Annotated in this window: 399 protein-coding genes, 9 tRNA genes, 15 pseudogenes and 2 riboswitches (2 of these 425 only partly in view); of the genes and pseudogenes, 155 read left to right on the forward strand and 268 right to left on the reverse strand. The window is 63.7% G+C overall.

Going from position 1 to position 461,373, the window contains the following annotated elements:
• Positions 1–27: the 3' end of an efflux transporter outer membrane subunit gene (locus OKW27_RS20805; RefSeq protein WP_429334733.1), read on the forward strand. The gene continues 1,539 nt to the left of window position 1, outside the view; the window shows 27 of its 1,566 coding nt (coding positions 1,540–1,566); its start codon lies off the left edge, out of view; it ends in the stop codon at positions 25–27.
• A gap of 390 nt (positions 28–417) precedes the next feature.
• Positions 418–690 carry a hypothetical protein gene (locus tag OKW27_RS20810; protein ID WP_429334734.1) on the forward strand — a complete coding sequence of 91 codons (273 nt, stop codon included), beginning with the start codon at positions 418–420 and terminating at the stop codon, positions 688–690.
• A gap of 82 nt (positions 691–772) precedes the next feature.
• Here the strand turns inward: OKW27_RS20810 and OKW27_RS20815 are convergent, their stop codons facing one another.
• The gene (locus OKW27_RS20815) at positions 773–3,274 is read right to left on the reverse strand and encodes a penicillin-binding protein 1A (RefSeq protein WP_429334735.1); all 2,502 of its coding nucleotides are present in this window, start codon (positions 3,272–3,274) and stop codon (positions 773–775) included.
• A gap of 543 nt (positions 3,275–3,817) precedes the next feature.
• On the opposite strand from OKW27_RS20815, the gene OKW27_RS20820 reads away from it, so the two are divergent.
• The 3 genes from OKW27_RS20820 (at position 3,818) to OKW27_RS20830 (ending at position 6,987) form a co-directional block, all read left to right on the forward strand.
• The gene (locus OKW27_RS20820) at positions 3,818–4,483 is read left to right on the forward strand and encodes a hypothetical protein (protein ID WP_429334736.1); all 666 of its coding nucleotides are present in this window, start codon (positions 3,818–3,820) and stop codon (positions 4,481–4,483) included.
• Between the two features lie 480 nt (positions 4,484–4,963).
• On the forward strand, positions 4,964–5,644 hold the full coding sequence (locus OKW27_RS20825; protein ID WP_429334737.1) for a PspA/IM30 family protein: 681 nt from the start codon (positions 4,964–4,966) through the stop codon (positions 5,642–5,644).
• A gap of 161 nt (positions 5,645–5,805) precedes the next feature.
• Complete coding sequence (locus OKW27_RS20830) at positions 5,806–6,987, forward strand: tetratricopeptide repeat protein (RefSeq protein WP_429334738.1); 1,182 nt, start codon at positions 5,806–5,808, stop codon at positions 6,985–6,987.
• Positions 6,988–7,080: 93 nt separating this feature from the next.
• Here OKW27_RS20830 and OKW27_RS20835 read toward each other — a convergent pair whose 3' ends face one another.
• The gene (locus OKW27_RS20835; protein WP_429334739.1) at positions 7,081–7,749 is read right to left on the reverse strand and encodes a TetR family transcriptional regulator; all 669 of its coding nucleotides are present in this window, start codon (positions 7,747–7,749) and stop codon (positions 7,081–7,083) included.
• A gap of 212 nt (positions 7,750–7,961) precedes the next feature.
• Between OKW27_RS20835 and OKW27_RS20840 the strand changes: the two genes are divergently transcribed.
• A complete protein-coding gene (locus OKW27_RS20840; RefSeq protein ID WP_429334740.1) occupies positions 7,962–9,452 on the forward strand; it encodes a flavin-containing monooxygenase in 1,491 nt (496 codons plus the stop codon).
• A 247-nt stretch (positions 9,453–9,699) separates the two neighbouring features.
• Here the strand turns inward: OKW27_RS20840 and OKW27_RS20845 are convergent, their stop codons facing one another.
• From OKW27_RS20845 to OKW27_RS20860, 4 genes are all read right to left on the reverse strand, one after another.
• Positions 9,700–10,518, reverse strand: coding sequence for an ABC transporter permease subunit (locus OKW27_RS20845; RefSeq protein ID WP_090805341.1), 819 nt, complete (start codon positions 10,516–10,518; stop codon positions 9,700–9,702).
• Complete coding sequence (locus OKW27_RS20850; protein ID WP_429334741.1) at positions 10,515–11,447, reverse strand: ABC transporter permease subunit; 933 nt, start codon at positions 11,445–11,447, stop codon at positions 10,515–10,517. The genes OKW27_RS20845 and OKW27_RS20850 overlap by 4 nt, the downstream gene beginning before the upstream one ends.
• Positions 11,444–12,610: an ABC transporter ATP-binding protein gene (locus tag OKW27_RS20855; RefSeq protein WP_429334742.1), complete on the reverse strand. Its 1,167-nt coding sequence runs from the start codon at positions 12,608–12,610 to the stop codon at positions 11,444–11,446. Before OKW27_RS20855 ends, OKW27_RS20850 begins: the two co-directional genes overlap by 4 nt.
• A gap of 90 nt (positions 12,611–12,700) precedes the next feature.
• A complete protein-coding gene (locus OKW27_RS20860; protein WP_176078949.1) occupies positions 12,701–13,801 on the reverse strand; it encodes a polyamine ABC transporter substrate-binding protein in 1,101 nt (366 codons plus the stop codon).
• Positions 13,802–14,447: 646 nt separating this feature from the next.
• Between OKW27_RS20860 and OKW27_RS20865 the strand changes: the two are divergent.
• Positions 14,448–15,050, forward strand: a pseudogene (locus OKW27_RS20865) (divalent metal cation transporter); the annotation flags it as partial.
• Positions 15,051–15,178: 128 nt separating this feature from the next.
• On the forward strand, positions 15,179–15,382 hold the full coding sequence (locus OKW27_RS20870) for a DUF1289 domain-containing protein (protein ID WP_090800501.1): 204 nt from the start codon (positions 15,179–15,181) through the stop codon (positions 15,380–15,382).
• A 107-nt stretch (positions 15,383–15,489) separates the two neighbouring features.
• Here OKW27_RS20870 and OKW27_RS20875 read toward each other — a convergent pair whose 3' ends face one another.
• Positions 15,490–17,082, reverse strand: a complete 1,593-nt coding sequence (locus OKW27_RS20875; protein ID WP_090800503.1) for an ABC-F family ATPase — start codon at positions 17,080–17,082, stop codon at positions 15,490–15,492.
• Positions 17,083–17,175: 93 nt separating this feature from the next.
• Positions 17,176–17,322 (reverse strand): annotated as a pseudogene (locus OKW27_RS20880) (NAD(P)-dependent oxidoreductase); the annotation flags it as partial.
• A 448-nt stretch (positions 17,323–17,770) separates the two neighbouring features.
• On the opposite strand from OKW27_RS20880, the gene OKW27_RS20885 reads away from it, so the two are divergent.
• On the forward strand, positions 17,771–17,980 hold the full coding sequence (locus tag OKW27_RS20885; RefSeq protein ID WP_090800504.1) for a dodecin: 210 nt from the start codon (positions 17,771–17,773) through the stop codon (positions 17,978–17,980).
• Between the two features lie 109 nt (positions 17,981–18,089).
• Here the strand turns inward: OKW27_RS20885 and OKW27_RS20890 are convergent, their stop codons facing one another.
• From OKW27_RS20890 to OKW27_RS20905, 4 genes are all read right to left on the reverse strand, one after another.
• On the reverse strand, positions 18,090–19,184 hold the full coding sequence (locus tag OKW27_RS20890) for a BMP family ABC transporter substrate-binding protein (RefSeq protein ID WP_090800506.1): 1,095 nt from the start codon (positions 19,182–19,184) through the stop codon (positions 18,090–18,092).
• A gap of 63 nt (positions 19,185–19,247) precedes the next feature.
• A complete protein-coding gene (locus tag OKW27_RS20895; protein ID WP_090800507.1) occupies positions 19,248–20,177 on the reverse strand; it encodes an ABC transporter permease in 930 nt (309 codons plus the stop codon).
• A gap of 40 nt (positions 20,178–20,217) precedes the next feature.
• Positions 20,218–21,324 carry an ABC transporter permease gene (locus OKW27_RS20900; protein WP_090805345.1) on the reverse strand — a complete coding sequence of 369 codons (1,107 nt, stop codon included), beginning with the start codon at positions 21,322–21,324 and terminating at the stop codon, positions 20,218–20,220.
• Positions 21,325–21,417: 93 nt separating this feature from the next.
• On the reverse strand, positions 21,418–23,016 hold the full coding sequence (locus tag OKW27_RS20905; protein WP_429334743.1) for an ABC transporter ATP-binding protein: 1,599 nt from the start codon (positions 23,014–23,016) through the stop codon (positions 21,418–21,420).
• Positions 23,017–23,341: 325 nt separating this feature from the next.
• Between OKW27_RS20905 and OKW27_RS20910 the strand changes: the two genes are divergently transcribed.
• Positions 23,342–24,274 carry a LysR substrate-binding domain-containing protein gene (locus OKW27_RS20910; protein ID WP_090800510.1) on the forward strand — a complete coding sequence of 311 codons (933 nt, stop codon included), beginning with the start codon at positions 23,342–23,344 and terminating at the stop codon, positions 24,272–24,274.
• A gap of 100 nt (positions 24,275–24,374) precedes the next feature.
• On the opposite strand, the gene OKW27_RS20915 is transcribed toward OKW27_RS20910, so the two are convergent.
• Positions 24,375–25,763, reverse strand: a complete 1,389-nt coding sequence (locus OKW27_RS20915; protein WP_429334744.1) for an 8-oxoguanine deaminase — start codon at positions 25,761–25,763, stop codon at positions 24,375–24,377.
• 504 nt (positions 25,764–26,267) lie between these two features.
• On the opposite strand from OKW27_RS20915, the gene uraH reads away from it, so the two are divergent.
• From uraH to OKW27_RS20935, 4 genes are all read left to right on the forward strand, one after another.
• Complete coding sequence (gene uraH / locus OKW27_RS20920; protein WP_018417696.1) at positions 26,268–26,621, forward strand: hydroxyisourate hydrolase; 354 nt, start codon at positions 26,268–26,270, stop codon at positions 26,619–26,621.
• A gap of 169 nt (positions 26,622–26,790) precedes the next feature.
• Positions 26,791–27,984: a urate hydroxylase PuuD gene (locus OKW27_RS20925; RefSeq protein ID WP_429334745.1), complete on the forward strand. Its 1,194-nt coding sequence runs from the start codon at positions 26,791–26,793 to the stop codon at positions 27,982–27,984.
• 248 nt (positions 27,985–28,232) lie between these two features.
• Positions 28,233–28,499: a helix-turn-helix domain-containing protein gene (locus OKW27_RS20930; RefSeq protein ID WP_090800516.1), complete on the forward strand. Its 267-nt coding sequence runs from the start codon at positions 28,233–28,235 to the stop codon at positions 28,497–28,499.
• On the forward strand, positions 28,496–29,842 hold the full coding sequence (locus OKW27_RS20935) for a type II toxin-antitoxin system HipA family toxin (RefSeq protein ID WP_429334746.1): 1,347 nt from the start codon (positions 28,496–28,498) through the stop codon (positions 29,840–29,842). The genes OKW27_RS20930 and OKW27_RS20935 overlap by 4 nt, the downstream gene beginning before the upstream one ends.
• A gap of 95 nt (positions 29,843–29,937) precedes the next feature.
• On the opposite strand, the gene OKW27_RS20940 is transcribed toward OKW27_RS20935, so the two are convergent.
• The 12 genes and pseudogenes from OKW27_RS20940 to OKW27_RS20995 all read right to left on the reverse strand — a co-directional run bounded on the left by OKW27_RS20940 (position 29,938) and on the right by OKW27_RS20995 (position 41,664).
• Positions 29,938–30,450 carry an ureidoglycolate lyase gene (locus OKW27_RS20940; RefSeq protein WP_429334747.1) on the reverse strand — a complete coding sequence of 171 codons (513 nt, stop codon included), beginning with the start codon at positions 30,448–30,450 and terminating at the stop codon, positions 29,938–29,940.
• Positions 30,447–31,457 (reverse strand): allantoicase, encoded by a 1,011-nt coding sequence (gene alc, locus OKW27_RS20945; RefSeq protein WP_429334748.1) that lies wholly within the window; start codon positions 31,455–31,457, stop codon positions 30,447–30,449. Before alc ends, OKW27_RS20940 begins: the two co-directional genes overlap by 4 nt.
• Before the next feature lie 67 nt (positions 31,458–31,524).
• Positions 31,525–32,046: a 2-oxo-4-hydroxy-4-carboxy-5-ureidoimidazoline decarboxylase gene (gene uraD, locus OKW27_RS20950; protein ID WP_429334749.1), complete on the reverse strand. Its 522-nt coding sequence runs from the start codon at positions 32,044–32,046 to the stop codon at positions 31,525–31,527.
• Complete coding sequence (gene puuE / locus OKW27_RS20955; RefSeq protein ID WP_429334750.1) at positions 32,043–32,993, reverse strand: allantoinase PuuE; 951 nt, start codon at positions 32,991–32,993, stop codon at positions 32,043–32,045. The genes uraD and puuE overlap by 4 nt, the downstream gene beginning before the upstream one ends.
• Before the next feature lie 194 nt (positions 32,994–33,187).
• Positions 33,188–33,970: an aspartate/glutamate racemase family protein gene (locus OKW27_RS20960; RefSeq protein ID WP_429334751.1), complete on the reverse strand. Its 783-nt coding sequence runs from the start codon at positions 33,968–33,970 to the stop codon at positions 33,188–33,190.
• Between the two features lie 48 nt (positions 33,971–34,018).
• Entirely contained in the window at positions 34,019–35,500 is a 1,482-nt protein-coding gene (locus tag OKW27_RS20965) for an NCS1 family nucleobase:cation symporter-1 (protein WP_429334752.1), read from the reverse strand.
• A gap of 367 nt (positions 35,501–35,867) precedes the next feature.
• Positions 35,868–36,581, reverse strand: coding sequence for a GntR family transcriptional regulator (locus OKW27_RS20970; protein ID WP_429334753.1), 714 nt, complete (start codon positions 36,579–36,581; stop codon positions 35,868–35,870).
• 996 nt (positions 36,582–37,577) lie between these two features.
• A complete protein-coding gene (gene ldcA, locus OKW27_RS20975) occupies positions 37,578–38,504 on the reverse strand; it encodes a muramoyltetrapeptide carboxypeptidase (RefSeq protein WP_187610496.1) in 927 nt (308 codons plus the stop codon).
• Positions 38,505–38,589: 85 nt separating this feature from the next.
• Positions 38,590–39,135, reverse strand: a pseudogene (tadA, locus tag OKW27_RS20980) (tRNA adenosine(34) deaminase TadA); the annotation flags it as partial.
• A gap of 113 nt (positions 39,136–39,248) precedes the next feature.
• Complete coding sequence (locus OKW27_RS20985) at positions 39,249–39,650, reverse strand: DnaJ family domain-containing protein (RefSeq protein WP_187630389.1); 402 nt, start codon at positions 39,648–39,650, stop codon at positions 39,249–39,251.
• Positions 39,651–40,158: 508 nt separating this feature from the next.
• Complete coding sequence (locus tag OKW27_RS20990) at positions 40,159–40,758, reverse strand: 2'-5' RNA ligase family protein (RefSeq protein ID WP_429334754.1); 600 nt, start codon at positions 40,756–40,758, stop codon at positions 40,159–40,161.
• 120 nt (positions 40,759–40,878) lie between these two features.
• A pseudogene (locus OKW27_RS20995) lies at positions 40,879–41,664 on the reverse strand (LysR substrate-binding domain-containing protein).
• On the opposite strand from OKW27_RS20995, the gene OKW27_RS21000 reads away from it, so the two are divergent.
• From OKW27_RS21000 to OKW27_RS21020, 5 genes are all read left to right on the forward strand, one after another.
• Positions 41,656–42,204 carry an amidohydrolase family protein gene (locus tag OKW27_RS21000; protein WP_429334755.1) on the forward strand — a complete coding sequence of 183 codons (549 nt, stop codon included), beginning with the start codon at positions 41,656–41,658 and terminating at the stop codon, positions 42,202–42,204. The pseudogene OKW27_RS20995 and the gene OKW27_RS21000 overlap by 9 nt on opposite strands.
• A 581-nt stretch (positions 42,205–42,785) precedes the next feature.
• Positions 42,786–44,246, forward strand: a complete 1,461-nt coding sequence (locus tag OKW27_RS21005) for a DUF3375 domain-containing protein (protein WP_429334756.1) — start codon at positions 42,786–42,788, stop codon at positions 44,244–44,246.
• 2 nt (positions 44,247–44,248) lie between these two features.
• Positions 44,249–44,905: a DUF4194 domain-containing protein gene (locus tag OKW27_RS21010; protein WP_429334757.1), complete on the forward strand. Its 657-nt coding sequence runs from the start codon at positions 44,249–44,251 to the stop codon at positions 44,903–44,905.
• On the forward strand, positions 44,898–48,269 hold the full coding sequence (locus tag OKW27_RS21015; RefSeq protein ID WP_429334758.1) for an ATP-binding protein: 3,372 nt from the start codon (positions 44,898–44,900) through the stop codon (positions 48,267–48,269). The genes OKW27_RS21010 and OKW27_RS21015 overlap by 8 nt, the downstream gene beginning before the upstream one ends.
• Complete coding sequence (locus OKW27_RS21020; RefSeq protein ID WP_090800543.1) at positions 48,266–49,450, forward strand: Wadjet anti-phage system protein JetD domain-containing protein; 1,185 nt, start codon at positions 48,266–48,268, stop codon at positions 49,448–49,450. The genes OKW27_RS21015 and OKW27_RS21020 overlap by 4 nt, the downstream gene beginning before the upstream one ends.
• Before the next feature lie 92 nt (positions 49,451–49,542).
• Here the strand turns inward: OKW27_RS21020 and OKW27_RS21025 are convergent, their stop codons facing one another.
• Positions 49,543–51,942, reverse strand: coding sequence for a DEAD/DEAH box helicase (locus OKW27_RS21025; protein ID WP_429334759.1), 2,400 nt, complete (start codon positions 51,940–51,942; stop codon positions 49,543–49,545).
• Positions 51,943–52,433: 491 nt separating this feature from the next.
• Here OKW27_RS21025 and OKW27_RS21030 point away from each other — a divergent pair, with 491 nt between their 5' ends.
• The gene (locus OKW27_RS21030) at positions 52,434–52,676 is read left to right on the forward strand and encodes a DUF1778 domain-containing protein (RefSeq protein WP_429334760.1); all 243 of its coding nucleotides are present in this window, start codon (positions 52,434–52,436) and stop codon (positions 52,674–52,676) included.
• Between the two features lie 25 nt (positions 52,677–52,701).
• Positions 52,702–53,184 carry a GNAT family N-acetyltransferase gene (locus OKW27_RS21035; protein ID WP_429334761.1) on the forward strand — a complete coding sequence of 161 codons (483 nt, stop codon included), beginning with the start codon at positions 52,702–52,704 and terminating at the stop codon, positions 53,182–53,184.
• A 340-nt stretch (positions 53,185–53,524) separates the two neighbouring features.
• Here OKW27_RS21035 and guaA read toward each other — a convergent pair whose 3' ends face one another.
• From guaA to guaB, 3 genes are all read right to left on the reverse strand, one after another.
• Positions 53,525–55,108: a glutamine-hydrolyzing GMP synthase gene (gene guaA / locus OKW27_RS21040; RefSeq protein ID WP_090800560.1), complete on the reverse strand. Its 1,584-nt coding sequence runs from the start codon at positions 55,106–55,108 to the stop codon at positions 53,525–53,527.
• A gap of 215 nt (positions 55,109–55,323) precedes the next feature.
• Positions 55,324–56,067, reverse strand: coding sequence for a hypothetical protein (locus OKW27_RS21045; RefSeq protein WP_429334762.1), 744 nt, complete (start codon positions 56,065–56,067; stop codon positions 55,324–55,326).
• Positions 56,068–56,073: 6 nt separating this feature from the next.
• Entirely contained in the window at positions 56,074–57,534 is a 1,461-nt protein-coding gene (gene guaB / locus OKW27_RS21050; protein WP_090800562.1) for an IMP dehydrogenase, read from the reverse strand.
• Between the two features lie 317 nt (positions 57,535–57,851).
• Between guaB and OKW27_RS21055 the strand changes: the two genes are divergently transcribed.
• Positions 57,852–58,838, forward strand: a complete 987-nt coding sequence (locus OKW27_RS21055; protein ID WP_429334763.1) for a DMT family transporter — start codon at positions 57,852–57,854, stop codon at positions 58,836–58,838.
• 70 nt (positions 58,839–58,908) lie between these two features.
• On the opposite strand, the gene OKW27_RS21060 is transcribed toward OKW27_RS21055, so the two are convergent.
• The gene (locus OKW27_RS21060; RefSeq protein ID WP_090800565.1) at positions 58,909–59,241 is read right to left on the reverse strand and encodes an RnfH family protein; all 333 of its coding nucleotides are present in this window, start codon (positions 59,239–59,241) and stop codon (positions 58,909–58,911) included.
• Positions 59,238–59,675: a type II toxin-antitoxin system RatA family toxin gene (locus OKW27_RS21065; protein WP_018417666.1), complete on the reverse strand. Its 438-nt coding sequence runs from the start codon at positions 59,673–59,675 to the stop codon at positions 59,238–59,240. The genes OKW27_RS21060 and OKW27_RS21065 overlap by 4 nt, the downstream gene beginning before the upstream one ends.
• A 100-nt stretch (positions 59,676–59,775) precedes the next feature.
• Between OKW27_RS21065 and smpB the strand changes: the two genes are divergently transcribed.
• Complete coding sequence (smpB, locus tag OKW27_RS21070; RefSeq protein ID WP_013089686.1) at positions 59,776–60,222, forward strand: SsrA-binding protein SmpB; 447 nt, start codon at positions 59,776–59,778, stop codon at positions 60,220–60,222.
• A gap of 99 nt (positions 60,223–60,321) precedes the next feature.
• Here the strand turns inward: smpB and OKW27_RS21075 are convergent, their stop codons facing one another.
• From OKW27_RS21075 to ppsA, 3 genes are all read right to left on the reverse strand, one after another.
• The gene (locus OKW27_RS21075) at positions 60,322–61,269 is read right to left on the reverse strand and encodes an SPFH domain-containing protein (RefSeq protein ID WP_090800567.1); all 948 of its coding nucleotides are present in this window, start codon (positions 61,267–61,269) and stop codon (positions 60,322–60,324) included.
• Between the two features lie 87 nt (positions 61,270–61,356).
• Positions 61,357–61,812, reverse strand: coding sequence for an NfeD family protein (locus OKW27_RS21080; protein ID WP_090805347.1), 456 nt, complete (start codon positions 61,810–61,812; stop codon positions 61,357–61,359).
• Positions 61,813–61,930: 118 nt separating this feature from the next.
• On the reverse strand, positions 61,931–64,333 hold the full coding sequence (ppsA, locus tag OKW27_RS21085) for a phosphoenolpyruvate synthase (protein WP_429334764.1): 2,403 nt from the start codon (positions 64,331–64,333) through the stop codon (positions 61,931–61,933).
• A gap of 514 nt (positions 64,334–64,847) precedes the next feature.
• Between ppsA and ppsR the strand changes: the two genes are divergently transcribed.
• Complete coding sequence (ppsR, locus tag OKW27_RS21090) at positions 64,848–65,663, forward strand: posphoenolpyruvate synthetase regulatory kinase/phosphorylase PpsR (RefSeq protein WP_090800570.1); 816 nt, start codon at positions 64,848–64,850, stop codon at positions 65,661–65,663.
• 58 nt (positions 65,664–65,721) lie between these two features.
• On the opposite strand, the gene OKW27_RS21095 is transcribed toward ppsR, so the two are convergent.
• The 16 genes from OKW27_RS21095 to rpsB form a co-directional block, all read right to left on the reverse strand.
• Positions 65,722–66,510, reverse strand: coding sequence for a TrmH family RNA methyltransferase (locus tag OKW27_RS21095; protein WP_429334765.1), 789 nt, complete (start codon positions 66,508–66,510; stop codon positions 65,722–65,724).
• Positions 66,511–66,602: 92 nt separating this feature from the next.
• Positions 66,603–67,352: a ribonuclease HII gene (gene rnhB / locus OKW27_RS21100; protein WP_429334766.1), complete on the reverse strand. Its 750-nt coding sequence runs from the start codon at positions 67,350–67,352 to the stop codon at positions 66,603–66,605.
• Positions 67,349–68,518 carry a lipid-A-disaccharide synthase gene (lpxB, locus tag OKW27_RS21105; RefSeq protein ID WP_429334767.1) on the reverse strand — a complete coding sequence of 390 codons (1,170 nt, stop codon included), beginning with the start codon at positions 68,516–68,518 and terminating at the stop codon, positions 67,349–67,351. Before lpxB ends, rnhB begins: the two co-directional genes overlap by 4 nt.
• A 3-nt stretch (positions 68,519–68,521) precedes the next feature.
• Positions 68,522–69,310: an acyl-ACP--UDP-N-acetylglucosamine O-acyltransferase gene (gene lpxA / locus OKW27_RS21110; protein ID WP_184056892.1), complete on the reverse strand. Its 789-nt coding sequence runs from the start codon at positions 69,308–69,310 to the stop codon at positions 68,522–68,524.
• Positions 69,311–69,410: 100 nt separating this feature from the next.
• Positions 69,411–69,875, reverse strand: coding sequence for a 3-hydroxyacyl-ACP dehydratase FabZ (gene fabZ, locus OKW27_RS21115; protein ID WP_006048683.1), 465 nt, complete (start codon positions 69,873–69,875; stop codon positions 69,411–69,413).
• A gap of 186 nt (positions 69,876–70,061) precedes the next feature.
• A complete protein-coding gene (gene lpxD, locus OKW27_RS21120) occupies positions 70,062–71,174 on the reverse strand; it encodes a UDP-3-O-(3-hydroxymyristoyl)glucosamine N-acyltransferase (RefSeq protein ID WP_090800579.1) in 1,113 nt (370 codons plus the stop codon).
• Between the two features lie 143 nt (positions 71,175–71,317).
• Positions 71,318–71,839: an OmpH family outer membrane protein gene (locus OKW27_RS21125; RefSeq protein ID WP_026225318.1), complete on the reverse strand. Its 522-nt coding sequence runs from the start codon at positions 71,837–71,839 to the stop codon at positions 71,318–71,320.
• 89 nt (positions 71,840–71,928) lie between these two features.
• Entirely contained in the window at positions 71,929–74,232 is a 2,304-nt protein-coding gene (gene bamA / locus OKW27_RS21130; protein WP_090800580.1) for an outer membrane protein assembly factor BamA, read from the reverse strand.
• Between the two features lie 67 nt (positions 74,233–74,299).
• Positions 74,300–75,694, reverse strand: a complete 1,395-nt coding sequence (gene rseP, locus OKW27_RS21135; RefSeq protein WP_018417653.1) for an RIP metalloprotease RseP — start codon at positions 75,692–75,694, stop codon at positions 74,300–74,302.
• A 7-nt stretch (positions 75,695–75,701) separates the two neighbouring features.
• Entirely contained in the window at positions 75,702–76,907 is a 1,206-nt protein-coding gene (locus OKW27_RS21140; RefSeq protein WP_090800582.1) for a 1-deoxy-D-xylulose-5-phosphate reductoisomerase, read from the reverse strand.
• 10 nt (positions 76,908–76,917) lie between these two features.
• Positions 76,918–77,739: a phosphatidate cytidylyltransferase gene (locus OKW27_RS21145; protein WP_429334768.1), complete on the reverse strand. Its 822-nt coding sequence runs from the start codon at positions 77,737–77,739 to the stop codon at positions 76,918–76,920.
• A complete protein-coding gene (gene uppS, locus OKW27_RS21150; RefSeq protein WP_090800585.1) occupies positions 77,733–78,512 on the reverse strand; it encodes a polyprenyl diphosphate synthase in 780 nt (259 codons plus the stop codon). Before uppS ends, OKW27_RS21145 begins: the two co-directional genes overlap by 7 nt.
• A 62-nt stretch (positions 78,513–78,574) precedes the next feature.
• A complete protein-coding gene (gene frr, locus OKW27_RS21155) occupies positions 78,575–79,135 on the reverse strand; it encodes a ribosome recycling factor (protein ID WP_090800586.1) in 561 nt (186 codons plus the stop codon).
• Between the two features lie 97 nt (positions 79,136–79,232).
• Complete coding sequence (gene pyrH, locus OKW27_RS21160) at positions 79,233–79,946, reverse strand: UMP kinase (RefSeq protein WP_090800588.1); 714 nt, start codon at positions 79,944–79,946, stop codon at positions 79,233–79,235.
• 222 nt (positions 79,947–80,168) lie between these two features.
• The gene (tsf, locus tag OKW27_RS21165) at positions 80,169–81,050 is read right to left on the reverse strand and encodes a translation elongation factor Ts (protein ID WP_090800589.1); all 882 of its coding nucleotides are present in this window, start codon (positions 81,048–81,050) and stop codon (positions 80,169–80,171) included.
• Positions 81,051–81,268: 218 nt separating this feature from the next.
• Positions 81,269–82,021 carry a 30S ribosomal protein S2 gene (gene rpsB, locus OKW27_RS21170; protein ID WP_013089705.1) on the reverse strand — a complete coding sequence of 251 codons (753 nt, stop codon included), beginning with the start codon at positions 82,019–82,021 and terminating at the stop codon, positions 81,269–81,271.
• Between the two features lie 557 nt (positions 82,022–82,578).
• Between rpsB and map the strand changes: the two genes are divergently transcribed.
• The 3 genes from map to OKW27_RS21185 are packed head-to-tail and all read left to right on the forward strand — an operon-like array spanning position 82,579 to position 88,148.
• Entirely contained in the window at positions 82,579–83,388 is an 810-nt protein-coding gene (gene map / locus OKW27_RS21175; RefSeq protein ID WP_184056903.1) for a type I methionyl aminopeptidase, read from the forward strand.
• Positions 83,389–83,417: 29 nt separating this feature from the next.
• The gene (locus tag OKW27_RS21180; protein ID WP_429334769.1) at positions 83,418–85,997 is read left to right on the forward strand and encodes a [protein-PII] uridylyltransferase; all 2,580 of its coding nucleotides are present in this window, start codon (positions 83,418–83,420) and stop codon (positions 85,995–85,997) included.
• A gap of 6 nt (positions 85,998–86,003) precedes the next feature.
• Positions 86,004–88,148 carry a pseudouridine synthase gene (locus OKW27_RS21185; RefSeq protein WP_429334770.1) on the forward strand — a complete coding sequence of 715 codons (2,145 nt, stop codon included), beginning with the start codon at positions 86,004–86,006 and terminating at the stop codon, positions 88,146–88,148.
• 96 nt (positions 88,149–88,244) lie between these two features.
• On the opposite strand, the gene def is transcribed toward OKW27_RS21185, so the two are convergent.
• From def to OKW27_RS21210, 5 genes are all read right to left on the reverse strand, one after another.
• The gene (def, locus tag OKW27_RS21190) at positions 88,245–88,778 is read right to left on the reverse strand and encodes a peptide deformylase (protein ID WP_090800596.1); all 534 of its coding nucleotides are present in this window, start codon (positions 88,776–88,778) and stop codon (positions 88,245–88,247) included.
• Positions 88,778–90,841: an NAD-dependent DNA ligase LigA gene (ligA, locus tag OKW27_RS21195; protein WP_429334771.1), complete on the reverse strand. Its 2,064-nt coding sequence runs from the start codon at positions 90,839–90,841 to the stop codon at positions 88,778–88,780. Before ligA ends, def begins: the two co-directional genes overlap by 1 nt.
• 166 nt (positions 90,842–91,007) lie before the next feature.
• Complete coding sequence (locus OKW27_RS21200) at positions 91,008–92,324, reverse strand: cell division protein ZipA C-terminal FtsZ-binding domain-containing protein (protein WP_090800599.1); 1,317 nt, start codon at positions 92,322–92,324, stop codon at positions 91,008–91,010.
• Between the two features lie 113 nt (positions 92,325–92,437).
• Complete coding sequence (smc, locus tag OKW27_RS21205) at positions 92,438–95,956, reverse strand: chromosome segregation protein SMC (RefSeq protein WP_429334772.1); 3,519 nt, start codon at positions 95,954–95,956, stop codon at positions 92,438–92,440.
• A gap of 184 nt (positions 95,957–96,140) precedes the next feature.
• On the reverse strand, positions 96,141–97,202 hold the full coding sequence (locus OKW27_RS21210) for a DMT family transporter (protein WP_429334773.1): 1,062 nt from the start codon (positions 97,200–97,202) through the stop codon (positions 96,141–96,143).
• Positions 97,203–97,506: 304 nt separating this feature from the next.
• Here OKW27_RS21210 and dapC point away from each other — a divergent pair, with 304 nt between their 5' ends.
• The 6 genes from dapC to cls all read left to right on the forward strand — a co-directional run bounded on the left by dapC (position 97,507) and on the right by cls (position 103,863).
• On the forward strand, positions 97,507–98,727 hold the full coding sequence (gene dapC, locus OKW27_RS21215) for a succinyldiaminopimelate transaminase (RefSeq protein ID WP_429334774.1): 1,221 nt from the start codon (positions 97,507–97,509) through the stop codon (positions 98,725–98,727).
• Between the two features lie 73 nt (positions 98,728–98,800).
• Entirely contained in the window at positions 98,801–99,628 is an 828-nt protein-coding gene (gene dapD, locus OKW27_RS21220; RefSeq protein WP_184066209.1) for a 2,3,4,5-tetrahydropyridine-2,6-dicarboxylate N-succinyltransferase, read from the forward strand.
• Positions 99,628–99,993 carry an ArsC family reductase gene (locus tag OKW27_RS21225; protein WP_090800605.1) on the forward strand — a complete coding sequence of 122 codons (366 nt, stop codon included), beginning with the start codon at positions 99,628–99,630 and terminating at the stop codon, positions 99,991–99,993. The genes dapD and OKW27_RS21225 overlap by 1 nt, the downstream gene beginning before the upstream one ends.
• A 142-nt stretch (positions 99,994–100,135) precedes the next feature.
• On the forward strand, positions 100,136–101,275 hold the full coding sequence (gene dapE / locus OKW27_RS21230) for a succinyl-diaminopimelate desuccinylase (RefSeq protein ID WP_090800606.1): 1,140 nt from the start codon (positions 100,136–100,138) through the stop codon (positions 101,273–101,275).
• A 14-nt stretch (positions 101,276–101,289) separates the two neighbouring features.
• A complete protein-coding gene (prmB, locus tag OKW27_RS21235; RefSeq protein WP_090800608.1) occupies positions 101,290–102,174 on the forward strand; it encodes a 50S ribosomal protein L3 N(5)-glutamine methyltransferase in 885 nt (294 codons plus the stop codon).
• A gap of 201 nt (positions 102,175–102,375) precedes the next feature.
• On the forward strand, positions 102,376–103,863 hold the full coding sequence (gene cls / locus OKW27_RS21240; RefSeq protein ID WP_090800609.1) for a cardiolipin synthase: 1,488 nt from the start codon (positions 102,376–102,378) through the stop codon (positions 103,861–103,863).
• 10 nt (positions 103,864–103,873) lie between these two features.
• Here the strand turns inward: cls and OKW27_RS21245 are convergent, their stop codons facing one another.
• Positions 103,874–104,353, reverse strand: a complete 480-nt coding sequence (locus OKW27_RS21245; RefSeq protein WP_090800611.1) for a glutathione peroxidase — start codon at positions 104,351–104,353, stop codon at positions 103,874–103,876.
• A gap of 166 nt (positions 104,354–104,519) precedes the next feature.
• On the opposite strand from OKW27_RS21245, the gene OKW27_RS21250 reads away from it, so the two are divergent.
• Both OKW27_RS21250 and OKW27_RS21255 read left to right on the forward strand, forming a co-directional pair.
• Complete coding sequence (locus OKW27_RS21250) at positions 104,520–106,475, forward strand: ATP-binding cassette domain-containing protein (RefSeq protein ID WP_429334775.1); 1,956 nt, start codon at positions 104,520–104,522, stop codon at positions 106,473–106,475.
• 108 nt (positions 106,476–106,583) lie between these two features.
• Complete coding sequence (locus tag OKW27_RS21255; RefSeq protein ID WP_090800614.1) at positions 106,584–107,639, forward strand: CaiB/BaiF CoA transferase family protein; 1,056 nt, start codon at positions 106,584–106,586, stop codon at positions 107,637–107,639.
• Positions 107,640–107,709: 70 nt separating this feature from the next.
• Here OKW27_RS21255 and OKW27_RS21260 read toward each other — a convergent pair whose 3' ends face one another.
• The 3 genes from OKW27_RS21260 to alr all read right to left on the reverse strand — a co-directional run bounded on the left by OKW27_RS21260 (position 107,710) and on the right by alr (position 110,592).
• The gene (locus tag OKW27_RS21260) at positions 107,710–107,988 is read right to left on the reverse strand and encodes a DUF2866 domain-containing protein (RefSeq protein WP_090800615.1); all 279 of its coding nucleotides are present in this window, start codon (positions 107,986–107,988) and stop codon (positions 107,710–107,712) included.
• A 153-nt stretch (positions 107,989–108,141) separates the two neighbouring features.
• Entirely contained in the window at positions 108,142–109,518 is a 1,377-nt protein-coding gene (gene radA / locus OKW27_RS21265; RefSeq protein ID WP_184056927.1) for a DNA repair protein RadA, read from the reverse strand.
• A gap of 3 nt (positions 109,519–109,521) precedes the next feature.
• Positions 109,522–110,592, reverse strand: coding sequence for an alanine racemase (gene alr, locus OKW27_RS21270; protein WP_090800619.1), 1,071 nt, complete (start codon positions 110,590–110,592; stop codon positions 109,522–109,524).
• A gap of 218 nt (positions 110,593–110,810) precedes the next feature.
• Between alr and lplT (OKW27_RS21275) the strand changes: the two genes are divergently transcribed.
• Both lplT (OKW27_RS21275) and thiD read left to right on the forward strand, forming a co-directional pair.
• A complete protein-coding gene (gene lplT / locus OKW27_RS21275; RefSeq protein WP_429334776.1) occupies positions 110,811–112,118 on the forward strand; it encodes a lysophospholipid transporter LplT in 1,308 nt (435 codons plus the stop codon).
• A 61-nt stretch (positions 112,119–112,179) separates the two neighbouring features.
• A complete protein-coding gene (gene thiD, locus OKW27_RS21280; RefSeq protein WP_429334777.1) occupies positions 112,180–112,986 on the forward strand; it encodes a bifunctional hydroxymethylpyrimidine kinase/phosphomethylpyrimidine kinase in 807 nt (268 codons plus the stop codon).
• 6 nt (positions 112,987–112,992) lie between these two features.
• Here the strand turns inward: thiD and OKW27_RS21285 are convergent, their stop codons facing one another.
• From OKW27_RS21285 to tsaB, 4 genes are read right to left on the reverse strand one after another with little or no spacing between them, the layout of a single operon-like run.
• Complete coding sequence (locus OKW27_RS21285) at positions 112,993–114,024, reverse strand: DUF1853 family protein (RefSeq protein WP_429334778.1); 1,032 nt, start codon at positions 114,022–114,024, stop codon at positions 112,993–112,995.
• On the reverse strand, positions 114,021–115,004 hold the full coding sequence (locus OKW27_RS21290; RefSeq protein WP_429334779.1) for a uracil-DNA glycosylase: 984 nt from the start codon (positions 115,002–115,004) through the stop codon (positions 114,021–114,023). The genes OKW27_RS21285 and OKW27_RS21290 overlap by 4 nt, the downstream gene beginning before the upstream one ends.
• On the reverse strand, positions 114,991–115,485 hold the full coding sequence (rimI, locus tag OKW27_RS21295; protein WP_018417621.1) for a ribosomal protein S18-alanine N-acetyltransferase: 495 nt from the start codon (positions 115,483–115,485) through the stop codon (positions 114,991–114,993). Before rimI ends, OKW27_RS21290 begins: the two co-directional genes overlap by 14 nt.
• A complete protein-coding gene (gene tsaB / locus OKW27_RS21300; protein ID WP_429293275.1) occupies positions 115,482–116,318 on the reverse strand; it encodes a tRNA (adenosine(37)-N6)-threonylcarbamoyltransferase complex dimerization subunit type 1 TsaB in 837 nt (278 codons plus the stop codon). The genes rimI and tsaB overlap by 4 nt, the downstream gene beginning before the upstream one ends.
• A 167-nt stretch (positions 116,319–116,485) precedes the next feature.
• Here tsaB and OKW27_RS21305 point away from each other — a divergent pair, with 167 nt between their 5' ends.
• Positions 116,486–116,755, forward strand: coding sequence for an acyl-CoA-binding protein (locus OKW27_RS21305; protein ID WP_184056944.1), 270 nt, complete (start codon positions 116,486–116,488; stop codon positions 116,753–116,755).
• Positions 116,756–116,924: 169 nt separating this feature from the next.
• Here OKW27_RS21305 and OKW27_RS21310 read toward each other — a convergent pair whose 3' ends face one another.
• Positions 116,925–117,248: a hypothetical protein gene (locus tag OKW27_RS21310; RefSeq protein WP_184056947.1), complete on the reverse strand. Its 324-nt coding sequence runs from the start codon at positions 117,246–117,248 to the stop codon at positions 116,925–116,927.
• 8 nt (positions 117,249–117,256) lie between these two features.
• Here OKW27_RS21310 and OKW27_RS21315 point away from each other — a divergent pair, with 8 nt between their 5' ends.
• Together OKW27_RS21315 and aceA are read left to right on the forward strand one after the other, a co-directional pair.
• Positions 117,257–118,864: a DEAD/DEAH box helicase gene (locus OKW27_RS21315; protein WP_429334780.1), complete on the forward strand. Its 1,608-nt coding sequence runs from the start codon at positions 117,257–117,259 to the stop codon at positions 118,862–118,864.
• 401 nt (positions 118,865–119,265) lie between these two features.
• Positions 119,266–120,570 carry an isocitrate lyase gene (aceA, locus tag OKW27_RS21320; RefSeq protein WP_090805352.1) on the forward strand — a complete coding sequence of 435 codons (1,305 nt, stop codon included), beginning with the start codon at positions 119,266–119,268 and terminating at the stop codon, positions 120,568–120,570.
• Between the two features lie 270 nt (positions 120,571–120,840).
• Here aceA and OKW27_RS21325 read toward each other — a convergent pair whose 3' ends face one another.
• The gene (locus OKW27_RS21325; RefSeq protein WP_429334781.1) at positions 120,841–121,275 is read right to left on the reverse strand and encodes a universal stress protein; all 435 of its coding nucleotides are present in this window, start codon (positions 121,273–121,275) and stop codon (positions 120,841–120,843) included.
• 127 nt (positions 121,276–121,402) lie between these two features.
• Positions 121,403–122,305, reverse strand: a complete 903-nt coding sequence (locus tag OKW27_RS21330; RefSeq protein ID WP_429334782.1) for a LysR family transcriptional regulator — start codon at positions 122,303–122,305, stop codon at positions 121,403–121,405.
• A 151-nt stretch (positions 122,306–122,456) separates the two neighbouring features.
• On the opposite strand from OKW27_RS21330, the gene OKW27_RS21335 reads away from it, so the two are divergent.
• Together OKW27_RS21335 and aceB are read left to right on the forward strand one after the other, a co-directional pair.
• Positions 122,457–123,263 (forward strand): haloacid dehalogenase type II, encoded by an 807-nt coding sequence (locus tag OKW27_RS21335; protein ID WP_429334783.1) that lies wholly within the window; start codon positions 122,457–122,459, stop codon positions 123,261–123,263.
• 79 nt (positions 123,264–123,342) lie between these two features.
• Positions 123,343–124,935, forward strand: coding sequence for a malate synthase A (aceB, locus tag OKW27_RS21340; protein ID WP_429334784.1), 1,593 nt, complete (start codon positions 123,343–123,345; stop codon positions 124,933–124,935).
• A gap of 128 nt (positions 124,936–125,063) precedes the next feature.
• Here aceB and OKW27_RS21345 read toward each other — a convergent pair whose 3' ends face one another.
• On the reverse strand, positions 125,064–125,465 hold the full coding sequence (locus tag OKW27_RS21345; protein WP_187610454.1) for a gamma-glutamylcyclotransferase family protein: 402 nt from the start codon (positions 125,463–125,465) through the stop codon (positions 125,064–125,066).
• 182 nt (positions 125,466–125,647) lie between these two features.
• On the opposite strand from OKW27_RS21345, the gene OKW27_RS21350 reads away from it, so the two are divergent.
• On the forward strand, positions 125,648–126,547 hold the full coding sequence (locus tag OKW27_RS21350; RefSeq protein ID WP_429334785.1) for an AraC family transcriptional regulator: 900 nt from the start codon (positions 125,648–125,650) through the stop codon (positions 126,545–126,547).
• 47 nt (positions 126,548–126,594) lie between these two features.
• Here OKW27_RS21350 and OKW27_RS21355 read toward each other — a convergent pair whose 3' ends face one another.
• From OKW27_RS21355 to gltX, 8 genes and pseudogenes are all read right to left on the reverse strand, one after another.
• Positions 126,595–127,059, reverse strand: a complete 465-nt coding sequence (locus OKW27_RS21355; protein ID WP_090800638.1) for a GNAT family N-acetyltransferase — start codon at positions 127,057–127,059, stop codon at positions 126,595–126,597.
• 123 nt (positions 127,060–127,182) lie between these two features.
• Positions 127,183–127,326: pseudogene (locus OKW27_RS21360) on the reverse strand (group II intron reverse transcriptase/maturase); the annotation flags it as partial.
• A gap of 570 nt (positions 127,327–127,896) precedes the next feature.
• Positions 127,897–127,973 (reverse strand) — tRNA-Asp (locus OKW27_RS21365).
• Positions 127,974–128,053: 80 nt separating this feature from the next.
• Positions 128,054–128,129, reverse strand: a tRNA-Glu gene (locus OKW27_RS21370).
• 61 nt (positions 128,130–128,190) lie between these two features.
• Positions 128,191–128,267 (reverse strand) — tRNA-Asp (locus OKW27_RS21375).
• Positions 128,268–128,357: 90 nt separating this feature from the next.
• Positions 128,358–128,433 (reverse strand) — tRNA-Glu (locus tag OKW27_RS21380).
• A 186-nt stretch (positions 128,434–128,619) separates the two neighbouring features.
• A tRNA-Ala gene (locus OKW27_RS21385) sits at positions 128,620–128,695 on the reverse strand.
• Positions 128,696–128,814: 119 nt separating this feature from the next.
• Positions 128,815–130,224, reverse strand: a complete 1,410-nt coding sequence (gltX, locus tag OKW27_RS21390) for a glutamate--tRNA ligase (protein WP_429334786.1) — start codon at positions 130,222–130,224, stop codon at positions 128,815–128,817.
• 488 nt (positions 130,225–130,712) lie between these two features.
• On the opposite strand from gltX, the gene OKW27_RS21395 reads away from it, so the two are divergent.
• Positions 130,713–131,660, forward strand: a complete 948-nt coding sequence (locus tag OKW27_RS21395) for a patatin-like phospholipase family protein (RefSeq protein ID WP_429334787.1) — start codon at positions 130,713–130,715, stop codon at positions 131,658–131,660.
• A 113-nt stretch (positions 131,661–131,773) separates the two neighbouring features.
• On the opposite strand, the gene OKW27_RS21400 is transcribed toward OKW27_RS21395, so the two are convergent.
• The 6 genes from OKW27_RS21400 to OKW27_RS21425 form a co-directional block, all read right to left on the reverse strand.
• Positions 131,774–132,439, reverse strand: coding sequence for a C40 family peptidase (locus OKW27_RS21400; RefSeq protein WP_090800645.1), 666 nt, complete (start codon positions 132,437–132,439; stop codon positions 131,774–131,776).
• 136 nt (positions 132,440–132,575) lie between these two features.
• Complete coding sequence (locus OKW27_RS21405) at positions 132,576–134,207, reverse strand: ABC transporter ATP-binding protein (protein WP_429334788.1); 1,632 nt, start codon at positions 134,205–134,207, stop codon at positions 132,576–132,578.
• On the reverse strand, positions 134,204–135,310 hold the full coding sequence (locus OKW27_RS21410) for an ABC transporter permease (protein WP_429334789.1): 1,107 nt from the start codon (positions 135,308–135,310) through the stop codon (positions 134,204–134,206). The genes OKW27_RS21405 and OKW27_RS21410 overlap by 4 nt, the downstream gene beginning before the upstream one ends.
• Entirely contained in the window at positions 135,310–136,347 is a 1,038-nt protein-coding gene (locus OKW27_RS21415) for a microcin C ABC transporter permease YejB (RefSeq protein WP_090800650.1), read from the reverse strand. The genes OKW27_RS21410 and OKW27_RS21415 overlap by 1 nt, the downstream gene beginning before the upstream one ends.
• A gap of 49 nt (positions 136,348–136,396) precedes the next feature.
• Positions 136,397–138,313 (reverse strand): extracellular solute-binding protein, encoded by a 1,917-nt coding sequence (locus tag OKW27_RS21420; protein WP_090800652.1) that lies wholly within the window; start codon positions 138,311–138,313, stop codon positions 136,397–136,399.
• Positions 138,314–139,181: 868 nt separating this feature from the next.
• The gene (locus tag OKW27_RS21425) at positions 139,182–139,529 is read right to left on the reverse strand and encodes a hypothetical protein (RefSeq protein ID WP_429334790.1); all 348 of its coding nucleotides are present in this window, start codon (positions 139,527–139,529) and stop codon (positions 139,182–139,184) included.
• Between the two features lie 465 nt (positions 139,530–139,994).
• Here OKW27_RS21425 and OKW27_RS21430 point away from each other — a divergent pair, with 465 nt between their 5' ends.
• From OKW27_RS21430 to OKW27_RS21440, 3 genes are all read left to right on the forward strand, one after another.
• Positions 139,995–141,281 carry an MFS transporter gene (locus tag OKW27_RS21430; RefSeq protein ID WP_090805357.1) on the forward strand — a complete coding sequence of 429 codons (1,287 nt, stop codon included), beginning with the start codon at positions 139,995–139,997 and terminating at the stop codon, positions 141,279–141,281.
• Positions 141,282–141,300: 19 nt separating this feature from the next.
• Positions 141,301–143,736 (forward strand): TIM-barrel domain-containing protein, encoded by a 2,436-nt coding sequence (locus tag OKW27_RS21435; protein WP_429334791.1) that lies wholly within the window; start codon positions 141,301–141,303, stop codon positions 143,734–143,736.
• A gap of 61 nt (positions 143,737–143,797) precedes the next feature.
• Positions 143,798–144,982 (forward strand): porin, encoded by a 1,185-nt coding sequence (locus OKW27_RS21440; RefSeq protein WP_090800656.1) that lies wholly within the window; start codon positions 143,798–143,800, stop codon positions 144,980–144,982.
• A 275-nt stretch (positions 144,983–145,257) separates the two neighbouring features.
• On the opposite strand, the gene OKW27_RS21445 is transcribed toward OKW27_RS21440, so the two are convergent.
• From OKW27_RS21445 to cysS, 6 genes are all read right to left on the reverse strand, one after another.
• Positions 145,258–145,351, reverse strand: a tRNA-Ser gene (locus OKW27_RS21445).
• An 856-nt stretch (positions 145,352–146,207) separates the two neighbouring features.
• Positions 146,208–147,458, reverse strand: coding sequence for an aspartate kinase (locus OKW27_RS21450; RefSeq protein WP_090800687.1), 1,251 nt, complete (start codon positions 147,456–147,458; stop codon positions 146,208–146,210).
• Positions 147,459–147,873: 415 nt separating this feature from the next.
• On the reverse strand, positions 147,874–149,349 hold the full coding sequence (gene tilS / locus OKW27_RS21455) for a tRNA lysidine(34) synthetase TilS (protein ID WP_429334792.1): 1,476 nt from the start codon (positions 149,347–149,349) through the stop codon (positions 147,874–147,876).
• A 53-nt stretch (positions 149,350–149,402) separates the two neighbouring features.
• Positions 149,403–150,374: an acetyl-CoA carboxylase carboxyltransferase subunit alpha gene (locus OKW27_RS21460; protein WP_090800690.1), complete on the reverse strand. Its 972-nt coding sequence runs from the start codon at positions 150,372–150,374 to the stop codon at positions 149,403–149,405.
• Between the two features lie 128 nt (positions 150,375–150,502).
• Complete coding sequence (locus tag OKW27_RS21465) at positions 150,503–151,612, reverse strand: DNA-3-methyladenine glycosylase family protein (RefSeq protein WP_429334793.1); 1,110 nt, start codon at positions 151,610–151,612, stop codon at positions 150,503–150,505.
• Between the two features lie 47 nt (positions 151,613–151,659).
• Entirely contained in the window at positions 151,660–153,057 is a 1,398-nt protein-coding gene (gene cysS / locus OKW27_RS21470; protein WP_429334794.1) for a cysteine--tRNA ligase, read from the reverse strand.
• Positions 153,058–153,307: 250 nt separating this feature from the next.
• On the opposite strand from cysS, the gene OKW27_RS21475 reads away from it, so the two are divergent.
• The 4 genes from OKW27_RS21475 to OKW27_RS21490 all read left to right on the forward strand — a co-directional run bounded on the left by OKW27_RS21475 (position 153,308) and on the right by OKW27_RS21490 (position 156,213).
• A complete protein-coding gene (locus tag OKW27_RS21475; RefSeq protein ID WP_090800695.1) occupies positions 153,308–154,099 on the forward strand; it encodes a tetratricopeptide repeat protein in 792 nt (263 codons plus the stop codon).
• 50 nt (positions 154,100–154,149) lie between these two features.
• The gene (locus OKW27_RS21480; protein ID WP_429334795.1) at positions 154,150–154,731 is read left to right on the forward strand and encodes a peptidylprolyl isomerase; all 582 of its coding nucleotides are present in this window, start codon (positions 154,150–154,152) and stop codon (positions 154,729–154,731) included.
• 126 nt (positions 154,732–154,857) lie between these two features.
• Entirely contained in the window at positions 154,858–155,352 is a 495-nt protein-coding gene (locus OKW27_RS21485; protein WP_090800697.1) for a peptidylprolyl isomerase, read from the forward strand.
• Between the two features lie 63 nt (positions 155,353–155,415).
• Complete coding sequence (locus tag OKW27_RS21490; protein WP_429334796.1) at positions 155,416–156,213, forward strand: UDP-2,3-diacylglucosamine diphosphatase; 798 nt, start codon at positions 155,416–155,418, stop codon at positions 156,211–156,213.
• Between the two features lie 45 nt (positions 156,214–156,258).
• Here the strand turns inward: OKW27_RS21490 and cysE are convergent, their stop codons facing one another.
• Both cysE and OKW27_RS21500 read right to left on the reverse strand, forming a co-directional pair.
• Positions 156,259–157,086, reverse strand: a complete 828-nt coding sequence (gene cysE, locus OKW27_RS21495; protein WP_429334797.1) for a serine O-acetyltransferase — start codon at positions 157,084–157,086, stop codon at positions 156,259–156,261.
• Between the two features lie 253 nt (positions 157,087–157,339).
• A complete protein-coding gene (locus OKW27_RS21500; protein ID WP_429334798.1) occupies positions 157,340–158,170 on the reverse strand; it encodes an RNA methyltransferase in 831 nt (276 codons plus the stop codon).
• 409 nt (positions 158,171–158,579) lie between these two features.
• Here OKW27_RS21500 and OKW27_RS21505 point away from each other — a divergent pair, with 409 nt between their 5' ends.
• From OKW27_RS21505 to OKW27_RS21520, 4 genes are all read left to right on the forward strand, one after another.
• Positions 158,580–159,383, forward strand: coding sequence for an inositol monophosphatase family protein (locus tag OKW27_RS21505; RefSeq protein WP_184057275.1), 804 nt, complete (start codon positions 158,580–158,582; stop codon positions 159,381–159,383).
• 213 nt (positions 159,384–159,596) lie between these two features.
• Entirely contained in the window at positions 159,597–160,895 is a 1,299-nt protein-coding gene (lplT, locus tag OKW27_RS21510; RefSeq protein WP_429334799.1) for a lysophospholipid transporter LplT, read from the forward strand.
• A gap of 208 nt (positions 160,896–161,103) precedes the next feature.
• On the forward strand, positions 161,104–163,791 hold the full coding sequence (gene mutS, locus OKW27_RS21515) for a DNA mismatch repair protein MutS (RefSeq protein WP_429334800.1): 2,688 nt from the start codon (positions 161,104–161,106) through the stop codon (positions 163,789–163,791).
• Positions 163,757–165,217 (forward strand): hypothetical protein, encoded by a 1,461-nt coding sequence (locus OKW27_RS21520; protein WP_429334801.1) that lies wholly within the window; start codon positions 163,757–163,759, stop codon positions 165,215–165,217. The genes mutS and OKW27_RS21520 overlap by 35 nt, the downstream gene beginning before the upstream one ends.
• Here OKW27_RS21520 and OKW27_RS21525 read toward each other — a convergent pair.
• The gene (locus tag OKW27_RS21525) at positions 165,197–165,739 is read right to left on the reverse strand and encodes an FKBP-type peptidyl-prolyl cis-trans isomerase (RefSeq protein WP_090800708.1); all 543 of its coding nucleotides are present in this window, start codon (positions 165,737–165,739) and stop codon (positions 165,197–165,199) included. The genes OKW27_RS21520 and OKW27_RS21525 overlap by 21 nt on opposite strands.
• Before the next feature lie 32 nt (positions 165,740–165,771).
• On the opposite strand from OKW27_RS21525, the gene OKW27_RS21530 reads away from it, so the two are divergent.
• Entirely contained in the window at positions 165,772–167,025 is a 1,254-nt protein-coding gene (locus OKW27_RS21530; RefSeq protein WP_429334802.1) for a JmjC domain-containing protein, read from the forward strand.
• Positions 167,026–167,256: 231 nt separating this feature from the next.
• On the forward strand, positions 167,257–167,508 hold the full coding sequence (locus OKW27_RS21535; RefSeq protein WP_167368596.1) for a hypothetical protein: 252 nt from the start codon (positions 167,257–167,259) through the stop codon (positions 167,506–167,508).
• 189 nt (positions 167,509–167,697) lie between these two features.
• Here the strand turns inward: OKW27_RS21535 and OKW27_RS21540 are convergent, their stop codons facing one another.
• The 3 genes from OKW27_RS21540 to OKW27_RS21550 form a co-directional block, all read right to left on the reverse strand.
• A complete protein-coding gene (locus OKW27_RS21540) occupies positions 167,698–169,962 on the reverse strand; it encodes an ATP-dependent DNA helicase (RefSeq protein ID WP_090800711.1) in 2,265 nt (754 codons plus the stop codon).
• 63 nt (positions 169,963–170,025) lie between these two features.
• The gene (locus OKW27_RS21545; RefSeq protein ID WP_013089766.1) at positions 170,026–170,244 is read right to left on the reverse strand and encodes a DUF465 domain-containing protein; all 219 of its coding nucleotides are present in this window, start codon (positions 170,242–170,244) and stop codon (positions 170,026–170,028) included.
• 148 nt (positions 170,245–170,392) lie between these two features.
• Positions 170,393–171,340, reverse strand: coding sequence for a hypothetical protein (locus tag OKW27_RS21550; protein WP_429334803.1), 948 nt, complete (start codon positions 171,338–171,340; stop codon positions 170,393–170,395).
• Between the two features lie 317 nt (positions 171,341–171,657).
• Between OKW27_RS21550 and OKW27_RS21555 the strand changes: the two genes are divergently transcribed.
• A complete protein-coding gene (locus tag OKW27_RS21555) occupies positions 171,658–174,012 on the forward strand; it encodes a Tex family protein (RefSeq protein WP_429334804.1) in 2,355 nt (784 codons plus the stop codon).
• A 149-nt stretch (positions 174,013–174,161) separates the two neighbouring features.
• Here the strand turns inward: OKW27_RS21555 and OKW27_RS21560 are convergent, their stop codons facing one another.
• From OKW27_RS21560 to ndk, 17 genes are all read right to left on the reverse strand, one after another.
• Positions 174,162–176,048 carry a potassium transporter Kup gene (locus OKW27_RS21560; RefSeq protein ID WP_090800715.1) on the reverse strand — a complete coding sequence of 629 codons (1,887 nt, stop codon included), beginning with the start codon at positions 176,046–176,048 and terminating at the stop codon, positions 174,162–174,164.
• A 938-nt stretch (positions 176,049–176,986) separates the two neighbouring features.
• Complete coding sequence (locus OKW27_RS21565; protein WP_167368598.1) at positions 176,987–177,559, reverse strand: phosphoribosyltransferase; 573 nt, start codon at positions 177,557–177,559, stop codon at positions 176,987–176,989.
• An 18-nt stretch (positions 177,560–177,577) separates the two neighbouring features.
• Positions 177,578–178,924 carry an adenylosuccinate synthase gene (locus tag OKW27_RS21570; protein ID WP_429334805.1) on the reverse strand — a complete coding sequence of 449 codons (1,347 nt, stop codon included), beginning with the start codon at positions 178,922–178,924 and terminating at the stop codon, positions 177,578–177,580.
• A gap of 221 nt (positions 178,925–179,145) precedes the next feature.
• Entirely contained in the window at positions 179,146–180,297 is a 1,152-nt protein-coding gene (locus tag OKW27_RS21575; RefSeq protein ID WP_429334806.1) for an ATP phosphoribosyltransferase regulatory subunit, read from the reverse strand.
• Positions 180,298–180,514: 217 nt separating this feature from the next.
• Positions 180,515–180,706, reverse strand: coding sequence for a DUF2065 domain-containing protein (locus tag OKW27_RS21580; RefSeq protein WP_090800720.1), 192 nt, complete (start codon positions 180,704–180,706; stop codon positions 180,515–180,517).
• Positions 180,707–180,749: 43 nt separating this feature from the next.
• Positions 180,750–181,655 carry a protease modulator HflC gene (gene hflC / locus OKW27_RS21585; RefSeq protein ID WP_090800721.1) on the reverse strand — a complete coding sequence of 302 codons (906 nt, stop codon included), beginning with the start codon at positions 181,653–181,655 and terminating at the stop codon, positions 180,750–180,752.
• Between the two features lie 15 nt (positions 181,656–181,670).
• Complete coding sequence (gene hflK, locus OKW27_RS21590) at positions 181,671–183,074, reverse strand: FtsH protease activity modulator HflK (protein WP_090800723.1); 1,404 nt, start codon at positions 183,072–183,074, stop codon at positions 181,671–181,673.
• A 49-nt stretch (positions 183,075–183,123) separates the two neighbouring features.
• Positions 183,124–184,311: a GTPase HflX gene (gene hflX, locus OKW27_RS21595; RefSeq protein WP_429334807.1), complete on the reverse strand. Its 1,188-nt coding sequence runs from the start codon at positions 184,309–184,311 to the stop codon at positions 183,124–183,126.
• Between the two features lie 57 nt (positions 184,312–184,368).
• On the reverse strand, positions 184,369–184,605 hold the full coding sequence (gene hfq, locus OKW27_RS21600; RefSeq protein ID WP_006051315.1) for an RNA chaperone Hfq: 237 nt from the start codon (positions 184,603–184,605) through the stop codon (positions 184,369–184,371).
• 176 nt (positions 184,606–184,781) lie between these two features.
• Complete coding sequence (gene der, locus OKW27_RS21605) at positions 184,782–186,119, reverse strand: ribosome biogenesis GTPase Der (RefSeq protein ID WP_184022435.1); 1,338 nt, start codon at positions 186,117–186,119, stop codon at positions 184,782–184,784.
• 467 nt (positions 186,120–186,586) lie between these two features.
• Positions 186,587–187,732, reverse strand: a complete 1,146-nt coding sequence (gene bamB / locus OKW27_RS21610; RefSeq protein WP_429334808.1) for an outer membrane protein assembly factor BamB — start codon at positions 187,730–187,732, stop codon at positions 186,587–186,589.
• A gap of 79 nt (positions 187,733–187,811) precedes the next feature.
• A complete protein-coding gene (locus OKW27_RS21615; protein WP_090800729.1) occupies positions 187,812–188,441 on the reverse strand; it encodes a YfgM family protein in 630 nt (209 codons plus the stop codon).
• Between the two features lie 66 nt (positions 188,442–188,507).
• Entirely contained in the window at positions 188,508–189,848 is a 1,341-nt protein-coding gene (gene hisS / locus OKW27_RS21620) for a histidine--tRNA ligase (RefSeq protein WP_090800731.1), read from the reverse strand.
• Positions 189,849–189,869: 21 nt separating this feature from the next.
• A complete protein-coding gene (gene ispG / locus OKW27_RS21625) occupies positions 189,870–191,186 on the reverse strand; it encodes a flavodoxin-dependent (E)-4-hydroxy-3-methylbut-2-enyl-diphosphate synthase (protein ID WP_090800733.1) in 1,317 nt (438 codons plus the stop codon).
• An 85-nt stretch (positions 191,187–191,271) separates the two neighbouring features.
• Complete coding sequence (locus OKW27_RS21630) at positions 191,272–192,411, reverse strand: helix-turn-helix domain-containing protein (RefSeq protein ID WP_429334809.1); 1,140 nt, start codon at positions 192,409–192,411, stop codon at positions 191,272–191,274.
• A 222-nt stretch (positions 192,412–192,633) separates the two neighbouring features.
• Positions 192,634–193,785 (reverse strand): 23S rRNA (adenine(2503)-C(2))-methyltransferase RlmN, encoded by a 1,152-nt coding sequence (gene rlmN / locus OKW27_RS21635; protein ID WP_184057301.1) that lies wholly within the window; start codon positions 193,783–193,785, stop codon positions 192,634–192,636.
• A 210-nt stretch (positions 193,786–193,995) separates the two neighbouring features.
• Complete coding sequence (gene ndk / locus OKW27_RS21640; RefSeq protein ID WP_429334810.1) at positions 193,996–194,421, reverse strand: nucleoside-diphosphate kinase; 426 nt, start codon at positions 194,419–194,421, stop codon at positions 193,996–193,998.
• Positions 194,422–194,689: 268 nt separating this feature from the next.
• Between ndk and OKW27_RS21645 the strand changes: the two genes are divergently transcribed.
• Positions 194,690–195,388, forward strand: coding sequence for a Bax inhibitor-1/YccA family protein (locus OKW27_RS21645; RefSeq protein WP_090800739.1), 699 nt, complete (start codon positions 194,690–194,692; stop codon positions 195,386–195,388).
• 145 nt (positions 195,389–195,533) lie between these two features.
• Here the strand turns inward: OKW27_RS21645 and OKW27_RS21650 are convergent, their stop codons facing one another.
• From OKW27_RS21650 to OKW27_RS21695, 10 genes are all read right to left on the reverse strand, one after another.
• On the reverse strand, positions 195,534–196,307 hold the full coding sequence (locus OKW27_RS21650; RefSeq protein ID WP_090800741.1) for an MBL fold metallo-hydrolase: 774 nt from the start codon (positions 196,305–196,307) through the stop codon (positions 195,534–195,536).
• An 8-nt stretch (positions 196,308–196,315) separates the two neighbouring features.
• Positions 196,316–197,455 (reverse strand): outer membrane protein assembly factor BamC, encoded by a 1,140-nt coding sequence (gene bamC / locus OKW27_RS21655; RefSeq protein WP_090800743.1) that lies wholly within the window; start codon positions 197,453–197,455, stop codon positions 196,316–196,318.
• A 123-nt stretch (positions 197,456–197,578) separates the two neighbouring features.
• A complete protein-coding gene (gene dapA / locus OKW27_RS21660) occupies positions 197,579–198,496 on the reverse strand; it encodes a 4-hydroxy-tetrahydrodipicolinate synthase (RefSeq protein WP_184004131.1) in 918 nt (305 codons plus the stop codon).
• 43 nt (positions 198,497–198,539) lie between these two features.
• A complete protein-coding gene (locus OKW27_RS21665; protein WP_090800746.1) occupies positions 198,540–199,142 on the reverse strand; it encodes a class I SAM-dependent methyltransferase in 603 nt (200 codons plus the stop codon).
• 28 nt (positions 199,143–199,170) lie between these two features.
• Positions 199,171–200,373, reverse strand: a complete 1,203-nt coding sequence (locus tag OKW27_RS21670) for a tryptophan--tRNA ligase (protein WP_090800748.1) — start codon at positions 200,371–200,373, stop codon at positions 199,171–199,173.
• Positions 200,374–200,379: 6 nt separating this feature from the next.
• Positions 200,380–201,042, reverse strand: a complete 663-nt coding sequence (locus OKW27_RS21675) for a site-2 protease family protein (protein ID WP_090800750.1) — start codon at positions 201,040–201,042, stop codon at positions 200,380–200,382.
• Positions 201,043–201,098: 56 nt separating this feature from the next.
• Positions 201,099–201,734, reverse strand: coding sequence for an L-threonylcarbamoyladenylate synthase (locus OKW27_RS21680; protein WP_090800752.1), 636 nt, complete (start codon positions 201,732–201,734; stop codon positions 201,099–201,101).
• A 113-nt stretch (positions 201,735–201,847) separates the two neighbouring features.
• The gene (locus tag OKW27_RS21685) at positions 201,848–202,678 is read right to left on the reverse strand and encodes a 3',5'-nucleoside bisphosphate phosphatase (RefSeq protein ID WP_429334811.1); all 831 of its coding nucleotides are present in this window, start codon (positions 202,676–202,678) and stop codon (positions 201,848–201,850) included.
• 178 nt (positions 202,679–202,856) lie between these two features.
• Positions 202,857–203,741 (reverse strand): alpha/beta fold hydrolase, encoded by an 885-nt coding sequence (locus OKW27_RS21690; RefSeq protein ID WP_429334812.1) that lies wholly within the window; start codon positions 203,739–203,741, stop codon positions 202,857–202,859.
• 69 nt (positions 203,742–203,810) lie between these two features.
• The gene (locus OKW27_RS21695; RefSeq protein WP_429336578.1) at positions 203,811–204,716 is read right to left on the reverse strand and encodes a ferritin-like domain-containing protein; all 906 of its coding nucleotides are present in this window, start codon (positions 204,714–204,716) and stop codon (positions 203,811–203,813) included.
• Positions 204,717–204,995: 279 nt separating this feature from the next.
• On the opposite strand from OKW27_RS21695, the gene OKW27_RS21700 reads away from it, so the two are divergent.
• The 3 genes from OKW27_RS21700 (at position 204,996) to OKW27_RS21710 (ending at position 207,095) form a co-directional block, all read left to right on the forward strand.
• Positions 204,996–205,520 (forward strand): gamma carbonic anhydrase family protein, encoded by a 525-nt coding sequence (locus tag OKW27_RS21700; protein ID WP_090800758.1) that lies wholly within the window; start codon positions 204,996–204,998, stop codon positions 205,518–205,520.
• Between the two features lie 63 nt (positions 205,521–205,583).
• Complete coding sequence (gene hslO, locus OKW27_RS21705) at positions 205,584–206,534, forward strand: Hsp33 family molecular chaperone HslO (protein ID WP_090800759.1); 951 nt, start codon at positions 205,584–205,586, stop codon at positions 206,532–206,534.
• Between the two features lie 198 nt (positions 206,535–206,732).
• Entirely contained in the window at positions 206,733–207,095 is a 363-nt protein-coding gene (locus tag OKW27_RS21710) for a hypothetical protein (protein ID WP_429334813.1), read from the forward strand.
• Between the two features lie 95 nt (positions 207,096–207,190).
• Here the strand turns inward: OKW27_RS21710 and ftsB are convergent, their stop codons facing one another.
• From ftsB to OKW27_RS21755, 9 genes are all read right to left on the reverse strand, one after another.
• Positions 207,191–207,628 (reverse strand): cell division protein FtsB, encoded by a 438-nt coding sequence (ftsB, locus tag OKW27_RS21715; protein WP_090800763.1) that lies wholly within the window; start codon positions 207,626–207,628, stop codon positions 207,191–207,193.
• A 114-nt stretch (positions 207,629–207,742) separates the two neighbouring features.
• Positions 207,743–209,026, reverse strand: coding sequence for a phosphopyruvate hydratase (gene eno, locus OKW27_RS21720; protein ID WP_018417543.1), 1,284 nt, complete (start codon positions 209,024–209,026; stop codon positions 207,743–207,745).
• A 165-nt stretch (positions 209,027–209,191) separates the two neighbouring features.
• Positions 209,192–210,046 (reverse strand): 3-deoxy-8-phosphooctulonate synthase, encoded by an 855-nt coding sequence (gene kdsA, locus OKW27_RS21725; RefSeq protein ID WP_090800765.1) that lies wholly within the window; start codon positions 210,044–210,046, stop codon positions 209,192–209,194.
• Positions 210,043–211,704: a CTP synthase gene (locus OKW27_RS21730; protein ID WP_184022401.1), complete on the reverse strand. Its 1,662-nt coding sequence runs from the start codon at positions 211,702–211,704 to the stop codon at positions 210,043–210,045. The genes kdsA and OKW27_RS21730 overlap by 4 nt, the downstream gene beginning before the upstream one ends.
• A 142-nt stretch (positions 211,705–211,846) precedes the next feature.
• Complete coding sequence (locus OKW27_RS21735) at positions 211,847–212,650, reverse strand: alpha/beta fold hydrolase (protein ID WP_184022399.1); 804 nt, start codon at positions 212,648–212,650, stop codon at positions 211,847–211,849.
• A gap of 117 nt (positions 212,651–212,767) precedes the next feature.
• Positions 212,768–215,428, reverse strand: a complete 2,661-nt coding sequence (locus OKW27_RS21740; RefSeq protein ID WP_429334814.1) for a DNA internalization-related competence protein ComEC/Rec2 — start codon at positions 215,426–215,428, stop codon at positions 212,768–212,770.
• A 115-nt stretch (positions 215,429–215,543) separates the two neighbouring features.
• Positions 215,544–216,332 carry a TatD family hydrolase gene (locus OKW27_RS21745; RefSeq protein WP_184057318.1) on the reverse strand — a complete coding sequence of 263 codons (789 nt, stop codon included), beginning with the start codon at positions 216,330–216,332 and terminating at the stop codon, positions 215,544–215,546.
• Between the two features lie 43 nt (positions 216,333–216,375).
• Positions 216,376–217,092, reverse strand: a complete 717-nt coding sequence (lolD, locus tag OKW27_RS21750; protein WP_409260126.1) for a lipoprotein-releasing ABC transporter ATP-binding protein LolD — start codon at positions 217,090–217,092, stop codon at positions 216,376–216,378.
• Between the two features lie 31 nt (positions 217,093–217,123).
• The gene (locus tag OKW27_RS21755) at positions 217,124–218,377 is read right to left on the reverse strand and encodes a lipoprotein-releasing ABC transporter permease subunit (protein ID WP_184048864.1); all 1,254 of its coding nucleotides are present in this window, start codon (positions 218,375–218,377) and stop codon (positions 217,124–217,126) included.
• 305 nt (positions 218,378–218,682) lie between these two features.
• Here OKW27_RS21755 and OKW27_RS21760 point away from each other — a divergent pair, with 305 nt between their 5' ends.
• From OKW27_RS21760 to OKW27_RS21780, 5 genes are all read left to right on the forward strand, one after another.
• Positions 218,683–219,792: a regulator gene (locus OKW27_RS21760; protein ID WP_429334815.1), complete on the forward strand. Its 1,110-nt coding sequence runs from the start codon at positions 218,683–218,685 to the stop codon at positions 219,790–219,792.
• Between the two features lie 16 nt (positions 219,793–219,808).
• Entirely contained in the window at positions 219,809–221,515 is a 1,707-nt protein-coding gene (gene recJ, locus OKW27_RS21765; RefSeq protein ID WP_429334816.1) for a single-stranded-DNA-specific exonuclease RecJ, read from the forward strand.
• Positions 221,516–221,624: 109 nt separating this feature from the next.
• Positions 221,625–222,729, forward strand: a protein-coding gene (prfB, locus tag OKW27_RS21770) for a peptide chain release factor 2 (RefSeq protein ID WP_143037107.1) whose coding sequence is annotated in 2 segments (ribosomal slippage) — positions 221,625–221,705 and positions 221,707–222,729 — 1,104 coding nt in all. Because the reading frame shifts where the segments join, the coding sequence is not laid out codon by codon here.
• Positions 222,730–222,914: 185 nt separating this feature from the next.
• On the forward strand, positions 222,915–224,441 hold the full coding sequence (gene lysS / locus OKW27_RS21775) for a lysine--tRNA ligase (protein ID WP_429334817.1): 1,527 nt from the start codon (positions 222,915–222,917) through the stop codon (positions 224,439–224,441).
• Between the two features lie 345 nt (positions 224,442–224,786).
• Positions 224,787–225,485, forward strand: a complete 699-nt coding sequence (locus OKW27_RS21780) for a glycine zipper 2TM domain-containing protein (protein ID WP_429334818.1) — start codon at positions 224,787–224,789, stop codon at positions 225,483–225,485.
• Between the two features lie 102 nt (positions 225,486–225,587).
• Here the strand turns inward: OKW27_RS21780 and iscX are convergent, their stop codons facing one another.
• From iscX to OKW27_RS21830, 10 genes are all read right to left on the reverse strand, one after another.
• Positions 225,588–225,785 carry a Fe-S cluster assembly protein IscX gene (gene iscX / locus OKW27_RS21785; RefSeq protein ID WP_027198111.1) on the reverse strand — a complete coding sequence of 66 codons (198 nt, stop codon included), beginning with the start codon at positions 225,783–225,785 and terminating at the stop codon, positions 225,588–225,590.
• A gap of 15 nt (positions 225,786–225,800) precedes the next feature.
• Positions 225,801–226,142 (reverse strand): ISC system 2Fe-2S type ferredoxin, encoded by a 342-nt coding sequence (fdx, locus tag OKW27_RS21790; protein WP_429334819.1) that lies wholly within the window; start codon positions 226,140–226,142, stop codon positions 225,801–225,803.
• Positions 226,143–226,330: 188 nt separating this feature from the next.
• Entirely contained in the window at positions 226,331–228,202 is a 1,872-nt protein-coding gene (hscA, locus tag OKW27_RS21795; RefSeq protein ID WP_429334820.1) for a Fe-S protein assembly chaperone HscA, read from the reverse strand.
• A 161-nt stretch (positions 228,203–228,363) separates the two neighbouring features.
• A complete protein-coding gene (gene hscB / locus OKW27_RS21800; RefSeq protein ID WP_090800792.1) occupies positions 228,364–228,891 on the reverse strand; it encodes a Fe-S protein assembly co-chaperone HscB in 528 nt (175 codons plus the stop codon).
• 137 nt (positions 228,892–229,028) lie between these two features.
• The gene (gene iscA / locus OKW27_RS21805) at positions 229,029–229,352 is read right to left on the reverse strand and encodes an iron-sulfur cluster assembly protein IscA (protein WP_090800794.1); all 324 of its coding nucleotides are present in this window, start codon (positions 229,350–229,352) and stop codon (positions 229,029–229,031) included.
• 78 nt (positions 229,353–229,430) lie between these two features.
• Positions 229,431–229,844, reverse strand: coding sequence for a Fe-S cluster assembly scaffold IscU (iscU, locus tag OKW27_RS21810; RefSeq protein WP_090800797.1), 414 nt, complete (start codon positions 229,842–229,844; stop codon positions 229,431–229,433).
• Positions 229,845–229,916: 72 nt separating this feature from the next.
• Complete coding sequence (locus OKW27_RS21815) at positions 229,917–231,140, reverse strand: IscS subfamily cysteine desulfurase (RefSeq protein WP_184005994.1); 1,224 nt, start codon at positions 231,138–231,140, stop codon at positions 229,917–229,919.
• An 82-nt stretch (positions 231,141–231,222) separates the two neighbouring features.
• Positions 231,223–231,753 (reverse strand): Fe-S cluster assembly transcriptional regulator IscR, encoded by a 531-nt coding sequence (gene iscR, locus OKW27_RS21820; RefSeq protein ID WP_018417524.1) that lies wholly within the window; start codon positions 231,751–231,753, stop codon positions 231,223–231,225.
• A 163-nt stretch (positions 231,754–231,916) separates the two neighbouring features.
• Positions 231,917–232,414: a low molecular weight protein-tyrosine-phosphatase gene (locus tag OKW27_RS21825; RefSeq protein ID WP_429334821.1), complete on the reverse strand. Its 498-nt coding sequence runs from the start codon at positions 232,412–232,414 to the stop codon at positions 231,917–231,919.
• A 152-nt stretch (positions 232,415–232,566) separates the two neighbouring features.
• Positions 232,567–232,806, reverse strand: a complete 240-nt coding sequence (locus tag OKW27_RS21830; RefSeq protein WP_090800800.1) for a hypothetical protein — start codon at positions 232,804–232,806, stop codon at positions 232,567–232,569.
• A gap of 275 nt (positions 232,807–233,081) precedes the next feature.
• On the opposite strand from OKW27_RS21830, the gene OKW27_RS21835 reads away from it, so the two are divergent.
• Positions 233,082–233,609 carry a hypothetical protein gene (locus tag OKW27_RS21835; protein ID WP_429334822.1) on the forward strand — a complete coding sequence of 176 codons (528 nt, stop codon included), beginning with the start codon at positions 233,082–233,084 and terminating at the stop codon, positions 233,607–233,609.
• Between the two features lie 95 nt (positions 233,610–233,704).
• Here the strand turns inward: OKW27_RS21835 and OKW27_RS21840 are convergent, their stop codons facing one another.
• Positions 233,705–235,120, reverse strand: a complete 1,416-nt coding sequence (locus tag OKW27_RS21840; RefSeq protein WP_429334823.1) for a lactate utilization protein B — start codon at positions 235,118–235,120, stop codon at positions 233,705–233,707.
• Positions 235,121–235,231: 111 nt separating this feature from the next.
• A complete protein-coding gene (locus OKW27_RS21845) occupies positions 235,232–235,954 on the reverse strand; it encodes a (Fe-S)-binding protein (protein WP_429334824.1) in 723 nt (240 codons plus the stop codon).
• Positions 235,955–236,132: 178 nt separating this feature from the next.
• Here OKW27_RS21845 and OKW27_RS21850 point away from each other — a divergent pair, with 178 nt between their 5' ends.
• On the forward strand, positions 236,133–236,963 hold the full coding sequence (locus OKW27_RS21850) for an IclR family transcriptional regulator (protein ID WP_090800805.1): 831 nt from the start codon (positions 236,133–236,135) through the stop codon (positions 236,961–236,963).
• Positions 236,964–237,105: 142 nt separating this feature from the next.
• On the opposite strand, the gene pbpG is transcribed toward OKW27_RS21850, so the two are convergent.
• On the reverse strand, positions 237,106–238,296 hold the full coding sequence (pbpG, locus tag OKW27_RS21855) for a D-alanyl-D-alanine endopeptidase (RefSeq protein ID WP_429334825.1): 1,191 nt from the start codon (positions 238,294–238,296) through the stop codon (positions 237,106–237,108).
• A 748-nt stretch (positions 238,297–239,044) separates the two neighbouring features.
• Here pbpG and OKW27_RS21860 point away from each other — a divergent pair.
• Positions 239,045–239,620: a phasin family protein gene (locus tag OKW27_RS21860; protein ID WP_013089827.1), complete on the forward strand. Its 576-nt coding sequence runs from the start codon at positions 239,045–239,047 to the stop codon at positions 239,618–239,620.
• Between the two features lie 318 nt (positions 239,621–239,938).
• On the opposite strand, the gene lpdA is transcribed toward OKW27_RS21860, so the two are convergent.
• The 3 genes and pseudogenes from lpdA to aceE all read right to left on the reverse strand — a co-directional run bounded on the left by lpdA (position 239,939) and on the right by aceE (position 246,289).
• A complete protein-coding gene (lpdA, locus tag OKW27_RS21865; protein ID WP_429334826.1) occupies positions 239,939–241,717 on the reverse strand; it encodes a dihydrolipoyl dehydrogenase in 1,779 nt (592 codons plus the stop codon).
• A gap of 131 nt (positions 241,718–241,848) precedes the next feature.
• Positions 241,849–243,507 (reverse strand): dihydrolipoyllysine-residue acetyltransferase, encoded by a 1,659-nt coding sequence (gene aceF, locus OKW27_RS21870; RefSeq protein WP_429334827.1) that lies wholly within the window; start codon positions 243,505–243,507, stop codon positions 241,849–241,851.
• Between the two features lie 83 nt (positions 243,508–243,590).
• Positions 243,591–246,289: pseudogene (aceE, locus tag OKW27_RS21875) on the reverse strand (pyruvate dehydrogenase (acetyl-transferring), homodimeric type).
• 275 nt (positions 246,290–246,564) lie between these two features.
• Between aceE and fixL the strand changes: the two are divergent.
• From fixL to OKW27_RS21895, 4 genes are all read left to right on the forward strand, one after another.
• Positions 246,565–249,081, forward strand: a complete 2,517-nt coding sequence (fixL, locus tag OKW27_RS21880; RefSeq protein WP_167368661.1) for an oxygen sensor histidine kinase FixL — start codon at positions 246,565–246,567, stop codon at positions 249,079–249,081.
• Complete coding sequence (fixJ, locus tag OKW27_RS21885; RefSeq protein ID WP_018417512.1) at positions 249,078–249,722, forward strand: oxygen response regulator transcription factor FixJ; 645 nt, start codon at positions 249,078–249,080, stop codon at positions 249,720–249,722. Before fixL ends, fixJ begins: the two co-directional genes overlap by 4 nt.
• Positions 249,723–250,188: 466 nt before the next feature.
• Positions 250,189–251,052: a bifunctional methylenetetrahydrofolate dehydrogenase/methenyltetrahydrofolate cyclohydrolase FolD gene (folD, locus tag OKW27_RS21890; RefSeq protein ID WP_090800818.1), complete on the forward strand. Its 864-nt coding sequence runs from the start codon at positions 250,189–250,191 to the stop codon at positions 251,050–251,052.
• Positions 251,053–251,369: 317 nt separating this feature from the next.
• Positions 251,370–253,475, forward strand: a complete 2,106-nt coding sequence (locus OKW27_RS21895; RefSeq protein ID WP_090800820.1) for a M3 family metallopeptidase — start codon at positions 251,370–251,372, stop codon at positions 253,473–253,475.
• Positions 253,476–253,605: 130 nt separating this feature from the next.
• Here OKW27_RS21895 and OKW27_RS21900 read toward each other — a convergent pair whose 3' ends face one another.
• Positions 253,606–254,907, reverse strand: a complete 1,302-nt coding sequence (locus tag OKW27_RS21900) for an amidohydrolase family protein (protein ID WP_429334828.1) — start codon at positions 254,905–254,907, stop codon at positions 253,606–253,608.
• Positions 254,908–255,070: 163 nt separating this feature from the next.
• Here OKW27_RS21900 and OKW27_RS21905 point away from each other — a divergent pair, with 163 nt between their 5' ends.
• The gene (locus tag OKW27_RS21905) at positions 255,071–255,769 is read left to right on the forward strand and encodes an aspartate/glutamate racemase family protein (RefSeq protein ID WP_184057359.1); all 699 of its coding nucleotides are present in this window, start codon (positions 255,071–255,073) and stop codon (positions 255,767–255,769) included.
• A gap of 152 nt (positions 255,770–255,921) precedes the next feature.
• On the opposite strand, the gene OKW27_RS21910 is transcribed toward OKW27_RS21905, so the two are convergent.
• Together OKW27_RS21910 and OKW27_RS21915 are read right to left on the reverse strand one after the other, a co-directional pair.
• Entirely contained in the window at positions 255,922–256,212 is a 291-nt protein-coding gene (locus OKW27_RS21910; RefSeq protein WP_184057361.1) for a contact-dependent growth inhibition system immunity protein, read from the reverse strand.
• 7 nt (positions 256,213–256,219) lie between these two features.
• Entirely contained in the window at positions 256,220–257,056 is an 837-nt protein-coding gene (locus OKW27_RS21915) for an RNase A-like domain-containing protein (RefSeq protein WP_429334829.1), read from the reverse strand.
• 113 nt (positions 257,057–257,169) lie between these two features.
• Between OKW27_RS21915 and OKW27_RS21920 the strand changes: the two are divergent.
• From OKW27_RS21920 to OKW27_RS21930, 3 genes and pseudogenes are all read left to right on the forward strand, one after another.
• Positions 257,170–257,265 (forward strand): annotated as a pseudogene (locus tag OKW27_RS21920) (aspartate racemase); the annotation flags it as partial.
• Between the two features lie 850 nt (positions 257,266–258,115).
• A complete protein-coding gene (locus OKW27_RS21925; RefSeq protein ID WP_429334830.1) occupies positions 258,116–259,195 on the forward strand; it encodes a helix-turn-helix domain-containing protein in 1,080 nt (359 codons plus the stop codon).
• A gap of 258 nt (positions 259,196–259,453) precedes the next feature.
• Complete coding sequence (locus tag OKW27_RS21930; RefSeq protein WP_429334831.1) at positions 259,454–259,939, forward strand: hypothetical protein; 486 nt, start codon at positions 259,454–259,456, stop codon at positions 259,937–259,939.
• A 74-nt stretch (positions 259,940–260,013) separates the two neighbouring features.
• Here the strand turns inward: OKW27_RS21930 and OKW27_RS21935 are convergent, their stop codons facing one another.
• From OKW27_RS21935 to OKW27_RS22010, 16 genes and pseudogenes are all read right to left on the reverse strand, one after another.
• Positions 260,014–260,727 (reverse strand): immunity 52 family protein, encoded by a 714-nt coding sequence (locus OKW27_RS21935; protein WP_429334832.1) that lies wholly within the window; start codon positions 260,725–260,727, stop codon positions 260,014–260,016.
• Positions 260,724–260,948 (reverse strand): annotated as a pseudogene (locus OKW27_RS21940) (hypothetical protein); the annotation flags it as partial. The pseudogene OKW27_RS21940 and the gene OKW27_RS21935, both read right to left, overlap by 4 nt.
• A gap of 65 nt (positions 260,949–261,013) precedes the next feature.
• A complete protein-coding gene (locus OKW27_RS21945) occupies positions 261,014–261,385 on the reverse strand; it encodes a Tox-REase-5 domain-containing protein (RefSeq protein WP_429334833.1) in 372 nt (123 codons plus the stop codon).
• Positions 261,385–261,729 carry a hypothetical protein gene (locus tag OKW27_RS21950; RefSeq protein WP_429334834.1) on the reverse strand — a complete coding sequence of 115 codons (345 nt, stop codon included), beginning with the start codon at positions 261,727–261,729 and terminating at the stop codon, positions 261,385–261,387. Before OKW27_RS21950 ends, OKW27_RS21945 begins: the two co-directional genes overlap by 1 nt.
• Positions 261,716–262,219, reverse strand: a complete 504-nt coding sequence (locus OKW27_RS21955; protein WP_429334835.1) for a DUF4123 domain-containing protein — start codon at positions 262,217–262,219, stop codon at positions 261,716–261,718. Before OKW27_RS21955 ends, OKW27_RS21950 begins: the two co-directional genes overlap by 14 nt.
• Positions 262,219–262,578, reverse strand: coding sequence for a hypothetical protein (locus tag OKW27_RS21960; RefSeq protein WP_429334836.1), 360 nt, complete (start codon positions 262,576–262,578; stop codon positions 262,219–262,221). Before OKW27_RS21960 ends, OKW27_RS21955 begins: the two co-directional genes overlap by 1 nt.
• Before the next feature lie 206 nt (positions 262,579–262,784).
• The gene (locus OKW27_RS21965; protein ID WP_262420143.1) at positions 262,785–263,186 is read right to left on the reverse strand and encodes a hypothetical protein; all 402 of its coding nucleotides are present in this window, start codon (positions 263,184–263,186) and stop codon (positions 262,785–262,787) included.
• A 275-nt stretch (positions 263,187–263,461) separates the two neighbouring features.
• The gene (locus OKW27_RS21970; RefSeq protein WP_187614527.1) at positions 263,462–263,626 is read right to left on the reverse strand and encodes a hypothetical protein; all 165 of its coding nucleotides are present in this window, start codon (positions 263,624–263,626) and stop codon (positions 263,462–263,464) included.
• A gap of 55 nt (positions 263,627–263,681) precedes the next feature.
• On the reverse strand, positions 263,682–264,971 hold the full coding sequence (locus OKW27_RS21975) for a hypothetical protein (protein ID WP_429334837.1): 1,290 nt from the start codon (positions 264,969–264,971) through the stop codon (positions 263,682–263,684).
• A 1-nt stretch (position 264,972) separates the two neighbouring features.
• On the reverse strand, positions 264,973–265,200 hold the full coding sequence (locus OKW27_RS21980) for a hypothetical protein (protein ID WP_429334838.1): 228 nt from the start codon (positions 265,198–265,200) through the stop codon (positions 264,973–264,975).
• Positions 265,182–265,895 (reverse strand): hypothetical protein, encoded by a 714-nt coding sequence (locus tag OKW27_RS21985; protein ID WP_429334839.1) that lies wholly within the window; start codon positions 265,893–265,895, stop codon positions 265,182–265,184. Before OKW27_RS21985 ends, OKW27_RS21980 begins: the two co-directional genes overlap by 19 nt.
• 12 nt (positions 265,896–265,907) lie before the next feature.
• A complete protein-coding gene (locus OKW27_RS21990; protein WP_429334840.1) occupies positions 265,908–266,528 on the reverse strand; it encodes a YmfQ family protein in 621 nt (206 codons plus the stop codon).
• Positions 266,519–267,631 carry a baseplate J/gp47 family protein gene (locus tag OKW27_RS21995; RefSeq protein ID WP_429334841.1) on the reverse strand — a complete coding sequence of 371 codons (1,113 nt, stop codon included), beginning with the start codon at positions 267,629–267,631 and terminating at the stop codon, positions 266,519–266,521. The genes OKW27_RS21990 and OKW27_RS21995 overlap by 10 nt, the downstream gene beginning before the upstream one ends.
• Positions 267,632–267,661: 30 nt before the next feature.
• Positions 267,662–268,096: a phage GP46 family protein gene (locus tag OKW27_RS22000; protein ID WP_429334842.1), complete on the reverse strand. Its 435-nt coding sequence runs from the start codon at positions 268,094–268,096 to the stop codon at positions 267,662–267,664.
• Between the two features lie 10 nt (positions 268,097–268,106).
• Positions 268,107–268,694, reverse strand: coding sequence for a phage baseplate assembly protein V (locus OKW27_RS22005; RefSeq protein ID WP_429334843.1), 588 nt, complete (start codon positions 268,692–268,694; stop codon positions 268,107–268,109).
• A gap of 8 nt (positions 268,695–268,702) precedes the next feature.
• Positions 268,703–269,767, reverse strand: a complete 1,065-nt coding sequence (locus OKW27_RS22010; protein WP_429334844.1) for a phage baseplate assembly protein — start codon at positions 269,765–269,767, stop codon at positions 268,703–268,705.
• Positions 269,768–270,089: 322 nt separating this feature from the next.
• Here OKW27_RS22010 and OKW27_RS22015 point away from each other — a divergent pair, with 322 nt between their 5' ends.
• Both OKW27_RS22015 and OKW27_RS22020 read left to right on the forward strand, forming a co-directional pair.
• The gene (locus OKW27_RS22015) at positions 270,090–270,404 is read left to right on the forward strand and encodes a hypothetical protein (RefSeq protein WP_429334845.1); all 315 of its coding nucleotides are present in this window, start codon (positions 270,090–270,092) and stop codon (positions 270,402–270,404) included.
• A gap of 2 nt (positions 270,405–270,406) precedes the next feature.
• Positions 270,407–270,727, forward strand: coding sequence for a hypothetical protein (locus OKW27_RS22020; RefSeq protein ID WP_429334846.1), 321 nt, complete (start codon positions 270,407–270,409; stop codon positions 270,725–270,727).
• 512 nt (positions 270,728–271,239) lie between these two features.
• On the opposite strand, the gene OKW27_RS22025 is transcribed toward OKW27_RS22020, so the two are convergent.
• From OKW27_RS22025 to OKW27_RS22100, 16 genes and pseudogenes are all read right to left on the reverse strand, one after another.
• On the reverse strand, positions 271,240–272,790 hold the full coding sequence (locus OKW27_RS22025) for a hypothetical protein (protein WP_429334847.1): 1,551 nt from the start codon (positions 272,788–272,790) through the stop codon (positions 271,240–271,242).
• Positions 272,791–273,092: 302 nt separating this feature from the next.
• On the reverse strand, positions 273,093–273,938 hold the full coding sequence (locus tag OKW27_RS22030) for a hypothetical protein (protein WP_429334848.1): 846 nt from the start codon (positions 273,936–273,938) through the stop codon (positions 273,093–273,095).
• A gap of 217 nt (positions 273,939–274,155) precedes the next feature.
• A pseudogene (locus OKW27_RS22035) lies at positions 274,156–274,434 on the reverse strand (DNA circularization N-terminal domain-containing protein); the annotation flags it as partial.
• Positions 274,435–274,438: 4 nt separating this feature from the next.
• A complete protein-coding gene (locus OKW27_RS22040; protein WP_429334849.1) occupies positions 274,439–276,394 on the reverse strand; it encodes a transglycosylase SLT domain-containing protein in 1,956 nt (651 codons plus the stop codon).
• Positions 276,395–276,398: 4 nt separating this feature from the next.
• Complete coding sequence (locus OKW27_RS22045) at positions 276,399–276,566, reverse strand: hypothetical protein (protein WP_429334850.1); 168 nt, start codon at positions 276,564–276,566, stop codon at positions 276,399–276,401.
• Complete coding sequence (locus OKW27_RS22050) at positions 276,566–276,802, reverse strand: phage tail assembly protein (RefSeq protein WP_184060406.1); 237 nt, start codon at positions 276,800–276,802, stop codon at positions 276,566–276,568. The genes OKW27_RS22045 and OKW27_RS22050 overlap by 1 nt, the downstream gene beginning before the upstream one ends.
• Before the next feature lie 21 nt (positions 276,803–276,823).
• The gene (locus OKW27_RS22055) at positions 276,824–277,198 is read right to left on the reverse strand and encodes a phage tail tube protein (RefSeq protein WP_184064060.1); all 375 of its coding nucleotides are present in this window, start codon (positions 277,196–277,198) and stop codon (positions 276,824–276,826) included.
• An 81-nt stretch (positions 277,199–277,279) separates the two neighbouring features.
• On the reverse strand, positions 277,280–278,770 hold the full coding sequence (locus OKW27_RS22060; RefSeq protein WP_429334851.1) for a phage tail sheath subtilisin-like domain-containing protein: 1,491 nt from the start codon (positions 278,768–278,770) through the stop codon (positions 277,280–277,282).
• Between the two features lie 152 nt (positions 278,771–278,922).
• On the reverse strand, positions 278,923–279,162 hold the full coding sequence (locus OKW27_RS22065; RefSeq protein WP_429334852.1) for a DUF2635 domain-containing protein: 240 nt from the start codon (positions 279,160–279,162) through the stop codon (positions 278,923–278,925).
• Between the two features lies 1 nt (position 279,163).
• On the reverse strand, positions 279,164–279,850 hold the full coding sequence (locus OKW27_RS22070) for a hypothetical protein (protein WP_429334853.1): 687 nt from the start codon (positions 279,848–279,850) through the stop codon (positions 279,164–279,166).
• 19 nt (positions 279,851–279,869) lie between these two features.
• A complete protein-coding gene (locus OKW27_RS22075) occupies positions 279,870–280,205 on the reverse strand; it encodes a head-tail joining protein (RefSeq protein ID WP_429334854.1) in 336 nt (111 codons plus the stop codon).
• Positions 280,206–280,217: 12 nt separating this feature from the next.
• The gene (locus tag OKW27_RS22080; protein WP_429334855.1) at positions 280,218–281,369 is read right to left on the reverse strand and encodes a major capsid protein; all 1,152 of its coding nucleotides are present in this window, start codon (positions 281,367–281,369) and stop codon (positions 280,218–280,220) included.
• 73 nt (positions 281,370–281,442) lie between these two features.
• Positions 281,443–282,168 carry a head decoration protein gene (locus OKW27_RS22085; RefSeq protein ID WP_429334856.1) on the reverse strand — a complete coding sequence of 242 codons (726 nt, stop codon included), beginning with the start codon at positions 282,166–282,168 and terminating at the stop codon, positions 281,443–281,445.
• A 46-nt stretch (positions 282,169–282,214) separates the two neighbouring features.
• A complete protein-coding gene (locus OKW27_RS22090) occupies positions 282,215–282,904 on the reverse strand; it encodes a hypothetical protein (protein WP_429334857.1) in 690 nt (229 codons plus the stop codon).
• Positions 282,905–282,936: 32 nt separating this feature from the next.
• Positions 282,937–283,815, reverse strand: a complete 879-nt coding sequence (locus OKW27_RS22095; protein WP_429334858.1) for a S49 family peptidase — start codon at positions 283,813–283,815, stop codon at positions 282,937–282,939.
• Positions 283,816–284,235: 420 nt separating this feature from the next.
• The gene (locus OKW27_RS22100) at positions 284,236–285,858 is read right to left on the reverse strand and encodes a hypothetical protein (RefSeq protein ID WP_429334859.1); all 1,623 of its coding nucleotides are present in this window, start codon (positions 285,856–285,858) and stop codon (positions 284,236–284,238) included.
• Between the two features lie 1,036 nt (positions 285,859–286,894).
• On the opposite strand from OKW27_RS22100, the gene OKW27_RS22105 reads away from it, so the two are divergent.
• Positions 286,895–287,032: a hypothetical protein gene (locus OKW27_RS22105; protein WP_429334860.1), complete on the forward strand. Its 138-nt coding sequence runs from the start codon at positions 286,895–286,897 to the stop codon at positions 287,030–287,032.
• Positions 287,033–287,193: 161 nt separating this feature from the next.
• The gene (locus OKW27_RS22110; protein ID WP_429334861.1) at positions 287,194–287,775 is read left to right on the forward strand and encodes a DUF6037 family protein; all 582 of its coding nucleotides are present in this window, start codon (positions 287,194–287,196) and stop codon (positions 287,773–287,775) included.
• A gap of 4 nt (positions 287,776–287,779) precedes the next feature.
• On the opposite strand, the gene OKW27_RS22115 is transcribed toward OKW27_RS22110, so the two are convergent.
• The 4 genes from OKW27_RS22115 to OKW27_RS22130 are packed head-to-tail and all read right to left on the reverse strand — an operon-like array spanning position 287,780 to position 292,333.
• Positions 287,780–289,468, reverse strand: a complete 1,689-nt coding sequence (locus OKW27_RS22115) for a phage portal protein (protein ID WP_429334862.1) — start codon at positions 289,466–289,468, stop codon at positions 287,780–287,782.
• 7 nt (positions 289,469–289,475) lie between these two features.
• On the reverse strand, positions 289,476–289,733 hold the full coding sequence (gene gpW, locus OKW27_RS22120) for a gpW family head-tail joining protein (protein WP_429334863.1): 258 nt from the start codon (positions 289,731–289,733) through the stop codon (positions 289,476–289,478).
• Between the two features lie 34 nt (positions 289,734–289,767).
• Positions 289,768–291,876 (reverse strand): phage terminase large subunit family protein, encoded by a 2,109-nt coding sequence (locus tag OKW27_RS22125; protein ID WP_429334864.1) that lies wholly within the window; start codon positions 291,874–291,876, stop codon positions 289,768–289,770.
• Positions 291,809–292,333 carry a hypothetical protein gene (locus OKW27_RS22130; RefSeq protein ID WP_429334865.1) on the reverse strand — a complete coding sequence of 175 codons (525 nt, stop codon included), beginning with the start codon at positions 292,331–292,333 and terminating at the stop codon, positions 291,809–291,811. Before OKW27_RS22130 ends, OKW27_RS22125 begins: the two co-directional genes overlap by 68 nt.
• Positions 292,334–292,640: 307 nt before the next feature.
• On the opposite strand from OKW27_RS22130, the gene OKW27_RS22135 reads away from it, so the two are divergent.
• Complete coding sequence (locus OKW27_RS22135; RefSeq protein ID WP_429334866.1) at positions 292,641–295,832, forward strand: metallophosphoesterase; 3,192 nt, start codon at positions 292,641–292,643, stop codon at positions 295,830–295,832.
• 153 nt (positions 295,833–295,985) lie between these two features.
• Here OKW27_RS22135 and OKW27_RS22140 read toward each other — a convergent pair whose 3' ends face one another.
• The 16 genes from OKW27_RS22140 to OKW27_RS22215 form a co-directional block, all read right to left on the reverse strand.
• Positions 295,986–296,690, reverse strand: coding sequence for a hypothetical protein (locus tag OKW27_RS22140; protein WP_429334867.1), 705 nt, complete (start codon positions 296,688–296,690; stop codon positions 295,986–295,988).
• The gene (locus OKW27_RS22145) at positions 296,675–297,199 is read right to left on the reverse strand and encodes an IbrB-like domain-containing protein (protein ID WP_429334868.1); all 525 of its coding nucleotides are present in this window, start codon (positions 297,197–297,199) and stop codon (positions 296,675–296,677) included. Before OKW27_RS22145 ends, OKW27_RS22140 begins: the two co-directional genes overlap by 16 nt.
• 25 nt (positions 297,200–297,224) lie before the next feature.
• Positions 297,225–298,409, reverse strand: a complete 1,185-nt coding sequence (locus tag OKW27_RS22150) for a phosphoadenosine phosphosulfate reductase family protein (RefSeq protein WP_429334869.1) — start codon at positions 298,407–298,409, stop codon at positions 297,225–297,227.
• A 14-nt stretch (positions 298,410–298,423) separates the two neighbouring features.
• A complete protein-coding gene (locus tag OKW27_RS22155; RefSeq protein ID WP_429334870.1) occupies positions 298,424–298,981 on the reverse strand; it encodes a cupin domain-containing protein in 558 nt (185 codons plus the stop codon).
• 170 nt (positions 298,982–299,151) lie between these two features.
• The gene (locus tag OKW27_RS22160) at positions 299,152–299,886 is read right to left on the reverse strand and encodes a ParB/Srx family N-terminal domain-containing protein (protein WP_429334871.1); all 735 of its coding nucleotides are present in this window, start codon (positions 299,884–299,886) and stop codon (positions 299,152–299,154) included.
• Positions 299,858–300,475: a hypothetical protein gene (locus OKW27_RS22165; protein WP_429334872.1), complete on the reverse strand. Its 618-nt coding sequence runs from the start codon at positions 300,473–300,475 to the stop codon at positions 299,858–299,860. Before OKW27_RS22165 ends, OKW27_RS22160 begins: the two co-directional genes overlap by 29 nt.
• A 211-nt stretch (positions 300,476–300,686) precedes the next feature.
• Positions 300,687–301,121, reverse strand: a complete 435-nt coding sequence (locus OKW27_RS22170; protein ID WP_429334873.1) for an antirestriction protein — start codon at positions 301,119–301,121, stop codon at positions 300,687–300,689.
• 1 nt (position 301,122) lies between these two features.
• Positions 301,123–301,626, reverse strand: a complete 504-nt coding sequence (locus OKW27_RS22175; protein WP_429334874.1) for a HigA family addiction module antitoxin — start codon at positions 301,624–301,626, stop codon at positions 301,123–301,125.
• The gene (locus OKW27_RS22180) at positions 301,607–301,774 is read right to left on the reverse strand and encodes a hypothetical protein (RefSeq protein ID WP_429334875.1); all 168 of its coding nucleotides are present in this window, start codon (positions 301,772–301,774) and stop codon (positions 301,607–301,609) included. The genes OKW27_RS22175 and OKW27_RS22180 overlap by 20 nt, the downstream gene beginning before the upstream one ends.
• Before the next feature lie 375 nt (positions 301,775–302,149).
• The gene (locus tag OKW27_RS22185) at positions 302,150–302,326 is read right to left on the reverse strand and encodes a hypothetical protein (protein WP_429334876.1); all 177 of its coding nucleotides are present in this window, start codon (positions 302,324–302,326) and stop codon (positions 302,150–302,152) included.
• A 47-nt stretch (positions 302,327–302,373) separates the two neighbouring features.
• On the reverse strand, positions 302,374–302,601 hold the full coding sequence (locus OKW27_RS22190; protein ID WP_184063986.1) for a hypothetical protein: 228 nt from the start codon (positions 302,599–302,601) through the stop codon (positions 302,374–302,376).
• Positions 302,598–303,089, reverse strand: a complete 492-nt coding sequence (locus OKW27_RS22195) for a RusA family crossover junction endodeoxyribonuclease (RefSeq protein WP_429334877.1) — start codon at positions 303,087–303,089, stop codon at positions 302,598–302,600. Before OKW27_RS22195 ends, OKW27_RS22190 begins: the two co-directional genes overlap by 4 nt.
• Positions 303,086–303,622 (reverse strand): hypothetical protein, encoded by a 537-nt coding sequence (locus tag OKW27_RS22200; RefSeq protein ID WP_429334878.1) that lies wholly within the window; start codon positions 303,620–303,622, stop codon positions 303,086–303,088. The genes OKW27_RS22195 and OKW27_RS22200 overlap by 4 nt, the downstream gene beginning before the upstream one ends.
• Before the next feature lie 61 nt (positions 303,623–303,683).
• Positions 303,684–304,589: a hypothetical protein gene (locus OKW27_RS22205; RefSeq protein WP_429334879.1), complete on the reverse strand. Its 906-nt coding sequence runs from the start codon at positions 304,587–304,589 to the stop codon at positions 303,684–303,686.
• A 47-nt stretch (positions 304,590–304,636) separates the two neighbouring features.
• Complete coding sequence (locus OKW27_RS22210; protein ID WP_429334880.1) at positions 304,637–304,834, reverse strand: hypothetical protein; 198 nt, start codon at positions 304,832–304,834, stop codon at positions 304,637–304,639.
• A 49-nt stretch (positions 304,835–304,883) separates the two neighbouring features.
• Complete coding sequence (locus tag OKW27_RS22215; RefSeq protein WP_429334881.1) at positions 304,884–305,735, reverse strand: hypothetical protein; 852 nt, start codon at positions 305,733–305,735, stop codon at positions 304,884–304,886.
• 425 nt (positions 305,736–306,160) lie between these two features.
• Between OKW27_RS22215 and OKW27_RS22220 the strand changes: the two genes are divergently transcribed.
• The 6 genes from OKW27_RS22220 (at position 306,161) to OKW27_RS22245 (ending at position 310,951) form a co-directional block, all read left to right on the forward strand.
• Positions 306,161–306,382, forward strand: coding sequence for a hypothetical protein (locus tag OKW27_RS22220; RefSeq protein ID WP_429334882.1), 222 nt, complete (start codon positions 306,161–306,163; stop codon positions 306,380–306,382).
• Positions 306,379–306,600 carry a DNA-directed RNA polymerase subunit alpha C-terminal domain-containing protein gene (locus tag OKW27_RS22225; RefSeq protein WP_187617009.1) on the forward strand — a complete coding sequence of 74 codons (222 nt, stop codon included), beginning with the start codon at positions 306,379–306,381 and terminating at the stop codon, positions 306,598–306,600. The genes OKW27_RS22220 and OKW27_RS22225 overlap by 4 nt, the downstream gene beginning before the upstream one ends.
• A gap of 4 nt (positions 306,601–306,604) precedes the next feature.
• A complete protein-coding gene (locus OKW27_RS22230) occupies positions 306,605–307,513 on the forward strand; it encodes a YqaJ viral recombinase family protein (protein WP_429334883.1) in 909 nt (302 codons plus the stop codon).
• An 89-nt stretch (positions 307,514–307,602) separates the two neighbouring features.
• Positions 307,603–308,670, forward strand: coding sequence for a RecT family recombinase (locus OKW27_RS22235; protein ID WP_429336579.1), 1,068 nt, complete (start codon positions 307,603–307,605; stop codon positions 308,668–308,670).
• Positions 308,667–309,173 carry a hypothetical protein gene (locus tag OKW27_RS22240; RefSeq protein WP_184063950.1) on the forward strand — a complete coding sequence of 169 codons (507 nt, stop codon included), beginning with the start codon at positions 308,667–308,669 and terminating at the stop codon, positions 309,171–309,173. The genes OKW27_RS22235 and OKW27_RS22240 overlap by 4 nt, the downstream gene beginning before the upstream one ends.
• 179 nt (positions 309,174–309,352) lie before the next feature.
• Complete coding sequence (locus tag OKW27_RS22245) at positions 309,353–310,951, forward strand: recombinase family protein (RefSeq protein ID WP_429336580.1); 1,599 nt, start codon at positions 309,353–309,355, stop codon at positions 310,949–310,951.
• On the opposite strand, the gene OKW27_RS22250 is transcribed toward OKW27_RS22245, so the two are convergent.
• Positions 310,908–310,984, reverse strand: a tRNA-Met gene (locus OKW27_RS22250). The two genes, OKW27_RS22245 and OKW27_RS22250, sit on opposite strands and share 44 nt — an antisense overlap.
• 632 nt (positions 310,985–311,616) lie before the next feature.
• Between OKW27_RS22250 and OKW27_RS22255 the strand changes: the two genes are divergently transcribed.
• Positions 311,617–311,862 (forward strand): GNAT family N-acetyltransferase, encoded by a 246-nt coding sequence (locus tag OKW27_RS22255; RefSeq protein ID WP_429336581.1) that lies wholly within the window; start codon positions 311,617–311,619, stop codon positions 311,860–311,862.
• Positions 311,863–311,867: 5 nt separating this feature from the next.
• On the opposite strand, the gene OKW27_RS22260 is transcribed toward OKW27_RS22255, so the two are convergent.
• The 10 genes from OKW27_RS22260 to OKW27_RS22305 all read right to left on the reverse strand — a co-directional run bounded on the left by OKW27_RS22260 (position 311,868) and on the right by OKW27_RS22305 (position 325,305).
• Entirely contained in the window at positions 311,868–315,053 is a 3,186-nt protein-coding gene (locus OKW27_RS22260; protein WP_429334884.1) for a multidrug efflux RND transporter permease subunit, read from the reverse strand.
• Positions 315,054–315,060: 7 nt separating this feature from the next.
• Positions 315,061–315,624 (reverse strand): GNAT family N-acetyltransferase, encoded by a 564-nt coding sequence (locus OKW27_RS22265; RefSeq protein ID WP_429334885.1) that lies wholly within the window; start codon positions 315,622–315,624, stop codon positions 315,061–315,063.
• Positions 315,621–316,142 (reverse strand): GNAT family N-acetyltransferase, encoded by a 522-nt coding sequence (locus OKW27_RS22270; protein ID WP_429334886.1) that lies wholly within the window; start codon positions 316,140–316,142, stop codon positions 315,621–315,623. Before OKW27_RS22270 ends, OKW27_RS22265 begins: the two co-directional genes overlap by 4 nt.
• A 94-nt stretch (positions 316,143–316,236) precedes the next feature.
• The gene (locus OKW27_RS22275) at positions 316,237–317,634 is read right to left on the reverse strand and encodes a TldD/PmbA family protein (protein ID WP_429334887.1); all 1,398 of its coding nucleotides are present in this window, start codon (positions 317,632–317,634) and stop codon (positions 316,237–316,239) included.
• Complete coding sequence (locus tag OKW27_RS22280; RefSeq protein WP_429334888.1) at positions 317,631–319,070, reverse strand: TldD/PmbA family protein; 1,440 nt, start codon at positions 319,068–319,070, stop codon at positions 317,631–317,633. Before OKW27_RS22280 ends, OKW27_RS22275 begins: the two co-directional genes overlap by 4 nt.
• Positions 319,067–320,713: an ABC transporter ATP-binding protein gene (locus tag OKW27_RS22285; RefSeq protein WP_429334889.1), complete on the reverse strand. Its 1,647-nt coding sequence runs from the start codon at positions 320,711–320,713 to the stop codon at positions 319,067–319,069. Before OKW27_RS22285 ends, OKW27_RS22280 begins: the two co-directional genes overlap by 4 nt.
• Positions 320,713–321,825 carry an ABC transporter permease gene (locus OKW27_RS22290; RefSeq protein ID WP_429334890.1) on the reverse strand — a complete coding sequence of 371 codons (1,113 nt, stop codon included), beginning with the start codon at positions 321,823–321,825 and terminating at the stop codon, positions 320,713–320,715. Before OKW27_RS22290 ends, OKW27_RS22285 begins: the two co-directional genes overlap by 1 nt.
• Positions 321,779–322,831 (reverse strand): microcin C ABC transporter permease YejB, encoded by a 1,053-nt coding sequence (locus tag OKW27_RS22295; RefSeq protein ID WP_429334891.1) that lies wholly within the window; start codon positions 322,829–322,831, stop codon positions 321,779–321,781. The genes OKW27_RS22290 and OKW27_RS22295 overlap by 47 nt, the downstream gene beginning before the upstream one ends.
• A gap of 7 nt (positions 322,832–322,838) precedes the next feature.
• On the reverse strand, positions 322,839–324,668 hold the full coding sequence (locus tag OKW27_RS22300) for an extracellular solute-binding protein (protein WP_429336582.1): 1,830 nt from the start codon (positions 324,666–324,668) through the stop codon (positions 322,839–322,841).
• Between the two features lie 244 nt (positions 324,669–324,912).
• A complete protein-coding gene (locus tag OKW27_RS22305; RefSeq protein ID WP_429334892.1) occupies positions 324,913–325,305 on the reverse strand; it encodes an energy transducer TonB in 393 nt (130 codons plus the stop codon).
• Between OKW27_RS22305 and OKW27_RS22310 the strand changes: the two genes are divergently transcribed.
• Positions 325,292–325,651 carry a hypothetical protein gene (locus tag OKW27_RS22310; protein ID WP_429334893.1) on the forward strand — a complete coding sequence of 120 codons (360 nt, stop codon included), beginning with the start codon at positions 325,292–325,294 and terminating at the stop codon, positions 325,649–325,651. The two genes, OKW27_RS22305 and OKW27_RS22310, sit on opposite strands and share 14 nt — an antisense overlap.
• A 2-nt stretch (positions 325,652–325,653) precedes the next feature.
• Here OKW27_RS22310 and OKW27_RS22315 read toward each other — a convergent pair whose 3' ends face one another.
• Complete coding sequence (locus OKW27_RS22315; RefSeq protein WP_090800842.1) at positions 325,654–326,073, reverse strand: ExbD/TolR family protein; 420 nt, start codon at positions 326,071–326,073, stop codon at positions 325,654–325,656.
• 24 nt (positions 326,074–326,097) lie between these two features.
• Complete coding sequence (locus tag OKW27_RS22320) at positions 326,098–326,709, reverse strand: MotA/TolQ/ExbB proton channel family protein (RefSeq protein WP_090800844.1); 612 nt, start codon at positions 326,707–326,709, stop codon at positions 326,098–326,100.
• Between the two features lie 1,074 nt (positions 326,710–327,783).
• On the opposite strand from OKW27_RS22320, the gene OKW27_RS22325 reads away from it, so the two are divergent.
• From OKW27_RS22325 to OKW27_RS22350, 6 genes are all read left to right on the forward strand, one after another.
• Positions 327,784–330,474, forward strand: coding sequence for a TonB-dependent receptor plug domain-containing protein (locus OKW27_RS22325; protein ID WP_187612969.1), 2,691 nt, complete (start codon positions 327,784–327,786; stop codon positions 330,472–330,474).
• Positions 330,475–330,604: 130 nt separating this feature from the next.
• A complete protein-coding gene (locus OKW27_RS22330) occupies positions 330,605–332,221 on the forward strand; it encodes a peptide ABC transporter substrate-binding protein (protein ID WP_429334894.1) in 1,617 nt (538 codons plus the stop codon).
• A 17-nt stretch (positions 332,222–332,238) separates the two neighbouring features.
• Positions 332,239–333,174, forward strand: coding sequence for an ABC transporter permease subunit (locus OKW27_RS22335; protein ID WP_018417493.1), 936 nt, complete (start codon positions 332,239–332,241; stop codon positions 333,172–333,174).
• Position 333,175: 1 nt separating this feature from the next.
• Positions 333,176–334,126 carry an ABC transporter permease gene (locus OKW27_RS22340; RefSeq protein WP_429334895.1) on the forward strand — a complete coding sequence of 317 codons (951 nt, stop codon included), beginning with the start codon at positions 333,176–333,178 and terminating at the stop codon, positions 334,124–334,126.
• 1 nt (position 334,127) lies between these two features.
• Positions 334,128–335,129 carry an ABC transporter ATP-binding protein gene (locus OKW27_RS22345; protein WP_429334896.1) on the forward strand — a complete coding sequence of 334 codons (1,002 nt, stop codon included), beginning with the start codon at positions 334,128–334,130 and terminating at the stop codon, positions 335,127–335,129.
• Positions 335,126–336,145, forward strand: a complete 1,020-nt coding sequence (locus OKW27_RS22350; RefSeq protein ID WP_090800851.1) for an ABC transporter ATP-binding protein — start codon at positions 335,126–335,128, stop codon at positions 336,143–336,145. Before OKW27_RS22345 ends, OKW27_RS22350 begins: the two co-directional genes overlap by 4 nt.
• A 133-nt stretch (positions 336,146–336,278) precedes the next feature.
• Here the strand turns inward: OKW27_RS22350 and OKW27_RS22355 are convergent.
• Positions 336,279–336,402 (reverse strand) — tRNA-OTHER (locus OKW27_RS22355).
• A 78-nt stretch (positions 336,403–336,480) separates the two neighbouring features.
• Between OKW27_RS22355 and xth the strand changes: the two genes are divergently transcribed.
• Positions 336,481–337,257 (forward strand): exodeoxyribonuclease III, encoded by a 777-nt coding sequence (xth, locus tag OKW27_RS22360; RefSeq protein ID WP_090800854.1) that lies wholly within the window; start codon positions 336,481–336,483, stop codon positions 337,255–337,257.
• A 51-nt stretch (positions 337,258–337,308) separates the two neighbouring features.
• On the opposite strand, the gene OKW27_RS22365 is transcribed toward xth, so the two are convergent.
• The 4 genes from OKW27_RS22365 to glnA form a co-directional block, all read right to left on the reverse strand.
• Entirely contained in the window at positions 337,309–339,426 is a 2,118-nt protein-coding gene (locus tag OKW27_RS22365) for a prolyl oligopeptidase family serine peptidase (protein WP_429334897.1), read from the reverse strand.
• A gap of 140 nt (positions 339,427–339,566) precedes the next feature.
• The gene (gene ntrC / locus OKW27_RS22370) at positions 339,567–341,105 is read right to left on the reverse strand and encodes a nitrogen regulation protein NR(I) (RefSeq protein ID WP_429334898.1); all 1,539 of its coding nucleotides are present in this window, start codon (positions 341,103–341,105) and stop codon (positions 339,567–339,569) included.
• A 36-nt stretch (positions 341,106–341,141) separates the two neighbouring features.
• A complete protein-coding gene (gene glnL / locus OKW27_RS22375) occupies positions 341,142–342,284 on the reverse strand; it encodes a nitrogen regulation protein NR(II) (protein ID WP_090800860.1) in 1,143 nt (380 codons plus the stop codon).
• 199 nt (positions 342,285–342,483) lie between these two features.
• Positions 342,484–343,899, reverse strand: a complete 1,416-nt coding sequence (gene glnA / locus OKW27_RS22380) for a type I glutamate--ammonia ligase (protein ID WP_429334899.1) — start codon at positions 343,897–343,899, stop codon at positions 342,484–342,486.
• A 455-nt stretch (positions 343,900–344,354) separates the two neighbouring features.
• On the opposite strand from glnA, the gene OKW27_RS22385 reads away from it, so the two are divergent.
• On the forward strand, positions 344,355–344,819 hold the full coding sequence (locus OKW27_RS22385) for a rhodanese-like domain-containing protein (protein WP_090800864.1): 465 nt from the start codon (positions 344,355–344,357) through the stop codon (positions 344,817–344,819).
• A gap of 261 nt (positions 344,820–345,080) precedes the next feature.
• Here OKW27_RS22385 and OKW27_RS22390 read toward each other — a convergent pair.
• The 5 genes and pseudogenes from OKW27_RS22390 to OKW27_RS22410 form a co-directional block, all read right to left on the reverse strand.
• Positions 345,081–346,080, reverse strand: a pseudogene (locus tag OKW27_RS22390) (glycoside hydrolase domain-containing protein); the annotation flags it as partial.
• A gap of 13 nt (positions 346,081–346,093) precedes the next feature.
• Positions 346,094–346,933, reverse strand: coding sequence for a competence/damage-inducible protein A (locus tag OKW27_RS22395; RefSeq protein WP_429334900.1), 840 nt, complete (start codon positions 346,931–346,933; stop codon positions 346,094–346,096).
• Positions 346,934–346,952: 19 nt separating this feature from the next.
• Positions 346,953–347,786, reverse strand: a complete 834-nt coding sequence (locus OKW27_RS22400; protein WP_429334901.1) for an EI24 domain-containing protein — start codon at positions 347,784–347,786, stop codon at positions 346,953–346,955.
• 197 nt (positions 347,787–347,983) lie between these two features.
• A complete protein-coding gene (locus OKW27_RS22405) occupies positions 347,984–348,982 on the reverse strand; it encodes a sterol desaturase family protein (protein WP_090800869.1) in 999 nt (332 codons plus the stop codon).
• A gap of 90 nt (positions 348,983–349,072) precedes the next feature.
• Entirely contained in the window at positions 349,073–350,092 is a 1,020-nt protein-coding gene (locus OKW27_RS22410; protein WP_429334902.1) for a beta-propeller fold lactonase family protein, read from the reverse strand.
• A 580-nt stretch (positions 350,093–350,672) separates the two neighbouring features.
• Between OKW27_RS22410 and OKW27_RS22415 the strand changes: the two genes are divergently transcribed.
• Positions 350,673–353,183, forward strand: coding sequence for a YadA family autotransporter adhesin (locus tag OKW27_RS22415; protein ID WP_429334903.1), 2,511 nt, complete (start codon positions 350,673–350,675; stop codon positions 353,181–353,183).
• A 149-nt stretch (positions 353,184–353,332) separates the two neighbouring features.
• On the opposite strand, the gene hrpA is transcribed toward OKW27_RS22415, so the two are convergent.
• Complete coding sequence (gene hrpA / locus OKW27_RS22420) at positions 353,333–357,667, reverse strand: ATP-dependent RNA helicase HrpA (protein ID WP_429334904.1); 4,335 nt, start codon at positions 357,665–357,667, stop codon at positions 353,333–353,335.
• Positions 357,668–357,690: 23 nt separating this feature from the next.
• On the opposite strand from hrpA, the gene argA reads away from it, so the two are divergent.
• The 4 genes from argA to proP all read left to right on the forward strand — a co-directional run bounded on the left by argA (position 357,691) and on the right by proP (position 362,811).
• The gene (argA, locus tag OKW27_RS22425; RefSeq protein WP_090800877.1) at positions 357,691–359,079 is read left to right on the forward strand and encodes an amino-acid N-acetyltransferase; all 1,389 of its coding nucleotides are present in this window, start codon (positions 357,691–357,693) and stop codon (positions 359,077–359,079) included.
• A 74-nt stretch (positions 359,080–359,153) separates the two neighbouring features.
• Positions 359,154–359,426, forward strand: coding sequence for an oxidative damage protection protein (locus OKW27_RS22430; RefSeq protein WP_026225286.1), 273 nt, complete (start codon positions 359,154–359,156; stop codon positions 359,424–359,426).
• Between the two features lie 637 nt (positions 359,427–360,063).
• Complete coding sequence (locus OKW27_RS22435; protein WP_429333246.1) at positions 360,064–361,149, forward strand: IS630 family transposase; 1,086 nt, start codon at positions 360,064–360,066, stop codon at positions 361,147–361,149.
• Between the two features lie 192 nt (positions 361,150–361,341).
• A complete protein-coding gene (proP, locus tag OKW27_RS22440; RefSeq protein ID WP_090800879.1) occupies positions 361,342–362,811 on the forward strand; it encodes a glycine betaine/L-proline transporter ProP in 1,470 nt (489 codons plus the stop codon).
• A 66-nt stretch (positions 362,812–362,877) separates the two neighbouring features.
• On the opposite strand, the gene OKW27_RS22445 is transcribed toward proP, so the two are convergent.
• The 9 genes from OKW27_RS22445 to OKW27_RS22485 all read right to left on the reverse strand — a co-directional run bounded on the left by OKW27_RS22445 (position 362,878) and on the right by OKW27_RS22485 (position 371,060).
• A complete protein-coding gene (locus OKW27_RS22445) occupies positions 362,878–363,366 on the reverse strand; it encodes a metallophosphoesterase family protein (RefSeq protein WP_184022172.1) in 489 nt (162 codons plus the stop codon).
• Between the two features lie 8 nt (positions 363,367–363,374).
• Positions 363,375–363,644 (reverse strand): hypothetical protein, encoded by a 270-nt coding sequence (locus tag OKW27_RS22450; RefSeq protein ID WP_429336648.1) that lies wholly within the window; start codon positions 363,642–363,644, stop codon positions 363,375–363,377.
• Between the two features lie 2 nt (positions 363,645–363,646).
• Complete coding sequence (locus OKW27_RS22455; protein WP_184022166.1) at positions 363,647–364,222, reverse strand: TMEM175 family protein; 576 nt, start codon at positions 364,220–364,222, stop codon at positions 363,647–363,649.
• Between the two features lie 144 nt (positions 364,223–364,366).
• Positions 364,367–364,720 (reverse strand): cupin domain-containing protein, encoded by a 354-nt coding sequence (locus tag OKW27_RS22460; RefSeq protein ID WP_429334905.1) that lies wholly within the window; start codon positions 364,718–364,720, stop codon positions 364,367–364,369.
• A 28-nt stretch (positions 364,721–364,748) separates the two neighbouring features.
• Complete coding sequence (locus OKW27_RS22465) at positions 364,749–366,146, reverse strand: FAD-containing oxidoreductase (RefSeq protein ID WP_429334906.1); 1,398 nt, start codon at positions 366,144–366,146, stop codon at positions 364,749–364,751.
• A gap of 169 nt (positions 366,147–366,315) precedes the next feature.
• Positions 366,316–366,504: a hypothetical protein gene (locus OKW27_RS22470; RefSeq protein WP_062129896.1), complete on the reverse strand. Its 189-nt coding sequence runs from the start codon at positions 366,502–366,504 to the stop codon at positions 366,316–366,318.
• A 136-nt stretch (positions 366,505–366,640) separates the two neighbouring features.
• Positions 366,641–368,956: a putative bifunctional diguanylate cyclase/phosphodiesterase gene (locus OKW27_RS22475; protein WP_429334907.1), complete on the reverse strand. Its 2,316-nt coding sequence runs from the start codon at positions 368,954–368,956 to the stop codon at positions 366,641–366,643.
• Between the two features lie 331 nt (positions 368,957–369,287).
• Positions 369,288–369,578: a helix-turn-helix domain-containing protein gene (locus OKW27_RS22480; protein ID WP_090800890.1), complete on the reverse strand. Its 291-nt coding sequence runs from the start codon at positions 369,576–369,578 to the stop codon at positions 369,288–369,290.
• Between the two features lie 48 nt (positions 369,579–369,626).
• Complete coding sequence (locus OKW27_RS22485; RefSeq protein WP_429334908.1) at positions 369,627–371,060, reverse strand: PLP-dependent aminotransferase family protein; 1,434 nt, start codon at positions 371,058–371,060, stop codon at positions 369,627–369,629.
• Between the two features lie 151 nt (positions 371,061–371,211).
• On the opposite strand from OKW27_RS22485, the gene OKW27_RS22490 reads away from it, so the two are divergent.
• Positions 371,212–373,545, forward strand: coding sequence for an FdhF/YdeP family oxidoreductase (locus OKW27_RS22490; RefSeq protein WP_429334909.1), 2,334 nt, complete (start codon positions 371,212–371,214; stop codon positions 373,543–373,545).
• Between the two features lie 47 nt (positions 373,546–373,592).
• Here OKW27_RS22490 and OKW27_RS22495 read toward each other — a convergent pair whose 3' ends face one another.
• A complete protein-coding gene (locus OKW27_RS22495; protein ID WP_429334910.1) occupies positions 373,593–374,096 on the reverse strand; it encodes a M48 metallopeptidase family protein in 504 nt (167 codons plus the stop codon).
• 258 nt (positions 374,097–374,354) lie between these two features.
• Positions 374,355–374,618, reverse strand: a complete 264-nt coding sequence (locus OKW27_RS22500; RefSeq protein ID WP_429334911.1) for a hypothetical protein — start codon at positions 374,616–374,618, stop codon at positions 374,355–374,357.
• Between the two features lie 193 nt (positions 374,619–374,811).
• Between OKW27_RS22500 and OKW27_RS22505 the strand changes: the two genes are divergently transcribed.
• Complete coding sequence (locus OKW27_RS22505) at positions 374,812–374,961, forward strand: hypothetical protein (RefSeq protein ID WP_429334912.1); 150 nt, start codon at positions 374,812–374,814, stop codon at positions 374,959–374,961.
• Here the strand turns inward: OKW27_RS22505 and OKW27_RS22510 are convergent.
• Positions 374,955–375,398: a hypothetical protein gene (locus OKW27_RS22510; protein WP_429334913.1), complete on the reverse strand. Its 444-nt coding sequence runs from the start codon at positions 375,396–375,398 to the stop codon at positions 374,955–374,957. The genes OKW27_RS22505 and OKW27_RS22510 overlap by 7 nt on opposite strands.
• A gap of 351 nt (positions 375,399–375,749) precedes the next feature.
• Between OKW27_RS22510 and OKW27_RS22515 the strand changes: the two genes are divergently transcribed.
• Together OKW27_RS22515 and OKW27_RS22520 are read left to right on the forward strand one after the other, a co-directional pair.
• Positions 375,750–376,751, forward strand: coding sequence for a DUF2515 family protein (locus OKW27_RS22515; protein ID WP_429334914.1), 1,002 nt, complete (start codon positions 375,750–375,752; stop codon positions 376,749–376,751).
• Positions 376,752–376,834: 83 nt separating this feature from the next.
• Positions 376,835–377,380 carry a flagellar biosynthesis sigma factor gene (locus OKW27_RS22520; RefSeq protein ID WP_260330286.1) on the forward strand — a complete coding sequence of 182 codons (546 nt, stop codon included), beginning with the start codon at positions 376,835–376,837 and terminating at the stop codon, positions 377,378–377,380.
• 152 nt (positions 377,381–377,532) lie between these two features.
• On the opposite strand, the pseudogene OKW27_RS22525 reads toward OKW27_RS22520, so the two are convergent.
• A pseudogene (locus OKW27_RS22525) lies at positions 377,533–378,596 on the reverse strand (tyrosine-type recombinase/integrase).
• Between the two features lie 214 nt (positions 378,597–378,810).
• Positions 378,811–378,895: transfer RNA gene (locus OKW27_RS22530), tRNA-Leu, on the reverse strand.
• Between the two features lie 144 nt (positions 378,896–379,039).
• Between OKW27_RS22530 and OKW27_RS22535 the strand changes: the two genes are divergently transcribed.
• The 8 genes from OKW27_RS22535 to OKW27_RS22570 all read left to right on the forward strand — a co-directional run bounded on the left by OKW27_RS22535 (position 379,040) and on the right by OKW27_RS22570 (position 386,734).
• Positions 379,040–380,134, forward strand: coding sequence for a LacI family DNA-binding transcriptional regulator (locus OKW27_RS22535; RefSeq protein ID WP_429334915.1), 1,095 nt, complete (start codon positions 379,040–379,042; stop codon positions 380,132–380,134).
• A gap of 84 nt (positions 380,135–380,218) precedes the next feature.
• Positions 380,219–381,301 carry an ABC transporter substrate-binding protein gene (locus OKW27_RS22540; protein ID WP_090800906.1) on the forward strand — a complete coding sequence of 361 codons (1,083 nt, stop codon included), beginning with the start codon at positions 380,219–380,221 and terminating at the stop codon, positions 381,299–381,301.
• Positions 381,298–382,122 carry an ABC transporter permease gene (locus tag OKW27_RS22545; RefSeq protein ID WP_429334916.1) on the forward strand — a complete coding sequence of 275 codons (825 nt, stop codon included), beginning with the start codon at positions 381,298–381,300 and terminating at the stop codon, positions 382,120–382,122. Before OKW27_RS22540 ends, OKW27_RS22545 begins: the two co-directional genes overlap by 4 nt.
• Positions 382,123–382,172: 50 nt before the next feature.
• On the forward strand, positions 382,173–383,093 hold the full coding sequence (locus OKW27_RS22550) for an ABC transporter permease (RefSeq protein ID WP_429334917.1): 921 nt from the start codon (positions 382,173–382,175) through the stop codon (positions 383,091–383,093).
• Positions 383,090–384,136: an ABC transporter ATP-binding protein gene (locus OKW27_RS22555; RefSeq protein WP_184048017.1), complete on the forward strand. Its 1,047-nt coding sequence runs from the start codon at positions 383,090–383,092 to the stop codon at positions 384,134–384,136. Before OKW27_RS22550 ends, OKW27_RS22555 begins: the two co-directional genes overlap by 4 nt.
• Before the next feature lie 57 nt (positions 384,137–384,193).
• Positions 384,194–385,018, forward strand: a complete 825-nt coding sequence (locus tag OKW27_RS22560; RefSeq protein ID WP_429334918.1) for a phosphodiesterase — start codon at positions 384,194–384,196, stop codon at positions 385,016–385,018.
• Positions 385,019–385,159: 141 nt separating this feature from the next.
• On the forward strand, positions 385,160–386,359 hold the full coding sequence (locus OKW27_RS22565; protein ID WP_429334919.1) for an MFS transporter: 1,200 nt from the start codon (positions 385,160–385,162) through the stop codon (positions 386,357–386,359).
• 63 nt (positions 386,360–386,422) lie between these two features.
• Positions 386,423–386,734 carry a DUF1493 family protein gene (locus OKW27_RS22570; protein WP_429334920.1) on the forward strand — a complete coding sequence of 104 codons (312 nt, stop codon included), beginning with the start codon at positions 386,423–386,425 and terminating at the stop codon, positions 386,732–386,734.
• Between the two features lie 23 nt (positions 386,735–386,757).
• Here the strand turns inward: OKW27_RS22570 and OKW27_RS22575 are convergent, their stop codons facing one another.
• The 5 genes from OKW27_RS22575 to OKW27_RS22595 form a co-directional block, all read right to left on the reverse strand.
• Entirely contained in the window at positions 386,758–387,189 is a 432-nt protein-coding gene (locus OKW27_RS22575; protein WP_429334921.1) for a response regulator, read from the reverse strand.
• A gap of 20 nt (positions 387,190–387,209) precedes the next feature.
• On the reverse strand, positions 387,210–387,842 hold the full coding sequence (locus OKW27_RS22580) for a response regulator (RefSeq protein WP_429334922.1): 633 nt from the start codon (positions 387,840–387,842) through the stop codon (positions 387,210–387,212).
• A gap of 162 nt (positions 387,843–388,004) precedes the next feature.
• Positions 388,005–388,550, reverse strand: coding sequence for a ferritin-like domain-containing protein (locus tag OKW27_RS22585; protein WP_090800921.1), 546 nt, complete (start codon positions 388,548–388,550; stop codon positions 388,005–388,007).
• 207 nt (positions 388,551–388,757) lie between these two features.
• Positions 388,758–388,919, reverse strand: a complete 162-nt coding sequence (locus tag OKW27_RS22590; protein ID WP_006052455.1) for a DUF1328 domain-containing protein — start codon at positions 388,917–388,919, stop codon at positions 388,758–388,760.
• A gap of 93 nt (positions 388,920–389,012) precedes the next feature.
• Positions 389,013–389,189, reverse strand: a complete 177-nt coding sequence (locus OKW27_RS22595) for a DUF1328 family protein (protein ID WP_090805380.1) — start codon at positions 389,187–389,189, stop codon at positions 389,013–389,015.
• A gap of 24 nt (positions 389,190–389,213) precedes the next feature.
• On the opposite strand from OKW27_RS22595, the gene OKW27_RS22600 reads away from it, so the two are divergent.
• Both OKW27_RS22600 and OKW27_RS22605 read left to right on the forward strand, forming a co-directional pair.
• Positions 389,214–390,869, forward strand: coding sequence for a sensor histidine kinase (locus tag OKW27_RS22600; RefSeq protein WP_429334923.1), 1,656 nt, complete (start codon positions 389,214–389,216; stop codon positions 390,867–390,869).
• A gap of 218 nt (positions 390,870–391,087) precedes the next feature.
• On the forward strand, positions 391,088–391,225 hold the full coding sequence (locus OKW27_RS22605) for an entericidin A/B family lipoprotein (protein WP_018421109.1): 138 nt from the start codon (positions 391,088–391,090) through the stop codon (positions 391,223–391,225).
• Between the two features lie 205 nt (positions 391,226–391,430).
• On the opposite strand, the gene OKW27_RS22610 is transcribed toward OKW27_RS22605, so the two are convergent.
• From OKW27_RS22610 to OKW27_RS22635, 6 genes are all read right to left on the reverse strand, one after another.
• Positions 391,431–392,360 (reverse strand): EamA family transporter, encoded by a 930-nt coding sequence (locus OKW27_RS22610; RefSeq protein ID WP_187610929.1) that lies wholly within the window; start codon positions 392,358–392,360, stop codon positions 391,431–391,433.
• A gap of 432 nt (positions 392,361–392,792) precedes the next feature.
• Positions 392,793–393,035 (reverse strand): pentapeptide MXKDX repeat protein, encoded by a 243-nt coding sequence (locus tag OKW27_RS22615; RefSeq protein ID WP_090800926.1) that lies wholly within the window; start codon positions 393,033–393,035, stop codon positions 392,793–392,795.
• 92 nt (positions 393,036–393,127) lie between these two features.
• Complete coding sequence (locus OKW27_RS22620; RefSeq protein ID WP_429334924.1) at positions 393,128–393,931, reverse strand: molybdopterin-dependent oxidoreductase; 804 nt, start codon at positions 393,929–393,931, stop codon at positions 393,128–393,130.
• Between the two features lie 70 nt (positions 393,932–394,001).
• A complete protein-coding gene (locus OKW27_RS22625; protein ID WP_429334925.1) occupies positions 394,002–394,646 on the reverse strand; it encodes a cytochrome b/b6 domain-containing protein in 645 nt (214 codons plus the stop codon).
• A gap of 48 nt (positions 394,647–394,694) precedes the next feature.
• Positions 394,695–395,558, reverse strand: coding sequence for a DUF1223 domain-containing protein (locus OKW27_RS22630; protein ID WP_429334926.1), 864 nt, complete (start codon positions 395,556–395,558; stop codon positions 394,695–394,697).
• A 111-nt stretch (positions 395,559–395,669) separates the two neighbouring features.
• Positions 395,670–396,128: a hypothetical protein gene (locus OKW27_RS22635; RefSeq protein WP_429334927.1), complete on the reverse strand. Its 459-nt coding sequence runs from the start codon at positions 396,126–396,128 to the stop codon at positions 395,670–395,672.
• Positions 396,129–396,719: 591 nt separating this feature from the next.
• Between OKW27_RS22635 and OKW27_RS22640 the strand changes: the two genes are divergently transcribed.
• From OKW27_RS22640 to OKW27_RS22670, 7 genes are all read left to right on the forward strand, one after another.
• Positions 396,720–397,124, forward strand: coding sequence for a GreA/GreB family elongation factor (locus tag OKW27_RS22640; protein ID WP_184047982.1), 405 nt, complete (start codon positions 396,720–396,722; stop codon positions 397,122–397,124).
• Between the two features lie 141 nt (positions 397,125–397,265).
• Positions 397,266–397,383, forward strand: a riboswitch (TPP riboswitch).
• Between the two features lie 88 nt (positions 397,384–397,471).
• On the forward strand, positions 397,472–399,403 hold the full coding sequence (gene thiC / locus OKW27_RS22645; protein WP_090800936.1) for a phosphomethylpyrimidine synthase ThiC: 1,932 nt from the start codon (positions 397,472–397,474) through the stop codon (positions 399,401–399,403).
• 481 nt (positions 399,404–399,884) lie between these two features.
• Positions 399,885–401,252 carry a group II intron reverse transcriptase/maturase gene (ltrA, locus tag OKW27_RS22650; protein ID WP_429334928.1) on the forward strand — a complete coding sequence of 456 codons (1,368 nt, stop codon included), beginning with the start codon at positions 399,885–399,887 and terminating at the stop codon, positions 401,250–401,252.
• Positions 401,253–401,416: 164 nt separating this feature from the next.
• Complete coding sequence (locus tag OKW27_RS22655) at positions 401,417–401,641, forward strand: glycine zipper 2TM domain-containing protein (RefSeq protein WP_090800937.1); 225 nt, start codon at positions 401,417–401,419, stop codon at positions 401,639–401,641.
• Positions 401,642–401,874: 233 nt separating this feature from the next.
• Positions 401,875–402,348 carry a hypothetical protein gene (locus tag OKW27_RS22660; RefSeq protein ID WP_429334929.1) on the forward strand — a complete coding sequence of 158 codons (474 nt, stop codon included), beginning with the start codon at positions 401,875–401,877 and terminating at the stop codon, positions 402,346–402,348.
• 295 nt (positions 402,349–402,643) lie between these two features.
• Positions 402,644–404,242 carry an L-lactate permease gene (locus tag OKW27_RS22665; RefSeq protein WP_429334930.1) on the forward strand — a complete coding sequence of 533 codons (1,599 nt, stop codon included), beginning with the start codon at positions 402,644–402,646 and terminating at the stop codon, positions 404,240–404,242.
• 290 nt (positions 404,243–404,532) lie between these two features.
• Positions 404,533–405,459, forward strand: a complete 927-nt coding sequence (locus OKW27_RS22670) for a DMT family transporter (RefSeq protein WP_429334931.1) — start codon at positions 404,533–404,535, stop codon at positions 405,457–405,459.
• 169 nt (positions 405,460–405,628) lie between these two features.
• On the opposite strand, the gene bamC (OKW27_RS22675) is transcribed toward OKW27_RS22670, so the two are convergent.
• Positions 405,629–406,864, reverse strand: a complete 1,236-nt coding sequence (gene bamC, locus OKW27_RS22675; RefSeq protein WP_429334932.1) for an outer membrane protein assembly factor BamC — start codon at positions 406,862–406,864, stop codon at positions 405,629–405,631.
• Between the two features lie 398 nt (positions 406,865–407,262).
• On the opposite strand from bamC (OKW27_RS22675), the gene OKW27_RS22680 reads away from it, so the two are divergent.
• Together OKW27_RS22680 and OKW27_RS22685 are read left to right on the forward strand one after the other, a co-directional pair.
• Positions 407,263–407,724 (forward strand): DUF2844 domain-containing protein, encoded by a 462-nt coding sequence (locus OKW27_RS22680; protein ID WP_429334933.1) that lies wholly within the window; start codon positions 407,263–407,265, stop codon positions 407,722–407,724.
• Positions 407,725–407,793: 69 nt separating this feature from the next.
• Positions 407,794–409,062, forward strand: a complete 1,269-nt coding sequence (locus tag OKW27_RS22685; protein ID WP_429334934.1) for a DUF3443 domain-containing protein — start codon at positions 407,794–407,796, stop codon at positions 409,060–409,062.
• 49 nt (positions 409,063–409,111) lie between these two features.
• Here the strand turns inward: OKW27_RS22685 and OKW27_RS22690 are convergent, their stop codons facing one another.
• Entirely contained in the window at positions 409,112–409,564 is a 453-nt protein-coding gene (locus OKW27_RS22690; RefSeq protein WP_429334935.1) for a hypothetical protein, read from the reverse strand.
• 206 nt (positions 409,565–409,770) lie between these two features.
• On the opposite strand from OKW27_RS22690, the gene OKW27_RS22695 reads away from it, so the two are divergent.
• On the forward strand, positions 409,771–410,397 hold the full coding sequence (locus OKW27_RS22695; protein ID WP_429334936.1) for a cadmium resistance transporter: 627 nt from the start codon (positions 409,771–409,773) through the stop codon (positions 410,395–410,397).
• 99 nt (positions 410,398–410,496) lie between these two features.
• Here the strand turns inward: OKW27_RS22695 and OKW27_RS22700 are convergent, their stop codons facing one another.
• Positions 410,497–410,829 (reverse strand): hypothetical protein, encoded by a 333-nt coding sequence (locus OKW27_RS22700; protein WP_090800949.1) that lies wholly within the window; start codon positions 410,827–410,829, stop codon positions 410,497–410,499.
• A gap of 397 nt (positions 410,830–411,226) precedes the next feature.
• Here OKW27_RS22700 and leuA point away from each other — a divergent pair, with 397 nt between their 5' ends.
• Positions 411,227–412,933, forward strand: coding sequence for a 2-isopropylmalate synthase (gene leuA, locus OKW27_RS22705; RefSeq protein WP_429334937.1), 1,707 nt, complete (start codon positions 411,227–411,229; stop codon positions 412,931–412,933).
• A 130-nt stretch (positions 412,934–413,063) separates the two neighbouring features.
• Here the strand turns inward: leuA and OKW27_RS22710 are convergent, their stop codons facing one another.
• The 5 genes from OKW27_RS22710 to OKW27_RS22730 all read right to left on the reverse strand — a co-directional run bounded on the left by OKW27_RS22710 (position 413,064) and on the right by OKW27_RS22730 (position 419,695).
• On the reverse strand, positions 413,064–413,843 hold the full coding sequence (locus OKW27_RS22710; RefSeq protein ID WP_429334938.1) for an amino acid ABC transporter substrate-binding protein: 780 nt from the start codon (positions 413,841–413,843) through the stop codon (positions 413,064–413,066).
• A 278-nt stretch (positions 413,844–414,121) separates the two neighbouring features.
• Complete coding sequence (boxA, locus tag OKW27_RS22715) at positions 414,122–415,360, reverse strand: benzoyl-CoA 2,3-epoxidase subunit BoxA (RefSeq protein ID WP_429334939.1); 1,239 nt, start codon at positions 415,358–415,360, stop codon at positions 414,122–414,124.
• Positions 415,361–415,376: 16 nt separating this feature from the next.
• A complete protein-coding gene (boxB, locus tag OKW27_RS22720; protein ID WP_429334940.1) occupies positions 415,377–416,804 on the reverse strand; it encodes a benzoyl-CoA 2,3-epoxidase subunit BoxB in 1,428 nt (475 codons plus the stop codon).
• Positions 416,805–416,902: 98 nt separating this feature from the next.
• Complete coding sequence (gene boxC / locus OKW27_RS22725) at positions 416,903–418,582, reverse strand: 2,3-epoxybenzoyl-CoA dihydrolase (protein WP_429334941.1); 1,680 nt, start codon at positions 418,580–418,582, stop codon at positions 416,903–416,905.
• A gap of 114 nt (positions 418,583–418,696) precedes the next feature.
• Positions 418,697–419,695: a helix-turn-helix transcriptional regulator gene (locus OKW27_RS22730; RefSeq protein ID WP_429334942.1), complete on the reverse strand. Its 999-nt coding sequence runs from the start codon at positions 419,693–419,695 to the stop codon at positions 418,697–418,699.
• A 223-nt stretch (positions 419,696–419,918) separates the two neighbouring features.
• Between OKW27_RS22730 and OKW27_RS22735 the strand changes: the two genes are divergently transcribed.
• From OKW27_RS22735 to OKW27_RS22755, 5 genes are all read left to right on the forward strand, one after another.
• On the forward strand, positions 419,919–420,233 hold the full coding sequence (locus tag OKW27_RS22735) for a DUF4863 family protein (protein ID WP_429334943.1): 315 nt from the start codon (positions 419,919–419,921) through the stop codon (positions 420,231–420,233).
• A gap of 59 nt (positions 420,234–420,292) precedes the next feature.
• Entirely contained in the window at positions 420,293–421,882 is a 1,590-nt protein-coding gene (locus OKW27_RS22740) for a benzoate-CoA ligase family protein (protein ID WP_429334944.1), read from the forward strand.
• Between the two features lie 11 nt (positions 421,883–421,893).
• Positions 421,894–422,754 carry an alpha/beta fold hydrolase gene (locus OKW27_RS22745; protein ID WP_090800959.1) on the forward strand — a complete coding sequence of 287 codons (861 nt, stop codon included), beginning with the start codon at positions 421,894–421,896 and terminating at the stop codon, positions 422,752–422,754.
• Between the two features lie 120 nt (positions 422,755–422,874).
• A complete protein-coding gene (locus OKW27_RS22750) occupies positions 422,875–423,201 on the forward strand; it encodes a hypothetical protein (RefSeq protein ID WP_429334945.1) in 327 nt (108 codons plus the stop codon).
• Positions 423,202–423,330: 129 nt separating this feature from the next.
• Complete coding sequence (locus tag OKW27_RS22755) at positions 423,331–425,448, forward strand: phosphocholine-specific phospholipase C (RefSeq protein WP_429334946.1); 2,118 nt, start codon at positions 423,331–423,333, stop codon at positions 425,446–425,448.
• 108 nt (positions 425,449–425,556) lie between these two features.
• On the opposite strand, the gene OKW27_RS22760 is transcribed toward OKW27_RS22755, so the two are convergent.
• Both OKW27_RS22760 and OKW27_RS22765 read right to left on the reverse strand, forming a co-directional pair.
• Entirely contained in the window at positions 425,557–425,937 is a 381-nt protein-coding gene (locus OKW27_RS22760; protein ID WP_429334947.1) for a DUF5594 family protein, read from the reverse strand.
• Positions 425,938–425,986: 49 nt separating this feature from the next.
• Positions 425,987–427,651, reverse strand: a complete 1,665-nt coding sequence (locus tag OKW27_RS22765; protein ID WP_429334948.1) for an acyl-CoA synthetase — start codon at positions 427,649–427,651, stop codon at positions 425,987–425,989.
• A gap of 320 nt (positions 427,652–427,971) precedes the next feature.
• Between OKW27_RS22765 and OKW27_RS22770 the strand changes: the two genes are divergently transcribed.
• On the forward strand, positions 427,972–428,838 hold the full coding sequence (locus OKW27_RS22770; protein WP_429334949.1) for a hypothetical protein: 867 nt from the start codon (positions 427,972–427,974) through the stop codon (positions 428,836–428,838).
• Between the two features lie 11 nt (positions 428,839–428,849).
• Here OKW27_RS22770 and OKW27_RS22775 read toward each other — a convergent pair whose 3' ends face one another.
• Positions 428,850–429,758: a LysR family transcriptional regulator gene (locus OKW27_RS22775; RefSeq protein WP_184063703.1), complete on the reverse strand. Its 909-nt coding sequence runs from the start codon at positions 429,756–429,758 to the stop codon at positions 428,850–428,852.
• Positions 429,759–429,884: 126 nt separating this feature from the next.
• Here OKW27_RS22775 and OKW27_RS22780 point away from each other — a divergent pair, with 126 nt between their 5' ends.
• The 7 genes from OKW27_RS22780 (at position 429,885) to OKW27_RS22810 (ending at position 438,548) form a co-directional block, all read left to right on the forward strand.
• The gene (locus tag OKW27_RS22780) at positions 429,885–432,005 is read left to right on the forward strand and encodes a 3-hydroxyacyl-CoA dehydrogenase NAD-binding domain-containing protein (protein ID WP_429334950.1); all 2,121 of its coding nucleotides are present in this window, start codon (positions 429,885–429,887) and stop codon (positions 432,003–432,005) included.
• A gap of 30 nt (positions 432,006–432,035) precedes the next feature.
• Complete coding sequence (locus tag OKW27_RS22785; RefSeq protein ID WP_429334951.1) at positions 432,036–433,244, forward strand: acyl-CoA dehydrogenase family protein; 1,209 nt, start codon at positions 432,036–432,038, stop codon at positions 433,242–433,244.
• Positions 433,245–433,256: 12 nt separating this feature from the next.
• Positions 433,257–434,408 (forward strand): acyl-CoA dehydrogenase family protein, encoded by a 1,152-nt coding sequence (locus OKW27_RS22790; protein ID WP_429334952.1) that lies wholly within the window; start codon positions 433,257–433,259, stop codon positions 434,406–434,408.
• Positions 434,409–434,805: 397 nt separating this feature from the next.
• Complete coding sequence (locus OKW27_RS22795) at positions 434,806–434,973, forward strand: lysozyme inhibitor LprI family protein (RefSeq protein WP_429336583.1); 168 nt, start codon at positions 434,806–434,808, stop codon at positions 434,971–434,973.
• Positions 434,974–435,965: 992 nt separating this feature from the next.
• Positions 435,966–436,601 carry a tyrosine-type recombinase/integrase gene (locus OKW27_RS22800; RefSeq protein ID WP_429334953.1) on the forward strand — a complete coding sequence of 212 codons (636 nt, stop codon included), beginning with the start codon at positions 435,966–435,968 and terminating at the stop codon, positions 436,599–436,601.
• 66 nt (positions 436,602–436,667) lie between these two features.
• On the forward strand, positions 436,668–437,642 hold the full coding sequence (locus OKW27_RS22805; protein WP_429334954.1) for an IS5 family transposase: 975 nt from the start codon (positions 436,668–436,670) through the stop codon (positions 437,640–437,642).
• 120 nt (positions 437,643–437,762) lie between these two features.
• Positions 437,763–438,548, forward strand: coding sequence for a site-specific integrase (locus tag OKW27_RS22810; RefSeq protein WP_429334955.1), 786 nt, complete (start codon positions 437,763–437,765; stop codon positions 438,546–438,548).
• A 988-nt stretch (positions 438,549–439,536) separates the two neighbouring features.
• Here the strand turns inward: OKW27_RS22810 and OKW27_RS22815 are convergent.
• A pseudogene (locus OKW27_RS22815) lies at positions 439,537–439,800 on the reverse strand (transposase); the annotation flags it as partial.
• Positions 439,801–439,913: 113 nt separating this feature from the next.
• On the opposite strand from OKW27_RS22815, the gene OKW27_RS22820 reads away from it, so the two are divergent.
• Positions 439,914–440,933 carry an IS110 family transposase gene (locus OKW27_RS22820; RefSeq protein ID WP_429332134.1) on the forward strand — a complete coding sequence of 340 codons (1,020 nt, stop codon included), beginning with the start codon at positions 439,914–439,916 and terminating at the stop codon, positions 440,931–440,933.
• 275 nt (positions 440,934–441,208) lie between these two features.
• Here OKW27_RS22820 and OKW27_RS22825 read toward each other — a convergent pair.
• Positions 441,209–442,120, reverse strand: a pseudogene (locus tag OKW27_RS22825) (IS91 family transposase); the annotation flags it as partial.
• Between the two features lie 23 nt (positions 442,121–442,143).
• Positions 442,144–443,019, reverse strand: coding sequence for a tyrosine-type recombinase/integrase (locus tag OKW27_RS22830; protein ID WP_184062687.1), 876 nt, complete (start codon positions 443,017–443,019; stop codon positions 442,144–442,146).
• On the opposite strand from OKW27_RS22830, the gene OKW27_RS22835 reads away from it, so the two are divergent.
• Positions 443,018–443,389 (forward strand): hypothetical protein, encoded by a 372-nt coding sequence (locus OKW27_RS22835; protein WP_429334956.1) that lies wholly within the window; start codon positions 443,018–443,020, stop codon positions 443,387–443,389. The genes OKW27_RS22830 and OKW27_RS22835 overlap by 2 nt on opposite strands.
• A 122-nt stretch (positions 443,390–443,511) precedes the next feature.
• Here the strand turns inward: OKW27_RS22835 and OKW27_RS22840 are convergent, their stop codons facing one another.
• Complete coding sequence (locus OKW27_RS22840) at positions 443,512–444,231, reverse strand: TetR/AcrR family transcriptional regulator (protein ID WP_429334957.1); 720 nt, start codon at positions 444,229–444,231, stop codon at positions 443,512–443,514.
• Positions 444,232–444,343: 112 nt separating this feature from the next.
• On the opposite strand from OKW27_RS22840, the gene OKW27_RS22845 reads away from it, so the two are divergent.
• The 5 genes from OKW27_RS22845 (at position 444,344) to OKW27_RS22865 (ending at position 449,238) form a co-directional block, all read left to right on the forward strand.
• On the forward strand, positions 444,344–445,942 hold the full coding sequence (locus tag OKW27_RS22845; protein WP_429334958.1) for a bifunctional 3-(3-hydroxy-phenyl)propionate/3-hydroxycinnamic acid hydroxylase: 1,599 nt from the start codon (positions 444,344–444,346) through the stop codon (positions 445,940–445,942).
• Complete coding sequence (locus OKW27_RS22850; protein WP_429334959.1) at positions 445,943–446,884, forward strand: VOC family protein; 942 nt, start codon at positions 445,943–445,945, stop codon at positions 446,882–446,884.
• Between the two features lie 48 nt (positions 446,885–446,932).
• Complete coding sequence (locus OKW27_RS22855; protein WP_429334960.1) at positions 446,933–447,802, forward strand: fumarylacetoacetate hydrolase family protein; 870 nt, start codon at positions 446,933–446,935, stop codon at positions 447,800–447,802.
• Positions 447,803–447,825: 23 nt separating this feature from the next.
• Positions 447,826–448,770 carry a 3-keto-5-aminohexanoate cleavage protein gene (locus tag OKW27_RS22860; protein ID WP_429334961.1) on the forward strand — a complete coding sequence of 315 codons (945 nt, stop codon included), beginning with the start codon at positions 447,826–447,828 and terminating at the stop codon, positions 448,768–448,770.
• A 72-nt stretch (positions 448,771–448,842) separates the two neighbouring features.
• Positions 448,843–449,238 (forward strand): nuclear transport factor 2 family protein, encoded by a 396-nt coding sequence (locus OKW27_RS22865; RefSeq protein ID WP_429334962.1) that lies wholly within the window; start codon positions 448,843–448,845, stop codon positions 449,236–449,238.
• Between the two features lie 310 nt (positions 449,239–449,548).
• On the opposite strand, the pseudogene OKW27_RS22870 reads toward OKW27_RS22865, so the two are convergent.
• Positions 449,549–449,749: pseudogene (locus tag OKW27_RS22870) on the reverse strand (IS256 family transposase); the annotation flags it as partial.
• A gap of 229 nt (positions 449,750–449,978) precedes the next feature.
• Here OKW27_RS22870 and OKW27_RS22875 point away from each other — a divergent pair.
• Positions 449,979–450,427 (forward strand): annotated as a pseudogene (locus OKW27_RS22875) (transposase); the annotation flags it as partial.
• Between the two features lie 444 nt (positions 450,428–450,871).
• Here OKW27_RS22875 and OKW27_RS22880 read toward each other — a convergent pair.
• Positions 450,872–452,149, reverse strand: coding sequence for a D-amino acid dehydrogenase (locus OKW27_RS22880; RefSeq protein WP_429334963.1), 1,278 nt, complete (start codon positions 452,147–452,149; stop codon positions 450,872–450,874).
• A gap of 146 nt (positions 452,150–452,295) precedes the next feature.
• A riboswitch (glycine riboswitch) is annotated at positions 452,296–452,386 on the reverse strand.
• Positions 452,387–452,682: 296 nt separating this feature from the next.
• On the opposite strand from OKW27_RS22880, the gene speB reads away from it, so the two are divergent.
• Complete coding sequence (gene speB / locus OKW27_RS22885) at positions 452,683–453,660, forward strand: agmatinase (RefSeq protein WP_429334964.1); 978 nt, start codon at positions 452,683–452,685, stop codon at positions 453,658–453,660.
• An 11-nt stretch (positions 453,661–453,671) separates the two neighbouring features.
• Here speB and OKW27_RS22890 read toward each other — a convergent pair whose 3' ends face one another.
• Positions 453,672–454,475 (reverse strand): LysR family transcriptional regulator, encoded by an 804-nt coding sequence (locus tag OKW27_RS22890; RefSeq protein WP_429334965.1) that lies wholly within the window; start codon positions 454,473–454,475, stop codon positions 453,672–453,674.
• A 351-nt stretch (positions 454,476–454,826) separates the two neighbouring features.
• Between OKW27_RS22890 and OKW27_RS22895 the strand changes: the two genes are divergently transcribed.
• A complete protein-coding gene (locus OKW27_RS22895; RefSeq protein WP_429334966.1) occupies positions 454,827–455,966 on the forward strand; it encodes a branched-chain amino acid ABC transporter substrate-binding protein in 1,140 nt (379 codons plus the stop codon).
• A 24-nt stretch (positions 455,967–455,990) separates the two neighbouring features.
• On the opposite strand, the gene OKW27_RS22900 is transcribed toward OKW27_RS22895, so the two are convergent.
• The gene (locus OKW27_RS22900) at positions 455,991–456,917 is read right to left on the reverse strand and encodes a LysR family transcriptional regulator (protein WP_429334967.1); all 927 of its coding nucleotides are present in this window, start codon (positions 456,915–456,917) and stop codon (positions 455,991–455,993) included.
• A gap of 278 nt (positions 456,918–457,195) precedes the next feature.
• Here OKW27_RS22900 and OKW27_RS22905 point away from each other — a divergent pair, with 278 nt between their 5' ends.
• The 3 genes from OKW27_RS22905 to betA form a co-directional block, all read left to right on the forward strand.
• Positions 457,196–458,704 carry an aldehyde dehydrogenase family protein gene (locus OKW27_RS22905; RefSeq protein ID WP_429334968.1) on the forward strand — a complete coding sequence of 503 codons (1,509 nt, stop codon included), beginning with the start codon at positions 457,196–457,198 and terminating at the stop codon, positions 458,702–458,704.
• A gap of 126 nt (positions 458,705–458,830) precedes the next feature.
• Positions 458,831–460,357: a purine-cytosine permease family protein gene (locus OKW27_RS22910; protein ID WP_429334969.1), complete on the forward strand. Its 1,527-nt coding sequence runs from the start codon at positions 458,831–458,833 to the stop codon at positions 460,355–460,357.
• Positions 460,358–460,400: 43 nt separating this feature from the next.
• Positions 460,401–461,373, forward strand: the 5' portion of a protein-coding gene (gene betA, locus OKW27_RS22915) for a choline dehydrogenase (RefSeq protein ID WP_429334970.1). Its footprint extends 719 nt past the window's final position; only the first 973 of its 1,692 coding nucleotides appear in the window; the start codon lies at positions 460,401–460,403; its stop codon lies off the right edge, out of view.

The raw sequence follows: 461,373 nt of genomic DNA on the forward strand, positions 1-461,373 counted from the left end.
ACGACGAACACGGTGACATCCAACTAAGTCTCGGATTCCGTACGGAACGCGGCGCACTTATCCCCAGTTCGTGTTGATGAACCTGTTGAAAACTGTCTGAACAACGGGCTAACGCATTGAACCTAATACGATTTGTTTGTACGGTGCGAAACGAATCAGAAGCAAGCCACAGTACACGTGCTCTGCAGCGCCTCAACGGTGTTTATCGATCACTGAATCGTGCTATCAGATCGATGCATGCTTGAGGCGCGAAAGAACTTGCGCACTCGTGCGAGCTTTTGAACTCGGGCTCAAGACGAGCAAGCGCCTCAGATAGCCACTGCGACCGTTGCGCTTCGAAAGGCAAACGATCGGTCTCTGATCGAATGACGACGAAGATTCTCCTTCGCTCTATCCCTGAGCGATAAGGGTCTCGTCGTGACAAATCAGCAAGGCGAGCAACACATTGCCTGGGAAGATATTTGCGAAATCGTCGCTACGCGGTCAGAACAATCGATTCGAAATTCGATCGTATTGCTCGTCCGGCTAGACGATGGCCGTACCATGACCGTGCCGGAAGGCGATTCAGCCTGGCATGATCTGACCATGAAGTTATCGGAACATCTTGCCGGCGCGAAACGCTACGAGGAGTGGGCACTTCAGTCCGCTTTTTCCGACGATGTGCCTCGCGTCGAGGTGTTTCGCCGCTGACATGACGGTATGCGGCGAGAGTGGGCCGGTGCCCGTATCGCTTAAGAATCCGTGGCCCACCGCGCACCCGCCATCCGAGACATCAAGGCTTGTTCGACTCGAACAGATCCATAATCTGCTTCTTCTCGGTCGTCGACACGCTCGGCGGCGGCACCACCGGCGGCGTCATGCCCGCCGGGCCGACCCCGCCCACCGCATCGGTCGCGCCGGCCATCGGATTGCCCGAATCGAGACCGATGCTCGCGACGAAGCCTTGCCCCGGCAACTTGTCGGTAAAGAACAGCTCGCCGTTCATCACCGTCACACCGTCGGGTTGCTGCGGCTCGGCCTGTGGCACACCGCGCAGCGCGCGCTGCATGTACTCGACCCAGATCGGCAGCGCGAGCTGCGCGCCGAATTCGCGGCTGCCGAGACTCTTCGGCTGGTCGTAGCCCATCCACGCGACCGCCACCAGCGACTGCTGATAGCCGGCGAACCAGCCGTCCTTCGCGTCGTTGGTCGTACCGGTCTTGCCCTGCAGGTCCGAGCGCTTCAACACGTTGGTGCCCGCGCCCGTACCCGCGGTCGCCACCGAGTGCAACAGGCTGTTCATGATGTATGCGTTACGCGGCTCGAGCGTGCGCGGCGCGTCGTGCCCAGCGACGAGCGGCTGCGCGCGCGAGATCGCCACGCCACGCGCGTCAGTCACTTCGTTGATCAGATACGGATTGATCCGGTAGCCGCCGTTCGCGAACACCGAGTACGCGCCCGCCGACTGCAGCGGCGTGACGAGGCCCGCGCCCAGCGCCATCGGCAGGTACGGCGGGGTCTTGTCGGCGTCGAAGCCAAAGCGCTGCGTAACGAAGTCCTGCGCGTATTTGGTGCCGATGAACGACAGGATGCGGATCGACACGAGGTTCTTCGACTTCTGCAGCGCGAGGCGCATCGACATCGGACCATCAGGCTGGTCGTCGTCCTTCGGCTCCCACGCGTCGCCGCCCGGCGTGCTCGGCGGGAAGTACAGCGGCGCGTCGTTGATGATCGTCGCCGGTGCGAGCCCCTTGTCGAGCGCCGCCGAATAGATGAACGGCTTGAAGCTCGAACCCGGCTGCCGCCATGCTTGCGTTACATGGTTGAACTTGTTCTTGTTGAAGTCGAAACCGCCGATCAGCGCGCGGATCGCGCCGTCCTGCGGCGTCAGCGACACGAGCGCGCCCTCGACCTGCGGCAGCTGCGTGATCTGCCAGTTGCCCTTGTCGTCGGCGACGAGGCGCACGATCGAACCCGGCTTGATGCGCAGCGTCGCGTTCGCGCGCGGGCTCAGCGCCGCGGCGACGAAGCGCAGGCCGTCGCCCGACACCGTCACCTGGGTGCCGTCGACCAGTTGCGCGGCCACCTGCTTCGGGCTCGCGTCCGTCACCACGCCGGCGATGATCTCGCCGTTGTCCGGGTGATCGGTCAGCGCGTCGTCGATCGTCTGGTCGCGGTCGTCGCCCGCCTCGGGCAACTGCACGAAGCCTTCCGGTCCGCGATAGCCGTGGCGCCGCTCGTAGTCCATCACGCCCTTGCGCACCGCGCGATACGCGGCGTCCTGATCGGCGGAATCGATCGTGGTGGTCACGTTCAGGCCGCGCGTATAGGTTTCGTCCTTGTACTGCGCGTACATCATCTGCCGCACCATTTCGGCGACGTACTCGGCGTGCACGCTGTACTCGTTGCCCGGATTCTTCGTGTGAATCTCTTCCTTCACGGCCTGGTCGTACTGCTGCTGCGTGATGTAGTTCAGCTCGAGCATGCGTCGCAGGATGTACTCCTGACGGATCTTCGCGCGCTTCGGATTGACGACCGGGTTATACGCGGACGGCGCCTTCGGCAGACCCGCGAGCATCGCGGCCTGCGCCAGCGTGAGGTCCTTCAGGTCCTTGCCGAAGTACACGCGCGCGGCCGCGGCGAAGCCGTACGCGCGCTCGCCCAGATAGATCTGGTTCATGTACAGCTCGAGGATCTGGTCTTTCGTCAACGCGCGCTCGATCTTGTACGCGAGCAGCATCTCGTAGATCTTGCGCGTGTACGTCTTCTCGCTGGAGAGGAAGAAGTTGCGCGCGACCTGCATCGTGATCGTGCTCGCGCCCTGCGACGCGCCGCCATGCGCAAGGTCGGCGAAACCGGCGCGCAGGATGCCGACGAAGTCGACGCCGCCGTGTTCGTAAAAGCGGTAGTCCTCGATCGCGAGCACCGCTTTTTTCATCTGGTCGGGGATGTCCTGGAAGCGCACGAGGCTGCGCCGCTCCTCGCCGAATTCGCCGATCAGCACGTGATCGGCGGTGTAGACGCGCAGCGGCACTTTCGGGCGATAGTCGGTCAGCGCGTCGAGCGACGGCAATTGCGGCCCCATCACGACGAGCGCATAGCCGACGATCAGCGCCCCGACCACGACGACGGTCGCGATCAGGCCGAAGAACCACAGCACGAGCGACGCGCCGATCGAACGACGGCCGCGCTCGGGCTCGCGCGAGGCGGCATTGCGTCCGGGGGTGCGTTGGCGGGAGTCCCGGTCTTCACCGGCCGGAGAGTTCGAGGAATGCGGTCGTTTGATGATTGGCATGACTGGAATAATGGGCCCGCAACTGCGCGCCTGTCTGCACGCGCTCGCGGCGCGCGCATGGGTCGTGTTCGACATCCTGGCCGGGACGTACGCCGCCCTGCGGACCTTGCCCCCGGCCGGCCGCACGGCACGCCTCGGACCATGTCCGGCGCAACGTAACAGCGCATTTTAAAGAAATCGGCAGCGGTCCAAGGCAGTTTTTTTGTAAGAATTCCCTTTGCCGGCCGCCTTTTCCTAGTAAGGGTCTGTAATTTCGCGCAGCGCGCGACGCGCAGCTTATGCGGGGTTATCAACATTTTCTGTTGAAAGGGCTGTGGACAAACCGGCCGCAAACACTACAACTCGTTGATGTCACGGGATTTTCGCACCGCGCTTGTTCCGTGGCGGCGCAACTCGTCATATGATGAACCCCGCGCGCGTCCCTCGATGCGCGCGACGGGGACCCCAACGGCGGGATCCAACGGCAGTTCCGATGACGGGTTCCGACACCGTATCCGGAGGCACGCGCCGATCCGCCCATGCTAACGAGACTGCGAGTCGATCATGTCCAAGCCCAGTGAGCGCATCGTCGTATTCGTCACGACCGCGCAGAAACGTGCGATCACCGCGACTGCCGAGGATCTGGGCATCAGCGTGAGTGAACTGATGCGGCGCGCGGTGCTGAGCTTCGGCGCGACCAGCGAACAGGTCAAGGCCGCGAGCATCGTCGACCGGCTGCGCGCGCCGCGCGCGCCCGATCCGCTGAACGCGGCGCTGCAGCGCGTCGCGCGCGGTACGCGCTATGCGCGCGCCGCGCTGCCGGTAGCGCTGCAAGCGGATGAGAAAGACGCGGCGGCGCCGGCGGCTGCCGGCGCGGCCGATGCCGTGGCTTCGCCCTCGATGCAGCAAGCCGGTCGCCCCGCTCCCGTGACCGACGCTGTGGATGCCCCCGCCCCGCTGCTTCCCGCGGGCGTCGCCGCCGCGCTCGCCGCCGAGCAGGACGAACAGGCCGCGGCCACCGCCGAAGCCGTCGCGCGTCTGACGGCAGCACGAGCCGCCGAAAACGCGGAAAACGCCGAAGCGGACGCAATCGACAACGCCGCGTCGAAACGGCTGCCCGGCACGTCGGCGCGTCTGCGCAACTCACTCAAGCGCCGTCCCAACGACCAGGACTCCGACGACGACGAACCGCACAGCGACCCGAGCGCCGAAGGCGGCCGTTTCGCGTGACGCAAGGCGTGACGGAAAATTACTGCGCACCGAGCCGAAATCACTGCATCCGAGCGATGCAGGCGAGCGTACGCAACGGGTCCCCGTTGCATATCGTTACATCAGTGACACCTGCGTGAAACGCCGCTCGGTAACGCCCGCCCACACCCGCAAACAGCGGCTTTTCGCGCATCGTTCGAGCCTTCGGGAAGCCGCATCGATTAAGCCGTCTTTAAGACAGCCGGTGGTGTAATATCCGCCGTCAAGTCCATGATCCGCCGTCAAGTCCATGCCCATCGCGGCTTTCCATCATCGAGGCAATCCTCAACCGGCATTGCGCCTCAACCAAAACGGACCGCGCTATTGCAATTGGCAAGTGCGCCCCGAACTCCGGTCCGAACGTTGCGCAGCATGGCGCACGGCGGCGTAAAGTAGCAGTAGTTCAAGGCAGTCAGGCGCGCACGCATCGTCGGCGCCGCTCACATTCTCTGGAGGTTTTTCATGTCGCTTTTTGACAGCATTTCGCGCACGCTCAAAGGTCTTTTGAACGATGCGGCCGACTCGGTGCAGGATCCGTCGCGCGACTCGCGCCAGATCGTGCGCGAACTCGACGACAGCATCGGCAAGGCCGAAAACTCGCTGATCGAGATTCAGGCGCAGGTCGCCACCCAGCAAAGCAAGCGCGATGTTGCCGCGGACAAGGCGAAGAAGTATGAAGACGGTGCTCGCCGTGCGCTGCAGTCCGGCGACGAAGGGCTCGCGCGTGAAGCGCTCGGCGCGCAGGCCACGGCCGAAGCCGAACGCGATGCGCTGACCAAAGAACTGACTTCGTTGGAGCCGTCGGTCGCGCAACTGAAGAGCCAGATCGAGGACATGCGCACGCGCCGCAACGACCTGAACGCGCGCTCGAACATCCTGCAAGCCAAGCAGCAGATCGCGCAGGCGAAAGATACCGCGGCCACCGCACTCGGCGGCATCGGCGGCAAGAACCTGTCCGAGGATTTCCAGAAGCTCGAAGATAAAGTCGCGCTGTCGAACGCGCGTTCCGACGCACGTCTGAACTCCGCCGACGAAAAAAGCGGCAAGGCGCTCGACGACAAGCTCGCGGATCTGAACCGCGGCCCGTCCGTCGACGATCGGCTCGAAGCGCTGAAGAAGCAGCTCAATACGCCGGCGCAGTAAATGCTGGATGCGTGTACTTCCTCGCAGCAAGTACACGCAGCAATGACAGCAGTAGCAGTACATGCCGGCGCGCTCGCTTCTGAACGCACCGGCATACCGGCCGCCACAGGCAGCCACCGCAATCGACTGATGGAGACGGGCGCGCCCCGCCCGGTCCGCAAATGAAAAAACTTTTCGCAACCGCCTTCGCTTCGCTGCTGCTCGTGTCGGCCGCGGCGTTCGCGGTGCCGACCGCCCAGCAAATCGAATCGGCGATGTCGCAGGGCAACTGGCAGCAGGCCGACGCCGGCCTCACCGAAGTGTTGCAAGCGCATCCGAACAACGCACACGCGCACTATCTGTACGCCCAGGTGCTCGATCGCGAAGGCCGTTCCGCCGACGCGCTCGCGCAGCTCCAACAGGCAAAGACGCTCGATCCGCAGGTCCGCTTCACCGACCCGAGCCGCTTCGCGCAAACCGAAGCGCGCCTGCGCCGCGACGCGGAACGCGCGGGCGGCAACGTCACCCGTCACGCCGCGAATCCGTTCGCGCAGCAGAATGCGCCTGCTGTGCAGCAACAGTCGGCGATGATGTCGCAAGCGCAACAACGGCATGGTCCGGGGGTGGGTATGTGGATCGGTATCATTGTTCTGATCGCGGTGATCGCGCTCGTGCTGCGCTGGACCTTGCGCCGCGCGCGCAGCCAGGAGGACACGCGCGCCGACGAGGACCGCCGCGCGCAATTGAAGCGCGCCACCGACATGCTCAACACGGTGCGGTCGATCAAGCTCGACGTGAAGCTGTCCGCCGCGCCGGGTCACGAGTTGCTCGAGAAAGACGTCGAAGCGACCGAAGAACAGTTGCGCGGCGCCGTCGAAACGCTGTCGAACGGCAAGAATCCGCTGCCGCCCTATGCACTCGACGAGTTCGAGCAGCGCATCGCGAGCCTGCGCGCTCGCGCCGACGGCCGGCCCGATCCGACCGCCGCGTCCGTGGGCAGCGCTCAGCAATCGACGTACGCGCAGGAAGCCGAGCGCTTCGGCAACCCGCAACCGCCTTATCCGCAACAGGGTCCCTATCAGCAGCAGCCGCAGGTCATCGTGCAGCAAGGCGGTGGCATGGGTGGCGGCATGGGCGGTCTGCTGACCGGCGTGCTGCTTGGCGAGGCGCTCAGTCACGGGCGTGACCGCGTAGTCGAGCGCGACGTGGTCGTCGACCCCGACGAACTGCGCCAGCGCGGCAACGACGGCGGAAACGGCGGCGGCGTCGACTTCGGTCAGGGTTCGAACGACTGGAACGATGACGGCAGCGGCGGCATCGACATGGGCAGCAACGACGATTCCGGCGGTTGGACCGATACCTGATCGAACCCGATCGATCCGCGTCGAATGAAAAGACAGGCTCCTTCGCGGAGCCTGTTTTTTGCCTGCCGGTTTTGTGTGCCGCCTTCGTTCAGGTCAGGCCCGCGCCGACTCCGCCTGGCTACCCTCGTGCTGCGCGAGCACGACCGCCCCCGCAAACAGCCGCACGATGAAACGTTCCGCGTAATCGATCAATGCGTCGCGGCGCGCGGCGTTCGCATCGATGTATTCAGCGGATAGATGAAACAGTTGCAGCACGATCTGCGTGCAGACCTCGTCGACGGTCTCGCGCGCGAGTCGCGGCATCAATTCGAGCTGCACGACGTCGTCCGCCATCTCCGCCGACACCTCGTGCAGGTTCGCGCGCACCGCTTCGCGCAAAGCCGGCGACGTGCCGTGGTATTCGGCCAGCGCGCTCAGGAACGCCTCGCGGTTCGCGAGCGCGAACGCAAAAAACGCGACGCACGCGCGCCGCGGCACGCTGTGCGGTTCGTCGTGCGCGGCGAGCCAGCGCTCGCGCCGCAGCATCGGCCGAAGCCGTCGGCTCACCGAGGCGACGGCTTCGTGCGCAAGCTCGTCGAGCGCGCTGAAATGGCGGTAGAACGTGTTCGGATTGAGCCCCGCCTCGCGTGCGAGCTCGCGCAAGCCGAGGCTCGCGAAACTGCGGCCGCCGGCGGTCAACCGCAGCGCGGCCTCGATCAGCTTGCGCTTGCCGGGCGGCAACTCCGGGCCGGCGACGGACGCTGCGTCGGGGACGGTCGTCATCGTGCGTTCAATCGTCGCGCGGTATGCGCGTTTAATAGCTGCACTCTAAACGATCTTGACGCGATGTGTACAGTTGTCTACCCTGCGCGTTAAGCCGTGTGTAGACAGCTGTAGACGCGCGATTTCGCCCCTGCCCGTCGCGCCGCGCGAGTCCAGCGCGCCATAGCCGCTATCGTTTCACCCGCCGCTTTCGCCCCGTGCCGGAGACCGCCGTGACGCCTGCCCCTTCCGCTTCATCCACCGCGCTGAGCATTGCGATCGTCGGCAGTGGCTTTGCCGGCATCGGCATGGCCATCCGTCTGCAGCAAATGGGCATCACGTCGTTTGCGGTCTATGAGGCCGCGAGCGGCATCGGCGGCACGTGGCGTGACAATACCTACCCCGGTGCGGCCTGCGATGTCCCCTCGCATCTCTATTCGTTTTCGTTCGAGGCGAATCCGGCGTGGTCGCGCTCGTTCAGCAGCCAGGCCGAAATTCTCGCGTATCTGCAGCACTGCGCGCGCAAGTACGGCGTCGATCGCTACGTGCGTTGCAATGCGAAAGTGAGCGCCGCGCGCTTCGACGAAGCGCGGCAGATCTGGCTCGTCGAGCTCGATACGAACGGCGCGCGCGAAATCGTCGAGGCCGACGTGCTGATCGCCGCGAACGGTCCGCTGTCGCGTCCCGCGCTGCCGCGCATCGCCGGCATCGAACGTTTCGAGGGCAAGCTGTTCCATTCGGCGCGCTGGGATCACGCCTATCCGCTCGACGGCAAACGCGTCGCGGTAATCGGCACCGGCGCGAGCGCGATCCAGTTCGTGCCGAAAATCCAGCCGCGCGTCGCGCATCTGGCTCTGTTCCAGCGCACCGCGCCGTGGGTGATGCCGAAGCGCGACAAGCCGATCGGCCTGCGCGCGCAATGGCTGTTCCGTACGCTGCCGTTCACGCAGCGCTTCGTTCGCAGCGCGATCTATTGGCAGCTCGAGTCGCGTGGGATCGCGTTCGTCGTCAATCCGAAGCTGATGAAGATGCCGATGAAGTTCGGCCTCAGCTATCTGCAGCGACGCGTCAAGGACCCGGCGCTGCGCGCGAAGCTCACGCCGAACTACCGGCTCGGCTGCAAGCGCGTGCTGCTGTCGAGCGACTATTACCCGGCCGTCTGTCAGCCGAACGTCGACGTCGTGACGAGCGGTATCCGCGAGATCGTCGCGGATGGCATCGTGACCGACGACGGCGTGCACCACCACGCGGACGCGATCATCTGCGGCACCGGCTTCCAGGTCAACGACGTGCCCGCGCCGTTCGAAGTGACCGGCCTCGACGGCACCGACCTCAGCACGCTATGGCTGCGCGATGGCCCCGAGGCCTATCTCGGCACGAGCATCGCGAACTTCCCGAACTTCTTCATGATCGTCGGCCCGAACACGGGGCTCGGCCATAACTCGATGATCTACATGATCGAGTCGCAACTGCGATATATCGGCGATTGCCTGCGCGTGCTGCGCAAACAGAATGCGCGCACGATGACCTTGCGCGCCGACGTGCAGCGCGATTTCAACGCGCGTTTGCAACAGGAGATGCGGCACGCAGTGTGGACGAGCGGCTGCCACAGCTGGTATCAAACGCAGAGCGGCAAAGTCACCGCGATCTGGCCCGGCTTCACGTTCAGCTTTCGCAAGCGTACGCGCCGCGTGCGGCCGCAGGATTACCGCTTCGCGCGTTGAGTCCGCACAATGGCAATCCGGCGCCGCGGGCATGGGCCGGCGCATTCGTTACCCGCCACCGCTCAGCAACTGCAACAGCTCCCACAGGAACTTCGCGATGATCACGATCAGTTCCCACAGCCGATAGAGCGGCTGCCAGTCCAGCACGCGCAGAAGGGACTCGATCATCGCTATCGTCAGAAGAAGTGAGGGCCGCGATTTCCAGTTCGATCACGCGTGGCGCGCGATGCCCGCGCGTCGCGCAAGCTCAAACCGCCATCACGGCCCGCCTGCGCTCCGCGCGCTGCATGAAGAAGTTCGCCGCGACGACGCCGACCGTGACGACCGCGATGAACAGCGTCGCGAGCGCATTCATCTCCGGATTCAGACCAAGTCGCACGCGCGAGAACACGACGAGCGGCAAGGTCGTCGAGCCGGGACCCGACAGGAACGCGGACAGCACGAGGTCGTCGATCGACAGCGTGAACGACAGCAGCCAGCCCGACACCAGCGCCTGTGAAATCAGCGGCAGCGTGACGAAGAAGAACACGCGCAGCGGTGTCGCGCCGAGGTCGAGCGCGGCTTCCTCGAGCGACGGATGCAGTTCGCGCACGCGCGATTGCACGATGATCGCGACGTACGAAATACACAGCATCACGTGACCGATCCAGATCGTGAAGATGCCGCGTTCGGCCGGCCAGCCGATCCAGCGCGCCATTTCGATGAACAGCAGCAACAGCGAGATGCCCTGAATCACTTCGGGGATCACCAGCGGCGCGTTGATCATGCCGGTGTACAGCGTGAAGCCGCGAAAGCGCCCCATGCGCGCGAGCACGAAGCCGGCCCACGTGCCGATGATCACCGACGCGAATGCCGTGAGCAGGCCGATACGCAGCGACAGCCACGCCGACGTGATCAGCTCGCCGTCCTGCAACAGCGCCGCGTACCAGCGCGTCGAGAAGCGCGTCCACACCGTCACCAGTTGCGATTCGTTGAACGAATACACGACGAGGCTGACGATCGGGATATACAGAAACAGAAAGCCGATGCCCAGAGCGATCAGCTGCAGCATGCGATTCGGCTTCATTGGCGGCCCTCCTCCAATGCCTTCGCCTGGGCATGCTGGAACAGCGCCATCGGCACCAGCAGCAGCAACACCATCGCGCATGTGACGGCGGACGCCATCGGCCAGTCGGCGTTGTCGAAGAACTCATTCCACATCACGCGGCCGATCATCAGCGTGTTCGCGCCGCCGAGCAGCTCGGGAATCACGTACTCGCCGACCGCCGGAATGAACACCAGCAGACAGCCGGCGATGATGCCGTTCTTCGACAGCGGCAGCGTGATCTGCCAGAACGCCTTCCACGGCTTCGCGCCGAGGTCGTAGGCGGCTTCCAGCAAGGTCAGGTCCATTTTCACGAGATGCGCGTACAGCGGCATCACGAGAAACGGCAGGTACGAATAGACCATGCCGATATAGACCGCCGTGTTCGTGTGATACAGCTCGATCGGCGAATGGATCAGGCCGACCGACATCAGGAAGTTATTCAGCAGCCCGTTGTTCTTCAGAATGCCGATCCATGCGTACACGCGGATCAGGAACGAGGTCCAGAATGGCAGCATCACGGCCATCATCAGCAGATTGCGGGTGGCCGGATTGGAGCGCGCGATGTAGTACGCCATCGGATAGCCGATCAGCAGACACAGCACGGTCGAAATCGCCGCGACCACGACCGAATTCACATAGGTCGCGAAGTACAGGCTGTCGGTCAACAGAAACGCGTAGTGCGACAGATCCAGCGTGATGTGCAGCGCGCCTTCCGCGAAGGTGACGAGCTGCGTGTACGGCGGAATGCCGAGCTGCGAATCGGCGAAGCTGATCTTCACGACCAGCAGGAACGGCACGAGGAAGAACAGCAGCAGCCAGATGAACGGCCCCGCCACCACCGCGGTGCGTCCCCTGAACTTCAGACGCCGCACGGGCCACGCGAAAAACGACGAAAGCGCCTCTCTCATGACGTCAGCACCACGCCGGCCGATGCGCTCCAGCGCACGTAGACTTCGTCGCCCCAGGATGGCGGATCGATTTCGGTGAGCGCCAGGCTCGTCACGTTCGCGATCACGGTCTTGCCGCCGTCGAGCTTCACGTGATACAGCGAATAGCCGCCCATGTACGCGATATTCGTGACGACGCCCCTGCCCCAGTTGTAGGCGCCCTCCGGCGGCTTACGCGTGAGGGCGATGCGTTCGGGGCGCACCGAGATCGTCACCGGCATGCCGAGCGGACCGGTGATGCCGTGATTGACGTGCAAATGGCACGTGAGATCCGGCGTTTCGATGAACACGTGATCGGGCTCGTCCTCGACCGTATGGCCTTCGAACAGATTGGTCGAGCCGATGAACTCCGCCGAGAAACGGCTGTTCGGGTACTCGTAGACTTCATGCGGCGTGCCGAGCTGCACGATCTGGCCTTCGCTCATCACGGCGAGGCGGTTGGCCATCGTCATCGCTTCCTCCTGATCGTGCGTGACCATCATGCAGGTGACGCCGACCTGGTCGAGAATGTTGACGAGCTCGATCTGCGTGCGCTGGCGGATCTGCTTGTCGAGCGCCGACATCGGCTCGTCGAGCAGCAGCAGCTTCGGCCGCTTGACGAGCGAGCGCGCGAGCGCAACGCGCTGCTGCTGCCCGCCCGACAGCTGATGCGGCTTGCGCTTCGCGAAGCGGCCCATCTGCACGAGTTCGAGCGCGTTGTGCAGGCGGTCTTTCAGCTCGGCCTTCGGCACGCCTTCCTGCTTGAGGCCGAACGCCACGTTCGCCTCGACCGTCATGTGCGGAAAGAGCGCGTACGACTGGAACATCATGTTGACCGGCCGGCGATACGGCGGCAGTTGCGCGAGGTCTTCGCCATCGATCAGGATCTTGCCCGACGTCACGGTTTCGAGCCCGGCCATCATGCGCAGCAACGTCGACTTGCCGCAGCCCGAGCTGCCGAGCAGCGCGAACAGCTCGCCCTTCTTCACCGTCAGATTGACCCCTTTGACCGCGACGGTCTCGCCGAACTTCTTCACGACATCGACGATCTGGATGAACTGCTCCGCTGCGTCGCCCGTCACGGCGTTCAAGCCCGTCGACGGCACGGCCGTCGCGGCCAGCGCGCCCGGCTGGTCAATACTCATCATAATGCTGCTTCACTCCGGCGTTTGACGAACAAAGCCCCCGGTGAACACCGAGGGCTTCATAGGCTGCTTATCTGTTTGTTGTCGCGCTTAGCGGCCGGACTTGAACTCGGTCCACAGCCGCGTTTGCAGCCGCTGGATTTCCTGCGGCAGCGGTTTCAACAGGAACAGCGTCTTGATGGTTTCCGGCGACGGGTACACGGCCGGATCGTTCGCGACGTCCTTGTCCACGTACTTGCGCGCTGCCATATTGACGCTCGGGTAGTACACGGCGTTGGTGATCGCGGCGTTCACCTGCGGCGTCTCGATGTAGTTGATCCACTCGAGCGCGGCTTCCTTGTGCTTCGCATCCTTCGGAATCGCCATCACGTCGAACCACACCGGCGCGCCGCCCTTCGGCACGAAGTACTCGATCTTGTACGGCTTCTTCGCCTCGATCGCGCGATGCTTGGCGATCACGACGTCGCCCGACCAGCCGTACGCGAAGCAGATGTCGCCGCCGACGAGGTCGTTGATGTAGCCCGACGAGTTGAACTGCGTGATGTACGGGCGGATCTTTTTCAGCATCGCGAGCGCGGCGCGGTAGTCGGCCGGGTTCGTGCTCATCGGGTCTTTGCCTATGTAGTGCAGCGCGGCTGCGAACATCTGGTCCGGCGCGTCGAGCACCGACACGCCGCAGGCCTTCAGCTTCGAGATGTATTCCGGCTTGAACAGGATGTCCCAGCTATCGAGCGGCGCGTCCTTGCCGAGGATCTGCTGGACCTTCGTCACGTTGTAGCCGAGGCCGGTCGTGCCGTACGCCCAGGGCACCACGTACTTGTTGCCCGGATCGGCGCCGGCGACGAGCGCCATCAGCGACGGGTCGAGGTACTTCAGGTTCGGCAGCTTCGATTTGTCGAGCGGCTCGAAGATGCCCGCGGCGATCTGCTTGCCCGCGTAGTTGCTGGTCGGCACGACGATGTCGTAGCCCGAATTGCCGGCGAGCAGCTTCGCCTGCAGCGTGTCGTCGCTGTCGTAGTTGTCGTACTTGACCTGGATGCCGGTCTGTTTGGTGAAGTTCGGTATCGTGTCCTTCGCGATGTAGTCGGACCAGTTATACACGTTGAGCTGCGTATCCTTCGCAGCGGCCGTCAACCACGGCGCCGCGCACAAGATCAGCGCCGCCATATGCCCCACTATCCGCTTGTTCATCCCGTTCTCCGATCCTCTCGTCACTCAAGCCGCGCCGTCGCCCGCACGGTCCCCTGAAAACCCCGAAAACTACCACCAATTATTGCCCACACAAAAAAAAACCCGGAGCTGTCGCGCAAACGGTACAGGCTCTGGCCGCACCCTTGCAAAATGGGCGAAATTTTAACGGGTTATCGGCCCGTGTCTACCGAAAAATACGCGGACGTCGGCCGCGCTTTATCCGCGCTGGGCACAGGCTGCGAGGGTTTCATCGCGTCGCTGTTATCTGGTTGTCAGCTCGGCGTTGGCTCGCACCTGGGCGGTGCGCCGCTCTGGCGCGCGCGAGTGCCGGACGGTGCTTGCCGGTGCAGAGCCGCGTCGGCGTCCGGCGCGCCTTTCATGCGCCGCGGCGCCGCCACGACGGCTCGAATGCTCCTATCATGATCTTTTGATGCGTATTGCGCGACGTCGTCGCGCGATGGCCGGCCCGCCGCTGCGCGCGTGCGATGGGCATGTGACTTGCAACAGGATGCGTTTCCCACAAGCTCTGGCACGATCAACACCAATCCTTTCGCGATGCGTCCAGACCGGCGCCGGCGCCTGCCGGGCGAGCCGATGCGTCCCGCGCACTGGTTCTCGTTCCTCGGCGCCGGCGCGCTGATCGCGGGCGCGACCTGGCAGCGACGCGCAGATCAAAGCCGCGCTGCACGTCGTCAATCTCGATGCTTTCGGCTCGCTTGCGTTCGCGTTCGTGATCAACGCGGCGCTGCTGATCGTCGCGGCGGCCGTGTTCTATGCCAGCGGTCATCGCGGCGTGACCGATCTGGCCGATGCGCATCGGCTGATCGCGCCGCTCGTCGGCAGCCGCTGGGCCGGCATCCTGTTCGCGACGGCGCTGCTCGCGTGCGGACTCAGCGCGACCGTCACCGGCACGCTGGCCGGTCAGCCGGTGATGGAGGGCTTCCTGCGGCTGCGGTTACCGCGCTGGAAACGCGCGCTGCTCACGCGTGCGCTCGCGATCGGGCCGGCCCTGCTCGCGGTAGGCGTGTTCGGTCAGCATGGCTCGAATCAGTTGCTGGTCGCGAGCCAGGTCGTGCTGAGCTTGCAATTGCCGCTCGCGGTCGTGCCGCTGATCCGCTGCGCGTCCGATGCGGCGCTGATGCGCGGCTGGCGCGTGCACGGCGTGCCGCTCGTGCTGTCATGGCTGTCGGCGGCGTTCATCATTGCGCTCAATGGCGCGCTGATGTGGCAACTGGCGACTTCGGCGTGATCGCAGACGCAAAGGTCAGCGCAATTGACATGAAGTTCGCACGACGCTGAGCGACGCATGCAAGGCGCGCGGCGCGCATCGGATCGGTTAACATAGCGGGACTTCGCCTCCCCGCCTCAAGGTTTCCGATGACTTCGAATCTCCACGATCTTCCCGACAGCCCGTGCATCGGCGTCTGCTCCACGCTCTTCGACGAGGTCTGTAAAGGCTGCGGCCGCACCGCCACCGAAGTGTCGAACTGGGTGTTTCTGAGCGACGAGGAAAAGCGCGCGATCTGGACTCGGATCGAACGGGAAGGCACGGCGATGCGGTTTCAGAACGACAAGGTGTGAGGGTGTTCGTTGCGCGCATCGCACGTTGACGCGACCATAAAAAAAGCCCGCTTCGACGAAGCGGGCTTTTTGCTGTGACGCGATTCGATCAGCGTGAACCGAAGCGCTTATTGCACGCCCTGACTCGTCAGGAAGTCCTCGTAGTTACCGCCAAAGTCGTTCAGCGTGCCATTGGTCTTCACTTCGATGATCCGGTTCGCGAGGCCGCTCACGAACTCGCGGTCGTGGGAGACGAAAATCAGCGTGCCGTCGAACTTGTCGAGCGCGATCTGCAGCGACTCGATCGACTCCATATCCATGTGGTTGGTCGGCTCGTCCATCAGCAGCACGTTGTGGCGGCCCAGCATCAGCTTGCCCCAGATCATGCGGCCCTTCTCGCCGCCCGACAGCACCTTGACCGACTTGCGGATGTCGTCCGCATTGAACAGCAGCCGGCCGAGCGTGCCGCGCACCATCTGCTCGTCATCGCCTTCCTTGCGGTACTGGTCGATCCAGTCCATCAGCGTGACGTCGCCGGGAAACTCTTCGTACGTGTCTTGCGGCATGTAGCCGACGTTGGCGTTTTCCGCCCACTTCACCGTGCCGTGGTCGAGTTGCAGATTGCCGAGCAGCGAGCGCAGCAGCGTGGTCTTGCCCGCGCCGTTCTCGCCGATGATCGCGATGCGCTCGCCCGGCTGCACGCTGATGCTGAAGTTATTGAAGATCGAGCGCTCGTATTTCTTGGAGATGCTGTCGGCGACCACCGCGATGTTGTGCAGCTTCTTCTCGAACTCGAAGCGGATGAACGGGTTCTGCCGCGACGACGGCTTGAATTCCTCGATCTTGATCTTGTCGATCATCTTCAGACGGCTGGTGGCCTGGCGCGCCTTCGACTTGTTCGCCGAGAAGCGGCGCACGAAGTCCTGCAGATCGGCCACGCGCTCCTTCGCCTTCGCGTTGGCGGCCTGCTGACGCTCGCGCGCCTGCGTGCTGGCTAGCATGTAGTCGTCGTAGTTGCCCGGATAGACCTTCAGCGTGCCGTAGTCCATGTCGGCCATGTGCGTGCAGACCTGGTTCAGGAAGTGCCGGTCGTGCGAGATGATGATCATCGTCGAGTTGTACTGGTTGAGAACATCTTCCAGCCAACGGATCGAGTTGATGTCGAGGTTGTTGGTCGGCTCATCCAGCAGCAGCACGTCCGGCTTCGAGAACAGCGCCTGCGCGAGCAGCACGCGCAGCTTCCAGCCGGGCGCCACGTTGCTCATCGGGCCGTTGTGGTCTTCGATCGCGATGCCGATGCCGAGCAGCAGCTCGCCCGCGCGCGCTTCGGCCGTGTAGCCGTCGTACTCGGCGAACTTCGCTTCGAGCTCGGCCGCGTGCATGTAGTCGTCGTCGGTCGCGTCGGGGTTTGCGTAGATCGCGTCGCGCTCGGTCATCGCGGCCCACATTTCTGCGTGGCCCATCATCACGACGTCGAGCACGCGCACGTCTTCGTACGCGAACTGGTCCTGGCGCAGCTTGCCCAGACGCACGTTCGGCTCGAGCATCACGTTGCCCGAGCTGGGCTCGAGATCCGAGCCGAGAATCTTCATGAAGGTGGATTTACCGCAGCCGTTCGCACCGATCAGGCCATAGCGATTCCCTCCCCCAAATTTGACCGAAATGTTCTCGAAGAGGGGCTTCGGCCCGAATTGCATGGTGATATTGGCAGTAGACAGCACAGCGCGTCCCTTTGAATGTGATATCGGCGAAAAACCTAATATTTTAGCAGGTTTGGAGATTTCAACCGGACAGTTGTTCCGGCGCGGCCCGCGTCACCCGCTCGAGCCACCGCGCGGCGTCTGCAGAATGTCGATGAAGGCCGAAAAATCCGCGTCGGCGAGCCCCATCGCGGCACCCAGTCGCAGCAATTGCTGGACCGTCGACGCGACCGGCATCGGCGTGCCGGCCTCGTAGGCGCTCCCCCGCCGCGCCGTCCGCCCCCCGCCCGCCTCGCCGAAATCCGCCACCCGCCGCGCCAGCGCGCGCGTCGCGGCCGGCGCAATGCTCGAATGATCGACGATCCAGCGCATGCGGCGCGGCGCAGCAGGTGCCGGATCATCGGCGCGCCCATCAGGCCGGGGCCGCAAAAACCAGTTTCCACGTTCGAACCTCGTCGGCTATCAGATTGAATCGCTTATGTTGCGTACAGATGATAGCGACCGCGCCAGGCGCTGAAGTCGCGCGATACCGGGCATGCGATGTGCAGTATCGATGGTTCGAGCGGCGGCGTCTGATCCGCCGCGCAGGCGATTGCGCTGGCGAGGGCGCATCTGTCCGTCGGACTGCGCGAACCGTTGCCTATACTTTTTCCATGCACGTTTCCGAGCAGCGTTTTACTGACCAGCGGCGCACACCAAGGAGGAACTCATGTCAGAACACGTTTACAAGAAGATCGAACTGACCGGTTCGTCGAAGAAATCGATCGACGACGCCATCACCACCGCGATTGCCAAAGCGTCGGAAACGCTGCGCAATCTGCACTGGTTCGAGGTCACGGAAACGCGCGGCCAGATCGAGAACGGCAAGGTCGCGTACTGGCAGGTAACGTTGAAGGTCGGCCTGCGCATCGAGGAGTGAGCGGCGACCGCACGACACGCTTGCCCGTTGCCACGCGCAAGCCGCAAACGGAAAAGCTGCGTCCAGGCGGGGCTGGACGCAGCTTTTTTTCAACAACGGACCGCCCGATTTACTTCGGCAGCGACCCGTCGACACCCTCCACGTACCAGTTCAGGCGCTGCAGTTCCGGATCGGTCAGCGTCTTGCCTGCAGGCACCTTCACCGTGCCCGACTGATCCTTGATCGGGCCCGTGAACACGTCGCGCTTGCCGCTCGCGAGTTCGTCGCGCTTCGCGGCAACCTGCTTCTGCCCATCGGCCGGAATCGCCGACGTGTTCAGGTCCTCGAGGTTGACGGCCTTCTGCGGAATGCCCCACCACACCGGAGCGTTCGTCCACTTGCCGTCGAGCACCTGCTGGATCACCGCGCTGTAGTACACGCCCCAGTGCGCGACCACCGAGCCGAGATGCGCATCAGGACCGAACTTCTTCATGTCCGAATCCCAGCCGAACGCGTGCACGTGCTTCTCCGACGCGGTCGCGAGCGTCGCGCTCGAATCGGTGTTCTGCAGCAGCACGTCGGCGCCCTGGCCGATCAGCGTTTCGGCGGCCTGCTTTTCCTTGCCCGGATCGAACCAGCTGTTGATCCAGATCACCTTCGTATGCACCTTCGGATTCACCGAGCGCGCGCCGAGCGTGAACGCGTTGATGTTGCGCACCACTTCCGGAATCGGCACCGACGCGACGAAGCCGAGCGTGTTGCTCTTCGTCACGTAGCCCGCGGCGACGCCGGCCAGATACGCGCCCTGGTACATGCGCACGTCGTAGGTGCCGAAGTTCGGCGCCTTCTTGTAGCCGGTCGCGTGCAGGAAGATGGTGTCCGGGAAGTCCTTCGCGACCTTCAGCTCGAAGTCCTGGTAGCCAAAGCTCGTGCCGAAGATGATCTTGTTGCCCTTGTTCGCGAGATCGCGGAACACGCGCTCGGAGTCGGCCGATTCCGGCACGTTCTCGACGCGCGTGATCTTGATCCTGTTGCCGAACTTCGCTTCGGCTTCCCGCGAGCCCTGGTCGTGCGCGTAGGTCCAGCCGGCATCGCCCGGATTGCCGAGATAGACGAACGCGACGCCCGGCACGTCGGCGGCCTGCGCGGTTTGCGCGAGCGGCGCCGCAAGCGCCAGCGACGCCGCACCCCAAGCGAAAGCGGTCAGCAGATTTCTTCTCTTCATGTTTTCTCCCCTGTCGTAATGAGCGAATAGTTTGAGCGGATCGATAAAGGACCTGTGTCGCCGTCAGCCCGCCGAGAAAAACGGCTTGCCGAGCGACGCGGGTGCATTCAGGCGAATCGTGTTCGGATTGCGCGAGATCAGCGCGAGCACGACGATCGTCGCAACGTACGGCAGCATCGCGAGGAACTGCGTCGGCACCGGCACACCGATCGCCTGCGCATAGAACTGCAGCCCCGTCACCGCGCCGAACAGCAGCGAGCCGATCAGCAGTCGCCCAGGGCGCCACGTCGCGAACACCACGAGCGCGAGCGCGATCCAGCCGCGGCCCGAGGTCAGGTTCTCCTGCCACAGGTGCAGATTGACGATCGAATAGTAGCCGCCCGCGAGCCCCGCCATGCCGCCGCCGAACGCGACCGCCCCATAGCGCACGCCGACCACCGGAAAGCCGACCGAATGCGCGACCTGCGGCGATTCGCCGACCGAGCGCAGCACGAGTCCCGCGCGCGTGCGATAGAGGAACCAGCCGATCGCGGCGAACATCAGGAACGCGAGGTAATCGAGCGGCGTGAGGGTAAACAGCGCGGGGCCGAGCACCGGGATGTTCGACAGGCCGGGGATCGTCCACGTATCGATCGTCGCGCGCACCGCCGCCGACGTGTACGGCTTGCCGACGTACGCGGACAGCCCGATGCCGAAGATCGTCAGCGACAGGCCGGTCGCGACCTGGTTGGCGAGCATCGTCAGCGTGAGGAACGCGAACAGCAGCGACATCGCGAGACCGGCGCCGATCGCGGCGAGCACGCCGAGCCACGGGCTGCCGGTGATCGACGTGACCGCGTAGCCGCTGACGGCGCCCATCAGCATCATCCCTTCCACGCCAAGATTGAGTACGCCCGATTTTTCGGCGACGAGTTCGCCGGCGCCCGCGAACATCAGCGGGATCGACGCGGTGATCGCGCTCGACGTGAGCGCGCTGGCTTGCTGGATATCCATATCGAGTCTGAAAGCGGATTTAGCGAGCTGATTGGCAAACTTAACGAGCCACTGCTGCGGCCGAGCGGCGCCGCACGCGGTAGTTCACGAACAGGTCGGCGCCGAGCAGGCAGAACAGCAGCAGCCCCTGGAACACGCCCGAGAGCGCCTGCGGCAATTGCATCGAGGTCTGCACCGCTTCGCCGCCGAGATACAGCAACGCCATCAGCAGACTGGCGAGCACGATGCCGAGCGGATGCAGTCTGCCGACGAACACGACGATGATCGCGGTGAAGCCGTAGCCCGGCGACCACGTCGCCTGCAACTGGCCGATCGGACCGGCGATTTCGCCCATACCGGCGAGGCCCGCGAGGCCGCCGCTAATCAGCAGCGACGTCCAGATCGTCTTCTTGTCGGAGAAACCGGCATAACGCGCGGCGAGCGGCGCAAGTCCGCCGACGTTCATCCGGTAGCCCGCGAAGCTCTTGCGCATGAACAGCCAGACGAGCGGAATCGCGATCAGCGTGAGGAACACGGACGCGTTCAGGCGCGTGCCACGCAGAAATTTCCAGTGCCAGTCGCCATACAGCGTCGGAAACAGCGCGTCGCCGCTGAACATCTCCGACAGCGGGAAGTTCATGCCCTGCGGATCGCGCCACGGGCCGCTCACGAGATAGATCAGCAGTTGCGTCGCGACGTACGTGAGCATCAGGCTCACGAGAATCTCGTTGGTATTGAAGCGGCTCTTCAGAAACGCGGGAATCGCGGCCCACGCCATGCCGCCGAGGATGCCGGCCGCCATCATGGTCGGCAGGATCCACCAGCCGCTCGCCTGATCGAAATAGATCGCGACGCCGCTCGCCGCGATGCCGCCGAGCAGCATCTGCCCTTCGGCGCCGATGTTCCACACGTTCGCGCGGTAGCCGATCGCGAGACCGAGGCCGATCAGGCACAGCGGCGACGCCTTCAGCAGCAGCTCCGACCAGCCGTTGATGCTCGACAGCGGCTCGATGAAAAACCCGTGCATCGCCTGCAACGGGTCGCGGCCGACGAGGCCGAAGATCAGGAAGCCGATCGCGAGCGTCAGCAACGCGGCGATCAGCGGCACGGCGAGCTGCATCGTGCGCGACGGCGACGTGCGGGCTTCGAGTCGATAGGGAAGCATCATGGGTAGCGTGTATGTGTTCGGGTTCTGTTCTTCAGGGTCCGCATTCGCGTGCGTGGTTAGCGTGTTGGCGTGGCCGGCGGGCAACGCCTCGCCTCATGCATGCGCCGGTTGATCCGCCGCGGGCGCCGCGCCCTCGCGGTCGCCGAACAGCCCCGCCATCCAGCGGCCGATTTCCTCGGCGTTGGTCGCACCGGTCGCGCGCACCGGCGAAAGCCGCCCGCCCGCGAGCACCGCGATGCGATCGCAGATATCGAACAGCTCTTCCAGTTCCTCCGAGATCACCAGAATCGCAACGCCGCGCGCCGACAGATCGAGCAGTTGCTGACGGATGAACGCCGACGCGCCGACATCGACGCCCCACGTCGGCTGCGCGACCACGAGCACCTTCGGCGCCTGCAAAATCTCGCGGCCCATGATGTATTTCTGCAGATTGCCGCCCGACAGACTTTGCGCGAGCGCGTCGGGGCCGCCGCAGCGCACGTCGAACGCGTCGATGCAGCGCTTCGCGAATGCGCGCATCACACCCGTTTTGATCCAGCCCGAGTTGACCATGCTCTGCCGATGCGCGGTGAGCAGCGCGTTGTCGGCGAGGCTCATCGCCGGCACCGCGCCGCGGCCGAGCCGCTCTTCAGGCACGAAGCCGAAGCCGAGCGCGCGCCGAGCGCCCGCGCCGAGGCGCGCGGCCGGTTTGCCGCAGATCGTGATCGCGTCGGCCGGCAGGCTGCGTTGTTCAGCGCGCTTCTCGCCGGACAACGCCGCGAGCAGTTCCGCCTGCCCATTGCCCGACACACCGGCAATGCCGAAGATCTCGCCCGCATGCACGCTGAACGACACGTCGCGCAACGAGGTGCCGAACGGATCGTCGCTCGCGACCGACAACTGCCTGACGTCGAGCAGCACCGCGCCCGGCTTGTGCTCGCGCCGCGTGTAGTCCGGCAGCGAGTGGCCGACCATCAACTGCGCGAGCGATGCATGCGTCTCGTTCTTCGGCGTCACATGGCCGGTCACGCGACCGCCGCGCATCACCGTCGCGGTGTCGCACAACTCCTGGATTTCGTCGAGCTTGTGGCTGATGTAGAGGATGCTGCAGCCCTCGGCCGCGAGCCGGCGCAGCGTCGTGAAGAGCTTGCGGACCGCCTGCGGCGTCAGCACCGAGGTCGGTTCGTCCATGATCAACAGACGCGGATTCTGCAGCAGGCAGCGCACGATTTCGACACGCTGCCGCTCGCCGACGGTGAGGCTGTGGACATGCCGCTGCGGATCGATGTCGAGCCCATAGTCGGCCGACACCTCGCGAATGCGTTTGGCCAACGTCTTCAGATCGAACGGTTCGTCGAGCGCGAGCGCGATGTTTTCGCCGACCGTCAGCGTCTCGAACAGCGAGAAGTGCTGGAACACCATGCCGACGCCGAGCTTGCGGGCGGCCGCCGGACTCGCGATGTCGACCGTCTCGCCTTCCCAACGGATCTCGCCGGCGTCGGGTCGCACGGCGCCATAGATGATCTTCATCAGCGTGCTCTTGCCCGCGCCGTTCTCGCCGAGCACCGCGTGGATTTCGCCGGGCGCGACGACGAGCGTGACGTCGTCGTTGGCGCGCACGGCCGGGTACTGCTTCGTGATGCCCGTCAGCGCGAGCCGAGGCACCGCCTGGCCGGTGAGTTGCGCGCCGTCGCTAAGTGGAGTGTCGCTCATGAGATTCCGTAGTGCGTTCGTGACGCTGCTTGCCGCCTGCTTGCCGCCTGCTTGCCGCCTGCTTGCCGCCTGCTTGCCGCCTGCTTGCCGCCGGATTGCCGCCGGATTGCGGACTATCGGTCGGCCCCGCCGGCGGGCGATCCGTCACCACAACCGGATGACAATACCTAATTCGCCCCACTCAGTCGAGTTGACAAAATTCCCGCAAACCCCCGCCGCTACAAGCTCTGCGGGTATGTCGCCCTTGACGCCGTTTTTCGTCCATATTAAAACGCATATACCCCCACGTTAGTTCGATCAGCCTGCACATATATTCGGAGAATCCATGAGCCAGCAACGCGAGGCGATCGACACGTACCTGCTGCGCGTGTTGCACACGCTACTGATGGAGCGCAGCGTCACCCGCGCCGCCGTCAAACTGAACCAGTCCCAACCCGCCATCAGCGCGGCGCTGCGCCGTCTGCGCGACATCACCGGCGACCCGCTGCTGGTGCGCGGCAAGTCCGGCATGGTGCCGACCGAGTACGGTCTGCGCCTGCTCGAACCGGTGCAGAACGCGCTGCGCGAAATCGAGCGCATCAAGTTCCAGCAGCACAACTTCGATCCAGCCACGTCGATCCGCTGCTACCGGATCGGCTGTCCCGACTACCTGAACGTGCTGTTCGTGCCGACGGTCGTCGAACGTTTCCGCAAGGCCGCACCGAACGCGACGCTCGAATTCCATTCGCTCGGCCCCGCGTTCGACTACGAACTCGCGCTCGAGGACGGCAAGCTCGACATCGTGGTCGGCAACTGGCCGGAGCCGCCCGAGCAGTTGCATCTGTCGAACCTGTTCGTCGATCAGATCGTGTGCCTGATGAGCAACACGCATCCGTTCGCCAAACGCGGCGGGCTCACGCTCGACCAGTACCTGAACGCGCCACATCTCGCGCCGACGCCGTATTCGGTCGGCCAGCGCGGCGCGATCGACGTGCATCTCGCGCGCGAGCGGCTCAAGCGCCATGTGGTCGTCACGTTGCCCTACTTCAATCTCGCGCCGTACGTGCTGATCAAATCCGATCTGATCTTCACGACGACGCGCCTCTTTGCCGACTATTACGCGAAGTTTCTGCCGCTGACCGTGATGCCCGCGCCGCTCGACTTTCCGCCGATGCAGTACTACCAGCTGTGGCACGAGCGCGTGCATTACTCCGACGAAGTGCGCTGGCTGCGCGGCGTGGTTGGCGAGGCGACCCGGACGTTGATCGACAAGTGCTGACGCCGCATGCGGCGCCGATCGCACTGGCGCCGCCGCTCATGGATCAGCGACTCGCGGCTTGCGCGCGGCGCGGCGCGAGTGCCGCCCGTTCCGCTCGAGCTCAAGCGGCCGCCTCGTAAAGCTGCCGCGCGAGCGCGTTATGCCGCTCGATCACCGGCCCGAGTTCGAGCGTCGCCAACTGCCCATTCTTCACCACCACCTTGCCGTCGATCATGCTATAGCTGACCTGCGACGGCGCGCAGAATACCAGAGCCGCCACCGGATCGTGCAGCGCGCCGGCAAAATGCGGCTCACGCAGATCGAACGCGACGAAATCCGCGGCCATGCCGGGCGCGAGCGCGCCGATGTCGTCGCGATTGAGCACGCGCGCACCACCCAGGGTCGCGATTTCGAGCGCCTCGCGCGCGGTCATCGCATCGGGCCCAAAACCGACGCGCTGCAGCAACAGCGCCTGGCGCACTTCGGCGACCATCTGCGCACCGTCGTTCGACGCCGAACCGTCGACGCCGAGCCCAACCGGCACGCCCGCGAGCCGCATGCGCTTGACCGGCGCGATGCCCGACGCGAGCCGCATATTCGAGCACGGACAGTGCGCGACGCCGGTGCCGGTGCGCGCGAACAGCGCAATGCCCGCGTCGTCGAGTTGCACGCAGTGCGCATGCCATACGTCATGGCCGACCCAGCCGAGATCGTGCGCATACTCGGCCGGCGTCATGCCGAACTTCTGGCGGCTGTACGCGACGTCGTTGAGGTTCTCCGCCAGATGCGTATGCAGCGACACGCCGTACTGGCGCGCGAGCGCCGCCGATTCGCGCATCAGGTCGCGGCTCACCGAAAACGGCGAGCACGGCGCCACGACGACGCGCAGCATGGAGTAGCGCCCATCGTCGTGATACGTCTCGATCAGACGCTGCGTGTCCTTCAGGATGTCCGCTTCGCGCTCGACCACCGAATCGGGCGGCAGGCCGCCGTCCTTGCGTCCCACGCTCATGCTGCCGCGCGCCGCATGAAAGCGCATGCCGATTCGGCGCGCGGCCGCGATGCTGTCGTCGAGACGGCTGCCGTTCGGATAGATGTACAAATGGTCGCTCGACGTCGTGCAGCCCGACAGCAGCAGCTCGGCCATCGCGGTCAGCGTCGATACTTCGATCATGTCAGGCGTGAGGTTCGCCCACACTTTGTACAGGTTCGTGAGCCAGCCGAACAACTCGGCGTTCTGCGCGGCGGGAATCGCGCGCGTGAGGCTCTGGTACATGTGGTGATGCGTGTTGACGAGGCCCGGAATCACGAGATGGCCGTGCAGGTCAAGTACCTCGTCGGCCGATTGCGGCAGTTGCGCGGTCGGTCCGACCGCGACGATCCGGTTGTCCTCGATATACAGCCCGGCGTCGCGCAGTTCGCGCCGCTCGTCATCCATCGTGACCAGCACGTCCGCGTGCTTCACGAGCATCGTCTTACCGGGTTGTTTCAGTGCTTCATTCATCGTCATTCGTCTGTCCGCCTGATTGCCTGCATGCAAAGCCGTTCGAACGCGATGCGGCGGCACGCCACCGTGCCGTCGCGTTCCGTTGAACGCCATTGGCCCGGTTACCCAGCGTGAGTCGCCGTCTTCGGGGTTGTCCGTGCCAAAGGCCTGCCTTTGCACGGGTGGGTCGCGCCGCACAGCGCTTACCTTCGGTAGCCAAAATCCCGCTGACAACCCGCGCGGTTGCGATACCCAACTTCACACCGCCAATATAGTGGTGCATTTTTGGCGCCGGTACGATCGGCCGATGAGCCGGCGCGGCTTTCGTCTGGCTGTCCATCATGCGCGAACTATTATCTTTCCTATCGCTCGCGCTCGGGACAGAGCATCCTTTCTACAATGGCTGCCACGGCGCTCGCTTCGATTCGCCGACGGGTATGTAGCCACTGACGTGGAGCCTCGATCCGCCGCAAACGTAATGGATCGGGCCGCCGCCGACACCTCGCATTCACACAAGGACAATTGCGAATGGGCAAGCTCACTACCCACGTGCTCGACACCGCGAACGGCCGTCCCGGCGCAGGCATCAAGGTCGAACTCTTCGCGCTCGCGGGCGACACGCGCCGCGCGCTCAAAACCACTGTCACCAATCACGACGGCCGCTGCGACGAGCCGCTGCTCGAAGGCGACGCGCTCGTCGCGGGCGAGTACGAACTCGTGTTCGGCGCGGGCGACTACTTCGCCTCGCTCGGCACGAAGGTGCCGGAACCACGCTTCGTCGATCGCGTCGTGCTGCGCTTTGGCGTCGCCGATGCCGACGCGCACTATCACGTGCCGCTGCTGGTGTCGCCGTTTTCGTACAGCACGTATCGGGGCAGCTAGCCCTGCTGGATGCGAGCCGCGTCCGAACCGGCACGAACAGACCTGGACAGGCACAACGCCCCGCCATACCCATAACAACCCGCGCTGCGTCTTCTATCCGCAGTCGGCGCGATGACCGACGACGTCGAACGTCATCGCGCGCGCAACGAATCAGAAGTGGAGGAGTTTCATGGAAGGCTTTATCACCGACTGGTTGAACCTCGCGATTCGCTGGTTCCACGTCGTCGCCGCCATTGCATGGATCGGCGAATCGTTCTATTTCGTCGCGCTCGACAACAGCCTGAAGCCGCCGACCGATCCGAATCAGCGCCGTCGCGGCGTGTTCGGCGAGTTGTGGCACGTGCACGGCGGCGGCTTCTACAACATGCAGAAGTACACGGTCGCGCCGCCCGAAATGCCCGAAGACCTGCACTGGTCGAAATGGCCGTCGTACACGACGTGGCTGTCGGGCTTCGGTCTCTTTACCGTGCTGTATCTGTTCTCGCCGAGCACCTACCTGATCGACAGGAACGTGCTCGACATGGGGCCGGTGGTCGCCGTCGCCTCGGCAATCGGCTTCCTCGGGGCCGGCTGGATCGTCTACGACTCGCTGTGCCGCATTCTCGGCACACGCGACAAACTTCTCGGCATCTGCGTCGGCGTTTATGTGCTGATCGCGGCGTATCTCGCCTGCCATATCTTCGCGGGCCGCGCAGCATATCTGATCATGGGCGCGATGCTCGCGACGATCATGTCGGCCAACGTGTTCTTCGTGATCATTCCGGGCCAGCGCAAGATGGTCGACGCGATGCTGAAGGGCGACACGCCGAACCCGATCTACGGTAAGCGCGGCAAGCAGCGCTCGGTGCACAACACGTATTTCACGCTGCCGGTCGTGTTCGCGATGCTGTCGAACCACTACGCGATGACCTACACGCATCCGTACAACTGGGCGGTGCTCGTCGTCATCATGCTGGCCGGCGCGCTGATCCGTCAGTTCTTCGTGATGCGCCATCGCGGCCAGGTGTTGTGGTATCTGCCGGTCGTCGGCGTCGCGCTGATGTGCACGGCACTCGTGTGGACCATGCCGCGTCCGGTGGTGCCGCAGGCGCAGGCCGCCAACGCGCCGACGCTGAAGGTCGCCGACATCGCGCCGGTGCTGCAGCAGCGCTGCGTGGCCTGTCACTCCGCGCATCCGACGATGATGGGCAGCGCGCCCGCCGGCGTGCTGATGGATACGCCCGACGAAATTTCGCAGAACGCGCAGCGCATTTACCAGCAGGCGGTCACGTTGAAGGCGATGCCGCTCGGCAACGTCACGCATATGACCGACGACGAGCGGATGAAGATCGCCGCGTGGTTCGAAGGCGGCGCGGCGAAGTAAGGACGTCTGTCCGGATCACGGAGCCGGTGCCGAGGCAGAGGCTGGAGTGCGAAGCGGGCTTGTCGCGAGAGCGGCAAGCCCGTTGTTGTTTGGGAAGGTGACGTGCGGAATTTGTCGCCCTTGGGCTACAAAAATTGGCAAAGATACATAAAATGTAGCCTTGGAGACACAAATACGAATAACCTTGTTGTGTCTCTTGGGCTACAATAAATGTCAAATACGTTGAGTTTGACGCCCTGAGGCTACAAATGACCACCCTCGCCGATGTCTCGGACATGCTGAAAGCCGTGCGACGCGACAGCAAACTATCGCAGGAAGAACTTGGGCGCCGCGCGGGCGTGGCCCGCACGACCGTCGCGCGGATGGAAACCCTCGCCAGGAACGATATGAGCGTGTCCGTGCTCGTGCGCCTGCTCGAGGTTGCCGGTTACGACCTCAAGTTCGTCGCGCATGGACATGGCCGCACGCTGGAAGACATCCTCGCTGAACAGCGCAGCCCGGACGCGCAGCCATGAAGCTCGACGTTCAGGTGCTAGGCAAGAACGTTGCCACGCTGTTTCGCGAGCGCGACGACTATGTCCTCAAATATAACGGCGATGCGAGCGCGGCCGACTTCGTCAGCCTGACGATGCCGGTGCGCGAAGAGCCTTGGCGCTGGCCACGCGACCTGCATCCGTTTTTCCGGCAGAACCTGCCTGAAGGCTATCTGCTGAATCTGATCCGCGAGCAATTCGGGCCCTTGCTCGACGGAACCGACCTGTCACTGCTCGCCGTCGTGGGCTCGATGGGGATCGGCCGGGTCACCGTGACGCCCGAAGGCGTGGCGCCGGGCACCGAACTCCAGGCGCTCGACGTCCAGCACATCCTGCACGGCGACAACACCGCCGAACATTTCGCGCAACTCGTCCGTGAATACGCGCGAGCGGCCATTTCGGGCGTCGTGCCGAAGTTCATCGCGCCGCAGGCGCAGTCTGCCGCATCGACACCGGTGCAGCTCGGTAAGCCGACGATTCGAACGAGCCGTCACATCGTCAAAGGTTCGGACGACAACACGCCCTTTCTCGGTTTCAACGAGTTCCATTCGATGCGGGTGCTGGAGCGGCTGGGAGTGGCGCCCGTTGCGCGCACGCGGATGTCGGACGATGGCAGGGCGCTCGTCGTCGAGCGCTTCGATGTCGACGCGCAGGGACTGCCGGCGTATGGCGTCGAAGACTTGTGCGGTCTGCTCGGCTTGCCGCCGCACGAAAAATACCATTCGACGAGCGAGAAAATGCTCAACGCGGCAAGAGCGTATCTGCTCGATCGCGACACCATGCGGATGCAACTCCAGCAGCTCGGCTGGCATTTGCTGACGAACTACGTCGTGCGCAATGCGGACTGCCACACCAAGAACGTCGCACTGTTCTATACCTCGGTCGACGACGTTGCGTTCACGCCCGTCTACGATGTCGTGACGACCCAGGCTTATCCGCGCTTCGCAGCCAATCCGCCCGGGCTGCCTGTCGACGGCCGCAAAACCTGGGCAGCCGGTAAAACGCTGGAACGATTTTTCAACACACGCATGGGCATCGCCCCGCGGCAATATGCGCAGATGGTTGAAGCGCTGTGCGACTCCGCTGTCGACGTCGGCCACGAGTTGATCGAAGCAGCGCGCAACGAACCGCAGTGGCGTGCGCTCGCCAAGCAGATGCTGTATGCATGGGACGACGGCATGACATCGCTGCGCTCGCCGAAGAAAAGCCTGCAATTCAGGGGGCTCAAGCCGGCCATCGAAGCAGCGGGATTTTCGGCGCCGGAGCCGCCCGAACGGTCAAGGGAAGTCATTGGGCATTCGCCGCTGCTTGGCAGGCGCAAGTGATCGCCATCCATGCAAAAAAGCCCACGACGTAACGCACATCGCGGGCCTGTTCTTCGAACCACAACGCTGCCGGCGACCCGGCAGCTGCATCGCCATCAAACCGCCACCGCGCTCAGCGCATCTTCCGTGAGCCACAGCGACTCCGCCAGATCCTGCTCGTTCAGATTGAGCCCCTCGCCGCCACGATCGACGACGATAAAGTCGCTCGTCTCGCCCAATGCGATCAGCGGATGGTGCCACACGCCTTTCGCGTAGTTGACGCCCTGCCAGCCAGTGGTGACGAACGCGCGGATCTTCTTCGTGTCGAGTTCGCCCGCGGGCGCGACGACGACCAGATACGGCTTGTCGTTGAGCGGCACGAACGCCTGGCTGCCAAGCGGATGACGCTCGAGCATCTTCACTTCGAACGGCAGCGTGCGCGGCTGGCCACGAAACAGATTGACGAGCGTGCGGCCGTGCTCGTCGGCCACGTCGACTTTCGCGAGGTCGTGATAGCGGATCGTCGTGCCGAGGTTGATCGGAATCTGCTTCGCGCCTTCGAGTTCGATCACGTCGCCGAATGCGGCGAACGCCGCTTTCGTCAGCGCTTCGATGGCGAGCGTTTTCATTCGAGCGTACCCCACAGACGCAGACGCGACACGCCGCCGTCCGGATAGATGTTGAAGCGCACATGCGTAACGGGCCCGAGCGCCGCGATCTCGCTCTCGAAGAAATGCTGCTCGTCCATCTGCAGTTTCTGCTCGCCGAGCAGCACCGGCCAGAACATCGCCTGCGTGACGAGCGAGCTGTCGGTCCCGCCCTTCACGTACGCGGCCTGGATCGAACAGCGATCCGGATAATTGCCCTTGAAGTGCGCGGTGTCGACTTCGATCTTGCGGATCACGCCCGGCTGCGCGAGCGCGATGATCGCCCAGTCGTTGCCCGGCTCGCGACGACGACGCGTTTCCCAGCCGTCGCCCATATTCACGCCGCGACCCGGCATCAGCAGCGTCGAGGCCGCGCCGAAGTGCTGGTTGTTCGCGCCGACCAGATACGCGCCGTTTTCCATCGCCGCGAGATCGAACTGCTCGGTGCGGCTCGCGCCGGCCCAGTCGACCTGCGGCTGACCGTAAACACGCAGACGCGCGATGCCGCCGTCCGGATAGATGTTCACGCGCAGATGCGTGTACGCGCTCGCGTCGCCGACTTCGAGGTAGTGGTGGCTATTGCCCTGCAAGGTGGTCGACGGCACGATCTCGGTCCATTGCGTCGCCTGATCCGGCTCGCCATCCGCAACGCGCGCCGCTTCCACCGACGCCGCCGGCGGGAAGTTGCCGGTGAAGTGGCTCGTGTCGAGGTCGAGTCCCTTGATCACGCCGGGCCGCGCGAGCTTGACGATGCACCAGTCGTAGCCGGTCGTGCGCTTGCGACGCGTTTCCCAGCCGTCCATCCACTTGCCGTTGTCGTCGTACTTGCCCGGAATGAAGACGGCCGGTTCCGGATTCAGCATGCGGTCCTTCGGCGCGAAGAATTCGTCGCTGGCCTCGAGCGCCTGCGCGCCCAGACGCGGGTCCGCCAGGTTCACGTAACGGCGCGTGAATTCCGGTGCGTTGGGGTCGAGAATCGGAAGTGCCATCTTTGTCGTCCTTGAGATCGATTGGTGCGGGAAAAACGTTACGGCTCGCTGCGTGACGCAATGCGCGTCACGCGCCGATCAGGTCGTCGAGCCGCAAACGTGCAATGCGATAGATCTGATCGAGGCTCGCGCGCAGTTCGTCGGCGCGGCTGTTGTTCACGCGCGATTCGAAGTCCGCGATGATGCCGTGGCGGTCGTAGCCGCGCACCGCGAGAATGAACGGAAAACCGAATTTCTCGCGATACGCGAGATTGAGCGCATGCAGCTTGTCGAACTCTTCCTGCGTGCATTGCGCGAGACCCGCGCCGCTTTGCTCGCGCGTCGACTCGGCGGTCAGCTCGCCGCGCACCGCGGCCTTGCCGGCCAGTTCCGGGTGCGCGTTGATCAGCGCGAGCTGCTTGTCCTCGCCAGACGTTTCGACGATCTGCGACATCCTGCGATGCAGCTCGTCGATGCTCGCGAACGGCCGCTCCCGCGCCGCGACTTCGGCGACCCACGGCGAGTGCTCGAAGATGCCCGACAGCGCCGCGACGAACGCGTCGGTCGAGATCCTGTTGAGTTGGTCCAGGGTGTATTGCATCGCCTTCATGCCGCAGCCTCGCGGTTGTCTTGCTGGTAAGGATGAGTTTCGTGCCAGTGCCGGGCGATATCGACGCGCCGCGACACCCATACGCGATCGTGTTGTTCGATGTGATCGAGAAAGCGCTGCAGCGCCCGGAAACGCCCCGGCCGCCCGAGCAGCCGGCAGTGCATGCCGATCGACAGCATCTTCGGCACTTCGTCGCCCTCTTCGTACAGCACGTCGAATGCGTCGCGCAGGTAGGTGAAGAAGTGGTCCGCGGTGTTGAAGCCTTGCGGGGTGGCGAAGCGCATGTCGTTGGTGTCGAGCGTGTACGGCACGATCAGTTGCGGCACGGTCTTGCCGCCCGCCACCTCGACGTCCATCCAGAACGGCAGGTCGTCGCCGTAGTAATCGGAGTCGTACAGGAAGCCGCCATATTCGGCGACCAGCCGATGGGTATTCGGACTGTCGCGGCCGGTGTACCAGCCGAGCGGCCGCACGCCGGTCACGCGCTCGATTGCCTCCATGCCGAGGCGCATGTGCTGCGCCTCCTCCTCCGGCGACATGTCCTGATAGTGAATCCAGCGATAGCCGTGGCACGCGATCTCATGTCCGAGTTCGACGAACGCCCGCGCAACTTCTGGATGCCGTTCGATCGCCATGCCGACGCCGAACACCGTCAGCGGCAGGTCGCGCCTTTCGAATTCGCGCAGAATGCGCCACACGCCCGCGCGCGAGCCGTATTCGTAGATCGACTCCATGCTCATGTGCCGCGCCGGATACGCCGCCGCGCCCACGATCTCCGACAGGAACTGCTCGGAACCGGGATCGCCGTGCAGCACGCAGTTTTCGCCGCCCTCTTCGTAATTGAGGACGAATTGCACCGCAACGCGCGCTCGCCCCGGCCAGTTCGGATGCACCGGGTGGCGGCCGTAGCCGATCAGATCGCGTGGGTAGTTCGGGTCGAGTGGCATGGTTTGACGGATGCGTAGTGACGGGACCAGGAATGCGCGTGAACGCGGTTCGAAACCCCTCGGCAACGGTGCGGGGTTCACACGTGTAGCCACGCAACAGGCGGCTTCGGCGGCTGCGGAAACCGCAGCGCCGAGTTGACCCAGTGTAGCGAAAACACCCCGGTGCGCCCATACAGCCGGGCAGATAGTGCGTGTTACAGCGAGTGTATGTGCGTGTCCGCCGACTCGGCGTTTACCCGCAGCGGACCGGGGCTGAACGACGCGAGCGCGCCGTCGTAGCGCTTCGCGAGCGGCCGCGCGTAGTCGCCGCGCTTGGCCGTCGCGAGACGCAGCGTCACCAGCGCCTCGGTCCATTTGACGGCCGCCGTCACGCCTTCGATCACCGGCGCGCCGAGCGCATCTTCGATCTCCGCGCACAGTTCGGCCATGCCCGCGCAGCCGAGCACGATCGCGTCCGAGCCGTCCTCGGCGAGCGCGCGCCGGCATTCGTCGAGGATGATGCGGCGCGCCGCCGAGCCCGGCTGGTCGAGATCGAGCACGGCGACGTCGGTCGCACGCACGTTGCGGCAGAAGCGCTTCATGCCGTAGCGCTCGGCCAGATGCCAGGCCATGCCGCAGGTGCGCGCGAGCGTCGTCACGACCGAAAAGCCCGGCGCGAGCACGCTCGCCGCGTGCATCGCCGCCTCGGCGATGCCGATCACCGGGCCGCGCGCCAACTCGCGGGCCGCATAGAGACCGGGGTCGCCGAAGCACGCGATCACGTAGCCGTCACAGCCGTCCCGTTCGCCCGCCTCCACGTCGGCGAGCAGACCGGGCGTGGCGAGCGCTTCGTCGTAATAGCCCTCGATCGACGGCGGCCCCATCGTCGGATTGACGGCGATCACTTCGGTGCCGGGCGCGGCGACGTCGCGCGCGCAGCGCCCCATCGCCTCGGTCATGCGGCGCGTCGTGTTCGGATTGATCAGTTTGATACGCATGGCGACTCCTGTTCGACTCGTTATTGCAGCGACGAAAGCCCGTGAAACTCAGCGTGCGAGCATCCGGTAAAACAGCATGCCGAGTCCCGCGCCGATGAACCACGAGAAATTCGCGCAGCCGTCGAGCCCCGGCACCATCACGCAGATCACCGCGATCAGCGCGGCCGGCAGCAACGCGGCCACCGCGCGATAGTTGACGCCGTTGCGATACCAGTACGAGCCGCTCGGCGCGACCGTGTACAGATCGTCGAGCACGATCTTCTGACGCTTGACGAGGTAGAAGTCGACGATCAGGACGCCGTACAAAGGCCCGATGAAGCTGCCGAGCACGTCGAGCGTGTAGTGGATCACGGCCGGATTGTTGAACAGGTTCCACGGCGTGATGAACACCGACGCGACCGCCGCGAGCATGCCGCCCGCGCGCCAGCTGATCAGACGCGGTGCAACGTTCGAGAAGTCGAAGGCCGGCGACACGAAGTTCGCGACGATGTTGATGCCGATCGTCGCGATCGTGAAGGTCAGCGCGCCGAGAATCACGGCCATCGGATAGTCGATGCGGCCCACCGTCTCGACCGGGTCCGTGATCAGTTCGCCGAACACCGGCAGCGTGGCCGCGGTCGTGATCACCGTGACGAGCGAGAACGCGAGGAAGTTGACCGGCAGGCCCCAGAAGTTGCCGCGCTTGACGCTGCGAAAGCTCCTGCCGTAGCGCGAGAAGTCACCGAAATTCAGCATCGGTCCGGAGAAGTACGACACCACCAGCGAGATCGCCGTGATCATCACCGGTACCACTTCCATGCCGTGATATTTGACGCCGCCGAGGTTGATGCCGATGTTGCGCCAACCCGCGCGATACACCATGTAGCCGGCGAGAATGAACATCACGACGTAGACGGCTGGCCCGGCGAAGTCGATGAACTTCTTGATGGTCTCCATGCCGTGCCAGAACACCAGCGCCTGCAGTACCCACAGCAGCATGAAGCCCGCCCAGCCGAGCGTCGACAGACCGAGCAGGCCATGCCGATGCACGTCCGCGTACGGCAGCAGTTGCGGCACGAACTTCAGCACGACGATCACGAGCGCGCTCGACGCGAGATAGGTCTGGATGCCATACCACGCGACCGCGATCAGGCCGCGGATCACTGCGGGGACATTCGCGCCGAGCACGCCGAAGGTCGCGCGGCACGCGACCGGATACGGCACGCCGTTCAGCTGGCTCGGCTTCGCGATCAGGTTGCACAGCACGTTCACTAGCGTGATGCCGATCAGCAGCGACACCAGCACCTGCCAGCTCGTCAGGCCGAGCGCGAACAGACTCCCCGCGAATACATAGCCACCCACGCTATGCACGTCCGACATCCAGAACGCGAAGATGTTGTACGCGCTCCAGTTCTGCGCGCGCAGCGGCGCGAGGTCCTTGTTGTAGAGCCGCTCGCTGTAGCCGGCCGGCATCGACGGATCGGTTTGAGCCGTGCCGTCCGGATAGTTGGAGATGGGGTGACCGCCTGGCGCTGCACTGAACTGAGCCATGATTCCTCCTTTGGATAGGGACCGTCGAAAGAGCATCGACGGACATTGCATCGGCCATGCCAGTTGCTCGCTTCTCGTCCCGCATGGGTCAAAGAAGTCGGCGTCGTGGTCCCGGACCGTGCCGCGCGTGTCTCCGTACTGACGTACTTGTGGTTGTCGCATCGCCAGCCGCCGCGGCTTTCCGGCGATGCGTCGCTACCCGAGCTCCGTCGTGTCGCGACGGACGTGCATGTTCAGGCCCGCGGCGCTCACGCGAGGCCGCCTGGCCGTGCATCTATCGGTTCAGTTCAATTCAGTGCGGCGCGCACCACGAACGGGCGCTCGCCTGCTGCTTGCCTCAGCCTGGGGTGGAGTCGGCTTCGGCTGTCTAGGTGGATGCTTCTTTCGACGCAAGCGCGCCGAATACTTCATGCAGATCCGCTGCCCCGCGCGCGGGGCGCTCCAGCATCTTCAACTCGACGCTTTGCAGATGGCGCGACATCAGCGCGGCCGCCTGCTTCGCATCGCCGGCGTCGAGCGCGGCGAGAATCGCTTCGTGGTCCTCGAACGAGCACGGGCTGCGTCCGAGCGATTCGTACAGCGCGGAAATCAGCGTGGAACGCGCGACCAGCCCGTTCAGGCAATCGCACAACACTGAGTTGCCGGTCAGGTTCGCGAGCTCCGTATGAAACTCGCCCGACAAGCGGATCCATGCCGGAAAATCCCGCGTTTCGAATGCCCTGCGTTCCCGGCCGATCATGCCGCCGATGTTCTTCAGACGCCGCATGCCGTGTCCGCTACAGATCTTTTCGACGACGGCCAGCTCGATGATGCGGCGCATTTCGAACACCTCGTGCACCTCCTGCAACGACGGACTCGCGACGAACGCGCCACGATTCGGCTCGAGATCGACGAGGCGCTCACTCGCCAGCTGCGACAGCGCCTGGCGGATGGGGCCGCGCTTCACACCGAATACTTCGCATAGCTGAGCTTCGGTGAGCTTCGCGCCGGGTGCCAGCCGGTGCTCGAGGATCGCCGCGCGGATGCGCTCGGCGATTGCTTCGGGCTTCGAACTGTTCGCGACGGATTCGGGGTCGGACATGGTTGGCGTCTCGGTATGTTGGTCATCATAGGACGGACACAAATATTGTCAACAATTTTTGCGTCGATTTTCGACAGTTTTTGTGCTGCGTTGCGTCATCAGGAGCCCTGTGATCCGAGCTGCGCGGCTGTCTGGCGGGAATCTTACCCGGTTTTTATAATGCCAAGACGACTACTGGCAGCCAGGTTTTGTCAACAAAAACTGAAAACATTGGTGACGGGTGTGGGAGGTGGTGAGTGTGGAAATACTGACAGTTAGTTGCGTTACTGACGATCGGGTAGGAGGCGGGGTTGCCCCCGCCGTCCTCCCACAACACCGGACGTACGGATCACGTATCCGGCGTTTCCTGACGACTGGATTGCTCCAGCGAGCTTCGTTTCGTTCGTCGTGTCGCCTGTCGTTCAATGGACACCCCAACCTCTCTCAGGCTTCCGGCCGTCAAGTTTGATCGCAGGCTCCCGGCTGTGCCGAGACTTGTGCCCAAACGCTCAGAGAGCACGCGTGACTATCCACTCTCGTCAGGTTCGGCCCTTCACTGCTCCGGTTCCGAGCCGCTACTATGGCCTCTGCTGACTCCCGCCAGCCCATCCCGGCACCTTGCGATGCCAGTAGCACAAGGCAGACTGACGGGGCTCCCAGGGTAATGCGCGCGACCTTCCTGCTTATGCCTGTCGGATCTACGTCGTGGCGTTCCGTGCAAGTATTGGGCTTTACAGATCTTGGACTGCTCACCCCGCCACACCGCCTGATATCCGCTTCCTGTTCGTCAGGCCAGCATTTTGCCTGCGGCTTCCTTCAGATTCCGCCTTACGACGGACACCCTTGCCGTTCAGCTAGCACTTCCCCTTGCCGGGTGTGCAGAGGACTTTCACCCCCAAGTCATCCGGCTCGCCACCACAGCGGGTCGGACAGCGCCAGTCACGGCGCTACGCGCCATGCCTGGCGCACCAATAAAAAGCGGGCGATCCGCCCGCCTCCGCCCCGCCCACGACGGCTTCAGCCAATGCTCGGATAGCCCGACGCCGTCAGCCTGAAGCCATGCGCATTGGCGACCAGATGCGCGTCCGCGCCGACCGGCAGCGTCACCATGTTATGAACGTGCCCGAACTGCAGCCCCGTCACGACAGGAATGCCGATCAGCGAGCGCACTTGCTCGACCATCGCGTGCAGGTCGTAGCCGTTGTCGTAGTCGTACGGCTTGCCGCCCGAGAAATCACCGAGCACGAGCGCCTTCTGCTGCGCGAGGATGCCGGCCAGATGCAGTTGATAGATCATCCGCTCGATGCGGAACGGCTGCTCGTTGACGTCCTCGACGAACAGGATGCCGCCCCGCACCGGCGGCATGTACGGCGTGCCGACAAGCGACGCCACCACCGCCAGATTGCCGCCCCACAGCGTGCCCGTTACGTCGACGCTCTGCGCTTGCGGCGTGTCGCTCGCGACCGTGATGGTCGGCTGCGTCAACGCCGACCAGAAATGCCGCATCGTGAATTCGCTGAGCTGCTCGGCGCCGAAATCACTCATCAGCATCGGGCCGCCGAAGGTCTTCAAGCCGGCGCGCGCGAGCAGCGCCAGTTGGATCGCGGTGAAGTCGCTGTGACCGACCAGCGCTATCGGCTGATCGGCGAGCCGCCGCTGCAGCCCCTCGTAGTCGAGACCGTGCAGAATCCGCACCGCGCCGTAGCCGCCGCGCACGGCCAACACGACATCGGGCAGCTCACGCGATGGATCGGCGAGCCGGTTCAGATCGGCCGCGCGCTCGCCGTCGGTGCCCGCGAAGCGTTGGTAGCGGCGCTTCGCGGCCTCCTCGCCGTCGACTCGATGCCCCTGCGCACGCAGCCGATGCAGCGCGCGATGCAGCACCTCCGGATCATGCGGATAGCCGGATGGCGCAATCAGTTCGATGGTGCGAGATGCGGTCATGGCGAGACCCGTTGGGCGTTGTTGTTTTAGAGCGGCGTGGTTGGGGGCGGTTCGCTGCTGGAGGGTGTGTGGCGGTGTCCACGGCCGCTTCGGCCGTTTCGCCGCGCGCCGCCGCGCGGGCTGCGCGACCCGTCCGACGCCGCTCGGCAAAAAACGACCTGAGCGCGGCACCGCATTCGGCTTCGAGGACGCCGCCGCTGACCGTCGTGTGATGGTTCAACTGAGGATTCGCGAACGCATCGACCACGCTGCCGCACGCGCCGGTTTTTGGATCGCGCGCGCCGAACACGACACGGGCGATGCGCGCGTGCATGATCGCGCCGGCGCACATCAGGCAAGGCTCGAGCGTCACATAGAGTTCGCAACCCGGCAGACGGTAGTTTTGGAGCCACTGCGCGGCTGCGCGCAGCGCAACCATTTCGGCGTGCGCGGACGGATCATGCGCGCCGATCGGATGATTGAAGCCCGTGGCGATGACTTCGTCGCCGCGCACGAGCACCGCGCCGACCGGTACTTCGCCGGCTGCGCGCGCTTCTTCGGCGGCGGCCTGAGCGAGCGCCATGAAGCGCAGGTCGCGTTCGGAGATGATGGGAGCGTCGGAATTTCCGGGAGGGATGGCGGCAGCGGCCATCGGGTGATCAGCCGCCGGTGCGAAGACCGCGCCGATGCAAGCGCCAACGGATTTCTCACCGGCCTCGGCTTGCGCAGAAGAGCCGATCGAGGCGGCACACGGGAGCGGCTCGTTCACTGCGAACCCGCGGCGGCTACATCGACATTGCCCACGCGCTCCGAGAGACGCTCCGCGATGCGGCGGCAATATTCGCGCGGCAGGATCATCGGGCCGCCGCGCAGCGATTCGAGCGCCATATCGAGCGCGAGCATGCGCGCCTGAAGACGGCAACGGGTCGGCTGATCGCTCACGGCATTCAGCTCCGTTTGCAGATCGCGCAACGCGCGAAGCTGCTCGACGGCGGGCGGCACGAAGCCCGCATTTTTCAGAATCCGGTTGGCGACGCGCACCTCTTCCGGCACCAACGCATCGTCGTCGAGGGCTAGCGGCGCGCCCGCTCCCGGCAAGTCGTCGAACTCTCCGCGCGCGGCGGCGGCGGCAATACGCTGTTCGACAAGCGCATCAAGCAATTTCATCTGCAATCCACAACGTTGCGGCCCGAGCATTCTATCAGGGAGCGCACGGACGCTCCGTGCTCACTTGACGGCATAAAAGGCGCCGATTTGCCGGCAACCCGGCATTTGACGGTGCTTCAGCGTGGACTTAGAGTAAGTCATCAAGTCGCACAACGCGCGCGGCGCTTAACCGGCGCGGCACGCAGAGGTTCCCTCTCGTCGAATTTGACGCCGCCATGCCATTCAAACCGATCGGCCGTCCCAGTGCTCTTCCCGTCGCGGAACCGCATCCGATGTGCGCCGCGCAGCCAGTGCGAGGGGGCCAGCAAGCGTCTCGGCGGATCGGCGTGCGTAGCGCGCTGGCGGCGATTACCGCGGCCGCGCTGCTTTCCGGCTGCGGCGTTTTTTGCGGCGGCGCCGCGGCGAGCGGCGGCGCCTATGCCGGGGGCTGCGGGACGAGCGTGCGGTTCTAGCCGGCGCCTCGCGAAACAGCCGCGAATTCGTTACCGAGGTGGCCTACGCCCCTCCCTCAGCTCGGCCCCACCAACGGCCAACGCGCGAGGACGATATGTCTGGTCCGTCCCAGCAGGCTGTGCATCAGCGCAAACTCGCGCACGTTCCAGCACGCCGCCGCGGCCGTATGGCGCTCGATCCACTGCATCCCATACGCCAACGTCATGTGCGGCGTAAAACGTGCGTCGGGCTCGATGCCGCCGTCGCGCAAGCCCGCTTCGAGCGCATCGTGAAGCGCCTGCAGTCCGTGCACACCGTGCTCGCCCACCAGCACCGCCGGCCCGAGCCGCGGCCTTTTCGCGAAGCTGGCGACCGCGTCGAATTCGACCGTAAATGGCGCCATGCTGACCGCCGCGGCCGCCCGTTTCGCCGCCTCGACCACATCCGCCGGCAAGCCGCCCGCGAAATTGCCGAGATGCCTGAGCGTGACGTGCAAGCGGTTCGCCGCGAGCGGTTTGCCGCGCACGCCGCTGCGCGCGCGCGCCTCCACACAGAGCTGCTGCGCGAACTTCGCGATACCGGCCGCGGTATTGGCATCGGGATAGACCGCGAAAAAGAGCCCGTCGGTGGGCGGGGACGGTGCCTCGAGCCCGGGCAACCACAGTTGTTCAGGCATCGCGCCTCGTTCCTTCAATGATTCTTTCCGTCGATCCGCACACCGCCGCACAAGCGGCCCATTGCAGTCATGATACTGTATATTCATACAGTACGACAGGCCGTGTGCAACTGCGACGCGCTACAGATCGGCCGGCTTGCCGATGCGTTTGTACCAAAGCTCGATAAACGACTCGGCCGCCGGCGACAGCGAATGCTCGGCGCGTCGGATCAGATTCACGTCGCGTTTGACGAGCGGCGCTTCGAGCCTGCGCGCGAGCAGATCGCGATGTGGAAACGACCCGAGCAGAATGCCCGGAAAAATCGCGATGCCAAGACCGGCCTGCACCATCGAAAGCCCGGTCGTCATATAGGACACTTCGTACTCGACCGCCTTGCGCATGCCGAGCGTGAACAACGTTTCGTCGATCAACTTGCGGATGCCGCTCGTCGACTTGATGCCGATCTACGGATACTGCAGCGCATCCTTCCAGCTCACACGCCGCTTTTTCGCGAGTGCCGAATCCTTGCGGCAGATCGCGCACAAGTTGTCGCGCGCGAGGCATTGCAGCGTGATGCCGTCGGGGCGCTCGCTGATCGTGCCGATGCCGAACTCGACGTCGCCTGTCAGCGTCGACGCGGTCAGGCGATCGGGCGCGGCGTCGTCGACCGAGACCTCGATATTCGGGTACAGCGCGCGATATTCGGCGAGCAGTTTCGGCACGATCGCCGCCGCGATCGACGGCGTCGCCGCGAAGCGCAGCCGACCGCGCTCGCGCCCGGCCAGCTCCTTCACGCTCGACCGGATCGACTCGAGATCACGCAGCATCCGCTCGACGGTCGGCAGGATTTCATGCGCGGCCGCGATGGGCAGCGCGCTCACGCATCTGTTCACGCATGAGGCGCTCGAGTCGTGGGCATGGCGCATTCCGTTCCTGCTTGGTCTGCTGATCGGCCCGGTCGGCTTCTATATCCGCCGCAACCTGCCCGAAACCGAGGCGTTCCAGAAGCTCGGCGCGCGTGTGAAGGTGCCGTTCTCGCGCGTCGTGATGCACTATCCGCGCGAGTTGTTCTCGACACGACGCTCGCCATCACGCGGATGATCTTCGAAGGCTTCTTCGATCAGTATCCGGATCTGAAGCTCATCGCGTCACATGCGGGCGGCGCGTTGCCTTATCTGGCGGGCCGCTTCGAGAAAGGCAACGAGGTCGAGATCCCGCAACGTCGCAAGATGAAGCGCAAGCCGATCGATTATCTGCGCCATATCTACTACGACTGCATCACGTATAGCCCGGCGTCGCTCGAATTTCTCGTCTCGGTGGTCGGCGCGGATCGCGTGATGTTCGGCACCGACTGGCCGCATCAGGTGTACGACATTCGCGGCGCGTTCGCCAACACCGCGCGTCTGCCGAAGGAGCAATGCGACGCGATCCGCGGCAACAACGCGCTGCGGGTCTTCGGGTTCTGACGCGAGTCGCGGCGGCAGCTACCTGCCGGAAACCGTCAGCTGGTCGCCACCTACGCGGCGCTGCTCGACGAGCTGATCGCGCGAGCGCCGCGGTAGTCGTCGCGCGCGGTGCAAGGGCGAGGTGTCGTTGCGAGAACAATTGCCAGCGTATTCCGGCGCATCAGGTCCTCCGATCGTGCCGGTACGTGCGGGACGTCCAATCACGCCCACCCGATCGTCAATCAGCCGGCTGGAGCCTTGTAAGAACGGCGTTTCCGCCTGGTCACGCGGCGTCGATACCGTCAGTCATACCGAAATTCTGGCTCGGCAGTTAATGGCTTCCATTGCACGGCATTGGACAATCGGCACCCGCTCCGTTTAAAAAGCCAGCAAGACCGAGCATCTGAAGCCGATCCGATACCGTCGTCGATACCGTGAGCGAACCCCTGCGCGGGCGCCCACGTACACCGCCAGAAACACCGTGAGACTCATTCCAGAGCGGAGCCTTGCAAAATTGGGATGACAGTCGGAGTAGGATACTGGCCTTTTGAGCCAAAGTTCGGCGATCTCCTCAGGGGTGCCGAACCCGTCATCTCGCACCGATGCCCCTCGACTACCCTACCCTCGATGCGCTGCGCACGCGCCATCCCGCTTGGCGCCTGTTACGCTCCGACCACGCGCCGCTCGCCGTCAGCTTCCTGCACCGCGTGTTCGTCGCGCCAAACGTGCGCGTGGTGGCGGCTCCGCTTCTTGCCGAAGCACTCGAAGATGAGCTTTACGCGTTGCGCGAACAACTCGGCGATGACGCCTTCCCGAAGCCGGCGCTCGAGTATCTGAACGACTGGGCCAGCCCTGAAAAGGGATGGTTGCGCAAGTACTATCGCCAAGGTTCCGATGAACCGCAGTTCGACCTGACGCCCGCCACGGAGAAAGCGATCGCGTGGCTCGGCACGCTGACGGAACGCAGCTTTGTCGGCACGGAATCGAGGCTTTTGACACTTTTCGAGCTGCTGCGGCAGATGGGCGAAGGCAGCGAGGCGGACCCCGAAAAGCGTCTTGCCGAGCTCCACACGCGGCGCGGCCAGATCGACGAAGAAATCGCCCGCGTGGAGGCCGGTGACGTTCGGCTGCTCGACGATGCCGCGCTCAAGGACCGCTTTCAGCAATTCATGCAGATGGCGCGCGACCTGCTCACGGATTTCCGTGAAGTCGAACAAAACTTTCGGCTGCTGGACCGACATGTGCGCGAGCGAATCGCGCTCTGGGAAGGATCGAAGGGTGCGCTCATCGAGGAAATCATGGGCGAGCGCGACGCGATCGCCGATTCGGACCAGGGCAGCAGCTTCCGGGCGTTTTGGGACTTCCTGATGTCGAGGCGCCGTCAAGAGGAACTCTCGAAACGGCTCGAGCGCGTGCTGGCGCTGCCGGCGGTCATGGAAATGAGGCCCGACGCGCGCACGCAGCGCGTCCACTATGACTGGCTGGAAGCCGGCGAGCATACGCAGCGCACGGTAGCTCAGCTCTCGCAGCAGCTTCGACGCTTCCTCGACGATCAAGCGTGGCTCGAAAACCGCCGCATCATGGACATTCTGCGCGGTATCGAAACGAAAGCGCTTGCGCTGCGCGAAGCGCCCCCACCAGGCTCCGTCATGGAGATCGAGACCGCATCCACTGACATCGAGCTGCCGATGGAACGCCCGCTTTACGCGCCGGCGCTGCGCCCTCTCATTGCCAACGTCTCAATCGAAACCGGTGAGGCGAACCTCGATGCCTCGGCACTCTACATGCAGATCGTCGTCGATCGCGCGCGCCTCGCAGGCCATATCCGCCGATGCCTGCAAGATCGGCCGCAAGTGACGCTTGCCGAACTGACCGCTTCGCAGCCTCTCGAGCATGGGCTCGCCGAGCTCGTCGCCTATTTGCAACTGAGCGCCGAAGCTGGATCATTTCGCGCGACCGTCGACGAGACCATTTCCGATACGATCGAGTGGCAGGCGAACGACGCCAACGGAACACCGATCATTAAGCGCACGACGATGCCGCGTGTGATTTTCACAAGGTAGAGATGACGGAAGAACAGCAAGCCTCGTCGCCTGGTCGAGGCGATTTGTCGACAGTTGCCATCGCGCTGCTCAAGGGCGTGGTTTATCGTGATGGAAACGAGCGCCTCTGGGCCGCACTGCTCGAATTGCAGACGCACGCGCGCGACTACGTCGCCGTGCTTGGCCTCGAGCTCGTCGTGGACGAGGCGGAAGGCTACGCCTTCGTAAAAAGCCGCGCCGCGCATGACGCTGAAGTCGATGGGGAACAGGCTAAGCTATCCCGGCTCGTTGCCCGGCGTCCACTCTCGTTCCCCGTGAGCCTGCTGCTCGCGCTGCTGCGAAAGAAGCTGGCGGAATGGGATGCTGGCGGCGGCGACACGCGGCTCGTCCTTGCGCGCGAGGACATCGTCGAGCTCGTACGCGTATTCCTTCCCGCGAGCACCAACGAGGCGCGCCTGGTCGATCAAATCGATACGCACGTGAACAAGATCGTCGAGCTCGGCTTCCTACGCCGGATGAAGACCACGAGCGGACCGCCCACATTCGAGGTGCGGCGCATTCTCAAGGCGTTCGTCGATGCGCAATGGCTGCTCGATTTCGACGCGCGGCTCGCGAGCTATCGGGCGCACCACCTTCAAGATTCGACGGTTTCTGACCAACAGGAGAGTCGCGATGAATGAGCCGCGTACGCTCGGCCTCGATTTTGCCGTCGACGACGCCCTGACGGGCTTTCGCCTCGAGCGGCTCGAGGTTTTCAATTGGGGAACCTTCGACCAACGAGTCTGGGTGCTGCGGGTCGATGGCCGCAACGGCCTGCTGACAGGAGACATCGGCTCCGGCAAGTCGACGCTCGTCGACGCGATCACCACCCTCCTCGTGCCCGCGCAGCGCATCGCCTACAACAAGGCGGCAGGCGCGGACAGCAAGGAACGTACGTTACGCTCGTATGTGCTTGGCTACTACAAGTCGGAGCGCAACGAGGTCACGGGGACGGCCAAGCCCGTGAGCCTGCGCGACCATAACAGCTATTCGGTGGTTTTGGGCGTGTTTCGTAACGCCGGGTACGATGCCACAGTCACACTCGCGCAGGTGTTCTGGATGAAAGACGCACAGGCTCAACCCGCGCGATTCTTCGTCTGTGCCGAACGCGATCTCTCGATCGCCGCTGACTTCTCGCGCTTCGGCACCGACATCGCCCAGCTGCGCAAAAAGCTGCGCGGGCTGGGTGCCGAAATCGAGGACACATTTCCGAAATACAGCGCCTGGTTCCGGCGGCGCTTCGGAATCGAAAACGAGCAAGCGCTCGAGCTCTTCCATCAAACGGTATCGATGAAATCGGTGGGCAATCTCACCGACTTCGTACGCAGCCACATGCTTGAGCCGTTCGACGTTGCACCGCGCGTCGACGCACTGATCACTCACTTCGACGATCTGAATCGCGCGCACGAGGCGGTACTGAAAGCCAAGCGCCAGGTGGAACTGCTGACACCGCTCGTCGACGACTGCGATCGCCACAGCGAGCAAGGACACGTTCTCGAAGGCTGGCGAGCGTGCCGTGAAGCACTGAAACCCTACTTCGCCGGGCTCAAGCTCGGCCTCATCGAGCGCCGCCTCCAATTGCTCGACGAGGATCACGCGCGTGCAATATCACGCAAGGCGCGGCACGAAGAAGCGCGCGACCAGGCGCGCCAGCGCGTGGACGATTTGCGCCGCGCCGTGGCCGAACAAGGCGGCGATCGCATCGCGCAACTCGAGGTCGAAATCCGCCAGCACGAGCGAGAAAGCGCGCGTCGCCGCGAACGCGCGCAACGCTATGCCGCCATCGTTACGCTGCTCGGCGAAACCGAGGCCACGGATGAGGCCGCATTCGCTTCCCAACGCCAACGTCTGGCCGAGCGGCGCAGCTCGCTCGTCGACGACGAAGCGCAAGGGCAAAATGCGATTACCGAATGGAGCGTGGCCTTTCGCGAAGGGAAAGCGCAGCGTGATCTGCTAGAGGACGAAATCGCGAGCCTGAAAGCTCGACGTAACAACATCCCGAAGGAACAAGTCGCGATGCGGGCGAGCTTATGCTCGGCGCTCGGTCTGGAGGAAGACGCCCTGCCGTTCGCCGGCGAACTCATTCAGGTGCAAGAGGATGCGCGCGATTGGGAGGGCGCCGCCGAGCGCGTCCTGCGCAACTTCGGCCTGTCGCTGCTCGTGCCCGACGAGCACTATGCGAACGTCGCGGCGTGGGTCGATCGCACTCATCTCCGGGGCCGGCTCGTCTACTTTCGCGTGCGCTCTGAACGCGCCGCGCGTGCAGCCGAGGCCATCGAGCTACACCGCCACTCGCTCGCGCACAAGCTCGCGATCAAGCCCGATTCGCTGTTCTATGGCTGGCTCGAGCGCGAAATCGGCCGCCGGTTCGACTATGCATGCTGCGATACGCAGGAGCAGTTTCGGCGCGAGATGCGCGCGATCACGCGTGCGGGCCAGGCGAAAGCGCTTGGCGAGCGCCACGAAAAAGACGACCGCCGCGCGCTTGACGATCGCAGCCGCTACGTGCTGGGTTGGAGCAACACGGCCAAAATTGCCGCCCTCGAAGCACAACGGCGAGCGCTCGAGGTTCGGCTTGGTGAGATCGGACAGAAGCTTGGAGAAGCTCAAAGCGAGCACGCGAAGGTGCGCGAGCAGCTCGAAGCGCTTGCGCGCATCGGCGAGTTCGTCGACTTCCGCGACATCGACTGGGGAAGCTGCGCGACCGCGATCGCCCGTCTGGCAGACGAAAAAGCCCGCCTCGAAGCGGCAAGCGACGCCCTCGCGGAGCTAACGGCCCAATTGGACTCGGCGCAAGCGTCGTTGACAGAGAGTGAAGCGGCGATCTCGGAAACCGACTCGGAACTGGGCGGTATCCTGGCCAGGCGGGAGGCAGCGCAAACGTTGCGCGACGAGACGCACGCGCTCGTTGCGCAAGTGAATGCCGAACTTGCCGAGCGAATCGAGGCGCTGCGAGCGGAGATTCTCGGCGAACACCAGCTTTCCGTCGAGTCATGCGACAACCGCGAGCGGGACGTGCGAGAGGCGTTGACAACCCGTATCGACAACGAAACGAAGTCGCTCGGCCGCCTTGCCGAAAAAATCGTCAAGGCCATGGCGGCCTTCAAGGATGCCTACAAGCTCGAAACGGCCGACTTCGATGCGAGCCTCGACGCGACCTCAGAGTACCGTGACATGCTCGCGCGGCTGCAAGCGGACGATCTGCCGCGCTTCGAAGCGCGTTTCAAAGAGCTGCTCAACGTCAATACGATCAACGAGATCGCCAACTTCCACGCCCAGCTCGCCCGCGAACGGCAAACGATCAAGGAACGTATCGAACGCATCAACGAATCGTTGCGACAAATCGACTACAACGCGGGCCGATACATCGTGCTCGAGAGTCAGTCCAGCCCCGACGCGGAGATCCGCGAATTCCAGAGCGACCTGCGTGCTTGCACCGAGGGCGAACTCACCGGCTCGGACGATAGCCAATACTCGGAGACCAAGTTCCTGCAAGTCAAACGGATCATTGACCGCTTCCGCGGCCGCGAAGGGTTGACCGAGCAGGACCGGCGCTGGCGCGCCAAAGTGACCGACGTGCGCAACTGGTTTCTGTTCGCCGCCAGCGAGCGTTGGCGTGAGGACGACAGCGAATACGAGCACTATTCGGACTCGGGCGGTAAATCGGGCGGCCAGAAGGAAAAGCTCGCCTATACGATCCTTGCCGCGAGTCTCGCCTATCAGTTCGGCCTCGAATGGGGCGCCGTGCGTTCTCGATCGTTCCGCTTCGTCGTCATCGACGAGGCGTTTGGACGAGGCTCCGACGAATCGGCGCAATACGGTCTCACATTGTTTCAAAAACTGAACCTGCAACTGCTGATCGTCACGCCGCTGCAGAAGATTCACATCATCGAGCCGTTCGTTTCGAGCGTCGGATTCGTTCAGAACGAGGGCGGACGCGCCTCGAAGCTGCGCAACCTGTCGATCGAGGAGTACCGCGCGCGCAAGGCGGAGTTCGAGCAATGAATTGGACGACGACCGCCGAACTGCGCGTTCGCCTCCAGCGCCTATGGGAGCGTGGCGAATGGCTGCGGAGCCTCGTAGACGGCACCGAGGGGCTGTTCCCGCTACGTCTGACGATAAAAGGCCCGAGCTCGTCCGAATTGGCCGAACGCTTCGACGCGGTACGCGCATGGATCGCGGAGATTGCCGCGACACCGCGCGTACGCATCGAATGGCGAGAAATCAATCATCGAATTCTCGGCCTGCAGCGTTTGCCACAAGCAGCTTGGGTGGACAGTCTGGACGATGCGCTCGCGGTCGCCGGCAAGCGCCGCGACGCAGCGCAGTTCGAGCGGCTGCTCGAAATCACACGCTCGCGCCAGCCGAAGCTCACCACGTGGCTTGCGCAGCGCCCGTTGCAAGCACTCGAATTCGCAGGCGATTGGGAACGACTGCTGGCAGTCGTCGATTGGCTGCAAGCACATCCGCAGCCGGGCGTATATCTTCGCCAAGCCGAAATCGCCAACGTCGACACGAAATTCATCGAGGCGCGGCGCGGCGTCCTCGCCCAATGGCTCGATCTCGTGCTGCCGTCGGAGTCAATCGACAGCAGCCGGACAGCCGCCGCCCAATTCGCTGCTCGCTACGGGTTCCGCGAGAAGCCGCCTCGGATTCGATTTCGCGCGCTCGATGACAGGCTCGCCGTTCTGCCCGGCATGGGCCGGCCCGACATCGCACTCGACGCTGACAGCTTCGCGCGCCTCACACTGCCATGCCGCCACGTGTTCATTACGGAAAACGAGATAAATTTTTTGGCGTTTCCCGACGTTCCGCAGTCGATCGTGCTCTTCGGGGCGGGCTACGGTTGGGAAGCTCTCGAGCCGGCGCGATGGCTCACGGACTGTGCGCTCCACTACTGGGGCGATATCGACACGCACGGCTTCGCCATTCTCGATCAATTGCGCAGCCGGTTCCCGCATGTTGGATCGTTCTTGATGGACCGCGCGACGCTGGTGGCGCATGAAGCGTTCTGGGGAGAAGAAGGCGATCAGGTCACGCGCGATCTGCCGCGGCTCACTGCCAAAGAGCGGGAACTCTTCGATGACCTCCGCGACAACCGGATTCGCCATGGATTGCGGCTCGAGCAGGAGCGCGTGGGATTCGGGTGGGTCAGGGCGGCGCTCGAAGAGCGGGCTTGCGCTTAGAACTTCCCCGTCTCACCGCCAGGTACAACTCGAATACGACTCGAAGCAGGCCGCCTCGAAGATGCCTGCCCCAACTCCCACGTTCAGCGACTTTAGTTTGCGCTGCCGTTGCGCAGCAGAGCATCCGAGATCGTCGACAGCACCTCAGCCAGTCGTCTTGCCGTCTCGGGAGATGGCAGCGGCAACCTGAGACTTCGCGCGCCCGTCACGGCATCGCGCTCGACCCACGGGTGTGCGGCAACCGCGCCATCGCCCGGCTCATTCAACGCCGACGCCAGCGCCGCGCCGAACTGCAGCAACCCTGACCACGGTTCGAAGGACGCGCCTGGTTGCGCTGTATCGATGGTCGAAGCTTGAGGCCGCTCTCCGGTACCGGCGAGGTCGGTTTCCACGACGCTCGCGTCACGCGCCGCGTCGCCGGACACGACTGCGCCGCTCGCGGCTTCCTCCGCCGCGGCCATGACCTCGCTCTCTCCCATGCGCCCCGCGACGTTTTCGACATCCTTCATGAAGCGGGTCAGGCGCGAACCACCGAGCAGAATTTCGCTGGCGCCGCCATCGAGGATGCCTTCCGCCAGCGAGCGCTTGAAAGCCAGCACCGACAGCATGCCCTCCTCGATCGTTCCCTTCGCGATGTAATTGACGACTTGTACCGGCTTTTTCTGGCCCAACCGATAGATGCGCGCGATGCGCTGTTCCAGCACCGCCGGGTTCCACGGCAGATCCATGTTCACGAGCGTCGACGCGTGCTGGAGGTTGAGCCCCGTGCTACCTGCGTCCGTCGACAGAAATACCCGACAGTCCGAATCGTCCCGGAAGCGCTGCACCAGCGCGGGCCGATTTTCCGACGGCACGCCGCCATGGAAGCTGACGTAGCCGATGCCGAGCTTCTTGAGCCGGCGAATGACTATCTCGTGCGTGCGCGTCCATTGACTGAACACCACGACTTTCTCGTCCGGCTGCGTGAAAAGCGACTCGAACAACGTCGCCAGCTCGTCGGCCTTCACGCCATGATCGGTTTCCTGGTCCAGCAGATAGGTGCTGTTGCACGACATGCGCATGTTCTGCAAAGCACAGGTGAGGCGCCGCTGGTCCTGATCCGACAGAAACCTGGTGTTACGCCAGCGCCGGACGATTTTGGCCACGATGTCCGCGTTTTCCGTGTGATACGCCATCTGCAGCTCGGTCATGGGCACCAGCAGATTCTGGTCGGTGCGCCCGGGCAACTGCAGCAGCACCTCGGACTTGCGACGCCGTATCATGATCGGTGCCAGGGTCTGGCTGATCTTCTCGAGGCCCGTGTATCCCGTCACGCGTCCCGCCTCGTCCTTGACCTGATGTTCGTGCAGCAGCTTCCACGTGGGCCCAAGACGGTGCTGGTCGACGAATTGAACGATGGAAACGAGTTCTTCCAGCTTGTTTTCGAGAGGCGTTCCCGTCAGCACGACGGCATAGGGGCTGTCGATTCGCTTGAGAGCCTTCGCCGCAATGGTGTTCCAGTTCTTGATGCGCTGCGCCTCGTCGACGATGACCAGCTCCGGCGCCCACGCGGAAATCATGTCAAGGTCCGATTTCAGCTTTTCATAGTTGGTGATCTTGTAGAGATCCTGGGCCGCATATTCGCCCCGCCTCTGGGCAAGGCCGCCCGCGACTACCCTCGAAGCGTGGCCGGAGAACCGCGTGATCTCGCTCTGCCACTGATACTTGAGCGAAGTCGGGCAAATCACCAGCACTTTCGACACGCCAAAATGCCGGATCAGGATTTCCGCCGCCGCGACGGCCTGCACCGTCTTGCCGAGGCCCATTTCGTCGCCGATCAAGGCGCGCCCGGCACGCACGGCGAACAATGCGCCTTCGGCCTGGTACGGATAGAGCGGCACCTTGAGCAGCTTCTTCAGCGAGGGCGTCGCCCCGCCTTGCGGAAACTGCCCGTCGAGCATCCTGGCACGGCGCGCCGCATCGTTTCGGCCAGCGATGAAGTCGAGCGCGTCGTCATGGGCGCGCAATTCGTGCCCGGCCTTCGCCACCCTGGAGAGAAAGCGCCCGAGATCTTCGAAACGGTCCTCCGGCAGATGCCATCGCCGAGACTCGTCGAACAAAGCGGCGGCCGCTTTGGCTACCTTTGCCGGACAATCCGCGCCGGCGCGAAAATGGACCGCTCGCCCTCCCTCGTTTCGCAAATACAGCTCCGAGAATGCGGGCTGATAACCACGGGCGAAGGCCGCCTTTGCGCCTCGCTTGCGCAGCAGTCGCGACAAGGTAAATTCTATGTGCTTGCAGGTGCCGAGTTCGTTGGTGGCGTAATCGGGACAGTCGCAAAAGTTGTCGCCCGGGCAGGCCCCACGAATCGACACGCGATAGCTGAACTTCGACTCCGGATTGCCGACGCGGAATTCGGAGAAATACGTCTCCGTCCCGAGATTCTCCAGCGAGAACGCTTGCTCTTGCCCGAATTGCCGACGCAAGGCGCGCTGCCAGTCGGCGGGCGACATGTGATCGGGGGCGTGGATGCGGGAAAGCTTCGAGGATCGACGTGACTTGGTGGAAGAGTGTTTGCTAGTCATGACTTGACGTGATATTTGCGCGACCGACCCGCTCCAACAATGCGAAGTTCAGCGGGCCTCGGATTGCCTCCCACGCGGGCAGATCCAGTCAATCCGCCAACGGCTGAATCCGCCCCTCGGATCGAGTCCGTAAGGCGTCCTTGATTACCCACCGGCTCGGTAAAAAAGAGGACACACAGTATATCCCGGGCCTCGTCCTCCATCGCCCGCAGATTCGACACACAAGGTGGCACTCAGCACCGGCACTACCACATTCTCGGGCAATAGTTTCGGCACGTAGCTCTACCCGTCGATCCAGGCACTTCTCGATCCCGTCGCCAGGCTGAAACTTGACGGATTCTGCCACGGCGCGTATTGACATCAGATACACATTGCCCTGCCATACGTATATCTATCGTATATACAGTATGGAGTGCATCATGCGCGACGCACCTATTAATCTTCGCGCCTTGCCAGAGCAACGTGATCTGATCGATTACGCAGCGAGCCTGCTTGGCAAAAACCGCTCTGACTTTATGTTGGAGGCCGCTTGGGAGCGCGCGCAGGCCGTCGTCCTGGATCGCACTTTCTTTGGGCTTGATTCGGAAAAATTTAAGCAGTTCACCGAATTGCTAGACGCGCCGAAAGTCGCAAACGCGGGTCTTGCAGTCTTATGGACGTGAAAACCCCTTGGAATGAAAACAGCGAATGAATCGGAAGCTTTTTGCTCCGCAGCCGCTGCTGGCCGAGCACGACGTTGCCAGCTTTTCCTGCGGAAGGCTGGAGCTTGACGACTGGCTGAAGCGGCGCGCCCTGATTAACCACAACTGTGGGACAAGCCGTGTATTTGTAACGACCGATGATACCGGCCGCGTCTACGGCTACTATGCCCTCGCGACTGGAGCCGTTGCCCATGTCGATGCAACCGGCAACGTTCGTCGAAATATGCGGGATCCAATTCCGGTGGTTGTGCTTGGCCGGCTAGCGCGAGACGTAAATACAAAAGGCATCGAACTCGGCGCTGCCCTTTTGAAAGACGCCCTCAATCGCGCTAGCTCGATCGCAAAAGATCTTGGCGTACGTGCGATGCTTGTGCATGCGATTGACGCACACGCAGCGGCTTTCTATGAGTCGTACGGGCTCACACCGTCTCCGATTCATACCCTCACACTCATGCTCCGACTGGCATGACGAGCGCGCAGAAAAGCCGCAGGGTGCGGCTTTTCTTCACCTGGCCAACTTTCCGCCACTACAGAATTGTCCAAAATATACGTCGGTACACGTGCCGTGGACAGCTGAAATTGCTGTCTGTGTACGAGCTTGCGCACTACCGAAACCCGGCTTCATGAAGCCCTGGCATGTCGTTCCGAAGCTGACGAATGACGCTCAGAAAGGCTGGCCGAGGTTTTAAGTCTGAAGCGGAGCACGTATAACCCTCCCAAGGACTAGCTCAATCCCGGCAACGTTGCACTCTGATAGACAATCCGAACACGCCTCGTAAGCCATTGATTTAATTGATATATTTTTACCATCATTCCCACTCGATCGTCGCAGGCGGCTTCCCCGAGATGTCGTAGACGACCCGGTTGATCCCGCGCACTTCGTTGATGATCCGGTTCGATACATGCCCAAGCAGTTCATGCGGCAGATGCGCCCAATGCGCGGTCATGAAGTCGAGCGTCTGCACCGCGCGCAACGCGACGACGTACTCGTAGGTGCGCCCGTCGCCCATCACGCCGACGCTCTTGACCGGCAGGAACACCGCGAACGCCTGGCTCGTCAGGTCGTACCACGACTTGCCGGTTTCCTTGTCGATCGTGTCGCGCAGCGTCTCGATGAAAATCGCGTCCGCGCGGCGCAGCAGGTCCGCGAAATCGCGCTTCACTTCGCCGAGGATCCGCACGCCCAGACCCGGACCCGGGAACGGATGGCGATACACCATCGAGTGCGGCAGACCGAGCTTCACGCCAAGCTCGCGCACTTCGTCCTTGAACAGCTCGCGCAGCGGTTCGAGCAGCTTCAGGTTCAGCGTCTCCGGCAGACCACCGACGTTGTGGTGGCTCTTGATGGTTTGCGCGGCCTTCTTGCCCTTGCCCGCCGATTCGATCACGTCCGGATAGATCGTGCCTTGTGCCAGCCACTTCGCGTCGGTCAGCTTGCCGGCTTCGGCCTGGAACACTTCGACGAACTCCGCGCCGATGATCTTGCGCTTCGCTTCAGGATCGGTCACGCCGGCGAGCTTGCCGAGGAATGCTTGGCTCGCGTCGACGTGAATCACCTTCACGCCAAGGTGATCGGCGAACAGCGCCATCACCTGCTCGGCTTCGTTCAGGCGCAGCAGGCCATGGTCGACGAACACGCAGGTCAGTTGATCGCCGATCGCGCGGTGCAGCAGCGCCGCCGCCACCGACGAATCCACGCCGCCCGACAAGCCCAGAATGACGTGCTCGTTACCGACCTGCTCGCGAATCTTCGCGACGGCTTCGTCGATGTAGTGGCCCATTTCCCAATCGGCCTTCGCGCCGCAGATCTGCAGCACGAAGCGCTCGAGCATCGCGCGGCCCTGCACCGTGTGCGTGACTTCCGGATGCCATTGCAGGCCATAGAAGCGGCGCTGCTCGTCGGCCATCGCGGCGATCGGGCACGATTCCGTCGATGCCATCAGCGCGAAACCCGGCGGCATCTCCAGCACCTTGTCGCCGTGGCTCATCCATACCTTCAGCATGCCGTGGCCTTCGGACGTGGTGAAGTCGCTGATGCCTTCGAGCAGGCTCGTATGGTTGCGCGCGCGCACTTCGGCGTAACCGAATTCGCGCAGATGACCGATGTCGACCTTGCCGCCGAGCTGCTGCGCCATCGCCTGCATGCCGTAGCAGATGCCGAGCACCGGCACGCCGAGTTCGAACACGGCTTGCGGCACGCGCGGCGTGTCTTCCTCGGTGACCGAGCTCGGGCCGCCCGACAGAATCACGCCCTTCGGCGCGAAGTCGCGGATGAACGACGCATCGACGTCGTACGGATGGATTTCCGAATACACGTTGGCTTCGCGAACGCGACGTGCAATCAGTTGGGTGACTTGCGAACCGAAGTCGAGAATCAGGATCTTGTCATGCATGGCAGCGGACGGAATCAGAAGTGAGCGGATACGGAATGCCGCGCGCGAGGCGCGGCGTCGAATTCAAAGCGGTCCGCGCGGCGACGGTCTTGGCGCGGCGCGGACAGCCAACATTACGATGAAGCACAAGGGCGCGGCCAACCACGGAACTCGCCGCCTGTGATGCGCGCGAACGAAATCCGCTAGCTTCGGCAAACGGCCTGGCGCGCGGCGCTTCAACCATGAAACGGCGGGCGGGGTGCGCCGGGCACGTCGTTGCTGGTGTCGCGCGCGGCGCGTTCGGACTCGCTCAGGCCGGGCTCGCTTGCGGCCGGATGAAGCGGCGCGGGAGTGGCAACGGAAGCCGCGGCAGCCGGATTGGCCGGCCGGGTGACCGGCACGACGGGCTCCGGCACCGGCTCGGCGTGATAGACCGGAAAGCCCGCTGAGGCACGTGGCTCGCGCGCGTTGTCGCGTTCGGGTTCACGCTGCCGTGCGGCATCCTTTTCGGCCTCTTTCGCGGCACGCTTATCGGCACGACTGTCGGCCTTGCTCGACGAGGGCTTGATCACGATCCCCTTCTCGCGCCGCCGCACCGCACCCGACAGTCGCACGCCGCCGAGCCCGATCACCACCAGCACGACACCGGCCAGCACCGCCACCATCTGGCCGAAACCGGTCAGCGACGGCGTATGCAGCCCCAGCAGCCAGACCAGCATCAGCACGCCGATCAGCCAGTGCACATGACCGACGACCTTCGCGACCGTCGAGGTCAGCGCCCCGTCGAACGACGCATGCACCGCGAGCCACGCGAGCCCGATCAGCGCGACGCCGAACGCCTGGCCGACCAGCATCGGCTCCGTTGGCACCAGTTGCAACGCGTCGTACAGCGAGGTCCACGGCGTCAGCACGAACAGCAGGCCGAACGCCAGCAGCAACAACGCATCGAGGATCAGTACAACGCGCAGCAGTGGCTTCATGGGCGTTTAGTCCACGTGGTAGTTGGGCGCTTCCTTGGTGATTTGCACATCGTGCACATGCGACTCGCGCAGGCCCGCACCGGTGATCTGCACGAACTCGGCCTTCTCGTTCATTTCGGCGATGGTGCGGCAGCCGCAGTAGCCCATGCTCGCGCGCACACCGCCGATCAGCTGGAACAGGATTGCGTTGACCGAACCCTTGTACGCGACGCGACCTTCGATGCCTTCCGGCACCAGCTTGTCGATGTTGGCCGAGTTGTCCTGGAAGTAGCGGTCCGCCGCGCCGTCCTTCATGGCGCCGACCGAGCCCATGCCACGGTACGACTTGTACTGGCGGCCCTGGTACAGGAATACCTCGCCCGGCGACTCCTCGGTACCGGCGAACATGCTGCCCATCATGACCGCGCTGGCGCCCGCCGCGAGCGCCTTGCTGACGTCGCCCGAGAAGCGCACGCCGCCGTCGGCGATGACCGGCACGCCGGTGCCGTTCAGCGCTTCGGACACGTTGGAGATAGCGGTGACCTGCGGCACGCCGACGCCTGCGACGATTCGCGTCGTGCAGATGGAGCCCGGGCCGATACCGACCTTGACGCCGTCCGCGCCGTATTCGACGAGCGCCCTGGCGGCCGCGGCGGTTGCGATGTTGCCGCCGATCACCTCGACGTGCGGGAAGTTCTGCTTGACCCACTTGACGCGCTCGAGCACGCCCATGCTGTGGCCATGCGCGGTATCGACGACGATCACGTCGACGCCGGCCTGCACGAGCAGCTCGACGCGCTCTTCGTTGTCCGCGCCGACGCCGACCGCCGCGCCCGCGCGCAGCTTGCCGTGCTCGTCCTTGCATGCATCCGGGTGCTCGGTCTGCTTGGTGATGTCCTTGACGGTCATCAGGCCGCGCAGTTCGAAGGCGTCGTTGATGACCAGCACGCGCTCGAGGCGGTGGCTGTGCATCAGCGCCTTCGCTTCGGCGAGCGGCGTGCCTTCCTTGACGGTGACGAGGCGCTCGCGCGGCGTCATGATGTTGCGCACCGGCTCGTCCAGACGCTCTTCGAAGCGCAGGTCGCGATTCGTCACGATGCCGACGAGCTGCGAGCCCTCGACGACCGGGAAGCCCGAAATGCCATGCTGGCGCGACAGTGCGATCACGTCGCGCACTTTCATATGCGGCGGAACGGTGATCGGATCGCGCACGACGCCCGACTCGAAACGCTTGACCTTCGCGACTTCACGCGCCTGCTCAGCCGGCGTGAGGTTCTTGTGGATGATGCCGACGCCGCCCATTTGCGCCATGGCGATTGCCAGACGTGCTTCGGTGACCGTGTCCATCGCGGCGGACACGAGCGGCATGTTGAGGGAGATGTTGCGGGTCAGCCGGGTCTTGAGGCTGGTGTCGCGCGGCAGAACATCGGAGAAGGCCGGGACGAGGAGCACGTCATCGAACGTGAGTGCTGTTTGGATCAGACGCATGGCAAATCCTATAGGCGCAAAAGCGAATTATACGCGATACCACCCCGGTTTTCACTGCGCGAACAGCAGCTTAGCGAATTTCAGACGATTTTTTGCCGCTCCCGCCTGCGTCGATTTCGCTCGCCTGTTCGCGTCGGGTTCGAACGGGTTTCGTTTGCGCGTTCGCAGGCGAAACCGGAGCAGAGCCGGCGGCATTTTCGCGGCACGTACCCTGTCGAGCGGCGGTCGAGCGGCCTGAATGCAGGATCGAACAAGACGTCCTGCTCGCAAAACCGCTATTCTGCCGGCCATTCCAGTTTATCCAGCAGAGGCAGTCGATGCAGCGCGGTGTCGTATATGGCGTCATGGCCGGAGCCTTGTGGGGCATGGTGTTTCTGGTGCCGCGGGTGCTGCCCGACTTCTCCTCGCTCCTGCTCGTCGCCGGCCGCTACTCGATGTACGGCGTCGTGTCGCTCGCCGCGGCGCTGCCGATCGCGCGTTCGCTCGCCAAACGGCTGAGCCGCGAGGATCTGATCGCGCTCGTCAAGCTCGCGCTGGCCGGCAATATCGTTTATTACCTGCTGCTGACCGCCGCCGTGCACCTGATCGGAATCGCGCCGGCCTCGCTGATCGTCGGCGTGCTGCCGGTCACGGTCACGCTGGTCGGCCGGCGCGATCACGGCGCGGTGCCGCTCGCGCGCCTCGCATGGCCGCTCGCGACCGTGATGGCGGGCATCGTCTGCATCAATATCGACGTCTTTACGGTGGCCGGCGCGGCGCCGGTGAGCATCGCGACGCGCCTGCTCGGCGTGGCCTGCGCGGTGGGCGCGCTCATCTGCTGGACCTGGTTCGCGGTCGAGAACGCCCGTTACCTGCAGCGTCAGACGCATTTCAGCGGCAATGAGTGGTCGGTGCTGTGGGGCGTCGTGACTGGCGCGCTCGGCGGCGCGTTGTGGCTCGTGGTCGCGGTGCTGCCGTCGGGCGGCCCGCAGGGTGAGTTGGCCGACCCGCGCTGGCACACGTTCTGGCTGCTCAACCTCGCACTCGCGATCGGCGCGTCGTGGCTCGGCAACGGCCTGTGGAATGCCGCGGCAAAACGGCTGCCGCTAACGCTGTCCGGCCAGATGATCGTGTTCGAGACGCTGTTCGCGCTGCTTTACGCGTTCATTTACGACGAGCGCCTGCCGCGCCCGCTCGAACTCGCGGCGATCCTGCTGCTGGTGGCGGGGGTCTGGTGGTCGGTGCGTCGGCATTCGGACGACGATTCGTCGGATGCGGCGCGCATCGAGGGCATGAACGATAAGGCGCAGACGGCGGCGCCTTGAGGTGATGTGACGCGATGATGCAAGACGGGCGGCGCGCGAAAAAGTCCGCCGCCCCCCCAACTAGCGCCGCCTAGCGCGAATCCTTGTTCAACCAACGCCGCCCCTCGATCGACCCCGCCTTGCGTGTCTTTTCGACGCGGCGTTGGCGCGACACCTTCGGATCCACCAGCAACGGCCGGTAAATCTCGACGCGATCATGGTCGGCCAGCACCGTATCGAGCGGTTTGAGCTTGCCGAACACGCCCACCTTCTGCGTGTTCAGATCGATCGACGGAAAGCGCTGCAGAATCCCGCTTGCGCCGATCGCCTGTTGCAGCGTCGCGCCCGCGGGCAACTCGACCGCAATCAGCGCCTGCTCGGCAGCGAGCGCATAGCAGACCTCGACCGTTAGCCGCGCGCTCATGACTGACCATAGCGCTGGTTGGCGCGCTTCACGAAAGATTCGACGAAGGTATTGGCGATGTGATTGAACACCGGCCCGATGATCTTCTCGAGCAGGATGCTGGTGAACTCGTAGTGCAGCGCGAATTCGATCTTGCACGCATCGGCGCGCAGCGGCGTGAAGCGCCAGAAACCGGTGAACTTGCGAAACGGACCGTCGGCGAATTCCATGTCGATGCGCGTGGGGCGCTCCATCGAGTTACGCGTGGCGAAATGCTGCTTGATGCCCTTGAAGTTGATATCGATCCTCGCCTCCATGCTGGTGTCGTCCCGGTGACGAATTTCGATGCCCCCGCACCATGGCAGGAACTTGGGGTAATCGTCGACGTCGGTGACGAGGTCGAACATCTGCTCCGCCGAGTGGCGAATCAAAACGGTTTTCTGGACATCTGCCATAAATTGAACAGCGCGTGGCAACGGTGGACGAGCGCCGCGGGCTTTCCTTGCCCCGCTTTGCTAAAATCGTGATTTTAAACGAGTTGGGCACTTTCCATTCATGAGCATCATAGACAACAGAAAAGCCTTCTACGACTACTCGGTCGAGGAACGCTATGAGGCAGGCCTCGTGCTCGAAGGATGGGAGGTCAAGGCGTTGCGCGCCGGGCGCGGCCAGATCAAGGAAGGCTACGTGGTGATCCGCAACGGCGAGCTGTTCCTGATCGGCACGCACATCAGCCCGCTGCCCGAAGCGTCGACGCACATCCATCCCGACCCGGTGCGCACGCGCAAGTTGCTGCTGCATAGCGAGGAGATCAGCAAGCTGATCGGCAAGGTCGAGCAGCGCGGCTACACGCTCGTGCCGCTGAATTTTCACTACAAGAACGGTCGCGTCAAATGCGAGATCGGTCTCGCGAAGGGCAAGAAGATGCACGACAAGCGCGAGACCGAGAAGAAGCGCGACTGGGAGCGCGAGAAGGCGCGCTTGATGCGCTCGCCGACCTGAACGCGATTCGTATCCGGCATTGCAAAAATGGCCCGCGCATCGATGTGCGGGCCATTTGCTTTTACGTCACGCGCTCATTGCGCATGCATTGCCCGTTCGTCAGCGCAAGTCGCCGCGCGGCGGCTCCGCTGCCGCCTTGCTCTTGTTCACGATGGTCAGCGCCGACGCGATCATCGAACTCATGTTCGACATGTCGCCCGGCACGATCAGTGTCGTGCCCTGCCTCGCCAGGTTCGAGAACGCGTTCACGTACTGTTCGGCCACCTTCAGGTTCACCGCGTCCATGCCGCCGTTCAGCTGGATCGCCGCCGCGATCTTCTGGATCGCCTGCGCGTTCGCCTCGGCCACCGCCAGAATCGCCGCGGCCTGCCCCTGCGCCTGATTGATCGCTGCCTGACGCTCGCCCTCGGACTTCTGGATCGCCGCCTCGCGGCCGCCCGACGCGATATTGATCTGCTCCTGCTTGCGCCCTTCCGATGCCGCGATCAGCGCGCGTTTCTCGCGCTCGGCGGTGATCTGCGCCTGCATCGCGTGAAGGATTTCCTTTGGCGGCGTCAGGTCCTTGATCTCGTAGCGCAGCACTTTTACGCCCCAGTTCGCGGCCGCCTCGTCCAGCGCGGACACGATGCTGTGATTGATGAAATCGCGCTCCTCGAAGGTCCGGTCCAGCTCCAGCTTGCCGATGACCGAGCGCAGCGTGGTCTGCGACAACTGCGTGATCGCGAACACGAAGTTGCTCGATCCGTACGATGCCTTCATCGGATCGGTGACCTGGAAATACAGCACACCGTCGACCTGCAGTTGCGTGTTGTCGCGCGTAATACAGACCTGGCTCGGCACTTCGAGAGGAATTTCCTTCAGCACGTGCTTGTACGCGACCCGGTCGACGAACGGGAACGCGAAGCTCAGACCCGGCGTCAGCGTCGCGTGATAACGGCCGAGGCGCTCGAGCACCCACGCATGCTGCTGCGGCACGATCTTGATGGTCTGCGACGCGAGCACGATCACGACGATCAGCAGCACTGCCCCGACGATGGTTGAATCCATATCGCTACCCTCCGATTCTGCTTCGAATAGTTGTGCGCAGGTTGGTCGGGCCTGCGTTTTCAGCTTGGGCGGCCGGCGCTCAGATCGTCAGGTCGCGCTCGCGCGCGCCTTCGGCTGCCGACTCGCGACGACGACGAGGCAACTGCCCCGCAACTCCTTGATCTCGTAGACCTGCGCGTCTTCGGGTTCGCCCGCGGCCAGCTCGATGTCCCATGCCGCGCCACGATAGGTCGCGCGTGCTTTGCGCCCCTGCCAGGCCGGCACGTTCAGCGTCTGCCCGATATCCAGATTGACATCCGGATTGCGCGACGCCTGCTCGCGCCTACGACGGCCGAAGCGCGAGCGTCTGAGCACCACGACCGCCGCGAGCGCAACCAGCGCCGCCACTACGAATTGCAGATCGGTCCCGGCGCCGGCAATGCGCGCAAGCGCGGCCGCGACGAAGCCGAACGCGATCATCAACAGATAGAAGGTGCCGCTCATCAGCTCCAGCACGACAAGCACACCCGCCCCGATCCACCAGAACAGTCCACCAGGCGCCACGTCGACCTCCACAAAGCAAAACACCCCGGTTCTACCGGGGTGTTTATAGCACGAAGCGCACGTGCCTTTAACGCGTGCCGAATGCCGCCTGCGAAAGCGGCATTCGCTACCTCGCGAGTTACTGCTTCGCCTTTGCCAGCTGCTGCCACGTATCGATGATCGTGTCGGGGTTGAGCGAGATCGACTTGATGCCTTCGTCAGTCAGCCATTGCGCGAAGTCCGGATGATCCGACGGCCCCTGGCCGCAGATACCGACGTACTTGTCGAGACGCAGACAGGTTTCGATCGCGCGCTTGAGCAGGAACTTGACCGCTGGATCACGCTCGTCGAAATCGACCGCGAGCAGCTCCATGCCCGAGTCGCGGTCGAGGCCGAGCGTGAGCTGCGTGAGATCGTTCGAGCCGATCGAGAATCCGTCGAAGTACTGCAGGAACTCTTCCGCGAGGATCGCGTTCGTCGGCACTTCGCACATCATGATCAGACGCAAGCCCTTCTCGCCGCGCTTCAGGCCGAACTTCGCGAGCAGCCCGACCACGCGCTCCGCCTGCTTCAGCGTACGCACGAACGGCACCATGATCTCGACGTTGTCGAGGCCCATCTCTTCACGCACCTTCTTCAGCGCGACGCATTCCATCTGGAACGCCTCGGCGAAGTCTTCCGCGATATAGCGCGACGCGCCGCGGAAACCCAGCATCGGGTTTTCCTCGTCCGGCTCGTAGCGCGAGCCGCCGATCAGCTTCTTGTACTCGTTCGACTTGAAGTCCGACAGACGCACGATGACGGGCTTCGGATAGAACGCCGCCGCGATCGTTGCGATACCTTCGGTCAGCTTGTCGACGTAGAACGCGCGCGGCGAGGCGTGACCGCGCGCGACGCTTTCGACCGCCTTCTTCAGGTCCTGATCGACGTTCGGGTACTCGAGGATCGCCTTCGGGTGCACGCCGATGTTGTTGTTGATGATGAACTCGAGCCGCGCGAGACCCACACCTGCGTTCGGCAGTTGCGAGAAGTCGAATGCGAGCTGCGGATTGCCGACGTTCATCATGATCTTCACCGGAATCGGCGGCAGTTCGCCGCGCTGCACTTCGGTGACTTCGGTTTCGAGCAGGCCGTCGTAGATCTTGCCTTCGTCGCCTTCCGCACATGACACGGTGACGAGCGCGCCGTCCTTCAGCACGTCGGTCGCGTCGCCGCAGCCGACCACGGCCGGCACACCCAGCTCACGCGCGATGATCGCCGCGTGGCAGGTGCGGCCGCCACGGTTCGTGACGATTGCCGACGCACGCTTCATGACCGGCTCCCAGTTCGGATCGGTCATGTCGGCGACGAGCACGTCGCCCGGCTGCACGCGGTCCATCTCCGACGGGTCGTGGATCACGCGCACCGGACCCGCGCCGATCTTCTGACCGATCGCGCGGCCCGTTGCCAGCACGTTCGACTGGCCCTTCAGCTTGAAGCGTTGCTCGGCCTTGCCGCCGCCCTGGCTCTTCACCGTTTCCGGACGAGCCTGCAGGATGAAAATCTTGCCGTCGCGGCCGTCCTTGCCCCACTCGATGTCCATCGGACGCTGGTAGTGCTTCTCGATGATCACCGCGTACTTCGCGAGCTCGATCACGTCTTCGTCGGTGATCGAGAAGCGGTTGCGCTGTTCGTGCGCGACGTCGACGGTCTTCACGCGGCCCGGCTCGCCCGGCTTCGTGAACTCCATCTTGATCAGCTTCGAGCCGATCGAGCGGCGGATGATCGGGTACTTGCCCTGCGCGAGCGTAGTCTTGAACACGTAAAACTCGTCCGGATTCACCGCGCCCTGCACGACGGTTTCGCCGAGGCCATAGCTCGACGTGATGAAGACGGCGTCCTTGAAGCCCGATTCGGTATCCAGCGTGAACATCACGCCCGCGGCGCCGACGTCCGAACGCACCATGCGCTGCACGCCCGCCGACAACGCGACTTCAGCATGCGTGAAGCCCTTGTGGACGCGATAGGAGATGGCGCGGTCGTTATACAGCGACGCGAACACGTGCTTCATGCGATCGAGCACGTCGTCGATGCCGACCACGTTCAGGTAGCTTTCCTGCTGACCGGCGAACGATGCGTCCGGCAGGTCTTCCGCGGTCGCGGATGAACGCACGGCAAACGACAGTTCCTCGGGCGAGCTCTGTTGCAGCGTGTCGAACCCCGCGCGAATGTCAGCCTCGAGCTGCGGCTGCAGCGGCGCGTCGACGATCCATTGACGGATCTCCTTGCCCGCTTCGGCGAGTGCCTTCACGTCGTCGACGTCGAGCGTCTCGAGACGTTTGGCGATGCGCTCGGTCAGATCGTTGTGCTGCAGGAAGTCACGGAACGCGAGCGCGCTGGTCGCGAAGCCGGTCGGCACGCGCACGCCGGCTTCGGCGAGCTGGCTGATCATCTCGCCCAGCGACGCGTTCTTGCCGCCGACGATCTCCACGTCGGTCATCCGCAACTGCTCGAACGGAACTACATACGCCTTGTCCTTTGCGACGGTAACTGCGTTAGTCATACAAGCCCCTAAGTGTGAAAGAAATTCACGACTGTGCAAGTGGGCTTGAACACGGGCAGCCCATTGGAAGCCTCGACCCCGTGTCTTGCACAACCTGTTAGATAAGCAATCGCCTGGACGGCGGAGATGCGTTGCATGGCGCGCCGGCCGTGGAGCACGAGGCGGAGCACCGAAGAACGCGGTTGAGCGGACTTACCGCTCGATCTGTTGCGTTCAACGCATATTGACATTAGATAACGTGACGTTGAACGACCGTTCGCGGCAAGTTAGCGGCCAATCGCCTGCAATTGCTTATCCAACAGGTTGCCGCTATTCTACCGTGCCGACTCCTGAAATGTGGCAGTCGGTCGAGAATTGCGCCTCGAATCGCGCGCCGACCAAGCCAGCGGGCTTTTGCGGGACCGCCCGCGCGGGACACGAGCGTGGCGCGCCCGCCGCCGCGCGGTTTGATTCGAGCGCGTTGTCGCGCTCGCGCTTTCCGGCTCATTTGCCTTTCACGTTCACAGCTCCTCTGATGCCGCCCACCGTATTCATCGTCTCAGACGGTACCGGGATTACTGCCGAAACCTTCGCGCATTCGATCCTCTCCCAGTTCGACCAGAAATTCCGCCTGGTCCGCGTGCCATTCGTCGACTCGACCGAGAAGGCCTACGCAACGCTCGAAAAGATCAACGAAGCGGTCGTGCAGGACGGCCGTCGACCGATCGTGTTCACCACGCTCGTCGATAGCTCGTCGAATCAGATCGTAAAGGGTTCGAACGCGCTCGTGCTCGACATGTTCCAGACCTTCGTCGAGCCGCTCGAGCAGGAACTGGAACTGAAGTCGAGCCACGCGATGGGGCGCGGCCACCAGAACGCGGACACCGAGGAGTACAAGAACCGGATCGAGGCGATCAATTTCTCGCTCGCGCACGACGACGGTCAGTCGAATCGCAATCTCGCAGACGCCGACGTGATCCTCGTCGGCGTGTCGCGCAGCGGCAAGACGCCGACGAGCCTTTACCTGGCGATGCAGTACGGCGTGAAAGCGGCGAACTATCCGCTGATTCCCGAAGATTTCGAACGCGGCAAGCTGCCGACGCCGCTACGCGAGCATCGACAGAAGATGTTCGGCTTGTCGATCGATCCGCAGCGGCTGTCGGAGATCCGTAACGAGCGGCGGCCGGGCAGCAAGTATGCGGCGCCGGAAAACTGCCGCTATGAGATCAACGAAGCCGAAACGATGATGCGGCGCGAGGGGATCAAGTGGCTGTCGTCGACGCACAAGTCGATCGAGGAAATCGCGACGACGATCCTGCAGGAGATTAAGCTGGATCGGCCGTCGTATTGAGGGATGGCCGAGCAGGCGTTGCGTTGCCGGGCCAGAGCCCTCGCAACGCCACTTCAGTCTACTTTTTGCGCCCGCGCTGCTGCCGGCACTGCTCGAACACGCAGACCGCCGCCGCGGCCGCCACGTTCAGCGACTCCATACCGCCGGGCTGCGGAATCGTCACCCGCAACGACACGGCATCGCGCCACGCCTGCGACACGCCCGCCCCTTCGTTGCCGAACACCCACGCGAGCGGCCTGCTCAGGTCGCTGTCATAGATCGCTTCGGCACCGTGCGAATCGGTGATGACGATCGGTACCGCGAGCCGTTCGATCAGCGCACGCGCTTCGACATCCTCATGAATCTGCAACAGGAAGTGCGCGCCCATCCCCGAGCGCAGCACCTTCGACGACCACGCGTATGCGGTGCCCGGCGCGCAGAACACGTGCCCGATACCCGCAGCCGCTGCGCTGCGCAGAATCGATCCGACGTTGCCCGCGTCCTGCACGCCGTCGAGCACGAGACAGTTTTGCTCGACGCGCTCGGGCAGCGGTGCGTCGAGCTTCTCGACGAGCAGCAGAATCCCGACCCCATGCACGACATTCGACAACTGTCCGAACAACGCATCCGGCAGCGTCACGAGCCGATGCTCGTCGATCCGTGACACGATCGCCTGCGCTTCGTCGTGACGCAACGCGCCGTCGGTGACGACGCATAGCTCCGGCTGACCTGCGACGTCGAGATACGTGCTTGCGAGATGGAAGCCCTCGAGCAGCGCGTGGCCGCTGCGGCGCTGTTGATGCGTCGAGCCGGCCAGTGCCTTCAGGCGCTTGTAGAGCGGATTGTCCCGCGAGGTGATGGCTTTCACAGGCAGCGAAGGCGGTGAGAAGGGAAAAGGAATCAGCGGCAATCAACGGCACGCAAGCGCGGAGCGCGCTCGAGCCGCGCTGATGGGGTCGGTCACGCGAAGCCGGCTTCGCCGAACGCATCGTCGTCGAGCAGCAGCGCGTCGGCCACGATGACGGCGTCCGCCGACGGCAACGGCACGCCAGTGCCGAACCTCAAATGCGCTTCGCGCACCGGCGCGAACGAGCGCCGATGATGCTCGCACGGCCCATGTTCGCGCAGCGCCGCGAGATGCTGCGGCGTGCCATAACCGGCATGCGCGTCGAAGCCGTACATCGGATACGCCTGGTGCAGTTCGACCAGCATGCGGTCGCGCGTGACCTTCGCGAGAATCGACGCCGCCGAGATGCTCTTCACGAGCGCGTCGCCGCCAATCACCGCCTCGCTACGGATGCTGAGCGTCGGGCAACGGTTGCCGTCGATCTTCACGAGCGTCGGCACGACCGACAGGCCCTCGACCGCGCGCTTCATCGCGAGCATGGTGGCGTGCAGGATGTTCAGCGAATCGATTTCCTCGACTGTCGCCGACGCGACGCAGTACGCGAGCGCACGCTCGACGATCTTGTCGTACAGCGCTTCACGCTTGAGTGCGCTCAGCACCTTCGAATCGTCGAGGCCACGGATCATCGGTTTGGCGGGATCGAAAATCACCGCCGCCGCAACGACCGGACCGGCCAGCGGTCCGCGCCCTGCTTCGTCGACGCCGCAGACGATGTCGTCGGCGCTCTCGAAGTTCAGGCCGGCTTGCGCCACTACCCGAACGGTGGCCGCGATCTTCCGGCGAGGCGCGCGCGCGGCGGTCATGGCCGCCCCGCCCGCTGCTCGACAACGCTCGCCACGACTTCGGCCGCGCGCTGCGCGGTGTTCTGCTTCAGCACGTGATGCATCTCCGTGAAGATTTCCTTCAGCGTGCGCCGGTTCGCCTCGTCGCGCAACTGCTTCAGCGTCGCCTCGGCGAGCGCCTGCGGCGTCGCGAAGTGCTGCAGGATCTCCGGCACCACGAAACGCCCGGCCAGGATGTTCGGCAGGCCGACGTACGGCAGATAGCCCTGGCGGCGCATGATCTGGCCGGTCAGCCAAGGCACCTTGTACGAAATCACCATCGGCTTTTTCAGCAGCGCGGCTTCGAGCGTGACGGTGCCGCTCTTCACGAGAATCGCGTCGGCGGCGGTCATCGCGAGTTGCGACTGGCCTTCGGTGATGGTCAGCGCGAGGCCCGGATGCGCATCGACGAGCGGCTGCAGCAACGCGCGCAACGCGGGCGTCGCCGCCGGCATCACGAAGCGCACGCTGGGCTCCTGGTGCTGCATCATCTCCATCGCCGCGAAGAACGTCGGGCCGATCAGGTCGATCTCGGAGCGCCGGCTGCCCGGCAGCACCGCGATCACCGGCCCGCTTTCCGCGAGACCGAGTGCGCGGCGCGCACCGAGGGTGTCGGGTTCGAGCGGGATCTGATCGGCCAGCGGATGCCCGACGTACGACGCCGCGACACCCGCCTTTTCAAGCAGCGCGGTTTCGAACGGGAACACGCACAGCATGTGGTCGACGGCCTTGGCGATCTTCTTGATGCGCCCGCCACGCCACGCCCAGATGGACGGGCAGACGAAGTGCACGGTCGGAATGCCGGCGTCGCGCAGTGCGTGCTCGAGCCCGAAATTGAAGTCGGGCGCGTCGACGCCGACGAACACGGACGGCGGTTCGGCGAGCAACTGACGCTTGAGCTCGTTGCGGATACCGAGGATTTCAGGAATGTGCCGCAATGCTTCGACATAGCCGCGCACCGTCAGCTTTTCCATCGGCCAGTGGGCGTCGAAGCCCGCGGCGATCATGCGCGGACCGCCGATGCCGTAGTACTGCGCGGCGGCCGGCAACCGGCTGGCGAGGCCGTCCAGCAGCGACGCGGCGAGCAGGTCGCCGGACGGCTCGCCGGCCACCATCGCGACGCGCAGCGGACTGGGTTGCAACGTCATCGGTTAGCGGATGATGCCGCGCTGCGACGCTTCGACGAACGCGAGCAGCGTCTGCACCGGGGCGTCGCCGTCACCGCCGGCCGAACCGAGTTCCTTCAGTTGCACCTTCGCTTCTTCGAGCGACAGGCCGTTCTTGTACAGCACGCGATACGCGGTGCGCAGCACCGAGATCGCGTCGGCCGAGAAGCCGCGGCGGCGCAGCCCTTCGACGTTGATGCCGTGCGGCTCGGCCTTGTTGCCCGCGGCGATCACGTACGGCGGCACGTCCTGCACGAGCGCCGACGCGCCGCCGAGCATCGAATGCGCACCGATGCGCACGAACTGATGCACGCCCGACATGCCGCCGATGATCGCGTAGTCGCCGATCGTCACGTGACCGGCCATCTGCGCGTTGCTCGACAGGATCACGTTGTTGCCGACGTGGCAGTCGTGACCGATGTGCACGTAGGCCATGATCCAGTTGTCGTCGCCGAGCGTGGTGACGCCCGCGTCCTGCACCGTGCCGGTGTGGATCGTCGTGAACTCGCGGATCATGTTGCGGTTGCCGATCACGAGCCTGGTCGGCTCGTCCTGGTACTTCATGTCCTGCGGACGCCCGCCGACCGATGCGTAATGGCCGATGCGGTTGTCTTCGCCGAGCGTGGTATAGCCTTCGATCACGCTGTGCGAGCCGACCGTGCTGCGCGCACCGATCGTCACGTGTGCGCCGATCACCGCATAGGGCCCGACTTCGACGGATTCGTCCAGCTGCGCGCCCGCTTCGATGATCGCGGTGGGATGGATCCTGCTCATGCGTCCTCGCTTCTGATTCTGTTGCGTTGTGTGGATGGCCTTGCCGTCAGGGCCGCCGCGCGCGTGCCTTGCCGCGCCGCGACCTGCCCCGACGCGGGCTTTACGCGTCTTTGTCCGTGTGGCGCACCGCGCACATCAGATCGGCTTCCGCCGCGACGACGCCATCCACTTCGGCGCGCGCCTTGAACTTCCAGATGCCGCGCATGTGACGCTCGAACGTGCAGTTCAGGATCAGCTGATCGCCCGGTTCCACCACGCGCTTGAAGCGCGCGTTGTCGATGCCGACGAACAGGTACAGCGTATTCGACGGATCGCTCGGCTCTTCCGAGAACGTCAGCAGCGCCGCGGTCTGCGCGAGGGCTTCGAGGATCAGCACGCCTGGCATCACCGGCCGCGTCGGGAAATGTCCCTGGAAATACGGCTCATTGATCGACACGTTCTTCAACGCTTTGATGCTCTTGTGCGGTTCGAGTTCGAGCACCCGGTCGACCAGCAGGATCGGATAACGATGCGGCAGCAGCGTGAGAATCTTATGAATGTCGAGATTGATTTTTTCGGTGCTCATGGTGTTTCTGCTCACGCATTGACTGCGCGATGATGACTGCGGATGCTGGGTGCAGGTGGGTTGAAAACGCGCACGACCGGCGCCTCCGATGACCGGTGGTCGTGCCACCCGGTCACGGCCACCGGCTTTGCTTCATGATGCTCGACCACTATTTTACGCGGTGCGGATGGGTCGCCGGGATAAGTGTCAGATCTTGTTGCCTGCGGGTTGACCTGCGGCGCCGTCAGTGGCATTGCCGGCTTTGTCGACGGTGGCGTTCTCCAGCGCTTTGATGCGATCGCGAAGCTTGTCGATATTGCGCAGCAGCGCGGCGCTTTTGTTCCAGTCCGCGTGGTTCACGGCCGGGAACGCGCTCGTGTACATGCCGGGCTTCAGCAGCGACTTCGACACGCCCGACTTTGCGGTGACGATCACGTAATCGGCGAGCGTCACGTGTCCGGCAATGCCGACCGCGCCGCCGATCATGCAATGACGGCCGATGGTCGTGCTGCCCGCGATGCCCGCGCAGCCCGCGATCACCGTGTAGGCGCCGACCTTGCAGTTGTGGCCGATCTGCACGAGGTTGTCGATCTTCACGCACTCCTCGATGATCGTGTCGGCCATCGCGCCGCGGTCGATCGTGGTGTTCGCGCCGATTTCGACGTCGTTCGCGATCGACACGCCGCCGACCTGCGGAATCTTGACCCAACTGCCGGTGCGTGCGTCGCCCTCGCCGACGAAGTCTGGCGCGAAGCCGAAGCCGTCCGAGCCGATCACCGCGCCCGCGTGGACGATCACGCGCTCGCCGAGCTTGCAGCCGTGGTACACGGTCACGTTCGGATACAGATGTGAGTTCGCCCCGACGCGGGTGCCGCGGCCGATTACGACGTTGGCGTCGAGCCGCGCGTGCTCGCCGATCACTGCGCCCGCTTCCACGGTGACACGCGGACCGATCACCGCGCTCGCGGCGACCTGGGCGGAAGGATCGATGGTTGCGCTCGGATGCACGCCGGGGACCGCCCTCGGCGCGGCCAGGTCGATGAAGGTTTGCGCGATGCGCGCAAAGTAAGCGTAGGGATTCGGCGTGACGATGAAGTTTCGAGCTTCGCGCGAGGCGAGCTTCGCAAGGTCGCCGGCATTGATCAGCACTGCGCCGGCGCGGGTCGTTTCGACCTGCGACAGATACTTCGGATTGGCGAGGAACGCCAACTGGTCCGGGCCGGCCTGGTCGAGCGGCGCAAGACTGCTCACGCGCTGCGCCCCGTTACCGACTACTTCACCGCCGAACCGCTGGACGATGTCCTCGAGCGTAAATGCCATGCCTATCCTGTCTCCAATGTCGACCAGAGTTGGCGCTTTAGCGCTTACTCTGGTCCCATTCAAATCATTGCGAGGGGCGCGCGCCGAGGCGTGCGGGGCGACCGTGCGCCGCCCTCAGTCGCCCTCATTGCCCTTAGTTGCCCTCAGTTGCCCGATGCCGCAAGTGCCTTCAGCACCTGGTCGGTGATATCGATGCGCGGGCTCACGTACACCGCTTCCTGGACGATCAGATCGTAGTGCTGCGTTTCGGCGATCTGCTTGATGACCTTGTTCGCGCGATCGAGCACCGCCGCGAGTTCCTCGTTGCGGCGCTGGTTCAGGTCTTCGCGGAACTCACGCTGCTTGCGTTGGAAGTCCGAGTCGAGCTGCGACAGGTCGCGCTGCTTTTGCGCGCGATCGGTCGCCGACATTGTCGCGCCATTCTTGTCGAGTGCATCGGACATCGACTTGAGCTTTTGCGCCATGTCGGCGAGATCCTTGTCCCGCTTCGCGAATTCGGCCTCGAGCTTCAGCTGCGCGGCTTTCGCCGCCGCCGATTCGCGCAGGATGCGGTCGGAATTCACCGCGGCGATCCTCGCCTCCTGCGCGTGCGCCATGCCGACCCCGAGGGTCATTGCCAGCGCCAATGCGCACGCTACACGTTTCGAAAACATACCGGTTAGCAAAGTCATCCTCTCGATACTGTAGTTTGGCCGGGTCCGCCGCCGCAGCCGGCCGCCGGCAACGCCGGCCGCCGGGAACACCCGCCGCCCGATCAGAACGCCGTCCCGATCTGGAACTGGAACTTCTGGTACTGGTCGCCAGTGTGCTTCGTGAGCGGGAAGCCGAGGCTCAACTTGAGCGGGCCGATCGGCGAGATCCACGCGAGACCCACACCGTAGCCGTAACGCAGGCCATTTGCGCCGATGCTGTTACCTTCCGTTCCCCACACGTTACCGGCGTCGAGGAACGTGAACACACGCAGCGTGCGATCGTAGCCCGTGCCCGGCAGCGGGAACGTGAGCTCGATATTGCCGACGAGGAGCTTCGAGCCGCCGATCGGGTCGTTGGTCTTCGCGTCTCGCGGACCGAGCGAGCTCGGCTCGTAGCCGCGCACCGAACCGATACCGCCGGCGAAGTAGTTCTTGAAGATCGGATAAGGCTTGCCGCCGAGGCCGTTACCGTAGCCGCCCTGGAAGTTGAAGCCCAGCACGAAGCCACGCGCGAACGAGTAATAGTACTGCGCGTTGATGTCGGCCTTGTAGTACTGCGTGCCCCCGATCGGCGTGCCGTACTCGGCGTTCGCCTGCGTGAAGTAGCCGCGGCTCGGCACCAGCGCGCTGTCACGCGCGTCGCGCGACCAACCGACCGTCAGCGGTACGTTGTTCGACACGCGGCCGAACTGGTTCACGTAGTCGATATAGCTTTGCGGCGTATTCGAGTCGATGTCGAGCTGGTTCTGCTCGAAGCCGACGCCGAAAAACACCGTGTCGACTTCGGAGAACGGAATGCCGAACTTCAGGTCACCGCCAATCGTGACGATCTTGAAGCTCGAATCGGTCGAATAGTACAGCGGCTGGTACGTGCGGTAGTAGACGTCGGTGATCCGCTTGATGCCGTCCACCGTGAAGTACGGGTCGACCTGCGTGACCGTCAGCGTACGGTACGTCTTCGCGGTATTGATGTTCACCGAGAGGCTCGTGCCGGAGCCGAACACGTTGTCCTGCGAGATACCCGCCGACAGCACCACCTTGTCCGTCGATGAGAAGCCCGCGCCAAGCGTGATCGCGCCGGTCGGTTTTTCGGCGACTTTCACGTCGATGTCGACCTGGTCGGGCGTGCCTTCGACCGGCACCGTGGTCACGTCGACGTCGGTGAAGTAGCCGAGACGGTTGATACGGTCCTTCGACAGCGCGAGGCGGTTCGAATCGAACCACGAGCTTTCGAGCTGGCGCATTTCGCGGCGCACCACTTCGTCGCGCGTGCGCGTGTTGCCGACCACGTTGATGCGGCGCACGTACACGCGACGGCTCGGGTCGACCTGAAGCGTCAGGTCGACGGTGTGGTTGTTCTGGTCGATCTGCGGCTGTGCATTGACGGTCGCGAACGCGTAGCCGTACTCGCCGAGCTTGTCGACGATCGCCTTCGTGGTGGCCTGCAGCTTTTCGGCCGAGAAGCGGTCGCCCGGCTTGATCTTGATCAGCTTCTTCAGTTCCGCTTCGCGGTCGAGCAGATTGCCGGCGAGGCGGATGTTCGAAATCGTGTACGGCTGACCTTCATGCAGCGTGACCGTCAGGTACATGTCCTTCTTGTCCGGCGAAATCGACACCTGGGTCGATTCGATGCTGAACTCGAGATAGCCGCGGTTCAGGTAGTACGAGCGGACGTTCTCGAGGTCGCCGGTGAGCTTGTCTTTCGAGTACAGGTCGTTCTTCGTGTACCACGAGAACCAGTTCGGCGTGGACAGCTGCATTTCGTCTCGCAGCGTGCCGGTGCTGAATGTCTTGTTGCCGATGAAGTTGATCTGACGGATCTTCGCGCTCGGACCTTCGGCCACCGAGAACAGGATGCCGACGCGGTTGCGGTCGATCGGCGTGATCGTCGTGGTGACTTCAGCCGCGTAAAAACCGCGCGTCAGATACTGGCGCTTCAGCTCCTGCTCGGCCTTGTCGACGAGGGCCTTGTCGTAGTAGCGGCCTTGCGACAGCCCGACCGCGCGCAGCGCCTTGATCAGATTGTCCTTGTCGAACTCGTGGATACCGGCGAAGTCGATCGTGCCGATGGCCGGGCGCTCTTGCACCTGCACGATCACCACGTTGCCTTCGGTCGCGATCTTGACGTCGTTGAAGAAGCCCGTCGCGTACAGCGCGCGAATCGCTTCGGACGCCTTGTCGTCGGTAAAGGTATCGCCTTGCTTGATGGGCAGGTACGCGAACACCGTGCCCGGTTCGACGCGTTGCAATCCCTCAATGCGAATGTCTTGCACCACGAAGGGCGTCGTTGCGTGAGCAACCAGCCCATGCGCGGCGAACGCCGCGGCTACAACCGTCTTTGGACCAAAGCGATGAGGTTTGAACAACGTGCTTCCCCAGTATGTATAGCTGCATCAGGCCTGGCGGCCGCCCTCGTGAACGCCGCCGGACACTTTAAAAATGGATTAAACGAGCCAGATCGTTGAACAGCGCAATCGCCGACAACGCGACGATGCAGGCAAGCCCCGCCCTCTGAAAAACGAGTTGCCAGCGATCGGAGACAACTTTACCGGTCACAGCTTCAACCAAATAATATAACAGATGACCCCCATCCAATACCGGAATTGGTAGCAGGTTCAGCACGCCGAGGCTAATGCTGACAAGGGCCAGGAACGACAGAAACGCGGCAGGACCCAGACGTGCGCTCTTTCCCGCGTAGTCGGCGATCGTCACCGGACCGGACAGATTCTTCAGCGACGCCTCGCCGACGATCATCCGGCCGAACATCCTGACCGAGTACACCGCGAGATCCCAGGTACGGCGCGCGCCGAGGTGGAGGCTCTCGAGCGGCCCGTAGCGCACGTCGATCGACGGCACCTGGGTCGCCAGCTCCGCGCCGATGCGGCCGATCTGCTGCCCGCTCGCCGCATCGCGCTGCAGCTGCGGCACGATGGTGATTTCTTCGAGCGCGCCCGCCGCATGACCGCCACGGCCCCCGCGCTCCACCCGCAGCGTGACCGGCACGCCGGCGTGCGATTTTACAAAAGCGATGAAGGCCGAGGCATTATCGGTCGGCGTGCCGTTGATCGCGCGCAGCCGGTCGCCGGCGACGAGCCCCGCCTTTTGCGCGGCGCTGCCCGCCTGCACGCCCGCCACCGTCAGCTTGCCGCCGCCGGGCTCGAAGCCGAGGCGCGACATCAGATCGTCATCGACGTCTTTCTCGCCGAGGCCGCGCAGGTCCATCGGAAAATCGGACGTGCCGTGCGCGTCTTTTGCACTGAGCACGATGCGCTGCTGATCGAACGCGGCGCCGAGCAGCTTCCAGCGCAGATCCGACCACGACCGCACCGGCTCGGTCTCATCGCTATGGCCGGTGCGCACACCGACAATGGTCTCGCCGCCCTCGAAGCCCGCCAGCGCGGCCGGCGTGTTCGGCGCGGGTGTCGCGATCACGGCGGCCGGTTCGGTCACGCCAGTTGCGAACACGAGCGCGAACAGCACGATCGCGAGCAGGAAATTCGCGACCGGACCGGCCGCGACGATCGCGAAGCGCCGCCACACCGACTGGCGGTTGAACGCATGCGGCAGATCCGCTTCGGGAATCGAACCGGGGCCGGTCTCGCGCTCGTCAAGCATCTTCACGTAGCCGCCGAGCGGCAGCGCGGCAATCGTCCACTCGGTGCCCGTCTTCGGACTGACCCACTGAACGAGCGGCTTGCCGAAGCCGATCGAGAAGCGCAGCACCTTCACGCCGCACAGACGCGCGACGCTGTAGTGCCCGTACTCGTGGACTACCACGAGTACGCCAATCGCAACCGCGAAAGCGAGCAGTTCGATCAGCAGATTCATAAACGCCTCACTGGACGGCGCGTTCCGTGCGACGGGCGCCGTCAGGCAGACGCGCGATGAATTCGGTAGCAGCTCGGCGCGCGGCGGCGTCCGCTTCGATGACGTCGTCGAGCGCGTGCGCGCTGCGGTTCGGCAACGCGTTCAGCACCGAGTCGACCGCCTCGGCAATCGCCATGAAGCCGATGCGGCGCGCGAGAAATGCCTCCACCGCGATCTCGTTCGCGGCGTTCAACGCCGCACTCGCGACGCCGCCTTCCGCAAGCGCCTTCATGGCGAGCGCGAGGCACGGGAAGCGCGCGTAGTCGGGTTTTTCGAACGACAGCGACGCGATCTCCGCGAGATCGAGCTGCGCGACCCCGGAATCGACGCGATCCGGAAACGCGAGCGCGTGCGCGATCGGCGTGCGCATGTCGGGGTTGCCGAGCTGCGCGAGCACCGAACCGTCCGCGTACGACACCAGCGAATGAATCACGCTCTGCGGATGGATCAGCACGTCGATGCGCTCGCCGGGCAGGTTGAACAGCCAGTGCGCCTCGATCACTTCGAGGCCCTTGTTCATCATCGTGGCCGAGTCGACCGAGATCTTGCGGCCCATCACCCAGTTCGGATGCTTGCAGGCTTCGTCAGGCGTCACGTCGACGAGCGTGGCCGGTTCGCGGGTGCGGAACGGGCCGCCCGATGCGGTCAGGATGATCTTTGAAACGCCGCCATGCAGCGACGCTTCACGCGGCAGGCATTGGAAAATCGCGTTGTGTTCGCTGTCGACCGGCAGCAGCACCGCGCCGTGGTCGCGCACCGCGTCCATGAAGATCGCGCCGGACATCACCAGCGCTTCCTTGTTCGCGAGCAGGATACGCTTGCCGGCGCGCGCCGCGGCAAGGCTCGGCGCGAGACCGGCCGCGCCGACGATCGCCGCGACCACCGTGTCGCAGCCCTCGCTCTTCGCGACGTCGACGAGCGCCTGCGGCCCGTACGTGACCTCGGTCTTGCTGCCCGCTTCGCGCAGCTTCGCGGCGACCTTCGCGGCCGTGTCGGCGTCGCCGACCACCGCCACTTCGGGCGCGAAGCGCAGGCATTGCCCGACGAGCTTGTCGCCGTTGCGATGCGCGCTCAGCGCGTAAATCGAAAACCGCTCGGGATGACGCGCGACCACGTCGAGCGTACTGTCTCCAATCGAGCCCGTGGAACCGAGCAATGTCAGACGTTTTTGCATATCTCTTTCTCTAGCCGAGCAGCAGCATGGCGAGCGGCAGCACCGGCAACAACGCGTCGATGCGATCGAGCACGCCGCCGTGCCCCGGCAACAGGCCGCTCGAGTCTTTGACGCCGGCCTGACGTTTCATCATCGATTCGAACAGATCACCGACCACGCTAAAAACCACCAGCAGGGTCAGCGCGAGCACCGTGCGCAGCGCACCCAGTTGCGCCAGCAGCGCAGAATACAGGGTCGGCTCGAACGCGTGCCAAAAGATCGCCGCGGCGGCGACGATCATGACCAGCAGCCAGCCGCCGATCGCCCCCTCCCAGGTTTTACCCGGACTGATCGCTGGCGCCAGCTTGTGCTTGCCAAATGCCTTCCCGGAGAAGTATGCGCCGATATCGGCGAGCCATACCAATAGCAGCAGCGACAGCACGAACGGCACACCCTGCATGCGCGCGGCGACGAGAGCATGCCAGCACGCGATGAAACCGACGATTCCGGCAAGAAACAGAAACGCGCGCCACGCGCCCTGCGCGAGCACGGGCTTACGCAGCAGCGCGAATGGACCGGCGATCACCCAGAAAATCGCCGCCGCCTGGAAGAACGGCCGGGCAGGCTCGGTGCCGATGCCCACCCGCGTACTGGTGACGAGTCCGAGCGCCGCGACGAGCGCGTACAGCACCGGACCCGCGCCACCGAGCTTCAGCAGGCGCGCCCACTCCCACGCGGCGAACACGACGACGAAAGCGATCAGCGCGCCGAATGCGCCGACAGGCGCGAACAGCGTGACAGGCAGGAACACTGCCAGCAACACGATCGCCGTGATGACACGGGTCTTTAGCATGGAAGCGAATCGACGTTCTGCGATTGCGGCTCGAGCTGAGCACTGGTGCGGCCGAAGCGGCGTTCCCGCTCCGTGTACGAAGCGATGGCGTGACCGAGCGCGTCGGCGTCGAAATCCGGCCAGAACGTGTCGGTGAAATAGAACTCGGTGTAGGCAAGCTGCCACAGCAGGAAGTTGCTGACGCGGCGCTCGCCGCCGGTGCGGATGAACAGGTCCGGCTCGGGTGCGTAGGCCATCGACAGGTGCTCGGCGAACGCGTCCTCGTTGACCTCGACCGGCTTGCCCGCCGCCGCTTGCTCGACGAGCTTGCGGGCGGCCTGCATGATGTCCCAGCGCCCGCCGTAGTTCGCGGCGATGGTCAGCGTGAGACGGGTGTTGCGCGCGGTCTTGGTTTCCGCGCGCTTGATCAGATCGCGGATCTTGTCGTCGAAACGCTCGAGATCGCCGACCACGCGCAAACGGATACCGTTCGCGTGCAGCTTGCCGATCTCGCGCTCGAGCGCGGTGACGAACAGGCGCATCAGGAACGATACCTCCTCGTTCGGACGGCGCCAGTTCTCCGAGCTGAACGCGAACAGCGTCAGATATTCGACGCCCCGCCGCGCGCACGCCTCGACGGCCGCCCGCACCGCGTCGACGCCGCGCGTATGGCCCGCCACGCGGGGCAGACGCCGCTGCGTGGCCCAACGGCCGTTGCCATCCATGATGATCGCGATATGTCGCGGCACCGCGGCGACTTCAGGCACGCGCACGGTTGAGCTGGTATAGGTCATGGCCGTCGGGACAGTAATGCCAGTAAAGAAGTGGAAATCAGAAGGTGCTGAGCCGAACGGCGTCAGACCGTCATGATCTCGGCTTCTTTCGTTGTGACGAGCTTGTCGATTTCGGCGACGAACTTGTCCGTCAGCTTCTGGACGTCGTCACCGGCACGACGCTCGTCGTCTTCCGAGATTTCCTTGTCCTTGACGAGCTTCTTCAGTTGCTCGTTGGCGTCGCGGCGCAGGTTGCGCACGGCCACCTTGGCCGTTTCGGCTTCGCTGCGAACGACCTTGGTCAGCTCGCGGCGACGCTCTTCGGTCAACGCGGGCATCGGTACGCGGATCACATCGCCATGGGTAGCTGGGTTCAGACCGAGATCCGACTCGCGGATCGCCTTTTCGACGACCTGGACCATCTTCTTTTCCCACGGCTGCACCCCGATCGTGCGCGCGTCGATCAGCGTCAGGTTCGCGACCTGCGAAATCGGCACCGGCGAGCCATAGTAGTCGCACTGGATATGATCGAGCAGGCCCGTGTGCGCACGGCCCGTGCGGATCTTCGACAGGTCGTTCCTGAACGCGTCGATGGAGCGCTGCATCTTCTGTTCAGCGCCCTTCCTGATATCAGCCACAGACATTTTTAAACCTCCGAACCTTCAAAACGGTGCGAGCCGCCCGGCACGCGCGATGCGGCGGCCCGGGCTCGCGTCAAAGCCCACGTAATGTAAACGAAGTTTACACGTGGACGAGGGTGCCCTCGTCCTCCCCTAGCACGATGCGCTTGAGCGCACCGGGTTTGACGATCGAAAACACGCGGATCGGCAGCTTCTGGTCGCGGCACAGAGCGAAAGCCGTCGCGTCCATCACCTGCAGATTGCGGCCGATTGCCTCATCGAAGCTGATCGTGCTGTAGCGGGTCGCGCTCGAATCCTTCTTCGGATCGGCCGAATAGACGCCGTCCACCTTGGTCGCCTTCAGCACCACTTCCGCGCCGATTTCCGCGCCGCGCAATGCAGCGGCCGTGTCGGTCGTGAAGAACGGGTTGCCGGTGCCGGCCGCGAAGATCACGACCTTGCCTTCCTCGAGCTGGCGGATCGCGCGGGGCCGGATGTACGGCTCGACGACCTGGTCCATGCGCAGCGCCGATTGCACGCGCGCCTCGATGCCGGCGTGACGCATCGCGTCCTGCAGCGCCAGCGCGTTCATCATCGTGGCGAGCATACCCATGTAGTCGGCCGTTGCGCGGTCCATACCCGCCGCACCGCCCGCGACGCCGCGAAAAATATTGCCGCCGCCGATCACCACGGCCAGTTGCGTTCCGAGACGGACCACTTCGGCCACGTCCGCCACCATTCGTTCGATGGTTCCGCGATTGATGCCGAAGGCATCGTCGCCCATCAGAGCTTCACCGGAGAGTTTGAGCAGGACGCGTTTATAGGCAGTGGGCATAGGGGTATCCAGATCGCGCAGAACAGGGCAACAACAAGGGACTAATGTAGGGGTGAAATGCTGATTCGGGCAAGCACCGCCAAATTGGCGAACCCTCAGGTTCGCCAGCGGCGGCCGCGCGGCGAGGGTCAACTCGTGCGCGGCCTTGCGGCGCTGCCGACCGCGGCGAGGTCTTGCCTCGCCGCGGGTCCAAACGGTACGGCGGTGAAGCTTGGATAACGCTTATTGTTGCTTTGCAGCAGCGACCTGGGCGGCCACTTCCGCTGCGAAGTCGTCCTGCTTCTTCTCGATGCCTTCGCCGACCACGAACAGCGCGAACTTCTGCACGCTCGAGTTGCCCGCCTTCAGCATCTGCTCGATCGTCTGCTTGTCGTTCTTCACGAACGTCTGATTCAGCAGCGACACTTCCTTCAGGTACTTCTGCACGGTGCCGTCGACCATCTTCGCGACGATTTCAGCCGGCTTGCCCGATTCGGCGGCCTTCTGTTCAGCGATGCTGCGTTCCTTGGCGATCAGGTCCGCCGGCACGTCGTCCGACGACAGTGAGACCGGCTTCATCGCGGCGATGTGCATCGCCACGTCCTTGCCGACCTGTTCGTCCGCGCCGGTGTACTCGACCAGCACGCCGATGCGCGTGCCGTGCAGGTACGCCGCCAGCTTGTTCGCGGTGTCGAAGCGCACGAAACGGCGGATCGACAGGTTTTCGCCGATCTTGCCGACCAGCGCGAGGCGCACTGCGTCGACGGTTTGGCCGTCGAGCGGCAGGGCTGACAGCGCCGCGACGTCAGCCGGGTTTTGCGTCGCGACGAGTTCGGCGATCTTCTTCGAGAACGCGAGGAAGTCGTCGTTCTTCGAGACGAAGTCGGTTTCGCAGTTCAGCTCGACGAGCGAACCTGCGTTGCCGTTGATGAACGATGCGACGACGCCTTCGGCCGTCACGCGCGATGCCGCCTTGCTCGCCTTGTTGCCGAGCTTCACGCGCAGCAGTTCTTCAGCGCGCGCCAGATCGCCGTCGGCTTCCGTCAGCGCCTTCTTGCATTCCATCATCGGCGCGTCGGTCTTCGCGCGCAGTTCTGCAACCATGCTTGCGGTAATTGCCGCCATCATTTGCTCCTTGAGTTCTGTCTGTCACACGCCGCCCGCATTTCGATGCCGGCGGCAGGAATTCGTTTCAGCGTTTTCGCGCATTTTTTGCGAGCGACGCACCTCGCGTCGCCTCGAGCACTCTGCCAGATGCCCGTTACAACAACTGTCATAGACGTCGCGACTTAAAAAAAGGGGGCCTGTAGAAAGCCCCCTTTTATGCCGGACACTGGGCAGCCTTACGCTTCCGGGTTGACCTCGACGAACTCGTCGCCGTCGCCGCCACGCGCAGCCTGGACCACTTCGTTGACCGCGTTGGCACGGCCTTCGAGGATCGCATCGGCCACGCCAGCCGCGTACAGGGCGACGGCCTTGCTGGCGTCGTCGTTACCCGGGATCACGTAGTCCACACCTTCCGGCGAGTGGTTCGTATCGACCACGGCGATGACCGGAATGCCGAGCTTGTTTGCTTCGGTCACGGCAATCTTGTGGTAGCCGACGTCAACCACGAAGATCGCGTCCGGAATGCCGCCCATGTCCTTCACGCCGCCGATCGACTTCTGCAGCTTGGCCATTTCACGTTCGAACAGAAGCGCTTCCTTCTTGCTCATGCGCTCGGTTTCACCGGCTTCCAGCGCCGCTTCCATATCCTTCAGGCGCTTGATCGAAACCTTCAGCGTCTTGAAGTTGGTCAGCATGCCGCCGAGCCAGCGCGCGTTCACGAACGGCATACCAGCGCGCTGCGCTTCCTGGGCGATCGTGTCACGCGATTGACGCTTCGTACCGACGAACAGGATCGTGCCGCGGTTCGATGCCAGCTGACGCGCGTACTTCAGCGCGTCGTTGTACATCGGCAGCGTCTTTTCGAGGTTGATGATGTGAATCTTGTTGCGATGACCGAAAATGAACGGGGCCATCTTCGGGTTCCAGAAGCGGGTCTGGTGACCGAAGTGGACACCTGCTTCCAGCATTTGACGCATCGTAACTGCCATGAAATTCTCCACGAGGGTTGGGTCTTAAACCGGCTGCCGTATCGGCCGCGCCCGCCTCTACCTTGGCTGGAACGCGACGACACCCTGGGTGCGCCGGCTTGCGAATTGGTTGCCTGACACGACTTTCTCTCCACTCACGACACCCAACAACCGGGGTGCCGCGAGAAGCCGCTCCGCCCAGCTGCCATGCGCGAATTTGCGGACTCGCGAATAAAAGCGGACTAGGACCGACTTAGCCAAACAGTATAGCATGCGTCGACCGACTGACTCAACCGGCCCGACCACCGGCCGATGGTCCTACGCACGGGACCGCGCCGCCGGGCCCGAAGCCCGGCCTGGCGTCCTTTGGGCCGCCAATTTGCCGATTCTGGTCGCTTTTAGCCCATTGCCGCCCGATCCAGCGCAACGACCCGGCCCCCACTGCTGTAAAATGGCTCGATTCCGCCACGCGCGGGGGGCGTTAAGGATCGACCGGCATTCCGTGCCCGGCAGACGCCCCTCCGCCCGGCCACCGCAACACCCAGCAAGCCTTATCCAGCAAGGCTTCCGAGGAAACCATGGCTATCACCATCAAAAACGAAGACGATATCGCGAAGATGCGCGTCGCCTGCCGGCTCGCGAGCGAAGTGCTCGACTACATCACGCCGTTCGTCAAGGCCGGCGTCACCACTGGCGAGCTCGACCGTCTGTGTCACGAATACATGCTGAAGGACCAGGGCACGGTCCCCGCGCCGCTGAATTACCAGCCGCCCGGCTACCCGCCCTACCCGAAAGCCACCTGCATTTCCGTCAACGACGTGATCTGCCACGGCATACCGGGCGACAAGGCGCTCAAAACCGGCGACGCGCTGAACATCGACATCACCGTGATCAAGGACGGCTATTTCGGCGACACGAGCCGCATGTTCATCGTCGGCGAAGGGTCGATCATGGCAAAGCGCCTCGTGCAAGCTACTTTCGAATGCATGTGGCTCGGCATCGACCAGGTGCGACCCGGCGCGCATCTCGGCGACATCGGCTATGCGATCCAGAAGCACGCCGAAGGCCTCGGCTACAGCGTGGTGCGCGAATATTGCGGACACGGCATCGGCACCGTATTCCACGAAGATCCGCAGATCCTGCACTACGGTCGCCCCGGCACCGGGTTCGAACTGCAGGCCGGCATGATCTTCACGATCGAGCCGATGATCAACGCGGGCCGCCGTGACATCCGCACGATGCCCGACCAGTGGACCGTCAAGACCAAGGATCGCAGCCTGTCCGCGCAGTGGGAACACACGGTGCTCGTCACCGAGACCGGCCACGACGTGCTGACCGTGTCGGCCGGCACGCCGGCGCGTCCGCCCGTGGTCGCGGCCACGGCCTGACCGATTCCGACCACACCGCCTTCCTGCCAATGAGTAGCGTTCCAGCCGTCGCCCCCTCCCATGCCTCGTCGCTCAAGGCGGATTACAAAGTGGCCAAAGCCCAGTTGCTGGAACGCTTCCGAACGGCCACCAACGTCGACGCGTTGATGGCCGCCCTCGCGCGGGCCACGGACCATTCGCTGCGCGCCGCCTGGGACACCTGCGAGCTGCCCGACGACCTCGCGCTGGTCGCGGTTGGCGGCTATGGGCGCGGCGAACTCGCGCCGCACTCCGACATCGACATCCTGGTGCTGTTGCCCGACGCGCGGCTCGAGCATCTGGACGCGCGCATCGAGCGCTTCATCAGTCTCGCGTGGGATCTCGGGCTGGAACTCGGCAGCAGCGTGCGCAGCGTGTCGCAATGCATCGAGGAAGCGGCCAACGACGTCACGGTGCGTACCTCGCTGCTGGAAGCGCGCCGCATCACCGGCAGCACCGCACTGTTCGACGATTTTGCCCGGCGCTACCGTGCGGCGCTCGACCCGAAGGCGTTCTTCCAGGCGAAGGTGCTCGAAATGCGCCAGCGTCACGCGAAGTTTCAGGACACGCCCTACGCGCTCGAGCCGAACATCAAGGAAAGCCCGGGCGGGCTGCGCGACCTGCAGCTGATCCTGTGGATCACACAGGCGGCCGGCTTCGGCAGCAGCTGGCGCGAACTCGAAGCACGCGGACTCATCACCGAGCGCGAGGCGCGCGAGCTGCGCCACAACGAAGGCTTCCTGAAGTCGCTGCGTGCGCGGCTGCACGTGATCGCCGGGCGCCGCCAGGACATCCTGGTGTTCGACCTGCAGACGCCGGTCGCGGAAAGCTTCGGCCTCAAGCCGACCGCGACCAAGCGCGCGAGCGAGCAGCTGATGCGCCGCTACTACTGGGCCGCGAAAGCGGTCACGCAACTCGCGACGATCCTGATCCAGAACATCGAGGCGCAGCTGTTTCCGAGCACGAGCGGCATCACGCGCGTGCTGTCGGATCGCTTCGTCGAAAAGCAGGGCATGCTCGAAATCGCCTCCGACGACGTGTTCCAGCGCGAGCCGAATGCGATCCTCGAGGCGTTCCTGCTATACCAGCGCACCCCCGGCGTGAAGGGACTGTCGGCGCGCACGCTGCGCGCGATCTACAACGCCCGCGACGTGATGGACCAGCACTGGCGGCGCGATCCGGAAAATCGCCGGCTCTTCATGGAAATCCTGAAGCAGCCGGCCGGTATCACGCATGCGTTCCGGTTGATGAACCAGACGAGCGTGCTCGGGCGTTATCTGCTGAATTTCCGGCGCATCGTCGGGCAGATGCAGCACGACCTGTACCACGTGTTCACGGTCGATCAGCACATCCTGATGGTGCTGCGCAATCTGCGCCGCTTCGCGGTCGCCGAGCATGCGCACGAATACCCGTTCTGCAGCCAGTTGATCGTCAACTTCGACCGGCCGTGGGTGCTGTACGTGGCCGCGCTGTTTCATGACATCGCGAAGGGTCGCGGCGGCGATCATTCCACGCTGGGCATGGCCGACGCACGGCGCTTCTGCCGCCAGCACGGCATCGAAGGCGAGGATGGCGAGCTGGTCGTGTGGCTCGTGCAGCAGCATCTGACGATGAGCCAGGTCGCGCAGAAGCAGGACACGAGCGACCCTGAAGTGATCAAGCGCTTCGCCGAGCTGGTCGGCACCGAGCGCCGCCTGACCGCGCTCTATCTGCTGACCGTCGCCGACATCCGCGGCACCAGCCCGAAGGTCTGGAACACGTGGAAAGGCAAGCTGCTCGAAGACCTCTACCGCACCACGCTCGCCGTGCTTGGCGGTGCCCAGCCGGACGAGCATTCCGAGCTGAAGTCGCGCAAGGAAGAGGCGCTCGCGCTGCTGCGTCTCGAAACCGTGCCGGAAGGCGCGCAACGGGCGCTGTGGGACAAGCTGGACGTCGGCTATTTCCTGCGTCACGACGCGGCGGACATCGCGTGGCAGACGCGCGTGCTGTACCGCCACGTAGAAACGCCGACGCCGCTCGTACGCGCGCGGCCGTCGCCGATCGGCGAGGCGCTGCAGGTGCTCGTCTACGTGAAGGACCAGCCCGATCTGTTCGCGGGCATCTGCGCGTATTTCGACCGCAACGGCCTGTCGGTGCTCGATGCGCGCGTCAGTACGACGCGTCACGGCTACGCGCTCGACAACTTCCTCGTCGCGCACACCGAAGAGGACGTGCACTATCGCGACATCGCCAATCTGGTCGAGCAGGAGCTGACCGCGCGCCTCGGGGGCCACGGCACCTTGCTGCCGGGACCGTCGAAAGGCCGGCTGTCACGGCTATCGCGCACCTTCCCCATTACGCCGCGCGTCGACCTGCGGGCCGATGAGCGCGGCCAATACTACATCCTGTCCGTGTCGGCGAACGACCGGCCGGGCCTTCTTTATTCGATCGCGCGCGTGCTGGCTGAGCACCGGGTCGGCGTCGCCTCGGCGCGGATCAATACGCTCGGCGAACGCGTCGAGGACGTGTTTCTGCTCGAAGGACACAGCCTGTCGGACAACCGCCTGCAAATTCAGGTCGAGACCGAACTACTGCGCGCGATCGCAATGTGAGATTTCATGCGAATCAAATTAACAGCGAAGCATCCGCGGCCGGCGGCGTCCGAACGCGCCCCTGTCCGCCCCGGCAGCGCGTCGGCGCGTAAGCCGACCCGTCCAGCGCGGCCGAAGCCATTCGAGGCCGAGGCCGGCGCGAAGCGCGAAGGCGCGGCATCGACGGGTGGTGGCGCGAAGCGGCCGGTCGGTGCGAAGCCGGCGGGCGCCGGTGCACGCGCGCCGCGTGCCGAAGGGTCGGGCGTGCGCGAACGGGGCACGGCTGCCGCGGGCGCAACGCGCCGCTTCGAAGGTGCGGCTCAGCGAGGCGAGCGCGGAGAACGCGCGCCGCGTCGTTTTGAGGGCGGCGCCGAGCGTGGCGAACGGGCGCCTCGGCGCGAATTCGCCGAACGGACTGAACGCGCGCCGCGTGGTTTCGAAGGCAACGCTGAGCGTGGTGAACGCGGGCCTCGGCGCGATTTCGGCGAACGGACTGAACGCGCGCCGCGTCGTCTCGAAGGCAGCGCTGAGCGTGGTGAACGCGCTCCTCGACGCGAATTCGGCGAACGGACTGAACGCGCGCCGCGTCGTTTCGAAGGCAGCGCTGAGCGTGGTGAACGCGCTCCTCGACGCGAATTCGGCGAACGGACTGAACGCGCGCCGCGTCGTTTCGAAGGCAGCGCTGAGCGTGGTGAACGCGCTCCTCGACGCGAATTCGGCGAACGGACTGAACGCGCGCCGCGTCGTTTCGAAGGCAGCGCTGAGCGTGGCGAACGCGCTCCTCGGCGCGAATTCGGCGAACGGACTGAACGCGCGCCGCGTCGTTTCGAAGGCAGCGCTGAGCGTGGCGAACGCGCTCCTCGGCGCGAATTCGGCGAGCGTGCAGAACGCGCACCCCGTCGTTTCGAGGGCAATGCGGAGCGCGGCGAGCGCGCACCGCGCAGTTTTGGTGAGCGCGCACCGGGCCGCGACGCCGGCGAACGCCGTCCGTTCAGCGGTCCGCGTCCAGGCACAGGCAGGCCGTCGGAAGGCGGCGCGCGTGGCGATCGTCCGGTGCGCCGGGAGCGCGAGGCCGCCGACCGTCCGCGCTTCGGTAGCGATCGCGGTGAGCCGCAGGAGCGTCGCAGTGGCGATCGAGGCGCGCGCAGCGACAGCACCTCGCGCCGCTTCGAAAGCGAGCGTGGCGAGCGCAGCTTCGCGAAGCCGGCGAAAGGCGGCTACGGCGAACGCACCGAGCGTCGCGAGCGCCCTGCGCGCGGCTTCGACGACACGTTGCCGGCCGCGAACCGCCGCTTCGGCGACGACCGACCAGCCCGCGCCGCCAAGCCGCGAGCCTCGGCATCAGCAACCGCCCGCCCCGTCGACACCACCATCGACACCCCGCACCCGCCCCGCCGCGATCGCGAAGACGCGCCGGGCATGCTGCGTCTGTCGAAGCTGATGTCCAAGCTCGGCCTGTGCTCGCGTCGCGAGGCCGACGAATGGATCGAGAAAGGCTGGGTCATGGTCGACGGCGAGCGCATCGATACGCTCGGCACGAAGGTGTTCCCGGATCAGCGCATCGACATCGACCCGGCCGCCGAAGCCTTTCAGTCGAGCCAGGTGACCGTGATCGTTCACAAGCCGGTCGGGCTCGTGTCGGGCCAGGCGGAGGACGGCTATCAGCCGGCCATCACGCTCGTCACGCCGGAGAATCGCTGGGAAGGCGACCGTTCGGGGATCCCCTTCTCGGCGTCGCATCTGCGCCAGCTCGCGCCGGCCGGGCGTCTCGACATCGATTCGACGGGCCTGCTCGTGCTGACGCAGGACGGCCGCATCGCGAAGCAACTGATCGGCGGTCACTCGGACGTGGACAAGGAGTATCTGGTGCGCGTCGCCTACGGCGATCACACGGTCGACGTCGAAAGCCATTTCCCGGCCGAAAAACTCGCGCTGCTGCGCCACGGCCTGTCGCTCGACGACGTCGCGCTGAAGCCCGCGCAGGTCAGCTGGCAGAACGGCGAGCAGCTGCGTTTCGTGCTGCGCGAAGGCAAGAAGCGTCAGATTCGCCGCATGTGCGAACTGGTCGGTCTCGAGGTGGTGGGCCTGAAGCGCGTGCGCATAGGCCAGGTGATGCTCGGCGCGCTGCCGCCGGGACAGTGGCGCTACCTGTCGGAAGACGAGTCGTTCTGAGGTCCGTCCAATGCGCCTCCTTGCTGAGAGCGGGCGCATCGGCACAACAAAAAACCCACGCACTTTGGCGTGGGTTTTTTGTTGGCGGCAGCCGTGTCAGTCGTCGCTATTCGTATCGAGATCCGGGAACAGGACCTCCGTAAAGCCGAACTTCGAGAAATCGGTAATCCGCATCGGATACAGCTTGCCGATCAGATGATCGCATTCGTGCTGCACAACCCGCGCGTGAAAACCCTCGGCGACCCGGTCGATCGGATTGCCGAACTGGTCGAAGCCGTGATAACGGATCATCGAAAACCGGCTCACCACGCCGCGCAGCCCCGGCACCGACAGGCAACCTTCCCAGCTTTCTTCCATGTCCTGCGAGACCGGCGTGACGGTCGGGTTGATCAGCACCGTTTCGGGCACCGGCGGCGCGTCCGGATAGCGCTCGTTCGAACCGAAGCCGAAGATCACCACCTGCAGATCGACGCCGATCTGCGGCGCGGCGAGACCCGCGCCGTTCGCCGCGTGCATGGTCTCGAACATGTCTTCCACGAGCCGGTGCAGCTCGGGCGTGTCGAAGTGATCGACCGGCTCGGCGATTCGCAGCAGGCGCGGATCGCCCATCTTCAGAATGTCGTGAATCATCAGTGCCCCTCCAGGAGCTTGCGCATACCATCTTCGTCGAGTACGGGGATGCCGAGTTCCTCGGCCTTCGAAAGTTTGCTGCCCGCGTCGGCCCCCGCCACCACGTAACTGGTTTTCTTCGATACCGACCCCGCCACCTTCGCGCCGGCCGCCTCGAGCATTTCCTTCGCGTCCTCGCGCGACAGGTTTGGCAGCGTACCGGTCAGCACGACCGTCTGCCCAGCCAGCACGCCCTGCGGCGCCTTCGGCGCTGGCGGCCCCTCGGGCCACGTGACCTTGCCCGGCGCGCGCAGCTGTTCGATCACCGTGCGGTTGTGGTCCTCGACGAAGAACTGGTGGATCGATTCGGCGACGACCGGCCCCACGTCGTTGACTTCGAGCAGCTCCTCCAGCGACGCATCCATGATCGGATCGAGCGAGCCGAAGTGCTTCGCGAGATCCTTCGCGGTCGATTCGCCGACATGGCGAATCCCCAATGCGTAGATAAAGCGCGCGAGCGACGTGTGCCTGGCCTTGTCGAGCGAGTCGAGCAGGTTCTGCGCGGACTTTTCGGCGAAGCGGTCGAGTTCCGCGAGCGTCGTGAAGCCGAGATTGAACAGATCGGCCGGCGTGCGCACCAGGTTCTGTTCGACCAGTTGATCGATGATCTTTTCGCCGAGGCCGTCGATATCGAGCGCACGCCGCTGCGCGAAGTGCCACAGCGCCTGCTTGCGCTGCGCCGGACAGAAGAGCCCGCCCGTGCAGCGCGCGATCGCCTCGTCGGGCAGCCGCTCGATCGCCGAACCGCACACCGGGCACTGCGTCGGCATCACGAACTCGCGCGCGTCGGCCGGACGACGCTCGAGCAGCGCGCTGACCACCTCCGGAATCACGTCGCCGGCGCGCCGCACGATCACCGTGTCGCCGATGCGGATGTCCTTGCGGCGCACTTCATCCTCGTTGTGCAAGGTCGCGTTCGTGACCGTCGCGCCGCCGACGAACACCGGTTCCAGCCGCGCGACCGGCGTGATCGCGCCGGTGCGGCCGACCTGCACGTCGATCGCGACCAGCTTCGTCAACGCTTCCTGCGCGGGGAATTTGTGCGCGAGCGCGAAGCGCGGCGCGCGCGACACGAAACCGAGCGCATCCTGCTCGTCGCGCCGGTTGACCTTGTAGACCACGCCGTCGATGTCGTAGGGGAGCCTGTCGCGCTTCTCGCCGACCGCGTGGAAGAAGCCGAGCAGGCCTTCGGCGCCCTGCACGACCGCGCGCTCGCCATTGACCGGCAAGCCCATCTCCTTGTACCAGTCGAGCAGTTCGCTATGGGTGGCCGGCATCTCGATGCCTTCGAGCACGCCGATGCCATACGCGAAAAACGACAGCGGCCGCTGCGCGGTGATCTTCGAATCGAGCTGCCGCAAGCTGCCCGCCGCCGCGTTGCGCGGGTTCGCGAATTCGCGTTGTTCGGCGGTGCGCTGGCGTTCGTTCAGGCGCTCGAAATCGCGCTTGAACATCAGCACTTCGCCGCGCACGTCGAGCACGCGCGGCACGCGCTTACCCTTCAGCTTCAACGGAATCGAGCGGATCGTGCGGACGTTTTCGGTGACGTTCTCGCCGGTTGTGCCGTCACCGCGCGTGGAAGCCTGCACGAACACGCCGTCGACGTAGCGCAGCGAGATCGCGAGGCCGTCGAATTTCAGCTCGGCCGCGTAGTCGACGGGAACCGGCGGCTCGCTCGCGTTGTTGCCGAGCGCGTCGCCGATGCGCTTGTCGAACGCGACGATGTCTTCGTCGGCGAAACCGTTGTTCAACGACAGCATCGGCAGATCGTGCACGACCGCCTCGAAACCGCTCGCGGCCTCGCCGCCGACGCGCTGCGTCGGCGAATCCGGCACGATCAGATCGGGATGCTCGGCCTCGATGCGCTCCAGCTCCTTGAACAGCTTGTCGTACTCGGCGTCCGGCAGGTCCGGTTGATCGAGCACGTAATACGCGTAGTTCGCGCGTTCGAGTTCCGCGCGCAACCACACGGCCCGCTCGGCCAGAGCGCTGGTTGCGGAAGGAGGGACGGAGGATCGGGCCATGCTGTCGGAAGCTTCTCGAGAAGAAAGTCGGACATCGGATTATCGCAGGAAGCGTGCCCCTTTACATCGCTGAATCGGGGCGGGCCGCGCTACGACGCAAGCCGGAAACGACGACGGCCGCACATCGTGCGGCCGTCGTCAAAACGCGTAGAACGCTGCAAAAGGCTTACTGGCTGAACAGGCGCCGCGTGGCCGGCGAACCCGCCGGAATACCCGCCTGTTCGAGCTTCGCGTACAGCGTCATCAACTGTTTTTCGATCGCGAGCAGCGCGCTTTCCGGCAGCGGGCGGCGACCGTCGTCGACCACGCGTCCGCCGATGCGCTCGGCCAGCGACTTCGCGTAATCGCACATCAGCCGGAACGGCAGGATGTCTTCGTCGGCGACCGGCACGTCGAGCACCAGCGTGATCATCTCGCCGCCTTTGTACGTGAGGTCGTCGCGCAGGAAGTTGGTGTCGCCGAACTGCAGCATGAACACCGGGCTTTGCCGCGAGTCGAGCTTGACGAAGCGCGTGCCGTCGCGCGACAGCAGCAGACCGTCCTGCGATGCGACCGCCTGCACGTAGTTGGCCGACCACGGCGCGCCGTCCGACAGCACGTTGATCGACAACTGCGCGTCGCACTGGGCGGCAAAGCCGTCGAGCTCGCGCGCCATCGCGACGGTTTCGAGCATGTCGGGGAATTCCGGCGCCGCGTCGAGCGCATCGGCGAACTGCTGTACGCCGGTCACGAACTCGGAAAATTCGAGCTCGTTCAGCGCGCCGCTACGGTTCGCGAGCTGAGCGGCCGCGCGCAGCTCTTCATAGCGCGTGCCGTTCTGCAGCAGCTCCCACGCGCCGCCGCCTTCGGGTTTGCCTTCGATGTGCACGGGCTTGCTGCCCGCCCGACGCAAGCGCTGCGCAAGCGGAAGCACCTTGTCGCCGGCCACGGGGCCGTTCAGCCGGATCGGCACGATACAGTCGATGCGTCGATCGACGATCGCGGGCGGCGCCGACGAAATCGTCGTGGCGGCCGGCAGGATCGGTTCGACCCGCTCGTGCCCGGCGGACGCGGGCTGGGCCGCGGGCGCTTCGGCGGTGGGCCGCTTCGCGTGCGCGCCCGGCGCCGCCGCAGGTTCGCCTTCGCCCACGGTATCGGCGTCCGCCGCTGGATAACCGTTCGGCGACGTCATCTCGGCCTGGATATCGGCCGGTGTATCGAGCGGTGCGGCGCCCGCGCCGAACGTCGGCTCGACGCGCGCCGCGGTCCGGTCCGCGGCCGCCTCGGCGCTCACGCTCGGCTCGCGCCGCGCGGTCGGCCGGGCCGGCTCGATGAACGGGCTCTGCTCCTCATGCTCGTCCCGCGCAAAGTTCTCGGCAGTGTCGGCCGGCATCGGCCGCGGCATCTTGCGGCGCACCTTCGCGCCCTGCCACGCGTTGTACACGACCACGCCCCCCACCACCACGGCACCCGCGCCGATCAAACCGAGTGTCAACTCGTCCATGCATGCTCCATCAGCAATTCTTCTATCCGCGCGGGCCTGTCGTCCGCTCCACGTACCGCGCGGCGCTCATCGAGGCCGCTGCGCTGGATGCGGATGCCCGCGAAGGCGTTAACTCAAACGATATTCTGGGCGAAACCCGCCGCCGTTTCCATGTCGACCGCGACGATCCGCGAGACGCCCTGCTCCTGCATCGTCACGCCGATCAGCTGCTGCGCCATCTCCATCGCGATCTTGTTGTGCGAAATGAACAGGAACTGGGTTTTGTCGGACATCGCCCGTACCAGATTCGCGAAACGCTCGGTGTTGGCGTCGTCGAGCGGTGCGTCCACTTCGTCGAGCAGACAGAACGGCGCGGGATTCAGCTGGAACATCGCGAACACGAGCGCGGTCGCGGTCAGCGCTTTCTCGCCGCCCGACAGCAGGTGAATCGTCGAATTCTTCTTGCCCGGCGGTTGCGCCATCACCTGCACGCCGGCGTCGAGAATTTCGTCGCCGGTCATGATCAGCTTCGCCTGGCCGCCGCCAAAGAGACGCGGGAACAGCTCGCCGAAATGGCGGTTCACTTCGTCGAACGTGCTTTGCAGCAGCGTGCGCGTTTCGGCGTCGATCTTGCGAATCGCGTCTTCGAGCGTTTCGATCGCGCTCGTCAGGTCGGCCGACTGCGAATCGAGGAAGCTTTTGCGCTCGGTCGCGGCCTTCAGCTCGTCGAGCGCGGCCATGTTAACCGGCCCGAGCGCGGCGATCGCGTTGTTGATGCGCGTGACCTCGCCCTGCAGGTACGACGGCTTCATGTCCGCCGTCAGCTTGGCTTGCAGTTCGGCTTCATCGACACCGGCCGCGGCCAGCTGCTCGACGAACTGCTCGCCGCTGATGCGCGCGGCCTGCTCCTTCAACTGCAATTCGTTGATGCGGTCGCGCAGCGGCTGCAGGGCGCGCTCGGCGGTGAGGCGCGTTTCGTCGGCCGAGCGCAGCTTCGCGGTCAGGTCGTCGAGCTCGACGCGCGCGGCGCGCAGCGCCTCTTCTTTCACGGCGCGGATGTCGAGCGCGTCCTGCAGCCCGGTGTGCGCGGTCTGCTCGTTGATCGTTTCCAGTTCGGCGCGCGCGTCTTCGAGCGCGCCCGCGACGCGCTCGCTCTGCTCGTGCGCGACCTGGATGCTGCGCTTCAATTCGTCGATGCGGTTCGCCATGTTGCGCGCGGCGAAGCGCGCGTCGGTGGCGGCGCGGTCGAGCTCGCGTGCTTCGCCGCGGGCGGTCGTCAGTTCTTCGTCGAGCGCTTCGAACGCGAGCTGGTGATCTTCGAAGCGCGCCTGCAGTTCGGCGAGCTCGCCGTCGTGACGCTCGAAGTTCGCTTCCGACTCGGCGCGCAGCGCCCGCTGCTCGTCGATCTGCGCGGCGATCTCTTCGAGTTCCTCGCGAATCTGCGTGCTGCGCTGCGTGTAGCGTTCGTGTGCCTGGGTGAGCCTCAGCACGTCCATCTGCAACGCGTGCACCCGCTGCGTCGCGCGTTCGGCCTGCTGGCGCAGCTCGGCGAGCGCCTGCGCGGCTTGCGTGTGCGCGGCTTCGGCGCGGATCGCGGCGGCCTTCGCCTCGTCGGCGAGCAATGCCTGTGCGCGCACCTGGCGGCCGAGGTTTTCGATTTCCTGCTGACGCGCGAGCATGCCGGCCTGTTCGGAATCGGCCGCATACAGCTGTACGCCGACGCGCGTGACCACGTGCCCCGCCTTGACGACGAACGCGCCGCCCTCGGGCAGCTGCGCGCGCATCGAAAGCGCCTGCTGCAGATCGTCGGCGACGAACGCGAGGCCGAGCCAGTCGGTCAGCACCGCGCGGATACCCGCGTCCTCGATGCGCACGAGCGACAGCAGCGAGCGCAGCGCGCCCGCCGCCGGGGCAGGCTGACCAGCCGCGGGCGGCGCGTAGAACGCGAGCTTGGCCGGTGGCGCGTCGGTTGCGAACGCCTTGACCCAGTCGAGATTCGACACTTCGAGCGCGGCGAGGCGCTCGCGCAGCACCGCTTCGAGCGCGGTTTCCCAACCGGCCTCGACATGCAGTTTCTTCCACAAACGCGGCAGGCTGCCCAGCTCGTGCTTGTCGAGCCACGGCTGGATCTTGCCTTCGGTCTGAACGTTTTCCTGCAACTGCCTGAGCGCGGCGAGGCGCGCGTCGAGCTGATGGATCTGCGCGCTTTCGGCCTGCACGCGCTCCTGCGCGGCGCGGCGTTCACCGTCGAGCCGCGGCAGTGTTTCCTGCGCGTCGGCGAGGCGGCTCTGCGCGTCGTGAAGGATTTCCTCGTGCTCGGCGAGCTGCATGCGCAATTCCTCGAGTTGCGCCTCGTCGGGCGCGTCGAGGCCACCCTCTTCCGATTTCAGCCGCTCATGGCGCTGCTGCAGCTGCTGCAACTGCTGATCGGCATTGCGCTGATGCGCGGCTTCGAGCTTCAGCGCCTGCTCGGTCTGCGCGATGCCGCCGCGCTCGGTGTTCAGCTCCGCCTGAGCGTCGCGCCAGCGCGCTTCGAGGGCGGGCAGCGCATCGTGCTTCGCGGCGGCGTCCTGTTCGGCGAGCACGGCTTTTTCTTCAGCGACGGCCAGTTGCTCTTCAGCGTCGGCGATATCGTCCTGCGCCTTGTCGGCCTGCGATTGCCACTGCTCGCGCTGCGCGGTCAGCGCGGCGATCTGCGCCTGCACGCGGTTGCGCGATTCGACGATGAAGCGGATCTCGGCTTCCAGCCGGCTCACTTCCGCGTTCGCCTCGTACAGCGCGCCCTGCGCGCCTTGCATCGCGTCGCTCGCCGAATAGTGCGCGACGCGCAGCGTTTCGAGTTCCGCCTCGACTTCGCGCAGCTTCGCGGTTTGCGCCTCGAGGTCGATCTGCGCCTGCTCGATCGCGCGTTGCTGGCGCTGCTGCTCGCCGGCCGCCTCGTTCTTGCGCAGCAACCACAGCAGACGCTGCTTTTCCTCGCCGTCGCTTTGCAGCTCGCGATAACGGGTCGCGACGACCGCCTGCCCCTCGAGCTTCTCGAGATTCGTGCCGAGCTCGCGGACGATGTCCTCGACGCGCGTCAGGTTCTCGCGCGTGTCGTGCAGACGGTTTTCGGTCTCGCGGCGGCGCTCCTTGTACTTCGACACGCCGGCGGCTTCTTCGAGGAACACGCGCAGCTCTTCGGGCTTCGCCTCGATCAGCCGCGCGATCATGCCCTGCCCGATGATCGCGTACGCACGCGGCCCGAGGCCGGTGCCGAGGAAGATGTCCTGGATGTCGCGGCGCCGCGCCGGCAGATTGTTGATGTAGTAGCTCGACGTGCCGTCGCGCGTCAGCACGCGCTTCACGGCGATCTCCGCATACTGGCCCCACTGGCCGGCGGCGCGGCCGTCCGCGTTGTCGAACACGAGTTCGACGCTCGCGCGGCTGCCGGGCTTGCGGGCGGTCGAGCCGTTGAAGATCACGTCCTGCATCGACTCGCCGCGCAATTCAGAGGCGCGCGATTCGCCGAGCACCCAGCGCACGGCGTCGATGATGTTGGATTTGCCGCACCCGTTCGGACCGACCACGCCAACCAACTGGCCTGGGACCTGGAAATGCGTGGGATCGACGAAGGATTTGAAACCAGCGAGTTTGATCGAGGTGAGCCGCACGGCGATTTCGCTGTTTGAAAAGAGAGAATGATAGGTGGCTCGCGAGGTTGCGCCAGTCGTTCACCGCCGTAGCGGGACGGCCCCGCGCAACCTCGCGAGCCTTCGCAATTTGGTTGCCGGCTGCATGCGCTCATGCATATCTGAGGCACGCACAGGTACGCATGCGCCGGCTAATGAGGGGGAATCATACCATCGCGCGTGGACGATTCTTACCGCCCTTTCGGCGGTCGTCACTGTCGCCGTCAGGGCCGTGTTCGTCACCGCGATGGTCGCCGCGTTTGCTACCGCATTGACCACCGCGTCCATCGTCGCCGCCGGGCCCCTCCGTGTCCCCGATGGCGGGATCGGGCGGCGCCAATTTCGTCCGATGCACCCAGCTCGACAAGGCCGACGCGAGCACGATGCACGCGCCGCCGGCCCATTCGCGCGGGCCCGGTACTTCGCCGGCGAACAGCCACGCCGACAGCGCCGTCACGACGAGTTCGAACAGCATGATGATCGACGCGCGATTGGCCCGCACGCGCGCGAGCCCGTATTGCACGAGCATGTTGTTCGACGCGAGCAGCAGACCGAGACCGAGCACCAGCAGCGCCGCCGTGCCCAGATGCGCGCCGACGGGCGGCGCGGGCATCGGCTCGAACAGCGACGCGAGCGCGCCGAACAGCGCCGCGCCGCCGAAGATCACCGCGGTGCGCATTTCGGGCTTCATGTCCGGCAGCACGCGGCTCGTCTTCAGGATCAGCACGTTGCTCATCGCGAAGCCCATGCCGCCGGCGAGCCCGGCCCATTCGGCGGGATTGCCGGGTACCGGAATGCCGAGACGCGGCGACCATAGCATCGTCATCGCGCCCGCGAGCGACAGCGCGGCCAGCGCCGCGCCCGACCACGTGAGCCGCTCGTGCAGGATGAAATGCGCGAACAGCGCGGTCCACGCGGGCGTCAGATAGAACAGCAGCAGCACGCGCATCACCTGACCGTGGATCGCGCCCCACACGAAGCCGAGATTCGTGACGCCCGCGGCGAGCGCGAGCGCCGGCAGCAGCCAGTGCCACCGCACGGTCTTCAGCGCGCCATTCCGCACGAGCAGCACGAACAGGCAGCCGGTGCCGCTCGTGAGCGCGCTCGCGGCGGTGCCGGTCACCCCGAGCGCGGCCAGCATCCGCAGCGGATACCAGACCATCCCCCAGACCGACGCGCCCAGCATGATCGCGAGCGTCGGCCAGCCGTTGCGAAGCCAGTTGGTCATGGGGCGGGACTCCGACGGGCGTCGTGGGCGGGTCGTATGAGGGTCCAGCCGGCCGTCTCCTGAACTGCTGCGTACATTGCTGCTCCTGCGTATTCTTTTACGCGAACCGGGGCGGATTCGCGCCGTTCCCGCCGCGGCGCCCCGGTTGTGCCGCCTCGCGGATTGCTCCCGCGCCGCGCGCCAGGCTCCCGCCTGGTCCGCGGGCGCGCCACGCTATAATCGTCCGTTCGCCGCCGCCCGCCGGCGCGCGTGTCCGGTTGTCCCGCCATTCGTCCGCGTCCATCCCGATCAGGCCATTTCGTCCGTGAATCCGCTACTCGACTCCCTTCAGCCCTATCCGTTCGAAAAGCTGCGCCTGCTTTTCAAGGACGTCACGCCGCCGGCCGGCCTTGCGCACATCAGCTTCGGCATCGGCGAGCCGAAACATCCAACCCCGCCGCTGATCCGCGACGCCGTCATCGATTCGCTCGGCGCCCTCGCCGCGTACCCGGCCACGCTCGGCTCGGCGCCGCTGCGCGAGTCGATCGCGAAATGGATCGCGCAACGCTACGACCTGCCGCCGCTCGATCCGCTGACCGAGGTGCTGCCGGTGGCGGGCTCGCGCGAGGCGCTGTTCGCGCTCGCGCAGACGGTGCTCAATCCGCGCCGCGATGCTGACGGCGAGCCTGCGATCGTACTCTGTCCGAACCCGTTCTACCAAATCTACGAAGGCGCGGCGCTGCTCGGCGGCGCGCAGCCGTACTTCGTCAACAGCGACCCGGCGCGCAACTTCGCGTGCGACTACTCGGCGGTGCCCGCCGACGTCTGGGCCCGCACGCAACTGCTGTACGTCTGCTCGCCGGGCAACCCGACCGGAGCCGTGCTCACGCTCGACGACTGGCGCGAGCTGTTCGCGCTATCGGACCGCTACGGCTTCGTGATCGCGTCGGACGAGTGCTACTCGGAAATCTATTTCGACGAGTCGAAGCCGCCGCTCGGCGGACTGGAAGCGGCGCACAAGCTCGGACGCGGTTTCGAGCGCCTCGTGATGCTGTCGAGCCTGTCGAAGCGCTCGAACGTGCCGGGCATGCGCTCGGGCTTCGTCGCCGGCGACGCCGCGATTCTCAAGGCGTTCCTGCTGTACCGCACGTACCACGGCACGGCGCTCTCGACCGTGTTCCAGAGCGCGAGCGTGGTCGCATGGAGCGACGAGACACACGTGCGCGAGAACCGCGCGAAGTACCTGCGGAAGTTCGCGACCGTCACGCCGATGCTCGCCGACGTGCTCGACGTGCGGCTGCCCGACGCCGCGTTCTACCTGTGGGCCAACGTCGAGCGCACCGGCCTCACGGACACCGAGTTCGCCCAGCGCCTCTACGCCGACTATAATGTGACGGTTCTGCCGGGCTCGTTCCTCGCGCGCACCGCGCACGGCGTGAACCCCGGCCGCAATTTCGTGCGCCTCGCGCTCGTCGCCGACGTCGACGAATGCACGGCGGGCGCGCAGCGGATCGTCGAATTCTGCCGCTCGCTCAGTGTCAACTGAGTGCAGCCTGAGCCTCGCTCGAGCTACACGGCATCCCCTTCTTCAGACTTCAACCCTTCAGATAATCACGCATATGTCGCAACAACTTCAGAGCATCATCGATACCGCCTGGGACAATCGCGCCGAACTGTCGCCGAAGGCCGCGCCGGCAGAAGTGCGCGAAGCCGTCGCCCACGCGATCGAGCAACTCGATAAGGGCGCGCTGCGCGTCGCCGAAAAGAAGGACGGCGACTGGGTCGTCAACCAGTGGCTGAAGAAGGCCGTGCTGCTGTCGTTCCGTCTGGAAGACAACGCGCCGATGCCGGCCGGCGGCTACAGCCAGTTCTACGACAAGGTGCCGTCGAAGTTCGCGAACTACACCGCTGAAGACTTCGCCGCCGGCGGCTTCCGCGTGGTGCCGCCCGCGATCGCGCGCCGCGGCTCGTTCATCGCGAAGAACGTCGTGCTGATGCCGTCGTACACCAACATCGGCGCGTACGTCGACGAAGGCACGATGGTCGACACGTGGGCCACCGTCGGCTCGTGCGCACAGATCGGCAAGAACGTGCACCTGTCGGGCGGCGTCGGCATCGGCGGCGTGCTGGAGCCGCTGCAGGCCAACCCGGTCATCATCGAAGACAACTGCTTCATCGGCGCGCGCTCGGAAGTCGTCGAAGGCGTGATCGTCGAGGAAAACTCGGTGATCTCGATGGGCGTGTACCTCGGCCAGAGCACCAGGATTTACGACCGCGAAACCGGCGCGGTCACGTACGGCCGCATTCCGGCGGGATCGGTCGTGGTGGCGGGCAACCTGCCGTCGAAGGACGGCACGCACAGCCTGTACTGCGCGGTCATCGTCAAGAAGGTCGACGCGAAGACGCGCGCGAAGGTCGGCCTGAACGAGTTGCTGCGAGGCGATTGATGGCGCGCGGCACCAAAACCGTCGTCTACGGCATTCCGAACTGCGACACCGTGAAGAAGGCCCGTGTGTGGCTCGAAGAGCACGGCGTCGAGTTCGAGTTCCACGACTTCAAGAAGGCCGGCGTGACCGAGCCGCTCGTGCAGGACTGGCTCAAGGACGTCAAGCTCGAGGCGCTGCTGAACCGCCGCGGCACGACGTGGCGCGCTCTGTCCGACGACATGAAGGCGGCCGCGGAAACGCAGCCGGGCGCGATCGCGCTGATGATCCACAAGCCGTCGGTGATCAAGCGGCCGGTGCTGGTCGTGAACGGGCGGGTGAAGTCGCTCGGCTTTTCGGCGGACGAGTACGCGGCGCTGTTTGTCTGAGCGCGGCGCTGAAGCGCCAGGCTCGAGCACGAGGTAGTCGAACGCGCGGCCTCGCGCCGCGTCGTTCAAAGGCTGTTGCCGGCTGCGGTGCCTCACCGCGAGCCGGCATTTTTTCATTTCAAAAGTGGCTTGTACTGAATCCATGTCCGGCACCCTCGCCCTTACCGAACAACTGATCGCGCGCGCGTCCGTCACGCCCGACGATCAGCATTGCCAACGTCTCCTGATCGAGCGCCTCGCCGCGCTCGGCTTCGAGCACGAGACGATCGAATCCAACGGCGTGACCAACCTGTGGGCCGTCAAACGCGGCGTCGACGGCACGCAAGGCAAGCTGCTCGCGTTCGCCGGCCACACCGACGTGGTACCGACCGGCCCGCTCGAACAGTGGCGCTCGGCGCCGTTCGAGCCGACCCACCGCGACGGCAAGCTGTACGGCCGCGGCGCGGCGGACATGAAGGCGTCGATCGCCGGCTTCGTCGTCGCGAGCGAGGAGTTCGTCGCCGCGCACCCCGCGCACCGCGGCTCGATCGCATTCCTGATCACGAGCGACGAGGAAGGCCCCGCCACCGACGGCACCGTCAAGGTCGTCGAAGCATTGCAGCAGCGCGGTGAGCGCATGGACTACTGCATCGTCGGCGAGCCGACCTCGAGCGAGCGTTTCGGCGACATGGTCAAGAACGGCCGGCGCGGCTCGATGTCGGGCAAGCTGATCGTCAAGGGCGTGCAGGGCCATATCGCCTACCCGCATCTGGCGAAGAATCCGGTGCACCTGCTGGCGCCAGCGCTCGCCGAACTCGTGGCCGAGCGCTGGGACGAAGGCAACGAATATTTCCCGCCGACCACCTGGCAGGTGTCGAACCTCCACAGCGGCGCCGGCGCGACCAACGTGATCCCCGGCCACGCGGACGTGATGTTCAACTTCCGCTTCTCGACCGCGAGCACCGTCGAAGGACTGCAAAAGCGCGTGCATGCGATTCTCGACAAACACGGCCTCGAATACGAACTGCAATGGACCGTGAGCGGCCTGCCATTTCTCACCCCGAGCGGCGAGCTGTCGAGCGCGCTCGCGCAGGCGATCAAGGACGAAACCGGCGTGGACACCGAACTGTCGACCACCGGCGGCACCTCGGACGGCCGCTTCATCGCGCGCATCTGCAAGCAGGTGATCGAGTTCGGTCCGCTGAACGCGAGCATCCACAAGATCGACGAACATATCGAAGTCGCCCATATCGAGCCGCTGAAGAACGTGTATCGCCGCGTGCTCGAACAACTGATCGCGTAACCTGGAACTTTGCGATGACGCTTCCTTTTTGCACCGTCCGCGACCTGCTGCGTTATGCAGTGTCGCGTTTTAGCGAGGCCAAACTGTCGTTCGGCCACGGCTCGGCCAATGCCTACGACGAAGCCGCCTATCTGATCCTGCACACGCTGCATTTGCCGCTCGACCTGCTCGAACCGTTTCTCGACGCGCGCCTGACCACGGCCGAAATCGAGGCGGTGCTGAAAGTGATCGAGCGACGCGCCGCCGAACGCGTGCCGGCCGCGTACATCACGCAGGAAGCGTGGATGCACGGCTATCGCTTTTACGTCGACGAGCGTGTGATCGTGCCGCGCTCGTTCATCGGCGAGCTGCTGCAGGACGGCCTGCAGCCGTACGTCGAGGACCCCGAGCAGGTCGGCGCGGTGCTCGAACTGTGCACCGGCTCCGGGTGCCTCGCGATCCTCGCCGCGCACGCGTTCCCGAACGCCGACGTCGACGCGGTCGATCTGTCCGCGCCCGCGCTCGAAGTCGCGACGCGCAATGTGCTGGACTACCACCTCGACGAGCGCATCGCGCTGTTCGAAGGCGATCTGTATGCGCCGCTCGCCGAGCGCCGCTACGATGTGATCATCAGCAATCCGCCGTACGTGAACGCCACGTCGATGCAGGAGCTGCCGGCCGAATACAAGCACGAGCCGGAGATGGCGCTCGCCGGTGGCGCCGACGGCATGGACATCGTGCGCCGGATCATTGCCGACGCGCGCAACTGGCTGACCGAAGACGGCGTGCTCGTCATCGAGATCGGCAACGAACGCGAGCACGTCGAAGCCGCGTTCGGCGGTCTCGACCTCGTGTGGCTGTCGACCAGCGCCGGCGACGACAACGTGTTTCTGATCCAGGCCAGCGACTTGCCGGTCTGAGTCCGGCATGCTGACCGTTTGATCGTCGTTTCAAGCGCGTTTCTCAGGCAGGGTCACGAGCAATCGCCGCGACAGCGCGTGGCCTTGCCCGCAACCGCAGCCTGAGCCCGTTGCCCGACGCGTTCGCCGCAGACCACGGAGCGAGCCCGTGCCCGCCTCCGTTTCCTGAACCACGGCGCTTCGCCAACTGTTCGCGAGCTTATGTCATTCGACCTGCTTCACGTCGGCACGCTGGTTGCTGTTGCCCACATTCTCGGCATCATCGCGGCCGCTCACGCGATTCTCCATACCCGCACCTCGCAAGGGGCGATCGCGTGGGCCGTGTCGCTGGTCGCGATGCCTTATCTGACGCTCATACCCTACCTGTTCCTTGGCCGCAGCAAGTTCGCCGGCTACGCGGACGCGCGCCGCGTCGAGAACGAGCTGCTGCGCACGCGCGCGCATCCGCAGGTGTGGGACACGCAGGCGTCGTCGGCCGGGGTGCCGACGCAGCAGCTCGGCTCGCGGCTCGTGCAGTCGCTGACGCGCCTCGGCGGCATGCCGTTCCTGCCCGGCAATACCGTGCGCACGCTGGTCAACGGCACGGCGACTTTCGAGGCGATCTTCGAGGCGATCGAGAACGCGCGCCGCTATGTGATCGTGCAATTCTTCATCGTGCGCGACGACGCGCTCGGCGACATGCTGAAGGACGCGCTGATCGCCAAAGCCAAACAGGGCGTGCGGGTCTACTTCCTGTATGACAGTATCGGCAGCTTCGATCTGCCGCACCGCTACGTCGCGGCGCTGCGCGCCGCCGGCATCGAGATGCAGCCGTTCGCCACGAACCGCCTCTTCGTCAACCGTCTGCAACTGAATTTCCGCAATCACCGCAAGATCGTGGCGGTCGACGGCGAGCGCGCGTTTGTCGGCGGTCATAACGTCGGGGTCGAATATCTGGGCGCGAAGCCGCCGCTGTCGCCGTGGCGCGATACGCACATCGAAGTGCGTGGTCCGGCGGTTGCAAGCATCCAGTTCGTCTTCATCGAGGACTGGTACTGGGCCACGCAGCAGTTGCCCAAGTTCGACGCGCCGGCCGCGGATTCCGTGACCCCATCCTTCGACCAGCCCGGCGACCACGGCGCCAACGAGCGCGCCGCGAACAACATGCACTGCCTCGTGCTGCCGAGCGGCCCGGCCGACAAGCAGGAGACCTGCTCGCTGTTTTTCGTTGAAGCAATCAACGCGGCACGTGAACGCATCTGGATCACGACGCCCTACCTCGTCCCCGACGAAGCCGTATTCGCTGCGTTGCGCCTCGCTGCGCTGCGCGGCGTCGACGTGCGCATCCTGATTCCGAGCCGGCGCGATCACCTCGTGGTGTTCGCGGCGTCGAAGCTCTATGCGTACGACTCGCTGCGCGCGGGCATTCGCATCTTCCGCTATCAGCCGGGCTTCCTGCATCAGAAGGTCGTGCTGATCGACAGCAGCGCGGCCGCGATCGGCAGCGCCAATCTCGACAACCGCTCGTTTCGCCTGAACTTCGAGATCATGGTGCTGACCGTCGACCGCGGCTTCGCGCTCGAAGTCGAGACGATGCTGCTCGACGACTTTGCCGAGTCGCGCGAAATCGACGGCGACGAGTACCGCAAGTCGAACGCGCTGCGACGCATGCTGATGCACGTCGCGCGGCTCTTTTCGCCGATCCTGTAGGCGTGCCCGCTTACAGCAGCGCTTCGATATCCCCGGTGATCGCCTCGGGCTTGGTCAGCGGCGCATAGCGCTTGACGACGTTGCCGTCGCGGCCGATCAGAAACTTCGTGAAATTCCACTTGATCGCCTCGAGACCGAGCAGTCCCGGCGCCTCGATCGTCAGATAGCGGAACAGCGGGTGCGCGTTCGGGCCGTTCACGTCGATCTTGTCGAACATCGGAAACGTCACGCCGTAGTTCTTCTCGCAGAAGCTGCCGATCTGCGCGGCGTCGCCCGGCTCCTGCTTGCCGAACTGGTTGCACGGAAAACCGAGCACCGCGAGCCCGCGCGCCGCGTACGCGTCATACAGTTTCTGCAAGCCCGCGTATTGCGGCGTGAACCCGCATTCGCTCGCGGTATTGACGATCAGCATCACCTTGCCTTCGTACTGCGCGAGACTCGCTTCCTCGCCGCCGAGCGTGCGTGCCGAAAACGAAAAGATCGATGTCATGTGCCCTCCCGTGAAAGCCGTCAGTCTATGCCAAAAGCGCTGCCGATACAGTCGGCCGGATGGCCGATGAGCGCTGCGCGCGAAGTGACAGACCGGCAATCGGCGCCGCGCGCCCGGCAACGCGCCGGGCAGTCTAAAATAGCGGTTTTCTTCAGCCGGCCACGTCGTGATCCGCTTCAATCAGTTCAGCCTCGCGCGCGGCACCAAGCCGCTTTTCGACAACACCACATTCACCTTGAACCCCGGTGAAAAAGCCGGCCTCGTCGGAGCGAACGGCGCGGGCAAGTCGACGCTGTTCGCCGTGCTGCTCGGCGAGCTGCACGCGGACGGCGGCGATTTCTCGATCCCGCCGACCTGGCGCATCGCGCACGTCGCGCAGGAAACGCCCGCCGTCGACAAAACCGCCCTCGCCTACACGCTAGACGGCGACGCCGCGCTGCGCGACATCGAAGCGCGCATCGCTTCGGCCTCCGCGGCGCACGACGGCGCGGCAGAAGCCGAAGCGCACGCCGCGTTCGCCGACGCCGACGGCTACACCGCGCCGGCTCGCGCCGAAGCGTTGCTGCTCGGCCTCGGCTTCACGCTCGACCAGACCCGCGAGCCGGTCAGCAGCTTCTCGGGCGGCTGGCGCATGCGCCTGAATCTGGCGCAGGCGCTGATGTGCCGCTCCGATCTGCTGCTGCTCGACGAACCGACCAACCACCTCGACCTCGACGCGATCGTCTGGCTGGAAGATTGGCTGAATCGCTATGCGGGCACGCTGATCGTGATCTCGCACGACCGCGAGTTTCTCGATTCCGTCTGCAACGTCACGCTGCATCTCGAGAACCAGCAGATCAAACGCTACGGCGGCAACTACTCGCAATTCGAAGTGCTGCGCGCGCAGCAGATCGCGCTGCAACAGAGCGCGTACGAAAAGCAGCAGCGCACGGTCGCGCATCTGCAGAGCTACATCAACCGCTTCAAGGCGCAGGCCACCAAGGCGCGTCAAGCGCAAAGCCGGGTGAAAGCGCTCGAGAAGATGGAGCTGATCGCGCCCGCGCACGTCGGGTCGCCGTTCACGTTCGAGTTCCGCACTCCCGACTCCGCGCCGAATCCGATGATGGTGATGGAAGACGTGCGCTGCGGCTACCATGCCGAAGACGGCAGCGAGACTCCGATCGTCGAGCGCGTGATGCTGTCGATCCAGAATGGTCAGCGCATCGGCCTGCTCGGCGCGAACGGCCAGGGCAAGTCGACGCTGATCAAGACGCTCGCGGGCACGCTCGAACCGTTGAGCGGCCACGTACGCGAAGGCAAGGGTCTGCGCATCGGCTACTTCGCGCAGCATCAGCTCGAAACGCTGCGTCCGGACGACACCCCGTTGCAGCACCTCGCGCGTCTCGCGCCCGATACGCGCGAGCAGGAGCTGCGCGACTTCCTCGGCAGCTTCAACTTTTCCGGCGACATGGCGACCGCGAAGATCGCGCCGTTCTCGGGCGGCGAGAAGGCACGCCTCGCGCTCGCGCTGATCATCTGGCAAAAGCCGAACCTGCTGCTGCTCGACGAGCCGACCAACCACCTCGACCTCGAAACGCGCCACGCGCTGACGATGGCGCTCGCGCAATTCGAAGGCACGCTGATCCTGGTCTCGCACGACCGGCATCTGCTGCGCGCGACGACCGATCAGTTCATGCTGGTCGCGAAGCATCGTCTGCAGGAATTCGACGGCGATCTCGACGACTACCGCGACTGGCTGCTGCAGCATGCGGCCGAGCAGCGCGCCGCGCTGAAGGCCAATGCTTCCAGTGCGTCGGACGCAGCGTCCAACGGCGCGGCAAGTGGCGACAGCAACGTCAATCGCAAGGAACAGCGCCGCCTCGAAGCGGAAACGCGGCAGAAGCTCGCGCATCTGAAGAAGCCGCTGCAAAGCCGCATCGCGAAGATCGAAAGGGAAATGGACGCACTCAACGCGGAGAAAGCGACGCTCGATACATTCGTCGCCGATCCCGCGAGTTACGAACCGGAGCAGAAGAGCAAGCTGACGGAGGCGATCCGCCGTCAGGCAGACGTGAACGCGCGCCTCGACACGCTCGAAGCCGAATGGCTCGAGACGCACGAGGAACTCGAACAGATCGGCTAGCGGCACCGCGCCGGCATCCACGGGAGCTTGGCCTTGTCATTTGCGAATTCATCGTCCGGGTTATCGGCCCCAGAATCCGTAGCTGCATCGGCAGCCGATGCGCCGCCGTTGCAAGGACTGCGCGTGCTCGACCTCACGCGTCTGCTGCCGGGTCCGGTGGCCGCGCTGCGCCTCGCCGAGCTCGGCGCCGATGTGCTGAAGATCGAGGCGCCCGGCGCGGGCGACCCGACTCGCACGATGATGCAGTCGTCGAGCGATCGTGTCGCGGGCCGACCCGGCGCGTTTTACCGGATGGTCAATCGCGGCAAGCGCGAGACGCGCCTCGACCTCAAGTCCGAAGCAGGACGCCAGGTGCTGCGCGCACTCGCGGCTGAAGCCGACGTGCTGATCGAGAGCTTCCGGCCCGGCGTGATGGAGCGGCTCGGCCTCGGCTACGCGACGCTCAGCGCAGCCAATCCGCGGCTCGTCTTTTGCGCGATCAGCGGATATGGCGCGAGCGGTCCGTTCGCGGACCATGCCGGCCACGATCTGAATTACATCGGCTATGCAGGCGTGCTCGATCAACTGGCGAACCGCGACGGTGCGCCGATCCTGCCGAACTTCCAGATCGCCGATCTGCTCGGCGGCGCATTGAGCGCGGTCACGCAAATTCTCGCGGCGCTCTGGCATGTCGCGCGAGGCGGCGCGGGCCGCTTCGTCGATGTATCGATGACGCACACGAGCTATGCGCACAACTTCGTCGCGCAGGTGTCGCTCGTCAACGAAGGTGCGGCGCCCGCCGCGGGCAGTGGTCTGTTGAACGGCGGCGTGCCCTGCTACAACCTCTACCGCACCAGCGATGAACGCTGGCTCGCGGTCGGCGCGCTCGAATTGAAGTTCTGGGAAACGCTGTGCATGGCGCTCGATCGGCCGGAATGGGCGACGCGTCACTGGAGCCTGGGTCAGGCGATCGGCGGTCCCGATGCCGTGGCACTCATTCAGGAAGTCGCCAATCTGATCGCGACGCGCACGCTCGGCGAATGGGTGGAATCGCTGGAATCGCTCGATTGCTGCGTGTCGCCGGTGCTGACGCCCGCTGAAGCGGCGCAGCATCCGCTGTTCAATCCGCACGCGTATGCGGCGGTGGCCGCGAGCGCCGCCGACTCACACGACGACGAGGCCTAATGCGCGTGGCGAAGCCGCGACGCGGGCGCAATGAAGATCAAGGCCCGGTCAATCGAAAAACCCGCCGCCGTCAACGCCGCGTCGGCGTCTGCCTCGGCAGCGTTTGCCGAGGCGACTTTTCGTCGTCGTACAGCAGGTGCTTGCGGCCTTCCACATGGCGGCTGATCGTGGCACGCACTTCGGCGGCCGTTACGTCTTCGGCCACCACCCGCCGCGAGATCTGACCCGCGGTGTCGATCCACTCGACGATCCGGCAAGCGCCGCCCCACGGCTGATGAATCGGGGCGGAGACCCGGCAGCCGCGCACCTGGATGTTATGGTGGGCAGCGGTTTCACGAGACTGTTTCAAGGCGCGATCCTTTTTCGAGCATCAGACGGGATGCATATCCTTACAGCTTAGAAAAAAGGTATGGCGACCAGGTTACAGCCAATATGAAGATATTTACCGGGCATTACGGTACCGCAAGCGTACAAAGTACTGGCGAGCCGTCCCGGCCCCCGTCTATTCGAGCGTGCGGACGCGGTCGATGGCCTGTTCGATCCGTTCGACCGCAACGACCTGTAAGCCTTCGATTGGCTGTTTCGGCGCATTGGCCTTCGGAATCACCGCCACCGAGAAGCCGAGCTTGGCTGCTTCCTTCAGGCGCTCCTGACCGCGCGGCGACGGCCGGATTTCGCCGGCGAGGCCCACTTCGCCGAATACGACGAGCCCCTTCGGCAGCGGCTTGTTGCGCATCGACGAATGGATCGCGAGCAATACGGCGAGGTCGGCGGCGGGCTCGGAGATCTTCACCCCGCCCACCGCGTTCAGGAACACGTCCTGATCGAAACAGGCGATGCCCGCGTGCCGATGCAGCACCGCGAGCAGCATCGCGAGCCGGTTCTGTTCGAGGCCGACCGCAAGGCGTCGCGGATTCGGCGCGTTGGCCGCATCGACGAGCGCCTGCACTTCGACGAGCAACGGCCGCGTGCCTTCCTGCGTGACGAGCACACATGAGCCCGGCACCGACTGCTCGTGCTGCGATAAAAACAATGCCGACGGATTCGCGACGCCGCGCAAACCACGCTCGGTCATCGCGAACACGCCGAGTTCGTTGACCGCGCCGAAACGGTTCTTGATCGCGCGCACGAGACGGTACGACGAGTGCGTATCCCCCTCGAAATACAGCACCGTATCGACGATATGTTCGAGCACGCGCGGACCTGCGAGCGCGCCCTCTTTCGTCACGTGCCCGACCATGATGATCGTCGTGCCCGACTGCTTGGCGATGCGCGTGAGTTGCGCCGCGCACTCGCGCACCTGCGCGACCGAGCCCGGCGCCGATGTCAAAGCATCCGAATAGACGGTCTGGATCGAATCGATCACGGCGACTTCAGGCCGTTGCTCCGTGATCGTCGCCTGAATTTTTTCGAGCTGGATTTCCGCGAGCAATTGCAACTCGCTTGCCTTCGAGCCGGGTTCGAGCAACGCCAGCCGTTGCGCGCGCAACGCGATCTGCGCGCCAGATTCTTCACCGCTGATATAGAGCGCGCGTTTGTCCGCCGCGATTTCCGCGAGCGATTGCAACAACAGCGTCGATTTACCGATGCCCGGATCGCCGCCGATCAGCACCACGCCGCCCGGCACGAGGCCGCCGCCGAGCACGCGGTCGAATTCGCTGACGCCGGTGGAAAAGCGCGGCACGTCCGACGCGTCGATGTCGGCGAGGCGCCGTACCGGCGTGCTCTTCGCGAGCGACTGGAAACGGTGACCGGACGGCGCCTCCGCGACCGATTCGACGAGCGTGTTCCACGTCTGGCAGGACGGGCATTGACCGGACCACTTCGGCGACTGTCCGCCGCATTCCCCGCAGATGTACAACGTCTTCGCTTTCGCCACGCGTTACTCCGCCCGAACCGGCACACGCGGCGCGACCGCGCACATCAGCTCGTAGCCGATCGTGCCGCAGGCCTGCGCGACGTCGTCGATGGGCAGCCCGGTGCCCCACAATTCCACGCGCGAGCCGACGTTGGCGGTCGGCACCGGGGTCAGGTCGACGGTCAGCATGTCCATCGACACACGTCCAACGACCCGTGTGCGCACGCCATCGACGATCACCGGTGTGCCTTCCGGCGCGACGCGCGGATAGCCGTCCGCGTAACCGCACGCGACCACGCCGATGCGCATCGGACCGCGCGCAGTGAACCTCGACCCATAGCCGACCGAGCTGCCTTCGCCGAGCGTCTGCACGGCGATCAGTTCCGACGCGAGCGTCATCGCGGGCTGCAGGCCCGTGCCGTCGATCGCGGCCGTCACGCCGGACGGCGACGCACCGTACAGGATGATGCCCGGACGCACCCAGTCGAAATGCGCTTCCGGATGCCACAGCGTCGCAGCCGAATTCGACAGACTGCGGGCACCGGCGATGCCCTGCGCGCCACGCTCGAACGCCTCCATCTGATGCGCGATGCCGCGCTCGGCATCGGCATCGGAAAAATGCGTCATCAACGTGATCTGGCCGACGCCCTGACAGGCGCGCGCACGTTCCCACGCGGCACGGAATTTTTCGACCGTGTAGCCGAGCCGGTTCATGCCGGTGTTCATCTTCAACTGAATATTGACCGGTTTCGACAGACGCGCCATTTCGAGCATGCGCAGCTGCTCGTCCGAATGCAGCGCCGTGGTCAAACTGTAGCGGTCGATTACGTCGATATCGGTCGGCCGAAAAAAGCCTTCCAGCAGAAGAATTGGACCCGCCCAGCCCAATTCACGCAACTTCACCGCTTCTTCGAGGTCCAGCAGCCCAAAGCCGTCCGTAGCGCGCAAACCGGGAAACACGCGCGCGAGGCCATGCCCGTAGGCATTAGCCTTGACGACGGCCCAGATTTTCGATTTCGGCGCATAGCGCCGCGCGACAGCGAGGTTATTGGCGAGAGCAGCGGTATGAATCGTGGCGGAAAGGGGGCGCGGCATGGGATTTTTTCGTAAAGACACTTGCGAATCAGCGGCTTACAGGGCGTTTTCAGCGCTCGGCGGCCCGCTGGGCGGTGCGATCAAGAATTCTGCTAGTCCGAATTCAGCTATTTTCATGATATAAAGCCGTGCGCACAACCCATTTCGATCGGCATAAGCCCGGACACATGACAAACGGCCGGGGCGGACAGACCGCAGCGAGGACAGCATCGCATCAGATGAAAAAAGGTTTTTACACCATCATGGCCGCGCAGTTTTTTTCGTCGCTGGCCGACAATGCGCTTCTGATCGCTGCTATCGCTCTGCTGAAAGATCTTCACGCTCCGAACTGGATGACGCCGCTGCTCAAGCTGTTTTTTGTGCTGTCGTACGTCGTTCTTGCCGCCTTCGTGGGCGCATTCGCCGACTCCCGTCCGAAAGGACGCGTGATGTTCATCACCAATACGATCAAGGTGGTTGGCTGCATAACGATGCTGGTCGGCGCGCATCCGCTGATTGCGTACGGCATCGTCGGCTTCGGCGCGGCGGCCTACTCGCCCGCCAAATACGGCATTCTCACCGAACTGTTGCCGCCTGACCGGCTCGTTGCCGCGAACGGCTGGATCGAAGGCACCACGGTCGGCTCGATCATTCTCGGCACGGTGCTCGGCGGCGCGCTGATCAGCCCGCATATCGCCGCGCCGATTCTCAAATGGCACATCCCCACCGTGAACACGCCCGCGGAAGCCGCGATGGTCGTGATCATGGCCATTTACGTGATCGCCGCGCTGTTCAATCTGCGCATTCCCGACACCGGCGCGCGCTATCCGCGACAGGAGCACGGGCCGATCCGCCTGATCACCGATTTCGCCGACTGCTTTCTCGTGCTGTGGCGTGACAAGCTCGGACAGATTTCACTCGCCGTGACGACGCTGTTCTGGGGTGCGGGCGCGACGCTGCAATTCATTGTGCTGAAGTGGGCCGAAGTGTCGCTGGGCATGTCGCTGTCCGAGGCGGCGATCCTGCAGGCGGTGGTCGCGGTTGGCGTCGCGTTCGGCGCGATTTTCGCGGCTTCGCGTGTGCCGTTGAAGAAGTCGCTGTCGGTCTTGCCGGTCGGCATCATGATGGGTATCTCCGTGATGCTGATGGCGTTCTACACGCGCGATCTGTTTCCCCCGCATTGGGGCGTGTATTTTGGCCGCATGCACGTGTCGGGCTATCTGATTTTCGCGTATATCTTCCTGATGTTCGTGGGCGGCCTGTCGGGCTTTTTCGTCGTGCCGATGAATGCGCTGCTGCAGCATCGCGGGCACGTGCTGCTGTCGGCGGGCCATTCGATCGCCGTGCAGAACTTCAACGAGAATCTGTCCGTGCTCGTGATGCTGTGCCTGTACGCGGTGCTCGTGTGGCTCGACGTGCCGGTCACCGTCGTGATCGTTCTGTTCGGCACCTTCGTCTGCCTGATGATGTGGCTCGTGATGCGACGCCATCAGGCGAACCAGCGCGCCTTCGATTCGGTCGCGCTGATCGGCGAAGCCAAGCACTGATCGGCTGCGCCGGGCCGGCCGCGGCACACACGAGCGCGCCCCCCTTCTTCCTCGCTCGACCATGACTCAATCGATTTCCAATGTGCTGACGATCGCCGGTTCCGACTCCGGCGGCGGCGCCGGCATCCAGGCCGATCTGAAGACCTTCTCCGCGCTCGGCGCCTATGGCGCGAGCGTGATCACCGCGCTGACCGCGCAGAACACGCGCGGCGTGACCGCGATTCACGCGCCGGACCCGGGCTTCGTCACCGCGCAGCTCGACGCGGTGTTCGACGACATCCGCATCGACGCGGTGAAGATCGGCATGCTCGCGAATGCGCCGATCGCGCGTGCGGTCGCCGACGCGCTGCGCCGTCACCAGCCCAAACACATCGTGCTCGATACGGTGATGATCTCGAAGAGCAATCACGCGCTATTACTACCCGATGCGGTCGCGGTGGTACGCGACGAACTGCTGCCGCTCGCCGATCTGCTGACGCCGAATCTGCCGGAAGCGGCCGCATTGCTGGGCATGCAACCCGCTGCCGACGAAGCCGGCATGGTCGAGCAAGGCGAAGCGTTGCGCGCGCTCGGCGCGCGCGCGGTGCTGATGAAGGGCGGCCATCTGAGCGCGACCGATAGCCCCGACTGGCTCGTGCAGGAAAGCGGCACGCTGCGTCTCGGCGGTCCGCGCGTGCCGGTGAAGAACACGCACGGAACGGGCTGCACGTTGTCGTCGGCGATCGCGGCCTTGATTGCGCAGCGCGACGATCTCGCTAGCGCGGTCGCCGATGCGAAGGTTTATCTGACCGGTGCGTTGCAGGCGAGCGAGCGGCTCGACGTCGGCCACGGCGTAGGGCCGGTGCATCACTTTCATCGGTGGTGGTGAGCGACGTCATTGCTTCGCGTAACGCCGCGCGTGCTCGGGCCAGTCGTCGGGCACGATAAAACCGCGCGAGCGTTCAAGTACACGCCCCGTGTTGTCTGCGATGAATCCGGCGACCATCGTCGGGCCGTGTTGCGGTGAGATCTGCGCGGCGAGCGGGTTTGCGTCGACGTACCACGTGTCGTCCGCACCGGCTTGCGTTCGATATTGCGGCGCGAGCCATTCGAGCCGCGGCAACACCCGCCACCTGTGCGCATGCGCGCACGCGAAAGCCGGCCAGTCGCGATGCGTGACCCACCAGCCGCGACCGTGCGCGGGATCGAGTTCGGCAGGATCGGTCGGCATCTCGCCACGCCGGTAAAACAGCCAGCCTTTGACGAACATCTGCGGCGTCCACGCGCCCGCATAGCCCGTCGAGGCAAATTCCTCGCGTGCGCTGAGCGGCAACTGATGATCGAGCAAATGCGCGAGCTTCAGATCGAGGCGGTCTTTCAGATTGGGGCCGACATAATCGGCGAGACGCGCCGCCTCTGCCCCATTCGCATCGCCCGCATGTAGATAGCATTTCACCGCGAGTTCCCAATGCAGTCGCGCCCCCTGGCGCGTGCGCACGAGGAAATCGCATTCACCGAGCGTGAGGCCCGCATGTCGTAGCGGCACACCCGCTGCGATCAGTTGCGTCGCCGGTCCATGACGAAGGAAAAAGCCCAGCAGGCGTTCGGCGTAGCGGCCAAGGCGCGTGATACGCGTTGCCGCGAGATCCTGACGCAGAAGTGCCGGCGCGGCGTCGAGCGCGCGCAGCCAGTCGAGCGTGGCCTGCAATTCCTGCGGTGTGCCGAAAGGATCGGCGAGCGCGCCTGTGGGAAGCTGAGGGCGCAACAGATCGGGACTGAGCAGCAGCCACGCGAGATCGCGGACAGCGGGATCGCGCAGCGCATCGACTGAAGCATCGCCACGCAAACCCAGCAAGGTATCGAGAAGCGCCGCGCGGCTGACAAACGCGGCGGGCATGCGCGCCGCCGGTCCCTCGGGCATCGTCACTTTGATTCGTTCGACGGCACGCCGCCGTTCGCGAGCCACGTGGCACGCGCGAGGCACAGATCCGCCCAGGCCTTGGCCTTGTCGGGCAGGCTACGCAGCAGATAGGCCGGGTGATAGGTGACGATCACCGGTACGCCCTCGTACGTGTGCACGCGGCCGCGCAACGACGAAATGCTCGCGTCGGTCTTGAGCAGACTTTGCGCGGCGAAACGGCCGAGCGCGACGATCAGCTTCGGCTTCACGAGCGACACCTGACGCTGTAGATAAGGTTCACAACGCGCGACTTCGTCCGGCTGCGGATTGCGATTGCCAGGCGGCCGGCACTTGATCACGTTCGCGATATACACGTCGGTGCCGCGCGCGAGCGCGAGCGAGTGCAGCATGTTGTCGAGCAGCTTGCCGGCCTGGCCAACGAACGGTTCGCCTTGACGGTCCTCGTTCTCGCCGGGCGCTTCGCCGATCAGCATCCAGTCGGCCTCGCGATCGCCGACGCCGAACACCGTGTTCACGCGCTTCTCGCACAGCCGGCACGCCTCGCATCCGGCGACGCGCTCCGCGAGCGCGTCCCAGTCGAGTGTGTGGATAGACGGCAGCGCGGGCGCGTCGCGGCGCGCTTCGGCGGGCGCGGCGGCCGATGCGGTCGGATCGTCGAACCACGCGAAGTCGTCCTCGGAAGGGGCGTCGAAAGTCGGCGGGGCTGAAAAGTCAGTTTGCGGTTCTGATGTTTCGCGCCGCGCTGCAGTTTCGTCGAAGCGCGGCGTGGATTCGCGCTGCACTTGCGGCGGCTGCACCTCGGCGGACGCGCGCAGCGGTTCGCGCGAGGTCTGCGTCGCAGGCTCCGCGCGACGCAAGTCTGCCGCGTGTTCCCGCGGCGACTGCAGCGCATCGCTCTGCCCGGCCTCCTCTCGCGCCGCGAGTCCGCGACGCACCCACAACGGCGCGAGTCCGAATTCTTCGAGCACCGATTCATGCAGCGCCATCTGCGCCCTCCGTGGCTAACGACAGACGCATCACGATCGCGTCCTCCCGGCCGCGATGCCGCGCCGGATAATAATTTTTGCGCCGGCCGATCGACGCGAAGCCGAAGCGCTCGTACAACCGGATCGCCCGATGATTCGACGGCCGCACTTCGAGCAGCAGCCCCTCGAGCCTCTCCGCGTGCGTGATACGCACCGCCTCGCGCAGCAGCGCGAGGCCTGCGCCGGCGCCTTGTGCTTGCGGCGTGACGCACAGATTCAGCAGATGCATTTCATCGACGACTGGCATCAGCACGCAGTAGCCGATCAACGTCCCCGTCACGTGACGCAGACAGACGCCGAAATAGCCATTGCGCAGCGAGTCGCCGAAGTTGCCGCGGCTCCACGGAAACTCATACGCAAGTTTCTCGATCGCGGCGACTTCGTCCAGGTCGCTTTCGGTCATCGGCGACATGTAGCGGTCCGTGAGCAGCACGCCGCTCATGGGCGCGCCTCGTCGTGGGACGGTTGGCCGGAGCCGCCATCGGGCGCGTGCTGCGCGGACTGCTCGGCGCTATGAGCCGCTTTGGCTGATTTCGCCGCTTTGTCGGCCATGCGCTCTGCGGTCGTCTGCGCGACCTTGTCGCGCACGTACTCGGGTGCGGCCTGATCGGCGCGCACCGTGCGGCCCGCATGAAACGCGCGCAGCGCCGCGTACGCGAGCGGCAACGCATGCGGCAACGCTTGGCCATCGACGCTCCGCGCGGCCGCGACCGCCGGCAAGCGCTCGCCGAACGCGGCGGCCGCGTTGCCGGCGAGTGTGAATGGCACGTCGGGCAGCACGAGCCGCTCGGGTGCATCGAGCGTCGCCGCCTGCACGGTGCGCCATTCGTGTTGCGTGTCGTCCCACGCGTAGTCGGCCCAGTAGATTTCGTCCATGCGCGCGTCGAGCGCGGCGAGCACGCGCGTCGTCGACGGATCGCGCAGGCGGGCGCTCTCCGCGCACGCGAGCAGCGTGCCGATCGGTACGACCGGCAGGTTCAGGCCGAACGCGAGGCCTTGGGCGACGCCGGTCGCCGTACGCAGTCCGGTGAACGAACCCGGACCCGAGCCGAACGCGATCGCGTCGCAATCCGCCAGCGTGAGGCCGGCTTCGTCGAACAGTTCGCGGATCGCCGGCAGCAGGCGGGTACTGGACACCGCGCCGGTTTGTTCATGACGAACCCAGACGCGCGGTTCGGCGCTGGGCTGACCGGCGGCATCGACGGACGCGGACACGAGCGCCGCCGAGCAGAACTCGGTCGATGTATCGAGGGCAAGGAGCACTGTTTGAGTCATGGACCGTATTGTAATCGGCGCGGTGCGCGTGAATGGTGGTTTGCGCGGCCGCGCCGCCCGGCTTCGCGGCCGTCATCGTTTGGAATAAGCCCTCGGTCCCGGGGCGGCGGGCAATTGCTATGATTTTCGGCCGATCTCATCTATCCCGCCACGCGGGCCAAACGACCATGACCGACATCAATTCCCAGTTCGAGCAAGCCCAGCAAGACGTCAAGCAACTGCCCGAGCGTCCGGGCAACCTGACGCTGCTGCGTCTCTACGCGCTCTTCAAGCAGGCGAGCGAAGGCGACGTGCACGGCGACAAGCCGGGCTTCACCGACATCGTCGGCAAATACAAGTACGATGCGTGGGCGGCGCTCAAGGGCACCGCGCAGGACGCCGCGAAGCAGCAATACGTCGAACTCGTCGAATCGCTGAAGAGCGGCACCGCGGCCTGAGTTTCCGGCGCGCCAATCATCTGCCGAAATGGCCGTCTGGCAACGCTGCGACCGCCTCGCGGCGGTTTCGGCCACGAAGCTCCGGGCCGCCGCCCTCACTCGCCTACTTCATTCCGACACTTTCTTCTGTCGGAATTGCCCGAATGGTGGCGCAGTGCAGCAAATGTCGCTACAATGCCGCCTGCGCTTCACTGCTTTGTCCGTTTTTTCCAGCGGTCCTCGCGGCGCAGCGTCCATAGCGTTTGCTCCAATCCAGTTTAGAACCTGTCCCCTTCTGCCTAGCCCACTCCGGGCTCAAGTCCCAGGCTGGCGACTCGCCATGTTGGCACGTCGCATCCGATACAGCTTCTAACGAAAAACTCGCCTTCATTGTCGCGAGTTGCCCCCGTTTTTCGATTTGCTCGCTGCTGTTTTGCTCGCTGAATCCGACGACTTGGGTATGCCGATTGGCGTTGACGTTTTCATCCGATGAACCACCCAGGATCGTTTTCAAGGATTCACATGACTTTGAGCAACACCCCCAGCAGCCCGTTGAACGCCGTCGCCGACGAAGCACTCGGTCTTACGCCCGCCGCTCCCGAAGCCCTCGCGCAGGCTGACGCCAAGCCGACCTTCGCGTCGCTCGGCCTGTCCGCGGACGTCGTCTCCGCGCTGACCGCCGCCGGCTACGAGCACCCGACGCCGGTGCAGCAACGCGCGGTGCCGGCAGCGATCGCCGGCCGCGATCTGCTGGTTTCGAGCCCGACCGGCTCGGGCAAGACCGCCGCGTTCATGCTGCCCGCCATCGAGCGTTTCTCGCAGCTGCAAAAGACGCAGGCGAGCCAGCCGCGCGAACCGCGCCCGGCCGACGGTGGCCGCGGCCGCCGTCCGCAGCCGGTCGCGCGTCCTACCATGCTGGTGCTGACCCCGACCCGCGAACTGGCGATGCAGGTCACGACCGCCGCCGCGACGTACGGCAAGCACCTGAAGCGCCTGCGCACCGTCAGCATTCTCGGCGGCGTCGCTTATGGCCAGCAGCTGATGCTGCTCGCGAAGAACCCTGAAATCCTCGTCGCGACGCCGGGCCGTCTGATCGACCATCTCGAGCGCGGCCGCATCGATCTGTCGCAACTGCAGATCCTCGTGCTCGACGAAGCCGACCGCATGCTCGACATGGGCTTCATCGACGACATCGACACGATCGTCGCCGAAACGCCGGCTACGCGTCAGACCATGCTGTTCTCCGCCACGCTCGACGGCAAAATCGGCTCGCTGACCGGCCGTCTGTTGAAGGACCCGGAGCGGATCGAGATCGTCCAGCGCTTGGAACAGCGCACCAACATCGCGCAAACCGTCCACTACGTCGACGACCGCGATCACAAGGACCGTCTGCTCGACCATCTGCTGCGTGACGACGGCCTCGACCAGGCCATCGTCTTCACGGCCACCAAGATGGACGCCGACCAGTTGGCGGGCCGTCTGGCCGACGCCGGCTTCGAATCGGCCGCGCTGCACGGCGACCTGCCGCAAGGCGCGCGTAACCGCACGATCCGCGCACTGCGCGAGCGCCGCGTGCGCGTGCTGGTTGCGACCGACGTCGCCGCTCGCGGTATCGACATCCCGGGCATCACGCACGTGTTCAACTACGACCTGCCGAAGTTCGCCGAAGACTACGTGCACCGTATCGGCCGTACCGGCCGTGCGGGCCGCTCGGGTATCGCCGTGAGCCTCGTGCATCACGCCGAACAGGGCGCGTTGAAACGCATCGAGCGCTTCGTGCGCACGCCGCTGCCGGTCAACGTCGTCGAAGGCTTCGAGCCGCGCAAGGCGGCGCCCTCGGGCAATGGCCGTCCTGGCTTCGGCGGCCGCGGCCGTCCTGGCGGTGGTAATGGCCGTCGCTTCGGCAGCGGCTCGGGCAAGCCGGGCGGCTACGGCGGCTCGCGCAACGGTAACGGCACTGGCAACAGCAACGGCGGCGGCTGGGGCAACAAGTCGGCCGGCGGTTCGCGCGAAGGCTTCGGCTCGCGCGAAAGCCACGGCGGTTCGCGCGAAGGCTTCGGCGGTGGCTCGCGTGACGGCTACGGCGCGCGCCGCAACGACGGTCCCCGTTCGGCACGTCGCGGCAGCTAATAGCGACCCACCTGACCGACCGGATGGCTTCGCACCGTCCGTGACACAGAAGAAAACCGGCGCTCGGGCGCCGGTTTTTTTTCGTCTATCGACTGCCCGCCCCAAATTTCACGATGTAAAAAATTTTTTTGCGTCGTAAAAAATCATGCTGCAAAGCACAAGAAGGACTATTGCAACAGGGAAAATATCGTTTCTTATCGCGAAACGAAGGCATCAAGTCATTGATTTTATAGAAAAATAAATATTGGGAAAACGCTTTGCGGCACCTACTGCGCGTCCTTCGATTTGCCTAGACTCTTATATAAGACTTCACGAAACAGAACGCCTCTCCGGGCCCCACGCTTCGAGAAGACAGAGTCACCCATCCTCCATAACTGGCATCGAAGGAGCACATCATGACCATGACCCGCGAACAGCAAGTGCAGCAACTCAAGCAGCAATGGGAATCGGACCCGCGTTGGAAAGGTGTCAAGCGCACCTACTCGGCCGAAGACGTGGTGCGTCTGCGCGGCTCGGTGCAACCTGAGCACACGCTCGCGAAGCGCGGCGCGGAAAAGCTGTGGGCCGCCGTCAACAACGAGCCGTTCGTCAACTCGCTCGGCGCGCTGACCGGCAACCAGGCGATGCAGCAGGTGAAGGCTGGTCTGAAGGCAATCTATCTGTCGGGCTGGCAGGTCGCGGGCGATGCCAACGTCGCCGGTGAAATGTATCCGGACCAGTCGCTGTATCCGGCCAACTCGGTGCCCCTCGTTGTCAAGCGCATCAACAACACGCTGACGCGCGCCGACCAGATCCAATGGTCGGAAGGCAAGAACCCGGGCGATGAAGGCTACGTCGATTACTTCGCGCCGATCGTGGCCGACGCGGAAGCCGGTTTCGGCGGCGTGCTGAACGCGTTCGAACTGATGAAGGCGATGATCGAAGCGGGCGCCTCCGGCGTGCACTTCGAAGACCAGCTCGCATCGGTCAAGAAGTGCGGTCACATGGGTGGCAAGGTGCTCGTGCCGACCCGCGAAGCCGTCGCGAAGCTGACAGCCGCGCGTCTGGCCGCCGATGTGTCGGGCGTGCCGACCGTGCTGCTCGCCCGCACCGACGCGGAAGCCGCCGACCTCGTGACCTCGGACATCGACGAGAACGACCGCCCGTTCCTGACCGGCGAGCGTACCGTCGAAGGCTTCTACCGCACGAAGCCCGGTCTCGAGCAGGCAATCTCGCGCGGCCTCGCCTATGCGCCCTACGCAGACATGATCTGGTGCGAAACCGGCAAGCCGGACCTCGAGTTCGCCAAGAAATTCGCCGACGCGATCCACAAGGAGTACCCGGACCAACTGCTGTCGTACAACTGCTCGCCGTCGTTCAACTGGAAGAAGAACCTCGACGACGCGACGATCGCGAAGTTCCAGCGCGAACTCGGCGCGATGGGCTACAAGTTCCAGTTCATCACGCTGGCCGGCTTCCACGCGCTGAACTACTCGATGTTCAACCTCGCGTACGGCTATGCGCGCAACCAGATGACCGCGTTCGTCGAAATGCAGCAGGCGGAGTTCGCGGCGGCCGAAAAGGGCTTCACCGCGGTCAAGCATCAGCGCGAAGTCGGCACCGGCTACTTCGACGCGGTCACGCAGACGGTCGAGCGCGAAGCATCGACGACCGCGCTGCACGGTTCGACGGAAAACGAGCAGTTCTTCGACAAGAAGGTCGCCTGAGATCAGCCAGTCGGGTTATGCAGTCCCGTGGCCTGAGCGCAGGAACGATCGGCAAACGTCGAGCGGCACCACCAGAGTGCCGCCGACGCAGGGAGGGCCGTGCCGTGCTGGATTGGCAGGAGCGTCAGCGCGAACGCCGACGGCCGGAGAGTCTCAAAGAAGCCAGCACGCGGCAAGCGTGCGGCGAACCTGAACGCGCCGGCAGCGCCGCCGGCGCGCTTTTTTTCGAAGGCGGTGCATGCCGGCACCCTGCCGGCAGTGCCAAGCGATTCAGCGATAGACGATCCCAGGAATTTTCGTATGCGTGAGCACGCGCTGCGTTTCACTGCCGATCAGCAGGCTGCCGAGCCCGCGCCGCCCATGCGATGCCATGAAGATCACGTCGCAGCGCCCCTGCTCGGCCGCTTCGATGATGCCGAGATACGGCGCCGGATGCACGCTCGTGCGGCTCTCGACACTGACGCCGACGCGGTGCGCCGCATGCTCGACTTCGCGCAGATGCACGCGCGCCTCGCGCTCGCTGCGTTGCAGGAACTCGCCGGGCGGTTCGACCACGACATCGGAGAACGGCGAGTACGGATATTGCGGCAGACAGGCGTATGCGGTAACGCGGGCGCCCACGGCCTGCGCGAGGTCGATCGCGCCCGCTATCGCCTTGCGTGACAGATCTGAACCATCGGTCGGAACCAGGATGTGCCTGAACATGATCCCCTCCGTCGCCGGCTGCCCGCAGCACGGCGTCAGCGTCCAACAAAGCCCAGGGTGCAGGCAGCTCGAAACGATTGTAATGCGTATGAATGCGGGTATTCGCGTCTGTCTGGAGATTGGCGCATCAGTCCCAGTAACCGGGTTCGCCGTACGTATGCTTGAGAAAGTCCAGAAACAGCCGCACCCGCAGCGGCAGATGACGGCGCTGCGGGAATACCGCGTGGATGCCGATCGGCGGCGCGGCGAATTCGTCGAGCACGCTGACGAGGCGGCCCGCCGCGATCTCCGCGCCGACCTCCCACCACGAGCGCCACGCGAGCCCGTGTCCGGCGAGACACCATTCGTGCAGCACCGCGCCGTCCGAGCACTCCATCGTGCCGGATACCTTGATCGACACGACCTTGCCGTCGTGCTGAAACATCCAGCCGCGCTGCTGGTTCGCGCTGGCGCCGAGCGCGAGGCAGTTGTGGCGCGCGAGATCGGCCAGGCTGTGCGGCGCGCCGCGCCGGCTCAGATACGCGGGCGACGCGACGCATACGCGCCGGTTCTCCGCGAGCTTCAGCGACACCAGCGACGAATCGGGCAACTCGCCGAGCCGCACCGCGCAATCGAAGCCTTCGTTGACGAGGTCGACGAGGCGGTCGGACAGATCGAGCGTGATCGACACGTCCGGATGCGCGACCGTGAACGCGGGCACCAGTGGCGCCACGTGCCGGCGCCCGAAGCCGGCCGGCGCCGACAGCCGGAGATGGCCGCTCGCCTTCACGCCGCCCGCCGACACGCTCGCCTCGGCGTTCTGCATGTCGTGAAGAATGCGCTGGCAGTCTTCGAGAAAGGCCGAGCCTTCGAAGGTCAGCGTGATCTTGCGCGTCGTGCGCACGAGCAGCTTCACGCCGAGGCGCTCCTCCAGTGCGTCGATGCGCCGGCCGATGATCGCGGGCGCGACGCCCTCGGCGAGCGCCGCCGCGGACAGGCTCCCTTTGGCCGCGACAGTGGCGAAGGTCTCGATCTGCTTGAAACGGTCCATGAACGATACGCGCCGCGGCGAGGCGGAAAAGTGAGCAGTGCGCGTCAGATTAGGTAAGCAAAAGTAAAAGATCAAGTGATCTTTAGCCTATTTTTTAGCACCTAAGGTCAGCAATACAATCGATCCCGACCTCTGACAGGAGCGCATGGCAATGTCGGCCACAACGACACCTTCCCCGCGAGCAGTGATTTTCGACGCCTACGGCACGTTGTTCGACGTGCATTCGGTGATCGCCGCCGCGGAGCAACTGTTCCCCGGCCACGGCGACGCGCTGTCACAGCTGTGGCGCCAGAAGCAGATCGAATACACGCAATTGCGCACGCTCGCCGCGCGCAGCGACGCCCCCGGCGAACACTACCGCCCGTTCTGGGACATCACGCTCGACGCGCTGCGCTTCGCCGCGAAAAGACTGCAGCTCACACTCGGCCCCGCGGCCGAAAAGCGGCTGATGGACGAATACGCGTGCCTGTCCGCATTTCCCGACGCGGTGCCCGTGCTGCGTGCGTTGCGCGAGGCCGCCGCCGCGCCACGCGTGGGGCTCGCGATTCTGTCAAACGGCAATCCGCAAATGCTCGATATCGCGGTCAAGAGCGCCGGCATGAATGCCCTCTTCGATCACGTGCTGTCGGTCGACGCCGTGCGCGCGTACAAACCCTCGCCTGCCGCGTATGCGCTCGGCCCCGACGCGTTCGGCGTGGCCGCGCGCGAGATCGTGTTCGTGTCGTCGAACGGCTGGGACGTCGCGGGCGCGACATGGTTCGGCTTCATGACATTCTGGCTGAACCGGCAGAACCTGCCCGTCGAAGAGCTCGGCGTGACGCCGCATGGCACCGGTAGCGGCATGAACGATCTGCTGGACTTTCTGCGCACACTCGCGACGTCGTCACGCTCGAGCGGCGGCCGTCGAACGAAAGTTCCTGGCAGTGGCAGTCGCAAGCGCGCCGGCCCGCGCGTATGACGGCGTCCCCCGCATTCGGCAATCCACTTCCCCTTTTCAACCTTCGCATTTTTGCAATCTGACCGACCAAGGAAAAAACATGGCTAATCCGCTGTCGTTGCCGCAAGGCATGGAAATCACCGGCGACATCAAGCCCGGCTTTGAAGCGATCCTCACCCGCGAAGCGCTGGAACTCGTCGCGGCCTTGCACCGTACGTTCGAGCCGCGCCGTCAGCAGTTGCTGCAGGCGCGCGTCGAGCGCGCGAAGCGGCTCGACGCGGGCGAGCGGCCCGACTTCCTCGCCGCCACGAAGAGCGTGCGCGAGGGCGACTGGAAGATCGCGCCGCTGCCGCAGGATCTGCAGTGCCGGCGCGTCGAGATCACCGGCCCCGTCGAGCGCAAGATGATCATCAACGCGCTCAATTCGGGCGCCGACTCCTACATGACCGACTTCGAGGATTCGAACGCGCCGAGCTGGGACAATCAGATCACCGGTCATATCAATCTGAAGGACGCGGTGCGCCGCACGATCTCGCTCGAACAGAACGGCAAGTCGTACCGGCTCAACGACAGGACCGCGACGCTGATCGTACGTCCGCGCGGCTGGCATCTCGACGAGAAGCACGTGAAGGTCGACGGCCAGCGCGTGTCGGGTGGCATCTTCGATTTCGCGCTGTACATGGTGCACAACGCGAAGGAGTTGATCGCGCGCGGCTCGGGTCCGTACTTCTATCTGCCGAAGATGGAGAGCCATCTCGAAGCGCGGCTGTGGAACGACCTCTTCGTCGCCGCGCAGGAAGCGGTCGGCGTGCCGCGCGGCACGATTCGCGCGACGGTGCTGATCGAGACGGTCGTCGCCGCGTTCGAAATGGACGAGATCCTGTACGAGCTGCGTGAACATAGCTCGGGCCTGAACGCGGGCCGCTGGGACTACATCTTCTCGGCGATCAAGAAGTTCAAGAGCGACCGCGACTTCTGCCTCGCCGATCGCTCGCAGATCACGATGACCTCGCCGTTCATGCGCGCGTACGCGTTGCTGCTGCTGAAGACCTGCCATCGCCGCAACGCGCCGGCGATCGGCGGCATGAGCGCGCTGATTCCGATCAGGAACGATGCGGCCGCGAACGACAAGGCGATGGCCGGCGTGCGTTCAGACAAGGCGCGCGACGCGGGCGACGGCTACGACGGCGGCTGGGTCGCGCATCCGGGCCTCGTGCCGGTCGCGATGGAAGAGTTCGTCAAGGTGCTCGGCGATCGGCCGAACCAGATCGGCAAGCAGCGCGTCGACGTGCTCGTGAGCGCGACCGACCTGCTCGACTTCCGCCCGGAAACGCCGATCACCGAAGCGGGCTTGCGCAACAACATCAACGTCGGCATTCACTACCTCGGTTCGTGGCTCGCGGGCAATGGCTGTGTGCCGATTCACAACCTGATGGAAGACGCGGCCACCGCCGAGATTTCGCGCTCGCAGGTGTGGCAGTGGATCCGCTCGCCGAAGGGCAAACTCGACGACGGTCGCAAGGTGACGGTCGAACTGGTGCGCGAGCTCGCGGCGCAGGAGCTCGACAAGGTCAAACAGACGGTGGGCGGAGATACGAAGCCGTATGAGCGTGCCGCGCAGCTCTTCGAGCAGATGTCGACCGCGGAGCAGTTCACCGATTTTCTGACGCTGCCGCTTTACGAAGAGATTTGATGGTGTTGACGATGCGGGCTCGAGCGCCTTGGGCCTGCTCGAGCCAGGGGACCCCATCGGCTTGAACGACGGCACGCCGCGGACATACGTGGCGCGCCGTTTTTTTTTGCTCGCCTTCGTGGACCAGCTCAGCGCGTGCGCCGATGTTCGACCCAATCTCCTGAACGGATCTCGGGCAGCCCTTTTACGGCGCTTGGCGCGACCGGATAGAAGCGGCAATTCACGACGTTGCCGTCCACTTTGACCATCACCTCACGTGCCAGAAAACGGGACTCGACGCCCGGATACACGGCTTCGATTTCGTCGAGCACCGCGACGAGCGCATCGTCGATTTCATAGACGTCGCCGAGCACGTCGATGCCCGCTTCGTCGACGACGAGACCCGGATAGTCGCCAAAATCGAACAGATGGCCGCGCACGGTGGTACTGCCGAGCAGGCTCGGTGCGGGGATGTCGTTGCGCGCGGCGGCTTCGCTGATGTCGTTGGTTTCACCGGCACGCAGCGTGCCGTAGACAAAGACGGTCTGCATCGTCGTTGAGTCTCCATGGTCAGAGGTGATGTCGGTGGCTCGGGGGCCATCGGGACATTATGCAACGGCGGCCCGTCGGCAACAGAAACTGGGCACGGCCTACAATGCTTGATGCCCGCGACGGTGAATGGCCTCGACCGCGCTTCGCCGTTGCCAGCTCCGTGATCCGAACCGACCTTGCCATGACCTCGTCCTCCGACTCCGACTTGTTGAGCCGCGTGCGTTTCGCCGACATACCGCCCGAGTTCGCGCCGAACGAGATGCATCCGATCCGCGTGCGCTCGCGGCCAATGCCGGCGGGCTGGCATATCGCGCGTCATACGCATGCCTGGGCGCAGGTCGCGTATGCGTCGCGCGGCGTGCTGCGGGTCGCAACGACGGGCACGACATGGATGGTGCCGCCATCGCGCGCAATCTGGTTGCCGCCGCATGTGACGCACGAAGTGGTCGCCGTCGAGGATGCGTTCCTGCGCACGCTGTACATCACCGAGAGTACGGTGCCGGCCGGGCTCGATACGCCGCGCGTCGTCGAAGTATCGAACCTGTTGCGCGAGGTGATTGCCGCGCTCGATACGCCTGGCCTGTCCGCCGCGCGCGAGCATCTGCTCGGCGCGCTCGCGCTCGATGAACTGACGCGCTCCGAGCCGTTGCCGCTGTCCGTGCCGATGCCCAGCGAAAAGCGCCTGCGCGCGCTGTGCGAGGCCGTGATCGCCGACCCGATGCATGGCGAGTCGCTCGAGCAGTGGGCATCGACGGTGGGCGCGAGCACGCGCACGATCGCGCGGCTGTTCCGCCAGGAGCTGGGTGTGAGTTTTTCGCAGTGGCGTCAGCAGGCGATTCTCGCGCGCGCCATTCCATTGTTGAGCCAGGGACGGCCGCTGTCGCACGTCGCGCAGGAACTGGGCTATCAGAGCCAGAGCGCCTTCTCCGCGATGTTCCGGCGTGCGTTCGGCGCGAGTCCACGCGCGTTTATCGAACGAGGCGCCGAGCATCGCGCGAGCAACGGCGAGCATGATGACGCGCAAGCGGATGATGAAACGGCACAGGATCAAGCCGGTTCGACGGACGTCGCCGAGCGGTGAATGGCGACAACTAGCGCTGCGCGTCGGCCATCGATGCGGGGCACGCCTCAAACCCGCCGCGCCAGATGACGGATTGCGCCTAGCTGCGCGAGCCGCGGCCCGGTGAGCTTATAGCCCTTGCGCAGATAGAGCCGCGCCGCCGGATTGTCGACGAACACGCGCAACTGCAACTCACGCAGCCCGCGCTCGCGCGCCCATTGATGCGAGATGTCGAGCAGGAAGGTACCGGCGCCAAGCCGACGATATCCTTCGGCGATCTGCACGTCGCGGATATGCAGCGAATCACCCTCTTCGGTGATACGCAGCACGCCCATCGGCACGCCATCCACTTCGAGAATGAAATTCTCCGATTCGCGCCAACTGCCGAGAAACAGATCGCTGCGCCACACCAGATGATGCCGGCGATAGTAGCCGCCCATGTTGTTGCGGGTCAGCGCCTCGGCAAACTCGAAATCGTCCATGCTGGCCGAGCGCAGATGAAACGGTGACGGAGCTTCGGTGGGATCGAACATGGCAGGACCGCGAGGATGAGTCGGATAAACGGTAAAACAGGCCGCGCGCGCTGGCAATGGCTGTTTGTCCCGAGCCTTTCGGGAGGCGGCCGGCAACGGCAGTAGAAACGGAGCGGTTACGGTCCTATGTGCAGGCGCCATCACCCGCTCACCAGCACGACGGCTGCGGATATACACGTTCGCATCGTCGGCACAGCGCACGAAGCAGTGGCCGCGCCGTTCCAGTTCCTTGTCCACCACGTCGAGCAACACGTTGGCCAGCAACGGCGGATCATCATGGCGCGGACAACAGGCTTCGTCGCTCACGGAAATAGGCGCAGCTTCACCGCGCGTGCCTCCCGATCGCCCCGCTTGCGCGGGCATCTGACGCAATTCCTGTCGCATCGACATGGCGCTGGACACTCCCTCCCGTTCGGCCCTTCATCACCAACTCCAGTGTCACCGACCTGTCCTGTGACTACTTACGGCCTCTGCTGACTTCTCGCTCCGGCTCGACGCCGTCGCCCTTTCAGGCATGAGGCGAGATCTCCCCAGGTAAGAGCGCACTCCTTCATGGCACAGCCGCCGCATTTACGCCGCTTCGTCCTGGTCACGAGAGCTTCGCGGTCTATTATTACCCGCCCGCCCTGCTTGGCAACGCCTTCTATGCGGTTCTTGTTTATCGGCTCGCGACTTACGCTCCACGCTTCCTTCCCACATTCGGCCGCCGTCATGCAGTTGCGCTTCACTTCATTCGCTGTGACCAGCTCATGGCGGGACTTGCACTCGCAGGAGTGCGCCCATGCTGGGCGCACAATAAAAAAAGCCCACTTCTTGCGAAGTGGGCTTTCTCAAATCTGGCGGAGCGGACGGGACTCGAACCCGCGACCCCCGGCGTGACAGGCCGGTATTCTAACCAACTGAACTACCGCTCCAGATTTTGCATCGCAGCCTGCGAGCCATACTCTCAGCTTGCTGCACCGTTCAAACTTCCAACCGAACGACGCCGATGTTCTGGCGTCCCCTAGGGGATTCGAACCCCTGTACTCACCGTGAAAGGGTGATGTCCTAGGCCTCTAGACGAAGGGGACAACGTACTGCTTACACCTTTAATGAAAAAGCCCGTTCAAGTATGTGTGAACGGGCTTTGTCTGGCGGAGTGGACGGGACTCGAACCCGCGACCCCCGGCGTGACAGGCCGGTATTCTAACCGACTGAACTACCACTCCAGTCTTTACACCCTGCTTGCGAGCGTCGGTTAATTCTCTGCAAGCTGCGCTGCTTTACTACTACTCGAATACTAAAGCGACGCTGATGTTTGGCGTCCCCTAGGGGATTCGAACCCCTGTACTCACCGTGAAAGGGTGATGTCCTAGGCCTCTAGACGAAGGGGACAAATTCTTTTCAGATCCGTCTCAATTCGCTTTTGACTTGATCAACTCGCGCTAACTTTTCAGTTAATTCGCCAAGCTATTTTCAGGTCAACAGCGAAGACCGCTACTTTACTACATTTCAGCGATTTGTGAAGTCTTTTTTCTACAACTATCAGACTTCTTAACCACTTTCACCTCTTTGCTCTGTTGGTGGAGGTAAGCGGGATCGAACCGCTGACCTCTTGCATGCCATGCAAGCGCTCTCCCAGCTGAGCTATACCCCCGCGCACATCAGAGAAACGAGATTTTAGAGGGCGATCTGCGCTTTGTAAATACCCTTTGAGCGATTACATGCGGATTTTTCCGGCGGCATGCGAAACCTCTGACGCACGCCGCCAACGGATTAGCCAAGCGCTTTTTCGATGCGGCTAACGACGACGTCGCGACCGAACAGCATCAGCACGCTATCGATCGACGGTGTATGCGTCGTACCCGCCACCAGCAGACGCACCGGCATCGCGAGCTGCGGCATCTTCAGGTTGTGCGTGCCGAGCGTCGCTTTCAGCGCGGCGGCGATCGCCTCCTTGGTCCATTCGACCGTATTCAATGCAGCGGCCAGATCAGCGAGCGCCGGACGAACCGCGTCGGTGACGTGCTGTGCAAGCGACTCAGCGTCGGGTGCCGGCGTGCGATAGAACATCGCGGCGTTCTGCGCGATCTCCTTCACGGTCGACGCCCGATCCTTCATCAGGCCCACCACGCCCGTCAGATCCGGACCTTGGGCGAGTGTGGCTTCGTCGATGCCGAGCTCCGCGAAGAACGGTTTCGCCAGTTCGGCGAGGCGTGCGTTGTCGGCTTCCTTGATGTAGTGCGCGTTGAGCCAGTTCAGCTTGTCATGGTCGTACTGCGCCGGCGACTTGCCGAGGTGCTCGAGATCGAACCACTCGACGAACTGCTCGCGCGTGAAAATCTCCGCGTCACCATGCGACCAGCCGAGGCGCGCCAGATAGTTGACGACCGCTTCCGGCAGATACCCCGCATCGCGATAACCCATCACGCTCATTGCGCCGTGGCGCTTGCTCATCTTCTCGCCCTGCTCGTTCAGCACGGTCGGCAGGTGTGCATACACCGGCGGCTCGCCACCGAGCGCGCGCAGTATGTTGATCTGGCGCGGCGTGTTGTTGACGTGGTCGTCGCCACGAATCACGTGAGTAATGCGCATGTCGAGATCGTCGACGACGACGCAGAAGTTATACGTCGGCGTGCCGTCCGGACGCGCGATCACGAGGTCGTCGAGTTCTTCGTTCGAGATTTCGATGCGGCCTTTCACCGCGTCGTCCCACGCGACCACGCCGGTCAGCGGATTGCGAAACCTTAGCACCGGCTTCACGCCCACGGGCGGCTCCGGCAGCACCTTGCCCGGCTCCGGGCGCCACGTGCCGTCGTAGCGCGGCTTTTCGCCTGCTTCGCGCTGGCGCTCGCGCAGCGCGTCGAGCTCTTCGGTCGACATGTAGCACGGATAGACGAGCCCCGCCTCCTGCATCTGCTTCAGCACTTCGCGGTACCGGTCCATGCGCTGCATCTGGTAGAACGGGCCTTCGTCGAAATCGAGGCCGAGCCACGCCATGCCTTCGAGAATCGCGTCGACGGATTCGGTCGTGGAGCGCTCGAGGTCGGTGTCCTCGACCCGCAGCACGAAGGTCCCTTTCATCTTGCGCGCGAACGCCCACGGATACAGCGCGGAGCGGATGTTGCCCAGGTGGATGAAGCCGGTGGGACTCGGTGCGAAACGGGTACGAACGGAGGTGGTCATTAGCGGTTACTCGGAAAACAGGCGCCGGCGCTCAGGCGAACATGACTGCGAAGCGCGGCAGCGAAGCGTGCCCATGCTGCGCGCGACGTCGCGCACGGCCACGAGGGAATAAGTGCAAGAGCCGAATTATACCTTCCGCACGCGGGTTGCCGCCCTCGTCCGAACGGCCTATGGCGCATGGGCGAACGGCGTCCGGACATCTGCGTACGCACCTTCCCAGCGCTCGCCCAACTCATCTTGAAAAAGCGCCGCGTCAGTTCCGAATACTTCCTCTGCAACGTTTCATTACAGCGGACCGCGCGAGCCGATCGTTTGCATTAAGATGTGCGCGCGCTGCGATGCGGGCTTACCGCACATCGATCCGATCCGGAGCGAACACCGCTGCAAGCGCGCGCAATCGCCGTCGGCGATCCGCCCGGTCTGACCTCAGCCTGATCGCGGTACGCGCGACGCCGCTCGCGTCGCGCGCGCCGTTGCTGGAGAACTCGTTGAAACCCTCATCCCCGAACTTGAGCCGCCGCAGCTTTTCGCTGGCGGCCGCATCCGCGGTGCTTGCCGCCTGCACCACGACCGCCGGCAAACTCGATGGCGCGCCGATCACCGTGACGCCCGCCGTTCCCCCGCCGCCTGAAAAAGCGCAACAGAAGCCGGTTCGCGTCGCGCTCGCTCTCGGCGGGGGCGCCGCGCGCGGCTTTGCGCACATCGGCGTCATCAAGGCTCTCGAGGCGCGCAATATCCAGATCGACCTGATTGCCGGCACGAGCGCCGGCTCCGTCGTCGGCGCGCTGTACGCGTCGGGCATGAACGGCTTCGCGCTGAACAAGCTCGCGCTGTCGATGGACGAAGCGTCGATCAGCGACTGGGCGATGCCGTTTCGTACGCGCGGCTTCCTGCAGGGCGTTGCGCTGCAGAACTACCTGAACACGACGCTGAACAACCGCCCGATCGAGAAGATGGCGAGGCCGCTCGGCGTGGTCGCGACCGATCTGCAAACCGGCCAGCCGATCCTGTTCCAGCGTGGCAACACCGGCATCGCGGTGCGCGCGTCATGCAGCGTGCCGTCGATTTTCGAGCCGGTGAAGATCGGCGGTCACGAGTACGTGGATGGGGGTCTCGTGAGTCCGGTACCGGCGTCGTTCGCGCGCAAGATGGGCGCGGATTTCGTGATCGCCGTCGATATCTCCCAGCGACCGGAAACCGGCGTCACGGCAAGCTCGTTCGACGTATTGATGCAGACCTTCACGATCATGGGCCAGACGATCAAGGCCTACGAGCTCGACAAGTACGCCGACGTGGTAATCCGGCCGAATCTCGCGACGATGAGCGGCAGCGATTTCTCACAGCGCAACGCCGCGATCCTCGCCGGCGAGGAAGCGGTCGCGAAGATGATGCCGGAGTTGCAGCGCAAGCTCGCCGCGCGGCGCATGGGAGCCTGAAAGCCCGGCGACGCACGGTCGCTGTGCGTCGCCATGGCAAAAATGCGCGCATCAAACGCAAAAAGCCTGCTTCGAACGAAGCAGGCTTTTTTATCGCCAGGCCTGGCGCCGAATCAGTTATTCCCGCCGATCGTCGCGGTCACGCGCTTGCGCAGATCGTCGGCCTGATACGAGGTCTCGATCCGACGCGCACCCGTAAAGCGCTTTTCCCAGTAGCCGTCATCCATGTCGTCGACGCGGATCGTGCTGCCGGTGGACGGCGAGTGCACGAACTTGTTGTCGCCGATATAGATGCCGACGTGCGAGAACGTGCGGCGCATCGTATTGAAGAACACCAGATCGCCCGGCTTCAGGTCGCTTACCCGCACCTTCTCGCCCAGGCGGCTCATTTCCTCGGCGCGGCGCGGCAGCGCGAGACCGAGCGTGTCCTGGAACACGTAGCGCACGAAACCGCTGCAATCGAGCCCCGAATCAGGCGTATTGCCGCCCCAACGGTAGCGAACGCCGATCATGTTCAACGCGCCGACCACCACGTCGCCCGCTTTGCCGGCCATGCCCGAAAGGAACGATTTGGCGCTGCCGCTTTCGCTGCCTGCGGCCTTGGTTTGGGGAGTGAGAAGGGAGAGAGGATCCGAGCCGTTGGTGGGCGGATATGAGGCATTCTGATTAAAACCGCTTACTTCGTCGGCGAACGCGCCGGGAGCTGCTGCCATCAAGACGCCAATGAACATCCCGGCGACGACGCGCGTGCAAGCCTGGGTGAAGTTTCTGTGCTGCATTGGTCGGTAGTTTTTGCCAAAAAATCAGGGGTCTAGAAAAAAAGTTTGCTCGATACTAGCCAGTAAGTATTTGCCTGTCAAAAGGAATAGGAAAAATCAATCGACGGACGCACTCAATTGGGGAAAGGGTGAAAAATCAACGATCAAGCGCCGCTTTCAGCAGCTTTCGCGTGTAAGGATGCGCGGGTGCAGTAAAAATTTTCTCGACTTCGCCGGTCTCGACGATCGATCCGTTTTGCATCACCACGACTCGGTGCGCCATCGCCCCGATCACTTCCAGGTCGTGACTGATGAATACGAAGCCGAGGTTGTATTTGTGCTGCAAACCGGTGAGCAGCTTGAGCACCTGCTGCTGGATCGATACGTCCAGCGCGCTGGTCGGTTCGTCGAGGATCAGCACGCGCGGCTCCAGTACCAGCGCGCGCGCGATCGCGATGCGCTGCCGCTGCCCGCCCGAAAATTCATGCGGATAGCGATACAGCGCGGTGCGGTCGATGCCGACTTCGCGCAGCACCGCGACGACCTTGTCGCGCCGCGCCTGCGGAGTCATCTGCGGCCGATGCAGCGCGAGCCCCTCACCGACGATCCGCTCGATCGTCTGCCGCGGCGAAAGCGAACTAAAAGGGTCTTGAAAGACGACCTGCATATTCGAGCGCAGCGCGGTCTTTTCGGCGCCGCGATAGCTCGCGAGCGCCCTGCCCTGAAACTGGATCTCGCCATGCGCGGTGCGCTGCAGACCGAGCAGTGCCATCGCGAGCGTCGACTTGCCCGATCCCGATTCACCGACGATCCCGAGCGTCTCGCCCTGGCGCACCGACACGTTCGCCGCGTCGACCGCGCGAAACCGCCCCGCGCCGAACCAGCCACGCAGGCCGGTCAGTTTCGTTCTGAAGTCGACCGCCACGTCGCGCGCTTCGAGCAGCACCGGCGAGATCGGCAGCACCGGCACGACCTCGCGCTGCGGCCGGCTCGCGAGCAGCCGCAGGGTGTACGGATGGCGCGGCGCCTCGAACACCTGCTCGACCGTGCCGGTTTCGACCAGCACGCCTCGCTCCATCACCGCGACGCGCTGCGCGAAGTGACGCACGAGGTTCAGGTCGTGCGTGATCAGCAGCACGGCCATGCCGCGCTTTTGTGCTTCGTCGCGCTGCAGTTCCAGCAGAAGCTCGACGATTTGCGCGCGAATCGTCACGTCGAGCGCGGTGGTCGGCTCGTCGGCGAGCAACAGGCGCGGCCGGCAGGCGAGCGCCATCGCGATCATCGCGCGCTGCCGCTGCCCGCCCGAGAGCTGATGCGGGTAGCTGTTGATGCGCCTCTCCGGCTCGGTGATGCCGGTGCGCGCGAGCAGCGCGACCGCCCGCCTGCACGCTTCGGCCGCGCTGACGCCGTCATGCACGACGATCGTTTCCGCAATCTGGTCGCCGATCGTATACAGCGGATTGAGCGCGGTCATCGGTTCCTGGAAGATCATCGCGATGTCCGAGCCGCGCAGGCCACGCATCGCACGCTCGCTCTTCGCGAGCAGATCTTTGCCATCGAAGCGGATCGCCCCGCTCACCTGCGCGTCGTTCAGCAGGCGCAGCACCGACAGCGCGGTCACGCTCTTGCCCGAGCCGGACTCGCCGACGAGCGCGACGCGTTCACCGCGCGCGATCGCGAGCGTGACGTCGTCGACGGCCACCGTGTCGCCGAACGCGACACGCAGATGGTCGAGTTCGAGCAGCGGCGTGTCCGTCGATCGCGGATCGATTTGCGGCGGCGCGCTCATTGACCACCTCCGGCGTGTATCGCATCGGAGATACGCGTGTCGAGCGCGTTGCGCAGCGCGTCGCCCATGAAGGTCAATAGCAGCAGCATCGCCACCAGCACGCCGAAGGTCGACACCGAGATCCACCACGCGTCGAGATTCGCCTTGCCCTGAGCGAGCAGTTCGCCCAGGCTCGGCGTCGGCGGCGGCACGCCGAGGCCGAGGAAGTCGAGACTCGTCAGCGCGAGAATCGCGCTGCTCATGCTGAACGGCAGGAACGTGATGACCGGCGTCAGACTGTTGGGCAACACGTGACGCCACATGATCTGCCGATGCGACAGGCCCATCGCGCGCGCGGCGCGCACGTAGTCCTGCTGGCGATTGCGCAGGAACTCGGCGCGCACGTAGTCGGACAGGCCGATCCAGTTGAACAGCGACAGCAGCACGATCAAAAGAGCGAAGCTGCGCTCGAAGATCGATGAAAAGATGATCAGCAGATAGAGCTGCGGCATCGCGTTCCAGATCTCGATCAGACGCTGCCCGACGATGTCCGTTCGCCCTCCGAAGTAACCTTGCACCGCCCCCGCGGCGATGCCGACGATCGTGCTGATCACGGTCAGCACGAGGCCGAACACGACCGACACGCCGAAGCCGTACAGCAGACGCGCGAACACATCGCGGCCGCGGTCGTCGGTGCCGAGCCAGTTCTCGCGCGACGGTGGCGCCGGGTTGGGCGTCTTCGAAAAGTAATTGAGCGTGTCGTAGTAGTAATGATTCGGCGGATACAGGGCGAAGTTGCCCGGCGCATCGAAGCGGTGACGGATGTACGGATCGAGATAATCGGCCGGCGTGGGGAAGTCGCCACCGAAGGTGGTCTCGGCGTAGGTCTTGACGAGCGGGAAATACAGATGGCCGTTGTAGCGCACGACGACCGGCTTGTCGTTCGACCACAGCGGCCCCACGAGGCTCGCCGCGAACGCGACGACGAAGATGATCAGGCTCCAGTAGCCGAGACGCTGCTGGCGAAAACGCTGCCACACGCGACGCGCCGGCGACGGCGACATCAGTGCCCGCGCGGGTTCGGTGCGCGCCGCCGCGTCGGCGGAAAGGCGGGCTCGATTCATCAGCGCTCCAGTTGTTCGAATTGGATGCGGGGATCGACCCACACATAGCAAAGGTCGGAGATCAGCCGCGTGACGAGGCCGATCAGCGTGAACAGATACAACGTGCCGAGCACGACCGGATAGTCCCGCCGCATCACCGATTCATACGACAGCAACCCGAGCCCGTCGAGCGAGAACAGCGTTTCGATCAGCAGGCTGCCGGTGAAGAACGCGCCGATGAACGCGCCCGGGAAATTGACGATCAGCGGCAGCAGCGCATTGCGAAACACGTGCTTCCACAACACGCGCCGCTCGGACAAACCTTTGGCACGCGCGGTCAGCACGTACTGCTTGCGGATTTCGTCGAGAAACGCGTTCTTCGTCAGCATCGTGACGACCGCGAAGCTGCCCACCACCGACGCCGTGATCGGCAGCGTGATATGCCATAGATAGTCGAGGATCTTGCCGACGAGGCTCAACTGGTCCCAGTTGTCGGAAGTGAGGTTGCGCAGCGGAAACAGCTGCAGGAACGTGCCGCCGCCGAACAGCACGAGCAGCAGCACGCCGAGCACGAAGCCCGGAATCGCGTAGCCGACCAGCACGACGAGGCTCGTCGCGATATCGAAGTGCGAGCCGTTGCGCACCGCCTTCGCGATGCCGAGCGGCACCGATATCAGATAGGTGAGAAAGAACGTCCACAGGCCGATGCTGATCGACACCGGCAGCTTCGACACGATCAGCGACAACACGCTCTGATGACGGAAATAGCTCTGGCCGAGATCGAAGGTCGCGAAGCGCTTGAGCATCAGCACGTAGCGTTCGAGCGGCGGTTTGTCGAAGCCGTACAACTGCTTCAGTTGCGCGATCTGTTGCGCATCGACGCCGCTATGCGAGCGCAGCCCGAACGGCGAGGCGCCCTCCGCGCCCTTGCGCAGTTCGTGCTGCATCTGCTCGACGGGGCCGCCCGGCACGAACTGGATCACGACGAAGGTCAGCGTCAGCACGCCGAGCAGCGTCGGGATCATCAGCAGCAGGCGTTTGAGGATGTAGCTCCACATAGGCGGTGTTCCAGTGCGAACGCGTTGGTGGGGGCGATGGATCTGCGGATCAGTCGGCGCTGCCCGTGGGCGTGCGCGCCCGCGGATCCTCGTACCACCACATCGTCGTGATCCAGCCTTCCGCGCCATAGTACAGCGGCAAAGTCTTCGGCCACGCGAGCCCGCGCTTGAACGCGACGCGATGCGTGCCGCTGTACCAGTGCGGCACCACATAGTAGCCATGCATCAGCAGACGGTCGAGCGCGTGCGCGGCATCGGTCAGCTGCTCGCGCGTTTGCGCATGCACGAGCGCGTTCAACACCGCGTCGACGGCCGGCGACTTCAGGCCGATCGCGTTGTCCGAGCCGGGGGTATCGGCGGCCTTGCTGCCGAAGCGGGTGATCTGCTCGGAGCCCGGCACCTGCACGTCGGGCATGCGAATCGTCGTCACGTCGAAGTCGAATGCGTCGAGCCGCTTCTGATAGACCGCGAAGTCGGTGGTGCGGAAGTTCGCGGTAATGCCGAGCTTTTGCAGATTGCGCGTGAAGGTGGCGATGATCGGCTCCATCGACGAGGCCGAACCCGAGTCGTCGAGTATCTCGAACTGGAACGGCTCGCCCTTCGCGTTGCGCAGCGCGCCGTCACGATAGGTCCAGCCGGCCTGCTGCAGCAGATCGCGCGCCTGTAGCAGATTCGCGCGCAGCGAGCCGGGCGGATCGGTATCGGGCTGCTTCGGCGGCGGCCCGAATACCGCCGGGTCGAGTTGGGCGCGAAACGGCTCCAGCAGCGCGAGCTCGCCAGGCGAAGGCAGCCCCTTCGCCTGCCATTCGGTGTTGGCGAAATAGCTGTCGATGCGCGTGTACTGGTTGAAAAACAGCTGGCGGTTCAGCCACTGAAAGTCGAGCGCGAGATCGAGCGCCTTGCGCACCCGCACATCCTGGAACAGCGGCCGGCGCGTGTTCAGGAAAAAGCCCTGCATGCCGGTGCCGTTGTGCTGCGCAAACTCGCGCTTGATCAACTCGCCACGGTCGAACTTCTTGCCGACGTCGCGCCGCACCCAGTTGCGCGCGATATATTCGACCAGCGCGTCGTACTCGCCAGCCTTGAACGCCTCGAGCCGCGCGGTGCTATCGGCATACAGCTTGTAGACGATGCGATCGAAGTTGTTCATGCCGACGCGCACCGGCAGATCGGCGCCCCAATAGTGCGGGTCGCGTTTGAACGTGATCGTGCGGCCGTTGTCGTAGCTGTCGATCAGATACGGCCCGCTGCCGACTGGCTTTTCGAATGCGAGCTGGTCGAACGGAACACGGCTGCCGTCGGGCTTCATCCCCCACTTGCGCGAGAACACCGGCATGCTGCCCGCGAGCAGCGGCAACTCGCGATCGCGCTCGCGAAACTCGAAGCGCACCGTGGCCGGATCGACGACGACCGCACGCTTGATCTCGCTGAAAAGCGATGCGAACTGCGGCGCGGCCTGCGGGCTCTTCAGCGTGTCGAGAGAGAACTTGACGTCGTCGGCGGTCACAGGGTCGCCGTTCGAAAAGCGCGCGCGCGGATTGATGTGGAACGTGACCGACAGGCCGTCGGGCGCGACGACGATGTCGTCGGCGAGCAGCCCGTAGGCGGACGCGACTTCGTCGCTGCTGCCGATCGTCAGGCTCTCGAACATCAATTCGAGGCCGGGCGCCGCATTGCCACGCAGAGTGAACGGATTGAACTTGTCGAAGCTCGTTAGACGGCTCGGGTTCGCGAGCACGAGCGTGCCGCCTTTCGGCGCATCGGGATTGACGTAGTCGAAGTGCTTGAAGCCGGCCGGATATTTGGGCTCGCCGTATTGCGCGATCGCATGCGCGGCATGCGCGTGCGGCGCGACGAGCAGACTCGCGCACAGCAACGCGACGGCGAGCGCGGCGCGCAAGGGTCCGTGGATCACGCTGTGTCGAAGTCCCTCAGGCGTTTGAACCCGTCGCGAGCCAGTTGTCATGGAGTCGTGCTGGTAAATGGGCAGTGGCGATGTGGGGGATTCTACCCAATTAGCTTGCGCGATCTGGCGGCCGACTGCGACGAAATGCGTCAGCGACGGATGTTTCAGCAATCGGGTAGGAGGCGGGGTTGCCCCCGCCGTCCTCCCACAACACCGGACGTACGGATCACGTATCCGGCGTTTCCTGACGACTGGATTGCTCCAGCGAGCTTCGTTTCGTTCGTCGTGTCGCCTGTCGTTCAATGGACACCCCAACCTCTCTCAGGCTTCCGGCCGTCAAGTTTGATCGCAGGCTCCCGGCTGTGCCGAGACTTGTGCCCAAACGCTCAGAGAGCACGCGTGACTATCCACTCTCGTCAGGTTCGGCCCTTCACTGCTCCGGTTCCGAGCCGCTACTATGGCCTCTGCTGACTCCCGCCAGCCCATCCCGGCACCTTGCGATGCCAGTAGCACAAGGCAGACTGACGGGGCTCCCAGGGTAATGCGCGCGACCTTCCTGCTTATGCCTGTCGGATCTACGTCGTGGCGTTCCGTGCAAGTATTGGGCTTTACAGATCTTGGACTGCTCACCCCGCCACACCGCCTGATATCCGCTTCCTGTTCGTCAGGCCAGCATTTTGCCTGCGGCTTCCTTCAGATTCCGCCTTACGACGGACACCCTTGCCGTTCAGCTAGCACTTCCCCTTGCCGGGTGTGCAGAGGACTTTCACCCCCAAGTCATCCGGCTCGCCACCACAGCGGGTCGGACAGCGCCAGTCACGGCGCTACGCGCCATGCCTGGCGCACCAAAAAACAAAACCGCCCTCCAAGGGCGGTTCTGTCATCGCTGCGGCCGGTTGGCGCGCTTCAGCGCTGACGCAGCGGCGACTCAGTGCCAGCCGCGATGTTGGTCGTAGTGACCGCGCGCATAGTCGCCGCGGCCCGGCGGATGGTGACGATACCAGTCGTTGCGCGCCCAGTAGCGATGGCCGTCCCAGTAACGGTCGCCATGCCAGCCGATCACGATTTGCGGACCGCCGTAGTACACGGGAGCCGGCTGATAGACGACGGGCGGCGGCGGAGGCGGCGGCGGTGCGTAGACCGGCGCCGGTGCGACGTAGACCGGCGCGGGAATGCCGATATTGACCCCGACGTTGAGCCCCGCGGCCATCGCGGCACCCGATGCAGCCAACGTCAACACGCCGAACACAAGCGGAACAATACGAGCGGACTTCATTGATCACCTTTGTAGGAACATGTTTTGTTGGCGGAAATATAACGCAAAGGCAGCAACACGCGTATTTCAACTTTGTAATAACTGATGCTGAAAATCGCCTCGCCGGCGGTGGCGTAATGTCTGGTTACACACGCCAGACGGCGGTGAAAAAGCACCCTCCGCGCGGGCGCCGGCTCGCGGCCTGGCTGACATCCCGAAAACGAACATTTTAAAGTTCGAAAGAACATATCTGTTCTATATTTCTCACCACAGTCATCCGATCACCGCTCGGAGACGAGGCAAAAAAAATATTAAATTATCGAGAAAAATCAAGGAAACACGTCGCAACGCCTATGGTTTCCCCCGATATCCAGGTCGTTTCCAAGTGGTAGGATGACTGCCATTGAAAACCAATAAATGTTCGAATTCGCGCATACTCGAGCACTGCGTCGGAAGCAACCGCTCAATGCGCCACGGAGACTGATTTTGAAAACGATCAAGGGATTGCGCTGGTGGATCATCGCCCTCGTGTGCGTTGGGACGATCGTCAACTATCTGTCGCGCAACGCGCTCGGGGTGATGGCGCCCGAGCTGATGAAACTGCTGCACATGAACACGCGGCAGTACTCGTACGTGGTCGGCGCGTTCCAGGTCGGCTATACGGTGATGCAGCCCGTCTGCGGCCTGATCATCGATCTGATCGGCCTGCGCCTCGGTTTCGCGCTGTTCGCGTGCCTGTGGTCGCTGACCGGCGTGTTCCACGGTTTCGCGGGCAGCTGGTTTTCGCTCGCGGCGCTGCGCGGTTTCATGGGCCTGTCCGAAGCGGTCGCGATTCCGGCCGGCATGAAGGTCGTCGCCGAATGGTTTCCCGATCGCGAGAAATCCGTCGCGGTCGGCTACTTCAATGCGGGCACCTCGCTCGGCTCGCTGCTCGCGCCGCCGCTCGTCGTTTTCCTGTCGCTGCGCTACGGCTGGCAGAGCGCGTTCGCGGTGACCGGCGCGCTCGGCTTCGTGTGGGCCGCCGCATGGTTCGTGCTGTACCGCTCGCCCGCCGAGCACAAGCGCGTGAGCGATGCCGAGCGCGCCGCGATCGTCGAAGGCCAGGCACCGCCCGCCGCGCGCCGCGCGAGCGTGCGTGAAGTGCTGCGCACGCGCCGCTTCTGGGCGATCGCGCAAGCGCGCTTTTTCGCCGAGCCCGCGTGGCAGACGTTCAGCTTCTGGATTCCGCTGTATCTCGCCACGCAGCGTCATATGGATCTGAAGCAGATCGCGATGTTCGCGTGGCTGCCGTTTCTCGCCGCGGACCTAGGCGGTCTGTTCGGCGGCTATCTGTCGCCATTCCTGATGAAGCATTTTCGCGTGCCGCTGATCTGGTCGCGCATCTCGGGCGTCGTGCTCGGCGCGCTGATGATGATCGGGCCGGCATCGATCGGTCTCGTCGCGTCGCCCTACCAGGCCATCGCCCTCTTCTGCGTCGGCGGCTTCGCGCACCAGATGATCTCGGCGCTCGTCAACACGCTCGCCGCCGACGTATTCGATCCGGGCGAAGTCGGCACCGTCGCCGGCTTCGCGGGCATGGCCGCGTGGATCGGCGGCCTCGGCTTCTCCCTGACGGTCGGCGCGCTTGCCGATTCGATCGGCTACACGCCGCTGTTCGGTGCGCTCGGCGCATTCGACATCATCGGCGCGACGCTGCTGATCATCCTGATGCGCGGTGTGCCGCGCCACGGCCGCGCGCGCCGCGCCGAACTGAGCGTCAACACGGCTGCCTGACCTTCCTCGAAGACTCATCATGCGTTCACAGATCAATCTCAAACATCCGCCGCGCTTCGCGCTCGTCCCCCACGCTGGCGACCCGGCGGCCAACCCGGTCGTGCTAAGCGCGCAGCCGAATTGCCGCATCGAGCTGTTCGTGCTCGCCGAGGACATCATCCGCGTGCTCGTGCTGCCGGACGGCGAAACGCGCGGCCCGCGCACATGGGCGATCGCGCCCGGGATCGACGACGTGCCGCTCGAAGGCCGCGAGCGCCGCGACCTGAGCGGCTTCACGCCGCCGCCGTTCACGGTGAACGAAGCAGCCGGTCACATCGAGATCGAAACGGCGCGCGTGCGCGTGAGCGTGGCGCTCGAAGGCGGCGCCTGCGCCTGGGACATCCTGCACGAAGGCACATGGCATCGCGTGATGAGCGATCGCAAGACCCAGGCCTACAACTTCGGCTGGTGGGACTCGCGCGTCTATCACTACGTCGAGCGGCGCCGCGACGAAATGTACGTGGGCCTCGGCGAGCGTGCCGGCTCGCTCGATCGCGCGCAGCAAAGCTACGAGATGCGCAACATCGACGCGATGGGCTACAGCGCGCGCACCACGGACCCGCTGTACAAGCACATCCCGTTCTACGTGACGTGGCAGCCGCAGACGACGACGGGCTTCGGCCTGTTCTACGACACGCTCGCCGATTGCCGCTTCGACATGGGCCGCGAGCTCGACAACTATCACGGCCACTATCGGCACTTCATCGCCGAGCATGGCGATCTCGACTACTACTTCATCGCATCGCCCGGCTCGCCGCTCGACGCGGTGCGCCGCTTCACGTGGCTCACCGGACGTCCCGCGTGGATGCCGAAGTGGGGCCTCGGCTACTCGGGCTCGACGATGAGCTATACCGACGCGCCGGACGCGCAACAGCAGATGGGCAAATTCATCGAGCGTTGCCGCGAACACGACGTGCTGTGCGATTCGTTCCATCTGTCGTCGGGCTATACGTCGATCGGGCCGAAGCGCTACGTGTTCAACTGGAATCACGACAAGTTTCCGGACATCGACGGCTTCGTGCGGAGCTATCTCGATCACGGCGTGCGTCTGTGCGCGAACATCAAGCCGTGTCTGCTGCAAGACCACCCAGCGTTCGACGACGTCGCCCACGCCGGCCTGTTGATCGAAGCGCCCGATGGCGATCCCGCATGGGTGCAGTTCTGGGACGAAGTCGGCGCGTACCTCGACTTCACGAATCCCGCGACGATCGACTGGTGGAAAGCTCGCGTGAAGGACGCACTGCTCAAATACGGCATCGCGGCCACCTGGAACGACAACAACGAGTTCGAGATCTGGTCGCCGCAGGCGATCGCGCGCGGCTTCGGCAAGCCCTATCCGGCATACCAGGCGAAGGTGCTGCAGACGCAGCTGATGATGCGCGCGTCGCACGACGCGCAGCGCGAGCACGCGCCTGACAGGCGCCCGTTCCTCGTGTCGCGCTCGGGCGGCGTCGGCATGCATCGCTACGTGCAGACGTGGTCGGGCGACAACTACACGTCGTGGGAAACGCTGCGCTTCAATCTGAAGATGGGTCTCGGGCTCGCGATGTCGGGCGTGTCGAATAGCGGTCACGACATCGGCGGCTTCTCGGGTCCGGCGCCGGAGCCGGAGCTGTTCGCGCGCTGGGTCGCGTTCGGCATCTTCCTGCCGCGCTTTTCGATTCACTCGTGGAACGACGACGGCACCGTCAACGAGCCGTGGATGCATCCCGAAGTCACGCGGCACGTGGCAGACCTGATCAAGCTGCGCTATCGCCTGATCCCTTATCTCTACGAGCTGCTGTGGCAATCGCATAGCGCGTACGAGCCGGTGCTGCGGCCGCTGTTCGCGGAGTTTCCGCACGATCCGCGCTGCCTCGTCGATGGCGACGACATGATGCTCGGCTCGTCGATGCTGGTCGCGCCAGTGGTCGATCCGGGCCGGAGCACGCGCGCCGTGTATCTACCGGCCGGTTCGCGCTGGGTGTCGTACTGGAGCGGCGAAACGTTCGACGGCGGCCAGACCGTCACGTTGCCCGCGCCGTTCGAGCGGCCGGTGTTCCTGCTGCGTGAAGGCAGCGTGATTCCGCTCAACATCGCCGAGCAGCATTTTGGCCGCCCTGCCGACGAACGCGCATTCCTCGCGGTGCCGTCTGCCGACGCGGGTACCGCGCAAGGCGGCTCGATCGAGGACGACGGCGAGACCGAAGCCTGGCGCAACGGCGAGCAAGGCCGCTGGAACGTCACGCTGACGGGCGACGCAAACACTTTGCGGGTGACGCTCGAGCGTTCGCAATGGATGCCGCGCGTGCAGCCGCAAGTGCGCGTGTTCGTGCCGATGCGCGAAACACGCGCGGTCGTCTGCGCTAACGGCACGCTCGTCACCGATCACACCGCGCACGGCTGGCGCTGCCTGACGATTTCGGTGCCGCACTGAACAACACACCGCACCGGCCTGAGGGATCAGGCCGACCCATCAGTCTGGAGACATCCCAACCATGAAAATAAACCAGCGCGCGCGCACCCGCGCGTTCGTCCTCTGCTGCCTGCCGTTTGCGGGCACCGCGTTGTCCACCAGCGCATCGGCGCAAAGCAGCGTCACGCTGTATGGCGTCGTCGACAATGCGTTCGCCTATGCCAGCAACCAGAAGGGGCATTCGAATTTCTACATGAGCCAGGGCAACCTGCAGGCGAGCAAGTTCGGCTTCCTCGGCTCGGAAGATCTCGGCGGCGGCACGAAGGCGATCTTCCGGCTCGAGAGCGGCTTCAATTCGCTGACTGGCGCGCAAAGCACCGCGGGCTACCTGTTCAATCGCCAGGCCTATGTCGGCCTCGCGAACGACCGCTACGGCACGGTGACGCTCGGCCGCCAGTACACACCCTACTTCCAGATGGTCGGCGCGCTCGGACCGACCGGCGTGCTGACCGGCGCGACCGGCGCGCACCCCGGCGATCTCGACGCCCTCGACACGACGCTGCGCTTCAATAATTCGGTAACCTACCTATCGCCGACGATCGGGGGCCTGCAGGCAAGCGCGCAGTATGGTCTCGGCGGCGTGCCCGGCAGCGTCGCGAACGGCAGCCTGTTCAGCGCGGCGCTGCGTTATGACTTCCAGCCCGTGTCGCTCGCAGCCGGCTACGTGAAGCTGAAGGACATTTCGACGAGCGCGGCGCTCGGCAGCTTCGCGATCAACTCGCCGGTCAACAACGGTTACGCGAGCGCGCGCAGCGCGCAACTGTTCGCCGCGGCGGGTCGCTATACGTGGCACGATCTGATGGTGGGCCTCAACTACTCGAATGTGCAGTACGCGCCGGGCCACGGCTCGCTGTTCTTCGACAAGGCCGTGTTCAACACGTACGGTGCGATCGCGACGTACCGGATCACGCCGAGCGTGACGGTCGGCGGCGGCTATAGCTTCACCCAGGCAAGCAAGGCGAACGGCATCAGCGATCCGGCGCACTATCATCAGATCTCGCTCGAACAGACCTACAACCTGTCGACGCGCACCACGCTGTACGCGCTCGAGGCCTATCAGCATGCAGGCGGCAAGTCGCTGATCTCGTCGGGCAGCGGTGTGACCATCGCCGACGCGGTCGCGGTGGTCGGCGACTCGCAGAACACGACGCCGTCATCGGGTCCGTCGCAGTTCGTCGGCATGGTGGGGTTGCGGCACGCGTTCTAAGCGAGGCGGTCTCGGTCAGCGGCACGACGGGATCAGTCATGCGGACTCCTTGCCTGCCGCGCCGGATCTGGCGCGGTTTTCTGCGGACCAGCGTGGCGGGCTAACGGCGCCATGCATTGATCAGCAGACCTGCCTATTCACGTAGGACGTGGTCACACGCTGGAGGGCGGGGAATGTCGCTGACATCGCTGAAGTAGCGAGCGAGATCAAAATCAAGCCGCGCAAAAACAAAAACCCCGCAGAGCCTAGACTCTGCGGGGTTTCGCCACCATTGCTGGCGGAGACGGAGGGATTCGAACCCTCGATCCAGGTTTTGGCCCAGATGCTCCCTTAGCAGGGGAGTGCCTTCGACCTCTCGGCCACGTCTCCCAAACTTTCTGTCGCACAGGGAGTCAGAGCGACGAAGCCAAGATCATAGCGGGCCGGGCCGATAAGGTCAATGTCTGACGAACATTATTTGTGCCAACGTGGCGTCTCATCACGCAATTCATTCACATGAACGCCAATCGGGTAGGAGGCGGGGTTGCCCCCGCCGTCCTCCCACAACACCGGACGTACGGATCACGTATCCGGCGTTTCCTGACGACTGGATTGCTCCAGCGAGCTTCGTTTCGTTCGTCGTGTCGCCTGTCGTTCAATGGACACCCCAACCTCTCTCAGGCTTCCGGCCGTCAAGTTTGATCGCAGGCTCCCGGCTGTGCCGAGACTTGTGCCCAAACGCTCAGAGAGCACGCGTGACTATCCACTCTCGTCAGGTTCGGCCCTTCACTGCTCCGGTTCCGAGCCGCTACTATGGCCTCTGCTGACTCCCGCCAGCCCATCCCGGCACCTTGCGATGCCAGTAGCACAAGGCAGACTGACGGGGCTCCCAGGGTAATGCGCGCGACCTTCCTGCTTATGCCTGTCGGATCTACGTCGTGGCGTTCCGTGCAAGTATTGGGCTTTACAGATCTTGGACTGCTCACCCCGCCACACCGCCTGATATCCGCTTCCTGTTCGTCAGGCCAGCATTTTGCCTGCGGCTTCCTTCAGATTCCGCCTTACGACGGACACCCTTGCCGTTCAGCTAGCACTTCCCCTTGCCGGGTGTGCAGAGGACTTTCACCCCCAAGTCATCCGGCTCGCCACCACAGCGGGTCGGACAGCGCCAGTCACGGCGCTACGCGCCATGCCTGGCGCACCAAAACAAACGGGACGCTCTAGAGCGCCCCGTTTTTCCCGCCACTTATGCCTGATCGAGTTCGAAGGCCTTATGCAGCGCGCGTACCGCGAGCTCCATGTACTTTTCGTCGATCAACACCGAAATCTTGATCTCCGAGGTCGAGATCATCTGAATGTTGATGCCCTCTTCCGACAGCGTGCGGAACATCTTGCTGGCGATGCCGACGTGCGAGCGCATCCCGACGCCGACCACCGACACCTTCGACACCTTCGGGTCGCCCAGCACCTGCTCGGCCTGGACGTGCGCCTTCACCGTGCCGGTGAGGATTTCCATTGCACGCGCATAGTCGCCGCGGCCGACCGTGAACGTGAATGCCGTCTTGCCCTCGACGCTCTGGTTCTGGATGATCATGTCGACATCGATATTCGCGTCCGCCACCGGGCCGAGAATCTGATACGCGATGCCCGGCTTGTCGGGCACGCCCATCACGGCGATACGAGCTTCGTCGCGCTGGAACGCGATACCCGAGATGACTGCTTTTTCCATGGTCTCGTCTTCTTCAAAAGTAATCAGGGTGCCCGACTTCATTTCTTCGTCGAGTGGCATCAGCGGATCGGTCAGGCTCGACAGCACGCGCGTTTTCACCTGATATTTGCCGGCGAATTCCACCGAGCGGATCTGCAGCACCTTCGAACCTAGGCTGGCCATTTCCAGCATTTCTTCGAACGTCACGCGGTCGAGCCGGCGCGCTTCTTCAACGACGCGCGGGTCCGTGGTGTACACACCGTCGACGTCCGTGTAGATTAGGCACTCGTCGGCCTTCAGCGCGGCCGCGACCGCGACTGCCGACGTGTCCGAGCCGCCGCGGCCGAGCGTCGTGATGTGGCCGTCCGGGTCAATGCCCTGGAAGCCGGTGATCACGACCACCTTGCCGGCTGCGAGGTCTTGCATGACGCGCTCGCCGTCGATGTCGCTGATGCGCGCTTTCGTAAACGCGCTATCGGTCTTGACCGGCACCTGCCAGCCTGCGTAGCTGACCGCTTCGACGCCGGCTTCCTGCAGCGCGATCGCGAGCAGACCCGAGCTGACCTGCTCGCCGGTGGCGGCGATCATGTCGAGTTCACGCGGGCTCGGTTGAGTCGTGATCTCTTTCGCGAGGCCAAGCAGGCGATTGGTTTCGCCGGACATTGCCGACGGCACGACGACCATCTGATGGCCGGCCTTGTGCCATTTCGCGACGCGCCTGGCGACGTTCTTGATGCGCTCGACCGAGCCCATCGAGGTGCCGCCGTATTTATGTACGATGAGTGCCATTGTCGTTCTGAACTGGAAGAGAAACCGCGCTGGCGCGCTGGAGACGACCGCACAGAAAGCACAGGGGCGCAACGTCTCGTGAACGGCGGCAAAGTGTGTGGCGGCGTAGATGCAGCACGCGTGCAGCACGCGCGGATTTGCCCGGGATGAAATCGCAAATGGCTGATCGGAATTGAACGGCGACGACGGATCACGCACGCCTGCCGGCACTAACGACCGATAGCGACAAAAGCGACGGCGAAATCGGGTCGGGCAAACAAGTTAAAGTACCTGATTAGGCGCAAAAAGACAAGACGCAACGAGCGCTCAAATGCGTCGAATCAGGCCTGCAATGGCCTGTTTTATCGTTGATTTGCGCCCTGTTTCACGCTTTCGACATCTGCACGCACCGCTTGCGCGACTGTCCGACCGGCGCTCAGGCGATCAGCAGATCCTCGCGCCAGACGATTTTCACGCACGCTTCGCGCTCCGGAGATGCGTCGCGCACAGTCCCGCGATTCACGCCGATCAGCGGCACGAACAGCAGTTCATCGCCAACGTAAAGCAATGGCACGTCGCGCTTCCATGCGGGAATGCCGCGCTCCTGAAACAGGTTCTTCAGCGTGCGGCTCGGCGCGTTCGGCACACCGACGCGCATGCGTTCTCCGCCGCGGCGCGCCCGCACGCTTAGAGAGGCTCGTTGCAGGACGCTGACGGGAACCATGTCGCATGCTTCGTTACGTGGCGCTGCGTGCGTTGCGTCGGCTACGTCGGAAGCAGCGACTGCATCCACCATCGCGAACACGAACGTGCCGCGCCATTGCGGCAAATGCCAGATCTCTTGCCCTTGCCACGCGAGTTCACTGATCTCGCGCTCGACGAGCGCGGTTTCGTCGGCGGGTTCGCTGCTATCGCCGGCTTCCCAGTAGACGAGGCCGCGATAGCTGCGCAACGCATGCCCCGCATGATCGATGCGCAGCCGATGTCCGTCCTGCCCCGCTGCCACTTCGCGCAACTGCCGCAGTGCATCCGCGACACGCGCGCTCGATGCCGCGACGAAGCCGAGCGTACGCATCCAGTAGCGCAGCAGATTCAGCGCGCGATCGTCGTCGAGAGCGAGCAGCACGTCGTGCGCGAGGGCGCGTCCTTCATCGCGCGACGCGCTTTCCATGTCGGCGCGCGCGAGCGTGTCGAGCAATCGCTGCGCCGATGCCGAATGCGCGGCCGTGCGCGCGAGCGCATCGCGAAAGCCCGGGAAGTGCACCGCGAGCACCGGCATCACCTGATGACGCAAGGCGTTGCGCGCATAACGCGTGTCCGCGTTCGATTCGTCGTCGATCCAGCGCAGCTTGCGCGCGCTCGCATAGTGTTCGAGCTGCGCGCGCAGCAGATGCAAAAGCGGCCGCACACGTGTCGTCGACGCACCTGTCGGCAGCGAGCCGGGCGCCATCGCCGCGAGACCCGCGAGCCCCGCGCCGCGCAGCAGTTGCAGCAGCACGGTCTCGGCCTGATCGTCCGCATGCTGCGCGAGCCATAGCGTGCCAATGCCGTGCGTTGCGCACATCGCTTCGAGCGCGCGATAACGCGCGTCGCGTGCCGCGCCCTCGATGCTCAGGCCCGGCGCGCGCGAAACATCCACGCGTCGCGCGTCGAATTCGACGCCACGTTCGCGCGCGAAAGCCTCGCAGTGCGCGAGCCACGTATCGGCATGTGGACTCAAACCATGATGCACGTGCAGCGCGATACAGCGTGACGCACCCGCGACGCGCACCGCCGCGTCGAGGAGCACGCTCGAATCGACGCCGCCGCTGAATGCGACCGCAATGCGCGCGTTCGAATCGAGCCCGGACAGCGCGGCGCCGAGCGCCTCGATCACGAGGCGCTCGGCGGATGAGTCGGCGGTGGTGGTCACGTCGTTAGCGCGGAAAGCGCCGGTGGACGAAAGAGACAGGCCAACGCGCGGGCTTATGCGCCCGGCGTCGTTTCCTTGAATTTGCCGTACGCCATCAGCCGTTCGAAACGGCGTTCGCGCAGGTCGTTGGTGCTCATACCCTGGAACTGGCGCAGCGAATCGGCGAGCGCACGGCGCAGCATCGCCGCCATGCCCTTCGGATCGCGATGCGCGCCGCCGAGCGGCTCGTTGACGATCTTGTCGATCAGACCGAGCGCCTTCAGACGATGCGCGGTCAGGCCGAGCGCCTCCGCTGCTTCCGGTGCCTTGGCGGCGCTTTTCCACAGGATCGATGCGCAGCCTTCCGGCGAGATCACCGAGTAGGTCGAGAACTGCAACATCAGCACGCTGTCGCCCACCGCGATAGCGAGTGCGCCGCCCGAGCCGCCCTCGCCGATGATCGTCGCGATCAGCGGCGTCTTCAGCTCGGCCATCACGTACAGATTGCGGCCGATCGCTTCGGACTGGCCCCGCTCTTCCGCGCCGATGCCCGGGTACGCGCCCGGCGTGTCGATGAACGTGAAGATCGGCAGGCCGAACTTCTCGGCGAGGCGCATCAGCCGCTCGGCCTTGCGATAGCCTTCCGGACGCGGCATGCCGAAGTTGCGCAGCGCGCGCTCTTTGGTGTCGCGGCCCTTCTGATGACCGATCACCATGCACGCCTGGCCGTTGAATCGCGCGAGACCGCCGACGATCGACAGATCGTCCGCGAAGTTGCGGTCGCCATGCAGTTCATGGAAGTCGGTGAACAGCTCGCTCACGTAGTCGAACGTGTACGGACGCTGCGGATGACGGGCGATTTGCGAAACCTGCCACGGTGTGAGGTTCGCATACAGATCTTTGGTGAGCTGCTGGCTCTTCTTGGACAGCCGCTCGATCTCTTCCGAAATATCGACGGCCGAGTCGTCCTGCACGAAGCGCAATTCTTCGATCTTCGCTTCGAGTTCAGCGATCGGCTGTTCGAAATCCAGAAACGTGGTCTTCATTGGTTGTAATCCTTGGACTTACCGGGCAGCGCGTATTCTAACCGCGTGCGCCGATGTCAAAACCATTTCTCAACTATCGATATCATATACGCGATAGTCTTTGAAACGGCTTCGTTTCCTGTTCTTCTTTAGTAGTCGACCGGTAACGGATCGAGACTACGCCACATGTACCAGGTCGCCACCGTGCGCCACGGCTCCCAGTTCGCGGCAACCTCGCGCGCTTCGCTGCGCGTGACGGGTTCGCCGCTGAAATAGTTGACGCTGATCGCGCGGATCAGGCCGAGGTCGTCGAGCGGTAGCACATCGGGACGCGACAGGTTGAAAATCAGGAACATCTCCGCGGTCCAGCGGCCGATGCCGCGAATCTGCGTGAGTTCGGCGATCACCGCCTCGTCGTCCATCGACGTCCACTTGCCGACGTGTAACGCGCCCGACACGAAATGCCTCGCGAGATCGAGCACGTACTCGGCCTTGCGTTTCGACAAACCGCACGCGGTCAGCTTCTCGATACCGAGCTTGATGAACTGCTGCGGCACGAGCTTCGGACACGCGACTTCGACCCTCGCCCACACGGCCTGCGCCGAGGCGACCGAGATCTGCTGGCCGACCACCGAGCGCGCAAGCGTGACGAACGGATCGCCACGACTCAGCAAATGCACGGGGCCGAACTTTGGAATCAGCTTCTTCAAAATGCGATCGCGCTTGACGAGATCCGCGCACGCCTTGTCCCAATACGCGGGACGCGTGACCTCAGGCGCGAGACCGCCGATCTGCACCGGCACCGCGACTTCGTTCGCGAGCGATGCGACACCGGCCGCTTCGCCGCCCGCGCTTTCCGTGCTCGCCGAGGTGGCCGATACGCGCGTCTTGCGCACGACTTCGCCCGCGTTCTTGTCGCGCGCGAGTTCCTGCACGTCGCCGGCGAGCTCGGCAGCGAGTTTGGCCGGCAACGCACCGTTGCCCTTCGCCCGCGACGCCGTTTTCGCGCGTTTCGCAGGCGCGTGCGCAGCTTCAGTGCCCGCGCCATTGAGCGAGCGTTTGGCCGCGTTCTTCTTTGCCGCGGCCGAGTCGGCTTTCGCCGCCGCCCCGCCCGCTTTCGAGGGCGCTTTGTCTACCGCGCCGCCGCCCGCACGAGTCGACTGAGCTGCGGCAGCCGATGCTGCGGCAGCCGACGCTGCGGCTGCCGCACTGGTTTGAGACGCCGCGCGTTTAGCCGGCGTCTTCGTGGCCGTTGCCATCCTGCCTCCTGCCTGGCGAGTCGTTCAGAGGGAAGTACGAGGTGCGCTCACACGCGCCGCCACTCGGTCAACCCGCCGGGTTTGTCTTCAAGGGCAACGCCGGCATCGAGCAATTCGGCCCGGATCCGGTCTGCTGCCGCATAGTCCTTTGCCTGCTTGGCGGCGATGCGCGCGGCGATCTTCGCTTCGATCGCGACGGGCTCGAGCGCGCCTTCGGCTGCAGCACCCGCTGCCTGCTGCAGGTATGCACGCGGTTCGCGTCCGAGCAGCCCGAGCACCGCGCCAAGCGCGCGCAATTGACGGGCCAGCGCGGGGTCGCGCGTGCGGTTCACTTCGGTGGCCAGCTCGAACAGCACCGACACGGCCACCGGCGTGTTGAAGTCGTCGTTCATTGCCGCCTGGAAACGCTGCGCGTACGCTTCGTTCCAGTCGAGCACGGCGCTATCGGGCGTCACGTCTTTCAACGCCGTGTACAAACGCGCGAGTGCATTGCGCGCGTCGTCGATATGTACGTCGCTGTAGTTCAACGGCGAGCGGTAATGCGCGCGCGCGATGAAGAAACGCACCACCTCTGCATCGTACTGCGCGAGCACTTCGCGAATCGTAAAAAAATTGTTCAACGACTTCGACATCTTCTCATTGTCGATCTGTACGTAGCCGTTGTGCATCCAGTAATTGACGAATGTTTGTCCGGTCGCGGCCTCACTTTGCGCGATCTCGTTTTCGTGGTGCGGAAACTGCAGATCCTGGCCGCCACCGTGAATGTCGAACTGTTCACCGAGCAGCGTGCAGCCCATCGCCGAGCACTCGATGTGCCAGCCGGGACGACCGCGCCCGTACTTCGAATCCCAGCCGCTGTCGGCCGGTTCCTCGGGCTTCGCCTGCTTCCACAGCACGAAGTCGAGCGGGTCCTGTTTCGCGTCGTTGGCCGCCACGCGTTCGCCAGCGCGCAGGTCTTCGAGCGACTTGCCCGACAGCTTGCCGTAGCCTGCGAATTTGCGTACCGCGTAGTTGACGTCGCCGTCGCTCGCCTGGTAGGCGTAGCCGTTTTTCTCGAGCGTCTCGATCATGCCGAGCATCTGCGGAATGAAGTCGGTCGCGCGCGGCTCGATATCCGGACGCTCGATGCCGAGCGCGTCCGCGTCTTCATGCAGCGCGGCGATGAAGCGATCGGTCAGCGATTTGATGGTTTCACCGTTCTCGACTGCGCGCCTGATGATCTTGTCGTCGATATCGGTAATGTTGCGCACGTAAGTCACGTTGTAGCCAAGCGCACGCAACCAGCGCTGCACGATGTCGAACACGACCATCACCCGCGCATGACCGACGTGACAATAGTCGTACACGGTCATCCCGCAGACGTACATCCGCACGACACCTTCGCGCAGCGGCACGAAAGTCTGTTTGTCACGCGCGAGCGTGTTGTAAATGCGCAGAGATTCCATAGAGAGCGGTGCGTGGGCCGAAAGAAGTCCGCATTGTGCTTCATGCGCGCCGCGACCCGCGAAACGAACAGGATAACGGGTGCATCGCATACAGCTGAAACCGGCGCACCTCGTGCGGCGATCAGGCTGCAGACGAGGCTGCGAACCGGGCGGAGACGGCCACGAGTGGCGAAAAGACAGTCGGCGGTTCGACGGAACGCGCAGACCTTTTGTTAGAATGGCTCGGAGTATAACATCCAGACCTGAGCCTATGAAACACTCCAGCGGCCGCGCGCACAGCGCTGCGACCCTCGCCGCGACTGCGTTTGGCAACGTTGTCGGTGGCGTTACTTTCGAAGCGGCGCGTGCCCTCGCGTGGCGCGTCACCGTCGTTGCCGCACTTGCCGCGGTGCCGGTCGCGAGCGCTTATGCGCAGAAGACCGCGGTGATGCCGCAAGGCCCCGCCGTGCGTGACAATACGCCGGAAATCGACGCGTTGATCGCGCAGAAAAACTGGCAAGCCGCGCTGACCCAACTCGATGCGCGCGTCGCCGCGAATCCGCACGACGCACAAGCGAAGTTCAAACGCGCAAACGTGCTCGTGCATCTGAATCGCGACGACGAAGCGATCACGGCGTTCACCGAACTCACGCAGCTGTATCCCGAGTTGCCCGAGCCGTACAACAACCTCGCCACACTCTTCGCGAGACAAGGCCGTCTGACCGAAGCGCGCGCGGCGCTCGAGATGGCCACCCAGGTCAATCCGAACTACGGCCTCGCGTTCGAGAACCTCGGTGACCTCTATCTGCGCCTCGCCGATGCCGCGTACCGTCGCGCGGAGAGCCTCGGCAAGGCGAGCCCGAGGACCGCGCAGCGTCTCGCGGATATCCAGAAGGTCGTGTCGCCGGCAACACCCGCTACCGCGGCGTCACAGCCAGCCGCCGAGCAGACGACCGTGCCCGCCGCGCACCCCACGTCGAACATCACGGACAGCCCGAGCTTCCAGTTCGGCGGCCCGAATGGCTCGCTCGCCATGCCGCCGTACATGGCGCCGTCGCGCTGAGCGCCGGGCTCGTTGCCTGCCGCAAGTTTTCTCCAACCCCGAGGACTTTCATGAAATGGTTGATGTTGGCGCTCGGCAGCGCCGCCCTGATCGCAAACGCACCCGCCTTTGCGCAGTCCGGTTCGCAGGCCGCTCATCCTTCCGTGCTGCTGAAGACGTCGGAGGGTGACATCCGCGTCGAGCTGTATCCCGAGAAAGCGCCAAAGACGGTCGCCAATTTCCTCGACTACGTGAAAGCCGGCCAATATAGCGGCACGATCTTCCATCGCGTGATTCCGGGCTTCATGATCCAGGGCGGCGGCTATACGCAGAGCTTCGTCGAGAAGCCGACGCGCGCGCCGATTCCGCTCGAGAGCCGCACCGGTCTGAAGAACACCGCTGGCACGATCGCGATGGCGCGCACCAGCGACCCGAATTCGGCCACCGCGCAGTTCTTCATCAACACGGTGGACAATGCCAATCTCGACTACCCGAATCCGGACGGCAACGGCTACGCGGTATTCGGCAAGGTCACGAGCGGCATGGACGTCGTGAAACGCATCGAAGCCGCGCCCACCACCACGCGCGGCCCGATGAGCGATGTGCCGCAGAAGCCGATCGTGATCCAGTCGGCGACGGTGGTGAGCAAGTAAAAACGAACGGGCAAGCGAACCCGCGCGGCCGAAGCCCGGCCCCAACCAACGCCCCGGCGCGGCCGGTCGTCAGCACATGACGACGCGCCGCGCCTTTTATCCACCTGTTCATCAAAGGATTCCATCATGGTTGAACTGCATACGAACCACGGCCTCATCAAACTCGAGCTGAATGCCGAAAAGGCGCCGAAGTCGGTCGAGAACTTCCTGAACTACGTGAAGGCCGGCCACTACGACAACACGGTGTTTCACCGCGTGATCGACGGCTTCATGATCCAGGGCGGCGGCTTCGAACCCGGCATGAAGCAGAAGCCGACGGCCGAGCCGATCACCAACGAGGCGAACAACGGTCTGAAGAATGAGAACGGCTCGATCGCGATGGCGCGTACCAACGACCCTCATTCGGCGACCGCGCAATTCTTCATCAACGTGAACGACAACGACTTCCTGAACCACTCGTCGCCGACGCCGCAAGGCTGGGGCTATGCGGTGTTCGGCAAGGTCGTCGAAGGCATGGACGTGGTCGAGAAGATCAAGAAGGTCAAGACCGGTTCGAAGGGCTTCCACCAGGACGTGCCGGTCGATGATGTCGTGATCGAAAAAGCTGTCGTCGTCGGCTAAACCGTGAGTGAGTCGCGCCTCATGCGGGCGTCGACTCCTTTGAACTGAAATCAGGCACCTTCAATGCTGCAAGAGACGCCGCTGCGAAGCGTCGCCGCGGGCGTGCCAGGCGAGGGCCAACGCCCGCACGCCGCGCGCCCTTTTTTCTTCCTCTCCGATCTGCATCTGAGCGAGGCGATTCCGCGCACGGTCGCCGCGTTCGAGCATTTCATCCGCGTGAGCGCGGAAGCGGCCGGCTCGGTGTTCATCCTCGGCGACCTGTTCGAGTACTGGGTCGGCGACGACATGCTGAGCGAGCCGTTCGTCGCCCATATTGCGGCGCTGCTGCACACGCTGTCCGAGCGCGGCATCGCGCTTTACATCATGCACGGCAACCGCGACTTTCTGCTGGGCAAGCGCTTCATGAAAGCGGCCGGCGCCATCTGGCTGCCCGATCCGTTCGTGATTACCGCGTTCGGCACGCGCATTGCGCTCGCCCATGGCGATGGTCTGTGCACCGCGGATCGCGGCTATCAGTTGTTCAGGTGTTTCGCGCGCAATCGACTCGCGCAGATTCTGTTTCTCGCGTGGCCGTTTCGTTGGCGTCGCAAGCTCGCCGAGAACATGCGCTCGAAGAGCGAGCATGGCCGCACGCGGCCGATGCCGATCAAGTATGACGTGACCCCGCAAGGTGTCGCCGCGCTGTTCAGGAAATCGAAGACCGCGACGATCATTCATGGGCATACCCATCTGCCCGCACGACATCGCGAGCCGGGCGGCACGCGCTGGGTTCTGCCCGACTGGGATCTCGATCACGGCGAGCGCCGGGGCGGCTATCTGAAGATCGATGCCGACGGGATTCGAGCGTTGCCGCTGGATTGACCTCGTGGGTACGGCGTGCGCTTCGCGCTGCCGAGGCGCCGATACCTAGCGCTCCCCCGCCAGCCCCTCCACCTTCCCCGCGATCGCCGCCGATAGCCGCCGCAAATCGAGCAACGCCGCATCCGCGCCTTGCAGACCTTCGAGGCTCGTGCCGAGCCGCTCGAGCGCATCGACGATTTCATCGATACGTCGCGCCTGAGTAGCCGCATGGTCGATCAGACCGTGAATCGCGAGCGAAACCGGATCGTCCGCGTTGGGCGTGATGCCGTATGCGCAAAACGCGCTGATTTCGCTGCCGCGCTTCGCGTCACGCGCGGCGTTGTTCGCATTCGGGTTCGCACCGTTCGCAGCCGCCGCGGCCGGCACGATGATCCGCGCCGGATTGCCGAGCGCCGTGCCACGCGCGGGCACCGGCTTCGTCACGACCGCGTTCGATCCGATCTTCGCGTCCGCGCCGACGGTGAAGCCGCCGAGCACCTTCGCGCCCGCACCGACGATCACACCACGCTCGAGCGTCGGATGCCGCTTCGCGCCGCGCGTGAGCGACGTGCCACCGAGCGTCACACCCTGGTAGATCGTGCAGTCGTCGCCGATCTGCGCGGTCTCGCCGATCACGACGCCCATGCCGTGATCGATGAACACGCGCCGCCCGACGCTCGCGCCCGGATGAATCTCGATGCCGGTCATGAAGCGCGCCATCTGGGACACGAAACGCGCGAGCCAGCGGCGCTTCGCGCGCCAGCACGCGTGAGCGATCCGATGCAGCACGAGCGCGTGCAGCCCCGGATAACACGTAAGCACTTCCCATGCGCTGCGGGCGGCGGGATCGCGCTCGCGGATGGTGGCAACATCTTCGCGAAGTCTCGTGAACATGGCAGGGACTGTATTGTTGGGGGAAAACCGTCTGCGTGAGCGAATCCGCGCGGTTTGCGCATGCGGGACTCTGCGTTTCGCGCCATAGCTAACGGCATCGCTGCCGCTTAGCACGGCGGCAGCTTTGCTTCTAACGTTTCGTGGATTGTAGGGCGATTGCGCGAAACCTGCCGGAAGTCCCCGTCACCTGCAAGGTTGTCGTCAGACGAAGGCGGCGCATCAGGTGCGCCGTCACGGGCTGGTCAACGGACCGTCAGCCGGTCCGCCGGGTCTTGAGCAGGATGTGCTTGGAGATGCCGCGCACGATGTTGACCTCCTCGCGCTCGAGGCCCGAGCGCGCGAAGAGCCGCCGCAGCCGTGACATCAGCTTCTTCGGATTGGCCGGATCGAGAAACTCGAGCGCGACCAGTGCGCTTTCCAGATGCGCGAACATGCTCTCGATCTCGTCGCTGGCCGCCATCTGCGCGCGTGGAGCGGCGGATTCGGCCGGCGCCGCGTGTGCTCCCGCGGTGGGTGCGCCGTCGCTCGCTTCGTCGGCGCCGAGGTACGCGGTGCGTAGCTCGTAGGCGAGCACCTGCACCGCCTGCGCGAGATTGAGCGAGCTATAGGCCGGATTGGCCGGAATATGCGCGATCGCGCTGCATCGCTCGACGTCCTCGTTCGACAAGCCCGTGCGCTCGTTGCCGAACACCAGCGCGATCTCGCCGTGCATCGCCTCTGCGTGCGCGGCGGCGGCAGCCGCACGCGGCGTCCATTGCGGCGGACCGTATTCGCGCAGCCGCGCGGTGAGCGCAATCGACCAGTGCACGCCAGTCAGTGCATCGGCGAGCGACGGCACCACGTGCACGGAGGCGAGTACGTCATCGGCGCCGCTCGCCATCGCGATCGCTTCGGGGTCGTTCTGCACGTTCGGCACGCGCGGCGACACGAGCACGAGCCGCGAAAAGCCCATGGTTTTCAGCGCGCGCGCCGCGGCGCCGACATTGCCCGGATGGCTGGGCTCGACCAGCACGAAACGCGTCGACGTGAAGCCGCCGCGCAAATCGGCCACGGCGGGGTCGGAGGAATGGTGGGTGTGATCCACGATGAAACTCGGCTGGCTAGGACTCAAGACGCGTATGGTAGCGCCAACGGGCACTTATGCCGAATCAGGCGCACGCGCGAGCCACGCGCGCGGACGAGGGCGCAGCATCGGACCGGCACCGGCGGGCGCCTGTGCGGTACATCAGCCGCACGTGAGCGAGCACCTGCGCGAGGGCGCCCGGACTCAGGTAAAATACCGCTTTTCGCGTCCGGCGCCGACGTTTGCTGAAGCTTGCGTCGAACCGGTCGCACCGTTCTTATTCAATTCGTCTCCGTCGACGGAATGCTCTCCGGTTTGATAGCCGGTCTGCTGTTCCGTGCTGTTTTTGCGTCGTTGCGGCGCCCGTCAGCGCAGTTTCGCGCTTATTTACCGGCCGGCAGCCGTGCTGCCCCGGCACAAGGATCAGTTTATGCATCCCATGCTCAATATCGCTGTGAAGGCCGCGCGCCGCGCAGCTCAGATCATCAACCGCGCATCGCTCGATCTCGATCTGATTCAGGTCAGCAAAAAGCAGCACAACGATTTCGTCACGGAGGTCGACAAAGCGTCCGAAGCGGCGATCATCGAAACGCTGAAGACCGCTTATCCCGATCACGCCATCCTCGCCGAAGAGTCGGGCAAGTCGGACCACGATTCCGAATACCAGTGGATCATCGATCCGCTCGACGGCACCACCAACTTCATCCACGGCTTCCCTTACTACTGCGTGTCGATCGCGCTCGCGCACAAGGGCGTCGTCACGCAGGCCGTCGTCTACGATCCGACCCGCAACGATCTGTTCACCGCATCGCGCGGCCGTGGCGCGTTTCTCAACGATCGCCGCATCCGCGTCGCCAAGCGTGACCGCCTGGCCGACTGCCTGATCGGCACCGGCTTTCCGTTCCGCGCGCAGGACAGCCTCGAATCGTACGGCCGTCAGTTCGCCGAGATGACCGAAGCCTGCGCCGGCCTGCGCCGTCCGGGCGCCGCCGCGCTCGATCTGGCCAACGTCGCGGCCGGCCACATGGACGGCTTCTTCGAGCAGGGCCTGAACGCATGGGACGTCGCGGCGGGCAGCCTGCTGATCACCGAAGCCGGCGGCCTGGTCGGCAACTACACCGGTGATTCGGAGTTCCTGCACGTCGGCGAAGTCGTCGCGGGCAACCCGAAGGTCTACGCGCAGATGGTTCCAATCCTGTCGCGCTACAGCCGCACGCGTCAGCAGTCGGCGTAAGGTGCGCCGCCGCGGCCAGTCCGCGGCAACGCATAACGGTTGCAGAGAAAAGCGGCTTCGGCCGCTTTTCTGTTGGCGGCGCTCCAGTGTCCGGAGCGTCGTGCTAAAAAGCGGGAAGTCATTCGGGGCGGTACTCGGCCGGGACCGTTCCCTGCTCCATGCCGCTTTGACCCTGCCCGACTTTCGCCCCGGGCGCAGCCTCCAATCTGCCCCATGAAAAAAGGCTTCCATACGATCATCGCGGCACAGTTCATTTCGTCGCTGGCCGACAATGCGCTGTTGATCGCCGCCATCGCCCTGCTTTCCGTGATGCGCTCGGCCGCGTGGGTTACGCCGCTGCTGCAGATTTTTTTCACGATCTCGTACGTGCTGCTCGCGCCGTTCGTCGGCGCGTTCGCCGATTCGATGCAGAAGCGTCACGTGATGTTCATCTCCAACGCGCTGAAAGCGAGCGGCTGCCTGATGATGATTCTGGGCGTTCATCCGATGATCGCCTACGGCGTGGTCGGCTTCGGCGCAGCCGCGTATTCGCCCGCCAAGTACGGCATCCTCACCGAGCTGCTGCCCGCCGAAAAGCTCGTGCAGGCGAACGCGTGGCTCGAATCGGCGACGGTGCTGTCGACGATCGCCGGCACGATGCTCGGCGGTGCGCTGATCAGCACCGTCTTCGAGCATTTCGTCACGCGTGCGCATATGCCGCTGATCCGCTCGGCCGCCGATCTCGCGATGGGCGCGGTCATGCTCACCTACGCGATCGCCGCCGCGATCAACATCTTCATTCCGGACACTGGCGCGCGCTATCCGAACCGGCTGACCGAGCCGAATAAGCTGGTCGGCGATTTCCATCACTGCTTCCGGGTGCTGTGGGCCGACAAGCTCGCGCAGATCGCGCTGTGGGTGACCACGCTGATGTGGGGCGCCGCCGTGACGATGCAGCTGCTGGTGTTCAAATGGGCGAACGTGAACCTCGGGCTGTCGTTGTCGAAGGCGGCGGTGATGCAAGGCGTGACCGGCTTCGGCATCGCGATCGGCGCGGCGGGCGCGGCCGCGCTGATTCCATTGCGCCACTCGCTGAAGGTGTTGCCGGTCGGCGTGCTGACGGGCGCGGTGGCGATCGCGATGGCCTTTTACAACAAGGACCTGTTCCCGGCGGGCGCGGGCCTGCGCTTCGGCACGCACGTCGCGCCCTACTACATTCTGCTGGCCTATCCGCTGATGATCGTGCTCGGTGCGTTGTCGGGCTTTTTCATCGTGCCGATGAATGCGATCCTGCAGCATCGCGGCGCGACGCTGCTGTCGGCCGGTCACTCGATCGCCGTGCAGAATTTCAACCAGAACCTCGCGGTGCTGCTGATGCTCGGCGTGTACGCGCTGCTGCTCACGGCGAAGATGCCCGCGCAGTGGATCATCGTCGTGTTCGGCACCTTCATCACGCTGCTGATGTGGCTCGCGAAACGCCGCAGCGCGGCGAACGAACGCAGGGTGGACATGCGGGCGATGATCGAGGAATGAATGCATCACGGTGCTCCAGCAATGACAGCGCGAGGCTCGGCTCGACGGCCGTAACCCGCCGCGACGGCGCGCACCCCCCGCTTTGATCGAATCGGTCATGCTGACATTCAGCTCTTGTGTTGGGCATCGTCCGTTCGGCCAGGGTCCGCTCGCCGCGCCGGCGGGTTAAACTCACGCCCTGAGCATCTACCGCAAGAAGACACGAAGGATGGGTATTCAAACCGCAGCGGCCAACGACGTCGCACAACACACGCCGATGATGCAGCAGTACCTGCGCATCAAGGCGGAGCATCCGGGCACGCTGGTGTTCTACCGGATGGGCGACTTCTACGAACTCTTTTTCGACGACGCGGAAAAAGCCGCGCGCCTGCTCGACCTGACGCTCACGCAGCGCGGCGCGTCGGCGGGCAATCCGATCAAGATGGCCGGCGTGCCGCATCACGCTGTCGAACAGTATCTGGCCAAGCTCGTGAAGCTCGGCGAATCGGTCGCGATCTGCGAACAGATCGGCGACCCGGCCACCTCGAAAGGCCCGGTCGAGCGCAAGGTCATGCGCGTGGTTACGCCTGGCACGCTGACCGACGCCGCGCTGCTGTCCGACAAGAGCGACGTCTATCTGCTCGCGCTGGGCGTCGCGCACAATCGCCGCGGTGTCGCCACGAGCGTCGGTCTCGCATGGCTCAATCTCGCGAGCGGCGCGCTGCGCCTCGCCGAAGTCGCGCCCGATCAGGTCGCCGCCGCGCTGGAGCGCATCCGTCCCGCGGAAATTCTGGTCGCCGACGCCACCGCCGATTCGACCAGCTGGACACCGCCTGTCAACGCCAGCGCGCTCAAGCGTGTACCGGCCTGGCACTTCGATATCACCTCGGGCACGAAGCGCCTGTGCGACCAGCTCGAAGTCGCGAGCCTCGACGGCTTCGGCGCGCATTCGCTCGGTTGCGCGTGCGGGGCGGCCGGCGCGTTGCTGCTGTATGCGGCGTCCACGCAGGGCCAGCAACTGCGCCATGTGCGCAGCCTGAAGGTCGAATACGAATCCGAATACATCGGCCTCGATCCCGCCACGCGCCGCAACCTCGAACTCACGGAGACACTGCGCGGCACCGAATCGCCGACGCTGTGCTCGCTGCTCGACACCTGCTGCACGACGATGGGCAGCCGCCTGCTGCGGCACTGGCTGCATCATCCGCCGCGCGATTCGGCGGTGGCGCAGGCACGTCAGCAGGCGATCGGCGCGTTGCTCGACGCGCCGCCGGGCGCCGATCTCGATACATTGCGCAGCGCATTGCGGCAGATTTCGGACATCGAACGGATCACCGGACGTCTCGCGCTGCTGTCGGCGCGGCCGCGCGATCTGTCGAGCCTGCGCGATACCTTCATCGCGCTACCTGCATTGCGCGCGCAGCTCGCAGCGATGGCCTCGAACGCGGATTCGCTCGCGCGCATCGACGCGGCGCTCGAACCGCCGCACGCGTGCGCCGATTTGCTGAAGCTCGCGGTCGCGCAAGAGCCGGCCGCGATGGTGCGCGACGGCGGCGTCATCGCGCGTGGTTATGACGCCGAGCTCGACGAACTGCGCGATATTTCGGAGAACTGCGGACAGTTCCTGATCGATCTCGAAACACGCGAACGCGCGCGCACCGGCATCAGCAATCTGCGCGTCGAGTACAACAAGGTGCACGGCTTCTATATCGAAGTCACGCGCGGCCAGACCGACAAGGTGCCGGACGACTATCGCCGTCGGCAAACGCTGAAGAATGCCGAGCGCTATATCACGCCCGAGCTGAAGACCTTCGAGGACAAAGCGCTGTCCGCGCAGGAACGCGCGCTCGCGCGCGAACGCGCACTGTACGACGCGTTGCTGCAATCGTTGCTGCCGTTCATTCCCGACTGTCAGCGCGTTGCGCTCGCGCTCGCCGAACTCGATCTGCTGGCCGCGCTCGGCGAACGCGCTCGCGCGCTCGACTGGGTTGCGCCGACGTTCTCGGCGAACGCGGGTATCGACATCGAGCAGGGTCGTCATCCGGTGGTCGAGGCGCAAGTCGAGCAGTTCATCGCCAACGATTGCTCACTCGCGACCGAGCGCAAGCTGCTGTTGATCACCGGTCCCAACATGGGCGGTAAGTCGACTTTCATGCGCCAGACCGCGCTGATCGCGCTGCTCGCTTACGTGGGCAGCTATGTACCAGCGCGGCGCGCGGCCTTCGGACCGATCGACCGCATCTTCACGCGCATCGGCGCGGCCGACGACCTCGCCGGCGGCCGCTCGACCTTCATGGTGGAGATGACCGAAGCCGCCGCGATCCTCAACGACGCGACACCGCAAAGCCTCGTGCTGATGGACGAGATCGGCCGCGGCACGTCGACGTTCGACGGCCTCGCGCTCGCGTGGGCGATCGCGCGCCACCTGCTCGCCCACAACGGCTGCTACACGCTGTTCGCGACGCACTATTTCGAGCTGACGCAACTACCCGCGGAGTTTCCGCACGCGGCCAACGTGCATCTGTCGGCAGTCGAGCACGGGCACGGCATCGTGTTCCTGCACGCGGTCAACGAAGGGCCCGCCAATCAGAGCTACGGTCTGCAGGTCGCGCAACTCGCCGGCGTGCCGAACGCGGTGATCCGCGCGGCACGCAAGCATCTCGCGCATCTGGAGCAGCAATCGGCCGCGCAGCCCGCGCCGCAACTCGATCTGTTCGCGACGCAGCCTGCCATGCTCGCCGAAGACACGGACGACGACCACGAGACGGCGAGCGACGCAACGCCCGCGTCGCCCGCGATGCAGACACTCGTCGAGCGTCTGCGCGGCATCGATCCGAACGATCTGCGGCCGCGCGAAGCGCTCGATCTGCTGTACGAACTGCATGAACTGGCCGTCGCGCCGGATGCGGATCACTGACACGCCGGGACACCCGCCGCGCCCGCGCGGGCTTCGCGCGGCGCTGCGCCACGTGCTCGCACCGGCAGGCGGCATCGTCGTGCTCGTGGCAGTGTGCGCATGGACCGTGCCGGCGCACGCTGAGGCCTCGCGCTTCGCGTTCGCGGTGATTTCCGGCACGATGCACAGCCCCGCCGAGGAAGCCGCCACGCAACGGCTGCTCGAGGCGATCGGCCGCGAGCGCGACGTGCGCTTCATCGTCTACGACGGCAATCTGAAGGGGCCGAAGGAAGTTTGCCGCGACGCGCTGTTCGAGCGCCGCCACGCGCTGCTCGACAGCTCGCGCACTGCCCTCTTCTTTATCCCCGGCCAGCATGACTGGGTCGATTGCGGCACGGCGGAAGCCGGCGGCTTCGATCCGGTCGAGCGGCTCGACCAGTTGCGGCAAACGCTGTTCGCCGATCCAACGTCGATGGGGCAGAACCCGATCGCGTTGACGCGCGAGAGCGAGGTGTCGCGCTTCCGCCCGTTCCGTGAAAACGTGCGCTGGGTGGTCAACGAAAAAACGAACGACAAAGCGAACACCAACGCCGGCGACATCGTCTTCATCGGCCTGAACGCGCCGGGTCCGAACAACCACTACCTGAGCGCGGGCGGCCGCAACGGCGAGTTCGAAGATCGCGTGATCGCCAACGCATTCTGGCTCGAGCACGCGGCCGAATACGCGAAGCGCCGCGACGCGCGCGCGATCGTCGTGTTCATTCAGGGCGACTTCGACCCGGAGCGCTACGAGCGACCCGAACGGTTCGCCTGGCTGCACTTCGCACATAGCTCGCGCCGCGACGGCTTTCTGGAATTCAAGCGCAGTCTGCTCAAGCTCGCGCAGATTTTCCCCGGACCCGTGGTCGTCATTCATGCAGACGAGGACCGGCCGGCCGGCGGTTTCGTCATCGATCAGCCGCTACGCAACGACAAGGGGATGGTCGTGACGAACCTCACGCGCATTGCGCTCGCACCGCATGATCGTCTCAACCAATGGATTCAGATAGAAGCGGATTTCGGCAGCAAGCCGCCGTTCAGAGTCAGCGTGCGCGACGTGCCGAAGCAGATGCCGCTGCCCACCACGCCGCCGGTCTTGCCGCCCGCATCGCCGCGCGACGAATCCGGCGCGTCGATGCCGGTTGCGCCGGAGATGCCGAATGTGGAAGGTTTCGGGCCGGCGTCGGAATTGCCGCCCGTATTGCAGACACCTGGAGAGTCGCAGGAGCAGCAGCCGCAGCCGCAGCCGCGCATCCCGTCCGACCAGGGCGGCGGCGACTATGGGCCCGCTATCTCGATGCCGCCGGGGTCGATACTGCCAGCCTCGCCTGCGTTGCCCGCATCGGTGCCGTCTGCCCCCGCGACGACACCGCGCATGCCCGCAAGCTCAGTGCAGGGTCGGTTTTGAGCTGTCTTCTTCGTCCTCGTCTTCATCGTCGTCGAGAACTTCGAGGCCGTCCGCGCCATGCGCGTGCTCGTGCTGGATTTCGTCTTCAGTTGCCGGACGCACGTCTTTGACGGTCAACGCGAAACGCAGCGCCATGCCGGCGAGCGGATGATTGCCGTCGAGCACGACCTTGTCTTCCGCGACGTCGGTCACCACGTACACCAGCGCATCGATTTCCTCGTCGCCATCTTCGGGGGTGCCTTCGAACTGCATGCCGACTTCGAGCGGTTCCGGGAAGCGATCGCGCGGCTCGATCTTCACAAGCTCGGGATCGTATTCGCCGAACGCGTCTTGCGGCTCGAGCTGGATCTGGGTCTCGAAGCCGGCCTCGTGGCCGTCGAGCTCTTCCTCGATCTTGGGGAACGTGCCATCATAGCCGCCGTGAAGATAGACCATCGGCTCTTCGCTTTCCTCGATCAGATTGCCCTGCGCATCCGACAGCTTGTAGGCGACCGACACGACGGTGTTCTTTGCGATTTTCATTCGACTCTCCAGAATACAACTCACATTATACGATGCCCAGGCGGCCCACCCACCTCCCGGCCGATGCAGGTTCGGCAAGCAATTCGCCGTCTGCTGCAAAGCCGGCCACGCGGCCCACTCTTCCGCCCTCGCCCGACGTTCCGACCGCACTTCTCGGCCATCTGAGCCCGTCGCAATTCATGCGCCGCTACTGGCAGAAAAAGCCGCTGCTGATCCGTCAGGCGATTCCGGACATCGAAGCGCCGCTGTCGCGCGACGAGCTGTTCGAGCTGGCCGATCGGGACGACGTCGAAGCGCGCCTGATCACGCACTTCCGCAACAAATGGCAGCTGGAGCACGGCCCGTTCGCGCCCGACGAACTGCCGTCCGTCAAACAGCGCGCATGGACACTGCTCGTGCAGGGCGTGGATCTGCACGACGACCGCGCGCGCGCGTTGCTCGACCGTTTCCGTTTCGTGCCGGACGCGCGTCTCGACGACCTGATGATTTCGTATGCGACCGATAGTGGCGGCGTCGGCCCGCACTTCGATTCCTACGATGTGTTTCTTTTGCAAGTAAAAGGCAAGCGCCGCTGGCGCATTAGCGCGCAGAAAGATCTGACGCTGCAGCCCGGCTTGCCGTTGAAGGTTTTACAGCACTTCGAGCACGAACAGGAGTGGGTACTCGAGCCCGGCGACATGCTGTACCTGCCGCCGCACATCGCGCACGACGGCATCGCCGAGGGCGAATGCATGACCTGCTCGATCGGTTTTCGCTCGCCCTCCGAAAGCGAGCTGACCGCGCAGTTCCTCTACCACCTGGCCGAGCGCGGAGAGGCCACGGGCAAGGCGGGCGCCCTTTATCGCGACCCACGGCAGGCCGCGGTCGAACAGCCGGCCGAGTTGCCCGCGGCGCTCGTCGAACGGGTGGGCGCGATGCTTGCTAAAGTGCGATGGAATGAGCAGGACATTGCGTCGTTCCTTGGCACGTACCTCAGCGAACCCAAGCCGAGTGTCGTCTTCGATCCGCCGCAACGGCCGCTCAACGAAGCCCGTTTCATCGGCGCGGCGTCGAGATCCGGTCTACGGCTCGATCGCAAGAGTAACCTGTTGTATGAACGACGTTTTTTCTTCGTAAATGGAGAAGAAATATCGTGGACCGGCGCGAAAAAATGGCTGTTTGAACTCGCAAATCTGCGGTGCATGAGTGCGATACGCTTTGTAACACTATCACACGATTCATCGGTGACAGCACTGCTACACGAGTGGTATTGTGCGGGCTGGATACAGGTAGGCGAGATTGCGTAACTCTGCCCGCCTGTTATACCGTACGGTGAAATTTTGTATGAGAAAGACAACGTATTGACCCGCATTTATCGACTGTCAGTACGAAAGTGCATATAATTTCCGCCCAAGCCGTAGGGAAGATTCCAGCTCGTCAAAAGAGCATCTCCACCAGCGGCCCAGGTCGGTGTTGGAGCACATTACCGGTTTTATTTTGCGCTGTTGCTTACCTTTAAACCATAAAAGGACGTGATCATGAAGAAATCCCTCCTCGTAGCATCCCTGTTGGCAGTTGTGGCACTCGCTGCATGCAACAAGAGCAACGATCAGGCTGCTGCACCGTCGGAAGCTGCGTCCGCACCGGCGGCAGCATCGCCTGCTGAAGCAGCATCGCCGGCAGTTGCAGCATCGCCGGCCGAGGCAGCATCGCCGGCCGAAGCAGCATCGCCGGCCGAGGCAGCATCGCCGGCTGAAGCAGCATCGCCGGCAGCAGGCGCAAGCCAGTAAGCCGCAACGGTTCGGCGCTGTAGCGGCGCTCCCGCTACAGCGCCTGCGCACGAAACGTTTGGAGGTTGGCCGGAAACGGCGCGGGCCGCAAACGGGCAAAGAAAAACGCCACGGATTCACATCCGTGGCGTTTTGTCATTCAGGGCCGCTTTCCGCTGCGGAGCTCGTCGCATGTGTGGAACACATCCCCTATCGAACCGGCGCCGCTGGCCCAGCGCTCTCCTCAAAGAACTCACGCACCACGTCGATCTCGCGGGTGCGCTTGAACGGCGGCAGACTCTGCCAGATGCGGCGGCCATAAGGTTTATCGACGAGACGTGTATCGCAGATCATCAGCACGCCACGATCGGTCTCCGCGCGAATCAGCCGGCCGGCGCCCTGCTTCAGCGTGATGACGGCCTGCGGCAGCTGATGCACGGCGAACGGGCTCAAGCCCTTCTTCGTCAGTGCGTCGAGCCGCGCGGCCAGCACGGGATCGTCCGGCGGCGCAAACGGCAGCTTGTCGATCACGACCAGCGACAGCGCGTCGCCGCGCACGTCCACCCCTTCCCAGAAGCTCTGACTGCCGACGAGGATCGCATTGCCGTAGGCGCGAAAGCGGTCGAGCAGTTCGGTGCGGCTCGCATCGCCCTGCACGAGCAGCGGATAGTCCCAGCCGCGCGACTCGATCGCGTCGCGCAGCTTCGCCGAGATACGATCCACCGCGCGCAGCGTCGTGCACAGCATGAAGACGCCGCCGCCCGAGGCTTCGATCGCGGGCAATGCGGCATCGAACACGGCGTCGGTGAACATCGGCGATGACGGCTGTGGCAGATTGCGCGGTACGTACAGAAGCCCTTGCGATGGATAGTCGAATGGGCTCGGCAATGTCATCGAGCGCTTCGAGTTCAAGCCCATCTGTGCCGCATAGTGCGTGAAGTCGCCGCGCACCGACAGCGTCGCCGATGTGAAGATCCACGCGCGCGGTACGCCGGCGCGCTGCTTCGCGAAAATCGGCGCGACCGACAACGGCGTTTCGTGCAGCTGCACCGTATGCGAGAACACCTCGATCCAGCGCACCTTTTCATTCGGATCGGCGCGCTCCGCGCCGGCGTCACCCTCGCGGGTCGCAACCGCGTCGCGTTCTGCACTCGTGGGTGGCGTGGTCCAGCCGCTCAGCACGTCCTGCAACTCGCGCGCGCGACGCAAACACGCGCCGAGCGATTCGGCTCGCTCGGCCTGGCCCGCCAATGCCGAGGCCAACGCGTCGAGCTCGGCCTCGAGCGTCTCGAGCGCGGCGAACAGCGGGTGATCGTCGGGCAGCTGGCCGATCGACAGACGCACCGAGTCTTCCTTGAACGCGAGCCGCACGTCGCGCGCGGCGCGCTCGAGCGTCGCGCCGAGCTTGACCCAATCGACCGCATCGCGTGCGTGACCGAGGCCCTCGGCGACCGAATCGCGTGCGAGTTCGAGAAACTGCGCGGTCGATAGCGTCTCGCCGAAAAACAGCGTCGCGGTTTCGGGCAGCTGGTGCGCTTCGTCGAAGATGACCGTATTCGCAGTCGGCAGCAGCTCCGCCATGCCGGTATCGCGCAGCATGATGTCGGCGAAAAACAGATGGTGGTTGACCACCACGATATCGGCCTGCTGCGCTTCGCGGCGCGCCTGCATCACGAAGCAGTCCTTGTAGTGGGGACACTCCTGGCCGAGACAGTTGTCGCGCGTCGACGTGACCATCGACCACACCTGCGCCGTTTCCGGCACGCTCGCGAGTTCGGCCTTGTCGCCGGTGCGCGTGATCTTCGCGAAGCGCACGATGTCCTGCAGATACGAGGTCTCCTGGCGCGACGGCAGACGGCCGTTGTCCGCGGTGCGTTGCAGGTAGTAATGGCACAGGTAGTTCGCGCGGCCCTTCAGCATCGCGACCGACACCGGCACCGCGAGCGCGTCGCGCACGGTCGGAATGTCGCGCTGGAACAGCTGATCCTGCAGATGCTTGGTGCCGGTCGAGACGATCACCTTGCCGCCCCACAGCATGGCCGGCACGAGGTACGCATAGGTCTTGCCGGTGCCGGTACCCGCCTCTACGATCAGCGTATTCTCACCACCGTCGACGCCATCGGCTTGTGCGTTGCTCCCGGTCGACTCAGAGACGGCTTCAGCGCCGGTCTGCTGCAGGCGCCGCGCCGGGCGCTTCTGCGTCTCGAACATCGCGGGCTCGGGCATCGCGCGGCCCGACGCCTCCATCGCCGCGGCAACCGCACGCGCCATCTCGATCTGCGACGCACGCGGCCGATAACCGTCGATCTGCCGTGCGAGCAGACCGTTGTCGGCGAAGATGTCGTCGAGCTCGCTCGCGCGGCGCCGATTCAGCGACACACCTGGCGCCGGTGCTGCCGCGCGCGGCGCAGGCGTACCCGAAGCAGATGCGTTGTCCGGCGCGGCCCGGGATGAAGTGTCATGCGATGAATTCAAGGCAAGCGTTCCTGCTAAGTCCGGCTCGCGCGCTGCGCGCCCGGCGCCTGCCAGGCCGCGAACTCAGGCGCGCGCGTCCGGTTCGAGCTGCAATTGCAGCAAGATGATGGTGTCCTTGACTTTAAGTTTGCGCTTTTTCAGGCGCTGCAACTCGAAGTCGTCGATGCCGGGTTCATCCGACATCCGGTCGATCAACCGGTCGAGTCCACTATGCTCCGATTCCAGTTGCAGAATGCGGTCGCGAAGTGTGTTTGCGTCGATGACGTGATGACGATCGCGCATGCTCGCCTCCTCTGGTCGGCGGCACGAACCGCGTGCGCGCGGTCCGATGCCTGAGGTTGCTGTCCGCCTCAAAACGCATTACGGCGACTACGGCGGCCCTGGCCACGACCGCCACGGCTTACTCTACGATACAGCCACTACAGCACGCTTACTGTTGCTCTTGTTGCTGCTTTTTCTGCTCTTCGAGCTGTTGCTGCTTCAGCTCGTCCTGACGCTTCTGCTCGGCCTTCTCGGCGGCCTGCTTTTGACGTGCTTCGACATCGAGCTTGTGCTGCTCGGCCTCGGCCTGCTTCCGCTCGAAAGTCTCCTGTTTCTGCTGGCGCTCCGCGGCCTTTTCCGCACCCTGCCGACGCGCTTCCTCGAGCTTGCGCTGGTAGTCGCTCTGCTTCTGGTCGTAGGCCTTCTGATTGGCCGCCGCCTGCGCAGGCGTGACACCACGCTGCGCCTGATCGAGCGCGTGCTGGCGCTGCTTCTCCTCGTAGGCCTGCGCGTTGGCTTCGTGCTGCGGTGCCGCGGCGTTGCGCTGCGCCTGATCGAGCGCGTGCTGACGTTGCTTCTCCGCGTAGGCCTGCGCATTGGCTTCGCGCTGCGGCGCCTCGGCGTTGTGCTGCGCCTGATCGAGCGCGTGCTGACGCTGCTTTTCCTGATACGCCTGCTCGTTGCGCGCGTCTTCGGCGGCACGTTGCGGCGCTTCCGCCTCGTTTTGCGCGCGCCGCAACGCGGTGCGTTCGTCGCGTTCACGGGCGCGCTGCGCACGCTGCTCGGCGTCGAGCGCGAGCTGTTCCTTGCGGATGTCCGCCTGCACGCTGCGCATCGCGTCGCGCGCGCGGTTCAGACAGTGATTGACGAAGAAGCGGCTGTAGCAGTTGTGTTGCGCGACAGCGAATTGATAGTTGTTGTCGTCGGTGCGCTGATTGAGCACCTGTTGCCGCTCGTCGAACGACTTGTCCAGCACGGCTACGTCACTTGCGCTTTGAGGGCCGTCGGCGGTTGCGGCGGCTTGCGGGCCCGAGCCCGCGACGGGCGCCGTACCTTGCGCGGGCGTCGCGCTTTGCGCCGCGGCCGACACCGGCACGACGAGCGCTGCGGCGATCACGCACGACGCGGCAGCCGTTAAAGCCGACCGACCGAACGAGCGCAAAGAAACCAGCGGCAATTGAGACGAACCCGGCAGTGAACCCGGCAGTGAACCTGACGCCAGCGAAGAGACCAGGCGGTTGAGGGACAAGGAGATTGGCAACGTCGTAGAGGGTCAACGGAACATGCCCGAAATTCTAACACCCCACGGTTGAGCCCTTTGGCATTTATGGCAAAATGCCCCGCTCTAGACTTGGTCGCGGCACATGCCCGGCCTGTCCCGATTTGCCGCCCGCGCGCGGCCCATCACTGAGTCCGCAGGAACACCAAGACCTTATGACGGAAACCGTAGCACTCAAGATCGTCCAGCGCATCGCCACCGAACTGTCCGTCCAGCCGCGCCAGGTCGCGGCCGCGGTGGAACTACTCGACGAAGGCGCGACCGTTCCGTTCATTGCCCGTTATCGCAAGGAAGTGACCGACAATCTCGACGACACGCAACTGCGCAATCTCGAGGAACGCCTAGTCTATTTGCGCGAGCTGGAAGACCGGCGCGCGGCGATCATCGCGAGCATCGACGAACAGGGCAAGCTCACCGACGAGCTGCGCGGCGCGATCGAAGGCGCCGACAGCAAACAGGTGCTCGAAGACCTCTATCTGCCATACAAACCGAAGCGCCGCACGCGCGCGCAGATCGCGCGCGAAGCCGGCTTGCAGCCGCTCGCCGACGCGCTGCTCGGCAATCCGCTGCTCGATCCGCAAGCCGAAGCCGCGGCGTACGTGGACGCGGACAAAGGCGTCGCCGATGTGAAGGGCGCGCTCGACGGCGCGCGCGACATCCTCTCCGAACAATTCGGCGAGACCGCCGAACTGCTCGGCAAGCTGCGCGACTATCTGTTCAACCAGGGCGTGGTGTCGTCGAAGGTCGTGGAAGGCAAGGAAACCGCGGAAGAGGAGAAATTCCGCGACTACTACGACTACGCCGAAACGATCCGCACGGTGCCGTCGCATCGCGCGCTCGCACTGTTCCGCGGCCGCAATGCCGGCGTGCTGATGATCAAGCTCGGCCTCGGCGAAGAGCTCGACGCGCAGGCGCCGCACCCGGGCGAAGCGCTGATCGCGCGGCACTTCGGCATCGCCAATCAGAACCGCCCCGCCGACAAGTGGCTCTCCGACGTGTGCCGCTGGTGCTGGCGCGTGAAGGTGCAGCCGCACCTCGAAAACGAACTGCTGACCAATCTGCGCGACGAAGCCGAACACGAAGCGATCCGCGTGTTCGCGCGCAATCTGAAGGACCTGCTGCTCGCGGCGCCGGCTGGTCCGAAGGCCGTGATCGGTCTGGATCCGGGCTTGCGCACCGGCGTGAAGGTGGCGGTGGTCGACCGCACCGGCAAGGTGCTCGCGACCGACACGATCTACCCGCACGAGCCGCGCCGCGACTGGGACGGCTCGCTCGCGAAGCTCGCGCGAATCGCCGCGCAAACGCAGGCCGAGCTGATCAGCATCGGCAACGGCACCGCGTCGCGTGAGACGGACAAGCTCGCGAGCGAGCTGATCGCGCGTCATCCGGAGCTGAAGCTGCAGAAGATCGTCGTGTCCGAAGCCGGCGCGTCGGTGTACTCGGCGTCCGAGCTTGCCGCGAAGGAATTCCCCGCCATGGACGTGTCGCTGCGCGGCGCGGTGTCGATTGCGCGACGTCTGCAGGACCCGCTCGCCGAGCTCGTGAAGATCGAGCCGAAGGCGATCGGCGTCGGCCAGTATCAGCACGACGTGAACCAGCGCGAACTCGCGCGCTCGCTCGACGCGGTCGTCGAAGACTGCGTGAATGCGGTCGGCGTCGATGCGAACACCGCGTCGGTCGCGCTGCTCGCGCGGGTGTCGGGTTTAAACGCAACGCTCGCGCGCAACATCGTCGACTATCGCGATGCGAACGGGCCGTTCCCGTCGCGCGAGCATCTACGCAAGGTGCCGCGTCTCGGCGACAAGACCTTCGAGCAGGCTGCCGGCTTCCTGCGCATCAATAACGGCGAGAATCCGCTCGACCGTTCGTCGGTGCACCCGGAAGCGTATCCGGTCGTCCAGCGCATCCTCGCGAAGATCAGTAAGCAGGTCGGCGAAGTGCTCGGCAATCGCGACGCGTTGCGCGGACTGTCACCCACCGAATTCGTCGACGAGCGTTTCGGTCTTCCAACCGTGCGTGACATCCTGGTCGAACTCGAGAAGCCGGGCCGCGATCCGCGTCCCGAGTTCAAGACCGCGACGTTCCGCGAAGGTGTCGAGAAGGTCAGCGATCTGATCCCGGGCATGGTGCTCGAAGGCGTCGTGACGAACGTCGCGGCGTTCGGCGCGTTCATCGACGTCGGTGTGCATCAGGATGGCCTCGTGCACGTGTCGGCGATGTCGACGAAGTTCGTGAAGGACCCGCATGAGGTCGTGAAAGCCGGTCAGATCGTCAAGGTCAAGGTGCTCGAAGTCGACGTGAAGCGCCAGCGTATCGCACTGACGATGCGTCTCGACGACGAACCCGGTGCAGCGGCCGTGCGCAGCGGCGGCGGTGCGCAGCAGGATCGCGGTGGCTCGGGCGGCAGCTTCAATCGCGGCGGAGCGGGACGCGGTGCGCCGCAACGCTCGCGCGAACCGGAGCCGGGCGGCGCGATGGCGGCTGCGTTTGCGAAGCTCAAGCAGAAGTGAGCGTCACGGACCGGAGCACGTCGTCGCACGCGCTCCGGTCCGTGACATGACTGCGTCGCGCGCTCAACCGCTTGCACGCGCGCATGAACAAAAAGCCCACGCATTGCGTGGGCTTTTTGTTTGCGCTCCCGCACGTCACGCGCGAGCCGTCAAATCTCGATCTTCGTTCCCAGTTCCACGACCCGGTTAGCCGGGATGCTGAAGAAGTCGGTCGGCTTCGCGGCGTTCTGATGCATCCACGCGAACACACGCTCGCGCCATACCGACATGCCCGGCAATTGCGTCGGCACCACCGTTTCGCGCGCGAGGAAGAATGACGTGTCCATCAATTCGAAGCTCATGTCGTGCGTGCGGCCGACGTCGAGCAGCACCGCCTTCACGTCGGGCGTTTCGTTAAAGCCGTAGGCTGCCTTCACCAGCCACAGGCCACCGTTCATGTCCTTCACGGTCACGCGATCGGCGTCCTTCACGTACGGAATGTCGCGCGTGACGAAGGTCAGAAAGATCGTGCGCTCGTGCAGCACCTTGTTGTGTTTCAGATTGTGCAGCAGGCTCACCGGCACCAGCGAATCGCTGCCGGTCAGATAGATCGCGGTGCCCGACACGCGATGCGGCGGATGCGCGAGCAGGCCTTGCAGGAACGGCATCAGCGGAATACCGTCGGCGGCCGTGCGTTCCTTCACGATCATCCTGCCCTTGAACCACGTCATCAGCAGGAAGAACAGCAGGCCGCCGATGCACAGCGGCAACCAGCCGCCCTCTTCGACCTTCAGCAGGTTCGCGCCGAAAAAGCCCAGGTCGACCACCATGAACACGCCGATGATGAGCCCAACGAGCAGTTTGTTCCAGTTCCACACCTTCACCATCACGACGCAGGCAAGGATCGTCGTGATCACCATCGTTGCCGTCACCGCGATACCGTACGCGGCCGCCAGATTGTCCGAGCTCTTGAACGCGATCACGATGCACAGGATGATGAACAGCAGCATCCAGTTCACGACCGGCACATAGATCTGCCCGATCGCGAGTTCGGACGTGTGCAGGACCTTCATGCGCGGCACGTAGCCGAGCTGGATCGCCTGGCTCGTCAGCGAGTACGCGCCCGAAATCACCGCCTGCGACGCGATCACCGTCGCGACCGTCGACAGCACGACGAGCGGCAACAACGCCCAGTCCGGCGCGAGCAGGAAGAACGGATTTTCGATCGCCTTTGGGTCGTGCATCAGTAGCGCGCCCTGGCCGAAGTAGTTCAGCACGAGCGAAGGCATCACGAGCACGTACCACGCCATGCGGATCGGCTGCGCGCCGAAGTGGCCCATGTCCGCGTACAGCGCCTCCGCGCCGGTCAGCACCAGCACGACCGAGCCGAGCACCACGTAGGCCTGCAGCACGTGCGCGGCCATGAACGTGTACGCGTAGTAGGGATTGAGCGCCTGGATCACATTCGGCGACTGCATGATGTGCCACAGGCCGAGCACGGCGAGCACGAGGAACCAAAGCGTCATGATCGGCCCGAACAGACGGCCGACCGTGGCCGTGCCGTGCCGCTGGATCCAGAACAGCACGATCAGGATCACGACGGTCAGCGGAATCACCAGATGCGCCAGATGCGGCGCGGCGATTTCGAGACCTTCGACCGCCGAGATCACCGAGATTGCCGGCGTGATCACCGCGTCGCCGTAAAACATGCAGGCGCCGAAGATGCCGAGCATCATCAGAAGGCCGGCCATTTTCGATTTCTGATCGACCGAGCGCATCGCCAGCGCCATCAGCGCGAGGACGCCGCCCTCGCCGTTGTTGTCGGCGCGCATCACGAACAGCACGTACTTGACGCCGACCACGATCACGATTGCCCAGAACAGCAGCGAAATAACGCCAAGGATCGACTGATCGGTCAACGGGATGCCGTGCGACGGACTGAAGGCTTCCTTCAGCGCGTACAACGGGCTCGTACCGATGTCGCCGAACACCACTCCGATCGCGGCAATCGCAAGGGAAGGCAGTGGCTGTTTGTGTACGTGATTGTTATCTGTCATGGACGCGAGGAAATCCGTTCCCGGGCGGAAAAAACGACCGCTATTTTAAACTGCCCATCCGGTACCGCCCGGCTTGTTGTGGATACGCCACGTGGATGTCCGCGCAGTGTAGCACTGCGATATGGACGCGCCTGTCGCGGTGCGGACGTCCTGGCGCCGCGCGTGACGATCGGGTAGGAGGCGGGGTTGCCCCCGCCGTCCTCCCACAACACCGGACGTACGGATCACGTATCCGGCGTTTCCTGACGACTGGATTGCTCCAGCGAGCTTCGTTTCGTTCGTCGTGTCGCCTGTCGTTCAATGGACACCCCAACCTCTCTCAGGCTTCCGGCCGTCAAGTTTGATCGCAGGCTCCCGGCTGTGCCGAGACTTGTGCCCAAACGCTCAGAGAGCACGCGTGACTATCCACTCTCGTCAGGTTCGGCCCTTCACTGCTCCGGTTCCGAGCCGCTACTATGGCCTCTGCTGACTCCCGCCAGCCCATCCCGGCACCTTGCGATGCCAGTAGCACAAGGCAGACTGACGGGGCTCCCAGGGTAATGCGCGCGACCTTCCTGCTTATGCCTGTCGGATCTACGTCGTGGCGTTCCGTGCAAGTATTGGGCTTTACAGATCTTGGACTGCTCACCCCGCCACACCGCCTGATATCCGCTTCCTGTTCGTCAGGCCAGCATTTTGCCTGCGGCTTCCTTCAGATTCCGCCTTACGACGGACACCCTTGCCGTTCAGCTAGCACTTCCCCTTGCCGGGTGTGCAGAGGACTTTCACCCCCAAGTCATCCGGCTCGCCACCACAGCGGGTCGGACAGCGCCAGTCACGGCGCTACGCGCCATGCCTGGCGCACCATAAAAAAACGGAGCCCGACTGGGCTCCGTTTTGTGACACCGCGATGCCGCACGAGATCCGATGCGACAAAGCGTGAGGCGCGCGGCTTCGCGTCAATTGCCCGACGCCTCATCGGCCTGGGCGATGCCGCGCTTGATCCACGCGCCGAGGTTGTGCGGACGCACCGTGTCCCACTCCTCGAACGGCTGATGAATCCACGGGTTGGTCGGCAGATACTGCACGTGGTAATCGGGCTTCACCTTCGAGCAGCCCTTGTACCACAGCACGGCCGAGCGCACCGCGGTGATGGCCGGATAGCGTTCCTTCAGATGCTGCTGCACGCGCGCGAGCGTGACGCCCGAATCGACGAGGTCGTCGACGAGCAGCACGTTACCGTGCAGTTCGCCGCGCGTCATCGTGATGTATTGCGCGATGTCGAGTTCGCCCTGCTGCGTGCCCGCTGCCTCGCGATAAGAGCTCGTTGCCAGAATCGCCAACGGCAGATCGTAGATGCGCGACAGCTGGTCGCCGACGCGCAGACCGCCGCGCGCGAGGCACAGGATCTTGTCGAACTTCCAGCCCGATTCGTGCACGGCAAGTGCGAGCATCTCGATCAGCCGGTGATATTCGTCCCAGCCGACCCACAGGTTCTTGTCGTCGTTGCGCGGATCTTTCATCGCGATCATGGGTACACCTTGCATCGCTTAGACCTTGAATGGATGACGCAGCAGAATCGTTTCGTCGCGGTCCGGACCGGTGGAGACCATGTCGATCGGAATGCCCGCGACTTCCTGCACGCGCGTCAGGTACGCACGCGCGTTGGCGGGCAGCTTGTCCCACTCCTTGATGCCGACCGTGCTTTCCTTCCATCCCGCAAAGGTTTCGTAGACCGGTACGCAGCGCGCGACTTCCGTCGCGCCACGCGGCAGCAGATCGACGTTGTGGCCGTCGATCGTGTAGCCGACGCACAGCTTCACTTCGTCGAGACCGTCGAGCACGTCGAGCTTGGTCATGCACAGCCCCGTCACGCCGTTGATCTGGATCGAGCGACGCAGCGCGGAGACGTCGAGCCAGCCGGTGCGGCGCGGACGGCCGGTGACCGAGCCGAATTCCTTGCCGACGGTGGCGAGTTCGAGGCCGATCGGGTCCTGGCGCGAGGCATTGTCCGCATCGTACAGTTCGCTCGGGAACGGGCCCGAACCGACACGCGTGCAGTACGCCTTCGTGATGCCGACGATGTAGTTGAGCTTCTGCGGACCCACGCCCGCGCCCGCCGTCGCGGCACCCGCGACGCAGTTGCTCGAGGTGACGAACGGATAGGTGCCATGGTCGATGTCGAGCAGCGTGCCCTGCGCGCCTTCGAACAGCAGATTGCCGCCGTTCGCGTTGACGTCGTAGAGACGGCGCGACACGTCGGTGACCATCGGCTTCAGTCGGTCGGCGTAGCTCAGCATCGTGTCGAGCGTTTGCTGGAAGTCGACCGCGGCAGCGCCGAGGTACTGTGTGAGCACGAAGTTGTGATAGTCGAGGTTTTCGCGCAGACGCTCGGCGAAGGCTGGTGCGTCGAACAGGTCCTGCACGCGCAGGCCGCGGCGCGCGACCTTGTCTTCGTAGGCCGGGCCGATGCCGCGGCCGGTCGTGCCGATCTTGCTCGCGCCGCGGCGCGCTTCGCGGCCCTGGTCGATCGCGACGTGGTACGGCAGGATCAGCGTGGTGGCTTCGGAAATGAACAGGCGCTTCTGGACGTCGATGCCGGCGGCTTCGAGTTCGCCGATTTCCTTGAACAGCGCTTCCGGCGACAACACGACGCCATTGCCGATGTAGCACGCGACGCCGGGATGCATGATGCCCGACGGAATCAGACGCAAGATGGTTTTCTTGCCGCCGATGATAAGCGTGTGACCGGCATTGTGACCGCCCTGGAAGCGAACGACGCCCTGAGCGTGGTCCGTCAGCCAGTCGACGATCTTGCCCTTGCCTTCATCACCCCATTGGGTACCCACGACGACGACGTTGCGCCCGGGGTTCACATTCACTGCGCTGGCAGACATGTTGTTTCGTAAGCTGGTTAAAAACGTATTTTACCTAGGTTCGCGGAAGCTTCCGGAATTTTTCCGTTTCCGCTCAACGGTATGCACGTTATGTTGAGTATTGGGAGGGATGCGCGGCCGCGCAGAGTCGCTCGACCGCGCGCGATTCGGGCGGTGGTTGCGCCGCCCTCGGGCGAGCGTCGGGGGACGGGTCCCCGGCAGCGTAGATCGGAACGCGCGGCTCAAGCGCGCGGTTCAACCACCCATGCGCCATTGCGCTCGACCAGCACCCGGTCGAACGCGAATTCATCGAGATCGTGCTTGTGGCCAGGCAGCGCCTGGATTACCACTTCACCGCCATCGCGCAATGCCGCGACCGCCACGCGCAACGCTTCGTCGTGCCGCCACGGCGCGAGGATCGCGCTGCTGCGCGCTTCGACCGGCGAGATCCGCGCGACTTCGCGCAGATCCAGCGAAAAGCCGGTTGCCGCGCGAGCGCGGCCATAGGCCTGACCGACGTGGTCGTAACGGCCGCCGCGCGCGACCGCGTTCGGCACGCCGTCCACGTAAGCGGAGAACATCACACCGCTGTGGTACGCGTAGCCACGCAGATCGGCGAGGTCGATCATCACTTCGGCGCCGTCGACCTGGCTCGCGAGGAACGCGAGGTCGTCGAGCGCGCGGGCGATCGCCGGTGAATTCGGCAGACGCGCGCGGGCCTCTTCGAGCACCGACGCGTCGCCGTACAGCGTCGGCAGCGCGCGCAGCGCATCGCGAATCACCGGCGAGAATTGCGCGGTCATCTCGACCAGACGCGGCACGTCCTTGCCGGCCAGCGCGTCGTAGAGCGCCGGGCCCAGTTCCTCGGCGGCCGGCTCGGCTTCGATCAGCGCGGCCAGCACGCCCGCGTGACACAGGTCCAGACGCACCTTCGCGAGGCCGGCGAGACGCAGCGCGTCGAGCATCAGCTGCTGGATTTCGAGGTCCGCTTCGAGCCCCGCGTGGCCGTAGATTTCCGCACCGATCTGGATCTGCTCACGCGTCGCATGCAGGCCGCGCGGGCGCGTATGCGCGACGTTGCCCGCATAGCAAAGACGCGTGACGCCTTGGCGGTTCAGCAGATGCGCGTCGATGCGCGCGACCTGCGGCGTGATGTCGGCGCGCAGACCGAGCGTGCGGCCCGACAGCTGATCGACGAGCTTGAAGGTGCGCAGATTTAGATCGTGCCCACCGCCCGTCAGCAGCGACTCGATGTATTCGAGCAGCGGCGGCATCACCATCTCGTAGCCGTACGAGCGGAAACGGTCCAGCAAATGACGCCGCAATTCTTCGATCTTGCGGGCCTCCGACGGCAGCACGTCGGCGATATTCTCAGGAAGCAACCAGGTCGACATCGATACAGTCCTACGGCGTTGAACACGGCGTCTTGCAGCGCCGATGATGAGTGTGAATGACGTAGAGCGGCTTGATTCTGGCGGCTGACACAGACGCCCGGGCGGCGCTTTGCGGCACGCGCGCGACGCGCGGCGGCGTGGCCGGTCAGTACGCGTTTTGCTCGGGCCGGCAAAACACGCCGCAACACGCGGCGTTCGTCAGACAAGCAAGCCGGCTTCAGGTCGCGATGAACAGTAGAACCAGCCCGAGCAACATCACGATGAGCCCTCCGACACGAATCTGATGCGGCGGTCGTTCCGCTATTTTACGGAACGTGTCGCGCCAGGCGGTTGGAAAAACGAACGGAAACATCCCCTCGATAATCAGCATCAGCGCGATCGCGAGCAATAACGAACCAGCTATGTCCATGCGAGTGAAGCGGCCGCGATGCGGATGCCGCGGCCTTCGGTAATCAGCGTTTGCGCGCAGCAGGCGCGGAAGCGTCCGGGGCGACGCCGCCGGTCGGGCTACGCATGAAGCGGAAGAACTCGCTACTGGAGTCGACCACGATCAGGTCGCCCGGCTTGAAGGTCTTCCGGTACGCCTGCATGCTTTGATAAAACTGGTAGAACTGCGGATCCTTGCCGAACGCTTCGGCAGCGATCTCCGCGGCCTTTGCATCGCCTTCGCCGCGAATGCCCTGCGCCTGCGCGAGGCCGTCGGCGAGCACCGCCTGCTGCTTCGCGAGCGCGTCCGCGCGGATCTGGTTCGCTTCGGCGGCGCCCTTCGCTCGCTCGTCCACCGCGACCTGCTTGCGCGCGGCGATCATGCGCTTGAATACCGAGTCGGCCACCGCTGCCGGGAAATCGACGCGCGTGAGTTGCACATCCACGACCGATACGCCGAGCGATGCCGCGCCCTTGTCCATCGCACCGCGGGCCTGTTCGGCGATCGCCGGTTGTTTGGCGAGCGCGTCGGACAGCGTGAACTTGCCGAACGCGTCGCCGAGCGCGCCGCGCGACAGCAGCGCGAGCCGGTCGGGCAGACTCTGCGGATCACCCTTCGTTTCGGCGATCAGCTTCAGCGGATCGGTCACGCGGAACTTGATCACCGGGTTGACCAGCAGATCGGTTTTGTCGGACGTGACGTAATGATCTTCGTCGGGTGCGTCGAGCGACTGGATGCGATTGTCGACGAACGCGACCGTTTGCAGCGGCGGCGGCAGCTTCACGTGCAGCCCCGGGCCGAGCAGCGTGGGCGTCGCGTCGCCGCGCCCGGACAACACAGCCATATGCCGTTGATCGACGACGAACACCATCGACGATGCCGCGAACAGCACGATGACGAGCGCGACGACGAGCGCAATGATTCGGTTCATATTCTTGTGCGCTCCTTATTGAACGTCGTCTTCGCGCATGCGATTGCGGAACGCTTCGCGCGAGCGCAGCGACGCGGCGCTCGGCCGGCTCGCTGGCGCAGGCGCGGAAGCGGCGGGTGCGGATGCGCCATCGGCGGCGGAGCCTGCCGCGGCACCGGTCTCAGCGGCCGACGCGGCCGACGGCGCGGCCGCACTCGCCGCTTGCGGCGCGCCCGCGACAGCAGGACCCGAAGCGGCGGCGCCCGCCGCCGCGGCCTGGCGTTCGCGATTCTGCTCGACGAGCCTGTCGAGCGGCAGATACAGCACGTTGTTGCCGTTCTTCGCGTCGACGAACACCTTGGTCGCGTTCGCGTAAATCTGCTGCATGGTTTCCATGTACAGGCGGAAGCGCACGACGGCCGGCGCCTTCGCGTATTGGGCGTAGACCTGGTTGAAGCGCTCGGCCTCGGCCTGCGCCTGCGCGACCGTGGTCTGGCTATAGGTTTTGGCTTCCTGGACCTGACGATCGACGTCGGCCTGCGCGCGCGGCAGAAGATCGGCCGCATAAGCCTGCGCATCGCGTTTCGCGCGTTCGTTTTCGTCGTGCACCTTCGCAGCGTCGGCGAACGCGGGTTGCACCTGCTCGGGCACCTGCACGCTCTGGATCGTCACGCCCGTGACTGCCAGACCGGACTGGTCCTGATCGAGCGATTGCTGGATCGCCGCGATCAGCTGCTGGCGCAAAGTTTCGTGATCCTGATCGAGGATATCGCTAGTGCTCTGCGCGCCGACGATGCCGCGCACCGCCGCCTGCGCGGCATGCATCACGCTCTGATCGGGATCGACGCTGCGAAACAGAAAGTCGTTGGGCTTGCGCACCTGGTACTGCACGGCGAAGCGCACGTCGACGATGTCGCCGTCGTGCGTGAGCATTGACGCGTCCTTCACGTTCGCGAGACGCACCACATTGCTACGGCCGATCTCGACCTGGCGGATCTGCCCGACATTGACGAACTCGTGGGACTCGAACGGAAACGGCAGACGCCAGTGCACGCCCGGCTCCGCGGTATAGCGATACTTGCCGAACTGCAGCACGACGGCCGCCTGGCCATCCTGCACGACGAACACACCGCTGCCGAGATAGATCGCGATCAGCACGCCGATCACGATGCCGACGCCGATGCGCGCGCCACGGCCGTTGTCAGGACGGCCACCGCCGACACCGCCGCCCCTGCGCCCGAAAATCCGGGACAGACGGCGATTGAATTCGCGCCACATTTCGTCGAGGTCGGGCGGACCTTCACCGTCGCGTGCCGGTCGCTTCGGATCGTTCGGCCGTTGCCGGTCGCCGTTGCCGTCGCCCCGGCCCCAACGCGGATCGTTCAGTGAAAGCAAGGCGCGCATACGCAGCCAGATACTCCGCTCGTTGTAATCGTTCACCTGTGTTCGTTCACCAGAGTAGACAGCGGGTCAGTGCAATTGGAACGGGTCAGTGCCCGAGTTCTGGAACCTTGCGGTCGTCGCGCAGTTGCGCCGCGCGGTCATCTTGCGACGCATCGAGCGGCATGTCGGCAAGCGGTTCGGCTGTAGCGATTTCGGCGATGGCAGCGCGCAATGCATCCAGCCCCTGCCCGGTGCGCGCGCTCAAAAAGACGCGCGAAATATTACCATACTCGTCCCGCTCGACCGCGTCGCCACGGGCTGCCAGCTCTGGCACCGCGTCGATCTTGTTGAACACGAGCACCTGACGGATCGTGTCCGCGCCGATCGCGTGCAACACCTCGTTGACCTGATCGATCTGGTCGAGCCGCACCGCGCTCGATGCATCGACGACATGCAGCAGCAGGTCCGCGTGAATGGTTTCCTCGAGCGTCGCGCGGAACGCGGCGACGAGCTGGTGCGGCAGCTCGCGGATGAAACCGACGGTATCGGACACCACCACCTGCCCCGCTTCGTCGCCCAGATACACGCGCCGCGAGGTGGTATCGAGCGTGGCGAACAACTGGTCGGCGGCATACGCCTGCGCCTTGGTCAGCGCGTTGAAGAGCGTCGATTTGCCGGCGTTCGTGTAGCCGACGAGCGACACCGACATCGTCTGGTTGCGATGCCGCGCCCGGCGTTGCGTGCCATGCTGGCGGCGCAGCTTGTCGAGGCGGATCTTGAGCGCCTTGATGCGCTCGCCGATCAGCCGGCGGTCGGTTTCGAGCTGCGTCTCGCCTGGACCGCGCAATCCGATACCGCCCTTCTGACGTTCGAGGTGGGTCCACGCGCGAATCAGCCGGGTCGACAGATATTGCAGCTGCGCGAGTTCGACCTGCAGCTTGCCTTCGTGGCTGCGCGCGCGCTGCGCGAAAATGTCGAGGATCAGACTGGTGCGATCGACCACGCGCCGATTAAGCGCCCGCTCCAGATTGCGCTGCTGCGCAGGCGCCAGAGCATGGTTGAAGATCACGAGTTCGATGTCGTTTGCTTCGCACGCAAGGCGCAATTCTTCGGCCTTGCCGCTGCCGACGAACATCTTCGCGTCGGGACTGGAACGGCGTCCGGTGAGGGTGACCAGGGGGTTCGCGCCCGCGCTGTGCGCGAGCAGGCTGAGTTCTTCGAGACTGGCTTCGAAATCGATCTTGCCGAAGTCGATGCCAACGAGCGCTGCATTGATCAAATTGGAGGGTATCAAAATGACGCGGCCGGGAGTGATCGCCAACGGGCGACAGTGTGCCGGCCGCGGCGAGGGTTAGGACTGTTCGGAATCCGGGTGGAAATTCACCGGACGGGCAGGCACGACCGTCGAAATGGCGTGCTTGTAGACCATCTGGGTGACCGTATTCCGGAGCAACACGACGTACTGGTCGAACGATTCGATGTTCCCTTGAAGCTTGATGCCGTTGACCAGGTAGATCGACACCGGCACATGCTCTTTACGCAGTGCGTTCAAAAACGGGTCTTGTAACAATTGCCCTTTGTTGCTCATAGCAAACTCCGTATTTTTTTGCAGGTTGACTGAATTGACGGCGAAGGAAAAAGAGATCCGCCGCCAACCGCTACACTATAGCTGATTTTCATTTCGACGCGCGGGCCCGGGACCCCCGGCCAAACCCAGCATACACGCGGGTTTCAGCCCAGCTTTAAGACCAGCTTCAGCTTGCTTCAGCCTTTGTCCGCGTAAGGGTTCGTCGACGATCTGAACTCTATTCGCAATGGAGTCCCCGTCAGCTTGAAAGTTTCCCGGAAGCGATTTTCGAGGTACCGCTTATACGTGTCGGTGATCGCGTCGAGCGCATTGCCGTGAATCACGATAATCGGCGGATTCTGTCCGCCCTGGTGTGCGTAACGCAGCTTCGGACGCACTGGACCGCGACGGCGCGGCTGCTGGAATTCGACCGCCTCGATCAGCGCGCGCGTCAGCTTCGGCGTCGGCAGCTTCGACATCGCGGCCGTGTACGCGTCGTCGACCGAACGCATCAGCGGCCCGATTCCGGTTTTTTCCGCGGCGGAAATGAAATGGAATTTGGCGAAGTCCAGAAATTTTAGTTTGCGTTCGAGGTCGGCTTTGGTGCGCTCGCGCACATGCGGATCGAGACCGTCCCATTTGTTCACGCCAACCACCAGCGCGCGGCCCTGCTCGACGACGAAGCCAGCGATGTGCGCATCCTGATCCGAGATGTCCTGACGCGCGTCGAGCAGCAGGATCACGACGTTCGCATCGGAGATCGACTGCAGCGTCTTCACGACCGAGAACTTTTCGATCGCCTCGAACACCTTGCCGCGGCGGCGCAGGCCGGCCGTGTCGATCAGCGTATACGGCTTGCCGTTGCGCTCGAAATCGACGTAGATCGAGTCGCGCGTAGTGCCGGGCATGTCGAACGCGATCACGCGCTCTTCGCCGACCAGCGCATTGATCAGCGTCGACTTACCAACGTTCGGCCGGCCGACGATGGCGATCTTCACGCCGCGCGCTTCCTTGTCTTCCTCGCTCTCTTCCGGCTGACCGGCATACGCGACTTCGAGCGCCTCGTTGATCATGTCGGTGACGCCGTCGCCGTGCGCGGCCGAAATCGCGCGCGGATCGCCGAGACCGAGTTCGTAGAAGTCGGCCGCGACGTTGGCGTACTTCATGCCCTCGGCCTTGTTCACGACGAGGAAGATCGGCCGGCCAACCTTGCGCAGATAGTCGGCGATCGACTTGTCCTGCGGCGCGAGACCGTTGCGCCCATCGACGATGAACACGACGACGTCCGACTCCTCGACCGCCTGGCGGGTCTGGCGCGCCATCTCGTGCAGGATGCCGTCTTTCGCGACCGGCTCGAAGCCGCCGGTGTCGACGACCAGATACGGCCGCTCGCCGGCGCGTCCTTCGCCGTAATGGCGATCGCGCGTGAGACCGGGCAGGTCGGCAACCAGCGCATCACGCGAACGCGTAAGGCGGTTGAACAGCGTGGATTTCCCCACATTGGGGCGCCCAACGAGGGCAATAACGGGTTTCATCTGATGTTGTTCACGGTGAAACGCGGGATCGCAACCGATCGCGCGCGTAGCGACGCCAGGCGGGCGCCACGGGGTGGCGTTCTGACGAAATTATCACGAATTCAGCCTGCTCCGGATGCGCGATCGATATGCGCATCCAGGCGGACGGGCGTGGGCTGCACAGACGCCGCCGGGGGCGCCTGCTTCAGACCGGGCTGCTCGACGGCTGACGCGCTCGTGTTCGAGGGCGTCTTTAATTTGCAAGGCCGTCGACGAAGCGCACGCGCCGCCTTGCATGCCGGCGGCCACAGCCTCGATCCGACTTGCCGGACCAGCCCGTCCGGCGATTTTTTCTATTGAGCCTGCCCGATCACGCGACGGGCAGCGTGGCAACCCGCAGGAGCCGCACGCCAAAGCCGGCGCAGACTTCAATTAAAAAGCGCGCGGCCGGCAAAGCCGGCCTGCGCGCCTGACATCATCTATCGCGATCAGCGCGGACGATAGCCGAACAGGCCGCCGTCGCGCGTCTGTACGACCAGCGTGTCGCCAGCCAGCACCGGCGCCGCGGTAATCGCGCTGCCGTCGGTCTTCACTCGTGCGACGAGCGTGCCGTCGACGGTCGACAGGAAATGCACGAAGCCCTTGTAGTCGCCGAACACGGCCGCGCGGCCGAGCAGCGTCGGCACGCTCAGGTCGCGGTTCTTCAGCGTGTCGTTCTTCCACAGCACCGAGCCGTTGTTCACGTCGAATGCGGACACGACCGACCAGTCGTCGGCGGCGACCACGCTGCGCTCATCCTGTGCGAGGCCGGTCGTGCTCGAGAACGGCTTGCCCCACAGCGCGCGGCCCGAGTTGGCGTCGAAACAGCCAATCTGGCCCTGGAACGTCACCGCGCAGGTCTCCGAACCCACCAGCGTGGGCGGGCCGGTCACGTCGTTGATACGCTCGACCTCGGTCACGCCCTTCGGATATGACACCGGCGTTTGCCAGTAGGCTTCGCCCGTCTGCAAGTTGATCGCGGCGAACGAGCCGCCCGGGAAGCCGGCCAGCACGGCCGCGTCACCTGCGAACGTCATGCCCGACGACACGCGCAGGTTCAGCGGCACCGCGCGGTTGCGGAAGTTCCACTTCTGCTCGCCGGTTTGCGCGTTGAACGCGACGATCTGGCCGTCGATCGTGCGCACGATCACGAGGCCGTTGCCGACGAGCGGCGGCGTAATGATCTCGCCCGGCGCCTTCGCGGTCCACAGCTGCTTGCCGTCCGCGCCTAGCACGTACACGTCGCCCTTCAAGCCACCGACCGCGGTGAGCGTGCCATCGCTGCCGACGCCCGCCGACAGATCATCGTGCAACTTGACGCGCCACACGTCCTTGCCCGTTTGCGCGTCGATCTTGGCGACCGTGCCATTCGTGCCGGCAGCATACACGGCATTGCCGACCGCAACCGGCGAGAACAGGTAGCGGCCCGCCTTGCCGACACTCGCCGACCAGGTCTGCTGCACGTCGAGCACGGGTTTGAACTCGGTGAGCGGCGTCGGCACACGGCGCTCGTCTTTCGTGGATGAGCAAGCCGCCAGCGTGAGAACGGTCATCGCACAGATAACGGGCACGGCGTAACGTTTCAGCAGATTCATCGGTGGACGAAGCATTCAGGAAATTGGATTAAAGGAGACCGCCTTGCGGTCGTGGCTCGCGGCGCGCTGCGCGGGACGCTCAGCCGCCAAGTGCATCCAGCTTGAACTGGATCAGCTGGCGCGCCGAACTGTCGCTGTTCGACAGCGAGTCGAGCGCGAGCTTGTAGGCCGCGCGCGCGTCGTCGCGCTTGCCTTGGGCGGCGAGCAGGTCGCCGCGGCGGTCCGCCACGACGCCCTTGAAGGCATCGGATTGTGGCTCGGCCAGGAGCGCGAGGCCCTGGTCGTATGCCTTGTCGTCGAGCAGCAGCGATGCCATGCGCAGCTTCGCGATCTGCTTGAACTCGTCGTCCTTCGCGTGATCGATCGTCCATTGCAGCTGCGCTTTCGCGCCGGCTTCGTCGCCAGCGGCGTACAGCGCCTTGGCGGCGCCGAGCGCGGTCATCTGCGCGTAGGCAGTACGGCCGAACTTGTCTTCCATGTCGGCGGCGACGCGCGCAATCTGCGCCTTATCGCCCGATGCCGCGGCTTGCTGAACCTGGTCATACAGCACCGCGGCTTCCGCGGCCTGACGACGCTGCCAGAAATTCCAGCCGTTCCAGCTCGCGCCTGCCAGCAACACCACCAGCACGATCCACGTGGTCGCATTGCCCCACTGCGTCCACCATGCCTTCAGACTTTCGATCGATTCTTGTTCGTCGTGGTAACTCATTGCCCGGCGATTTCCTCATTCTTGCTACGTGTGCGTGTCGAGCCAGCCGGCCCAACGACATCGCGATCAGTCGTCGCCGTCTTCGGCGGATGCAACCATCGCATTGATTAGATATTCGGTCAAGTCTTCGGCGGGCACGTTCTGTTGCTCGTTCTTACCGCCGTGGGCTTGCGTATCGCGCAGCGGTTTCACGCCGACCGTGCCGTTGGCGATCTCATCTTCGCCGAGCACGACCGCGAACGCGGCGCCGCTCGCGTCGGCGCGCTTCATCTGCGACTTGAAGCTTGCCGACTGACCGTCCGCGCTGCAATGCAGGATCACGTCGAGACCGGTATCGCGCAGACGCTCGGCGATGATGAACGCCTGCTCGCGCGCGGTGTCGCCCTGATGGACCACGTACACGTCGCAACCTTCGTCTTCCGGCACGAGCTGTTCTTCCTTAAGCAGCTCGAGAATCCGCTCGACGCCCATCGCCCAGCCGCACGCAGCCGTCGGCTTGCCGCCGAGCTGTTCGATCAGCGGATCGTAGCGGCCGCCCGCCGCGACCGTGCCTTGCGCGCCGAGTTTGTCGGTCACCCACTCGAACACGGTCAGATTGTAGTAATCGAGACCGCGCACGAGACGCGGATTGATCGTGAACGGAAGGTTGTTCGCCTTCAGCAGACGCTGCAGAGCTTCGAAGTGCGCGCGCGATTCTTCCCCAAGAAAATCGATCAGCTTCGGCGCGTTCCGCGCAACTTCCTGCAGCGCAGGATTCTTCGTATCGAGCACGCGCAGCGGGTTCGTATAGAGACGGCGCTTCGCGTCTTCGTCGAGCACGTCCATGTGCTTTTCGAGATACGCGATCAGTTCGACACGATGCGCGGCGCGCTCTTCAGCGAGGCCCAGCGAGTTGATTTCGAGCTTGATGCCAGTCAGGCCGAGGTCGTCCCACAGACGCTGGCACATCATGATGATTTCCGCGTCCGCATCCGGACCCGCGAAACCGAGCGCCTCGACACCGACCTGGTGGAACTGGCGATAACGGCCGCGCTGCGGACGCTCGTGACGGAACATCGGACCGATATACCACAGACGCTTCGGGCCATCGTACAGCATGTTGTGTTCGATCGACGCGCGCACCACGGCCGCCGTGTTTTCCGGGCGCATCGTCAGGTTTTCGCCGTTCAATGCGTCGGTGAAGCTGTACATCTCTTTTTCGACGATGTCGGTCACTTCGCCGATACCGCGTGTGAACAGCTGCGTATGCTCGACGATCGGCGTGCGGATATTCTGGTATCCGTACGAACGCAGCATCGACTTGACGGTGGTTTCGAAAAATTCCCAGAGCCCGGCTTCCTGCGGAAGGATGTCGTTCATGCCCTTCACGCCAGACAGCTTCTCGAGCTTTTTCTTCTGTTCAGTCATCTGTGTTTCGATAGCCGGTTTTTAGTTGAGCGCGTCGGCGCGGCCATAGCGCCGCTCGACGTAGTCGCTCACGATTTGCTGGAATTCTTGCGCGATGTTCTCGCCGCGCAGCGTCTTCACCTTTTCGCCGTCGATGAACACTGGCGCGGCCGGATTCTCGCCCGAGCCCGGCAGGCTGATGCCGATATTCGCCTGCTTCGATTCGCCCGGACCATTGACGATGCAGCCCATCACCGCGACGTGCATCTGCTCGACGCCGGGATACTGGTCGCGCCACACCGGCATCTGCTGACGCAGGTAGGTCTGGATCTGCGACGCGAGTTCCTGGAACAGCGTGCTCGTGGTGCGCCCGCAGCCGGGGCACGCGATCACCATCGGCGTGAACGACCGGAGGCCCATGGTCTGCAGAATTTCCTGACCGACGATCACTTCGCCTGTGCGCGACGCGCCCGGTTCCGGCGTCAGCGAAATACGGATCGTATCGCCGATGCCCTGCTGCAGCAGAACCGACAGCGCCGCGGTTGACGCGACGATGCCCTTCGAACCCATGCCCGCTTCGGTCAGGCCAAGATGCAGCGCGAAATCGCAACGGCGCGCGAGTTCGCGGTACACGGCAATCAGATCCTGCACGCCGCTGACCTTGCACGACAGGATGATCTGGTCGCGCCCGAGGCCGAGTTCGACCGCACGTTCCGCCGAGCCGATCGCCGACTGGATCAGCGCTTCGTACATCACGCTTTGCGCTTCCCACGGAGTGGCGCGCGAGCCGTTTTCGTCCATCATCTTCGCGAGCAGGTCCTGGTCGAGGCTGCCCCAGTTCACGCCGATGCGCACCGGCTTGTCGTATTTGACCGCCGTCTCGATCATCTGCGCGAACTGCGTGTCGCGCTTCGCGCCGTGCCCGACGTTGCCCGGATTGATCCGGTACTTCGACAGCGATTCCGCGCAGCCCGGATAGTCGCGCAGCAGCAGGTGGCCGTTGTAATGGAAGTCGCCGACGAGCGGCACCATCACGCCCATGCGGTCGAGTTGCTCGCGGATCGCCGGCACGGCCGCCGCCGCTTCCGGCGTATTCACGGTGATACGCACCAGTTCGGACCCGGCTTGCGCCAGTTCCTTGATCTGGATAGCGGTACCGATCACGTCGGCGGTGTCGGTGTTGGTCATCGACTGCACGCGCACCGGCGCATCGCCGCCGATGGTCACGAGCTCGCCGCCCCAGCGGACGTTGACCGCATGCGACTTGCGTCGCATCGCGGGGCCGCCGAACACCGGCTCGTCTGAAACGATCTTGCTACAGGATTGGGACTGAGCGTCGGTTTGCATCGAAAAACCCATTTACGCCGCACGCGCTATGCAAAAACGCAGCGCCTGAATTGAAAAAGCGCCGCGGACCGGTTGACCGCGGCGCATACCGTATCTGTCAAGGCAGCGCAAAGCGCGCCACGTTGCCCTTGGCTGTCGCATATTTCGACGGATCGACCGGCTGGCCGTCGAGCGTCACCGACTCGAGACCCGCCTTGTTGCCGACCGTGACCTTGAACGGACCGACACCCGTCACTTGCTTCGGATCGCCGGCATGCACGAGGCCGGAAAACAGTTCCTTGCCGTTCTTGTCACGCACGCTGAACCAGCTGTCCTGTGTCACGCGCAGCGCGACGACCGCCTCGCCGAGCGCTGGCGTGACCGCCGGTGCCGACGCGTTCGCCACGACCGCCGGTGCATTTGCGCTCTCCATGGCGGCCTGTGCCTGAGCCTGCGAGCCGGCCTTCGGTGCCGCGGCCGTCGGTGCCGGCGTTGCCGCCGTATTCGCTGCCGGGGCCGAGCCCGGCGCGGTGCCAGTGACAAGCGGAGCCGGCATCGGCGTTGCCGACGCAGACACCGCATTATCCGCGCTCGCCGCGTTGTCAGCCGTGGCCGCCGCGTCCGGCGCCGATGCCCCTTGCGCCGCCGTCGCCGGACCCTGAGCGACCGCGCCCGAAGCCGCCGTGTCGCTGATAGTCGAACTATTCGCGCTTGCCTTCAGGCGCGCGAGCCACGCGGACGAATCACCGCCGTTAGTGCGCCACATCCCGAGTGCGATGACCGCGACGACGATCGCCGCAATGCCCCACAGCCACGAACGGCTCTTATGCCCGCCGTCACCGAGCGACAGCGAAACCTTGCCGCGCGGCAGATCCTTGCCCGATGACGCCGGCATCGACAAATTCGGCGCCGGCACGCCCTTCTCGCGACGCAGCGCCGCCGTAAAAGGCGCCGGATCGGCGCCCAGCATTTTCGCGTAGCTGCGCACGACGCCGAGTGCGAACGTCGTGTCCGGCAGATGGCTGACGTCGCCCGCCTCGAGCGCGCTCAGCTTGACGACCGACACCTTCAGCCGCGCCGACACGTCCTCGATAGTCCAGCCTTTCGCCTCGCGCAACTGGGTCAAGCGCGCGCCAACCGCTGCCAACGAATCAAGGGCCGGCTGCACGACAGGCTGGACCACCGCCCTTGCAACGGGTGCCGGATGGCCATCGCTCGTGTCTGTCTCGTGCGGCTGCGGGTGCTGCGGCTCACTCATCCCAAATCCTTTCGCGTCGATTCTTTTAATCGTGCGACCGGACGGGCTCGAGCGTCACGTCCAAATCGCAGACCGTTTATAACAAAATGTGCGGCTTTGTGTACCGCTCCCGATCGATTCTGCAAACTTTCTTTTAATCGCCGGTGGCATGGGAGCATTTTTGCGCTCGCGGTACTTTCCGCCGAACGCCGACGCCCTGCCGCCCCTCGCGATTACACGGCGTTACACGGCGCGAACCTCGATCACCTTCGCCGCCTTCCCGGTGCGCTCAGCAAGACGCGTGCGGTCTTTCACCGCGCCGGCCAGCTGACCGCAGGCAGCATCGATATCGTCGCCGCGGGTCTTGCGCACAGTGGTGACCACGCCAGCGTCCATCAACACCTGCGCAAACCGCTTGATCTGTTCCGGCTTCGAACGGATAAGGCCCGATTCGGGGAACGGATTGAACGGAATCAGATTGAACTTGCACGGCACGTTACGCGTGACGGCGAGCAACTCGCGCGCGTGCGCCTCGCTGTCGTTCACGCCATCGAGCATGCAGTATTCGAACGTAATGAAATCTCGCGGCGCGACTTTCAGATAGCGCTCGCACGCCGCCATCAGCTCGCGCAGCGGGTACTTTTTGTTGAGCGGCACCAGCACGTCGCGCAGCGCGTCGTTCGAGGCATGCAGCGACACCGCGAGCGCCACGGGCAGATCCGCGCCGAGCCGGTCCATCATCGGTACGACGCCCGAAGTGGACAACGTAACGCGCCGGCGCGACAGGCCGTACGCATTGTCGTCGAGCATCAGGCGCATGGCCGGCACGACCGCGTCGTAATTGAGCAGCGGCTCGCCCATCCCCATCATCACGACGTTCGTGACGACGCGCTCGCCCTTGCCGTCGCCCCCCATCGCGCGGCCGCCAGCATCACCACGCGACGCGCGCAGCGCAAACTCAGCCATGCGCAACTGGCCGATGATTTCGCCGGTGGTGAGATTGCGGGAGAACCCCTGCTTGCCGGTCGAGCAGAACCGGCAGTTGACCGCACACCCAGCCTGTGACGACACACACAGCGTGCCGCGCGTTTCTTCGGGGATGTAGACGGTTTCAACGGCGTTGCCGTTTCCGACGTCGATCAGCCACTTGCGTGTACCGTCCGACGAAACGTGGTCGCTGACGACGCCCGGCATCGTGATCGCGGCGCGCCCTTTGAGCTTTTCGCGCAAGGACTTCGCGAGATCGGTCATGCCGTCGAAGTCGGCAGCGTTGTATTGATGAATCCAGCGCTGCAATTGCTTGGCGCGAAACGGTTTCTCGCCCAGACTGTCGCAATAGGCGACGAGCCCTTGGGCGTCGAGGTCGAGAAGGTTGACGGAGGGACTGCTCGTCATATCGAATCCTGCCATTTCATTGCGAGACTACGTTCATGCAACAAGCTGCATGAACGCCGTGCCCGTTCGCGCCCATTCCTGCTGCTTTTACCTTACTACTTTGCCGTGCAACGCGCGCGATTCATGCGATAAAACAATTCGGCTGCACGAAACGCGCCAGGCGGACACGGCTTACGACCGAGGCCAGTGCCTGACCTCAGCGCGAGGCGCTCAACGCGAGTAGACGTTGACTTGGGGGAAGAAGAATGCGATTTCAATCGCGGCCGTTTCCGGTGCGTCCGAGCCGTGCACCGCGTTGGCGTCGATGCTGTCCGCAAAGTCGGCACGGATCGTGCCCTTTTCTGCCTTCTTCGGGTCAGTCGCACCCATCAGATCACGGTGTTTCAGGATCGCGTTTTCGCCTTCCAGCGCCTGCACGATCACCGGACCCGAGATCATGAATTCGACGAGGTCCTTGAAGAACGGACGTGCTGCGTGCACGGCGTAGAACTTCTCGGCGTCAGCACGCGACAGATGAACCATGCGCGATGCCACGATCTTCAGACCAGCGTTTTCAAAACGGGTATAGATCTGGCCGATCACGTTCTTGGCCACTGCGTCCGGTTTGATAATCGACAGGGTGCGCTCGATCGCCATAAAAACTCCAAAAAATTAAGAAGTTACAGATTCAAATGAATCCGCTATTGTAGCATGTTCCCGTGCATCATTGCGATTGAACCCTTACAGCACTGAAAGGATCAAAGCAAAGGGCGCGAAATACTGGTAGCGTAGGCGATGTGGGCGACTGGAGGTATTGAAACTCCGTGCTGCCGCGCTAATCTTACGGATGAACGGTGCGCCCGCCGGCGCTTCGCAAATTGCCGTATCACCATCACGAAACACGCTTCCGAGGTAAGGAGAGATCATGAACGAACATCCGTATATGTTTGGCCGCAACGGCGCGGTCAGCACGGTCGAAACACGCAACCGCGTGCTGCGGAATACCTACTGGCTGCTCGCGCTGTCCATGATTCCGACCGTGCTCGGCGCGTGGGTGGGTCTTGCCACCGGCTTCTCACTGTTTGCCGCCACCAGCCCCGCCATGAGCATGCTGGCATTCTTCGCGATCGCCTTCGGCTTCATGTTCGCGATCCAGCGCACCAAGGACAGCGCCGTCGGCGTCTTCGTACTGCTCGGCTTCACGTTCTTCATGGGGCTGATGCTGTCGCGCATTCTCGCGTTCGTGCTCGGCTTCTCGAACGGCCCGTCGCTGATCATGCTCGCTTTTGGTGGCACCGGTGTGATCTTCGCGGCCATGGCGACCATCGCCACGGTCAGCAAACGTGACTTCTCGGGCCTCGGCAAGTGGCTCTTCATGGGCGTGATCGTGATCCTGCTGGCTTCGGTCGCGAACGTGTTCCTGCAACTGCCGGCGCTGATGCTGACGGTTTCAGTCATGGCAATCGTGATCTTTTCCGTCTACATCATGTTCGACGTGCAGCGCGTCGTGAACGGCGGCGAGACGAATTACATCACGGCGACGCTGGCGATCTACCTGGATCTGTACAACGTGTTCGTCAATCTGCTTGCGCTGCTCGGCATTTTTGGCGGCAACCGCAATTAAGTTTGCCCGGTCGTGCGGCGTGCCCCACGCCGCACTCGACGCTCAAATTAGAAGCCCATAACGATTGCTCGTTATGGGCTTTTTCATTACCTGACCACCCGGCGCATGGCGTGCAGCGCGACCGGACGCCAACCGGGCGCCACAGTCACACCGTCAACCACGCGAAACCTTCGCTCTGCGACGCAACCACCACCTCCGTGGGAGCCGCGTCAAGCACGCCCGCCAGCGCCGCCTGCGCAAGTTCCGGCAGATTGTTCTGCTGGCTCAGATGCGCCGCGACCAGATGCCGCAAGCGCGAGCGGTCGAGCGACGCCAGGATTTCAGCCGCCGCGTGATTGTTCAGATGCCCGTGATTGCCGCCGATACGCGCCTTCAGCGACGGCGGGTAACGACTGCCCGCGAGCATCTGCACGTCATGATTGCATTCGAGCACGAGCGCGTCGCAGCCACTCAGCACCGCGCTGATATGCGGCGTGGACGTGCCCACGTCGGTGAGCACGCCAAGCCGGCTCGCGCCGTTCGAGAACACGTATTGGAGCGGTTCGCGGGCGTCGTGCGGAACGGTATAAGGGAGAACGCTGAGCTCTCCGATCGATACCGCCTCGTCGCCCCACAGCACCTGCAGGTCAACATCGGCTTCGTCGGCGCCCACCGCGCGCGCGGTGCCCCAGCTCATGTACAGCGGAATCGACCACTTGCGCGCCAGCGTCAATGCGCTGCCGATGTGATCGCTATGTTCATGCGTAATCAGGATCGCGTCGAGGTGCTCGGCACTCGCGCCGAGCCGCGTCAGACGCCGCTCGACTTCGCGCGCGGAAAAACCGCAATCGAGCAGCACACGCGTGGTGACCGCACCGCTGCGCGCCTCCACCAGCAGCGCATTGCCTTCACTGCCGCTGCCGAGACTTGCGAAGCGCACGACCCGCCTCAGTTCAGTTGCGCGTGCAGCAGCGACACGATGCGCTGCGCGTCCGACGACGTGTCGATCTGCCCATTCGCGTCGACGACCGCGACCTGCGTCACCGCGTCGCCCTTCGCGCGCACGTTGACGAGGAATTCCTGGCCCGGCTTGCGCGTCGAATTGCCGCTGTAGAACAGTTTGCCGAACAGGCCTTCCTTCTTCAGTTCCTGCATCGAATCCGCGTAGCGCACGTAGTAGATGCCCTTCTCGCGATCGCGGTTGTCGACCGTAAAGTTGGTGCGATCGAGCGCGAGGCCCACACGCAGCCAGGCACGGTCGAACGACTCCTGCAGATCGAGCGTCGACGCACCCGCACTCTGCTCGATCGTGGTCGGCGCGGCGGCGGTGCGCGCGTCGGTCAGCAGCTGCTTCGATTGTGCTTCAGTCAGGCCGAACTTCTGCATCAGCTTGGCGAGAAACAGCGCCTCGAGCGCCGGATCACGCGGACGCTCTTCCCAGCGCGAAGACGTCTTGTCCTGCCCGGTCATCACCTCTTCCATCGCGCTGTGCGTGATCGAGATATCGGTCGCGCTGTCCGGACCGCGCGATACCAGCGTGCGGAAACTGTCGCGGGTGCCCGACGAATAGGCGAAGTCGATGACCTTGCCGACCGTGCGGCGGAACCAGTCGTCCGGAATGTTCGCGCGGTTTTCCGCCCAGTCGGTCGTCATGATGCCGGTGGCCGGCGCATCGGTCTTCAGCACGAAGCCGTTTTCCTGCCAGAACTCCTGCAGCTGCGGCCAGAGCTGTTCCGGGGAACGGCCGTCTACCACCAGCCAGCGACGGTCGCCGTCGCGCTCGATATGCATGCCGAGCGGATCCTGCGCGTTCGGCTGACCTTCGGTTGCGTTGCCGGCCGCCGTGACAGCGCGCGTCGGCGTGCCACCAAGCGCCAGATTGGCCGGCGGTGCCACATAGCGCTGGTCGTTCGGCGACGTGCTCAGATCGCTCGGCACGGCGAGCGGCGGCGCGCTCGAGGTCGCCTTGTAGTTGACGCGGTCGGAAGCGAACCAGTCGTTCAGCGTGTCACAGCCGGCGAGCGTCGACAGGGCAAGCGCCAGCGCCGCCATGCGGGTTGCGTGGAGGGAAAGTGCGGAACGTTTCATGAGGTCCTTCGTGATGCTGGAACGCGATGCCTCGTTCGATCTGCCGGGAACGTGGGCTGAAGCGACGTCGGTTAATGAAATGCCGGTGGCGGTCTTGCGTGGGCGGCGGGACGGTCGGCCCGTTCAGCCGAGCAGGCCCGCTTCGCGCAGCGCGCCGCGCACCACTTCGTGGTATTGCGCATCGAGCGGCGTGAGCGGCAGGCGGATGCCGCCCTGCACACGCCCCAGTTGCTGCAGCGCCCACTTCGCCGGAATCGGATTCGCTTCGGCAAACAGATACTTGTGCAGTGACAGGAGTTTCAGATGAATGTCGCGCGCGGTCTTCACGTCCGCAGCGAGCGCGGCCTTGCACAGTTCGCTCATTGCGCGCGGCGCGACGTTCGCGGTGACCGAAATATTGCCGTGACCGCCGAGCAGCATCAGCGCGATCGCGGTGGGGTCGTCGCCGCTGTAGATGCCGAAATGCGCCGGCGCCGACTTGATCAGATGCGCGGCGCGGTCGATGTTGCCCGTGGCCTCCTTCACGCCGACGATGCCCGGCACCTGCGCGCAGCGCAGGATGGTCTCGTTGCTCATGTCGGCGACGGTGCGGCCCGGCACGTTGTACAGAATCACCGGCAGATCGACGGTTTCGGCGATCTTCGCGAAATGGCGGTAAATGCCTTCCTGGGTCGGCTTGTTGTAGTACGGCACGACCTGCAGCGTGGCATCCGCGCCGACGTCCTTCGCGTGTTGCGTGAGTTCGATCGCCTCAGCGGTGGAATTGGCACCCGCGCCCGCGATGACAGGAATGCGTCCAGCGGTGTGCTCGACTGCGGTCTTGACCATCAGCACGTGTTCTTCGACCGACAGCGTGGCCGACTCGCCGCTCGTGCCGACCACGACGAGCGCATTCGTGCCTTCCTCGACGTGCCAGTCGATCAGTTTGCGAAACGCCGGCAGATCGAGGCTGCCGTCTTCGAGCATCGGAGTGATGATGGCAGGAATGCTGCCGCGGATCTGAACGCCGTCCTGGTGACCGCTGTGGTTGCCGTTAGTCATGAAACGCCATGAATATGATCAGGTAAACCGCGATTGTAGCGGATTAGCCAGCCAACTCGTAACAAGGTGGCGCTGTTGCCCGTGCGGGATCATGCGCCCGGGCCGTTTCCCGAACCGCGCAGATGCGCTGAACGTAGGCCGGACGCGGCTCGGCGAGAAATCCGTCCTGAAATGCGATCACCCGCAGGTGGCCCCGCACGGTGTCGAGCAGCTCGCCAGGCGCGAGCAAAAACGCCGGATTGGAGGGTTTGCCGACGCTTTCGTTTCCTTGCGCGAAGGTCTCGTAAACCAGTACGCCGCCGGGCGCGAGCGCGCGCAGCAACTGCGGAAAAAGCGGCCGGTGCAGGTAGTTGGTGACCACGACGGCGGCGAACGCCGCATCGGCCGGTAGTGGCCACGTCGCGCCTTCGAGATCGGCCACGAGAGGTGTGACGAGCGGCGCGTCGCGCAGCAGGTCGAGAGCAGCCGCGTCGCGATCGATCGCGGTGACCGGATGGCCGAGCGACGCAAAAAAGCGCGCATGCCGCCCGGCCCCCGACGCGACGTCGAGCACCGCGCCGCCCGGCGCGATCAGGTGCGCCCAGTGACGCACCCAGCGCGACGGTTCACCGAGGCCATGCAAGCCACTGGTAACGGGCGTGCTCATCGCAGCACCGCGGTGCGTCGGGTGCGCATCAGTTGTACGACAGCCCCATCGCCTCACGGACGTCGCGCATCGTTTCGGTCGCGAACCGGCGTGCCTTGTCGCAGCCATCGGCGACGATCGCGCGCAACAGCGACGGGTCGTCCATGTACTTCTGCGCGCGCTCGAGCATCGGCTGCTGCTCGCGCAGAATCCCTTCGACGACCGGCTGCTTGCAATCGAGGCAACCGATGCCTGCCGAGCGGCAGCCCTTCTGCACCCACTCGTGGGTCGCTTCGTCGGTATAGACCTGATGCAACTGCCACACCGGACACTTGTCGGGGTCGCCCGGATCGGTGCGGCGCACGCGCGCGGGGTCGGTCGGCATCGTGCGGACCTTCTTCGTGATGGTTTCCGCGTCTTCGCGCAGGCCGATCGTGTTGCCGTACGACTTCGACATCTTCTGGCCGTCGAGACCCGGCATGCGCGACGCCTCGGTCAGCATCGCCTGCGGCTCGACGAGGATGATCTTGCGCGAACCTTCGAGATAGCCGAACAGGCGCTCGCGATCGCTCATCGACAGGCTTTGCGATTCCTGCAGCATCGCCCGCGCGCGTTCGAGCGCTTCGTCGTCGCCTTCCTGCTGATACGCGTTGCGCAACTCGTGATACAGCTTCGAGCGCTTGCCGCCGAGCTTCTTCGCGGCTTCGTTCGCCTTCTCCTCGAAGCCCGGCTCACGGCCGTACAGGTAGTTGAAACGACGGGCGATTTCGCGCGTCATCTCGACGTGCGGCACCTGGTCTTCACCGACCGGCACGAGCGAGCCGCGATACAGCAGAATGTCCGCCGCCATCAGCACCGGATAGCCGAGGAAGCCGTAGGTGGACAGGTCCTTGTCCTTCAGCTTTTCCATCTGCTCCTTGTAGGTCGGCACGCGTTCGAGCCAGCCGAGCGGCGTGCTCATGCCGAGCAGCAGCGCCAGCTCGGCATGCTCGGGCACCTTGCTCTGGATGAACAGCGTCGCCTGCGCCGGATCGATGCCGGAAGCGAGCCAGTCGATCAGCACGTCCCACACGTTCTTTTCGATCACTTCGGGCGTTTCGTAGTGCGTCGTCAGTGCGTGCCAGTCGACCACGCAGAAGAAGCACGGGTATTCGGACTGCAGCCGCACCCAGTTTTTCAGCACGCCGTGATAGTGGCCGAGGTGCAACGACCCGGTGGGCCGCATGCCGGAGAAGATACGGTCTGGGAACATGGTTATTTAGAAAAGCGAAACAAGTGGAGTCAGAATTGCGGTGATCGCGCTATACCCGAGCGTCACGAGTGGCCTCAACCAGAAACGCGTGAGCGTACCCGTCATCACCAGCGCCATCACGATGAAAAAGCCGTACGGCTCGAGCCGCGACAACGCGATCGATTGCTTCGGCGGCAACAGGGCCATCACCACGCGGCCGCCATCGAGCGGCGGCAGCGGAAACAGGTTCAGCACGCCGAGCACGAGATTGACGCCGACGCCCGCGCCCGCCATGCGCGTGAAAAACGGTTCGTTGACATTGAGCCCCGCGAGCGCAACGCCGAACACGCCCCAGAACAGCGCCTGGATGAAATTGCACATGGGCCCGGCCGCCGCGACCCATAGGCTGCCCCAGCGCGGGTTGCGCAGATTGCCGAACGCGACCGGCACCGGCTTCGCATAGCCGAACACGAACGCGCCGCTCGTCGCGAAGTACAGCAGCAGCGGAATGGCAATCGTGCCGAGCGGATCGATGTGCCGCATCGGGTTCAGCGACACGCGGCCGAGCACGTACGCGGTGTTGTCGCCGAGCCAGCGCGCGACGTAGCCGTGCGCAGCCTCGTGCAGCGTAATCGCGAAGATCACCGGCAGCGCGTACACCGCAATCGTCTGTATCAGGGAAGAATCCATAGCTCGCTATTGTAACAATGCGCTCGTGCGTGTCTGTCCGCTTTCGCTCACGACGCTCACGCCGTTTCCTCGAGACCGAACGGCGCGAGCGAGCCGCGCCCTGCCCGCACCAGCACCGGCTCCGAGCCGGTCAGATCGATTACGGTGGACGGCTCGCACACGCACGCGCCGCCGTCGATCACCAGATCGAGCTGCTTTTCGAGCCGCGCGCGGATTTCTTCGGGGTCGTTCAGCGGCTCGGTTTCGCCGGGCATGATCAGTGTCGAGCCGAGCAGCGGCTGGCCGAGTTCCTCGAGAATCGCGAGCGTGATCGCGTGATCCGGCACGCGCAGGCCGATCGTCTTGCGCGACGGATGCGACACGCGCCGCGGCACTTCCTTGGTGGCCTGCAGCACGAACACGTACGGACCCGGGGTCACCGACTTAAGCAGCCTGTACTGCCAGTTGTCCACCATAGCAAAATTGGCGAGCTCCGACAGATCACGCACGAGCAGCGACAGTAGTTGCTTTTCGTCGAGTCCGCGGATGCGCCGCAGGCGTTCGACCGCATCCTTGTCGTCGAGACGGCAGGCGAGCGCGTAGGTCGAATCGGTCGGCAAGGCGACCACGCCGCCGCCGTTGATGATTTGCACGGCCTGCTTGACGAGACGCGGTTGCGGATTGTCGGGGTGAAGCCGAAAGTATTGGGACATGGAGACTCACGATGGCGGCAGACGAACTGCGGCGGATGGGCTGCGGCGAGCAGAGCGCGTGCCGCATCCAGCCGGCCCGCGCGTGCGCCGTGCCTCTCCGGCACGGCGCGCGGTCACAGCCAGCGTTCCCAAACGGGCTTCAGATCGGCGGGTAGCGGCGGCAGTGCACCGAGTTCGATGCGGCCTTCGCCAGGCGCATGGAAGTCGGAACCGCGCGAGGCCTCGAAGCCATAGCGACGCGCGACGACCGCATATTCGCGGTACTGGTCGGGCGTGTGGCTGCCGGTCACGACCTCGATCGCCTCGCCGCCGAGGTCGATGAATTCGCCAAAGAACGCGTCGAATTCGAGTTGCGAATATGCGTAACGACCGGGATGCGCGACGATCGCGACGCCGCCCGCGGCCTGGATCCAGCCGAGTGCGTCGGCGAGCCTAGCCCAGCGGTGCGCGACGTAAGCCGGCTTGCCGTCGCCGAGATAGCGGTCGAACACTTCCTGGGTGTTTGCGCAGTGGCCGTGCTCGACCAGGAAGCGCGCGAAATGCGTGCGCGACATCATGTCGGGATTCGACACGTAACGCAGCGCGCCCTCGTACGCGTCTGGAATGCCGAGCGTGGCCAGTTGCTCGCCGATTGCTTCGGCGCGCGCGGCGCGGCCGTCGCGCGTGCGGGCGAGACCGTCGATCAGGATCTGGCTGCCCGGATCGATGCCGAGTCCGACGATGTGCACGGTGCGCCCCGCCCACGTGACCGAAATCTCGACGCCGCTCAGGTAATCCATGCCGAGAGCCTCGGCCGCGGTGCGCGCCTCGTGCTGGCCGCCCACTTCGTCGTGATCGGTGAGCGCCCACAGCGTCACGCCGTTAGCGTGCGCGCGGCGCGCGACGTCGGCCGGCGCGAACTGGCCGTCGGAAACGGTGGAGTGGCAGTGAAGATCGGCGTTCATCGTGGTCCTAGAAGGGTTCTGCGGTCATTTTACTGCAATGCAGTAAGGGGCCGCAGGGGTATCTCGCGACGCCAGTGCCGGTTGCCGGCGTGCCGCGAGGTCAAGACCAGTCAGCGCCGATCCCGCGACCTCCGGGCGACCCACGAGCGCCGTTTCAAACGTAGCTTCAGGCGCGGTGTCAGGCGCAGAACCCCTCGATCAACGCGGCGATCTGCTCCGGCTGGTCGTGATGCACCATGTGCCCCGCGCCGTCGACGATCTTCTCGCGCCAATCGGGAAACGCCTGGAAACGCGCCTTGAATTCGTCGAGCGGAATGTCGCCGGCGATCTGCGCGAGCGTCGGCGAGCCGGCGGCCTCGACGTGCAGCACCTTCGCGCTGACCTTACGCCACACCGCCATCACCTCGTCGAGGCGATACAGCGTCGGGCCGCGGACCTTGTGCGCTGGATCCGCGAGCAGCATGAAGCGCCCTTCGCCATCCGGCTTCGACCAGTGCTGCGCGAGAAATTGCGCACGCCGCGGAACGAGGCGCGGATTGGTTTTGATCAGGCGCGCGGCGACCTCGTCGAGTGACGCATAGCGCTTGAGCTGCGGTGGATCGCGCAATTCGTCGAGCCAGTTGAGCAGGCGCTTCGGCGCCTGCGCCGGATGCGATGGTGCGAGCCCGAAGCCTTCCAGATCGACCACGCGCCGTACCCGCTGCGGCCGCACGCCCGCATACAGGCACACGACGTTCGCGCCCATGCTGTGACCGACGAGGTTCACCTGGCCGTCGGGCGCGTAGCGGTCGATCAGCGCGTCGAGATCGCCGAGATAGTCCTGCACCCAGTAGCTGCCGCCGCCGCGCTCGGCGACCGGCCAGTCGGACAGACCGAAGCCGCGCATGTCGGGCGCGATCACCTGCCAGTCGCCACCGAGCACATCGACGACGAACTGGAACGACGCGCCGACGTCCATCCAGCCGTGCAGCATGAACAGTGTCCGCGCATCGGGATGGCCCCAGCGCCGCACGTGCAGCCGGACGCCGCGCGCGGCAACGAACTCAGAGCGGGATGTATTCATGAACGGCGCACCCGTAAAAAAGAATGGTCGTTCGATTATAGGAACAGCGGCGCAAGAAGTGGTAACGGTTTATTGACGCGATGCTCGGTCGTCCGTTGCCTGCATGGCTTGCTGCGCATCCTGACTCGCGAGCGCGGCGAGTTCGGCATCGTCGAAACCAGCGTCGCGGCGCGCTTCGAAATTGAACGGGCCACGCAGTTTCGGCGCGTGATACTGGTCGGCGAGACGCAGATAGGTGTGGTGCGGATCGAGGCCGTCCGCGTCGCACAGGTGACGGAACCAGCGGTTGCCGATCAGCACGTGGCCGATTTCATCGCGCAGGATCACGTCGAGAATCGCCGCCGACGCGTGATCGCCGGCCTGCTGCAGACGCGCGCGGATCGGCGGCGACGCGTCGAGGCCGCGCGCTTCGAGCGTACGCGGCACGAGTGCCATGCGCGCGAGCACGTCGCCACGGGTGCGCTCGCAAATGTCCCATAGGCCGCCGTGCGCCGGGAAGTCGCCGTACGCGTGGTCATATTCGGCGAGACGCGCGGCGAGCAGCGAGTAGTGATACGCCTCTTCGGCGGCGACCTTGAGCCAGTCGGTATAGAACCCGGCGGGCATGCCGGGGAAACGCCAGATGGCGTCGAGCGCCAGATTGATCGCATTGAACTCGATGTGGGCGAGCGCGTGGAGCAGCACCGCGCGGCCCTGCGGCGACTGCATGCTGCGTCGACCGAGTTGGCGCGGTTCGACCAGTTCGGGCCGTTCGGGGCGGCCCGGCAGGCCAGCGGGCTCGGCGAGATCGAGGCCGGAGTCACAGAGAGCGCGACCGTCGAGTACCGCAGCGTACAACTCGGTGGCCGCCGCGGCCTTCGCGGCCGGATCCCGCTCGCGCAACGCGGCGAGCGCGGCGCGGCGCGCGCACGGCGGCTCGTCGAGAGAATTCGATGCGCGAGAAGCGACAGAAACGGGCGAAGCAGCGGACGTCATGACAAACGGATCGGCGTTGGAGGCGGTAAAGACGGCGGACAGACGGCGGCTGAGCCGCGCGCGAGCGGCCAAGCGGCTCATGCACACAACCGTTTACAATACCCGATTCGACCAACCGGCGCGCTTTCGGGCACGCCCGTCAGTTGGCGACGCAAGACCGCCAACCTCGCACCGCGCCGGCTGCGCGCCGCCCCGCCCATGCGTGGCAACCGATCAGACCATCATCGTGCACAGGATCGGAGTCACCGAAGGCCCGGCTCTGACCAACAAGGAGACATTGTGACGATTTACAAGCTGGGCGAAGCCGCCCCGATCATTCATGAAAGCGTGTTCGTCGCGGATTCGGCGAACATCATCGGCAACGTAACGCTCGAGGAGAACGCGAGCGTGTGGTTCGGCGCGACACTGCGCGGCGACAACGAGCCGATCACGATCGGCGCCGGCAGCAACGTGCAGGAAAGCGCGGTGCTGCACACCGACCCCGGCTATCCGCTGACGGTCGAGTCGAACGTGACGATCGGCCATCAGGCGATGCTGCACGGCTGCACGATCAAGGAAGGCGCGTTGATCGGAATTCAGGCGGTGGTCTTGAATGGCGCGGTGATCGGCCGCAACTGTCTGGTCGGAGCGGGCGCCATCGTCACCGAGGGCAAGGTGTTTCCCGACAATACGCTGATCCTCGGCGCGCCCGCGAAGGCGGTGCGCGAACTGACGCAAGCGGATATCGCCAACATACAGCGCGGCGCGGCAAGCTATGCCGGGCGCCGCGAGTATTTCAAGGCGCAGCTCGTACGCATCGGCTAGACGGCCGGCGCGCGGTGCGCAAAGGCGCGGCGTCATGCCGCGTCATTCCAGCGAGGAAAAGTTGTGAGCGACCAGTTGCAAAAATTCATGTTCAGCGCGGCGCCGGTGCGCGGCGAGATCGTTTCCCTGCGCAATACCTGGCAGGACGTGCTGACGCGCCGCGATTATCCGGCGCCCGTGCGAACGATTCTGGGCGAAATGATGGCCGCGTGCGCGCTGCTGTCGGCGAACCTGAAGTTCGACGGCACGCTCGTCATGCAGATTTTCGGCGATGGCCCGGTCAAGATGCTGGTCGTGCAGTGCAGCTCGAACCTGACGATGCGCGCCACCGCGAAGCTGTCCGGCGAAGCCGCCCATACGATCGACGACACGACCTCGCTCATCGATCTGGTGAACGCGAGCGGCTACGGCCGCTGCGTGATCACGCTCGACCCGACCGCCAAGCAGCCCGGCCAGCAGCCGTACCAGAGTATCGTGCCGCTGTCGGGCGTGGACGGAGCGCTGAAGTCGATCGCCGAGGTGCTCGAGCACTATATGCATCACTCCGAGCAGCTCGACACGCGCATGTGGCTCGCGGCGAACACCGAGCGCGCGGTCGGCATGCTGCTGCAGAAACTGCCGGGCGACGGCGGCATCGTCCCGCATCCGGGCGAGCTCGACGCGGATACGTGGGAACGCGTGTGCACGCTCGGCGGCACGCTGTCGCACGACGAGCTGCTGAAGGAAGAACCTGAGACGGTGTTCCGACGCCTGTTCTGGCAGGAAAACGTCCAGCATTTCGAGCCGGTTACTGCGCGCTTCGAATGCACGTGCTCGCGCGAAAAAGTCGGCGCGATGCTGAAGATGCTTGGCCGCGATGAAGTCGACAGCGTGATCGAGGAACGCGGCCACGTCGAGATTCACTGCGAGTTTTGTAATCAGCGCTACGAGTTCGACCCGGTCGACGTCGCGCAACTTTTCGTGGCCGGCGGACTCTCACAAGGTGTGACGCCGGCGGCCGCGCAGCGGCACTAGACCGCGCTTTCGCCGAAGCGGAGTATGTGCCCGTGAACTGATCGGGCTCTTCAACGCAAGTCCTGACCGCGCCGCCTCATGCCTCGTCACGGCTCGGGCGGCGCGTTGCTTTTGAGCGCGGCGTTGATACTTTGGAAGGATGCGGCGCTGCGCGTTGGAAGACGCTTGCTCGAGCCTCGGACCGATGGAGATTCGACCATGAAGCACACGCTTTCGTTGATCCTTGCCGTCCTCACGGGCAGCGCGGTGCTGGCCGGCTGCTCGATCGATCCGCCTGGCCCAGCGCCGATTCTGAGCCGTCTGCCGCCCGATCAGGCCGAAGCCATCAGTCATACGCAGACGCTGACACCGGAGGAACGCGCGCGCTATGACGCGATCGAGCAACAGGTCATGTTCGAACAGAATCAGACGATGGCCGCGGACGCCGCCGCGCAAGCCTGGTCGCGCTATTACTCGCGTTCGCCGCCCGTGAGGTTTTCCGCGGGCTTCTCGAGCGGCGGCTGGGGACGTGGCTGGGGAACCGGGATCGGCGTCGGGTTCGGGCCGTATTGGGGCTGGTAGGGCGAACACGGCAGCATAAAAACAAAAAAGCGCGGTTCAGGATGAACCGCGCTTTTTTTGCGCCTTCCTGCGAGGCCGATGCGAAATATCGAACCTCAGTGCACCGGCTTCTTCTCCTTCGCAGCCGCTGCCTTCCCGCCATGCTTGCGATCCGGCTTCGCGCGCGACTCCGGATTCGGCACCACATGCAGCGGCGCGGCCGACACCTCACCGCGCGTCGAGGTGTTCGCCGACGGCGTATTCGCCAACGGCAACGGCTGGTTCGGCGACACGAACTGCACGAACACTTCGCCGTCCTTGACCATGCCCATTTCGTAGCGCGCCCGCTCTTCGACCGCGGCCGTGCCATTCTGCAGGTCCTGCACTTCGCCCTGGATGCGCTCGTTGCGCAGCTTCGCGTCGGCATTCTTCTGCAGTTGCTGCGCGAGTTGTCCCTGCAACTCGTGCACGCGCAGCCAGCCGCCGTGCCCCCACCAGAGCGGGTACTGGATCAACGCCAGCAGAACGATCAGGACAGCAGTGACAAGCCGCATGAAGTAAGCACAATAAATACGCGCCGCCCTGCGCTATACGCAGGGCGGCGAGGTCAATCAGAAACGAAGGATAACCGGCTCATCGATCGGCGTGAACAATCTGGCGAAGACCGCTTAGCGCAGATTGTAGAAGGCCGACTTGCCCGGGTAGCTCGCGATATCGCCGAGATCTTCCTCGATACGCAGCAGCTGGTTGTACTTCGAGATGCGGTCGGAACGCGACAGCGAACCTGTCTTGATCTGGCCGGCGTTCAGACCGACGGCGATGTCCGCGATCGTCGAGTCTTCAGTTTCGCCCGAACGGTGCGAAATCACCGCCGTGTAGCCCGCGCGCTTGGCCATTTCGATCGCCGCGAAGGTTTCCGTCAGCGTGCCGATCTGGTTGATCTTGATCAGGATCGAGTTCGCGATGCCCTTCTCGATGCCTTCCTTCAGGATGCGCGTGTTCGTCACGAACAGGTCGTCGCCGACCAGTTGGACCTTGTTGCCGAGCTTGTCGGTCAGCGTCTTCCAGCCTTCCCAGTCGCCCTCGTGCATGCCGTCTTCGATCGACACGATCGGGAACTTGTCGGCGAGGTTCGCGAGGTAGTCCGCGAATTCCGTCGACGACAGCTGAAGGCCTTCGCCCGCGAGCTGGTACTTGCCGTCGTGGTAGAACTCGCTGGCCGCGCAGTCGAGCGCGAGCAGCACGTCTTCACCGGCGCGGTAGCCTGCTTTCTCGATGGCTTGCAAAATAGTGGACAGGCATTCCTCGTTGCTGCCGAAGTTCGGTGCGAAGCCGCCTTCGTCGCCGACTGCCGTGCTCATGCCGCGGTCCGACAGGATCTTCTTCAGCGCGTGGAACACTTCGGCGCCGCAGCGCAGTGCTTCGCGGAAGCTCGGCTGGCTGACCGGCACGATCATGAATTCCTGGATGTCCAGGCTGTTGTTCGCATGCGCGCCGCCGTTGACGATGTTCATCATCGGCACCGGCAGTTGCATCGCGCCCGAGCCGCCGAAGTAGCGGTACAGCGGCAGACCGGCCTCCTCAGCCGCGGCCTTCGCGACGGCCATCGACACGGCCAGCATCGCGTTCGCGCCGAGGCGCGACTTGTTGTCGGTGCCGTCGAGCTCGAGCAGCGTCTTGTCGAGGAACGCCTGCTCGGAAGCGTCGAGACCCATGATCGCTTCGGAGATTTCCGTGTTGATGTGCTCGACGGCCTTCAGCACACCCTTGCCGCCGTAGCGGCCGGCTTCGCCGTCGCGCAGTTCGATCGCTTCGCGCGAGCCGGTCGACGCGCCCGACGGCACGGCCGCGCGCCCCATCGTGCCCGACTCGAGCAGCACGTCGCATTCGACGGTGGGGTTGCCTCGCGAATCGAGAATCTCTCGACCGATGATGTCTACGATAGCACTCATGGTTTCCTCAAAGGATGACGTTGAATTCTTTACTGTGACCTTGCATCGCGTGCCTGCCGGTCTCCCCGACAGACAGCTCGCGCGCCGATACGTTCGACGACCATTATGCGAAAACGCCGCGGGTCGATTATCGAGGACAATCGTGACACGCGGCGCACACCTGAATCAGTTGAAATCGCTTTCGAGGAACGGCCCGCGCTTGACGGCCCGGTCGAGCGTGACGAGCGTCTCGAGCAGGTCGGCCATGCGATTGAGCGGCACCGCGTTCGGCCCGTCGGACTTCGCTTGCGCCGGATTCGGGTGCGTTTCCATGAACAGACCGGCGACGCCGACCGCGACCGCGGCGCGCGCGAGCACCGGCACGAATTCGCGCTGGCCGCCCGAGCTCGTGCCCTGACCGCCCGGCAACTGCACCGAATGCGTCGCGTCGAACACGACCGGCGCGTTGGTCTCGCGCATGATCGCGAGCGAACGCATGTCCGACACGAGGTTGTTATAGCCGAACGACACGCCGCGCTCGCACGCCATGAAGCGGTCTTCGGACAGACCCGCTTCACGCGCGGCGTCGCGCGCCTTGTCGATCACGTTCTTCATGTCGTGCGGCGCGAGAAATTGGCCCTTCTTGATGTTGACCGGCTTGCCCGAGCGCGCGCACGCGTGGATGAAGTCGGTCTGACGGCACAGGAACGCGGGCGTTTGCAGCACGTCGACGACCGACGCCACCTGCTCGATCTCGTGTTCGGCGTGCACGTCGGTCAGCACCGGCAGACCGAGCTGGCGCTTCACTTCCGACAGGATGCGCAGACCTTCGTCCATGCCCAGACCGCGAAACGACTTGCCGCTGCTGCGATTGGCCTTGTCGTACGACGATTTGTAGATGAACGGAATGTTCAGCTTCGCGCAGATTTCCTTCAGGCGGCCGGCCGTGTCGATCGTCATCTGTTCGGATTCGACGACACAGGTACCGGCGATCAGGAAAAACGGCTTGTCGAGCCCGACGTCGAAATCGCCCAGTTTCATGCTTTCTCCTCGACCCTCGACTGCTGATGCGCGAGCGCCGCTTCGACGAACGACTTGAACAGCGGATGACCGTCACGCGGCGTAGACGTGAATTCAGGGTGGAACTGGACGCCGACGAACCACGGGTGCATGCTGCGCGGCAGCTCCATCATTTCCGGCAAATCCTCGCTCGGGGTACGGGCGCTAATGATGAGGCCACCGCCTTCGAGCTGGGGCACGAAACGGTTATTCACCTCATAACGGTGACGGTGGCGTTCGTTCACATCGGTGCCGTAGATCTCTTCGGCGAGCGTGCCGGGCTTGATCGGGCAGCGCTGCGAGCCGAGGCGCATCGTGCCGCCGAGATCCGACTCTTCGGTACGCTTCTCGACGCGGCCTTCGCGGTCGTACCACTCGGTGATCAGCGCGACCACGCGGTTCTTCGTTTCCTGATCGAATTCGGTGCTGTTCGCGTCCTTCAGGCCGACGACGTCGCGGGCGAATTCGATCACGGCGAGCTGCATGCCGAGGCAGATGCCGAGATACGGCACCTTCGCTTCGCGCGCATAACGGATCGCGGCGATCTTGCCTTCGGTGCCGCGACGGCCGAAGCCGCCCGGCACGAGCACCGCGTCGAGATGCTTGAGGCTCCCGACGCCTTGCGTTTCGATTTCTTCGGAGTCGATGTACTCGATGTTCACGCGCGTCGACGTATGCATCGACGCATGACGCAGCGCTTCGATCAGCGACTTGTACGACTCGGTCAGATCGACGTACTTGCCGACCATGCCGATCGTCACTTCGTGCTTCGGGTTCTGCAGCTTCTCGACGAGGTCCGACCACATGGACAGGTCCGCCGCCTTCGGCGTGAGCTTCAGCTCTTCGCAGATGATCGCGTCGAGACCCTGGTCGTGCAGCATCTGCGGAATCTTGTAGATGCTGTCCGCGTCCCACACGGAAATCACCGCGTCTTCGGGCACGTTCGAGAACAGCGAGATCTTCGCGCGCTCGTCGTCCGGAATGCGGCGGTCGGCACGGCACAGCAGCACGTGCGGCGAAATGCCGATTTCGCGCAGCTTCTGCACGCTGTGCTGGGTGGGCTTGGTTTTGAGTTCGCCGGCCGTGGCGACCCAGGGCACCAGCGTCAGGTGCACGAAGCACGCGCTGTTGCGGCCGAGGCGCAGGCTCATCTGGCGCGCGGCTTCGAGAAACGGCAGCGATTCGATGTCACCCACCGTGCCACCCACTTCGACGATCGCGACATCCGGCTCGCCGCACGTCGCAGACGCTGCGCCGCGCTCGACGAATGCCTGGATTTCGTTCGTGATGTGCGGGATGACCTGCACGGTCTTGCCGAGATAATCGCCGCGGCGTTCCTTGCGGATTACCGACTCGTAAATCTGGCCCGTGGTGAAGTTGTTGGCCTTGCGCATCTTCGTGCTGATGAAGCGCTCGTAGTGGCCGAGGTCGAGGTCGGTTTCCGCTCCATCTTCCGTCACGAACACTTCGCCGTGCTGAAACGGGCTCATCGTGCCGGGGTCGACGTTGATGTAGGGATCGAGTTTGAGGAGGGTGACTTTAAGACCGCGCGATTCGAGGATCGCGGCGAGGGAAGCGGCGGCAATACCCTTGCCGAGGGAAGATACTACGCCGCCGGTGACGAAAACATATTTGGTCATCGCTGGATGCTCGCGGGAAAAACGAATTATACCGTAAAGGATGGTCCCGACCCAGCAAAAAACGGCCGACCCACGCGTGCCGAGGCCGCCTCGCATGGCAGCCGGCGCAGCGGTTTGGGGCCCGCTTCGTGCGCGCAGCACGTTAGGCGGTTCGCTCCAGCTCACGCAGCATGCGTTGCACCGCGCGCGCGGTTTCGATCGGCTTTTCCATCGGATACAGATGGCTGCCCTCGATCCACTCGACATGCCCGCCGGTCGCGCGTCGCGTCGCGTCGAGCCCGGCCTGGCGGATTTCCTTCGAGCGTGTCCCGGCGATGAACCCGACCGGCACCGGCGCGCCGCGCGCGAGCCGCGCGCCGAGCGTATGCGGCAGCGTCCGGTAGATCTGGTATTCGGTGCGACGATCGAACGCGAGCACCCGGGTGCCGTCGGGCGAACTCTGCGGAATGCCGAAGTCGATGTAGTCGGACAGCATGCGCTCGTCCCAGCGCGCGAACGCGGGCTTCGAATGGAAGTGCCGCCATGCTTCGTCACGGCTCGTCCATTGCGTGCGCCGCTTGCGCGTCGCGGCGGCGGGCGACAGCCGCTCGTCGAGCCCGGTCCATTGCGACACGCGCAGCATGCTGCTGCGCCAGCCGGCGATCACCGGCGAGTCGAGCATCACGACGCCCCTCACCCACTGCGGCTTTTTCAGCGCCGCCATCAGCGACAGATAACCACCGAGCGAATGCCCGACGAGCCACACCGGCTGCTCGTACTTGCGGGCGATGTCGTCAAGCAGTTGCTCGACCAGATGGGGCCAGTCCTGTGTGACCGGAAAGCGCGGATCATGGCCGATCCGCTCGATCGAGCGCACGTCGTAGTCGTCGGAGAGCTCGGCGAAGATCGTCCGGTAAGTCGAGGCCGGAAAGCCGTTCGCATGCGAGAAATGGATGATGTTTTTCAACTGCGGCGATCTCCGTTGTGTTTTTTACGCGTGGGCGGGTGCTTTGCCCGTGCCGCTGCCTATACCGCTGCTTGCGCCTGTTGTCTGCGCTGTTGCGCTCATCGGGCCGCGACGCGCTCAGGGCTCCATCCAGTAGCGGCGCTGCGTGTCCCGATAGCGCTCGAGCGTGAGCGCGGCGCCCTCCTCACCGCGCGCGCCCGGATCGACGTCGACCCTCACGGCGCCATCGCGATCGCTGCGCCCGAGTTCGATATGACGCGCCGCGTAGCGCGCGAACACGCCCGCATTCGGATGATGGAAGCGATTCTCGTAGCCTACCTGAAATAACGCGATGGACGGATCGATAGAGTCGAGGAACGGCTCGGTCGACGACGTTTTGCTGCCATGATGCGGCACCATCAACACTTGCGCGCGCAGCATAGCGGGATCGCGCGCGAGCAGCGCGCGTTCGGCCGGCGCTTCGATGTCGGCGGTCAGCAGGGCCGTGAAACGCGGCGCGTTCGCACCGACGAACGCCGCCGCCTGGCTTGCGTTGGTGGGCGGCAACGTGCTGACCCTCAACACGCAGCAATGCTCGTTCGCCTTGCCCGTGAGTGCCCCGACGTCAGGCCACAGGACGGCGAACTCAACACCATCCCACTGCCAGCGCTGCCCCGCCACGCACGGCAGCGTCTGCGTGCCATGCTGGTTTGCCTTCGGCCACAGCGGATTGTCCGGCGCCAGAGCAGCCACCAGCTGACGCACCTCGATCGCCTCGAAAACGGCAGAGGCGCCGCCCGCATGATCCGAATCGGCGTGACTGATCATCAGCGTATCGAGCGTCGTCACGCCTTGCGCCCGCAGGAACGGCACCACCACGCGCTCGCCAGCGTGGCTCGATTCCGGACCGGGACCCGCATCGAACAGCAAGGCGTGATGCGCGGTCTGCACGAGCACCGACGAGCCCTGCCCGACATCGAGCGCAGTCAGACGGAACGCGCCTGATGGCTCGGCGAGTGCGCCGCTTGCGCTGGGCATCAGCAGCGGCAGCCACGACAGCGGCGCCGCCCAGCGCAGGGGCCAGCCGCGCGGCGCGAGACACCACAGCACACCGAGCGCCGCCGCGGCCAGCGCCCACGCATTCGGCTGCGGCAGCCACCACAGCGTCCAGCGCGGTCCCGACGCCAGTTGCAGGCCGGCCGCGAGACCATCGAGCAGCGTGTGCGCGGCGCGCCACGCGAACGCGTCGAGCGGCGCGGGCAATGCGACGCCCGCGAGCACCGTCGGCGTGACGAGCAGGCTCACCCAGGGAATCGCGAACGCGTTCGCGAGCGGACCGGCGAGCGGAATTTGCGCGAACCAGTAGGCGGTCAGCGGCGCCAGCGCGACCGTCACCGCGACCTGCGCGTGAGCGGCGCTGCGCAACCGTTCGGCGAGCGCGCGCAGACGCCGGATCGATACGGGACGCGCCGCGCTGCCCTCCTCGTCTTCATGATGACGGGACGCCAGTGGAACCCGCACGCGCGGCCGCCCCGACATCGCCAACAGGATCGCGCCGACTGCGCAAAACGACAGCCAGAATCCGGCCGACACGACCGCCCAAGGATCGACCAGCAGCACGAGCCCGAGCGCCCACGCGAGCACCGTGGAGCGCGCTAGCTGCCGGCCGCCGACGAACGCCAGCGCGACGAGCGCGGCCATCCACAGCGCGCGTTGCGCTGGCACGTTGAAGCCCGCGAGCGCGGCATGCAGTGCGGCGAACATCGCACCCGCCGTCACGCCGACGAGCTGCGCGGGCAAGCGCAGCGGCCAGTTGCGGCCGAGCCACCCCGACCGTCGCCAGATTGCCGCCGCGAGCCAGCCGGTCAGCCCCGCGACCAAGCCGAGATGCAAGCCCGAAATCGCCACCAGATGACTCGTGCCGGTGCCGCGCATCAATTGCCAGTCGGCGGGGCTCACTTCGTCCTGCGCGCCGATCGCGAGCGCGACGACGATGCCGCGATGCGGCGCATCGGCAAGCACCGTGTCGATACGCGCACGCAATCCGGCGCGCCAGCGGTCGACCAGCACGGCGAGCCCGCGCGCGTGACCGGTCAGGCGCCGCGCATGGTCCGGCACGCTCACGTAGCCGGTCGCGCGGACGTTGCGCGCGAGCAGACTCGCCTCTGCATCGCGCACGCCGAAATTCGCGTTGCCGTGCGGGCGCTTCAGGCGCACGGTCAGACGCCAGCGTTCGCCCGGTTCGAGCCGCGGCGCCGCGGCGTTGCGCGCGATCCAGGCTAGCTGGATCACGCGCGGGAAAGCGGCGAGCCGCGCACCGTTCGTATCGACGTCGAACAGGAAGCGCGCGCCTTTGTCGTCACGCGTCGGCAATCCCTTGATCGTGCCGACCACCTCGATATCGCGCCCTTCCCACTCGTGCGGCAGGCTCACCGCGAGCCGCGTTTGCGCGCGCACGGCCGCGTAGCCGAAGCCGACGCAGATCGCCGCGCACCACACCGCGCTCCAACCGGCCACCCGCCGCATGCGAGCGTCGCGCCATACGCGGCTAGCGAGCTGGTGCGAGAAGCCCCGCTCGTATTCGCGCTGGAGCGCCGCACCGGCCGCATCTGCCGCACCTGCCGCACCTGTCACACCCGCCGCCGCAGCCGCTCCGCCGCCACGCAAACCCCACACCGCAACGCCGGCCGCCGTGCAGCCGAGCAGTATCAACGCGCACCATGCGCCTGTATCCGGCAACACCGCCTGTCGCTGCAGCCAGACCACCCCCAACGCAAATCCACACCAGACCGCCCTCATCCGCCCTCCGTACCCGCTGGCGCCGGGCCTCGTCACTGCGCCAGCGAACGGGCAGCAGCGAGCCCGCCGGGCGTGGGGATCGCCCGACGCGAACCCTTTCGATCAACGGAATCGATTATGCAGAGGAAAGCGCGAGTCGCGGCAGCGCGGCGAGCGCGTTAGCCGTTGTGCCAAGGGCGGCTGCGTCGGAAGTGACACCGCGCAGTCGCGCGAGGCTCGCGCCGATCGCCGGAATCTGCTCGGGTGAATTGCGCTGCCTGTACATCCACGACGGCGCGATATCGGGCGCGTCGGTCTCGACGACCAGCGCATCGAACGGCAGTTGTTCCGCGAGTCGCCGGATCTGCCGGGCGCGCTCGAACGTGAGGTTGCCGCCGAACCCAAGATGCATGCCCTGATCGATGTACGCCTGCGCCTGCTGGAAACTGCCATTGAACGCGTGCGCGATGCCACGATGAATCTGATGCCGGCGCAGCCCTTTGATCACCTGATCCTGCGATTTGCGCACATGGCAGATGACCGGCAAATCGAATTCGCGCGCGAGCTGCAACTGGCCGTTGTAGAAAAACTGCTGGCGCGCATCGTCGAGGCCGTCGACGAAATAGTCGAGCCCGATCTCGCCGATGCCGACGAAGCGCGGATCGTCGAGACTCGCCTCGATCTCCATGCGCAGCAGGTCGAGGTCGGCATCGACGGCGTGCGGCGTGAGGAGCGGATGAATGCCGAGCGCGTACGCGCCGCCGTCGACGCGATGCGCGAGCTCGCGCACCGCCGCGAAGTTCTGTCGCCCGATCGCCGGAATCACGATGCGCGACACCCCCGCATGGCGCGCGGACGCCGCAACCGCATCACGGTCGGCGTCGAACTCCGAAGCGTCGAGATGGCAGTGCGTATCGATCCACATGGGTTATCCCGCTGGCAAGAGGACGGACCGTGCCGGCCCGCACTCAGACCGGCACCGGCGGCTCTTCGTGCAGCACGCCGTCGCGCAACCGCATGATGCGATCACAGCGGCCCGCCAGCTCCGGGTCGTGCGTGACGATCACGAAGCTCGTCTCGAGCGTGCGCGACAGTTCGAGCATCAGGTTGAAGACCGTGTCGGCGGTGCCGCCGTCAAGGTTACCGGTCGGCTCGTCGGCGAGCACGCAGGCGGGCTTCGTGACGAGCGCACGCGCGATCGCGACACGCTGACGCTCGCCGCCCGACAGCTCGCCCGGCCGATGCTTCGCGCGATGCCCCATGCCGACGCGCTCCAGCACCGCCATGGCCTCGCGGCGCGCGACTTCGGTCGTCTCGCGACGAATCCGCAGCGGCATCGCGACGTTATCGAGCGCGGAAAACTCCGGCAGCAGATGGTGAAACTGATACACGAAACCGAGCGCGCGATTGCGCAGGACGTTGCGCTCGCGCTCGGAGAGTTTCGTGAACGGCTTGCCGAGCACCGACACGTGGCCCGCGCTCGGATCGTCGAGACCGCCGAGCACGTGCAGCAGCGTGCTCTTGCCGGAGCCCGACGCGCCGACGATCGCGAGTTTCTCGCCGCGCCGCACGGCGAGTTGCGCATTGTTGAGCACCTGCACGTTCAGCCCGCCCTGCACGAACGCTTTGGAAATGCCGGTGGCTTCGAGCACGAACGGATGCGACGCGGAGTCCTGAGCGGTCATGGATGAATCGGTTGAGGGATGGACGAGGCGGTCATTCATAGCGCAGCGCCTCCGCCGGACGGACCTTCGCGCCGCGCCAGCTCGGATAGAGCGTCGCGAGCGCCGACAGCACGAACGCGATGATGCCGATGCGCGCGACGTCCGCCGGAACCAGCTCGGACGGCAGCTCGCTGATGAAGTACACCGATGGCGGCAGGAATTGCACGCCGAGCAGATGCTCGATCATCGGCACGAGCCACGGAATGCTCCACGCGATCAGACAGCCGAGCACGACGCCGGTCGCCGTGCCGATGAAGCCGATCGTCACGCCCTGCACGACGAAGATCTTCATGATCGAGCCGGGCTGCGCGCCGAGCGTGCGCAGGATCGCGATATCGGCCTGCTTGTTGGTCACCGTCATCACCAGCGACGACACCAGATTGAACGCGGCCACCGCAATGATCAGCGTCAGGATGATGAACATCATGCGCTTCTCGATCTGCACCGCCGAGAACCAGGTCTTGTTCTGCTGGGTCCAGTCGCGAATGTACAGATCGCCCGACAGCGTGCGCGCGAGCTGATGCGCGACTTCCGGCGCGCGCTGCATGTCGGTGAGGCGCAGCCGCACGCCGGTTGGTGCGGGCAGCCGGAACAGCGCCTGTGCGTCCTTGATGTTGATCAGCGCGAGCGTGCTGTCGTATTCGTAATGGCCCGACTCGAAAATGCCGACCACCGTGAACTGCTTCAGGCGCGGCAGCATGCCGGCCGGCGTGATCGTGCCTTCGGGCGCGACGAGCGTGATCTTGTCGTTCAGCTGCACGCCGAGATTGGCCGCCAGATCGGCGCCGAGCACGATGCCGAAGCCGCCGGGCACGAGGTCGGCCAGCTTGCCGCCTTTCATTTCCTTGCCGATGTCGGACACTTCAGGCTCGAGCGTCGGCTCGATGCCACGCAACGCGACGCCGCTCACCGCGTCCTGGCGCGTCAGCAGCGCCTGGGCCTCGACGTAGGGCGCCGCGCCGATCACCTCCTTGTTCTGGCGCGCCTCCTTCGCGGTCAGTTGCCAGTCGGGCATCGAACCGGTCGGCGAAAAGATCTCGACGTGCGCGAGCACCGACAGCATGCGGTCGCGCACCTCTTTCTGAAAGCCGTTCATCACCGACAACACGACGATCAGCGCCGCGACGCCAAGCGCGATGCCCGACATCGACACCAGCGCGATGAACGAAATGAAGCCGTTACCGGTCGTGCGTTTGCCGGCGCGTGTATAGCGCCAGCCAATCTGCCATTCGTAGGGAAATTTCAAGCGAATCCTTTTGTGCGTTCTTCGACTGTATGTCGGGATCGGCGGACCTCGACGTCCGCCGTGCGGCCCGAACGTCGTGATCGTTGGGCTCGCGGCGGCGCGGATCGTTCCTCGCGCGCCCGGCCGCTGTGCGGCTCTGCCGGCGCATAGAGGCGCGGCGCCGCGGTGCGCCACCCTGCCGGGTCCAGCGATCAAGCGCGAAGTTTGCCACACAATGCCGGCGGCTCGCGCAAAGGACGTGCCTCGGCCGCGCCATCGACAAACCGGCCGCGCTTCGTCGAAATACTCGCACCGTTTGCCCTACAATGCGCAGCATCATGCCTGCCGACCGCCTCCATCTTCTGCTGCCCTTCGCGCTGCCTGCCGCGGCCGACGCCTCCACCGCGCTTCACGACATCCAGTGTCCCGCTCTCGACAGGCTGATCGCGCGCGCGACGCTGATCGAACGCGTGATCGGCGAGGATTTTCAGCGCACGCTGCCGCACGAGCGCTGGGTCGCGCGACAATTCGGCGCGCTGCCCGACGGCGCCTCGGCCGCCGCCGACGAAGCCCCGCTCGCGCCCTACATGCTGCGCGCCGACGGCGGCGAACCCGGCAACGCGACGTGGGCCTGCGTGCAGCCGGTACACGTGCACATCGCGCACGACCACCTGGTGCTGATCGACCCGGCGTCGCTCAATCTGTCGGACGCCGAAGCGAGCACGCTGCTCGCGCTTGCGCGTCCGCTGATCGAGGAACTCGGCGTGCGCATCGAGGCGCCCAAGCCAATCCGCTGGTATCTGTCGAGCGACGCTTTCGGTTCGCTAGCGGGCGCGTCGCCGTTGCGCGCGAGCGGCCGCAACATCGAGATCTGGTTGCCGCACGAAGCGCATTCCGGCGAACGCTCTCGCGCGTGGATGAAGCTGCAGAACGAAGTGCAGATGGCGTGGTTCGAGCACCCGGTCAACGAAGCGCGGGAGGCGCGCGGGCTGCCGGCCGTCAACTCGATCTGGTTTCACGCGCAAGGCGCCGCGCGGAGCGTGCGCAGTCCGTTCGCGCAGGTGCTGTCCGATGCCGCCGCAACGCGCGGTCTCGCGCTCAGCGCGGGGGTCGCGACAGGCGCGCCGCCGGCGTCGTATCGCGAACTGGCCGCGGCGCTGCGCGGCACCACCAACGGCAGCGGCGCAACGCTCGTCGAACTCGACCCCTTCTCCGCGCCCTACATCGAACAGGACTGGGCGCGCTGGAACCAGGCATTCGCCGCGCTGCAGACCGACTGGTTCGAGCCCGCGCTCGCGGCTCTCCAGTCGGGCGAACTCGCCGAGCTCGGCCTCACGCTGTGCGGCGACACCGGCTCGGTGACGCTGACGGTCACGCGCGGCGATCTGCGCAAATTCTGGCGGCGGCGCGTGCTGGCCTCGCTTTTCATCGAATGATCCACGGCCCTTCCGCATGACCCGAATCGTTACGCGCCCCTGCTCCCCCGTCGACGCCGAAGTGTTGACCCGCTGCGGCCTGCATCCGGTGCTCGCGCGCCTGTACGCATCGCGCGGCGTGTGCCTGCCCGAGGACGTCGAAACCGGCCTCGCGCGGCTCGTGCCGCCAGCCGAACTGAAGGGCTGCGACGCGGCCGCCGCGCTGCTCGCCGACGCGCTCCAGCAGCAGCGCCGCATGCTGGTCGTCGCGGACTACGACTGCGACGGCGCGACCGCCTGCGCGGTCGCGGTGCGCGGGCTGCGCATGTTCGGCGCGCGCATCGACTACCTGGTGCCGAACCGCATGGAGCACGGCTACGGGCTCACGCCGGACATCGTCGAGCTGGCGACACGCAGTGCGGCCGGCAAGCCCGATCTGCTGATCACCGTCGACAACGGCATCGCGAGCGTCGACGGCGTCGCGGCGGCCAACGCCCTTGGCATCGACGTGCTCGTCACCGACCACCACCTGCCCGGCGACGAACTGCCCGCCGCGCGCGCAATCGTCAATCCGAACCAGCCGGGCTGCACGTTCCCGAGCAAGTGCCTCGCCGGCGTCGGCGTGATGTTCTACGTGCTGCTCGCGCTGCGCGCCGAACTGCGCCGCCGTGGGGCGTTCGGCGACGCGCTGCCCGAGCCGCGCCTCGACGGCCTGCTCGATCTGGTCGCACTCGGCACCGTCGCCGATGTCGTCAAACTGGACGGCAACAACCGCGTGCTGGTCGCGCAAGGTCTGCAGCGCATCCGCCGCGGCCGCATGCAGCCGGGCATCGCCGCGCTGTTTCGGGCCGCCGCGCGCGACGCGCGCAACGCCTCCGGCTTCGACCTCGGCTTCGCGCTGGGACCGCGCCTGAACGCGGCGGGACGGCTGTCGGACATGTCGCTCGGCATCGAATGCCTGAGCACCGACGACGTCGGCCGCGCATGGGAACTCGCGCAGCAGCTCGACACGATGAACCGCGAGCGCCGCGAAATCGAGGCCGGCATGCAGCAGCAGGCGCTGGACGACCTGTCGACGGTCGATCCCGACGGCGCGACCACGATCACGTTGTTCAATCCGGGCTGGCATCAGGGCGTGATCGGCATCGTCGCGGGACGGCTGAAAGAGAAGTTCCACCGCCCGTCGTTCACGTTCGCGCCGGCCGACGATACCGGCATGCTCGTCAAGGGCTCGGGCCGCTCGATCGCGGGCTTCCACCTGCGCGACGCGCTCGATCTGATCTCGAAGCGCGAGCCGGACCTGATCGTCAAATTCGGCGGCCACGCGATGGCCGCGGGCCTGACGATCGCCGCCGCCGACGTGCCGCGCTTCACCGCCGCGTTCGAGGCGGTCGGCCGCGAATGGCTGTCCGCGCAGGCGCTCGCGCGCACGATCGAAACCGACGGCGAGCTCGAAGACGCGTACTTCACGCCGCAATTCGTCGAAATGCTCGACGCGGCCGTCTGGGGCCAGGGTTTTCCGGCGCCGGTGTTCTCCGGCGAATTCGAGGTCGCCTCGCAGGCGTTGGTGAAGGACAAGCACCTGAAGCTGCAACTGCTGCGCGGCCGCCAGCGCTTCAACGCGATCTGGTTCAATCACACCGACACGCTGCCCGCGCGCACCACCGTCGCCTACCGGCTCGCGAGCGATACATGGAACGGCGTGTCGCGCGTGCAACTGATCGTCGAGCACGCGGTGAGCTGAAATCTTCCGCAAAATCAATCGCGAACACGCGCCAGATCGCCCGCGAGGCTCCGGCGCGGCGTGCCGATCGGCTATAATTTCTGCTTTTTACGCAGAATAGAAGATCGACATGGAAGCGGAACGTCTCAACGCGATCGAAGCCTCTCTGGCCGACCTGCGCAAGCGCGCGGACGACCTACGGGGGTATCTTTGACTACGACGACAAAGCACTGCGTCTAATCGAAGTCAACCGGGAACTCGAAGACCCGGACGTCTGGAACGACTCGAAGCACGCCCAGGCGCTCGGTAAGGAAAAGAAGCTGCTCGACGACACGGTCGGCAAGCTCACGTCGATCACGAACGACGTGCGCGACGCGCAAGACCTGTTCGAGATGGCACGCGAAGAAGCCGACGACGACACGCTGCTCGCCTGCGAGGGTGACGCCCAGGCCATCGAGGCACGCGTCGCCGACATGGAATTCCGCCGGATGTTCGCGAACCCGGCCGATCCCAACAACGCCTTTCTCGACATCCAGGCCGGCGCCGGCGGCACCGAGGCGTGCGACTGGGCGTCGATGCTGCTGCGCCAGTATCTGCGTTATTGCGAGCGCAAGGGCTTCAAGACCGAAGTGCTCGAGCAGACCGAAGGCGACGTCGCCGGCATCAAGAACGCGACGATCAAGATCGAAGGCGAATACGCGTACGGCTTCCTGCGTACCGAAACCGGCGTGCACCGGCTCGTGCGCAAGTCGCCGTTCGACTCGTCGGGCGGTCGTCACACGTCGTTCTCGTCGGTGTTCGTGTACCCGGAAATCGACGACTCGATCGAAGTCGACATCAACCCGGCCGACCTGCGCATCGACACGTACCGTGCTTCGGGCGCGGGCGGTCAGCACATCAACAAGACCGACTCCGCGGTGCGTATCACGCACATGCCGTCGGGCATCGTCGTGCAGTGCCAGAACGACCGCTCGCAGCACCGCAACCGCGCCGAAGCCATGGCGATGCTGAAATCGCGCCTGTACGAAGCGGAAATCCGCAAGCGTCAGGTCGAGCAGGACAAGCTGGAAGCCGGCAAGACCGATGTGGGTTGGGGCCATCAGATCCGTTCGTACGTGCTCGACAACAGCCGCATCAAGGATCTGCGCACCAACGTCGAAATCAGCAATACGAAGAGCGTGCTCGACGGTGACCTCGATCCGTTCATCAGCGCGAGCCTGAAACAGGGCGTCTAGGCGCGCACGGCGCGGCCCCGTTCACCGATCGGGACCGCGCCTTCTTCGTTGCTGCTTTTGCGTTGCTTTTGCGTTGCTTCCACGCTATTTGTTCGCCGTTTTTCCAGTACCGCCTGAGGTTTTTACACTGACTGGCTTCCCGCCAGCGGAGCACTCCGCGGCGGGCCACCGAATACCAAATCATCATGACTGAACCGATCCAGCCGACTGTCGTGCCCGAAGCGGACGACAACAAGATCATCGCCGAGCGCCGCGAAAAGCTGCGCGAACTGCGTGAGCGAGGCGTCGCCTATCCGAACGATTTCCGTCCCACGCACCACGCTGAAGATCTGCAGGCGCAGTACGAGCACACCGACAAGGAAGCACTCGAAGCGAATCCGCTCGAAGTCGCGATCGCTGGCCGCATGATGCTGAAACGCGTGATGGGCAAGGCAAGTTTCGCGACCGTGCGCGACGGCTCGGGTCAGATCCAGTTCTTCATCACACCGGCCGACGTCGGTCAGGAGACCTACGACGGGTTCAAGAAGTGGGACATGGGCGACATCGTCGCCGCGCGCGGCGTGCTGTTCCGCACCAATAAGGGCGAGCTATCGGTGCGCTGCACGGAGCTGCGTCTGCTGTCGAAGTCGCTGCGTCCGCTGCCGGACAAGTTCCACGGTCTCGCCGACCAGGAAATGAAGTACCGCCAGCGCTATGTCGATCTGATCGTCACGCCGGAAACGCGCCGCACGTTCGTCGCGCGCACGAAGGCGATTTCGTCGATCCGCAAGTACATGGCCGACGCGAACTTCATGGAAGTCGAAACACCGATGCTGCACCCGATTCCGGGCGGCGCGGCGGCCAAGCCGTTCTCGACGCACCACAATGCGCTCGACATGCAGATGTTCCTGCGCATCGCGCCGGAGCTGTACCTGAAGCGGCTGGTGGTGGGCGGCTTCGAGCGCGTGTTCGAGATCAATCGTAATTTCCGCAACGAGGGCGTATCCGTGCGCCACAACCCGGAATTCACGATGATCGAGTTCTACGCGGCCTACACCGATTACAAGTGGCTGATGGACTTCACCGAGCAGCTGATTCGCCAGGCGGCGATCGATGCGCTCGGCACGGCCACCATCACTTATCAGGGCCGCGAGCTCGATCTGTCGAAGCCGTTCCATCGGCTCACGATCACGCAGGCGATCCAGAAATACGCGCCGCAATACACGAACGAGCAGCTCGCCGACGGCACGTTCCTGCGCGCCGAGCTGAAGAAGTTCGGCGTCGATGCGTCGCAGCCGCAGTTCCTCAATGCGGGCGTCGGCTCGCTGCAACTGGCGCTGTTCGAAGAGACCGCCGAGTCGCAACTGTGGGAGCCGACCTACATCATCGACTACCCGATCGAGGTGTCGCCGCTCGCGCGTGCGTCGGACAAGGTGGCAGGCATCACCGAGCGTTTCGAGCTGTTCATCACCGGCCGCGAAATCGCCAACGGCTTCTCGGAGCTGAACGATCCGGAAGATCAGGCCGCGCGCTTCAGGAAGCAGGTCGACCAGAAAGACGCCGGCGACGAGGAAGCGATGTTCTACGACGCCGACTACATCCGCGCGCTCGAGTACGGCATGCCGCCGGCGGGCGGCTGCGGTATCGGCATCGATCGTCTGGTCATGATGCTGACCGATAGCCCGAGCATCCGCGACGTGATTCTGTTCCCGCATCTGCGTCGCGAAGACTGAGCGACGCTGGGCGCGAGCGCTCGTTGTGCTTCGCGCGCAATGCGATGGTTTGACGAGCGCCCGGTTGATGCCGGGCGTTTTCTTATGCGCGCGTTTTCGCTTTGCGGGACCGTTTTCTGCTTCTCAACGTTTGTAACCAGCGGTAAAAGCTGCTCGTTCGCGCGCAAGTCGCCGCGGCCTCGATGGTCTTAGAAGTTTGTTGACACCAAAGCGCACCGCGTGAAGGGCGCCTACCCACGCCCGAGGGCGCCACCTGAGCGGTTACAAATAGAAACGCTGCCCGGATCGAATTGCCCGACACTCAGTCTCACAAGAAGTCGGCTCTGTCAGAAACGGAGGCCCTACATGGACACCCCTACTCATCAACCCACGCAGCCACGTCGTCTTCATCCATTGATCGCGGTGGCCGCCGGCGCGGTGCTCGTCGCGAGTCTCGTCGCTACCGCGGCGATCACCGGCGTGTTCCCGAAGGCGTCGGGCAACGGCGCACAGAACGATCGGACGCAGGCCGCGCAGGTCAGCACGCAAGCGCCGGGCGTCGTCGATTCGGCCGCGCCGGTCAAGCCATCTGCGCAACAGCGGCAGGATCAGGCTCAGCAAGCGGTGCCGGCCGCCCCTGCCACCGCTCCGACCCAGCAGCAATACGCGCAGCAACAGCAGGCACAGGCCGCGCCGCAGTATGCGCAGCAGCCGGCGCCGCATGCCGCTTATTGCTCGACTTGCGGCACCGTCGTCGCGATCTCGGCGGTTCGGCATGAAGGACATGGCACCGGCATTGGCGCGGTCGGCGGTGCGGTGGCCGGGGGGGTCGTCGGTAATCAATTCGGCGCCGGCGGCGGGCGTACCGCGATGACGCTGCTCGGCGCGCTAGGCGGCGGGTTCGCCGGCAACTCGGTCGAAAAACATCTGCGCAGCACGACGTCTTATTCGGTGCGCGTGCACATGGAAGACGGCAAGACGCGCTACTTCACCTATAGCGAGGCGCCGCCGTTGCGCGACGGCGAGCGCGTGCGCGTTCAGAACGGCGGCCTCGTCGCCGACTGAGCTGAGCTCGGCGCCCAACGTTCGTCGACGCGCCATGAAAAAAGGCGATTCCATCGGAATCGCCTTTTCTTTGGAGTTCAATGCACCCGTTCGAACACGCGTTCAATAATCTGCGTCTTCGATCCATGCCGCCTGAATCGCTTCGAGAATCTTTTCGCTCGAACGGTTCGGATCGTCGTCGAAGCCTTCGAGCTCGGTCACCCAGCGGTGCAGGTCGGTGAAACGCACCTGCTGTGGATCGACGTCCTGATGCTTGTCCGTCAGAGCCATCGCGATGTCTTGCGTATCGGTCCACTTCATGGCGGCACCCTCCTGTTAGTGATTTTCCTTCGCGTGATTGATCGAGTAACGCGGAATTTCGACGACCAGATCCTGCTCGTCCGGCATGACCGCCTGACACGACAGGCGCGAAGCCCGTTCCAACCCCCATGCCTTGTCCAACAGATCGTCCTCGTCTTCCTCGGATGGCGTCAAGGCGGCGAAACCCTCACGCACGATTACGTGGCAGGTCGTGCACGCGCACGACTTCTCGCACGCATGCTCGATTTCGATACCGTTATCGAGCAGGTTGTCGCAGATGCTCTTGCCGGGAACGGCGTCGATCACCGCGCCTTCCGGGCACAGTTCGACGTGAGGCAGCACAACGATTTGAGGCATACAGTTTCCGTTTGGGTCTGAGGCACGGCGGCTGCCAGCAATGCCGCGTGCAGGCTCCGTGCCATTTTACTGGCGCCGCGCGGACTTTTTAAGTCCGCGCGGGCGCGATCGGTGGTTCGTGGGGGGCGCAGTTCGTGCGTGGCCTGAGCGCGCGTCGCATGCATGTTGCTGCCGCTACGCTCGCCCGTTCAGATCTCGTCGAGCTTGCGGCCCGACAGCGCGCGGCGAATTCCCTTGTTCATGCGGCGCGCGGCGAATTCGTCGGTGCCTTCGGCGAGCGCCTTCGTCGCGGCTTCGATCGCGCCGACGTCTTCTCCTGGCGCGACGTTGCGCAGTGCGGCGAGCAGCGCGTCGAGTTCTGCGCGTTCGCTGTCGTCGAGCAGCTCGGCGTCGGCGGCGAGCGCCGCGTCGGTCGCTTCGACGAGACGCTGCGCTTCGACCTGCGCCTCACGCAGAGCGCGCGCCCGCATGTCGATTTCAGCGGTCGAAAAGCTGTCTTCGAGCATGCGCGCGATGTCGTCGTCGGCGAGGCCATACGAAGGCTTCACGACGACCGATGCCTCCACGCCCGACGCCAGCTCGCGCGCAAACACCGACAGCAGGCCGTCGGCGTCGACCTGATAGGTCACGCGAATGCGCGCGGCGCCGGCGGCCATCGGCGGAATGCCGCGCAGCTCGAAGCGCGCGAGCGAACGGCAATCGCTGACGAGCTCGCGCTCGCCTTGGACGACGTGAATCGCCATCGCGGTCTGGCCGTCCTTGAAGGTCGTGAAATCCTGCGCACGCGCGACTGGAATCGTCGAGTTGCGCGGAATGATCTTTTCGGTGAGGCCACCCATCGTCTCGACGCCGAGCGACAGCGGAATCACGTCGAGCAGTAGCCATTCGTCGCCTTCCGCCCCGCGGTTGCCGGCCAGCAGATCGGCCTGGATCGCGGCGCCGAGTGCGACGACCTGATCCGGATCGAGATTGACGAGCGGCGGCTGGCCGAAGAACGCCTCGACCGCGCGGCGGATCACCGGCATGCGCGTCGCGCCGCCGACCAGCACGACGCCCTTGATTTCCTTCGTGGTGACCTTCGCGTCGCGCAGCGCCTTTTTCGTCGGGCCCAGCGTGCGTTGCACCAGCGCGGCCGTGATGGTCTCGAAAGTGGCTTCGTCGATCGTCAGATCGAGCGCGGTGCCGTTGGCAAGCGTGAGCTCGAGGGTGGTTTGCGACGCGCTCGACAGCGCCTCCTTGGCCTCGCGCACGCTATCGAGCAGCAGGCGCACGTCGTGCGGCGCGAGCGTCTTTGACGCGATGCCGGCCTGTTCGAGCACATAGCGATATAGCGCATGGTCGAAGTCGTCGCCGCCGAGCGCGGAATCGCCGCCCGCCGCGAGCACTTCGAAAACGCCCTTGGTGAGCTTCAGGATCGACAGGTCGAAGGTGCCGCCGCCGAGGTCGTAGACCGCGTACAAACCTTCCGCGCCGTTGTCGAGACCGTAGGCGATCGCCGCAGCGGTCGGTTCGTTGAGCAGACGCAGCACATTCAGCCCCGCGAGGCGCGCGGCGTCCTTGGTCGCCTGGCGCTGCGCTTCGTCGAAGTAAGCGGGCACCGTGATTACCGCGCCGACGAGCTCGTCGCCGAGCGTGTCTTCGGCGCGCTGGCGCAGCGTCGCGAGAATTTCAGCCGACACCTCGACCGGGCTCTTCACGCCGTCGACAGTGCGGATCTGCACCATGCCGGGAGCATCGACGAAGTCGTACGGCGCGTTTTCGGCGCCCTCCACCTCGGCCTTGCCGCGGCCCATGAAGCGCTTGACCGACACGATCGTGTTGCGCGGGTCGGTCGCGGCTTCGGCCTTCGCCCGGCGGCCGATGCGACGGCCGCCCTGCTCCAGGTAACGCACCACCGACGGCAGCAGCACGTGCCCGTCTTCGTCGGGCAGCACATCGGGCACGCCGCTGCGCACGGCGGCGACGAGGGAGTTGGTGGTGCCGAGATCGATACCGACCGCCAGACGCCGCTGGTGAGGCGCCGGCGCCATGCCGGGTTCGGAGATTTGCAGTAAGGCCATCTGGATCTTCTCGGGGACGTTGTGCCCCGTCCTGAATGTTCGCGTTGCTGGGGTGATGCCGCGGCTCGCGGCCGCTCTGGTTTTTTGTTTGTCGCTTACTACGTCGCTGCCTACTGTTGCTTGCCCGCGCCGCGCTTTTGCGCGCGTCGCGCGAAAGCGCGCTAGCCTTCGAGCCGCTCGATCTGGGCATCGATTTCCGACGCGACGCGCTCGATGAACATCAGCTGCCGCACCGCCTCGCCCGCCGCCTGATTCGCGCCGTGATCGAGCGATGCGCCGAGCTTGTCGAAGCGCCGACGCTCCTCGTCGCGCAACTCGATGAGCAGCGCGTCGAGCGCGTCGACGTTCTTCGCCGCGGCCGCGTCCTCGATGTTCTCGCGCCACTCCATCTGCTGCATCAGGAACGCGGGCTCCATCGCCGTGTTGTTCTCCGCGCCGACGTTGATGCCGCGCAACGACAGCAGATAGGTCGCGCGCTTGAGCGGATCGCGCAGCGTCTGATAGGCCTCGTTCGCGCGCGTCGCCCACTGCATCGCGATACGCTTTTGCGCATCGCCGGCCGCCGCGAAGCGATCCGGATGCACCTGCGCCTGCACGGTGCGGTACGCGTGATCGAGCGTGCTCGCGTCGAGCGCGAATTGCGCCGGCAGACCAAACAGATCGAAGTGGCTGTCGTTCAGCGAGGCCATCGGATTAAAGTCCGTTGATGAAAACTGGTATGGAGAAGTCGGGCCTTGTCAGGCGTGACCGGTTCAGTGGAGCGCGGATCAAACTAAAAAGGCGGCCCGCGCCGCCTTTTATCCGCCGCACGCGGAAGGTAACGAATCTAGACGCGGAACGACTCGCCGCAGCCGCATTCGTCTTTCACGTTCGGGTTGTTGAACCTGAAGCCTTCGTTCAGCCCTTCGCGCGCGAAGTCGAGCTCGGTGCCGTCGATATACGCGAGACTCTTCGGGTCGACGACGACCTTCACGCCGCCCGTCTCGAACACCTGATCTTCAGGCGCGACTTCGTCCACGTACTCGAGCTTGTAGGCGAGGCCCGAGCAACCGGTGGTGCGCACGCCGACGCGCAACCCGATGCCCTTACCGCGGCGGGTCAGATACTTCTGGACGTGCTGTGCTGCCTTTTCGGTCAACGTAATTGCCATAACGTTTCTCAGTTGCCAGAGCGCGCGGCGCGCGTGTCCGCGCTGCGCTCACCGGTTACTCCGTTCTTACCCAGTTGCTCAGGCGGCCTTGCCGTCTTCGGCAAGCGCTGCTTCGCCGTGGCGCTGCTTGTAGTCGGCGACCGCTGCCTTGATCGCGTCTTCCGCGAGGATCGAGCAATGGATCTTCACCGGCGGCAGTGCCAGTTCTTCGGCGATCTGCGTGTTCTTGATCGACATCGCCTGGTCGAGCGTCTTGCCCTTCACCCATTCGGTGACGAGCGAGCTCGATGCGATGGCCGAGCCGCAGCCGTAGGTCTTGAACTTCGCGTCTTCGATGATGCCGTCCGCGCCGACGCGGATCTGCAGCTTCATCACGTCGCCGCAGGCCGGCGCGCCGACCATGCCGGTACCGACCGTGTCGTCGTCCTTCGCGAAGGAACCGACGTTGCGCGGGTTTTCGTAGTGGTCGAGGACCTTGTCGCTATAAGCCATGATTACACTCCTTGATTCGTTTCAACCTGCAATGCGATGAACGTTCGATGTCCGCTTCGTCCAGCCGGCGCGTCAGTGCGCGGCCCACTGGATGGTCGACAGATCGATCCCGTCCTTGTGCATTTCCCACAGCGGCGACAGATCGCGCAGCTTGGAAATCTTCGACTTCAGCAGGTTGATCACGTAGTCGATTTCCTGCTCGGTCGTGAAGCGTCCCACCGTGAAGCGGATCGAGCTGTGCGCGAGTTCGTCGTTGCGGCCAAGCGCGCGCAGCACGTACGACGGCTCCAGCGACGCCGATGTGCACGCCGAGCCCGACGACACCGCGACATCCTTCACCGCCATGATCAGCGATTCGCCTTCGACGAAATTGAAGCTGATGTTCAGGTTGTGCGGCACACGCTTTTCCATGTCGCCGTTCACATACACTTCCTCGATTTGCGACAGGCCTTTCAGCAGCCGGTCACGCAGCATGCGGATGCGCTCGTTTTCGGTCGCCATCTCTTCACGCGCGATACGGAACGCTTCACCCATGCCGACGATCTGGTGCGTGGCGAGCGTGCCCGAACGCATGCCGCGCTCGTGACCGCCGCCGTGCATCTGCGCCTCGATACGGATACGCGGCTTGCGACGCACGTAAAGCGCGCCGATGCCCTTCGGGCCGTAGGTCTTGTGCGCCGAGAACGACATCAGGTCGACCTTCAGCTTCTGCAGATCGATCTGGATCTTGCCGGTGGCCTGCGCCGCGTCGACGTGGAAAATGATGCCCTTCTCGCGCGTGATCTCGCCAATCGCCTCGATGTCCTGGATGACGCCGATCTCGTTGTTGACCGACATCACCGACACCAGAATCGTGTCCGGGCGCAGCGCCGCCTTGAACGCGTCGAGGTCGATCAGACCGTCGTCCTTGACATCCAGATAGGTGACTTCGAAGCCTTCGCGCTCGAGCTCGCGGGTGGTGTCCAGCACCGCCTTGTGCTCAGTCTTCACCGTGATGATGTGCTTGCCCTTGCTCTTGTAGAAGTGCGCGGCACCTTTCAGAGCGAGGTTGTCCGACTCCGTCGCACCCGAGGTCCAGATGATTTCGCGTGGATCGGCGTTCACTAGCGCGGCCACCTGCTCGCGCGCTTCCTCGACTGCGCGCTCGGCGGTCCAGCCATAAGCGTGACTACGCGACGCGGGATTGCCGAACTGCTCGCGCAGATACGGGATCATCTTGTCCACCACACGCGGATCGATCGGCGTCGTGGCGCTGTAGTCCATGTAGATGGGCAGATGGAGAGAGTCGTTATTCATCAATTGCTCCGGGGACGTCATGTGCTCTGGCTTCTGGGTTCGATATGGGGCTGCGGCGAGGGTTTCTATTGCGTGCCGCGCTTCACGAACCGGCCATGTTGAAAACGGAATTGGGACCCTTGGGCGCCACGCGCACGGGTTCGACCGCCGGAGCGTCGTTGCGCCTGTCGCGCAGCACGGCCGGCGTGCCTTCGCGCGAACGCTGCTGATCCACCAGATCCTTCAGCGAAACCGAATCGAGGTATTCGACCATTTTCTGGTTCAGCGTCGACCACAGCTCATGCGTCATGCAGTGGCCGTCGTGCTGCTTGGTGCCTTCGCATGTGCCCTTACCGCCGCACTGGGTGGCGTCGAGCGGTTCGTCGACCGCGATGATGATGTCGGCCACCGTCACCTCTTCGGCACGGCGCGCGAGATTGTAGCCACCGCCCGGTCCGCGCACGGATTCGACGATTTCATGACGGCGCAGCTTGCCAAACAGCTGCTCGAGATACGACAGGGAGATGTGTTGGCGCTGGCTGATACCCGCAAGCGTCACCGGGCCCTGCTCCTGGCGCAGCGCCAGGTCGATCATCGCCGTGACGGCGAAACGGCCTTTCGTGGTGAGTCTCATATGATGTGGGAACCGCAATTCTCGACAAGTTTGGTCAAGTATAAATACATGAGCGATTTAGTCAAGTATGGGCGGTAAATTTTGTGTCATTCGCTTAATTGATCGCCATACGTCGACGCCGCGCCCCCAACCGTGTAGTGCGTCTGCGTTCTTCGCCCGATGCCTACGCGAGCAACTGCGGGCGCAGCGCGGCGATCAGCCCGCGGCAGGCTGCTTCGCACTGATCGAGCACCAACTCGAAGCCTTCCGCGCCGCCGAAATACGGATCGACAACCTCTCGCGCGCCGCTCCAGCGGCCATCCGACTCAGGCACGAACTCCATCAGCAGACGGATCTTGTCGCGCTGTGCGCGCGGGCACAGTTGACGCAACGCGGCGACGTTTCGGTCGTCCATGGCAATCAGCAGATCGAACCGCTCGAAGTCCGCGACCGTGATCTGGCGGCCGCGCAGCGCGTCGAGCGCATAGCCGCGCTGGCGGGCCGCGTGTTGCGCGCGTTCGTCGGGCGCCGCGCCGATGTGCCAATTGCCGGTGCCGGCCGAATCGATCAGGATGCAGTCCGCAAGCTTCGCCTCGTCGACCAGATGACGCATCACGCCCTCCGCCGTCGGTGAACGGCAGATATTCCCGAGGCAAACGAAACAGATGGACACAGTTTTCATCAGGGATTTTCGACGCCCGAGGCGCCGCGCGTGAGGTCGTCAGACAGTCAGCGGACTGCGCCGCGATTATACAAATCTCGACAGATTCGCGCCGAGCGGGGCGCAGCCAGCAAGATCCGCGGCTTCGGAGCGTCGCGGTCCGCCGCGCCGGCTTACGATGCCTCGGCGGCCGGCGTCGCCGTGGCTGCACGCATCGGCTTGGCCGGCAATGCCGACGCCGTGTCGATCATGCCGTACGACACCGCGCGTGCGAGTTCGGCGGTCAGATGATTGGCGTCGAGCGGCATCTGCGAAGCGCGCGAAGCGGTTTGGCCGTTGACGTGCAGAAAGGCGAGCACCGCGAGAGGTACAACGATGGCTAGGGGCCAGTACACCGATATTGTCTTTTTCATGATGTGTTTTTCAATTAGGGGCGCATGAGCTTATGACGCACTATGCCCTAACGAAATGCTATAGGAATTCACAATCGGGAAAAACCCGCCCGCGCGGGATAGATCGTTGCTTGATACGAAACAGTCAAGTGAGACCTCTTTCGGGAACGAGTGGCGCATCGCTGGCACACAAAAGTAAAGCTTACAAACGCATACAAAGCCGCCGCGACGGACGGCGACAATGACGGTCTTATTCTTACCCTTACATTTCTTTGCACTGGCATCGGTCCCACAAAATGAAACGCATTGCACCTTCCGTCGGCCTGATGGCCGCCGCGCTGCTCGGCGGCTGCGCGGTCTATCCGAACGGCACGCCGATATACGGCAACGGCTACGGCGCCTATAGCGGCTACAACGGTTATGACGATTCCGCATACGCGCCGGGTGCCGCGGTCGTGCCGCAAACCAATGTGTACCTCGGCTATGGCGATTACGGTCCGGGACGCTACTACGGCCCGGCGTCGGGCTCCGGCTATCGTGGCTATCCGGATCGCGGTCATCCGAACGACAACGACTGGCACCACGGCGATCACGGCAACGGTCATGGCAACAATGGCGGCGGTCCTGGACAACCGCACGGCGGCCCGCCGCCGCAGGGCGCAGCGGGCGGTCCGCACGGCCCTGGTGGCGCCAATGGCGGCCCGCACCCCGGCGCGGGCGGCCCGCCGCCGCGCCAGCCGCAAGCCGGCAACGGCGGCGGACGAGGCAACGATTTGGGGAGAAATGCGCCCGCGCGTCAGCCGGGGCAGATGACCGAACATTGAAGACGGAGCGGCGCTGAAGTATCCCGGCGGCTTCTTCGCCCGTTTCGACGGCTGCGCGAGCGCGCAGCCGTCAAACCAATCCCAATGCCGCCCGCTCAGCCAATATGGCTGCGCTGCGCGGCATACAACTCGCGGAACGTACGACCCACCGGCGCCGGCATGTCGCGCGTATCGGTCCAGCCCGCGCCGCCGAGCGGCAGTTTGGCGATCGACCGATTGCGCCCACCCATGCGCTCCAGCACGCGCACGGCGAGTTTGGTAAAGAGCGCATAGGCATCGGGATGCAGCGCGAGCCAGCCCCACAGCGCCAACCCGGCGCGCTCCTTCCACGGCCGCAGGTGTCGCTCCATCTGCTTTTCGCGCAGCTTGCGCAACAGATCGGACAGCGGGATACCGACTGGGCACACGCTATTGCATTCGCCGCATAACGTCGCCGCTTGCGGCAGGTCGAGCGCCTTGTCGATGCCGACATAGCTCGGCGTCAGCACCGACCCCATCGGCCCCGGATAGACCCAGCCATATGCGTGCCCGCCGACCTTCTGATACACCGGGCAATGGTTCATGCACGCGCCGCAGCGGATGCAGCGAAGCATCTCCTGGAAGTCGCCGCCGATCAGCCCTGTGCGGCCACCGTCGACGAGCACCACGTACATATGCTCGGGCCCATCCTGATCGCCCGCGCCACGCGGCCCGGTCAGCATCGAAAAATAGTTCGAGGTGGCCTGGCCGGTTGCCGAACGCGGCAGCAGGCGCATAGCCGTCGCGAGATCCTCGAGCGTCGGCAGCACCTTCTCGATGCCGGTGACAGCGACATGCACGCGCGGCAACACCGTGCACATACCTTCGTTGCCCTCGTTGGTCACGAGCGCGACCGAGCCCGTTTCCGCGATGATGAAATTGCCGCCCGTCACGCCCATGTCCGCGCTCAGAAAATGCGGCCGCAGCATCTCGCGCGCCTCACGCGTCATGTCGGGAATCTCGGTGAGCCGCGGCCGGCCGTGCGTCTTCGCGAACAGATCGGCGATCTCGTCCTTATCCTTGTGAACGACCGGCGCGATGATGTGGCTTGGCGGCTCGTTGTCGTTGATCTGCAGGATGTATTCGCCAAGGTCGGTTTCGATCGACTGCACGCCTATCTGCCCGAGCACTTCGTTCAGACGCATTTCCTCGGTGACCATCGACTTGGTCTTGATCACCTTCTTCACGTCGTGCTTGCGCGCAATGTCGCCGACGAGCCGCGCGGCCTCCTGCGTGGTCTCCGCGAACAGCACAGTCACGCCGCGCCGGGTCGCCTCGCGCTCGAAGGTTTCGAGCCACACGTCGAGATTCTCGAGCGCGCGATCACGGCGCTCCTTGAGCGCGGCCCGCGTCGCGGGGAAATCGATCGCGGTCATCGCGCTCGCGCGCGCCGACACGAACTTCGTGGACAGCTTGGTCAGGTTCTGCTGCAGGCGCTGGTCGGCGAGTTTCTGGCCGGCGCGAGCCTTGAACTGCATCGATTGGACTTGCATGGCGGCCCTGATGAGATCGGATTGAAACGCGCGGCGCATTCGCGCCCGACGCAATGCGTGACAGACAAGATAAACGTGACGCGAACAATGGCGGTGTTCGCCGCGCGGGGATTACACGTCGCCGGCCAGCACCTGTGCGATATGCAGCACGCGCGTCGTCGAGTCGCCGTTGCGGCGCAGCCGCCCTTCGATATTCAACATGCAGCCGAGGTCGCCGAGCACCACCGCACCGGCGCCGCTCGCGGCGATGTTCGCGCACTTTTCGTCGACGATCGCGGTCGAGATATCGCCGTATTTGACCGCGAAAGTGCCGCCGAAGCCGCAGCAATGCTCGCAGCCTTTCATCTCGGTGACCGCGACGCCGACCTGCGCGAGCAGTTCGCGCGGCTGTTCCTTGACGCCCAGTTCGCGCAAGCCCGAACACGAGTCGTGATAAGTCACCTGTCCCGTGAACTCGCCCGGTTGCAACTGCACCTTCTCGACGTTGACGAGGAAATCCGTCAGCTCGAACACCTTGCCGCGCAGGCGGCCGAAACGGTTCATCAGTTCGGGATCGTCGCGGAACAGGTCGCCGTAGTGCGCGCGGATCATGCCGCCGCACGAGCCCGACGGCACCACCACATAGTCGAACTGTTCGAACTCGCGCAGCGTTTTCTCGGCAAGGTCGCGCGCGAGGCGGCGGTCTCCCGAGTTATACGCAGGTTGCCCGCAACAGGTTTGCGCGGGCGGCACTACGACCTCGAAACCGGCGCCTTCGATCAGCTTGATGACGGAGAAACCGATCTCGGGACGCATCAGGTCAACGAGGCAAGTGACGAACAATCCGACTCGCATGAGCCCTCCTTGCGGGGAAACGTCCCTGATTATCCGCTGTTTGCCGGTGCAATACCAACGGCCGGAAGGCATAGGAAGCACGCCGCGCCGGGTTGGAAGCGCGCCTCGAAGCGTTCGCTTTTTTCACAATACGAGATACAATCAGTTTTCGCTGTTTGACGCATCTACCGATTCTCATATGAGCGATACGAACCCGGATCCCAAAACTTCGATCCAGGTGATCGAACGCATGATGCGCCTGCTCGACGCACTGGCGGCGCATAGCGACCCGGTCAGCCTGAAAGAACTGGCCATCCGCACGGAGCTGCATCCATCCACCGCGCACCGCATCCTGAACGATATGGTGATGTGCCGGCTGGTCGACCGTTCGGACCCCGGCACCTACCGTCTTGGCATGCGCCTGCTCGAACTGGGCAATCTCGTCAAGGCGCGCCTGTCGGTGCGCGACGCGGCGCTCACGCCGATGCGCGAGCTGCACCGCGAAACCGGGCAGACCGTGAACCTGTCGGTGCGTCAGGGCGACGAAATCGTCTATATCGAACGCGCGTATTCGGAGCGCTCGGGCATGCAGGTGGTGCGGGCGATCGGCGGGCGCGCTCCGCTTCATCTGACCTCGGTCGGCAAGCTGTTCCTCGCGGCCGACGAAGCCACCCGCGTGCGTGCCTACGCAACACGCACCGGTCTGTCGGGCCACACGCAGAACAGCATCACCGATCTCGCGAAACTCGAGCGCGAGCTGTCGCATGTGCGCCAGCAGGCCTGCGCGCGCGACAACGAGGAACTGGAGTTGGGCGTGCGCTGCATCGCCGCCGGCATCTACGACGATACCGGCAAGCTGGTCGCGGGGCTGTCGCTGTCGGCGCCGGCCGATCGTTTGCAGGATTCATGGCTCGGGCAGTTGAGCCAGACCGCGTTGATGATTTCGGAATCGCTCGGCTACCGCCCGCAGCCGCAGCAGGACCATGCGCACGGCGGGCACGGCTCACATGGCTCGCACGGCCAGCATTAGTAAAGGGGGCGGCCGCCCAACCGCCGTGCACCCTTTGCCCTCCCGCCGGCGCCATGAAAAAAGCCTCGCATCCGCGAGGCTTTTTCTTTGCCCGTCAGCTGCAGCCGGACTGACTACCACCGGCTGAGTATGCGTTGCGGCTTCAGGTACCCGGACCGCCGGCATCGGCGCTCGTGATACGCGGCTGGTCGCCGCCGTTGTCGAGCCACGTACGCAGACGCGTCGCGTCCGCGAAACGCGAGTACTTGCCCGACGAATCGAGCAGCACCAGGATCATCGGCCGGCCGTGGATGGTCGCCTGCATCACGAGACACTCGCCCGCTTCGTTGATGAAGCCGGTCTTCTGCAGACCGATGTCCCACGTCGGGTTGCGCACCAGCGCGTTCGTGCTGTTGTACGCGAGCGTGCGCTTGCCGGTGTACACCTCATAGCTGTGATCGGTCGAGAACTTGCGGATCAACGGGTACTGATACGCCGCGTTGACCATCTTCACGAGATCGCGCGCGCTCGACACGTTCATGCTCGTCAGACCGGTCGGGTTCTCGAAGTGCGTGTCGTTCATGCCGAGCTGCCTGGCCTTCGCGTTCATCGCCGCGAGGAACGCCGGACGGCCGCCCGGGTAGTAGCGCGACAGCGCCGCCGCCGCGCGGTTTTCCGACGCCATCAGCGCGATGTGCAGCATGTCCTCGCGCGACAGCACCGAGCCCACCGACAGACGCGAACCGGTGTTCTTCTCGTAGTCGCGGTCTTCGTCGGTGACTTCGATCTGATCGGTCATCGGCTCTTTCGAATCGAGCACCACCATCGCGGTCATCAGCTTGCTGATCGATGCGATCGGTACCACCGCGCGCGAGTTCTTGTCGAACAGCGTCTCGCCGCTGTTCTGGTCGATCACATAGGCGACGCTCGAGCGCAGCATCAGCGCGTCCGGCGTCTCGTGCAGACCAAACGCCTGGCCGACGCTCGGCTGGCGCGGCTCGTACGCGACGCGTCGCATCACCGAACGGTGTCGGCCGTTCGCCGTGAACGTGACGCGCTTGCGTTTGACGCCGGCGTGCGGGGCATCTTCATCCGCCGCAGCGGCTTTGACGGCCTCACCCTTGCCGGCTTTCGCCGCATGGCTCGGCACCTTTCCGGTGGCGGCCGCCTGCGCAGGCTTCCTGGCAGTTTTAGCGTGTTTGGAAGTGTTTGCGGATGCAGCAGACGTAGCTGCAAAAGTGCTGACAGGCGTAGCGAACGCCGCTGCGACGGCCAGCGAGACGGCCACCGATAGAGCGGTGCTGCGCGCCGCGCCGTGGAGCACTTTTAGCGACGAAAACATGTCGGTTTTCATGGGTGTTCGATAGGGAGCGGCGAGAGGTTTCCGCAAGTGTAGTAAAGCAACGAAAAATTAGCAATTTGAAGCACTTATACGCGCTCCTTAAACCGGCTTGTCAGCTCCGATCGCGAAAACACGAATAAGTGCCGCGCCTCGATCGAAAAAAAACGATCGTCGCGCCAGCAAGCCTCGCCATCGCCGCCCGGCCCAATCGAGCAGATCATTGCAGGATAACGGCAATTTTGAGACAACCTTGATTCGGGGAAATACTGTCAGAGCACAGGCGGAAACTACTGCGCCGCGCCATGAAGGCGTTGCGAGCGTGCGACGGACTTTTTTAAGTGTCCGACGAAAGTCGCTAACGCGCGTTCGACTGCCATCGTTCTTTAACGTTCCTTGTCATCTTATGGTTTACATCGAATTGATGATGATCGGTTTTTCAGGGGCGAATTGCTGCCACACGAAAAAATAATCTCCCGACGGCCTGCTAAACGGTTGGTTTATGTCGCACCAGCACGGTGCAACGAGCAATCGTTCCGCGTCATGTTAATGACATGCCTACTGTATAACCTATTGTTTTGTCGCCATTTTCTTGACATTGTGCGATGCACAAAAAGCGCTTGACATTCCTTGTGGGCATCCTAAAATGGGAACCATTGCTGCGATGCACAAAACATCGCGGTCCGGGGAGACGATGAATCTGCGTCTCGCCACCCACCCAATGCGGTCCGCACAGACCGGCCGCAATCCAGGAGCGTAAACCATGACTCTGCTGACCCCTGAGCAATTCGCCGCAGCCCAGAAAGCCAACTTCGAAACCCTGTTCGGCCTGACGACCAAAGCATTTGAAGGTGTCGAAAAGCTGGTCGAGCTGAATCTGCAAGTTGTGAAGTCGACGCTCGCCGAAAGCCAGGAAAATGCCCAACGCGCGCTGTCCGTGAAGGATGCGCAGGAACTGCTGGCACTGCAAGCAAGCCTCGCCCAGCCGGTAGCTGAAAAGGCGCTGTCGTATGGCCGCCATGTGTACGAAATCGTTTCGGCAACGCAGGGTGAATTCACCCGCGTCGCGGAAGCGCAATTCGAAGAGCAAAACCGCAAGGTTCAGGCGCTCGTCGAAAACGTCGCCAAGAACGCGCCGGCCGGTTCGGAAACCGCTGTCGCCGTGATGAAGTCGGCTATCACCGCCGCCAACACCACGTACGAAACGGTCCACAAGGCAACCCGCCAGGCTGTCGAAATCGCCGAAAGCAACTTCAACGCAGCTGCAACGGCCGCTTCGAAGGCAGCTTCGCAAGCCGCTGCGCAAGCATCGCGCGCCGCCGCCAAGAAGGCCGTCTAAGCTTCACGCGTCAACACGCCAGGCTTTATGCCTCGCGTCGTCTTTCACGCCGGCCCAGCCTATGCGCTGCGCCGGCGTTATCGCAAGCAACAGCGTCGTGCCGTTGCCGCTTATACGGTTTGATGAGCCGAACGCTCCGATACGTTGCAATGGCGTATCGTTTGCCCGGCCGCCAAGCCGGGATTTTTTTGCCCGCCACTGGCCGCCACGAAAACAGAAACGGCGCGCTCCACCATGGAGCGCGCCGTTTTTCTTTGCCGTACGGCTCGACCGGCTTTGCCGCGCCCGCATGTCGTCACGCAGGCGCGGCCCACCGCGTTACTTCTTCTTGACGGGCGGCAGATCGGTACAGACGCCTTCATACAACTCGGCCGCCATGCCGATCGATTCGCCGAGCGTCGGATGCGGATGGATCGTCTTGCCGATATCCGTTGCGTCCGCGCCCATCTCGATCGCGAGACAGACTTCGCTGATCAGGTCGCCCGCATTCAGACCGACGATACCGCCGCCGATCACGCGATGCGTTTGCTCATCGAACAGCAGCTTCGTGAAGCCCTCGTCGCGACCGTTGGCGATCGCGCGACCCGATGCGGCCCACGGAAACACCGCCTTGCCGAACTTGACGCCTTCGGCTTTCAGCTGGTCTTCCGTCTTGCCGGCCCATGCCACTTCCGGATCGGTGTAGGCCACCGACGGAATCTGCAGCGCGTCGAAGTACGCCTTCTCGCCATGCGCGGCTTCCGCCGCCACGTGGCCTTCGTGCACGGCCTTGTGCGCAAGCATCGGCTGACCGACGATGTCGCCGATCGCGAAGATGTGCGGCACATTCGTGCGCTGTTGCCTGTCGACCTCGATGAAGCCGCGATCCGTCGCCGCGACGCCGGCCTTTTCCGCGCCGATCCGCTTGCCGTTCGGCGAGCGGCCGACGGCCACCAGCACGAGGTCGTAGCGTTGCGGCTCGGCCGGCGCCTGCTCGCCCTCGAACGACACGTAGATGCCGTCGTCCTTCGCTTCGGCGGCGATGGTCTTGGTCTTCAGCATCACGTTCGCGAAACGCTTGCTGTTGTACTTCTCCCAGACCTTGACCAGATCGCGGTCCGCGCCGGCCATCAGGACGTCGAGCATTTCGACCACGTCGATGTTCGCGCCGAGCGTCGAGTACACGGTTGCCATTTCGAGACCAATGATGCCGCCGCCGATCACGAGCATGCGCTGCGGAATCTGGCGCAGTTCGAGCGCGCCGGTCGAATCGACGACCCGCGGATCTTCCGGAATGAACGGCAGCTTCACCGCTTCCGAGCCCGCTGCGATGATCGCCTGGTTGAACCTGACGACCTTCTTGCCGCCCTCGGTCTGCACTTCCATGTGGTTCGGATCGACGAACGCACCCGTACCGACCACCACTTCGACCTTGCGCGCCTTCGCCATGCCGGCGAGACCGCCTGTCAGCTTCTTGACCACGCCGCACTTGAAATCGCGCAGCTTGTCGAGATCGATCTGCGGCTTGCCGAACGTGATGCCGTGCGCGGCAAGATCAGCCGCTTCGTCGATGACGAGCGCGGTGTGCAGCAGCGCCTTCGACGGGATGCAGCCGACGTTCAGACACACGCCGCCGAGCGTCGGATAACGCTCGACCAGCACGGTCTTCATGCCGAGGTCGGCGGAGCGGAACGCGGCCGAATAACCGCCGGGGCCCGAACCGAGCACGAGCATGTCGCACTCGATGTCGGCGCTGCCCGAATAGCTGCCGGCTTGCGCAGCCGCTGCGGCGGCCTTCGGCGCCGCAGCGGCAGGCGCCGGCGCGGGAGCCGCCTTCTCGGGCGCTTTCGGCTGCGCAGCGGCCGCAGCCGCGCCGCCCGCCGTTGCCTCGACGAGCGCGATGACCGTGCCCTGCGAGACCTTGTCGCCCGGCTTGATACGCACTTCCTTGACGGTGCCGGCGGTATCGCTCGGCACTTCCATCGACGCCTTGTCGGATTCGAGCGTCAGCAGCGACTGCTCTTTTTCGATGGTGTCGCCCGGCTTGATGTTGACTTCGATGACGTCGACGTCCTTGAAGTCACCGATGTCCGGCACTTTTACTTCGACGAGACTCATGGTGTCCCCTTCTCTTATTGATCGATGATGAGCGGCGCCTTCGACGCGCACAGCGCACGCGAACGCGCGGACGGCGCGACGCGGATCGGTCGAAACCATCCGCGCCCGCGCCGGCGGACCTCACCAGACGGTCAAAGAATCACACGCCGGAAATCGGCAAGAATCGAACCGAGGTATGCGTTGAAGCGCGCGGCTTCCGCTCCGTCGATCACGCGATGGTCGTACGACAGCGACAGCGGCATGGTCAGGCGCGGCTCGAACTGCTTGCCGTCCCACACCGGCTTCATCGCGCTGCGCGACAGGCCGAGAATCGCGACTTCAGGCGCATTGATGATCGGCGTGAAGTGCGTGCCGCCGATACCGCCCAGCGACGAGATCGAGAAGCAGCCGCCCTGCATCTGGTCCGGCTTCAGCTTGCCCTCGCGCGCGGCCTTCGACAGGTCGGCCATTTCCTTCGCGATGTCGACGAGGCCCTTCTTGTCCGCGTCGCGAATCACCGGCACCATGAGGCCGTTCGGCGTGTCAGCGGCAAAACCGATGTGGTAGTACTGCTTGAACACCAGGTTGTCGCCGTCGAGGCTCGCGTTGAAGGTCGGGAATTTCTTCAGGGCCGCCACGCAGGCCTTGATCACGAACGCGAGCATCGTGAACTTGACGCCCGCCTTCTCGTGTTCCTTGTTCAGCTTGACGCGCAGCGCTTCGAGCTCGGTGATGTCCGCTTCGTCGTTGTTCGTGACGTGCGGAATCATGACCCAGTTGCGATGCAGGTTCGCGCCCGAGATCTTCTTGATACGCGACAACGGCTTCGGATCGATCGGACCGAACTTCGTGAAGTCGACCTTCGGCCACGGCAGCAGATTCAGCTCGCCACCGCCGGCGGCCGGCGCGGCCGCACCAGCCGGCGCCGCGCGCTGGCCCGTCATCACGCCCTTCACGAACGCGGTCACGTCGGCCTGCGTAATGCGGCCCTTCGGACCGGTGCCCTTCACCTGGCCGACGTCCACCCCGAGTTCGCGCGCGAACTTGCGCACCGACGGCGACGCATGGCTCGGATGACGCGAGCCGCCTTCTCCAGCCGGGATCAGCGGCGCCTGCGCGAGCGCGGACGGCGCGGCCGGTGCCGGGGTCGGCGTGGCCGGCGCGTCGAACGGCTTTTCAGTCGGCGCCTTCGCGGCCGGTGCCGGCGCGGGTGCCGGGGCAGCGCCGCCTTCCGCTTCGATCACGACGATGACCGAGCCTTCCGACACGGTATCGCCAACCTTGACCTTCACTTCCTTGACGACGCCGGCGGCCGAGCTGGGCACATCCATCGTCGCCTTGTCGGATTCGAGCGTGACGAGCGACTGTTCCTTCTCGACACGATCGCCGACCTTCACCGCGATCTCGATCACGGGAACGTCTTTGTAGTCGCCGATATCCGGCACCTTGATTTCCTGCACGCCACCGCCTGCCGCCGCGGGTGCGGGCGCCGCAGCGGGAGCTGCCGCCGGCGCAGGAGCAGGAGCCGGTGCGGCAGCCGGCGCGGGCGCCGCGGCAGCGGCAGCGGCGTTGGCGCCTTCCAGCACGATGATCAGCGTGCCTTCGGACACCGCATCGCCGACCTTGACCTTCACTTCCTTGACGACGCCGTCGGCCGAGCTCGGCACGTCCATCGTCGCCTTGTCGGATTCCAGCGTAACGAGCGATTGCTCTTTTTCGACGGTGTCACCCGCCTTCACCAGCACCTCGATCACAGGGACGTCCTTGTAATCGCCGATGTCCGGCACCTTGACTTCGATCGCTTGACTCATTGTTAGTGTCTCCTGGGCCGCGCACGCCGCCGGCCCCTCGCGATGAGGAGCAAGCGCGTGCATCGTGGCACACGGGTGATGCCTTAGACGGTCATCGGGTTGGGTTTGGCGGGATCAAGGTTGTACTTCTTGAGCGCCTCGGCGACCACCTTGCGTTCGATCGTGCCTTCGTCCGCCAGCGCGTTCAGCGCGGCGACCGTGACCCAGTAGCGATCGACTTCGAAGAAGTGACGCAGCTTCTCGCGCGTGTCCGAACGGCCGTAGCCGTCAGTGCCCAGCACGACGAACTTCTGCGGCACGAACGCGCGGATCTGCTCGCTCAGCGCGCGCACGTAGTCGGTCGATGCGATGACCGGACCCGGCGCATCCTTCAACAGCTTCTCGACGTGCGACAGCTTCTTCTCTTCGGTCGGGTGCAACAGGTTCCAGCGCTGCACTTCGTGACCTTCGCGCGCGAGCTCGGTGAAGCTCGGCACGCTCCACAGGTCGGCGTTGACGCCCCAGTCGTTTTTCAGCAGGTCGGCCGCGGCGATCACTTCGTTGAAGATCGTGCCCGCGCCCATCAGTTGCACGTGCGGCGCCTTTTTATCGGCTGCGGTCTTGCTGAACGAGTACATGCCCTTGATGATGTCGGCCGCCACGGTCTCGCCCTGCGGGATCGCCGGGTGCTCGTAGTTCTCGTTCATCACGGTGACGTAGTAGTAGACGTCTTCCTGGTCGGCGACCATGCGGCGCAGACCGTCCTGCACGATGACCGCGAGTTCGTAGCCGAACGTCGGGTCGTAGCTGATGCAGTTCGGCACCGAAGCCGCCCACATCAGCGAGTGGCCGTCTTCGTGTTGCAGGCCTTCGCCGTTCAGCGTCGTGCGGCCCGCCGTGCCGCCCAGCAGGAAGCCGCGCGAGCGCATGTCGCCAGCGGCCCATGCGAGGTCGCCGATGCGCTGGAAACCGAACATCGAGTAGAAGATGTAGAACGGGATCATGATCTCGCCGTGCGTCGAGTACGACGTCGCGGCCGCGATCCAGTCGGCCATGCCGCCGGCTTCGTTGATGCCCTCCTGCAGGATCTGACCGGTCTCCGACTCGCGGTAGAACATCAGCTGGTCGGAATCTTCCGGCACGTACTTCTGGCCGTCCTGATTCCAGATACCGATCTGACGGAACAGACCTTCCATGCCGAACGTACGCGATTCATCCGGCACGATCGGCACGACGCGCTTGCCGAGCGTCTTGTCCTTCAGCAGGATGTTCAGGATCCGCACGAACGCCATCGTCGTGGAGATCTCGCGGCCTTCGCCCGTGCCCTTCAACAGCGGCTCGAATGCCGACAGTTCCGGCACCGGCAGCGACTCGGCCTTCTGACGACGCGCCGGCAGATAGCCGCCCAGGTCCATGCGCTTCTGGCGCATGTACTCGAGTTCCTTCGAGCCTTCCTCGAACGTCAGGTACGGCACGTCGACGATCTGCTCGTCCGTGATCGGCAGACGGAACTGGTCGCGGAACTTCTTCAGCTGCTCCACCTGCATCTTCTTCTGCTGGTGGGTGATGTTCATCGCCTGGCCGGCTTCGCCCATGCCGTAGCCCTTGATCGTCTTCGCGAGGATGACGGTCGGCTGGCCCTTCGAATTCGTCGCTTCCGTGAACGCCGCGTAGATCTTGTGCGGATCATGGCCGCCGCGGTTCAGATTCCAGATGTCGTCGTCGGACCAGTCGGCGACCAGCGCCTTCAGCTCCGGCGTGTTGAAGAAGTGTTCGCGCACGAACGCGCCCGACTCCGACTTGTACGTCTGGTACTCGCCGTCGACGACTTCCATCATGCGGCGCATCAGCGCGCCCGACTTGTCGCGCGCGAACAGCGCATCCCAGCGGCTGCCCCAGATGACCTTGATGACGTTCCAGCCGGCGCCGCGGAATTCGCTTTCGAGTTCCTGGATGATCTTGCCGTTGCCACGCACCGGACCGTCGAGACGCTGCAGGTTGCAGTTGATCACGAACACGAGGTTGTCCAGACGCTCGCGGCCGGCCATGCCGATCGCGCCGAGCGATTCCGGCTCGTCCGTTTCGCCGTCGCCGAGGAAGGCCCAGACCTTGCGGCCGTCGGTCTTCGCGATGCCGCGCGCCTGCAGGTACTTCATGAAGCGCGCCTGGTAGATCGCCATGATCGGGCCCAGGCCCATCGACACGGTCGGGAATTGCCAGAAGTCCGGCATCAGCCAAGGATGCGGATACGACGAGATGCCCTCGCCGCCGACTTCCTGGCGGAAGTTGTCGAGCTGCTTGTCGGTCAGGCGACCGAGCAGGAACGCGCGCGAGTAGACACCCGGCGACGAGTGGCCCTGCACGAACACGAGGTCACCGCCGTGCTCGGCCGACGGTGCGTGCCAGAAGTGGTTATAGCCCACGTCGTACAGCGTGGCGGCCGATGCGAACGACGCGATGTGGCCGCCGACGTTGGTTTCCTTGCCGGCGCGCAGCACCATCGCCATCGCGTTCCAGCGGGGGTGTACGAGCGGATACGGTGTTCGATGTCCTGGTCGCCGGGGTTCTTGGCCTGGCGCGCGACCGGAATCGTGTTGATGTAAGGGGTGTTAGCGGAGAACGGCAGATGTTCGCCGTGCACGCGTGCGAATTCGATCTGTTTTTCGATCAGGTAGTGGGCACGGTCAGGGCCTACTGCAGAAATCACGCCATCCAGCGCTTCCAGCCATTCGCCGGTTTCCTGGGGATCGTCGTCTTTATCGGCGGCGACATATTTCATGACTTCGTCGGGTACAGCGGACATGCTCGTCTCCTGGGTATGGGGAACGCACTTTGAACAGACGACGCGGACGCAGGAATGGCCGCGGCAGCTCCGGCCGATTGTAATAAGGGTCCCGACGTCAGCGCAACCAAATTTTCAAATTACGAGATCAATTCTCATAATGCGGAAAATTGCTGCGACGCAACCTAGTTTGACTGCCGATCGACTGATCCGCCGGCTAGTTTGCGCCGATTAACTGCACTTTCCGTGCTTTTTTGCGCCATTTGTCGGGGACGTGCTGAGCTACAATGCCACGCATGTTGACCGAACGGCTCTTCTCTCGCTCGGCGCGCACCGCGGGTTCGCCGGCGGATTCGTCGCCGTCCTCGCGCTGGCACCACGGACCCTGGTGGTCCAATTCCTATTTGCTGACGCCGCTCCTGTCGATCCTGGTGTTCCTGGTCGTCATGAGCCTGATTCTGTGGAGCCTGAACCGGCGCGAGCAGCAACAGCAGGAAGACACGCTGTACCGCAACGTCGCGTGGGCGCAGCAGCAGATCCGCCTGTCGATGACGGGCGCGCAAGAGCAGATCCAGGCACTCGCGCGCGACCTCGCCGCCGGCCATGCCGACGAGCATTCGTTCCAGGTGAGCACCACGGACATCATGCAGGGGCATCCTGAGATCCTCTACATGAACTGGTACACGGGCCAGCAGCAGCCGCGCTGGCCCAACGCCGCGCCGCCGGTGCTCGGCCAGCGGCTCGCGCGTCCGAACGACGCGCAGATGGACGAAGCTGTCAAGGCCGGCTTCGCCGAGGCGCGCAACACGCGCCGCCAGGTGTACTCACCGCTCATCTACGACGACCTCGGCAACGGCTTCATCACGCTGCAAACGCCGATCTTCCGCGACCGCGATTTCCTCGGCACCATCGCCGCGGTGTTCTCGGTGGAAGGCATTCTGAAGCGCGACATCCCGCCCGAGCTGTCGGCCAAATACAAGATCTCGATCATCGACGCGAACAACCGCGAGTTGACCACCACGTCGACCCGCCCGCGCCTGCCGCGCGACATGTTCTACGACCTGCCGCTCGACCCGCCGGGCCAGGGCATCTCGGTGCGCGTGTACGCGTTCCCGCAGATCACCAACTTCACGAACAACACGCTGGTGTGGCTGGTGGCCGGCCTCTCCTGCTTCGTACTGTGGAGCCTGTGGAGTCTGTGGAAGCACACGCGCCAGCGCTTCGAGGCGCAGCAGGCGCTCTACGCGGAAGCGTTTTTCCGCCGCGCGATGGAAAACTCCGTGCTGATCGGCATGCGCGTGCTCGACATGCACGGCCGCATCACGCACGTGAACCCGGCGTTCTGCCGCATGACCGGCTGGGACGAAAGCGACCTCGTCGGCAAGAGCGCGCCGTTCGCCTACTGGCCGCGCGACGCGTACCCCGAGATGCAGCGTCAGCTCGACATGACGCTGCGCGGCAAGGCGCCCTCGTCCGGCTTCGAGCTGCGCGTGCGGCGCAAGGACAGCTCGACGTTCCACGCGCGGCTCTACGTGTCGCCGCTGATCGACAGCTCGGGCCGCCAGACCGGCTGGATGTCGTCGATGACCGACATCACCGAGCCGAAGCGCGCGCGCGAAGAGCTCGCCGCCGCCCACGAACGCTTCACGACCGTGCTCGAAAGCCTCGACGCGGCAGTGTCCGTGCTCGCCGCCGACGAAGCCGAGCTGCTGTTCGCGAACCGCTATTACCGGCATCTGTTCGGCATCCGCCCGGACGGCCACCTCGAACTCGCGGGCGGCGGCTTCGACGCCTCGCAGGCGTCGTCCGATTCGATCGACATGGTCGACACCTTCGTCGGCCTGCCCGCCGCCGCGCTGACCGAAAGCACCGCCGACGCGCAGGAAATCTACATCCCCGGCATCCAGAAGTGGTTCGAGGTGCGACGCCAATACATCCAGTGGGTCGACGGCCATCTCGCGCAGATGCAGATCGCGACCGACATCACGACCCGCAAGCGCGCGCAGGAACTCGCGCGCCAGCAGGACGAGAAGCTGCAGTTCACGAGCCGCCTGATGACGATGGGTGAAATGGCCTCGTCGCTCGCGCACGAACTGAACCAGCCGCTCGCCGCCATCAATAACTATTGCTCCGGAACCGTCGCACTGGTTAAATCCGGTCGAACGACGCCCGACAATCTGCTGCCGGTGCTCGAAAAGACCGCGCAGCAGGCGGTGCGTGCCGGCATGATCATCAAGCGTATCCGCGAGTTCGTGAAGCGCAGCGAGCCGAAGCGGCAGGCCACGCGGGTCGCGGATATCGTCGCGGACGCGGTGGGTCTCGCCGAAATCGAGGCAAGGAAGCGGCGCATTCGCATCGTTACCGATCTGCGCTCGCGGCTGCCGGTGATCTACGTCGATCCGGTGCTGATCGAGCAGGTGCTCGTGAACCTGCTGAAGAACGGCGTCGAAGCGATGGCCGAAGCGCGCCCGAACGCGGTCGACCCAGTCATCCGCGTAGTCGTGCGACTGGAGAGCGGCTTCGTCTGCATCAGCGTCGTCGACCAGGGGCCCGGCGTCGACGAAGCGACCGCCGAGCGTCTGTTCGAACCGTTTTACAGCACCAAGTCCGATGGCATGGGCATGGGGCTGAACATTTGCCGTTCGATTATCGAATCGCACCGCGGCCGTCTGTGGGTGGTCAACAACGTCGAATCCGACGGCCACATCACGGGCGCCACGTTCCATTGCAGTCTGCCCATTGGGGAGCCTGACGGCCCGAGCAACGGCGGGTCCGAGGCGCCGATACCACAAACCGTTACGGGAGAGCTATGAACAGCCCAGTCACCACACAGGAAACCGTCTTTGTCGTCGACGACGACGAGGCCGTGCGAGATTCGCTGCGCTGGCTGCTGGAGGCGAACGGCTACCGCGTTCAGTGCTTCTCGAGCGCCGAGCAGTTCATCGACGCATGGCAGCCGCATCAGCATCCGGGCCAGATCGCGTGTCTGATCCTCGACGTGCGGATGTCCGGCATGAGCGGGCTCGAGTTGCAGGAACGCCTGATCGCCGACAACGCGTCGCTGCCGATCATCTTCGTGACGGGCCACGGCGACGTGCCGATGGCGGTGTCGACGATGAAAAAAGGCGCGATGGACTTCATCGAAAAGCCGTTCGACGAAGCCGAACTGCGCAAGCTCGTCGAGCGCATGCTCAACAAGGCACGCAGCGAAAGCACCAGCGTCCAGCAGCAGCGCGCCGCGGCCGAGCGCCTCGGCAAGTTGACCGCGCGCGAGCATCAGGTGCTCGAGCGGATCATCGCGGGCCGCCTGAACAAGCAGATCGCCGACGACCTCGGCATCAGCATCAAGACGGTCGAAGCGCATCGCGCGAACATCATGGAAAAGCTGAACGTCAACACGGTCGCCGATCTGCTGCGACTCGCGCTGTCGAACAAGCCGCAAACGGCGCAGTAACAGAGGCACGGGCGGCCTTTCGTTCGGAGGGGCCGTTGGTACGTGGCCGCCATCCGTGGCGGTTGCGTCGCCGGTTCGCGACTGCCTGACCGACGCCGAGTCCGGCGTGCGGGTGGCGCGCGAGCGGCCTGCCCCGCCGCTCGCAGTGCGCTTCCTGGCCGCCACAGGACCGCCGCCACAGGGCCGCCGCCTCACATCCCGGACGCTCCCACGCGCGCCGCGCGCCCCGAATCCACTGCGAAAGCGCGCCCCCGCGCCGGTATAATGTCGGACTTCGCAGCGGCGCCTTGCCCGAACCGGCAGCGCGCCTGTCGCAGGGCGACGGGGCTCCGTGGCTCCGTGGCTCCGTCAGCCAGCCGAAGCACGCCGTCGCGCGCCCCTCCGCGCGAGCGCTTCGCCCCGCCTGCCAAACCGTCTGTCCCGACCTGATTCCCGATCCCAATCTCGACCCAACGTTCGACCGACCATGACTGCCAAACTGATCGACGGCCTCGCCCTCTCCAAGACCCTGCGCGCCGACGTCGCGGCGCGCGCCGCCGCCCTGACCGCCCGCGGCCATCAGCCGGGCCTCGCCGTGATTCTGGTCGGCGACAATCCGGCCAGCGAAGTGTATGTGCGCAACAAGGTGAAGGCCTGCCACGACAACGGCCTCGGCTCGTCGTTCGACCGCTATCCGGCCGATCTGCCCGAAGCCGACCTGCTCGCGCGCATCGACGAGCTGAATCGCGATCCGGCCATCCACGGCATTCTCGTGCAGCTGCCGCTGCCGAAGCACATCGATAGCCACAAGGTGATCGAGGCGATCGCGCCCGAGAAGGACGTCGACGGTTTCCACGTCGCCAATGCGGGCGCGCTGATGACGGGTCAGCCGCTGTTCCGTCCGTGCACGCCGTACGGCGTGATGAAGATGTTCGCGGCCTACGGCATCGATCTGAAGGGCGCGAACGCGGTCGTGATCGGCCGCTCGAACATCGTCGGCAAGCCGATGGCGCTGCTGCTGCTCGAAGCGGGCGCGACCGTCACGATCTGCCACAGCAAGACGCGCGATCTGGCCGCGCACACGCGCAACGCCGACGTCGTGGTCGCCGCGACCGGTCTGCGCAACATCCTGACCGCGGACATGGTGAAGCCGGGCGCGACCGTGATCGACGTCGGCATGAATCGCGACGACGCCGGCAAGCTGTGCGGCGACGTCGACTTCGCGGGTGTCAAGGAAGTGGCCGGCCATATCACGCCGGTGCCGGGCGGCGTCGGCCCGATGACGATCACGATGCTGCTCGTCAACACGATCGAAGCGGCCGAGCGCGAGGCGGACGCGGCCAAGGCGTAACCGCCGGGCGGTGGGCGCGAGGCGGAGTGAGGCGACTCATCCGTCTCGTCCACCGGATCATCACCCGCCCTTCTCTCTCGCAGAACCACCGCCTCCTTACCGCGTCGCCGGATCCCGCGGCCCGCGGCCTGCCCCAACGCGCGCCCAACGCACCGCAACATCTGTTAATTTGTCAGCCGATGGATTGGAATCGGCGCCCCCGCCCCAATAATGTCCGTAGCCGGTGCCGCCATGCGCCGGGCGTCGAGCGACCCAGCACGAGACGGCACGCGCAAGCGCCGCACCGCCCCCTTCACCCGCGTCAGACAGGAAGCCTTATGTCCACTACCGCCACGCATCAAGACAACCCGCTCCTCGATTTTTCCGATCTGCCGCGCTTTGGCTCCATCCGACCCGAACACGTGACGCCCGCCCTCGACGTGCTGCTCGCCGACGCGGCGGCCGCCGTCGAGCGTGCCGCGTTGCCGGCCACGCCCGCGTCGTGGGCCGACGTCGTCGAACCGGTCGAGCGCGCCACCGAGCCGCTGTCGCGCGCGTGGAGCGTAATCGGTCATCTCAATGCCGTCGCCGATACGCCCGAGCTACGCGCCGTGTACGGCGAAAACCTGCCGCGCGTGACCGAGTTCTGGTCGAGCGTCGGCCAGAATCTCGCGCTCTACGAGAAGTACAAGGCACTGAACGCCAGCGACGAATTCGCATCGCTGAACGGCGAACGCAAGAAGATCCTCAGCAACGCGCTGCGTGATTTCCGTCTGTCGGGCGCCGAGTTGCCGGAAGACCAGAAGCCGCGTTTCGCCGAATTGCAGGAGCGCCAGGCGGCGCTGTCGAAGGCGTTTTCGGATCACGTGCTCGATGCGACCAACGCGTATGCGTACATCGTCGATGCGGGCAACGAAACGCAACTGGCGGGACTGCCCGAAGACGTGATCGAAGCCGCGAAGGAAGCCGCCGAGCGAGACGGCAAGACTGGCTACAAGTTCACGCTGCACTTCCCGTCTTATTTCCCGGTCATGCAGTACTCGGAAAACCGTTCGATGCGCGAAGCGATGTATCGCGCATACGTGACGCGCGCGTCCGAGCTTGGCGCGCAATACGGCAACGGCAAGACCGAGTGGGACAACACCCAGGTGCTCGCCGACGAACTGAAGCTGCGCGCCGAAGAAGCGCAGATGCTCGGCTACGGCAACTTCGCCGAAGTGTCGCTCGCGCCGAAGATGGCCGAATCGCCGGCGCAGGTAATGGCCTTCCTCGAAGACCTCGCGACGCGCGCGCGTCCGCATGCCGAGCAGGACTGGAAAGAGCTGCGCGAATTTGCCGCGAGCGAACTCGGCATGACCGATCTGCAGCCGTGGGACATGACGTTCGCCGCCGAGCGCCTGCGCCAGAAGCGCTATTCGTTCTCGGAAAACGAAGTGAAGCAGTACTTCCCGGAAGACGCGGTGTTCAAGGGCCTGTTCAAGGTCACCGAGACGCTGTTCGGCGTGCGCATCCGCCGCGACGAAGCGGCCGTCTGGCATCCGGACGTGCGCTTCTTCCGCGTCGAGAATCAGGACGGCGGCCTCGTCGCGCAGTTCTATCTCGACCTGTATGCACGCGAAGGCAAGCGCGGCGGCGCCTGGATGGACGACGCACGCGGCCGTCACAAGCTCGCGCATGGCGCGGTGCAAACGCCGGTCGCGTATCTGACCTGTAATTTCTCGGCGCCGGTCGGCGGCAAGCCCGCCTGCTTCACGCACGACGAAGTGATCACGCTGTTCCATGAGTTCGGCCATGGCTTGCATCACATGCTCACGCGCGTCGATGAGCTCGGCGTGTCGGGCATCAACGGCGTCGAATGGGATGCGGTCGAGCTGCCTTCGCAGTTCATGGAGAACTTCTGCTGGGAGTGGGACGTGCTGTCCGACATGACCTCGCACGTCGATACCGCGAAGCCGCTGCCGCGCGAGCTGTTCGACAAGATGCTCGCCGCGAAGAACTTCCAGAGCGGCCTCGGCACGCTGCGGCAGATCGTGTTCTCGATGTTCGACATGCAACTGCATACCGGCTTCGACGCGAACGGCGCGAAGAGCGCCAACGAACTCGCGCGCGAAATCAACGAACGCTTCCACGTCGTGCCGCAAGCGCCGTTCTCGCGTTGGCCGAATACGTTCAGCCATATTTTCGCGGGTGGTTACGCGGCCGGCTACTACAGCTACAAGTGGGCCGAAGTGCTGTCGGCCGACGCGTACGCGGCGTTCGAGGAAGCCGCGCAAGCCGCGGGCAGCGTGCTCGATCAGTCGACCGGCATGCGTTATCGTCGCGAGATTCTCGAAGTGGGCGGCAGCCGTCCGGCGATGGAATCGTTCAAGGCGTTCCGTGGCCGCGAGCCGAATATCGATGCGCTGCTGCGGCATAACGGCATGGCGCCGGGTGCCGCGCACTGAGCGATTGAAACGTCGCGATGATCGTTCGTTCGGCCTGGATGCGATGGCGCTGAATGAACGATGCCGATAGAAAAACCGGCGGTCTGCTCGCGCAGGCCGCCGGTTTGTCATTGATGCGCGAGATACGTCGCTACGCGCGATGCAGCTTGAAATCGACCTGCTCAGGCCGCCCTTCGAGCGATAACGACACGCTCGCGGCCGGCGCGCGGCCGACCACCCTGCCCCGGCTAACCACCACGAGCCGCGCGGCGCGCAGACGGATCGCCTCGAGCTCGTCGCGCGCATCGAGCACGACGAGATTGGCCGCGCATCCGGGCGCGATGCCATAGTCTTCCAGACCGAGAATGCGCGCCGCGTTCACGGTCACCGCGTCGAAACAGGCGTGCATGCCGTCGACGCTGGTCATCTGTGCAACATGCAGGCCCATCTGCGCGACTTCGAGCATGTCGGCCGAACCGAGGCTGTACCATGGGTCCATCACGCAGTCGTGGCCGAACGCGACCGTGATGCCCGCGGCCAGCATCTCCGGCACCCGCGTCATGCCGCGCCGTTTCGGGTACGTGTCGCTGCGGCCTTGCAGCGTGATGTTGATCAGCGGATTCGCGATCGCCGCGACGCCCGACTCGCGAATCAACGGCAACAGCTTGCTCACGTAGTAGTTGTCCATCGAATGCATCGACGTCAGGTGCGAGCCGGCGACACGTCCGTGCAGGCCGAGCCGGTGCGTTTCGGCCGCGAGCGTTTCGATGTGGCGCGATAGCGGATCGTCCGATTCGTCGCAATGCATATCGACGCGCAGGCCCTTTTCGGCCGCGTACTCGCACAGCATGCGCACCGACTGCGCGCCGTCGGCCATCGTCCGCTCGAAATGCGGAATGCCGCCGACCACGTCGACGCCCATGTCGATCGCGCGCTTCAGATTGTCGAACGCGCCGGCGCTGCGCAGCAGACCGTCTTGCGGGAAGGCAACCAATTGCAGATCGAGATACGGCGCGACGCGGCGCTTCACTTCGAGCAATGCCTCGACCGCGAGCAGACGCGGATCGCACACGTCGACGTGGCTGCGGATCGCGAGCAGGCCGCGCGCGACCGCCCAATCGCAATACTGCATCGCGCGTTCGATCAACGCTTGCTGCGTGAGCTCGGGCTTCAGCTCGCCCCATAGCGCGATGCCTTCGAGCAGCGTGCCCGACGCGTTCACGCGCGGCAAACCGTACGACAGCGTCGCGTCCATATGGAAATGCGGGTCGACGAACGGCGGCGTGACGAGCGAACCGGCCGCGTCGATTTCGTCGCGCGCGCTCGCGGCCAGGTTCGGCTCGACGGCGACGATACGGCCCGCGTCGATGCCGATGTCGACTGGGGACTGGTGATGCGGGGACAGCTGGGCGGCACTGCGCGGCAGCGTCGCGTGGCGGATGATCAGATCCATGTTCGCTCCGGTTGATCGCGTTCGGACTCGCTACGATTCTATCGGCGCCAGAAAAATGCGGGCACCGATGCGTACCGGCGCGCAGGCCGAGATCCGTACCGGCTGCGCGCGATGCGAGGCGCCTATACTCGCCGTTTCGGCCATGCATTGACGGAGCGTACAGATGAAAACGATCGGCGTGATCGGCGGAATGAGCTGGGAGTCGTCCACCGAGTATTACCGGCTGCTGAACCGCCACGCGAAGGCGCGGCTCGGCGGCCATCACAACGCGCGCAGTCTGCTGCTGACCGTCGATTTCGCGTCGATCGAGGCAAACCAGCGCGCCGGCGACTGGCACGCGCTCGGCGAACAGATGGCCGACGCCGCGCGCCAGCTCGAACGCGGCGGCGCCGATCTCGTGATTCTTGCGACGAACACGATGCATCGCGTGTGCGAATCGATCGAGCAGGCGATCACGGTACCGTTCCTGCACATCGCCGATCCGACCGGCGCGGCGCTGCGCGCGGCGGGCGTCGAGCGGGTGGGCCTGCTCGGCACGCGCTACACGATGGAGCAGACGTTCTATATGGGCCGGCTGCGCGAGCGCTATGGACTCGACACGCTCGTGCCTGATGAGGACGAACGCGCGGACGTGCACCGCATCATTTACGACGAGCTATGCCACGGTAACGTGGCCGACGCGTCGCGCAAGGTTTATCAACGCGTGATCGAGCATCTGGCCGCGCGTGGCGCGCAGGCGGTGATACTCGGCTGCACCGAGATCACGCTGCTGATCAAGCCGGAAGATTCGGTGCTGCCGGTGTTCGATACCACTGCGTTGCATGCGCAGGCGGCGGTGGAGTGGGCGATCGGGGCGGAGTGAAAATGGGCGCGGGGCTCTGGTTTTGCGCCGGAAGGAAAACAGATTCGCCTCCCTTTGGCGGTGAGAGAAGGCGCGAGTCGAAAGCGATAGATCGACGTCCCGTGCATAGACGTCGGACCGCACGGAACTGTGCGCAACTGGCTACAAGCCGATTATTCGCTCAGAACTCGCTGGATCTCGTCGAGAAAAGAGGCGGTTGTGTAGCCCCAGCCTTCGGGACGAAACCCCCTCCTGAACACCTGTTTGAAAGTGGCGTCCAGGTCACTCGGATGTTCGCTCCTGAACGAGTCAATTTCGCGAATCAAATTTTCATAATCGTAAGGGCTGTCTTTCCTGTAACACGCGACAATTTCTTGCACGTTCTCCCCGAACAGGTCGAAGTCCTGGCCGAAATACACATTAAAAATATGCTCCATTGCTGGATAGCGCTCGGAGTAACTCATTGATTTCTCATTCAAGGTAGGCGGTAAGGACGTAATATGGCATGCCGTTATAGGTTTCGTATTTCAGGACGACGAACACCTGGTTCATGCGCGTGAGTGTGCCTGTTTCCCGCGTCACTCCATATCCAATGTCGCCTGAGACGACTTTGGTTACCATGATCGTCGCGCTTCGAGTCGAAGACTGCGCCCCCGTCCTGATTCTTGCAGCATTGGCATCCACTGCTTCAGAAATGGCACGTTCGGCCTGCTCGAGATTTGTAAATGACGACACGATGTCTCGCCCGGACTCGCGTTTCAGCCGCTCCCTGAGCCATGCTTCGTCCTTGCCAACGTGCTTCTGGAGCGTGTGCCCTCCGAGCCCTGGATTGAGCGCTTTCGCCTCGTGCATTTGCAGATGGATCCGGCCCGTCCTAACGCTGGCCGCGCGTGCAGCCTTGATCGAGCCAGCAAAGCCGAACGGCACGGCCATATCGATAGACAGGCCGATCTGGTCTGCCATGTCAGGGCTGACCCGCATCGCCTCTGCCAGCTTCGCCGTGCCCTGCTGAGTCAAGGTGGCGGTATCGCGCCCTGTCCAGACCTGACGCAGGCCCGCCTCGGCCGTGTCCGAACCATGCGCCCCGAACACTACACACCCGGCCTTGCTTGCCATCGTCGGTTCGGGCAACACGCACAGCGCTGCCGCTCCAGCCATTTCAAGCACCCCGCCGACAACCTGCAAACCGCCCCACAGACGGTTGGAAAGCATTTCGGTGGGGTTAATCGAGTGGCGAGCCAGCACGGCCGACAGCTGCGGGGCGCTCAGCACCACGCGCACGCTGTCTGAATCCTGTTCATATGACATCTGAAACCTGCTCCTGGTCGTTGGGACGACCAAGCTAACCGTTGGTTTAGACATCGGATATGGGCGATGGATGATTCTTGCGTCACACCGGTCAACGAAGATTCGGATACTGACTCGCGCTCGGCGAACGGATGGCCAACGCCGCGCGCCAACTCGAACGCAGCGGCGCCGATCTCATGATCCTCGCGACGAACACGAGCCGGAAGATTCAGTGCTGCCCGGCTTCGATACCGCCGCGTTGCATGACGAGGCGGCGGTGCAGTGGGCGATTGGAGGAGAGAGACGATGGGATCGAGGCCTCGATCCCGCGCGAATCGTGTTGCATCTATTCACGCGCGCAGCATACGCAGCGAGCGCCACAAGCAAAACGTAGCGCCGAAAGTCAAAAAGCCCGCATGGCTTGCGCGATGCGGGCTTTCAACAATGCTTTGGTTGCGGGGGCAGGATTTGGCACCACGAGACAGATTGTATGGCTCCATAGCGTGCCGCAGCGGGGTCGCCCCCGTGCCCGCATCACGCCCGTAACCTGAACGGACGACCTCGCAGGCACTTCCGTTATGCTTTATGAATAACCAGGCGCACGCCCCAACAGCGTGCGCTTTTTTTGTGCCCGCGGAAGCAATCGGTTTCGGTCTGACGATAGAAAAACGCACTTGTCCACAGGCGTCCACCGGCATTTATAAATATGTTGCTGTACATCCAACACTCGAACGGTGGAGACATGTCATGCAAGAGGAGACTGACCCGACATCCGTTCCTCCGACGACCGGCGCGCGGCGCGGTTCCAAACCGGCTGTCATTGACACGGATTCGCGTCGCGTTTTCACGATTGACGAGTTTTGCGGCGCCTATCACCTGAGCCGGTCGTTCTATTACCGGCTACGACACACAGGACGGGGACCGCGCGAGGTTCACCTCGGTCGCAAGGTGGTCATTACCGTCGATGACGCGCGCGCATGGGAAGACCGGATGCACGCGCTTACGCGTAAGGCCGAGCCGAATGGGTAACGCGCGCGGCCCGGATGACCGCGCTATTTTTCCGGGGGGGGGGGGTTACAAATGAATTACGGGTTTGATCTGTCTTCCTGCCAGTTCATAACCGATCACGAAGGGAAACGACTGCGGGTTGAAATGCCGATATGGTTGTTTGACCAGTTTGTGGAACTCAGGAACGCCGCGCTACGCGCACAGGCGACAGCTTTGGAAGAAAAAACACCACGCGGCGCGTACCGCAGTTCGCTCGCGGGGCTGACAGGCGTCCCCGATGTTGCAGTCTCGGTCGATGCGCCGTTCCGGCCCACGCTCCCCGAACCGCGGACAAAACGTGAACGCGCCGAACGGCTGTTTCTGACGCCGGAAGAACGGCTGATGCAGGAGGCAACGCGAGCTGTCGAGTTCCCCCCGGTGTCGGAAACGTCATCAGGCGCTCCTGCGGTGTCCTGCCAGGAAGAACCGGCCTCCCCGACGCCCCGCCACCCCGCGAAGCAGCAGGTATTCTTTCCGCGTGTATTTGTCGAGCCGATTCCCGATGAGGTTGCGCGACTGATCGAGCAAGGCAACTATAACTTGCGGGCGTGGAGACTCTATCGGGACCTTACGCCCGTTGAGGCAGCTGAACTCGCGGGCCTCTCCCGCGGCACGGTTCTCTGGCACGAACGCGGCTATAACGTGCCCAGCGTCGAGACACTGAAGCGCTTCGCGGACGTGTACGACTGCACGACCGGGCAGTTGACCCCGCAACCTGAGTCCTGCACCAAACCCTACCAGTCCGTACCTGCCCCAAAAGGCCATGTGGCCCAATTTGCACCCGACGACACTGAGTATCCCGACGCCGTGATGGCGCACCTGATCGATGGCAGATCCCCGATTACCGCCTGGCGAATGTACCGGCGCATGACGATCGACCAGTGCGCCAAAGCCTTCGGCTGTACATCCAAGACCTTCAAGGGTATGGAAACGTTACCCGTGCTGCGCGACCGGACCCGGAAGAGACTGGCGCTTGTCCTTTCCTGCAACCCTGTGCAGTTGCTGCGCCCCCGAGGTCTTGAAATCGAAAACACATCGCGGCCCGGCGCTTCTGCGGATCGAACAGAACACCGTGCGGCTCGTAACGATAACGCGCATCGCGCGCACCTGTAACGCCGGAGAAAAATCGATGGAAAAGCGAGATTCAGTTGCAAGCACAAGCATAAGACCGCTTCGTTCCTGCACATACCGGTGCAGAACGGAAGTGAGAGATGTGCTGACCGGTGCGCAGCGCCCGCGCACGTCCGCAGCCACCCTGGATGGATAGCATCGCGTTGTAAAGCGTCGCGGTCCCATCCTCGGACCGCGACGTGTGTGGTAATGCCCGCACCTTTGTGTGCGGGTTTTTTTTTGCCTTTTGGAGGTAGGGAAATGAGGCTTGGTGCAAATGTCTCCCATGTGCGTGAATACCTCGGATGGACGCGAACCGAGTTCACGTATCGTTTCGCGCCCGCCACGTTCGACCATAACAACAGGAAGCGCTGCTACGACAATCTTCGCTCGCTCGAAGTGCGAAAGCAGCATTCGTCAGAATTGCTGGCGTGGATGGAACCTGTGCTGAGAATCAGCGCCGCTGTGTTGCAGACCGACGACCTGACCCAACTCACGCATGATGCGATGTCATCGTTGCGTGCCCGGTATGTCGGCCCGCCGATGGATGCGCTTACGGCGGTGGTGAACCGGTGCTGTGATGGCGTCAAGCCGACGCCTGATGAATACCGGGCTGCTATGGAACAGGCAGATAAAGTCGGTAAGCGCGAAGCGGTGTTGCAACTGCTGGAGAAGATCGCAGCAGAACGGCGCAAGTGGCATCGTGGTGGATCGGCCCTGAGGCCCAATCGCTGGAATCAGGCGTAACGGAAAAAGGCCCGCGCAGTAGCGGGCCTTTTCGCAGGAAAAAGCCCCGCCGAAGCGGGGATAGCGAGCCGAACTCAGAGATCAACGAAACGCGGCAACAGGTCCTGATCGCCGAGGCGGATTTCGATATCGTTAGCCGCCTTGACGTGCTCCCGGTTGTTCACATCAAAGACTTCATCCGTCACGCTGACGATGATCGTGCCTTGCTGCTTGCCATCGCGCATGACAGGGATAAGGGCACGCGCTTCTGGCACCTGGGCCGACGCGAGAGCGTGCGGCAGATAGAGCATCCAGCCAACGCCAGGGCGGTCGGGAAAAACCTTCTCTGTGGTGGAGTACGCGTAAGGACCGACTTGCACCAGCACGCCGGGCCAGATTCCTAGTGCTCCTTCAACCAGATCGGCGACGCGCTCGTAAGAACGTAAACAATCGAAACCGTCCGCTCTGAAATCAAATTTTGACAACCATGTCAAATCGTAGGTTGCGCCGAAGCCTGCACCGCCTTTTCCCTCCAGCCCGTTCCATACATGAGTACTACTAGAAGATGCTCTCGGCTCGGCGGATGCAGATTCAATAAGCGCATCGGATGGTCCTGCGATGTTGAACGCAGGGAAATCCGGGTCCCCCATAACAAACCATTGATTCAGGTCAAGCCCGGCGCGCTTTAATATTTGTGCAAATCTCCAAACGTCTTCGCCTTGCTGAGAGGGGGGCGGCAAAGCAGACTGCTTAAGGCGAAACGTAAGCCTCAATTCAATGTCGAGAACATCTTCATCTTGACCGTTCATGATTCGGCGCTTTCCTTTATCAACATTTCCTTGTGTTCAGTGGTTATCGGTAGCCCCTTGCTTCCAAACTCTACGGTAGCCCATTGAAAGAAATTTTTCTGCATAAAGTACCACCGCAAACTAGTTGGTGGGTTGGCAATAACGACATTGCTCTGCTCTGTAGCCTGATGCACTATGCTGTCATACGCTGGCTTCGATTTGGCTTCTCCAGTATTTTTAGGCCCTTTCCCATGGAAGAAAAAGAATTTTGGCTTTCCCCTATTGTCAAAGAAAAAGTCGTAGTTTGCTAGTTTGCCTTAGCTTCCTGCAACAAGCATTTCGCCTTTTCGAAGCCATCAAAATCCTTGTTACTGAAGTTCCATTCCCATCCTGGAGCAAAGCCAGTTACGTAGTACTGGTACCTCGCTGAAAGCTCCGACATTTCATACGGTACAGGAGCTTTAGTACCTTTTTCTGCTGGACACTTGCACGGCCTCTCACGTTCGCGGCTCCGGTCACGCGGCAGTTCGCCCCATCCGCCGTCTGCACCCGCGCCAGTGCCGCTGCTGCCTGCGGGACCAGCAGACGGTGCGGCGGTGGGGACCGGAACAGGCATAGGCATTGCCTGCGCCATTGCGTTTGCTGCGCGTGCGAGCGTCGCCGGGAATGGAATACCCATCAGCGTTTCTCCTTCATTTCCTGTTGCCTTTTACCCGTTGCCTGTAGCAGCATTTCAAATCGCTGTTCAGCCGGAACGCCTGATTTGTGCAGCCATGCCATGACCGCCGGAATCCGGTAAAACCCCGGCGTGGTGGCTTCCATATACAGGAAATTGACTATCGGCACGTCACGCGTAAAGCGGAGTACCTTGGTTTGCGCGAAGGCCGCATTAAGCCGGTCGCGCAAGGTCGGATCATTGGCCAGCGCGGGATAGTCGCACACGACATGACCACGGATAAAGTCCACATAGTTGCGGTCTTCGTGGGCTTTCAGAAGCGCCCATTGCCCTTCAGTAAATTCCATTGTCGTTGATGGTGAACCGTCGTCCTTCGTTGAGGTAGTGCCACGCGTCGGCAGCCTTGAAAAGCTCGCGCTCGCTCCTGCCGTGGCATACCGCATTGAGCGCATGCAGCACCCTGGGGTCCCAGAAGCGCAGCAGGGCGGAACGTCCGTCCGGTATTCGGGTATCCAGGTGCGGGCGCAGCTTTGCGGCCTGCCTCTCCAGGCTCTCTGAGGTGATCAGCCAGATCACGCCAGGGCGGGCCTGTTCGAGCTCGCGCAGGACCGCAAGATGGTCGCGCGCCGTCGTCGGATCAACCAGCCACGGCCCCGCGTGTGCGAGTGCCATGTCGTTCGTGCCCGCGAACAGCGAAACCGTCCTATCGTTTTCGGGCATGAATTGCTGGCCGGTATGCTGCTGGTAATGAATACCGTCCACCAGCGCCAGCACGTGGCCACTGAAGTGCCGTTCCCCATACTGGCGAAGCTGTTCATTGACAGAGGCGGGAATCATCAGCGCTCCAGGGTCATTGCGCCTTGCCCGGCAGCGTGGATCATGCATTCGAGACAGATAGACGACTGCGGAAGCACCGATCGGGGTGTTGCGCCGTGGAGCGATAACGGGCCTTTTTTCTGCGCAGTATCAGGGGTGCGTCCGCGACAATTGCACGCCCATGCGTAACCCAGGGCTTCGGCCATCTCGTAACCGGTTGCATAGGACTTCAGACTATCGAACGGAAACCATTCGCCGGTTTCGGCGTTCAGCGCCATTGCAGACGGCATTGGCGGGAAGTTTGAGTAGATTGAATAGGTGATACGGCAAAGGTCGCACTCTTCCTTGCCCATGGTTTCATCCCGTTTCTGTTGCTCCATCTGACCTCTGCTGTTTTTCCAGAACACACCCGACGAATTAACTATCCAAAACGCGACACGGTCAACGACTTTAAATTGAGATAAAGCCGTTTTGACAGATTTTCACAATTGCCCTTCCTATCTCAATTTAAGGTGCATTTTTCCAATATCACCGTCCAACAAAAAAGCGGCATTGAGCCGCTTTTCCCGTAAGTGATCGACGCCGGTTAGTGCTTTGTCCATGAAGCGTCCATAGCCGCAAGTTTCCCGTTCGCGCCCTGCGCAGCGTCAGCGAGAATCGCTGCCGCGTCCTGCGGTGTCAGTTGGCGGTTAGGAAGCCCCTTGGCGTCGAGCGCAAGCACCGTGAACAGTTCCTGATCGCAGCGGTTGGTCGCGTGGTAGTTCTCGCCGATCTGGATCATCAGTTCCAGCAGGCTGCGGTGTTCGTGTCTTTCCTCGACAGTCACAGCAGGACTCCTGAGCATTGAGGTCGCAAGTGTGATCAGGTGTTGAAGTTGCTGGCTCTGCCGATCACAAAGATGGAAGGCCGCAAGCGCGAGCCGTTCATACTGGAGAGCGTCTACAGGGGGACGAGAGGGAGATTGCTGCTTTCGGGTGGGTTTGGTCATGCGCGGTCCTGGTTATCGTGAAGGATCGCCCGGACACATAAGGAGGTGGTGAGCGGGCGCAGTGACAGGGTTGGCAGACCGGACTTGAAGACCAACGACCGGCAGGCGCGAGCGCCTCCCTGCCAAGGCCCGCCCGTAGAAAACAGACGTGCAGCGGCAAAGGCATCGCCTGCTAGGCAGGCGTGCCGGTCTTCAAGATTTTTCAGGCTGCCAAGCCTGATCCGTCGATGTTTTGACGGCATTCCGATTATAAGCGGATGCTGGAGAATTCGCGATTATTGGGATAGTGCGCTGTCGCGAAGGCTCGAGGGGACTTTCACCGTCCCCGTATGACCTTCAATGCCGCTCACGGTGTTGTCGTTTCCTTCGATGTAAATCACGGTGCAGGCCGTCAGCATCGGGACCGCGAGAACGAGCAGGATCAACGCAACGCGTCGCATGATGGAGTTCTCCTGCGCGACAGGTAGGCGTCTACCGTCCGTGCCGTTTGCCTCATCAACTGTATTCACGCATGATCAGCAGCCCGTCGCTGCCATTGCCAGCGTTGTACGAACCTGGCAGGCCGGTTCCACCGCCGCCGCCCGCTCCCCGACCTGTGGCGTCATGAACCGGAGTCGCCCCGGAAGGACCATAGACACCGCCCATCCCGGCAGTGCCGAACATCGACCTTCCGCCTGCGGTGTAATTCGATGCTGTCGTGCTGACAACCGGCAGGGAGCCTTCGCCGCGCAGGTTCAGGTCGCCACCGATGCCAGTTCCACCGGGCGCACCGAGCAGGACGGCATTCGTGGCCGAGCCAGACCCGCCTGCGCCACCGGTCGCGACGGCAAGGGGTGATCGCAGGTCTCCCAGATGAGTCAGATAGCCGGGACTACCCGCGTTGCCCGAAGCTGGTACGGTACCACCCTCACCGATGCCGATATCCAACTCGTCCGGCAGACTGTCAGCGGAGCGGCGCAGCCAGACATAGCCTCCCGCGCCGCCACCCGTTGCCGTGCCCGCATTGGACGTCCGGCTGGCGACACCGCCCGAGCCGCCACCGCCCTGAAGTGCGGTCTCCACCATAGCCGGACTGTGATCCGACTTCCGCCACGGCGGATTCGCGATCGAATGTGTACCCGTTCCCACATCGGTCATCGATATGGTGTCGCCCTGTACGCTGGCGATCTGGAACGTGCTCTGGTCGGTGGATACCTGAACTACGGAATAGGTCGTGCCCCGCGTGATGTTGGCGGGTAACGTGTCGGTACTGTCGAACGTCACCGGCGATCCCGTGAGAGGCGCACGGTGTGAACAGTTGATGACCGGCGACCCCGCTGAAAACGTGACGCTTTGCTCCACAACCGAATAGACGGTGACCGCAAGCAGCGTCGAGCCGCGTGTCGGCTGCGGAATTTCCGGTCTGTTGAGGATCGCGGCGACACCGGTCTCAGCGTTCCAGTCGGCATTGACCTGCGCCGCAGGAATAAGCGGCTGGTCCGTCAGGTCGTGGTAGCTGCCAGTGGTGGCAACCGTTGCAAGACTGTCGGTAATCGTACTGACCGTTTTCGCGAACGAGTCAACGAGGACATCCGCAAGCTGGTTGACTTGCGTGAAGTCCGGTGTTCCACCAAGCGCGATGATGGCGTTGCGCAGTTCCTCGGTAATCGCGTGATACCACCACTCGCCGGGCACAGTTCCGGTAACGCCCGCCGCCGGATTGCCATTTGCCGGAAAGCCCCCCGGATTATCTGGGGGTGTTTCGGGCGCATCCTCGACCGCGTTGGCCTGCCAGTAGCGATCCATGTCATTCCCCGTCACCCGGTACAAAGTCGGCGATATCGCCAAAGTCCCCCGCGAGGCACGCCTCGAAAATGTCGCGACCGTGCTCGTGCGGATCGTCCGACATGGCGATGAATGGCATGAAGTTGTCGAAGCGCTCAAAGTGGACCTCGCAACGAATGCCGGTGTGTTCCGGGTCGGCCCATGCGGGATTCCTGACAGCAACAATGTCCATCACGCGATCCTCGTCCATACGCCCCAATAATCGGATGCAGCGGCCGCATTGCCGCTGCTAAGCCACGTTCCGGGGCGCCCCGGCAGCGCTGCGACCGTACCTTCCGGCGCGGACTGGCTGCTATCGCCTGCACGCACAATGAACGCCACCCACCCGATTCCGTTTCCGCTAAGCGGTTGCAGGTTGGCCGGTGTCCATGCGCCGCCCACCTGGCCTCGCAGATCGTTCACCGCGTTGTTCACGTTGTTGATGCTGTTTTGCAGGTTGCTGACGTTGCCCTGCAGCTCAGCCTCGAAGACCACGTTGCCCTCGTCGGTCTGGTCAACCGTGACACCCAGCCCGCTCCCGTTGGTTCGCCATCCGATATGCACCTTGTTCGCCCCCTGGCTCACGCCGCCGCCTTGCTCCACGGGCGTGAATCCGAGCGGTGCAGGCGTCCCGATCACGTCTTCATATCTGATCGAAACGGCGAGATGCGCGAGCGCCGCAAGCAGCGCCTGCGCGAGTTGATCGACCTTCGTATGGTCGGGCGATGCGCCGAGCGCGACGATGGCATTGCGTAGTTCCTCGGTGATCGAATGAAACCACCACGCACCCGGCGTCGTCGGCGCAATCGCCGCAGGCAGACTGCCGTCTGTCGGAAAGCCGCCCTCGCTATCAACGGGCACGGCTGGCGCCTGAGCGGCGCTGTTCGCTTCCCAATAGCGATCCACGTTGATTCCCTCTCAGTGATGGGAGAACGCCACAACCGACTGTGCAGGCGCATAGCGGCGCAGCAGACATTCGATCATCGTCAGCGTCGGCGACGTGCCCCAATCGGAGAGCGGATTGTCTACGGTGTCCGCGACCGTGTTCCATCGCGGCGGCGGCGCGCTGATGACATCGACCAGCCAGCCATGCGCCCAGTCGGTATCGGCAAGCGGTGCGGTGACGGTGCGCATGACGTGGTGAACGGCAAATTCCGTAATCGTGATCGTGTAGCCGAGTGTCGCGGCGAGCGCCCTGAAATAGTCGATGGACTGCCCACCTGTGCCGATCAGTCGCGCGACGATCTGTAGCCGGTTCTCGTCGTCCGAGTCGAACGGCCCAAAACATGGATCAGGCAGCGCAAGCGAAGCGTTCCATTCGGGTAGCAGCGCGTCGGCGGTCGCCGGGAACGAGCCTGCGATCAGCGTGAGCGCGTCGCGGTCGACCGTGGCGGGTGTGTTCGCGAGCGCATCGAGTACGGCTGCCTGTGTGCCGCTGTCCTCGCGCGTCCAGACGCGTCCACGCGGTAGCAGTCGCCGCAATGCGCCTGCGTAGTCCGCGCGGCTGTAGCGCGCCGGGTTCATGTCAGTTACGACCACGTAACCTCACCGGGCACCGCGAGCGCACCGGCCGGAAGCATCACGTCGTCAGTCGGCGCGAGAATGAGGAAATCATTGATGCCGGAGACGGCGGCAATGGCCGACCACAGATGCGCGAGAATCAGGAATCCGCCCGGTTCGCCCTCGCTCTTCATCAGTCCCGCGATAGCGTCGAGCGCGGCGTCCTGCCTGTCGGGCGCCACGCCACGAAGGCTGATATCGACCGGGTACGCCATTGGCGCGACGACATACACCAGCGCGGTAACGGGCCGCAATGGATAGATCGCGTTCGCCACGGCGAGCTGGTCGCCGGTCGCAGGCGTGTCTCTTGTCTCGGCGGATGCGACACCGTCTGTACCCTGCGGGAAGCCGCCATGCTGCGCGTTAGCCTCATCGAGCATCACGAACACGATGACCGTACCGGCACCGTAGCCATTGCCCGTACACCAGGCCCGCGTGACTCCCGGAACGGCAAGCGCCCATGCGACATAATCGCTGGCCGCCCCACCTTGCGGCGGGTTCTGGTAGACGAACAGGACACGCGCACGGTAGGCATCGTTCGATTCAATATCCGCGCCGCCTCGGAATGCCGTTGCGGCAACGCCGGTCGAATCGATACCCGGAATCGCGCTGGCGAGCGTGAATTGCGTCCCGGCCGCGCAATCGCCGTTCAGGCCTGCCAGTCCTGCCGGGTCCGGGTTCGCGGTCGCGGCCACCGTGACCTTACCCGCTTCGACGGCAGCCGCCGCAGTGACCGTGTAGGGCAATCCGTCGCTGCGCTTCAGTCCCGTTCCGGTATTGACCGGTACGCCTTCGGAGCCGGTGAACGTAACGAGCCCCGAGGACTGCGACGCGCTCTTGCGCAATACGCCCCTGAGCGCGCCCCACGCCTCGAGGAATTCATCGGTCGCCGTGAAGGGCGTAGCCTGCAATGCGATCCAGTCGAGATACCCGTACTGCATGTGCGCGAGCCCGGCCTGAACGTCGCCGAGCACGCGCAGATTCGAGAAGCGCAACAGGGCATCGGCACCCGGCAGGTTCGCATTCAGTTCCTGCGCAACCTGATTGCGCAGGGCCGTCAGCGTCGGACGTGAGAAAGGCATGCGCCTTAAGAAAGGGACTACCTGTCGGGGCTAGGTTCCCGTCCACACCCTGGGGAAGCTCATCGCGACGCGCGTGCCGTCGCGGCGGTCCGCGACAATCGCCAGGTCGAGCCGGTTGGGCGTGACCCACTGCGGCGTAATGTCGAAGCGCGCCACCACGCCGTCATCGAGCATCCATTGCAGCGCCTCGCTCGCGTAGTCACCGGCGCGCTGCGCCACGTCGCGCGGTCCCTTGACCCGCGAGAGCAGCCACAGGCGCGAGCCGATCGGGTAGTCGGCACTGTCACCCCACCAGCCGCGCCGGTCGTCGTCCGGTATTTCGTCGCTCGGCAATGCCAGCCGGTCACTGAAGAGGCTGATAAGCACGGCTGTCTGCAGATCGTCGCCGGATCGCAGGGACGCGCCCGCAAGCAGCCAGTCGCCGCGCATGTCCGCTACATTCCAGACGGTCGAGATATCGCCCACGGCGCGGTAATCAAAGCTGCGGTTGCGGTGTGTCGCTGGTTGCGTTATCGCTGCCGCGCTGCACGTCTGGTACAGGGTGATGATGCGAGTTGTAGACGGCGCGCGAACCGGCGGCGGTGTGCGGGTTAGTCGCGCTGTTGTCGCGCATGTCGCCCGCACAGGTGATATTGCCGTCGCCCTCGATATCCCCGGTGCAGCGGAACAGCGGCGCGTCGGCGGTGATCTGCGGCGCGTTGGTGATCGTGACAGGTTGACCGCCACCGTTGACGACGATCCCCGCTGCGGACAGATGGACCGACTGCCCCTTGTCATCGCTGATGCACACCTCGCCCGGTGCGAGATTGCGGAATCGGTACTGCTGGTTGCCGCATGCAATCACCACGCCGTTGGTGCGGTCGCCACCGAGAAACACCGCGAGCGCATCGCTACCCGCTGGCGGATTGGACTGGAACCCGTATTCCGCGAGTCGCGGCGTGCCGTCGCGTGTCTCGCTCGCCGATAGCTGCATCTGTACGAGTTGGGCCGCGCCGCCATCATCCACGCGCGTAAGGCGTCCACGTCCGAGCGCGCGAACGAGGCTCCAGAACAGGTGTTCCACGATTGGCGCTATCGTTGCGCGAGCGCGGCAGCAGCATCCGCAGGCAACGGCAGATAGAGGATCGGTTCGGGCCGGAACGCTTCCGGGGGCATCAGTGTGATTTCGCAGCCGGTCCCGCTCATGTCGCGCCGGTAGGTCACTTCACCAAGGGTCCACTTCGCGCCATCAATGAGCTTCAGTTGCGGCAGCGAGAGCGCGGCCAGCGTGTTCGGCGCATAGAGCGCACCGGTGCTGTCGCGCCATGACGTGGCCGTGATTGATACCACGTTACCGCGCCCGATGCGCCGGTTGCACTCCCATAGCGCGTGCGCGTTCGACACGTCCGCGCCCGCGTCGCCGTTCTGCGCGATGAACGCCTTGGGACGGAAACGCGGCATGGTGTCATCAGCCACCGTGTATTCGGCGAGCGGCTGCTGACCGGCATCCGTGAAAATGCCAGTGCCGACCAGATAGACACGGTATTCGCTGAAGCGCTGCGAGATATCGCGGGTATAGCTCGCCTGCTCGACATTGACGCCCATCGCGAAGCCGCCTGCGGCTTCTGCGGCCGATAGCGGGCCGATGACCAGATCGCCGTCCGCGTCCTCGTAGCACAGCGTGCGTGCGAGCTTGCATAGACGGTCGATGACCTGATAGGCCGATTCGCCAACGTTCAGACAGACCTGCGCATGGACGATGCCCGGTGATAGTGCCTTGACCGCAATCCCGAATCGTTCGCATAGCGCTGCCGCTATGTCGGCCGTCGCCACGTTGACGAACTGGAACGAATCAGACTGCGCGGCGCAGTCCACGAGGTCTTCGCATTTGCCGCGTCCCGAGATGGACAAGGTATGCGTTGTCGCGCTGACGGCTTCCGTCACCCGGTCAACGTAGCCGGTAATGACCGCATCCGCGCCGATCTTCAGGACGCAGGGGTCGCCTTCGATGACCACGACCGTTGTTGTGTTCGGATAGCGCTCGGTCATCGAGATATCGAAGTCGGCCGGGATACGCTCCATGCCGCGCGTGATGCGCACGCTTTTCCAGCCCGCGACGGTCGAACCGCTGACGGTCAGGGAAACGTCGTCGCTCATGAAGACAATGATAGTATTCGACGCTACTAGGGAGCGTATTCAGTCCGCCAACTGCACTGGGCGCGACTGCCGCCTATCGGCCACGATCAGTCAGTCGCTATCGCAGAACGAATGTCCGGTATTCGGTAGGCGTATCATGGGCTAGGCATTACAGCATCGTCAGACGTCATTCCGCGCGAGTGAAAGCGGCGGTTCGTGCGGAAACGCATATACGTCGCCTTTGCTGTATGCCAGTCTCGCAACGCAGTCGTCGTACAAAATACCAGAAAAGCGAACGTATGCGCGGCTAGAACTGCCCGGATCTTCTGAGGAGACAACGACGATGGCTTCTACTGGAAACGACAACTTTGGAACTGCCGAAGAGACCGCAGCTCGCGACAAATTCGTCGAAGCCAAAATCCTAGCGGCGATAGAGGAGTCAAAGTACACGTGGCGTACGGCCGAGGGAATTTCTAAGGAGGTGAATTATCCAGAACAACAAGTGGAAGAAATCCTGAACAGGTCGGAACAGTTTATCAAGGCGATACGAAGCAATCAGCATGGGCAGCCACTGTACTCGACGAGAGAGAAATATGAGGCTGACGCTGGCATCCGGGAGCGGCTGTTGAGCGTCATCACAAACAAGCTAGGCGGGTAGCAATGGATACTCCCCAGCACATCAGTTTCGGGCTACTTGTCCTCCTCGCGGGAATTGGCGGTTTCATACTCAACATGATGAACCTGTGGGAAGACAGCAAAAGACCGAAAAAAGAACGGGTGCCCAAGGATTTTCTCTATTTTGTTTTTTTTGTTTTTTGGCCCGTTGCTGGAGCCCTATTGGCGTGGATATATGCCTTGGACGGGTCTTCGTTGCGTCCGTTCCTGGCATTCTCAATCGGGCTCTCAACTCCAACGACAATCCAAGCTCTGATAAAAACGGCGAGCGCAGGGTCCGGTTCTCCGAGAGGGGCGGAAGAGTAGCGAACTATGTCTGCTACGAGCACTTAAAAAAGGCTCCTGCGGGCGAGCTGTCCGCATCCTCGGCAGACAATTCGCCCGGAAGGCGGCGGCGTCCATTGCGCATTTGAAAGATGGCTTGCCAGCCATCGGCTCAGGAAGTAGAACCGCCCGCCAAGCATAAACTTGAGACCGATTGTTACGGAAATCTGCCACCACGAAAAGCGGCCGTTGGTTCGGCTGCGCTGAATATCGCGTAGGGGTCGGCTACGGAAGTTCGTCAGCGGACCGGGCTCGGCCACAAGGAGACGTTCTGAACCCATTCCTTGTCGTCCTAAAGCGGACACTCAAACTCGGAAGTACCTTATCCACAAACATGAGAACGAATGAAAGACGCTCTCAAATAAAAGTGGCGCAATTTCCATTCGACGCGGGGTCTATTGCTGGAAACGGCCGAGCAGAATTGGCGCGACGGCGCTTCGCCACCTCTTATGCAGCTAAATGAAACTTGTGTTGACACTGATGCTTCGGCTTTGTCATTTGATATACATATCTATGATGACCGAATATAACGTCGCAAGTTGTGGATTGGCCCCAAAACTCGGCAAATGGTACCAGCGCACAGCACCGTAGGGAGCTGAAACATCGGGAGCCCATCCGCTGGCTATTCCGGCAACTATTCGTTGTTTTACATCGGCCATATCCGCGTCATGAGGATGGGCGTAATAAGTTCCGAGATACGATCCATAACTGTTAGCGCGCAGGGCGGCATATTGATGAACTGCGGCATCGCTAACAAGCGTTGGATACCTCAATTTGGCCATGATCAAATGCACGATATGATTAAGATCATCGCCGACATCATCTGGATCGAGATGCGAAGCTCGGATTCGAATAATTGTATTCGCGAGCAACTCGGCCTCGCCTTGAGCACCACTTTGAACGATTGTAGAGGGAAGTAAATTATTTATGTCAGGGACCATTGGATCCTGATTCAACGCGCGCCGAAACAGGTTGGTTGTACTTGGCCCGATGATGTCGCCGCTAAAAACATTCGTTAACCTGCACGATTGATAGGCTGCTTGTTTATCGACCTCGCAGGCGTACTTTTTGCCCGTCTTCGCAGATTCACAGGCGGCTTTATCGGCCTTATACAGCGCGTTCTGCGCAGCCTTTCCTGACTCGCAGGAGGCCTTGGCGCCCGCGTACCCGGCGTTTTGACTCGCCTTCTCGGCCTCGCAAGTGGCCTTAGCCGTCTGATACGCTGTGTTCTGTGCAGCTTTCGCCGCTTCACATGCGGCCCCAGTGGCATCATATATTTTATTTTGACCTGCTTTTGCTATTTCACACAGCGGATCATTTCCGGTCTGCGAGCAGCCGCCAGTAAATATATTTCGTACTATGCAAACCGAGCAGCTCCGCTCGTCGTGAGGTTGGCCGCAATTTCGAGTGTCGACAGCCAGGGAGCAATCACGCTTATCAACCTGTAACGTGCAATCTCGATCGTCCTGTTTCAAAGAGCAGTCCGCAGTTGCGTCGCATCCCCGCTTCTTAATATCACCGCAATTTGGACCATCCTGGCCTAGAAAATTTCGCCAGTTTCCGTTAAACGCGTGTTTCCCGACAATATCCTCTGGCAGTGCGTTCCACAGGCGCTTTAGTTCTTCAGTTTTCCCCCAAACACCCATGGCGGCGATTAGCGGAACGAGTTGGTCACGAGAAGTGCCCCATTCCTTGCTGAACGGATCGTTCCAAGGTGGCAATTTTGGATGTCTATAGAAAACACCGTCGCCATTCGGTTCGAGTAGCTTTAGCACTTGGTCGAAATTCAACCTGCGCGTGGGCTGCCATGGCGGCAATCCGGGCGTATTCTGTCGAATCCACACACCAAACCAGTACCATCCTTCACGTTGAGCAGTATCGCCGCCATCAAAATGGCCGTTCTTGTCCATATGGACTATCAAACCGTCATTGTCAAAATAAATGGGCCGGTCCTCAATCCCTGCTGCCAATAATCGTTCACCTCCCAAGAAAAATGAAACCAAAACGAGAATATGACAGACAGAGCGGATTTGTCGCGTGTACATTTCTGCCCTCATATTGATCTTGTTGCGCCAGTTGAATTATTGCCTACGGTTCATGTGTCGACCACCACAAAGCATAGGAGAACAATGCTGTTTTAGTCGGACAGACGCCAGACTTGGACGATATTTTCTTTGTTAAATGTGAAAAAAGTGACGTTAAACTGTCGTGCACGAAATATTTAAAACGCCAATTACTTAATGCAGTATCTGAAGGCCGGACTAGCCTTGGTCTAAGATCCGCGAAGGTTCCCTTGTGGGTCGATGACAGCCGATCACCACAGGCTGTCAAACGGCACCCAGCCTGGTTAGGGTAATGAAGCGCTAAAGACGGTTGGGGCGAAGGCAGGATGAACCGGTGCGGCCTGCTGTAGCAATGCATCGTAGCGCGTCACGTCCTGATAGAGCCGTTGCGCCAGTACGAGCAGCGGCATGGATTCCGGTGTCGTGACCATCTGCATCGTCGCCAGTGACGCGCCTCGCGTAGTCAGGTCCTGCACGACCGCAACCTCAAGCGCACGCAGCGCGGTAAAGGTTGCGTCGTCGACGCTATCCCCCGCTGTCGTGATTTCATTATCGAGCGCATCGCATACCGTCGAGCGCAACGCTTCGGCGTCTTCGAGCGAGGCGAGCGCGTAACCGGTCGTACTCTGTGCGAGCGCAATCACGGCACTACGCCGATACAGCAGCGTCGTTATCGTATTCGCCGAGGCAAGCGCGGCGGTCGCGCGCTGCTGCGGACTGACAGACGCCTGAAGCGCGACAAGCGATTGCACGGCCTGATGTGGATCGGGATTCGCATTCTGCACGGCTCCCACCAGCGCCCGTGTAGCGTCCGACATGCCGGGCCAGTCCGAGACGGCCGCAGCGCTCCTCAGCGCTTCGCCCGCGACGCCTACCGCGGTGCGCGCCTGCGCACCGGCGCCGATCAGGTCCTGTATCGTCGTTGCCGGTTGCCGCACAGCGGCGGTGAACTGGCCCACGAACCGGCCGTACCGGCCTTTGAGCGTCGCGACCATCGCAACCAGGCTAGTTGCTCGCTGCGTGATCGCCTGCGCCTCCACGACGAAGTTCTGCGCAGTGCGTTCGATCTCGCCCACCACGGCCGGTGGCGACAGAACGGCGGATACCGTATTGAAGAAGTCCTGCGCCACTGCCGCGAATGCGGCGACGGCTGACAGGCCGGTCTGTACCTGCGTCGCAATCGCCAGCGTCGGAAACTGCTGCGCGCCCCGACTCGATGAACGAGAAGCGCAGTTCGAAGTACCGGCCGCGCTCCGAACGTTCCTCGCACTCGAATTCGATCAGCGCGACGTTCAGCCGCCCAAGCGACGGATGCACCAGTTCACCATCGGCGCCGTCACTGTCGCCGGGCTGCTCGCAGACGCGGATCATCGCCGCGCGCTGCGCGATCACGTCACCGCCGCCGGGGGTACCCAGATAGGCGGCATCCTGAAGCAGAAAACCGCTCAGGCTGATGCGCCGTCCTGCGCGTCCGAGGTCTTCGACCCATACCTCATCGCGGTACGGATATTCATGCGGGACATTGCGCCGCCCGACCTTGAGCGTCGAACCTGTCACGCCGAACGGCACGCCCCGCCATGACGCGGCCTGCAACGCGCTGAAGAACGGATACTTGGCCACAGCCATCTACCTAGCCGAGCGCTTCCATCGGTCGGGCGATCTTCAGACCCGCAGGCGTGCGCGTCTTGACGGTCACGCTGCCGTCGCGCGCGACGTGGACGTGGTTGTCAACGTGAACCACCGGCGCGGGCGCGTTCTGCATAGTCGCCGCCGCGCCGGGGGCATTGAGCGAAGCCACGTCCATGCCCGGATCGAGCGACGGCATGTGCGCGAGGATGCCCGGCGCATAGTCACGCGTTTCGGCCGGGGCGTTGGCGAGTCCCTTGCGGTCCAGATTTCCCTCGCCCCAGTTATAGGCTGATAGCGCGTAGGTCAGATTGCCCTTGTAGCGCGCGAGCAGGCCGGACATCTTGCGCGCCGCGGCGTCGGCGGCCTGCGCCGGATTGAACGCGTCGATCCCGTACTCGCGCGCCGTCGCGGGCATGAACTGGAACAGTCCACGCGCGCCGGCAGGACTCACCGCCATCGGGTTACCGCGCGATTCCTTCTGCGCGATGGCCGAAAGCAGTCCGGCAGGCAGACCGTAGCGCGCTTCGGTTCCGGCGAAATTGAGTTTCTGTGCCCACTGCGCGACAGCAGGATTGAGCGGCGTACCCGTTGCGGGTGTTGCGCCAGGTGCGGTCTGCGCAGGCGGGGCATTTGCCGAACCGGGCCACACGCCACCCGTTGCCGCTTCGGCCGTCCGGATGCGCCTCAGTTGTTCATCCTCGCCTTTGTTGAGGTTTTCGCTATGCAGACCCAGATACGCGCCAACGGTCGCAGGATTGACGAAGCGCAGCAACCCGCCCGCCCCGCGCGCCGCCGCGCCCGCAGCAACATACGACCTGCGCAGCAGCACCAGTCGCGCGATCAGCATGCCGATACTGGCGATTGTGGAAACCACGGACAGCGCGAAGCCGCCGACCATGTAGGCTGCTATCGCGACAGCGGCGACCTTCCAGCCGCCGATGGCATCCACCACGCGTCCGATCCACGACGCGAAGCCGATCAGGCCGGTTACAGCATCCGTGACGCCTTGGGCAAATCTGCCCCAATCGACCGATGCGAGCCAGCGCGCAAGCCGTTGCGCAAGTTCCACAATCCGCTGCGCAATCAGTTCGCGGTTTCTCGCAATCCATTCGGTAAAGCGGTCAATCATCGGGCCGAACACCGGTGCGAGACTGTCTGCAATCGATGCTTTCAGCCCATCGGCTGCCGTACGCATCCGGTCGAGCGACAGGGCGAACGCCTGCGCACGCGCGGCCATCTGCGGGGTAAAGTCACCGCGTAGCCGCCGCGCTTCGGCCTCATACGCCTGCATGCCCCGGCGACCGCGAACGAGGACCGGCAGAAGCTGCTCGACGCCGAGCGAGCGCGCCAGATTGCGCGCTGCGGCCGGGTCCGCGTGCTGGATTCTCTGGATACGATCCGCGAGGTCGTAGAGTGCGGCCTGCGTATCGGTAGCGCCGTTCTTCGTCGTGTGCAGCGTAATGCCGAGCGCCTGGATCGTCGCGAACGCGGCCTGATTGCGTCCCCAGCGTGCATCCTGCAACGTGTCTGCGAAGCCACGAAAGCCCGAGGTCATCGTATCGGCAGACACGCCCATCAGCGTCGCGGCGCTGCGCATCTGTGTGAGTTCGCCCGCCGTGATGCCTAGCAGGCGCGCGGTGCGCTCCGTTTCCGCGCCCATGCGCTCCCACTGTACGACGAGGTCGGTCAGACCCGCGAGCGTCCCGCCGCCGACCAGCGCGAGCAGCGGCGCACCGATGCGCGTCACACTCGCCGCCGCCTTGCCTGCCTTCTGCGCGACAGCATCGAGCCGCTTGCCCACTTCGGTGAGCCCCGACGCCTTCGAGAACCGTTGCACGCTGCGCGCGAGGTTCTGGTATGGGCGCGTCATGCGCGACACCGAATCGTTGATCCGGTTGATTGTCCTGGTCGCCTTGTCAACGGTCGAGATGGTGAACTGGATTGCCTGCGCTGCCATTGCTTCACCCCTGGCGGCGTTTCTCTGCGGCCTGCTGCGCAACGTGCTGGATGCGTCGCGCCTGCGCGAGCCATTGTGCGAGTTCAGCCCAGGTCAGCGCGCCCGCGTCGCGCGGCCCCCATCCATAGAAGTGCGTCACATCGGCCACGATATCGCGCAGGTTCGCGGGCACTACTCGAAAAAACCGGAGAGATACTTGTTGCACGCGTTGAAGTCGCGCGCGCCCATGCGGCCCACGGTGGCGACGTCGATCTTCGCCATCGTCGCGATCAGGTTCTTCATCGCGCGCACGTTGCCGAACTTCGCTGCGTCGTCGTTGACCTTCGCGATTTCATCGACGGTAGGTTCGCGCAGCGTAATCTCGGTCAGCCCGTCGATGGGGCTCAGTAGCGTAATGACCTCGTACATGGCGCGCTCCTTACTGTTCGCTTATTGCTCTGTGACGCTGCCCGAGAAGCCCTCGAAGCGGATTTCGAACGTCGCTTCCGGGGTTCTGACTTCCTGCGCCTCGGTGCTCCACATGTTGCGGCCGACGACCGTCTTGCCGTTCGCCAGTTCGAGCGTGACCGTAACGTTGGTCATGGCGTTGAAGTCCTTGACCGTCAGCGTGCCTGCGTCGCGCAGCGTCGCGGAAATGAACGGCGCGCGCGGCTTCTCCGCATAGCCGTGTACGCGGTCCTGTCCGACCATTGACTCACGTTCGTAGTCGGCGGGCGAATACGCCAGTTCGCCGGACAGCATGTAGTTCTGGCCGTCCATCGATATCCACGCGACACCGGCCAGGCGGTTTGTGTCATCTGACATGGCGGGCTCCAGAAATGAAAAAGCCGCCGGGGCGGTTCGCCGGGGCGGCTTGGTGCGGTTCAGTGCTGCGGTTCGGAATGACTAGCTGAGCCTGAATTGCGCGAGCAGGGCAAAAATCCGGAGCTGGTCGATCAGCGTTCCGGGCCACAGACAGTCAACGCGATTCGGGTTATTCGCGTTCTGCTCGACAATCAGTTGCCGGGCGAACAGTGCGCTGTTCTGCACGTAGCCATCGAATTCGAGTTCCTGATACCTGGCGATCACGTCTGCGCGTATCAGCAGCGGTGTGACGATGGCGCTACCGGATGCGAAGCGCGTGCCGTCCGCGGCGAGCTTCATGCGTGAATACTTCGATGTGACCATCGAGCGCAGCGCACGCAGCACGTACATCAGCAGAAACATCGTTTCGACTTCGAGGTAACTGTCATCGGGATCGCCCCACGGATTCTTCTGGTAGGTCGTCGTGATGTTCTCGGCGTAGCAGGTGCCGTCATCGCCCACATTGAACGTGCTGATACCGTCATAGAGCAGCGTGTTGCGCTCGGTGAGCAGGAAGCGCGAGGCAACGGGCGGCGCGAGCATGCCGATAACCGGTAGCGTCTGGACCGGGCGCCCCGGATCGTTGCGCAGCGCGGGCGCAATCGAGCCGGCAAGCTGCGCGGCGATAATCCACGCTGGCGTGGGCGAATCGTCGAACCCAAGCACCGATTCATGCTGGTTGTTGCGGCCCGCACCGAAGGTCGTACACGCGGCGAGCGTGCCCCGGTAAGCCGCGAACGCGTGTCCGTAAATCTGCTGGGCCCACGACCAGCGCCCGGTCTGGTCGTTCAGGAAGGTATGCAGTGCATCGAGGCTGACGCTATCGGTGTACGGGCAGACGATAAAGTCGAATGGCATGTCGCCACAGTTATCGAGCGCGGCCTGTAGCGTGTCGGTCGGATTGATCGCGCCGCCCGCCACCGGGGCGATGGTGACGTTCAGATTGAGCGGTGTCTGTTCGCCCGCGCGTGAGCCGCCGTAGTTCAGGCGCACGTCAATTTCATTGCCCACCATGCCCGCATTGATGGCGGTCAGCGTGACTACGTTGTCCTGAGCCGATGCGCTCACCAGCCCGAACGCATCTGCAGCAACGAGTTTGGCGAGCGCTTCCGCGATGTCGGCCGCGCTCTGCATGGCCTGCACCGGCAACTGGTAGCGCCGACCGGCGATGTAAAGCGAGATGACGCCCGACACGCCCCCGTCACCCTCGATGCCGAGCGTGATCGTGCCGGTGGCAGCGACTGCGCCAGCCGCGTCCTCGAGCGGCAGATACCACACTTCGCCGAAGGAATCGGCCGCGCGATAGGCGGCCGTCATCGCGGCGAGCATCGAATTGCTGCCCCACCGTGTGCGCGCGTCGCCCACGCCCGCGCTGATAACGGGTGTGCCTGGCTCGCCGGTTCCCGCGTCGGTCACCTGCCCGATAATCAGCGTGCGCTGGTTAAGCTGGGCGCTGTTGGCCTGTGACGCGTCGAGTTCCGCGTAGAACAGCGGGACGCGAATGTTCTCCGGCAGGTTGGTAAAGGGAATCATGGGAGCAACCTCCCGGGAAGGTGGGCGCGAACCGGAGATAGAAACGGACGCAGGACGGCCGGGGCGGGCCGTGGCTCGGCTCGCGCGATTGACTTAAGGGGATGGACGCGGGAAGTGCGCGCAGCGGCACGCAGCGGCGCAGAAAGCGCGGGTTATGTTGGGTCGGTGGCTTTGGGTTCGCGCGTGCGGTGTCCAGATGCGCGCCGCGTTGTGTCTGGCTCGTCCGGCGCGTCCGGTACAGCGGGCGGCTCATCCGGGACCGGCACCACGTCGCCATCGCGCAGACGGCGACGCCAGTACACCGAATCGGGTACGACGCGCCCCGCGTCGGGCAGGAAGTCGCGCAGGTCGGGATCGCGCACCCGCATGCCGGTTGCTGGCCTGATGTGCATGTCAGTTCCCCTTTAACGGAATGTCGAGCCGGCCCTCGTCGCGTCCATCCGGGCCGTGCGTACGCGGCGCGGGGACGACCGCCTGCGGGAAAGGCGGCGCGGGATACGTACCGGTCGGGTCGGCGCGATTGGTGAGGTCCGCGTGCAGGCCGAGGCTTTCGAGCGGCGCGGGCGCAGACGGATCGAGCGGCCACGGCGCGGGCTGCGGCTGCTCAACCGTGGGGTCGTACATTTCGGGAAACTCGCAGCGGAAGGACGCCGCGATACCGGCGAGGTGACGCGCACCTTCCGCGCGGATATCCAGCACGCTTTCGACCGTCGCGAACTGCTGCAGCATGCGTACAAGCGACCAGTCGAGCAGTAGCGCGTTTTCGACGGCGAACCACAGCGATTCAATCGCTTCCTGTGCGGCTTCGCCCGTCCCAGCCTCAACCATCGCCTTGACTTCCAGACTGCATGTCGTGGTGAACTGCGGCATGCCGCGATTGAATGAGGACTTCGATTCGTGCGCGGTGCGCACGATGACCGCAGGCAGCACGTCAGACGGCGCGGACCAGTCGCCCGGCGAGCGGATCAGGACCGGCCGGCCGGCGACCCGAAGCGCTGCGCGCTGCAGTGCGCCAAGCGCGGCGAGACGCACCTGACGACGCCCGAGCATCGGCAACGGGCGGATACGTGCGCGGTCCACGGCTGGGTAAGGAAACGGTTCAGGGCGCCAGATTGAGCAGCAGGAAACACCACCCATGTCCATCCGTACGCACTTCGCGGACGACATAGGTCGTGTCACTGAGCGGCGCACCGGGCGCGGCCGGAATGAACAGCGTGTCGCCCTGGTGTGCAGTAACGGGAAGTGTTGCCACGCGAAAGCCGTAGCATGGGCGTGTCGTGGTGACGGGTACGCCGTCGACCACATCCACGTTCGTAAAGGCTTCGTCAAACACGCCGTGCAGCGCGTGCGGCTCACCATCGCTCGCGTAGAACGTCGCGAGCTGTCCAAATATGCCCTCAACGGGCGCCAGCACCAGGCTATCCCAGTCAATCATGGCGGGGGCCGCTCAGGCGATTGGCGCAGCGCTGGCTGCGTCTGCCGGTTGTGCAGTCGTCGCGGATGGTTCTTCCGGCGTGATGCGGGTAGCGCTTGCCGTGGTCGCTTCGAGCATGCGACCGGACAGCAGCACTTCGGGCCGCGTGCAGACATAGAGCGGGTACGCATACGCTTCCATCTTCCACCACATGCGCCGCAGCACGTCGAAGATCGGCAGCACATAGACGGGCCGTCCGGGCGTGTTGACCCAATCGACGGTTTCGCCCGGCGCCATCGCTTCGCGGAATACACCGGGCGCGCCGACCGGGAAGAACTTCACCACGTCATCAGGAACCTTGATGGTCACGTTGTCGTCCGAGCCGCGATAGTTGAACCACGTAATGCCGGAGAACACGAACGCGTCGAACGCGGCGCCCTGCGAGTTGTCGCGCAGTGCGCGCGCATCGGACCAGTTCACGAACGTACGGATCACGTCCGGGTGATTGACGAACGCGTCATAGAAAGCATCGCCGCACATCGCGTAGACGCGCGTGGTCGGCGTGAATGCGCCCTGCGACTTGCGCGCCATCGTACGGATGATCGCGTTGCAGATCGGCCGCAATGGTGTGTTCGCCTTGCCTGCCTCGGTCGCGCCCAGATCGAACGGTGTTTCGGCGGCCTGAGGAATCTGGAATTCATCGAACCAGTTGTAGAGCACGCTGCCGTCCTTCGGGTCGAGCACCAGACCCTGCAGCGCGGCGAGCCTCAGGAATTCCTTCGTGTACTCGACGCTCGCGAGCAGCCCGGTTGGCCCTGACAGTCGCCGCGCAACTTCGGCCTCGACCTGCATCAGCACGGATTCCGTACCGAACTCGCGGATGCCCTGTACTTCCTCGGCGTACACCGTGTCCGAGTGCATCAGGCGCGGCACGTCGAAATAGCGCATCTTGCGACGTTCTGTCGTGCGCTGCGTGCCTTCCTCGCCGCGCTGCGAGAACGGGATCAGGATCAGCTTGCCGGTGCGTTCCTCGACTGCCAGCGCTTTCGTGCGGATCGGGTTGGGATCGAATACGCCCAGCTCGCCGAGGCCGACAGGCTGGTACGGGTTGCGCTGAACGGCGTCCGAAAGCGCAATTGCCGTGAACGGGTCCTGATGGAATACGTCGAGAATTTCGCCAGCCATGATGACGGCTCCCCAAAAGAAAAGACCGCCCCGGACCAGAGTCCGTGCGGCCTTGCGAGGAAGGAAAGGGGTACTAGCGCAGCAGGATGCCTGCGGCGCGCAACTGGTCGCCCGCGATCTGCATCTGGTACGGCGTCACGTCCGACGGCCAGACAAGCTCCGATGCGTTCACTTCTGCGTCGCGCACGATCGCGACGGCGGCGCGATCCATCCGCGTCGTATCGCGCGAGCCGAACAGCAGACCCGCCACGACTTCGGAGCCATCAGTCGCGGCGGGATTCCACGGCATCCAGATACCGGGTGTGCCGATATCGGACGGATCGGCAGCAGTGAACGTGATCGCGAAGGTATCGCCCGCAGCGAAGCGCTTTGCGCCCTGTTCGATGACGAAGCTCAGGCCGCCGACGACGACCGGCGCCCCGGTCTGCTGCGCAGTCGCGCCCAGGTCATCGGGTCCGCTCACGTCGAACGTGTTGCGGCTCGTGAAGGTGCAGACGTAGCGGCCATACGGCGACGAGCTGGCACGCGGCGGATCGGTGAGCCGCAGGACACCGTCGCCGGTGTTCTCGCGCTCCGGCGTGCCTGCGACGACCGACGCGGCCCCCGCATCGCCCCTTGCGTCATTGCCGGGCGGCGGTGGCGGAGGCAAGGGAAGGCGGCTGAGGATGGTCCCGGCCATGACATACACACTGCCCGTCAGGACGATGCCGTCGCGCGAGCGGTGGCCGTTCGCTTCGGAGACGAGAAAGCCGCCGTCATGCCAGTTCTCAAAGAGCGGCGGGACAGTAGGAGCGCCCATGATCGTGATCCCCTGTAATGGAACGGATGAAAAACCGGTACGCGTACTAGCGTTTGCGCGCATTCACCTTCGCGAATGCGTGGTCCCATGCCGACGCGATGGCCTGACGTGAGTTCATGCCCGGTGTACCTCCCGGGCCGACGCGCGGATTGCGCTCGACGCGTCCGCTATTGGCGGGCGGCGCGGCGGGTGTGCTTTCGAGTACCGCGAGCGCGGCACCGCGCGCGAGGCGCGTCCTGAACGCGAGATTGGCGGCCAGTACCGGATTACGCGCGGCGGCGTGACTTGAAAAGATCGCGGCGCAGCGCGCCTGCTCGCGGCGGCGCGCGCGGGCCTCGACCGAACTGCCGTGCATTTCCTCGTCGCCATCGTCCTGCGCGCGGGCGCGCTTCGCCTTACCGCGCCGGCTGTCCCGTTCCTCGCCGTTGTCGGTGTCGTCGCGGCTGTCGTCGTCCCCGAGCCGGACGCCATCGCCTTCGTCGTTGTCCTCGTCCTCGTCCTCGTCTTGTTCTTCGTTGTCGTCGCCCTCTGCATCGTCACCGTTGCGCGGCTCGTCGTCCTGTGCGCGCCGTGTGCGCGCATCGTTGTGTGCGCCATCCTCGCGGTCGCGCTCGGCGGGCGCGTCGGGCTTGTCGTCATCCGGGGGCGCCGCGTCTTCGGCACGCGCGCGAGTCGCCGCGCGCCCGAGGTGCGCGAATGGCAGCGCGCGGGTCATCGCTGAAAGAGAGAATCCCATTTTGAAGACCTCCTGCATGGTCCGGGTGGTTACTACGGCACGGATGACAGCGCGAGCGAATCGAGTAGCGCAAGAAACGCCGCATCGGGCGACATGACGGCATCGGCAAAACCGGTATCAACGCTCGCCGCCCCGAGGAAGGTTGCGGCCTGCGTGTCGCGAACCTGCGCCACGGTCAGCCCGCGATTGCGTGCGACCGTCGCCACGAACAGTTCGCCTACGCTGTCCACGTCTGCCTTGATACGTACATAAGCTTCGTCAGAGAGTGGCCGATATTCGCTGCCGTCTGCCTTGCGCTCGCCATAGGTAATGAGCGTGACCGTCAGGCCCGCATCGGTGAGCGCTTTCGAAAAATCAACATGCGCGACGATCACGCCGACGCTACCGGTTCCGCCCGTGCGCGGCACGATCACCCGATCACAGGCCGAAGCAAGCGCATACGCGGCGGAAAACGCGCACTCGGTGAGGATCGCGTACAGCGGCTTGATGCCCCGCGCACCGTAAATGGCGTCGGTCAGATCGAAACACCCGGCGACCTCGCCGCCGGGGCTGTCGATATCGAGCACGATTGCACGCACAGAGTCATCGGCCAGCGCCGTCGCGAGGTTCGCGCGGATGCCGTCATAACCGGTCATGCCCGAGTACGGATGCAGCGTGCCGAGCTTCTGCACCAGCGTTCCCTGCACCGGAATGACCGCGATACCCTGGACGACCTCATACGCACGCTCGTCCGCAGGCTCGCCCGCTTCAAGCCCGGCATCCAATGCGCGCAGTTCACCGTTCGGGCGGAACAGCCGCGCGAGACCAAACCGGTCCGCGAGCGCGGCCATGATGATTTCGATCTTGCCCGGCGCAATGGCGAGCGGCACATTGAAAAGGCGCGTCGCCAGGTGCGGATAGTTCACGACCATCGTGCGCGCCTCGGCATTTCGGAGTTGTCTGAGGTCTGCGCTCGGCATACACGCCTAGCATTGCTCCGGTCGCTGCCAGCAATTCCCCTTGCGCGCAGTGACCGGTGGGCTGGATACCTCATCAGCCCCTTGTGCGCGCCATGACTAGCGCGCTTTTTTTGGGCTCTTCGCGGAATTCCGGGGAGAGAGACGGCTACCGACCCATCACGGTCAGTCGAGGCGCCGAGACCTCGCCGTCAGCTTCTTGATGCGATGCAGCCATTCAACGGGCGACGTGACAAAGGCGGCATGGGCTCCGGTGCCGTTCCCTTGGCCTGCTGTCGGGAAGGGCGGAATGCCGATACCTTCATGTCGTCTCTTATATGGATTGCGCCCGCCTTACCGGCGGGCTTTTTTTGCGCGGGCGTTCCGGAGCCGGGCTCAGGAAAATACGGGGTCTGCCGAAAAAGTGAGATAGGGACCTTCATTGGTCGGCACGGAATTCATGTTCGGCGTCCAGTTCAACGCCGTCCCCGGGAACTGGCGAGGATAGGAGGCCACCTTGAACGCGAACATGGCGATCAGGCTGCGAATGGCGTCCAGCAGCGGTCCGGAGAACAGGGTCAAGATCCACCCTAACAACGCCTGAGGTATTGCACCGGGAACGTTTCCACAAAACTTCACGTGCAGTTGCTTCGGATTCTCCAGCCTTGTGCGCAGATAGATACCATCCGCGCGAAATTCAGGAGAGGCCGCCACACTAAAATCCGGATCTGCCTTTATATTGATGCACAGGTCAATAAAATGCTCCCACTCGCCCCAGTGTTTCGGATCCCAGAAATTTCTACAGTCGATACCCGCGTGCCCCCCGCATGACACGTTTGCGTCTACTGCGACGCCGCCCGGCACGACTCGTCCCCGCGCGTTATCTACACGAAACCACCATCCTGCCGAGGCCCTGAAGCCCGCAAACTCAGGGGAATCGAATTCGTCGTGGCGATAGGTATTGAGATAGATTCTTGCAAGCTGATCGATCAACTTGTCGTCGGTAAACAGACAAAGATTTTCGTCATATCTCGCTTTCGATTTTTTCTGTTTCTGCGACAGCTTTTGTGCGTCGCGCTCATATTCGTCTGCTTTGGCTTTAAGCCACAGGAATGATTCGGATTTCCCCGCTTTCCACTTTTTTGCATCGAAGTCGGGATCCTGAAACTCGGCATCAAAATGTTGCCGGAATTCGCGGAGAACTGAATTCAGCCTTTCCGACAGTTCCGAGCTGATCCCGGCCCTTGCTGTCAGCACATGTCCCGCCGCAATGAGCGCATGATCCCGTATCGCCAGAAAAGATGGCGACACGTCCACGCCATCAATGAGCTGGATCGCCCTGGGAAGTTCCCATGTCTTCAGGAAATTGGCCAGCTGGATGGCCAGAACCTGGTTGATGATGAACAGGAAGAGCTTTTCGAGATCTATACACCATTTGGTGTCGTGCTTTAGCTGCGGATCCGCTTCCTTCTCTTCCTTGATTTTCAGTTTGGCGCGAATGGCATCCCTGATGTCTTTCTGGATCGTAAGCTGCGGCGTGGAAAATTCAACTTTCAATGGATCGAGCCTGATGGCCCGTCTGTTATCAGCCAGATCAACGAGTAGTACACCGCATCTCGCGGTCATATCCCAGTCAAAATCCACGGAAAAATCCGTCGACCCATCCTTTTTGAGAACGGTCACCACAAACTTCATATCGCTGGTCGTGACCACCAGATTCGGCGGTGTCGTGGGTACTGTGCCGCTCAGGGGAACAGGACTGCCTTTGGCACGCAGATGCGCCAGCCACAACTTCTCGAACCGGGCGGGCAGCAACGGTGCGAGATCAAATACGATGGGCGTCGTCACGGCGAAGGCAACCTCGACGGGCTGATCGAAATTATCGAAGCGCTGTTTGCCGGAATAAAGTGAAGGTACGGCTTTAAAGTGCGCAGCTGAAAACCGGTTCAGGAATATTTCATTGACGCCCGCGCCAACATCGGCGCCGGCAGCCTTGAGATCGTCGACGGGAATGCTCATGGCCCCTCCTGATTATTCGTTGATTGGCCTTTGGGAACAAAGGCGGGCACTTGCCATCACACGCGTGTGAAAGCGATTCCAACGATAATTGCGGAGAGAAAAAGAACACTGGAAAGAGTGGACGTTGTGTGCGCCAGCGCACACACGTAGCGTGATATTCAAACCGTTGTGCCCGGACATCGCGGGCTTCATGCCGCCCCGCGTTGCCCGTCGTAGACCTTACCGCAGGCGTCGGGACATACAAACGGCGCGGCGGGTCCGGCGGGGACAGGATTTAGCCATTGGGCCCCGGTAAAGCTGAAGCCTGACCCATTTACAGATATTGTTTCGCATCGCGCCGACACGCACACGAGGCAGTTCGGTAAAGGCCGTTTGCGATTGGGCCGATGGGAACAAAGACTCGGAGACACAGAAGGATGAATATCAGGAGATCGCGGCCAAGATCGCCGCCGAATTCATAGTCGAGATGCTCCGGGCAAACTCTGAGGCGTTTCCGTAAGCCGGCTTGCAAGCGCCGATCTAAACACGCCGTAAGACGCCTGTCTTATGTCCGGCTGCTTCCAGGGTGCATCGGTCATAGGAACGGCGGCTTTCAGTGTCGCGCGAGCGACGCTTATTGGCCGACTCGAGCCAGTAACCCATCCTCCACGTAAATCCGCGAAGAACCTTTTTTTGCGCTGCGCCACCATCGAGCGCCCGGCATTTCGGATTTGTCCGAGGCCCGCATCGGGCACACACGCCTAGCATTGAAGCGTCGCCCCTCAGTACGTCCTCCGCTCACCTGGGGCGATAGGGTTGGCATGCAGTACAAAGCCCTTTTCACGGCGCGTCCTTGTGGCGCGCTATTTTTTGCGTCCCTTCATTTGGCCTTCGCGGCACCGTTGGGCGTGTCGCCACCCGGAAACCTGCAATTCAACAAAGCTGGCTTCTCTTTCCACCGACCTCGATATCCGGGGGCATCTATCTTTCGGACTGAACCTATTCAAATTTGAGACAGGGAGACCTATCCTGTATTCGAATTTATACGGAGATAGTCATGAGCCCTATTACCCTGATTGAAGCTACGAACCTCTACAGCCGCGCAGGCGTTGCACGCCATAGCCATTTCCGCCTCAATCCCTTGCGCCTGATTGCGCTCGTGCGCAGGCTATTCGTCGCGCGTCGCCAGTCCTGAACGCGGCACCCGGTTGATAATGCAAACGGATACTATTGCGGTACAGGTGCTGGTTCGGGTTTCGCCGCTTCCGCGGCTGCCACGCTGCCAGTCCAAGCCGCGCTGGTCAAAAAACACGCGTATAACGACAACGCAACTGCTCCCATCGAATGGAGTCGCCTATGGGTATCAAACTGGAAGCACTTTCCCAGCTTTACGACAGCATGACGTCTCAGGGGATGACCAAAACAAAATTCGAGTTTCGCTTTCGTAATTTGCGGTTTTCCGTCGTCTACCTCACCGACAGCTTTCCTCATGAACTGCTTTTCGGTTGCCACGCACACAATCTCTTCTTCGTCGTCGCGGTAGGAAGGGACTTCGTTATCGGGACGTATCTGGGCAACGCATACAAACCGCTGTTGGACGCATTGAGTCTGGAACCCGATCCCAAACAGCGATTCAGTCCCAACGTATTCTTTGAAGAATTCAAGACTGCAATTCCGCGAAGCACAACGCCTGCGAATGCTCCAACGATTACCGACATAGCTTCAGTGCGCCGCGACGTAGATGAGATCAACAAAATCTATTTCGTCGGGTGGATACACCATGATGGCATCAGTTCCAAGCCAACCGAGGCGAACCTTCTAAAGACCAGGCGAATCTGCGGTTTCGATGTTTATGAGAGGTGCAAGCGGCATCACATAAGCAGCAGATGGAGCGATATCGAAAAAGACCGGCGACCCTACCACGAACCCAAGGTCTGATGTCTCATTGCGGTTGGGGTACTTCCTGAACTCTCGCCGCTTCGGACACGGCTACGCTGCCGGCCCAGTCGGGCAATTCGAGGCCCAGTTCCTTCATCAGCCGGATTTCGTTCGCGCGCTGGTGAAGCACTTCCTCGTAGTCGAGTCCCTGTTCTGCGCATTCGCGCTTGAGCGTGGAAAGTGCCGCGTCCATGCCCATGACGGCGCCTGCCTTTTCCTTGGTCGGGTCGATCCAGCCGCGCGCCACGCCCATCCATGAGCACCGCGCATACGCGGCGCGCGCCTCGATGTACGGCGGCGCACCAGCGGGCAGCGGCAGTTCACCCCGGTCCATTGCCTCCCACAGCCATGCGCCGTAGAACGGCGAGGCGAAGTTCAGGCAGAACTCGTCGCGCCGCCGCGTGAGGGTCTTCCACGCTTCGAGCAGCGCGGCGCGGGCGCTGCTGTAGTTCGTTTTGCTCCAGTCCTGCGAAAGCTGCTCGGCACTCAGGCCCAGCACCGCCGCAATCACGCGCTGCATTTCGTGCGCGAAGGTCTCGAAGTTGCCATGCGGGTGCGCGGCCGAGACGCTTTCGAGCGATTCGCCAGGTGCGAGTGTGGGAATACGCGCGCCGTTGAGCATCGCGGGACGCTCGTCGGCCCAGCGTGCGCGCAGCGCCTGATAGAGCGGCAGTTCCTCGCCTTCGCCCGCGCCGAGCGCATCCTGTACCAGCGCCGGATCGTAGGGCGACGTAACGTACGTGCCGAACGTCGCGGCAATCGTCGCGGCCTGTAGCTCGACGCCGTAATACCGCGCGAGCATGCGCGCGTGCAGCAGGACCGGCGTGAACACCCCGAGGCCCCGATGCTGGCCCGCCCGGTCGCGATCATAGTCGTGCAGCACGCGCAGCCAGCCGTCCTCGTCGCAGCGCTCGATACGCTCCCAGGTGTTCGCCTCGACGGCGAGATACCAGTCGTTCTGATGCGCCTCGCGGATGTGATACGCAAGCGGCACGCCGTAGTCGTCAATCTCGACGCCGCCGCGCAGGTAGCGCGAATCGATGGCCTGATACGGATTACTCAGCCGGTCAGGATCGACCAGTAGCAGCGCGGTCGCGTAGTCCGCGCCACCGTAGCCGGTGCGCTCGGGCAGCCAGTAGATGAGGCCCAGCCCCTCGCCATCGACCAGCTTGTGACGCATTGCGAGCCGGAACTGCTGACCGAGCGTAAGCTGTCGCGCCACGTCGTTGTAGTGCGCGGGGTTCTCCGCATAGCCGCGCCAGAGGGCTTCCGCCGTGCGCCGGTATTCATCGGCCCAGGTGGCGTCAAATTCGCTGATACCGGTACGCAATGCCAGCGCGCGGTAATCGGGATTCGCCGACAGCAGCAGGTTGGTACCGATGGTGTTATCGAGAATGCGGGTGACGCCGCCATTGATCCAGCCATCATTGCGAAACAGATCACGCGAGCGCGCGACCATCCAGTCACGGAATAGGTTGATCTCCGAGTCGGGCGAGCGTATCCAGGGCAACCAGTTGCCCATCTCCTGGGCGAACCAGTCAGCCGCATCGTACGGAAACTGGTAGCCGGGAAGCCCGAGTCCCGGCATGACCAGCGCGCGCCCGGGGTCGCCCGTTAGCGCGTTCGTCGCGCCGCCACGTACAGCAACGGGTGCCGGAATCGGCTGACCGCTTTCGTCAACGATGACGCCCATTGCTGGCTCAGAAATACGGCGTGACCGGACGGCGGCGGTTGCGGCAGAGCCCCCGGAGCGCATCGATCTGTGTCTGTACGCCGATGATGGCCTGCACCAGATCGGCGATACTGGTCTGCGTGTACGCAATGGAGCGGCTACCGTCTGCCTGTGTGTACGACGCGGACTGCGCCCGGGTGCCCGACACCAGCGCGAGATATGCCTTCTGCATGCTCGCAAGCTGCCTTTCGAGCGCACCGAGCGTCATCCCGTCCAGGATGCTCACGCGGCGACAGGGCATGGCAGCTTAGACGTGCGATTCAGGCAAGACGCTGAACGAGCGAGGTCCGCATGCGGGCAGTGGCCGGATACGGCCGGTGCGACGTCGGCGGCACATCAGGGGGCGGTGTCCACGCTTTTACTGCGTCCGCGCGCCGGTTCAGTTGCAGGCCGAAGAACAGCAGACCGCACAGCGCACCATACGCATACACCCGACAGTCAAGCGCCTCATTGGCGCGGCCCGGTGGCAGTTCCCACACCCGATAACGTCTGCCGCCCGACTCCTTGATCACGATGCGCTCAGCGGTCAGTTGCGCGTAATAGCCAATGTCACGGTCGGCGGGGAAATGCATGTAACCTGGTCCCGGTGTATCGAGCAGCAGCCGCTGCCGGATCGTGTCTTTCGCCGCGTTCACGCCGAGCAGGATCGGGCGATAGGTCTTCTTCGTGCGCGACGTGGGGCGCTTTGACGGCCACACCGGATTGCGCTCGCCGCCGCGTGCCGATTCGCCCTTGACCGCCCAGATACGGCGGCCGATTCGCGCCGCGCAGAACTGGTAGACCGCCTGCGTGTGATGCCCGCCCGAATCGATGCACGCCGCCATGATCTCGAAGGGACGACCGTCGGCGCGATGCCACAGGCGTCTGAGATACGTGTCGATGCGCGCCTGCGTGCGCGCGTCCGAAAACTCGCCCTCGATGATTTCGTAGTCGATTGACCAGCTTTCCTCGTTGCGGCCCCAGCCCACGACTTCAAGCTCAACGCGGTAATCCTGCACGTCCGCGCCCACGACCAGCACGGCGACACCATCGGGCACTTCAGCCGCCCATATCTCACCGCGAGCGACGACCGCTTCTGCGGAGAGCGAGCGACCAGTGCGCGGACGGTACGGGAGTCCCATCTGTGTATTCCACCAGGCCTGCAGCCGTTCCTCGTCGCCCTGCGCGTCGATCCAGCGCGCCGCAATATCGGCGGGCCGGTCGCGCGTCCACGGGCTCAGGAGCTTGGACGCCTGGAATCCGGCATGCGAGTTATCGACGGTCCACGCGCCGCAGGTCGGACACTTCGCGCGGTAGACGGCATGACGTTCCGATGCCCACCAGTCCCACACCACGCCAACCGGGTCGGTGCCGTTGCCTGCTTCATCACTGCTTCGCCAGGCGCGGTCGTACGCGTCGAGCGGTACGTGCCGTGCGCCGCAGCACTCGAACACCCGCGTCTGATGCCACCGTATGGACTGCAAGGCGGTAAGCCGTTCTGACTCGGACCAGCCCGCGCCGCACGACTCGCAGTACACGCGCGCGGTCTTCGTGCGATGGCCAGTTACGTTGCCTTTGTCGTCCTTGCGCTTCTCCCACTCGACATGGCGGAAAAATTCCAGGAACTGACGGTGCCCGCAATGCGGGCAGGCCACGCTCGCGCGACGCTGGTCCGACTCGCCGTAACTGGCTTCGATGCGGCTTTCCTCGGTGACGGTTGGTGAACAGGTCCGCACTGACAGCCAGTTCGCAAACGTGGCGACCCGTTCCTCGGCGAGCGCGATAGGGTCGCCTTCGCGCGTGACCGGGTACTTGTCGATTTCGTCCGCGAGAACCAGCCGGATCGGGCGCCGCGCGAGGTTATCGGGACTGCCCGCGCCCGCGAGCGCGAGGAAGCCGCCTGGAAACGACTTGAACAGCAGCGTTTCCTCGGCGTTGCGGGTCTTCGTCGTGCCGACCCGCTCACGCAGTACGGGCGTGACCCGCACCAGTGGCGTAATGCGTTCCTTGCTGAACTGTTCGGCCGCGGCTTCCTTCGGTTCGAGCAGCAGCATCGGGCACGGATCGAGATGCGCAAAGTAGCCGAAGACGTTTTCGATCAGTGATGTTTTGAACAACTGCGTATTCACCATCGCCGTGATGACATGCACACCCGGCTCGGTCACTGCGAGCATCGGCCCGCGTGCGGCTTCGACGGTCCCGGTCGTCCAGCGGCCCGACAGGCTGCCCGATTCCTTCGCGAGTCGCCGGAACCGGTCAGCCCACTGCGGGACGCTCAGGCGTGGCGGCGGGGTCCAACCGCCGCGGCCGACACGTCGAAGGTCATCGGCCTTGTTCTGCGTCGAAGCGCGGTTCAGGCTCCCCGAGGTCGGCAAGCTGCTGATGGACATGCGCCGCCAGTGTGTTCGTTAGCCGGTCAACGTCGTCCAGACCGAAAGCCATTGCGATGAACGGTGCGACCTTCGCGGGCCACGCAAGCCACGCGTCGCGCTGCTCGCGGCATAACTCGAACACGACGCCTCGCGCGACGGCCAGCTCAACGAGCGCGCCGGATTTCTGTTCGTATTCGAGGCGGCGCAGCAGCGCCGTCCAGTTCTCTTTCAGGCGCAGCGCTTCGCCGTAGGCGAGGCCCTTTGCACTTCCGGCTGATTGCAAAGTGTCCTTTGCGTCTTCCTTTGCGCTTTCGTCAGGCCGCTCGCTCGCGCGCCAGCGGGTACCGACGAGCGCCGCGTCCATCAGGCCGTCTGCGCGCTTCGCGAGCCGTCCCTGTTTCAGCGCCTGATGAACAAGTGTGTCCGAAACGTGCTCGCGCCGCGCGAATTCGCGGATTGAAATGCCGTCAGCCACGGTGCAAAGACTTTTTGAAACGTGTAGCTACAGAAAGAACGGGGTCGCGCAATTTCCCGCGCTCCCACAGGCCTGGCCAGTACCTTCTGGCACTCGAAGCTTGAAAGTTCCAGAAGGTCTTGAGCGTTGCGGCTCCGCCAAAGGAACGTGATCGCGTCTACCCATTCCGCATAAAGTCGCCGCAGTTGAGTGTGCACGCCCGCGCCATGATTCATTCTTACCCGGGTTCGTCGTATGATGTTCCGACCCAAAACTGGCGTGCATTAGTTTTAACCACGTACGTTTTGTCGAAATTGAAACTACCACGATGTTGGGGACCAACTTGCAAATCCGCGTATTACATTTATCTGACCTTCATTTCAATCTCAAGAAGGACGACCATGACCAGAAGGTGGTCATTCAGGCGCTTTGCCAAGATATTCAAACAAACTTGATCAAAAAGCCCGATCTAATTATGTTCACGGGCGATCTCGCAGGAAAAGGTCACTACTCACCTGACTATGTAAAAAGAATAACCGAAGGCTTTGTCGATCCGCTTTTGGTGGCAACCGGCTTGACAACTGAAAGCATCGTCTTTTGCCCGGGCAATCACGATGTCGAATTATCAAGGCGTGATGAGATATACGAGGCCGGCCTGCGGACAATGCTTGCCAGCAAAAATAGCTTGCATACCTTCATCGATAATCATGAATCGTCCCCTGCTGCGTTCAACGATATCGAAAAATACAATCAGTTTGCGGCAACATTCGCGTCATCGGCGATGCAAAAGCGAACCCCTCTCTTCACATCGTACAGGTTCGTAATCAATGGCCTAGAAATCGGAGTTGCCTCCCTGAACTCTGCATGGCGTGCCACAGGCCGAGCGAACGATGCTGATTGCGGGGCGCTCCTACTTGGCGAGCGTCAAGTAGAATTGGCAGCCGAACATCTCTCAGACTGCAAAATCAAATTTGCCTTAATGCACCATCCGCTCAATTGGCTTGCTGCTCGCGACTTTCAGCACGTTCAAAGAGCACTCGCACGAAACTTCGACGTGCTACTTCATGGACACGTGCACGAAACGGAAGGCTTGTCCTTGGTAGCGCCATACAGTAACTTGATTGTATGTGGAGCGGGCTGTCTATATCAAAGCCGCGAGTATTTTAATGGATATTCCGTCATCGACATCGATCTTTCCAAGAATTTATTCCGTCAGGAGGCCCGCGAATACTATAGTGCCCGAGACTGTTTCGACTCTACCGCGAGATTTTCAGCAAACGGGGTATTTGAGTCTCCCTTTCGTGGCGAACTTAGCCACAACTTCCAGCTTCCCGAAAAAAGTCTCGAAAGAATATCTGAAGCCATTAACCGTCAACTCGTTTCTTACTCGATTTCGGATGTGGCGCCTTCCGACATTGGCGACCTTTTCGTAGAACCGAGGTTGGCCCGAGAAGCTGCTAGCGCAGTCGCGACCGGAGATTCTTCCGGCGCAAAAAGGCTTCCTTTGCTTCCTCTACCTGAAATCGAACTGGACGGGACCAACTTTTTTATTTGGGGACGCAGCGAATCCGGAAAAACGACTATCCTCAACTATCTGGCACTGCGCGTAATAAGGACCGCAGCACTCAGTGGGAAAATAGCTTTTGTTATTGACGGGAAATCAATAACAAGCATCGATAATGCGGTTAAAGCAATGGTCGCGTTCTCTGACGGTGCGTTTAAAAGGTCAGAAATAGAAAAAGCATTGCAGACGGGCCGCGCCGTAGTCTTTATCGACAATTTCCCCATTGACCCAAATACACGGGAATTCGTGGAGCTCATGAAGTTCACTCGTCAATATGCTAAATCAAAATTTATTTTCAGCGCGAACGAGGAGTTGCGCATTACGCTCGTTCGCAATCAGCTCCCCGATATGGGAGTGCCGGTTCAGCAACTTTTCGTTCAACCATTTACTCGCAAGCAAGTCCGATCGCTAATACAAAAATGGTTCGGACAGGAAGAAGATAAATGTGCGCGGCTTGTAGATGACGTACTCGAAATCACAAGCAAACTTCGGCTACCGCGCTCTCCTTTCCTAATGAGCATGGTCATTTGGCTTAACGAAAGGAATATTTCTTTTTCGCCCGTCAACTATGCGACCTTGATCGAGGGGTTCATTGATGGTTTGCTCGAAAAGCTAAGTGACTCGAACTTTCGATCCGAGGTGTACACTTTCAGAATAAAGCAGCACTTTTTGTGCGAACTGGCCGCTCGGATCACGGAAGATCCCCAATTCGCCATTTCTCGGTTGGCACTTGAACAGTTCGCTGTCGATTATTTTAACTCGCGGCCACAGCCCAAAGCGAAGCCACTGGAATTGATTGAGCATTTCTTCCAGCGGGGCATTCTCCTGCAATTAGGCGATGAGGTTCGCTTCAAGCTTGAATGTTTCAGAGAGTATTTCGTTGCTAAGCGAATGCTGGATAATCCTACTTATCGAGAAGAATGCACATCAGAGAACAACATTCTTGATTTCGTTAACGAAATTGATTTCTATTCAGGTCTGAAACAAGACGATGTTGATCTTTTAAAAATTGCAAAAAAGAAGCTTCTCGATAGCTATGAAGACTCCAAGCTGGAGATCAGCTCCAGCGACTACTCGCGGGTGGCTTCACATGAAACATCCATGCTTGACGGCCTGCGTCATCAAATGGTGGATTTGGTGAAGATGAAACCTACGGTTCAAGAAAGAGAGCGAATGCTCGACGATTTGGACGAAGCGCGTATGGAGCCATCCATGAATATCGATCCGTCAGATGCGGACGCTCCTGTGCTTTCCGATGAAGACGAGACGCAACCGTTCGCGTATGACGAAAAGTACGCAGCCTATATTCATTCGTTAGCGCTTGCTTCGAAAATCTTGCGCAATTCGGAACTCGTGGGCGATAGCGATCTCATCAAATCGATGTTTTCCGCTTGCTTAGAGCACTGGTCCAAAAATGTCATATTCGCTCTTGCGCAGTTTGAAATCTGGGGAGAAGAGCATGGATTTTTGAACTTATCCGATGGCAAGCCGATGCCGGAAAACATGGTCAACGCCGTTCGAAACATGCTGCCGGTGTTTTTTGCCGAGTTTATCAAACAAACGTTGGGTACGGCCAAGCTCGCGGACGTTATGAACAAGTTCATTAGCGATCCCCATAACGGCGAGCTACCCGTTCTTTTGGTCACCTTGCTCTACGCAGATCTGGGTTTGCCCAAATACTTGGACAAAATCGAAGATTTTCTGGCGCGTGCTGATTTGGTCGGCGGATCGCGCGAAATCATTGTCATTAAACTGTACGCTTGGTATATAGACAAGCAGTTAACACCTAGCGAAGAATCCAGAATCGAGAGAATTCTGACGGAATTGGCCAGGGCAGTTTACGTGGGCAAGGCACCAGCGACGAAAGCCGAGCGCGGCGTGTTTGTGCAGGCAATCCGGGATCGCTTGACTACCCTCCGTCTAGTATCATCGCCGGACTCAGGACAAGGAAAATAGAGAGAGGCTTGCTGGAGGCCGCGGGCCCTCGAATGAAAGCTCAACGAATGGTTGACACGGGCGCCCGCGGTTCTCGGTAAAATTCAAATGTCGTGTGTGACGAAGCAAGTTATACGACAGCTCGAATGCAGTAACCCCACTTATTCCGGCTTCTCAGGCCGCCGATGCCAGGGCGTTAGCGAGTTCCCGCCCAAACACCCGGTCGAAGTTCGCAGAAACGACCGCTTCAGCGCGCTCGCCGAACTCAAGTCGCTTTCTGGTCTCAACCGGTGCATTGAACGCGACAAGCAGCCGCAACCGGTCAGACGCGTTGATCGCGCGATCTACCAGTTTCGGGCCTGAGCGTTTGCTCCACTTCAGTTCTACGAACTTCGCGGGGCGTTGCCACAGACCGTACAGTGCGCCGCGCTTCGTTTTCACCGTGCCGAGAAACACGTCGGGGCGGCCCATGAACTTGCGGATCGAACCGCGCGGCAGGTTGCCGAACTGGTTCGCCGCGGCGTTCACCGGGACCAGGTTCGCAGGCTTCGCGCCGAGGAATTGCACTCCGCCGAATTCGTACGGTGCGAGGTATCCGGCGGCTTTGTCGCGGATATAGACGCGCGCAACGGGCATTCCCTTGCGCGCGGGCTGCACCGCAACGGAGTTGACGGTAAAGGGCGTCGGATTGTCGAACACCTGCGGCAGTGCGTTCCTTTCTGCATCGGCGGCGAGCTTCGCCAGTTCCGTGACCGTACGTGCTTCGGCAAAGGGCAATTGTCGGTATGCCAGCGCTGAGAGCTTGCGCGACACGGCCTCAATGTTCGAGCGGATCGACAGTTCAAGCACCGATACACGCAGCGTCAGGACGGAATCCACGCGCGGCCGAACTCCGCTTTTGCGAGGCGCTTGCCAACGCGTTCAGGCATGCCGGAACGGTCTGCAAGTCTGTCCACTTCCTCCGGTTCCATGCCAAGGCCGCGCTCGATCTCCGGTACCGGTACGCCTGCCTCGATGATCGTGCGGACAATCCCGGCCATCGGCAGCACAGCGTGCGTGCCACGGGCGCGGTTGTGCCTGATCGTGGACATCATGCGGTGCACCGGATCGGCTTCAATCTCCGCAGCCGGAACGTAACCGCCATACTGTTCGCGGATTCGCGGATCACCGGAAACCAGCCAGCGATGATAGCCGTCGACTAGGACGTAACCGCTACTGTCTTTCAGCACGACTAGCGGCTGCGTGAAGCCATCCTCGAGGATCGAGAGAACCAGCAGTTCGAGTTCCAGCGGGGCGACCCGGTTCGGGTTGTAGTCGTTCGCCCGCACGCAATCGCGATGCACCCATTTCACGCGTGAGACGGCAGCGCGTTCGATAGCGCCGCGCACGTCATCCGGTAGCGGGGAAGTTGACTCAATAGCGGGTGCCATCGTTGTCGTTTTCCATTGCAAGCAATTCTTCGAGCGTCACCCCCCGTCGCTTCTGCTCCGCTCCGGCAAGCGTGACCAGCCCACCAGCCTTGCGGTTTTTGAAATCGCCCTTGAGCGCGATCTGTGCGAGCGCGCGCCACGATACGCCGCTCATTGGATCAGCTCTTGTGTCGTCAATCGGCCGCTTCGTCTTGCGTTGGTGCACTTCTATCGCGCGCTTGAGGGACAGTGCCACGCGCGAGCGCCAGGGTTCATCGTACAGATTGATGATCCGCCATGTCCATTGCCGCCACGTCAGACCTTCTGGCGGCTCGCGCAGGTGCGTACCGTAAAGCTCGGTCAGCGCATAACGCGCAGCCGTCGCGGCACCCGGCACGCGCGCCGTCATCCGGTGCCACAGGTCGGGATAGCAGATCGCCCAGGTGTGCAGCAGGTTGAGCGGTTCTTCGCCAAACGGCGGGCAGACGCGCTGCTGGGTATGCGCCAGTCCCATCGCTTCAAAGCGGTCATAGGTGTGGTTGTAGTCCCATCCGAAGCACGACGGCGCGACCCATACATCTTCGAATCGCCAGTCGTATATCGGATCGCACAACCAGACGTTTCGCGCGTTAGGGCTCTGATGAATGTAGTTATCGACGCGCGAGCGCATGGTCATGCGCAACCGGCGCAACGACTCCTGAGTACGGATGCCGCGCAGCATGGCGACGGTCTGCGACTGTCCCGCGAATGGCAAGTGACTGCAATCGGGAATCATCATTCCGCGCGCGAAACCCGGCATCGTCGGCTCAGCGCAGGACGGCATGGGGCGTACCCATTTCTCGTGCTCGTCAGGATTCCAGCAGTACCAGTACGGCTGCTGCCGCGAACAGGCGTTGCGGTGTTTGACCGGCACGCAATACCACGTAAGCGCGATATCGGGCTGCGCGCGCACCCGCTCCACATAGTCCTCGGTGTCGGGCGATATGCATTCCTCGTCATAGAAATGCACCTCGAGCGGCAGGCGTCCAGTTTCGCGCGCGACCGAGAGCGCAAGATGCAACACGACGGTCGAATCCTTCCCGCCCGAGAACGAAACGACGATCCGGTCGAACCGGCTGTACAGATGCCGGATACGTTCCAGCGCCGCATCGTGAACAGTATCGTCCACATAATGCCGGTCCAGCGTCACACGCGCCTTGCTGCTCATGAGCGTTCCAGTGTCGCGTCGCCGGTCGTGCGGATCGCAGCAAGAGTGCGGGCCGACACGCCATCCACGATAGTGCGGTTAATCATCGGGTGATCGTCGTCAGTCGGGCCGCAATCGGAATCCGGGTGATAGGCGAGCACGCGCATTTCGTCGCCCCGATCGGTTGCGAAGTGGTGTCGGCCGTTCGCATGGATGCAGAAGATCATTCCCGCTTCGAGCGCGACGCGGGCATCCGCGCCCGCATTACGTGCGACGCACGTCCCGCGCCCTGAGAGAACGAGTCCAAGCCGGTCCGATGGATGCGTGTGTGCGGTCTGAAAAACGCCTGCGGGGAAGTACAGCAGGTTCAGACAGGGATCGCCGCGGCGAACAGGCTGCACAAGCGTGGTATCACTGCACTGGTCGATATAGCGCAACCGGCCCCTGTGTTCGACAGGACCGCCGATCATGAACAGGCCGCGCCAGCCAGCGCGCCGCATGATGATGCCCCGGCTATTGCGCGCGTGGAGTGAGAAACGCCCCGGGACACAGAAATACTGGCCGGCGTGCAGCATCCACGCATGGCCGTTGTGCTGCAGGCGCGCGGTCCCCTCATGGACGTAGCCGAAGTGAGTTGCCCGCGGCTCAGTGAGAGCGAGGTCGTCTGTCCACGCCTGCAATGCGTCAGCCAGATAGCCATGCTGCCAGCCGTAAGCCGTAAATGCGTGCATTGGCGCGTGTGCGGTCATGGATTCAACCATTCGCGGGCGATCAGTACTAGCGCCGCGCCGCTATCGGTTGCGCCGCGCGTTCTGGCGTGCGCAATAGCGTCAAACAGGATTTGACGGTCGGCCACCCGGACCATGCAGGAAAAGACGGCGAGCAAACCGCCTGCATCGCTCACAGCAGAAATACTGTCAGGGCTGACCGTAACGTCGGCGGCTGTGCTGGCCGAAGTCTGTTCGCGTGTCTCGGCGTTTGCGCTCGCAAAACCGAATTCCGTAGGGTCTGCGGCGTTGGCGGCCCGTGCAGCGTGATCGAGCGTTAGCCGGTCGGTGTCGTCAATCAGTCGCGCTATGTCGGCATCGGAGAACCCGAGCAGATCGACGGCGAAACCTTCGTCAGCCAGCACGGCGAGTTCTGCTGACAGGAGCGCGGCATCCCATCCGGCGTTGAGTGCGAGCTTGTTGTCGGCGATCCGGTATGCGCGTTTCTGAGGCTCGGTCCAGCCGCGAGCGACGATGACAGGAGCGTCGGCGAGTTCGAGCTTTCGCGCCGCGAAAAGCCTCCCGTGTCCGGCGATCAGCGCGCCGCGCTCGTCCACCAGCAGCGGAATGGTCCAGCCGAATTCGCGCATCGAGTCCGCAATGGCCTCGACCTGCGAATCGGTATGCGTGCGCGGATTGCGTTCAGCCTCGAGAACGCGCGCGAGCGGCCAGCGCTCCACGCGGTCAGCGGGCCAGGGCGGCTGATTCTTCATTCGGCGTACCGGATGCGCTCTCGTCGCGTACGATCCCCGCTTCGCGCAGGAGCGCATCGATGCGCCCGAACGCTGCGTCGAACTCACCGCTTTTCTGCCGCGTGCCGCTCAGTGTTGCACCGAGAATCGCGGTATGTTCGGCAACGGTCTGCCGGTGCACGCCGCAGCGCTGCGCGAGGCTGACCTGTGTCTCGCCGGTATGGGTGAGGATGTTGGCGACCAGCGCGGAACGCAAACGGATATTCGGGACGTGCCCGATGAAGAGCGGCGCAGTGTGCGCGACGATCTGAGCGAGCGCGCCCGACCATTCGGGATTGGGATAGTGCCCCGCGCAGCAGGGACGATGGCACGCGCAGGTTATGTTTTGGGGTGCGTAGCTGACTACGAGCAGCGCGCGCTGCAAATCCGTCAATCGGTCCAGCCGGTAACGGATACGCGCGGCCTGCGCGGTGGCATCGGTGCCGGTCAGTACGTCATCGCCGGGAGCCGACTGGTGTAGCGCCGAGAGAGAGGAAGCGCCTCCACGCAGAACCGCGTGCGAAAGCGCGTCACGCAGCGCTGCTGCTGTGCCGCAATAGGTGTCTTTCATGGGCAAGCCGTGTGGGAAAACCGGGCGCGCAAACGAAAAAAAAAAACCCGCTCGAGGCGGGTTCCGGGTGCAGTTCGGCGACTACTAATCTTTGCGTATATTCGACTGTTTTTGCCGGTTGTCAAGAAATTTCAATCCGGCTCACCAGCGCGCCTGGCGTCAGGAACGCTCAGGCTTGCGCTCGGCGGGCCTGGACTGGTGCGCCAGATCGCTAGTCGATAGCCCTCAGGATGAGCGAGTTCTCGTCATGCTCGCATGCGTACTCGCGTAGCGCGTAATACTGGTCAACCAGGTCGTCATAGTCGCCGCCCTGATCGTGAATCGTCCATATCAGCCGGTTGAGTACGAAAAGACTGATTGTGATTCCGGCCGCGTCAGCGCTCATTGCTCCGTCGAACTGATTGCCTTCTATTCTCAGTGTCAGCCGTTCGGGCGCGCAGGGCGCAAGATAGAAGCTGCCGTTTGACAGTTCGTAAAAATTCCAGGCCCCGTGTGCATACTCTGGCGACAGCCTGCCCGCGTAGGAATACACCAGGTTCTCTGCAACAGGCCATAAAAATTTGCCGAGCATTTTCGGGAGAAACCTCAGGCGACGACTCTCAGGGACCAGCTTTGCAACGATTCCGACCGGCTTTTTCCTCGCCATCTCACGCCCCCCTGGAAGCGACGACAGGGGTCTGCGCGACGCGCGCCAGGGGCACGATCGACGCGAGTACGCCGGAGAGCTCCCGAGTCTCCTGCGCGATCTCGTACGCAAGCTGGTAGCCCATCCAGGTCATCGGATCGTCGCCGAAGAACACAGCAAGACGAACCGCCGTATCAGCCGTCAACCGGCGCTTGCCTTCAATGATTTCACGAATGCGGCGCGGCGCCACGCTGATCGATTTAGCCAGCCTGACTTCAGTCACGCGCGAGTCGGCGATTCGCGCAGCGAGCGCTGCGCCGGCCGTTTGAGGAAGCGCCGTTGCGCTGCTGGACTGGCTCGACGCGGGCGGCGTCGGTGCGACCTTCGCGGGAGCCTTGGCGGGGGGCGTCGGCGCGACCTTCGCGGGAGCGGCAGCGGGCGTCGGCTCGACCTTCGTCGTCGGAGCTTTTGCAGCCGCCTTCGCCGCCGTCGTTTTTGCCTTCGGCTCAACCACACTCGCGGCCATCGTTTTCTTTGCCGGTGCTTTCGTTGCCGGTGCTTTCGTTGCCGGTGCTTTCGTTGCCGGTGCTTTCGTTGCGGCGTGGTTCGTGGTGGTCTTCGTCTCTTTCATCGGGAATCCTATCTAATAAGTGGGTAATTACAAACAACTGCATACCCACCTTAAGGCGACCGCGCAGGCCTGTCCAGAGGCAAACTTCGGCCAGACTCAGATTTTTTCCGAGGCGGCGAGGATGCCGCGTTGATGGGCGAGGATTGCAACCGGGGCGGCGAGGATTTAGTGTCCGCTGGCAAGGTTTGATACGTGGCTGATCGCGCCCCGCTGGTCTGCTCCCGTATCCATTCGAGCGCGGCGCGGTGCGCGTCCCGATACGAGCGCGAAGGATGCTCGCCGCGCGCGATTCCCTGACGGTATGCGCGACCGATCCACACACGCAGATCGTTCGGCAACACATACCAGTGACGGCGACATCCCCACGTATTGCGCGGGACGATCTGCCCGCAACCGGGCCACGGACAACGGTGCATGGTTACGTCCTGTCAGTACGAAAAATTTCACCAAACACGGTCTGCAAATCCTCACCCTTGCAGGGGCGGCGTCCATACCATTTGACCGCGAGCGCGGCGCATTCATCGGCCCGTGCTTTCCAGACACCGCCGCGGCGGATCGCTTCGGCATGCACCTGAGCTGCCAGCGTGACACTCACAAGCGGTGCGCATTCGGCAACTGGAAATCTGTGCATGGTTTTCCCACTCAGTGTGTCACCGCACCGGATTGCTGACGCGGGTCCGCTGGTTCCGCACCCACCAGCGCGGCGCGTGCAATCCGCGCGATATCGGGCAGCGTTAGCGCGCTCGTCGTGCCTTCCGCGAGGTCGGCAATCAGCGCGAGCGCTTCGCGCAAACGTGCAGCGTCGTGCAATGCGCGGTGGCGCATCTGGTCGGAACGGATCACTCTGACCTCTCTCTGTCGCAGGTTCATGGCATGGCCTCCATCGATAGCGCGTGCGCGAACGACAGCACGCACTGCTGTGCTGCAAGCGGTTCAACGACGACCTCGGTGCGCGGATTGGTGCGGTCGATACCGTGATAGACGTGTTTCTCGCGCACCTGCCTGTCGTTCCTATAGACGCCGGCCTGTACCAACTCGCGCACACTGGCGCCACCGGACCTGACTCTTGCATAGCGGTTCTGCAGCACGTCGAGAATCACGGATTCATCGAGGTCCGGCCGTTCGGACGCGTAGAAAATCCGCAGCCTGACGCGCACCGGGCCGGTCAGTTGCACGCGGCACGGCGGCGGAATCTGCCGCAGCGCGTAGCGCTCATAGGAGCGCGCCTTGTCTGACTTGATCGACATCGGCCGCGAGCGGATGCGGTTCGCGTCATCGCGATAGCGACGTGAGACGATTTCGCGGCTGTTCGCCTTGCCGGCGGGCTCGCCCAGGATCGTGAAGGCAATCGCGTTCACACCGTGGCCTCATGCGGCTCTTCGTCGTCTTCGCCCGGTACACGCGAGGGCAGCACGCCGCCGCGCAATTGGAACGCGGCATCGAAAACTGCGCGGTACTGCGCTCGTTTCTCTGCAGGCGCGTTGTCCAGATATGCGCGGCCCGATGGCGACAGTACTGCATCAATCGAGATTCGCTTCGTTTCATAGGTGAGCGGTGCGCCGTTTTTTGCGCACCCGCGTAGCAACATTTCAAAGGCCCATTGCGGCGAGGGCCGGCGATTCGCGAGCGGCGCAAGAATTTCCCGCATGCGTGCGAGGCACGCTTCTACCTTCGCCGGGTCCGCCCGGTCGGGCTGCGGCAGACGTGGCGGACAGCTTGCTGCGGCTTGTAGGCGCGTGGCGCGGCAGAGTTCAAGGAATTCGGGCAGCGTCGGTGGATGCGGCACATCGCAGAGCGCGACAATGCCGGCCTGTAGCGCTTCGGCTGGCACACCCTGAAGCGTGTGCGTCCAGACGCGTTTCAGATCGTTGGTATCGACGCCGCGCCACATCACCACGAAGCGCGCGCCATAGATCGCGTGCATCTGGCGAAACAGCCATTCGCCGCGGGTTTCAGGTTGATCGGTCGGGAACATCGCGCACGTCCTCAGGGGCAAGGTCGAACACGTTTGGCGGGCGCGACGCATCGCGCCCGGTTAGCGCCGCGATCATTTCGCGGTCGCGTGCCTCGCGCACATCGCGCGGGCTGAGCCGCGCGAACGGCGGTCCGGTTGCACCGTTCGAGCGAGGCAGCAGCCATTCGGCCTGAAACCCGCCCCAGCCACGCGTGCAGCAGATGCGCAGTGCGTCGTTTAGCGACAAGGCAGCCGATTGCGCTTCCCGCAGAACGCCAGCAATGGCCGTTTCCGTGGGTTTCAGACGCTTGCCGCTGCGCAGGGTCAGCCAGTCGCTTGCGATCTGAGGTTCCACACCGAGCGACACAAGACGCGCGTGCGCGTCGAAGCGCGCTCCGCGCGCGGTTTTTGTCTTTGCATTGGATGAAGTAGAAGATGAAGATGAAGATGAAGAGCCGTCACTTAAGGAGGGCTTTGGTGCGGGGTTTGGTGCGTCACCCTCAGCAGCACCAAAGCGCGAGGAATTGCCGCGAATGGTACGCACGTATTCATCCCTGACCATCCGCGAGGAATACCAGACTGGCCCGGTCTGTTCGCATACCAGAACGACAGGCGTTCCCTCCCTTCGTCCCGAACGGGGAACGTAGACATAAGGCTCGACAGGTTCACCCACGTCGCCGCCTTTCAGGATTCGCTTGTCGGCCAGCATACGCAGCGCGGCGAGCGTGCAATGCACCGCTTGGGCGATGTCCCTCAACGGCCAGCGAACCGTGCCGTAATCCTCCTGGTCGTGTAGCAGGCACAGCACGTCAATCCAGATTCCTTTTTCCGAGTGCGAGCAGCGGCGAAGTTTGCCGTTCGAAGTCCAGTCGCCCGGATAGAACTGGAACGAGGGACGTTTCATTGGTCCGCCTCAGTGTGTAAATGCTTTTGACCACTGCGAGCGGGCGCTTACGGTTGCCGATCCTGCAGCGCATCGCCGAGTGCCAGCAGAAACGCGCAGGCCGGTAAGCCAGAGCTATCAGCCAGCAACGCGCGGGCTCGCGCGTCCTGTTCGCGCAGCTCTGCCAGACGGCCACCTATGCAGCGTGTGACCGCTTCAGCGTCACGCAGTACGACGCACGCCGCGCGCTCATAATCGGCCAGCATGAGTGCGCGTCTTGGGACGCGGATAGCGAAACTTCCTTCGATTCTGGAATCAGTCATGGTTTGCCCCTTCCAGCATTGCGCACAGAAACGCGGTCATTGCCGGCACGATGCGCCGTACCTCGGCCTGCATGGCGTCCGTCATCGCGTCATAGATCGCGACGGGATTCTTCGACAGATACCCGTCGCTTTCGAAGTCGCGCACGCGCCCCCATATCCAGAGCACGTCCTCGGGAATCCGGTTGATAGTCGCCGCGACGTCGTTGCGAATTTCGCGGACAAGCGCCGCTGTTGAGGGCTTCCCGGCGGGGTCGTGCAACGCTTCCTCGAACTGCGCTTCAGGAATCGCGGCCAGCTTCTGCCACTTCGAAGACTGATCGCGCGTCACGCCGAGATCGGCAAGCGTTTGCGGGCGGGAAGGTGTCGAATCGTGCGACACCTTGGGCGACGCGTTCGCCGGATTGACGTTGCCTTTCGGCGTCGCCCGCATTTCCGCTTCGGCAAGTTCTTTCAGCAGCACGCCTGCGCGGCGTTCGGCGCGAAGGCGGATTGCGCACGCCTTGCGTTCGGCGTCGGTGTTCTTCGCCTGCCTTGCATAGACTTCGAGCGCGAGTGCCCTGTCGCGAAGGTCTTTCACTTCATCGACGCGATGGCATTCCGCAATGGCGGTACACATTGCAACGTAGCGTGCATCGACCCGCGCCCCGGCGCGGGCGGTCATGTTCCGGCGTACGTCGATAACCGTATCGCGTGACGCGCTGGTCACCCTGGCTATCGCCGTGTTGGTCGCGGTCGGATCGGCTTCGATGGCCTTGCGGATCGCTTCGCGGTTGACCCTGTAGCTGCGCGGGTACGTCTTGCCGTCCGAGCCGGTAAGGCGCGCTCCCTGGTCGGCTGGATTCATCGCGTCATCCTACGGTGTCGTCACCCCGGGAAAATCGTCTATCGCGGTGAGCATGACGAATTCCTTTGCTGAATTCACGAACTAAAAATTAGGCGCAAAAAGGCACCCAGTCAATTACGTTGATTTGTATTAATCGTGCATGCAAGTGCATGGAAGTACACAGATGTTTTTTATAAAAAATCAAGGGGATAGGTGCATTCACTTAGCAAAATTGGATGTTTCAACCATTATCGTCAGATTATGTAAATTCATCCTCGACACCCGCTGCGCAAGCCGCTGATGGATATGAGAATAAAAATTAAACGACCGTTCTGGAAGCGGCAACTGATAATTTTTTATGCGGCAGTGTGCTTTATATTTTTCCTTGAACTCAACCCGGCTCGACGCCTATCTTTCGATCCATGTTTCTCGGCATGGAGTGAATTGTGTCAATCGGATTTATTGAGCACTGGTCAATGCCGCATGAAGAAGGTGGGGAAAACCACATTATCCGGTCGCCAGATAGCGAAGCGGCCTATGCGCATGCCTTGACTGTCCGCGATTCGATCCGCTCGGCCCGGCCGCCGGTCATCACTGGCCAGTATCGCGACATCGAAACAGGTCTATGGACGGTGTTCGTCCGCGTCCTGCCGGACCCGCAGCAATGAGCGCATACGACTTCTCGCTGCCTGCCCGACAGCCAATTGCGGAGCTTGGCCTGTCCGTGCGGATCGCCAACCAGCTTCGTGCGGCCGGTATCACGTCGATAGGCGAGTTGTGCGAGCGTCGTGCGCGCGACCTGTTGCTGATTACGCACGTTGGCCCGGATTCTGTGCAGGCCGTTGTGGACGCGCTGACGCAACGCGGTCTTTCACTCAGGGAATAGACCCATGAATGCAAGGAACGACTGGCTTGCGGAGCGCCGCAAGGGCATCGGCGGCAGCGACGCCGCCGCCGCTATCGGACAGTCGCGCTATCAGACAGCCTATGAGTTGTGGCTGGACAAGACCGGGCAGACAACAGGCGAGCGCGAAGACAACGAAACAACCCGCTTCGGCCGGGCGATGGAAGCCATCGCGGCCGATATGTTTGCGCATCGCACGGGTGTGCGTCTGCGCCGTCGCAATCAGATCATCCGACACCCGAAGTACCAGTTCATGGCTGCGTCCGTAGACAGGCTCGTTGAAGGTCGGCGCGAAGGCTTCGAAGCGAAGAACGTCAATGCGGATTTCTTCCGCTTCTCCGGCGAGTGGGGCGAACAGGGTTCGGATCAGGTTCCGGTCGAATACCTGTGCCAGTGCCATCACTATCTGACGGTACTGAACTACGACGCCTGGCACCTGGGCGCGGTTGTCGGTGGCAACCGTCTTGTCACCTACACGATAGAGCGCGACCCGGAATTTTCGGAACTGCTGATCGGCCAGGAAATGATGTTCTGGACGTTCGTGGAAACCGGCGAGCCGCCGCCTTTCGACTACTCGCACCGGCATGCGGTTGAAATCCTGAAGCATCTCTATCCCGGCACGACCGGCGAAACCATCGCGCTCGATGCGGCGCTGATGGACTGGCACAACGTACGCATCGAAGCCGATGAACAGGTGAAGTCGTATCAGGCCGTTAGCGACGGCGCACGCGCCCACATCCTGCACGCAATGGGTGAAGCCGCAATCGGCCGGCTTCCCAATGGTGGCGCGTACAAACGCAAGAATGTCCACCGTCCCTCGTACAGCGTTGATGCGTGCGATTACACGACGCTGACGTACAGCAAACCGAAGGAAGGAAAGGAGGTTGCCGAATGATCGCAACAGTTGAAGAGGAACCGCGCACCCTGAAACGGTTCGAATTGAACCCCGACATGCTTGGCTACATCGAGCGCTTCGCGAATCTGATGGCGACGGCTGGCGTCACCGTTCCCGAACCGTATCGCGGCAAGCCCGGCAATTGCGCAGCCGTGACCATTCAGGCGCTGCAATGGGGTATGAATCCATTCGCTGTCGCAGCAAAAACGCACTTCGTCAACAACCAGATTGGTTACGAGGCGCAACTCATCATCGCGGCTGTCAATACATCTGGCCTGCTGGTGGATCGCATCAACTGGGACTGGTTCGGCGATTGGGAAAAGATCGTCGGGCAGTTCGTTGAACGCGAGTCGAAAACGAAGAAAAACGAACACGGCGAGCCTGTCCGATACCGCGTACCTGCATGGAACATTGAGGACGAGGAAGGCGTTGGGGTGCGTTGCTTTGCGACGCTCAGGGGTGAGCGCGAACCGCGCGTGCTGACGATCCTGATGAAGCAGGCGCGCGTGCGCAACTCGACGTTATGGGCGGATGACCCGAAGCAGCAGATTGCCTACCTGTCCGGCAAACGCTGGTCCCGGCTGCACGCGTCCGAGGTTGTATTTGGCGTGCGCACGCCCGACGAACTCGACGTGATCGACAACGGCGTGCGCGACATGGGGCCAGCCGAAGAAGTCAGACGGGAATCCGCGGCGCATGGATCGTCGCGCACAAGTAGCGTCAAGGAGCGCATGAAGAAGAACGCGACTACACGCAACGCAGCGCCGACGCTTGACGAGGTTCTGAAGGCCATCGCGGAAGCAACGAACAGCGGCGAAATGACGGCGGCTGGCGAACTTGCAACCAAGTTGCGCACCGATCAGGAAAAGGAAATCGCGCGCACGGCATACAGCGACAAGCTCAACGCCGAACGCGCAGCGGCGCACGCGCAACCCGTGCAGGACGATCCTGCTGACGCAGGCTCGAAACGTGATCGCGGCGGCGAAGTGGCTGCAATGACGTTCGCCCAGGTCATGGACGCGCTGGAACAAGCGGAAACGCTCGACGCGCTCGATGTTGCCGCCGACCTGATACGCACCGTGCCGGACGAAGGCCAGCGCGAAGAGCTGGAAGAGTTCTATTTAGCGAAACGCCACAGGATGGAGAGTGAGCAATGATGCGCTTCGAAAATCATCCTGTCAGGCTTGAACACATCAACACGCGCGTGGAATTTCACGGCGAAGAGGAACGGCTTGCGCTCGACCTGACCATCAAGGCGGACCTGCCGAATACTGCGCTCGATGATATGTCGCCGACGCTGCGCAGTTCGCTATATGAGGCGGATCGGCAACCCGATATCGTTGACCCGGACAGTACGCCGGTACTGCGAAACCCACAGCTTGGCACGCTGCATTGGGCGGGCAAATTCGCTGGCGTAAAGCTCGCGCTGCGTGACGAAGATCGCGACGGCCTGGGCGACTTGCGCTTCGTGGACGCGCGCCTGGATCGCGTTCACTTCCAGCCGAAGGATGGGGGCACCTGTTCGTTCATATGGCACATCCATGTGTACCCGGACGACGAAGCGACGACAGCGCACACGGTCTATTTCCTGCGCCGGCCGCACACGCTTGGAACGATGAACGTGCCTGATCCGAACGGCATCGAAGATGAACAGGAATGAACGGGACAGCGCTCAGATTCGGAATGCGCTGAAAGCCTACAACGAATGTGGAGGCTAAAATTGTTGCGGGACAAGCATCCTGAAGCATGGCAAGCCCTGATAAATCTTCTCGCGCGCAGCGTAGCGCGCGACATGGTACGGGGTTCCCGAGCGGCGAACAACACGGAGAACGAATCGAAATGCGAGTGGCAATCTATGCCCGCTTCTCAACGGACAAACAGAAAGAAACATCGGTCACGGACCAAATAAACGTATGTGCGCGTCGCGTCGCGACGCTGGCCGAGTGCGAAATTGTTGCCCGTCATTCGGACGAAGGGATCTCAGGTGGGACGCGTGTCGAATCACGTCCTGGCGGCAAGCAGCTGATGGCCGACGCGATGGCGGGCCGGTTCGATGTATTGGTAATCGAAGCGCTGGACCGCCTGTCGCGCGATCAGGTCGAGCAGGAAACAATTTTGCGTCGGCTTGAGTTTCGCGGTATCCGCGTGCTCGGCGTATCCGATGGCTACGATTCAACCTCAAGTAGCCGCAAGGTGCAGCGGACGGTTCGCGGCCTTGTCAACGAACTCTATATTGATGATCTTCGCTGCAAGACGCTGCGCGGGCAGACCGGCCAGGTGGATCGCGGGTTCGTCGCCGGTGGCAAAAGCTACGGCTACGACCTCGTTAAAAGCGAGCATGGCAGCGATTACCGCGTCAACGACGAACAGGCGAAGTGGGTGCGGTTCATCTTCGAGAAGTTCGCGGCGGGCTGGTCCACCTTCAGGATATGCGACGAACTCAACCGCCTCGGCGTGCCGTCGCCGCGCAACACAACCTGGATGCGTTCGGCGCTGTACGGCTCACCGCGCAAGGGTTCCGGCATTCTCAATAACTCGGCCTACATCGGTATCTATATCTGGAACCGCTCGCAGTGGATAAAGGACCCTGACACGGGCGCGCGCGTACGTCAGGACCGGCCGGAAAGCGAATGGAAAACCGAACGCCGCGACCACTACCGCATCGTCAGCGATGACCTCTGGCACTCAGTGCGCATGCGCATGGGCGCGGATCGCCTGAACGCCGGAACGTCGGGGGCTGGACGCGCGCCGCGCAGCCTGTTCGGTGGATTGTTGCGCTGCCCTGAGTGCGGCGGGGCAATGGTTTCAATCAATCAGCGTTACTACGGCTGCGTGACCCGAAAGGAGCGCGGCCTGCAAGCATGTCACGGCGCGAACATTTACCGCGCTGAGACAGACGAACGATTGCTCAATATCCTGCGCGATGAACTGCTGTCCGACGACGCACAGGCGGGTATTGATTCGGCCGTGCGCCGATATTTCGCGAACGAACAGGACGATGCGGCCGGATCGGCCAGGGAGATTCGAGCGAAGGTAAGCACGCTCGACCGGCAGATCGAAAATCTGACGCAGGCGCTGGCGGAAATAGGCGTTTCAGCGGCCCTGATGGAACGGCTGAAAAAAGCGGAAGGCGAGCGTGAGGCGCTTACCCAGGCTTTGACTCGGACGAAGGTCAACAGCGAACAGTTCGCGGAAATTGCTCAACGCGCAAAGGCACGAACAACAGAACTCAGGGAAGCGTTATCGGGGGAATCCGTCGATGAAGCGCGGCAAATAATTGCGACGCTGATGGGACCGATAGAGATACAGAAGAGGGACGGTGGTTACTTCGCGTCCTATGAAGACGTTTCCGAACAACTGCTCGTCTGTGCTGCCGGAAATCAGTCTCGAATTGTGGTTGCGGGGGTAGGATTTGAACCTACGACCTTCGGGTTATGAGCCCGACGAGCTGCCAGACTGCTCCACCCCGCGTCAGAGAAAAAAGAGTATATCGGATCGCTGAGACAACGTCAAATGTTGGCGGGAAATACATATCGAGTGCGGTCGAGCAAGCGGCACATTCGCGCGGCGCGATGCGTCGCACGCGCTACGAAACATCGCAACGGCAAGTTGCACACTCCCCGCTCGCGCACGCGATAAGATGCGGGACTACCGCGAATCGGAGCAACTGGCCGGGACTTCATTCATCGAGCCTCGCCCGCGCGAACGCAACAACGCAAGAAGCTATCTTCATCGTTGAGCGGAACTTGATATGACGTATCCACCCGATGCAATTCTTCCTGCGCTGCCCGTGAAAACCTCTTTGCTCAAGTTGCGCAGGCATCGGCACCCATGCACGAGGAATCAACACGGCATTTAAATTTTTCTGCCGGGAACACGGTCGCCCATGCTCATGCGTATTGCGCCATGAGTCGTCCCTTCGTGCTTCCAATCGATCATCTATTTGCGTAAGCGGGGATACCCGTTCACGCGATACACCATTTCTTTCAACCAAGACGGTCCATCTTGCTGCGCGCGGTGTGCGGCTTTCTGCTCGGACGAACGCATCTTCCTGCGGCGGGTGCCGATAGTTGCCACATCAGTGAGACCGCCATGACACTTCTATCTTTGGTCTCGCATCCTTCCAGGCGTGTCATCTCAGGTTCCCGGTATCGCGGCGCTTCGAAGGTCGCGGCTTCGCGCGCGAAGGGTTGAGCAACGCAATCGACCACGTCTTTAGCACGCTGCAACTGCATCGCGTAACGGCGAATTACCGGCCCGACAATCTGCGCAGCGCGCGACTCCTCGAGCGGCTCGGCTTCGAAAACGAAGGCCTCGCGCGTGCGTATCCGAAGATCGACGGCGCGTGAGCCGATCATGTGCTGACATCGCGAATCAACTCGCGCGACTGACGCCGATAGCCATGCAAGCGCCGCAGCGCGCCGCGCGGCCCTTGCTGCGCGACCACCGCCACCGCCTGAAACGCGACCGGCGCAAACACCAGCCCGAGCAAGGTCGCCGTCACGACGCCGCCGAACACGCCCGTACCGATCGACCGGCGGCTTTCCGCACCGCCGCCGCTCGCCAGCACCAGCGGCACGACGCCCAGCAGGAACGCCGACGACGTCATCACGATCGGGCGAAATCGCGCGCCCGCCGCGCGTATCACGGCGCGCGTCAGCGGCACGCCGCGTAGGCTCAGGTCGCGCGCGAATTGCACGATCAAAATCGCGTTTTTCGCGGACAAGCCGATCACTGTGATCATCCCAACCTTGAAGTAGACGTCGTTCGGCATGCCGCGCATCAGCATCGCCGCAATGGCGCCGACTACGCCAAGCGGTACGACCATCAACACCGCGAGCGGAATCGTCCAGCTTTCATATAGCGCGGCCAGCGCCATGAACACCGCCAGCAGCGACAGTCCGAGCAGCAACGGCGTCAGCCGCGCCGCCGCGCGTTCTTCGCGCGCCGCATCGACCCAGTCGAACGCGATGCCCGCAGGCAAGCTCGCCGCGAGCCGCTCCATCGCCTCCATCGCCGCCCCCGAACTGACACCGCTCGCCGCACGGCCGTTCAGATCGAGCGACGGATAGCCGTTGTAGCGCGTCAATGCGACTGGCCCGATGGTCCAGCGGCGCGTCGCAACCGACGACAGCGGCACCATCGCGCCCGACTGGTTCGGCACCGACAACGCCAGCAGATCGGTTTCCGTCATCCGCGTCGACGCATCGCCCGCCACCAGGACGCGGCGCATCCGGCCACCCGCCGGAAAATCGTCGACGTAGTGCGAGCCAAAGGTGCTGCCGAACACGTCCGCAATCCGGTCGAACGATAAGCCGAGCGCGTACGCCTTCGCGCGGTCCACGTCGAGTTCGATACGCGGCGCGTCGGGCAGATCCTCGAAATGAATCGACGCCAGCGACGGATCGGCCTTCGCGCGCTCGGCAAGCTGGTCGCGGGCGGCCTTCAACGCGTCGCGGCCCAAGCCGCCGCGATCTTCGAGCCGGAACGTGAAGCCGTCCGCATGCCCGACGCCCGGCACCGACGGCGGCAATTGCGCCCGCACGTTGCCGTCGAGAATCCGGCTGAACGACCGGTTCAACGTGTCGCGCAGCGTCATCGCATCAACGCCGCGCTGGCCCCAGTCTTTCAGCGTGACGAATGACATCGCTACGTTCTGTCCGCTGCCCTCGAAACTCCAGCCGATCACGCTTGTCACGTTCGCCACCGCCGTTTGCATGCGCAAAATCGACTCGGTCGTTTCGACGACGGCGAGCGTGCGCGCCTGCGTCGCGCCGGCCGGCAACTGGATCATCACCTGCAGCTGGCCCTGGTCTTCGACGGGCAGGAAGCCGCCCGGCATCCGCCAGTACAACGCGCCGCACAGCAGCAGCAATACGGCATACACCGCGAGCAGCGGCCCGACCCTGCGCATCGCGGCGGCCGTCATGGCCCGGTAGGCGCGCGACGCGCGATCAAAGCCCTGTTCGAAACGCGTCGAGAGGCGCGCGGCAACGCCACGCAAACCGCGTCGCGCGTCACGCTGACGGACCGATTGCGCAGGCGCGCTCAGCAGGTTCGCGCACAACGCGGGCGTCAACGAAAGCGCCATGAAAGACGACACCAGCATCGACGCAATCATCGCGACCGCGAATTGCCGGTAAATCCCACCGACGCCGCCAGGAAAGAACGCCATCGGCACGAACACGGCGGTCAGCACCGCCGTCACGCCGACGATCGCACCGCCGATCTGTTTCATCGCTTTCAATGTCGCGTCGCGCGGCGCCATGCCCTCCTCGTCCATCACGCGATGCACGCTCTCGACCACCACGATCGCGTCGTCGACCAGAATGCCGATCGCCAGCACGAGGCCGAACATCGTGAACACGTTGATCGACAAGCCGAATGCGTACATCGTGACAAACGCACCCATCAGCGTGACCGGAATCACCACTGTCGGCACCAGCGCGTAGCGCAGATCGCGCAGGAACAGCCACATCACGAGAAACACCAGCAAGATCGCCTCGGCCAGCGTGATCAGCACTTCGCGAATCGCAACGTTGACGAAGCGCGCGCTATCGAACGGCACCTGAACCGCGACGCCCGGCGGCAAACGGCTCGCCAGTTCCGCGAGCCGCGCCCGAATCGCGTCCGATGTTTCGAGCGCGTTGCCGCGCGGCCCGAGTTGAATCCCGACCGTCGCCGACGGCTTGCCGTTCAGGCGCGACCAGAACGTATAGTTGTCGCGGCCGATCTCGACCCGCGCGACGTCGGCAAGCCGCACTGCCGAGCCATCGGGGTGTGCTTTCAGCACGATCTGGCCGAATTCCTCCGGCGACAGCAACTGCCCTTTGACGTTCACCGACGCGCTCAGCTGCTGGCCGTCCACCAGCGGCGCGTCGCCGAGTGTGCCTGCCGCGACGCTCGCGTTTTGCGCAGCAATCGCGGCGTTGACGTCGGACGCGGCGAGGCCGAATTCGCGCAGCTTCATCGGATCGAGCCAGACGCGCAACGCTTCGTCGGCGTCCCACAGTTGCGCGGAACCGACGCCCGGCGCGCGCTTCAGTTCGCGCATGATGTCGCGGCTGAGGATGTCGCTCAGTTGCGCGGAATCGCGCGTGCCATCGGTGGACGTCAGCGCGACCAGCATCAGGAACGTGTTGGCGGCCTTGAAAACGCTGATACCCTGCTGCACCACCTGTTGCGGCAAACGCGGCTCGACCTGCTTGAGCCGGTTCTGCACGTCCATCATCGCGATATCGGGGTTGGTGCCGGGCGCGAAGGTCGCCGCGATTTCAAGGTTGCCGAGGCCGTCGCTGGCGGTTTCGTAGTACAGCATCCCGTCGGCACCGTCGAGACTTTCTTCGATGATGCTGCCAACGTTCGCATCCACGGCTTCCGTCGATGCACCCGGATAGACGGCGTCGATCACGATACGCGGCGGCGCGAGTCGTGGATATTGCGCGACCGGCAGTTGCGTCAACGCGAGCGCGCCCGCGATGATTACCGCAAGCGCCAGAATCCACGCAAAGACCGGTCGGTCGATAAAAAAGGCGGCCAAGGCATGCTCACGCGTGTGGGTTCGGTGCGAGCGCGACCGGCGAAGCGAACACCGGCGCATCGGCGAAACGGGCCATATGGAATGCATCGACCAGCTTGCCGTCGCGCATCGCGAACGCTGGCGAGCGTCCTTCCTCGACGAAACCGAAGCGCTGGTACAGAGCGATCGCGCGGTGGTTGTCGACGAACACGGTCAACTCCAGCCGACGCAGGCCGAGCAGCGTATCCGCGCACTCGACGGCCGCCGCGAGCAGCGCCGTGCCGATGCCGCGCCCGACGTAATCGTCATGCACGCAGAGACCGATTCCCGCGCAATGCGCCATCCGGTGCATGCGCGGCAACACGTCGATCATCCCGACCACGCGACCGGCCGCCTGCGCGCACAGCCCGAGCGTGTTCGCGGGCATTTTTTCGAGCCAGCTCCCGACCGTCGCGTTCGAGCGATACGGCGTCTGCAACGTGCCATGCCGCGCGCCGGGGCAGTTCATCAACGAAGTGATCGCGTCGAGGTCGGACACTTCGCGGGCGCGGATAATCACATGCGCCGTGTCGGGTTTCAACGAGACGTTCATACGGCCGCCTCGATTTCCGCTTGCAGATGACCCATCGGCGCGCGTAAGCGGCCCATGAACACCGAGTCGATCAGCATGCCGTCGCGCAGCACGGCGCCGCGAAAGGTCGCTTCGTGCGAAAAACCGAACTTGCGATACAGCGCAATCGCGCGATGGTTGTCGGCGAACACGTTCAGCTCGAGACGGCGCAGCCCGTACCAGTTGTCGGCGGCATCGATCAGTTCGGCCATCAGCCGCGTGCCGACGCCCTTGCCCTGCCAGTCGTCGTGCACGCTGATACCCAGCCAGCCGCTATGCGCGCGGCGCAGCGTGCCCGGATGCAGATCGGCCGAGCCGACCAGCGTATCGCCCACCAGCGCTGCAATCGCCATCGACGGCGCCGCGAGCTTCGCGAGCCAGCCTTGAGTCTGCTGCAAGGTCGGATACGGACGCATCGGGTTCTGGCGCATCACACCGGGGCATGAACGCAGCGCGTGGAATTGCGCGGCGTCGTCCGGATCCAGCGGCCTGATGCTCATCTCGACCGGTTCGGCCCCGAACCGTGTCGTGCTCTCAAATATTGTCTTTGGTTCCGTCATTGTTATGGCCTTCAATCTGTCATCGGAAACTCACTCACAGCGTCAGTTCGAACGAGCGTGCCAGCAAGCCGGGTAGTTTCCAGCCGCCGGTCTGCCGCTCGCCCTCCGTTCCATCGTTCAGCAGCAGTTCCGGCTCGGCGTCGAGACGTTCGAGTTCGCTCGACAGCAAACGGTACAGGCTGTCGTCGAAACGCATCGCGTCGACCGGCGCGACGATCTGGCCGCGTTCGACCCAGAACGTCGCGAAACGCGTCATGCCGGTCAACCGGCAATTCATCCGGTCAGAAAAATTCACGTACCAGAGATTGCCGACATACAGCCCGGTATCGAGTGCGGCAAGGATATCGGCGGCGTCGAGATCGCCGCCAGCCATCGCCAGCGACTCGGGCGTTTCGCCGGCGAGCGCGCCGTTCGGCGTCAATCCGTATTCGCGCGCGCTACGGGCGTTGGTCAGTTGCCCGGCGTTGCGGCCGTCGTGAATCAACGGCACGCTGTCGCGCTGATAACCGTCTTCGTTGAAGCGCGGCGTGATATTCAGGCTCAGGTCTTCGGTCATCGACACGCGCGGATCGAGCGCGACTGCGCCGCTGTGCAGCCGGTAAAACGGGCTGCGCGCGGTGGCGTTCGCGCGCGCGGAAAACCCGCCCCACGACGCCGTGCCGACCAGTTCCAGCATCGCCGCCGGCGCCAAATACGTGCGATACCGCCCCGGCGACAACGCGCGCGGCGTGTGTCCAAGCACCGGCAAACGTGCGGCGGCCTGTTCGACCTTCGCGGCGAACACGCTGTCGTCCCAGTGGTCGCCGGTGTACGTGCTTTTGATCGCACGGCCGCTCGGGTCGTACAACGACCAGCTAAAGCTGAAGTTGCTGACTTCGTACCAGCCGCGACTGCCGCGCGACGACGCGAAGCCGCGCACCATCGAGCCACCGGCATAGAAGCCGACGAAATCGAGTCCGCGCGCGCTTTCGGTGGCGATCCGCAACAGTGCGTCGGGCGCGGGCAGCTTGCCGCTGCGGCGCGTCGATTGGGTCCATTGGGTGGCGTCGTACAACAGATGCGGGTCGTCGGGCGCATCGCGCAAGCCGTCGCGCAACGTATTCAGCGCATCGGCGATATCGCGCAGGTCCGTCGCCGGATCGCCGCATACCGTGAAGCTCGAATACGCCTGCCTGGCGCCGTCGATCAGGCGGACGGTCAGTTTGCCTTGCGACACCTGGCCGATCTGCCGAACCTTGCCACCGTTGAAGCGGATAAAGTCGGATCGCTCCGCCGACAGCCGCGTCAACGCCACTTCGTCGCCGCTGAGCAACGTGTCGATCGCATCGGCAAGCAGCGCGAAATGCGCGTGCCAATCCGGCGACTGCGCGTTCGAGGCGAAATCGAAGCCGCTCGATGCATTGACTGCATTGACTGCATTGGTTGTAGTCATCGCGCGCCTCCGAATACATCGACATGCGTGAACACGCACGGCGGCGACGCATGGCCGACGCGCACCACCTGCGTCGGTTCGCCTTTGCCGCACATCGACGTGCCGAACACTTCGCGCGTGCCGGCATTGCCGACCGCGCTCAGACTGCGCCAGAAATTCGCGGATATGCCGCGATAATTCGGTTGCCTGACGATTTGCGTGAGCTTGCCGTTTTCGATCAACTGGCCGAACTCGCAGCCGAATTGAAACTTGTTGCGGTGATCGTCGATCGACCACGACGTATTGGTGCGCATCAGGATGCCGTGTTCGATGCCGGAAATCATTTCGCCCAGCGTGCTGGTTCCCGGTTCGATATTCAGGTTCGCCATCCGGTCGATCGGCGCGCGATTCCAGCTCGACGCACGCGAATTCGCGACGCCCGCCATCTTTGCGCGCTGTTGCGACAGCGCGCCACCGAGCGGACGTTCGAGCACGCCATCGCGAATCAGATACTGTTTGCGCGCTTCAGTGCCGTCGTCGTCGAATGCGTACGACGCGGCTTCTTCGCGCAACGACGGATCGAATGTCACGTTGAGCAGTTCCGAGCCGTAACGGTAAGTGCCGAACATCTCCGGCTTCACGAAACTCCATCCGGCGAAGTTGCGTTCGTCGCCGAGAATCCGGTCGAGTTCGAGCGGATGCCCGATCGATTCGTGAATCTGCAACATCATCTGATCGGGCATCAGCAGCAGGTCGCGCGGACCAGACGGACAGTTCGGCGCGGCCAGCAAGGTCAGCGCGTCGGTGGCGAGCCGCACGCCCGCGCCGTCGAACGCGTAGCGGTCCAGCACTTCGACGCCGCCTTGCGCGAGCGTGCCGTAATTGCCGCCGAGCGTGCGCACCTGCGTGTCGCCGTTCGCGTGCGCCGCGACGCTCATTTCCGGCATCACGAGGCAAAAGCGCTGGTCGATTCGCGCGCCGTCGCTGGTCAGATAAATCTGTTCGGTGCGCGTGATCTGCACGGATGCCGTGCGCTCGACAATCCGCTCGTCGATTTTCGCGGCGGCGCATTCGTGCGCGAGACGCGCGAGCCATTCGCCGCGCGTCGGCAGCGGCTGGTCGGCATTGGGCGAGACATACGCGCCGCTGAGCGCTTCGCGCGACACCGCGCGATGGTCGATCAGCGATGCGCCGGCGCTCGCCAGCGCACGTTGCGTCGCGATATCGAGCGCAGCCTGCAAGCCCGCGATGGACAGATCCGTGGTTGCCGCATAGCCCGCGCCCGCGCCGGCCCACGCGGTCAGCATGGCGCCGCGTTCGCGCTGCGTGCGCAGCGGCTGCGCGACGTCGTTGCGCACTTCGTGGTCGTCGATCTGTTCATCGACAATCCGTAAGGACCAGAACGCCGCATTGCTCTTCAACGCACGGGCGGCCTGCGTCCAGCGCGATTCACTCATTGCAGCACCTCGGGTTCGTCGTGCTCCGGCGCGATCATCGACGCGGCGAGCAACGACTGCGTATAAGGATGTGACGGCGCATGCAGCACGTCGAGCGTGTCTCCCGCCTCGACCACGCGGCCGTTCTTCATCACGATCACGCGATGCGCCATCGCACGCATCACCGCCAGATCATGGGTGATCAACAGATAGCTTAACCGGTACTTCTTCTGCAAGCCCGCCAACAACTTAAGCACCTGTTGCTGGATCGACACATCGAGCGCGCTGGTCGGCTCGTCGAGAATCAGCACTTCCGGTTCGACCGCCAACGCACGCGCGATCGCTATGCGCTGCCGCTGCCCGCCGGAAAACTCGTGCGGATAGCGCAGCATCGATTCTTGCGGCATGCCCACTTCTTCGAGCATCGTCCCCACCCGCGCGCGGCGCGTGCGCGCGTCGATTTCCGGCCGGTGCACCTCGATCCATTCCCCGACGATCTGCTCGACCGTCATACGCGGCGAAAGCGACCCGAACGGGTCCTGAAACACCACCTGCATCCGCGAGTACAACGCGCGGCGCGAGTTCGCGCCACGCAAAGCCGACAACGGCGCGCCGTCGATATGGATATGACCGGCGGCGGGCCGTTGCAGACCGAGCAGCGTCGCCGCCAGCGTCGATTTTCCGGAGCCCGATTCGCCGACCACGCCGAGCGTCTCACCGCGACGCAGCGTCAGATCGACGTCGTGCACTGCGCGAAAGGTCGAACCGCTGAACAGCGAGCGCCAGCCTTTCGCGGCCGTCCGGTAATCGACCGCGAGGCCTTGCACCTCGAGCACCCGACGCGCGTGCGGTTCGATCGGCCCGATCTCGCGATGCGGTTCGCTGTCGAGCAATCGCTGCGTGTAAGGATGCTGCGGCGCTGCGAACAGCGCCTGGGTCGTATTGGTTTCGACCAGCACACCCTTTTCCATTACCGCCACGCGTTGGGCGAAGCGGCGCACGAGATTCAGGTCGTGCGTGATCAGCAGCACCGCCATGCCGCGATCGGCGGCTTCCTGTTCCTGCAACTCGATCAGCAGATCGACGATCTGCTGACGCACGGTGACGTCGAGCGCGGTAGTGGGTTCGTCGGCGAGCAGCAGGCGCGGACGGCACGCGAGCGCCATCGCGATCATCGCGCGCTGGCGTTGTCCGCCGGATAGTTGATGCGGGTAGCTGTCGATCCGCCGTTCCGGCTCGGGAATGCCGGTACGGCGCAGCAGTTCGATGCCGCGGGCGCGCGCCGCGTTCGACCGCAAACCCTCGTGCAAACGCAGGCTTTCGGCGATCTGCTGACCGATCGTGAACAGCGGATTGAGCGCGGTCATCGGCTCCTGAAACACCATCGCGACGTCGGCGCCGCGAATCCCGCGCATCTGCTGCTCGGTTTTCTGCAATAGATCGACGCCGTCGAGACGGATCTGGCCGCTGGTCTGCGCATGTTCGACGAGGCGCAGGATCGACAGCGCCGTGACGCTCTTGCCCGAACCGGATTCGCCGACCAGCGCAACCCGCTCGCCGCGCCCGATCGTCAGATTCAGTTCGCGAACCGCGACCTTGTCGCCGAAACGGATCGAGAACGTGTCGATTTCCAGCAAAGGCTTGTGCAACGTTGCGTCGCTCATCACTTCCTCCCGCCGAACGCCGACCCGCGTGAACGGGCGTCGAGCGCATTGCGCAACGCGTCGCCCATGAACGTCAGCAGCAACAACGTGATCACCAGCGCGGCAAACGCAGATACCGAAATCCACCATGCGTCGAGGTTGTTCTTGCCTTCCTGAAGCAGTTCGCCCAGGCTCGGCGTGGGCGGTGCGACACCCAGCCCCAGAAAGTCCAGACTCGTCAGCGACAGAATCGCGGCGCTCATCCGGAACGGCAGGAAGGTGATCACCGGCGTCATGCTGTTCGGCAGCAGATGACGCCAGATGATCTGCCAGTTGCTCAAACCCATCGTGCGCGCGGCGCGAACGTAATCGAGCGAACGGTTGCGCAGGAATTCGGCGCGCACATAGTCGGACAACACCAGCCAGCCGAACATCGACAGCAGGATAAACAGCAGCCACAAACTCGGCTCGAAGATCGACGCGAAGATGATCAGCAGATACAGGTCCGGCATCGAACTCCATACTTCGATCAGGCGCTGCCCGATCAGGTCGGTGCGGCCGCCGTAAAAGCCCTGCAGCGCACCCGCCAGCACGCCCAGCACGATACCCGACACCGTCAGCGCAAGCGCCATCAACACCGACAGCCTGAAGCCGTACAGCAATCGCGACAGCACGTCGCGGCCGTATTGATCGGTGCCGAGCCAGCTGGTCGCGGACGGCGACGCCGGAAACGGCCGCGTGGCGAAGTAATCGATCGTGTCGTAGTGGTAGTGATTCGGCGGGTAGATCGCGAAGTTGCCTTTCTCCGTCAACTGCTTGCGGATAAACGGATCGAGATAGTTTGCGCGGGTCGGAAAATCGCCGCCGAACATCGTTTCCGGATAGTCCTTCACGATCGGAAAATAGTCATGGCCGTCGTAACGGACCATCAGCGGCCGGTCATTCGCGAGCACTTCGCCGAGCAGGCTCAGCACGAACAGCGTCGCGAACACGATCAGGCTCCAGTAACCGAGCTTCTGCCGGCGAAAACGCTGCCATACGCGTCGCCCAGGCGACACGGACACCGGCAACGCGCCGGGCGGCAGCTTATCGGTCCAGGCTGTTGAACTGGATGCGGGGGTCGACGAGGACATAGCAGACGTCAGCAATGAGTTTGGTCACGAGACCAATCAGCGTGAACAGGAACAGCGAACCCAGCACGACCGGATAGTCGCGGCGGATCACCGAGTCATAAGACAGTTGGCCCATGCCGTCGAGCGAAAACAGCGTTTCGATCAGCAGGTTGCCGTTCAGGAAGGCGCCGATAAACGCGGCGGGCAGTCCGGTCAGCAGCGGAATCGCGGCGTTGCGCAATACGTGCTTCCACAGCACGTCACGCTTGGGCGCGCCTTTCGCCCGCGCGGTCAGCACGTATTGACGACCAATCTCTTCGAGAAACGTATTCTTGGTCAGGATCGTGACGATCGCGAAGTTGCCAACCACCGACGCCGTCACCGGCAACACGATGTGCCATAGATAATCGAGCACCTTGCCGAACGCGCTGAGTTCGTCGAAGTTATCGGACGTGAGGCCGCGCATCGGGAAGACCTGCCAGAACGTGCCGCCGCCAAACAGCATCAGCAGCAGCACGCCGAACACGAAGCCCGGAATCGCGTAGCCGGTCAACACCATCACGCTGGTGGCGGTATCGAAGCGCGAGCCGTTGCGCACCGCTTTCGCGATCCCGAGCGGCACCGACACGATGTAGGTCAGCACGACCGTCCATAAGCCGAGCGTGATCGACACGGGCAGTTTCGAGCGGATCACCGCCCATACGCTCTGATGGTGATAGTAGGACTGGCCGAGATCGAAACGCGCGTAGTCCCTCAGCATCTTCAGATAGCGCATCAGCGGCGGTTTGTCGAAGCCGAACTGCTTCCTGATCTGCTCGATCTGCTGCGGATCGACGCCCTGGCTGCCGTGATACGCGCTGCCGCCGCCTCCGCCTTCGCCGCCGCGCTGCTGGCCGTGACGCAACTGCGTCATCATCTGTTCGACCGGGCCGCCCGGCACGAACTGCGTCACGAAGAACGTCAGCGTAACGACGCCGATCAGCGTCGGGATCATCAGCAGCAGACGTTTGATGATGTAGATAAACATAAGCCCCTCACTTCGCCTCGGCGGTATTGGCCGCAGCGGACGGCGGCTTGCGATACCAGTAGCTGACGATCCAGTCCTCGCCCTGGAAACTGACCGGCGTCACCGACGGGTAGCCGAGGGCGCTTTTGTACGCTATGCGCGTATCCGGCGCAAAATATTCGGGCACCAGGTAATAGCCGTTGATCAGCACGCGGTCGAGCGCATGGGTCGCGGTTTCGAGTTCGTTCAGCGTGCTCGCGCGCATCACCGCGCGCACCAGCGCATCGACCGCCGGCGACCTCACGCCCGGATAGTTTTCCGAGCCGACCTGGGACGCCGATGCGCTGCTGAAACGACGCTCCAGTTCTGAACCGGGAATCGTCACGCGCAGATAGATGAACGTCGTCATATCGAACTCGAAGTTGTCGATCCGCTTCTGATACAACGCACTATCTATCTCGCGCATATGCGCATCGATGCCGAGCAGTTGCAGGTTGCGCATATACGCCAGCAGTACGCGATCCATGCCAGGCTGATCGTCGATGATTTCGATCGACATCGGGTTGCCGTGCGCGTCGCGCAACTGGCCGTCGCGCACCGTCCAACCCGCTTCGGCTAGCAGGCCGCGCGCTTCGCGCAGGTTCTCGCGCAACGTGTGCGGCGCAATCGTGTCGGCCTGCCTGACCATTGGACCGAACACGGCCGCCGGCAAACTCGCGCGATACGGGTCGAGCAGTGCGAGTTCGGCAGCGGTGGGCACGCCTTGCGCGGCGAACGGGCTATCGTCGAAGTAGCTGTTGGTGCGCCGGTACTGGCCGTAAAAGGTCATCCGGTTCAGCCAGTCGTAGTCGAACGCGAGTGCAAGGGCATGCCGCACCCGCACATCCGAAAACATCGGCCTGCGCGTGTTGAACATCAGCCCCTGCATCTGCGCGCCGTGATCCGGAAAGAGTTTGCGCTGCAACGCGCCGTTCTCGAAGTTCTTGCCGATGTAACGGCGCGCCCATTGCATCGAACTGTATTCGACCATCACGTCGGTATCGAGCGCTTTCAGCGATTCGAGCTGCGTGTAATGATCGTGATAGAGCTTGAACGCGACGCGCGCGAAATGGTACATGCCGCGCCGCGACGGCAAATCGGCGGCCCAGTAAGCCGGATTGCGACGGTAGACGATCTGCGTGTCGTTCTTGCGCTGCTCGATCAGATACGGGCCGCTCGACACCGGCGGCACGTTGGTCAACTGATCGAATGCGATGCGCGTGCCGTTGGCTTGCATTGCCCACTTGCGCGAGAAAACCGGCAGGTCGCCTGCGATCAACGGCGCGTCGCGTTCCACGTGCCTGAAGTCGAAGCGCACCCGCGACGGGTCGAGCACCGTGGCGCGGCTGATCACCGCGAACTGCGAGTTGAACAGCGGCGATGCCTGCGGGCTGGTCAGCGTATCGAACGAATACTTGACGTCGTCGGCGGTAATCGGATCGCCGTTCGAAAAGCGCGCTCGCGGGTCGATATGAAACACCGCTGATTTGCCATCCGGCGCCACCTCGACGTCGTCGGCGATCAATGCGTATTCCGACGCGAGTTCGTCCCAGCTGCGCTGCATCAGCGTATCGAACATCAGATGCAGGATGTCCGGCGCCGGCGCACCACGCGTCAGGAACGGATTCAGCGAATCGTAGCTTTGCGCTTCGTCGTAGTTCTGGAAAACCAGCGTGCCATCGGTCGGCGCATTCGGGTCCGCGTAATCGAAATGCGTGAACCCGGATGGATACTTCGGCGCGTCGTACTGCGCAATCGACGCCCTCGCGAACACGGGCGCGGTCGTCAACGGCACGACCAGCAGCCCCGCGACGAGCATCACCGCAACCCGCGCCGCGAACGCCGTAACGACGCGCGCGCGCGGGCCTCGAAACCTGTCGGTTGTCATCATGCGTGTCTGGACGCAATCGGCTCGTAGCCGATGCGCGATGCTTCGAAACCGCGCGGGCGGCGGCGGGTAGCCACCGCTCGCGCGGTTCCGGGTTGAAGGCCGGATGGGTAAATTGCGAAGGCCGGAAGTTCGCGTCGAAGCTGAGCTTATTCGTCGTCGTTACTCGTCGTGGTTACTCGTCGTCGGACGGTGTGGTCTTGAACGAGAACTGAACTTCGCCGACATACGGCTCGGCATTCTTCTCGCACTTGTACGCCTTGCCTGCGGCAATCACGGCTTCGTTGAACACCGACGTCGGCGGCGTGACGCGCATGATCTTCACGTCGCTGACCTTGCCGTCCGTACCGATCGTCAGATGCGCGATCACGTCCGCCGAAATACCGTCCGTCAATGCCTTGCGCGGAATCACCGGCTGCACCGACTGGCAATGACCGCGGCCGTCCACCACGCCATGCAGCGCGGGCGGCGCCGGCGGCGCGGCCGGTGCCGGAGCGGGTGCCGGCGCAGGCGTCGGCGAGGCGATCGCCGGAGCATTCGGAGCCGGATTCGCCGTGGGCTGGATCACCGGCTGCGGCGTCGGTCGCGGCGGCGGCGGCGTCGGGGTCGGCTTCGGTATTTCGTGCTTCGGCTGCGCTTTGGGCGGCGCCGGCGGCGGCTCCAGCTTCTTCACCTCGGGCGGCGGCGGTGGCGGAGGCGGCGGCGCAATCTGCACGCGCATCTCCTTCGGCGGCGGAGGCGGCGGCGGCTGGAACTTCATGTGCGACACGCCCAGAATCACCACGCGCCTCGACCACCACCGCAACGCCGATCGCCAGCTTCATGGGCATGCGACCGTGATGCGCCGGCGTCGTCGATGCCCAGAGTGCACCGTCCAGGCGGTTTTGCGGATCTTTCATGTCGATGGCCGGTGAACTCATGTCGTCGGGTTCGTGGCCAATGCAACCGAACTGATGCCCGCCGCGCGCACCAGGTCCATCACCTTGACGATATTCTTGTAGCTCGTGCCTTCGTCGCCGGCAATCGCGACATCTACTTTCTTCGAGTCGTGAACCAGACCTTGCAGGCGCGCGGTCAGTTCGTCGGGCGTCACGGGCTTCGAATCCAGATAGATTTCATCCGTCTTCGTCACGCCGATCGATAGCTTGACGGTCTGCTGCAACTGCTCGGCGGTGCTCGATTGCGGCAGGTCGAGCTTGATGCCTGTGCCCTGGATCATCTTCAGCGTCGCGAGCATGAAGAACACCAGCAGGAACATCATGATGTCGATCATCGGGATGATCTCGATGCGCGCTTTCTCTTCACCGCCGAGGTAATGGCTGCGATGGTTTCGCATGGTCCGTCTCCTTGAGTGCGGGCGTCAGACTGCGAAGCGCGATACGAGCAGCGACTTGATGAGGTCGAACTGGTTGACCGTCATCCGGATACGCTTGTTGAAGTAGTTCAGGAAGATCACGCAGATGATCGCGATGGTCAGCCCGCACGCGGTGGCCGTCAGCGCGTGACCGATGCCGCCCGTCACGCCGTTCGGGTTCGCGGTGCCGCTGGTGCCGAGCACGTTGAACGATTCGACCATGCCGATGATCGTGCCAAGCAGACCCAGCAACGGGCCGAGCGTCACGGCCGTATCGAGAATCCACAGGTTACGGTCGAGACGCGGCAACTGGAACATGATCGTTTCCTCGATCTCGCGTTCGACCACGGCTTCGCTCTTGCCCTTCACTTTCATCGCCGACTTCACGAGTTCGCCTTGCACGGTCTGCTTGTAGTGCTCGGCCACTTTGGCGGCATCTTCGGGATTGGCTGCATCGACGAGTTTCAGGTCATGTTCGAGGGTCTTGCCGGCACGCACGGCACGCGAGAAGAACATGAATCGCTCGATGATGATCGCGATGCCGAGCAGGAAGATGAACGCGAGGAGAGGGATCAGACCCATCGACTGGATCGAGTAGTTAATGAGGGTATTCAGCACTGCGGACTCCGGTTAGTACAGGCTCAAGCGGCCGTTGAATAACGGTAGGTTTCGAGATGCCGGCTGCCTTGTGAGTCGCCGGCTAAAGGCCCGCCACCTATGCAAAGCCCGTACCAGGTCAGGCGACTGGTTTCTCCGTAACGAGCGTCGCCAGTCCTTTACACGGGAAGCTTTGCCTTTTATTTCATGGACTTGCCGAGCGCGACAAAGATCTCGCATGCCCGCGGCTTGCGTGGCGCCCGCGCACGCATATAGCAAAATAAATTGGTTTTTGTAATTGGAGTAAGTCCGCTTTCCAAGACTTATTCTGCCAAAGCCTTTAATTCCCTATTGCAGAAATGGTGCGAAAAGTCGCACTTGAATCGTTTTGGTGCAATCTCAGAATACCTATAGACAATTTCATTACATCAACCTTTCATATTACTTTCTATCTAGTATGACAATAGGCACCAATTGAAGACCAGCTACCAGCCAGAAATGCCTACACGCAGCGCGAATCAACCTTACAGGATCCATTTCTTACATTTATTACTGTTCATTTCAACGGCATATTAATCGCCCCGAATTAGGGAATTTAATTGCAATGGACCATTTTTTATCTAATGCACCAATTCTGTAATTAAGCATTCTTACGGTGCGTAAGCTGCACCAAATCGTAATTAAAATAAGCCGCCTAACTTTATTTTTTTCCAATGGAAACTTTCCTGCGTTCTGTTACGCGCGAGGAATGCTTTATTTCCAGGCACTACCCGCGCGACACAATTTTTCGTAACTCTGAATTCCTAAGCAAATCAATCGCTTCGATGCATTTGCGGAGGCCGCTCAAGGCCTTTCCGACGGTCCGCGACCTCACACATGGCATATCTCGTGCTCTTGCTGCGCTCGCTTCAAGACCAAGGCGCGCGTCCGACACGATCGGCGACGCACCCTGGACGGGATGTGCGGGACGGCGCGGGGATGCGCCGGACAGCGAAGAACTCGCTGACGTCAACGCACTGCAGCGCACGCGCAACTCGCGCCTGCGTTGGCGTGATCGTTCAACGGAAGTGGCCTTAACAACAAGAAGGAGCGCAAGTGAAACAAAAGCGATTGGCCTCAGCCATCAAAAGAATCATCGGAGCCGAGCTGGTGTTGACAGCGGCGTTCGTCCCGCTGGCACACGCACAAAGCCAACCTGATACAGCGGCCGTTCCGACGGCCGCAAGCACGCCAGCGGCGACTCCCCCCGCCGTCAGCAAGCTCGAAAAAGTAGAAGTCACCGGTTCGCTGATCCGCACATCGGACAAGACCGGCAACGTCGAAGTCCAGACCGTTACGGCAAGGGAAATCCAGCAAAGCGGCTACACGACCGTGGCCGACTTCCTGCGCGGCATGTCTGCCAACTCCGCGTCGAGTTGGGGTTCCACCACGATGAACGGCACGGCGCCGGGCGGCTCGGGGATCGCATTGCGCGGTCTGTCCGAGAAGTACACGCTGGTGCTGGTCGACGGCCAACGCGTCGCGAACTACGCACAGGCGGTGAACTTCACCGACACGTTCTTCGACGTCAACACGATCCCGCTGAACATCGTCGATCACATCGAAATCGTGAAGACGGGCGCCGTGTCCGCATACGGTTCCGACGCGATTGCCGGCGTGGTCAACATCATCACGAAGAAGAACTTCCAGGGTCTTCAGATCGACGGGCAGCTCGGCAAGGCACAGCATCCGGGTAACGCTCAGGGCAACTTCAGCGTGCTCGGCGGCTTCGGCGACCTGAACTCGGATCGTTTCAACGTGACGGCAGCCGCCAGCTACTATCGCGATTCCGGTTCGACGCTCGACCAGCGCGACATGACCAAAAACGAAGACTTCAGCCAGTACCCAGGCGGGTCGGCGGGTCCTCTGGGTCCGAACCAGCAGTCATTCTGGCAACTGCCCGACGGCTCGACCGCCGCGTTGAGCCCATGCCCTCCGGGCAGCACTAACGCGGCGGGCGCATCGTGCGTGTACAAGAACGCGAACACGTACTCGCTGATTCCACAGACGACGCGTCTGAACGCGAAGGTGCGTGGCACCTTCAAGATCAACGACGACATACAGGCTTACGCCGACCTGTGGGCGAGCCGCAACGAGACGGTCCAGTACTTCGGCAGCCCGGCCATCAGCAGCGTGTCGAACGTGTTCAATCCAGTGACCGGCTCGGTGTCGCAACTCGACCGCACGGTGTCGGCGCTGAATCCGTACAACCCGTACGGTGTCGATACGCCGATCAACCTGACCTTCCCGGGCATTGCGCAGCGCGCAGACACGGTATCGACGTTCTGGAAGGCCTCGACGGGCGTGAAAGGTTCGTTCACCACGCCGAAGGCCGGCGACTGGGACTGGTCGGTGGACTATGGTCATTCGCAGAGCACGGTCGACACGACGTACTCGAACATGATCAACACGGCCGCGCTTGAAAACCTCCTCGGCCCGAACGGCGGCTACAACTTCGCGAACCCGGCATCGACGCCGAACGGTCTGAACGGCCTGTTCCAGAACGACTACCAGCAGGCGATCTCGAAGCTCGACAGCGTGACGGCGAAGACCTCGACCGGCAATCTGTTCAACCTGCCGGCTGGCCCGGTCGGCATCGGTTTCGGTACGGAATTCCGTCACGAAAGCTCGCTGATCAACCCGCGCACGTACTCGTCGCAAGGGATCGTCGTGCCGGCGAACGTTCAGTCCGTCGACGGCGAACGCAACATCGCGGCCGTGTATTACCAGATCGATATTCCGATCATCCACAACCTGACGTTCACGCAAGCGGGCCGCTATGACCACTATAGCGACTTCGGCGGCGCGTTCTCGCCGAACTTCGCACTGCGCTTCCAACCGGTCCAGATGCTGACGACGTACGCGTCGTACAGCCGTGGTTTCCGCGCGCCGACGCTGATCGAAAACTCGCAGGCAACCTACCTGGCTCACCAGAACCTCGTCGATCCGAACGACCCGAGCGGCGTGCCGACCAAGCACTTCACGACGGAACAGATCAACGGCAATCCGAACCTCCAACCGGAGCACACCAAGAACTACAACATCGGCTTCGAACTGTCGCCGGATACGTCGACCGATATCGGTGCAGCGTTCTACAAGATTCATATCGACGGCGTGATCGGTACCGACGATCCGAATGCCGTGCTGGATGCCAACGACCCGTCGAGGGTCGTGCGCAATCCTGACGGCACGATCCGCTACATCTCGCAACAGTTCGTCAACCTCGGCTCGCTGGATACCGACGGCTTCGACATGAACTTCCGCAAGTCGGTCGGCACGAAGTACGGCACGTTCACGCTGTCGGGCGACTGGGCGTACGTGTGGCACTTCAAGCTGAACAGCCCGGGCGCTGCAACGCAGGACTTCGCGGGTAACAACCTCGCGCTGCTGCAACCGTTCGGTGCGTCGAATCCCCGCTGGAAGGGCAACACGAGCCTGACGTGGGATTACCGCAAGATGACCACGACGCTGAGCTGGCAGTACACGGGTCCGTACACCAACGCAGTGGCAGCCGAGTTCGGCGACGGTGGCACGGGTTCGGTGGCGTCGTATAGCCAGTTCAACCTGATGATGACGTATCGCGGCTTCAAGAACTGGACGATCTATGGCGGCATCCAGAACATCTTCGACAGGCAGCCGCCGTTCGACGTCGAGTGGCAATCAACGCCGGACATCACCGGCTACGACCAGTCGCTGTACACGAATCTGGGCCGCTTCTTCCAGATCGGTGCGACCTACCGCTTCTGATCGTCGCAGCGGGCTTTATCGCAGGACCGTAGGTCTCCTCTTGCCTCTTCTTCGTTGTTGAAGAGGATTGGCGGCGGTGCCTCGTGCACCGCCAGCTTTTTTGCTATTCGGATGCCACTTGAAATACGCAATGAAACCGATTCACGCCACTCGGGCGGCGTTGGCCGCGTTGGCGCTCGCCCTTCTCTCTCCCGCCCACGCCGTGACGATCCCGCCCGGCGTCACGCTCGCAGCCACCCAGGAACTGACGCGGCAAACACCCGTCGAGGCAGAATCGATCGACCCCGCGCATATCGAATCCTGGGCCGCTAATACCATCGGCCTCGACCTGTTCGAAGGCTTGACGCGAATCGCCGCCGACGGTGCGGTCGTGCCGGGCGTCGCGCAATCGTGGAGCCGCAGCGCGCCCGATACATGGATCTTCAAGCTGCGCCACAACGCGCGCTGGAGTAACGGCGAGCCGGTCACGGCCGCCGATTTCGTCTATTCATGGCAACGCGTGGTCGATCCGAAGACCGGCTCGAAATACACGATCCTGGTCGAGTTCGTGAAGAACGCGAAGGCGATTCTGGCGGGCAAGGCGCCGCTCTCCAGTCTCGGCGTGCGCGCGGTCGATCCGTACACGGTGGAGGTCAAGACCGAAGACCCGACCGCGTTCTTTCCGCAACTGACCGCAATGTCGACGATGGCGCCGGTGAACCGCGCGACGGTCGCGAAGTACGGCGACGAATGGACCCGTCCCGGCCACATGGTCAGCGACGGTGCGTATGCGTTGAGCGACTGGCAACCGGGCAACCGTCTCGTGATGGTGAAGAACGACAAGTACTGGGATGCGAGCCAGGTCGCGATCACGAAAGTCACCTATCTGCCGATCGAAAGCGACGAAACGGCAATGCGGATGTATCAGGCCGGCCAGTTCGATTACACGTATTCGATTCCGTCCGGCATCTATAACCACGTCAGCAAGCAGTTCGGCTCCGAACTGAAGACCGGGATGTTTATCGCCACCTACTACTACTCGCTGAACAACGCCGACCCGGCCTTCAGGGACAAGCGCGTGCGCGAGGCGCTATCGATGGTGATCGACCGCAACCTGCTGACGTCTAAACTGACCGCAAGCGGCGAGTTGCCGCTGTACGGCCTGATTGCAAAAGGCACGCAAGGCGCGGCGCAATTCCAGCCCGACTGGGCCGCGTGGCCGATGGCGAAACGCATCGAAACCGCGCGAGACCTGCTGAAACAGGCGGGCTATTCCGCTGCAAAGCCGTTGACGTTCACGCTGACATACAACACCAACGACCTGCACAAGAAGGTCGCGCTATTCACGACGTCGGAATGGCGCACCAAGCTCGGCGTCAACGTGAAGCTCGAAAACGTCGAGAACCGCGTGCTGCTGAAAATGCGCCACGACGGCAAGGTGCAGGCGTCGCGCGACGGCTGGTTCGTCGACTACAACGATGCGATGTCGTTCTTCGACCTGATCCGCTGCAACAGCGTGCAGAACGACCAGCACTACTGCAATCCGAAGGTCGATGCGTTGATCGATCAGGCGAACCAGCAGATGGACGAAGCGAAGCGCACCGCGATGCTAACGCAGGCGCACGACATCGCGATGAACGACTATCCGCTGATTCCGATGTTCCAGTACTCGGCGGTGCGGCTCGTGAAATCGTATGTGGGCGGCTATTCGCCGACCAACTACGTCGATCAGCGGCAGTCGCAGGACATGTACATCATCAAGCACTGAGCGCAAGGAGCCTTGCCATGCTGGCTTATACATTGCGCCGCGCGTTATGGGCGATCCCGACGATTCTCGCCGTGATCACCGCGTGCTACCTGCTGCTGCACCTGACGCCCGGCGGCCCGTTCGATTCGGAGAAGCATCTGTCGGCGGCCGTGCTTGCCAATCTCGACGCGAAATACCACATCGATCAGCCGCTGTGGAAGCAGTATTTGCTGTACATCGACTCGCTGCTGCACGGCGATCTCGGCGCGTCGTTCCGTTACACGGACTGGTCGGTCAGCGAACTGGTGTGGAAAGCCCTACCGGTCAGCCTCGGCGTCGGCGGCATTTCGGTGCCGATCGCGCTGGTGATCGGTGTGGCGCTCGGCACGGTTGCGGCGGTGCGCCGCAATGGCGTGATCGACTACGGCGTGATGTTGCTCGGCAATCTCGGCAGTGTGGTGCCGCCATTCATCCTCGGCCCCGTGCTGGTGTGGGTCTTCGCGATCCTGATCAAGCGCGGCGAGCATGGTCTGCTGCCCGCCGGCGGTTGGGGTGACGGCGACTGGCACTACCGCGTATTGCCGATCGTACTGCTCGTGATCATCAACGTATCGACGATTGCGCGCGTGATGCGCGGCAGCATGATCGAAGTGCTGTCCGGCAACTTCATCCGGACCGCGCGCGCGAAAGGTCTGGCCGGCCGCACCATCGTCTTGCGTCATGCGCTGAAACCGGCGCTGATGCCGGTCGTATCGCTACTCGGCTCGCTGTGCATTTCGTCGATCACCGCCGCGGTCGTCACCGAATCCGTATTCGCGCTGCCCGGTCTGGGGCAACTGGTCGTGAACGGCGCGATCAATCGCGACTACACGCTGGTGCTCGGTCTGGTCGCATTGATTACGGCATTCGCGGTCCTGTTCAATCTGCTGGTCGATCTTGCTTACGCATGGCTCGATCCGCGCATCCGGTACTGACATGAAGATTCGTCGATTCAACCTGGCCGCGCGTGCGTTCGTCGCGCCGCCGGCCGATGCGGCGTCCGCAGGCGGCTGTCTGTCCGGCGGCATCGTCACGAAGGCTTCGCGCGGACCGTTCGCGATTGCCGCCATGCGCTTTTTGCGTAATCGCGCGGCATTTGCAAGTCTCGTAATCCTGCTGCTGATCGTCGTCGCATGCTTTGCGGGGCCGCTGTTTCTGCCCAACAATCCGGTCGACAGCGACTGGGGATCGATCAGTCTGCCGCCGTCTTGGCTCGGCCTGCATCTGTTCGGTACCGACGAACTCGGTCGCGACCTGCTCGCGCGCACGCTGGTGGGCGGGCGCGTATCGCTCGAAGTCGGGTTGCTCGGCACGCTGGTGTCCGGACTGATCGGCGTCGCGTGGGGCGCGACAGCCGGCTTCATGGGCGGACGCGTCGATGCCGTTATGATGCGCGTCGTCGACGTGATGTACGCGATTCCGTACATGCTGATCGCGATCATGATGATGACGCTGTTCGGCCGCGCGTTCTATCTGGTCGTGCTGACCATCAGCGCGTTTTCGTGGCTCGATATGGCGCGCGTGGTGCGCGGTCAAACGCTGTCGCTGCGTTCGCGCGAATTCGTCGACGCGGCGCGTGCGACTGGCGTCAGCACCCGCGCCATCATCGCGCGGCATATCGTACCGAACCTGATCGGCGTGGTGGTGGTGTATGCCACGGTCACAGTGCCGTCGATCGTGCTGACGGAATCGGTGCTGTCGTTTCTCGGACTCGGCGTCCAGGAGCCGATGACGAGTTGGGGCGTGCTGATCGAAGACGGTGCCCAAAAACTCGAATCGATGCCGTGGCTGCTGCTCTGCCCTGCCGTCATGCTGTGCGTGACGCTGTATTGCGTGAACTTCGTCGGCGACGGTTTGCGCGACGCTCTCGACCCCAAGGATCATTGACATGGCGCTACTCGAAGTGAAGGACCTGAGTGTGCGCTTCACGCGCCGCGAAGGACCGCCGGTCGATGCGGTCCAACGCGTGTCGTTTTCGCTCGACGCGGGCAGCACGCTGGGCATCGTCGGCGAATCGGGGTCGGGCAAGAGTCAGACCGTGATGGCGCTGCTCGGTTTGCTGTCGTCGAACGGCAGCGTGTCGGGCACCGCACTGTATCGTGGCGAAGACGGCGGCGATCTGCTGACGATGAACAACGCAGCGCTGAACAGGATTCGCGGCAACCGGATCGGCATGGTGTTTCAGGACCCGATGACGGCGCTCAATCCGTTTTTGACCATTGAACGGCAGATGACGGAATCGCTGCAATTGCACAAGAAGCTGTCGCGTCGCGAAGCGCGTCGGCGTGCCATCGAGGTGCTCGACACGGTGCGGATTCCCGATGCCGCACGCCGCATCGGCATGTATCCGCATGAGTTTTCCGGTGGTATGCGGCAGCGCGTGATGATTGCGATGGCGTTGCTGTCCGAACCGGACATTTTGATTGCCGACGAACCGACTACCGCGCTCGACGTCACCGTTCAGGCGCAAATCATCGAATTGCTGCGCGAACTGAATCGCGAGCGCGGCACGGCAATCGTCCTCATCACGCACGACATGGGCGTGGTCGCCGGTTTGTGCGATACCGTGATGGTGATGTATGCAGGGCGTACGGTCGAGCAGGCAGACGCGCGCGCGCTGTTCGCGGCGCCGACCCATCCGTACACGATCGGCCTGCTGAACGCGCTGCCGCGCATCACCGACGACGACGACCGCCCGTTGCAAACCATTCCGGGCAATCCGCCTTTGCCGGGGCAAATCGGCGCGGGTTGCGCGTTCGCACCGCGTTGTTCGTTTGCAGACGATACTTGCCGCACCACAGTGCCGTCGCTCGATGCGCGTAGCGATCTGGCGGGTGCATTGCGCGCGTGCCACCGTCCGGTTTCAGCCATTCTGGAGGCCGTTCGATGAACCAGCATTCCGCTTGCAACAGTACCGAACCGCTGCTGTCGGTGAACGAACTGAAGGTGCATTTCAGCGTGCCGCGCGGCAAATTACCGTGGTCCGGCAAGGCCACGCTGCGCGCTGTCGACGGCGTGTCGTTCGATGTACGGCGCGGCGAAACCGTCGGGCTGGTGGGTGAATCCGGCTGCGGCAAGTCCACGCTCGCGCGCGCGATCGTCGGTCTTGCGCCTGCGTCGGGCGGCAGCGTCAAGCTTCATGGCGTCGAAACCGTGCAAGGCGCGAAGCGCGATCTCGGCATCTTGCGGCGCGACGTGCAGATGATCTTTCAGGACCCGCTCGCGTCGCTCGATCCGCGCATGACGATCGAGCAGATCGTCGCGGAGCCGTTGATCACGCATCGGCCCGATGTCGCGCGCGCCGATGTGCGCGCTCGCGTGCTGAGCATCCTCGAACGCGTCGGCCTGAATGCGCAGCATCTGCGGCGCTATCCGCATGAGTTTTCGGGCGGGCAATGTCAGCGCGTCGGAATTGCACGGGCATTGATCAGCGAGCCGCAACTCGTGATCTGCGATGAACCGGTGTCCGCGCTCGACGTGTCGATTCAAGCGCAAATCGTTAATCTATTGCGCGACTTGCAACGCGAACTGTCGTTGTCGCTGCTGTTCGTCGCACACGATCTGGCCGTGGTGAAAGCAATCAGCCATCGCGTGATGGTGATGTATATGGGGCGCGTGATAGAGTTCGGCGAAAAACGCGCGCTGTACGCGGCACCTGCGCATCCCTATACCCGTGCATTGCTGTCGGCCGTACCGGTTCCCGACCCGACCGTCGAGCGCGCGCGACGGCATCTGCTGCTTCAAGGCGAGATTCCGTCGCCCTTGCAACCGCCGTCGGGATGCGCCTTCCGCACGCGCTGCCCCGCCGCGATCGACGCATGCGGCGATGCGCAACCGCAAGCGGTTTCCCAGCAAGGTGATGCACGGCGGGTTGCGTGCATCCGGGTTCCCGTTCCTACCGAATAGCGCCTGTTTCATGGGCGGGAGTTCAACAACCGGGACAGCGGCGAAAGCCCACGCTCGACCGGCCCGAGCTGACGGCCTGGTGATGGGCCAAAAGCAAAGCCCGTTCAAGTTCCCATGAACGGGCTTTGTCCGGCGGAGTGGACGGGACTCGAACCCGCGCCCCCCGGCGTGACAGGCCGTATCATATAGGCTGCGACGCCGGACTGGCATGGCGTGTGACTCCTGAATAACGGAACACCACTCGCGGAACACCACTCGCGAAATGGTATATCGATACGTATATCACGACCACATCAAGTCAAATATTTATTGAAAATCAACGAGTTGTGCAACTGATGAAAATCGCCACCTGGAACGTCAACTCCCTCAAAGTCCGCCAGCAACACGTCATCGACTGGCTCGCGAGCAGCGGCACCGACGTGCTGTGCCTGCAGGAACTGAAGCTTCCCGACGAAAAATTTCCGCGCGCCGAACTCGAGGCGGTCGGCTATCGAAGCTGGTACGCGGGTCAGAAAACCTATAACGGTGTCGGCATTCTGGTGCGCGAAGGTTTGAACGTCGACGAAAGCAGCATCGTGCGCAACATCCCCGGTTTCGAGGACCCGCAGCAGCGCGTGATCGCGGCAACCATCGACGGCGTGCGCATCATCTCCGCGTATTTCCCCAACGGCCAGGCGCCCGGCACCGACAAGTTCGCGTACAAGCTGCGCTGGCTCGACGCGCTGCACGACTGGCTCGCCACCGAGATGACGCTGCATCCGAAGCTCGCCTTGCTCGGCGACTACAACATCGCGCCCGACGATCGCGACGTGCACGATCCGAAGGCATGGGAAGGTCAGAATCTGGTGTCGCCCGAGGAACGCGCGGCGTTCGTGCGGCTGATCGGCCTCGGTCTGCTCGACGCGTTCCGCCAGTTCGAGCAGCAGGAAAAAATCTATTCGTGGTGGGACTACCGGATGATGGCGTTCCGTCGCAACGCGGGACTGCGCATCGATCACATCCTGCTGTCGAAGGCATTGGCCGACATCTGCTCGGCGTGCGACATCGACAAGGTGCCGCGCAAGTGGGAGCAGCCGTCGGATCACGCGCCAGTGTTCGCGCAGCTGGGCTGATCCGGCATACAGCGACGAAACGAGGCAGCGCTGCCTCGCGTCCCTATTGCTTCAAGCGCCGCCCAGCACACCCCACAAGAACCCGAACACCATCGCATCATGCTCGGCCTGCTCCAACTCATCGGAGCCGCCGTGGCCGCCTTCCGTATTCTCCCGATACCACACGTGCTGCGCGCCCAGCGCCTGCATGCGCGCGGCCATTTTGCGCGCATGGCCGGGATGCACGCGATCGTCGGCGGTCGACGTCGTGAATAGCACCGGCGGATACGCGACACCCGCCGCGAGGTTGTGATACGGCGAATACGCGGCGAGCGCACGCGCTTCATCGGGTTCGTCGGGGTCGCCGTACTCGTCGATCCACGAGGCGCCCGCATGCAGCAGGTGATAGCGGCTCATATCGAGCAACGGCACCTCGCAGACGACCGCGCCGAATAGCTGCGGCCGCTGCACCATGCAGGCGGCCACGAGCAAACCGCCGTTGCTGCCGCCCTGAATGCCGAGCTGTGCGGCGCTCGTCACGCCGGTCGCGATCAGCGCCTCGGCGACCGCGATGAAATCATCGAACGCGCGCTGGCGATGCTCGCCTTGCGCCGCCGTGTGCCAGCGCGTGCCGAACTCGCCGCCGCCGCGAATATGCGCGACCACGTACACGCCGCCGCGTTCGAGCCAGCCGATGCCCTGCCCCGTCAGATAGCTCGGCAGCAGCGGAATCGCGAAGCCGCCGTAGCCGCTCAGCAGACAGGGGCGCGTCGGGCTTTCATCGCCCGGCGATGACGGCGCTTCCTTCGGCCCAATCACCGTGTAGGGTACGCGCGTGCCATCGGCCGATACCGCATGTCCGCGCGTCACCGCAACGAGCGTCGCGTCGAACTGCGTCGGCCAACGGTCGAGCAACTCCCATTCGCCGGGCTCCTCGAGCGCGAGATCGGAGAGCCAGTAGGCGGGCGGTTGCAGATAATCGTCGGTGTCGACGAACACTTCGTCGTTCAATGTCGACTCGACCGGCGACACGTCGACCTGCGCATCGCCGCGCGACGCGAACACGCGCTCACGCCACTGCCAGGTGCCGTCCTCGCGCCGCGACGGCGTCCAGATCAGCGTCTTGCCGCGCACGTCGTCGAGATACGACACGATCATATGATGGCGCGTATGCGACCACTCGCAGGCCGAGGTCAGCGGCGTCGGCGTGAAGAGCGGCGTCACGTCGCGCTCGCCGCGCAGAAACGCGTCCTCGCGAATCGCGAGCAGCGCGCCGCCCGGATAGCGCGCGAGATTGCCGTCCCACTCGCACTCCCAATCGAGCCGCGGCTCGAGCAACAGCCAGCCCTGCCACGCCCCCACCGCGACGTGCGACGGCACTTCGTAACGATGCCAGGCGTCGCTAGCGTCGTCGAGGTAATACGTGTGCGAATCGAAAAAGTCGACGCTGCTCGTCACCGTATGCCGGCGATCGACCGGATCGTAATGCGCCTCCACGCCGATGTCGCCAAACTCGCCGCGAAACACGACGGGCGCGTCGGCGAGCGCCGTACCGCGGGTCCAGCGCCGCACGTCGCGCGGATAACCGGAGCGCGTCAGCGTCTTGCGCCCATTGTCCCAGCCGACGTACAGCGTATCGCGATCGATCCACGACACCGTGTGCTTGCCCGCCTTCGCAATCGCGAAGCCATCGTCGACGAAACGCCGCGCGTCGAGATCGAACTCGCGCACGACGAGCGCATCCGAACCGCCCGGCGACATCGTGATCAGCGCGCGGTCGCCGTCCGGATAAAGGATATCGAGATCGACGCATACCCACGGCGTGCCGTCGGCCGCGCCGAGCGCGTCGAAGTCGAGCAGGTTCTGCCACACCGGTGCGCCGTTGCGCCATGCGGCCCACGCAGTGCGTCGCCAGATACCGCGCGGATTGCGCTCGTCCTGCCACAAATCGTAGGCCCAGTCCTTCCAGCGATCGGGAATCACCGGACGCTCGCGCGGCAGATAGGCATCGGCGAGCCGCCGTCTGAGCGCGTCGAACGACTCGCCACTGCACCACGCCACGCGGGTGCGCGCATTCTGCGCGTCGACCCATGCGAGTGCGTCAGCGTCGTACAGCTCTTCGAGCGACAGGAAAGGATCGGGGGAAAGCGGCCACTCGAACGGGGCGGGAGAAGCTGAAGAAGCTGGCATCGTCGGCTGTTGGATCGGAACAGCGTTGATTATGCCTCGTGCGCGGTGGTTGACGGTATGCCGCGGGGCGCGATGCAACAACGACGAAGGCGGCCTGAGCCGCCCCCGCCTGCCATGCAGCATCGCTCAGAACGAGCGTGTCAAGGCTCCAGATTGAGCTCCTGAATCTTGCGCGTAATCGTATTGCGCCCGATGCCGAGCCGCTCGGCCGCCTCGACCTTGCGGCCGCGCGTGAAGTCGAGCGCCTCGCGGATCACGGCCGCTTCGAAGCGGCGCGCGAGTTCGTCCATCACGTCGGCCGCGTTTTCGCGCAGCATGCGCGCGACTTCGGTGCGCAAGCCGCCTTCCCATGCGCTCAGCGCGGTGGCGACCGACGCACCGGCCGCCCCACCCGGATGCACGAGCGCGCCGCCGTTCGTGCCAGCGAGCGGCACGCCGCCCGCGATTCCCGCATGGGTCGCCACGGTGCCATCCGTCGTCGCGCCGGCAGCGGCGCCCGCACCAAGCTCGCTCCCGCTGCCGTGCGCGGGACCGAGATCGGGCGGCAGATCCTTGGTTTCGATCGTCTGCGCGGGCGCCATCACCGTGAGCCAGTTCGCGAGATTCTCGAGTTGCCGCACGTTGCCCGGAAACGGCAGCGACGCGAGATACGCGAGCGCCTCCTCGGACACGCGCTTCGGTTCGACGCCGAGATCGCGCGCACTCTTTTGCAGGAAATGCCGCGTCAGCAGCGGGATATCCTCGTTGCGCTCGCGCAACGCGGGCAAGCGCAGACGGATCACGTTCAGACGGTGATACAGGTCCTCGCGAAACAGTCCCTGCCGCACGCGCGATTCGAGATTCTGGTGCGTCGCCGCGATCACCCGCACATTCGCGCGCAACGGATTGTGGCCACCCACGCGATAGAACTGCCCGTCCGACAGCACGCGCAACAAACGCGTCTGCAGATCGAACGGCATGTCGCCGATTTCGTCGAGAAACAGCGTGCCGTTCTCGGCCTGCTCGAAGCGTCCCTGGCGCATCGCCTGCGCGCCGGTGAACGCCCCGCGCTCATGACCGAACAGTTCGGACTCCAGCAAATCCTTCGGAATCGCGGCCGTGTTCAACGCGATGAAGGGGCCGTTCGCGCGTGGGCTATGTCGGTGCAACGCACGCGCGACCAGTTCCTTCCCGGTGCCTGATTCGCCGGTAATGAGCACGGTGGCCGCCGAATGCGACAGGCGGCCGATCGCGCGAAACATGTCCTGCATCGCGGGCGCCTGGCCAAGCATCTCGGGCGCTTCGGCGACGCGGTCGTCCCACGTCTGCTCGCCGCGCATGCTTTCGTCGACCGCGCGGCGAATCAGCTCGACGGCCTTGTCGACGTCGAACGGCTTCGCCAGATACTCGAACGCGCCGCCCTGGAATGCGGCGACCGCGCTATCGAGATCCGAGAACGCGGTCATGATGATGACCGGCAAGCCCGGCACCTTGTCGCGTACGGTTTGCAGCAACTCCAGCCCGGAGCCGCCAGGCATGCGGATATCGGAGACCAGCACCTGCGGGCTGTCGTGATCGAGCGCGGCCGACGCTTCGCGCACGTTCGCGAAGCTGCGCGTCGCGAAGTTCTCGCGCGCCAGCGCTTTCTCGAGCACCCAGCGAATTGATTGATCGTCGTCTACTATCCAGATCGGCTTCATATAGGTCGGTCAGAAGTCTTGAGGTGCTTGTGTTATCTAGAGGTCGAGCGGCAGCAGAATCTGAAACTCGGTATGGCCCGGCCGGCTGTCCACCTCGATCAGACCTTCGTGCTGCTGCACGAAGGTCTGCGCTAGCGTGAGACCGAGACCGCTGCCGTCCTCGCGCCCCGACACGAGCGGATAGAAAATGCGGTCGCGAATCTCTTCGGGAATGCCTGGGCCGTTGTCGATGATATGCAAGTCCAATGCCAGCTTGCACAGGCGTTTTGAAATCGTTACCTTGCGCGCGATGCGCGTGCGCAATTCGATGCGCGCATCGCCCTGCGAGATCCGCTCGCGCAACGCCTCGGCCGCATTGCGCACGATGTTCAGCAGCGCCTGGATCAGCTGCTCCTTGTCGCCGCGCAGATCCGGCACGCTGACGTCGTAGTCGCGCTCGATCGTCAGGCCGCGCGGAAACTCCGCGAGAATCACCTGACGCACGCGCTCGCACACCTCGTGAACATTCACGTCGCCGACGATATGCGGATGCCGGTGCGGTTCGAGCAAGCGGTCGACCAGCGTCTGCAGACGGTCCGACTCCTTGATGATGACCTGGGTGTACTCGCGCAACTCGTCGCGCTCACGTTCGCCGAGTTCGAACTCGAGCAGTTGCGCGGCGCCGCGAATGCCGCCCAGCGGATTCTTGATTTCGTGCGCGAGATTGCGGATCAGATGCTTGTTGACGGCGGTCAGGTCGTTGATGCGCTCTTCGCGGTCGGTGCGCAGATGCCGCTCGTTCTCGAACAGTTCGAGCAACACGTAGTCCTGCGCGCTTTCCAGAAAACCGACGATCGCATGCACGTGCAGCGGCTCGTGGCCGGGACGTTCGAGCACGGCGTCCAGATGCGTCGCGTGAAAACGGTGTGCGGCGATCGAGGTGATCGTCGCGACCAGTTCGTCCGCGTTCGAGAAGATGTCTGGCCACGCCATCTGCGTGAGTTGCTTGCGAGACATCTCCAGCATCGACTCCGCCGACGGATTCGCGAACGCGACGCGCAGCGTGCGCTTCTCGAGCACCAGCAAGACGGTCGGCAGCGCCTCGAAGCCTGGCAACAGGCCAGAACTCACGAGCTGCATGTCGTCCGACAGCGTCTGTTCGTGTCCTTTCCTTGCCTTGATCAGATTCTTGAGAACCATCTTGCAGTCTGGCCGGTAGGAGATGGTGATAAATCAGGAGTGCTGCTTTATTGTGCTGCACCGAATGCCGTGTTGCCCGCGCGCGGCCGGCCGTGCGTACGGCCTAACGAAAAAGGGACGGCGCCGCCGTCCCTTCGTGACCGATCGCGAGCGTCGGGCAAAGCGCTTCGCCGGGTGAAGGGCGAAGCGCCATGGCCCCTTACAGCGAGTAATACATTTCGAATTCGATCGGGTGCACCGCCTGACGATAACGCTGCAGTTCCGTCGTCTTCAGTTCGATGTACGCGTCGAGCATCGCATCCGTGAACACGCCGCCGCGCGTCAGAAACTCGCGGTCCGCGTCGAGCGAGTCGAGAGCCTGGTCGAGGCCCGCGCACACGGTCGGGATCTTTGCATCCTCTTCCGGCGGCAGGTCGTACAGGTTCTTGTCGGCGGCTTCGCCCGGGTGAATTTTGTTCTGCACGCCGTCCAGACCCGCCATCATCAGCGCGGAGAAGCACAGGTACGGGTTCGCCAGCGGATCCGGGAAGCGCGTTTCGATACGGCGGCCCTTCGGGTTCGACACGTGCGGAATTCGGATCGATGCCGAACGGTTGCGAGCCGAGTAAGCGAGCTTGACCGGCGCTTCGAAGTGCGGCACGAGACGCTTGTACGAGTTCGTACCCGGGTTCGTGATCGCGTTCAGCGCGCGAGCGTGCTTGATGATGCCGCCGATGTAGAACAGCGCGAATTCCGACAGACCTGCGTAGCCGTTGCCCGCGAACAGGTTCTGGCCGTCCTTCCAGATCGACTGGTGAACGTGCATGCCCGAACCGTTATCGCCGACGACCGGCTTCGGCATGAACGTTGCCGTCTTGCCGTACGTGTGCGCGACGTTTTGGATGATGTACTTCAGTTGCTGCGTCCAGTCAGCGCGCTGCACCAGCGTCGAGAACTTCGTGCCGATTTCATTCTGGCCCATGCCCCCCACTTCGTGGTGATGCACTTCGACCGGAACGCCGATCTGTTCGAGCAGCAGACACATTTCCGAACGGATGTCCTGGAACGAATCGACCGGCGCGACCGGGAAGTAGCCGCCCTTGGTGCCCGGACGGTGGCCGGTGTTGCCGCCTTCGAATTCCTTCGCCGACGACCACGGTGCTTCTTCCGAACCGATCTTCACGAAGCAGCCCGACTGGTCCGTGTTCCACTGGACCGAGTCGAAAATGAAGAATTCCGGTTCCGGACCGAAGTACGCGGTGTCGCCGAGTCCCGAACTCTTCAGGTACGCTTCGGCGCGCTTCGCGAGCGAGCGCGGGTCGCGCTCGTAGCCCTTGCCGTCAGCCGGTTCGACGACGTCACAGGTCAGCACGAGGGTCGATTCTTCGTAGAACGGGTCGATGAAGGCCGTGTTCGCGTCCGGGACCAGCAACATGTCCGATGCTTCGATGCCCTTCCAGCCGGCAATCGACGATCCGTCAAACGCATGGCCGCTTTCGAACTTGTCTTCATCGAATGCCGACACCGGCACCGAAACGTGTTGTTCCTTGCCGCGCGTGTCGGTGAAACGGAAGTCGACAAACTTGACGTCTTCGTCCTTGACGAGTTGAATGACGTCGGCCACGGATTTACTCATAACCTATCTCCTGATTAACAATTTCGGCGGATTCAGCCGCCGCCCAATCTAGCTGACCCATCCCGGAACGTCCACTTATATGGCGTCGCGGGCGGAAAATTCTGCCGGGATAAATCGATCGGCACCTATAAAGCAGATAGTGTGCCACCTCTGGGCCTCGTATGGGCCAATCCGGCGCACACCATTACGCTGCTTACGTTTGCCGGCCACGCACGAGGCGCGAGCAGCCTCGCAAACAAACGTGCGGGCATCGCAACGCACCAATTTCGCGCATTCACCGCTTTGGAAATGACGATCCATACCATTTTGGTGCATTCAGCAGGAAATGCACCATATTTGCGCATCGAGGTTGGGACGGCCGCCCGCGACTGCCTGGCGCCGTCCAGTCTACACAGGTCTGTGCGCTGCCTGCAGCGCGCTAGAATGATCATTTGGTCCGAAGGAGATTGACACTCATGAGCACGCTCGAACAGCTTTACGCGAAGGCGGACGCCCGCCGCACCGAGAACCAACTGCCCTACGCGGGCGCGGTATCGCCGGCCGAGGCGTTCGAACTGCTGGAACTCGATCCGCGCACGCGTCTCGTCGACGTGCGTACCCGCGCCGAGCTCGACTGGGTCGGCCGGCCGGTGATCGGTGATGGCCAATACGCGCACGTCGAATGGACGCGCTATCCGGGCGCGGTGCCCAATCAGGAGTTCGTGCAGCAACTCGCGAAGGTCGCCTCGCCCGACACGCCGGTGCTGTTCCTGTGCCGCAGCGCCGCGCGCTCGAAGCTCGCCGCGATCGCCGCGACCCAGGCCGGCTTCACGAAGGCGTATGACCTGCTGGAAGGCTTCGAAGGCGACAAGGACGGCCAGGGGCATCGGAAGACGGTGTCGGGATGGTGTTTTCGCGGCTTGCCGTGGATCGGAGCCTGATGGCGCGTGCCGCACTGCCCGCGTCTGCGGAAGCCCGTGGCGCGGCGCTGAAGCACGCCGATTGAAACGGTTCGCGCCGACCACGCATTGATTGCATCGTCGGCGCGGGTTGTGACACTGCGATGTCGCGGTTCGCGCCAACCTGACCCTCAGGCGCGGACCGCTTGTTTCGTCGGGCGCCGCGCGCGCGGCGCTCCATTGTGTTCAGCGCGCGGCCGAAATCCCGAACACGTGCAACTTGCCCGCGCTGACCTGATTCGGCAGCGCGACGCTCGTCACGAGCTTGCCCGGCGGCATCGCGATGGTCTGCCCCACCGCCCCCGCGTTATCGAGCGGGCCGCCAGACAAGACGCAGCTCGCGCCGCCGAAGGAGAACGGTTTGCCCGGCGCCGCGCCCGCCGCCGTCAAGGCCTGCGACGAGTAGCTGAACAGCGAGCCGTCGAAGTCCGCACCCTGACCATCGGTATCGGTGCTGCCGTCGCTGCCGATGCCGTGGTTGTTTGTACTGCCCGGCATTGCCTTCGACGTAGTTGTCGGTGCTGCTCTGCGTCTGCGCAATTCAGCTTCCGTCCGAGTTGCGCGCGGCGATCAGAGACGGCGGCAGCGACGTGTTGAGCAGGTTCTGCCAACAGGCCGAGCGGCTCAGCAGCATCTTCTGGATCGTTGAATTGCCCAGTTGGCCGGCAAACTGCGAAATGGCGAAATCGCTGCTCGCGTATTCGAGCGTCGACGATGCCTGCCCCCATTCGCCATTCGTGATGTAGCCAAACTGCAGATAACTGGCGCGGCCGCCGTTCGTGGTCACGCCATTGCACGCCGTTCCGGGAACGTTGGCCATCTTGATCATGTGCTTCAGCGCGCCCGAGGTATCGAACGCTCGCGCGCCGAATGCATAGGCGCCCGCCACGATCAGCGAGCCGGCGTCGCCGGGCATCACGCCATCCTCGACGTTGTCGTTGACCCAATGCGGAATCGCGCCGCACTGATCCGCATCGTTGACTAGCGACTGCGCCATATCGCTGGTTTCCTGAGGAAACAGCGTGGCCTTGAGCGCAATCAGCGAGCGATGGATGTCCCAGCCCGAAAAGCTGGTGTACTGCGCCGCGTGGCCCGCGCTAACCGTATGGACCTGCTGGTCGAAGCCGATATATTGGCCGTTGGAATCGCTGAATCCGCTCGGCGCCCACAGCGCGTGATAGAACGCCGTATAAAACTTCGTCAGCGCAGCCGTGTCCTGACTACTTACCTGAATCGTATTGAGGGCCCGCTCAGCTTCACGGCTTACCCGTGGCCGCTGCTGCCGCCGCCGCTTCAGGCTCGACGATATCGCCACCGAGCAGATGCACCCCCTCTCGCAGCTTCACGAACGCCGCGGCGACGGCTTCCGGTTCACCCTTCACACCCAGATCGATGTGATGCCGCGCATACACGCCGCCGCGCTCCGCATCCCCGACGCTCGGCAGGCTGAACACCCGCACGCCCGGAAAATCGCGCTCGATTTTCTCCATCAGCGGTGTCACGCGCGACTCCGGCAACTCGAACACCAGCAGCGATTTTTCAGCGTGCGGCGTCGTGTGATGCAGATGCGCGTACCGCGTGTCGAGCACCCACTCGATCATCGGCCAGGCCATCACCGGGAAACCCGGCACGAAATGATGTTGGCGGATCGAAAAGCCCGGAATCTTGTTGTAGCCGTTCGGAATGATGTCGGCGCCCTGCGGGTACGTGCCCATATTCAGGCGATGCCGGTTCTCGGGCGAGTTCAGATCGAGCGGCGCCGGCGAGTTCGCCGGATACATGTCGCGGATACGCTCCTGAATCAGCTTCGCGGCTTCCGGATGCAGCTCGAGCGGCACGCCGAGCGCGGCCGCCGCGCACTGGCGCGTGTGGTCGTCCGGTGTCGCGCCGATACCGCCCGTCGAGAACACGATGTCGCCCGACGCGAACGTGCGCCGCAGCGTCGCCGTGATGCGCTCCGGATCGTCACCGATGTACTCCGCCCAGCCGAGCGATAGCCCGCGCCCGCTGAGCAACTCGATGACCTTCGGCAGATGCTTGTCGACGCGTCTGCCCGAGAGGATTTCATCGCCGATGATGATGACGCCAAATGCCATTGCCGCCTCTTTCGTTTGATCAATAGGGAACCGGCGCGACCTCGCGCGCGCCACCAGGCGCTTCCGCCCGCATGCGCTGCAGCGCGCGCAGGCAGTAGTTGCCGAACCATAGCGCCGAGAACACGAGGATGAACGCGTAAATCCAGATCGTCACCGTCGTGATCACCGGGAACAGCACAATCAGCCATACCGACGACGCCCACAACAGCGTCGGCAGCGAACCTAGCAGGCCGCTCACGATACCGATCAGCAGCAACGGCAGCCGATGGCGCCGCACCAGTTCGCGCCGCTCGTCGCGCGTCGCATGCAACGAGAGCGCATCGTAGGTCATCACGCGATACGTGAGCCATCCCCACAGCAGCGGCGGAATCAACGCGAAGAACGGCGGCACGAGCCACAGCGGCAACGTGACGATCAGCAGCGCCAGACACAGCAGCGTGGTCCAGAGCGCTTGACCGAGGCTACCGTACCACGTTCCGCCGCGGCGCATCTCCAGCCCGGCGAACTGGCGGGCCGCGAGAAAGCGGATCACGGCCGGCATCGACAGCATGGCGATCAGCAGCAGCACCGTGACGACGATCAGCGGGATCGCCATCGCAATCACGATGAACGGCGCGATGACCGAGTGCAGCGTCGAAAAACCGAGCACGTCGAACAGATGATAAAGCGTGGCGGTGAAAGACCAGTCGTCGAGCCAGGTGCGGGTCGCGCCGGTCAGCGTCTGCCAGAAGAACCACAGGAGTACGCCCCAGCCGACCGTCGCGACGATAAACGGTTTGAAGGTCAGCCAGAGCATGCGCGGATGCAACGCGCTTGCGAGTGCGCGCCCAAACGAGCGCAACAGATCATTCATGCGAGCCAGTGCCTGCGAACGAAACGATGGACGGGAAAATCGCGCCGCGCCCGGGCCAGGCATGCAGGGGCACTGGAGGGTGCGCTCGAACGTGCACAGCATAAACCAAGGGACGCGCCGCCGGCGGAAGTGAGCAGCGCGGCAAAGTGCGCGCTCGAATGGATCCGCAATGGACTCAGAACGGACTCTGAACCGACTCAAACGGCAGCGGTGTCGTTGCCGGGTGCGCGGCGCTTCGATACGAGGCGATGCGCGATGCGCACGAAGGCGAACCAGTGCTGCGCCCAGAATCCGTCGCCATAGCGGCGGCCTTCGAGCTGATCGCTGATACCGGTCGGCTCCATATCGCGGCTCCACGACACGCTGCGGAACAACATGTCCCACCACGGGAACAGCACGCCGAAATTGCAACCGTAATTGAGCCCTTCATGACCGTACCCGATCGCGTGGTGACGGCGGTGGAACGCCGGGCTGACGAGCAGCCGCTCGCCGAGCCAGCCGTAATACAGGCGGATGTTCGCGTGCTGCACGCTTTGCGCGAGATTCGTGATCGCAACCAGCACGACGAACTGCGACGGCGGCACACCGATCGCGAGCGCGATCATCGCGAAGAACGACGCCTGCAGCAGATCGTCGAGCAGATGGTTGCGATCGTCGGACCACAGCGACATCTGCCGCTGACTATGGTGTACCGCATGCAGCTCCCACCACACGCCGAAGCGGTGCTGCCAGCGGTGATACCAGTAGCCGGCGAAATCGAGTACGAGCAGATACATAACGAACGTGACGAGCGGCTGCGTGGTCACGCCGGGCCACAGGTTGTCGAAGTTCAGGTTCGCGATGCCGTGCAGCCGCAGCCAGCCTTGCACGTTGTCGAAGAACGGTTGCAGCGCGAAGAAAAAGAACAGGTTCAGAATGCCGAGCTTGGCGATCCACGTGTACAGCACGTCGACGCGCACGGCCTTGCGGTTCTCCCATTGCTCGACCGGGCGCAGTGCCTCGAGCGGACGCAGGATCGCGTACATCGCGAGCACCTCGAGCACACCGACGATGACCCAGTACAGGCTGTCGTAGGTGTCCTCGTCGTAGTCCATCAGATTGAACCGGAACAGCAGCGGCTGCACCACGTCGACATACAGCCACGTCTGCGCGGCTGAAACGAAGCTGTCGAGTGAGGAGAAAATCAGATGGAACATGATGCTGGCCTGTTACTTCATCCTTGGTGGCTCGTGACGTCCTGGCTCTGCCCTGTTGCCCTCAGGCACTGTCGGGCGCCCTCAGGCCCCTCAAGCGCCGTTCGGCGCCGTCACCGGCGCGCGGTCGAAGAAATAGATGCCGTGCGGCGAGCGGCCCACCGCAATGGTCTGGATCAGCTTGCGCGTGTTGAGATCGATGATGCCAACGTGCTTCGCGAAGCGGAAGGTCACCCACAGATAGCGTTTGTCGGCGGAAAGTTCCATATCGTCGGGTCCCGGCATCAGGCCGGTGATGTCGCCGACGTTGGTGAGCGTGTCTTCGTCGATGATGCTGATCGTGCTAGCGACGCGGTTCGACACCGCGACATGCTTGCCGTCGGCGAGCGAGCGGAAATTGTGAGCGCCCTTGCCCGTGTGAATCGTCTTGACGATCTTCTGGTTGCGCCAGTCCACCACGGCGACGCAGTCCTCGCCGGTCATGCCGACGAGCAGGTACTTTTCCCCCGGCGTCATCCACAGACCCGCGGGCACCTTGCCGACCTTCATCTTCCATTTGACGGTTTGCGTGGGCAGGTCGATGGCAGCGAGCTCGCCCGAGATCTGCAGCGAGACGAACACCGTCTTGCTGTCATTCGAGAACGCCATGTGGCTCGGCATCACCGCGAGCGGCAGCCGTGAAGCCAGCGTCATCTGGTTTTTCGGGTTGTCGTAGTGATAGATGTCGAGTCGATCGAGCCGCAGTCCCGTAGTGACGAGCCACTTGCGATCAGGCGAAAACCCGATCTGATAGGGATCTTCGATGTTCTCGACCCAGCGCTGTAACTGCCCCGTCTTCGGATCGACGAACATCAAGTTGTTCGACACCGAATTGGCGACGATCAGCGAGGAATTGTCCGGCGTGGCCATCAGGTGATGCGGTTCCTTGCCCGTGGGCACGGTGCCGATGACCTGGTGGCTGTTCTCGTCGATCAGGCTCAGCGTGGCCTCGCCGGAATTGAGCACGATCACGTTATTGGCGTGCGCCGCCGGAGAAAAAAAGCCTGCGGCGGCGACCAGCACCGCGGTCGCGGCGAACGTGGCACTCAAGCCGGGAAGAAAAAATTTACGCATGAAAACTCGCTTCGGAGAACAACGGTCATTGTAGAACGTTTGCCGGTCCGGGCGGTTGACGTAAGTCACTGGCGACGACCGAAAAATGACGGGTGCGATGAAGCGCGACCGCGTGCGGGAGGTTTCGTCTGCCACGTCCGGTTTGATGCTCGCGCCGCGGGTTTTCGAGTGAGGAATCAATGTGCTCTCCCTGTCAGGGTCAATCATGCATCAGCCACACGTTAAAATCGCGCAAATGATTATCGGGAACAATAAGAATAATCCTCTTTCCTTATCAATAAAAACCCAGCCGTATTAATATATTTTTTAGCCCGATTGAATTTCGGAGTTTGCTGATATCTGGATTGCACGCGGACATCGGAGAATTCTCCATACGCGCCGCCCCGGTAACGCCTCCCCCATGAATCCCGAGCGTACATCGCCGGGCTGACGCGCGCTCGGCCAAATAACGCAAGCCTTACCAATGACCGGCGTTTTTGTATTTTCAATATTTTCAAACCCACCAGGCAATAACTTCACGTCAAAGTCGGAATACGCGCTGCGTGCCACCAACTACAATAATGCGGAGGATTTTTAATTGATGAACAAGAATATTTCGATAATTCGCCATACCACGTCTCAAATAGAAGTCGCAGCACGGCGAACTGCCTGCCTGCAAACACACCGTGCTTCCGCGCGCCAGAAAAGCATCGCCCGGGCGGTTCGAAGTACCGCGGGTGTTGCAATAGCGGCGGCGGCGCTTTACGTCACGGAAGCGACAGGCGCCGGCGTCGATTCCGTCGAGGTAGGCACGGCCAGCGCGCCCGGCGACATCGCGGTCGCGATAGGCGCACAGGCCACCGCAAGCGGCGACTCATCGCTGGCGGTCGGCTCGCAGGCGAACGCGCAAAACGACGGCACGATCGCGTTAGGGGCGAACGCCACGGCGCACGGCGATAGCGCCGTCGCCATGGGCCTCTCCTCTTCCGCACAAGGCGAAGGCGCGAGCGCCTTCGGGCCTTATGCGAATGCGCAAGCGGAACGCGCGACCGCGCTCGGTCTGAACGCGTCGGCGCTTGGCGTCGACTCGGTCGCAGCGGGCTCCGGTTCAATAGCGGCGGACTCGGCCGCCTCCGCGTTTGGCTCCCTATCCACGGCAACCAGCGTCGGATCGACCGCGCTCGGCTATGTCGCGCAGGCCGGAGGCGCCAACTCGCTCGCCGCCGGAGCATGGGCCTCGGCGCTCGCGGACTCGAGCGTCGCGCTTGGCAGTAATGCCGTCGTCAGCGGCGTCGGCGCCATCGCCCTCGGCGTTGCCGCGCAGGCACGCGGCGCCTACGCCAGCGCAATCGGCTTCGGCGCAACGGCCGCGGGAGCCGGCGCGATCGCGCTCGGCAGCAACGCAAACGCGAGCGCCGACAATAGCGTCGCGCTAGGCGCCAACGCCAGCACCACGACGGACCTGTCGCAAAGCGCGTTTGTGCCCGTGGGAACGGGCGCCACCCCGATCGCGGCCTCCAGCGCGACGGGCGAAGTCTCGCTCGGCTCGGCGAACAACGAGCGTCGCCTGACCAACGTCGCCGCGGGCGCCGCGCCCACCGACGCGGTCAACGTGAGCCAGTTGAGCGCGGTCGACAACAAGGTCGATGCACTCGCTCAAAGCAGCGCGCTGCATTACTTCAGCGCTGCTGACCCGGTCGACGGCTCCAACGAGGCGCTCGCAGACGGCACGCACGCGCTTGCCGCGGGCAGCAACGCCAGCGCTATGGGCAGCAACGCAACCGCATTCGGCACCAGCGCCAGCGCCAGCGCAACCGACTCGACCGCGATCGGCGCGGGCGCCGTCGCCGGCACGGCCGACGCGACCTCGCTGGGCGCCTCAGCGTCGGCCTACGGCTCCGGTGCGACGGCGCTCGGCTCCAACGCCACGGCGAACGGCGCCGGCGCCCTCGCGCTCGGCTCCGGTGCCAGCGCAGCCGCCGACAACGCACTTTCGCTCGGATCTAACTCGAGCGCGCTAGTTGCAAACTCCGTCGCGCTCGGCCAGGGCTCGATCGCCGATCGCGCGGGTACCGTGTCGGTCGGTTCAACGGGCAACGAACGCCAGATCACCAACGTCGCGGCTGGCACCGCCGACACCGATGCGGTCAACGTCGCCCAGCTGAAAGCGGTGAGCGACCAGAGCAGCGCGACCGCAGCGAAGCTCGACGGCGCGGTCATGTACGACACGAACGCCGACGGCAGCATCAACCGGAACAGCGTTACGCTCGGCGGCGATACCACGGAGGGCACCGTCATCCACAACGTCGCGGACGGCGTACAGGCGTCCGACGCGGTCAACCTCGGTCAGCTGAACGCGGCGCTTGAAGGCGCGATCAATAACGCGACGATCGGCTCGGCCGACGCGTTGTTCAGCGCGGCAGGCGATAGCGCGACTGAGAGCGCGCAGGCGTCCGGCGCGCACGCGATTGCGGCCGGGGCGAACGCGCGGGCGAGCGGCGTCAACACGGTCGCCGAGGGTGCGAACGCAGAGGCGGCCGGCACGAACGCGATTGCCGTCGGCGCGAATGCACAAGCAAGCGGCACCAACGCGGCAAGCATCGGAGCGAACGCCATCGCCAGCGGCAACAACGCGACGGCGGTCGGTGCCGCAGCCAGCGCGAGCGCCGACAACTCGGTGGCGTTAGGCCAGGGCTCCGTCGCCGACCGAGCGAACACGGTATCGGTTGGCGCGGCGGGCCAGGAACGCCAGATCGCCAACGTCGCGGCCGGCGTGCGAGGCACCGACGCGGTCAACGTCAATCAGTTGCAGCAAAGCGTGAGCGGCGCGATCAGCGCGTCGAATCGCTATACCGACGACCAGATCCGCTCCGCCCGCCGGGACAGCTACGGGGGCACGGCATCGGCGCTCGCAATGGCAGCTTTGCCGCAAGCGGTCCTGCCGGGACACGGCATGGTCGCCATGGCGGGTGGCACGTACGGCGGTCAATCTGCGCTCGCAATCAGCGTGTCGCAGTTGTCGGACACCGGCAAATGGATCTACAAGGTCCAAGGCAGCACCGACTCTCGCCGACAGTTCGGTGCATCGATCGGCGCGGGGATGCATTGGTGAAATCAGCTCGAACGAACGTATCGGACCGAGTCCGGCCGCGACGGCGCTCTGAGGACGCTCGGTGTACCCCGCGCGCACCGGTGCGCGGGCCCGCTCATCGGCCGCGGTGCACACCCAGTGTCCAGCGTCCGCGAGCGAGCGCCCTGGCTTTAGCGCTGCATCGACTCCCACACCTTGTGCAGGCGCTTCACCGAAACCGGCATCGGGGTGCGCAACTCCTGCGCAAACAGCGAGATGCGCAATTCTTCGAGCAGCCAGCGGAATTCCGCGAGCCGCGGATCCACGACGCCGCCGCGCTGCGACACCGCGCGCTGATAGTGCTGCAGCAGCGGCTGGAATTCGGCGAACTGGCGCGCGTCGCGTATGGCGTCCGCGCGCAGCTTGTCGATACGCAGCGCCATCCCCTTCAGATAACGCGGGAAATGTGCGAGTTGGGCATACGGCGTATCGACGACAAAACGCTTGCCGATCAGCGCATCGAGCTGATTCTGCAGATCGGTGTACGCGGCCACGAATGGCTTCGCCTGCAGGAGCTTCTTCGTCAGGCTCGCGTATTCGCCAAGAATCTGACCGACCAGCCGCGAAATTTCCTGCGCGAGCAACGTGAGGCGGCTACGCCCTTCGTCGCGGCGGACATGGAAGCTCGCATCGTCGTCGGGCAGCGGATCCTGCAGACACGCGCGGTCGAGTGCGGTGTCGATCAGCTGATCGCGCAGTTCCTCCTGCGTGCCGCGCGGCATGAACTGCATGGCCATTTCGCGCAGGCCTGGCAGATTCTTCTCCAGATACTTGATCGGCTCCTTCAACTGCAGCGCGAAGAGCCGACGCAAGCCCGCCCGATGAATCCGCGCGGCTTCTTCCGGCGAATCGAACACCTCGACGTCGCAATGGGTGCCACGGTCCACGAGCGCCGGGTAGCCAAACAGCGTCTGACCACCACGGCGAATTTCGAGCAACTCGGGCAACTTGCCGAAATTCCACGTGGTCAGGTTTTCATACAGCGCGGTGGCTGGTGCGCCTTCGGGTGTCGCGGGTTGCGGCGCGGCCGCGCCCTTGCCGCGCGACGCGCCACTCTGAGCCAAATCTGGAGAGCGTGCAGGTGCCGCAACACCGCCGCCGCCCGCGTCGGCCAAGGCGGCGCCCGCCGCGCCCGAAACGAGCTTCTGGAAATGCTGCTGCGCCTGAGCGCCGAGCTCGGCGCGCAGTTGCGACAAATTGCGCCCCATCGCGAGCTGCCTGCCATGTTCGTCGATGACCTTGAAGTTCATGAACAGATGCGCGGGCAGCGTCTCGAGCTTGAAGTCGGACTGCTTCATCGCGACCTGGGTCTGCTCGCGCAGGTCGGCGATCAGCGCCTCGAGCAAGCCTCCTCCTCCGAAGCGCTGAGCGCCGTGCCGTTCGGCGAAGCCCGCCGCGTACTCGGGGAGCGGCACGCAATGCCGACGCAGCTTTTGCGGCAGCGACTTCAGCAGCAACTGCGCCTTTTCTTTCAGCATCCCGGGCACGAGCCACTCACAGCGGCGCGCGTCGACCTGGTTCAGCGCGTACAGCGGCACTGCGAGCGTCACGCCGTCGCGCGGCGTGCCCGGCTCGAAGTGGTAGGTCAGCGCCATCTCGATGCCCGCCATCGTCAGCCGCTTAGGGAACAGATCCGTCGTGACACCCGCCGCCTCGTGCCGCATCAGATCGTCTCGGGACAAATACAACAGCCGCAGCTTGTCCTCCGCCTGGCCGCTCTTTTCGACCTCGTCGCGATACCAGCGCTCGAACGCGGCGCCGGTATGGATGCCGTCCGGCAGCGCCTGATCGTAGAACGCGTAGATCAATTCGTCGTCGACCAGCACGTCCTGGCGGCGCGACTTGTGCTCGAGCTGCTCGATGTCGGCGAGCAGCTTGCGGTTGTGCGCGAAGAACGCAAGCTTCGTGTCGAACTCGCCTTCGACGAGCGCACCGCGAATGAACAGCTCGCGCGCCCGCGCCGGGTCCTGCTTGCCGAATGCGACGCGCCGCCGGTGATAGATCGGCAGGCCGTACAGCATCGCGCGCTCGAACGCGGACACCTGCGCCGCGCGCTTTTCCCAATGCGGCTCGGACAACGACTTCTTGAGCAGATGCGCGCCGACCTTCTCGACCCACTCCGGCTCGATTTTCGCGATACAGCGCGCGTACAGACGGCTCGTTTCGACGAGCTCGGCGGCCATCACCCACTTGCCTGCTTTTTTCACGAGCGCCGAGCCGGGCCACAAATAGAACTTGATGCCGCGCGCGCCGAGGTAGTACGGCTCGTCGTCGGCTTTCAGGCCGATGTTGCCGAGCAGACCGGTCAGCAGCGCCAGATGGATCTGCTCGAATGTTGCCTCCGCTTCGTTCAGCCGCCAGCCGTGCTCGCGCACCACCGTCAGCAGTTGCGAGTGGACGTCGCGCCATTCGCGCAGCCGCAGTTGCGACAGGAAGTTCTTGCGGCACTCGTCCTGCAGCTGCCGGTTCGATTTCTTGTGCGCGATCGCTTCGTCGAACCAGTTCCAGATCTTCAGCCACTGCAGGAATTCGGAGCGCTCGTCGGCGAACCGGCGATGCGCCTGGTCCGCCTGCTCCTGCGCTTCGATCGGGCGATCGCGCGGGTCCTGCACGGACAGCGCACTCGCGATGATCAGCACTTCCTTCAGCGCCTGCTGGTCGCGCGCGGCGAGGATCATGCGGCCGACGCGCGGATCGAGCGGCAGTCGCGCGAGTTCGCGGCCGAGCGGCGTCAGGTGGGTGTCGTCGTCGACGGCGCCGAGCTCGTTGAGCAACTGGTAGCCATCGGAAATCGCACGGCCCGGCGGCGGTTCGATAAACGGGAAGGTTTCGATCGCCGTCAGATGCAGCGACTTCATGCGCAGAATCACCGAAGCAAGCGACGAGCGCAGAATTTCCGGATCGGTGAAGCGCGCGCGGCCCTGGAAGTCGCTGTCCTCATACAGACGAATGCAGATGCCATCGGCGACCCGGCCGCAACGCCCCGCGCGCTGGTTCGCGGCGGCCTGCGAAATCGACTCGACCTGCAACTGCTCGACCTTGTTGCGATACGAGTAGCGCTTCACGCGCGCAAGGCCGGTGTCGACCACGTAGCGGATGCCGGGTACCGTCAGCGAAGTTTCGGCGACGTTGGTCGCGAGCACGATGCGGCGCGCGTTCGACGCGCGGAACACGCGCTCCTGCTCGGCGGCCGAGAGCCGCGCGAACAGCGGCAGGATCTCCGTGTGGGGCGGATGATGTTTGCGCAGCGCCTCGGCGGCGTCGCGAATCTCGCGCTCGCCGGGCAGGAATACCAGTACGTCGCCGGGGCCTTCGCGGCACAGTTCGTCGACGGCGTCGACGATCGCCTCCATCAGATCACGATCAGTCTCGCGCTGCGTCTTCGGGCGCTCGCGGCCAGACGAGGTTGCACCCGAGGTCCCTTGCGCCGCCTTGACCGCCGGGCTGTCCTCGACGACCGGACGGTAACGTACCTCGACCGGATACATCCGGCCGCTCACTTCGATCACCGGCGCGGGTTTGTCGTCGCTGCCGAAATGACGCGCAAAACGGTCGGCGTCGATCGTCGCCGAGGTGACGATCAGCTTCAGGTCGGGACGCTTGGGAAGAATCTCCTTCAGGTAGCCGAGCAGAAAATCGATGTTGAGGCTGCGCTCGTGTGCTTCGTCGATGATCAGCGTGTCGTAGGCATTCAGCAGCGGATCGGTCTGCGTTTCCGCAAGCAGAATGCCGTCGGTCATTAGCTTGACCGATGCGCCCGGCGCGAGGTTGTCGTTGAAGCGCACCTTGTATCCCACCACTTCGCCGAACGGCGTGCCGAGTTCCTCGGCGATACGGCGCCCGGTCGCCGACGCGGCGATCCGGCGCGGCTGCGTATGGCCGATCAGACCATTGCCGCCGGCACCGAGACCACGGCCAAGCGCGAGGCAGATTTTCGGCAACTGCGTGGTCTTGCCCGAGCCGGTTTCGCCCGACACGATCACGACCTGATTCTCCGCGATCGCCCGCGCGATCTCGTCGCGACGACCGGAGACAGGAAGCGCTTCGGGGAACGTGACCGGTGGAATCGGATTCGGCTCGACGACCCGCGACGGCCGCGCTTCGCGCGGCGCGCGAGGTTGTTCCTTGCGCGGCTCGCCCGATTGTTTGTCGCGCAATCCGTGACGCTGCTCGCCACGAGCCCCACCGCCCCGCTTCGCACCAGACGCGTCATCCGATTCATCGCGGGATTCATCGCGCCGTTCGTCACGCGCGCCAGCGTGCTCTTCGCGACCTTTTCGACCTGCACCGCCCCCTTCGGGCGGCACCTTTCGCACAGACGCGCCCGCCCCCCGACGCGCGTCACGCGCCTGATCGGGTTTCGCATCCTGCGCTGGGCGGCGCATCGTATCGCCGGGGTTGGCCGGCTCGCCGGCCGACGCCGGTTTCTCGTTCGCCCCAGCGGGACTTTTGGGTACATTCGACATGGGGGCGCATTATAATCCCCGGCATGAATTCCCAAACCGACCTCGTCCCCGCGCCCGCGAGCGTGCCGGCCCCCGCCGACTCGCCGGAAACCCTCGCCCAGCACGCGCAATTCGTCGACTGGATGCGTTCCGTCGCCCCGTATATCCACGCGTTCCGAAACAAGACATTCGTCGTGGGTTTCGGCGGCGAAGTGGTGCATCAAGGGCTGCTGAATGCGCTCGTGTCCGACATCGCGCTGCTGCAGGCAATGGGCATCCAGATCGTGCTCGTGCATGGCTCGCGCCCGCAGGTCGAGGAGCAGATGAGCCTGCACGGCGTCGAATCGGAGTTTTCACACGGCATGCGCATCACCGACGCGCGCGCGCTCGAGTCCGCGAAGGAGGCGGCCGGCGAAGTGCGTCTCGACATCGAAGCCGCGATCAGCCAGGGTCTGCCGAACACGCCAATGGCGCACGCGCACATCAGCGTCGTATCGGGCAACTTCGTGACGGCGCGCCCCGTCGGCATTCTGGACGGCGTCGACTTCCAGCACACGGGCCTCGTGCGCAAGATCGACGCGGATTCGATCCGACACTCGCTTGCGAGCCGCAAGCTCGTGCTGCTGTCGCCGCTCGGCTTCTCGCCCACCGGTGAGGCATTCAATCTGTCGATGGAAGACGTGGCCTCGGCCGCGGCGATCGCGCTGCGCGCCGACAAGATCGTGTTCCTGACCGAAACGCCGGGCCTGATGGAAACCGGCGAAAGCGGCACCGAGCTGATCCGCGAACTGTCGCTCGACGACGCCTACAAGCTGCACGAAAGCGGCGAAGTGACCGGCGACGCCGCGTTCTACCTGAAGCATTCGATCCGCGGCTGCCGCGGTGGCGTGCCGCGTGCGCACATCATCCCGTACGCGCTCGACGGCAGCCTGTTGCTCGAACTGTTCCTGCACGATGGCGTCGGCACGATGATTTCGTACGAGAACCTCGAAAGCCTGCGCGAAGCAACGCCGGACGACGTCGGCGGCATTCTCGCGCTGATCGAGCCGCTCGAAACAGACGGCACGCTGGTACGGCGCGGCCGTCACCAGATCGAACGCGATATCGACCATTTCTCGGTGATCGAGCACGACGGCGTGCTGTTCGGCTGCGCGGCGCTGTATCCGTATCCGCAGGAGCGCATCGGCGAAATGGCGTGCCTGACCGTCGCGCCCGAAGCTCAAGGCACCGGCGACGGCGAGCGCCTGCTCAAGCGCATCGAACAGCGCGCGCGGGCACGCGGCCTCACGCGCATTTTCGTGCTCACCACGCGCACCGAACACTGGTTCCTGAAGCGCGGCTTCGTCAAGGTTACGGTCGACGACCTGCCCGAAGACCGCCGCCGACTCTATAACTGGCAGCGCAAATCGCTCGTGCTGATGAAACAGCTTTGAGTACTTCGTGATCGCCCCCATCTGATCCGAACCGGCGTCTGCCCGCCCCACATCGATTACAGGAGAAGCACAGCATGACTCGTATGGTTCAATGCGCGAAGCTCGGCAAGGAAGCCGAAGGCCTCGATTTCCCGCCGCTGCCGGGCGAACTCGGCAAGCGGATCTACGAAAGTATCTCGAAGGAAGCCTGGCAGAGCTGGTTGAAGCAGCAGACCATGTTGATCAACGAAAACCGCCTGAACATGGCCGATCCGCGCGCGCGGCAGTACCTGATGAAGCAGACCGAAAAGTTCTTCTTCGGCGAAGGCGCGGATACCGCGTCGGGCTACGTGCCGCCGTCGGCCTGAGCTTGCCTCGTCGAGGACGACACGAGACAACGCGTCGCCCAAACCACCGAGCCAACACACGCCTGAAAGTCCGCGCCGCAAGCGCGGATTTTTTTCGCACCAACATCGGCCGCGCATCGCGCCCGCCGCTCGCGTCGTCTTCGCCTCAAAAAGCGCTCGCCAATGTTCTAAGCGGTCCGTTTTTCAGGGCCGTTCCGACCCCGCCAGATCTCCCGTCCCGCAACGGATCGAGTCCCATTGGGGGCTCTGCCTCGCACCGCCGATTTGCATGATCCTCTGGCATCGTGCTAACATGTGCCCTCGTTTCAGCCGCAATTCACCTTCATTCGTGTTCTTTCAAGTTGGTTCATCGTGTGTTTTTCCGCGCACGCGCCATCCTGAATTGAACTGTTTTTAAACAAGAAGGCTCGTCGGTCGTTTCCCCGCCTAAAGCGGAAAATTCAAGACCGGCCTTTTTCGTTTCAAGCCTTCAGTGGCGCATGGGTCAGTTTCCCGCCAGCCCCGCGTCCCTCATGCATCTGCCCCCCTTCCACGGCCACGCAGGTGCAACAGTCAGCACAATCTAGTGTAGTGCGTCGTAAATAATGCAACTTAATCGCGATTTGCGAGTCTCCTTCCAGGTGATGAGGGAGAACCCATGAGAATCGCGGCAAAAGTTGAGCTGAGCGAAGGCCAGCGCAAACAATTGGAAACGTGGGCGGCTGGGCGGAGGGTTCCGGTACGACTGGCCGAGCGTGCCAAGATGATATTGCTCGCGGCACTGGGCCACACAGACAAAGAGATCGGTGTGCAGTTGGGTATCTGGCGAGGCACGGTGGCGCGCTGGCGAGCGCGCTTCATCGCGGACGGTGTGGCGGGGATCGAGCGGGACGAGACGCGACCCGGGCGCAAGCCGAAGATCTCTGCGCGCAAGGTCAAGGCCATCGTGGCGATGACCATGCAGCAGCGTCCCGATAACGCGACGCATTGGAGTACGCGCAGCATGGCGGCAGTGGCCGGCGTCAGCGAGGCGAGCGTGAGGCGCATCTGGCAGGCGCATGGACTCAAGCCGCATCGGATAGAAACCTTCAAAGTCTCGAACGACAAGCACTTTGCCGAGAAGCTGGAGGACATCGTCGGCCTTTATCTCGATCCACCTGAGCACGCACTGGTGTTCAGTTGTGACGAGAAGTCCCAGATTCAGGCTCTGGACCGGACCCAGCCTGGCTTGCCGATGAAGCGAGGTCGAGGTCAGACGATGACGCACGATTACAAGCGCAATGGTGTGACGACGTTGTTCGCCGCGATGAACACGCTCGATGGCAGCATCATTGGCCAGTGCCAGACGAAGCATCGTCATCAAGAATGGCTGGGCTTCCTGCGCAAGATCGATCGCAGCACCCCCAAGGGTAAGGAACTACATTTGATTGCCGACAACTACGCCACTCATAAGCATCCCGAGGTGAAGGCGTGGCTGGCCAAGCACCCACGATTTCACATGCATTTCACGCCCACCAGCGCTTCCTGGCTCAATATGGTCGAACGCTTCTTTCGTGATCTGTCCGAGAACCAGCTACGGCGGTCAGCCTTTCGCTCGGTACCCGAGTTGGTCAGCACGATCGAGCAGTACATTGAAAAGCACAATGGTGATCCAAAACCCTTCATCTGGACCGCTAAAGCTTCCGACATTCTGGCGAAAGTCACGCGTGCCCGCACCAAGCTGAATAAGATGCAATCCGTTTGACGCAGACCACTAGTCGAGTGTTTTTTCGCGAACTTACCGCGAGGCACGGGCGTTTGCTTCTTTTCGCCATCCGTTGCGCCGCCCGATAACCGGTGCCGCGAATAGCCTCGCCTTGCTCACGAAATTACACTTCCCAGCAAAACCGTGGCGGAACGCATCACGAGTTTCGTCGCAGTCATTGGAGTTTCAACCTTGACCGCTTCCAGCAACGGCTTCTGGCGACATCACAAACCGGAGCAGCGTCTTTCCCTCGACGACATCACCGTCGTCGATCACTCCCTCCTGAAGCGGGCCGTCGGCGCCATGGCGCTCGGCAACGCGATGGAATGGTTCGATTTCGGCGTGTACAGCTACATCGCGGTCACGCTCGGCAAGGTGTTCTTCCCCTCGTCGAGCCCTTCGGCGCAACTCATTGCGACCTTCGGCACGTTTGCCGCGGCGTTTCTCGTGCGGCCGATCGGCGGCATGGTGTTCGGGCCGCTCGGTGACCGCATCGGCCGTCAGCGCGTGCTGGCAATGACGATGATCATGATGGCCGCGGGCACCTTCGCGATCGGCCTGATCCCCAACTACGCGACGATCGGCATTCTCGCGCCGGCGCTGTTGCTGCTTGCGCGCCTCGTGCAGGGCTTCTCGACCGGCGGCGAATACGGCGGCGCCGCGACCTTCATCGCCGAATTCTCGACCGACAAGCGCCGCGGCTTCATGGGCAGCTTTCTCGAGTTCGGCACGCTGATCGGCTACGTGCTCGGCGCGGGCACGGTCGCGCTGCTGACGGCGACGCTGTCGAACGACGCGCTGCTGTCCTGGGGCTGGCGCGTGCCGTTCCTGATCGCCGGACCGCTCGGCCTGGTGGGTCTCTACATCCGCATGAAGCTCGAGGAAACGCCCGCGTTCAAGAAACAGGCCGAAGAGCGCGAAGCCGAGGACCGCGCGCTGCCCAGCCAGTCGTTGCGCCAGCTGCTCGTGCAGCAGTGGAAGCCGCTGCTGCTGTGTGTCGGCCTCGTGCTGATTTTCAACGTGACCGACTATATGGCGCTGTCGTATCTGCCGAGCTATCTGTCCGCCACGCTGCACTTCAACGAAACGCACGGTCTGTTCCTCGTGCTGCTCGTGATGATCCTGATGATGCCGATGACGCTCGCCGCCGGCCGTCTGTCCGATGCGATCGGCCGCAAGCCCGTGATGCTGCTCGGCTGCGTCGGTCTGTTCGCGCTGTCGATTCCCGCGCTGCTGCTGATTCGGATGGGCACGGTGCTGCCGGTGTTCGGCGGTCTGATGATCCTCGGCGTGCTGCTGTCGTGCTTCACCGGGGTGATGCCGTCGGCGCTGCCGGCGCTGTTCCCGACCCGGATCCGCTACGGCGCGCTCGCGATCGGCTTCAATATCTCGGTATCGCTGTTCGGCGGCACGACGCCGCTCGTGACCGCATGGCTCGTCGACCGGACCGGCAATCTGATGATGCCCGCGTACTACCTGATGGGCGCATCGCTGATCGGCATCGTGTCGGTACTCGCGCTGCGCGAAACCGCGCGCAAGCCGCTGCTCGGCTCGGGTCCGTGCGTCGCGACGCGCGCTGAAGCGCACGCGGTGCTGCGCGGTGAGCGCGAGGCCGAGGAGATGGACGAACGGTTCGCGGCGGCTGCGACCGCGCGTGCCTGACCTGCGCAGTCATCACGCCAGGCGTAGTTTCTGAAGCGGGCCGGCGACATTCGCCGGCCCGCTTTTTTACGTCAGCAGCGAATCGAACGTCGCGCCAACCTGCGCGCCTTCGACGGTCAGCGTGCCCGCGCACACCGGCAGCCTGAAGCGCCGCGGTCCCGCGCTGCCAGGATTGACGTACAGCACGCCGTCGCGCTCGGCGATCGACGGCTTGTGCGAGTGGCCGCTCACCACGACGCGAATGCCATCGTGCTGAGGCACGCAGCCCAGCTCGGCGATATCGTGCACGACCAGAATCGTCACCTGCTGGATCGTCAGCCGCGCATGCGTCGGTAGAGACGCGGCCCAGTCACCGGTATCGTTGTTGCCGCGCACCGCGGTCAGCGGCGCGATCCGCGCGAGCGCGTCGAGCACGTCCGGGTTGCAGATATCGCCCGCGTGAATGATCGCGTCGCAGCCGTCGAGATAGCGCAACGCTTCGGGACGCACGAGGTTGTGCGTATCCGAGATGAGCCCGATGCGGGTAGCGGTCGAAGGTGAGCGATGTGAAGCCATGCGCAGTCTCACTCGGTCTGCGGCTGCGCCAACTCTCGCGCCACCGCCTGAGCACGGCGCTGCCCAGCCAGCATGCGCCGCGTCAACCCCTGCACGACGACCGACACCACCGCCGCGAACGCCGGCCCGCGCTCGACTGCGAGCAGCAGCATGATCGGTCCGGCGACGACCGGCAGTCCCGCGAGCCATCCCGCGACCGACGGCCCCCAGACGCGCGCGGCCGCCGTCAGCGCGGCGAGAAAGGCCGGCACCAGCACGAGCTTCAGCGCGAGCAGCATGCTCAGGCCTCCAGCACGTGTTCGATGCGACGGTCCGGTACGAACCACCACGCGGCGGCGAGCGCGTACAGCACGGCCGACGCCCACGGCACGACGAACGCGAGCCCGATGCCGGTCAGGTAAATGACGACGGAGACCTTGCCCTTGAAGTCGTTGCCGAGCGCTTTGGCCAGCGTCGAGTCGTGTCCATGCTGCGAAATCAGCGTGCGCGTCAGGATGAAATACGCGATCGCCGCCATGAACAGCACGATGCCGTACATCGCGGTCGGCCACGCGGCCAGATGGTTTTCGCCGACCCAGTGCGTCACGGCCGGCAAGAGGGATAGCCAGAACAGCAGATGCAGGTTCGCCCACAACACCTTGCCGTTGACCTTCTGCACCGCATGGAACATGTGATGGTGATTGTTCCAGTAAATGCCGACGTAGACGAAGCTCAGCACGTATGCGCAGAACACCGGTACGACCGGGCGCAGCGCCGCGAGATCGTGGCCTTCGGGCACCTTCAGTTCGAGCACCATGATCGTGATGATGATGGCGATTACGCCATCGCTGAAGGCTTCGACGCGTCCCTTGCCCATGCGAGTCCCGAAGATCAATGCGGTGGGGCGCACAGCCCGCCTTCGCCTTGCGCGCGGGCCGCGCCGCTGCCGATTATCGGTGATGGTGTGAGGATTTGTCGATGCGCGAGAGCCGGCCGCGCGGATGGCTCGATCCGCCGCGGCTCACGGGTAATGGACGGCGAGCCACACGCTCGGCTCGGTGTCGCTCGTCCATGCGACGCGGTGGCGGCAATGTGCCTCGATCAGCACGTGATCGCCGGGCTTCATCCGATGCGGCTGGGGGTCGTCGTCGAATTCGAGCATCGCCGCGCCGGTGAGCAGCACGACCCATTCGGCGCGCGGGCTGTCGTACCAGAAACCGGGCGGACTCGCCTGCCCGGTCGAGACGATCCGCTCGATCGTCACGCCGCCCCGCTCGACGAGCGCGTCGACCTGCTCCTCGGGCGTCGTCCCCAACTGCGCGACGAGGTCGAACAGATTGCCGCTGTTACGTGCGGGTTTGAGCGAGCTTGTCATCAGCGTGTCGCGCCAGCGTCAAGGCAGTTCATTGCATCGGCTCGAGCCCATCGAGCAGCGTCGGCACCAGTTCGCTGATGGTCGGATGCACGTGCATCGCGTATTGCAAAGTCGGATACGGCGCGCCTGCGGTCATGATGTCGACGAACGTATGGATCGCCTCGTCGCCCTCGATGCCGTGAATTGCCGCGCCGAGTATCTGTTTGCTGTTCGCATCGACGAGCGCCTTCATGAAGCCGTCGGTCTCGCCACGCTCGCGCGCACGGCCCACGCGCGACATCGGCATCGTCGCGATCAGCGCTTCGCGGCCGCTGTTGCGCACCTCCTGCTCCGACATGCCGACGCGCGCGAGCGGCGGGTCGACGAACACCGCATACGTCATGATCCGCGTGTCGACGCTGCGCGCGCCGCCGTCGAGCAGGTTCGCCGCGACGATCTGGTAGTCGTCGTAGGACGTGTGCGTGAACGCGCCGCGACCGTTCACGTCGCCGATCGCCCACACGCCCGGCACGCTGGTGCGCAACTGGCCGTCGACGATGATCGTGCCGTGCCGGTCGGTCTCGATGCCGGCGACGTCGAGGCCGAGGTCGTCGGTATTCGGCCTGCGGCCGGTGGCCAACAGCAGGTGCGACGCCTCCATGGCCGGGATGTTCTGCTCGAAGCCGATGCACACGTCGTTCGCGTGATGCGCATGCGGCTCGACGCGCGTCGGCTGCACGCCGAAATGAAACTCGACGCCCTCGCGCGCGAGCACCTTCTGCACCGACTCCGCGAAATCGGCATCCTCGCGGTTCAACACGCGCTCGCCGCGCACCAGCACGCTGACGCGGCTCCCGAAGCGGCGAAACACCTGCGCGAATTCGAGCGCGATATAACTGCCGCCGACGATCACCAGATGATCCGGCAACGCGGTCAGTTCGAGCAGCGTCGAGTTCGTGTAGTACGGAATCCGCTGGATGCCTTCGAGCGGCGGCACGACGGCGCGCGTGCCGGTGTTGATGAAGATTTCGAACGCGCTGAACTCGTTCAGCAATTCCCCGTCGCGCCCGCAGATAGCGAGCGTGCGCGCGCCGGTGAAGCGCGCGTGGCCGTTGAACACCGTGATGTTTTCCGTGCCGCGCAGCCATTTTTCGACGCCGCTGCGCGACTCTCCGATGATCCTGTCCTTGCGCGCCTTCACGGCCGCCAGATCGACGCCGACCGAACCCACCTGCACGCCGAGCTCCGCCGCATGGTGCGCAACGTGCGCCGCGCGGGCGCTCGCCACATAGGATTTGGTCGGCGTGCAGCCGACGTTCACGCAAGTGCCGCCGAACTCCGCGCGTTCGATCACCGCGGTGCGCCGCCCGCTTTGAGCGAGGCGCACGGCGAGCGGCGAACCGCCTTGTCCGGTACCGATCACGACTGCGTCGAAGTGCTGTGGCATGGCAACTCTCCCCGGCTGGGTGCAGGTCGTAGCATCTTACGCTTAGTGCCACGCGCTGCCATGTCATGTCTGATTGCGCGGGCGCTTTGGCGACGGCCCGTCTTCCCACGCGCCGCGCGCGAGGCGGCGCAAATCAGTTGGGATTACTGCGTAAGCTGCGCGGGAAATCTCAGGCGTGGCAATGAACCGCGCAAATCAACTCGCGCGAACGTTGCAGTGCGGCCTGCGCGCCGCGCGCCGCGAACACCCAGCCGACCTGGCCGAGATTGAAGTCCTGCGACACCATCACCTGCATCAGCGCGACCATCGGCAGTACGACCGCTGGCCGGTAAAGCTGGTTTCTGATCAACTCTGACATGACGACCCCCAAACGCGGGGCGCCGCTTCGGCACCGCGCACCAATAATGTTTCGATGGGGGAATTTTAGGGAGTGCGTCGCCGCCGATAAATAGCGGCAACGCGAAGTCACTTGTTCGGCAATCTGAACAATCGCGTCAGGACGCCTTCGCCATGCCGATCAGCTGCGCGTCGTACAGCGTGCGCGCATACGCGCTCGCGCCGACCGGCCGGCTGTACAGGTAGCCCTGCTGCTTGTCGCAATCGATCGCGCGCAGGAACGCCGCCTGCTCGGCGGTCTCGACGCCCTCGGCGGTGACGTTCATGCCGAGCGAGTGCGCCATCGCGACGACCGCCTGCGTGATCGCGACCGAATCGCGATGATCGGGCAGCCCCGCGACGAACGACCGGTCGATCTTCAGGTTATGCAGCGGAAAGCGCTTCAGGTACGACAGCGACGAATAACCGGTGCCGAAATCGTCGACCGAGACGCGCACGCCCATTGCGTTCAGCGCGCTCAGCATAGGCAGCACGGTATCGCTGTCGCTCATCAGCAATCGCTCGGTGATCTCGAGTTCGAGCGCGGCCGGTTCGAGCCCGGACTGCGCAAGACAACGTTCGATGCGCTCGAGCAGCCCGTCGTTGAACTGCCGCGGCGACAGATTGACCGCGACGATCAGATGCGGCGCGAGCGAGCGCCGCCACTGCGCGACCTGCTGGCAGGCGTGCTCGAGCACCCAGTCGCCGATCTCGACGATCAGCCCGGCATCCTCGGCGACCGGAATGAATTCGCCCGGCGACACGTTGCCGAGCTCGCTGTTGTACCAGCGCAGCAGCGCTTCCGCACCGATCGTGCGGCCGCTCTGGCTATCGACGATCGGCTGGTACACGAGGCTCAGCTCGTTGGCCGCGAGCGCGCGCCGCAGCGACTGTTCGATCGTGAAACGCCGCTGCAGATGCTGGTTCAGCTCGGCGGTGAAGAACTGGAAGTTGTTGCGGCCGCGCTGCTTCGCGTGATACATCGCCGAATCGGCGTTGCGCATCAGCGTCGCGACGTCCTGGCCGTCTTCGGGAAACAGGCTGATGCCGATCGACGCGCCCAGGTAGTACTCGTTGCCCGCCACCGCGAACGGCACCGCGATCATGTCCAGAATGCGGTGCGCGAGGCCGATCAGCTCGCCGGTATTGCCGTACGCACTGGCGACGATCACGAACTCGTCGCCGCCGACGCGCGCCAGCGTGTCGCCGCACCCGACGCAGGCCGACAGCCGTTCGGCGACGCTGCACAGCAAGGCGTCGCCGGCTTCGTGACCGGCGGTGTCGTTGACCTTCTTGAAGCTGTCGAGATCGACGAACAGCACGGCGACGCTGGTGAGCTCGCCGTCATGGTCGCCGGCGGCGCGCGGCGCGAACAGGTCGCGCATCCGCTCGGTCAGGTAGGCGCGGTTGTAGAGGCCGGTCAGCGAATCGCGCGTGGCGAGGTACTTCAACTGGCGCTGCGCCTCGCGCACCGGCCCGATGTCGGAAAACGAAATCAGCACGGAGTCCGGCTCGCTGTCGCCGGGCCGCAGGATCGGCACGACGTTCTGCGTGATCCACACGACCTCGCCGCCGATCAGTTCGAGGCCGACCGTCACGCCGAGCATCGGCTTGCCGGTCGCAAAGACCTGCGAGACCGGACGGTTGACTTCGCCGATGACCGAGCCGTCCTCGCCGAACGCGCGTGTCATCACGGTCCGCATGCTGCTGCCGACGACCTCCGGTGTCACGTGCAGCATGCGCTGCGCACTCGGATTACAGGCGAGCACGATGCCGGTGCGCGACTGCACGACGATGCCCTCGCTGAGATGATCGACGACCAGCCGGTGACGCTCCTCGCTATGCGCGAGGCGCTGCGCCATCGCGTCCTGATGGACCGCAAGGCCGACGCTGCTGCCGATGTCGCGCAGCATCGCCTCTTCCTCGGGGGTCGGACAGCGGGTGGCGCGGTAGTAGACGGCGAACGCGCCGAGCACAATGCCCGCGTCGTTTTCGAAGGGCACGGACCAGCATGCGCGCAAGCCGTGCGGCAACGCGAAATCGCGGAAGTTTTCCCACAGCGGATCGGATTCGATGTCGTCGACGATCACCAGACGCCGCTCGAACATCGCCGTGCCGCACGAGCCGACGCGCGGACCGATCGCCGCGCCCTCGATCGCGGCGCTGTACGCGGGCGGCAGCGACGGCGCGCCGCCGACGCGCACATGCACGCCGTCCGGGTCGAGCAGCAGGATCGAGCAGCACGCGCCGTCGCCGAGCAGCGCCTCGGCGCGACGGCAGACTTCGTCGAGCAGCTCGGGCAGCGGCGTGTTGCGGGTGATCAGCCGCAATACGCCGCGCTCGGACGCGAGTACCTCCTCGGCCCGTTCCGGCCGGTAGCGGGCGCCCTCCGGCGCAGCTGTCGTCGTGCCACGTGATGTTGCTTCGCAAAGCATAGTTGCGCCCCCCAAACCCAACATCGGCAAGTTAGTGTACGCGGCACACCGGGGTTTACGCTAAGTCCAGCGTGAAAATCTGCCATGCATCGCGTGCGGACGGCTCCGGTGTGGCGTGCCAGCATCGGTTGATGCCGGTACCACGGGCGACGGCAGTGCGGGCGCCGTCTGTTCGTGGCCCGCAGGCGCCGGCAGCGGCTCGACGCTGGGCCGGCCGCGGCAGACTGCGACGGCCCATTTGGTTCGGCGGCGGATGCCCGGCGCCCGGTCGCGGCGGCGGGGGCGGCGCATGACGCGCAATTGCGCGCCGGCGGCAGTTGCGCCGGGACGCTCAGCCGGCGGCCGACGGCTCGCCGCCCTCGCTCGTGCCGAACAGCTCCGCGCAAAGCTGCGCGCCGATTTCGCTCAGCGACGCGGCTCCGGTGCCATCGTCGTGGAACATCGTATCGACGAGACCGCTTCCTGAGAGCGCCGTCAATTGCCGCCGCAAGCTGCTCATCGGCACGCCGGCCTGCTTCGACAGCTTCGCGAGCGACCACGCGCGCCAGGGTGTCTCGCGATGCGCGCGCCATAGCTGCGCGAGTATCGCGGCGAGTTGCGGGTCGATGTCGTCGTCATCCATGTCGGTCTACCTGTCGTGATGTGTCGTTTTGCATCGCCGTGGCGCCTGTCACGCCATCGCCGTAGCCAGCTCACCGAGCGTCTTCAACGCCGCTTCGGCCTGCGCGGTCCACGGATAGCTGTAGTTGAGCCGGATGAAGTGCCGAAAATCGTTGCGCGTCGAAAACATCATCCCCGGCCCGACCGTGATCCCGCGTTCGAGCGCCGCCCGATAAAGCCGCATCGAATCGATCGCAACGGGCAACTCGACCCACAGTACGTAGCCGCCCCGCGGCGTCGACACGCGCGTGCCGACCGGGAAAAAGCGCAGCACCAGCGCGCTCATGATGCTCGCCTGCTGCCGGTACACGCGGCGCAGGTGCCGCAGATGGCGGTCATAGCCGTCCTGACGCAAATAATCGGCGACCGCGATCTGGGGCACCGACGGCGTCGTCAGCGTATTCAGGAACTTGAGCTTCTCGACCTGCGCGCGATAGCGCCCCGGCAGCGCCCAGCCGATCCGGTATGAGGCCGTCAGGCTTTTCGAAAACGACGCACAGTGCAGCACGAGCCCCTGGGTGTCGAAGGTCTTCAGCGTCGACGGCCGCGTGTCGCCGAAATACAGCTCCTGGTAGACATCGTTCTCGATCGCCGGAATCTCGTGCGCGGCCAGCAGTTCGACCAGTTGCCGCTTGCGCTCGTCGGACATGCAGAAACCGAGCGGATTCTGGAAATTCGGCATCACCATGCACGCGGCGATCTTCTGCCGCGCGATCGCCTTCGCGAGCGCGTCGATATCGATGCCGTCGACCGGATGCGTCGCCACCTCGATCGCGCGCATGCCGAGGCGCTCGATGGCGTGCAGCATCGCGTAGTAGGTCGGCGACTCGACCGCGACGGTGTCGCCGGGCTTGGCGACCGCCTGCAGGCTCAGGTTGATCGCCTCGGTCGCGCCGAGCGTGATCACGATTTCGCCCGGATCGACCGGCAGACCGTTTTCCGCATAGCGCCGCGCGATCTGCCGGATCAGCTCGGGGTTGCCCGGCGGCAGATCGTCGATCAGATTCCAGCTCGCGTGCCGCCGCGCGATCGCGTTGGCGTACTGGTTGATGCGCCGCCACGGGAACAGCGACGGATCGGGATACGGCGAGCCGAACGGCACGGCGTCGTGCGCGCGGATGCTGCGTAGCGTCGACAGCACGAGCCGGCTCACGTCGACCGTCGCGGGCACCGGCGGCGGCGCGGACTTGCGGCCCGCGCGGGCCGCGGCGGGCGCCGGCGCGAGCGCCCGCGCGGCCGCGTCGCGCACGAAATAGCCCGACTGCGGCCGGCTTTCGACGATGCCGCGGCTCTCCAGCAGCGCATACGCGTGCAGCACCGTCTTGATGCTGACGCCGTGCTGCTGGCTCGCCTGTCGCACCGACGCAACCCGCTCGCCGGCCGCGAACACGCCGCGGCGCACGGCTTCGGTGATTTCGTCGGCGAGTTTTTCGTAGAGCTTCATGCGATCCGAGTGGATTCGGGCGGCTTCAGGCATCGTCGCGCAACTGTACTCCTATTCTTTCCGATTTTCTGTACCCGACGTAGTTTATGGAACACAGTACGCTCTCCGGCATTGGTCTGCAAAGCCTGTCGAATCTTTCCACCGCCACGTCATGAAGAACGAAACACAAGCCGAAGCCCGCATCGAGCCGTACAAGCACCCCGCCGCTGGCTGGGGCGCGCTGAAGTATGTCGCCATCAACCTGCTCAAGGAGAAGGTCGCGGGCGGCAACTACCGCACGCTGCTCAAGCAGAACCAGCCTGACGGCTTCGACTGCCCCGGCTGCGCGTGGCCGGATCGCGAGCACGCGTCGACATTCGAGTTCTGCGAAAACGGCGTGAAGGCCGTGGCCGCCGAGGCCACCGGCAAGCGCGTGACGCCCGCGTTCTTCGAGCGGCACAGCGTCACGGAGCTGATGACGCAATCCGACTTCGAACTCGAGCAGCACGGCCGCCTGACCGATCCGCTCGTCTACGACGCCGCGCGCGACCGCTATGTGCCGATCGGCTGGGACGACGCATTCGCGCTGATCGCGAGCCATCTGAAGCGTCTCGACGATCCTGACCGCGCCGCGTTCTATACCTCGGGCCGCGCGAGCAACGAAGCCGCGTTCCTGTACCAGCTGTTCGTGCGCATGTACGGCACCAACAATTTTCCCGATTGCTCGAACATGTGCCACGAGGCGACGAGCCGTGGCCTGCCGCACACGGTCGGCATCGGCAAGGGCACGGTCACGCTCGATGACTTCGAACACGCGGATACGCTGCTGATCTTCGGCCAGAATCCGGCCACCAACCATCCGCGCATGCTCGGCGAGCTGCGCGAATGCGCGAAGCGCGGCGCCACGATCGTGTCGATCAATCCGCTGAAGGAGCGCGGCCTCGAACGCTTCGCGAGCCCGCAGCATCCGGTCGAAATGCTGACGATGGGCAGCACGAAAATCAGCTCGGTATTCATCCGTCCGAAGGTCGGCGGCGATTTCGCGCTGATCAAGGGCGTCGCCAAACGCGTGCTCGAACTGGATGACGAAGCGCTCGTGTCGGGCCTCGAGCGCGTGCTCGACTTCGGCTTCATCGCCCAGCACACAGTCGGCTTCGCTGCCTTCGCCGACGATCTGCGCGCCGAGCGCTGGGACACGATCGTCGCCGAGGCAGGCGTGCCGCTCGACGAGGTGCTGAAGCTCGCCGATATCTACGTGAAGGGCCGCGCGGTGATTTCGACCTGGGGCATGGGTCTCACGCAGCACAAGAACTCGGTCGCGACGGTACAGCTGCTGTCGAATCTGATGATGATGCGCGGCAATATCGGCCGGCGCGGCGCGGGGCTGTGCCCGGTGCGCGGCCACTCGAACGTGCAGGGCGACCGCACGGTCGGTATCGAAGAAAAGCCTACTGAAGCGTTTCTCGACAAGCTCGGCGCAGCCTACGACTTCGCGCCGCCGCGCGAGCACGGACTCGACGTCGTCAACACGATTCAGGCGATGCTCGACGGCAAGGTGAAGGTATTCATCGGGCTGGGCGGCAATTTCTCGATCGCGACGCCGGACACGCCGCGCACGTGGGACGCGATGCGCGCATGCGATCTGACCGTGCACGTGACGACGAAGCTCAATCGCAGCCACCTCGTGCATGGCCGCGACGCGCTGATCCTGCCGACGCTCGGACGCACCGAGATCGATGTTCAGAACGGCGTGGCGCAAGGCGTCAGCGTCGAGGATTCGATGAGCATGGTGCACATCTCGTATGGGATGAACAAGCCGGCGTCGGACAATCTGCTTTCCGAAGTGGCGATCGTCGCGCGCATGGCGCATGCGACTTTGGGCAGCGGCAAGGTGGACTGGCTCGCCCATGCGGCCGACTACGCGCTGATTCGCGACGGCATCGCGAAGGTGATCGACGGTTTCGACGACTACAACGAGCGTCTGAAGAAGCCGGGCGGCTTCCATCTCGGCGTCGCATCGCGCGATCGCATCTGGAAAACGCCGAGCGGCAAGGCACAGTTCATCGTCCACGCGATCGCGCTCGACACGCCGATTCATCAGGCGAAGAAGCAACATGGCGAACGCCTGCTGACGCTGATGACCACCCGCTCACATGATCAGTACAACACGACGATTTACGGTCTCGACGATCGCTATCGCGGCGTGTACGGACAGCGGCGCGTGCTGTTCGCCAACAAGGACGATCTCGCGATGCTCGGGTTCGCGGCTGGTCAGCGCGTCGATATCACGAGCGTGTGGGCCGATGGCATCGAGCGACGTGTGGACGGTTTTCTGCTCGTCGAGTACGACATTCCGCGCGGCTGCCTCGGCGCTTATTATCCGGAGACGAATCCGCTGGTGCCGCTCTCCTCGGTCGCAGATGGCGCGGGTACGCCGACGTCGAAGTCGATTCCGGTGTTGTTGACGGCGTCGATGGTGGAGGATGCCGCGGAACTGGCGGCTTGAAGTCAGCTCCGTTTGTCGCGCCTGCCGCGCCCGCCGCGCGGCGTACCTCACACGGTCTTCTTCGCCAGATCGCGATGTGTCAGATACAGACGTAGATCGAATTCGATCTGTTGGTAACCCGGCTGCATGAACTCGCACAGACGATAGAACGCTTTGTTGTGGTCGCTTTCTTTCAGATGAGCGAGTTCGTGCACGACGATCATCTTCAGAAACTCCGGCGCCGCGGCCTTGAATAACGACGCGATGCGGATTTCCTTCTTCGCTTTCAGCTTGCTGCCGTGCACGCGCGAAATGCTCGTGTGCAGGCCGAGCGCGTGACGCATCACGTCGAGTTTGCTGTCGTAAGTGACCTTGTCGATCTGATCCGCGCTGCGCAGGTGTTCGCGTTTGAGTTCCGCGCAGTACTCGTAGAGCGCGCGGTCGGTTTGCACCTCGTGCGTGCTCGGGTACTTCTGCGCGACGTAGGAGCCGAGCTGATCGGCGGCGATCAGCTTTCTCACCTTGTCTTGCAGCGGTGCGGGGTAGCCGGTGAGGTATTTGAGGGGGGACATGAAGGCGGAGTGAGGTTGGCGGGGGTGATGTTACGCATGGTCCGGCCTGGCGACAAGTTTGATTCTTTCCGGACGACTTAAGGCGCGTAGGCGTGCATGTTGTCGATGATTTCACCGCCTGATTCAACGCCTCCCTCGTCGTGCAAGATGGCGTTGTCGTCACCGCGCAATTGATTCGCTCGCTTCATCGCATCAATCACCCTGCATGCTTGACGTCGAGCGACTACAAGAAATCCGACTCCGCTGAGGCGGTACGGCTTACGGCAGAGCGAACTGATCCGGCCTCACGCGCAAACGCTGCTTCACTTCGGGGTGATATATCGAGAGGATGCCAAGCGCACAGGCCCCGAGGCAGTTGGCGACATTCTCTGTCAGTTCATCACCTGGAATGGCGTCAAGCCGCCAAGGCGCTACCACGGCATTCTCGCGCAGTTCCGCAAGATCTGAGTCTTTGAGCGAGCACATTTCGAATTGCCGAAGTTCGTCGTTGTATGAGATGACGAACGATTGTGGGGCGACCATGCTTAGTATCATCGGCAGTGGTTACGGGGTGTGAATTGCACTATTCGCCAGACGGCTTCGCTGGTGTCCAGACCATCGGGGCTTCAGTCGTGATCTGCAAGCGAGACCTCAAGTCAGGATTCGAAGCGGCAAGGCTCAGGACCGCCAAGCCCCCCAGCTTCCGCGCGTCCTCGTCTGTAAATGGAGCGTCGGAGTGGCCAGCGGCATCCGGCGGCACGCTGATTGCCATGACGCGATCAATCGCGGTTTGAACGAACTGTCGCGGCACAACGCAGAATTTCACCTGTCCCGTGTGTTCGTCGAAAAAACTGATAAACGCGGTTTGTCGTTGACTCATCAATAACCTCTACAGGTCTGGTAATTCGCGAATGCCCGTTGCGCGCACAGCGCATAAGTGCGCGGGTCTTGGAATATTGCGCCAGCAGCAGAACACGCTGTCATTTCCGCATGATATATCGCGTCGCACTCAGTTTCCTCGGCCGCGCTGACTCCGCGCGCCGCGATCTGCTGCACATCGCCGCTCAGCGCGTCCGGTGCGTACTCCAACGGCTTTGCATTGCCGAGATTCTGCGGCACGCGCGGACTGTTGCCATGGAGCGAGCTTGCCATGTCCGCCTCGGCCGGTTGTTGTGTGCGGGCAGGCGCTGGACCCGAACCTTTTTCCCGCTGCTTGCGTATCGCCTCCACACACTTGCGCATGTCGTCCCGCTCGGGCACAAACAGCAGGTTGCCGTTCTTTACTTCGTCGTACAGGGCTTTGGCGACCTGATGGTTGGTCATCCTGTACATATGAAAGCGGTTGTCACTCCCCCCGACAACGGCGACAGCGACCGCTGGCTCTTTGTTATCGCGCCGCCGCTCACGACTCACTAAACCCGATGGTCACCGTCACCATTGTTTTGACAATCGTTAAACAAAATATCGAACCTGTCCTATTGAATGCCCCTCCTGTTTGCGCTAGCTTGGCGCAGGGTGATCCGCAGCGCTCACCCGTCGAAGGTGGGGCCATTTTATGATTCGCTCACGAACCGGAGAGCCGAGAGAATCGGCATGCCCTCACCCAGAACTGCGTGCCGAAATATGGCATCGGCCTGACGCGGCATCAGGACAACACCAACGCGAATAACGAAGATGCAAAAGTGCGATAACCCAAGGTGTCCGGTCTGTTACCCGAACTGGAAAGAGGAAGAGGCCGCCGCAAAAAAGCGAACGGAAGATGACAAGCAGGACTGTATCGACTGCTGGCGCTTCTATCAGAAGAAGGCCGAGGCCATCGTATCCGTTGACGATCCGGTTGCGCGTAACCGCAGCATCAATGCGGCGTATGCGCAACTCTGGTGGGATGACCGACGTTTCCAGTGGGCCGGACTCGCGGCGTTCGCGTCGAAGCAGGTAGGATGCGGGCTGCTAAATGCCGCCGAGATGATCGGCAAATCGGCTTCGGACAGCGTTGCCAATTTGCGCAAGGTAGCGAGTGTTGGCCCGGCTGCATGGATGACGGCCTACGGGGCACAGTCGGCGGTGAGCGCTGCGACCGCCGAAAGCGGTACCAAGGTCTATCAGATGCTGGCAAAGGGCAACACGTCGCTGTTTCTCGACGTTTGGCCGCTGCATATGTTCTACAAGAAGTTTGGGCTTGCGCGATTAAAGCGATGCTTACCCGAACGCAAACTCTTGCGCGGTTCCGTCCTGTGGCCGATTGAGAACAGTGTTCCGTTCGCGGAGGAAAGGCCTCAGATTTTGAGCGCCTTCTCCGCAATTGATAGTGGCCGCATTGCAGATGGTGTCAAAGACTTGGCAATACACGAGCAAATCAACATCTTGCAACCGGCCATGTACAACGATCCAACATTCGCGTTGCTGATGCGCGCCAACCAGTTCGCATGGGCATTGCATATTCCGACTGGATCGGCGCGGGAAATCCAGCTTGCCTTTGCGAATCAGTGTACGGTGACGGGGGCCAACGCCAAGAACGAAAGATTCAGCAAGGAGCCTCTCGCAAATCTTGCCGATCCACAGCAGCGCATGGCATTTGTTTTGCGAGCCGCACAGCGTTTCGACCAACTGCTACACGATCCGCTTAAGAAATATGACGTAGAAAATTCCCTTTATCTCATCGCGCATGCAAGGTAAACATGCTGAGTCGAAAAATCAGGTGGCCTGGATATCTCGTTTGCACCGTAGTTGGCTGCGCTGCCTTATGGGGACTGCTCGCAATGGCAAATCCTGTTGATGAGGTCGTGCTGACGCTAGGGGAACCCTATGAACAGGTGCGTAAGCAATCGCACTCGACGTTACCGCCGATTGAACCCAATACAAGCTGGGCTGGGGTGCTGATACGTCCTGCAAAACTCCGATTTGTTGATCCACACTATGATTTCGTAACGCCGGCCGCGAAGTTTTTCATGGTTCAGTACGACCAGCAAGGCAAGGTCGAATCACTTGTACTCTCGCCGCAAGTCGAAACATTACCGCTTGACGAATCAATGGCGATCCTCACGGACCTACAGAACCAATTCAGGCGGGGCGGGTGGAAACCTTTTCACTCTTCGACCAATCGCCCCATCGAAGACACTCAGGCGACACGCAATACAATTCGGGCGTGCGACGCACCCACGACACGATGGCAGGCCGGCAACAAATATCAGGTTTCACTCAATATCCGGTGCTTTCGGACAGACGACCGACCAAACGACGAGCGCTACCTGATTACCCTCGACCTTAATTTTCCGGTGTTTGAGGATAACAGCGACGACTATTAACCGGTAGTTCGCGAAGCCGGTGAGTACAAGTGGTCCCGCTCCGGCGGGACTTTCTGTTTAATGTCACGTAGGTCTCAGTGAGCAAAGACATGCGCCGCCCACGCTTCCATCGTCGGGCGGCGCTGTTCCAAAAGATTGTCCCGCTGAGGTAGTCAGGCGACCGTCCCGCCTTTGATCGGAATGACTTCGGCCCCGGCCTTGATCCGGGGTCACGGTAATCGGCCCACTCCTGCATCATCTCGCGGCGCTCGCGAATGAATTTTGTGCGGTTGTACGCCGAACCAAGGTTATCCGGTACGGCGTGCGCGTCGCGCGCGCCTGGGAACACGTAGCGGCCGCTACCCGTCAGCGCCCGCAGTTCGCGCAGGATCGCGACGGCCTGTGCCGCCAGTGGCACAAGATGATCCGTGTTGGTTTTCGTGACGCGGTAGCGCCATTCCCCCTTGTCCAGATCGATCTGCGCCCATTCAGCCTGTCTCAGTTCGCCGGGACGCACAAACAGCATGGGCGCGAGCCTGAGCGCGCACAAAACCGGGAACGTGCCGGAAAAGGCATCGAAGGCCCGCAACATCTCCGAGACCTTGGCGGGCTCGGTGATCGAGGCGAAATGCGTTGTCTGTGCAGGCGGTATTGCGCCAACCAGATCGCGTGCCGGATCGGTTTTGCAATAGCCCTCCTTGATCGCGAAACGGAACACAGGGCTTGCTTCGCTGCGCAGACGGTGAGCCGTAAAGCGGGCGCCCCGGCTATCCACGCGTTTAAGGACTGCCAGAATCTCGGGTGCGTCAATTTCCGCGATGGGTCGCTTGCCAAGCTAGGAAAACGCGTCATTCCTGAAACGCGCAAGCGTTTTTTCACACTGCCCGCTTTCAACGGACTGACCGCGCTCTTCCATCCAGGCGAGCGCAACGGCTTCGAATGAATTGGCAGCAGCAAGGCGGGCGGCGCGTTTCCCGGCCTTTTTGGCTTCCCCCGGATCAATGTTTGCTGCCAGTTTTTCGCGGGCGTCGTCCCGACGCTTGCGGGCATCGGCAAGCGGCACGTCTGGATAGACGCCAAGTGCGGGGCTCTTTTCCTTTCCGGCAAAACGGTACTTGAAAATCCATCGCTTGCTGCCCGTTGGCGTGACAAGCAGCAGCAGGCCGCCACCGTCGTACAGCTTCTGCTGTTTTTCACCCGGCTTCGTGTTACGGATCGTGGCATCGGTCAGCGCCATGTCTGCGTCTTCGGTTGTCGCGCCGCTGCGGGGGTCGTTTTCCATCCGACGGGCGCTTGAAATCCGACGGGCGCTTGAATCGTGGCAACCCCCGAAACGACCCCCTGGGTTGTAATCGCTGGTGAACCCTTGGAGACTACAGCAAACAAAAGCCCCGCTCAGCGCTAGCTGTCGGGGCTTCGTGGTGAACCGTTGAAATCCGTTGGCGAGTATTTGGTGCCGGGGACCGGACTTGAACCGGCAAGCCCGAAGGCGGCGGATTTTAAGTCCGCTATGTTTACCAATTTCATCACCCCGGCAGAGGTGGCAATCGCGCGTGGTCGCGAATTCTACCATCGCCTCCCGGCAGCCCCAAAAAAGCGCCCGACACCCGCATTCATCCCCAAGTCACAAACGTTGCCGATAATCCGCTCACGAAAACGATTACAGCGGGCCGAAAACCGATGACGCCGACGATCAAGGATGTCGCCGCCCACGCGGGCTTTTCCATCGCCACGGTATCGCGCGCGATCAACGCGCCGCACACCGTGAACCCCGTCACGCTCGACAAGGTACGTCAGTCGATCGACGCGCTGAACTTCCGCCCGAGCCCGCTCGGCCGGCAATTGCGCGGCGAGCGCACGCGCCTCGTGGGTGTCGTCCTGCCGACGCTAGCGAACCCGGTGTTCGCCGAATGCCTGCAAGGCATCGACGATCTCGCGTCAGCGCAAGGCTATCGGCTGATGCTGATGACCACGCAGTACGACGTGGACCGTGAACGTCACGCAATCGAAACGCTGCGCGAGCATCGCGTCGAAGGACTGATCCTGACCGTCGCCGATGCCGACACCCATCCGCTGCTCGACGAACTCGACCGCGACGGCCTGCTATACGTGCTGATGCACAACGACACGGTGCGCCGCCCGTCGGTGTCGGTCGACAATCGCCTCGCCGCCTACGACGGCGTGCGCCGGCTCATCGCGCACGGCCATCGCCACATCCTGATGCTGGCCGGCTCGTTCGCGGCCTCGGATCGCGCGCGTCAGCGTCATCTCGGCTACACGCAGGCGATGCAGCAGGCCGGCCTCACGGCCGCGCCCGCGCTCGAAGTCGATTTCAACGCCGACGAACTCGCGCCGTCCGTGCTCGCGCATCTGACGCACGGCGCAAACCGTCCGACCGCCCTCTTCTGCAGCAACGATCTGCTCGCGATGGTCGTGATGCGCGGCCTGCGCCGCGCGCGTCTGAGGATTCCGCAGGACATGTCGATTCTCGGCTTCGACGGCCTCGCAATGGGCGAACTGCTGTCGCCGGCGCTCGCGAGCATCTGCGCGCCGAATCGCGAAATCGGCTGTGCGGCGTGGCAGCGCTTGCTCGCACGCATCGGCGGCGCGCGCGACGAGCGCGCGTTCTGCGCAACCTCGCGCGCGTTGACGCTGCCGCACAGCTTGCGCGAAGGCGCGACGATCGCGGCGCTCGGCTCGCACGCGAATCTCGACGGAGCGTCGCCCACCCACGTCCCGAGCGCTGCGGCCGCCACCGAAAAGCCGCTCGCATAAGAAGCCCAATGAAGGCACGCGCATACGCGCGCCCTGGCTGTTATCCCCAACCCGCGCAACCCATCCGACACAGGGAGACCCGCAGTGCCCCGCTCAACCTCACGCTTCGCATCCTCGCTCATACCGCTGTGGCAGAAACTCGCGCGCGCCGCCGCGACCGCACTGCCGGCGAGCCTGCTCGTCGCCGGCGCGGCGCTCGTCGCGCTCGCGCCGCAAGCCGCGCGCGCCGACGAAACCGCGATCTGCTACAACTGCCCGCCCGAATGGGCCGACTGGGCGAGCCAGATCAAGGCGATCCAGCAAAAGACCGGCATTCGCGTGCCGTTCGACAACAAGAACTCGGGACAATCGATCGCGCAGCTGATGGCCGAGCAGAAAAGCCCGGTCGCCGACGTCGTGTATCTCGGCGTATCGTCGGCGTTCCAGGCCAAGGACAAGGGCGTGATCCAGCCGTACAAGCCCGCGCACTGGGACGACATTCCCGCCGGCCTGAAAGACCCGCAAGGCTACTGGTTCACGATCCACTCGGGCACGCTCGGCTTCTTCGTCAACAAGGACGCGCTCGAAGGCAAGCCGGTGCCGCGCTCGTGGGCCGATCTGCTGAAGCCCGAATACAAAGGCATGATCGGTTATCTCGATCCGTCGAGCGCGTTCGTCGGCTATGCGGGCGCGGTCGCGGTGAACCAGGCGCTCGGCGGCACGCTCGATAACTTCGAGCCGGGTCTCGACTGGTTCAGAAAGCTCAAGGCGAACGCGCCGATCGTGCCGAAGCAAACCGCGTACGCGCGCGTGCTGTCCGGCGAAATTCCGATCCTGCTCGACTACGACTTCGACGCGTACCGCGCGAAGTACAAGGATCACGCGAACGTCGAGTTCGTGATTCCGAAGGAAGGCACGATCTCGGTGCCGTACGTGATGAGCCTCGTGAAAGGCGCGCCGCACGAAGCGAACGGCAAGAAGGTGCTCGATTTCGTACTGTCCGACGAAGGCCAGAAGCTGTGGGCGCAGGCGTATCTGCGGCCGGTGCGCGCGAGCGCGATGAGCGCCGAGACGGCTGCGCAGTTCCTGCCCGCGAGCGAATACGCGCGCGCGAAGCCGGTCGACTTCGCGAAGATGGCCGACAAGCAGTCGAGCTTCGGCGAGCGCTATCTACAGGTGATGCATTGAACGAAGTCACGTTCCCGCTGCGCTGGCGCATCGCGTTGCTCGCGCCCGCGCTCGCGGTCTTCATCGCGTTCTGGCTGCTGCCGATGGTCGCGCTCGCGCAGCTCTCCGGCGGCGGCCATGCGTTCGCGACCTATCGCGCAATGCTGACGAATGCGCGTTACATGTCGAGCCTTGGCGCGACCGTCGTGCTGTCGGCGGGGGTCACGGCGGCCACGCTGGTGCTGTCGGTGATCGCTGGGCTGCTGCTCGCGCGTCGAGAGTTCGCCGGCAAGCGCCCACTGCTCGCGCTACTGACGTTTCCGCTCGCGTTTCCGGGTGTCGTCGTGGGCTTCATGGTCATCATGCTGGCGGGACGTCAAGGGTTGATCGGCGCGCTGTCGCTGAAACTCGCGGGTGATCGCTGGGTGTTCGCGTATTCGATGAGCGGCTTGTTTCTGGGCTATCTGTACTTCTCGATTCCGCGCGTGATCGTCACCGTGATGGCTTCGGCGACCAAGCTCGATGCATCGCTCGAAGAGGCCGCGCGCTCGCTCGGCGCATCGCCGTGGCGCATCATGCGCGACATTGTGTTGCCGGCGCTGTCGCCCGGACTGATCGCGGCGGGCGCCGTGTGCTTCGCGACCGCGATGGGCGCGTTCGGCACGGCGTTCACGCTCGCCACCGACATCGACGTGCTGCCGATGACCATCTATACCGAGTTCACGCTGAACGCGAACATGGTGACGGCCGCGGGCCTGTCGATCGTGCTGGGCATCGTCACGTGGGCGGTGCTGGCGATCGCGCGCAGCGCGAGCGGTTCGGGCGTGGCGGCGAGCGCGTGAACGGCGCGTCGCTTGAAGCCAGCATGAGCGCACACAACGACAATCTATCCATGAACTCAGTCACGGCCCCTTCGCCCTCATCTCCGTCGCAACCGGCAGCGGGACCGCGCGCGCGACGCGCGTGGCCTTCCACGCGAACATGGCTCGCCGCGGGTCAATGGTTCGTCACACTGCTGCTGTGCGCGTTCCTGATCGTGCCGGTCGTCATGTCGATCGTCGCCGGGCTGACGGTCAACTACTTCAAGGGCGTGTCGAGCGGACTCACGCTGCGTTGGCTCGTCGAAGTGTGGACCCAGTATCACGACTCGGTGTGGCTATCGCTCGAAGTGGCCGCGGCGACGCTCGTCGTCACGCTGCTGACCGGCGTGCCCGCGGGCTATGTGCTCGCGCGCAGCAAGACGCGCTTCGCACGCATCGTCGAAGAGTTTCTGGTGCTGCCGATCGCGCTGCCCGGCCTCGCATCGGCACTCGCGCTGCTGGTGATCTACGGCGGCTTCACGGCGTTTCGGATGAGCGCGGCGTTCATCGTCGTCGGGCATGTGGTGTTCACGCTGCCGTTCATGGTGCGCGCGGTCGCGGCGGTCTGCGCGAGCAGCGATCTGCGTACGCTCGAAGAAGGCGCGGCGAGCCTCGGCGCGAGCTTCTTCACGCGCTTCGTCACGATCGTGCTGCCGAACGCGCGGCCGGGCATCGTCGCGGGCGCGCTCGCGGTGCTCACGCTGTCGATCGGCGAATTCAACCTCACGTGGATGCTGCACACGCCCGACACGAAGACGCTGCCGGTCGGCCTCGCCGACACCTACGCGTCGATGCGCATCGAGATCGGCAGCGCGTACACGATCCTGTTCTTCATCATGACGATGCCGCTGCTCGTCGCGATGCAATGGCTCGGCGTCGATGCGACCGGCCAGCGCAGCGCGTCGAAAAAGCGCGGCGCCGCCTCTTCCGCGAAGCCCATCGACACGCCATGAAACTGACCTCGGTTCCCATCACGCTCACGCAGTGCGCCAAAACGTTTCGCGGCACGCGCGTGCTCGAACCGCTCGACCTGACGATCGGCGCGGGCGAAACCCTCGTGCTGCTCGGACCGTCGGGCTGCGGCAAGACGACGACGCTGCGCCTGATCGCGGGCCTCGAAACACCTGACGCGGGCGGCCGCATCGCATTCGGCGACGACGACGTGACCACGCTGCCGATCGAAAAACGCGCGGTCGGCATGGTGTTCCAGAGCTACGCGCTGTTTCCGAACCTGACCGTGCGCGGCAACATCGGCTACGGTCTGAAGATCAAACGCGTGCCGGCCGCAGTCGCGCGACAACGCGTCGACGAACTGCTCGGCATGATGCGGCTCAACGCGCACGCCGACAAACCGATCGATCAACTGTCGGGCGGCCAGCGTCAACGTGTGGCGCTCGCGCGCGCACTCGCGGTGCAGCCGCGCGTGCTGCTGCTCGACGAACCGCTGACCGCGCTCGACGCGCGTCTGCGCGACGCATTGCGCAGCGAGATGAACGCGCTGTTGCGCGAACTCGGCATCACGACTGTCTACGTGACGCACGATCAGGCCGAAGCGATGGAGCTCGGCGATCGCATCGTCGTGATGAGCGCGGGACGCATCGAGCAGATCGGTTCGCCGCGCGACATCTACTATCGTCCGGCCAATCGCACGGTCGCGCAGTTCGTCGGCACGATCAACCGTGTCGCGGGCGAGCCGCGCGACGGCATGCTCGCGACGAGCGGCGGCGCCGTGCCGTTGCCCGCGCATGCGTCGAACGCACGCGGCGCGCACGAAATCTTCTTTCGCCCCGAGGATGCCCGGCTCACCGACCCCGCGCTCGCGCAGCTGCGCGGCCAGATCGAAAGCACCGCGTTCCTCGGCGAACGCACGCGGCTGACGATTGGCGGTGCCGCGCCCGAGCCGCTCTTCGTCGACGTCGCGGGCCGCATCGAGCTTGCGCGCGGCACGCCGGTCGGCATCTCGATCGAGCCGGACGCACTGATTGCGCTATCGTAGGTAAAAACAGCGCCGCATCCTGGCGCCCGACACGAAGCAACCCGAAGGACCTCTGTCATGCTGCTGGCTCAAATTAGCGACCTGCATATCAAGCAACCCGGCGCACTCGCGTATCGCCGCGTCGATACCGCCCCCTACCTCGCGCGCTGCGTCGACGCGCTCAACGCGCTCACCCCGCGCCCCGACGCGGTGCTGATCACCGGCGACCTCGTCGATCAGGGCGACCCGCAGCAGTACGCACACCTGAAAACACTGCTCGCGCCGCTCGCGATTCCCTACTTCCTGATGGTCGGCAATCACGACGAACGCAACGCGCTGCGCGCGGCGTTTCCCGAGCGCGAGGAATTGCTGAGCGGCGGCGAGTTCGTGCAGTACGCGCTCGACGTCGGCCCGCTGCGCGTGATCGCGCTCGATTCGCTGGTGCCCGGTTCGAGCGCCGGCATGCTGTGCGACACGCAGCTCGCGTGGCTCGAGCGGCAGCTCGATGCGGCGCGCGGCAAGCCGGTCGTGGTCGCGCTGCATCACCCGCCGTTCGCGTGCGGCATCGGGCATATGGACGAGATCCGGCTCGACCGGGCGGCGTCGCACAAGCTCGCGGCGTTGATCGCTCAGCATCCCAACGTCGAGCGCGTGCTCTGCGGGCACGTGCATCGGTCGATGTTCGTGCGCTTCGGCGGCACGATCGCGAGCGCGATTCCAGCGCCCGCGCACCAGGTGGCGCTCGATTTTCGCGAGGACGGACCGTCGGCGTTCGTGATGGAGCCGCCCGCGTATGCGCTCCATTACTACGATCCGGCGACGGGCATCGTCACGCATCATGCGTATGTCGACGCGGCCGACGGTCCGTATCCGTTCTACGACGCTGGCGCGTTGATCGACTGAACCGCCGGACACACTTCGCAACCGCCTGATACCGGCTGCGCGGGCGAGCCTCGCGCGGCCGTCAGCACGAACCCCGCCGCTCCGGTATGATCGGCACGCTTGAGGACCGCGCATGGGCCGGTCCGTCGATCCGCCCCTGTCATGTCCACTTCCGACGCTTCCACTTCCGCTTCCTCCGCCCGGTCGTTGCGCGGCGTGTTGCTGCTGCTCGCGACGATCGCCGGTGTCTCGGTCGCAAACATCTATTTCAACCAGCCGCTGCTCGATAACTTCCGCCAGTCGTTTCCGGGCAGCGCGTCATGGGTCGGCGCGGTGCCGGCCGTCACGCAGCTCGGCTACGCCGCCGGCATGCTGTTGCTCGCGCCGCTCGGCGATCGCTTCGACCGGCGTCTGCTGATCCTGCTGCAGATCGCCGGCATGTGCGTCGCGCTCGTCATTGCGGCGTCGGCACCGACGCTCGCGGTGCTGATCGTCACGAGTCTCGCGATCGGCGTGCTCGCGACGATCGCGCAACAGGCGGTGCCGTTTGCGGCCGAACTCGCGCCGCCGTCCGAGCGCGGCCACGCGGTCGGCGCCGTGATGAGCGGCCTGCTGCTCGGCATCCTGCTCGCCCGGACCGCGGCGGGCATCGTCGCCGAATACTTCGGCTGGCGCGCGGTGTTTGGCGCATCCGTCGTCGCGCTGCTCGCACTCGCTGTCGTCATCGTTTTGCGTTTGCCGAAGAGTCAGCCCACCTCGACGTTGCCGTACGGCAAGCTGCTCGTGTCGATGTGGCACCTGGTAACCGAGCATCGCGCGCTGCGCGAGGCATCGCTGACCGGTGCGGCGTTGTTCGGCGCGTTCAGCATTTTCTGGTCGGTGCTCGCGCTGCTGCTCGCGGGCGCGCCGTTTCATCTCGGGCCGCAGGCGGCAGGGCTGTTCGGTATCGTCGGCGCGGCCGGCGCGCTGGCCGCGCCGCTCGCCGGCAAGTTCGCCGACCGGCGTGGACCGCGCGCGATCATCACCGTATCGCTCGTGCTGGTCGTGATCGCGTTCGTGATTTTCGGCGCGTCGGCGAAGAGCATCGCGGGCCTCGTGGTCGGCGTGATCATTCTCGACATCGGCGTGCAGGCCGCGCAGATTTCGAATCAGTCGCGCATCTACGCCTTGAAGCCCGATGCGCGCAGCCGCGTGAATACCGTGTACATGGTCGCGTATTTCATCGGCGGGGCGCTGGGCTCGGGTGTCGGCGCGATCGTGTGGCCGGTGTTCGGGTGGGTCGGCGTGACTATCGCCGGGATCGCGTTTGCCGGGCTCGGCGCGTGGAATCATTTGCGGTTGCCGGCGCGGGCTGGGCATTGATATCAGCCGGAGGATCGTCTGTAATGAACGACGTGGCTCGATCTCGCTCGGTTCATCCGCGAAATGCGCACTCCCGCCGGGCTGCCTCTCGACGACAAGCTGACCCGTGACATGGATCTGTATCACGATCTGGATTGGGAGCCGGCGAAAATCGTCGAGGTGATGCAGGCATGGGCTGACCGCTTCCACGTGGACCTGCGCGATTTCGACGTCGCTTACCACGTTCCATCCGCCAACATGCGCAAGCGCGACATCGTCGTGGCCGCGTTGAAGTCCCCGTTCAGTGCCAGCGCGCGAGAATTGCTCGGCGGACGTTCGCTTACCCTTGGGATGCTCGAAGAAGCGATGACGCGCGGAGTGTGGAAACAGGACTAGAAACGCCAACTACGGTCGAGTCGTTACACCCCGCCACTCCTCCCCAACGCATACTCATGCAGTGCATCGAGCACGCGATCGAACTCGAACGATTTGTCGTAAAAGTGCCGCACGCCATACTGCTTGCAGCGCTCGCGGTACGCGGGCAACGCGTGATTGGTCAACACCGCCGCGAACATCGAATCGATCAGCCCCTCGCGCTGCAGATACGCGAGCACCGGCACGCCCGAGCCCAGCTTCAGCTGCAAATCGACGATCACCGCGTCGAACGCTTCGTCGCCGAGCAGCGCGATCGCCTGATCGGCGGAATCGGCATAAGCGGCCACGCGCAGCAGGCCCGACGCATCGATCGCCTCCACGAGGCTGCGGCGGATCAGCGGCGAATCCTCGATCAGCAGCACGCGCAACGGCGCGCGGCTGGCTGACTCGGTAGCGGGGTTCGGTTCGCTGTTCATCGGGATATCTCGATCGTCCGTCATTCGATCAGGCCATTCTTGATCGCGTAATACGTGAGGTCCGCGTTGTTCGCGAGACGCATCTTCTCGAGCACCCGCGCGCGATACGTGCTCACCGTTTTGACCGACAGATGCAGCTCTTCGGCAATCTCGGTCGGCAACCGGCCGGCCGCGAGCTTGCAGAAGATCTGGAATTCGCGCTCCGACAGCGCTTCATGCGGACGCCCGGCGGCAGGCTTGTCGAGATTGTCGGCAAGCGTATCGGCGACCGCCTCCGACAGATAGCGATGCCCGCGCGCGACCGAGCGGATCGCGCGCACGATTTCTTCCGGCTCGCAGTCCTTGTTCAGATAGCCGTTCGCGCCCGCGCGCAGCAGATTGATCGCGTACTGGCTCTCGGGATAGCCCGATAGGATCAGCACGCCCTGCTCGGGACGCACCTGCTTGATCACACGCAACGTATCGATGCCGTTCTTGTCAGGCATCGCGATGTCGAGCAGCACGACGTCGAATGCCTGCTCGCGCACGAGGCCGATCGCTTCCTCGCCGGTGGCGGCCTCGGCGGCGACGCACATGTCCGGCTCGTCGGCGACGAACTGTCTGAATCCACCTCGAACGATCGCATGATCGTCAGCTATCAGCACTCGAATCATCGGTTGGGTTCCGTGCAAAGGGAGTCGCTCCGATGCGGACATGGTAATGATCCGGGGCGACGGCCGGACGCGCAATGCGAGGGCGGCTTCGCACCGCGGCTGCCGGCATTCCCGAGTTCGCCCGCGACCCGGTCCTTCGACGCCTCCCTGTCGCCTGCTGCGCTACTCGCGCCCCGCGAGCAGATCCGCCATATCGTCGGCATGTTCTTCTTCGACCGCGAGAATCTCCTCGAACAGCCGGCGCGTGGTCACGTCCTTCTCGCCGAGATACCGTGCGATCTCGCGGTACGTGTCGATCGCGATGCGCTCCGCGATCAGGTTCTCGCGAATCATGTCGGTCAGATCGGTGCCTTCCTTGTATTCCGAATGCGCGCGTGCCTTGATGCCGTCCGGCGCGAAATCCGGTTCGCCGCCAAGCTGCACGATGCGCTCGGCGATGCGATCGGCGTGCTCCTGCTCCTCGGTTGCGTGCTCGGCGAATTCCCTCGCGACCGCTTCCGAATTGATGCCCTTCGCCATGAAGTAATGGCGCTTGTAGCGCAGCGTGCAGACGATCTCGGTGGCGAGCGCGTCGTTGAGCAGCTTGAGCACCGTCTCGCGATTCGCGCCATAGCTCTGCGTGACCGGACCATCCGACATATGCTTGCGCGCGTCCTCGCGGATCTTCGTGATGTCCATCACGAACGTGTCGCCAGATTGCTTCGTCATCGAACTTCTCCTTTATCCGGTATTGGGTGAATCGCGCATCAGCACGAATCGCGCCTGATGCGCCCAGGGTGGAATGACGGCGCGCTTCGAACGCGGGCGCCTCATCGGGGATTCAAACGCCGCGCGTTCACGCGCCTTGTTGACTACCTGTTCCTACATTGCGTACTTCGCTGCCTACCTCATGTTGCGTTCATCCGGCTCGCGCGGCTAGGTTCGAAACACGCCGAGCAGCAACGTGACCACGAACACGACGAGGAAGATGTAGAACAGGATCTTCGCGATTTCGGCCGCGCCGGCCGCGATGCCGGTGAAGCCGAACACGGCTGCGATGATCGCAATCACGAAGAAGACGATGGCATAGTGAAGCATGGCATTTCTCCCTTTTGTTGGCCTTCCAATCGACTACCAGCAAATCGCTCGCCTGCTGTGAGGGCGCGGCTTGCCGCCACCGCGATGGCCGCGCTAATCGATCATTTTCTTCGTCACGACGAAGCCCAGCACGAGGAACACCACGCACAGCACGACAAAGACAAAGAACAGGAACTTCGCGATCGCCGCCGCGCCGGCCGCGATGCCGGTGAAGCCGAGAAGACCGGCGATCACCGCGACGATCGCGAAGAACAGTGCCCACTTCAACATGATGGCTTCCTCCCGAAACATTGCATGAACGATCGGGTCCATGCTATCGATGCGCGGCGCCGCGCGCATTCCGACGCTCGCCGTTTTTCGTGTGAGAATCCGCTTACATTGGGTTACGACGACATTACGCGCGCGGCTTCGCGCGATGCCGGAGTCGACGCCGGTGTCGATGCCCTCTTTGTGGAGCCGAAAGTGTCGAATCTGCAGAACCCGCCGGAACAAGCTGGCGCGCGCGCCACGGCGCGGCTCGCCGAGTGGATGCGCAATCGCAGCTGGGCGATCGCGATGACGGTGGCGATCGTGATCACGGTGGGAGGCCTCGTGATTCTGGAGACCGCGCGTCAGCGCATCACCGCCGAGTATGAGACCGCGCTTGAAGCGCGCGACGTCACCGTGCGACTAAGCACACTCGCGAGCGAGCTGTCGCGCCTCACCGCGCAACAAAACCAGTTTCTTCTGACGAAGGACGACGCATCCGCCCACGCGTTCTGCGCGAGCGCCGCGCGCATCCGCGACACCACCCAGCAGTTGGACCACTTCTATCGCGGCGGCCGCGCGGACAGCGCGGAACTCGCGAGCTTCACGCAGATTCTCGCGCTGATCGACGCGCGCATCGGCGCGGGCGCCGCCGCGATGCAGCACGCCGCGCCGCATCCGCTCGATCTCGGCGCATGCGGGAGCGCGAGCGACGTCAACCCGGCGGACGCGTCGTTGATCGACAGTACGCTCGCGCTGCTGCGCGACAACGAGGAGCGCCGCGCTCAGCACGCGCTGGCCGCGAGCCGCGCCGACCAGCGGCTGTCGACGCTGTGCGCGGCGGGTCTGTCGGCGCTGAACATCGTGCTGTTCATCCTGCTGTTTCGCAATCTCGGCATCCAGATCGACCGGCAGGCGCGCGCGCAGCGTCAGTTGATCACGCAGCAGGAGGAACTCGACCAGCTCGTCAACGAGCGCACGCGGCAGCTCGAAGCGCTCGGCTGGCATCTGCAGGCGGTCAGCGAAAACGAAAAGACCCAGCTCGCGCGCGAGTTGCACGACGAACTCGGCGCGATTCTGACCGCATGCCGGATGGACGTCGCATGGGCGCGCCGCAAGCTGAAGGACAGCGAGCCGGACATCGCCGACAAGCTGCAGCGCGCGCTCGCCAATCTCGACCAGGGCATCGCGTTGAAGCGGCGCATCATCGAGGACATGCGACCGACCGTGCTGGCCAATTTCGGGCTCGTTACCGCGCTGCGCACGCTCGCCGACGAAGCCGCGCAGCGCAACAACTGGACGCTCGAGCTGCACCTGCCCGCCGACGATATCCAGCTCGACGAGCAGACCGAAATCGCGCTGTTTCGGGTCGCGCAGGAATCGCTGACGAACGCCGCCAAGTACGCGCGGGCCTCGAAGGTCGGAATCGCATTGCGGGTCGGCGACGGCGAGGTCGCGCTGCACATCGCGGACAACGGCGTCGGCATCATGCCAGCCGACCTGAAGCGCACACATACGCACGGCCTGCTCGGCATGCGTCAGCGCGTGGCCGCGCACGGCGGGCGCTTCGACATCCGCCGTGGCGCGCAAAACGGCACCGACATCGACGTCGTGATGCCGAGCGCGAGCACCGCGACGCCTTCGGTCGATCAGCCGCTGACCTCGCCGGCCACGCCGCCCACTTCGTCGCAAAGCCCCGTCTGACAGATGCTCGCCGCAGCGCCCCCAAGCCGTTGTAGGAGTGCGCCGACGCAAACACCGGAGCACGCCTACGACAAAATCGCGGCACGGCCGACAGCGCCGCCCCCGCCCTTTTTTTACCATGCAATCAGACCGGTTCGAAACCGGATCGAGATCTGATCGACTGGCATGGCCCCGGTCGGACGACATCAACCGATGCATTCTCGACAAGGAGAAGTTTCATGACTCGACTGATCGCTTTGCTTGTGCTCGCAGGAACTGCCATGCTTGTCACCGGCTGCAACACGATGGCGGGCGCCGGCGAAGATATTTCGAAGGGCGGCCACGCCATCACGAACGAGGCGGATAAGGCGAAATAAGCCGGCACATGGCAGCAGGATTTGCAAAGCCCGTCGCGGGATGCCGCTGCGGGCTTTTTTTTCGTGAATGATTGGGTGCTGGCTGGCACTCGACGCGACGCGTTTTCAGAACGCGATGAAACGGCACGGCGATCCGCGAGGGCGCGGAGCTGGCGGCAAGGCTTTGACAGCGGGCGCGCGGTTCGACGAGAACCCCGCGCCGCTATCAGGCGCTGCGCTTGTTCCGGTAATCGAACCAGAAAGACAGGCCGACGCTGATCAGAATCACGATCGTCGCGATTACCGTCGAGCGGGTGACCGGCTCGCCGAGCAGCAGCGCGCCCAGCGCGACCGCGACGACCGGATTCACGTACATGCAGCTGCTCGCGATGATCGGGCTCGTGTGGCGAATCAGATAACCGTAGGCGACGTACGCCGCCATCGTCCCAATCAACATCAGATACAGGAACGCGACGAGAGGCAGAAAATGCAGCTCGAGCATCCGCTCGCCCGACGCCCACGCGACCAGCGTCGACATCGCGCCGCCGAGGCCGATCTGCAGCGAGGTCGACAGAAACAGGTCCGACGGCAGCTTCAGCTGCCCGGCCAGATGCGCGCCGCCGGCCCAGAACAGCGCGCCGCACAGAATCGCGAGACTGCCGCCCGTCGAGCCCGGCGTGCTGTCGCCGTGACTCAGAATCACGATGCCGGCGAGCCCCAGCCCGACCGCGAACCATTCGCCGCGGCCGATCTTGCGTCCGGCGACGGCCGCGATCACGGTCGCGAACAGCGGCACGGTCGCGACCATCACGGCCGCGGTGCCGGTGCCGACCGTGCGCATGCCGTAGGCGAGCATGCCGCTCGACAGACCTACCAGCATGGTGCCGACGAGGCCGGCGTTGCGGATTTCGGCGAAGCTCGGCCAGATCGGCTTGCGGCGCGCGGCGAACACGAACAGACCGATGCCGGCGAACAGGTTGCGCAAGCCCGACATCAGCAGCGGCGGGAACGAGCCGAGCGCGACATGCACGCCGAGGTACGTCGAGCCCCACACCAGATAAACGACGGCAAGCGCGAGCGCGATCCGCCCGTTGCGCGACTGCGGCAGACGCAGCGGCCAGCCGCGCGGAGAAAAAGCTGAACGTTGCAGCGACATGCTTCAGTCCGCCGTCGCCACTCGACCCGCGCGATGCGCTCGATGCCCGCGAGGCGCCGAGCCTGCGTCGATGCCTTTCGGGCGGGATGGCGGGCACCGCATCGGCGATGCGGTCGGACGGGCGAGGCTGGCGGACATGTCGGTGGAACGGTAAGACGATGGGCGGCGCCGGAAGCGCCAGAAACGGCGGTGGCGGCGGCGTCGGTCAAAACGACACGATGCAACGCGGCCGGGCTGCGCGGCCGCAGGCGTGGCAAAGCCCCGGCGCGCACCGCATTATGCAGTAAGCGCCGAGAACGCCACGCGAGAGAATCGTAACTTTTGGGTTTCCTGCAACAGAAAAGCCGGGGACGCATCCCCGGCTTGCGGTGTCGGATCCGTTCGATGCGCGGCCGTGCATCGGCAGGATCGCTAAGCGCCCTCGGCGCCGACTCAGTTGCCCATCGCGCCCGACGCCTCGTGTTTCATCGCGTCGCCGCCCTTTTTCATCGAGTCGTGCTTCATCGTGTCCTTTTTCATGCCGTCCTTCGACATGCTGTCTTTGGACATCGAATCTTTCGACATCGCATTCTTCGACATCTCACCGTTCGACATCGCGCCGCTCGCCTGCGCGAAGGCCGCGCCGCCGCTTGCCAGCATCAACAATGCGATCGTGGTAACTGCAATCTTCTTCATGGGATGACTCCTTGGTGGTGGATGAATCGAAGCCGGCGAGAGCCGGCGTGCTTCCGAAGCCGCTGCCGCAAGCGCGCGTGCGCCCGCATGCGTCAGGAGCCTCCGAACCAGTTGTAGCCCTGGTCGACCCAATAGCCGCCGGGATACGTGTTGGTGACGAATATTTCGACGATGTGCTTCGGATTCTTGTAGCCGAGCTTGGTCGGCATGCGCAGCTTCATCGGGTAGCCGTATTTCGCGGGCAGCCGTTCGCCGTCGTAGGAAAACGTCAGCAGCGTTTGCGGATGCAAAGCGGTCGGCATGTCGATGCTTTCGTAGTAGTCGTCCGCGCATTTGAAGCCGACGTACTTCGCCGTCGTGTCCGCGCCGACGCGCCGCAGAAAATCGCCGAATGGCGTGCCGCCCCAGCGGCCGATCGCGCTCCAGCCTTCGACGCAGATATGTCGCGTGATCTGCTCCGCGTGAGGCAGCGCGTACAGCTCGGGCAGCGTCCACACGCGCTGGCCGGTCACGAGGCCGCTCAGCTTCAATTGATAATCTGAGCCGTCGACGTGCGGCACGTCGTCGATGCCATAGTACGCGTTGAATGGAAACGGCCGCGTGATCTGCGCTTCGGTGTAGGTCGGCGCGAGCTGCTTCGGATCGAACAGCGCGGCCTGCGCGCGATCGTTCAGCCGCGACACGGCGGTGAGAAAACGGTTCACGGAAGCGTCGTCGGTCAGCGAGCAGCCGGTCAGCATCGACAGGCCGCCGAGCGTCAAGAGCTGCTTGCCGAACAGGCGTCGCGACGGCATCGCCAGTTCGCGCTTCGCATCGAGCAGGATCGATGCGCGGTCGAGCTTGTGGCTAACACGCTGCGTGGATGGGTCCGCTGGTTTCTCTATCGGCTTGTTCATGATTCGGTATCCGTTTGGAATTCGCGTTGCGATTTCATGAGCGTGAGCATGCGCGTGGGCAGCCGCGGGCTCAACGTCCGCGCAACATCGCGAGCAACGAGCGCGGCACGAGCGCGACCATCGCCAGATGCACGGCGAGAAACGCGGCCAGCAGCGACATCGCGCTGAAGTGCACGATGCGCGCGTTGTCATAGCCGCCCATCAGTTCGCGCAGCAGCGGAAACTGCACCGACTTCCAGATCGCGAGCCCCGATAGCACGAGCACGATCAGATCGGCGATCGCGAACAGGTAGGCGAATTTCTGCACCGCGTTGTAGACGCGCAGATCGCCATGCGACAGCTTCCCGCGCAACGCGGCGACGAAATCGCGCAGTACCGCGCGCGGCGTCAGCGGCAGGAACTTGCGCACGAAACGCCCGCTCGCGAGATTCAGCGCGATATACATGAGGCCGTTGAACACCAGCAGCCACATCGCCGCGAAGTGCCATTGCAGCGCGCCGCCGAGCCAGCCGCCCAGCGTGATTGCGGTCGGGAAGCTGAACGCCGGGAAGATCGGCGACGCGTCGTAGATGCGCCAGCCCGACAGCATCATCACGATCGCGGCGAGCGCGTTCAGCCAATGCGTGATGCGCAGCCACAGCGGATGAATGGCGCCGCGCTTCGGCGCGGTGGGCGCGGTGGGTGCGCTGGGGCGCAAGGCGTGGGGTGTGGACATGGGGCTCTCCTCGAGCAGCGGTAGTGAATGCGGCGCGCGCGAGGTCGATCAACGGCACGCGGGAAGGTCGGTCGCTTGCAGCACGTCGCCGCTCGCGTCGCTTTCGACGAACGCGACCACGCCGAAGCGGCCGGCGGCGTTGGCGCTCGGATCGGCTTGCGCATCGACGCTCGCAGCGTGTACATCGATGTCCTGATGAATCCGCGCGTGACCGGAGACGAGCGGCACGGGCCCGAACCAGGCGCGCACGACGCGCTCGTGATGCAGCGTCGCGCCGCGGTTTTCGCCCGCGCCGACCTGCGTCGTCAGCGCGTTCTCATAGATCGCGAGATAGGCGCTCAACGCACCCGTGGCGGCGGCTGCCGTCGTGCTGAACTGCGCATCGACATCGAACGCGCCGGGCGCACGCGGGCGCAGCGCAAGTGCTACGCTCGCCTGGGCGGGTTCGGCGACGAGCGCGTCGATGCGGCGCTCGAAACTGTCGCGTTGCGACCAGTCGCGCAGCTCGCGGCCCGCGACGAACACTTCCGGCGTATAGAGCGTGTGCGCGCCCGCGAGACGCGTCAGCGTCTGCTGACGTTCCGTGAAGCGATGCTGGGAAAAGCGGTCGGTCCAGCCGAGGCTGTTCCAGTAGTCGACGTGCAGCGCGAGCGGCACGATGCCGTGCGCGGCACCGTCGCTTTTCCATTGACTGAGCCAGCGGTCGGCGGGCGGGCAGCTATCGCAGCCCTCGCTGCTGTATAGCTCGACGAGCGCGACGCGGTGCGCGGGGCTGTGCGTGGCGCATAGGTGCCCGGCCGCGTCGGCCGCACTGATGCCAGAACCGCTCAGCAGAAAAAGCGCAAGGCCGACGGCGGGCGTCGAAAAAGTCGTAAAGCGCTGAAGTATCGAGCGATTGTGCGCGGTCGACATGACGTGCTCCGATCGTAATCTGCACGTTTGTCGAGCCGCGCGGCCGGTTATGACAAGCCTCTTTTAATTTTTTTCCGGCGCGGGATGAGCCAGCCAAAGCTCGCCCGCGACTCAGTCGTAACTGACCACCACCGTCACGCGCGTGTCCATATCGGTGCGCTTCGCGTTCAGCGACAGCACGCCGCCCGCGCGATCGACCGCGTAGTGGCCGTCGCGGGCCGTCGCGACGCGCCCGGTGCCATCGACGAACCGCGCCGCCACCAGATCGCGCGACTGCGTGCCGCCGTTCACTTCGAGCGCGACATCGGCCCCGCTGACGACGCCCGGCGGCGCGCTGAACGTCACCGTGCGCGAAAAGCGCTGACCCGCCACGCTCGCGCTACCGACGGCGACGCCAATGGGCGCCGTATCCACGCTGATCTGCATCGGCGGTGCAACGATCATCCCCACGAACCGGATCACGCCGCCCGTCACCGTCGATGCCGCCGGCGCCGCCAGCGGCGCGGCAAGCAATGCCACCCCCGCGACTGTGCGACCGAACGTTCGCCACCGCCTGCTTTCCGCTTTCATGTGCACCTCTTTGTCAATCGGCGCGAGTCGCCTCGCGCCCTTCACGCGCCATCCCGCGAATCGCTTCGCCGGAGTGCGGCCTTCGCTGCACTTTGTTTAACGGCAATCCTCTGACTGGCTTGAACGCAATGCGGACCACACCGCTTTCTTCTCGCACCGCACAAAAACGGTCAATCGACGGGCGCGACGTCGCAAACGGAGCTGCGTGAGACAGCGTGCTAACATCAAACTTTCGTCTCGCTGCTGCCGCGCGGCCTCACGCTTTGTCGCCCGGCACCTCTCGATCGCTTTTCCCCAATACCTGGTCGTTTTGCCCGTGACTTCTCTGCGTCGTCCGACTTTCCGTGCTCTCGCCCGCTTGCGGCCATGCCGCGCAGGCGAGTGCGCGCGCGCGGACGTCGCGTCGCACGGCCCCGGCGAGACGTCCCGAACGGTCCCGCTTCACGCCGCCCGGCGCCCTCGCTGACGCAGCCCGCCAATACCCAGGGCCGCGTCGCCGGGCACCGGGCTCTCCCATTCGTCCACTCATCCGCCGAACACCCCATGGGTCGTTGCACGCGGCCATCCATGACCGCCTTATCCGGAGTCCTGATGATGAAGAAGATCAAAACCTGCTACCTGACCGAACTCGACGTGACCCGCCTAGAAAAATACGCGGCCACCGACGCCAAGTTGCAGCACATGCTCGACGATGTGCTCGAACGCGCGGTGATCGTCGACTCGCACGACATCCCCGCCGACGTCGTCACGATGAACTCGCAAGCGACGCTGATCGACACGGCGAGCGGCGAACAGATGACGTGGACCGTCGTCTATCCGCCCAACGCCGATTTCGCGCAAGGGCGCCTGAACGTGTTCTCGCCGGCTGGCCTCGCGCTGCTCGGCGCGCGCCGCGGCGAGAGCGTCCGCTTCACGCCACCCAGCGGCGATCAGAAAGTGCTCAAGCTCGACAAAATCCTGTATCAGCCTGAAGCCGCCGACGATTTTTCACTGTAAGGCGGCCGTTCCCTCGCTGTAAGTTGCCCTGTCTGATGCGGTCTCGAATCAAGCATAGGAGATGTCTGGTTTCATCCGGACCAGTTTTTTGAGTCATTCAGACAGGTTGCCAAACCGCGGGCGGGCGGTGTATCGTGTGCGCTGCTAACGCGGGGGTCCTGCGTAGCGCGGAGCTGGAGGTCCGTGTTGCGTGGGTGAGAAATACCCTTTGAACCTGATCTGGATAATGCCAGCGCAGGGAAGCGTACGGATTTCGCTCCAGCCCCAAGTGCCTCACCTCTCCGCGATTTCCGACTACTTCCATCTCGGTCTCCTGCTTAGCCGCCCCACTTTGTACGGAGACTTACATGAACGCCAACCCGAAGTTTATTTCCGCCGAAGCCCACGTGGACGAGGCCGCCGTCGCGCCGTTGCCGAATTCGCGCAAGGTCTACGTGACCGGCTCGCGCCCCGACATCCGCGTGCCGATGCGCGAAATCTCGCAGGCCGACACGCCCGACAGCTTCGGCGGCGAAAAGAATCCGCCGATCTACGTGTACGACACGTCGGGCCCCTACTCCGACCCGGACGCGGAGATCGACATCCGCGCGGGTCTGCCCGCACTGCGCGAGGCGTGGATCGAGGAGCGCGGCGACACCGAGCCGCTGACCGGTCTGTCGAGCAGCTTCAGCCGCGAGCGCGCCGCCGATCCGGCCACCGCGCAGCTGCGCTTTCCGGGACTGCATCGCACGCCGCGCCGCGCGATCGCCGGCAGGAACGTGACGCAGATGCACTACGCGAAGCAAGGCATCATTACGCCGGAAATGGAATACATCGCGATTCGCGAAAACCAGCGCCGTGCCGAGTACCTCGAGACCCTGAAGACGAGCGGCCCGAACGGCGCTAAGCTCGCCGCGATGATGGGCCGTCAGCACCCCGGCCAGGCATTCGGCGCGAGCGCGTTCGGTCCGAACGGCCTCACCGAAATCACCGCGGAATTCGTGCGCGAGGAAATCGCGCGCGGCCGGGCGATCATCCCGAACAACATCAATCACCCGGAAAGCGAGCCGATGATCATTGGCCGCAACTTCCTCGTGAAGGTCAATGCGAACATCGGCAACTCGGCGGTGACATCGTCGATCGGCGAGGAAGTCGACAAGATGACGTGGGCGATCCGCTGGGGCGGCGACACGGTGATGGATCTGTCGACCGGCAAGCACATTCATGAAACGCGCGAATGGATCATCCGCAACAGCCCGGTGCCGATCGGCACGGTGCCGATCTATCAGGCGCTCGAAAAGGTCAACGGCAAGGCTGAAGACCTCACCTGGGAAATCTTCCGCGACACGCTGATCGAGCAGGCCGAGCAAGGCGTCGACTACTTCACGATCCACGCGGGCGTGCGTCTGCAATATGTGCCGCTCACGGCGAACCGGATGACCGGCATCGTGTCGCGCGGCGGCTCGATCATGGCGAAGTGGTGTCTCGCGCATCACAAGGAAAGCTTCCTGTACGAGCATTTCGAAGAGATCTGCGAAATCATGAAGGCCTACGACGTGGCCTTCTCGCTCGGCGACGGCCTGCGTCCCGGCTCGATCTACGACGCGAACGACGAAGCGCAACTGGGCGAGCTGAAGACGCTTGGCGAACTCACGCAGATCGCGTGGAAGCACGACGTGCAGGTGATGATCGAAGGTCCGGGCCATGTGCCGATGCAGCTGATCAAGGAAAACATGGACCTGCAGCTCGACTGGTGCGACGAGGCGCCGTTCTACACGCTCGGGCCGCTGACCACCGACATCGCGCCGGGCTACGACCACATCACGTCGGGCATTGGCGCCGCGATGATCGGCTGGTTCGGCACCGCGATGCTGTGCTACGTGACGCCGAAGGAACACCTCGGTCTGCCGAACAAGGACGACGTGAAGACCGGCATCATCACGTACAAGCTCGCCGCGCATGCCGCCGATCTCGCGAAGGGTCATCCGGGTGCGCAGGTGCGCGACAACGCGCTGTCGAAGGCGCGCTTCGAATTCCGCTGGGAAGACCAGTTCAATCTCGGTCTCGACCCGGACAAGGCGCGCGAATTCCACGACGAAACGCTGCCGAAGGATTCGGCCAAGGTCGCGCATTTCTGCTCGATGTGCGGCCCGCACTTCTGCTCGATGAAGATCACCCAGGACGTACGCGAGTTCGCCGCGCAACAAGGCGTCACCGACGACGAAGCGCTGAAGAAAGGCATGGAAGTAAAGTCGATCGAGTTCATGAAGCAAGGCGCGGAGATTTATCAGCGGCAATGAGCGGGTTGCGCGATTTGCGCGAACCAGCACTGCAGTATCGAAGCCCGCCGGCATGGCGGGCTTTTTTTATTGTGCGCCGAGCATGCGCAACAGCTTGGGGGTGTGAGTCCCCTGTCCAACCTGATGGTGGTGAAGGACTAGCGAAACGCAAGGGCGTCGTCGTGAGGCGGGGTCTGAAGGAAGCGTGTAGCAAAGCCATGACCTGACGAACAGAAACCAGATGCGAGGCCTACCTAGCCGGACGAGCAAGCAATTGATTGCGAAGTCCATAGCCATCAAGGGCTGGGGTGGTAGATCTGGCAGGTGTGTGGTGAAGGCGGTTGCGCTTACCTCGGGAGGCCTGCATGGCGTCCTGGAATCAGGACTGAGCGGCTCGCAAGGGCCGTTGACCACCGTGCAGGAGTCAGCAGAGGGCATATTAGGGCGGCGACGCCTGAAGGCCCGAACGGAAAGGAGCGGCGAGTAAGCCGGAGAACTCGACATGGGAGAGCAGCAGAAAACGCATCGCGTCCTCGACAGCGGAAGCAGGGGTGAAGCCCCGATGGCTGCTGGTGGAGGGGCTGAACCTATGGCGGCGAACCCCGAGTCTGAAAGCCCGTCGGCATATGACCGACTGATGGAAGAAGTCTGCGAAAGGGGGAACCTGAAGCAGGCGTTGAAGCGTGTGAAAGCGAACAAGGGCGCACCGGGCGTGGACGGGATGACCGTTCAGGCATTACCGGCGTACCTGCGGGAGCATTGGCCGTCGATACGGGCCACGCTGCTGAACGGCACATACAAGCCTCAACCTGTGAGACGGGTCGAGATACCCAAGCCGGATGGTGGTGGCGTGCGCAAGCTCGGCATCCCCTCTGCGCTTGATCGATTCGTCCAGCAGGCGGTCTTGCAGGTGTTGCAAAGGCAGTGGGACCCGACGTTCTCGGAGTCCAGCTACGGCTTCCGTCCGGGCCGCTCGGCACATCAGGCCGTGGCGCAGGCGCAAAGCTACATCCAGTCGGGGTACCGATGGGTTGTAGATCTGGATCTGGAGAAATTCTTCGATCGCGTGAGCCACGACATCCTGATGAGTCGGGTGGCAAAGCGAGTCAGCGACAAGCGAATGCTGAAGCTGGTCCGCTCCTTCCTGACGGCGGGTGTGATGGAGCACGGGCTGGTTGGTGCGACGGACGAGGGCACACCCCAGGGTGGTCCCCTGTCCCCGCTATTATCCAATCTGATGCTCGACGATCTTGACCGGGAGCTTGAGCGACGCGGGCTGCATTTCGCGAGGTACGCTGACGACTGTAACGTCTACGTACGCAGCGAACGCGCGGGCCAGCGTGTGATGGCGGGGCTGAAGGCCTTCCTCGCCGGCAGGCTGAAGCTGACGGTCAACGAGACCAAGAGCGCGGTCGCACGGCCACACACGCGGAAGTTTCTGGGGTTCACCTTCTCGGATCGGGACAAGGTCAAACGGCGTATTGCGCCCAAGGCGCTGTCCCGCCTCAAGGAGCGCATCCGGGAATTGACTCAACGCACGCGCGGGGTCAGCGTCGACCAGATGATCGGCGCGCTGAAACGTTATCTGGCAGGGTGGCGGGGCTACTTCGGTTTCTGCGAAACGCCCAGCGTTCTGCAACGCCTGGATGAATGGATACGCCGCCGCATCCGCTGCTTCTTCTGGAAGCAGTGGAAACGGGGCCGCACAAGATTCCGGGAGCTGACAGTACGCGGCGTCAGCCGAAACCTTGCTGCCCAGACGGTCGGTTCGCCACACGATGCGTGGCGGCTGAGTTGCAGTCCCGCGCTGGGCATCGCCCTGTCAAACCATTACCTTCGCTCGCTGGGGCTTCCATCACTAAGGCCATAGTCGATTAACCGATCCGAACCGCCGTGTACGGACCCGTACGCACGGTGGTGTGGGAGGGGCCGGGCCGCGAGGCCTGCCCCTATCCCGATCCACCGCATCGAGCAGGCACGTTGCGTGCTGAGAGAGGGAAACATCTGTTTCCAACAACGAGCGGAGTCAGCATCATGAAATCGATCCGTCATCTCGGTACTCGTCTTGGTACGGTCGCAGCCGCCCTTTCACTTGTCGCGGGTCTCGCGGCATGCGGCGACATGTCCCCACGCACACGCGATACCGCGATCGGCGCGGGTGTCGGCGGCGCCGCTGGCGCGGCAATCGGCGGCAACGGCTTGTCGACGTTGGGCGGCGCGGCGGTAGGCGGTGTCATCGGTAACCAGGTCGGCAAGTGAGCGTTGCATCCGATGATGCGTCTAACGATTCATACAGGACAGCAAACGATTTTTTCGAACCACGATCCGGACTGCCAAGGGCGGCGGATGCCGTGCGCCCTCGTCCCGACAACGCGCGTGGAAATAGGCTGAAATATGCGGTTGCAGTTTTGCCACAGCGCTGCCGCGGCAAGAGCGTAAGCTCCTCGTAACGACGTCGCGCAAGGCGGCATCGGTTCATCGAGGAGCGCGCCATGAAGTCCCGCGTCGTCACCCATCTTTGCGTGGTGCGCCTCTCGACGCCACGCGATTCGTCCAGTTTTCCCGCGAGATTCGCGCGGCCCGCCACCGCGATTTGCGTGCTCGCCTCGAGTCTCTTTTTTGCAGGCTGCTATTACCCCGCCGGCTACTATCCCGCCGGCTATTACCCGTCGTACTATTCGACCGCGCCCGCGACCACAGCCGACCAAACCGCGCCGGCGACCGATCAACAGCAGCCGCCTCAAGCCCAGGCGCAAATGCAGGTCGCACCGCAAGACATGCCGCCCGGTTATGCGGTCCCCGCGCCCGTGTATGCGGCGCCGCCGGTTTATCCCGCCTACTATCCGCCGCCGCCTTATCCCGCTTATTACGGCTACCCCGCCTACTACGGACCGTCGATTGCGATCGGCATTGGCGGTTATTGGGGCGGCCATTGGGGCGGTCATGGGGGCGGCCACTCGCATTGACCTGTCCTCTTTCGTCGCGGAGCGTGCGCGCGCCGGCACTTCAACTGCCGGCGCGCGCGCTTCTTCATGAGTCGTTTTTCCGCGCGTATCGCCCTCCACCGCACATACCCCGCTCGTACTTTCCCGGCTTGACGCGCCGGTAAGGCGCTCTATCCTTGGAAGGTTTCATGCAGCACCCGCTTAAATCGGGCGACGCCGCTTTGTCGAGGCCACTTGCGAGCGTCCGCCGAATCAGAGCGACGCGCCGTCATGCGCAATCCCCCGCGTCGAATTACACAACAACGAAGGAGACTTGATGTTTCATCAACTACTCACTCCGGTTGGCAATTCGCTTTTTCCGTCGTTCATCGTCGCCGCGCTGCCGATCATCGCCGTGCTCGCGCTGCTCGGCTGGGCGCGCAGGCCCGCGTGGCAAGCGTCGCTCGCGGGACTGATCATCGGTTTGATCGTGGCGATTTTCGTCTGGCAGTTTCCGGTCGGGCTCGCGTTCAACTCGGTCGCGGCTGGCGTCGTGTTCGCGATCTGGCCAGTGATGTGGATCGTGTTCACTGCGATCCTGCTGTACAACATCGCGCAGCGCTCGGGACGCTTCGAGGCCTTCCGCCTGTGGATGATCGACAATCTGCCGAACGACCGGCGCACCGTGCTCGTCGTGGTCGGCTTTTCGTTCGGCGCGCTGCTCGAGGGCATTTCGGGTTTCGGCACGCCGGTCGCGATCACGAGCTCGCTGCTGATCATGCTCGGCTTTCCGACGCTCGAAGCGCTGACCTTCACGCTGATCTTCAACACCGCGCCGGTCGCGTTCGGCGCGCTCGGCGTGCCGATCACGGTGCTCGGCGCGGTCACGCATCTGCCGTCCGATGTGCTCGGCAAGATGGTCGGGCGGCAATTGCCTTTCTTCGCGGTCCTGCTGCCCTTCTATGTGATCGCCGTGTACGCGGGCTTTCGCAACATGCTGCGGATCTGGCCGGTGCTGCTGGTCTCGGGCCTGAGCTTCGCGCTGACCCAGTTCGTCGTCTCGAACTTCATCAACTACAGCCTGACCGACGTGCTGTCGTCGCTGGTTTCGCTGATCCTCACCGTTGCGTTCCTACGCGTCTGGAAGCCCGCCGGCGATCCGAAATTCGCGGTCAACGTCGATCGCATCAGCGAGGTGCGCGGCAAGATCGGCGGCGCACAGGGCTGGTATCCGTGGATCATCGTGTCGGTCGTCGTGATCATCTGGACGATCGCGAGGATGTTCACGATCGGCGACATCAAGGTGTCGTGGCCCGGTCTCGACAAGGCCGTGTTCATCACGCTCTACAACACGCCGTACGGCGCGATCTGGGACTTCCAGCCGCTCGCGACCGGTACCGCGATCCTCGTCGCCGCGCTCATCACGGCGTTCGTCGTACGGCTCTCGCCCGCCGAGTTCGGCAAGGCGATCTCCGATACGTGGGTGCAAACGCGCATCGCGATCCTGACCGTGGCAACGATCGTCGGCCTCGCTTACCTGATGAACTACTCGGGACTCACCTACACGCTCGGTCTCGGCGTTGCGTCGGTCGGGCCGCTGTTTCCGCTCGTGTCGGCGTTCCTCGGCTGGGTGGCGGTGTTCCTGTCGGGCAGCGATACGTCGGGCAATGCGCTGTTCGGCAATCTGCAGGTGGTCGCGGCCAAACAGCTCAATCTGAATCCGGTGCTGATGGCGGCGACCAACTCGTCGGGCGGCGTGATGGGCAAGATGATCTCGCCGCAGAACATCGCGACCGGCGTCGCGACCACCGAGTTGAAGGGCAAGGAAGGCGTCGTGTTCGCCAAGACCTTCAAACATTCGATTCTGCTGACGGTGCTGCTTGGTGTGCTCGTCTGGGCGCAGCAGAACGTCCTGCCATGGATGATTCCGCATTGAGGTCGCGCCAGTAACGGCGCAATGCAATTCACCTCTTTTCGGACGGCCGCCCACGCATCGCGGGCGCCATTTCCGATCCCATCCCCACTGCCGTTCCGCCGATGCAATTTTTCTCACATATCGGCGAGAATTGCTCGTTTGGCGCGCGCCCTCGCAGCGCTTACCATCGACCTCATCGGACGCGGCTGTCTCCCGGATCTTGCCGTTTCATCCTGTACTGAAACGATTCGCGCGATCGCACTGTTACGATGAGCTGGCGTCCCGACTCAACTGCGCGCGGCGCCATTCCAATGAAAACCAGAAACCTGCTGCAACTGCTGATCCTCGCTGCCCTGTGGGGCGCATCGTTCCTGTTCATCCGCGTCGGCGTGACCGACTTCGGCGTCGCGCCGCTGATGGCGCTGCGCGTCGGCATCGGCGCCCTCTTTCTCGCGATCGTGCTGATCGCGCGACGGCCGCTGCAACAGTCCGCCACCGTGTTGCGCACGCACGCAGTGCCGCTGCTCGTGGTCGGTATCGTCAATTCGGCGGCACCATTCTGCCTGTTCGCGTATGCCGAGCTGACACTGTCGGCGGGCGTCACGTCGGTGATCAATGCGTGCGCGCCGCTGTGGGGCGCGCTGGTCGGCTTCCTGTGGCTGCGCGACCGGCTCAGCGCACTGCGCACGCTCGGTCTCGTGGTCGGCTTTCTCGGCGTGCTGATGCTCGTGTGGGATCAGATCGCGGCGCCTGCCGGCTCGGCCGCCTCGCCGCTGAGCGTCGCGCTCGCGGCCGGCGCCGCGCTCGGCGCCACGCTGCTCTACGGCATCGCCGCCAACTACACGAAGCGTCACCTGACTGGCGTCGACGCGCTAACCGTCGCGACCGGCACGATGATCGGAGCGACGATCGTGCTGCTGCCGCTCGCGGTCATCTACTGGCCCGCCGCGCCGATCTCGGTGCGCGCGTGGGGCGCGGTGATCGCGCTCGGCGTCGCCTGTACCGGCATCGCGTACATGCTTTTCTTCCATCTGATCGCGGTCGCCGGGCCGACGCGCGCGATCACCGTGACCTTCGTGATTCCGATCTTCGGCATTCTGTGGGGCGCGTTGTTTCTCGGCGAGACGGTGTCGCCCGGCATGCTCGAAGGGTGCGCGGTGATTCTGGTCGGCACCGCGTTGGCGACCGGCGTAGTCAAGCGCTTGCCGTGGATGGGGACGCGGCGCGCGGATACCTGAGCGCACGCAGTCAATCGGCAACCGCGCCGGGTCGCGGCTTGCCGTCTGGTCACGTTACATCGGCTCACGCGCGGGCCCTTCGCGCGTCAAATGCATAGTCAAAAAAAACCGCCCGGATTTCTCCGGGCGGTTTCGTCGAACCGGCGGCGTCGGCCGCGAGGCTCTCGTATCAGTGCAGCTGGTCGGCCATCAGGCTCATGATCTGCTTGGCCTGCGAGCTTTCGTCGAGTTGCCCCTTGTCGTCGACCACGGCCACGCGGGTCTGATTCGGCGTCACCGCGCGCACGTTCACGCGATACTGCTTGGCGACCTTCTCCTTCTTGCCGTGGAAGACCTGGCTCCAGAAGCCCTGCTCGGCCGACGACATATCCTTCGGATCGACGTAGCGCACGAAATAGAGGCCGCGGCTCATGTCGCGATCGTCGACCGTGAAATTGCTGCGATCGAGTGCGAGGCCCACGCGCAGCCACGCGCGGTCATACGGCTCGCCGAGCGTGAGTTCGGTCGATGAGAGCTGCGCCGACGTGTTGTTGGCCGAATCCGCGTCCGGCATAGGCGGTTGCGCCGCGAGCGCGACGTTCTGCGCGACAACGGCGGCCGTCGCCGACTTCGCACCCGCCGTCGCCGCGTTCGGCGCGATCTGCGTGCCCGCGGGCGACAGCTCGGCGTTCTGTGTGCCACCCGCGTTGCTACCCGAATCGGCCCGCGCGAGCGAGACCATCAGGCGCTTCAGGTATTCCTGCTCGAGCGCCGGGTCGTTCGGCTTGGGTTGCCACTGGGTCGACTCGTTGTTCGTACCGGTGATCGCCTCACGCATGCCTTTCTGGCTGACGAACACGTAGGTGCCGCCGTTCGGCGCCGCTTCGAGACGCGTGCGGAACTTGTTGCGCTCCGAACTCACGTAGCTGTTGCCCATCGCCTTCGACAGCGTGTTGCGGATAAAGCCGTCGTTGATCTGCGCGTGGGTTTCGTTCCAGTCGGTTTCCATCACGCCCTTGTCGCGCTGGTCGACGACGAGCAGGAAGCCCTGCTCCTGCCAGAAGCGGCGGATTTGCGGCCAGGCCTGATCGGGCGTTTTGTTGTCGATCACGAGCCAGCTCTCGGTGCCGTCGCGCTGGATGTGGATGCCCTGGACGGGCGGCACGACCGCGACCGCGTCGCCGGCCGGCGCCTGTGCCTGCACCTGTTTCAGCGTGGACAGCGACGTTTCGCCGCCCTGCGGCGGCAGCGAACGCTGATCGGCCGTCTCGTCGATCATGTTCGGCGGTACGGCAAGCGATACCTGCTTCGAACGGGAGTCGCTCCTATAGTCGATTTTGGTCGGCGACGAGGTGCCGCAGCCGGCGACCAGCCCGCCTGCCATGAGCATTACTGCAAACCGCTTGGTGAGACGAAAATCAGTCATGTTCGGGGAATCCTTCCGCTACGCCACGGCAAGTTTCCGTGGATCAACCCAACATTTTACCGGTCCCGGCGAGGCCTGTGCAAAAACTGGGGTTTGCCCGCGAATCGCCGCATGCCACGGCTACGAAGCGACCACGGGAAAAAAATCCGCGCCCATCATGCTATTTGCCTTCTTATGAGGTAAATTTAACACTAAATAACACTTTCGAGTTGACCTTGGGAGTATTCCCAAGTCTTTGCCGGAGGCCCGCCGAATAAGGGCTTCCGGTCTGCATGCGGCTTGTTTTTAAACATTGCGTGCGGTCCTGTCCGCCGCGATGTGCAAAGACCAGAAAAAGCCAGCGCTAGATTAATCGAGTTATCTCAATAAAAAATCCGGCGCCAAAAGAGGAAGGCCTCATGTCCCAGTCCTGTCTCAATCCATCCGCGATCGCCTCGGCGATCGCCCTCGTCGCGTGCTGCGCGAGCTTCGGCGCGCATGCCGAATTGGGCGGCACGATGCCGAGCCAGGCGGTGTCGGGCGCGAGCGCGCCGCGCACGCTGCTCAATGGCGCACTGCGCGAGCGCACGTGGACCGACGCTGGCAATACGACCATCAACGAATACGCGACCAGCACCGGCCTGATCGTCGCCTACGCGTGGCAAGGCCCGACGATGCCGGATCTGCACGCGCTACTCGGCAAATACGGCGACTCGTACAAGACAGGCGCCGCGGCGGCCGACAGCGGCAATCTGCATTCGTCGCGGGTCACGCGCGCCGACGTGATCGTCGAGTCCGGCGGACCGATGCGCGGCTACGTCGGCCGCGCGTGGCTGCCGGCGGCTTTGCCCGCCGGCGTCACCTCCGACGACATCCAGTAACGCGTGCACCCCGCACGCGTCGCTCGCGCCCCCTTCACGCCTGGGTTCCAACCGACGGATCGCCACGCCATGAAATCCGCCTTGCGATTCCATGCCCTGCTTCTGATCGTCTGCGCGGCCCTCGTCGGCTGCGGCGGCGGGGGCGGCAGTTCCTCGTCCAGCTCGTCCGGCTCGGGCTCGACGCCGTCCGCGACCGCGCCGACCTCGTCGACCAGCTCCACGAGCGCGTCGAACACGACGCAGAGCGCGAACGTGCCGCAATCGACCACGCCCAACGTGCAGCTGGTCACGGTCGGCGTATCGCCCGGCAGTACGCGCAACATGCTGACGACGAGCGTCACCGTCTGCCAGGCCGGCACCAGCAATTGCGCGACGATCGACGACATCCAGGTCGACACCGGCTCGAACGGCCTGCGCATCCTCGCATCGGCGCTGCCGACGACCCTGTCGCTGCCGAGCATCGCCGCGGGCGGCGGCGTGAGCGCCGAATGCGCGGTGTTCGGCAGCGGTTATGCGTGGGGCTCGATCCGCAACGCGGACGTACGCATGGCTGGCCAACAGGCGTCATCGATTCCGATCCAGGTAATCGCCGACAGTGCGCTGCCCGCCGCACCCACCGACTGCGCGAACTCCGGCGCGTCGCTGCTGACGGTGTCGAGCCTGCACTCGAACGGGATCCTCGGCGTGGGCCTGTTCCCGGTCGACTGCGGCAACGGCTGCTCGAACTCCGCATTGCCGCGCTGGTACTACAGTTGCACGACGAGCGGCTGCACCGCAACCGCGCAGCCGCTCGCACAGCAGGTGACCAACCCGGTCAGCAGCTTCCCGCTCGACAACAACGGCGTCGTGATCGACCTGCCGGCCGTCGCCGATGCGGGCGCGGCCAGCGTGTCGGGCTCGTTGATCTTCGGCATCGGCACCCAGTCGAACAACACGCTGACGAGCCCGAACGTCCTGAAGGCGAACGCCGCGACCGGCTACGTGACGACGAACTCGGGCGGTCAGACCTATGCGGTGAGCTATCTCGACAGCGGCTCGAACGGCCTGTTCTTCCACTCGACGCAGTTCCCGTTGTGCGGCTTCTGGTACTGCCCGACTTCGACGCAGTCGGCGAGCGCGTCGATCACCGGCATCGATGGCGTGTCGAGCACGGTGTCATTCGACATAGCCAATTCGAGCACGCTGTTCTCGTCGTCGAACAACGCGTTCGACAATCTCGCCGGCAATTCGAGTCAGGGCTTCGGCTGGGGCTTGCCGTTCTTTTACGGCAAACGCATTTACACGGCGATTGCGGCGCGCAATACGTCGGCCGGCCAGGGGCCGTATTACGCGTTCTGAGGTTGGTTGGGTTGGATGCGCAGCGATGGCGCGAGACGCGGGCGGGAACTCAGCCCGCCGCGCTGGCGGGTTGCGCGGCCGGCGCGGCCGGCGCGGCCAGCTTTGCCGGCGCGAGCCAGCGGAATACGTCCAGCTCTTCGCCGTGGAACGTGCACTCGGCGGCGGCCGGCGTGCTGACCCTCTTCGGCTCGGCCTGCTTCGCGGCCACGTTGACGTCCGTCGCCGCTTGCGATGCCGATGCCGCGAGCGGCGTGGAGACCGCCACCTCGGACGCGCTTACCCGATGCTCGATCGTCCCCTCCACCACGACGCGCGAGCCGCGAATCGCGGCCCCGCGATGCGTGACCCGCAGCGTATCCGACGACATCCCCGACGGCGCCTCGGCCAGCTTGCTGCGCATCAATTGTTCGCATGCGCCCGAGTTGCGGGTACCGATCGTGCAGGCCGCCAGCAGCGCCACGGCGCTCGCGACACAGGCGATAGAGAGAAGGCGAATCTTCATCGATGTTCCGTTGTTCAAAGCCTCGGTCATTGTAGCTTACGACCCCGTCGCCGGGCTTCGCGGCCGCCTGCCGCTTGACCTTGACCCAGCGCATCGGCATTGTGTTGACCGGTCGCGCCCTCGATGGCGCAGCCGGCAGCCCGGTTGCCCACATTGCGCGGCGAATTCAAAACGACTCTACCCCCGGTAACGATCTCGGCTTCTTCATGCTCAGCCTCGTCCTGCTCGCGATCGTCGCCTACGCCGCGACCAATATCGACAACCTGTTCGTGCTGCTCGGCTTTCTGACCGAAACGGGCGTGGAGCGGCGCCGCGTGGTCGCGGGACAGTACGGGGGCTCTTTGATCCTCGTCGCCGCGGCGCTCGTGCTCGCGTCCTTGCTCACGCGCCTGCCGGCCGGTTATGTGGGCCTGCTCGGCTTGCTGCCGATCGTCGTGGGCCTGCACAAGGCCTGGCAGCGCTTCGGTCCCGGCCACGCGCGGCGCAACGCCAGCGAAGATGGCGAGGACAGCCACGCAAGCGCCCCGCCATCCGTTCGCGGCTCATCGAGCTGGACCGTCGCGAGCGTCGCCATCGCCAACGGCTCGGACAACCTCGCCGTCTACGTGCCGCTGTACGCGAGTCGTACGCCCGCCGAGAACGCGCTGGTTTCGCTCGTGTTCGTCGTGATGATCGGGCTCTGGTGCGCGGGCGCGGCATGGCTGGTCGACCACCCGTTGCTCGGCGCGCCGATCCGGCGCTACGGCTCGGCGCTGCTGCCGCTGATCCTGCTCACTATAGGCGTATCGGTGATGGTGAACAGCGATACGTTGCGACTTTGGTCCGGCGCGTGATCAACGCGGAGCGTCGACGAAGACTGCGCGGCACGCAACGGCTTCGGCTTGCCGCCTTCAGCGTCGTAGTCTTCGTCTGCCGATCCTGCTTCGCCAGTTTCAATTCGCCGGCTGGGGCGGTTGCACGTAAGTACGCACGCCCGCCAGCGGCGCGCCATAGCCGCCCGCGCTCGCGTTGTTCGGCAAGCCGTTGACCAGTTGCGCACGCGGATCGGTCGGATTCAGATTCAGCTCGCCCGCCTGCTGGTTGCCATGCGTCGGATACTCGCTGCCGCGCGCCGCCTGCGGCATCAGACCTGTACTGTTCTGCGGCGCGTTCATGTCGTTCTGCGCGCTGAGCCCCTGCGCGCCGGCCTGCCCGACGAACCCACATGCCAACGCCGCGCACGCGCAGATCCTCGCGAGGCCGGATATCTTCGCTACCCTTTTCATGTTCACCTCCTGCTCTGTGAATTGACGACGCCTCGTGAGCTCATCCCTGAATCGAGTGCCGCGCGAGCGTCCCACGGCACCTTTCATGCGAGCCGCCGCTCGCCCCCTTCTGCAGCCGAGCAGGCCGCGGCCCACTCCACCTCGGCCCTTGACGCTTTCTCAATAATATGTTCCCATTGCGCACTATGTACCGCGCCCAGACCACCCTATCGCTACTACTAGCCCGCTCTACCGGGCTAGGTCTGCTGCTGCGCGCGTCCGCTTCTCTCTGATACACCGAAGCATCGCTTGAATCCCCAGTAACTGACCCAGCCCCGGTTTCCGACCGGCGGCCCAGTATCGCGTTTTCGTCGTCCGGTCGACACCCGTTCCACGGTCTCTCCCCCGGATGATGAAAATGTTGAAAAACCCTTCTACCAAGTACCGTTCGTTCAAGCCGATCAATTTGACGGATCGCCAGTGGCCGTCGCGCACCATCACGCGCGCGCCGATCTGGATGAGCACCGATCTGCGCGACGGCAACCAGGCGCTGTTCGAGCCGATGAACGCCGAGCGCAAGATGCGCATGTTCAAGACGCTGGTGCAGATCGGCTTCAAGGAAATCGAAGTCGCGTTTCCGTCGGCGTCGCAGACCGATTTCAACTTCGTGCGCGAGCTGATCGAGGGCGGCCATATTCCCGACGACGTGACGATCGAAGTGCTCACGCAGGCGCGCGACGATCTGATCGAGCGTACTTTCGAATCGTTGCGCGGCGCCCCGCGCGCGATCGTCCATCTGTACAACGCGACCGCGCCGGAATTCCGCAAGATCGTGTTCGGCCTCGAAAAGAGCGGCGTGATCGAACTCGCGCAGAAGGCCGCGCGCACGATGAAACGCCTCGCCGACGCGCAACCGGACACGCACTTCACGCTGCAATACAGCCCGGAAGTGTTCAGCGGCACCGAACTCGAATTCGCGAAGGAAGTCTGCGACGCGGTGTTCGACATCTGGCAACCGACGCCCGAGCACAAGGCGATCGTCAATCTGCCGGCCACCGTCGAAATGGCCACGCCGAACGTCTACGCCGACCAGATCGAATGGATGCACCGCAATCTCGCGCGTCGTGACTCGCTGATCGTCTCCGTCCACCCGCATAACGACCGCGGCACGGCCGTCGCGGCCGCGGAGCTCGCGGTGATGGCGGGCGCGGATCGCGTCGAAGGTTGTCTGTTCGGCAACGGCGAGCGCACCGGCAACGTCGACCTCGTCACGCTCGCGTTGAACCTGTACACGCAGGGCGTCGACCCCGAGCTCGATTTCTCGAACATCAACGAAGTCGCGCGCACGGCCGAGGAATGCACGCAGTTGCCGGTGCATCCGCGTCATCCGTATGTCGGCGATCTCGTCTTCACCGCGTTCTCGGGCTCGCACCAGGACGCGATCAAGAAGGGCTTCGCCGCGCAGAAGCCGGACGCGATCTGGGAAGTGCCGTACATGCCGATCGATCCGAGCGACCTCGGCCGAACCTACGACTCCGTGATTCGCGTGAACAGCCAGTCGGGCAAGGGCGGTATCGCGTACCTGCTCGAGCAGAGCTACGGCGTCGTGTTGCCGCGCCGTCTGCAGGTCGATTTCAGCTCGGCCGTGCAGCGTTTCACCGACCAGAGCGGCCAGGAAGTCACGCCCGCGCAGATCTGGGAACTGTTCCAGCAGGAATACGTGCGCACGGCCGAGCCGGTCCGCTATATCAGCCACAGCCTGTCCGAGCATGACGGCCGCGAGCACATCAAGCTCAACGTCGAAATCAACGGCACGCCGCGCGTGCTGAGCGGCGCCGGCAACGGCCCGCTCGACGCGCTGATGCACGCCTTCGACGTGCCCGTGCGCATCCAGCACTACGAGGAACGCGCGCTCACGCAGGGCGCCGATGCGCGCGCGATCGCGATCGCCGAAATGGCCGGCACCGATGTGGCCGGCAGCGCGTTCGGCGTCGGTGTCGATGCGAACCTGATCACCGCGTCGATCCGCGCGGTGATCAGCGGCGTGAACCGCGCGTATGCACGCGTGAACACGGATGCCCAGGAGCGCTTCTTCGACGCCGCGCTGAGCGACGCGACGGTGTGAGGCCAGCGTCTGCCGCGTTGAACGTGCGGCACGCCGCATGTTCGACGGGCTGACGACAACGAAGAGGGGGCGTTTCTACGCCCCTTCTTTTTTAATGTGGATTTATCCGCGTCAACGTTTCGGTCGACGGTCAATGAAACACGTCCCGGCCGAAGTACTTCAGCGAAATCCGCTGATACGTACCGTCTTTTCTCATGCCGGCGAGCGCGTCGTCGATCGCCAGGCGCAGCTTCGGATTGCCCTTGCGGATCAGTACGGCCGACTTGTCGCTGCTATCGGGCGACGTATCGACCGCGACGACCTTGATCCTCGCCTCGGGCTCGCGCTTCCTGTAGTCGAGAAACGACAATGAATCGTTGACGGTCGCATCGACGCGGCCCGCGACGAGCAGCTCGATCGATTCGTCGAAGCCCTGCGCCGGGATCACCTGCGCGCCGTGCGCGGCCGCGATCCTGCCGACGTTGCTGGTCAGCGTATTGGCCGATTTGCGGCCCTTCAGGTCGTCGAAAGATTTGATCGTCGTGTTCTCCGATGCGACGATCAGCACCGCGTGCGACGTGATGTACGGGTCCGAGTAATCGTATTTGAGCTTGCGCTCGTCGGTGATCGCGACCTCGTTGATCACCGCGTCGTAGCGATTGACGTCGAGACCGGCGACCAGTCCTTCCCATTTGCCTTCGATGAATTGCGGCTTGACGCCGAGACGCTGCGCGATCGCGCTCCCAAGCTCGACGTCGAAGCCGGTCAGCTTGCCCGCGTCGTCGTGGTAGGTGAACGGGGCGTACGTACCTTCGGTGCCGATCCGGAACACGCCCGATGCCTTGATCCGCGCGAGATCGTCGGCACTAGCCGGATGCGCGAGTGCTGCCTGCAACAGCGCAATCATCGCAAGTGAACGAATCGGCTTCATCGGACGGCTCCGTCTGAGTGGCTGCGCGGGTGGCGGACTGCCGCGTTTGGCGGGGAGTGCCGGCGTGCGGCCGGCTGTGTGGGCCGACTGTAGCAAACCGTCCGCGATTTTCAAAGCGCTTCGCGCGCGGTGCGTCGATCCGCACAGGTCAGCCGCTGCGCTCTTCCGTCAAGCATATGGCGCAGGCAAAAAGGCCACGCAAGCGCTCATGCTTTCACGAGCCTTTGCGGAGCCTTTTCGCGCAGCTTTCGGTGTGGGTCGGCGTGTCGGCGCGCCGCTCAGTACGTCTCCAGATGCAGCCGCCCTTCCCGCTTCAGCTTCGCCCACAACGCTTCCCAATCGAGCTGATGCTGCTCGCCGATATCCTTGAGCGCCTGCAGCACACCGTCCTCCATGCCCTTGAGGCCGCACACGTAGATATAGGTGTTGTCGTCCTTCAGCAGGTTCGCGACGTCGGCCGAACGTTCGCGCATTGCGTCCTGCACGTAGCGCTTCGCCTGTCCCGGGGTGCGCGAGAACGCGAGCGTGGTGTCGATGAAATCCTTCGGCAGATTCGTCAGCGGTCCAAAGTACGGCAGCTCCTCCTTGGTACGCGCGCCGAAGAACAGCATCAGCTTGCCGGTCGCGCCTTTGAGGCGCTTGCGGCGGCGATACTCGGTCATCGCGCGCATCGGCGCGGAACCGGTGCCCGTGCAGATCATCAGCAGATGCGAGTTCGGATGATTCGGCATCAGGAAGGTGCTGCCGAACGGACCGATCACGTTGACCACGTCGCCCTTCTTCAGATCGCACAGATAGTTCGAGCACACGCCGTCGATCGCATCGCCGTGCTGCAGCGACACCCGCTTCACCGTCAGCGACACGTTGTTATAGCCGGGCCGCTCGCCATCGCGCGGACTCGCGATCGAGTACTGGCGCGCGTGATGCACGCGGCCGTCGGCGGCAGCTCCCGGCGGCAGAATGCCGATCGACTGGCCTTCGAGCACCGGAAACGGCATCGAGCCGAAATCGAGCACGATGTGATGGATGTCGCTCGACGTCGCGCTGTCGGTGAGCCGGTAGTTGCCGGCCACCGTCGCGGTGGTCGGCGCCTTATGCGTGTAGAGATTCACGTACGGCTTCGCGGCCGACCACGGCGGCACGAGCGCGCCGCGCACGGTATCCACTTCGATGCCGTCTGCTTCGGCGGCGCTGTCGCCCGCGGTGGACGCGGCCACCGGTTCTTCAGCCGGCACCGCCATCGTGTTCTGCTCCGGCAACACGTCCCACGTAAACTGCTCGTCGATCGAATACGCGTCGGCCTTCAGCACGGTGCGCCAGTTGTCGATCGCGCCGGTCGGGCACGGCGGCACGCAGGCCATGCAGCCGTTGCAGACGTCGGCCTTCACGACGTAGTTGTTGTCGTCGTGCGTGATCGCATCGACCGGACAGGTCTCTTCGCAGGTATTGCAGCGAATGCAGATCTCCGGATCGATCAGATGCTGCCGCAGAACTTCGACCGATACTGGCCCGTTCATGACTTCCTCGCCTGCTTCAATTGAAGCGCACGTATTCGAAATCGACCGGCTGACGGTTCACGCCCATCGCGGGCGGCGCGATCCAGTTCGCGAACTTGCCCGACTCGGCAACGCGGCCCATCAGCGAAGCGACGAACGCGCGGTCTGCCGGCGTGGCGAGCCAGTTCGCTTCGTTGGCGGCCCATTCGGCTTCGCTGAGCACGCGGCCCTCCGGCGACACCCGCGTGCCCGCGAACGTGCCGATCTGCCGGTTGAACGCCTTGTGCGGCACCGTCATGCGAAAGTCGATGCCGGCCTTCTCGAGCACCTTGTTCCAGCGCCCAACGCCCGCAACCGAGTCCTTGATGTAATCGTCGCGCAGCACTTCGTTCATCGCGTTGAGCATCGGCACTTCGCGCTCGACGAGCTTGCCGTCCTGCACGTCGAGCAGCTTGTAAGCAAGCTCGTTCAGGCGATGATCGTCGTCGCGCTTGCCTTCCTCGTAGCGGCCCTTCAGACCCGAGCTATAGAACGTCGCCGCGTTCGACGAATGATCGGCGCCGAACAGGTCGATCGTGACCGAGTAATGGAAGTTCAGATAGCGCTGGATGGTCGGCAGATCGATCACGCCGGCCGCGCGGATCTTCGCGACGTCGCCGGTGCCGAGTTCGTTCATCACCTGAGCGGTGCGCTGGATCACGCGCGACACGCCCGATTCGCCGACGAACATATGATGCGCTTCCTCGGTCAGCATGAACTTCGTCGTGCGCGCGAGCGGATCGAAGCCCGACTCCGCGAGCGCCGACAACTGGAACTTGCCGTCGCGGTCGGTGAAGTACGTGAACATGTAGAACGCGAGCCAGTCCGGCGTTTTCTCGTTGAACGCGCCGAGAATGCGCGGATTGTCCTCGTCGCCCGAGCGACGGCCGAGCAAGGCTTCAGCTTCCTCACGACCGTCGCGCCCGAAGTAGCGATGCAGCAGATACACCATCGCCCACAAGTGGCGGCCTTCTTCGACGTTGACCTGGAACAGGTTGCGCAGATCGTACAGCGACGGCGCGGTCAAACCGAGGTGACGCTGCTGCTCGACCGAGGCCGGTTCCGTATCGCCCTGCGTGACGATGATGCGGCGCAGGTTCGCGCGATGCTCGCCGGGCACGTCCTGCCACGCGGCTTCGCCCTTGTGCTCGCCGAAGTGGATCTTGCGATCCTGCTCGCCCGGCGTGAGGAAAATGCCCCAGCGGTACTCGGGCATCTTCACGTAGTCGAAGTGCGCCCAGCCGCCCGCATCGACGCTGACCGCGGTGCGCAGATACACGTCGTAACCGTGCGAGCCTTCCGGGCCCATGTCGCCCCACCATGACAGAAAGTTCGGCTGCCATTGTTCGAGCGCGCGTTGCAGCGCGCGGTCGTCGGCGAGGTTGACGTTGTTCGGAATCTTTTCGCTGTAGTTGATCGAGGACATGGTCGGTTCCCTGGGTCAGTTCCCTGTTCGGAAGCTGCAGTGGCGAGAGGCGCGTATCGGCAGGCGGCGTCGTTTAGTCGGAGTGAGCGCGGCGCATCTCAGACGCGCGACACATCGAATTGCGCCTTGCTGCCCTTGCCGTACACCTTGAGCGCACCCTTCTCGCCCACTGCGTTCGGCCGGTTGAAGATCCAGTTCTGCCAGGCGGTGAGACGCCCGAAAATGCGCGTCTCCATCGTCTCCGGCCCATTGAAGCGCAGATTCGCTTCGAGGCCGGTCAAGGCATCGGGCGACATCGCCGCGCGTTCTTCGAGCGCGATGCGGATTTCGTCGGCCCAATCGATATCGTCAGGCGACGCGGTGACGAGACCGAGGCGCTCCGCGTCGAGCGCCTTGACCGGCTGACCGATCAGCGCGCGCGCCGCGTCGAGCGGCTCGGCTTCCTCGTAGAAGCGCCGCGCGAGCCGCGACTGATGCGTCACCATCGGATACAGGCCGAAGTTGACTTCCGACAGCGTGATCGCCGGCTCCTCGTCCTCGTTGTCGGGCAGCGCGGCCATGTAGGTGCGATCGGCGGCGAACGCGAGTTCCGCGAACGTGCCGGCGAAGCATGAACCCGGCTCGATCAGCGTGAAGATGGAGCGCGACGACACGTCGAGGCGCGCGAGCGTGCGGCGCAGCATGCCGATCGTTTCGCGCACGAACCAGTGATCCTTGTGCTGCAGCAGCGTCGCATCGACTGCGAGCAGGTGGCGCGCGTCGCCTTCGGTCTTGAACACCCAGGTGCCGATGTCGAGCGCGTTGGTGCGCATCGAGAGGATCGCGTCGTCGAGTTCGCGGGCGAATTGCAGCGGCCACCAGTTGGCGCCGGCCGCGGCGATCGCGGCGAGGCCGGTCGGTTGCCCGGTCTGTGGCGCGCGTGCGGTGAAGGTCGCCATACGTTTCGCGCGATCGATCGTGACGTCGACCGTCTGATAGCCGAGGCCAGCTTCGCGATCCGTGCGTTCGATGCGCGTGAGCGCGACGCCCGGCGCTCCGGCCGGACGATCGCTGTGCGCGCCGAGTTCGAGCGCGCGCGCCTGAATGGCCTGCTCGAACTGGTTCGGCTTCACAACTTCGTCGACGAGACGCCAGGCCTTCGCGCGTTCGCCGCGCACGCCCTCGACCACCGTGCAGAAGATATCCGCGCGATCGTGGCGCACCTTGCGCTTATCGGTCACGCGCGTGAGTCCGCCGGTGCCGGGCAGCACGCCAAGCAGCGGTACTTCCGGCAGCGACACCGAAGAGGAACGATCGTCGATCAGATAGATTTCATCGCAGGCGAGCGCGAGTTCATAACCGCCGCCCGCGCACGCGCCGTTCACCGCGGCGAGAAACTTCAGCCCCGAATGGCGCGACGAATCTTCGAGCCCGTTGCGGGTTTCGTTCGTGAATTTGCAGAAGTTGACCTTCCACGCGTGCGATGACAGCCCCAGCATGAAGATATTCGCGCCCGAGCAGAACACCCGGTCCTTCAGGCTCGTCACCACCACCGTGCGGACTTCCGGATGCTCGAAGCGAATGCGCTGAATCGCGTCGTGCAGCTCGATGTCGACGCCGAGATCATACGAATTGAGCTTCAGCTTGTAGCCGTCGCGAATGCCGCCATCCTCGGCGATGTCGATGCCGAGCGTCGCGACCGCGCCGTTGAAGCTGAGCTTCCAATGCTTGTACTGCGACGGCTCGGTGCGATAGTCGACCGGCGCGGCCTGAGCAACGGCGGTGGGTGCTGTGGACATGGGGCGTCTCCTGACTGGACGATGCAATCTGTTTTTTGAACAATAGTGCATCGCCATACCAGCGTAAAGCACTTTAGTGCATTTTTACGGGGAAACCCTGGCGCCCACGATCGGTCAGTTCACGCGCGCCTCGTCGGGGGCTTCCGCCGCGAGCCGCGCGGCGAGACGGTCGCGCAACTGCAGGTACGCATCGGCGAGCGTCTTTTCGCTGGTGTCGAACGACATGTCCGCGCGTCCGTACAGCTCGGCGCGCCCGGCGAGGATGCGCTTCAGGTCGTCCATCGCCTCGCGGTTGCCGGACATCGGCCGCAGATCGCCTTGCGCGACGACGCGGCGCATATGTTCCTCGGGCGTCGCCTGCAACCACACGGTGAAGCAGTGCGACAGCAGCACGTTGAACGTGCCCGATTCCGACACGAGCCCGCCCGGCGACGCGATCACCGCGTGCGGATGCTCGTGGATCACCGCCTCGAGCGCGCGTTGCTCGTAGCGTCGATACGCGCTCGCGCCGTACAGCGAATGAATCTCCGACGGCGGACAGCCCGCGAGCTGTTCGATCACGCGCGTGAGCTCGATGAACGGCACCTTGCGCTCCTGCGCGAGCATGCGCCCGAGCGTCGACTTACCCGCGCCGCGCAGGCCGATCAGCGCGATGCGGTCCTTGCGGTGCGGGTCGCGCGGCGCCTGCGCGAACATCTCGGCGAGCGCGATGCGCGCGCGCTGCAGTGCCGCCTGGTCGCGCCCCTGCAGCAGCTCGCGGATCAGCAGCCATTCGGCGGACGCGGTGGTTTCGTCGCCGATCACCTCGGCGAGCGAGCAGTTCAGTGTGGCCGCGAGCTGCCGCAGCACCAGCACCGATGCATTGCCGACGCCCGATTCGAGGTTCGCCAGATGCCGCTCCGACAAACCGGTTTCGGCCGCCAGCGTCTTGCGCGTCATGCCGCGGCGCGCGCGCAGCAGACGCACACGCTCGCCCATCGCGGTCAGGAACGGATCGCGTTCTTCGCGCTCGCCGCCACGTTCGGCCGTGCGTTCACCCGCGCGGTCGGTGCGTTCGGCGCGGGCCGCGTCGTCGGTATCGTCCAACGGTGCGGGAGGGTACTTTTGATTCATGTTTTGCGACCTCGTGACTACGATACATGTACTATAGTGCTTGACATGCACCAGGTGAACGGTTTAATTTTCGCCAAAAGCTGATCCAATCACAAACACAGTCGCGCGCCGCCTTGGCATTCCGGCCGCGTCACGGAGACGGCGCCGCAATACGCATGCACCCAAGTTCCGGCGGCCGGCGACCCGGCGGCCGGGCTGCGTGAGCGCGCTTCTGGAGGCTCGCATGTCCCCACAGGAATTCCAGCGCCTGATCGCAGGCGTCACTGGGCAACTCGCCGGGCGGCCGCTCGACGACGACACGCACGGCTTTTCCGTCGACGTCGTCGACATGCAGGACATTGCCGGTCCGCACCACGTCCATCCGCACGGCGAGATCGATCTGATCATGCCCCTCACCGACGGCGCGACGTTCGACGGCCATCCGGCCGGCAGGTGCGTGTACGGCCCCGGCTCGGCGCATCGTCCGACCGTCGCGAACGGCCGGGCGCTGGTGCTGTATCTGCTGCCGCAAGGGGCGATCGAATTCACGCGCGCGTGAGCCGCGAGCAGATCACGATCACACAAGAGCCGGACCGTGTCCACGGATGGAGGAGACATATGGAAGCCCTGCTGGAAACGAGCGCGCGCGAGCCGGTTGCGCCGCCGCCCCCGCTGTTCAACTTCGCGAGGCATCTGTTCCAGTTGAACGAAGCGCGCGCGAGCAAAGTCGCCTATATCGACGACTACGGCGCGATGACCTACGGCGAACTCGAACAGCGCGCGCGGCGCTGCGCCAGCGCACTGCGTGCGCTCGGCGTGCATCCCGAGGAACGCGTGCTGCTCGTGATGCTCGACACCGTATCGCTGCCGGTCGCATTTCTCGGCGCGCTTTACGCCGGCATCGTGCCGGTCGTCGCGAACACCTTGCTGAGCGCCGCCGACTATACGCACATGCTGACGCACAGCCACGCGCGAGCGGTGATCGTATCGGAACCGTTGCTACCTAACGTGACGGAGGCGCTGAGCAGCATCGACGACGACGGCTGCCAACCGATCGTCTCGCAGCCTCACGCCTCCATCGAAGCGCCGCTCGCGGCGCCCTGCTTCGAAACGCTGGTCGACACCGCGCTGCCCGCCGGCAAAGGCTGTGCAAGCAACGCGGACGACATCGCGTTCTGGCTCTATTCGTCCGGCTCGACCGGCAAGCCGAAAGGCACCGTCCATACGCACGCGAATCTGTACTGGACCGCCGAGCTGTATGCGAAGCCGGTGCTCGGCATCGTCGAGAGCGACGTGGTGTTTTCGGCGGCGAAACTGTTCTTTGCATATGGGCTCGGCAACGCGCTGACGTTTCCGCTGTCGGTCGGCGCGACCGCGATCCTGATGGCCGAGCGCCCGACCGCCGAGGCGATTTTCGCGCGCCTCGTCCGGCATCGCCCGACCGTGTTCTACGGCGTGCCGACCTTGTACGCGAACCTGCTGGTGTCGCCCAACCTGCCCGCGCGCGCCGACGTCGCGATCCGCGTGTGCGCGTCGGCCGGCGAGGCGTTGCCACGCGACGTCGGCGAACGCTTCACCGCGCACTTCGGCGCCGAGATTCTCGATGGCATCGGCTCGACGGAAATGCTGCACATCTTCCTGTCGAATCGCGCGGGCGAAGTCGAATACGGCACGACCGGGCGCCCCGTGCCGGGCTACGAAGTCGAGTTACGCGACGAAGCCGGGCGGCCGGTGCCCGATGGCGAAGTCGGCGATCTGTTCATCAAGGGGCCCAGCGCGGCGCTGATGTACTGGAGCAATCGCGAGAAAACGCGCGCGACGTTTCTCGGCGAATGGATCAGAAGCGGCGACAAATATCGGCGTCTCGCGAACGGCTGCTATGTCTACGCGGGCCGCAGCGACGACATGCTGAAAGTGAGCGGCCAATATGTATCGCCGGTCGAGGTCGAGATGGTGCTCGTCGCGCATCCGGCGGTGCTCGAAGCGGCGGTGGTCGGCGTCGATCATGGCGGGCTCGTGAAAACGCGCGCGTTCGTCGTGCTCAAGCGCGACTTCATGCCGTCCGATCTGCTCGCCGAGGAACTGAAGACCTTCGTCAAGGAACGGCTCGCGCCGCACAAGTACCCGCGCGATATCGTGTTCACCGACGATCTGCCCAAGACCGCCACCGGCAAGATTCAACGCTTCAAGCTACGCGAACAGTCATAGGTGATTCATTGATGCAGAACCGAGGTACCGCCCCTGCCACTTCCTCCGCGAGTGCCGCCAGCCGCCTTGCCGAACTGCCGGCGAGCGCGTCGCATGGACCGCTGCGCATCGAGTACCGCTGGGTCAACGAGCAGGCGAATGCTCAGCAGGACGATTCGCCGATGGCGGTATTCCTGCACGAAGGTCTCGGCTCGATCGCAATGTGGCGCGACTGGCCGCAGACGTTGTGCGCGCGACTCGGCATGCGCGGGCTCGTCTATTCGCGGCCAGGCTACGGACTCTCGACAGCGCGTGCGCCTGACGACAAATGGCCGGTCGATTTCATGACCGCACAGGCGCGCGACATCCTCCCCACCCTGCTCGACGCGCTCGATATCGACCTGCGGCAACGCCAACGCATGTGGGTGATCGGTCATAGCGACGGCGGCTCGATCGCGCTGCTCTATGCGGCGCTGTACCCCGATGCGCTCGCGGGCGCGGTCGTGATTGCGCCGCACGTATTCGTCGAAGACATCTCGGTGCAAAGCATCGCCCAAACGAAGCAGCTTTACGAAACCACCGATCTTCGCGCGAAGCTCGCCCGCTATCACGCGGACGTCGATTCCGCGTTCTACGGCTGGAACGATATCTGGCTCGACCCTGCGTTCAGGCGGTGGTCGATCGTCGAGGCGCTCGCGCCGATCCGTCGACCGCTGCTCGCGATCCAGGGCCACGACGACAACTACGGCACGATGGCGCAGATCGACACGATCGCCGCGCGCGTGCCGCACGCCCAACTCGTGAAGCTCGACGCATGCGGACACTCGCCGCATCACGACGCGCCCGCCGCGCTCAACGACGCCATCGCGGTGTTCGTGCGCGCACAACGATAAGCGGCGCCCGTCTGTTACCGATACTTCATAAAAATTACACGGATCGGCGATTATGCTGCTGCATCGCTGACCTCGGCACATCGATTGCGAGGCATCCCTTCCCCGCCCGGAGACAGTGCCATGCCCTTCGTGTCGAAGCCGATTCGTGCGCCCCGTCGCAAACGTTTGACGGGCGCCATCGCGGTGATCGCGCTGTGCGCGCTAGCAGGAGCGTGCAGCGACGACGCCCCGCCCGCCGGCACGAACACGATCAGTTCAACCGACCATTTCGCCGCTAACCCCGGCGACCCATCGATCGCCCGCCCATCGATCGCCCCGCCGCCGGCCGACTCCGCGCCGCCGACGCTGACGATCCAGACACCGGCGGCACCCGCATCCGAAGCCGGCACGGCGCTGTCCGCCACCTCGCCGCCGCTGGCCAGCCCCGTCATCCATACCGTCGATTGAGAATCGCGCCGCGCGCGGCGGCTAGCCCGCCTTCGCGCGTCCGACGCAGCATCGCCGTTTCAGCACCGCAATTTGTCGTCCCCGTGCCTTTTTCCTCCACCGAAGATCAAAGCCACCGCCGCCCCAACCATGACCTCAAACAATCGTCGTGATTTTCTGCGCTCGGCCGCCCAAGCCGCCGGTTCCTTCACCGCGTTGAGCATGCTGCCGCCGGGCATCCGCAATGCGCTCGCGATTCCGGCCAACAACCGGACCGGCACGATCCGCGACGTCGAGCACATCGTCGTGCTGATGCAGGAGAACCGTTCGTTCGACCACTACTTCGGCACGCTCAAAGGCGTGCGCGGCTTCGGCGACACGCGCGCGATCAACCTCGCGAACGGCCAGCCGGTGTGGTATCAGCCGCAAACCGCCGATGCCAGCGGTGCCAGCTACGTGCTGCCGTTCCGTCCGGGCGCGCCGAACCTCGGCCTGCAATTCCTGCAGGATCTCGCGCACGACTGGAGCTCCACGCACGCCGCATGGAACGGCGGCCGCAACGATCAGTGGGTACCGTCGAAAGGCGCGACCACGATGGCCTACCTGACGCGCGACGACATCCCGTTCCACTATCAGCTCGCCGACGCATTCACGATCTGCGACGCCTACCACTGCTCGCTGATGGGTCCGACCGATCCGAATCGCTACTACATGTGGAGTGGCTGGGTCGGCAACGACAGCAGCGGCGGCGGTCCGGTAATCGACAATTCGGAACTCGGCTACGGCTGGTCGACCTACCCCGAAGTGCTGCAGAACGCGGGCATCTCGTGGAAGATCTATCAGGACATCGGCACCGGGCTCGACGCGAACGGCTCGTGGGGCTGGACGCAGAACGCGTACATCGGCAACTACGGTGACAACTCGCTGCTGTATTTCAATCAGTACCGCAACGCGCAGCCGGGCAACCCGCTATATGACAACGCGCGGACCGGCACCAACGCGGCCAACGGCGACGGCTACTTCGACATTCTGAAGCGCGACGTGCAGAACGGCACGCTGCCGCAGGTGTCGTGGATCGTCGCGCCCGAAGCGTACAGCGAGCATCCGAACTGGCCGACCAACTACGGCGCGTGGTACCTCGATCAGGTGCTGCAGATCCTCACGTCGAACCCGGACGTGTGGAGCAAGACCGTGCTGCTGATCAACTACGACGAAAACGACGGCTTCTTCGATCACATCGCCGCACCGTTCGCGGCCGCGTCGAGCGCGAACGGTTTGTCGACCGTCGACATCACGCACGAACTCTATGCCGGCGATGCGAAGAACATCGCCGGGCCGTACGGGCTCGGACCGCGCGTGCCGATGCTGGTGGTCTCGCCGTGGTCCAAAGGCGGCTACGTGTGCTCGGAAGTGTTCGACCATACGTCGGTGATCCGCTTCATCGAAAAGCGCTTCGGCCAGCAGCACAATCTCGGCGAATCGAACATCACGCCGTGGCGTCGCGCGGTGTGCGGCGATCTGACCTCCGCGTTCAACTTCGCGAATCCGAACGCGTCGGTGCCGTCGCTGCCGGGCACGAGCGGCTACCTGCCGGCCGACCGGAACCGTCACCCGGACTACGTGCCGCAACCGCCGACGGTGCAGACGGTGCCGAAGCAGGAAGCGGGCGTGCGCCCGGCGCGCGCGTTGCCGTACGAACTGTTCGTGCGCGTCGACGAAGGCTCGAACGGCAAGCTGACGATGCGCTTCGTCAACACGGGCCGCGCGGGCGCGGTGTTCCTCGTGTACGCGGCCAATAGCGCCGACGCGCCGCGCAGCTATACCGTCGAAGCGGGCAAGCATCTGCAGGACGCGCTGCTGCTCAACGCCGACGGCAGCTACGACTTCAGCGTGCACGGGCCGAACGGCTTCCTGCGCCGCTTCGCGGGCAAGGTGGTCGCACGGAACTGGTGGAATGGTTCGGACACCGCACGGCCGGCCGTCGCCGAAGGCTACGATGTCGCGAACGGCAATCTGCAACTGCGGCTCGAGAACGTCGGCAGCGCGCGTTGCCAGTTCACGATCGTCAACGCGTACGACGCGAGCCATGTGATCAAGCATTCGGTACGCGGCGGCGACACCGACAATCTGTACCTCGATCTGCGCAACGTATACGGCTGGTACGATCTCGCGATCACCGTCGATACGGACCCGACGTTCGCGCGCCGCATCGCCGGTCATGTCGAGACGGCAAACAACAGCATGAGCGATCCGGCGCTGGGCGGCTGAGCGTCGCTGTAACCCAACGCTGCAAAAGCAACGGCCGCTGGCTCTTCGAGCACAGCGGCCGTTCTTTATCCAGCTCTCGAACGCAAACCCGCAATCGCGCGCGAGCGTCTACGATTCGAAATCGAGCCCGCCGATCAACGTAACCGGCTCACCCTGCGTGTGCGTGGAGAAATCGAGTTCGCGCGCCTGGGTCCACGCATTGAGCTTGCGCGGCAGCGCGGCCAGATATCTGGCGAAACGCGTCGCGCCCTGCTCGCCCATCAGCCTTTCTATTTCGTCGCTGTCCCAGGTCAGATACAGATTCAACGGATGCGGATAATGACCGAGCTCATCGAGCGGCGCGGCGTGAATCCGCACGCGGGTGGGCTGACCCTGTTCGCCATGCGGCAACACGTCGGTGTGCACGGTCTTGGCGATACACGCGGCGATCGCCTCGGCAATGCGCGGCGCGAACTCCTGGTCGAAACGCATTGCACTCTCGGGGCGCATCCAATCTCTCCGCTGTGATTCCCATCGTGGGTTGGTCATCGTAGCAGACTCAGTTTTTCGCTGGTGAGATCGCGTCCGGACCGTGCGTCACCGCCTCGCGCAGCGTCTTGCGGATCACCTTGCCGGTGGCCGTCATCGGCAGGCTTTCGACGAAGCGAATCTCGCGCGGGTATTCGTGCGCGGCCAGACGCGTCTTCACGTGCTGCTGGATCTCGCGCACGAGTGCATCGTCGCCGACGAAACCCGCTTTCAGCACGACGAACGCCATCACGATTTCGGTGCGCTCGCGATCGGGGGCGCCGACCACGGCCGCCATCGCGACGGCCGGATGACGCAGCAGCGAATCCTCGATCGACGCCGGCCCAATCCGGTAACCGGCGCTCGTGATCACGTCGTCGCCACGGCCGACGAAGCGAATGAAGCCGTCCGCGTCGCGCGTGCCGAGATCGCCGGTCAGCAGAAACCTGCCGCGGAATTTGTCGTTGGTGGCCGCAACGTTCCGCCAGTAGCCGAGAAACATCACCGGATCGGGCGCGGCCACCGCGATATCGCCGATCGCGCCGGGCGGCAGCTCGTTGCCGGCGGCATCGACGATCGCGACATGGTGCCCCGGCACCGCGCGCCCGATCGCGCCGAAGCGCGGCTCGAACAGCGCCGCGCACGAGGACACCACGACGTTGCACTCGGTCTGTCCGTAGAACTCGTTGATCGTCACGCCGAGTGCGTCGCGCCCCCAGCCGATCAGTTCCTCGCCCAGCGATTCGCCGCCGCTCGCGACCGATTGCAACGCGAGACGCAGATGAGCGGGCCGCTCGACGCCGCGCATCATCTTCAGCGCGGTCGGCGGTAGAAACGCATGGGAGACCGCGTGACGCGCGAGCAGATCGAACGCGGCGTGGCCGTCGAATTTCGCAAAACGGCGCGCCAGCACCGCGACACCGTGATGCCACGATGGCAGCAGCACGTCGAACAGACCGCCGATCCACGCCCAGTCCGCGGGCGTCCACATCAGCGTCGCGCGCGCGGGAAAGCCCTGCTGCGACATCTCCACGCCGGGCAGGTGCCCGAGCAAAACGCGATGCCCGTGCAACGCGCCCTTCGGTTTTCCGGTCGTGCCCGACGTATAGATGATGATCGCCGGATCGTCCGCGGCGGTGTCGGCCGGCGTGAACTCGGCGCAAGCGCCATTCAACGCCTGCCAGAACGACCGCACGGGCGCGTCCGATGCTTCGTCATCCTGCTCGATATCGACACTGAACACGTGTCGCAACTCGGGCAGCGCGCCGCGAATTTCGTCGATCTTTTGCACGCCGGCGTGATCGGTGATCAGCGCGACCGCAGCGCTGTCGCCGAGCCGATGCTCGATCGCGTCCACGCCGAACAGCGCGAACAGCGGCACCGCGACCATGCCGGCCTTGTAGGCCGCGAGATGCGCGATGGCCGTTTCGATCGATTGCGACAGAAAGATGCCGATGCGCTCGCCGCGCCGCGCGCCCGCCGCGAGCAGCGCATTGGCGAAGCGGTCGGACAGGGCTTTCAGTTCGTCGAACGTATAACGGGTCGCGCGGCCGTCGGCGTCTTCGTAGATCAGCGCGAGACGCCCCGAGCCATCGGCCCACTTGTCGCATGTGTCGACGCCGATGTTGTAGCGCGGTGGAATACGCCACGCGAAGCTGGCCGTGAGCGAATCGTAAGTCTCGCCGTCGAGGTTCATCGGGTCTCCTGGATATCGTCGTTGCCGCTGCATGGCGTGATGCATGGTCCGTCGCTTGCAGCCTCTGCGCGCATGGCCGGTGTTCCGCAGTTTAGCCCACGACCTTGCGCACTCGGTTGATGCATTGCCGTGCGCAATTGAATTCGCCAGATACGACATAGTCCCGCTCATAATCGCCGACTCGTGGCGCTGAACTCAACGTTTTGCGACAACTCCTGTGCGATTCAAGCCCTTTACATCTGACCTGTGCCGCGCCCGTCTAGGATCGTTACACAGGTTCGGCGCGCATGTTGCGCCGCACGATCGCTACCGGATGACATATGCGCAAGGCAAGGTTTGCATCGTTCTGGCATGGCCCGGAACTTTCTCCCTACGAGATCGCCTGTCTGAATTCGTTCACGCTGTACGGCAGCGAGGTCGCGCTCTATAGCTACGAGCCGATCGACACTCTGCCGCCCGGCGTGATCGCGAAGGACGCGACCACGATACTGCCGCGCGACTCGCTGAACGACTTCCCGATTCACGGCGTGCCGTCGATGCAGCATTTCACCGACTATTTCCGCTTCGTGATGTTCACGAAGACCGATGAGATCTGGGTCGATACCGACATGCTGCTGCTACGCGATTTCGATCTCAACGCCAAGGGCGACCTGATCGGGCGAGAGACCTCATCGAGCATCTGCACGGCGATGCTGCGGCTCGACCCGGATCAGCCGCGCTTGCACGAATTAATCGAACGTGTCGAAGCAATGAAGGGCACGGCACTGAAGTGGGGCGACACGGGCCGGCGTCTGTTGACCGCCGTCTACGGCGTGAAGGCGGGTCTTCCCGAAAGCCTGTTCTATCCGGTGCACTTCAACGATTACTACAAGGTGTTCCTGCCGCGCTATTTCGACGAGTGCGCGGCGCTCTGTTCCAATGCGTACACGCTGCATCTGTGGAACAACCGGGTGGTCAAGATGGGCCTGTTCAAGCGCATCGGCCCCCCCGTTGGGTCGCTCCTGCACCACGTGTTCGAGCAAACCGGCGCCAACACGCTGTTTCGCGAGTTTTATCCGGCGAGCGTGATGCAGGCGATGATCGACAACGCGGTGGGCAAAGTCGGTAGCGACGAAGGCGTGCGCAAGCTGCTGCGCGTCGGCGTGCCGATGGTCACGACGGCCATCGCGCGCAGACTCGGCGCCTGAAGTTCGCAGCTTCAGTTCGCGCCGCCCCTGCCCGAGCCCTGCGCCTGCTCCAGCACGAAGTCGATGAACGTCGCCGCCGCGCGCGTGTGATGCCGATTCGGCATGTACAGCATGTACATGTGCGTGCCGAAGATGCTGAGCCGCCAGGCATCGAGCGCGGTCAGCACGGCGCCGAGCTTCAGATCGTCCTGCACCACGTAGTCGGGCACGAGTCCGACACCGAGACCGGCCAGCACCGCCTGGCGCAAAAATAGAAAGTTTTCCGAAATAATCGTCGGTTCGAGCAGGACTTCATGACGCTCGTCGCGCAGATACGCGGCGAGCCGCAACTGCTTGCCGATCACGGCCGCGGTAATCAGCGGCGCGGTGCGCAGGTCGTCGAGCGTCGCGGGCAGGCCGTGTGTCCGCGCGAATTCGGGGGATGCGCAGGCCACGTACCGGACTGGCCCCATGTCCCGCGCGACGAGGTTTTGCGGCGGCTCCGACATCACGCGCACCGCGATGTCGATCTCGTCGCGCATCAGATCCTCGACGCGGTTCTCGAACATCACATCGAGCACGATACCCGGATACAGCCGCTTGAACGCGATCAGCCAGTCGGACATCACGAGCTGGCCATAGCCGCTCGGCACGCTGAGCCGCACGCGCCCCTGCAGGCTCTGGCCCAGTGTCGTCACCGACTCGCGCGCGGCCAGCAGCGCGTTGCGGATCGTGCGGCCGTGCTCGTAGAGCCGCAGACCGATCTCGGTCGGCTCGACGCGACGCGTGGTGCGGCGCACCAATTGCAGGCCGACCGAACGCTCGAGCTGATTCAGGTGATAGCTGACGTTCGCGCGGCTCATCTTGAGCCGGCGTGCCGCTTCGCTCAGATTGCCGGCGTCGAGGATGTCGACGAGCAGGGTCAGCGAGTTGACGTCCATCGCCCAGTCTTTGTCAAAATAATTTTGACAGTCTGTCAATCAACGGTGTCATTGTCAATGAACGTTGACCACTCCAGAATGGGACGATCCGGCGCGCCTCGCCATCCTCGAACGGAGACACCTACGATGACCCTTTCCTCCTCGGCCGACGTCGTCACGCGCGAATTGCACGGCAAGGTCCTGCTCGTCACGATCGACCACGCGCCGGTCAACGCGCTATCCGCCGACGTGCGGCGCGGTCTGCTGGCCGCGATCGAAGCCGGCGACGCCGACCGCGCGGTCGAAGCCGTGCTGATCGTCGGCGCGGGGCGCAACTTCATCGCCGGTGCCGATATTCGCGAGTTCGGCAAGCCGCCGGTGCCGCCTTCGCTGCCGGACGTGTGCAACCGCATCGAGGCATGCACGAAACCCGTGATTGCCGCGCTGCATGGCGCGGCGCTCGGCGGCGGGCTCGAAGTGGCGCTCGCCGCGCATTACCGGATCGCCGTCGACGGCGCGAAGCTCGGCCTGCCCGAAGTGCAGCTGGGTCTGCTGCCTGGCGCGGGCGGCACGCAACGCACGCCGCGCCTGATCGGCGCGCCGGCGGCGCTCGACCTGATGCTGAGCGGCCGTCACGCGAGCGCGAAGGAGGCGCTCGCGCTCGGCCTCGTCGACCGTCTCGGCGACAGTGGCGACATACTCGCCGAAGGGCTCGCCTACGCGCACGAGCTGCTCGCCGCGCACGCGCCGGTACGCCGCACGCGCGACGCCGCCGCATTGATCGATCGCGCCGCGAGCCGCGCCGCCGTCGCGAAAGCGCGTGACGAAACCGCGAAGAAAGCGCGCGGCCTGTTCTCGCCGCTGAAAATCGTCGATGCCGTCGAAGCCGCGATCGAACAGCCCTTCGAGGAGGGCCTGAAGCTCGAACGCAAGCTGTTCCTGCAATGCCTCGACAGCCCGCAGCGCGCCGGCCTGGTTCACGCATTCTTCGCCGAGCGCGAAGTGCTGAAGGCGCCCGAAACGCGCGACGCGAAACCGCGCGCGCTCGAGGCGATCGGCGTGATCGGCGGCGGGACGATGGGCGCGGGCATCGCGGTCGCAGTGCTTGACGCGGGGCTGCCCGTCACGCTGATCGAACGCGACGAGGCGGCGCTCGCGCGTGGCCGCGCGCACATCGACAAGGTCTACGACGGGCTGATCGCCAGAGGCCGCCTCACCGCTGAGAAGAAAGCCGCGACCATGGCGCGCTGGAGCGGCAGCACGTCGTACGATGCGCTTGCTCACGCCGACCTCGTGATCGAAGCCGTGTTCGAAGATCTCGACGTCAAAAAGGCCGTATTCGCCGAGCTCGATCGCGTCTGCAAGTCTGGTGCGGTGCTCGCGACCAACACGTCGTATCTGGACATCGACGCGATCGCAGCCAGCATCTCGCGCCCCGCCGACGTAATCGGCCTGCACTTCTTCTCGCCCGCCAACATCATGAAGCTGCTCGAAGTCGTGGTGCCGAAGCAGGTCAGCGCCGACGTCGTCGCGACCGCGTTCGAGTTCGCGAAGAAGCTCCGCAAGACGCCGGTGCGCGCCGGCGTGTGCGACGGCTTCATCGGCAATCGCCTGCTTGCCGTGTACCGCGCCGCCGCGGACGCGCTGCTGGAAGACGGTGCGTCGCCGTATCAGATCGACGCGGCGGTGCGGGCGTTCGGCTTGCCGATGGGCCCGTTCCAGGTGGTCGATCTCGCGGGTGGCGACATCGGCTGGGCGGCGCGCAAACGCCGCGCGGCCACGCGCGACCCGAACGCGCGCTACGTGCAGATCGCCGACCGCCTGTGCGAGCGCGGCTGGTTCGGCCAGAAGACCGGCCGCGGATTCTATCTGTACCCCGAAGGATCGCGCGGCGGCATGCCCGATCCCGAAGTCGACGCGATCATCGACGCCGAGCGTGCGCGCGCGGGCATCACGCCGCGCAGCTTCACCGACGAGCAGATCATGCGCCGCTATCTGGCCGCGATGATCAACGAAGGCGCGAACGTCGTCCACGAAGGTATCGCGCTGCGCCCGCTCGACGTCGACGTGACCCTGCTGTACGGCTACGGCTTTCCGCGCTACCGCGGCGGTCCGATGAAATACGCGGATAGCGTGGGCCTGCCGACGATTCTCGCCGACATCCGCGAGTTCGCGAAGGAAGACCCGCTGTTCTGGCGGCCGTCGCCGCTGCTCGTCGATCTGGTCGAGTGCGGCGCGGATTTCGCGAGCCTGAACACGACGGCCTGAACCACCACGAACACTGACGGAACGACTGCGATGGATCTGAACTTCACCTCCGAGGAAGAAGCGTTTCGCGCCAGCGTGCTGGCGTTTCTGCGTGACAAGCTCCCGCGACGTCTCGCCGGCAAGGTGCACGGCGGGCGGCGTCTGACGCGCGACGACATGGCCGAGTGGCACGCGATTCTGAACGCGCAAGGCTGGCTCGCGAATCACTGGCCGAAAGAGTACGGCGGCCCGGGTTGGAGCGCAGCGCAGAAATTCATCTTCGAAAACGAATGCGCACTCGCCGGCGCGCCACGCGTGGTGCCGTTCGGCGTCAACATGCTCGGGCCGGTGCTGATCAAGTACGGCAGCGAGGCGCAGAAGCGTCACTGGCTGCCGCGCATTCTCGACGGTTCCGACTGGTGGTGCCAGGGCTATTCGGAGCCCGGCGCGGGCTCCGATCTCGCGTCGGTCAAGACGACGGCAGTGCGCGGCAAGGACGCGCAGGGCGAGCACTACCTCGTCAATGGCCAGAAGACGTGGACCACACTCGGTCATTACGCGAACATGATTTTCTGCCTCGTGCGCACCGCGACCGACGTGCGCAAACAGGAAGGCATCAGCTTTCTGCTGATCGACATGAACACGCCGGGCGTCGAAGTCCGGCCGATCATCACGCTCGACGGCGAGCACGAGGTCAATGAAGTGTTCTTCACCGACGTGCGCGTGCCGGTCGGAAATCTCGTCGGCGAAGAAAACAAGGGCTGGACCTACGCGAAATATCTGCTTACGTACGAGCGCACCAATATCGCCGGCGTCGGTTTTTCCGTCGCCGCCTTCAACCGTCTGCGCAAGATCGCCGCGACACAGCTGCGCCACGGCCGGCCGCTCGCCGAGGATCCGGCGTTCGCGGCACGCATGGCGCGCGTCGAGATCGATCTCGAGAACATGAAGACGACCAATCTTCGGGTGATCGCGGCCGTGGCGGGCGGCGGCGTGCCCGGTGCCGAGAGTTCGATGCTGAAGATTCGCGGCACGGAGATCCGTCAGGAGATCTCGTCGCTGACGCGGCGTGCGATGGGCGCTTATGCGCAGCCATTCGTCGAGGAAGCGCTGCACGAAGGCTTCGACGGCGTGCCGGTCGGCCCCGACGAAGCCGCGAGTGCCGCGTCGCAGTACTTCAATAATCGCAAGCTGTCGATCTTCGGCGGCTCGAACGAAATCCAGAAGAACATCATTTCCAAAATGATCCTCGGACTGTAAGAGGCGCACGTCATGAATTTCCAGCACACCGAAGAGCGCCGCATGCTGGCGGATACGCTGAATCGGTTTATCAGCGAGCAGTACGGCTTCGCGACGCGCGATGAAATCGCACGCTCGACGCAAGGCTTCAGCACCGAATTGTGGGCACGCTTCGCGGAGCTTGGCGTGATCGGCGCACTGTTCGACGAAGCGAGCGGCGGTTTTGGCGGCGGCGGGTTCGATATTTCCGTGGTGTTCGAGAGCATCGGCCGCGGGCTCGTCGTCGAACCGTTTCTCGATACGCTGGTCGTCGGCCGGGCGATCGCTCGCAGCGGCGGCGACGTGCAGAATGCGGCGCTGGGTTCGTTGATCGACGGCTCGCGGATCGTTGCGCTCGCGCATGGTGAACCGGACAGTCATTACGAGCTTGCCCGGGTCGCGACGACGCGCGCGCGCCGCAGCGTAAATGGCAACAGCGGCGTGTGGACGTTGCACGGCGCAAAGGCCGTCGTTCAGCATGGCGAGCATGCTCAGGTGTTCCTCGTCTCGGCACGCACGAGCGGCGAGGACGATGCCGAAGCCGGCATCACGCTGTTTCTGGTGCCGAGGGACGCGACGGGTGTGAGCGTGCGCGGCTACCGCAAGATCGACGGAGGACGCGCGGCCGAAGTGACGTTCGACGACGTCACGCTCCGCGACGACACCGTGCTCGGCTCAGTGGATCACGGCTTTGCGACGCTCGAATATGCGCTGAGTTGCGGCGTGCTCGCGCTGTGCGCGGAAGCGGTCGGCGCAATGGACGTCGCGAAAGACTACACGCTCGACTATCTGCGCACGCGCAAGCAGTTCGGCGTGCCGATCGGCAGCTTCCAGGCGTTGCAGCATCGCATGGCCGATTTGCTGCTTGAAATCGAGCAGGCGCGCTCGGCGGTGATCAACGCGGCGGCGGCGCTCGACGGCGAACGAAACGCGCGCGAGCGCGCGGTGTCGGCGGCGAAGTACAGCATCGGCCGGATCGGCACGCGAGTCGCGGAGGAATGCATCCAGTTGCACGGCGGGATCGGTATGACGTGGGAACTGCCGCTCGCGCATTACGCGAAGCGGCTCGTGATGATCGATCATCAGCTTGGGGATGAGGATCATCATCTGGAGCGGTTTGTGGCGTTGGGGGCTCAAGGGCGGTGATTCGTGTGCGCTTGCGAATGCGAACGCGTGCCGGCGACATGTCTGCTAGATTGCAGTCGCCTATTCTTGAGGAGCTGAGCCTGCCAAACGAATCAAAAAAGTTGAGCGATGCCGGATGGACTGGATTGCGGATGCACGAGGACGCTGTCCTTCGCTACGACAACGACGTAGCGAACAATTGCACCTGCGGGATAGGCACGCCTGCGTAGTTCGGCACTGGCCGCCGCATCCAATCCAGCCGGCGTCATCGCAACCCGCAGTGGACTGCCCGCCAGTGAGGTCGACGCGGCCCTGTCGCATTGCGACGCGAATCAGATGAGCATGAATCTGTGCGCGTGGCGCGATCAGATCGTCGCGGAGCAGAAGCTGGAGCAGGTCGGCGAGTTGCAAAGCGGCGATCGAGAAGAGGCTCACCGCGTGGAAAACGCGCCGTGACGCCAACTGCAAAAAATCGGCTTCTCGAGAATGGGGCGGCGGGTCGATGCTGGCCACGGCGGTCGCGATGTGCAAGACAGCCGAAACCGAGCGCATAAGCAAAGCAATCGAGGCTTTGGGATGCAGATGAGCGTGGGCGAAGCGTTGACAGCGGGAAATGCTGCCCCGCGCGACGGGATCGGGTAGGAGGCGGGGTTGCCCCCGCCGTCCTCCCACAACACCGGACGTACGGATCACGTATCCGGCGTTTCCTGACGACTGGATTGCTCCAGCGAGCTTCGTTTCGTTCGTCGTGTCGCCTGTCGTTCAATGGACACCCCAACCTCTCTCAGGCTTCCGGCCGTCAAGTTTGATCGCAGGCTCCCGGCTGTGCCGAGACTTGTGCCCAAACGCTCAGAGAGCACGCGTGACTATCCACTCTCGTCAGGTTCGGCCCTTCACTGCTCCGGTTCCGAGCCGCTACTATGGCCTCTGCTGACTCCCGCCAGCCCATCCCGGCACCTTGCGATGCCAGTAGCACAAGGCAGACTGACGGGGCTCCCAGGGTAATGCGCGCGACCTTCCTGCTTATGCCTGTCGGATCTACGTCGTGGCGTTCCGTGCAAGTATTGGGCTTTACAGATCTTGGACTGCTCACCCCGCCACACCGCCTGATATCCGCTTCCTGTTCGTCAGGCCAGCATTTTGCCTGCGGCTTCCTTCAGATTCCGCCTTACGACGGACACCCTTGCCGTTCAGCTAGCACTTCCCCTTGCCGGGTGTGCAGAGGACTTTCACCCCCAAGTCATCCGGCTCGCCACCACAGCGGGTCGGACAGCGCCAGTCACGGCGCTACGCGCCATGCCTGGCGCACCAAGAAAAAAGGACTTACGGCTTTCACCATAAGTCCTTTTGATCTTTTCGGTCGGGGCGAGAGGATTTGAACCTCCGACCACCTGCACCCCATGCAAGTTTTTGTCGGTTCCACGGACTTCCAACATCTTCCGGAATGCGCCTTCAATCCATTGATTTTATAGAGAATTATTAGGATACCTTGTCCCGCAATTTCCACTACAATGCCATGCAAGCCCCCGAATCTGTGGGGGCAATTGTGGGGGCAAAATTTGCCCACGGGAGAATGCAATGGGCACGCTCGCCACGAGGGAATTGCAAGCGCTAACGCCGGCAGACAATGGACGACGTCTCGCTGACGGACACGGTGTCTTTGGCGTGGTCCGCGCAGGGGCAAAGGGCATCTCCGTCCAATTTTCGCTGCGCTATCGAGCAGGCGGTCGGGTACGCGAGTTGCGCCTCGGCACATTCCCGAAGTCGAGCCTTCGCCAAATCAGGGATGCCCGTGACAGTGCGCGCGCACGCATTAGTTGCGGAGAAGATCCGCTGGAACACAAACGCATCGAAAAGCTGAAAAAGCTAGCCGAGACGGGCGCAGAAGTCCGTAGCCTCGAGGACAAGCTCGCACGGAAGACGTTCAGACAGCGATTCAATGAGTGGACCGACTCCGCTCTGCAGAAGCGGGCCGACAAGGGGCAAGAAATCCGTCGCGCATTCGAAAAGGATGTGCTACCAGTGGTCGGCGACATGGCGATGGAAGACGTGCGTCGCGCTCACATCATGTCGTCACTTGATGCGATCATCGCGCGAGGCGCCAACCGCCTCGCCAACCGGACGCTCACAGATCTCAAGCAGTTCTTGAAATGGTGCCAAGCGCGAGAATACGTTTCCGTCGATCCCCTGCTTATGGTCTTAAGGCAACGCTGATTAAGTCCACCGATCGTGCGCCTCAAGCGTTATAGAGCGCACAGGAAACGACAAACGCAAAACACGATGAAGCAACAAACGCTCGCGCTGGCCGCAGATCAAGGTGCAGGATTCGAGACCCGACGCAAACGCACGCGTCGCGACGAGTTTCTCGACACGATGAATTCGATCATGCCGTGGGCGGAACTGGGCGCGGTGGTCGAGCCGTTTTACCCGAAACGGGGCAACGGCCGCCCGCCCATTGGCCTGGAGCGCATGCTGCGGATTCACTTTATCCAGCACTGGTTCAATCTGGCCGACTTCGCCTGCGAAGAGGCGCTTTACGACAGCACCAGCCTGCGTCGCTTCGTGGGAATTGATCTGGGCTGCGAAGCCGTGCCCGACGCAACAACGTTGCTCAAATTCCGGCGACTGCTTGAGACGAACAAACTGGGTGAACGACTCTTTGCCGAGGTGGGGCGCGTGCTGCAAGCCAGCGGGATGAAGCTCAGCAGCGGCACCATCGTGGATGCAACGCTCATCTCTGCGCCGAGCTCGACGAAGAATGAGCAGAAGGCGCGCGATCCGGAGATGCATCAGACGCGCAAAGGCCAGCAGTGGTATTTCGGCGCGAAGCTGCATATCGGCGTCGATAGCCAAAGCGGCCTGGCCCATAGTGCGGTGGTCACTGCCGCCAACGTGCACGACAAGCATCCCCTGCCGCAATTGCTGCACGGGCAGGAGCAACGCGTCTACGGTGATAGCGCCTACGCGAGCCAGAAAGCGCTGATTCGTGGCAAAGCGCCCAAGGCACGCGACTTCACCAATCAGCGCACGCGCCGTGCGGGCGAAGTCGACGAGGTAGCGCGCGGCAAGAATCGCAACAAGTCGAAGATCAGGGCCAGGGTCGAACATGTATTCGCAGTAGTCAAGCGCCTCTGGGGTTTCACCAAAGTGCGCTATCGCGGGCTGGCAAAGAACGCCAACCGTGCTTTTGTAGCGCTGGCCCTCGCCAACGTCTATCTGTCGCGCCGACGATTGATGGCACAGGTGCGCCCGTAGTGGGCGAAAAGCGGGCCAAAGGCCCGTGCAAATGGCCTGAAAGGGCCGAAAACCAGAGGTCAAAGCTCCGCTCACGGTGATCAGACCTCGAATCATTTTGAAATCGAGATTCGCGGCGGCTTGTTCAGCGTTGCCTTAAAGAAGGATGTCGGTGGTACAGACGGTGAACGGGAGCGAACGCTCTCGGATCATGAGATCAGTGCCCTACCGAACGCTCTTGAGTCCGCGAATTTGCCCAAAACGACAAAGCATGTGTTGATGCTGATCCTGGCAACCAACACGCGTGTGGGCGAGGTCATCAAGACACGCAAACGCGACGTCAACCTTGAACTGCGAATTTGGCGCGTGCCATTTGAGAACGCGAAGAACGGGGACGCTCACATCGTATTTCTGTCCGACTTCGCCGCGAAGCTCATGGGCGCACTCATCCAATTGTCCGACAGCAAGGAATGGCTGCTGCCCGCCTACCGCCGCGAAGACAAACCCGAAACGCACATCGGCCTCAAAAGCATCACCAAGCAGGTGTCGGATCGCCAGTTGGTGTTCTATGAACGTGACGCACACGCCAACCGAACCGCTAAAACTAACTCTCTCGTTCTCGGCGATGAGAAATGGACGCCGCACGACCTGCGCCGAACAGCCGCCACCTTGATGCAGTCGATCGGCGTATTACCCGCTGTGATCGACAAATGTATGAACCATCGCGAGCAGAACCGCATGAAACGCATCTATCAGCGGTATCCGTATACGGTCGAGAAACGCGCCGCATGGCAACTGCTGGGTGCGCGGCTGGAACAGTTGACGGGGCAAGGTGCACCCACCGAGCAAACTCAAGGGGACGCGTCGGCCGAAATTAGAGAGCACGCCACACCGGCCGGAGCGATCGACGTCGCGACGGTGGAATAATCGACGGCAATCTGCCCGGCGCGTTCTTGATATGCCCCACTCGATCGTCAATCGGTGACGGGGACCCTTGTGCATACGGCTTCTCCGGCCGGTCGGGAGTGACGATACCGTCAGCCATACCGAAAAATCCAGTCGGCAGTTTTCAGCTCTGGACAGACCGCAACAGAGAATCCACGCGCACTTTCGTTCAAACATCGCGAACACAGGGCATCCGAATGCCGACTTCTTCAGGAATACCGTCTTCGATACCGTCAGGCACTTTCCAGCGCGATCCTCGCAAAGCTTGAAGAAGCCATGATCCCAACTGCGGCCATGTTACCGACCGGAAACGATGCAAACCGTGCTGCAACCCCGGCGAGCGCAGCGGCCGCTCGACCGGAAAATGCTGCGCAACCACGACTGGCAAGTGTCTCAATCTTCAGCAGGCGCGATCAAACTCATGTCAAGGGCAATTGTGCGTATCGCGAAACCCCGCATCGGGGAGCCCGCGCGATTCTCAGAGCCGATCAGGACACGCTAGCACGCGTCGGGCTGAGTCGGAGTTCGCCTCCATGGCGGGCCGTCGTCCCGGCGCGCTCCACGTCGGCTTTCAAGGTACAACGGCCATTCGTCTACTCGCACAGGGAGACTGGAGTTCTTGAGGTTTGTTCGATGCCTGCCCATGTCCGTGGACTCGGGGTGCGCGCCGGCGCGTGCGGGCAGGCGTTGAATAAACCTGAAGGGAGGAAACCGCGGAGTGCTCTGATGCAATGGAGTCTTCGGGGCTATGGCGATTGATTGCCCGGGATGGCGAGCGGTGTTGCGGGATGCGTGGTCAGGCGGGAGGCCGGCTGAGGGCTGAGGTTGTGCCGAAGCGGTGCAGTGGCGCCATCGTGATGGCGGAACGGACGTGCAAGGGCCTGTGCGAAGCGACAGACGCAAAGGTCTGCTCGTGGGCCGCGTTGCCGCAAAGCCGAGGGTCGGGTTGTTCGTCCTGGAACAGTGGCGCTCATATCTCGCCCCGGCGCGTGGGTGGTGCGCGGATCGGTGCAGTGCGCGCAAGGATATCGATGACGATCATCGGCGCGCCGCAGTGCCGGCAGATGAAGGCGGGGCGCGTTTCGATGACGGTTTCGTGAGCTGATGTGTTGACGTCGGTCGCGACGTGCAGCAGTTCGCGGACCTTCGCGAGACTGGCGCGGCGCACCGGGTTGGCGAGCAGTCCGTAGTGACGGATACGATGGAAGCCACCGGGCAGCACATGGAGCAGGAAATGAAATGAACGCGTCCCACCCGAGTATATGAGCGCAAAGGAAGCTGGATCCTCACAGGCCGATGTGCCTACGTGGAAAATACGAAGTTTCCAGGCAAACCGGAGGATCCGTCGTGAAGCTTACGCCAGTTGGGATTGACATTGCGAAGTCGGTGTTTCAGGTCCACTACGTCGATCAGGAAACCGGAGAAATCGTGAACAAGCCGATCAAGCGGGCAAAGTTTCTCGAGTACTTCGCGAACCGGGCTCCGTGCCTGATCGGCATGGAGGCGTGCGGCGGATCGCACCACTGGGCCCGGCAACTTACGAACATGGGTCACGTGGTAAAGCTGATGCCGGCGAAGTTTGTGAAGGCGTTCAACATCCGCAACAAGAACGATGCGGCAGACGCCCGTGCAATCTGGATGGCTGTGCAGCAACCCGGCAAGGCCGTCGCGGTGAAGACCGAGATACAGCAGGCGATGCTGGCGCTACACCGTATGCGGCAGCAGCTGATCAAATTTCGCACGATGCAGATCAACAACCTGCGTGGACTGCTGATGGAATATGGAGAGATCATGAGCAAGGGCCGGAACAAGCTGAACAAAGAGATACCGGTCGTGCTCGAACGGATCGCGGAGCGCCTGCCTGCCGTGCTGATCGATACGTTTCGCGAGCAGTGGAATGGACTGGCGAAGCTGGACGAACAGGTTGCCGAGATCGAGCGCCGGATGCGCGAGTGGAAGAAGGACGACAAGGCGGTGAAAGCGGTTAGCGAAATTTGCGGCGTCGGGCTGCTGACGGCAACGGCAGCCGTCTCAATGATGGGTGATCCGAAAGCATTCAGTTCGGGGCGGGAGTTTGCCGCATGGGTTGGCATCGTGCCGAAGCAGACCGGCTCGGGCGGAAAAGTGAACCTGCACGGGATCAGCAAGAGAGGCGACACCTATTTACGGACACTGCTGATCCACGGCGCGCGTAGCGTAATAGAGCACGCAAAGGAGCCCGGCGAGTGGGTCGAGCAGATGATGAAGCGGCGACCAAAGAATGTGGTGGTCGTTGCATTGGCGAACAAGATGGCGCGGACGATCTGGGCTGTGCTGGCCCATGACCAGCCGTACCAGAAGGCCTACGTGAGCGTGAAGCCCGTCTGAATGGTTCACGCGAAGCAGAAGATCAACGGTTAACACAGGGTGAACGTCGAAAGGTTGCGCAGCAATCGAGTGTGATGACAAACCAGGTAGGACCGGGACTCGCTAAACCTGAATGCGCCGTCGAGCTTCGAGCTCGCGCAGGAAATGAGGTGCGAGTCAGCGTATTTCATAGAGGCCCGCAGCAGCAATACCGGCTGCAACAAGGCCGGATATAAAGCTGCAGCCCATCCTGTCTGTCTGAACACACGAAAACTGTTGCAAACGGGACGCGTTCATATAAAGCGGCGCATGAACTCGCCGGCTTCGAGGGTCATGGTCTTGTAGCGGGTGTGCCCCTTCGCACGGTAGTCCTTCCAGCGGAAGGTCACGCCGCGTTCATCGAATGCAAGCAGGCGCTGGCTGGAGATCGCGACGCGGTGCGTATAGCGCGACAGGTACGCGAGCACTGCTTCGGGTCCTGCAAAGGGACGCTTTGCGTAGACGACCCATTCGCAGGCACGCAGCGGCGCAAGCCACACGTCAAAGACAGCTGGGTCGGCAAGTTCAGCGTACTGGCCGAAGAACTGCAGGTGGCCGTGCCGGTGCGCGTCCGTGAGCGCTTCGAGGAAGCGCCTGCGGAACAGGCGCGATAGCACACGTACCGGCAGGAAGAAGCCGGGCCGGCATCCGATCCACCGCTGACCATCGGGCGACAGCCCACCACCGGGGACGATACCGTGTACGTGCGGATGATGCGTGAGTGCCGAGCCCCAGGTGTGCAGCACGAGCGTCGCGCCGATCTGGGCGCCGAGGTGCTTCGGATCAGCGGCAATGGTGCGTAGCGTTTCGGCGGCGATATCGAACAGCAGCCCGTAGATGACGGCCTTGTTGTACCAGGCGATGGCACTGATGGGCGCGGGCAGCGTGAAGACGACATGGTAGTACCCGACCGGAAGCAGATCGGCCTGGCGTGCCTGGAGCCAGCGATGCGCAGCACTGCCCTGGCACTTCGGGCAATGACGGTTGCGGCAGGAGTTGTAGGCAACCTCGATCCGGTCGCAGCCGGCGCAGCGCAGCACATGCCCCCCGAGTGCCGCACTGCGGCACTGTTCGATGGCCGACATGACCTTCAGCTGCCCCAGGCTCAGCGCTACCGTGCGCCGCCACGCCGGCCCGCAGGCGCGGAAGATATCCGCGACCTCCAGCACGAGGTGCTCCGCGTGCGGCCGGGCTAGCCGGCGGGCAGGCGGTCCAGCGGACTGACCACCTTGCGCAGGAGGTCAGTGGCAACCTGGGTATAGAGCGTGGTGGTCTCGATCTGCCTGTGTCCAAGGAGCACCTGGATCACGCGGATATCCTCCTTCTGTTCCAGCAGGTGCGTGGCAAAGGAATGCCTCAGCGTGTGCATGGATACGCGCTTGTCGATGTTTGCGGTCTCGGCGGCCGCATGGATGGCGCGGGTCAGTTGCCGCGTGCTGAGCGGGTCGATCGGATCGAGGCCCGGAAAGAGCCACCCGCCATCGAGCATGCAGCCCTGGGCACGGGCAACGCGCCACCAGACGCGCAGACGTTCGAGCAGGACCGGCGAGAGCATCGCGTAGCGGTCACGGCGGCCCTTGCCCTGCTCGATGCGCAGGGTCATGCGCTGGCTGTCGATGTCGCTGACCCTGAGGGCGACCACTTCGCTCGCACGCAGCCCGGCGCCATAGGCGACCGACAGCGCGGTCTGATGCTTGAGGTTTCCGGCTGCCGCGATGAGCCGGCGCACCTCCTCGGGGCTGAGCACAACCGGGAGCGTGCGAGGCACGCGTACCGGCTGCATCCGCGCCATCAGCTCAGGCCGGCCGAGCGTGACTTCGAAGAAGAACTTCAGACCGCTGATCGCGGCGTTCAGCGACACCGGCGACGCGCCGTGATCGACCAGATGCAGCTGATAGTCCCGGAGGTCCTCGACAGTGGCGGTATCGGGTAAACGCCCGAGGTATCGGGCGAACTGACGTACGGCACGCAGGTAGGCGGCCTGGGTCTTGGGTGCGAACTTGCGCATGCGCAAGTCCTCAAGCATACGGCGGCGCAGCGGGCTGATGCCCGGATCGGAGGAGGTCATGATGGGGCTCCTGCTGGAGGACGAGGCGGATTGCCTCAACCACCAACATAAGCGCCGGCGCCACTGGCCTCCCATTCGCCGCCAGAGACGGGCCGCAGCCCCCTACCGCGCGAGCGGTTTAGTCCTGTCGGCCATTGCCGACATTGCGACGGTCTGGGCGGTGCGTCAGCAATGCGGCGGATTGCCGACGGTGGTGCCATCGAGCAACCCGATGGCAGCTTCGTGCAACAGCGAACTCACTCTCCCGAGCCGTTTCCGACGCCGAGCCTTCGCAGCGCCTATCCGCTACGCAATCTATATGCGGCCAGAAGACGGTCAGCCTTTCGGTATGGATGCGAAACGCAGCCACCCCGAGGAACTTAAGAAATGAAATGAATCAAGCTGACAACCAGTTTCGGCCTCAGCGCACCGGTTCAAAATCCACATTCCTTGACATCCCCGGGCTTCGCTCTTCGGATGGAACCGGCGCGAAGCAGGCCGAGCGCAGCGACGTCACCCGGCGTGAGCCTTGGAGCTCGCCTCCAGCGATTTCAGTCCATCTGGCACTTCAATTTCCGGTAGCGGTTTTTCATTGAGCTGCCTGATAGTCGGGCGTGCCACGCGAAGCGCCGCGAGTGCCAACTGCATGACCTCGCGCGGGTGTTCGGCGGACGCCGCGCCCGACAAAACCGTCTCGACGCTCTGATGGATCGCGCCGATCAAAAGGTCCCTCGCAGCGCGGACGTTGGTGAACTGGGCGATGCCTTGCTCCCGTGCTCTTGCGAGGTCACGCGGAAGATACACGTCCGTCAACCGTCCGCTGGCCCCGCCACGGATGCCCGTCCTCGTAATAAACGCCCCCCACGCTGGATGCTTGATCGCCACCTGCGTATAGAGCAGGCAGCCTGTCAACACCCGCTCGATGGGATTGTCGATCGCGCCCACACACACCTCGATGCGGGCAATGACCTCGTCGCTCAACTCCGACGTGACTGCGTCGAGCAGTTCGGAGGTCGTCTTGAAGTAGTTGTAGAACGTGCCGCGTGCGACGCCCGCTGCCGCGAGGAAGTCGTCGATCGACGCCGCGTCGGGCCCCTTGGCCGCAAAAACTTCGACGGCCGCGCTCAACAGTTTACGGCGCGTGGATTCCCGTCGCACGGCGCCGGTCCGTACGCGGTGGTCCTCGTTCGCGAGGACGAGGCCCTGGTTGTCGCTTTTCGAATGCTTGGTCATTAGCGCGGTACCCGGGGTTTCCCCCATTGCATGAATGAGTTGGTCAACATGACAATAGAGTATGAATTGTACTATATCGTCAGTTTGTGACGATGCCCGACTCAGGAGAAAAATGGTGGCAGACAGGATCGTCGATGTTGCAATTATCGGCTATGGCCCGACGAGTCAGCTACTTGCGCTGATGCTCGGACGCGCGGGGCGCAGCGTGAGCGTGGTCGAGCGTTGGCCCGACCTCTATCCGCTGCCGCGCGCCGTCCATTACGACCACGAAATCGCCCGGCTCTTCCAGGCGGCCGGGGTCATAGATGATATCAACCGCATCGCGGAGGTTACAGACCGCTACCAGTGGCGCAACGCAAGCAACGAAGTTCTGATGGATTTCGACTGGGGCGGCACGGGCCTGAGTGGCTGGCCTGCATCGACGCTGTTCGCGCAGCCGGAGCTCGAGCGCGTCCTCGACGGACATGTCAAGGCACTGCCGAATGTCACGGTGCGTCAGGGCTGGTCGGCTAACGCGCTCGTCGAAAAAGCCGACGGCGTGCGCGTCGATATCGAGGCGGGAAGGCTGGTGGACGGCAAGTGGGTTGCCGGCGGCGAGAAGGACACGATCCGCGCACGCTATGTGATTGGCGCGGACGGCGCGAACTCGATGGTGCGCAACGCGCTCGGCCTCGAGTTCGAAGATCTCGGTTTCGCGTTCGACTGGCTGGTGGTCGACGTCAAACCGCTTGCGCCGCGCGAGTGGATGCCGAAAACCTGGCAACTGTGCGATCCGGCGCGGCCGACGACCATCGTGCCAGGTGGTCCCGGCCGCCGTCGCTGGGAGTTCATGCTGTTGCCCGGCGAAACCGCGGAGCAGATGAACCTGGACTCGGTTTCGTGGGACCTGCTCGCCCGCTGGAACGTCACGCCCGGCAACGCGGTTCTGGAGCGCCATGCGGTTTATACGTTCCGCGGACGCTGGGCGAAGCAATGGCGTGCGGGCAAGGTCTTGCTGGCGGGCGATGCCGCGCATCTGATGCCGCCGTTCGCGGGGCAAGGCATGTGCAGCGGTCTGCGCGACGCGGCGGCGCTTGCATGGCGGCTCGACGCGATTCTCGCGGGCAAAGGCAGCGACGCGCTGCTCGACAGCTATGGTCCCGAGCGATCGAACCACGTGCGCGAGATCATCAACTTCTCGATCGAACTGGGCAAGGTGATCTGCATCACCAATCCCGACGCGGCCGCCGCACGCGACCTCCAGATGCTGTCCGCGCAGGCGACACCGGGCTTCCGGCCGCCCGAGGCGCCGCGACCGCGTCTCGGCGCGGGATTGTATGAAGCGGAAACACCGGGCAGCGGCTGCCTGACGCCGCAAGGCCTCGTCGAGATCAACGGCCGGCGCGGCCTGTTCGACGATGTGTTCGGCGTTGGCTTCGCCTTGATTGCGACGAATAAATCCGTGCTCGATGCGCTTAGCTTGACTAACCGGCAGGCGCTGGATGAGCGCGGCGTGATCGTCACGCATTTCGGCGAAGGCGGCTTCGTCGACATCAACGGTGCGTATGCCGACTACTTCGCGCAACTCGGCGTGGCGGCGGTGATCGCACGTCCGGACTTCTACAGCTATGGCGCGGCCCGCACGACTGGCGAACTCGATGCGCTCGTCGACGCCTGGCGGTATGCGATGCAACCCGACACTGAAACCACCCCACAAGGCCAAGAGACCTAAATGACCCAAGAACGCAGGCGCGACCGCCTCGGCATTCATTCGATCGGCGCCTTCAGCATGAGCGTGCCGTCACTCGACGATGCACGGCGCTTCTATACAGCCTTTGGGCTCGACGTCCAATCGGAAGGCCACAAGGGTCTGCTGATCCGCACGTTTGGATCGTCGCATGTGTGGGGCCGCATTAAGGAAGGGCCGCGCAAGAAGATCGACTGGCTCACGCTACACTGCTTCGAGGACGAACTCGACGCGCTGCGCGCGCGTGCAGTCGTGGTCGGCGTTGAGATCATCGCGCCGCCCGAAGGCGCTGACGCCGAGGGTTTCTGGATTCGCAATCCCGACGGCGTCGCGTTGCAGATCCGCCCCGGCGCCAAGACGACGCTCGACGAAGCGAGCCACGCGAGCCCGGCGCTGCCCGTCAACGGCGTGCGTTGCGCGCCCTACCGTCGCAGCACGAAGCGCATAGAGCCTACGCGGCTCTCGCACATTGCGTTCGCGACACCGAACGTCCCCGCGCAGATCGATTTCTGCGAGCGCGTGCTCGGCCTGCGCCTCTCGGACCGCTCCGGCGACGGCGTTGCGTTCATCCACGCGCCGCACGGCGGCGACCATCACCTGTTCGCCTTCGCAATGAGTTCGGGCCCGGCGCTGCATCACCTGAGCTGGGATGTCCCGACCGTCGAGGAAGTCGGTCTCGGCTACATGCAGATGGCCGCCGCCGGTTACAGCGAAGGCTGGGGCGTGGGCCGTCACGTGCTCGGCTCCAACTACTTCTACTACGTACTGGACCCGTGGGGCAGCTTTTGCGAGTACAGCGCGACGATGGATTTCATCCCCGCTTCGGTGGACTGGGTCGCGGAAGATCACGCGCCGGAGGATGGCATGTACCTGTGGGGTCCCGATCTGCCCGCGATCTTCTTCGCCAATTCGGAACACGGTGTCTGACGCGCAGAGCGCACCCGTCACCATTCAACACTCTTTAGCAGGACTTCAATGAAACTCGTCACTTTTCAATGCCGCGGATATCAATCGATCGGTAAGGTAGAAGGCCAGCAGGTTATCGATCTGCCCGCCAGCGACGGCAGATTGCCCCGCACCATGCTGGAACTGCTGCAGGGCGGCCCCGCGCTCATGCAATACGTCAGGAACGTGCGCATCGAGGACGCCGTCACGTACCCGCTTTCGGACGTGCGACTCGACGCGCCGGTGCCGAACCCGTCGAAGTTCCTCGCGATCGGCATGAACTATCGCCGCCATGTCGAGGAAGCGAAAGCGGCAGGCATCCAGGTGCCGGACAGCCAGGTCTGGTTCAACAAGCAGGTCTCGTGCGTGAACGGCCCGTTCGACCCCGTGCAAATGCCGAAGGTATCGGACAAGCTCGACTATGAAGCGGAACTGGGCGTCGTCATCGGCCGCCGCTGCCGTCACGTGTCGGAAGCCGAGGCCGCGTCGGTCGTCGCCGGTTATGTCGTGTGCAACGACGTTTCGGTACGCGACTGGCAGATGCGCTCGCCGACGATGATGCTCGGCAAGTCGTTCAACACGCACGGCCCGTTTGGTCCGTGGCTCGTGACGCCGGATGAAATCGCCGATCCGCACGCGCTGCAAATGCGCATGCTCGTGAACGGCGAATGCCGTCAGGAAGTTCGCACCGGCGAGATGATCTACAACGTCTGGCAGCAGATCGCTTATCTCTCGACCGTCATGACGCTCGAACCGGGCGACGTGATCGCGACGGGCACGCCGTCGGGCGTGGGTGGCGCAGCCAAGCCGCCGCGTTTCCTCAATATCGGCGACGTGCTGCGCGTGGAGATCGAGGGCATCGGACACATTGAAAACGTCGTCGTGGCCGAGCCGGTCTGATCGACTCAACGGAGAAAAAATACTTGGCACGTAAAGTCATCATTACCTGTGCAATCACGGGATCGATTCATACGCCGAGCATGTCGCCGCATCTGCCGGTGACGCCCGACGACATCGCACGCGAAGCCATTGCCGCGGCAGAGGCAGGCGCGTCCATTCTGCATCTCCACGCGCGTCATGCCGAAGACGGACGCCCGGCGTTCGACCCGTCGGTGTATCGTCAATTCCTGCCGCGCATTCACGCGGCAACCGACGCGGTGATCAACCTCACCACGGGCGGCGCGGTCAATATGACGCTGGACGAACGCCTCGCCGGCGCGCTCGACATTTCGGCCGAGATGGCGTCCTGCAACATGGGTTCGCTGAACTTCGGGATCTTCCCGGTTCTCGACAAGCTGAAAGAGTTCAAATACTCGTGGGAAAATGACTTTATCGAAAGCACGCGGCGTGCGATTTTCCGCAATACGTTCGCGGATATCGAAGAAGTATTCGAGCGGCTGGGTGATGCGCACGGCACGCGCTTCGAATTCGAGTGCTACGACGTGGGGCATCTCTACAACCTGAAGCACTTCGTCGATCGCGGGCTCGTCAAAGGTCCGATCTTCCTGCAGTTCGTGCTGGGCATTCTGGGTGGCATTGGCGCGGATCCCGAGAATCTCGTGCACATGAAGCGCATTGCGGACAAGCTGTTCGGCGACAACTATCAGTGGTCAGTGCTCGGCGCCGGCAAACATCAGATGCCGCTGATTACGCAGGCCGCGCTGATGGGTGGCAACGTACGTGTCGGCCTTGAGGATTCCCTCATGATCGGTCCGGGCAAGCTCGCCACCTCGAACGCCCAGCAGGTCGAATTGATTCGCGACATTCTCACGCGCCTTGGTCTGGAAATCGCGACTCCCGCGGAAGCACGCGAAATGCTCGGCCTCAAGGGTCGCGACAAGACGCGTCTGGACGCAATCAGCCAGTAAGGTAAGCATCGGCGCGCGACGGCATTGCGACTGGCGCACCGTCGCGCGCAATCGGGAAAAAAGGACATATCGATGAATCATGGCGAAGACGCAGACATCATTCATCAACTCGAAGAAGCGCGATGCGCCGCAATGCTGGCGGGCGACGCGGCCACGCTGCGCGATCTGTTCGAAGAAGGCCTCGTCTATATCCATTCGACAGGCACGCGCGACAGCCGCGAAAGCTACCTCGACAAGCTCACGAGCGGCGCGATGCGTTACGAAGCAGTGAAGTTCGACTTGAGCGAGATTCAGACGGGTGAACGCTTCGCGCTGGTGTGCGGCTCCATGACGGCGAGCGTGCGCATCGCAAGCGGGACGATAGCGGTTGCGAGCCAGTACGAAGCCGTCTGGATGAGGACGAACGGCACGTGGCGTCTAAGCGTCATTCAGGGGTTTCATTCCGAAGCAGACGCCGGCCGACGCTGAAAATCGTTCACGTCAGAAAGAATTCTTCAATTATACAAACATAGGAATCCCCAGCAAACATCACCGCGAATATTCTGCTCGCCCTTCGGGGGGGCGTTGAGAACCGAGGTCCATGCTTTCCTGGTCACGGCGCAGGACGCGCTGAACGAACTGGCGCCAGCAGAGGTATTGGCCGGCGCTCCGTTCGAGACACGCGCGTCCCTGCATGCGAGTCAGCAAAGGCTCCTGCAACTGCCCTCGAACGAGCGGCAGCGCAAGGTCCTTGCGTTGATCAACGGACCGGGAACAGCCATGGCCGCATGAACGGCTAGCCGTTGCGCACAACTGCCCGTCGGCCCTCGATCGACTTCACATTCGAATACTGCTCGAGCATCGCCGCCAGTTCCGCCTCGATTGCCTGCTGGATGATTCGTCGCGCCCCTTGCTGGATCAGATCGTCCAGACCCGGCGCCCCCTTGATTTCCGCGTCCGTCGTTTGACCGCTCTTCGTTTCCTGAGTATGTTTCGCGATGGTGGTGGAGTTCGATTGGGAAAGTGTTACCGTGGAAAGCAACATTCTCCTTCAATCGCCACCGCCTTCTCCTGCCTCCCGCCTACGCCGCGTACACCACTTTCAACGATAGCTCGGGAGATAAGCTCGAAAGTGGTGTACGGGGGAGTTGAGGCGTGAAGTTGAAGGCGGTGGAGGTTTCAGCTGAGAATCTGATTGTCAAAGTCGGAAACCAGCAAACAACAAACCATCCACCATGAAACCGCCGTATGTGAGGAAGTCGCCGCGCGTAAGTGCCGCACTGCCATGCTTTATCTGAAAGGGATCTCGACAGGCGACATGAGCGAGGCGCTGAGCGTGTTGCTGGGCGAGGACGCCAAGGGGCTGTCGGCGAACGTGGTGAGCCGCCTGAAGGCGCAGTGGGCCGACGAACATGCGAACTGGAGCCGGCGCGATCTGACGAAGTCGCGCTACGTGTACTGGTGGGTCGACGGCATTCACACGGGGCTGCGCAGCGAGAACTCGGACGGCCAATGCCTGCTGGTGATCATCGGCGTGAGGCCGGATGGACGCAAGGAGCGTGTGGCGATCGGTGACGGGTATCGCGAATCGAAGGCGTCATGGCAAGAGCTGCTGCTCGATCTGAAAGCGCGCGGCTTGCAGGCCGGCCTGCTGCTGGCCGTCGGCGACGGTGCGATGGCCGCCGCTTGACTGTCGCTTAAACTGGCCGGGCGAATGACTCTTGATGGCCGACGGCTGCCTGTGGGCGCTGGCGCCGCAAAACTGCCCTTCACCGAAATGCGCAGCTTACCCGACGGCCGCTTTCGGCTAACATTGGGAACCGCGGCTCTCGGCCAGCAAGAGACAATCGCGAAGCGCCACCGAACGTCCGTTCCTCCGTGCACTCTAGTCGTTAAGACGCGGGCATCGCGCTCGCCTATATGGGTGATCGGCGATAAATTGCGGTCGGCAATCTCCATGGGCAACCGATTTTTAGCGCGGCGATCAAGGCCACAATTTCAAAATTTGATATCTACCCCCGCAAAGAACCCGGACGTTTTGACAATCTCTGTAGAGAGCGACTCTTAAGATCTCGAGACCCCGCGGCAACGCGGGGTCTGTGATGTTGTCTGGAAATGCTTATCAGGCGTTGACCGCCAGGCCTTTTCGAGTTGTCGCGGGCTTCACGCTCGCCAAGTTGGGCATACTACCGGCCATGAGTTCCGCAACAGCTTCCGCAGTCGCTGCCGAGAGGGTCCACCCTAAATGCCCGTGTCCGGTGTTGTAGAAAATGTTGCGTCGACGACCGGAGCCTACCTTGGGCAACATGCCCGGCAACATGGGGCGCAGGCCAGCCCACGGAATGACGCGCGCCGTCGACATGTCCGGGAAATGAGTACGCGTCCAATTGACGAGGGGCTGGATTCGATCCGAGCGGATGTCACGGTTTATGCCGTTCAACTCAGCCGTTCCAGCAACACGGAAGCGATCAACGCCGAGACGGCTCGTGACAATCTTGGCGTTGTCGTCAAGCAGGCTGACCCAAGGCGCGGAGTGCTGGCTTTCGGTATCGTCGAGGCACACCGTGATCGAATAGCCCTTCACCGGATAGACGTTCACGTGGTCTCCCACATACGCGGCTAGCGCACGACTTCCGACACCCGCACAAATCACTACCCGGTCGAAGCTATCAGTATCAGTCTGACTTTCATGCGTGAAAGCAATCCTTAGTTCACCCTCCGCGGCCTCGGAGATGGACCCCACGCTCGCGTCGTAGCGGAACTCGACACCCAACCGCACGCAGGCTTCAGCAAGACCACGCGTGAACTTATGAATGTCGCCGGTCGAATCCGACTCGGTGAAGAAGCCGCCGTGGAACTGCCCATGAAGTGCCGGCTCAAGGGCGCGGATTTCGTCGGGCGTCACCGGACGCCGGTCAAGGCCGCCTTCACGTAGCAATGCATTGACCTTCGTCGCTGCTTCGAACTCCTTCTGGGTAGCGTAGAAATGCAAGATGCCACGTCGTTCAAGGTCGAAATCGATGTGCTCCCGTTCGGCGATCGAGAACATATGCTGACGTGCAGCGATGGCTAGCCGCACCGTCTCGATCGTGTTGCTGCGATAGTTCGGAATCTGGCGCAGGAACTCACCGATCCAGCTGTACTTGTGCCAACTCGGCCGCGGATTCATGAGGAGCGGAGCGTCGCGGCTAAACATCCAACGCAGGCCTTTCAGCACTGTAGAGCGGCTGTTCCAGACCTCAGCGTTGCTGGCCGATAGTTGTCCGCCGTTGGCAAATGACGTTTCCATTGCCGCATAGCGATGACGTTCGAAAACCGTGACGCGGTAACCGCGCCGAGCGAGGGCGTAAGCAGTGGTGACGCCCGTAATTCCGGCGCCAATGATGGCAATATGGGACATGACATGGTCCAGTGTTCGTTGAGCATCGCCGGCCGATGTTTACCGGCGCCAATGCCCCATCTGTCCATGTACCTGAGAGTTTCGCTATTACCGGTTACGGTAGTAGCTCCCCTTCGGTGGGCGCGCATGCGCCGCTCTCCAGATGTTCTCGCTGCACGGTCCTTTTGCCTGAGAGTTTCCGGGGCGGTTGCTCCGTCGGCGTCGTCGCGGGTGGACGATCTCTCCCGTACTTCGTTGTAGAACAGCGCAAGGCTACTCGCTCAAATAAGCGACAGCAAGTCTTTTCAAATAGACGGCGGTCAACTTCCCGCTCGGGTGCGTGAGCGGCTCCATCGCGGTCTGGCGGGGTCTGCAATGCTTCGGACTATCCCGAAGTGTGTTTCTGATCTTTGGCATTTTTCCGTTGAATTTTTTTGCATAGACTCCGTTCCAGATGTACCGCTCGCTCGTCACCACGGACGACGCTGCGGCGGTGAAGAGGGCGCCCGGTGCGCCGCACCTATCTGAACCAACGACAGGACGAACGCAATATCATGTCTGAAAACAGCTACGAAACCGGTCGGCTCAATTTGCCCTTTGTTGGAATCTGCACGTTCGCGAAGTCTCCGCTGTGTCTTGACTGGGACAAAATCGATGCGGACGTCGCGGTAATGGGCGCTCCTTTCGACTGCGGTACGCAGTGGCGGGCGGGTGCCAGGTTCGGTCCGCGCTCGATCCGGGATGCGTCGACGCTGTTCTCATTCGGACACGGCGGCGCATATGACTTCGAAGACGACGTCGTCTACCTGCCCAGCAACGAAGTTCGCATTGTCGATATCGGTGATGCGGACATGGTGCACACCAACACGGAGAAGAGTCACGCCAACATCGAGTACGGCGTGCGCAAGATCCTGGAGGCGGGCGCGTTGCCGGTGGTGATGGGAGGCGATCACTCGATCAACATTCCGTGCATCAATGCATTCGAAGGTCAGGAGCCGTTTCACATCGTCCATATCGACGCCCACCTCGATTTCGTCGACGAGCGCCATGGCGTGCGCCATGGCCACGGTAATCCGCTGCGGCGTGCGGCGGAAAAAAGCGTGGTATCGGGCATGACGCAAGTCGGCATCCGCAACGTGTCGTCTACTGCGCGCGAAGGCTACGCACAGGCACGCGAGATGGGCTCGGACATTATCTCGGTGCGCGACCTTCGGCGCCTCGGCATCCAGGGCGTCCTGGACCGTATCCCGAAGGGCGTGCGCTATTACCTGACCATCGATATCGATGGCTTTGATCCGTCGATCGCACCCGGCACGGGCACGCCGAGCCACGGCGGCCTGCTGTATTACGAAGGACTCGAACTCTTCGCTGGACTTGCTGAGCAGGGTGACGTGATCGGCATCGACCTCGTGGAAGTCGCGCCCGACTACGACCATTCGGGTTCGACGTCGATCCTGGCGGCGCAACTGCTGCTGAACACGATTGGCCGCGTGATGCATCAACGCAAAGTCAAACGAAACCTTTCCCGTTAAGTTCCCGTTAGCTATTTGCTGCTGCGCGCGGCGCGCTCCACTTTCCTGGCCGCCGCTCGCAGCTGGTCGCAAAAGGCCTGAACGACTCGCGCCGATTCGGCGCCTTTGCGCGTGATGATCTGAAAGTCCAGATGTGTCACATAGTGCTCGGGATCGATGCGTGCCAATAGTCCACCGTCTACCCAAGGCTGCGCATAGTGAGGCGGCAGAAAGCCCACATAGTTGCCCGACAGGATGAGCATCGCGCGGCCTTCGACGTTGTCGACCGAGGCCGCGGCCTGCGCCATGTGCAGCAGCTTGAGCTCCTGGCTGCCGAGGTAAGCACGCGCAGCGAGGCGTTGTTTGCCAAGTACCGACAACGGGACACGGCCGCCCGCCCGCTCGTATAACGAGTGGGTCGATGCGCAGTAGAGCCCCTGCTCCTCCCGATAGAGTGACAAGTAGTCGAGACCGGGAATCTGCGCGGGAAATGGCCCCACGGCCAGATGCAGGCGCCCATCCAGCACGTGCTGCTCCATGCTCCCAGGCGTGTCGATCTGCACATGCAGACGGACGTCGGGCGCCATCTGGCCGAACTCCCGGATCGCTGCCGGCAGCGGCGAGTATTTGTCGGTCAAGGTTGCTTCGATCATGCCGAAGCGCAACACACCAGAAAGCTGATGGCGCAACGTGCCTGCTTCCATCTGAAACGTATCGACCGCGCAGAGCAGACGTTGCGCGGCGGCGTGCAGCTCCGCCCCTTCGTCTGTCAGCCGGAAACCCGCGCGTCCGCGCTCACACAGTCGTAGTCCGAGGCGTGTCTCCAGCTGCGACATGTATTCGCTGATGCTCGATGCACCAATGTTGAGAATCGGTTGCGCGGGCGGCGAAGCCGCCGCATCGGACGATGGTTTCGAAGATCCGTAACAGCTTGAGATCCGTGTCGTGAACTTGCATCGTACCGTCCCTCGGTTACTTCGGAAATTACCGAAATGTGTTTCATCAATGGTGCATTTTATTGGGGAATTTGGCTACACAGAATTGTGTGTCAACTCCACTGCCGTGGTTTCCATGCAAGCAAACGGACAGCGGGGTCTCAACGGGATGTCTTTCCAGGCCAAAGCGCAACGCGTCCGCCACCTCTGGCGGCAGGGCGATTTGATACTTCATGATGTGAGGAGAGCACGATGAAAAAATTGATCGCAGGTGCGGGGTTGACAGCAGTCGCTTTGAGCATGGTGTCGGTGCACGCGGCGGCGGGCGAGCAGGTGGTGAAAATCGGTTTGACCGGACCCTTGACCGGCCCGCAGGCCGCCATTGGCAAGGACGACGAAAACGGCGTCAGGATGGCGATCGAGCGTCTGAATGCCCAGGGGCTAGTGATCGGCGGTCAGAAGACCCGCTTCGAACTGGTCTCGCAAGATGATGCCGCCGATCCGCGTACCGGTATGACGGTTGCGCAACGCCTCGTCGACGACAATGTGAAGGTCATTTTTGGCCCGTTCAATTCGGGCGTCGCGATTCCGATTTCAAACCTGGTGAATGTCGCGGGAATCGTAATGGCGACCGTCGCATCGAACCCGTCGATCACGCAACACGGCTATCCGTTCGTGTTTCGCATCTCGGCCAGCGACACACAACTTGGCAGCCGCATGGGCGAATTTGCGGCAAGGAAGTTGAAGGTCAAGCGAATGGCTGTGATCGATGATCGGACAGCGTACGGCCAAGGTCTCGCCGACGAATTTATCAACGCAGCCAAAGCCAACGGCATCGAGATTGTGGATCGGGAATATACGACCGACAACGCGACCGACTTCGTCTCGATCCTCACACACATCAAGGGCGCCAACGCGGATGGGATTTTCTACGGCGGCTACTATGCGCAAGCCGGGGCGCTGCGCAAACAGATGAAACGCCTTGCGATGAACGGCTACCTGCTTGGTGGCGATGCCATGTGCAATGCCGAACTGGCAAAAGTCGGCGGCGACACGGTCGATGCGGGCGTGTATTGTCCGCAAGGTGGTCCCGTCCTCGATCAAACGCAGGAAGGGCGGCAGTTCAAGGCGGATTACAAGCAGCGCTTCCATACGGATCCATTGACTTACAGCGCCGCGTTATACGATGGCATGAACATCGTCGCGCGGGCCATGCACAAGGCCAATGCCATCGAGCCGGCACAGTATCGTGCTGCACTCGCTGGCATCGATTATCAAGGGGTGTCAGGGCACTATCGATTTGACCAGAACCGCGATCTGAAAGACTCGCCAATCACCATTTATACCTATCAAAACGGTGAGCCAACGCCGCTGGCATCTTCCCAGCCCTAGATCGAAGCGGACGCTTCGCAATCCCTACGCGACGTTCGCTGCCTGCTGGGCCAGACGGTAGCTTTCCATCAAGTCCGTCATGAATACCTGCAGGATGGTAGGGGGCACGGCGGCCCGCTTCGTGATTGCGCAGAATGGCCATTGGGTGCCGAACTGGTCGGGGCATATATGACGCATCTCGTCGCGTGCGACCCATCGGGCAGCGTAATGGATCGGCAGAAATCCGATGTACGCGCCCGATAGAATCAGGATGGCCTGCGCCTCGATATTGTCCACGGTCGCTGCGGCTTTACTGACGCTGAGCATTCGCAGGTCGTGCTGCTGCAGATAGCCGCGCGCGACCACGCGGCTGGACGCGATGGCCTGTTTGAGTGAGGCTTCGTCGGGCCGGAGGCCGGCGAGCACATGATGCTTCCCGCAATACAGACCGTCCGGTTCGCAATAGAGGTCGGTGTAGGTGAGCCCCGGTACGTGCAGCGGAAAGTGCCCGACAGCGACGTGCAACCGGCCATCCAGCACACGCTCCTCCAGTTCGGCAGGCGTGCCGACGTAGACATCCAGATGCACGTCGTGCCCTCTCGATACGAACGCCTGCAGTGCCTGTGGCAGCGGTGAGGCCGAGTCGGTCACCGTGTTGTCGATGATGCCGAGGTACAGCCTCCCTGAGACGTTCTTCTTTAGCGCATCCGTATCCACACAGAAGTTTTCGACCGCCAGTTGCAACCGCTGCGCCGCCTCGTAAGTCGCCACGCCGTGTTCGGTAAGACGAAAGCCGCTGCGCCCCCTCTCGCAAAGCTTGAGCCCCAGGCGCGTTTCGAGCGTCGTCATCTGTTCGCTGATGGTCGACTGGCTGACGTTCAGGGTTGCCTGGGCGGCGGAAAAGCCGCCGCTCCGTACCACCGTCATGAAAACCCTTAATAGCTTGAGGTCCACGTCCTGCAACTGGATCACCGTCGTCGCTCCGTTTGTGCCGCTTGCTTCGATATTTCCGATATGAACATCTGAACCACGTGATTTTTTCCCGCAGCCGTGTCGCGCATAGTCTCTCAAAAGGCCGCCCTGCCACAAGCCACGTTTATATCGATGTTCGCCGATGGTGTGAGCCGATGAGCCTCGCGGCGATCTCGTTAGGGGCCCGCCAAAGCGTTGCAGGATCCGGCGCATCCACGCGCACGAAACCGGCCCACCAGAGGCCGTGCAGCAGTTAATTCGTAACACAGGAGACAATTATGGATAAAATCGTACAAAATTATCTGGAGACGTTCGGGATCCGCGAAGAAACGCAACGGTTTCTCACCGGGCCGCAGAAGATGTTTATTGGCGGTGCCTGGGTTCCACAAGGCGACCGGGAGTCGTGCGCGGTGCTCGAACCATCCACCGGGGGCGTGATCACGCACATCCCCTTGGCGACGATCACCGATCTGGATCACGCGATCGAAGCTGCTCGCAAACAATTCGAAGGGGGACCGTGGCGAAAGCTCAAGCCTCTTGAGCGTGAACGACTGCTCCATCGCCTCGCCGATCTGATCGAAGCGAATGCAACGGAGTTGGCCGAGATCGAATCGATCGATGTAGGCAAGTCTGTCGGCAATGCGCGTGACGTCGACGTTCAGGGCACGATCGACACCTTCCGTTATTTTGCCGGATGGGCGTCAAAGCTCCATGGCCGCACGGTAGAACCCTCCCTGCCTGGCGATTACGTTGCCTACACGCGCAAGGAACCGATCGGTGTCATCGGCGTCATCGTCCCCTGGAACTTCCCGCTGCAAACGATGGCGTGGAAGGTGGCGGCCGCGCTCGCCGCGGGTTGCACCACCGTCATCAAGCCGGCCGAGCTCACGTCGTTGTCGACGCTTCGTTTCGCGGAGTTGGTGCACGAGGCCGGCATCCCAGACGGCGTCGTCAACGTCATAACGGGGCGAGGGCGCGATATTGGCGCGGCGATGGCCGCCCATCCGGGTATCGACAAGATCACGTTCACGGGTTCCACCGAAGTGGGCCGCACGGTCGGGCAAACTGCCGTGGGTGGCATCAAACGCATCACGCTCGAACTGGGCGGCAAATCGCCGGTGCTGGTGCTGGAGGACGCCGACATCGAGGCGGCTGCCCAAGCCGTAGCAAACGGCATATTCTTCAATTCCGGACAGGTGTGCGATGCGGGGGCACGGGTTTACATCCAGCGCGGCATTCACGACAAGTTCGTTGATGCGTTGATCGAACACACGCGTCAGATGAAGATCGCGCCCGGCCTCGATCGGGATTGCTTCATCAGCCCGCTTGTTTCCGCGCTCCAGAAGGATCGTGTCGAGTCGTATATTGAAGCCGGGCGGCGCGAAGGCGCGGAAGTGGCGTATGGTGGCCATTTGCTGGATCGGCCAGGCTACTTCGTTGAGCCGACGATCTTTACGCATTGCCGCAGCGAAATGAAGATTGTCCGCGAAGAAATCTTCGGCCCGGTGCTGGTGACCGCACCCTTCGACGATATCAGCGACGCGTTGTCGCTCGCGAATGACTCGCCATACGGTCTTGCCGCTGCGATTTACTCCAACGACCTGAATCGCGTACATAGACTGATTCCAGAATTGCGCGCCGGCACGGTCTATGTCAACGCGCACAGCACCATCGACCCGTCGATGCCATTCGGTGGATTCAAGGAATCCGGCTTTGGCAAAGACCTCGGCCCCGAACAACTCGATCACCTGATGGAGAGCAAGGCGGTCTGGATCACGCTGCACTGAGCCGCCAATCCGCCGACCGGGTCCATCGAACGTGCCCTGCGGGCGCGTGGCGAGCGGGTGTGGCGGCGTGGCATGCATGACCGGTCTATTCTCATTCCATCAACCTCTCACTCGAGTCAGGGGTACATGATGCAAGCAGCAGACGAAGCAGTGAAAGGTGCCGTAGCGGGGGTTGAGCACGGCGCCATCGAAGGCCATTCGATAGATTTTATTCCGGATAACGAACGAACTGACAGGCTATCCAGGCAGGGACCGTTCTGGTTTCTGGGTAATTTCACTTTTTTTACCATGACCATTGGCTTTGTCGGTCCCAGCATTGGACTGAGCGCGCTGTGGACCACCATAGCCGGCACGCTGGGCATCATGTTCGGCACCTTATTCATGGCCTTTCACGGATCGCAAGGTCCTCACCTTGGCTTACCGCAGATGATTCAGTCGAGAGCGCAGTTCGGCTATCGCGGGGTCATCGTCGTGCTGTTGGCGACGCTATTCGTGTTCGCCGGATTCAACATCGTCAACCTCGTGCTGATGATGCAAGGCCTCAAAGCACTGTTCAACTGGGACCCCGTCAAGGTGGCGCTCGCTGTGACCCTGCCGGCTTCGATTCCGGCAATTCTCGGCCACGACTGGATGCACCGGAGTTTCAAATGGGCGTTGTATCTGTCGCTGCCCCTTTATGGACTCGTCACGATGGCCGTGCTGATGCATTGGGTGCATGACGTGCCGCTCCCCGCTGTCGCGCCTGGGACCGCGCCACCGCCACCGCTGGGCTTCGGCTGGATCGCTTTCATCGCGCAGTTCGCAGCGGCCGCCAGCTACAACATCGCCTACGCACCGTATGTATCCGACTATTCGCGCTACCTGCCGAAAAACACGCCGAGCGGCAAACTGATCGCGGCCGTGTTCCTGGGCGCATCGCTGTCGGGGGCGTGGATGATCACGATTGGCGGCTGGCTGGCAGACCATCTGCAGGCAACCGATGTGCTAGTCGCGTTGAATCAGGTGGGTAACGACCTCGCACCGGGGATGGGCAGCGTTGTGGTCGGCGTCACGATCCTGGCATTTCTACCGGTCATCGCGATGAACATATATAGCGCAAAACTGACGACTATCACCGCAGTTGATTCATTCCGGAAACTCCAGCCTACCCCGAGGACTCGCATTCTCGCGATTATCTTCGTGGTGATCCTTCAGCTCGGTGTTGCCCTCAGCATCTATACGTCGGGGAAAGGTCTTTCCGTCCTGAATATTTACCTGGTCGTCATGCTGTATTTTCTGGTGCCGTGGACTGCTGTCAATCTGACGGACTACTTTTTCGTTCGCAAGGGCCGCTATGCCATTCCACACTTCTTCCTGCCTCACAACAACCTGTACGGAACATGGGGCTCGCGCGGTCTGACTGCTTACGCAATCGGATTCGTTTCGATGATTCCGTTCTTCTGCGTGCTCGACGGCGCTAACGAGGTGTATGTCGGGCCGCTTGCCCGCGCGATGGGCAGCGTCGATCTGGCCTGGCTGGTCGGTCTGTTGGTCTCCGGCCTTGCGTACTACGCATTGTCACGCTCGCTCGATCTAAAGCACGAAGAGTCTGTCATCGCCTCTATCGAGAAGACATCACCGCAGTACACCGCCGGCGACAAAGGTCGCTACTGAACCATAGACGACCCCATCAAGATCCAGGAAGCAGGCAAATATCATGGCTACCGAGCAATTCGATTACATCATAGTTGGCGCTGGATCGGCCGGGTGTGTATTGGCGAACCGGCTCACCGAGGATCCGGCGGTCCGTGTTCTGGTGCTGGAATACGGCGGAAGCGATCGCAGTGTCATCATTCAGATGCCGAGCGCATTTTCCATGCCGATGAATACTTCGAAGTACAACTGGCGCTATCAGACCGCCCCCGAAGCTCATCTGAATGGCCGCCAATTGCATTGCCCGCGCGGCAAGGTGCTGGGCGGATCGTCGTCGATCAACGGCCTCGTTTATATTCGCGGGCACGCTTGCGACTTCGACGAATGGGAGGGATTGGGTGCACGAGGCTGGGGCTATCGCAACTGTTTGCCGTATTTCAGGCGCGCTGAGAGCTACAAGTTCGGTGGCGACGAGTACCGGGGCGCGGCGGGACCACTGTCCACGAACAATGGCAACAACATGGCGAATCCGCTGTACGGCGCCTGGATCGAGGCAGGCGCCGAGGCCGGATACATAAAGACAGAAGACTGCAATGGCCATATGCAGGAAGGCTTTGGCGCAATGCATATGACCGTCAAGGATGGTGTGCGCTGGTCTACTGCTAATGCTTACTTGCGCCCCGCAATGAAGCGGCCCAATCTGACCGTGGTGACGAATGCGATGACCCGCCGCGTGATTCTCGAAGGCAAGCGCGCGGTTGGGGTCGAGTACGATCACGGCGGAAGCACGCACGTTGTGCGATGCCGTGCTGAAGTACTGATCGCCTCGGGCCCGATCGGGTCGCCTCACCTGCTCCAACGCTCCGGAATCGGGCCGTCCGAATTGCTGCGCAAGGCGGGGATCCAGGTCAGGCATCACTTGCCCGGCGTGGGCGAGAACCTGCAGGATCATGCGGAAATCTATATTCAGTATGCCTGCAAGGAGCCCGTCACCCTCAACGCGAAAATGGACCCGTTCAGTAAATTCATGATCGGGC

The sequence above is a fragment of the Paraburkholderia sp. 35.1 genome, from assembly GCF_050436525.1.
Taxonomy (GTDB): domain Bacteria; phylum Pseudomonadota; class Gammaproteobacteria; order Burkholderiales; family Burkholderiaceae; genus Paraburkholderia; species Paraburkholderia tuberum.

What these genes read in the sequence shown, in the direction of transcription:
- boxA (WP_429334939.1), bottom strand. Translation starts at nt 415,360, where the DNA reads ATGAACGGGCCAGTATCGGTCGAAGTTCTGCGGCAGCATCTGATCGAT.
- OKW27_RS21145 (WP_429334768.1), bottom strand. Translation starts at nt 77,739, where the DNA reads ATGCTAAAGACCCGTGTCATCACGGCGATCGTGTTGCTGGCAGTGTTC.
- OKW27_RS21060 (WP_090800565.1), bottom strand. Translation starts at nt 59,241, where the DNA reads ATGAGCGCGCGGCTAACGGTCGAGGTCTGCTATGCGCTCGCTGCCGAG.
- OKW27_RS22655 (WP_090800937.1), top strand. Translation starts at nt 401,417, where the DNA reads ATGAAATCGATCCGTCATCTCGGTACTCGTCTTGGTACGGTCGCAGCC.
- OKW27_RS22215 (WP_429334881.1), bottom strand. Translation starts at nt 305,735, where the DNA reads ATGAATCCAGCCGACCAGGGAGCGCGCCTTACCGGCTCGGACGGCAAG.
- lpxD (WP_090800579.1), bottom strand. Translation starts at nt 71,174, where the DNA reads ATGGCATTTACGCTCGAGGACATCGTCCAGCGGTTCGGCGGTGAAGTA.
- der (WP_184022435.1), bottom strand. Translation starts at nt 186,119, where the DNA reads ATGAAACCCGTTATTGCCCTCGTTGGGCGCCCCAATGTGGGGAAATCC.
- OKW27_RS21410 (WP_429334789.1), bottom strand. Translation starts at nt 135,310, where the DNA reads ATGAATCGAGCCCGCCTTTCCGCCGACGCGGCGGCGCGCACCGAACCC.
- guaA (WP_090800560.1), bottom strand. Translation starts at nt 55,108, where the DNA reads ATGCATGACAAGATCCTGATTCTCGACTTCGGTTCGCAAGTCACCCAA.
- OKW27_RS22295 (WP_429334891.1), bottom strand. Translation starts at nt 322,831, where the DNA reads ATGTTTATCTACATCATCAAACGTCTGCTGCTGATGATCCCGACGCTG.
- OKW27_RS21055 (WP_429334763.1), top strand. Translation starts at nt 57,852, where the DNA reads ATGCAGCGCGGTGTCGTATATGGCGTCATGGCCGGAGCCTTGTGGGGC.
- OKW27_RS22315 (WP_090800842.1), bottom strand. Translation starts at nt 326,073, where the DNA reads ATGCGAAACCATCGCAGCCATTACCTCGGCGGTGAAGAGAAAGCGCGC.
- OKW27_RS21745 (WP_184057318.1), bottom strand. Translation starts at nt 216,332, where the DNA reads ATGTGGATCGATACGCACTGCCATCTCGACGCTTCGGAGTTCGACGCC.
- OKW27_RS21670 (WP_090800748.1), bottom strand. Translation starts at nt 200,373, where the DNA reads ATGTTCCCAGACCGTATCTTCTCCGGCATGCGGCCCACCGGGTCGTTG.
- iscU (WP_090800797.1), bottom strand. Translation starts at nt 229,844, where the DNA reads ATGGCTTATAGCGACAAGGTCCTCGACCACTACGAAAACCCGCGCAAC.
- OKW27_RS21975 (WP_429334837.1), bottom strand. Translation starts at nt 264,971, where the DNA reads ATGGATCGCTACTGGCAGGCCAACGCGGTCGAGGATGCGCCCGAAACA.
- OKW27_RS20930 (WP_090800516.1), top strand. Translation starts at nt 28,233, where the DNA reads ATGACCACCCTCGCCGATGTCTCGGACATGCTGAAAGCCGTGCGACGC.
- OKW27_RS22670 (WP_429334931.1), top strand. Translation starts at nt 404,533, where the DNA reads ATGAAAACCAGAAACCTGCTGCAACTGCTGATCCTCGCTGCCCTGTGG.
- rseP (WP_018417653.1), bottom strand. Translation starts at nt 75,694, where the DNA reads ATGAATCTGCTGATCGAACTGCTCGCTTTCGCGGTTGCGATTGGCGTA.
- OKW27_RS22595 (WP_090805380.1), bottom strand. Translation starts at nt 389,189, where the DNA reads ATGTTGAAGTGGGCACTGTTCTTCGCGATCGTCGCGGTGATCGCCGGT.
- OKW27_RS20915 (WP_429334744.1), bottom strand. Translation starts at nt 25,763, where the DNA reads ATGACGATGAATGAAGCACTGAAACAACCCGGTAAGACGATGCTCGTG.
- OKW27_RS20885 (WP_090800504.1), top strand. Translation starts at nt 17,771, where the DNA reads ATGTCAGAACACGTTTACAAGAAGATCGAACTGACCGGTTCGTCGAAG.
- hisS (WP_090800731.1), bottom strand. Translation starts at nt 189,848, where the DNA reads ATGACTGAACAGAAGAAAAAGCTCGAGAAGCTGTCTGGCGTGAAGGGC.
- OKW27_RS21355 (WP_090800638.1), bottom strand. Translation starts at nt 127,059, where the DNA reads ATGTTCGATCCCACCGAAGCTCCGTCACCGTTTCATCTGCGCTCGGCC.
- OKW27_RS21980 (WP_429334838.1), bottom strand. Translation starts at nt 265,200, where the DNA reads ATGGACGAGGATCGCGTGATGGACATTGTTGCTGTCAGGAATCCCGCA.
- OKW27_RS22020 (WP_429334846.1), top strand. Translation starts at nt 270,407, where the DNA reads ATGGATACTCCCCAGCACATCAGTTTCGGGCTACTTGTCCTCCTCGCG.
- OKW27_RS21485 (WP_090800697.1), top strand. Translation starts at nt 154,858, where the DNA reads ATGGTTGAACTGCATACGAACCACGGCCTCATCAAACTCGAGCTGAAT.
- OKW27_RS22075 (WP_429334854.1), bottom strand. Translation starts at nt 280,205, where the DNA reads ATGATTGACTGGGATAGCCTGGTGCTGGCGCCCGTTGAGGGCATATTT.
- rnhB (WP_429334766.1), bottom strand. Translation starts at nt 67,352, where the DNA reads ATGACCGCCGCGCGCGCGCCTCGCCGGAAGATCGCGGCCACCGTTCGG.
- fabZ (WP_006048683.1), bottom strand. Translation starts at nt 69,875, where the DNA reads ATGAGCACCGAAAAAATCAATCTCGACATTCATAAGATTCTCACGCTG.
- OKW27_RS21315 (WP_429334780.1), top strand. Translation starts at nt 117,257, where the DNA reads ATGACTTTGAGCAACACCCCCAGCAGCCCGTTGAACGCCGTCGCCGAC.
- OKW27_RS22790 (WP_429334952.1), top strand. Translation starts at nt 433,257, where the DNA reads ATGAATTTCCAGCACACCGAAGAGCGCCGCATGCTGGCGGATACGCTG.
- OKW27_RS21815 (WP_184005994.1), bottom strand. Translation starts at nt 231,140, where the DNA reads ATGAATAACGACTCTCTCCATCTGCCCATCTACATGGACTACAGCGCC.
- OKW27_RS22785 (WP_429334951.1), top strand. Translation starts at nt 432,036, where the DNA reads ATGGATCTGAACTTCACCTCCGAGGAAGAAGCGTTTCGCGCCAGCGTG.
- OKW27_RS21335 (WP_429334783.1), top strand. Translation starts at nt 122,457, where the DNA reads ATGTCGGCCACAACGACACCTTCCCCGCGAGCAGTGATTTTCGACGCC.
- OKW27_RS22600 (WP_429334923.1), top strand. Translation starts at nt 389,214, where the DNA reads ATGAACGATCGGGTCCATGCTATCGATGCGCGGCGCCGCGCGCATTCC.
- OKW27_RS21405 (WP_429334788.1), bottom strand. Translation starts at nt 134,207, where the DNA reads ATGAGCGCGCCGCCGCAAATCGATCCGCGATCGACGGACACGCCGCTG.
- gltX (WP_429334786.1), bottom strand. Translation starts at nt 130,224, where the DNA reads ATGACCACCTCCGTTCGTACCCGTTTCGCACCGAGTCCCACCGGCTTC.
- OKW27_RS22685 (WP_429334934.1), top strand. Translation starts at nt 407,794, where the DNA reads ATGAAATCCGCCTTGCGATTCCATGCCCTGCTTCTGATCGTCTGCGCG.
- OKW27_RS22430 (WP_026225286.1), top strand. Translation starts at nt 359,154, where the DNA reads ATGACTCGTATGGTTCAATGCGCGAAGCTCGGCAAGGAAGCCGAAGGC.
- OKW27_RS22780 (WP_429334950.1), top strand. Translation starts at nt 429,885, where the DNA reads ATGACCCTTTCCTCCTCGGCCGACGTCGTCACGCGCGAATTGCACGGC.
- OKW27_RS22115 (WP_429334862.1), bottom strand. Translation starts at nt 289,468, where the DNA reads ATGGGCGTCATCGTTGACGAAAGCGGTCAGCCGATTCCGGCACCCGTT.
- guaB (WP_090800562.1), bottom strand. Translation starts at nt 57,534, where the DNA reads ATGCGTCTGATCCAAACAGCACTCACGTTCGATGACGTGCTCCTCGTC.
- OKW27_RS22450 (WP_429336648.1), bottom strand. Translation starts at nt 363,644, where the DNA reads ATGCTGCTCGCGCTGAAGCTCGTGCTGGTGCCGGCCTTTCTCGCCGCG.
- OKW27_RS22735 (WP_429334943.1), top strand. Translation starts at nt 419,919, where the DNA reads ATGTCCCCACAGGAATTCCAGCGCCTGATCGCAGGCGTCACTGGGCAA.
- OKW27_RS22755 (WP_429334946.1), top strand. Translation starts at nt 423,331, where the DNA reads ATGACCTCAAACAATCGTCGTGATTTTCTGCGCTCGGCCGCCCAAGCC.
- OKW27_RS22520 (WP_260330286.1), top strand. Translation starts at nt 376,835, where the DNA reads ATGGCAAATCCTGTTGATGAGGTCGTGCTGACGCTAGGGGAACCCTAT.
- OKW27_RS22845 (WP_429334958.1), top strand. Translation starts at nt 444,344, where the DNA reads ATGGTGGCAGACAGGATCGTCGATGTTGCAATTATCGGCTATGGCCCG.
- OKW27_RS22365 (WP_429334897.1), bottom strand. Translation starts at nt 339,426, where the DNA reads ATGCCAGCTTCTTCAGCTTCTCCCGCCCCGTTCGAGTGGCCGCTTTCC.
- OKW27_RS21730 (WP_184022401.1), bottom strand. Translation starts at nt 211,704, where the DNA reads ATGACCAAATATGTTTTCGTCACCGGCGGCGTAGTATCTTCCCTCGGC.
- kdsA (WP_090800765.1), bottom strand. Translation starts at nt 210,046, where the DNA reads ATGAAACTGGGCGATTTCGACGTCGGGCTCGACAAGCCGTTTTTCCTG.
- OKW27_RS22015 (WP_429334845.1), top strand. Translation starts at nt 270,090, where the DNA reads ATGGCTTCTACTGGAAACGACAACTTTGGAACTGCCGAAGAGACCGCA.
- OKW27_RS22040 (WP_429334849.1), bottom strand. Translation starts at nt 276,394, where the DNA reads ATGGCAGCGCAGGCAATCCAGTTCACCATCTCGACCGTTGACAAGGCG.
- OKW27_RS22210 (WP_429334880.1), bottom strand. Translation starts at nt 304,834, where the DNA reads ATGCTGGCCGATTATGAGCGCGCGGCGTGCGTCGTACTGCGTGACGCT.
- glnL (WP_090800860.1), bottom strand. Translation starts at nt 342,284, where the DNA reads ATGGTTCTCAAGAATCTGATCAAGGCAAGGAAAGGACACGAACAGACG.
- OKW27_RS20990 (WP_429334754.1), bottom strand. Translation starts at nt 40,758, where the DNA reads ATGCCTGAACAACTGTGGTTGCCCGGGCTCGAGGCACCGTCCCCGCCC.
- map (WP_184056903.1), top strand. Translation starts at nt 82,579, where the DNA reads ATGGCTATCACCATCAAAAACGAAGACGATATCGCGAAGATGCGCGTC.
- OKW27_RS22025 (WP_429334847.1), bottom strand. Translation starts at nt 272,790, where the DNA reads ATGTACACGCGACAAATCCGCTCTGTCTGTCATATTCTCGTTTTGGTT.
- OKW27_RS21045 (WP_429334762.1), bottom strand. Translation starts at nt 56,067, where the DNA reads ATGAAGCCACTGCTGCGCGTTGTACTGATCCTCGATGCGTTGTTGCTG.
- mutS (WP_429334800.1), top strand. Translation starts at nt 161,104, where the DNA reads ATGGGTATTCAAACCGCAGCGGCCAACGACGTCGCACAACACACGCCG.
- bamC (WP_429334932.1), bottom strand. Translation starts at nt 406,864, where the DNA reads ATGACTGATTTTCGTCTCACCAAGCGGTTTGCAGTAATGCTCATGGCA.
- OKW27_RS22760 (WP_429334947.1), bottom strand. Translation starts at nt 425,937, where the DNA reads ATGCGCCCCGAGAGTGCAATGCGTTTCGACCAGGAGTTCGCGCCGCGC.
- OKW27_RS22745 (WP_090800959.1), top strand. Translation starts at nt 421,894, where the DNA reads ATGCAGAACCGAGGTACCGCCCCTGCCACTTCCTCCGCGAGTGCCGCC.
- OKW27_RS21580 (WP_090800720.1), bottom strand. Translation starts at nt 180,706, where the DNA reads ATGGACATAGCTGGTTCGTTATTGCTCGCGATCGCGCTGATGCTGATT.
- OKW27_RS21325 (WP_429334781.1), bottom strand. Translation starts at nt 121,275, where the DNA reads ATGTTCAGGCACATCCTGGTTCCGACCGATGGTTCAGATCTGTCACGC.
- OKW27_RS21480 (WP_429334795.1), top strand. Translation starts at nt 154,150, where the DNA reads ATGAAATGGTTGATGTTGGCGCTCGGCAGCGCCGCCCTGATCGCAAAC.
- OKW27_RS22100 (WP_429334859.1), bottom strand. Translation starts at nt 285,858, where the DNA reads ATGAGCATTCCCGTCGACGATCTCAAGGCTGCCGGCGCCGATGTTGGC.
- OKW27_RS22700 (WP_090800949.1), bottom strand. Translation starts at nt 410,829, where the DNA reads ATGAAAAGGGTAGCGAAGATATCCGGCCTCGCGAGGATCTGCGCGTGC.
- OKW27_RS22270 (WP_429334886.1), bottom strand. Translation starts at nt 316,142, where the DNA reads ATGAGCATCAGGCCGCTGGATCCGGACGACGCCGCGCAATTCCACGCG.
- OKW27_RS20960 (WP_429334751.1), bottom strand. Translation starts at nt 33,970, where the DNA reads ATGCGTATCAAACTGATCAATCCGAACACGACGCGCCGCATGACCGAG.
- cysE (WP_429334797.1), bottom strand. Translation starts at nt 157,086, where the DNA reads ATGTTCACGAGACTTCGCGAAGATGTTGCCACCATCCGCGAGCGCGAT.
- OKW27_RS21615 (WP_090800729.1), bottom strand. Translation starts at nt 188,441, where the DNA reads ATGAGTTACCACGACGAACAAGAATCGATCGAAAGTCTGAAGGCATGG.
- OKW27_RS22460 (WP_429334905.1), bottom strand. Translation starts at nt 364,720, where the DNA reads ATGACAAGCTCGCTCAAACCCGCACGTAACAGCGGCAATCTGTTCGAC.
- ppsR (WP_090800570.1), top strand. Translation starts at nt 64,848, where the DNA reads ATGCCGCCCACCGTATTCATCGTCTCAGACGGTACCGGGATTACTGCC.
- OKW27_RS20830 (WP_429334738.1), top strand. Translation starts at nt 5,806, where the DNA reads ATGAAAAAACTTTTCGCAACCGCCTTCGCTTCGCTGCTGCTCGTGTCG.
- OKW27_RS21905 (WP_184057359.1), top strand. Translation starts at nt 255,071, where the DNA reads ATGAAAACGATCGGCGTGATCGGCGGAATGAGCTGGGAGTCGTCCACC.
- fixL (WP_167368661.1), top strand. Translation starts at nt 246,565, where the DNA reads ATGTTGACCGAACGGCTCTTCTCTCGCTCGGCGCGCACCGCGGGTTCG.
- OKW27_RS22085 (WP_429334856.1), bottom strand. Translation starts at nt 282,168, where the DNA reads ATGGGCGCTCCTACTGTCCCGCCGCTCTTTGAGAACTGGCATGACGGC.
- OKW27_RS21005 (WP_429334756.1), top strand. Translation starts at nt 42,786, where the DNA reads ATGCCCCTCGACTACCCTACCCTCGATGCGCTGCGCACGCGCCATCCC.
- OKW27_RS21065 (WP_018417666.1), bottom strand. Translation starts at nt 59,675, where the DNA reads ATGGCAGATGTCCAGAAAACCGTTTTGATTCGCCACTCGGCGGAGCAG.
- rimI (WP_018417621.1), bottom strand. Translation starts at nt 115,485, where the DNA reads ATGAGCGGCGTGCTGCTCACGGACCGCTACATGTCGCCGATGACCGAA.
- OKW27_RS21010 (WP_429334757.1), top strand. Translation starts at nt 44,249, where the DNA reads ATGACGGAAGAACAGCAAGCCTCGTCGCCTGGTCGAGGCGATTTGTCG.
- rpsB (WP_013089705.1), bottom strand. Translation starts at nt 82,021, where the DNA reads ATGGCAGTTACGATGCGTCAAATGCTGGAAGCAGGTGTCCACTTCGGT.
- OKW27_RS21200 (WP_090800599.1), bottom strand. Translation starts at nt 92,324, where the DNA reads ATGGACGAGTTGACACTCGGTTTGATCGGCGCGGGTGCCGTGGTGGTG.
- OKW27_RS21490 (WP_429334796.1), top strand. Translation starts at nt 155,416, where the DNA reads ATGCTGCAAGAGACGCCGCTGCGAAGCGTCGCCGCGGGCGTGCCAGGC.
- OKW27_RS22340 (WP_429334895.1), top strand. Translation starts at nt 333,176, where the DNA reads ATGAAGATTCGTCGATTCAACCTGGCCGCGCGTGCGTTCGTCGCGCCG.
- pyrH (WP_090800588.1), bottom strand. Translation starts at nt 79,946, where the DNA reads ATGCCCACTGCCTATAAACGCGTCCTGCTCAAACTCTCCGGTGAAGCT.
- OKW27_RS21030 (WP_429334760.1), top strand. Translation starts at nt 52,434, where the DNA reads ATGCGCGACGCACCTATTAATCTTCGCGCCTTGCCAGAGCAACGTGAT.
- OKW27_RS22010 (WP_429334844.1), bottom strand. Translation starts at nt 269,767, where the DNA reads ATGAGCGACGACGTTTCCCTGACCGTCAGCGGTTCGACCGTCGCGGGC.
- OKW27_RS20860 (WP_176078949.1), bottom strand. Translation starts at nt 13,801, where the DNA reads ATGAACAAGCGGATAGTGGGGCATATGGCGGCGCTGATCTTGTGCGCG.
- OKW27_RS21025 (WP_429334759.1), bottom strand. Translation starts at nt 51,942, where the DNA reads ATGTCGCCCGCCGACTGGCAGCGCGCCTTGCGTCGGCAATTCGGGCAA.
- OKW27_RS20855 (WP_429334742.1), bottom strand. Translation starts at nt 12,610, where the DNA reads ATGAGTATTGACCAGCCGGGCGCGCTGGCCGCGACGGCCGTGCCGTCG.
- def (WP_090800596.1), bottom strand. Translation starts at nt 88,778, where the DNA reads ATGATTCACGACATTCTGAAGATGGGCGATCCGCGCCTGCTGCGAATC.
- lpxB (WP_429334767.1), bottom strand. Translation starts at nt 68,518, where the DNA reads ATGACGTTGCAACCCAGTCCGCTGCGCGTCGCGATGGTGGCCGGCGAG.
- OKW27_RS22855 (WP_429334960.1), top strand. Translation starts at nt 446,933, where the DNA reads ATGAAACTCGTCACTTTTCAATGCCGCGGATATCAATCGATCGGTAAG.
- OKW27_RS20820 (WP_429334736.1), top strand. Translation starts at nt 3,818, where the DNA reads ATGTCCAAGCCCAGTGAGCGCATCGTCGTATTCGTCACGACCGCGCAG.
- OKW27_RS22550 (WP_429334917.1), top strand. Translation starts at nt 382,173, where the DNA reads ATGAACTCAGTCACGGCCCCTTCGCCCTCATCTCCGTCGCAACCGGCA.
- OKW27_RS21950 (WP_429334834.1), bottom strand. Translation starts at nt 261,729, where the DNA reads ATGGAATTTACTGAAGGGCAATGGGCGCTTCTGAAAGCCCACGAAGAC.
- OKW27_RS22680 (WP_429334933.1), top strand. Translation starts at nt 407,263, where the DNA reads ATGTCCCAGTCCTGTCTCAATCCATCCGCGATCGCCTCGGCGATCGCC.
- OKW27_RS21245 (WP_090800611.1), bottom strand. Translation starts at nt 104,353, where the DNA reads ATGACATCGATCTTTTCGTTTTCGGCACGCACGCTCGGCGGCGAGGAA.
- boxC (WP_429334941.1), bottom strand. Translation starts at nt 418,582, where the DNA reads ATGTCCACAGCACCCACCGCCGTTGCTCAGGCCGCGCCGGTCGACTAT.
- OKW27_RS22830 (WP_184062687.1), bottom strand. Translation starts at nt 443,019, where the DNA reads ATGACCTCCTCCGATCCGGGCATCAGCCCGCTGCGCCGCCGTATGCTT.
- OKW27_RS21840 (WP_429334823.1), bottom strand. Translation starts at nt 235,120, where the DNA reads ATGCAAGTCCAATCGATGCAGTTCAAGGCTCGCGCCGGCCAGAAACTC.
- OKW27_RS22400 (WP_429334901.1), bottom strand. Translation starts at nt 347,786, where the DNA reads ATGAATGATCTGTTGCGCTCGTTTGGGCGCGCACTCGCAAGCGCGTTG.
- OKW27_RS21955 (WP_429334835.1), bottom strand. Translation starts at nt 262,219, where the DNA reads ATGATTCCCGCCTCTGTCAATGAACAGCTTCGCCAGTATGGGGAACGG.
- OKW27_RS22190 (WP_184063986.1), bottom strand. Translation starts at nt 302,601, where the DNA reads ATGAACCTGCGACAGAGAGAGGTCAGAGTGATCCGTTCCGACCAGATG.
- dapA (WP_184004131.1), bottom strand. Translation starts at nt 198,496, where the DNA reads ATGACTAACGGCAACCACAGCGGTCACCAGGACGGCGTTCAGATCCGC.
- OKW27_RS21860 (WP_013089827.1), top strand. Translation starts at nt 239,045, where the DNA reads ATGACTCTGCTGACCCCTGAGCAATTCGCCGCAGCCCAGAAAGCCAAC.
- cls (WP_090800609.1), top strand. Translation starts at nt 102,376, where the DNA reads ATGTCATTCGACCTGCTTCACGTCGGCACGCTGGTTGCTGTTGCCCAC.
- OKW27_RS22455 (WP_184022166.1), bottom strand. Translation starts at nt 364,222, where the DNA reads ATGGGCAAGGGACGCGTCGAAGCCTTCAGCGATGGCGTAATCGCCATC.
- OKW27_RS21680 (WP_090800752.1), bottom strand. Translation starts at nt 201,734, where the DNA reads ATGTCCCAATACTTTCGGCTTCACCCCGACAATCCGCAACCGCGTCTC.
- ppsA (WP_429334764.1), bottom strand. Translation starts at nt 64,333, where the DNA reads ATGACTAACGCAGTTACCGTCGCAAAGGACAAGGCGTATGTAGTTCCG.
- OKW27_RS22560 (WP_429334918.1), top strand. Translation starts at nt 384,194, where the DNA reads ATGCTGCTGGCTCAAATTAGCGACCTGCATATCAAGCAACCCGGCGCA.
- OKW27_RS21000 (WP_429334755.1), top strand. Translation starts at nt 41,656, where the DNA reads ATGGCGCATTCCGTTCCTGCTTGGTCTGCTGATCGGCCCGGTCGGCTT.
- OKW27_RS21910 (WP_184057361.1), bottom strand. Translation starts at nt 256,212, where the DNA reads ATGAGTTACTCCGAGCGCTATCCAGCAATGGAGCATATTTTTAATGTG.
- OKW27_RS22710 (WP_429334938.1), bottom strand. Translation starts at nt 413,843, where the DNA reads ATGAAGCCGATTCGTTCACTTGCGATGATTGCGCTGTTGCAGGCAGCA.
- OKW27_RS22580 (WP_429334922.1), bottom strand. Translation starts at nt 387,842, where the DNA reads ATGATTCGAGTGCTGATAGCTGACGATCATGCGATCGTTCGAGGTGGA.
- ligA (WP_429334771.1), bottom strand. Translation starts at nt 90,841, where the DNA reads ATGGCCCGATCCTCCGTCCCTCCTTCCGCAACCAGCGCTCTGGCCGAG.
- OKW27_RS21465 (WP_429334793.1), bottom strand. Translation starts at nt 151,612, where the DNA reads ATGGCAACGGCCACGAAGACGCCGGCTAAACGCGCGGCGTCTCAAACC.
- OKW27_RS22275 (WP_429334887.1), bottom strand. Translation starts at nt 317,634, where the DNA reads ATGACTACAACCAATGCAGTCAATGCAGTCAATGCATCGAGCGGCTTC.
- OKW27_RS20910 (WP_090800510.1), top strand. Translation starts at nt 23,342, where the DNA reads ATGAGCCAGCAACGCGAGGCGATCGACACGTACCTGCTGCGCGTGTTG.
- OKW27_RS22695 (WP_429334936.1), top strand. Translation starts at nt 409,771, where the DNA reads ATGCTCAGCCTCGTCCTGCTCGCGATCGTCGCCTACGCCGCGACCAAT.
- OKW27_RS22200 (WP_429334878.1), bottom strand. Translation starts at nt 303,622, where the DNA reads ATGTGGCGCGGCGTCGATACCAACGATCTGAAACGCGTCTGGACGCAC.
- OKW27_RS21995 (WP_429334841.1), bottom strand. Translation starts at nt 267,631, where the DNA reads ATGCCTTTCTCACGTCCGACGCTGACGGCCCTGCGCAATCAGGTTGCG.
- OKW27_RS22110 (WP_429334861.1), top strand. Translation starts at nt 287,194, where the DNA reads ATGGGTATCAAACTGGAAGCACTTTCCCAGCTTTACGACAGCATGACG.
- fixJ (WP_018417512.1), top strand. Translation starts at nt 249,078, where the DNA reads ATGAACAGCCCAGTCACCACACAGGAAACCGTCTTTGTCGTCGACGAC.
- OKW27_RS22465 (WP_429334906.1), bottom strand. Translation starts at nt 366,146, where the DNA reads ATGCCACAGCACTTCGACGCAGTCGTGATCGGTACCGGACAAGGCGGT.
- OKW27_RS21685 (WP_429334811.1), bottom strand. Translation starts at nt 202,678, where the DNA reads ATGAACGCCGATCTTCACTGCCACTCCACCGTTTCCGACGGCCAGTTC.
- OKW27_RS20825 (WP_429334737.1), top strand. Translation starts at nt 4,964, where the DNA reads ATGTCGCTTTTTGACAGCATTTCGCGCACGCTCAAAGGTCTTTTGAAC.
- OKW27_RS22490 (WP_429334909.1), top strand. Translation starts at nt 371,212, where the DNA reads ATGAAGAACGAAACACAAGCCGAAGCCCGCATCGAGCCGTACAAGCAC.
- OKW27_RS21710 (WP_429334813.1), top strand. Translation starts at nt 206,733, where the DNA reads ATGAAGCACACGCTTTCGTTGATCCTTGCCGTCCTCACGGGCAGCGCG.
- recJ (WP_429334816.1), top strand. Translation starts at nt 219,809, where the DNA reads ATGACCCGAATCGTTACGCGCCCCTGCTCCCCCGTCGACGCCGAAGTG.
- OKW27_RS22415 (WP_429334903.1), top strand. Translation starts at nt 350,673, where the DNA reads ATGAACAAGAATATTTCGATAATTCGCCATACCACGTCTCAAATAGAA.
- OKW27_RS21575 (WP_429334806.1), bottom strand. Translation starts at nt 180,297, where the DNA reads ATGTCGACCTGGTTGCTTCCTGAGAATATCGCCGACGTGCTGCCGTCG.
- OKW27_RS22245 (WP_429336580.1), top strand. Translation starts at nt 309,353, where the DNA reads ATGCGAGTGGCAATCTATGCCCGCTTCTCAACGGACAAACAGAAAGAA.
- OKW27_RS22555 (WP_184048017.1), top strand. Translation starts at nt 383,090, where the DNA reads ATGAAACTGACCTCGGTTCCCATCACGCTCACGCAGTGCGCCAAAACG.
- iscR (WP_018417524.1), bottom strand. Translation starts at nt 231,753, where the DNA reads ATGAGACTCACCACGAAAGGCCGTTTCGCCGTCACGGCGATGATCGAC.
- OKW27_RS21330 (WP_429334782.1), bottom strand. Translation starts at nt 122,305, where the DNA reads ATGGACCGTTTCAAGCAGATCGAGACCTTCGCCACTGTCGCGGCCAAA.
- aceA (WP_090805352.1), top strand. Translation starts at nt 119,266, where the DNA reads ATGACCCGCGAACAGCAAGTGCAGCAACTCAAGCAGCAATGGGAATCG.
- OKW27_RS22485 (WP_429334908.1), bottom strand. Translation starts at nt 371,060, where the DNA reads ATGAAGCTCTACGAAAAACTCGCCGACGAAATCACCGAAGCCGTGCGC.
- lplT (WP_429334799.1), top strand. Translation starts at nt 159,597, where the DNA reads ATGAAAAAAGGCTTCCATACGATCATCGCGGCACAGTTCATTTCGTCG.
- OKW27_RS22775 (WP_184063703.1), bottom strand. Translation starts at nt 429,758, where the DNA reads ATGGACGTCAACTCGCTGACCCTGCTCGTCGACATCCTCGACGCCGGC.
- OKW27_RS22615 (WP_090800926.1), bottom strand. Translation starts at nt 393,035, where the DNA reads ATGAAGAAGATTGCAGTTACCACGATCGCATTGTTGATGCTGGCAAGC.
- OKW27_RS21915 (WP_429334829.1), bottom strand. Translation starts at nt 257,056, where the DNA reads ATGTCATATGAACAGGATTCAGACAGCGTGCGCGTGGTGCTGAGCGCC.
- OKW27_RS22050 (WP_184060406.1), bottom strand. Translation starts at nt 276,802, where the DNA reads ATGTACGAGGTCATTACGCTACTGAGCCCCATCGACGGGCTGACCGAG.
- OKW27_RS22515 (WP_429334914.1), top strand. Translation starts at nt 375,750, where the DNA reads ATGCAAAAGTGCGATAACCCAAGGTGTCCGGTCTGTTACCCGAACTGG.
- OKW27_RS20835 (WP_429334739.1), bottom strand. Translation starts at nt 7,749, where the DNA reads ATGACGACCGTCCCCGACGCAGCGTCCGTCGCCGGCCCGGAGTTGCCG.
- OKW27_RS21935 (WP_429334832.1), bottom strand. Translation starts at nt 260,727, where the DNA reads ATGAACGGTCAAGATGAAGATGTTCTCGACATTGAATTGAGGCTTACG.
- OKW27_RS22470 (WP_062129896.1), bottom strand. Translation starts at nt 366,504, where the DNA reads ATGTCAGAGTTGATCAGAAACCAGCTTTACCGGCCAGCGGTCGTACTG.
- OKW27_RS21350 (WP_429334785.1), top strand. Translation starts at nt 125,648, where the DNA reads ATGACCTCGTCCTCCGACTCCGACTTGTTGAGCCGCGTGCGTTTCGCC.
- dapE (WP_090800606.1), top strand. Translation starts at nt 100,136, where the DNA reads ATGTCCGGCACCCTCGCCCTTACCGAACAACTGATCGCGCGCGCGTCC.
- OKW27_RS22065 (WP_429334852.1), bottom strand. Translation starts at nt 279,162, where the DNA reads ATGCACATCAGGCCAGCAACCGGCATGCGGGTGCGCGATCCCGACCTG.
- OKW27_RS21665 (WP_090800746.1), bottom strand. Translation starts at nt 199,142, where the DNA reads ATGAGCACGCCCGTTACCAGTGGCTTGCATGGCCTCGGTGAACCGTCG.
- OKW27_RS20940 (WP_429334747.1), bottom strand. Translation starts at nt 30,450, where the DNA reads ATGAAAACGCTCGCCATCGAAGCGCTGACGAAAGCGGCGTTCGCCGCA.
- OKW27_RS21505 (WP_184057275.1), top strand. Translation starts at nt 158,580, where the DNA reads ATGCATCCCATGCTCAATATCGCTGTGAAGGCCGCGCGCCGCGCAGCT.
- OKW27_RS22750 (WP_429334945.1), top strand. Translation starts at nt 422,875, where the DNA reads ATGCCCTTCGTGTCGAAGCCGATTCGTGCGCCCCGTCGCAAACGTTTG.
- OKW27_RS22635 (WP_429334927.1), bottom strand. Translation starts at nt 396,128, where the DNA reads ATGAAAGCGGAAAGCAGGCGGTGGCGAACGTTCGGTCGCACAGTCGCG.
- OKW27_RS22805 (WP_429334954.1), top strand. Translation starts at nt 436,668, where the DNA reads ATGAAGCAACAAACGCTCGCGCTGGCCGCAGATCAAGGTGCAGGATTC.
- OKW27_RS22730 (WP_429334942.1), bottom strand. Translation starts at nt 419,695, where the DNA reads ATGAATCAAAAGTACCCTCCCGCACCGTTGGACGATACCGACGACGCG.
- uraD (WP_429334749.1), bottom strand. Translation starts at nt 32,046, where the DNA reads ATGAAGGCGATGCAATACACCCTGGACCAACTCAACAGGATCTCGACC.
- OKW27_RS20905 (WP_429334743.1), bottom strand. Translation starts at nt 23,016, where the DNA reads ATGAGCGACACTCCACTTAGCGACGGCGCGCAACTCACCGGCCAGGCG.
- speB (WP_429334964.1), top strand. Translation starts at nt 452,683, where the DNA reads ATGTCTGAAAACAGCTACGAAACCGGTCGGCTCAATTTGCCCTTTGTT.
- cysS (WP_429334794.1), bottom strand. Translation starts at nt 153,057, where the DNA reads ATGGAATCTCTGCGCATTTACAACACGCTCGCGCGTGACAAACAGACT.
- smpB (WP_013089686.1), top strand. Translation starts at nt 59,776, where the DNA reads ATGAGCATCATAGACAACAGAAAAGCCTTCTACGACTACTCGGTCGAG.
- ntrC (WP_429334898.1), bottom strand. Translation starts at nt 341,105, where the DNA reads ATGAAGCCGATCTGGATAGTAGACGACGATCAATCAATTCGCTGGGTG.
- lysS (WP_429334817.1), top strand. Translation starts at nt 222,915, where the DNA reads ATGACTGAACCGATCCAGCCGACTGTCGTGCCCGAAGCGGACGACAAC.
- OKW27_RS22565 (WP_429334919.1), top strand. Translation starts at nt 385,160, where the DNA reads ATGTCCACTTCCGACGCTTCCACTTCCGCTTCCTCCGCCCGGTCGTTG.
- ltrA (WP_429334928.1), top strand. Translation starts at nt 399,885, where the DNA reads ATGGGAGAGCAGCAGAAAACGCATCGCGTCCTCGACAGCGGAAGCAGG.
- OKW27_RS22475 (WP_429334907.1), bottom strand. Translation starts at nt 368,956, where the DNA reads ATGCTTTGCGAAGCAACATCACGTGGCACGACGACAGCTGCGCCGGAG.
- ldcA (WP_187610496.1), bottom strand. Translation starts at nt 38,504, where the DNA reads ATGACCGCATCTCGCACCATCGAACTGATTGCGCCATCCGGCTATCCG.
- rlmN (WP_184057301.1), bottom strand. Translation starts at nt 193,785, where the DNA reads ATGACGAGCAGTCCCTCCGTCAACCTTCTCGACCTCGACGCCCAAGGG.
- OKW27_RS22405 (WP_090800869.1), bottom strand. Translation starts at nt 348,982, where the DNA reads ATGTTCCATCTGATTTTCTCCTCACTCGACAGCTTCGTTTCAGCCGCG.
- OKW27_RS22905 (WP_429334968.1), top strand. Translation starts at nt 457,196, where the DNA reads ATGGATAAAATCGTACAAAATTATCTGGAGACGTTCGGGATCCGCGAA.
- OKW27_RS22640 (WP_184047982.1), top strand. Translation starts at nt 396,720, where the DNA reads ATGATGAAGAAGATCAAAACCTGCTACCTGACCGAACTCGACGTGACC.
- OKW27_RS21630 (WP_429334809.1), bottom strand. Translation starts at nt 192,411, where the DNA reads ATGAGTGAGCCGCAGCACCCGCAGCCGCACGAGACAGACACGAGCGAT.
- OKW27_RS22385 (WP_090800864.1), top strand. Translation starts at nt 344,355, where the DNA reads ATGAGCACGCTCGAACAGCTTTACGCGAAGGCGGACGCCCGCCGCACC.
- OKW27_RS20850 (WP_429334741.1), bottom strand. Translation starts at nt 11,447, where the DNA reads ATGAGAGAGGCGCTTTCGTCGTTTTTCGCGTGGCCCGTGCGGCGTCTG.
- lolD (WP_409260126.1), bottom strand. Translation starts at nt 217,092, where the DNA reads ATGACCGCTCAGGACTCCGCGTCGCATCCGTTCGTGCTCGAAGCCACC.
- fdx (WP_429334819.1), bottom strand. Translation starts at nt 226,142, where the DNA reads ATGCCTCAAATCGTTGTGCTGCCTCACGTCGAACTGTGCCCGGAAGGC.
- prmB (WP_090800608.1), top strand. Translation starts at nt 101,290, where the DNA reads ATGACGCTTCCTTTTTGCACCGTCCGCGACCTGCTGCGTTATGCAGTG.
- OKW27_RS22890 (WP_429334965.1), bottom strand. Translation starts at nt 454,475, where the DNA reads ATGTCGCAGCTGGAGACACGCCTCGGACTACGACTGTGTGAGCGCGGA.
- OKW27_RS22620 (WP_429334924.1), bottom strand. Translation starts at nt 393,931, where the DNA reads ATGAACAAGCCGATAGAGAAACCAGCGGACCCATCCACGCAGCGTGTT.
- OKW27_RS22395 (WP_429334900.1), bottom strand. Translation starts at nt 346,933, where the DNA reads ATGGCATTTGGCGTCATCATCATCGGCGATGAAATCCTCTCGGGCAGA.
- OKW27_RS21675 (WP_090800750.1), bottom strand. Translation starts at nt 201,042, where the DNA reads ATGGATTCTTCCCTGATACAGACGATTGCGGTGTACGCGCTGCCGGTG.
- OKW27_RS22610 (WP_187610929.1), bottom strand. Translation starts at nt 392,360, where the DNA reads ATGTCGCTGCAACGTTCAGCTTTTTCTCCGCGCGGCTGGCCGCTGCGT.
- OKW27_RS21965 (WP_262420143.1), bottom strand. Translation starts at nt 263,186, where the DNA reads ATGACCAAACCCACCCGAAAGCAGCAATCTCCCTCTCGTCCCCCTGTA.
- OKW27_RS21740 (WP_429334814.1), bottom strand. Translation starts at nt 215,428, where the DNA reads ATGAGGGCGGTCTGGTGTGGATTTGCGTTGGGGGTGGTCTGGCTGCAG.
- OKW27_RS21225 (WP_090800605.1), top strand. Translation starts at nt 99,628, where the DNA reads ATGGCGCGCGGCACCAAAACCGTCGTCTACGGCATTCCGAACTGCGAC.
- OKW27_RS22445 (WP_184022172.1), bottom strand. Translation starts at nt 363,366, where the DNA reads ATGGCTTCACATCGCTCACCTTCGACCGCTACCCGCATCGGGCTCATC.
- tsf (WP_090800589.1), bottom strand. Translation starts at nt 81,050, where the DNA reads ATGGCGGCAATTACCGCAAGCATGGTTGCAGAACTGCGCGCGAAGACC.
- OKW27_RS21020 (WP_090800543.1), top strand. Translation starts at nt 48,266, where the DNA reads ATGAATTGGACGACGACCGCCGAACTGCGCGTTCGCCTCCAGCGCCTA.
- glnA (WP_429334899.1), bottom strand. Translation starts at nt 343,899, where the DNA reads ATGAGTAAATCCGTGGCCGACGTCATTCAACTCGTCAAGGACGAAGAC.
- OKW27_RS22625 (WP_429334925.1), bottom strand. Translation starts at nt 394,646, where the DNA reads ATGTCCACACCCCACGCCTTGCGCCCCAGCGCACCCACCGCGCCCACC.
- OKW27_RS20985 (WP_187630389.1), bottom strand. Translation starts at nt 39,650, where the DNA reads ATGAAATTGCTTGATGCGCTTGTCGAACAGCGTATTGCCGCCGCCGCC.
- OKW27_RS21420 (WP_090800652.1), bottom strand. Translation starts at nt 138,313, where the DNA reads ATGACAACTGGCTCGCGACGGGTTCAAACGCCTGAGGGACTTCGACAC.
- OKW27_RS22170 (WP_429334873.1), bottom strand. Translation starts at nt 301,121, where the DNA reads ATGGCGAGGAAAAAGCCGGTCGGAATCGTTGCAAAGCTGGTCCCTGAG.
- OKW27_RS22165 (WP_429334872.1), bottom strand. Translation starts at nt 300,475, where the DNA reads ATGAAAGACACCTATTGCGGCACAGCAGCAGCGCTGCGTGACGCGCTT.
- OKW27_RS21290 (WP_429334779.1), bottom strand. Translation starts at nt 115,004, where the DNA reads ATGGCGCTGCATGAATCGGTGCTCGAAGAATTCGGACTCGCGCCGTTG.
- OKW27_RS21015 (WP_429334758.1), top strand. Translation starts at nt 44,898, where the DNA reads ATGAATGAGCCGCGTACGCTCGGCCTCGATTTTGCCGTCGACGACGCC.
- OKW27_RS21830 (WP_090800800.1), bottom strand. Translation starts at nt 232,806, where the DNA reads ATGAAAAAGACAATATCGGTGTACTGGCCCCTAGCCATCGTTGTACCT.
- OKW27_RS21305 (WP_184056944.1), top strand. Translation starts at nt 116,486, where the DNA reads ATGACCGACATCAATTCCCAGTTCGAGCAAGCCCAGCAAGACGTCAAG.
- aceB (WP_429334784.1), top strand. Translation starts at nt 123,343, where the DNA reads ATGGCTAATCCGCTGTCGTTGCCGCAAGGCATGGAAATCACCGGCGAC.
- OKW27_RS21760 (WP_429334815.1), top strand. Translation starts at nt 218,683, where the DNA reads ATGCGCAGCATCATGCCTGCCGACCGCCTCCATCTTCTGCTGCCCTTC.
- OKW27_RS22280 (WP_429334888.1), bottom strand. Translation starts at nt 319,070, where the DNA reads ATGAGTGAATCGCGCTGGACGCAGGCCGCCCGTGCGTTGAAGAGCAAT.
- aceF (WP_429334827.1), bottom strand. Translation starts at nt 243,507, where the DNA reads ATGAGTCAAGCGATCGAAGTCAAGGTGCCGGACATCGGCGATTACAAG.
- OKW27_RS22225 (WP_187617009.1), top strand. Translation starts at nt 306,379, where the DNA reads ATGAGCGCATACGACTTCTCGCTGCCTGCCCGACAGCCAATTGCGGAG.
- OKW27_RS22160 (WP_429334871.1), bottom strand. Translation starts at nt 299,886, where the DNA reads ATGAAGAATCAGCCGCCCTGGCCCGCTGACCGCGTGGAGCGCTGGCCG.
- OKW27_RS21035 (WP_429334761.1), top strand. Translation starts at nt 52,702, where the DNA reads ATGAATCGGAAGCTTTTTGCTCCGCAGCCGCTGCTGGCCGAGCACGAC.
- dapD (WP_184066209.1), top strand. Translation starts at nt 98,801, where the DNA reads ATGTCGCAACAACTTCAGAGCATCATCGATACCGCCTGGGACAATCGC.
- OKW27_RS22690 (WP_429334935.1), bottom strand. Translation starts at nt 409,564, where the DNA reads ATGAAGATTCGCCTTCTCTCTATCGCCTGTGTCGCGAGCGCCGTGGCG.
- OKW27_RS22570 (WP_429334920.1), top strand. Translation starts at nt 386,423, where the DNA reads ATGCGCACTCCCGCCGGGCTGCCTCTCGACGACAAGCTGACCCGTGAC.
- hrpA (WP_429334904.1), bottom strand. Translation starts at nt 357,667, where the DNA reads ATGTCGAATGTACCCAAAAGTCCCGCTGGGGCGAACGAGAAACCGGCG.
- OKW27_RS22480 (WP_090800890.1), bottom strand. Translation starts at nt 369,578, where the DNA reads ATGGATGACGACGACATCGACCCGCAACTCGCCGCGATACTCGCGCAG.
- OKW27_RS22180 (WP_429334875.1), bottom strand. Translation starts at nt 301,774, where the DNA reads ATGCAGTTGTTTGTAATTACCCACTTATTAGATAGGATTCCCGATGAA.
- uppS (WP_090800585.1), bottom strand. Translation starts at nt 78,512, where the DNA reads ATGACCTATACCAGCTCAACCGTGCGCGTGCCTGAAGTCGCCGCGGTG.
- OKW27_RS22055 (WP_184064060.1), bottom strand. Translation starts at nt 277,198, where the DNA reads ATGTCAGATGACACAAACCGCCTGGCCGGTGTCGCGTGGATATCGATG.
- OKW27_RS20935 (WP_429334746.1), top strand. Translation starts at nt 28,496, where the DNA reads ATGAAGCTCGACGTTCAGGTGCTAGGCAAGAACGTTGCCACGCTGTTT.
- OKW27_RS20845 (WP_090805341.1), bottom strand. Translation starts at nt 10,518, where the DNA reads ATGAAGCCGAATCGCATGCTGCAGCTGATCGCTCTGGGCATCGGCTTT.
- OKW27_RS21925 (WP_429334830.1), top strand. Translation starts at nt 258,116, where the DNA reads ATGAATTACGGGTTTGATCTGTCTTCCTGCCAGTTCATAACCGATCAC.
- OKW27_RS20970 (WP_429334753.1), bottom strand. Translation starts at nt 36,581, where the DNA reads ATGTCCGACCCCGAATCCGTCGCGAACAGTTCGAAGCCCGAAGCAATC.
- argA (WP_090800877.1), top strand. Translation starts at nt 357,691, where the DNA reads ATGAATTCCCAAACCGACCTCGTCCCCGCGCCCGCGAGCGTGCCGGCC.
- xth (WP_090800854.1), top strand. Translation starts at nt 336,481, where the DNA reads ATGAAAATCGCCACCTGGAACGTCAACTCCCTCAAAGTCCGCCAGCAA.
- OKW27_RS21645 (WP_090800739.1), top strand. Translation starts at nt 194,690, where the DNA reads ATGAACGAACATCCGTATATGTTTGGCCGCAACGGCGCGGTCAGCACG.
- OKW27_RS22665 (WP_429334930.1), top strand. Translation starts at nt 402,644, where the DNA reads ATGTTTCATCAACTACTCACTCCGGTTGGCAATTCGCTTTTTCCGTCG.
- OKW27_RS22535 (WP_429334915.1), top strand. Translation starts at nt 379,040, where the DNA reads ATGACGCCGACGATCAAGGATGTCGCCGCCCACGCGGGCTTTTCCATC.
- OKW27_RS21460 (WP_090800690.1), bottom strand. Translation starts at nt 150,374, where the DNA reads ATGAAGACCACGTTTCTGGATTTCGAACAGCCGATCGCTGAACTCGAA.
- OKW27_RS22090 (WP_429334857.1), bottom strand. Translation starts at nt 282,904, where the DNA reads ATGGGATTCTCTCTTTCAGCGATGACCCGCGCGCTGCCATTCGCGCAC.
- OKW27_RS20890 (WP_090800506.1), bottom strand. Translation starts at nt 19,184, where the DNA reads ATGAAGAGAAGAAATCTGCTGACCGCTTTCGCTTGGGGTGCGGCGTCG.
- OKW27_RS22285 (WP_429334889.1), bottom strand. Translation starts at nt 320,713, where the DNA reads ATGAGCGACGCAACGTTGCACAAGCCTTTGCTGGAAATCGACACGTTC.
- OKW27_RS20900 (WP_090805345.1), bottom strand. Translation starts at nt 21,324, where the DNA reads ATGATGCTTCCCTATCGACTCGAAGCCCGCACGTCGCCGTCGCGCACG.
- OKW27_RS22095 (WP_429334858.1), bottom strand. Translation starts at nt 283,815, where the DNA reads ATGGTCGTGAACTATCCGCACCTGGCGACGCGCCTTTTCAATGTGCCG.
- OKW27_RS22800 (WP_429334953.1), top strand. Translation starts at nt 435,966, where the DNA reads ATGGGCACGCTCGCCACGAGGGAATTGCAAGCGCTAACGCCGGCAGAC.
- folD (WP_090800818.1), top strand. Translation starts at nt 250,189, where the DNA reads ATGACTGCCAAACTGATCGACGGCCTCGCCCTCTCCAAGACCCTGCGC.
- OKW27_RS21210 (WP_429334773.1), bottom strand. Translation starts at nt 97,202, where the DNA reads ATGACCAACTGGCTTCGCAACGGCTGGCCGACGCTCGCGATCATGCTG.
- OKW27_RS21535 (WP_167368596.1), top strand. Translation starts at nt 167,257, where the DNA reads ATGAAGAAATCCCTCCTCGTAGCATCCCTGTTGGCAGTTGTGGCACTC.
- thiD (WP_429334777.1), top strand. Translation starts at nt 112,180, where the DNA reads ATGACTCAATCGATTTCCAATGTGCTGACGATCGCCGGTTCCGACTCC.
- OKW27_RS22235 (WP_429336579.1), top strand. Translation starts at nt 307,603, where the DNA reads ATGGCGACGGCTGGCGTCACCGTTCCCGAACCGTATCGCGGCAAGCCC.
- puuE (WP_429334750.1), bottom strand. Translation starts at nt 32,993, where the DNA reads ATGCCACTCGACCCGAACTACCCACGCGATCTGATCGGCTACGGCCGC.
- OKW27_RS22265 (WP_429334885.1), bottom strand. Translation starts at nt 315,624, where the DNA reads ATGAACGTCTCGTTGAAACCCGACACGGCGCATGTGATTATCCGCGCC.
- OKW27_RS22230 (WP_429334883.1), top strand. Translation starts at nt 306,605, where the DNA reads ATGAATGCAAGGAACGACTGGCTTGCGGAGCGCCGCAAGGGCATCGGC.
- OKW27_RS22205 (WP_429334879.1), bottom strand. Translation starts at nt 304,589, where the DNA reads ATGAAACGTCCCTCGTTCCAGTTCTATCCGGGCGACTGGACTTCGAAC.
- lpdA (WP_429334826.1), bottom strand. Translation starts at nt 241,717, where the DNA reads ATGAGTCTCGTCGAAGTAAAAGTGCCGGACATCGGTGACTTCAAGGAC.
- OKW27_RS22740 (WP_429334944.1), top strand. Translation starts at nt 420,293, where the DNA reads ATGGAAGCCCTGCTGGAAACGAGCGCGCGCGAGCCGGTTGCGCCGCCG.
- OKW27_RS22865 (WP_429334962.1), top strand. Translation starts at nt 448,843, where the DNA reads ATGAATCATGGCGAAGACGCAGACATCATTCATCAACTCGAAGAAGCG.
- OKW27_RS21895 (WP_090800820.1), top strand. Translation starts at nt 251,370, where the DNA reads ATGTCCACTACCGCCACGCATCAAGACAACCCGCTCCTCGATTTTTCC.
- tsaB (WP_429293275.1), bottom strand. Translation starts at nt 116,318, where the DNA reads ATGACTCAAACAGTGCTCCTTGCCCTCGATACATCGACCGAGTTCTGC.
- ndk (WP_429334810.1), bottom strand. Translation starts at nt 194,421, where the DNA reads ATGGCGATCGAGCGCACCCTGTCGATTATCAAACCGGACGCAGTGGCC.
- OKW27_RS22350 (WP_090800851.1), top strand. Translation starts at nt 335,126, where the DNA reads ATGAACCAGCATTCCGCTTGCAACAGTACCGAACCGCTGCTGTCGGTG.
- OKW27_RS20815 (WP_429334735.1), bottom strand. Translation starts at nt 3,274, where the DNA reads ATGCCAATCATCAAACGACCGCATTCCTCGAACTCTCCGGCCGGTGAA.
- OKW27_RS22510 (WP_429334913.1), bottom strand. Translation starts at nt 375,398, where the DNA reads ATGACCAACCATCAGGTCGCCAAAGCCCTGTACGACGAAGTAAAGAAC.
- OKW27_RS22105 (WP_429334860.1), top strand. Translation starts at nt 286,895, where the DNA reads ATGAGCCCTATTACCCTGATTGAAGCTACGAACCTCTACAGCCGCGCA.
- OKW27_RS22575 (WP_429334921.1), bottom strand. Translation starts at nt 387,189, where the DNA reads ATGAACAGCGAACCGAACCCCGCTACCGAGTCAGCCAGCCGCGCGCCG.
- OKW27_RS22060 (WP_429334851.1), bottom strand. Translation starts at nt 278,770, where the DNA reads ATGATTCCCTTTACCAACCTGCCGGAGAACATTCGCGTCCCGCTGTTC.
- OKW27_RS21930 (WP_429334831.1), top strand. Translation starts at nt 259,454, where the DNA reads ATGAGGCTTGGTGCAAATGTCTCCCATGTGCGTGAATACCTCGGATGG.
- OKW27_RS22290 (WP_429334890.1), bottom strand. Translation starts at nt 321,825, where the DNA reads ATGTCCTCGTCGACCCCCGCATCCAGTTCAACAGCCTGGACCGATAAG.
- OKW27_RS22850 (WP_429334959.1), top strand. Translation starts at nt 445,943, where the DNA reads ATGACCCAAGAACGCAGGCGCGACCGCCTCGGCATTCATTCGATCGGC.
- OKW27_RS22335 (WP_018417493.1), top strand. Translation starts at nt 332,239, where the DNA reads ATGCTGGCTTATACATTGCGCCGCGCGTTATGGGCGATCCCGACGATT.
- OKW27_RS21695 (WP_429336578.1), bottom strand. Translation starts at nt 204,716, where the DNA reads ATGACGTCCGCTGCTTCGCCCGTTTCTGTCGCTTCTCGCGCATCGAAT.
- OKW27_RS21140 (WP_090800582.1), bottom strand. Translation starts at nt 76,907, where the DNA reads ATGCAAAAACGTCTGACATTGCTCGGTTCCACGGGCTCGATTGGAGAC.
- OKW27_RS22590 (WP_006052455.1), bottom strand. Translation starts at nt 388,919, where the DNA reads ATGCTTCACTATGCCATCGTCTTCTTCGTGATTGCGATCATCGCAGCC.
- OKW27_RS21560 (WP_090800715.1), bottom strand. Translation starts at nt 176,048, where the DNA reads ATGACAGATAACAATCACGTACACAAACAGCCACTGCCTTCCCTTGCG.
- OKW27_RS22840 (WP_429334957.1), bottom strand. Translation starts at nt 444,231, where the DNA reads ATGACCAAGCATTCGAAAAGCGACAACCAGGGCCTCGTCCTCGCGAAC.
- OKW27_RS21945 (WP_429334833.1), bottom strand. Translation starts at nt 261,385, where the DNA reads ATGGGTATTCCATTCCCGGCGACGCTCGCACGCGCAGCAAACGCAATG.
- OKW27_RS21565 (WP_167368598.1), bottom strand. Translation starts at nt 177,559, where the DNA reads ATGATCGCGATGAAAGATCCGCGCAACGACGACAAGAACCTGTGGGTC.
- OKW27_RS22835 (WP_429334956.1), top strand. Translation starts at nt 443,018, where the DNA reads ATGATGGGGCTCCTGCTGGAGGACGAGGCGGATTGCCTCAACCACCAA.
- lpxA (WP_184056892.1), bottom strand. Translation starts at nt 69,310, where the DNA reads ATGAGCAGGATCCATCCCACCGCGATCATCGAAGCGGGCGCGCAGCTG.
- OKW27_RS22410 (WP_429334902.1), bottom strand. Translation starts at nt 350,092, where the DNA reads ATGCGTAAATTTTTTCTTCCCGGCTTGAGTGCCACGTTCGCCGCGACC.
- OKW27_RS22630 (WP_429334926.1), bottom strand. Translation starts at nt 395,558, where the DNA reads ATGTCGACCGCGCACAATCGCTCGATACTTCAGCGCTTTACGACTTTT.
- OKW27_RS21825 (WP_429334821.1), bottom strand. Translation starts at nt 232,414, where the DNA reads ATGAAAACTGTGTCCATCTGTTTCGTTTGCCTCGGGAATATCTGCCGT.
- OKW27_RS21520 (WP_429334801.1), top strand. Translation starts at nt 163,757, where the DNA reads ATGAACTGGCCGTCGCGCCGGATGCGGATCACTGACACGCCGGGACAC.
- OKW27_RS22770 (WP_429334949.1), top strand. Translation starts at nt 427,972, where the DNA reads ATGCGCAAGGCAAGGTTTGCATCGTTCTGGCATGGCCCGGAACTTTCT.
- lplT (WP_429334776.1), top strand. Translation starts at nt 110,811, where the DNA reads ATGAAAAAAGGTTTTTACACCATCATGGCCGCGCAGTTTTTTTCGTCG.
- iscX (WP_027198111.1), bottom strand. Translation starts at nt 225,785, where the DNA reads ATGAAGTGGACCGATACGCAAGACATCGCGATGGCTCTGACGGACAAG.
- OKW27_RS20925 (WP_429334745.1), top strand. Translation starts at nt 26,791, where the DNA reads ATGGAAGGCTTTATCACCGACTGGTTGAACCTCGCGATTCGCTGGTTC.
- OKW27_RS22435 (WP_429333246.1), top strand. Translation starts at nt 360,064, where the DNA reads ATGAGAATCGCGGCAAAAGTTGAGCTGAGCGAAGGCCAGCGCAAACAA.
- OKW27_RS22605 (WP_018421109.1), top strand. Translation starts at nt 391,088, where the DNA reads ATGACTCGACTGATCGCTTTGCTTGTGCTCGCAGGAACTGCCATGCTT.
- OKW27_RS22910 (WP_429334969.1), top strand. Translation starts at nt 458,831, where the DNA reads ATGATGCAAGCAGCAGACGAAGCAGTGAAAGGTGCCGTAGCGGGGGTT.
- OKW27_RS22585 (WP_090800921.1), bottom strand. Translation starts at nt 388,550, where the DNA reads ATGACGAAGCAATCTGGCGACACGTTCGTGATGGACATCACGAAGATC.
- OKW27_RS21845 (WP_429334824.1), bottom strand. Translation starts at nt 235,954, where the DNA reads ATGCGAGTCGGATTGTTCGTCACTTGCCTCGTTGACCTGATGCGTCCC.
- OKW27_RS22300 (WP_429336582.1), bottom strand. Translation starts at nt 324,668, where the DNA reads ATGCTCGTCGCGGGGCTGCTGGTCGTGCCGTTGACGACCGCGCCCGTG.
- OKW27_RS22895 (WP_429334966.1), top strand. Translation starts at nt 454,827, where the DNA reads ATGAAAAAATTGATCGCAGGTGCGGGGTTGACAGCAGTCGCTTTGAGC.
- OKW27_RS21435 (WP_429334791.1), top strand. Translation starts at nt 141,301, where the DNA reads ATGCGTTCACAGATCAATCTCAAACATCCGCCGCGCTTCGCGCTCGTC.
- OKW27_RS21525 (WP_090800708.1), bottom strand. Translation starts at nt 165,739, where the DNA reads ATGAAAATCGCAAAGAACACCGTCGTGTCGGTCGCCTACAAGCTGTCG.
- OKW27_RS21415 (WP_090800650.1), bottom strand. Translation starts at nt 136,347, where the DNA reads ATGTGGAGCTACATCCTCAAACGCCTGCTGCTGATGATCCCGACGCTG.
- OKW27_RS21900 (WP_429334828.1), bottom strand. Translation starts at nt 254,907, where the DNA reads ATGGATCTGATCATCCGCCACGCGACGCTGCCGCGCAGTGCCGCCCAG.
- hscB (WP_090800792.1), bottom strand. Translation starts at nt 228,891, where the DNA reads ATGGCCTCGCTGAACGACAGCCACTTCGATCTGTTTGGTCTGCCGGCG.
- OKW27_RS22175 (WP_429334874.1), bottom strand. Translation starts at nt 301,626, where the DNA reads ATGGCCGCGAGTGTGGTTGAGCCGAAGGCAAAAACGACGGCGGCGAAG.
- OKW27_RS22880 (WP_429334963.1), bottom strand. Translation starts at nt 452,149, where the DNA reads ATGTCCCATATTGCCATCATTGGCGCCGGAATTACGGGCGTCACCACT.
- OKW27_RS20965 (WP_429334752.1), bottom strand. Translation starts at nt 35,500, where the DNA reads ATGGCTCAGTTCAGTGCAGCGCCAGGCGGTCACCCCATCTCCAACTAT.
- OKW27_RS21180 (WP_429334769.1), top strand. Translation starts at nt 83,418, where the DNA reads ATGAGTAGCGTTCCAGCCGTCGCCCCCTCCCATGCCTCGTCGCTCAAG.
- OKW27_RS21400 (WP_090800645.1), bottom strand. Translation starts at nt 132,439, where the DNA reads ATGCAGCACAGAAACTTCACCCAGGCTTGCACGCGCGTCGTCGCCGGG.
- OKW27_RS21345 (WP_187610454.1), bottom strand. Translation starts at nt 125,465, where the DNA reads ATGCAGACCGTCTTTGTCTACGGCACGCTGCGTGCCGGTGAAACCAAC.
- OKW27_RS21185 (WP_429334770.1), top strand. Translation starts at nt 86,004, where the DNA reads ATGCGAATCAAATTAACAGCGAAGCATCCGCGGCCGGCGGCGTCCGAA.
- OKW27_RS21440 (WP_090800656.1), top strand. Translation starts at nt 143,798, where the DNA reads ATGAAAATAAACCAGCGCGCGCGCACCCGCGCGTTCGTCCTCTGCTGC.
- OKW27_RS21835 (WP_429334822.1), top strand. Translation starts at nt 233,082, where the DNA reads ATGAAACGCATTGCACCTTCCGTCGGCCTGATGGCCGCCGCGCTGCTC.
- OKW27_RS21475 (WP_090800695.1), top strand. Translation starts at nt 153,308, where the DNA reads ATGAAACACTCCAGCGGCCGCGCGCACAGCGCTGCGACCCTCGCCGCG.
- OKW27_RS21970 (WP_187614527.1), bottom strand. Translation starts at nt 263,626, where the DNA reads ATGCGACGCGTTGCGTTGATCCTGCTCGTTCTCGCGGTCCCGATGCTG.
- bamC (WP_090800743.1), bottom strand. Translation starts at nt 197,455, where the DNA reads ATGAAACGTTCCGCACTTTCCCTCCACGCAACCCGCATGGCGGCGCTG.
- pbpG (WP_429334825.1), bottom strand. Translation starts at nt 238,296, where the DNA reads ATGAAAACCGACATGTTTTCGTCGCTAAAAGTGCTCCACGGCGCGGCG.
- OKW27_RS21075 (WP_090800567.1), bottom strand. Translation starts at nt 61,269, where the DNA reads ATGGATTCAACCATCGTCGGGGCAGTGCTGCTGATCGTCGTGATCGTG.
- OKW27_RS22500 (WP_429334911.1), bottom strand. Translation starts at nt 374,618, where the DNA reads ATGGTCGCCCCACAATCGTTCGTCATCTCATACAACGACGAACTTCGG.
- OKW27_RS22330 (WP_429334894.1), top strand. Translation starts at nt 330,605, where the DNA reads ATGAAACCGATTCACGCCACTCGGGCGGCGTTGGCCGCGTTGGCGCTC.
- OKW27_RS21530 (WP_429334802.1), top strand. Translation starts at nt 165,772, where the DNA reads ATGCCCAGGCGGCCCACCCACCTCCCGGCCGATGCAGGTTCGGCAAGC.
- leuA (WP_429334937.1), top strand. Translation starts at nt 411,227, where the DNA reads ATGTTGAAAAACCCTTCTACCAAGTACCGTTCGTTCAAGCCGATCAAT.
- hfq (WP_006051315.1), bottom strand. Translation starts at nt 184,605, where the DNA reads ATGAGCAACAAAGGGCAATTGTTACAAGACCCGTTTTTGAACGCACTG.
- OKW27_RS22240 (WP_184063950.1), top strand. Translation starts at nt 308,667, where the DNA reads ATGATGCGCTTCGAAAATCATCCTGTCAGGCTTGAACACATCAACACG.
- OKW27_RS22125 (WP_429334864.1), bottom strand. Translation starts at nt 291,876, where the DNA reads ATGTCCATCAGCAGCTTGCCGACCTCGGGGAGCCTGAACCGCGCTTCG.
- frr (WP_090800586.1), bottom strand. Translation starts at nt 79,135, where the DNA reads ATGTCTGTGGCTGATATCAGGAAGGGCGCTGAACAGAAGATGCAGCGC.
- ftsB (WP_090800763.1), bottom strand. Translation starts at nt 207,628, where the DNA reads ATGCGGCTTGTCACTGCTGTCCTGATCGTTCTGCTGGCGTTGATCCAG.
- OKW27_RS21690 (WP_429334812.1), bottom strand. Translation starts at nt 203,741, where the DNA reads ATGAATACATCCCGCTCTGAGTTCGTTGCCGCGCGCGGCGTCCGGCTG.
- OKW27_RS21570 (WP_429334805.1), bottom strand. Translation starts at nt 178,924, where the DNA reads ATGTCTGCCAGCGCAGTGAATGTGAACCCCGGGCGCAACGTCGTCGTC.
- OKW27_RS22345 (WP_429334896.1), top strand. Translation starts at nt 334,128, where the DNA reads ATGGCGCTACTCGAAGTGAAGGACCTGAGTGTGCGCTTCACGCGCCGC.
- hflC (WP_090800721.1), bottom strand. Translation starts at nt 181,655, where the DNA reads ATGAACCGAATCATTGCGCTCGTCGTCGCGCTCGTCATCGTGCTGTTC.
- OKW27_RS20870 (WP_090800501.1), top strand. Translation starts at nt 15,179, where the DNA reads ATGACTTCGAATCTCCACGATCTTCCCGACAGCCCGTGCATCGGCGTC.
- uraH (WP_018417696.1), top strand. Translation starts at nt 26,268, where the DNA reads ATGGGCAAGCTCACTACCCACGTGCTCGACACCGCGAACGGCCGTCCC.
- alc (WP_429334748.1), bottom strand. Translation starts at nt 31,457, where the DNA reads ATGGCACTTCCGATTCTCGACCCCAACGCACCGGAATTCACGCGCCGT.
- OKW27_RS22080 (WP_429334855.1), bottom strand. Translation starts at nt 281,369, where the DNA reads ATGGCTGGCGAAATTCTCGACGTATTCCATCAGGACCCGTTCACGGCA.
- OKW27_RS21960 (WP_429334836.1), bottom strand. Translation starts at nt 262,578, where the DNA reads ATGGAGCAACAGAAACGGGATGAAACCATGGGCAAGGAAGAGTGCGAC.
- bamB (WP_429334808.1), bottom strand. Translation starts at nt 187,732, where the DNA reads ATGAATCTGCTGAAACGTTACGCCGTGCCCGTTATCTGTGCGATGACC.
- OKW27_RS22135 (WP_429334866.1), top strand. Translation starts at nt 292,641, where the DNA reads ATGTTGGGGACCAACTTGCAAATCCGCGTATTACATTTATCTGACCTT.
- eno (WP_018417543.1), bottom strand. Translation starts at nt 209,026, where the DNA reads ATGAGTGCTATCGTAGACATCATCGGTCGAGAGATTCTCGATTCGCGA.
- OKW27_RS22765 (WP_429334948.1), bottom strand. Translation starts at nt 427,651, where the DNA reads ATGAACCTCGACGGCGAGACTTACGATTCGCTCACGGCCAGCTTCGCG.
- ispG (WP_090800733.1), bottom strand. Translation starts at nt 191,186, where the DNA reads ATGGGTTTTTCGATGCAAACCGACGCTCAGTCCCAATCCTGTAGCAAG.
- OKW27_RS22660 (WP_429334929.1), top strand. Translation starts at nt 401,875, where the DNA reads ATGAAGTCCCGCGTCGTCACCCATCTTTGCGTGGTGCGCCTCTCGACG.
- OKW27_RS20895 (WP_090800507.1), bottom strand. Translation starts at nt 20,177, where the DNA reads ATGGATATCCAGCAAGCCAGCGCGCTCACGTCGAGCGCGATCACCGCG.
- OKW27_RS21850 (WP_090800805.1), top strand. Translation starts at nt 236,133, where the DNA reads ATGAGCGATACGAACCCGGATCCCAAAACTTCGATCCAGGTGATCGAA.
- OKW27_RS21425 (WP_429334790.1), bottom strand. Translation starts at nt 139,529, where the DNA reads ATGAAGTCCGCTCGTATTGTTCCGCTTGTGTTCGGCGTGTTGACGTTG.
- OKW27_RS21555 (WP_429334804.1), top strand. Translation starts at nt 171,658, where the DNA reads ATGACGGAAACCGTAGCACTCAAGATCGTCCAGCGCATCGCCACCGAA.
- OKW27_RS22155 (WP_429334870.1), bottom strand. Translation starts at nt 298,981, where the DNA reads ATGCTGCACGCCGGCCAGTATTTCTGTGTCCCGGGGCGTTTCTCACTC.
- OKW27_RS22495 (WP_429334910.1), bottom strand. Translation starts at nt 374,096, where the DNA reads ATGTCCCCCCTCAAATACCTCACCGGCTACCCCGCACCGCTGCAAGAC.
- alr (WP_090800619.1), bottom strand. Translation starts at nt 110,592, where the DNA reads ATGCCGCGCCCCCTTTCCGCCACGATTCATACCGCTGCTCTCGCCAAT.
- OKW27_RS21780 (WP_429334818.1), top strand. Translation starts at nt 224,787, where the DNA reads ATGGACACCCCTACTCATCAACCCACGCAGCCACGTCGTCTTCATCCA.
- hscA (WP_429334820.1), bottom strand. Translation starts at nt 228,202, where the DNA reads ATGGCCTTACTGCAAATCTCCGAACCCGGCATGGCGCCGGCGCCTCAC.
- OKW27_RS21545 (WP_013089766.1), bottom strand. Translation starts at nt 170,244, where the DNA reads ATGCGCGATCGTCATCACGTCATCGACGCAAACACACTTCGCGACCGC.
- OKW27_RS21450 (WP_090800687.1), bottom strand. Translation starts at nt 147,458, where the DNA reads ATGGCACTCATCGTACATAAATACGGCGGCACCTCGATGGGCTCGGTC.
- boxB (WP_429334940.1), bottom strand. Translation starts at nt 416,804, where the DNA reads ATGTCCTCGATCAACTACAGCGAAAAGATTCCGAACAACGTCAACCTC.
- thiC (WP_090800936.1), top strand. Translation starts at nt 397,472, where the DNA reads ATGAACGCCAACCCGAAGTTTATTTCCGCCGAAGCCCACGTGGACGAG.
- iscA (WP_090800794.1), bottom strand. Translation starts at nt 229,352, where the DNA reads ATGGCAATTACGTTGACCGAAAAGGCAGCACAGCACGTCCAGAAGTAT.